At 71.2% G+C, this 461,373-nt stretch carries 370 protein-coding genes, 1 tRNA gene, 1 other RNA gene, 1 pseudogene and 1 riboswitch (2 of these 374 running past the window's edge); of the genes and pseudogenes, 158 read left to right on the forward strand and 215 right to left on the reverse strand.

Annotated elements, in window-relative coordinates:
• Both ACTWNK_RS30435 and ACTWNK_RS30440 read left to right on the forward strand, forming a co-directional pair.
• Positions 1-2,633 carry the 3' portion of a tetratricopeptide repeat protein gene (locus tag ACTWNK_RS30435; RefSeq protein ID WP_474308107.1) on the forward strand. It extends 886 nt beyond the left edge of the window, so only the last 2,633 of its 3,519 coding nucleotides appear in the window; its start codon lies beyond the left edge, outside the window; the stop codon is at positions 2,631-2,633.
• Between the two features lie 126 nt (positions 2,634-2,759).
• On the forward strand, positions 2,760-4,736 hold the full coding sequence (locus ACTWNK_RS30440) for a CehA/McbA family metallohydrolase (RefSeq protein ID WP_474308109.1): 1,977 nt from the start codon (positions 2,760-2,762) through the stop codon (positions 4,734-4,736).
• A 460-nt stretch (positions 4,737-5,196) separates the two neighbouring features.
• Here ACTWNK_RS30440 and glnII read toward each other — a convergent pair whose 3' ends face one another.
• The 9 genes from glnII to ACTWNK_RS30485 form a co-directional block, all read right to left on the reverse strand.
• Positions 5,197-6,216, reverse strand: coding sequence for a glutamine synthetase (gene glnII, locus ACTWNK_RS30445; protein WP_474308111.1), 1,020 nt, complete (start codon positions 6,214-6,216; stop codon positions 5,197-5,199).
• A gap of 86 nt (positions 6,217-6,302) precedes the next feature.
• Positions 6,303-8,180, reverse strand: coding sequence for a sensor histidine kinase (locus ACTWNK_RS30450; RefSeq protein ID WP_474308113.1), 1,878 nt, complete (start codon positions 8,178-8,180; stop codon positions 6,303-6,305).
• Between the two features lies 1 nt (position 8,181).
• Positions 8,182-9,393, reverse strand: coding sequence for an amidohydrolase family protein (locus ACTWNK_RS30455; RefSeq protein WP_474308115.1), 1,212 nt, complete (start codon positions 9,391-9,393; stop codon positions 8,182-8,184).
• On the reverse strand, positions 9,390-10,205 hold the full coding sequence (locus tag ACTWNK_RS30460) for an energy-coupling factor transporter transmembrane component T family protein (protein ID WP_474308117.1): 816 nt from the start codon (positions 10,203-10,205) through the stop codon (positions 9,390-9,392). The genes ACTWNK_RS30455 and ACTWNK_RS30460 overlap by 4 nt, the downstream gene beginning before the upstream one ends.
• A gap of 3 nt (positions 10,206-10,208) precedes the next feature.
• Complete coding sequence (locus tag ACTWNK_RS30465; protein WP_474308119.1) at positions 10,209-10,772, reverse strand: ECF transporter S component; 564 nt, start codon at positions 10,770-10,772, stop codon at positions 10,209-10,211.
• Positions 10,769-12,403, reverse strand: a complete 1,635-nt coding sequence (locus tag ACTWNK_RS30470; RefSeq protein WP_474308121.1) for an ABC transporter ATP-binding protein — start codon at positions 12,401-12,403, stop codon at positions 10,769-10,771. The genes ACTWNK_RS30465 and ACTWNK_RS30470 overlap by 4 nt, the downstream gene beginning before the upstream one ends.
• Entirely contained in the window at positions 12,400-13,584 is a 1,185-nt protein-coding gene (locus ACTWNK_RS30475; protein ID WP_474308123.1) for an adenosylhomocysteinase, read from the reverse strand. The genes ACTWNK_RS30470 and ACTWNK_RS30475 overlap by 4 nt, the downstream gene beginning before the upstream one ends.
• Complete coding sequence (locus ACTWNK_RS30480) at positions 13,578-13,940, reverse strand: Rossmann-fold NAD(P)-binding domain-containing protein (protein WP_474308125.1); 363 nt, start codon at positions 13,938-13,940, stop codon at positions 13,578-13,580. The genes ACTWNK_RS30475 and ACTWNK_RS30480 overlap by 7 nt, the downstream gene beginning before the upstream one ends.
• 112 nt (positions 13,941-14,052) lie before the next feature.
• Positions 14,053-15,168 carry a calcium:cation antiporter gene (locus ACTWNK_RS30485; RefSeq protein ID WP_474308127.1) on the reverse strand — a complete coding sequence of 372 codons (1,116 nt, stop codon included), beginning with the start codon at positions 15,166-15,168 and terminating at the stop codon, positions 14,053-14,055.
• Between the two features lie 97 nt (positions 15,169-15,265).
• Here ACTWNK_RS30485 and ACTWNK_RS30490 point away from each other — a divergent pair, with 97 nt between their 5' ends.
• Positions 15,266-15,664 carry a hypothetical protein gene (locus tag ACTWNK_RS30490; RefSeq protein WP_474308129.1) on the forward strand — a complete coding sequence of 133 codons (399 nt, stop codon included), beginning with the start codon at positions 15,266-15,268 and terminating at the stop codon, positions 15,662-15,664.
• 8 nt (positions 15,665-15,672) lie between these two features.
• Here ACTWNK_RS30490 and ACTWNK_RS30495 read toward each other — a convergent pair whose 3' ends face one another.
• From ACTWNK_RS30495 to ACTWNK_RS30505, 3 genes are all read right to left on the reverse strand, one after another.
• Positions 15,673-16,131 carry a hypothetical protein gene (locus ACTWNK_RS30495; protein ID WP_474308131.1) on the reverse strand — a complete coding sequence of 153 codons (459 nt, stop codon included), beginning with the start codon at positions 16,129-16,131 and terminating at the stop codon, positions 15,673-15,675.
• A gap of 93 nt (positions 16,132-16,224) precedes the next feature.
• Positions 16,225-16,713, reverse strand: coding sequence for an anthrone oxygenase family protein (locus ACTWNK_RS30500; protein ID WP_474308133.1), 489 nt, complete (start codon positions 16,711-16,713; stop codon positions 16,225-16,227).
• Between the two features lie 29 nt (positions 16,714-16,742).
• Positions 16,743-17,573, reverse strand: a complete 831-nt coding sequence (locus ACTWNK_RS30505; protein WP_474308135.1) for a Rossmann-fold NAD(P)-binding domain-containing protein — start codon at positions 17,571-17,573, stop codon at positions 16,743-16,745.
• Positions 17,574-17,656: 83 nt separating this feature from the next.
• Here ACTWNK_RS30505 and ACTWNK_RS30510 point away from each other — a divergent pair, with 83 nt between their 5' ends.
• A complete protein-coding gene (locus ACTWNK_RS30510; protein ID WP_474308137.1) occupies positions 17,657-18,601 on the forward strand; it encodes an AraC family transcriptional regulator in 945 nt (314 codons plus the stop codon).
• 19 nt (positions 18,602-18,620) lie between these two features.
• Here the strand turns inward: ACTWNK_RS30510 and ACTWNK_RS30515 are convergent, their stop codons facing one another.
• From ACTWNK_RS30515 to ACTWNK_RS30535, 5 genes are all read right to left on the reverse strand, one after another.
• Complete coding sequence (locus ACTWNK_RS30515) at positions 18,621-20,444, reverse strand: M14 family zinc carboxypeptidase (protein WP_474308139.1); 1,824 nt, start codon at positions 20,442-20,444, stop codon at positions 18,621-18,623.
• A gap of 146 nt (positions 20,445-20,590) precedes the next feature.
• A complete protein-coding gene (gene paaZ / locus ACTWNK_RS30520) occupies positions 20,591-22,618 on the reverse strand; it encodes a phenylacetic acid degradation bifunctional protein PaaZ (RefSeq protein ID WP_474308141.1) in 2,028 nt (675 codons plus the stop codon).
• Positions 22,619-22,750: 132 nt separating this feature from the next.
• Positions 22,751-25,573 (reverse strand): AAA family ATPase, encoded by a 2,823-nt coding sequence (locus ACTWNK_RS30525; RefSeq protein ID WP_474308143.1) that lies wholly within the window; start codon positions 25,571-25,573, stop codon positions 22,751-22,753.
• 11 nt (positions 25,574-25,584) lie between these two features.
• Positions 25,585-26,277 (reverse strand): hypothetical protein, encoded by a 693-nt coding sequence (locus ACTWNK_RS30530; RefSeq protein WP_474308144.1) that lies wholly within the window; start codon positions 26,275-26,277, stop codon positions 25,585-25,587.
• Positions 26,278-26,412: 135 nt separating this feature from the next.
• Positions 26,413-26,853 carry a hypothetical protein gene (locus ACTWNK_RS30535; RefSeq protein ID WP_474308146.1) on the reverse strand — a complete coding sequence of 147 codons (441 nt, stop codon included), beginning with the start codon at positions 26,851-26,853 and terminating at the stop codon, positions 26,413-26,415.
• 159 nt (positions 26,854-27,012) lie between these two features.
• On the opposite strand from ACTWNK_RS30535, the gene ACTWNK_RS30540 reads away from it, so the two are divergent.
• From ACTWNK_RS30540 to ACTWNK_RS30555, 4 genes are all read left to right on the forward strand, one after another.
• The gene (locus tag ACTWNK_RS30540; RefSeq protein WP_474308148.1) at positions 27,013-27,375 is read left to right on the forward strand and encodes a carboxymuconolactone decarboxylase family protein; all 363 of its coding nucleotides are present in this window, start codon (positions 27,013-27,015) and stop codon (positions 27,373-27,375) included.
• A 16-nt stretch (positions 27,376-27,391) separates the two neighbouring features.
• Complete coding sequence (locus ACTWNK_RS30545) at positions 27,392-28,144, forward strand: SDR family NAD(P)-dependent oxidoreductase (protein ID WP_474308150.1); 753 nt, start codon at positions 27,392-27,394, stop codon at positions 28,142-28,144.
• A 34-nt stretch (positions 28,145-28,178) separates the two neighbouring features.
• Positions 28,179-29,159, forward strand: coding sequence for a LysR family transcriptional regulator (locus ACTWNK_RS30550; RefSeq protein ID WP_474308152.1), 981 nt, complete (start codon positions 28,179-28,181; stop codon positions 29,157-29,159).
• 164 nt (positions 29,160-29,323) lie between these two features.
• Positions 29,324-32,761, forward strand: coding sequence for a M28 family peptidase (locus tag ACTWNK_RS30555; protein ID WP_474308155.1), 3,438 nt, complete (start codon positions 29,324-29,326; stop codon positions 32,759-32,761).
• 58 nt (positions 32,762-32,819) lie between these two features.
• On the opposite strand, the gene ACTWNK_RS30560 is transcribed toward ACTWNK_RS30555, so the two are convergent.
• From ACTWNK_RS30560 to ACTWNK_RS30570, 3 genes are all read right to left on the reverse strand, one after another.
• Complete coding sequence (locus ACTWNK_RS30560) at positions 32,820-33,455, reverse strand: FMN reductase (protein WP_474308157.1); 636 nt, start codon at positions 33,453-33,455, stop codon at positions 32,820-32,822.
• A 46-nt stretch (positions 33,456-33,501) separates the two neighbouring features.
• A complete protein-coding gene (locus tag ACTWNK_RS30565; RefSeq protein ID WP_474308159.1) occupies positions 33,502-34,608 on the reverse strand; it encodes an LLM class flavin-dependent oxidoreductase in 1,107 nt (368 codons plus the stop codon).
• Positions 34,609-34,758: 150 nt separating this feature from the next.
• Positions 34,759-35,979, reverse strand: coding sequence for an ABC transporter ATP-binding protein (locus tag ACTWNK_RS30570; RefSeq protein ID WP_474308161.1), 1,221 nt, complete (start codon positions 35,977-35,979; stop codon positions 34,759-34,761).
• Positions 35,980-36,185: 206 nt separating this feature from the next.
• Between ACTWNK_RS30570 and ACTWNK_RS30575 the strand changes: the two genes are divergently transcribed.
• Complete coding sequence (locus ACTWNK_RS30575) at positions 36,186-37,271, forward strand: LacI family DNA-binding transcriptional regulator (protein WP_474308163.1); 1,086 nt, start codon at positions 36,186-36,188, stop codon at positions 37,269-37,271.
• Here the strand turns inward: ACTWNK_RS30575 and ACTWNK_RS30580 are convergent.
• The 6 genes from ACTWNK_RS30580 to ACTWNK_RS30605 all read right to left on the reverse strand — a co-directional run bounded on the left by ACTWNK_RS30580 (position 37,240) and on the right by ACTWNK_RS30605 (position 42,930).
• The gene (locus ACTWNK_RS30580) at positions 37,240-38,844 is read right to left on the reverse strand and encodes an aldehyde dehydrogenase family protein (protein WP_474308165.1); all 1,605 of its coding nucleotides are present in this window, start codon (positions 38,842-38,844) and stop codon (positions 37,240-37,242) included. The genes ACTWNK_RS30575 and ACTWNK_RS30580 overlap by 32 nt on opposite strands.
• Positions 38,841-39,242: a lipocalin-like domain-containing protein gene (locus tag ACTWNK_RS30585; RefSeq protein WP_474308168.1), complete on the reverse strand. Its 402-nt coding sequence runs from the start codon at positions 39,240-39,242 to the stop codon at positions 38,841-38,843. Before ACTWNK_RS30585 ends, ACTWNK_RS30580 begins: the two co-directional genes overlap by 4 nt.
• Before the next feature lie 110 nt (positions 39,243-39,352).
• On the reverse strand, positions 39,353-40,018 hold the full coding sequence (locus ACTWNK_RS30590) for a hypothetical protein (protein ID WP_474308170.1): 666 nt from the start codon (positions 40,016-40,018) through the stop codon (positions 39,353-39,355).
• Positions 40,015-40,173 (reverse strand): hypothetical protein, encoded by a 159-nt coding sequence (locus ACTWNK_RS30595; protein WP_474308172.1) that lies wholly within the window; start codon positions 40,171-40,173, stop codon positions 40,015-40,017. Before ACTWNK_RS30595 ends, ACTWNK_RS30590 begins: the two co-directional genes overlap by 4 nt.
• Positions 40,170-41,594: a protein kinase domain-containing protein gene (locus tag ACTWNK_RS30600; RefSeq protein WP_474308174.1), complete on the reverse strand. Its 1,425-nt coding sequence runs from the start codon at positions 41,592-41,594 to the stop codon at positions 40,170-40,172. The genes ACTWNK_RS30595 and ACTWNK_RS30600 overlap by 4 nt, the downstream gene beginning before the upstream one ends.
• The gene (locus tag ACTWNK_RS30605) at positions 41,584-42,930 is read right to left on the reverse strand and encodes a DUF4407 domain-containing protein (RefSeq protein ID WP_474311022.1); all 1,347 of its coding nucleotides are present in this window, start codon (positions 42,928-42,930) and stop codon (positions 41,584-41,586) included. The genes ACTWNK_RS30600 and ACTWNK_RS30605 overlap by 11 nt, the downstream gene beginning before the upstream one ends.
• Positions 42,931-43,212: 282 nt before the next feature.
• Between ACTWNK_RS30605 and ACTWNK_RS30610 the strand changes: the two genes are divergently transcribed.
• Genes ACTWNK_RS30610 through ACTWNK_RS30620 form a run of 3 tightly spaced genes read left to right on the forward strand, consistent with a single transcriptional unit; the run spans position 43,213 to position 47,541 of the window.
• Positions 43,213-44,616 carry a hypothetical protein gene (locus ACTWNK_RS30610; RefSeq protein ID WP_474308176.1) on the forward strand — a complete coding sequence of 468 codons (1,404 nt, stop codon included), beginning with the start codon at positions 43,213-43,215 and terminating at the stop codon, positions 44,614-44,616.
• Positions 44,617-44,632: 16 nt separating this feature from the next.
• Complete coding sequence (locus ACTWNK_RS30615) at positions 44,633-45,637, forward strand: hypothetical protein (protein ID WP_474308178.1); 1,005 nt, start codon at positions 44,633-44,635, stop codon at positions 45,635-45,637.
• On the forward strand, positions 45,637-47,541 hold the full coding sequence (locus tag ACTWNK_RS30620) for a hypothetical protein (RefSeq protein ID WP_474308180.1): 1,905 nt from the start codon (positions 45,637-45,639) through the stop codon (positions 47,539-47,541). Before ACTWNK_RS30615 ends, ACTWNK_RS30620 begins: the two co-directional genes overlap by 1 nt.
• A 16-nt stretch (positions 47,542-47,557) precedes the next feature.
• Here ACTWNK_RS30620 and ACTWNK_RS30625 read toward each other — a convergent pair whose 3' ends face one another.
• Positions 47,558-49,492 (reverse strand): S41 family peptidase, encoded by a 1,935-nt coding sequence (locus ACTWNK_RS30625; protein ID WP_474308182.1) that lies wholly within the window; start codon positions 49,490-49,492, stop codon positions 47,558-47,560.
• Between the two features lie 264 nt (positions 49,493-49,756).
• Here ACTWNK_RS30625 and ACTWNK_RS30630 point away from each other — a divergent pair, with 264 nt between their 5' ends.
• Complete coding sequence (locus ACTWNK_RS30630; protein ID WP_474308184.1) at positions 49,757-50,149, forward strand: hypothetical protein; 393 nt, start codon at positions 49,757-49,759, stop codon at positions 50,147-50,149.
• A 77-nt stretch (positions 50,150-50,226) separates the two neighbouring features.
• Here ACTWNK_RS30630 and ACTWNK_RS30635 read toward each other — a convergent pair whose 3' ends face one another.
• Together ACTWNK_RS30635 and ACTWNK_RS30640 are read right to left on the reverse strand one after the other, a co-directional pair.
• The gene (locus ACTWNK_RS30635; protein WP_474308186.1) at positions 50,227-50,613 is read right to left on the reverse strand and encodes a hypothetical protein; all 387 of its coding nucleotides are present in this window, start codon (positions 50,611-50,613) and stop codon (positions 50,227-50,229) included.
• Positions 50,614-50,785: 172 nt separating this feature from the next.
• Complete coding sequence (locus tag ACTWNK_RS30640) at positions 50,786-52,954, reverse strand: SufS family cysteine desulfurase (protein WP_474308188.1); 2,169 nt, start codon at positions 52,952-52,954, stop codon at positions 50,786-50,788.
• A 333-nt stretch (positions 52,955-53,287) separates the two neighbouring features.
• Between ACTWNK_RS30640 and ACTWNK_RS30645 the strand changes: the two genes are divergently transcribed.
• Entirely contained in the window at positions 53,288-54,514 is a 1,227-nt protein-coding gene (locus tag ACTWNK_RS30645) for a helix-turn-helix domain-containing protein (protein WP_474308190.1), read from the forward strand.
• Positions 54,515-54,564: 50 nt separating this feature from the next.
• Here the strand turns inward: ACTWNK_RS30645 and ACTWNK_RS30650 are convergent, their stop codons facing one another.
• Positions 54,565-55,047, reverse strand: coding sequence for a glutathione peroxidase (locus ACTWNK_RS30650; RefSeq protein ID WP_474308192.1), 483 nt, complete (start codon positions 55,045-55,047; stop codon positions 54,565-54,567).
• A 217-nt stretch (positions 55,048-55,264) separates the two neighbouring features.
• On the opposite strand from ACTWNK_RS30650, the gene ACTWNK_RS30655 reads away from it, so the two are divergent.
• Both ACTWNK_RS30655 and ACTWNK_RS30660 read left to right on the forward strand, forming a co-directional pair.
• The gene (locus ACTWNK_RS30655) at positions 55,265-55,786 is read left to right on the forward strand and encodes an aggregation-promoting factor C-terminal-like domain-containing protein (protein ID WP_474308194.1); all 522 of its coding nucleotides are present in this window, start codon (positions 55,265-55,267) and stop codon (positions 55,784-55,786) included.
• Between the two features lie 330 nt (positions 55,787-56,116).
• On the forward strand, positions 56,117-56,620 hold the full coding sequence (locus ACTWNK_RS30660) for an aggregation-promoting factor C-terminal-like domain-containing protein (RefSeq protein WP_474308196.1): 504 nt from the start codon (positions 56,117-56,119) through the stop codon (positions 56,618-56,620).
• A gap of 48 nt (positions 56,621-56,668) precedes the next feature.
• Here ACTWNK_RS30660 and ACTWNK_RS30665 read toward each other — a convergent pair whose 3' ends face one another.
• Positions 56,669-57,313: a TetR/AcrR family transcriptional regulator gene (locus tag ACTWNK_RS30665; RefSeq protein ID WP_474308198.1), complete on the reverse strand. Its 645-nt coding sequence runs from the start codon at positions 57,311-57,313 to the stop codon at positions 56,669-56,671.
• Positions 57,314-57,391: 78 nt separating this feature from the next.
• Between ACTWNK_RS30665 and ACTWNK_RS30670 the strand changes: the two genes are divergently transcribed.
• From ACTWNK_RS30670 to ACTWNK_RS30680, 3 genes are all read left to right on the forward strand, one after another.
• Positions 57,392-58,507, forward strand: coding sequence for a ferritin-like domain-containing protein (locus ACTWNK_RS30670; protein WP_474308200.1), 1,116 nt, complete (start codon positions 57,392-57,394; stop codon positions 58,505-58,507).
• A gap of 113 nt (positions 58,508-58,620) precedes the next feature.
• Positions 58,621-60,327, forward strand: a complete 1,707-nt coding sequence (locus ACTWNK_RS30675) for an ABC transporter ATP-binding protein (protein WP_474308202.1) — start codon at positions 58,621-58,623, stop codon at positions 60,325-60,327.
• Complete coding sequence (locus ACTWNK_RS30680) at positions 60,324-62,135, forward strand: ABC transporter ATP-binding protein (protein ID WP_474308204.1); 1,812 nt, start codon at positions 60,324-60,326, stop codon at positions 62,133-62,135. The genes ACTWNK_RS30675 and ACTWNK_RS30680 overlap by 4 nt, the downstream gene beginning before the upstream one ends.
• 44 nt (positions 62,136-62,179) lie before the next feature.
• Here ACTWNK_RS30680 and ACTWNK_RS30685 read toward each other — a convergent pair whose 3' ends face one another.
• The 4 genes from ACTWNK_RS30685 to ACTWNK_RS30700 form a co-directional block, all read right to left on the reverse strand.
• Positions 62,180-62,506 carry a DUF202 domain-containing protein gene (locus ACTWNK_RS30685; protein WP_474308206.1) on the reverse strand — a complete coding sequence of 109 codons (327 nt, stop codon included), beginning with the start codon at positions 62,504-62,506 and terminating at the stop codon, positions 62,180-62,182.
• Positions 62,507-62,845 carry a YidH family protein gene (locus ACTWNK_RS30690; RefSeq protein WP_474308208.1) on the reverse strand — a complete coding sequence of 113 codons (339 nt, stop codon included), beginning with the start codon at positions 62,843-62,845 and terminating at the stop codon, positions 62,507-62,509. It abuts the gene before it with no gap.
• A gap of 67 nt (positions 62,846-62,912) precedes the next feature.
• On the reverse strand, positions 62,913-63,308 hold the full coding sequence (locus ACTWNK_RS30695) for a hypothetical protein (protein WP_474308210.1): 396 nt from the start codon (positions 63,306-63,308) through the stop codon (positions 62,913-62,915).
• A 59-nt stretch (positions 63,309-63,367) separates the two neighbouring features.
• Complete coding sequence (locus ACTWNK_RS30700) at positions 63,368-64,666, reverse strand: arginine deiminase (protein ID WP_474308212.1); 1,299 nt, start codon at positions 64,664-64,666, stop codon at positions 63,368-63,370.
• Between the two features lie 676 nt (positions 64,667-65,342).
• On the opposite strand from ACTWNK_RS30700, the gene hppD reads away from it, so the two are divergent.
• The 10 genes and pseudogenes from hppD (at position 65,343) to ACTWNK_RS30750 (ending at position 74,131) form a co-directional block, all read left to right on the forward strand.
• Complete coding sequence (gene hppD, locus ACTWNK_RS30705; protein WP_474308214.1) at positions 65,343-66,425, forward strand: 4-hydroxyphenylpyruvate dioxygenase; 1,083 nt, start codon at positions 65,343-65,345, stop codon at positions 66,423-66,425.
• Positions 66,422-67,552, forward strand: coding sequence for an alpha-hydroxy acid oxidase (locus tag ACTWNK_RS30710; RefSeq protein ID WP_474308216.1), 1,131 nt, complete (start codon positions 66,422-66,424; stop codon positions 67,550-67,552). The genes hppD and ACTWNK_RS30710 overlap by 4 nt, the downstream gene beginning before the upstream one ends.
• Before the next feature lie 5 nt (positions 67,553-67,557).
• The gene (locus ACTWNK_RS30715) at positions 67,558-68,469 is read left to right on the forward strand and encodes a phytanoyl-CoA dioxygenase family protein (RefSeq protein WP_474308218.1); all 912 of its coding nucleotides are present in this window, start codon (positions 67,558-67,560) and stop codon (positions 68,467-68,469) included.
• Positions 68,466-69,773 carry an aminotransferase-like domain-containing protein gene (locus ACTWNK_RS30720; RefSeq protein WP_474308220.1) on the forward strand — a complete coding sequence of 436 codons (1,308 nt, stop codon included), beginning with the start codon at positions 68,466-68,468 and terminating at the stop codon, positions 69,771-69,773. The genes ACTWNK_RS30715 and ACTWNK_RS30720 overlap by 4 nt, the downstream gene beginning before the upstream one ends.
• Positions 69,770-70,705 carry a DMT family transporter gene (locus tag ACTWNK_RS30725; RefSeq protein ID WP_474308222.1) on the forward strand — a complete coding sequence of 312 codons (936 nt, stop codon included), beginning with the start codon at positions 69,770-69,772 and terminating at the stop codon, positions 70,703-70,705. Before ACTWNK_RS30720 ends, ACTWNK_RS30725 begins: the two co-directional genes overlap by 4 nt.
• An 81-nt stretch (positions 70,706-70,786) precedes the next feature.
• Complete coding sequence (locus tag ACTWNK_RS30730; RefSeq protein WP_474308224.1) at positions 70,787-71,245, forward strand: GtrA family protein; 459 nt, start codon at positions 70,787-70,789, stop codon at positions 71,243-71,245.
• A gap of 78 nt (positions 71,246-71,323) precedes the next feature.
• The gene (locus ACTWNK_RS30735) at positions 71,324-71,746 is read left to right on the forward strand and encodes a hypothetical protein (protein ID WP_474308227.1); all 423 of its coding nucleotides are present in this window, start codon (positions 71,324-71,326) and stop codon (positions 71,744-71,746) included.
• Between the two features lie 67 nt (positions 71,747-71,813).
• Positions 71,814-71,972, forward strand: a pseudogene (locus ACTWNK_RS30740) (TetR family transcriptional regulator); the annotation flags it as partial.
• A gap of 596 nt (positions 71,973-72,568) precedes the next feature.
• Positions 72,569-73,345 carry an alpha/beta fold hydrolase gene (locus ACTWNK_RS30745; RefSeq protein ID WP_474308229.1) on the forward strand — a complete coding sequence of 259 codons (777 nt, stop codon included), beginning with the start codon at positions 72,569-72,571 and terminating at the stop codon, positions 73,343-73,345.
• A 15-nt stretch (positions 73,346-73,360) separates the two neighbouring features.
• Positions 73,361-74,131 (forward strand): alpha/beta fold hydrolase, encoded by a 771-nt coding sequence (locus ACTWNK_RS30750; RefSeq protein ID WP_474308231.1) that lies wholly within the window; start codon positions 73,361-73,363, stop codon positions 74,129-74,131.
• On the opposite strand, the gene ACTWNK_RS30755 is transcribed toward ACTWNK_RS30750, so the two are convergent.
• On the reverse strand, positions 74,097-75,800 hold the full coding sequence (locus ACTWNK_RS30755; RefSeq protein WP_474308233.1) for an AMP-dependent synthetase/ligase: 1,704 nt from the start codon (positions 75,798-75,800) through the stop codon (positions 74,097-74,099). The two genes, ACTWNK_RS30750 and ACTWNK_RS30755, sit on opposite strands and share 35 nt — an antisense overlap.
• A 156-nt stretch (positions 75,801-75,956) precedes the next feature.
• Between ACTWNK_RS30755 and ACTWNK_RS30760 the strand changes: the two genes are divergently transcribed.
• The gene (locus tag ACTWNK_RS30760) at positions 75,957-76,142 is read left to right on the forward strand and encodes a UBP-type zinc finger domain-containing protein (protein WP_474308235.1); all 186 of its coding nucleotides are present in this window, start codon (positions 75,957-75,959) and stop codon (positions 76,140-76,142) included.
• Between the two features lie 10 nt (positions 76,143-76,152).
• Here the strand turns inward: ACTWNK_RS30760 and ACTWNK_RS30765 are convergent, their stop codons facing one another.
• The 3 genes from ACTWNK_RS30765 to ACTWNK_RS30775 form a co-directional block, all read right to left on the reverse strand.
• Positions 76,153-77,739, reverse strand: coding sequence for a Na+/H+ antiporter (locus ACTWNK_RS30765; protein ID WP_474308237.1), 1,587 nt, complete (start codon positions 77,737-77,739; stop codon positions 76,153-76,155).
• Positions 77,740-77,784: 45 nt separating this feature from the next.
• Positions 77,785-78,984: a CapA family protein gene (locus tag ACTWNK_RS30770; RefSeq protein ID WP_474308239.1), complete on the reverse strand. Its 1,200-nt coding sequence runs from the start codon at positions 78,982-78,984 to the stop codon at positions 77,785-77,787.
• A 111-nt stretch (positions 78,985-79,095) separates the two neighbouring features.
• A complete protein-coding gene (locus tag ACTWNK_RS30775) occupies positions 79,096-80,028 on the reverse strand; it encodes a hypothetical protein (RefSeq protein ID WP_474308241.1) in 933 nt (310 codons plus the stop codon).
• 395 nt (positions 80,029-80,423) lie between these two features.
• On the opposite strand from ACTWNK_RS30775, the gene ACTWNK_RS30780 reads away from it, so the two are divergent.
• Complete coding sequence (locus tag ACTWNK_RS30780) at positions 80,424-82,391, forward strand: ATP-dependent DNA helicase (RefSeq protein ID WP_474308243.1); 1,968 nt, start codon at positions 80,424-80,426, stop codon at positions 82,389-82,391.
• A gap of 65 nt (positions 82,392-82,456) precedes the next feature.
• A complete protein-coding gene (locus ACTWNK_RS30785) occupies positions 82,457-82,891 on the forward strand; it encodes a nitroreductase family deazaflavin-dependent oxidoreductase (protein WP_474308244.1) in 435 nt (144 codons plus the stop codon).
• Positions 82,892-82,894: 3 nt separating this feature from the next.
• Here the strand turns inward: ACTWNK_RS30785 and ACTWNK_RS30790 are convergent, their stop codons facing one another.
• The 13 genes from ACTWNK_RS30790 to ACTWNK_RS30850 form a co-directional block, all read right to left on the reverse strand.
• A complete protein-coding gene (locus ACTWNK_RS30790) occupies positions 82,895-84,145 on the reverse strand; it encodes an outer membrane protein assembly factor BamB family protein (RefSeq protein ID WP_474308246.1) in 1,251 nt (416 codons plus the stop codon).
• Between the two features lie 458 nt (positions 84,146-84,603).
• Entirely contained in the window at positions 84,604-85,938 is a 1,335-nt protein-coding gene (locus ACTWNK_RS30795; protein ID WP_474308248.1) for a hypothetical protein, read from the reverse strand.
• 187 nt (positions 85,939-86,125) lie between these two features.
• On the reverse strand, positions 86,126-86,929 hold the full coding sequence (locus ACTWNK_RS30800) for an SGNH/GDSL hydrolase family protein (RefSeq protein ID WP_474308250.1): 804 nt from the start codon (positions 86,927-86,929) through the stop codon (positions 86,126-86,128).
• Positions 86,926-87,348 carry a type II 3-dehydroquinate dehydratase gene (gene aroQ / locus ACTWNK_RS30805; RefSeq protein WP_474308252.1) on the reverse strand — a complete coding sequence of 141 codons (423 nt, stop codon included), beginning with the start codon at positions 87,346-87,348 and terminating at the stop codon, positions 86,926-86,928. Before aroQ ends, ACTWNK_RS30800 begins: the two co-directional genes overlap by 4 nt.
• Positions 87,345-88,421, reverse strand: a complete 1,077-nt coding sequence (gene aroB / locus ACTWNK_RS30810; RefSeq protein WP_474308254.1) for a 3-dehydroquinate synthase — start codon at positions 88,419-88,421, stop codon at positions 87,345-87,347. Before aroB ends, aroQ begins: the two co-directional genes overlap by 4 nt.
• Before the next feature lie 118 nt (positions 88,422-88,539).
• Positions 88,540-89,049 (reverse strand): shikimate kinase, encoded by a 510-nt coding sequence (locus ACTWNK_RS30815; protein WP_474308256.1) that lies wholly within the window; start codon positions 89,047-89,049, stop codon positions 88,540-88,542.
• On the reverse strand, positions 89,046-90,227 hold the full coding sequence (aroC, locus tag ACTWNK_RS30820; protein WP_474308258.1) for a chorismate synthase: 1,182 nt from the start codon (positions 90,225-90,227) through the stop codon (positions 89,046-89,048). The genes ACTWNK_RS30815 and aroC overlap by 4 nt, the downstream gene beginning before the upstream one ends.
• Positions 90,228-90,272: 45 nt before the next feature.
• Positions 90,273-90,725: a prepilin peptidase gene (locus ACTWNK_RS30825; protein ID WP_474308260.1), complete on the reverse strand. Its 453-nt coding sequence runs from the start codon at positions 90,723-90,725 to the stop codon at positions 90,273-90,275.
• A gap of 1,220 nt (positions 90,726-91,945) precedes the next feature.
• Positions 91,946-92,482 carry an SseB family protein gene (locus tag ACTWNK_RS30830; protein WP_474308262.1) on the reverse strand — a complete coding sequence of 179 codons (537 nt, stop codon included), beginning with the start codon at positions 92,480-92,482 and terminating at the stop codon, positions 91,946-91,948.
• A gap of 184 nt (positions 92,483-92,666) precedes the next feature.
• The gene (bar, locus tag ACTWNK_RS30835) at positions 92,667-93,758 is read right to left on the reverse strand and encodes a barbiturase (protein ID WP_474308264.1); all 1,092 of its coding nucleotides are present in this window, start codon (positions 93,756-93,758) and stop codon (positions 92,667-92,669) included.
• A complete protein-coding gene (locus ACTWNK_RS30840) occupies positions 93,759-94,715 on the reverse strand; it encodes a carbamate kinase (protein ID WP_474308266.1) in 957 nt (318 codons plus the stop codon). It lies immediately after the preceding gene.
• A gap of 93 nt (positions 94,716-94,808) precedes the next feature.
• Entirely contained in the window at positions 94,809-95,459 is a 651-nt protein-coding gene (locus ACTWNK_RS30845; protein WP_474308268.1) for a hypothetical protein, read from the reverse strand.
• 108 nt (positions 95,460-95,567) lie between these two features.
• Entirely contained in the window at positions 95,568-96,122 is a 555-nt protein-coding gene (locus tag ACTWNK_RS30850; RefSeq protein ID WP_474308270.1) for a TetR/AcrR family transcriptional regulator, read from the reverse strand.
• A 60-nt stretch (positions 96,123-96,182) separates the two neighbouring features.
• Between ACTWNK_RS30850 and ACTWNK_RS30855 the strand changes: the two genes are divergently transcribed.
• Complete coding sequence (locus ACTWNK_RS30855; RefSeq protein WP_474308272.1) at positions 96,183-97,760, forward strand: MDR family MFS transporter; 1,578 nt, start codon at positions 96,183-96,185, stop codon at positions 97,758-97,760.
• A 50-nt stretch (positions 97,761-97,810) separates the two neighbouring features.
• Here the strand turns inward: ACTWNK_RS30855 and ahpD are convergent, their stop codons facing one another.
• On the reverse strand, positions 97,811-98,347 hold the full coding sequence (gene ahpD / locus ACTWNK_RS30860) for an alkylhydroperoxidase, AhpD family (protein ID WP_474308274.1): 537 nt from the start codon (positions 98,345-98,347) through the stop codon (positions 97,811-97,813).
• The gene (locus tag ACTWNK_RS30865) at positions 98,344-98,901 is read right to left on the reverse strand and encodes a peroxiredoxin (RefSeq protein WP_474308276.1); all 558 of its coding nucleotides are present in this window, start codon (positions 98,899-98,901) and stop codon (positions 98,344-98,346) included. The genes ahpD and ACTWNK_RS30865 overlap by 4 nt, the downstream gene beginning before the upstream one ends.
• Before the next feature lie 111 nt (positions 98,902-99,012).
• Between ACTWNK_RS30865 and ACTWNK_RS30870 the strand changes: the two genes are divergently transcribed.
• On the forward strand, positions 99,013-99,936 hold the full coding sequence (locus ACTWNK_RS30870; RefSeq protein WP_474308278.1) for a LysR substrate-binding domain-containing protein: 924 nt from the start codon (positions 99,013-99,015) through the stop codon (positions 99,934-99,936).
• Here the strand turns inward: ACTWNK_RS30870 and ACTWNK_RS30875 are convergent.
• Positions 99,920-101,092 carry a pyridoxal phosphate-dependent aminotransferase gene (locus ACTWNK_RS30875; RefSeq protein ID WP_474308280.1) on the reverse strand — a complete coding sequence of 391 codons (1,173 nt, stop codon included), beginning with the start codon at positions 101,090-101,092 and terminating at the stop codon, positions 99,920-99,922. The two genes, ACTWNK_RS30870 and ACTWNK_RS30875, sit on opposite strands and share 17 nt — an antisense overlap.
• A gap of 85 nt (positions 101,093-101,177) precedes the next feature.
• Here ACTWNK_RS30875 and ACTWNK_RS30880 point away from each other — a divergent pair, with 85 nt between their 5' ends.
• The 6 genes from ACTWNK_RS30880 to ACTWNK_RS30905 are packed head-to-tail and all read left to right on the forward strand — an operon-like array spanning position 101,178 to position 105,430.
• Positions 101,178-102,065, forward strand: coding sequence for a DUF418 domain-containing protein (locus ACTWNK_RS30880; protein ID WP_474308282.1), 888 nt, complete (start codon positions 101,178-101,180; stop codon positions 102,063-102,065).
• 9 nt (positions 102,066-102,074) lie between these two features.
• Positions 102,075-102,866: a carbon-nitrogen hydrolase family protein gene (locus ACTWNK_RS30885; protein WP_474308284.1), complete on the forward strand. Its 792-nt coding sequence runs from the start codon at positions 102,075-102,077 to the stop codon at positions 102,864-102,866.
• Positions 102,867-102,875: 9 nt separating this feature from the next.
• Positions 102,876-103,325, forward strand: a complete 450-nt coding sequence (locus ACTWNK_RS30890; RefSeq protein WP_474308286.1) for a hypothetical protein — start codon at positions 102,876-102,878, stop codon at positions 103,323-103,325.
• Positions 103,322-103,708: a hypothetical protein gene (locus ACTWNK_RS30895; protein ID WP_474308288.1), complete on the forward strand. Its 387-nt coding sequence runs from the start codon at positions 103,322-103,324 to the stop codon at positions 103,706-103,708. The genes ACTWNK_RS30890 and ACTWNK_RS30895 overlap by 4 nt, the downstream gene beginning before the upstream one ends.
• 40 nt (positions 103,709-103,748) lie before the next feature.
• Positions 103,749-104,267, forward strand: a complete 519-nt coding sequence (locus ACTWNK_RS30900) for an RNA polymerase sigma factor (protein WP_474308290.1) — start codon at positions 103,749-103,751, stop codon at positions 104,265-104,267.
• Positions 104,264-105,430: a hypothetical protein gene (locus tag ACTWNK_RS30905; protein ID WP_474308292.1), complete on the forward strand. Its 1,167-nt coding sequence runs from the start codon at positions 104,264-104,266 to the stop codon at positions 105,428-105,430. Before ACTWNK_RS30900 ends, ACTWNK_RS30905 begins: the two co-directional genes overlap by 4 nt.
• Here the strand turns inward: ACTWNK_RS30905 and ACTWNK_RS30910 are convergent.
• Together ACTWNK_RS30910 and ACTWNK_RS30915 are read right to left on the reverse strand one after the other, a co-directional pair.
• Positions 105,406-106,908 carry a carboxyl transferase domain-containing protein gene (locus tag ACTWNK_RS30910; protein ID WP_474308294.1) on the reverse strand — a complete coding sequence of 501 codons (1,503 nt, stop codon included), beginning with the start codon at positions 106,906-106,908 and terminating at the stop codon, positions 105,406-105,408. The two genes, ACTWNK_RS30905 and ACTWNK_RS30910, sit on opposite strands and share 25 nt — an antisense overlap.
• Positions 106,905-108,236, reverse strand: coding sequence for a CaiB/BaiF CoA transferase family protein (locus tag ACTWNK_RS30915; RefSeq protein ID WP_474308296.1), 1,332 nt, complete (start codon positions 108,234-108,236; stop codon positions 106,905-106,907). The genes ACTWNK_RS30910 and ACTWNK_RS30915 overlap by 4 nt, the downstream gene beginning before the upstream one ends.
• A gap of 198 nt (positions 108,237-108,434) precedes the next feature.
• Between ACTWNK_RS30915 and ACTWNK_RS30920 the strand changes: the two genes are divergently transcribed.
• The gene (locus tag ACTWNK_RS30920; RefSeq protein ID WP_474308298.1) at positions 108,435-108,833 is read left to right on the forward strand and encodes a hypothetical protein; all 399 of its coding nucleotides are present in this window, start codon (positions 108,435-108,437) and stop codon (positions 108,831-108,833) included.
• 31 nt (positions 108,834-108,864) lie between these two features.
• The gene (locus ACTWNK_RS30925; RefSeq protein ID WP_474308301.1) at positions 108,865-109,416 is read left to right on the forward strand and encodes a uridine kinase family protein; all 552 of its coding nucleotides are present in this window, start codon (positions 108,865-108,867) and stop codon (positions 109,414-109,416) included.
• 22 nt (positions 109,417-109,438) lie between these two features.
• On the opposite strand, the gene ACTWNK_RS30930 is transcribed toward ACTWNK_RS30925, so the two are convergent.
• Both ACTWNK_RS30930 and ACTWNK_RS30935 read right to left on the reverse strand, forming a co-directional pair.
• On the reverse strand, positions 109,439-111,235 hold the full coding sequence (locus ACTWNK_RS30930; protein WP_474308303.1) for a hydantoinase B/oxoprolinase family protein: 1,797 nt from the start codon (positions 111,233-111,235) through the stop codon (positions 109,439-109,441).
• Entirely contained in the window at positions 111,228-113,234 is a 2,007-nt protein-coding gene (locus ACTWNK_RS30935; RefSeq protein WP_474308305.1) for a hydantoinase/oxoprolinase family protein, read from the reverse strand. Before ACTWNK_RS30935 ends, ACTWNK_RS30930 begins: the two co-directional genes overlap by 8 nt.
• Before the next feature lie 97 nt (positions 113,235-113,331).
• On the opposite strand from ACTWNK_RS30935, the gene ACTWNK_RS30940 reads away from it, so the two are divergent.
• On the forward strand, positions 113,332-113,955 hold the full coding sequence (locus ACTWNK_RS30940; protein ID WP_474308307.1) for a thymidine kinase: 624 nt from the start codon (positions 113,332-113,334) through the stop codon (positions 113,953-113,955).
• 45 nt (positions 113,956-114,000) lie between these two features.
• Here the strand turns inward: ACTWNK_RS30940 and ACTWNK_RS30945 are convergent, their stop codons facing one another.
• On the reverse strand, positions 114,001-114,681 hold the full coding sequence (locus tag ACTWNK_RS30945) for a DsbA family oxidoreductase (RefSeq protein ID WP_474308309.1): 681 nt from the start codon (positions 114,679-114,681) through the stop codon (positions 114,001-114,003).
• A gap of 37 nt (positions 114,682-114,718) precedes the next feature.
• Positions 114,719-115,615: a hypothetical protein gene (locus ACTWNK_RS30950; protein WP_474308311.1), complete on the reverse strand. Its 897-nt coding sequence runs from the start codon at positions 115,613-115,615 to the stop codon at positions 114,719-114,721.
• A gap of 127 nt (positions 115,616-115,742) precedes the next feature.
• Here ACTWNK_RS30950 and ureA point away from each other — a divergent pair, with 127 nt between their 5' ends.
• From ureA to ACTWNK_RS30965, 3 genes are read left to right on the forward strand one after another with little or no spacing between them, the layout of a single operon-like run.
• Entirely contained in the window at positions 115,743-116,426 is a 684-nt protein-coding gene (gene ureA / locus ACTWNK_RS30955; protein ID WP_474308313.1) for an urease subunit gamma, read from the forward strand.
• A complete protein-coding gene (locus tag ACTWNK_RS30960; RefSeq protein WP_474308315.1) occupies positions 116,423-118,096 on the forward strand; it encodes an urease subunit alpha in 1,674 nt (557 codons plus the stop codon). Before ureA ends, ACTWNK_RS30960 begins: the two co-directional genes overlap by 4 nt.
• Before the next feature lie 30 nt (positions 118,097-118,126).
• Positions 118,127-119,146, forward strand: coding sequence for an agmatine deiminase family protein (locus ACTWNK_RS30965; protein WP_474308317.1), 1,020 nt, complete (start codon positions 118,127-118,129; stop codon positions 119,144-119,146).
• Here ACTWNK_RS30965 and ACTWNK_RS30970 read toward each other — a convergent pair.
• Positions 119,143-119,742 (reverse strand): TetR/AcrR family transcriptional regulator, encoded by a 600-nt coding sequence (locus ACTWNK_RS30970; RefSeq protein ID WP_474308319.1) that lies wholly within the window; start codon positions 119,740-119,742, stop codon positions 119,143-119,145. The genes ACTWNK_RS30965 and ACTWNK_RS30970 overlap by 4 nt on opposite strands.
• An 83-nt stretch (positions 119,743-119,825) precedes the next feature.
• Here ACTWNK_RS30970 and ACTWNK_RS30975 point away from each other — a divergent pair, with 83 nt between their 5' ends.
• The 5 genes from ACTWNK_RS30975 (at position 119,826) to ACTWNK_RS30995 (ending at position 132,549) form a co-directional block, all read left to right on the forward strand.
• Complete coding sequence (locus tag ACTWNK_RS30975) at positions 119,826-121,532, forward strand: ABC transporter ATP-binding protein (protein ID WP_474308321.1); 1,707 nt, start codon at positions 119,826-119,828, stop codon at positions 121,530-121,532.
• Positions 121,529-123,259 carry an ABC transporter ATP-binding protein gene (locus tag ACTWNK_RS30980; RefSeq protein WP_474308323.1) on the forward strand — a complete coding sequence of 577 codons (1,731 nt, stop codon included), beginning with the start codon at positions 121,529-121,531 and terminating at the stop codon, positions 123,257-123,259. The genes ACTWNK_RS30975 and ACTWNK_RS30980 overlap by 4 nt, the downstream gene beginning before the upstream one ends.
• 44 nt (positions 123,260-123,303) lie before the next feature.
• Complete coding sequence (locus tag ACTWNK_RS30985) at positions 123,304-123,945, forward strand: TetR/AcrR family transcriptional regulator (RefSeq protein WP_474308325.1); 642 nt, start codon at positions 123,304-123,306, stop codon at positions 123,943-123,945.
• 174 nt (positions 123,946-124,119) lie between these two features.
• Entirely contained in the window at positions 124,120-132,057 is a 7,938-nt protein-coding gene (locus ACTWNK_RS30990; protein WP_474308327.1) for a LamG-like jellyroll fold domain-containing protein, read from the forward strand.
• 78 nt (positions 132,058-132,135) lie between these two features.
• Positions 132,136-132,549 carry a hypothetical protein gene (locus tag ACTWNK_RS30995; RefSeq protein WP_474308329.1) on the forward strand — a complete coding sequence of 138 codons (414 nt, stop codon included), beginning with the start codon at positions 132,136-132,138 and terminating at the stop codon, positions 132,547-132,549.
• 11 nt (positions 132,550-132,560) lie between these two features.
• Here the strand turns inward: ACTWNK_RS30995 and ACTWNK_RS31000 are convergent, their stop codons facing one another.
• The 3 genes from ACTWNK_RS31000 to ACTWNK_RS31010 form a co-directional block, all read right to left on the reverse strand.
• Positions 132,561-134,342 (reverse strand): AfsR/SARP family transcriptional regulator, encoded by a 1,782-nt coding sequence (locus ACTWNK_RS31000; protein WP_474308331.1) that lies wholly within the window; start codon positions 134,340-134,342, stop codon positions 132,561-132,563.
• Positions 134,343-134,446: 104 nt separating this feature from the next.
• Positions 134,447-135,079 carry an SRPBCC family protein gene (locus ACTWNK_RS31005; RefSeq protein WP_474308333.1) on the reverse strand — a complete coding sequence of 211 codons (633 nt, stop codon included), beginning with the start codon at positions 135,077-135,079 and terminating at the stop codon, positions 134,447-134,449.
• 44 nt (positions 135,080-135,123) lie between these two features.
• Positions 135,124-136,092, reverse strand: coding sequence for an ABC transporter substrate-binding protein (locus ACTWNK_RS31010; protein WP_474308335.1), 969 nt, complete (start codon positions 136,090-136,092; stop codon positions 135,124-135,126).
• A gap of 58 nt (positions 136,093-136,150) precedes the next feature.
• On the opposite strand from ACTWNK_RS31010, the gene ACTWNK_RS31015 reads away from it, so the two are divergent.
• Together ACTWNK_RS31015 and fes are read left to right on the forward strand one after the other, a co-directional pair.
• Positions 136,151-138,277 (forward strand): iron ABC transporter permease, encoded by a 2,127-nt coding sequence (locus ACTWNK_RS31015; protein ID WP_474308337.1) that lies wholly within the window; start codon positions 136,151-136,153, stop codon positions 138,275-138,277.
• A complete protein-coding gene (gene fes / locus ACTWNK_RS31020) occupies positions 138,278-139,357 on the forward strand; it encodes an enterochelin esterase (protein WP_474308338.1) in 1,080 nt (359 codons plus the stop codon).
• A gap of 22 nt (positions 139,358-139,379) precedes the next feature.
• Here the strand turns inward: fes and ACTWNK_RS31025 are convergent, their stop codons facing one another.
• Complete coding sequence (locus ACTWNK_RS31025) at positions 139,380-139,958, reverse strand: TetR family transcriptional regulator (protein WP_474308340.1); 579 nt, start codon at positions 139,956-139,958, stop codon at positions 139,380-139,382.
• 173 nt (positions 139,959-140,131) lie between these two features.
• Here ACTWNK_RS31025 and ACTWNK_RS31030 point away from each other — a divergent pair, with 173 nt between their 5' ends.
• Positions 140,132-141,037 carry an oxidoreductase gene (locus ACTWNK_RS31030; RefSeq protein ID WP_474308342.1) on the forward strand — a complete coding sequence of 302 codons (906 nt, stop codon included), beginning with the start codon at positions 140,132-140,134 and terminating at the stop codon, positions 141,035-141,037.
• On the opposite strand, the gene ACTWNK_RS31035 is transcribed toward ACTWNK_RS31030, so the two are convergent.
• The 8 genes from ACTWNK_RS31035 to ACTWNK_RS31070 all read right to left on the reverse strand — a co-directional run bounded on the left by ACTWNK_RS31035 (position 141,034) and on the right by ACTWNK_RS31070 (position 153,187).
• Positions 141,034-141,207, reverse strand: coding sequence for an MbtH family protein (locus tag ACTWNK_RS31035; RefSeq protein WP_474308344.1), 174 nt, complete (start codon positions 141,205-141,207; stop codon positions 141,034-141,036). The two genes, ACTWNK_RS31030 and ACTWNK_RS31035, sit on opposite strands and share 4 nt — an antisense overlap.
• Positions 141,204-147,830, reverse strand: a complete 6,627-nt coding sequence (locus ACTWNK_RS31040; RefSeq protein WP_474308346.1) for an amino acid adenylation domain-containing protein — start codon at positions 147,828-147,830, stop codon at positions 141,204-141,206. The genes ACTWNK_RS31035 and ACTWNK_RS31040 overlap by 4 nt, the downstream gene beginning before the upstream one ends.
• A complete protein-coding gene (locus ACTWNK_RS31045; protein ID WP_474308348.1) occupies positions 147,827-148,069 on the reverse strand; it encodes a phosphopantetheine-binding protein in 243 nt (80 codons plus the stop codon). The genes ACTWNK_RS31040 and ACTWNK_RS31045 overlap by 4 nt, the downstream gene beginning before the upstream one ends.
• Positions 148,062-148,709: an isochorismatase family protein gene (locus ACTWNK_RS31050; RefSeq protein ID WP_474308350.1), complete on the reverse strand. Its 648-nt coding sequence runs from the start codon at positions 148,707-148,709 to the stop codon at positions 148,062-148,064. The genes ACTWNK_RS31045 and ACTWNK_RS31050 overlap by 8 nt, the downstream gene beginning before the upstream one ends.
• A 5-nt stretch (positions 148,710-148,714) precedes the next feature.
• Positions 148,715-150,241: a (2,3-dihydroxybenzoyl)adenylate synthase gene (locus tag ACTWNK_RS31055; protein WP_474308352.1), complete on the reverse strand. Its 1,527-nt coding sequence runs from the start codon at positions 150,239-150,241 to the stop codon at positions 148,715-148,717.
• A complete protein-coding gene (locus ACTWNK_RS31060; protein WP_474308354.1) occupies positions 150,231-151,301 on the reverse strand; it encodes an isochorismate synthase in 1,071 nt (356 codons plus the stop codon). The genes ACTWNK_RS31055 and ACTWNK_RS31060 overlap by 11 nt, the downstream gene beginning before the upstream one ends.
• Positions 151,302-151,382: 81 nt before the next feature.
• The gene (locus tag ACTWNK_RS31065; protein WP_474311023.1) at positions 151,383-152,192 is read right to left on the reverse strand and encodes an SDR family oxidoreductase; all 810 of its coding nucleotides are present in this window, start codon (positions 152,190-152,192) and stop codon (positions 151,383-151,385) included.
• Between the two features lie 176 nt (positions 152,193-152,368).
• The gene (locus tag ACTWNK_RS31070) at positions 152,369-153,187 is read right to left on the reverse strand and encodes a siderophore-interacting protein (protein WP_474308356.1); all 819 of its coding nucleotides are present in this window, start codon (positions 153,185-153,187) and stop codon (positions 152,369-152,371) included.
• Between the two features lie 86 nt (positions 153,188-153,273).
• Here ACTWNK_RS31070 and ACTWNK_RS31075 point away from each other — a divergent pair, with 86 nt between their 5' ends.
• From ACTWNK_RS31075 to cydB (ACTWNK_RS31085), 3 genes are all read left to right on the forward strand, one after another.
• A complete protein-coding gene (locus ACTWNK_RS31075) occupies positions 153,274-154,149 on the forward strand; it encodes a polysaccharide deacetylase family protein (RefSeq protein ID WP_474308358.1) in 876 nt (291 codons plus the stop codon).
• A 291-nt stretch (positions 154,150-154,440) separates the two neighbouring features.
• Positions 154,441-155,832 carry a cytochrome ubiquinol oxidase subunit I gene (locus tag ACTWNK_RS31080; protein WP_474308360.1) on the forward strand — a complete coding sequence of 464 codons (1,392 nt, stop codon included), beginning with the start codon at positions 154,441-154,443 and terminating at the stop codon, positions 155,830-155,832.
• A 10-nt stretch (positions 155,833-155,842) separates the two neighbouring features.
• Positions 155,843-156,739: a cytochrome d ubiquinol oxidase subunit II gene (gene cydB, locus ACTWNK_RS31085; protein ID WP_474308362.1), complete on the forward strand. Its 897-nt coding sequence runs from the start codon at positions 155,843-155,845 to the stop codon at positions 156,737-156,739.
• Between the two features lie 10 nt (positions 156,740-156,749).
• Here the strand turns inward: cydB (ACTWNK_RS31085) and ACTWNK_RS31090 are convergent, their stop codons facing one another.
• On the reverse strand, positions 156,750-157,334 hold the full coding sequence (locus ACTWNK_RS31090; protein WP_474308364.1) for a tetratricopeptide repeat protein: 585 nt from the start codon (positions 157,332-157,334) through the stop codon (positions 156,750-156,752).
• Between the two features lie 76 nt (positions 157,335-157,410).
• Complete coding sequence (locus tag ACTWNK_RS31095; protein WP_474308366.1) at positions 157,411-158,502, reverse strand: leucine-rich repeat domain-containing protein; 1,092 nt, start codon at positions 158,500-158,502, stop codon at positions 157,411-157,413.
• A gap of 88 nt (positions 158,503-158,590) precedes the next feature.
• On the opposite strand from ACTWNK_RS31095, the gene ACTWNK_RS31100 reads away from it, so the two are divergent.
• The gene (locus tag ACTWNK_RS31100) at positions 158,591-159,745 is read left to right on the forward strand and encodes an MFS transporter (RefSeq protein ID WP_474308368.1); all 1,155 of its coding nucleotides are present in this window, start codon (positions 158,591-158,593) and stop codon (positions 159,743-159,745) included.
• Here the strand turns inward: ACTWNK_RS31100 and cutA are convergent.
• From cutA to ACTWNK_RS31130, 6 genes are all read right to left on the reverse strand, one after another.
• Complete coding sequence (cutA, locus tag ACTWNK_RS31105; RefSeq protein WP_474308371.1) at positions 159,725-162,106, reverse strand: aerobic carbon-monoxide dehydrogenase large subunit; 2,382 nt, start codon at positions 162,104-162,106, stop codon at positions 159,725-159,727. The two genes, ACTWNK_RS31100 and cutA, sit on opposite strands and share 21 nt — an antisense overlap.
• Positions 162,103-162,576, reverse strand: coding sequence for a (2Fe-2S)-binding protein (locus ACTWNK_RS31110; RefSeq protein ID WP_474308373.1), 474 nt, complete (start codon positions 162,574-162,576; stop codon positions 162,103-162,105). Before ACTWNK_RS31110 ends, cutA begins: the two co-directional genes overlap by 4 nt.
• Positions 162,566-163,438, reverse strand: coding sequence for an FAD binding domain-containing protein (locus tag ACTWNK_RS31115; RefSeq protein ID WP_474308375.1), 873 nt, complete (start codon positions 163,436-163,438; stop codon positions 162,566-162,568). Before ACTWNK_RS31115 ends, ACTWNK_RS31110 begins: the two co-directional genes overlap by 11 nt.
• Positions 163,435-164,790, reverse strand: coding sequence for a uracil-xanthine permease family protein (locus tag ACTWNK_RS31120; protein ID WP_474308376.1), 1,356 nt, complete (start codon positions 164,788-164,790; stop codon positions 163,435-163,437). Before ACTWNK_RS31120 ends, ACTWNK_RS31115 begins: the two co-directional genes overlap by 4 nt.
• A 177-nt stretch (positions 164,791-164,967) precedes the next feature.
• Complete coding sequence (locus ACTWNK_RS31125) at positions 164,968-165,177, reverse strand: RNA-binding S4 domain-containing protein (RefSeq protein ID WP_474308378.1); 210 nt, start codon at positions 165,175-165,177, stop codon at positions 164,968-164,970.
• An 11-nt stretch (positions 165,178-165,188) separates the two neighbouring features.
• Positions 165,189-166,826, reverse strand: a complete 1,638-nt coding sequence (locus ACTWNK_RS31130; RefSeq protein WP_474308380.1) for a PucR family transcriptional regulator ligand-binding domain-containing protein — start codon at positions 166,824-166,826, stop codon at positions 165,189-165,191.
• Positions 166,827-166,976: 150 nt separating this feature from the next.
• On the opposite strand from ACTWNK_RS31130, the gene ACTWNK_RS31135 reads away from it, so the two are divergent.
• From ACTWNK_RS31135 to ACTWNK_RS31155, 5 genes are all read left to right on the forward strand, one after another.
• Entirely contained in the window at positions 166,977-167,885 is a 909-nt protein-coding gene (locus ACTWNK_RS31135; protein ID WP_474308382.1) for an oxamate carbamoyltransferase subunit AllH family protein, read from the forward strand.
• On the forward strand, positions 167,882-169,321 hold the full coding sequence (locus ACTWNK_RS31140) for an FdrA family protein (protein ID WP_474308384.1): 1,440 nt from the start codon (positions 167,882-167,884) through the stop codon (positions 169,319-169,321). Before ACTWNK_RS31135 ends, ACTWNK_RS31140 begins: the two co-directional genes overlap by 4 nt.
• Entirely contained in the window at positions 169,318-170,709 is a 1,392-nt protein-coding gene (locus tag ACTWNK_RS31145; protein ID WP_474308386.1) for a YlbE family protein, read from the forward strand. The genes ACTWNK_RS31140 and ACTWNK_RS31145 overlap by 4 nt, the downstream gene beginning before the upstream one ends.
• 196 nt (positions 170,710-170,905) lie before the next feature.
• On the forward strand, positions 170,906-173,248 hold the full coding sequence (locus ACTWNK_RS31150) for a serine/threonine-protein kinase (protein WP_474308389.1): 2,343 nt from the start codon (positions 170,906-170,908) through the stop codon (positions 173,246-173,248).
• A gap of 16 nt (positions 173,249-173,264) precedes the next feature.
• The gene (locus tag ACTWNK_RS31155; RefSeq protein ID WP_474308391.1) at positions 173,265-174,089 is read left to right on the forward strand and encodes an MOSC domain-containing protein; all 825 of its coding nucleotides are present in this window, start codon (positions 173,265-173,267) and stop codon (positions 174,087-174,089) included.
• A gap of 11 nt (positions 174,090-174,100) precedes the next feature.
• Here ACTWNK_RS31155 and ACTWNK_RS31160 read toward each other — a convergent pair whose 3' ends face one another.
• A complete protein-coding gene (locus tag ACTWNK_RS31160) occupies positions 174,101-174,640 on the reverse strand; it encodes a GyrI-like domain-containing protein (RefSeq protein WP_474308393.1) in 540 nt (179 codons plus the stop codon).
• A gap of 170 nt (positions 174,641-174,810) precedes the next feature.
• On the opposite strand from ACTWNK_RS31160, the gene ACTWNK_RS31165 reads away from it, so the two are divergent.
• The gene (locus ACTWNK_RS31165; RefSeq protein WP_474308396.1) at positions 174,811-176,079 is read left to right on the forward strand and encodes an MFS transporter; all 1,269 of its coding nucleotides are present in this window, start codon (positions 174,811-174,813) and stop codon (positions 176,077-176,079) included.
• 75 nt (positions 176,080-176,154) lie between these two features.
• On the opposite strand, the gene ACTWNK_RS31170 is transcribed toward ACTWNK_RS31165, so the two are convergent.
• Together ACTWNK_RS31170 and ACTWNK_RS31175 are read right to left on the reverse strand one after the other, a co-directional pair.
• Positions 176,155-177,711: a bifunctional 3'-5' exonuclease/DNA polymerase gene (locus tag ACTWNK_RS31170; RefSeq protein WP_474308398.1), complete on the reverse strand. Its 1,557-nt coding sequence runs from the start codon at positions 177,709-177,711 to the stop codon at positions 176,155-176,157.
• Between the two features lie 44 nt (positions 177,712-177,755).
• Entirely contained in the window at positions 177,756-179,246 is a 1,491-nt protein-coding gene (locus ACTWNK_RS31175) for a metallophosphoesterase family protein (RefSeq protein ID WP_474308400.1), read from the reverse strand.
• A 295-nt stretch (positions 179,247-179,541) separates the two neighbouring features.
• Here ACTWNK_RS31175 and ACTWNK_RS31180 point away from each other — a divergent pair, with 295 nt between their 5' ends.
• A complete protein-coding gene (locus ACTWNK_RS31180; RefSeq protein WP_474308402.1) occupies positions 179,542-179,955 on the forward strand; it encodes a hypothetical protein in 414 nt (137 codons plus the stop codon).
• A 32-nt stretch (positions 179,956-179,987) separates the two neighbouring features.
• On the opposite strand, the gene ACTWNK_RS31185 is transcribed toward ACTWNK_RS31180, so the two are convergent.
• Positions 179,988-181,550, reverse strand: a complete 1,563-nt coding sequence (locus tag ACTWNK_RS31185) for an FAD-binding oxidoreductase (protein WP_474311025.1) — start codon at positions 181,548-181,550, stop codon at positions 179,988-179,990.
• Positions 181,551-181,581: 31 nt separating this feature from the next.
• On the opposite strand from ACTWNK_RS31185, the gene ACTWNK_RS31190 reads away from it, so the two are divergent.
• The 4 genes from ACTWNK_RS31190 (at position 181,582) to ACTWNK_RS31205 (ending at position 185,101) form a co-directional block, all read left to right on the forward strand.
• Positions 181,582-182,112 (forward strand): TetR/AcrR family transcriptional regulator, encoded by a 531-nt coding sequence (locus ACTWNK_RS31190; protein WP_474308404.1) that lies wholly within the window; start codon positions 181,582-181,584, stop codon positions 182,110-182,112.
• Positions 182,109-183,623: a glycerol-3-phosphate dehydrogenase/oxidase gene (locus ACTWNK_RS31195; protein WP_474308406.1), complete on the forward strand. Its 1,515-nt coding sequence runs from the start codon at positions 182,109-182,111 to the stop codon at positions 183,621-183,623. The genes ACTWNK_RS31190 and ACTWNK_RS31195 overlap by 4 nt, the downstream gene beginning before the upstream one ends.
• A 148-nt stretch (positions 183,624-183,771) precedes the next feature.
• Positions 183,772-184,686, forward strand: coding sequence for a sucrase ferredoxin (locus tag ACTWNK_RS31200; protein WP_474308408.1), 915 nt, complete (start codon positions 183,772-183,774; stop codon positions 184,684-184,686).
• 103 nt (positions 184,687-184,789) lie between these two features.
• Positions 184,790-185,101: a WhiB family transcriptional regulator gene (locus ACTWNK_RS31205; RefSeq protein WP_474308410.1), complete on the forward strand. Its 312-nt coding sequence runs from the start codon at positions 184,790-184,792 to the stop codon at positions 185,099-185,101.
• Between the two features lie 83 nt (positions 185,102-185,184).
• Here ACTWNK_RS31205 and cydB (ACTWNK_RS31210) read toward each other — a convergent pair whose 3' ends face one another.
• The 3 genes from cydB (ACTWNK_RS31210) to ACTWNK_RS31220 form a co-directional block, all read right to left on the reverse strand.
• Complete coding sequence (cydB, locus tag ACTWNK_RS31210) at positions 185,185-186,204, reverse strand: cytochrome d ubiquinol oxidase subunit II (protein ID WP_474308412.1); 1,020 nt, start codon at positions 186,202-186,204, stop codon at positions 185,185-185,187.
• Positions 186,205-186,226: 22 nt separating this feature from the next.
• Positions 186,227-187,615, reverse strand: coding sequence for a cytochrome ubiquinol oxidase subunit I (locus tag ACTWNK_RS31215; protein WP_474308414.1), 1,389 nt, complete (start codon positions 187,613-187,615; stop codon positions 186,227-186,229).
• Positions 187,616-187,946: 331 nt separating this feature from the next.
• A complete protein-coding gene (locus tag ACTWNK_RS31220) occupies positions 187,947-188,885 on the reverse strand; it encodes a DUF11 domain-containing protein (protein WP_474308416.1) in 939 nt (312 codons plus the stop codon).
• A 262-nt stretch (positions 188,886-189,147) separates the two neighbouring features.
• Between ACTWNK_RS31220 and ACTWNK_RS31225 the strand changes: the two genes are divergently transcribed.
• A complete protein-coding gene (locus ACTWNK_RS31225) occupies positions 189,148-189,618 on the forward strand; it encodes a hypothetical protein (protein WP_474308418.1) in 471 nt (156 codons plus the stop codon).
• Here ACTWNK_RS31225 and ACTWNK_RS31230 read toward each other — a convergent pair.
• The 4 genes from ACTWNK_RS31230 to ACTWNK_RS31245 all read right to left on the reverse strand — a co-directional run bounded on the left by ACTWNK_RS31230 (position 189,615) and on the right by ACTWNK_RS31245 (position 193,201).
• A complete protein-coding gene (locus tag ACTWNK_RS31230) occupies positions 189,615-190,433 on the reverse strand; it encodes a trypsin-like serine peptidase (protein WP_474308420.1) in 819 nt (272 codons plus the stop codon). The two genes, ACTWNK_RS31225 and ACTWNK_RS31230, sit on opposite strands and share 4 nt — an antisense overlap.
• Positions 190,434-190,539: 106 nt before the next feature.
• On the reverse strand, positions 190,540-191,181 hold the full coding sequence (locus tag ACTWNK_RS31235) for a phosphoribosyltransferase (RefSeq protein WP_474308422.1): 642 nt from the start codon (positions 191,179-191,181) through the stop codon (positions 190,540-190,542).
• A 27-nt stretch (positions 191,182-191,208) separates the two neighbouring features.
• Positions 191,209-192,306, reverse strand: a complete 1,098-nt coding sequence (gene rsgA, locus ACTWNK_RS31240) for a ribosome small subunit-dependent GTPase A (protein ID WP_474308424.1) — start codon at positions 192,304-192,306, stop codon at positions 191,209-191,211.
• Positions 192,307-192,436: 130 nt separating this feature from the next.
• Positions 192,437-193,201, reverse strand: a complete 765-nt coding sequence (locus tag ACTWNK_RS31245; RefSeq protein WP_474308426.1) for a TetR/AcrR family transcriptional regulator — start codon at positions 193,199-193,201, stop codon at positions 192,437-192,439.
• A 76-nt stretch (positions 193,202-193,277) separates the two neighbouring features.
• Between ACTWNK_RS31245 and ACTWNK_RS31250 the strand changes: the two genes are divergently transcribed.
• Complete coding sequence (locus ACTWNK_RS31250; protein WP_474308428.1) at positions 193,278-194,213, forward strand: ATP-binding cassette domain-containing protein; 936 nt, start codon at positions 193,278-193,280, stop codon at positions 194,211-194,213.
• Positions 194,214-194,230: 17 nt separating this feature from the next.
• Positions 194,231-195,052, forward strand: a complete 822-nt coding sequence (locus tag ACTWNK_RS31255) for an ABC transporter permease (RefSeq protein WP_474308430.1) — start codon at positions 194,231-194,233, stop codon at positions 195,050-195,052.
• On the opposite strand, the gene ACTWNK_RS31260 is transcribed toward ACTWNK_RS31255, so the two are convergent.
• The 7 genes from ACTWNK_RS31260 to ACTWNK_RS31290 all read right to left on the reverse strand — a co-directional run bounded on the left by ACTWNK_RS31260 (position 195,042) and on the right by ACTWNK_RS31290 (position 201,895).
• A complete protein-coding gene (locus ACTWNK_RS31260; RefSeq protein ID WP_474308432.1) occupies positions 195,042-195,668 on the reverse strand; it encodes a hypothetical protein in 627 nt (208 codons plus the stop codon). The genes ACTWNK_RS31255 and ACTWNK_RS31260 overlap by 11 nt on opposite strands.
• Positions 195,658-196,230 (reverse strand): TetR/AcrR family transcriptional regulator, encoded by a 573-nt coding sequence (locus ACTWNK_RS31265; protein WP_474308434.1) that lies wholly within the window; start codon positions 196,228-196,230, stop codon positions 195,658-195,660. The genes ACTWNK_RS31260 and ACTWNK_RS31265 overlap by 11 nt, the downstream gene beginning before the upstream one ends.
• A gap of 102 nt (positions 196,231-196,332) precedes the next feature.
• A complete protein-coding gene (gene glyA, locus ACTWNK_RS31270; RefSeq protein ID WP_474308436.1) occupies positions 196,333-197,586 on the reverse strand; it encodes a serine hydroxymethyltransferase in 1,254 nt (417 codons plus the stop codon).
• Between the two features lie 33 nt (positions 197,587-197,619).
• A riboswitch (ZMP/ZTP riboswitch) is annotated at positions 197,620-197,705 on the reverse strand.
• Between the two features lie 13 nt (positions 197,706-197,718).
• Entirely contained in the window at positions 197,719-198,690 is a 972-nt protein-coding gene (locus ACTWNK_RS31275; protein WP_474308438.1) for a YihY/virulence factor BrkB family protein, read from the reverse strand.
• Between the two features lie 76 nt (positions 198,691-198,766).
• On the reverse strand, positions 198,767-199,162 hold the full coding sequence (locus tag ACTWNK_RS31280; RefSeq protein WP_474308440.1) for a YccF domain-containing protein: 396 nt from the start codon (positions 199,160-199,162) through the stop codon (positions 198,767-198,769).
• Between the two features lie 234 nt (positions 199,163-199,396).
• A complete protein-coding gene (locus ACTWNK_RS31285) occupies positions 199,397-201,022 on the reverse strand; it encodes an FAD-binding oxidoreductase (protein ID WP_474308442.1) in 1,626 nt (541 codons plus the stop codon).
• Between the two features lie 120 nt (positions 201,023-201,142).
• The gene (locus ACTWNK_RS31290; RefSeq protein ID WP_474308444.1) at positions 201,143-201,895 is read right to left on the reverse strand and encodes a sulfotransferase-like domain-containing protein; all 753 of its coding nucleotides are present in this window, start codon (positions 201,893-201,895) and stop codon (positions 201,143-201,145) included.
• 84 nt (positions 201,896-201,979) lie between these two features.
• Here ACTWNK_RS31290 and ACTWNK_RS31295 point away from each other — a divergent pair, with 84 nt between their 5' ends.
• Positions 201,980-202,339: a VOC family protein gene (locus ACTWNK_RS31295; RefSeq protein WP_474308446.1), complete on the forward strand. Its 360-nt coding sequence runs from the start codon at positions 201,980-201,982 to the stop codon at positions 202,337-202,339.
• A gap of 295 nt (positions 202,340-202,634) precedes the next feature.
• The gene (locus tag ACTWNK_RS31300; protein WP_474308448.1) at positions 202,635-203,333 is read left to right on the forward strand and encodes a LuxR C-terminal-related transcriptional regulator; all 699 of its coding nucleotides are present in this window, start codon (positions 202,635-202,637) and stop codon (positions 203,331-203,333) included.
• A gap of 186 nt (positions 203,334-203,519) precedes the next feature.
• On the opposite strand, the gene ACTWNK_RS31305 is transcribed toward ACTWNK_RS31300, so the two are convergent.
• From ACTWNK_RS31305 to ACTWNK_RS31365, 13 genes are all read right to left on the reverse strand, one after another.
• Complete coding sequence (locus ACTWNK_RS31305) at positions 203,520-204,407, reverse strand: thioesterase domain-containing protein (protein ID WP_474308450.1); 888 nt, start codon at positions 204,405-204,407, stop codon at positions 203,520-203,522.
• Complete coding sequence (locus ACTWNK_RS31310; protein ID WP_474308452.1) at positions 204,404-207,703, reverse strand: non-ribosomal peptide synthetase; 3,300 nt, start codon at positions 207,701-207,703, stop codon at positions 204,404-204,406. Before ACTWNK_RS31310 ends, ACTWNK_RS31305 begins: the two co-directional genes overlap by 4 nt.
• Entirely contained in the window at positions 207,700-208,866 is a 1,167-nt protein-coding gene (locus tag ACTWNK_RS31315) for a M20/M25/M40 family metallo-hydrolase (protein ID WP_474308454.1), read from the reverse strand. The genes ACTWNK_RS31310 and ACTWNK_RS31315 overlap by 4 nt, the downstream gene beginning before the upstream one ends.
• Positions 208,863-209,690 (reverse strand): acetylglutamate kinase, encoded by an 828-nt coding sequence (gene argB, locus ACTWNK_RS31320; protein WP_474308456.1) that lies wholly within the window; start codon positions 209,688-209,690, stop codon positions 208,863-208,865. Before argB ends, ACTWNK_RS31315 begins: the two co-directional genes overlap by 4 nt.
• Before the next feature lie 14 nt (positions 209,691-209,704).
• The gene (argC, locus tag ACTWNK_RS31325) at positions 209,705-210,724 is read right to left on the reverse strand and encodes an N-acetyl-gamma-glutamyl-phosphate reductase (RefSeq protein ID WP_474308458.1); all 1,020 of its coding nucleotides are present in this window, start codon (positions 210,722-210,724) and stop codon (positions 209,705-209,707) included.
• Complete coding sequence (locus tag ACTWNK_RS31330) at positions 210,712-211,581, reverse strand: RimK family alpha-L-glutamate ligase (protein WP_474308460.1); 870 nt, start codon at positions 211,579-211,581, stop codon at positions 210,712-210,714. The genes argC and ACTWNK_RS31330 overlap by 13 nt, the downstream gene beginning before the upstream one ends.
• A complete protein-coding gene (locus ACTWNK_RS31335; RefSeq protein ID WP_474308462.1) occupies positions 211,578-211,772 on the reverse strand; it encodes a lysine biosynthesis protein LysW in 195 nt (64 codons plus the stop codon). Before ACTWNK_RS31335 ends, ACTWNK_RS31330 begins: the two co-directional genes overlap by 4 nt.
• On the reverse strand, positions 211,769-212,704 hold the full coding sequence (locus ACTWNK_RS31340; RefSeq protein ID WP_474308464.1) for a transketolase family protein: 936 nt from the start codon (positions 212,702-212,704) through the stop codon (positions 211,769-211,771). The genes ACTWNK_RS31335 and ACTWNK_RS31340 overlap by 4 nt, the downstream gene beginning before the upstream one ends.
• Complete coding sequence (locus ACTWNK_RS31345) at positions 212,701-213,531, reverse strand: transketolase (protein ID WP_474308466.1); 831 nt, start codon at positions 213,529-213,531, stop codon at positions 212,701-212,703. The genes ACTWNK_RS31340 and ACTWNK_RS31345 overlap by 4 nt, the downstream gene beginning before the upstream one ends.
• Positions 213,528-214,838, reverse strand: coding sequence for a DegT/DnrJ/EryC1/StrS family aminotransferase (locus tag ACTWNK_RS31350; protein WP_474308468.1), 1,311 nt, complete (start codon positions 214,836-214,838; stop codon positions 213,528-213,530). The genes ACTWNK_RS31345 and ACTWNK_RS31350 overlap by 4 nt, the downstream gene beginning before the upstream one ends.
• Positions 214,835-215,824 carry a BtrH N-terminal domain-containing protein gene (locus ACTWNK_RS31355; protein WP_474308470.1) on the reverse strand — a complete coding sequence of 330 codons (990 nt, stop codon included), beginning with the start codon at positions 215,822-215,824 and terminating at the stop codon, positions 214,835-214,837. The genes ACTWNK_RS31350 and ACTWNK_RS31355 overlap by 4 nt, the downstream gene beginning before the upstream one ends.
• A complete protein-coding gene (locus ACTWNK_RS31360; RefSeq protein ID WP_474308473.1) occupies positions 215,821-216,408 on the reverse strand; it encodes a hypothetical protein in 588 nt (195 codons plus the stop codon). Before ACTWNK_RS31360 ends, ACTWNK_RS31355 begins: the two co-directional genes overlap by 4 nt.
• 117 nt (positions 216,409-216,525) lie before the next feature.
• Entirely contained in the window at positions 216,526-218,694 is a 2,169-nt protein-coding gene (locus ACTWNK_RS31365) for an amino acid adenylation domain-containing protein (RefSeq protein WP_474308475.1), read from the reverse strand.
• Between the two features lie 184 nt (positions 218,695-218,878).
• Here ACTWNK_RS31365 and ACTWNK_RS31370 point away from each other — a divergent pair, with 184 nt between their 5' ends.
• From ACTWNK_RS31370 to ACTWNK_RS31390, 5 genes are read left to right on the forward strand one after another with little or no spacing between them, the layout of a single operon-like run.
• Positions 218,879-222,208 (forward strand): non-ribosomal peptide synthetase, encoded by a 3,330-nt coding sequence (locus ACTWNK_RS31370; RefSeq protein WP_474308477.1) that lies wholly within the window; start codon positions 218,879-218,881, stop codon positions 222,206-222,208.
• Positions 222,205-223,389 (forward strand): acyl-CoA dehydrogenase family protein, encoded by a 1,185-nt coding sequence (locus tag ACTWNK_RS31375; protein ID WP_474308479.1) that lies wholly within the window; start codon positions 222,205-222,207, stop codon positions 223,387-223,389. Before ACTWNK_RS31370 ends, ACTWNK_RS31375 begins: the two co-directional genes overlap by 4 nt.
• Complete coding sequence (locus ACTWNK_RS31380; protein WP_474308481.1) at positions 223,373-224,458, forward strand: acyl-CoA dehydrogenase family protein; 1,086 nt, start codon at positions 223,373-223,375, stop codon at positions 224,456-224,458. The genes ACTWNK_RS31375 and ACTWNK_RS31380 overlap by 17 nt, the downstream gene beginning before the upstream one ends.
• 4 nt (positions 224,459-224,462) lie before the next feature.
• A complete protein-coding gene (locus ACTWNK_RS31385) occupies positions 224,463-225,698 on the forward strand; it encodes a cytochrome P450 (RefSeq protein WP_474308483.1) in 1,236 nt (411 codons plus the stop codon).
• A gap of 53 nt (positions 225,699-225,751) precedes the next feature.
• Entirely contained in the window at positions 225,752-226,132 is a 381-nt protein-coding gene (locus ACTWNK_RS31390) for a RidA family protein (RefSeq protein WP_474308485.1), read from the forward strand.
• Between the two features lie 41 nt (positions 226,133-226,173).
• Here ACTWNK_RS31390 and ACTWNK_RS31395 read toward each other — a convergent pair whose 3' ends face one another.
• The 4 genes from ACTWNK_RS31395 to ACTWNK_RS31410 all read right to left on the reverse strand — a co-directional run bounded on the left by ACTWNK_RS31395 (position 226,174) and on the right by ACTWNK_RS31410 (position 230,508).
• Positions 226,174-227,097, reverse strand: a complete 924-nt coding sequence (locus tag ACTWNK_RS31395) for a methionyl-tRNA formyltransferase (RefSeq protein WP_474308487.1) — start codon at positions 227,095-227,097, stop codon at positions 226,174-226,176.
• A complete protein-coding gene (locus tag ACTWNK_RS31400) occupies positions 227,094-228,308 on the reverse strand; it encodes an argininosuccinate synthase (protein ID WP_474308489.1) in 1,215 nt (404 codons plus the stop codon). The genes ACTWNK_RS31395 and ACTWNK_RS31400 overlap by 4 nt, the downstream gene beginning before the upstream one ends.
• Positions 228,309-229,067 (reverse strand): HalD/BesD family halogenase, encoded by a 759-nt coding sequence (locus ACTWNK_RS31405; protein ID WP_474308491.1) that lies wholly within the window; start codon positions 229,065-229,067, stop codon positions 228,309-228,311. It abuts the gene before it with no gap.
• Positions 229,068-229,140: 73 nt separating this feature from the next.
• Complete coding sequence (locus tag ACTWNK_RS31410) at positions 229,141-230,508, reverse strand: MFS transporter (RefSeq protein WP_474308493.1); 1,368 nt, start codon at positions 230,506-230,508, stop codon at positions 229,141-229,143.
• 223 nt (positions 230,509-230,731) lie between these two features.
• On the opposite strand from ACTWNK_RS31410, the gene ACTWNK_RS31415 reads away from it, so the two are divergent.
• The 5 genes from ACTWNK_RS31415 (at position 230,732) to ACTWNK_RS31435 (ending at position 234,192) form a co-directional block, all read left to right on the forward strand.
• A complete protein-coding gene (locus tag ACTWNK_RS31415) occupies positions 230,732-230,815 on the forward strand; it encodes a putative leader peptide (RefSeq protein ID WP_474311027.1) in 84 nt (27 codons plus the stop codon).
• A 107-nt stretch (positions 230,816-230,922) separates the two neighbouring features.
• On the forward strand, positions 230,923-232,596 hold the full coding sequence (locus tag ACTWNK_RS31420; protein ID WP_474308495.1) for a nitrite/sulfite reductase: 1,674 nt from the start codon (positions 230,923-230,925) through the stop codon (positions 232,594-232,596).
• On the forward strand, positions 232,593-232,739 hold the full coding sequence (locus ACTWNK_RS31425; protein WP_474308497.1) for an Insertion element protein: 147 nt from the start codon (positions 232,593-232,595) through the stop codon (positions 232,737-232,739). The genes ACTWNK_RS31420 and ACTWNK_RS31425 overlap by 4 nt, the downstream gene beginning before the upstream one ends.
• A gap of 5 nt (positions 232,740-232,744) precedes the next feature.
• On the forward strand, positions 232,745-233,467 hold the full coding sequence (locus tag ACTWNK_RS31430) for a phosphoadenylyl-sulfate reductase (protein WP_474311028.1): 723 nt from the start codon (positions 232,745-232,747) through the stop codon (positions 233,465-233,467).
• Positions 233,449-234,192: a sirohydrochlorin chelatase gene (locus ACTWNK_RS31435; RefSeq protein WP_474308499.1), complete on the forward strand. Its 744-nt coding sequence runs from the start codon at positions 233,449-233,451 to the stop codon at positions 234,190-234,192. The genes ACTWNK_RS31430 and ACTWNK_RS31435 overlap by 19 nt, the downstream gene beginning before the upstream one ends.
• A gap of 24 nt (positions 234,193-234,216) precedes the next feature.
• On the opposite strand, the gene ACTWNK_RS31440 is transcribed toward ACTWNK_RS31435, so the two are convergent.
• The 3 genes from ACTWNK_RS31440 to ACTWNK_RS31450 form a co-directional block, all read right to left on the reverse strand.
• Positions 234,217-234,939 (reverse strand): hypothetical protein, encoded by a 723-nt coding sequence (locus ACTWNK_RS31440; protein WP_474308501.1) that lies wholly within the window; start codon positions 234,937-234,939, stop codon positions 234,217-234,219.
• 3 nt (positions 234,940-234,942) lie between these two features.
• Entirely contained in the window at positions 234,943-235,443 is a 501-nt protein-coding gene (locus tag ACTWNK_RS31445) for a SigE family RNA polymerase sigma factor (RefSeq protein WP_474308504.1), read from the reverse strand.
• 120 nt (positions 235,444-235,563) lie between these two features.
• Complete coding sequence (locus ACTWNK_RS31450; RefSeq protein WP_474308506.1) at positions 235,564-236,373, reverse strand: DUF1707 SHOCT-like domain-containing protein; 810 nt, start codon at positions 236,371-236,373, stop codon at positions 235,564-235,566.
• Between the two features lie 115 nt (positions 236,374-236,488).
• Between ACTWNK_RS31450 and ACTWNK_RS31455 the strand changes: the two genes are divergently transcribed.
• On the forward strand, positions 236,489-237,856 hold the full coding sequence (locus ACTWNK_RS31455) for an ankyrin repeat domain-containing protein (protein ID WP_474308508.1): 1,368 nt from the start codon (positions 236,489-236,491) through the stop codon (positions 237,854-237,856).
• A 10-nt stretch (positions 237,857-237,866) separates the two neighbouring features.
• On the opposite strand, the gene ACTWNK_RS31460 is transcribed toward ACTWNK_RS31455, so the two are convergent.
• From ACTWNK_RS31460 to ACTWNK_RS31470, 3 genes are all read right to left on the reverse strand, one after another.
• On the reverse strand, positions 237,867-238,763 hold the full coding sequence (locus tag ACTWNK_RS31460) for a maleylpyruvate isomerase family mycothiol-dependent enzyme (RefSeq protein ID WP_474308510.1): 897 nt from the start codon (positions 238,761-238,763) through the stop codon (positions 237,867-237,869).
• The gene (locus ACTWNK_RS31465) at positions 238,763-239,308 is read right to left on the reverse strand and encodes a sigma-70 family RNA polymerase sigma factor (protein WP_474308512.1); all 546 of its coding nucleotides are present in this window, start codon (positions 239,306-239,308) and stop codon (positions 238,763-238,765) included. Before ACTWNK_RS31465 ends, ACTWNK_RS31460 begins: the two co-directional genes overlap by 1 nt.
• Before the next feature lie 139 nt (positions 239,309-239,447).
• Positions 239,448-240,008 (reverse strand): hypothetical protein, encoded by a 561-nt coding sequence (locus tag ACTWNK_RS31470; RefSeq protein ID WP_474308514.1) that lies wholly within the window; start codon positions 240,006-240,008, stop codon positions 239,448-239,450.
• 43 nt (positions 240,009-240,051) lie between these two features.
• Between ACTWNK_RS31470 and ACTWNK_RS31475 the strand changes: the two genes are divergently transcribed.
• Positions 240,052-240,627, forward strand: coding sequence for a hypothetical protein (locus tag ACTWNK_RS31475; RefSeq protein ID WP_474308516.1), 576 nt, complete (start codon positions 240,052-240,054; stop codon positions 240,625-240,627).
• On the opposite strand, the gene ACTWNK_RS31480 is transcribed toward ACTWNK_RS31475, so the two are convergent.
• Both ACTWNK_RS31480 and ACTWNK_RS31485 read right to left on the reverse strand, forming a co-directional pair.
• Entirely contained in the window at positions 240,599-241,942 is a 1,344-nt protein-coding gene (locus tag ACTWNK_RS31480; protein WP_474308518.1) for a hypothetical protein, read from the reverse strand. The genes ACTWNK_RS31475 and ACTWNK_RS31480 overlap by 29 nt on opposite strands.
• Positions 241,943-241,993: 51 nt before the next feature.
• On the reverse strand, positions 241,994-242,524 hold the full coding sequence (locus ACTWNK_RS31485; RefSeq protein ID WP_474308520.1) for an RNA polymerase sigma factor: 531 nt from the start codon (positions 242,522-242,524) through the stop codon (positions 241,994-241,996).
• A 148-nt stretch (positions 242,525-242,672) separates the two neighbouring features.
• Here ACTWNK_RS31485 and ACTWNK_RS31490 point away from each other — a divergent pair, with 148 nt between their 5' ends.
• Both ACTWNK_RS31490 and glgX read left to right on the forward strand, forming a co-directional pair.
• Positions 242,673-243,101 carry an OsmC family peroxiredoxin gene (locus ACTWNK_RS31490; RefSeq protein WP_474308522.1) on the forward strand — a complete coding sequence of 143 codons (429 nt, stop codon included), beginning with the start codon at positions 242,673-242,675 and terminating at the stop codon, positions 243,099-243,101.
• Between the two features lie 73 nt (positions 243,102-243,174).
• The gene (glgX, locus tag ACTWNK_RS31495) at positions 243,175-245,277 is read left to right on the forward strand and encodes a glycogen debranching protein GlgX (protein ID WP_474308524.1); all 2,103 of its coding nucleotides are present in this window, start codon (positions 243,175-243,177) and stop codon (positions 245,275-245,277) included.
• A gap of 7 nt (positions 245,278-245,284) precedes the next feature.
• On the opposite strand, the gene ACTWNK_RS31500 is transcribed toward glgX, so the two are convergent.
• From ACTWNK_RS31500 to ACTWNK_RS31515, 4 genes are all read right to left on the reverse strand, one after another.
• On the reverse strand, positions 245,285-245,617 hold the full coding sequence (locus ACTWNK_RS31500; RefSeq protein ID WP_474308526.1) for a YnfA family protein: 333 nt from the start codon (positions 245,615-245,617) through the stop codon (positions 245,285-245,287).
• A 17-nt stretch (positions 245,618-245,634) separates the two neighbouring features.
• On the reverse strand, positions 245,635-247,125 hold the full coding sequence (locus ACTWNK_RS31505; protein ID WP_474308528.1) for a GMC family oxidoreductase: 1,491 nt from the start codon (positions 247,123-247,125) through the stop codon (positions 245,635-245,637).
• 20 nt (positions 247,126-247,145) lie between these two features.
• On the reverse strand, positions 247,146-247,913 hold the full coding sequence (locus ACTWNK_RS31510; protein ID WP_474308530.1) for a MoaF C-terminal domain-containing protein: 768 nt from the start codon (positions 247,911-247,913) through the stop codon (positions 247,146-247,148).
• Between the two features lie 67 nt (positions 247,914-247,980).
• Positions 247,981-248,823 carry an SDR family NAD(P)-dependent oxidoreductase gene (locus ACTWNK_RS31515; protein WP_474308532.1) on the reverse strand — a complete coding sequence of 281 codons (843 nt, stop codon included), beginning with the start codon at positions 248,821-248,823 and terminating at the stop codon, positions 247,981-247,983.
• A gap of 194 nt (positions 248,824-249,017) precedes the next feature.
• Between ACTWNK_RS31515 and ACTWNK_RS31520 the strand changes: the two genes are divergently transcribed.
• Genes ACTWNK_RS31520 through ACTWNK_RS31530 form a run of 3 tightly spaced genes read left to right on the forward strand, consistent with a single transcriptional unit; the run spans position 249,018 to position 252,649 of the window.
• Positions 249,018-250,037 (forward strand): ABC transporter permease, encoded by a 1,020-nt coding sequence (locus tag ACTWNK_RS31520; protein WP_474308534.1) that lies wholly within the window; start codon positions 249,018-249,020, stop codon positions 250,035-250,037.
• A 34-nt stretch (positions 250,038-250,071) separates the two neighbouring features.
• Positions 250,072-251,145, forward strand: a complete 1,074-nt coding sequence (locus ACTWNK_RS31525; protein WP_474308536.1) for a sugar ABC transporter substrate-binding protein — start codon at positions 250,072-250,074, stop codon at positions 251,143-251,145.
• A 1-nt stretch (position 251,146) separates the two neighbouring features.
• Complete coding sequence (locus ACTWNK_RS31530; RefSeq protein WP_474308538.1) at positions 251,147-252,649, forward strand: sugar ABC transporter ATP-binding protein; 1,503 nt, start codon at positions 251,147-251,149, stop codon at positions 252,647-252,649.
• Here ACTWNK_RS31530 and ACTWNK_RS31535 read toward each other — a convergent pair.
• Positions 252,624-253,622: an AraC-like ligand-binding domain-containing protein gene (locus ACTWNK_RS31535; RefSeq protein WP_474308540.1), complete on the reverse strand. Its 999-nt coding sequence runs from the start codon at positions 253,620-253,622 to the stop codon at positions 252,624-252,626. The genes ACTWNK_RS31530 and ACTWNK_RS31535 overlap by 26 nt on opposite strands.
• A 204-nt stretch (positions 253,623-253,826) precedes the next feature.
• Between ACTWNK_RS31535 and ACTWNK_RS31540 the strand changes: the two genes are divergently transcribed.
• From ACTWNK_RS31540 to hpaD, 4 genes are read left to right on the forward strand one after another with little or no spacing between them, the layout of a single operon-like run.
• Positions 253,827-255,308: an aldehyde dehydrogenase family protein gene (locus ACTWNK_RS31540; protein ID WP_474308542.1), complete on the forward strand. Its 1,482-nt coding sequence runs from the start codon at positions 253,827-253,829 to the stop codon at positions 255,306-255,308.
• 1 nt (position 255,309) lies between these two features.
• Positions 255,310-255,702 carry a nuclear transport factor 2 family protein gene (locus ACTWNK_RS31545; RefSeq protein ID WP_474308544.1) on the forward strand — a complete coding sequence of 131 codons (393 nt, stop codon included), beginning with the start codon at positions 255,310-255,312 and terminating at the stop codon, positions 255,700-255,702.
• 20 nt (positions 255,703-255,722) lie between these two features.
• A complete protein-coding gene (hpaE, locus tag ACTWNK_RS31550; RefSeq protein ID WP_474308546.1) occupies positions 255,723-257,177 on the forward strand; it encodes a 5-carboxymethyl-2-hydroxymuconate semialdehyde dehydrogenase in 1,455 nt (484 codons plus the stop codon).
• On the forward strand, positions 257,177-258,199 hold the full coding sequence (gene hpaD / locus ACTWNK_RS31555; RefSeq protein ID WP_474308548.1) for a 3,4-dihydroxyphenylacetate 2,3-dioxygenase: 1,023 nt from the start codon (positions 257,177-257,179) through the stop codon (positions 258,197-258,199). The genes hpaE and hpaD overlap by 1 nt, the downstream gene beginning before the upstream one ends.
• 23 nt (positions 258,200-258,222) lie before the next feature.
• Here hpaD and ACTWNK_RS31560 read toward each other — a convergent pair whose 3' ends face one another.
• On the reverse strand, positions 258,223-258,630 hold the full coding sequence (locus ACTWNK_RS31560) for a hypothetical protein (protein ID WP_474308549.1): 408 nt from the start codon (positions 258,628-258,630) through the stop codon (positions 258,223-258,225).
• Between the two features lie 146 nt (positions 258,631-258,776).
• Here ACTWNK_RS31560 and ACTWNK_RS31565 point away from each other — a divergent pair, with 146 nt between their 5' ends.
• From ACTWNK_RS31565 to ACTWNK_RS31575, 3 genes are read left to right on the forward strand one after another with little or no spacing between them, the layout of a single operon-like run.
• Complete coding sequence (locus ACTWNK_RS31565; RefSeq protein ID WP_474308551.1) at positions 258,777-259,502, forward strand: pyrimidine reductase family protein; 726 nt, start codon at positions 258,777-258,779, stop codon at positions 259,500-259,502.
• Between the two features lie 23 nt (positions 259,503-259,525).
• Positions 259,526-260,590: an ATP-dependent DNA ligase gene (locus tag ACTWNK_RS31570; protein WP_474311030.1), complete on the forward strand. Its 1,065-nt coding sequence runs from the start codon at positions 259,526-259,528 to the stop codon at positions 260,588-260,590.
• Positions 260,591-260,631: 41 nt separating this feature from the next.
• Positions 260,632-260,988, forward strand: coding sequence for a hypothetical protein (locus ACTWNK_RS31575; RefSeq protein WP_474308553.1), 357 nt, complete (start codon positions 260,632-260,634; stop codon positions 260,986-260,988).
• 7 nt (positions 260,989-260,995) lie between these two features.
• Here ACTWNK_RS31575 and ACTWNK_RS31580 read toward each other — a convergent pair whose 3' ends face one another.
• Positions 260,996-261,598 (reverse strand): histidine phosphatase family protein, encoded by a 603-nt coding sequence (locus ACTWNK_RS31580; protein ID WP_474308555.1) that lies wholly within the window; start codon positions 261,596-261,598, stop codon positions 260,996-260,998.
• Between the two features lie 11 nt (positions 261,599-261,609).
• Positions 261,610-262,761: a PEP/pyruvate-binding domain-containing protein gene (locus ACTWNK_RS31585; RefSeq protein WP_474308557.1), complete on the reverse strand. Its 1,152-nt coding sequence runs from the start codon at positions 262,759-262,761 to the stop codon at positions 261,610-261,612.
• Positions 262,762-262,821: 60 nt separating this feature from the next.
• Between ACTWNK_RS31585 and ACTWNK_RS31590 the strand changes: the two genes are divergently transcribed.
• Positions 262,822-263,217: a DNA-binding protein gene (locus ACTWNK_RS31590; protein ID WP_474308559.1), complete on the forward strand. Its 396-nt coding sequence runs from the start codon at positions 262,822-262,824 to the stop codon at positions 263,215-263,217.
• Positions 263,214-263,849 carry a transcriptional regulator gene (locus ACTWNK_RS31595; protein ID WP_474308560.1) on the forward strand — a complete coding sequence of 212 codons (636 nt, stop codon included), beginning with the start codon at positions 263,214-263,216 and terminating at the stop codon, positions 263,847-263,849. Before ACTWNK_RS31590 ends, ACTWNK_RS31595 begins: the two co-directional genes overlap by 4 nt.
• Positions 263,850-263,903: 54 nt before the next feature.
• On the opposite strand, the gene ACTWNK_RS31600 is transcribed toward ACTWNK_RS31595, so the two are convergent.
• Both ACTWNK_RS31600 and ACTWNK_RS31605 read right to left on the reverse strand, forming a co-directional pair.
• Complete coding sequence (locus ACTWNK_RS31600; protein ID WP_474308561.1) at positions 263,904-264,545, reverse strand: response regulator; 642 nt, start codon at positions 264,543-264,545, stop codon at positions 263,904-263,906.
• A 5-nt stretch (positions 264,546-264,550) separates the two neighbouring features.
• Entirely contained in the window at positions 264,551-265,597 is a 1,047-nt protein-coding gene (locus tag ACTWNK_RS31605) for a sensor histidine kinase (protein WP_474308562.1), read from the reverse strand.
• A 130-nt stretch (positions 265,598-265,727) separates the two neighbouring features.
• Here ACTWNK_RS31605 and ACTWNK_RS31610 point away from each other — a divergent pair, with 130 nt between their 5' ends.
• A complete protein-coding gene (locus tag ACTWNK_RS31610) occupies positions 265,728-266,783 on the forward strand; it encodes a hypothetical protein (protein WP_474308563.1) in 1,056 nt (351 codons plus the stop codon).
• A gap of 18 nt (positions 266,784-266,801) precedes the next feature.
• Here the strand turns inward: ACTWNK_RS31610 and pgeF are convergent, their stop codons facing one another.
• From pgeF to ligD, 4 genes are all read right to left on the reverse strand, one after another.
• Positions 266,802-267,512 (reverse strand): peptidoglycan editing factor PgeF, encoded by a 711-nt coding sequence (pgeF, locus tag ACTWNK_RS31615; RefSeq protein WP_474308564.1) that lies wholly within the window; start codon positions 267,510-267,512, stop codon positions 266,802-266,804.
• A 36-nt stretch (positions 267,513-267,548) separates the two neighbouring features.
• On the reverse strand, positions 267,549-268,970 hold the full coding sequence (locus ACTWNK_RS31620; protein WP_474308565.1) for an AAA family ATPase: 1,422 nt from the start codon (positions 268,968-268,970) through the stop codon (positions 267,549-267,551).
• 35 nt (positions 268,971-269,005) lie between these two features.
• On the reverse strand, positions 269,006-269,392 hold the full coding sequence (locus tag ACTWNK_RS31625; protein ID WP_474308566.1) for a hypothetical protein: 387 nt from the start codon (positions 269,390-269,392) through the stop codon (positions 269,006-269,008).
• A gap of 106 nt (positions 269,393-269,498) precedes the next feature.
• Entirely contained in the window at positions 269,499-270,509 is a 1,011-nt protein-coding gene (gene ligD, locus ACTWNK_RS31630; RefSeq protein WP_474308567.1) for a non-homologous end-joining DNA ligase, read from the reverse strand.
• Positions 270,510-270,828: 319 nt separating this feature from the next.
• Between ligD and msrB the strand changes: the two genes are divergently transcribed.
• Complete coding sequence (gene msrB, locus ACTWNK_RS31635; protein ID WP_474308568.1) at positions 270,829-271,230, forward strand: peptide-methionine (R)-S-oxide reductase MsrB; 402 nt, start codon at positions 270,829-270,831, stop codon at positions 271,228-271,230.
• A 9-nt stretch (positions 271,231-271,239) separates the two neighbouring features.
• Here the strand turns inward: msrB and ACTWNK_RS31640 are convergent, their stop codons facing one another.
• The 3 genes from ACTWNK_RS31640 to hemG form a co-directional block, all read right to left on the reverse strand.
• Positions 271,240-271,800 (reverse strand): hypothetical protein, encoded by a 561-nt coding sequence (locus ACTWNK_RS31640; protein ID WP_474308569.1) that lies wholly within the window; start codon positions 271,798-271,800, stop codon positions 271,240-271,242.
• A gap of 170 nt (positions 271,801-271,970) precedes the next feature.
• On the reverse strand, positions 271,971-272,672 hold the full coding sequence (hemQ, locus tag ACTWNK_RS31645; protein ID WP_474308570.1) for a hydrogen peroxide-dependent heme synthase: 702 nt from the start codon (positions 272,670-272,672) through the stop codon (positions 271,971-271,973).
• Positions 272,673-272,677: 5 nt separating this feature from the next.
• Positions 272,678-274,087, reverse strand: coding sequence for a protoporphyrinogen oxidase (gene hemG / locus ACTWNK_RS31650; protein WP_474308571.1), 1,410 nt, complete (start codon positions 274,085-274,087; stop codon positions 272,678-272,680).
• Between the two features lie 114 nt (positions 274,088-274,201).
• Here hemG and ACTWNK_RS31655 point away from each other — a divergent pair, with 114 nt between their 5' ends.
• A complete protein-coding gene (locus ACTWNK_RS31655) occupies positions 274,202-275,197 on the forward strand; it encodes a DUF4349 domain-containing protein (protein WP_474308572.1) in 996 nt (331 codons plus the stop codon).
• Here ACTWNK_RS31655 and ACTWNK_RS31660 read toward each other — a convergent pair.
• Together ACTWNK_RS31660 and hemE are read right to left on the reverse strand one after the other, a co-directional pair.
• Entirely contained in the window at positions 275,089-277,953 is a 2,865-nt protein-coding gene (locus ACTWNK_RS31660; RefSeq protein ID WP_474308573.1) for an AfsR/SARP family transcriptional regulator, read from the reverse strand. The two genes, ACTWNK_RS31655 and ACTWNK_RS31660, sit on opposite strands and share 109 nt — an antisense overlap.
• 118 nt (positions 277,954-278,071) lie before the next feature.
• A complete protein-coding gene (gene hemE / locus ACTWNK_RS31665) occupies positions 278,072-279,166 on the reverse strand; it encodes a uroporphyrinogen decarboxylase (protein ID WP_474308574.1) in 1,095 nt (364 codons plus the stop codon).
• 248 nt (positions 279,167-279,414) lie between these two features.
• Between hemE and ACTWNK_RS31670 the strand changes: the two genes are divergently transcribed.
• From ACTWNK_RS31670 to ACTWNK_RS31680, 3 genes are all read left to right on the forward strand, one after another.
• On the forward strand, positions 279,415-279,624 hold the full coding sequence (locus ACTWNK_RS31670; protein WP_474308575.1) for a hypothetical protein: 210 nt from the start codon (positions 279,415-279,417) through the stop codon (positions 279,622-279,624).
• Positions 279,625-279,693: 69 nt separating this feature from the next.
• Positions 279,694-280,287, forward strand: a complete 594-nt coding sequence (locus ACTWNK_RS31675) for a DUF3000 domain-containing protein (RefSeq protein WP_474308576.1) — start codon at positions 279,694-279,696, stop codon at positions 280,285-280,287.
• Positions 280,288-280,325: 38 nt separating this feature from the next.
• Complete coding sequence (locus ACTWNK_RS31680; protein WP_474308577.1) at positions 280,326-281,549, forward strand: HRDC domain-containing protein; 1,224 nt, start codon at positions 280,326-280,328, stop codon at positions 281,547-281,549.
• 25 nt (positions 281,550-281,574) lie between these two features.
• Here ACTWNK_RS31680 and ACTWNK_RS31685 read toward each other — a convergent pair whose 3' ends face one another.
• The 3 genes from ACTWNK_RS31685 to ACTWNK_RS31695 form a co-directional block, all read right to left on the reverse strand.
• Positions 281,575-282,345, reverse strand: coding sequence for a sugar phosphate isomerase/epimerase family protein (locus ACTWNK_RS31685; protein ID WP_474308578.1), 771 nt, complete (start codon positions 282,343-282,345; stop codon positions 281,575-281,577).
• Positions 282,342-283,340, reverse strand: a complete 999-nt coding sequence (locus ACTWNK_RS31690; protein ID WP_474308579.1) for a LacI family DNA-binding transcriptional regulator — start codon at positions 283,338-283,340, stop codon at positions 282,342-282,344. The genes ACTWNK_RS31685 and ACTWNK_RS31690 overlap by 4 nt, the downstream gene beginning before the upstream one ends.
• Before the next feature lie 114 nt (positions 283,341-283,454).
• Positions 283,455-284,114 (reverse strand): hypothetical protein, encoded by a 660-nt coding sequence (locus ACTWNK_RS31695; protein WP_474308580.1) that lies wholly within the window; start codon positions 284,112-284,114, stop codon positions 283,455-283,457.
• 174 nt (positions 284,115-284,288) lie between these two features.
• On the opposite strand from ACTWNK_RS31695, the gene ACTWNK_RS31700 reads away from it, so the two are divergent.
• The 4 genes from ACTWNK_RS31700 (at position 284,289) to ACTWNK_RS31715 (ending at position 290,206) form a co-directional block, all read left to right on the forward strand.
• Complete coding sequence (locus ACTWNK_RS31700) at positions 284,289-285,026, forward strand: hypothetical protein (RefSeq protein ID WP_474308581.1); 738 nt, start codon at positions 284,289-284,291, stop codon at positions 285,024-285,026.
• Positions 285,027-285,068: 42 nt separating this feature from the next.
• The gene (locus tag ACTWNK_RS31705; protein WP_474308582.1) at positions 285,069-286,268 is read left to right on the forward strand and encodes a thiolase family protein; all 1,200 of its coding nucleotides are present in this window, start codon (positions 285,069-285,071) and stop codon (positions 286,266-286,268) included.
• Positions 286,265-288,367 carry a 3-hydroxyacyl-CoA dehydrogenase NAD-binding domain-containing protein gene (locus ACTWNK_RS31710; RefSeq protein ID WP_474308583.1) on the forward strand — a complete coding sequence of 701 codons (2,103 nt, stop codon included), beginning with the start codon at positions 286,265-286,267 and terminating at the stop codon, positions 288,365-288,367. Before ACTWNK_RS31705 ends, ACTWNK_RS31710 begins: the two co-directional genes overlap by 4 nt.
• A gap of 159 nt (positions 288,368-288,526) precedes the next feature.
• Positions 288,527-290,206, forward strand: coding sequence for a hypothetical protein (locus ACTWNK_RS31715; protein ID WP_474308584.1), 1,680 nt, complete (start codon positions 288,527-288,529; stop codon positions 290,204-290,206).
• A gap of 74 nt (positions 290,207-290,280) precedes the next feature.
• Here ACTWNK_RS31715 and ACTWNK_RS31720 read toward each other — a convergent pair whose 3' ends face one another.
• Positions 290,281-290,964 carry a hypothetical protein gene (locus tag ACTWNK_RS31720; protein ID WP_474308585.1) on the reverse strand — a complete coding sequence of 228 codons (684 nt, stop codon included), beginning with the start codon at positions 290,962-290,964 and terminating at the stop codon, positions 290,281-290,283.
• 40 nt (positions 290,965-291,004) lie between these two features.
• Positions 291,005-292,459 (reverse strand): amino acid permease, encoded by a 1,455-nt coding sequence (locus tag ACTWNK_RS31725; protein WP_474308586.1) that lies wholly within the window; start codon positions 292,457-292,459, stop codon positions 291,005-291,007.
• A 121-nt stretch (positions 292,460-292,580) separates the two neighbouring features.
• Between ACTWNK_RS31725 and ACTWNK_RS31730 the strand changes: the two genes are divergently transcribed.
• Complete coding sequence (locus ACTWNK_RS31730) at positions 292,581-293,219, forward strand: DedA family protein (protein ID WP_474308587.1); 639 nt, start codon at positions 292,581-292,583, stop codon at positions 293,217-293,219.
• Here the strand turns inward: ACTWNK_RS31730 and dxs are convergent.
• Complete coding sequence (gene dxs, locus ACTWNK_RS31735; protein ID WP_474308588.1) at positions 293,164-295,095, reverse strand: 1-deoxy-D-xylulose-5-phosphate synthase; 1,932 nt, start codon at positions 295,093-295,095, stop codon at positions 293,164-293,166. The genes ACTWNK_RS31730 and dxs overlap by 56 nt on opposite strands.
• Before the next feature lie 101 nt (positions 295,096-295,196).
• Here dxs and ACTWNK_RS31740 point away from each other — a divergent pair, with 101 nt between their 5' ends.
• The 3 genes from ACTWNK_RS31740 to ACTWNK_RS31750 all read left to right on the forward strand — a co-directional run bounded on the left by ACTWNK_RS31740 (position 295,197) and on the right by ACTWNK_RS31750 (position 297,756).
• The gene (locus tag ACTWNK_RS31740; protein ID WP_474308589.1) at positions 295,197-296,018 is read left to right on the forward strand and encodes a neutral zinc metallopeptidase; all 822 of its coding nucleotides are present in this window, start codon (positions 295,197-295,199) and stop codon (positions 296,016-296,018) included.
• A gap of 40 nt (positions 296,019-296,058) precedes the next feature.
• Entirely contained in the window at positions 296,059-296,838 is a 780-nt protein-coding gene (locus tag ACTWNK_RS31745) for a neutral zinc metallopeptidase (RefSeq protein ID WP_474308590.1), read from the forward strand.
• 99 nt (positions 296,839-296,937) lie between these two features.
• Positions 296,938-297,756 carry a neutral zinc metallopeptidase gene (locus ACTWNK_RS31750; RefSeq protein WP_474308591.1) on the forward strand — a complete coding sequence of 273 codons (819 nt, stop codon included), beginning with the start codon at positions 296,938-296,940 and terminating at the stop codon, positions 297,754-297,756.
• Positions 297,757-297,760: 4 nt separating this feature from the next.
• Here the strand turns inward: ACTWNK_RS31750 and ACTWNK_RS31755 are convergent, their stop codons facing one another.
• From ACTWNK_RS31755 to ACTWNK_RS31815, 13 genes are all read right to left on the reverse strand, one after another.
• Complete coding sequence (locus ACTWNK_RS31755) at positions 297,761-297,949, reverse strand: hypothetical protein (RefSeq protein WP_474308592.1); 189 nt, start codon at positions 297,947-297,949, stop codon at positions 297,761-297,763.
• Between the two features lie 117 nt (positions 297,950-298,066).
• Positions 298,067-298,552: a hypothetical protein gene (locus ACTWNK_RS31760; protein ID WP_474308593.1), complete on the reverse strand. Its 486-nt coding sequence runs from the start codon at positions 298,550-298,552 to the stop codon at positions 298,067-298,069.
• Between the two features lie 121 nt (positions 298,553-298,673).
• Positions 298,674-298,805 carry a hypothetical protein gene (locus ACTWNK_RS31765; RefSeq protein WP_474308594.1) on the reverse strand — a complete coding sequence of 44 codons (132 nt, stop codon included), beginning with the start codon at positions 298,803-298,805 and terminating at the stop codon, positions 298,674-298,676.
• A gap of 928 nt (positions 298,806-299,733) precedes the next feature.
• Entirely contained in the window at positions 299,734-299,988 is a 255-nt protein-coding gene (locus ACTWNK_RS31770) for a hypothetical protein (protein ID WP_474308595.1), read from the reverse strand.
• Between the two features lie 444 nt (positions 299,989-300,432).
• Positions 300,433-301,725, reverse strand: a complete 1,293-nt coding sequence (locus tag ACTWNK_RS31775; protein ID WP_474308596.1) for an ROK family transcriptional regulator — start codon at positions 301,723-301,725, stop codon at positions 300,433-300,435.
• Between the two features lie 35 nt (positions 301,726-301,760).
• Complete coding sequence (locus tag ACTWNK_RS31780) at positions 301,761-303,047, reverse strand: sugar ABC transporter permease (protein WP_474308597.1); 1,287 nt, start codon at positions 303,045-303,047, stop codon at positions 301,761-301,763.
• Complete coding sequence (locus ACTWNK_RS31785; RefSeq protein ID WP_474308598.1) at positions 303,044-303,808, reverse strand: ATP-binding cassette domain-containing protein; 765 nt, start codon at positions 303,806-303,808, stop codon at positions 303,044-303,046. The genes ACTWNK_RS31780 and ACTWNK_RS31785 overlap by 4 nt, the downstream gene beginning before the upstream one ends.
• 110 nt (positions 303,809-303,918) lie before the next feature.
• Positions 303,919-305,040: a sugar ABC transporter substrate-binding protein gene (locus ACTWNK_RS31790; protein WP_474308599.1), complete on the reverse strand. Its 1,122-nt coding sequence runs from the start codon at positions 305,038-305,040 to the stop codon at positions 303,919-303,921.
• Between the two features lie 270 nt (positions 305,041-305,310).
• The gene (locus ACTWNK_RS31795) at positions 305,311-306,036 is read right to left on the reverse strand and encodes a sulfite exporter TauE/SafE family protein (RefSeq protein ID WP_474308600.1); all 726 of its coding nucleotides are present in this window, start codon (positions 306,034-306,036) and stop codon (positions 305,311-305,313) included.
• Between the two features lie 105 nt (positions 306,037-306,141).
• Positions 306,142-306,351, reverse strand: coding sequence for a hypothetical protein (locus ACTWNK_RS31800; protein ID WP_474308602.1), 210 nt, complete (start codon positions 306,349-306,351; stop codon positions 306,142-306,144).
• Positions 306,352-306,597: 246 nt separating this feature from the next.
• Positions 306,598-309,324: an aconitate hydratase AcnA gene (gene acnA, locus ACTWNK_RS31805; protein ID WP_474308603.1), complete on the reverse strand. Its 2,727-nt coding sequence runs from the start codon at positions 309,322-309,324 to the stop codon at positions 306,598-306,600.
• 160 nt (positions 309,325-309,484) lie between these two features.
• A complete protein-coding gene (locus ACTWNK_RS31810) occupies positions 309,485-310,213 on the reverse strand; it encodes a metal-dependent hydrolase (RefSeq protein ID WP_474308604.1) in 729 nt (242 codons plus the stop codon).
• 551 nt (positions 310,214-310,764) lie between these two features.
• Positions 310,765-312,459, reverse strand: a complete 1,695-nt coding sequence (locus tag ACTWNK_RS31815; RefSeq protein WP_474308605.1) for an MFS transporter — start codon at positions 312,457-312,459, stop codon at positions 310,765-310,767.
• A 63-nt stretch (positions 312,460-312,522) separates the two neighbouring features.
• On the opposite strand from ACTWNK_RS31815, the gene ACTWNK_RS31820 reads away from it, so the two are divergent.
• From ACTWNK_RS31820 to ACTWNK_RS31840, 5 genes are all read left to right on the forward strand, one after another.
• Positions 312,523-313,083, forward strand: a complete 561-nt coding sequence (locus ACTWNK_RS31820; RefSeq protein ID WP_474308606.1) for a CGNR zinc finger domain-containing protein — start codon at positions 312,523-312,525, stop codon at positions 313,081-313,083.
• 1,210 nt (positions 313,084-314,293) lie between these two features.
• Entirely contained in the window at positions 314,294-314,734 is a 441-nt protein-coding gene (locus ACTWNK_RS31825) for a PadR family transcriptional regulator (protein ID WP_474308607.1), read from the forward strand.
• A 7-nt stretch (positions 314,735-314,741) separates the two neighbouring features.
• Complete coding sequence (locus ACTWNK_RS31830) at positions 314,742-315,512, forward strand: DUF1707 SHOCT-like domain-containing protein (protein ID WP_474308608.1); 771 nt, start codon at positions 314,742-314,744, stop codon at positions 315,510-315,512.
• A 159-nt stretch (positions 315,513-315,671) separates the two neighbouring features.
• The gene (locus ACTWNK_RS31835) at positions 315,672-316,763 is read left to right on the forward strand and encodes a HesA/MoeB/ThiF family protein (RefSeq protein WP_474311032.1); all 1,092 of its coding nucleotides are present in this window, start codon (positions 315,672-315,674) and stop codon (positions 316,761-316,763) included.
• A gap of 594 nt (positions 316,764-317,357) precedes the next feature.
• Positions 317,358-317,981 (forward strand): DUF6879 family protein, encoded by a 624-nt coding sequence (locus ACTWNK_RS31840; protein WP_474308609.1) that lies wholly within the window; start codon positions 317,358-317,360, stop codon positions 317,979-317,981.
• Here ACTWNK_RS31840 and mug read toward each other — a convergent pair.
• Genes mug through ACTWNK_RS31870 form a run of 6 tightly spaced genes read right to left on the reverse strand, consistent with a single transcriptional unit; the run spans position 317,978 to position 324,986 of the window.
• On the reverse strand, positions 317,978-318,472 hold the full coding sequence (gene mug, locus ACTWNK_RS31845; protein WP_474308610.1) for a G/U mismatch-specific DNA glycosylase: 495 nt from the start codon (positions 318,470-318,472) through the stop codon (positions 317,978-317,980). The genes ACTWNK_RS31840 and mug overlap by 4 nt on opposite strands.
• A 25-nt stretch (positions 318,473-318,497) precedes the next feature.
• Entirely contained in the window at positions 318,498-319,898 is a 1,401-nt protein-coding gene (locus ACTWNK_RS31850; RefSeq protein ID WP_474308611.1) for a sugar porter family MFS transporter, read from the reverse strand.
• Positions 319,899-319,933: 35 nt separating this feature from the next.
• Positions 319,934-320,065 (reverse strand): hypothetical protein, encoded by a 132-nt coding sequence (locus ACTWNK_RS31855; protein WP_474308612.1) that lies wholly within the window; start codon positions 320,063-320,065, stop codon positions 319,934-319,936.
• Positions 320,066-320,115: 50 nt separating this feature from the next.
• Complete coding sequence (locus ACTWNK_RS31860; RefSeq protein ID WP_474308613.1) at positions 320,116-322,617, reverse strand: polynucleotide kinase-phosphatase; 2,502 nt, start codon at positions 322,615-322,617, stop codon at positions 320,116-320,118.
• Positions 322,607-324,022 (reverse strand): 3' terminal RNA ribose 2'-O-methyltransferase Hen1, encoded by a 1,416-nt coding sequence (locus ACTWNK_RS31865; RefSeq protein WP_474308614.1) that lies wholly within the window; start codon positions 324,020-324,022, stop codon positions 322,607-322,609. The genes ACTWNK_RS31860 and ACTWNK_RS31865 overlap by 11 nt, the downstream gene beginning before the upstream one ends.
• A gap of 46 nt (positions 324,023-324,068) precedes the next feature.
• Complete coding sequence (locus ACTWNK_RS31870) at positions 324,069-324,986, reverse strand: LLM class F420-dependent oxidoreductase (protein WP_474308615.1); 918 nt, start codon at positions 324,984-324,986, stop codon at positions 324,069-324,071.
• A gap of 122 nt (positions 324,987-325,108) precedes the next feature.
• Between ACTWNK_RS31870 and ACTWNK_RS31875 the strand changes: the two genes are divergently transcribed.
• Entirely contained in the window at positions 325,109-326,200 is a 1,092-nt protein-coding gene (locus ACTWNK_RS31875; RefSeq protein WP_474308616.1) for a glycoside hydrolase family 18 protein, read from the forward strand.
• A gap of 60 nt (positions 326,201-326,260) precedes the next feature.
• Here the strand turns inward: ACTWNK_RS31875 and ACTWNK_RS31880 are convergent.
• A tRNA-Met gene (locus ACTWNK_RS31880) sits at positions 326,261-326,337 on the reverse strand.
• A 181-nt stretch (positions 326,338-326,518) separates the two neighbouring features.
• On the opposite strand from ACTWNK_RS31880, the gene ACTWNK_RS31885 reads away from it, so the two are divergent.
• Complete coding sequence (locus ACTWNK_RS31885) at positions 326,519-329,062, forward strand: chitinase C-terminal domain-containing protein (protein WP_474308617.1); 2,544 nt, start codon at positions 326,519-326,521, stop codon at positions 329,060-329,062.
• 104 nt (positions 329,063-329,166) lie between these two features.
• On the opposite strand, the gene ACTWNK_RS31890 is transcribed toward ACTWNK_RS31885, so the two are convergent.
• From ACTWNK_RS31890 to ACTWNK_RS31905, 4 genes are read right to left on the reverse strand one after another with little or no spacing between them, the layout of a single operon-like run.
• Positions 329,167-329,469, reverse strand: coding sequence for a hypothetical protein (locus tag ACTWNK_RS31890; protein WP_474311165.1), 303 nt, complete (start codon positions 329,467-329,469; stop codon positions 329,167-329,169).
• Positions 329,357-329,629 carry a DUF4240 domain-containing protein gene (locus tag ACTWNK_RS31895; protein WP_474308618.1) on the reverse strand — a complete coding sequence of 91 codons (273 nt, stop codon included), beginning with the start codon at positions 329,627-329,629 and terminating at the stop codon, positions 329,357-329,359. The genes ACTWNK_RS31890 and ACTWNK_RS31895 overlap by 113 nt, the downstream gene beginning before the upstream one ends.
• A 54-nt stretch (positions 329,630-329,683) precedes the next feature.
• Entirely contained in the window at positions 329,684-330,040 is a 357-nt protein-coding gene (locus ACTWNK_RS31900) for a DUF488 domain-containing protein (protein WP_474308619.1), read from the reverse strand.
• A 42-nt stretch (positions 330,041-330,082) separates the two neighbouring features.
• Positions 330,083-331,117, reverse strand: coding sequence for a hypothetical protein (locus ACTWNK_RS31905; protein ID WP_474308620.1), 1,035 nt, complete (start codon positions 331,115-331,117; stop codon positions 330,083-330,085).
• A gap of 235 nt (positions 331,118-331,352) precedes the next feature.
• On the opposite strand from ACTWNK_RS31905, the gene ACTWNK_RS31910 reads away from it, so the two are divergent.
• The 3 genes from ACTWNK_RS31910 to ACTWNK_RS31920 are packed head-to-tail and all read left to right on the forward strand — an operon-like array spanning position 331,353 to position 336,015.
• Positions 331,353-332,333 (forward strand): endonuclease domain-containing protein, encoded by a 981-nt coding sequence (locus tag ACTWNK_RS31910; RefSeq protein ID WP_474308621.1) that lies wholly within the window; start codon positions 331,353-331,355, stop codon positions 332,331-332,333.
• Positions 332,330-332,947: a hypothetical protein gene (locus ACTWNK_RS31915; RefSeq protein WP_474308622.1), complete on the forward strand. Its 618-nt coding sequence runs from the start codon at positions 332,330-332,332 to the stop codon at positions 332,945-332,947. The genes ACTWNK_RS31910 and ACTWNK_RS31915 overlap by 4 nt, the downstream gene beginning before the upstream one ends.
• Entirely contained in the window at positions 332,944-336,015 is a 3,072-nt protein-coding gene (locus ACTWNK_RS31920; RefSeq protein WP_474308623.1) for an ATP-binding protein, read from the forward strand. The genes ACTWNK_RS31915 and ACTWNK_RS31920 overlap by 4 nt, the downstream gene beginning before the upstream one ends.
• A 57-nt stretch (positions 336,016-336,072) precedes the next feature.
• On the opposite strand, the gene ACTWNK_RS31925 is transcribed toward ACTWNK_RS31920, so the two are convergent.
• Positions 336,073-336,408: a PadR family transcriptional regulator gene (locus ACTWNK_RS31925; protein ID WP_474308624.1), complete on the reverse strand. Its 336-nt coding sequence runs from the start codon at positions 336,406-336,408 to the stop codon at positions 336,073-336,075.
• A 104-nt stretch (positions 336,409-336,512) separates the two neighbouring features.
• On the opposite strand from ACTWNK_RS31925, the gene ACTWNK_RS31930 reads away from it, so the two are divergent.
• Complete coding sequence (locus ACTWNK_RS31930; RefSeq protein WP_474308625.1) at positions 336,513-336,785, forward strand: hypothetical protein; 273 nt, start codon at positions 336,513-336,515, stop codon at positions 336,783-336,785.
• 49 nt (positions 336,786-336,834) lie between these two features.
• On the opposite strand, the gene ACTWNK_RS31935 is transcribed toward ACTWNK_RS31930, so the two are convergent.
• On the reverse strand, positions 336,835-337,281 hold the full coding sequence (locus tag ACTWNK_RS31935; RefSeq protein WP_474308626.1) for an RICIN domain-containing protein: 447 nt from the start codon (positions 337,279-337,281) through the stop codon (positions 336,835-336,837).
• Positions 337,282-337,825: 544 nt separating this feature from the next.
• On the opposite strand from ACTWNK_RS31935, the gene ACTWNK_RS31940 reads away from it, so the two are divergent.
• Both ACTWNK_RS31940 and ACTWNK_RS31945 read left to right on the forward strand, forming a co-directional pair.
• Positions 337,826-338,077, forward strand: a complete 252-nt coding sequence (locus ACTWNK_RS31940) for a GntR family transcriptional regulator (RefSeq protein ID WP_474308627.1) — start codon at positions 337,826-337,828, stop codon at positions 338,075-338,077.
• A gap of 153 nt (positions 338,078-338,230) precedes the next feature.
• Positions 338,231-338,479 carry a GntR family transcriptional regulator gene (locus tag ACTWNK_RS31945; protein WP_474308628.1) on the forward strand — a complete coding sequence of 83 codons (249 nt, stop codon included), beginning with the start codon at positions 338,231-338,233 and terminating at the stop codon, positions 338,477-338,479.
• 128 nt (positions 338,480-338,607) lie between these two features.
• On the opposite strand, the gene ACTWNK_RS31950 is transcribed toward ACTWNK_RS31945, so the two are convergent.
• Positions 338,608-339,864 (reverse strand): class I SAM-dependent RNA methyltransferase, encoded by a 1,257-nt coding sequence (locus ACTWNK_RS31950; protein WP_474308629.1) that lies wholly within the window; start codon positions 339,862-339,864, stop codon positions 338,608-338,610.
• Positions 339,865-339,874: 10 nt separating this feature from the next.
• Positions 339,875-341,917: an APC family permease gene (locus ACTWNK_RS31955; protein ID WP_474308630.1), complete on the reverse strand. Its 2,043-nt coding sequence runs from the start codon at positions 341,915-341,917 to the stop codon at positions 339,875-339,877.
• A 100-nt stretch (positions 341,918-342,017) separates the two neighbouring features.
• Here ACTWNK_RS31955 and ACTWNK_RS31960 point away from each other — a divergent pair, with 100 nt between their 5' ends.
• On the forward strand, positions 342,018-342,683 hold the full coding sequence (locus ACTWNK_RS31960; protein WP_474308631.1) for a potassium channel family protein: 666 nt from the start codon (positions 342,018-342,020) through the stop codon (positions 342,681-342,683).
• On the forward strand, positions 342,683-343,342 hold the full coding sequence (locus tag ACTWNK_RS31965) for a potassium channel family protein (protein ID WP_474308632.1): 660 nt from the start codon (positions 342,683-342,685) through the stop codon (positions 343,340-343,342). The genes ACTWNK_RS31960 and ACTWNK_RS31965 overlap by 1 nt, the downstream gene beginning before the upstream one ends.
• A gap of 4 nt (positions 343,343-343,346) precedes the next feature.
• Here ACTWNK_RS31965 and ACTWNK_RS31970 read toward each other — a convergent pair whose 3' ends face one another.
• From ACTWNK_RS31970 to ACTWNK_RS32005, 8 genes are all read right to left on the reverse strand, one after another.
• Positions 343,347-344,906 carry a serine/threonine-protein kinase gene (locus ACTWNK_RS31970; RefSeq protein ID WP_474308633.1) on the reverse strand — a complete coding sequence of 520 codons (1,560 nt, stop codon included), beginning with the start codon at positions 344,904-344,906 and terminating at the stop codon, positions 343,347-343,349.
• Positions 344,907-345,138: 232 nt separating this feature from the next.
• Positions 345,139-345,828, reverse strand: coding sequence for a DUF3159 domain-containing protein (locus tag ACTWNK_RS31975; protein ID WP_474308634.1), 690 nt, complete (start codon positions 345,826-345,828; stop codon positions 345,139-345,141).
• Positions 345,829-345,841: 13 nt separating this feature from the next.
• Positions 345,842-346,231: an OB-fold nucleic acid binding domain-containing protein gene (locus ACTWNK_RS31980; protein ID WP_474308635.1), complete on the reverse strand. Its 390-nt coding sequence runs from the start codon at positions 346,229-346,231 to the stop codon at positions 345,842-345,844.
• Between the two features lie 802 nt (positions 346,232-347,033).
• Positions 347,034-347,717 carry a DUF3710 domain-containing protein gene (locus tag ACTWNK_RS31985; RefSeq protein ID WP_474308636.1) on the reverse strand — a complete coding sequence of 228 codons (684 nt, stop codon included), beginning with the start codon at positions 347,715-347,717 and terminating at the stop codon, positions 347,034-347,036.
• A 4-nt stretch (positions 347,718-347,721) separates the two neighbouring features.
• Positions 347,722-348,162 carry a dUTP diphosphatase gene (dut, locus tag ACTWNK_RS31990; RefSeq protein ID WP_474308637.1) on the reverse strand — a complete coding sequence of 147 codons (441 nt, stop codon included), beginning with the start codon at positions 348,160-348,162 and terminating at the stop codon, positions 347,722-347,724.
• Entirely contained in the window at positions 348,159-348,713 is a 555-nt protein-coding gene (locus tag ACTWNK_RS31995) for a PaaI family thioesterase (protein WP_474308638.1), read from the reverse strand. Before ACTWNK_RS31995 ends, dut begins: the two co-directional genes overlap by 4 nt.
• Before the next feature lie 11 nt (positions 348,714-348,724).
• On the reverse strand, positions 348,725-349,849 hold the full coding sequence (locus ACTWNK_RS32000) for an AI-2E family transporter (protein ID WP_474308639.1): 1,125 nt from the start codon (positions 349,847-349,849) through the stop codon (positions 348,725-348,727).
• Between the two features lie 962 nt (positions 349,850-350,811).
• Positions 350,812-351,462, reverse strand: coding sequence for a TetR/AcrR family transcriptional regulator (locus tag ACTWNK_RS32005; protein ID WP_474308640.1), 651 nt, complete (start codon positions 351,460-351,462; stop codon positions 350,812-350,814).
• A gap of 76 nt (positions 351,463-351,538) precedes the next feature.
• On the opposite strand from ACTWNK_RS32005, the gene ACTWNK_RS32010 reads away from it, so the two are divergent.
• Positions 351,539-351,925, forward strand: a complete 387-nt coding sequence (locus ACTWNK_RS32010) for a DUF1761 domain-containing protein (protein ID WP_474308641.1) — start codon at positions 351,539-351,541, stop codon at positions 351,923-351,925.
• A gap of 60 nt (positions 351,926-351,985) precedes the next feature.
• Positions 351,986-352,279, forward strand: a complete 294-nt coding sequence (locus tag ACTWNK_RS32015; protein WP_474308642.1) for a DUF1905 domain-containing protein — start codon at positions 351,986-351,988, stop codon at positions 352,277-352,279.
• 324 nt (positions 352,280-352,603) lie between these two features.
• Here ACTWNK_RS32015 and valS read toward each other — a convergent pair whose 3' ends face one another.
• Complete coding sequence (gene valS, locus ACTWNK_RS32020; protein WP_474308643.1) at positions 352,604-355,087, reverse strand: valine--tRNA ligase; 2,484 nt, start codon at positions 355,085-355,087, stop codon at positions 352,604-352,606.
• Between the two features lie 106 nt (positions 355,088-355,193).
• On the opposite strand from valS, the gene ACTWNK_RS32025 reads away from it, so the two are divergent.
• Positions 355,194-355,484, forward strand: a complete 291-nt coding sequence (locus ACTWNK_RS32025; RefSeq protein WP_474308644.1) for a DUF4235 domain-containing protein — start codon at positions 355,194-355,196, stop codon at positions 355,482-355,484.
• Positions 355,485-355,488: 4 nt separating this feature from the next.
• Here ACTWNK_RS32025 and ACTWNK_RS32030 read toward each other — a convergent pair whose 3' ends face one another.
• From ACTWNK_RS32030 to ACTWNK_RS32050, 5 genes are all read right to left on the reverse strand, one after another.
• On the reverse strand, positions 355,489-356,874 hold the full coding sequence (locus ACTWNK_RS32030; RefSeq protein WP_474308645.1) for an alpha,alpha-trehalose-phosphate synthase (UDP-forming): 1,386 nt from the start codon (positions 356,872-356,874) through the stop codon (positions 355,489-355,491).
• Between the two features lie 288 nt (positions 356,875-357,162).
• Positions 357,163-358,065, reverse strand: a complete 903-nt coding sequence (locus ACTWNK_RS32035; RefSeq protein ID WP_474308646.1) for a hypothetical protein — start codon at positions 358,063-358,065, stop codon at positions 357,163-357,165.
• 26 nt (positions 358,066-358,091) lie between these two features.
• Entirely contained in the window at positions 358,092-358,391 is a 300-nt protein-coding gene (locus ACTWNK_RS32040; protein ID WP_474308647.1) for a DUF4193 domain-containing protein, read from the reverse strand.
• Between the two features lie 275 nt (positions 358,392-358,666).
• Complete coding sequence (locus ACTWNK_RS32045) at positions 358,667-359,938, reverse strand: sensor histidine kinase (RefSeq protein ID WP_474311033.1); 1,272 nt, start codon at positions 359,936-359,938, stop codon at positions 358,667-358,669.
• A 56-nt stretch (positions 359,939-359,994) separates the two neighbouring features.
• Positions 359,995-360,648, reverse strand: coding sequence for a response regulator transcription factor (locus ACTWNK_RS32050; RefSeq protein WP_474308648.1), 654 nt, complete (start codon positions 360,646-360,648; stop codon positions 359,995-359,997).
• 242 nt (positions 360,649-360,890) lie between these two features.
• Here ACTWNK_RS32050 and ACTWNK_RS32055 point away from each other — a divergent pair, with 242 nt between their 5' ends.
• Positions 360,891-361,055, forward strand: a complete 165-nt coding sequence (locus ACTWNK_RS32055; protein ID WP_474308649.1) for a hypothetical protein — start codon at positions 360,891-360,893, stop codon at positions 361,053-361,055.
• 85 nt (positions 361,056-361,140) lie between these two features.
• Here the strand turns inward: ACTWNK_RS32055 and ACTWNK_RS32060 are convergent, their stop codons facing one another.
• Positions 361,141-361,938, reverse strand: coding sequence for an inositol monophosphatase family protein (locus tag ACTWNK_RS32060; RefSeq protein ID WP_474308650.1), 798 nt, complete (start codon positions 361,936-361,938; stop codon positions 361,141-361,143).
• The gene (locus ACTWNK_RS32065) at positions 361,935-363,989 is read right to left on the reverse strand and encodes a S9 family peptidase (RefSeq protein ID WP_474308651.1); all 2,055 of its coding nucleotides are present in this window, start codon (positions 363,987-363,989) and stop codon (positions 361,935-361,937) included. The genes ACTWNK_RS32060 and ACTWNK_RS32065 overlap by 4 nt, the downstream gene beginning before the upstream one ends.
• 12 nt (positions 363,990-364,001) lie before the next feature.
• On the opposite strand from ACTWNK_RS32065, the gene ACTWNK_RS32070 reads away from it, so the two are divergent.
• Positions 364,002-364,997 (forward strand): ferrochelatase, encoded by a 996-nt coding sequence (locus tag ACTWNK_RS32070; protein ID WP_474308652.1) that lies wholly within the window; start codon positions 364,002-364,004, stop codon positions 364,995-364,997.
• A 10-nt stretch (positions 364,998-365,007) separates the two neighbouring features.
• Here ACTWNK_RS32070 and ACTWNK_RS32075 read toward each other — a convergent pair whose 3' ends face one another.
• Complete coding sequence (locus ACTWNK_RS32075; RefSeq protein ID WP_474308653.1) at positions 365,008-366,204, reverse strand: lytic transglycosylase domain-containing protein; 1,197 nt, start codon at positions 366,202-366,204, stop codon at positions 365,008-365,010.
• 165 nt (positions 366,205-366,369) lie between these two features.
• Here ACTWNK_RS32075 and ACTWNK_RS32080 point away from each other — a divergent pair, with 165 nt between their 5' ends.
• The 3 genes from ACTWNK_RS32080 to ACTWNK_RS32090 are packed head-to-tail and all read left to right on the forward strand — an operon-like array spanning position 366,370 to position 369,668.
• Complete coding sequence (locus ACTWNK_RS32080) at positions 366,370-367,572, forward strand: MFS transporter (RefSeq protein ID WP_474308654.1); 1,203 nt, start codon at positions 366,370-366,372, stop codon at positions 367,570-367,572.
• A 57-nt stretch (positions 367,573-367,629) separates the two neighbouring features.
• Positions 367,630-368,346: a polysaccharide deacetylase family protein gene (locus tag ACTWNK_RS32085; protein WP_474308655.1), complete on the forward strand. Its 717-nt coding sequence runs from the start codon at positions 367,630-367,632 to the stop codon at positions 368,344-368,346.
• 26 nt (positions 368,347-368,372) lie between these two features.
• Complete coding sequence (locus tag ACTWNK_RS32090; RefSeq protein WP_474308656.1) at positions 368,373-369,668, forward strand: D-arabinono-1,4-lactone oxidase; 1,296 nt, start codon at positions 368,373-368,375, stop codon at positions 369,666-369,668.
• 163 nt (positions 369,669-369,831) lie between these two features.
• Here the strand turns inward: ACTWNK_RS32090 and ACTWNK_RS32095 are convergent, their stop codons facing one another.
• Positions 369,832-370,770, reverse strand: a complete 939-nt coding sequence (locus ACTWNK_RS32095; RefSeq protein WP_474308657.1) for a hypothetical protein — start codon at positions 370,768-370,770, stop codon at positions 369,832-369,834.
• 145 nt (positions 370,771-370,915) lie between these two features.
• Here ACTWNK_RS32095 and ACTWNK_RS32100 point away from each other — a divergent pair, with 145 nt between their 5' ends.
• Both ACTWNK_RS32100 and sepH read left to right on the forward strand, forming a co-directional pair.
• Positions 370,916-372,055: a S8 family peptidase gene (locus ACTWNK_RS32100; protein ID WP_474308658.1), complete on the forward strand. Its 1,140-nt coding sequence runs from the start codon at positions 370,916-370,918 to the stop codon at positions 372,053-372,055.
• A gap of 162 nt (positions 372,056-372,217) precedes the next feature.
• Positions 372,218-374,905, forward strand: coding sequence for a septation protein SepH (gene sepH / locus ACTWNK_RS32105; RefSeq protein ID WP_474308659.1), 2,688 nt, complete (start codon positions 372,218-372,220; stop codon positions 374,903-374,905).
• A 140-nt stretch (positions 374,906-375,045) separates the two neighbouring features.
• Here the strand turns inward: sepH and ACTWNK_RS32110 are convergent, their stop codons facing one another.
• Positions 375,046-376,542 (reverse strand): PH domain-containing protein, encoded by a 1,497-nt coding sequence (locus ACTWNK_RS32110; protein ID WP_474308660.1) that lies wholly within the window; start codon positions 376,540-376,542, stop codon positions 375,046-375,048.
• Between the two features lie 110 nt (positions 376,543-376,652).
• Positions 376,653-377,207: a PH domain-containing protein gene (locus ACTWNK_RS32115; protein ID WP_474308661.1), complete on the reverse strand. Its 555-nt coding sequence runs from the start codon at positions 377,205-377,207 to the stop codon at positions 376,653-376,655.
• Positions 377,208-377,397: 190 nt separating this feature from the next.
• Here ACTWNK_RS32115 and ACTWNK_RS32120 point away from each other — a divergent pair, with 190 nt between their 5' ends.
• Positions 377,398-378,366 (forward strand): ATP-binding cassette domain-containing protein, encoded by a 969-nt coding sequence (locus ACTWNK_RS32120; protein WP_474308662.1) that lies wholly within the window; start codon positions 377,398-377,400, stop codon positions 378,364-378,366.
• The gene (locus ACTWNK_RS32125) at positions 378,363-379,172 is read left to right on the forward strand and encodes an ABC transporter permease (RefSeq protein ID WP_474308663.1); all 810 of its coding nucleotides are present in this window, start codon (positions 378,363-378,365) and stop codon (positions 379,170-379,172) included. Before ACTWNK_RS32120 ends, ACTWNK_RS32125 begins: the two co-directional genes overlap by 4 nt.
• 173 nt (positions 379,173-379,345) lie before the next feature.
• Here ACTWNK_RS32125 and ACTWNK_RS32130 read toward each other — a convergent pair whose 3' ends face one another.
• Positions 379,346-382,945, reverse strand: coding sequence for an AfsR/SARP family transcriptional regulator (locus ACTWNK_RS32130; RefSeq protein WP_474308664.1), 3,600 nt, complete (start codon positions 382,943-382,945; stop codon positions 379,346-379,348).
• 120 nt (positions 382,946-383,065) lie between these two features.
• Here ACTWNK_RS32130 and ACTWNK_RS32135 point away from each other — a divergent pair, with 120 nt between their 5' ends.
• The 4 genes from ACTWNK_RS32135 to ACTWNK_RS32150 all read left to right on the forward strand — a co-directional run bounded on the left by ACTWNK_RS32135 (position 383,066) and on the right by ACTWNK_RS32150 (position 388,908).
• Positions 383,066-383,638, forward strand: a complete 573-nt coding sequence (locus ACTWNK_RS32135; RefSeq protein WP_474308665.1) for a YbhB/YbcL family Raf kinase inhibitor-like protein — start codon at positions 383,066-383,068, stop codon at positions 383,636-383,638.
• 183 nt (positions 383,639-383,821) lie between these two features.
• Positions 383,822-385,522, forward strand: coding sequence for a DNA polymerase III subunit gamma/tau domain-containing protein (locus tag ACTWNK_RS32140; RefSeq protein ID WP_474308666.1), 1,701 nt, complete (start codon positions 383,822-383,824; stop codon positions 385,520-385,522).
• 114 nt (positions 385,523-385,636) lie between these two features.
• On the forward strand, positions 385,637-387,853 hold the full coding sequence (locus tag ACTWNK_RS32145; RefSeq protein ID WP_474308667.1) for a SulP family inorganic anion transporter: 2,217 nt from the start codon (positions 385,637-385,639) through the stop codon (positions 387,851-387,853).
• A gap of 41 nt (positions 387,854-387,894) precedes the next feature.
• Positions 387,895-388,908, forward strand: coding sequence for an NAD-dependent epimerase/dehydratase family protein (locus ACTWNK_RS32150; RefSeq protein ID WP_474308668.1), 1,014 nt, complete (start codon positions 387,895-387,897; stop codon positions 388,906-388,908).
• A 138-nt stretch (positions 388,909-389,046) separates the two neighbouring features.
• Here ACTWNK_RS32150 and ACTWNK_RS32155 read toward each other — a convergent pair whose 3' ends face one another.
• On the reverse strand, positions 389,047-390,303 hold the full coding sequence (locus ACTWNK_RS32155; protein ID WP_474308669.1) for an arginine deiminase: 1,257 nt from the start codon (positions 390,301-390,303) through the stop codon (positions 389,047-389,049).
• 115 nt (positions 390,304-390,418) lie between these two features.
• Between ACTWNK_RS32155 and ACTWNK_RS32160 the strand changes: the two genes are divergently transcribed.
• Genes ACTWNK_RS32160 through ACTWNK_RS32170 form a run of 3 tightly spaced genes read left to right on the forward strand, consistent with a single transcriptional unit; the run spans position 390,419 to position 391,757 of the window.
• A complete protein-coding gene (locus tag ACTWNK_RS32160) occupies positions 390,419-390,751 on the forward strand; it encodes an ArsR/SmtB family transcription factor (RefSeq protein ID WP_474311035.1) in 333 nt (110 codons plus the stop codon).
• Positions 390,751-391,416, forward strand: a complete 666-nt coding sequence (locus tag ACTWNK_RS32165; RefSeq protein ID WP_474311037.1) for a cation efflux transmembrane domain-containing protein — start codon at positions 390,751-390,753, stop codon at positions 391,414-391,416. The genes ACTWNK_RS32160 and ACTWNK_RS32165 overlap by 1 nt, the downstream gene beginning before the upstream one ends.
• Before the next feature lie 11 nt (positions 391,417-391,427).
• Entirely contained in the window at positions 391,428-391,757 is a 330-nt protein-coding gene (locus ACTWNK_RS32170) for a DUF3703 domain-containing protein (protein ID WP_474308670.1), read from the forward strand.
• 16 nt (positions 391,758-391,773) lie between these two features.
• On the opposite strand, the gene ACTWNK_RS32175 is transcribed toward ACTWNK_RS32170, so the two are convergent.
• Genes ACTWNK_RS32175 through ACTWNK_RS32185 form a run of 3 tightly spaced genes read right to left on the reverse strand, consistent with a single transcriptional unit; the run spans position 391,774 to position 406,572 of the window.
• Positions 391,774-392,202: an SRPBCC family protein gene (locus ACTWNK_RS32175; RefSeq protein WP_474308671.1), complete on the reverse strand. Its 429-nt coding sequence runs from the start codon at positions 392,200-392,202 to the stop codon at positions 391,774-391,776.
• Positions 392,203-392,218: 16 nt separating this feature from the next.
• On the reverse strand, positions 392,219-401,077 hold the full coding sequence (locus ACTWNK_RS32180; protein WP_474308672.1) for an amino acid adenylation domain-containing protein: 8,859 nt from the start codon (positions 401,075-401,077) through the stop codon (positions 392,219-392,221).
• A 50-nt stretch (positions 401,078-401,127) separates the two neighbouring features.
• Positions 401,128-406,572, reverse strand: a complete 5,445-nt coding sequence (locus ACTWNK_RS32185; protein ID WP_474308673.1) for a type I polyketide synthase — start codon at positions 406,570-406,572, stop codon at positions 401,128-401,130.
• A gap of 242 nt (positions 406,573-406,814) precedes the next feature.
• On the opposite strand from ACTWNK_RS32185, the gene ACTWNK_RS32190 reads away from it, so the two are divergent.
• From ACTWNK_RS32190 to ACTWNK_RS32200, 3 genes are read left to right on the forward strand one after another with little or no spacing between them, the layout of a single operon-like run.
• Positions 406,815-407,930: an aromatic ring-hydroxylating oxygenase subunit alpha gene (locus tag ACTWNK_RS32190; RefSeq protein WP_474308674.1), complete on the forward strand. Its 1,116-nt coding sequence runs from the start codon at positions 406,815-406,817 to the stop codon at positions 407,928-407,930.
• Position 407,931: 1 nt separating this feature from the next.
• The gene (locus tag ACTWNK_RS32195; RefSeq protein ID WP_474308675.1) at positions 407,932-409,071 is read left to right on the forward strand and encodes an acyltransferase family protein; all 1,140 of its coding nucleotides are present in this window, start codon (positions 407,932-407,934) and stop codon (positions 409,069-409,071) included.
• A complete protein-coding gene (locus tag ACTWNK_RS32200; RefSeq protein ID WP_474308676.1) occupies positions 409,058-410,224 on the forward strand; it encodes an acyltransferase family protein in 1,167 nt (388 codons plus the stop codon). Before ACTWNK_RS32195 ends, ACTWNK_RS32200 begins: the two co-directional genes overlap by 14 nt.
• On the opposite strand, the gene ACTWNK_RS32205 is transcribed toward ACTWNK_RS32200, so the two are convergent.
• The 7 genes from ACTWNK_RS32205 to ACTWNK_RS32235 form a co-directional block, all read right to left on the reverse strand.
• A complete protein-coding gene (locus tag ACTWNK_RS32205; protein WP_474308677.1) occupies positions 410,205-411,446 on the reverse strand; it encodes a glycosyltransferase in 1,242 nt (413 codons plus the stop codon). The two genes, ACTWNK_RS32200 and ACTWNK_RS32205, sit on opposite strands and share 20 nt — an antisense overlap.
• A 1-nt stretch (position 411,447) precedes the next feature.
• Positions 411,448-412,644 carry a glycosyltransferase gene (locus tag ACTWNK_RS32210; protein WP_474311038.1) on the reverse strand — a complete coding sequence of 399 codons (1,197 nt, stop codon included), beginning with the start codon at positions 412,642-412,644 and terminating at the stop codon, positions 411,448-411,450.
• 5 nt (positions 412,645-412,649) lie between these two features.
• The gene (locus ACTWNK_RS32215; protein WP_474308678.1) at positions 412,650-413,906 is read right to left on the reverse strand and encodes an activator-dependent family glycosyltransferase; all 1,257 of its coding nucleotides are present in this window, start codon (positions 413,904-413,906) and stop codon (positions 412,650-412,652) included.
• A 34-nt stretch (positions 413,907-413,940) separates the two neighbouring features.
• Positions 413,941-424,182 (reverse strand): SDR family NAD(P)-dependent oxidoreductase, encoded by a 10,242-nt coding sequence (locus tag ACTWNK_RS32220; protein WP_474308679.1) that lies wholly within the window; start codon positions 424,180-424,182, stop codon positions 413,941-413,943.
• Positions 424,183-424,205: 23 nt separating this feature from the next.
• Complete coding sequence (locus ACTWNK_RS32225; RefSeq protein ID WP_474308680.1) at positions 424,206-444,794, reverse strand: SDR family NAD(P)-dependent oxidoreductase; 20,589 nt, start codon at positions 444,792-444,794, stop codon at positions 424,206-424,208.
• Positions 444,795-444,860: 66 nt separating this feature from the next.
• On the reverse strand, positions 444,861-445,313 hold the full coding sequence (locus ACTWNK_RS32230) for an enediyne antibiotic chromoprotein (RefSeq protein ID WP_474308681.1): 453 nt from the start codon (positions 445,311-445,313) through the stop codon (positions 444,861-444,863).
• A gap of 120 nt (positions 445,314-445,433) precedes the next feature.
• Positions 445,434-446,897, reverse strand: coding sequence for a glycosyltransferase family 39 protein (locus ACTWNK_RS32235; protein WP_474308682.1), 1,464 nt, complete (start codon positions 446,895-446,897; stop codon positions 445,434-445,436).
• Between the two features lie 153 nt (positions 446,898-447,050).
• Here ACTWNK_RS32235 and ACTWNK_RS32240 point away from each other — a divergent pair, with 153 nt between their 5' ends.
• From ACTWNK_RS32240 to ACTWNK_RS32260, 5 genes are all read left to right on the forward strand, one after another.
• Complete coding sequence (locus ACTWNK_RS32240; protein WP_474308683.1) at positions 447,051-447,812, forward strand: thioesterase II family protein; 762 nt, start codon at positions 447,051-447,053, stop codon at positions 447,810-447,812.
• Positions 447,813-447,830: 18 nt separating this feature from the next.
• Positions 447,831-453,176: a beta-ketoacyl synthase N-terminal-like domain-containing protein gene (locus ACTWNK_RS32245; RefSeq protein WP_474308684.1), complete on the forward strand. Its 5,346-nt coding sequence runs from the start codon at positions 447,831-447,833 to the stop codon at positions 453,174-453,176.
• Positions 453,177-453,235: 59 nt separating this feature from the next.
• The gene (gene ccrA, locus ACTWNK_RS32250) at positions 453,236-454,615 is read left to right on the forward strand and encodes a crotonyl-CoA carboxylase/reductase (protein WP_474308685.1); all 1,380 of its coding nucleotides are present in this window, start codon (positions 453,236-453,238) and stop codon (positions 454,613-454,615) included.
• Positions 454,616-454,726: 111 nt separating this feature from the next.
• On the forward strand, positions 454,727-455,080 hold the full coding sequence (locus ACTWNK_RS32255; RefSeq protein WP_474308686.1) for a helix-turn-helix domain-containing protein: 354 nt from the start codon (positions 454,727-454,729) through the stop codon (positions 455,078-455,080).
• Positions 455,077-456,561: a DHA2 family efflux MFS transporter permease subunit gene (locus ACTWNK_RS32260; protein WP_474308687.1), complete on the forward strand. Its 1,485-nt coding sequence runs from the start codon at positions 455,077-455,079 to the stop codon at positions 456,559-456,561. Before ACTWNK_RS32255 ends, ACTWNK_RS32260 begins: the two co-directional genes overlap by 4 nt.
• A 37-nt stretch (positions 456,562-456,598) precedes the next feature.
• On the opposite strand, the gene ACTWNK_RS32265 is transcribed toward ACTWNK_RS32260, so the two are convergent.
• Positions 456,599-456,823, reverse strand: coding sequence for a hypothetical protein (locus tag ACTWNK_RS32265; RefSeq protein WP_474308688.1), 225 nt, complete (start codon positions 456,821-456,823; stop codon positions 456,599-456,601).
• A 98-nt stretch (positions 456,824-456,921) separates the two neighbouring features.
• An RNA gene (gene rnpB / locus ACTWNK_RS32270) (RNase P RNA component class A) lies at positions 456,922-457,323 on the reverse strand.
• A 190-nt stretch (positions 457,324-457,513) separates the two neighbouring features.
• On the opposite strand from rnpB, the gene ACTWNK_RS32275 reads away from it, so the two are divergent.
• On the forward strand, positions 457,514-458,131 hold the full coding sequence (locus tag ACTWNK_RS32275; RefSeq protein WP_474308689.1) for a GNAT family N-acetyltransferase: 618 nt from the start codon (positions 457,514-457,516) through the stop codon (positions 458,129-458,131).
• Here ACTWNK_RS32275 and ACTWNK_RS32280 read toward each other — a convergent pair.
• From ACTWNK_RS32280 to ACTWNK_RS32290, 3 genes are read right to left on the reverse strand one after another with little or no spacing between them, the layout of a single operon-like run.
• Positions 458,074-459,375 carry a bifunctional RNase H/acid phosphatase gene (locus tag ACTWNK_RS32280; RefSeq protein ID WP_474308690.1) on the reverse strand — a complete coding sequence of 434 codons (1,302 nt, stop codon included), beginning with the start codon at positions 459,373-459,375 and terminating at the stop codon, positions 458,074-458,076. The two genes, ACTWNK_RS32275 and ACTWNK_RS32280, sit on opposite strands and share 58 nt — an antisense overlap.
• Positions 459,376-459,383: 8 nt before the next feature.
• Positions 459,384-460,124, reverse strand: a complete 741-nt coding sequence (locus ACTWNK_RS32285) for a zinc ribbon domain-containing protein (RefSeq protein WP_474308691.1) — start codon at positions 460,122-460,124, stop codon at positions 459,384-459,386.
• Between the two features lie 2 nt (positions 460,125-460,126).
• Positions 460,127-460,927: a Nif3-like dinuclear metal center hexameric protein gene (locus ACTWNK_RS32290; RefSeq protein ID WP_474311039.1), complete on the reverse strand. Its 801-nt coding sequence runs from the start codon at positions 460,925-460,927 to the stop codon at positions 460,127-460,129.
• Between the two features lie 246 nt (positions 460,928-461,173).
• Here ACTWNK_RS32290 and ACTWNK_RS32295 point away from each other — a divergent pair, with 246 nt between their 5' ends.
• A protein-coding gene (locus tag ACTWNK_RS32295) for a flavin-containing monooxygenase (protein WP_474308692.1) crosses the window boundary here: on the forward strand, positions 461,174-461,373 show its start. The gene runs 1,252 nt beyond the window's last position; only the first 200 of its 1,452 coding nucleotides appear in the window; its start codon is at positions 461,174-461,176; its stop codon lies off the right edge, out of view.

A 461,373-nucleotide genomic window follows, 5' to 3' on the forward strand; every position in this document is an offset into this window, starting at 1 on the left:
ACGACGCCGACCACGCCATGCGCTTCGAGGCCGCCCAGGTGATGCTCGCCATCGGCGAGTCCGAACGTGCCTTGGAGCTGGCCGGGCAGGTGCGCGAGGCGGTGCCGGACGAGCCGAGGCTGCTGCTGGTCGAGGGCGTGGCGCTGTTCGGCGCGGGCCTGACCGAGCAGGCCGAGCAGGTGCTGACCCAGGCCCTCGACCTGCTGCCCGACGAGCCCGTCGTGGTCAGGCACCTGGGCGCGGCCAGGTTCGGGCTCGGCCGGTTGGAGGAGGCCGAACCGCTGCTGGACCAGGCGCTGGCCGCCGACCCCGAGGACTCCTGGATCCTCGGCATCCGAGGCGGGCTCAAGCTGCGCATGCGCGACCTGTCCGGTGCGCGCGCCGACCTGGAGGCGGCCCGCGACCTCGGTCTCGACACCGGCTGGATGTGGATGGCGCTGGGCGAGAGCCTGGCGCCCGACGATCCCGACCTGGCGCTCGAACTCCTGGACAAGGCCATCGAGCGCAGCCCTGACCTGGTCGAGGCGCTGGTCGCCAGGGGTGAGATCTACCTGGCCAGACGCGACCCCGAGACCGCCAGCCAGTCCTTCTCCGCCGCGCAGCAGATCGACGTCTACCATCCCGCCGCGCTGACCGCGCTCGTCACGCTCTGGCTGGACGCCTGGCAGGAGCAGGAGCTGACCGACGCCAGGGTCACCGTCGCCGAGGCGCTCGAGCTGCATGCCGACGACCTGCCGCTGCGCTGGGCGTACTGCGAGATCCTGACCAGGAGCGGCCTGGCGCAGGAGGCGCTGGCGCAGGCCGAACTCGTGGCCGCCGCCCAGCCGCAGGACGCCGAGGACCACCGGCTGCGCGGCCTGGCGCTGAGCCATCTGGGCAGGAGCGAGGAGGCGGTGGCCGCACTGCGGCACGGCATCGCCATCGCGCCCGGCCACGCCATGCTGCACACCCAGCTCGGCATCGAGCTCAACACGGCGGGCGACGTCGACGGCGCCGTCGCCGCGTTCGAGGCCGCCGCCGAGCGCGACCCCGAACAGCTGCTCGCGGTGAGCTGGCTCGGCGCCCTGAACCTCACCCGCGACCGCGCCGCCGCCGAGACCCATCTGCTGCGGGCGCTGGAGATCTACCCGCAGAGCACCGACGCGCTGATGAACCTGGCCGAACTGCTGCGCGTGGCCGACCGGCCGCTTGAGGGGCTGGCCAGGGCCGAGCAGGCGCTGGAGCTGACCGAGAGCGCCGACGCCTACGGCACCAGGGGGCAGCTCCTGCACGCGCTCGGCCGGATGGAGGCGGCGGCGGCCGACCTGGAACGCGCGGTCGAGCTCGACCCCGAGCTGGTCTGGCCGCGCAGCACGCTGTCGGAGGTGTACCGGCTGACCGGCGAGCTCGGCAAGGCGCTGGAGCAGGCCGACCACGTGCTGGCCGCCTCGCCGGGCGACACGTGGATGCTGGCCGTACGCGGGGCCGTGTACTTCGCGCTGGGTGAGTACGAGGCGGCCGAGCGGGATCTGCGGGGCTCCGATCCGGGCAATCCGCTGGCCATGCAGATGTTGCGCGACACGCTGCAGCGCACCGGCAGGGCCGAGGAGGCCGTCGAGCTGCTGCGCGAGCTGGCCATGCAGGACCTCGCGGTGCGCACGCAGGCCGATCCGGTCGTGGTGGTGCTGTTCGCCGAGGCGTTGCAGTACCTGGGCCGGATCGACGAGGCGTGCGACACGCTGCAGCTGGCCGCGACCGTGTGGCCCGGCGTGCCCCGGGTGCGCAGTGCGCTCGGCTGGGCCGAGCTGGCGGCGGGGCGGCCGGAGCAGGCGCTGGCCGAGGCGGCCGAGGCGGCCGTGCTGGCGCCGCTCGACGGGGACGTGCTGGCCGACCTGGGCGTGCTCCAGCGGCGTACCAAGCGTCACACCGATGCGATCGGCACGCTGCGGCGGGCGACCGCGCTGGCGCCGGAGTCGGTGTGGATCGAGGCGGAGCTGGCGGTGGCGCTGGCCGAGGTGGGGGCGTGGGAGGCGGCGGCGCTCGCGGGCCTGGCGGCGACGGCCGAGGGCAAGGCGCGCACGGCGTACTGCTTCGAGATGCTCGCCTGGGTGCATCGCCATCGCAGTCCGGCCGACCTGGCGGCGGCGGGCGCGGCCTACGAGCAGGCGCTCACGCTCGACGCGGGATCGATCGGCGCGCGCAAGGGCCGGGCCGACGTGCTGTTCGCACGCGGCGAGAGCGAGGCGGCGCAGCGCTACGAGGACGTCATCGCGATGCTGAGCCACGACAACCCCGACCACCTGGAGACCCGCGCCTGGTGCCTGTACCGGCTCGGCCGCTTCCCCGCCGCCGTCGACTACTACCAGCAGGTGAGTGCGCTCAAGCAGGAGCGCCCGCTGCACCTGCTGTTCGATCTGGGCCTGCTCGCCTACGCCGAGGGCGACGACGACGAGGCCCGCGACTGCTACACCAGGGCACTGCGCGAGGGCGAGCACGAGGTCCCCGTACGGCTGCGCGGCGCGCTCGACGTGGCGCTCAGCGACCTACATATAGACGGCCGCGGCGACACCACCGTTCGCCGAGAGCTGGTAGAGAGGCTCCGTACGGTACGGGATGGCATCCCCGAGTATGAGGATCATCCCCCGGCTGGGTAGGTATTCCACTCCGCCGAAAAAAAGGTCGATTGGACACTTGCGCCGCTGTGCCACGATGGCCGCGACTTCGACTACGGGGAGGCGCACGTGTGTGACGATCCGCTGTTGCCCGAGCCAGTGGCCGCGATGCTTGACACCTATCGCGGGCTTCGCGACGAGCACGGCATGACATGGGGTGAGCCGGGACTGCCCTACGTCAGGGTGATGAGCCACTCCAGGTTCGTGGACAACGGCCCGTTCTGGGCCGAGGCGCGGCGGATGGCCAGACTCGCCGCGCCCACCGTGCCCGAGGCCGAGCTGCAGCAGGTCGAGCGCGAACTCGACTACGACGAGGTCATGCGCAACGTGCTCGGCGACGAGCTGCCGCAGGGCCTGGCCGTGCTGCGGCTCACGCCCGACGGGCACGAGGTGCGTGCCGTCTCGCGTGCGGTGCTCGGCGACGGGCCGGTGCCGTTCACGCTGCTGCTCGACAACGCGCGTCCCGCCACCGTGCGGGTGACGGCCGGAGGCCAGGTGCACGACGTGAAGCCGGGCGGCGCCCGCCTGGTCGAGCTGTACTCCGCCGCCGGCGTCCTCGTCGACGGCCGTCCCGTCGAGCTGTCCGGCCTCACCCACGAGGTGCCCAAGGCCACCCTGCGCCTGCGGGCCGGGATGCCGTGCCGCTGGAGCGTGTGGAGCGCCGACGGCCAGGGCTGGTATCCGGAGGGCGCCCCCGCCAAACGCGACTTCCACGGCATGCCGTACTTCCACGGCGACGAGATCGTCCTGGACGTGCCCGCCACCACCGTCACCGTCAGGGTCGCCCGGGGCATGGAGTACGGCTTCGCCGAGACCACGCTGACCGCCGAGGGCGAGACGCTGGTCGAGCTCGCGCCCGAGCGGGTCTACGACGCGGCGGCCTCCGGCTGGTACGGCGGCGACCTGCACGTGCACCTCAACTTCGTCGGCGACCTGGTCGCACCCCCGAGCTGGGCCGCCGACCAGCAGCACGGCGAGGACCTGCACGTGCTCGGCCTGCTCGCCTCCAACGTGTCGGGCGAGCGGATCATGGACAGGGAGGCGCTGGAGCACTGGGCCGGGCGCGACCTGCCGTGGTCGGACGACACGCACGTAGCCCGGATGGGCGTCGAGCACCGCAACGACATGTTCGGCCACGTGCACGCCTTCGACCCCGCCGCCGCGCCGAGCCTGTACGCGACCGGCTTCGGCGATCGGCCCGACTGGCCGCCCACCACGGCCGCGCTGCGCGAGTTGCGGGAGCTCGGCGCGCTCGTCGGCTACGCGCACGCCTTCCACGAGGAGATCGAGACGCCGGAGCAGCTCATCGGCACCGGCTATCCCGGCTGCACCGCCAGGATGGCCGTCGTGGACGCGGCGCTCGGCCTGGTCGACGGGTTCGAGCTGCTGCACTTCTCCTCCGCGCGCGGCTCGGCGCAGGCCTACCGGCGGCTGATCGGCGCGGGCAACCGGCTGTCGGCCGTCGCGGGCACCGACTCGATGCTGACTTTCACCCGGCAGCGGATGGAGATGGTGGCCAGTCCCATCGGCTGGGAGCGTACTTACGCGCGGGTCGAAGGGCCGCTGACCGCCTCCTCCTACGCCGACGCCGTCCGGCGCGGCCGTACCTTCGCCACGACCGGCCCGTTCGTCGAGCTCACCGTCGAGGGCCACGGCCCCGGCGACACCCTCGACCTGGCCCGGGGCGACACGGTCACGGTGCGGGCCAGGGCGATCGGGCCCGAGGTGGAGACGCTGACCCTGATGTGCGCGGGCGGCACCCTGGCCTCAGGGGTACGGGAGGCGCAGGCCGAGATCGTCGCCGGGGAGCCGACGTACGTGGTGGCGGTGGCCGACGGGCCGAGCCATCCGCGTTCGATGTTCCACCATGTATACGCGCACACCAGCCCCGTCTACCTCGACGTGGCCGGCCGTCACGTCGCCAGACGAGCCGACGTGCAGTTCTGCCTGAGCTGGCTCGACCTGCTGGAACGCCTCGTCAGAAAACGCGCCAGACTCCAGTCCCAGGCCCAACTCGACGACTACGTCCACACCATCGACGAGGCCAGAACGATATACCGCGACCGCCTGCACCCTGTGTCCTGAGCCCTGCCGACATGCGAGCCTCTCGCGGACAGGTGTGAACCTGCCGCCGCTCCAGGGCGCGGGATCGTCATAGCCGCGGTTACGGACCGGCCGAGACCACAGCCGACGTCAACGCTCAGGCGGTGTTCACTGCCCGCCCATCCCCGCTCGACCAGCGACAGGCCGGTCTCCCTCACTTTGCGCTCCACCAGAACGAGCCTCTGACCTTCAAGGTGGCTGCAGCAGCGGGAGAAATCCCCTGGGCGACGACGATCAGGCGGTGTTCACTGCCCGCCCGTCCCCGGTCGACCGGCGACACGCTGGTCTGCGCCCCGTACAGGAGAGGTCGTCAACCGTCGGGAACTCAAGCTCCCGGTAGGTCGGGTCAAGCCGCAGTCCTGCCTGCTGGGGAAAAAGGGGCGAGGCCCCCGCGTGACGTGTGCGCGTCCGTGGGGGCCTCGTCCTGGTTGTCGCGTGGGGGTCAGACCTGGCCGGCCTTCTCCAGGGCGGTGCAGCAGGTGTCGACGAGGAGGCGGGTCACCACGTACGGGTCGACGTTGGCGTTGGGGCGGCGGTCCTCGATGTAGCCCTTCTTGTCCACCTCGACCTGCCACGGGATGCGCACCGATGCGCCGCGGTTGGAGACGCCGTAGCTGTACTTGTTCCACGGCGCGGTCTCGTGGTGGCCGGTGAGGCGGCTCTCGATGCCGGAGCCGTACTGGGTGACGTGCTCCATCGGCTTGTCGCCCTCGCCGAGCGACTCGCAGGCGGTGATGATGGCGTCGTAACCCTCACGCATGGCCTTGGTGGAGAAGTTGGTGTGCGCTCCGGCGCCGTTCCAGTCGCCGCGTGCGGGCTTGGCGTCGAGGGTGGCCTCCACGCCGAACTCCTCGGCCGTGCGGTACAGCAGCCAGCGGGCGATCCACATGTGGTCGGAGACGTCCAGCGGACCGGCCGGGCCGATCTGGAACTCCCACTGACCGGGCATGACCTCGGCGTTGATGCCCGACAGTTCGAGACCGGCGGCCAGACAGTAGTCGAGGTGCTTCTCCACGATCTCACGACCGAAGATGGCGTCGGCGCCGACGCCGCAGTAGTACGGGCCCTGCGGCGCGGGGAAGCCGCCCTCGGGGAAGCCGAGCGGGCGGCTGCCCTTGAAGAAGGTGTACTCCTGCTCGATGCCGAACCACGACTCCTGGTCGGCGAAACGCTCGGCGATCGGACGGAGCAGCGCGCGGGTGTTGCTCTTGTGCGGCGTGCCGTCGATCTCGAAGACCTCGCACAGCACCAGGATGTGCTTGCCGCCGCGGATCGGGTCCGGGCAGGTGAAGACCGGCTGGAGCACGCGGTCCGACGAGTGGCCCTCGGCCTGGTTCGTGCTGGAGCCGTCGAAGCCCCACACGGGCGGCTCGGCGCCGTCGGCGAGGATCCTGGTCTTCGAGCGCAGCAGTGCGGTGGGCTCGGTGCCGTCAATCCAGATGTACTCGGCCTTGATGCTCAACGTCGGTCCCTTCGGGGTGTCTCTCCAGGCACACCGAGATTCGCAGTTTGCCGTTTCGCGGGTTTTGCCCGAATGTGAACGCGGTGTTAATCGGCCGGAGTGTGGGCCAGATCACGCGGGATCACCACCACGGCCGCGATGCCACCGTAGGCCGAACGCTTCAGCGTCACGCCGATGCCGTGCCGCCTGGCCAGGCGGCCCACGACCAGCAGCCCGAGCTGGTCGCTGTTGGCCAGGTCGAACTCGGGCGGATCGGCGAGCTTGGCGTTCAGCGTCGCACGCTCCTCCTCGCTGAGCCCGAGCCCCCTGTCCTCCACCTCGACGGCCACTCCCCTGCCGACCTCCTCGGCGCGCACGCTGACCGTGGTCGCCGGGGGTGAGAACACGGTGGCGTTCTCCACCAGTTCGGCCAGCAGGTGGATGACGTCGGCCGCGGCCGAGCCTGCCAGGGTGGTCTCCGGCATCGGCAGGACGTTCACCCTGGTGTAGTCCTCGACCTCGGCCACCGCGCCGCGCACGACGTCCAGCAGCGGCACCGGATTGCGCCACGCCCGGCCCGCCGGAGCGCCCGACAGGATGATCAGGCCCTCGGCCTGGCGGCGCATACGCGTGGTCAGGTGGTCCAGGCGGAACAGGTCGCCCAGGCTGTCGGGCTCGGCCGTCTTGCGCTGCATGGCGTCCAGCTGGCTGAGCTGGCGGTGCACGAGCGACTGGTTGCGCCTGGCCATGTTGCGGAAGACCCGGTTCAGGCCCTTGCGCATCTCGGCCTGGCCGACCGCCGCCTCGACGGCCGTGCGCTGCACGCTGGAGAAGGCGTTGCCGAGATCGCGTACCTCCAGCGTCGCGCCCTCGACGGCCAGCGCGGGCGCCTCGGCCTCGATGTCGACCTCCTCGCCCAGGCTGAGCCGCTCGACGACCCTGGGCAGCCGTACCTCGGCCAGTTCGTGCGCGGCGCCGCGCAGTTCGCCCAGTTCCTCGGCCAAACGCCTGCCGAGCCGTACCGACAGCACGATCGCCACGACGATGACCAGCAGGCCGATGCCGCCCGTCACCACGATGCGGGTGACGACGGCGCCGGCGTCCTCGTCGGCGCGCTCGCTCAGCAGGGCCGCCCGGCTGGCGATCAGCGGGTCGCGCGCCTTGACGAACGCGTCGTGGTTGGCGCGCCACATCGGGTCGGGCAGTCGCCTGCCGCCGATGATGGTGTCCTCGATCGTCTTCAGCCTGCGATGCTCGGCCGCCCCGAACAGCGCCTCGTACGGCTCGCCCATCTCCTCGTCGAGCACGCCGGTGCCGACGTCGATGAGCAGCCGCCTGCCCGCCACGAGCTCGGCGAAGACCTCGCGCTCGGCCGATGAGATGGTCCTGGTCAGCAGCATGCCCGAGACCAGCGCGTCCTCACGCGAGAGCAGCTCGCGGGCATGGCCGATCTGCCGCTGGCCGCCCGTCTGCTTGTACAGCGCCACATCGGGCACGGTCTCCACGTGCTGGGCCATCCGCAGCAGGGAGTCCTGCGGCTTGGCGTAGGCCTGCAACGCCTGCAGCCGCGACGGCGAGCCCGAGTCGACCAGCGCCCGTACCTCCGGCATGCGGTTGACCTCGGTCAGCACCTGCAACGAACCGGCCACCACCTCGGGCGAGGTGGCCGACCTGGCCTCCAGCGAGCCCGTGCGCTGGCGGAAGAACACGATCGCCTGGTCGGTGCGCAGGCGGGCCGCTGCCAGGCCCGCCCCTCCGGTCCCTCCCGCGCTGAGCGCGATCACCGAGAGCCTGCGCTCCTCGCGCAGGGAGGAGGCAAGCAGTTCCGACGGCTCCGACACCTGATCGATGAGCGTGCGGGCGCGCAGAAGATCGAACGCGTCGCCCACCAGATAGCCCGTGAGGAATGTCCACACGGCCACCAGAGCCGCGATCGGCAGGCCGAGCAGCGAGTACAACTTGAACCGCAGGCTGCGCGAGGGCATCTCACATCACCTTTCCGCCGATTACGGTGGCCGAACACCGGCCCTGTCCATGCTGGGTGAGCGCCGAGTACGGCTCGGCGCCCGGATCGAGGTCGAACACGGCGAAGTCGGCGCGCATCCCCGGCGCCAGCCTGCCGATCTCCCTCTCCATGCCGATCGCCTGGGCCCCGCCCGTCGTGGCGGCCTCGACGAGGCGCCTGTCCAGGTCCCGGCCCGCGTACCCCTGCCGAAGGGCCAGCTCCCTGAGGGCGGCCACGTCGGCGAGCAGGTCGAGCGAGGGGGAGGAGGACAACGAGTCGGTGCCGACGGCGATCGTGTTGCCTTCGGTCAGCAGTGCGGCCACATCGGGGCCGGGCACGCCGAGCACGCGGTTGGAGCGCGGGCACAGCGCGACGGCCACCCCCCGGCCGCGCAGCAGCGCCCTGTCGGCGGCGTCGAGGTCGACGCCGTGCGCCACGTGGCAGGCGGGGCCGAGCATGCCGGCCGCGTCGAGCAGGGCGGCCGGCCCGACGCCCGCGCCGCCTTCGCGCAGGATGGCGAAGTCGAACTTCAGCTCCCGCACGTACGCGGCGAGCGGGCCGGTGCCGGTGAGCGTGTACTCCCGCTCGTGCACGCCTTCGGCCAGATGGATGTGCGTGCGCAGCCCGCGCTCGCCCGCGATGGCCGCCAGGTCGTGCAGCACCGGCGTGTCGAGCGTGTACGGCGCGTGCGGCGACAGCCCGATCGGCGCCCCGCCGTGTGCGGCCAGCCAGTCGAGCACCCGCTGCCTGCCGCTCTCCTGCCAGCTCCGCGCGGTGTCGCCGAGCACCTCCAGGTAGCGCACGCCGCCGAGCGGGGTCTCGACGAGCGCCTCCGGGTCGGTGACGATGTCGGCGACCGAGGTCGTGCCCGAGCGCAGGCACTGCTCGGCTCCGGCCCGGGCGCCCGCCGCCCAGTCCAGCGTGCTGCCGGGCCCGAAGTAGTGGGCGTCGAAGGCGACCGACCACTCCTCCAGGCCCGAGTACTCGCGCTGCCCGATGAGCGCCATCTCGGTGTACTGCAGATGGGTGTGCGCGTTGACCAGGCCTGGCAGCATGACGCCCGGCCAGTGCCGGTCGGAGCCGAGCTCCGCGCGCGTGCCGATCCGCTCGATCCGTCCTTCGCGCACGACGACGGCGCCGTCGAGGAGGGGAGGTGAGCCGATCGGCAGAAGGAGATCCGCCGAGTGGATCAAGGAATCCAGACCTCCCCGGTCACCCCGGCGATCTTCGCCCAGGTGGTCGCGGCGGCCAGCGCGGCGAAGGCGGCCAGAACGAGCGCGTCGATCCGGCCGAACGCCAGCTCCCGCATCCAGGTGCGGTGCTTGGCCCCGAACCCGCGCAGGTCCATGGCGTTGGCGGTGTCCTCGGCGTCGATGAGGGCGTTGACCGTCACCGGCACCACGACCGGCCGCAGCGAGCGCAGTTTCGCGATCGGGTTGCGGCTCCTGCTGTGCTCGTAGCCGCGTACCCGCTGGGCGTCGATCGTCTCCTGCATGGCCGCGGCCGTGGACGGCAGGAACCTGAACGTCAGGTCCACCCCGTACGCCAGCCGCTGCGACAGCCCGAGCCTGGCGAAGGCGGTGCCGAGGTCGGACGGCTTGATGCAGAACGCGACGGGGAAGCTGACCGCCGCCAGAGAGATATATCGCAGCAGCAGGGTCGCCGCGTAGGACACCGTGCCCTCGCTCACCGGGGTGGCGAGCCAGGGCACGGTGAACAGCAGATCGCCTGCCGACCTGGCGTCCGCCCCGGTCAGCACGCTGTTGACGACGACGAGGATGAGGGTGAAGGTCAGCATGAACGCCCAGTTCGCCCTGACGGCGCGCCACGGGATGCCCGCGGCGCGGTAGTACGTCAGGGCGAAGGGCGCGCAGACCAGGATCGCCCGCACGTCGTCGATGCCCACCACCGCGACCAGGAAGATCGCGGGCACCAGCAGGAGCACACGTGGATCCCTGCGCCCCAGGAAGGAGTCCGCGCCGAGGTAGCGTGGTGTGACGTCCATCTGTCAGCGACCGGTCCTCTTGGCCAGCGGCTCCCAGGCCGCGTCGAGCGCGGGCACCAGGATGACGACCGCGATGGCGTTGGCCAGCAGCGCCGGCCCGTAGTTGGCGAGCAGGAACGTCTCGAACCCGATGCCCTGCACCACGATGTCGGTGGCGACGAACAGCAGGCCGAGCGCGGTGGCGAGCAGTGCGCCCACCGCCGTGACGACGAGGCGCAGCGCCTCGTTGGCGATCGGCGGGACGAAGGCGAAGATCAGCGCGGCGAACGCGCCGACGAGGCCGTTGGCGACACTCCAGTTCCAGTAGCTCAGGCCGACACCCTGGATGAGGTCGATGACGACATTGCCCACGAAGCCGACGAAGAATCCGGCGATGACGCCGAACCTCTTGCCGAAGAACGGCACCAGCGCGAACGCCGGTCGTACGGCCACGCTCTGCGTGCCGGGGATGATGAAGCTGAACAGTCCTAAGACGGTGTATAACGCCGCCCCGACCGCGCCGAAGACCACGGTCCTTGAGTTGATCTCCCAAGGCGACGGGCGCGGGGTCACTGCTTCTGTGCTCATGGGGAGCGGTCCTTCCTGGTGAGAGTTGGCCTCGCCTGGCTGGCGGCGAGTCGTGCGAGGTCAAAGGGGTGTGGCAGCACACCGCTCACGGGCAGGTGATCGCGGACCGCGCGGACGAGACTCGTCTCGCGCAGCTTCTTCCAGACGTCGGTACGGCGGGTCAGCTCGGCGGGTGTGGTGTCGGCCACGATCCGGCCCGAGTCGACGACGATGACGCGGTCGGCCGACGTCAGGGCCAGATCCACGTCGTGGGTGATGAAGTAGACGCTCTGCGTGGCTCGCAGTACGTGATCCATGAAGGCTGTGGTGGTACGCAGGTCCTGACCGGCCGTGGGCTCGTCCAGGATCAGGGTGCGCGGGCGCATGGCCAGGGCCAGGGCGACGGTGAGCCTGCGCTGCTGGCCGAAGGAGAGTGTGCGCGGCGAGCGGTCCATGATCTCGCTCTCGCCGTCGAGCAGCATCGCGGCGAGCGCCTCGCCCGACACCTTCTCGATGGTCTCGGCGCTCCAGCCGAGGTTGCGCGGGCCGAAGGCGATCTCCTCGGCGACCGAGGCGGAGAACAGCGCCTGGCCGGGGTTCTGGAACACGTAGCCGAACGTGGTGGCCAGGCTGACGATCGATCTGGCCTCGACCGGCTCGCCGTCGGCGCTGACCATGCCCTTGGTCGGCTCGACCAGGCGGACGGCCGCCTTGAGCAGGGTCGACTTCCCGGCTCCGTTGGGGCCGAGCACGGCGACCCGCTGGTGTGCGCCGAGCGCGAGGTCGAGCCCGGAGACGACGGTGCGCTCGCCGTACCCGAGGGTGACGCCGTGGAAGCCGAGGCGTGAGGGGCCGCCGTCGCGGGGGGCGGGGGGCAGGACGCGGGGGCGCGGGAGTTCGTCGGCCCTGGCCACGAGGGTGTCGAAGGGCAGTTTGACGTGGGCGACAGGGGCTGCGCGCAGGAAGCCGTCGACGTCGCCCGCGTAGTCGGTCCGGCCGTCGGCCAGGTGCAGCACGTGGGTGGGCCCGAACTCCAGCAGCTCCTCCACCCGGTGCTCGACGACCACGGCCGCGCCGCCCGCGTCGACGAAGGCGCGTAACTCGGTCAGCAGCCTTCTGCCCGCCGCCGGGTCGAGGTTGGCCAGCGGCTCGTCGACGACCACGACCTTCGGCCGCATGACCAGCACCGCGGCGAAGGCGACCAGTTGCAGCTCGCCGCCGCTGAGCTCGGCGGTCGCCCGTTCCAGCAGGTGCGTGATGCCGGTGCGGGCGGCGACGTCGGCGATCCGGCCGGCGATCTCCTGCCTGGGCAGGCCCAGGTTCTCGGGGCCGAAGGCCAGCTCGGTGAAGACGGTGGCGCCGACGACCTGCTTGCGCGGATCCTGCAGCAGGGTGCCGACGACGGTGGACAGCTTCTTGATCGACTGCTCGGCGACCGGCAGCCCGCCGACGTTCGCCCGTCCGGTGATCTCGGCGCGGTAGCCGTGCGGTACCAGGCCGTTGACCAGGCGCAGCAGCGTGCTCTTGCCGCATCCCGAGGCGCCGCACACCAGGGTGAAGTCGCCCGCCGCCACCTTCAGGCCGACGCCGTGCAGCACGGTACGGCCGGTGGAGCGGTAGCGGACGGACACGTCCTCAAGATCGATGATCACAGGCCCCTGCTCAGGAAGTCGCGCTGTTCGGCGCTCGGCACGTCGAGGGTGATCCCGAGCGCGCCGAGCTTGAGCCTGGCCACCCGCTCGTCGAGGGCGGCAGGCATGAGGTGGACGGCGGGCGGGAGGTCGTGGGCCAGCAGGTGGGCCACGGCCAGGGCCTGGACCGACAGGGAGAGGTCCATGATCTCGATCGGATTGCCTTCGGCGGCGGCGCAGTTGACGCACTCGCCGTTCGCGAGCAGGTGGTAGCCGTCGTGCCAGGTGACGTGCGGGCGCAGCCGCCTGCCCCGCGTCACGCCGGTCACCTCCTCGGGGACGCCGCCCGCCACGGCCACGTACGCGCCGTGCTTGAGCGCGGCCAGGTGCTCGGCGGTCACCGTACAGGCGACGCCGGTCGCCGACATCAGCAGGTCGGCCTCGGGGCAGGCGGCCAGCAGCGGGCGTACCTCGTAGCCGTCGTGGTGGGCCAGCAGGGCGGCGAACGGGTCGACCTCGCTCACCACGACCCGGGCGCCGAGCGCCTTGGCGAATCTGGACACGCCCTGCCCGACCGGTCCGTATCCGGCCACCACACAGGTCAGTCCCTCCAGCTCCAGGCCGGACAGGTCGAGTGCGGCCAGCACGCAGGACTGGCCGGTGCCGTGCACGTTGTCGAACCACAGCTTGGAGCGGGCGTCGTTGACGGCCATGATCGGTATGCGCAGTTCGCCGCGTTCGGCGAGGACCCGGAGCGGGCGCAGGCCGCTGGTCGTCTCCTCGGCGGCGCCGCGCAGCACGCCGAGCCTGTCCTCGGCGTGCGCCAGCCTGATGACATGGGAGCCGTCGTCGACCAGCACGTCGAGCGGGCGCGCCAGCAGGTTCCTGGCCAGGTCGAGGTCCTGCGCGGGGGTGGCGTCCGAGCGGGCCAGTACGGCGACGCCCTCGTGGGCGAGTGCGGCGGCCACGTCGTCCGACGTCTCGCTCGCCGCGCAGTGCACGGTCACCTCGGCGCCTGCGTCCCTGAGTGTGAGCGCCAGATTGGCAGTCTTGGGCTCCAGGACCAGGACAAGGCCCACCCGCGCGCCCTTCAGGTCCAGCTCGCCGCCGAGTGCGCCGAGCACCGGCATGAACCGCCGCGCCCAGCCGATCCGCGCCAGGCCCGCCTGCCACAGGGCCGGGTCGCGGACTCCGGCTAACACGCCAGGTCCAGCAGGAAGACCCCGTGGCCCGGCCCGACGTCCATCCGGGTGATGCCCGGCCGTACCGTGCTGCCGTCCGGTCCTGGCCGATACATCGCCACGATCGTGTCCGGCTTCACCAGGCCGAACGCCGTGAACGTCGTGGTGGCGACGACGATGTCGGCCGTCGCCAGCCACCGCCTCGCCTCGCCGTCCCCCTCGGGGTCCAGGACGCGCGGGTGTGCCCCCATGGCGAGCAGGCGGGAGGCCAGGCCGGGCGTCTGCCCGACGATGGCCACACGTTTGCCCGCGATGAGGAGGTTGGAGCGCCGCAGGAGGGTCTGGATGATCGCCTGCGCGGTGGGACGCGGGGTCAATGGTCTCCGTCCGATCTTCGCAGGTACCGATTAAAGGGGAGACTTACACCTGATGACAATGGCGACAGACGACCGATATACGCGGATTAATCCTCTAGATACGCCTAGGCCGTCATGGCGACACCGCAAGGAAGAGGAACACACCAAAGATCACCAAATGTACGGTTCCTTGCATGAGCGTCGCCCGGCCCGGCGCGACGGTCAAGGTGGTGACCACAACGGTGAGTGCGAGAAGTACCATTTCTTTTGCACCCAAACCAAGTGTGAGTTTGCTCCCCATAACGAGAGAGGCGACGGCAATCGAGGGAATCGTCAATCCGATGCTCGCCAGCGCCGAGCCGATCGCCAGGTTCAGACTGGTCTGCACCCGGTTGCGGGCAGCCGCCCGCACCGCCGCGCCGGTCTCGGGCAGCAGCACCAGCAGCGCGATGGCGACACCCACGACGGCCTTCGGCGCGCCGATCGCGACCACGCCCTCCTCGATCGAGGGCGAGATGCCCTTGGCCAGCCCGACCACGCTCACCAGGCACACCGCCAGCAGGCCCAGGCTCAGCAGCGCCGCCCGCGTGCTCGGCGGAGGCGCGTGCTCCTCGCCGTCCGCGCCGCGCTCGGCCCTGCCCCCCTCCTCGACCGGCAGCGGGAGGAAGTAGTCGCGGTGCCGTACGGTCTGCACGAAGACGAACATGCCGTAGAGGATCAGCGAGGCCACACCGGCGAAGGCCAGCTGCGCCGTGCTGAACGTCGGGCCAGGCGTGCTCGTGGTGAAGGCCGGGAGCACCAGCGCCAGCGTGGCGACCGCGCTCAGCGTGGCGAGCGCGCCCGTCACGCCCTCGACCCTGAACTCCAGCACGTGGTGCTTCAACGCGCCCACCAGCAGGCACAGCCCGATCACACCATTACAAACGATCATGAAGGCGGCGAAGACCGTGTCCCTGGCCAGGGATTCCGAGCCCGGACCGCCTGACGACATCAGCATGACGATCAGGCCGACCTCGATCACCGTGACCGCCACCGCCAGGATCAACGTGCCGAACGGCTCGCCCACCTTGTGCGCCACGACCTCCGCGTGGTGCACCGCCGCTATCACCGCCGCCACCAGTGCGACCGCGATCACCACGACGAGCGGACCCTCCGCGCCGCGTCCCCAGGTGGCGGCCAGCACCACGGCAGCGAGCGGAGGGAGGTAAACCGGCCATTTCGGGAGTTTGTATCCTTGCGTGTGAGCCATGCCCTTAGGCTATGGGTCGCCCCTCATATCCCCCACAACCGCCCATCTCACTTCCAAGAGGCTGGGCAGGCCGTGGAACCCGGCATAACGTCTCGTCATGGGCCGTCCCGCAGGCAGTCGTCATCCCGTGCGCGCTCATCTGCGGCGCCTGAGCGACGGCACCGTCACCTGGGTGCGCGCCCACACCCGCGCCTCACGCTCCTCGGCCGGCCGCTCACGCCGCCCGGCCACCGACTCCTGGTTCGACCTGGACACGCTCGGCGTTCCCGTCGCCATCGTCGCCGCCGCGACCGCGGCCCTGATCGTCGTCGTCGTGGTCGTCGCCCTGCGCCTGACCGGCGACTCCCCCGCTGCCACCCCCACACCGCCCGCCTCACACCCCGCCGACCTGATCACCGCCCCGGCCCCCGAGCCCCCGGCGCCGCCGGACCCCACCGCGCCGAACCGCCCCGCCGACCTCGTCACCGCCCCCATGCCCGAGCCGCCCAGGCCGTGATCGGGCGCTCACAGATACGGCTGAATCACCGCCACCAGCCCCGCCGACGCCTCGCTGGTCACCACCGGCAGGGCGGTGTCCGGCGTGCGGCGGCGGATGTCCTCGCTGCGGATGGCCAGCACGGCGGGCTGGGTGCCTAGGTCGCCGTAGCGGTCGGCGACGGCGGCGGAGATCACCCGGCGGGCGTCGGCGACCGTCTCCCTGGCGGTGCGCTCCTCGCCTTCGGCGGCGAGGAAGCCGAGCACCCCGGCGAAACGCACGTCGTCCCCCGTGCGCTCACCCTCCTGAGGCCGATGGACCGGCCGCTCCAGCCAGAACGTCTTGCCGTGCAGACACCCGGCATAACCCCCGTCGCCCCCACGCAGCACCCGAACGGCGCCCGCGACGAGACCGCCGAACTCCTCCAGGTCCGCCTCGGGCGGCAGGTCGGTCGTGATGAGCAGCGGCACGATGAGCGCGTCGAGCATCGGGGGCTCCCTCCATCCGGAAGCGCCATGCTAGAAGGCCCCACCGACATTTTCCCGGCTGCACACGCCGAACGACGCGACGAGCTTGCCCGGCTACGCCTGGCCGTGCAGGACGAGGGCCCAGCTCAGGCAGATCAGCGCCGCCGTCCCCGTCACCGTGCGCACGGTGTTCCAGCGCACCCACGTGCCCTCGAAACGAGCACGTACGGCGGGCAAATCGGCGGAATCCGGCGGGCCCGCCGCCTCCAGCGCGTTGTTGAGCGGCACGTTCACCGCCCCGGTCGTGACGAGGAGCGCGAGATAGCAGACGCCCCCGCCCACGACCCACCACAGCACGGCCCCCGACGACAGGTGCAGCACCACCGAGGCCGTGATGAGCAGCACCGGCCCGCCGAAGACGAGCGCGAACCAGCCGTTCAGGATCCGCCGGTTGATCCACTGCATCGTGGTGACGAAGGTGCGGTCGTCGGCCCTGGCCAGGCCGGGCATCACCGCACAGGAGAAGCCGTAGAAGAGCCCGGCGCTCAGCCCCGTCGTCACCGTGGCGGCCAGCAGTACGACCGTACGCAATGTGTCCATCATGTCCTCTCTCGGGCAGGGCGGCCGATGACTCAGGCCTGCCAGACGCCGCTCGCCGCGGCTGCGGCAGCATAGTCGGCGAAGTCGCGCGGCTCGCGGCCGAGTGCCCGCCGCACGCCGTCGGCCAGGCGCTCGTTGCGGCCGTCCAGGACGGTGGCGAACAGTTCGGCCAGCGGTTCGGCCTCCTCGACCGGCACGCCGTGCTCGATGGCCAGCGTGAGGTACTCCTCCGCCGACACCGGCACGTAGCTCACCTCTCGCCCGGAGGCCTTGGCGATCTCGGCCGCCGCCTCGGCGAAGGTGATCAGGCGTGGGCCGGTCAGCTCGTACACCTCGCCGGTGTGGCCGTCCTGGGTGAGGGCGGCCACCGCCACGTCGGCCACGTCGTCGGCGTCGACGAAGGGCTCGGCCACCTGGCCGGCCGGGAGGGCGATGACGCCGCTCAGCACGGGGCCGAGCAGGAAGTGCTCGCTGAAGTTCTGGTTGAACCAGGTCGAGCGCAGGATCGTCCATCCGGCCCCGCTGTCGCGCAGCGCCTGCTCGCTGTCGAGCGCGCCCTCCTCGCCCCTGCCCGACAGCAGCACCAGGTGCCGCACGCCGCCCCGCACCGCCAGTGCCGACAGCTCGCCGATCGCGTCGACGGCCCCGGGGAAGGCCAGGTCCGGATAGTAGGAGACATACGCCTTGCCCACGCCGTCAAGGCTGGGAAGCCAGGTGCCGGAGTCGTTCCAGTCGAAGGGCACCGGTGCGGTGCGCGAGCCGATGCGCACATCGGCGCCCCGGGCGGTGAGCCGCTCGGCGACCCTGCGGCCGATCTTGCCGGTGCCGCCGATGACCAGGGTTTTCGTGGTGTCGTTCGTCATGGCTTCAGTCAAGTGCACCACCCCGTGCCCCCGACATGGCCGAGCCGCGCACGCCCATAAGCGGGCGTCTACCCTGAATCCCCATGGACCCACTCGCCGGACTCCTCGACGGCCCGAGGGCCAGGGGCGCCTTCCTGCTGCGTTGCGTCATGGACCCGCCGTGGTCGATCCACATCAGGGACGAGGCCCCGCTGACGCTGATGGCGATGGCCAGGGGCGAGGCCTGGCTGACCTCGGCCGGCGGCGGGAGTGTGCGGCTGGGCGAAGGCGATGTGAGCGTCCTGCGGGGCCCCGACCCCTATGTCGTGTCCGACGACCCGGCGACCGAGCCCCAGGTGGTCATCCATCCCGGCCAGCACTGCACCGACGTGCACGGCAGGCCGATGACCGAGGAGATGGGCCTCGGCCTGCGCACCTGGGGCAACAGCGCCACCGGCTCGACCATGCTGCTGATCGGCACCTACCAGCTGCGCGGCGAGGTGAGCAGGCCGCTGCTCGACGCGTTGCCGCCGACGCTGGTGCTGGCCGCCGACGCCTGGCGCAGCCCGCTGGTGCCGCTGCTCGCCGCCGAGATCGCCAGGGACGACCCCGGCCAGGAGGTCTTCCTCGACCGGCTGCTCGACGTGCTGCTCATCGCCGTCCTGCGCGAGTGGTTCGCCAGGCCCGAGGCCGAGCCGCCCGCCTGGTACGTGGCGCACGGCGATCCCGTCGTGGGCACGGCGCTGCGCCTGTTGCTCGGCGATCCCGCCCATCCGTGGACGGTCGGCTCGCTCGCCGCCGCCTCCGGTGTCTCGCGGGCCGCCCTGGCCAGGAGGTTCGCCGAGCTCGTCGGGGAGCCGCCGATGGCCTTCCTGACCGGCTGGCGGTTGTCGCTGGCCGCCGACCTGCTGCGGGAGCCTGGCTCGACGGTGGAGTCGGTGGCCAGGCGCGTGGGCTACGGCAGTGCGTTCGCGCTGAGCACGGCCTTCAAGCGCGTACGCGGCATCAGCCCGCAGCAGCACCGTGAGGGGCCGCCCTCGCAGGTGTGAAGGCGAGGGCGGCCCCGGGTCAGGGCTGCTGGGTGATCTTGACGTTGTCCACGCCCGCCTCGACCAGGGAGGCGGTCGAGGCGTCGGCCGCCTCGATGAGGATCTGTACGTTCTGCCCGGCGAAGGCGGAGATGTCGACGCTCGCACTCGCCCAGGCGCCGTTGCGGTTGGCGGCCGCGCCCAGCTGCTGGAACACCTGGGTCGTGGAGCCGCCCACCACCTTGACCCGTAGGTAGTCGGCGCTGGAGGAGTTGGAGCCGTGCGCCAGGTACCACGAGAACGACAGGTTCAGCGTCCCGGTGGCGGGAAGGGCGATCGAGGGCGATCTGATCGAGCTGACGCCGCCGTCGAGGTCGTGGTCACCGGCGGCGGTTCCGGCCAGCCTGCCGGTCACCAGGTCGTTGACGCCGCTGACCGTGGTGCCGAGCTGCTTGGCGCCGCTTGAGGTGGTGGCGGCGGGGTCGCCGCGCTCCCATGCGCCGAGCGTCGCGGTGTCGGTGCCTGAGGGGTTGACGCTCCACCCGGTGGCGCTCTCGAAGTCGTCGTTGTACACGGTCACGCCGGGGGTGCCGCCGCCGCAGTACTGGGTCTCCTTGCCGATGACCCGGTAGACGCAGTCGGCGTACTCCAGCAGGCGCAGGGTGGCCTCCCTGTTGCGTGTGGTCTGCGGCACGATCTGCTCGTCCGGCGGGTAGAAGCCGGGGCTGGCGCTGACCGGGTACATCTCGAAGGTGTAGGAGAAGATGCGCTGGTTGCCCCACATCCAGTCGTCGATGCTGCCGTCGGTGATGTAGAGGTCGCTGGCCTGCTGCGGGGTGTAGCCGTTGGTCGAGGCCATGTTCTGCCCGAGTGTGGCGTGCGCGTCGCGGTCGTCCTGGGTCAGGCCGGGCCCGGTGTCGTTGTAGGTGTAGCCGTAGGGCCAAAGGATCAGCTCGCCGTAGGTGTGCCAGTCGATGTGCGCCTTGATCTGCTGGGAGCCGCCGACGACGCGGCCTCTGACGAAGTCGGCCACGGCCTTCACCTCGGGCGCCGACTCGGCCGACGGGCCACGGTAGGTGTCGGACGAGGTCGTGCCGCTGGAGCCGCCGCAGCAGCCCCAGTTGTAGTTCCAGTTGCGGTTCATGTCGGTGCCGACCGCCGTCGAGCCGGAGTTCGGCTGGCGGTTCTTGCGCCAGGAGCGGTAGGTGCCGGTCGCGATGTCGTACTCGCCGCCGTCCGGGTTGAGGTCCGGCATGATCCAGATCTCGCGGTTGTTCACCAGGCCGGTGATGCGCGAGTCGGTGCCGTAGCCGTCGGTGAGCAGGTTGAGGATGTAGAGCGCCATCTCGACCGTGAGGTGCTCGCGCGCGTGCTGGTGGTGGGTGAAGAGCACCTCGGGCTCGTTCTCGTCCGTGGCCACATTGTCGCTGATCTTGATGGCCATCAGGTCGCGACCCTGGTACGAGCTGCCGTAGCTGATCTTCCTGGCGATCGCCGGGTGGTCGGCGACGATCTGGTTCACCGCGGCCGTCATCTCGGCGTAGGTGTGGTACCCGGAGTCGGCGGGCGGGAAGTCCTGCAGTTTGCCCGGAGCCGGGGGTTCGACGGTGAAGAGCTTGGTGACCTTGTAGCCGAGCTTCCTGATCTGGGCGATCTCCTCGGCGGTGGCGCTGACGACGACCGAGGCGGCGTCGACGGTGTCGATCGCGGCTCCCGTACGGGCGACGTCCGTGCGTTGTTGCGCGGTGCTGGGTCCGTCGACGCGGTACTGGGCGTTGGCCGGGGGTTCGACCGCCCATCCGGTGAATCCGGTGGCGCTCAACAGCGCCAGAATCGCGAATGCCGCGATCAACCGGCGTCTCACGATGCCTCCTCCTGACGCGCGGTCTCGGGTTTGCCGCACGCCTGCACCGAGAGTCAGGCCATCACTGACCCTTGCCCAGACCCAATTTCGCCATATGGCCTCAGATAAAGCCCTAAATATTCACTTATCGCCAAATGTGAAAATGTCTAGCGTTTCGCCACCAGTGTCAGAACGTCGTACTTCGCCACTGACGATCCGTCTTGTTTGGTGACATCGGTGTCCCATCGCACCTCGCCGAATGCGGCCCCTTCGCGCGGTGTGATCTGCTTGGCCGTCAGCGTCACCGTGAGCTCGTCACCCGGGTACGTCGGCGAGAGGAAACGCAGGTTCTCCAGCCCGAAGTTGGCCAGCACCGGCCCCGGCTCCGGCGAGACGAACAGCCCGGCCGCGAACGACACCACGAGATACCCGTGCGCCACCCGGCCCTCGAAGAACGGATTGGCCGCGGCGGCCCGCTCGTCCATGTGCGCGTAGAAGGCGTCGCCGGTGAACTCGGCGAAGTGCTCCACATCGGCCAGCGTCACCGTCCTCGGCCCCGCCACCACCGTGTCGCCGACCCGCAGGTCCTCCAGGTGCCTGCGGAAGGGATGCTCCCGCGTCACGTTGCGCGGCGCCCCCGGCACCCACTGCCCGGTCAGCGCCGTCAGCATCGCGGGCCCGGCCTGTACGGCGGTGCGCCGCATGTGGTGCAGCACCCCCCGCACCCCGCCGAGTTCCTCGCCGCCTCCCGCCCGGCCGGGACCGCCGTGCACCAGCATGGGAAGCGGCGAGCCGTGCCCGGTCGACTCCTTGGCGTCCTCGGCGTCGAGCACCAGCAACCGCCCGTGCCACGGCGCCACACCGAGCACCACCGCACGCGCGAAGCCCGGATCGGCCGTCACCACCGACCCCACCAGGCTGCCCCGCCCACGCGCCGCCAGCCGTACGGCCTCGGCCGCGCCCGAGTACGGCAGCAGCGTGGCGACCGGTCCGAACGCCTCCACCTCGTGCGGCGCGGCGGCGTCCGCGTCGTCGGCGCGCAGCAGGATCGGCGAAAGGAACGCCCCGCGCACGGCGTCGGCGCCCGACACCTCGACCGTGTCGGGATCGCCGAACACCGGCGTCGCCGCCTCGTACAACGCCTTGAGCGCGCGCCGTACCTCCTCGCGCTGGTCCAGCCCGGCCAGCGCGCCCATGCGCACGTCCGGATCGGCGGGATGGCCGACCCGGACGCGGGACAGGCGTGCGACCGCGGCCTCGGCTACCTCGTCCATGAGCTCGGCCGGGACCAGGGCCCTGCGGATGGCCGTGCACTTCTGCCCGGCCTTGGCCGTCATCTCGGTGACGAGCTGCTTGACGAACAGGTCGAACTCGGCGGTGCCCGGCGTCGCGTCCGGGCCGAGTATCGAGCAGTTCAGCGAGTCGGCCTCGGCGTTGAAGCGCACCGCACGACCTACCACGACCGGGTGCACGCGCAGCCTGGCCGCGGTGGAGGCCGAGCCGGTGAAGGCGAGCATGTCCTGCTCGGTGAGATGGTCGAGCAGGTCGCCCGCCTGCCCGCACAGCAGCTGCACACTGCCTTCGGGCAGGATGGCGGACTCGACGATCAGCTCGACCAGCCGCGCGGTCAGGTACGCCGTCGGGGTGGCCGGCTTGATCAGGCTCGGCACCCCCGCGACGAACGCCGGGGCGAGCTTCTCCAGCGGCCCCCACACGGGGAAGTTGAAGGCGTTGATCTGCACGGCCACACCGAGCGACGAGGTGAACAGGTGCCGGCCGACGAACGTGCCGCCCTTGCCCAGCGGCTCGACCCCGCCGTCCAGGTGCACCGTGTCGTTGGGCAGCTCCCGCCTGGCCTTGCTCGCATAGGAGTACAGCACGCCGATGCCGCCGTCGACGTCGATCCTGGAGTCGACCGGCGTCGCACCGGTGCGCGCCGACAGGGCGTAGAGCTCCTCGCGGTGTTCCATCAGGTGCGAGGCCAGCGCCTTGAGCAGGGCGCCGCGCTGATGGAAGGTGAGCTCGCGCAGCGCGGGACCCGCGTGCGCCCGGCCGTGGGCCAGGGCCGCGCCCAGGTCGGCGCCCGTGGCCGAGACCCTGGCGATCTCCTCGCCGGTCACCGCGTCGCACACCGGCGTGCCCTCGTCGTCCGCCGTGTGCCAGTCGCCGCCCAGGTAGCTGCGTAGAAGCACCATCGCACTCTCCCGTCGATCCCGGCCGCTCACGCGTCCGCGCCTGTCTCCTCCCCACCGTGCCACGGGCTCACGCCGCCGGACAGGGGCGAAACGAGCGCGGGGAAGGCCGTGCCGCCCTCCCCGGCCCTTCGATCAGGCGCCAGGCCGCTCCCGTGACGGCCCGTCGTAGCCGAGCAGCCGCATGGCCGTCTCGGGGTCCATCGCCGCGGCCAGGAACTGCGCCCGCGCGTTGGCCCGGTCGCGTTCCCCTTCCGCCCTGGCCTGGGCGGCCCGCCCGTTGCGCACGGCGAGGAGCGCCACACCGACGCCGACGATCACCGCGACGACCACGAAGAACAGCGTGAGCAGAAGCCCGGGTGTGAGGCCCGACCCGGCCGCCCCCGCCCCCGTCGCCGCCAGCGCCCCGAACAGGGCGAACACCACCAGCGCCACCAGGCTCCCGACGACCACCCAGATCGGCCGGGTCGACAGCCTGGCAGGCGGCGGCCCGGCCGGCGGCTCCTGTGCGGCCTGCTCTTCGTGCCGTGGCCACGGCACGAACTCGGGCCGCGCCTCCTCGACGGGCACGAGCGCCAGGGCCGCTCCCTCGCCCTCCTCGATCGGCACGCCGTACGCGAGTGCGACCGGCTCGCTCCGCGGCAGGTCGCGCTGGACCTGGCTGTGCTCCCGGTGCGCGCGCACGGCCTCGACGTGGTAGTCCTCCAGCTCCTCGTACAGGGCGTCCGACGCGTAGACGGTGCCGTCGATCATGGGGCCCTGCCTGGTCTCCAGGACCGCGACGACGTCGTCGCCGTTGAGCGTCTTGTGCGTCTCCAGCGCGTGGGCCAGGGTGAGCACCGCCCTGCGCTGCTCCCGCAGCAGGCACTCGGTCTTCTCCAGCAGCCTGACCAGGTTGAACTCGATGCGCTCGCCGAGCACGTCGGGCGTCAGGTCGCTGTGCCTGCCGGGACTTTCGGTGAAGCCGATCCCGCCGCCCGAGCCCTGGCGCGGCATCGACTTGCCGCCGTGGATCTCCAGCGCCTGCAGCGCGGGCAGCGAGGTGACACCCGAGCCCATGCCCCAGTACGACTCCATGAGCGCGGTCAGGAACGTCGCCGAGTGCAGGTCGCCCGACACGCCCGAGGAGTTGTCCTCGCCGAAGAACATGCGCTCCCCGGCCAGGGAGGCGAGCGAGACCATGATGTCGGCCTCGTACTCCGACTTCCAGCGGGTGAACTGGTCCTCCGGCTTGATGGAGGCCACCATGCCGAGATAGTCGGCGCCCTTCTCGATGGTGGCGATGTCGATCTCCAGATGGAAGCGCGTGCGGTAGGCCACGACGGCGTGGCAGGCCTCGTGCACGGCGACGGCGTGCCGTTCGCGCTCGATGTACTCCACGTCCTCGGGCGGGCCGAGCTGCTTGAGCCGTTTGGCGCGCAGCACGTCCGACCAGGTGATGACCTCGCGCCCGTCGCGGATGGCGGTGATCAGCGACTCGTTGACCAGGTCCTTGATCGTCGCGCCGGTGGCGTAGGGCGTGATGGTGGCCAGCTTGTCGATGTGCTCGGCGCTCAGCGCGTGCTCGACCTTGGCGAAGTAGCCCTGGTAGGTACGCACCCGCCCGGCCTTGGACGGGTAGCCGACCTTGTAGATGCGGTCGATGCGGCCCGGCCGCAGCAGGGCCTCGTCCAGCACGTCCGGCATGTTGGTGGCCATCATGACGAGGATGCGGTACTTGGGAGGCGGCTTGGGCCGCATGCCGAAGGCCCGCCGTACCAGGCGGTTGAAGAAGCCGCGTGGTTTCTTCAGGCCGGACAGCTCGGTGAGCAGGGCCTGCAGGGTGCCCATGTCGCCGCTGCCGCCGTTCATGCCGCCGCCCATGAAGAAGCGGGTGCGGCCGCGCTCGGGCTCGTCCGGCCTGCCGCTCATGAGCAGCGAGCGGGTGTGCTGCGGCAGGTAGCTCATGCCGTGGCAACCGTCGGCGAAGCCCTGGCCCGGCGGTCCCTGCTGGGCCAGCCTGCCGCGCCTGCCGAGCGAGTCGGCCTCGTCGAAGAACACGATGACCCCGCCGTAGCGCAGGGCCAGCTTGCGCAGCTTGCGAAACAGCGCCTTCACCTTCAGGATGCCGATCCCCATGAACATGTTCACGAACGCGCCCGGATCGACGAACACGTACGGCTTGCCGGTCTCCCCTGCCACGGCCTCGGCCATGAGCGTCTTGCCCGTGCCCGGCGGCCCCCACAGCAGCAGCCCGCTGGGCACGTAGCCGCCTCGCGCCTCGATCTCGCCCGGTCGTTCGAGGAAGACGATGTTCTCCCTGACCCGTTCGACGACGTGGTCCTGGCCCCACACGTCGCTGAAGCGCGTCTTGATGTCGTCGGGGAAGTACGTCTCGACCCCGCCGCGCGACAGGAACCAGAACAGGCCGACGAACTGGAAGATGATGAAGAAGAACGCGAAGGCGAGCTGCGCCACGAACGGCAGTGCCTGGAACAGCAGCGCGGGCGCCTGGAAGAGCGCGAGGAAGGGGCTGACGCCGAGCACCGCGCTCAGCACGACGGCCAGCAGCGCGATCCAGAAGATCCACTTCAGCGCCCGCGCCAGCCTGAACCTGCTCCAGTCGCTGAGCCTGCGATGGGTCCAGCGTTCGAACCCGCCGAAGACCGATCTGCTCCACAGCCGGTGGTAGGGCGCCGAGCGCTCGCTGACGTAGAAGTGCAGCTGCCGCAGGATCTCGGCCCCGGCCAGCCAGAAGAGCCACTGCCGCTCGGCCCCGACGACGCGGGCGGCCTCGGCGAAGGACATGATGCCCTCGTAGGTGGCCATCGTGTGCCACGACAGCACCAGGTAGGCCAGGGTGATGCCGAGCAGGAACTTGCTCCTGTCCCACAGCGCCATGCGCTTGCGGGTGGCGCCGTCGGGGTCGGCGGGCCCTGTGCCCGGCGGGCGCAGCCCCTCGTTCGGGGTCTTTGACACCTCGTGCTCCCTCACCGGGACGTCCGGCTCAGCCGGAAAGACTGCGCGATCTTGTCGAACTCGGCCGCCCGTTTGCCGAAGCACTCGGCCGAGCAGCGGATGAGCAGCACCGAGACCCTGGCGCCCGCCCGGTCGAGGTAGGCGGTGTGGTCGAAGGTCTGGACCTGGCCGCCGATCTGGTAGTTGTAGCGGACCCTGATCCCCCTGGCCCCCTCCCCCGGGTCCAGGACCTGGTCGGAGAGCAGCTCGAAGCCGCGCAGCTTGGGCAGCGCCCCGGAGGCGACCATCTGGGCCTCGTAGGCCTTCCTCGTCTCCTGGGTGACCGGCAGGATGAAGTCGCGCATGGCGTTGAGCGAGACCATGTCGCGCTGGGTCTCGGTGAGCAGGTGCACGGTGGAGTAGACGAACGGGTCGGCCGAGCCGAGCAGATGGCCGACTCCCGGTTCGGCCGACTGGTCGAAGGCCGTCGACCAGACGAGCCGCTTGCGCAGCTCCGCGGTGGCCGACCCCGGGCGCTCCCCGCTGATCATGCGGTCGATGGGGGTGGAGTCGATCTTCGCGAAGGAGACGGGCACCTTGAAGTAGGTGCTCCCGTCCTTGTCGAGCACATAGGTGAACTCCGCCGAGCCGCATCCCGCGACGTTCACCGTGAGGAGTGCCGCGATCGTCAGCGCGGCGCGTTGGGTCCAAGCCCGTCTGTTCACCAGGGCTTACCTCCGCATTACGGGTTCAACGAGTTAGTTGTGCCCGTTTTGGATGCAAACTCCCACTTGTCGCCCTGGATTTCTTGACCAAATCTTGGCCGCCCATTGCTCTACTTGTGACATGTGAGCAGGTCGTCACGATGGGCTGTAGGTGGCGAAGTACCCCGTGCGCGGCTTGACCGGCAGCCTGAGGGTGACCGAGCCCGCATCCCTGAACCTGAACGTCGCCGCCACCTCGGTGACGCCCTGGGCCAGCCCGGTCACCGCGCCGATCGGCCGTCCGGCCCCGACGGCCTGACCTGCGGGGATCTCCAGCGGCGTGCTCAGCCGCACCGCGCCGTCGGCGCCGCTCAGCTCCTCGAGCCGGTCGGCCTGCCCATTGCCGTTGACGAGCACGGCATGCAGCGCGCCCCCGTCCAGCACGAACCCGTTGAGCACGTGCATGCCGTGCAGCACGGCGTTGGCGCCCTCGTTGCGCGGCACGGAGGCACCGGGCGAGACGCCCTGGGCGCATCCGGTGATCAGCGACGCGGCGGCGAGGAGAACGAGGACGGGCCCGACCACGTGTGCGCGCATGCTCACACGTTCACCCCGCTCCCCTCGCCCGTCAACCCTCACGCCGCGCCGACGCCAGGCGAAGATCAACGGGACAGCCCTATCCCCGCCAGGCAAAGAGGCGAAGGATGGAAGGTTCAGACCGCCTCCCCCCTTACGGCGGCCGACACGGAGTGACCCATGACAGAGCCTGTCGACGACACGATGGAGCTGATGAAGCGGGTGAACGGCTGGGACCACGTCGGTGATGGCCCCGGCGACTTCTTCCGCACGACGTCCGAGCGCCTGTTCGCCGAGGTCTGGTCCAGGCCCGGCCTGAGCACGCGCGACCGCCGCCTGCTGCTCGTCGGCCTGCTGATCGGCCAGAACCTCGACGAGCAGGTCGCCCTGCAGCTCGACACCGCGCTGCGCACCGGCGATCTCACGCCTTCGGAGCTGCGGGAGATCGCCGTCTTCCTGACCCACTACGCCGGATGGCCCAAGGGGGCGAAACTGAACACGCAGGTCGAGGAGCTGATCGCGCGCGTGATGGGCGATCCGTAGCACTAGTCTGCTGGGCATGCCCACCGCACTGATCACAGGCGCGACCGCCGGCATCGGCGCCGCGTTCGCCCGCCGCCTGGCCGCCGACGGCTTCTCCCTCGTCCTCGTCTCGCGCGACGCCGCCCGCCTGGGCGAGAGCGCACGCTCCATCAAGCTCAGGTACGGCGTCGCCGTCGAGGTGCTGCCCGCCGATCTGACCAGCGAGGAGGGCCTGGACACGGTGGCGGCCAGGCTGGGCGACGGCGTCGACCTGCTGGTGAACAATGCCGGGTTCGGCCATCCCGGAGCCTTCCTCCGGGTGCCGGTGGCCGACGAGTTGCGCATGCTGAAGCTGCACTGCGAGGCGGTGCTGCGGCTGACCCTGGCCGCGCTGCCCGGCATGCGTGAGCGCGGTCTCGGCGGCGTGATCAATGTGGCGTCGGTGGCCGCGTTCTTCACCCGGGGCACCTACAGCGCCTCCAAGGCCTGGGTGGTGAACTTCAGCGAGTCGGTCGCCGCCGAGGTGCGCGAGCCGAAGGTGCACGTGATGGCGCTGTGCCCCGGCTTCGTGCGCACGGAGTTCCACGAGCGCGCCGACATGGACGTCTCCGGCATACCCGGCTTCCTGTGGCTCGACGCCGACGACGTGGCCAGGGCCGCGATGCGCGATCTGGCGCTGGGCAAGCGGGTCAGTGTGCCGAGCGCGCGCTACAAGGCGATCGTCGCCGCGGGCCGCTGGGTGCCTCGCGGTCTGGCGGGCTCAATTTCGCAGCGTTTGGGGAGAGACTAGACATAAGGCGGAGTATTTCCCTTACCATCCCGGGATGGACCTGGAAGTCCGGCATCTTCGAGTCATCCATGCGATCGCACAGAACGGCAGTATCTCCAAGGCCGCCTCGTCCCTGGGCCTGTCCCAGCCGACACTGGCCGGTCAGCTGCAGCGGATCGAGAGAGCGCTGGGCGGGAAGCTGTTCGACAGAGCGCACGAAGGATGTCATCCCACCGCACTCGGCGGATGGATTCTAGAACGGTCCAGCGCGGTGCTCGGCGCCTTCGACACCCTGCAGCGCGAGGTCAAGGGCCGTACCGAAACCGGCCAGAGCCGCCTGCTCGTCCGCGTCGGCTGCGGCGGCACCGCACTCGACGGCCATGTCAGCAACAGCCTGTACGACCTGATCCCCGAGGCCGAGGTCGCGATCAGGTCGGAGGAGTCGGTCGACACGCTGTACACGCTGCTCGGCGGCGGCCGGCTCGAACTGGCCGTGCTCGGCGACTACCCCGGCTACGAGCTGCCCGCGCTGCCCGGGGTCGAACTGGCGGCGCCCGCCATCGAGCCGATCTTCGTCGGCGTGTCGGCCGACCACCCGCTGGCCAGACGGGCCGAGATCGACCTGGCCCATCTGTCGAACGAGGAGTGGGCGCTGCCGCCGCAGGCCGAATCCGGTCACCACGGCCATTTCTGGACCGCGTGCAGGAAGCGCGGCTTCGCTCCCAAACTCACCTTCCAGGTCGCGGCCGGGCTGGCCGAGGACCTCATCAGGGCGGGCCGGTGCGTGGCGCTGTTCCGCGCCACCGCCAGGGAGCGGCCGGGCGTGGCGCTGCGACCGCTGGTCGGCTCGCCGCTGCTGTTTCGTCATGTGCTCGGCTGGTCGCAGAACGGACCGGTGGCCGCGATGGGCGAGAAGCTGGTCGCCGCGGCCATGGCGGGCTACTGGCGGGAGGCGCGAACCTCGCCGTTGTACTCCTCGTGGCTGGATCGTAACCGGCATCTGCTCGACAAGCGCGCATGGAGTGACCGGGCCTGACATCTGCGTGGCCGGCTCCATAGTCGAAACCTATGGACATGTCTTGGGTTTGCAGGACCTGTCAGGGATGTCAACTTGTGTCCAGCCCTGGCCGGCCATGGGCTCCTCGTATCACTGATCACCCCTCTGCTCCCGAGGGGTGCGCCTGTGAGGAGTCAACCAGAGTGAGATCCATCCTGAAGTCGGCGACGTGCGGAACACTCGCCGTCACCCTCGCGGCGATGGCGTTAGCCAGCCCCGCGCACGCCGCCGAGCGTGTCAACGGCACGGTCGAACCCGTGCCGGTCGCGGTCAGCCACAAGAACAGCGCCGCACTCGCCCCGCCCTCCCCCGCCGCCCGCGGCCTGGCCGCCGTCAACGCCGTCAAGGCGCTCGACGACCGCTCGGCCGCGCTCCACACCGCCGCCGACGACGACTTCGCCCATGCGGGCACCATCGACGGCGCAGGCGGCCTGCAGTACCTGCGATACGAACGCAAGCACCGGGGGCTGCCGGTATACGGCGGTGACGTCATCGTCGTCGCCGACCAGAGCGGCAGCCGCGTCCAAGGCCTGAGCTCGGGCCAGCAGACGACGATCGACGTCGAGACCAAGGCCCGGGTGAGCGCGGCCACCGCCACCGCCACCGCACGCCGCCAGCTGCGCGTCGTCGAGACCACCGGCACGCCGACCCTGCTCGTGCACGCCGCCACCGCCGAGCCGCGCCTGGCCTGGGCCGTACCCCTGACCGGCAGGACGGGCAGCACCCCCAGCGTGCTGCGCGTCTATGTCGACGCCCGGACCGGAGCCGTCATCGACAAGGTCGACGACGTCCGCGCGGGCACCGGCACCGGCTTCTTCAACGGCCCGGTGACCTTCAACACCTCCGGTTCCGGCAGCTCCTACTCGATGACCGACACGACGCGTTCGGGTCTTCGCTGTGGTGGGCAGGGCGGCACCGCCTACACCGGCACCGACGACGCATGGGGCAACGGCTCGGGTACCAACCTGGAGACCGCCTGCGTCGACGCGATGTACGCCGCGCAGAAGGAATGGGACATGCTCAGCCAGTGGCTGGGCCGCAACGGCTTCAACGGCAACGGCGGGGCCTTCCCCGCACGGGTCGGTCTCGCCGACGTCAACGCCTACTGGAACGGCAGCTACACCAACTTCGGCCACAACCAGGCCAACACCAAGCAGGCCACGCCGATGGACGTGGTGGCCCACGAGTACGGCCACGCGATCTTCCAGTTCTCCGGAAGCGGCGGCGCCGGCTCGGGCAACGAGGCCGGCGGCCTCAACGAGTCGACCGGTGACATCTTCGGCGCGCTGACCGAGCACTACGTCAACGCGCCCTCCCAGTACGACGAGCCCGACTACCTCGTGGGCGAGGAGGTCGACCTGGTCGGCCAGGGCCCGATCCGCAACATGTACAACCCGGGCGCGCTCGGCGACCCGAACTGCTACTCCTCGCAGATCCCCAACACCGAGGTGCACGCGGCCGCAGGCCCGCAGAACCACTGGTTCTACCTGCTCGCCGAGGGCACCAACCCGCCCGGCAAGCCGTCGAGCGGCGTCTGCGGCGGCCCGAGCAGCCTGACCGGCATCGGCATCCAGGCGGCCGGCAAGATCTTCATGGGCGGTCTCAACCTCAAGACGATCCCCTGGACCCACGCCAAGGCCCGCGCGGCGACCCTCCAGGCGGCCAGGACGCTCTTCCCCAACAGCTGCGTGGAGTTCAACGCGGTCAAGGCCGCCTGGACCGCGGTCTCCGTCGCCGCCGGAGCCAACGAGACCTGCACCGGGCCGAGCAACGACTTCGCGATCTCGCTGAACCCGACATCGGGCAGCGTGCAGCCGGGCGGCTCGGTCACCACCACGCTGACCAGCACGGTCACCGTGGGCAGCGCCCAGCAGCTCACGCTCACCTCGACCGGCGCGCCATCGGGCGCCTCCGTCACCTTCAACCCGTCCACGATCACCGCGGGCCAGACCTCGACGGTGACCATCGCCACCTCGGCGAGCACGCCGCAGGCCACCTCCACCGTCAATGTGACCGCGACCGCGACGTCCGGCGCCAAGTCGGCCCCGTTCTCGCTGACGGTCGGCACGCCCTCGACCGGCGTCCCGGACATCCCCGTGGCCAATGTGAGCGCCCACCTCAGCCAGTTGCAGACGATCGCCTCCAACAACGGCGGCAACCGGGCATCGGCCACCTCCGGCTACACCGCCTCGCTCAACTACATCAAGAGCAAGCTGGACGCGGCCGGATACACCACCGTCGTGCAGAACTTCAGCTACAACGGCCAGACCCACAGCAACCTCATCGCCGACTGGCCGGGCGGACCGGCCAACCAGACCGTGATGCTCGGCAGCCACCTCGACTCCGTCAGCGCGGGGCCCGGCATCAACGACAACGGCTCCGGCTCGGCCGCCCTGCTGGAGACCGCGCTCACCCTCGCCCAGCGCAATCCGACGCTCACCAAGCACGTGCGCTTCGGCTGGTGGGGCGCGGAGGAGCTCGGCCTGCGCGGCTCGCAGCACTACGTGACCACCTCGGGCGTCAGCGGCATCCAGGCGTACCTGAACTTCGACATGATCGCCTCGCCCAACCCCGGGTACTTCGTCTACGACGACGACACCCAGCTGCAGGCGCTGTTCAACGGCTACTACAGCGGCATCGGCGTGCCGACCGAGATCGAGACCGAGGGCGACGGCCGTAGCGACCACGCCCCGTTCAAGAACGCCGGGGTACGCGTCGGCGGTGTGTTCACCGGCGCCTCCAACGCCAAGACGACCGCACAGGCCACCAAGTGGGGAGGTACGGCGGGCACCGCGTTCGACCGCTGCTACCACTCCGCCTGCGACAGCTACCCGGGCAACATCAACACGACCGCGCTCGACCGCAACTCCGACGCCATCGCGCACGTGCTGTGGAACCTCGCGGTGAGCACCGGCCCGCCGCCGACCGACGACTTCTCGATGTCGGTCAACCCGGCCTCGGGCACCGTCACGGCGGGCGGCAGTGTGAGCGCGACCGTGAACACGACCGTGGTCAGCGGGTCGGCGCAGAGCATCACGCTCTCGGCGGCCAATGTGCCCGCCGGAACCACCGTGACGTTCAGCCCGCCGACCATCACGGCCGGGCAGAGCTCCACGGCGACCATCCAGACGAGCACGAGCACGCCGAGCGCCACGACGGCCATCAGGCTGGACGGCACGGGCACCGCGGTGACCCGCAACACGACGTACTCCCTCACCGTCGGCACGACCGGCGGCGGGCGCTCCTTCACCAACGACACGCCGTTCGACATCGTCTCCGGCTACCAGGACTACACGGAGATCCCGGTCGCCCTGACCGGCTCGCCGAACGCCACCTTCACCGTCAAGGCCGATATCGACCACACCTGCGCCCAGGACCTGCGCCTGACCCTTCGCCAGCCGAACGGCACGGCGCGGGTGCTCAAGTACGAGTCCTACACCGCGTGCACGCCGTACAACGGTGAGGTCAGCTTCACCGTGAGCAACCCGCAGCGCTACGGCAACGGCACGTGGCGGCTGACGGTCGGCGACTACTACTACGGAGACGAGGGCACGCTCAACTCCTGGACGATCACCTTCTGACCGCCCCTACGCACGCCCGTGGGCCCGGACCGCACAGGTCCGGGCCCACGGCCACCTCTCACGGGCGCAGGGCGGCGAGCTGCTGCGCGAACGGGACGACCTCGGCGTACGGGTCGACCGCCTCGGGCGCGGCGGCGGCCCGGCCGCTCAGCAGACCGGCCAGCTCGCCCGCCGCGCGGTCGATGCGGGCGGCCAGGCCCTCGTGCGTCTCGCCGCCCGCCGAACCCCAGTCTTCGGAGGCCGCGTAGACCGAGGTGGGCACGACGAGCGCGCGCAGGTAGACGAACATCGGGCGCAGGGCGTGCTCCAGGGCCAGCGAGTGGCGCGCGGTGCCGCCGGTGGCCGCGATGAGGACCGGCTTGCCGGTGAGCGCGGTGTTGTCGATCACGTCGAAGAACGACTTGAACAGGCCGCTGTAGGACCCGGTGAAGATCGGCGTGACCGCGATCAGGGCGTCGGCCCCGGTCACGGCCTCGACGGCCGCGCGCAGGGCGGGGCCGGGGAAGCCGGTGACCAGGTTGTTGGCGATGTCGACGGCCAGGTCGCGCAGCTCGATCACTTCCACCTCGGCCCCGGCCCGTCCCGCGTCGGCCGCCCGCGAGCGTGTGGCCTCGGCGAGACGGTCGGCGAGCAGCCGGGTGGAGGAGGGACGGCTCAGCCCTGCGGAGACGGCCACGATCTTGAGTGGACGCATGGGAACGCTGCTCCTTCGGCGGGAGAAGGGAGGGGGGAGGAAACGGTCAGGAGGCGGGGCTGGACTGCAGGTCGGCCTCGGTCAGGCGCCTGGCCACCAGCGCCTCGTGCGTGGGGCCGTCCGGCACCTCGGCGCCGCGCCCGGCCGCGAACTCCTTGCGCAGCACCGGCACGACCTCCTCGCCGAGCAGGTCGAGCTGCTCCAGCACGGTCTTCAGCGGCAGGCCCGCGTGGTCCATGAGGAACAGCTGGCGCTGGTAGTCGCCGAACGACTCACGGAAGGTGAGCGTCTTGTCGATGACCTCCTGCGGGCTGCCGACGGTCAGCGGCGTGTCGGCGGTGAACTCCTCAAGGGAGGGGCCGTGCCCGTATACCGGGGCGTTGTCGAAGTAGGGCCGGAACTCGCGGACGGCGTCCTGGGAGTTCTTGCGCATGAACACCTGACCGCCGAGCCCGACGATCGCCTGCTCGGGCGTGCCGTGCCCGTAGTGGGCGTACCTCTCGCGGTAGAGGCTGATCAGGCGGATGAAGTGCTCCTTCGGCCAGAAGATGTTGTTGGCGAAGAAGCCGTCACCGTAGTACGCGGCCTGCTCGGCGATCTCCGGGCTGCGGATGGAGCCGTGCCACACGAAGGGCGGCACGCCGTCCAGCGGCCTCGGTGTCGAGGTGAAGCCCTGCAGAGGAGTACGGAAGCGGCCTTCCCAGTCGACGACGTCCTTGCGCCACAGCTCGTGCAGCAGCGCGTAGTTCTCGACGGCGAGTGGGATGCCCTGCCTGATGTCCTGGCCGAACCAGGGGTAGACCGGTCCGGTGTTGCCCCGGCCCATCATCAGGTCCACCCGGCCGTCGGCGAGGTGCTGCAGCATCGCGAAGTCCTCGGCGATCTTGACCGGGTCGTTCGTGGTGATGAGCGTGGTCGACGTGGAGAGGATGAGCCGCTCGGTGCGGGCGGCGATGTAGCCGAGCATGGTGGTCGGCGAGGACGGCACGAACGGCGGGTTGTGGTGCTCGCCGGTCGCGAAGACGTCGAGGCCGACCTCTTCGGCCTTGAGCGCGATGGCCACCATCGCCTTGATGCGCTCGTTCTCGGTGGGGGCGCGTCCGGTCGTGGGGTCCGGTGTGACGTCGCCTACGGTGAAGATCCCGAACTGCATTGTGCTCACCATCATCCTTGTCGTGAAACATTCAATCGTCACAAACATGGACTACCGGCGATGCATTCCCGAAGATCATCGTAACAACGAGGAAGGGCCTCCGCCGCGGGAGGGGGTCGCGGCAGAGGCCCTTCCGGCCAGGGACTCGCGTCAGCGGCCGACGTTGGCCGGGTGGCCGATCGCCAGGCCCGACACGCTGTCGAAGAAGTGCAGGTTGTGGGTGTCGAGCACGAGCTCGATGTGCTGGCCGGGACGCACGTGGCTGCGGGCGTTGACACGCGCGGTCCACAGCGACTTGTCGCCCACCAGCGGGAGTGCGGCCTCCTCGTCGTCACCGGTGTCGGCGGCGGCGACGGTGTCCTTGTGCTCGACCGGCGGGGCGTCGATGAGGAACAGCACGTTGATCTCGGAGCCGAGCTCCTCGGTGACCTCGGCCTTGACCGGGATCGTGGCCCAGCCGTTGGCGTGCTGGCCGGCCGCGTTGGAGTCCTCGAAGTCCGACGGGCGGATACCCATGATCAGCTTCTTGCCGATGTACTGGTCGAGGCCCGGCTTGTCGGCGAAGGTGGACTCCGGGATGGGCAGGCGGATGCCACCGAACACCGCGGCCACGCCGTTCGCGTCGCGGATCACCTCGGCGGTGACGAAGTTCATCGAGGGCGAGCCCATGAACCCGGCGACGAACAGGTTGACCGGCTTGTCGAACAGGTTCTGCGGGGTGTCGACCTGCTGCAGCAGACCGTCGCGCAGGACGCAGACGCGGTCGCCGAGCGTCATGGCCTCGACCTGGTCGTGGGTCACGTAGACCGTGGTGACGCCGAGACGCTCGTGCATCTGGTTGAGCGAGGCGCGCATGGAGACGCGGAGCTTGGCGTCGAGGTTGGACAGCGGCTCGTCCATGAGGAAGGCCTGCGGCTCACGCACGATGGCGCGGCCCATGGCGACACGCTGGCGCTGACCACCGGAAAGGGCGGCGGGCTTGCGCTTGAGGTAGGTCTCCAGGCCGAGCATCTTGGCGGCCTCGTTGACCCGCTTGCTGATCTCCGCCTTGGGCATCTTGCGGAGCTTCAGACCGAAGGCGAGGTTCTCCTCGACGGTCATGTGCGGGTACAACGCGTAGTTCTGGAAGACCATGGCGATGTCGCGGTCCTTGGGCGGCAGGTGGTTGACCACCTTGTCGCCGATCGCGATCTCGCCGCCGCTGATGTCCTCAAGACCCGCGATCATGCGCAGCGCGGTCGACTTGCCACAGCCGGAAGGACCGACCAGGACCATGAACTCGCCGTCCTTGATCTCAAGGTTCAGCCCGTTCACGGCCTTCACGCCACCGGCGTAGATCTTGTCGACGTTGGTCAGAACGATAGATGCCATGACTGCCCTTCGCGCTTCCGGGTGCGGACCCGGACCTTATCGTGGGGGTCACCACTCAGCGTGGATACGTTTTCATTGCATCTCACCCGAAACGGACATCCATGTCAAGGGTTCACGCATGACCAGCCGTTGTTATCACTTTGCGCTCGCCCTCGGATGGAAAGAATGATGGAATCGTTTCCATCCTAGTTTCCTGTGAGGTTGTGATGGTCAGGCGGGCAACGATCAAAGACGTCGCCGAGGCGGCGGGCGTCGGCGTGGCGACCGTCTCGCGCGTGTTCTCGGGCGGGTCGGCCAGCGACGAGACGCGCGAGCGGGTGCTGGCGGTCGCCGCCCAGCTCGACTACCGCCCGAGCGCGCTCGGCCGCAACCTGCGCCAGCAGCGCACCGGCGGCATGGGCCTGCTCGTGCCCGACCTGACCGACACCTTCTACGGGCGTCTGGCCGAAGGCGTGCTGGCCTGCGCGCGGGCCGCGGGCGAGCCGGTCGTCGTGGGCTCGACCGGCGACGACCCCGAGCAGGAGTCGGAGCTGATCGGCATGCTCATCGAGCAGAGCGTCGAACGCGTCATCGCGGTGCCGACCGGCGACGCCGCCACCTGGCGACCGGCCGTGCGGGCCGGGATGACCGTCGTCTTCGCCGACCGGCTGCCCTCGGCCGAAGGTCGGGAGGAGGACGAGGCGCAGGGCCTGGGCGAGCTGGAGTCGCTCGACGGGGTGCGGCGGCGGGAGCCGTCCTCCGCCCTGCTCGACGTGCCCGCCGTACTGGCCGACGACAGGGCCGGGGTGCGCACGGCGGTGGAGTACCTCAAGGGGCTGGGGCATCGGCGGGTCGCCTTCCTCGGCGGGCCCGGGCAGGAGCGCAGGCCGGCCGCCTTCCGCGAGGCGATGGGCGCGGCGCTCGACGACGAGCTGGTGGTCATGGCCAGGGGCAGTCGCGACTCCGCCTACGCGGCTGCGTCCGGGCTGCTGCAGAGTCGCACCGATGTGAGCGCGGTGCTGGCCGGGGGCAATGTGCTCGGCGAGGCCGTCGTGCTGGCCGCGCGCGAGCTCGGCGTGCGGGTGCCGGGTGAGGTGTCGCTGGTGATGTTCGACGACGTGCCGTGGGCCGAGCTGTGCTCGCCGCCGCTCACCGTGATCGCCTCGCCCGGTCAGGACATCGGCTACCGCGCGGCCGAGCTCGTCCTGCGGGCGGGCACGCGCAGGCCGCGCAGTGTGCTGCTGCCGACCGAGCTGATCGTGCGCGCCAGCTGCGGCCCGCTCAGGCGGGGCGGCGCGACTGCGTCACCCTGAACCTGCCCGCCACGAACGCGTCGTCGGTCAGCGAGGCGTTGCCCGCCGGGTTCAGCCCGCTGACGTGGTAGTCGCTGTAGGCGGCCGAGAAGTTCAGCGGCATCGGCCCGGTGAGGTTGGAGGTCAGCGCGGCCCCCGCGTAGGCGAAGGCGTCCTCGGCCCTGGTCACGAAGTCCTCGTCGCCCGAGTAGCAGAACGCGGTGATCGCCCCGTGCTCGGCGGCGTCGGACGCCGCGATCCGCAGCCCCTCCTCCCGGTCCTCGACCGGCACCACGAACGCGATCGGCCCGAACCGCTCCTGCCCGTACAGCGCCCGGTCCCCGGTCGCGACCAGCAGCGGCCCGCTGGTGCGCGCGTCCGGGAAGAGCGGATGCGCGTACGGCTCCGCGTCCAGCACGACCGTGCCTCCCGCGCCACGCATCCGGTCGACGAGGCCGAGCGTGGCCTGCGACTGCACGGCGGCCAGCACGGACGCGGCCCTGCGCGGCACGGTCGAGATCTGACGCACTGCATCGGCCAGTCCGTCGGCGAAGTCGCCCAGCAGCCTCCTGGGCACGAACAGGTTCTGGGGACTCGTACACATCTGCGAGGAGAACAGGCAGATCGACCCGGCCAGCGCCCGCAGCACCTGATCGTCGAAGTCGTCGACGACGACCGCGTTCAGGCCGGACGTCTCGGTGTAGGCCACGGCGGGAAAGGCGTTGGCCTCCACCCACGAGCCGAAGGCCGCACTGCCGGTGAAGTCGACGATACGGCAGTCCGGATGGGCGATGAGCTCCTTGGCGATCGGCTGCTCTGCGCTGTCGGCGGCCAGCGTGACCAGGCCGGGGTCGTGGCCCGCCGAGGCCAGCACCTCGCGGCAGATCGCCACCGCGAGGGCCATCGGCAGCACGGCGGTGGGATGCGGCTTGACGACGACCGGGTTGCCGGTGGCGAGATTGGCCAGGATCGCCGGGTAGGCGTTCCACGCGGGGAAGCTCGCACAGGTGATCACCACGGCCACGCCGCGCGGCACGATCCGGTAGCGCTTGGCCAGCGCCACCTCCCGCTCGCCGAACGTCCTGCTCCACCGCGCCCGCGGCGGCACCCGCCGCATGGCCTCCCAGGCGGCGGCCACGGCCTCAAGGCCCCGGTCGAGGGCGTTGGTGCCGCTTCCGGCGAAGCTCATCGCCTCGCTCTGGCCTGCCGTGTGCATGGTCGCGGGCACGAACTCGTAGGCGCGTTCGTAGATCCGGTCGCAGATCTCCAGGCACAGCCGTACCCGCTCCTGCGGGTCCTCGGCCCGCCATCGCGGCCAGGCCCCGGCCGCCTGCGCGTAGAGCTGCCCGGCGCTCGCGTGCGGGTAGGCGACGGCGAGCGGCTCCCCCGTGTACGGCGAGACCTCGCCTTCGGCCGTTCGCGGCGCGCCCGGGTGTCCCGGCAGGTCGAACGGTGTGCCGAGCCTGGCCTGGTGGGCGCGGCGGCCTTGCTCGCGTGCCGCTTCGCCGCCCGGGTGCCGGTCGGCGAAGGCACTCCAGCTCTCCCGCGTACGGCGGGCCTCGACGGCCCTGGCCAGGCGGTCGTCGGCTGTCATGCGCGCCTCCAGGTGAGCGTGTGGGCACGGCCGGACTCGGTGGCCGACAGCACCAGCGTGTCGCCGCCGAGCGCCGCGTCCCTGACCTGGAGCGAGCCGGTGAAGTCCGGGTTCAGCGCGAGCTCGACCTCGTGCCTGACCTGCCCGCCCACGACCGTGTAGCGCCCCGAGTAGGCGAAGAACGACCCGAACGCCGCCGCCAACTCCTCCTGCCCCGCCTTACGCGGATTGGCCGAGGACAGTCTCGGCCTGCCGCTCCGCCCGATCGTCGCACTCATGTGCCCGTCGGCCGTGTAACACAGCAGCCCGGCGGCGTCACGCCCGTACGGATGGGTCACCCCGCCGTCCGGATAGCCGATCTCCCACGAGACGAGACGCCAAGCACCGATCAGATCCATGGAGGCGAAACTACGATAAGAAAAGTCAGAGGGTCAACCCCGCCAGCAGCAGCCCGACCACCACGCAGATCGTGACGACGACCGTGGAGAAGGCCACCACGTCGCTCAGGTCACGGCGCGCGACGTCCCGCGCCCGGCCGGTCGGCCGCGTGCTCAGCCCGGCCGAACTCCTTGGGCGCCGTTCTGGCCGCCTGCTCCTTGATCAGGTGCGTGAGGTTCTCGATCCGGCCCAGCACGCGGACGAGGCTCTGCTCGGGCTCCGGCAGCTCGGCCGCCTGGTCGCCCCACACCAGTCGGCGCGCGCCCGCCGGGGCCTGGTCGGCGAAGGTCAGGCGCATGCGATGCCGTACGCGGCTGCTGCTCCAGGTCGACATGGCCAGGCGTGCCCGCGACCCGTAGGGCAGCAGCGCCGCCACCGCGTCGAGGAAGCGCAGCCGGGCCCGCAGCGACTCCTCGGCCGCGCCCACGACACACACGCACTCGTCGTTGAGCAGGAGCGCGGCGGCCCGTCTCGCGGTGCCGCCGACCTGCGCGGCGAGCTGCCCGGGGTTCGGCTCGGGCACCTGGACGACGATCGCGCCCGACCCGTCGGCGGCGGACACCCCGCCGAACGCGTCGAAGATCGCCTCGTACGACACCGCCCCCTCGGCGAGCTCGGCGAACGAGATCGCGAAGTAGCGTGTCCTGAGGAGCCTGCGACCGGCTCCGTCGGTCTCGTGCACGGCCATGCCCAGGCACACACCGGCGGCGTCCTCACCCGTCCAGCTGAAACTCACCTGGGGAAGCGCCTCGGGCGTGCCCGGCGAGAACCGCTCAGGATCGCGGCCAGCATGCCCGGGTCGAACCGGTGGCCGCCGTGGCCGAGTATCTCGTTGCCGTCGCCGTCGTGGCGGCGGCCCCACAGGGCCCAGTCGGCGCGGATCGCTCTCACGGCGCCGGCGTCCGTCCCTCGCCCGCGAGGCGCAGGGCGACGCGGGCGCGCATGGCGTCGGTCAGGTACGGCAGGACCTGCTCGCGCCAGCCCGCGGGGCAGCAGGTGAGCAGGGCCGCGACCTCCTCGGCGGCCAGGTGGCGAAGCGCGTCACCGGCCTTGCCCGGTGTCATGCGGACGAGGATCGCACTGGAGTCCGGGCGTGTGGCGAGCATCTCCTTGATCACCCTGGAGGCGTGCCTGCCGCTCATGTGGTCGAGGATGCGGCCCGCCTGCTGCTCCTCCATGTGCAGGACGGCATCGGCCGCCCTGCCCGGCAGGCGAACCTGCTCCAGCAGCCGCCCGGCGCGGTGCGGGAGGATCACCTTCAGGATCCTGGCCGCCTCCACCGGGCGTGTGCAGAGCTCCTCGACGGCGGGCCCGGCCAGCGGCGATCTCGACCCGGCGAGCAGGGTGGCCGCCTCCTGTGCGGGCAGGGCCAGCAGGGCCGCCGCCGCACGCCCGGCGTCCGCGCCCGCCAGGGCATCGAGCGCGTGCCGTACCGAGCCGGGGCTCACCGGCCGGTCCGGGGCCGGCGGCGGGCGGTGAGGCGTGGGCCGGTGCTGCGGCCGGGTGGCCGGGGGGCGGCTGCGTCTGAGGGCGGCCAGGAGTTCGGGGCCGCGCATGCGTGAGGCCGGGTTCTTGTCCAGCAGCCGGTCCACGATCTCGGTCAGGAACGAGGGGCGGGCGGAGCGGTTGGGCGGCTGGTCGCTGATGGCCCTCCTGGTCTCGTCCTGGCTGTGCCGGGCGAAGGGCGGGTTGCCGTCGAGCGCCGTGTACAGCGTCGCGCCGACCGACCACAGGTCGGAGGCCTTGTTCGCGGGTTCGCCCCGCAGCCGCTCGGGCGGCATGAAGTCGAGCGTGCCGATGATCGCGCCCACGGTGGTCAGGCCGCTGCGGCCGTCGATCGCGGCGATGCCGAAATCCACCAGGACGACGCCGCCGGCCGAGGTGAGGATGATGTTGTCCGGCTTGATGTCGCGGTGCAGCACGCCCTGCCGGTGCGCGGCCGTCAGCGCGTCCGCGACCGAGATGCCCACCGAGGCCACCGCCGCGTCGCTCATCCGGCCCGTTCTGATCGATTCGCCGAGCGTCTTTCCCCGGACGTAGGCCATGACGATGCAGGGGCCCTCGGTCATTTCGAGCACGTCGTGAATCCTGACGATTCCCGGATGGTCGAGCCTGGCCAGCGCCTCGGCCTCGCGGTGCGCCCTGGCGACGAATTCGGCCCGGCTGCCCGGTGAGACCCAGGCGAGCTGGGTGAGTTTCAGGGCCACACGGCGATGGAGCGTGCTGTCGCGGGCCAGCCATACCTGTCCCATTCCACCGCCGCCCAGGTAGGACTCGACCACATAGCGGCCGGCGACGACGTCACCAATCATCGCCGGAGGCGGAGTAGTCGTTCTGGGCATGGGCCATCCGCGCCGCGCGATTGTCGCGCAGTTCCCTGAGATTGCGGTCCTCCCAGCTCCCCGTCTCCCCGCCGACGACCGTGGGGGCGTCCGTGCCGCCGCCGTGCGTGCTCGCCCCCGCGTCCGGCATGACGAACTCGGGTGTCGTGTGCGGTTGCTGCGTCGCCCACGACCTGGTCCGCAGGGGTGCGGGCGCCGGTCGGGAGCGTTCGCCCCTGCGGATGTCGTCCAGGGCGTCGGCGATCTCCTTGCGGACGGTCGCGTCGAGAATTCTTTCGTAGCTGCCGGGGCGCTGCATCAGTTTCACCGTCACCGGGAGGCACTCGATCAGCAGGAAGAACAGGAACAGCAGAATTCTGGCCGCATTGAGGCTCGCATTGTCCTTGGAAACCTCGCCGAGCGCCTGGAGCCTGAGCAGCAGGCCGTCCGACGCCGTGTTCTCGGCGCCGAACTTCACCCGCAGATCGTCGCGCTGGGCGTACAGCGTGGTCAGCTCTCGCTGGACATTCGCGAGGTCCATGTTCGCCTGGGCGAGCCGGGCGGATTTTCCGGCCTCGTCGGTCGAGGCGAGTTCGGCTCTTCGCGCGTCGATTTCCCGGTCGACGGCCTGGACGCGTGCCAATGCCTTGTCATGGCTGGACTTCGCCTGCTGGGCGAGCGGGCCGTCGCCTTTCTTCAGGCAGTCGCCGCCGCCGTAGAGCTGGCATTGCCATTCCGCATAGTATTTCTGCTGCTCGTCGTCCGCCTTTTTCCGGGCCGCGGCCAGCTCCCGCATCCGGGGGTCGCTCGCCGGGTCGAGTGCGACCTCGCCGCCCGAGCTGACCACCTTCTGCAGATCGGCCGACGACCTCTCCAGCTCCGTGATGCGCCGTCCGAGCCCGCCGCCCTGCTGGGCGAGCAGGAAGGCGTCGCCACGCTGGCGCTGCATCTCGACCAGCTTGGCGTCGATCTCCGGCTTGAAGATCTGCAGGACGAGCGGGGTGGAGATCACCGCACCGAGCATCAGGGCGAGCAGCACACGCGGGAGTGCGAGTGCGAACCTGCGCCCGCCGTCCGACGGCAGGGTGGTGACCAGCCACCGGTCCAGGCTCAGCACCGCCAGCCCCCAGGCGATCCCGAGCGGCACGGCCAACACCGGAGACACCTTAAGCGCAGAAATCAAGGCAAATATCAGAGAAAAGACCGCAATGCCCGATGTGGTGAGAATTGCTCCACCGAGTCCCTGAAAGCGCGCTCGGTCACCCCGACTCTGATCCAGCACGTCCTGCCGCGCGCCGGACAAAATGATCAACCATCTCCCGGGCATGCCCACTCCCGCGTGCCGTCGAACGAGTTGGCCGCCACGCTAACCCATGCATATCCCCCTAGACCATGGTGAGCCCGTAAGAAACAGGGGTTTCCGCCAAATGCAGGGATTGTCGCACTTCGTGTACTCCAGTAGTCTGCCCAACCAGATGACGCCGTTCGAACCCCAACCTGCCGGCATAAAAACCAACAAAGCGGACAGCATGTCGCGACACGCCTGTATTTGTGTCAGCAGTTATCCCTGATTCCGGAGCTGATCATTACTGGACGGGCTGGTGGATTCTTGAGTCATCTCTCCGAGGACCTGCTCCGCACCGAACTGGCCGCCGTCATCGCCACCACCGAACACCCCCTCCTCGTGGCCGGTGTCGCCGAGCCCGGCGCAAAGATCTTCGTCCTGTACGTCGACGAGATCGGCACCCCACGCCTGTCCCGCAGGTCCGTGCTGTCGTGGAGCGAGCTCGCCAGGTCGGGTGAGTCCGCCTTCGACGCGGTGGAGCGCGCCATCGCCGTACTGCCCGACGAGGACGTCCGGAGCGGCGCCCTGGTGATCAAGGCCGCCGAAGGCCGTGACCAGGAGCAGAGCGTCCAGGCCGTACTCGGGCACACCCCGGCCGCACGCGTCCTGCGGGCTCCGGGCGTCGCCGTCGAGAGCCTGCTGCGAGAGCTGATCGCCGAGACGCCGCTGCGCCAGGCCTACGACCTGATCGTCGCGACCGAGGAGCCCGACGGCAGGCTCGAACTGGTCGGACGCCGCCTGTTCGGGCCCGGCTCCCTGCCGGGCGAGTACGCCCAGGAGTCGGTGCGATGCGTCGACCAGGGCGGGATCGTCCTGGCCGTCTCGGCCTGGGCCGACCCCGTCCAGCCCACCGACATCGTCTCGCTCGACCACGCGCCGCTCAGTCCCGGCCGCCACCTGATCAAGGCCGTGCTCGAACAGCCGGGCCTGGTCACCTTCCCCGGGATACACGGCCTGCGCCGCCATACCCGGCCGTGGTCGGACATCGTGGCCGCACTCCCGGCGCGGCTGCCGCCCAGGCCGCCTCCCGTCCACCTCGTGTGCGCGATCGAGGTGGCGGGCTCGGCCGAGGAGGTCGACGCCAGACGCCATCAGATGACGGGACTGGTCGAGGAACTGGCCAGGTTCCATCCGGCGTCCGAGCGGCTGGAGGTGTCGGTGATCGCCTACGGCACCCACGTGTTCGGCACGAGGTATGCCGACAGCAGCACGCCCGACGTCCCGCTCTGGGCGGGATCGGCGCAGGACGCGCTCGGCGTCCTCGAACTGCTCCAGCCCGTCCCCCCGACCTGTCACGACGGGGCCCAGGTCGAGGACATGCTGCACACGGTGTCCGAGCGCCTGAAGCCGCACGACGACATGACGCTCGTCGCCCTGGTCAGCGCGGGCGCCCGGCCGCCGCACCCCCCTCGCGTCGACCCCGGGCAGGCGCTCCCCTGTCCCGGCCGCCACGACTGGCAACGGCTCGTCGCCTCCCTGCGCGCCTCCCACGACCTGCGGCTCGGCGCGATCTGCGACACCGACCCCCAGCGCGCGCCCGCCGCCTGGCGGCAGCTCGGCTCCCTGGTCCTGCGTCCGGTGAGCGCCGTCGACAAGGAGGACTTCCTCATCCGGCTGAAGGCGCTGCCGGAGCAGACGACCCGCCTGTCATTGCCGCTGATCGACTGACCTCGCAAGGAACTCCATGGCACCCAAGCCGCCCCCCTCCGCCGGGGCGCCGCAGGACAACACCCCCGACATCGCCATGTGGGGTGCGCCACGCAGCGGCAAGACCGCCTTCCTCGCCGCGCTGAGCATCGCACTGGACCGCGCCCAGGGCCGGAACAAGGGCTGGCGGATCATCGGAGCGGACAAGGTGTCCGTCTCCGAGCTGATCAGGCTGCGCAAGACCCTGCTCGACAAGAAGGTCTTCCCCGAGAAGACCTCCGACCTGGAGTACTACAACTGGTGGATCGTCGGCGACACACCCGCCAGGCGAAGCGGGCGATGGGCGTTCTGGCGCCGCAGTGCCAGGAGCACGCCCAAGACCAAGCTGATCTTCCTCGACGCGCCGGGCGAGCGCTTCACCGGAGAGGGCTACGCGATCGACAAGGAGGCTCTGATGGAGAGCCTCATCAAGAGCCGTGGCCTGATCTACCTGCTCGACCCCGACCGCGAGGCCCACACCGGCGACGCGTTCGAGCACCTGGACGCGGCGATCCACGAGATCTCCGGCCAGATGCTCCAGGACGACCAGCTCGTCGACGGCAGACTGCCCCACCACATCGCCGTCTGCCTCACCAAGTACGACGAACCGGCGGTGCTGAAGGAGGCCATGGAGCACGGCCTGACCGAGGTGGATCCCGACGATCTCCTCTACCAGATGCCCCGCGTGCCCGAGGCGAACGCCCGCCAGTTCTTCGAACTGATCCTCAGCAAGGGCCAGAACCAGAACGCCGAGCTCATCCTGAGCGTGCTGGAGGCGTCGTTCCACCCGGAGCGGATCCGATTCTTCATCACCTCGGCCATCGGCGTCTTCGTCGACCAGGACCACGGCTTCGACCCCGACGACCCCCAGAACACCGACACCGCGATCAAGGACGGCAAGACGCTGAGCAGGATCCGGGGCCGGGTACTTCCCATCAACATCATGGAGCCGGTCGTCTGGCTGAGCCGGTCGATCCGGACGACGGCCAAGAGCGACGACTGATGCACACCGAAGCCCAGTGGGCGATCGAAAGCGCGTCCAAAGGGCCGTACGAGATCACCGACTTCAGCGCGGGCCCGCTCAGCCGCACCGACTTCGAGAACATCAGCAGCACCCTCAGATCGGGTACGGCGAGCACGGGCGAACAGCCCCGGGTCGGCTTCTGCTGCCACACCTCGGCCGAGGACGACAGCCGATGGCTGTGCATGATCATCCAGGAGGCGGTCGACTCGGCGCACGAGGCCCGTATCGTCAACCAGTCGCAGATCCTCTGCGTCCCGTGGGAGCGGGCCCTCGCCCGCCCGATCTCCTACGCCGCGCTGCACGAGTCGTTGCGGGGACACAGCCTGCCGCAGCCCGGCCGCAGGCCCGTTCCCCTGATGATCAAGGACTACGACCACGACGCCGTGGCCCGGCGGGTCGACGACGCGACCAGGGCCGCCGCCGCGCTCCTGCTGACCGGTCAGCACGTCTGCGTGGTGCAGGGCGGGCATCTGAGCGAGACCGAGCGCATCGCGTTCCTCGACACGGTGGCCGCCCTGCTTCCCTTCGGCCTTCGCTCCGGCCTGACGCTCTCCACGCTGACGAAGAGCAACACCAAGCACAACGTCCGCCTCTCCTTCGCCGCCAACGCGCCCGCCGGGGCGATCACACTCCGCCTGGGCGCCGGTGACATCGCGGAGCTGGCCGCCCCGCTGGGGAGCATCACCGCCGAGGTCAGGAAGTACGCGCGAGAGCTCGGCGCCTTCCGCGGCCCCGGCCTGGTGAACCTGATCATCTCCCTGGGCGCGAACAGGCACCCCCTGAAGTTCGACAGCGACGCCGACCGGGCGACCGCGCTCTCGATGCTCTCGGCCAGGCCGAAGTCGCCGCCCGACGACCACGACACCTGGCTCCTGCCGCCCGAACCCGCTCCCCCGACGCGTGATCCGGCGGCCCTGCTGGGCGCGGCGCTCGACAGTCTGGCCGCGAGCGACCGGTCGAGCCTGGCGAACGCCGTCTCCGACCTCGGTCAACTGCTGCGCCGCAGGCCGATGTCGGAGCTGGACCGCCACCACTGCCGTGAGGTCGTGCGGACACACGAGGGGCCGCCGCTCATCGAGGGGGCACGCGGCTGGAGCGAGGCACAGGATCTCGCCGGGCACCTGGTGCACATGGTGCTGCCGAGCCATGTGCGCGCGGCCGACATCGACGACCTGCTCAAGGACATGAGGGACGGGAGGACTCTGCAGCGCCTCTGCCTCGACGCCCTGGGCACACCGCTGTTCTCCCCTCACCTGGCCCACGACGCCCGCCTGCTCATCGCCGACGAGCAGGACCACAAACAGCTGAAGGCGATCCTGACGGAGAAACGCTCGGAGGACCTGCTGCACACCGTGCTCGAGTCCAACTCCCCCACGGTCCTGCGCGTGGTCCTGACCGAGATCGCCAGACGCGCCGAGGCCGACATCGCCAAGAAGCTCAGGGAGTACGGCTATCTGGTCAAGGCGATCGACCGCGTTCCCAACGGCAGCACGCGCATCGAGCACTACCAGAAGGTGATCAAGCTGGTCTGCGGCACTCCCCCCACGCTCACCGGCCTGACCGAGCTCGTGGAGTACATGGACGGCCACGACCGCATCCCCGATGCGCTCGCCCTGGCCGCCGTCGCCGCGGGGATACCCGGCAGCCAGGACAAGCTGTTCACCGCGATGGTCCACGCCCTCCTCGCCCGGCAGCGGCTGGGCGAGGGGGAGCCCGTCAGGATGGACATCGGCAAGGGCCTGGCACTCGTACGCCCGATCCCCGCCGCCCCGGTCAGGACCGCGCCCGAGTCGATGCTGAACAAGTACGGCGCCATGTTCCCCATCCTCGGCGTGATCATCCTGATGCTGCTCGCCGCCGTGGTCATCCTGCTGCTGACCTGATCCGGCGGCCCGCCGCCTACTCCTCGGCGACCAACTGCAGGTTGGCGGCCAGGCGGCGGTCGCCCTCCGGGGTGATCTCGTAGCCCTCGAACCTGAAGCGCTCGCCGCCCGTGAGGCGTACCGTCAGGTCGACCTCGCCGTCGACCTCGGGCACCGGCTGCGACCCGAACGGCCTGCCGTCCACGTAGACGTCGAGCTCGTCGAACCCGGCCGCGACCAGGACGACCACCAGCGTGCCGTCCTCCTCGCGTGCCGACGAGCGCAGGGCCAGCCGCCGCACGGGCATGCGGGCGAGCATGCTTCCCGCCTCCCGCAGCAGGTCCCTGTTGCCGTCGAGCACGTCGGCGGACGTCAGGTCGTGCACCCGGTCGGCGCGTACGCCCAGGTCCTCCACGGGGGTGCCCGCCTGCGCGCCCACCCGCAACGACCTGCGGATCGCCACGCGCATCCCGGCCCCGGCGGGCAGGGGGCGGTACGGCGAGGACTGGGTGTCGTCGTCGAAGTCGAGCAGCGAGGTGAGGAGCTGATGCGTCCAGACGTTCGCGCCGCCCGCGCCCGTGACCGGGTCGGTGCCGAGGATCTGGCCGATGCCGTGGTCCTGGAACCCGGCGGCGAACATGTCGGTCGCCGAGTAGCAGCGCGCGTCGGTGACCAGGACGACCGGTCCGTGGTAGATCTGGCCGATCCCGTTGGCCACATCGGCGGAAATCAACGGGAAGGCCGCGGAGAACACACTGCCGGTCTCCACCGCCTGCTCCATCGACGGGTACCACTCGCCCAGCGGCACCAGGCCCTCGCCCTTGCCGCCGTGCTTGGCGCACAGGCGCAGGTTCAGCGGCGTGTTGACGAACTGGGCGGGCTCGGGCTCGACGCGGCGCGGGGTCAGCGTCTGCAGGATGACCTCGGCGGCGAACACCTTCCCGCCGCCGTTTCCCCGCACGTCGATGATCAGCCCGTTGGGCGGCATCTCGCCGAGCAGCCTGACGAACTCCTCGACGAAGCCCACGGCGTCGCCGACATTGAAGGTCCAGATCCGGATGTGCCCGAACCGTCCCGAGTCCGTGCGGACGATCCGCGCCCTGAACACCTTCCTGAACGCCGGCCGTACCTCGATCGTCACCGCCGTGTCCGCCCTCGACGGCTCGTCGGCCGTGAACAGCTCGCTCTTCGCCCGGCCGATCAGCTCCGCGTGCACGTCGAGGGCGAGTCCGTCGGCGCCCTCGTTCACCTCGTCGGCGTCGGGCACCCGCGAGACCGGCGCGACCCGCCACTGCTCGGTGACCGTGTCGACATTGCCGTCCCGCGTGAGGTACCTGAGCGTCACCCGCTCCTCGTCCGGCGGCAGGTGCGCGATCAGCGGGCGTACGGTCAGCGAGTCCAGCCCACGGGCGAAGCGGGCCGCCGCATTGCTGCCGGCGTACCTGGCGGCGTTCTGCCTGATCGCACGCTCGATCGGCACGTCGTTCCAGTGCGTGATCTCCACGCCGGGCTCGAACCCCGTCGCGCCCCTGGGCGGGCGGTACCAGTCGGGCACCGCCGTGAGCAGGTACCGCACGACGAGCTCGCCGTCACGCGTCCTGTCCTTCGCCTCCTCAACGAGGAAGGGCAGATAGGCCGTCATGCCCTTGTACGGGCTCGGCAGCAGGTAGTTCGTGTGCAGGTCGCGCAGCGAGTGGAAGATCTCCAGCAGCTCGGCGTGGAAGTCACGCTCCGGATCGGCCGCCTCGGCCTGCCTGCTCAGCCTGGCCTGCATCACGCGCAGGCGCTGCACCGGGTTGATGCCGTGCATGGCCACCTTCAACGGCAGATGCACGTAGTTCTGCTCCAGCATGAGCAGCGCCTGACTCACGATCAGCCGCCGCTCGGCAAGACTGAGATCGGCTCCGGCCTTGCTCATGAACTCCACGAGCGTGATGTCTTTCGGCGCGATCGGCGTCGGTGTGTCGGTCATGGGTTCACGATGGGCCCGTACCGGCTCGCGCGCATGAGTAGGGGCTACCCAGACGCGGGGGCGCGGGCGCTGGAATCTGGCGAGGTGGTCTGCGGGGGTGCCGGCGCGGGGCTAGGCTCGTAGGGGCCGCCGTGCTTGCCTGTGCGTGTGGTGACGTGCACGCGAAGGGACCATCTCATCGCTCGTGACCCCCTTCCCCCTGACCTTCCCTCCAGCGGGTCCACCGGCTTTCCGCCGGTCCCGCCGCGCCGCCCGCGCCGCCGTGTGACCGAGGCCGCGATCCTGAGCCGCCAGCAGAGCCCCGCCGACATCCTGCGTTGGACCTGCCCGCACGACCAGCACGCGGGCCGAGGCTGCGTCGACTGCTACCGCGCCACCACCGAGTCCGACGCCGACCTCACCCTGCCCCTGTGGGAGGTGGCCGCGTGGTTCACCACCACGTGGCCCATACCGATCAGGGTCCTGCAGGACGTCCACCGCCACGGCCGCCGCTTCACCCTCGACCAGCCGTCCACGCCGTTGGTGTACCTGCTGAGCGGGCACGTACGCGCCGCCTCGGGGACGGAGGCCGTGGCCGGGGTGGTGGGCTTTCTGCTGCAGAATCAGCACATAGTGGAGAAGTTCATGGTCACCGAGATCCGCGCCGTGCACTCCTGACCGACTGGTGTTCCACACGACCGGCCCCGGATACGTGGTCCCGCGATCCACGCCGCAGCGCCGAGGCGTGACCCGCGTCAGGCGATCCAGGCCTCCCAGCTCCCCCGCCGCAAGCACACACGCCCCTGGAAGTCCACGTACGCCGACGCCCCCCGCAACGGCAGATCGCCCTCCAGCACCCACCGGTGCCGGGCGTCGTCGAGGATGTCCCACAGTCGCCGTGCCCCACCTTGATGCACGACGGGCAGTTCCTCCCCCATCGCCGTCGCCCTGGCCCACGATCCGTCCGCATGGGCCATCCGCGCGACCCGGGTGCCGTCCGCCTCCGGCCGGTAGCCGTGCTCGACGCCGGGAGCCAGGACCTCGATCATCGAACGCAGGTCCCAGCTCGCCTCCACCTGGACGACCGGGTAGCGCCCCTTGCCCACGCTCTCCCCCTCGCGCTCCCACCATCTCAGCGCCACGCTGCCCCCTCCCTCCTCCGGTAGCCGACCAGCAACGCTAGGTGAGGGAGGATCGGCGGGCCGGCCGTCAGACCTGTTCGTGATATGCCGTACGCGACCGTGCATTCATGCTGTATCGGAACTGAGCTGCCCCCCGAAGCGCGGGGAGCAGCCCAGGGCGTGCCGTGCCTCATCACCCCCGAGCGGTGATCAGGCTGGCCGCCGTGACGGAGTGCACCGCCTCCCCCGCGCCCCGGTCCGGTGACAGGTACGCCCCGGCGACGGCGTACAGCGCCTGCCGTCCCATCGCGTCCAGTCCGGCGATCTCCCCGCGTACCGCCGAGAAGTCGTAGACGCAGCACGCGTCGTCGGTGCCGCCGGGGATGGTGATCGGCAGGACGACGTGCCGGATGTGGACGTCGTCGAACCCGGCCGCCTTCACCAACCGGCCGATCTCCTCCGCCCCCATCCCCCAGGGCTCGGCGAACCGCGCCGCGAGGTCCGGCCCGAGCATGCGGCCGACGGCCGTGTGCAGGGCGCGGAAGAACGGGTTGTGCTCCAGGCCGAGCCAGGTGACGACGCCGAGCCTGCCGCCGGGACGCAGCGCCCGCCGTACCTCGGCCAGTGCGGCGGCGGGATCGGGCACGAACTGCAGGACCTGCTGCATCGTGACGGTGTCGAAGCAGGCGTCGGAGACGTGCAGCGGAGCCGCCCCGCACTCGACGTACTGGACGGGCGCCCCGGCCACCGGCGGCCCGGCCTCGGCGAGTGCGAGCATGGCGGGGCTGATGTCGGTGCCGACGACACTGCCCGAGGGGCCGAGCGCGGTGGCCAGCACCCGCGCGACGGTACCCGGCCCGGTGCCGACGTCGAGCGCCGCCCCACCGGGCTCGGGCGCGAGCACCCCGGTGAGCAGGCAGGCCCACGGATGGAAGATGGCCGGCACCAGGATGTCCTGGTACGGCTGGACCTGCGCGGCGCCCGCGGTGGCGAAGGCGGTGCTCCACACGGGTGTCGTGGTGTCGTTCATGGCGAGCTCCTTCACAGGCGAGGGCGACACGACCGGGATGTCCGGCCGGGCTTGCACGACGTCGTTGCCCGGCCCCTGAACGCCCCGCCGCCCGGGCGCCAGCGCCCGAAGCTCTCGCGTCAGCGCGTCCACGTCCCCGGGCCCGTTGTACAGATACATCGACGCCCGGACGGCCGCGGGCACCCCGAAGCGCGAGCAGGCGAGCTGCGCACAGTGGTGCCCGGAACGCACTGCGATGCCCGCCTCGTCCAATGCCACGCGCAGCCGTTCGACGGGCACCCCGTTCAGTACGAACGACACGACGGGCGCCCGGTCGTGTTCGACGCTCGGCCCGATGAACTGCAGGCCGGGCACCTGGGCCAGCTCCCGCACGGCGTACTCGGTGAGCAGCCTGTCGTGCGCGGCGACGGCGTCCATCCCGATCCCGGTGAGGTAGTCGACGGCCGCGCCGAGCCCGATGACCTCGGCGATGGGCGGCGTGCCCGCCTCGAAGCGGTGCGGCGGCGGCGCGAAGCGCATGTCGGTGCGGCTGATCGTCTCGATCATCTCGCCACCGCCCTGGTACGGCGGCAGCGCCCGCAGCAGGTCCGGCCGCCCCCACAGCACGCCGACGCCGGTGGGACCGCACATCTTGTGCCCGGAGAAGGCGACGAGGTCGGCGCCGAGCGTGGCGACGTCGACGCCGAGGTGCGGCACGGACTGGGCGGCGTCGACGACGAGCAGCGCGCCGACCTCGGCGGCGCGTGCGGCGATGGGCGCGATCGGATTGACGGTGCCGAGAATGTTGGAGGCGTGCACGACGGCGACGACCTTGGTACGCGAGGTGATCTGCTCGTGCAGCCGCGACAGGTCGAGCCTGCCGTCGTCGGTGATGCCGAGGTACCCGACCGAGGCCCCGGTGCGTTCGGCCAGCAGCCGCCACGGGATCAGATTGGAGTGGTGCTCCATCTCGGTGAGCAGGATCTCGTCCCCGCGCCCCACCCGGTACGGCGGGTCGGCCCAGGCCAGGACCGAGGCGGCGAGGTTCAGCGCCTCGGTCGCGTTCTTGGTGAAGACGATCTCGTCGCGTCCGGCGCCGATGAAGGCGGCGATCCTGGTCCGGGCGTCCTCGTAGGCGTCGGTGGCCAGCCTGGCCAGCTCGTACACCCCGCGATGCACGTTCGCGTTGTACCCGGCATAGAAGGCGCGCATGGCCTCGATGACCTGGTACGGCTTGTGCGCGGTCGAGGCCGAGTCGAGATAGACGACATCTCTCCCCGGACTGGACTCCATCAGAAGCGGGAAATCGGCGCGAATCTTTTCGACGTCCAGCGCCTGGGCGATGTGCGGCATCGGTGCCTCCTGGGGAAATGAGGGACGCTCCGTCGTCCACTCTTCCGCCCGATCCCTCTTTTTCACACAACTCCCGTTTGGCATCGCGAACCAAATAAATATGGACCCAATACGCGGCGGAACCAGAGGAAAATAGTGGCGGGCACGACTCTTCACAATCGACGGCGAGCATGATTCACAGGGTCGCCGATGCCGCGCCACCGCAGGCAGTCGCCATATTCCCGCATTCTCCACCAGAAAACCATGGAATAGCGGTGATATTCTCCCGAGAATGCCAAGAAAGACATTCACGGCACACCCCTAATAAGGTCTTCCCGAAGCGCGGGATGTGGCATGGACAGATCGGAGTCGCGGCAAGGCCAGAAGATCGAAGTCCTCAGACGGTCCCGCGGACTGTCACGCCGCACCTTGGCGAACCTGCTCGGACGCAGCGAAGAATGGCTACGCCAGATCGAGAACGGCCAGCGCCGCCTTGACAGTCTTTCGGTGCTGCAGCGCATGGCCGAGGTGCTGGGCCTGGGCGATCTCACCCCACTCGTCGACGGCCCCCGCGGCCTGCCCCTGACCACGCCCGGCCCTCCCCGCGCGCCGTCGCCGATCGGCGCGGCCCTGGTCGAGGACCAGCACCGCCCGGCCGCACACCACCCTTCGGGCCTGACCGACGAGCGGGTACGGCGCAGCCTGGCCTCGGCCTGGGACGTCTGGCAGAGCTCGCCGGACCGATATACCAATACCGCCGGGCTGCTCCCCGCCCTGCTCGCCGATGCCAGGGCCCGCCATCGTGAGGCCCCGGCGACCGCCGCCTCGGCCAATCTCGCGCACACCTACCGGCTGATGGCCGCCTATCTGCGCCACGACCACCACGCCGATCTCGCCCTGCTGTCGGCCGACCGTTCGGCCGGAGTCGCGGGGCAGGCGCACGACCCGCTGCTGCTCACCGCGGCCAAGGGCGCCATGGCCGAGGTGCTGATCAGGCTGGGGCACGTCGACAACGCCCGCACGCTCTGCGAGAACGCGGTCAGCGGGCTGCGCGCCACACTCGGACCCGCGCACGAGTGGCCGCCGGGCGCGTTGTCGGTCACCGGGGCCTGCCACCTGAGCGCGGCCAACGCCGCCGCCGCGCAGCGCGACCACCTGGCGACCGAGCGGCTGCTGGAGCGGGCCCGCGAGATCGCCGCCCTGCTCGGCGAGGACCGCAACGACTACTGGTCGTGCTTCGGCCCCGTCGACGTGCAACTGCACGGCGTGGCCACGGCCGCCAGGCTCGGCCGCTACCGCAGGGCGATCAGACTGGCGTGCACGATCGACGTCTCCGCCGTGTTCGCCAAGGAACGGCACGCCAGGCACTTCATCACGGTCGCCGCCGCCTACACCCACGAGCGCGACCCGACGGCCGCCGTGTTCGTCCTGCAGAAGGCCGAGCAGGCGTGTCCCGAGGAGCTCCGCAAGAACCCCGAGGCCAGGGCGACCATCCAGCAGCTGCTCAAGATCGGCTCGTCGATGACCAGGACGGACCTGTGCGCCATCGCCCGCCGAGCCGACGTGCTGCCGAGAGGCTGAGCGGCCCTCAGAGCGCCCTTTCGATCGCCTCGGTCACCGCGACGCGGCTCTCAGAGCGCCTTCTCGATCGCCCCGGTCACCGCGGGGTCCTCCGGGGTGGTCCTGGGACGGAAGCGCGTCACCTCGCCGCCGGGCGCGATGAGGAACTTCTCGAAGTTCCACTGCACGTCCCCGGCCTCGCCATCGGCGTCCGGCGTGTCGACGAGCGCGGCGTACAGCGGGTGGCGGTGCTCGCCGTTGACCTCGCTCTTCTCCAGCAGCGGGAAGTCCACGCCGTAGGTCGTCGAGCAGAACTCCTCGATCTCCTCCGCACTGCCCGGCTCCTGGCCCATGAACTGGTTGCACGGCACACCGACCACGGTGAAGCCGCGCGGGCCGTAGGTCTGCTGGAGGTGGACCAGGCCGGTGTACTGCGGGGTCAGGCCGCACTTGGAGGCGACGTTCACCAGCAGGACGGCCTTGTCGCCCGCCAGCTCGGCGAGGGTCGTGGGTGCGTCGGCAAGGGTGCGGAGCGGAATGTCGCGAAGACTCATGATCCGAGCTTACAGCCTCAGATCACACGAAAATGTGACACATCCCACATTGCAATCGCAAAACCCCTACAAAACCGCCTAATAATTGCAAAGTTGATCTTTATTTGAGATCTACCTATTGATGGTCGATTAGCGACATAAAGCACAACTAAGGCAGTGTGGCGCAATCCCCCGGCCGAGAATCCCCCCTCCCCCAAAGAGCGAAAGGGAATCCCCCATGCCCACGCTACGCCGCACCAGCGCCCTGGTCATGACCGCCGCACTCGCGGCGGCAGGAGCGGGCACCGCGACCGCCGCGCAGGCCCAGAGCGCGCCGGCCACCACACCCGCCCCCGTCCTGCGCGCCACCACCGGCACCCTGGACCTCGCCGCCCCCCGCACCGCCACGATGACGACCGTCGCGAGCACCACCGCCAAGAAGACCTACAAGTCGGTCAAGGCCCGCAACAAGGCCATCGCCCGGCCCCTGGTCGCCAAACGCGGCTGGAACGACGCCCAGTTCCGCTGCCTGGCCAAGCTCTGGACCAGGGAGAGCAACTGGAACCACCGTGCGCACAACGGCTCGTCCGGCGCACACGGCATCCCCCAGGCCCTGCCCGGCCGCAAGATGGCGAGCGCCGGACCCAACTGGCGTTCCAACGCCACGACCCAGATCAAGTGGGGCCTGAAGTACATCAAGCAGAGGTACGGCTCGCCGTGCGGAGCTTGGGGCCACTTCCAGTCCCGCAACTGGTACTGAGCCGACGTCAAGCCCCGGCCATCGCCTTCCCCTTGCCGGACCTGCCGCGACGTGCGTTGGTCCACGGGTTCACGATGCGCCGGCACGAGGTCGGCCACGATCTCGCAAACACCTGTCACCCGCGTGTCGGGATCGCGCGCACGGCCTGCTCGCCGTACTAGAAAGCCGCCTTAGGAACACGTCGCGGAGTCGACCGGAAAGCCGTATTCACGGCAGCAGGGTCCGGATCGGCCACGCGGGCTCTTCCCGCCCGAGCCACGGGTGCGGAACGGCGAAGGCGAGCGCCGACATCCAAGGCGCCGCCCGCCCGCACGCGGCCTGACGACAGGGATGGATTTGGACAGCTACCGCGCTCTGCGCAGCTCGCTCGTCACGCTGACCGCCTCGGTGCTCGTCACCGGGACGCTGGCGTGCGGCACGGCGAGCGCCGCACCCGCCGACAGGGAGGCCGTCGGCACCGCCAAGGCCTCCAAGATCGTGCACAAGCGGACCTGGCGCACAGCAGCAAAGCCCCGAACGGTCAAGCGGCCGAAGGGCCGGAACAAGGCGATCGCCCTCGGGCTGGTCGTGCAGCGATCGTGGTCGATCCGCCAGTTCCGGTGCCTGGACAGCCTCTGGACCAGGGAGAGCAACTGGAACCACCGTGCGCACAACCGCTCTTCGGGTGCGTACGGGATTCCGCAGGCTCTGCCGGGCGGCAAGATGGCCGGTGCCGGATGGGACTGGCGGCACAATCCGAAGACCCAGATCAAGTGGGGTCTGAAATACATCAGGGGCCGCTACGGCACACCGTGCGGCGCGTGGGGCCACTTCAGATCGCACAACTGGTACTAGAGAGCCTTCCAGGGGAAGGGACGGCTCTCCAGCGGCGCCCGGGGCTCATCAGCCCCGGGCGCCGCCCTTTTCCCGGTAGCCGACCATCGCCGAGATCAGCAGCTCCAGGCCGAACTCGAACTCCTCCTCGTGGTCGCACCGCCCCAGCAGCGGAGCCAGCGCGCTGACCTCGGGAAACAGCATCGGATCGACGTCGTCGGCCCGCACGCGGGCATCGGGCGGCCCGAACGAGGGCGTGACGCCCACCTCACGCAGCAGCGAGCCCATGACATAGGCGATGAACAGCCGCAGCAGCCGCACCGCCTCGCCGCTGGTGAACCCGGCCTCGCGCAGGGTGGCGAGTGCCCGTTCGACGGGCAGCAGCCCGGCGGGCGAGTGCAGTTGCCTGCTGACCACGACCATGGTCGAACGCGGATGGTGGTGTGCGATCTGCCGGAAGGCACGCGCCTGCATGCGCACCCGGTCGGTCCAGTGCGCGTCGGGGTCGTCGGTGAACTCGATCCGCGACAGCACGCTCTCGGCCACCCCTTCGAGCAGCGCGGCCTTGTTCGGCACGTGGTTGTAGAGCGACATGACGCCCACACCGAGCTCGGCGGCGATGCGGCGCATGGAGACCGCGTCGGCGCCCTCGCGCTCGATGATGTCGATGGCAGCGGCGATGATGCGCGGCCGGGACAGTGGTTCGGTGGGCATAGCTCATTCTATTGACGTACGTACAGTGTACGTGCAAGCCTCGGGATATACGTACGGCGTACGTCTCCGGGAGGCCTCATGTCGACGCACGACCTCTACGCGATCCCCGCCGAGCTGTCCACCTGGAAGGTGGGCATGACCGGGTCGAGCCGGTTCACCTGGGAGTACGACGACGGCAGGGACCACATGCTGGCCCTCTACCAGAAGGGCAAGGACAAGCAGTGGGACTCCGTCAGGCGCATCGACTGGGGCCTTGAGGTCGACCCGTACAACGTGCTCGGCATCCCGGACCGGACCATCGCCATCTACGGCACACCGCTGTGGGAGCGGATGGACGACCGGACGCGGCAGGACGTCAGGCTGCACGGCGCCGCGTGGCAGTTCTCCCAGTTCCTGCACGGCGAACAGGGCGCGATGATCTGCTCGGCCCGCATCGTGGAGTCGGTGCCCGACCTGGACTCCAAGTTCTACGCCGCCACCCAGACGATGGACGAGGCCAGGCACGCCGAGACCTACGCCAGGTTCCTCCAGGAGAAGGTCGGGCTCGCCTACCCGATCAACGAGCACCTCAAGGCCCTGCTGGACTCCACCCTGTCCGACTCGCGCTGGGACATGCCCTACCTCGGCATGCAGGTGCTGATCGAAGGGCTGGCGCTGGCGGCGTTCGGCGTCATGCGCGACATCACCACCAAGCCGCTGCCCAAGCAGATCCTCGCCTACGTCATGCAGGACGAGGCCAGGCACGTGGCTTTCGGCCGGATGGCGCTGCGCGAGTACTACTCCGGCCTGTCCGACGCCGAGCGGCGCGAGCGCGAGGACTTCGTCATCGAGGGCTGCTACCTCATGCGCGACCGGCTGCGCGGCAAGGAGACGTGGGAGACGATCGGCCTGAACAAGCAGGAGGTCGCCGAGGCCATGACGGCCGTCGACCGGTCGGACTACCTCAGGCTGTTCCGCTCCCTGCTGTTCTCCCGCATCGTGCCGTGCGTCAAGGACATCGGCCTGTGGAGCCCGCGCCTGCAACAGGCCTACGCCGACATGGGCGTGCTGGAGATGGCGGGCCAGAGCCTGGAGGCGCTGATGAAGCAGGACGAGGACATCGCCGACCGGCTCGACGCCGAGCGTTTCGCGGCCGAGGAGGCCGAGCGGCACGAGGAGGTCGCGCGGACGGTCGCCCTCGGTGGTGAGGCCTGACTGCCGCTTCCGCCACCCGATAATGTGTTGAGCCCGCCATTAGCCTTGAATGAGTGCCCCCTGATACCAGAAGAACCGATACCAGAAGAAGTCAGGCCCACTCCCTCTGGCGGATGAAGTCCTACCTCCGCCCCTATGTCCTGCGGCTCGTGCTGATCTGGCTGGCCGCCATCGCCGGGATCGGCGCCGCGATCCTGCTCCCCCTGGTCGGCAGGGAGATCATCGACGGTCCCGTGGCACACCGCGACCTCGGCGCGCTGCTCCCGCTCGGCCTGCTGGCCCTCGCACTCGGCGTGGTCGAGGCCGGCCTGATCTTCCTGCGCCGATGGGCCCAGATCCGTCCCATCCTCGCGCTGGAGACCGAGATCAGGGACGACCTGTACGCCCATCTGCAGCGGCTGCCGATGAGCTTCCACGGCGAGTGGCAGTCCGGCCAGCTGCTCTCGCGGGCCACGACCGACCTGTCGACGATCCGCAGGTTCTTCGGCTTCGGCGCCCTGTTCCTGGTCATGAACATCATCCAGCTCCTCACCGTGACCGTCGTGCTGCTCGGCCTGCACTGGCCGCTCGGCCTGCTGGTCGCCGCCTCGGCCGTACCGATCGTGTGGGTGTCGTTGCGCTTCGAGCGCAGGTACATCCGCATCTCACGCCAGGTCCAGGACGAGCAGGGCGACCTGGCCACACTGGTGGAGGAGTCGGCGCTGGGCATCCGCACCATCAAGGCCTACGGGCGCAGGCACCACGTGTACGAGGGGTTCGACGAGGCGGCACGCCAGGTGCACCGCACGTCGCTGGCCAAGGCCGGGCTCGCGGCGCGCTTCTTCTCCTTCCTGGAGGTCATCCCGAACGTCACCCTGGCCCTGGTGCTGCTGCTCGGCGTGCTGGGCGTGGGGTCGGGCGCGGTGACGCTCGGCACGCTCGTCGCCTTCACCACGCTGATGCTGCAACTCGTGTGGCCGATCGCCTCGCTCGGCTACATCCTGGCGATGGCGCAGGAGGCCATGACCTCGGCCGATCGCGTGATGGAGGTGCTGGACACCGAGCCGGAGATCGTCGGCGGCACGGCCGTGCTTGAGCGGCCGGAGGGGTGGCTGCGGTTCGAAGGGGTGGGCTTCCGCTTCCCCGGTGCGGCCACGCCCGTGCTGCACGACCTGTGGCTGGAGGTGGCGCCGGGCGAGACGGTCGCGGTGGTCGGTGCGACCGGGTCGGGCAAGACGACGCTGACCGCGCTGGTGCCCAGGCTGATGGACGTCACCTCCGGCCGGGTCACCATCGACGGGCACGACGTGCGCGACCTGCGGCTCGACTCGTTGCGCTCGGTGGTGGCGACCGCGTTCGAGGAGCCGACGCTGTTCTCGATGAGCGTGCGCGAGAACCTCACGCTCGGCCACGTCCGGGCCACGGAGGCCGACCTGCGCGAGGCGCTGGAGGTCGCGCAGGCCACGTTCGCCTACGACCTGCCGTGGGGGCTCGACACCCGCATCGGCGAGCAGGGCATGTCGCTGTCGGGCGGGCAGCGCCAGCGGCTGGCCCTGGCCAGGGCGGTGCTGAGCAGGCCGAAGATCCTCGTCCTGGACGACACGCTGTCGGCGCTGGACGTGGAGACCGAGGCGCTGGTGGAGGAGGCCCTGCGCCGGGTGCTGCGCGAGGCCACCGGCATCGTCGTCGCGCACCGGGCCTCGACGGTCCTGCTGGCCGACAAGGTCGCCCTGCTCCAGAACGGCACGATCACACATGTCGGACGCCACCCCGACCTGCTGGTCACCGTGCCCGAGTACCGCGAGCTGCTCGCCCAGGACGCGGAAGGGGTCATGCGTTGAGCACGTGGCGAGGAGTGGCCGCCGAGAACAAGGACGACCTGCCCGACGACGTCTCGGTCCTGCTGCGGGCCAGGTCGCGCCGGTTGCTCGGCGACCTGCTGCGCCCGCACCGCCGGGCGATCGCACTGCTGACCGTGATCATCGTGATCTCCAACGCGGCGGGCCTGGCCATTCCGCTGCTGGTGGGGGTGGGCATCGACGCCGGGATCGGGCCGCTGCGCGCGGGCGAGGGCCCGGCGACGCTGCTGACCGTGGTCGGGGTGATCCTGGCCGCGGCCCTGACCCAGGCGCTCACCCGGCAGGCGTTCCTGCGCCTGGCCGGGCGCATCGGCCAGGACGCCCTGCTGGAGCTGCGGCGCCGGGTGTTCGACCACTTCCAGCGGCTGTCGCTGGCCTTCCACGAGAAGTACACGTCCGGGCGGGTCATCTCGCGGCTGACCTCCGACATCGAGGCCATCGCCGAGCTGCTGCAGTCCGGGTTCGACGGGCTGGTCACCGCGGTGCTGACGCTGTTCGGCACGGCGGCGGTGCTGCTGGTGCTCGACGTGCACCTCGGGCTGGTCGCCCTGGCGCCGATCCCGTTGCTGCTGCTGTTCACGCGGTGGTTCGGGCGGCAGTCCACGCATGCCTACCGGCGTACGCGGGCGACCGTCGCGCTGGTCATCGTGCACTTCGTGGAGTCGATGACCGGCATCAGGGCGGTCCAGGCGTTTCGCAGGCAGCCGCGCAACCAGGAGATCTTCGGCGAGCTCAACACCGACTACCGCGACGCCAACGCCATCGGCATGCGGCTCATCTCGGTCTTCATGCCCGGGGTGAAGCTGCTGGGCAACGTGACGGTGGCGGTCGTCCTGGTCTACGGCGGCTGGCTGGCCACACGCGACGCGGTGACGGTCGGCGTGCTGACCTCCTTCCTGCTCTACCTGCGCCAGTTCTACGAGCCGATGCAGGAGATCAGCCAGTTCTACAACACGCTGCAGTCGGCGGGCGCGGCGCTGGAGAAGCTGTCCGGCGTGCTGGAGGAGGAGCCGTCGGTCGCCGAGCCGCGCGAGCCCGCCGAGCTCGACGGCGCGAGGGGCGCGGTGCGTTTCGAGGGCGTGCGCTTCGCCTACACCGAGGACACCGAGGTGTTGGCGCGCCTCGACCTGCGCATCCCCGCCGGTCAGAGCGTCGCACTCGTCGGCGCGACGGGCGCGGGCAAGACCACGCTGGCCAAACTGCTCTCCCGCCTGTACGACCCGACGGAGGGCAGGGTCCTGCTCGACGGCGTCGACCTGCGTGAGCTCGACGAGGCCGGGCTGCGCAGGGCCGTGGTCCTGGTGACGCAGGAGAACTTCCTGTTCAGCGGCACGGTCGCACAGAACATCGCCTTCGGCAGGCCGGACGCCTCCCGCAAGGAGATCGTCGCGGCGGCCGAGGCCATCGGCGCGCACACCTTCATCGGCGCACTGCCCGACGGCTACGACACCGAGGTGGGCAAGCGGGGCGGCCGGATGTCGGCGGGCCAGCGGCAGCTGGTGGCGTTCGCCAGGGCGTTCCTGGCCGACCCGGCCGTGCTCATCCTGGACGAGGCCACCTCCAGCCTGGACGTGCCCAGCGAGCGGCTGGTCCAGCGGGCGCTGCGCACGATCCTGGCCGACCGGACCGCGTTGATCATCGCCCATCGCCTGTCGACCGTGGAGATCGCCGAGCGCGTGCTGGTGATGGAGGGCGGAAAGGTCGTCGAGGACGGCAGACCGCAGGAGCTGATCGCCGGTTCCGGGCGCTACGCCGGGCTGCACCGGGCCTGGCTGGAGAGCCTGGCCTGAACGCGGTGGAGGCCGGCCCTCGCATCCCGGCCTCCACCTGTCCGCTACCTGCTGAGCACGAACACGACGGCGGCCGCCGACACGCACAGACAGCCCAGCCAGGCGACACGCGCGTCCAGGCGCATGTCGAGCGGGCCTTCGCCGTGCAGGGCCCGCTGGACGAGGCGGAAGCGCACGCCGGTCCTGGCCAGCAGCACACCGCCGCACAGCGCCGCGATCGCGCAGGCGGCCAGTACCACGGACGGCAGCCCGGCCCGCAACGCCAGCCCGACGCCCGCCAGACCGCCGGTCGACAGCGCCACCGCGGTCCGTACCCAGGCAAGCCTGGTGCGCTCGCTCTGCAGGCCAGGGTCCCAGATCTCCTGCGACATCTACCTCGCCGCCACCACGATCAGCACCAGCGCCAGTACGGCGACCGCCGCCACGCCGTACCCGAAGACGGCGGCCAGGGCGGGAGGCGGCAGCGGCGACTCCTGCCGCAGGGCGCGCTGGATGTGCCGCCAGCGCGGATAGGCCATGCCGGCGGCCAGCGCCGAGAGGCTGACGAGCATGAGCGCGAGCCCGGTGCGCGCCCACCCGACGAAGACGTCGGGCGAGAGCGCCGCCATCGCCACCCCACCGGCGCTCAGCGCCAGCGAGGTGCTGAGCCAGGTGAGGAAGGTGCGTTCGTTGGCCAATGTGAACCGGGGGTCGGGCTCCTTGCCGTTCATGTATACGACGGTAGTTCGACCCCTTTCCCCCTAGTAAAAGGGGGATACGGAACGTGATGGTCGCAGGTCAGCTGCAGGCCTGGCCGATCTGCTGCAGATAGGTCGCGGTGTCGGTGAGCGCCTTCTGCGCCGAGTCGACGGCGGAGTTGACGTCGGTGACATTGAGCTTCTGGTAGGACTCCGCGAGCCCGTTGATGGCCTCGTTCAGCGTGGTGTCCCCTGCCTTGGCGGCCGCGCCCTCCAGCTTCGTCGCGGCGTCGTCGAGCGCCTTGTCGAGGGCGGCGGGGTCGTTGGCCAGGGTGGCCACCTTGGAGGTGATCTCACCGGCGATCTTGGTGGCCTCGGCGCAGGCCTGGACCTTGTCCACGGTCCCGCTGATCTCTTGCAGCTCGCCGCAGCCCGAGGCGAAGATCATGACGGCGAAGGCCGCGAGGGGGACGAATCGGCTCTTGAGGAGTCGCATACCTGGGACCCTACCCAACCGCGCTCCCGGCTGCGGCGCGGTGATCCAGGGCTTTGCGCCTACACCGGATCGCGCAGGATGGGACACGTCATGCAGTGCCCGCCGCCCCGGCCCTTGCCCAGTTCCAAGCCCTCGATCTCGATGACCTCGACGCCGTGCTCGCGCAGCTTGCGGTTGGTGAACTCGTTCTTGTGGTAGCCGATCACCACACCGGGCTCAAGGGCGACGAAGTTGCTGCCGGAGTCCCACTGCTCGCGGGCCTGCTGGTAGTCGTCGCCCCCCGTCGGGATGACGTCGAGGCGGCCGAGGCCGAGGGCGTCCTCGAAGGCGGCGGCCAGGCCCTTCTCCCGGCGCACGTCCAGCGTGCCCTCCTTGTCGCCGGGCCGCAGCGAGTAGACGGCGGCGTTCTCCACGACGGGCGGGTACCCGGTGGCCTTGTCGGCGTCCAGCAGGGTGAAGACCGTGTCCAGATGCATGTACGAGCGATGTGGCGGGATGCCGACCGCGAGCACCCGGGTGGCGGCTCCCGATGCGAACAGCGAGCGGGCGATCTCCTCGACCATGATGGGCGTGGTGCGCTCGCTGACGCCGATCGCGACCGCGCCGTTGCCGATCGGCATCATGTCGCCGCCCTCCAGGCAGGCGCCGCCGAAGTCCTCCTCGTCGAAGTCGCCGTCGTCGCCCATCGGCGGGTACCAGTAGGCGAAGCCGTCGTCGGCGAACATCGGGTGGTGCCGGTAGATCACACTCTGGTTGATCGTCTCCAGCCGTCTGGCATGGAAGTAGAGCGGGTTCAGCGAGACACCTCCGTACAGCCAGGCCGAGGGATCGCGCTGGTAGAGGGAGTTGGGCAGCGGCCTCAGGATGAAGGAGCCCGGCTCCTCCATGGCCGCGACCAGCGACCGCGTGTCGAAGTCGCCTTGGGCCTGCTCTGCGAACTCCTGCTTGGTGAGGCCGCCGATCAGGTGCTCGGCCAGCCTCTCCCCGCTCCAGGAGGCGAGTTCGGCGCGGATCTCGTCCACCAGCATCGGCCCGACGGTGAGATGGGTGACCATGCGCTCGACGGCGTGCCGCCTGGCCAGGGGGCCGGTGTCGAGCGCCTCGGCGAGCAGGCGCTGGTGGTGGAAGACCTCGACGCCGCGCTCGCGCATGACCGCGACGAAGGCGTCGTGCTCGATCTGCGCACGCCGTACCCAGAGCACGTCGTCGTAGAGCAGATCGTCCTTGTTGGCCGGTGTCAGGCGTTTGAGGCTGAGATCCGGCCGGTGCACGATGACCTGCCGCAGCACTCCCACCTCCGAGTGCACCCCGAACCTGGTCGCCACGCGTTCCTCCCCGAGATCCAGAAATCCGGTCAATCGACCTCAAAGCAGGATCACACCACGACATCCAGCAAAGCGGAACAAAACCATCAAGACAGGGTCATTTGCCTGCCAGGACCGCATCGGGACCGGCGCCCGACCGGCGCACTACCCAATGCCGCGGGATTTCTCAAGTGATTATGTTCCGTGCGAGTGTGATGAACGCAACATTCATTCGGCGGCCGATCACATATTGATCGGCACATCCGCGGCTGACCAGGATCGACGTCCTGCCGTCCATCGAGTGACACTCCTGTTAACGTCGCACCAACACGGCCGGGGGTATGACGGGGCCCGGACCCTACAGGTTGTTCACTCCCACCGCCCGCACATCGTTTCGGACCACTTCGGGGGTGTGGCCGTCGACCTGGGCATACATGGGTGCGCGTACGCCCACGCACGCCCTCCGGCGGTGGGCAACATGCATATGGCGGCTGCGGCGAAGAATGGTTTTTCTGCCAAATGTGGCGTGACTTGCATTTTGACCCTTGACGCATATGTTGAGTTACCTGAGGCAAAGAAGCGGCTTGACAGCGGCTATTAGGTGGATAACCCTCTTTGGAGGACGGGAACTCCGACGGCAGCGGCCGAGGAGATTGTCCGCCCAGCGCACTCCCATTGCACCACCGCACATGCTCCACCCACAGTTGATCGATGGACCCGGGGGAAGAACATGACCGTGCAAGGGATCGACCACGTCCGGCTATTCGTAGGAGACACCACCCAGGCCACTCACTATTACCGCACCGCATTCGGATTCCGTCTCGTCGCCGAGAGCGAGATCAGCGCCGGGTCGACCGCACGCACGACCGTGGTCAGGCACGGCGGCGTCCGGCTCGTCCTCACCTCGGGGCTGCGCGACGAGCACCACGCCTCCCGCTTCGTACGCAAGCACGGCGACGGCGTCCGCGACGTGGCGCTGAGCAGCACGGACGCGGCGGCCGACTTCGCCGTCGCGGTGGCAGCGGGCGCCGAGCCGGTCGCGGCCCCGCAGACCTTCGACGAGGGCGAAGGGCGCATCATCGTCGCCACCGTCGCCGCCTCCAACGACCTCGTGCACAGCTTCGTCGAACGCGAGAACCCCGACGGCTCCCTCGTGCCCGGCGTGCACCCGGTCGGCGGCCACACCCCGCAGGGGCCCGACCTGCTGCACACCGTCGACCATCTCGCGCTGTGCCTGGCGCCCGGCACCCTGGACACGACGATCGCCTTCTACCAGAACGCCTTCGGGCTCAGCCACACCTACAGCGAGTACATCTCGGTGGGCGGGCAGGCCATGGACTCCAAGGTCGTGCAGGACAGCACCAGGCGCGTCACCTTCACGATGGTCGAGCCGGACGCGGGCACCGACAGGGGTCAGCTCAACGACTTCCTCGACGGGTTCGACGGCCCCGGCGTGCAGCACGTCGCCTTCGGCACGGGCGACATCGTGGAGGCGGCGCACGACCTGCGCGTGCGCGGCGTCGACCTGCTGAGCACGCCGTCGCACTACTACGACGCGCTGCCCGAGCGCGGCATCGACGTCGGCATCGACGAGAGTGTGCTGCGCGAGCTCGGCCTGCTGGTCGACAGGGACGACAGCGGCCAGCTCCTGCAGGTGTTCACCCGCTCCCCCTATGCCCGCCGCACGGTGTTCTTCGAGCTGATCCAGCGGCTCGGCGCGCGTACCTTCGGCAGCGGCAACATCAGGGCGCTGTACGAAGCCGTCGAGCGTGAGCGGGCGCAGAGCCAGGTGCCCGCCGGGAGACGGGGGTGAGCACCGCCCCGCTCGGCGACCATCGCCGGCGGCTCCTGCTGTCGCCGGGCGACCTCGAGGCGGCGGCCCGCGCCGTGATCGAACCCCAGGTGTGGGACTTCATCACGGGCGGCAGCGGCGACGAGGTGAGCCTGCGGGACGGGCGCGCCTCCTTCGGGCGCTACCGGCTGCGTCCGCACGTGCTGGTCGACGTCGCGCACTGCGAGCTGGAGACCAGCTTCGCCGGCACCCCGGTGAGCTTCCCCGCGGCGGTGGCCCCCATGGCCTACCACCGCCTGGTGCATGCCGAGGGCGAGCCCGCCACCGCGCGCGGCGCGTCGGCCGCGGGGACGCTCACCGTCGTCAGCATCTTCTCCAGCACCACGCTGGAGGAGGTCGCCGCCGCCGCGAGCGGCCCCCTGTGGCTGCAGCTCTACGCTCTGCGCCGCCGCGAGAGCACCGAAGCCCTCGTACGGCGGGCCGAGCAGGCCGGATACCGGGCTCTGATGATCACCGCCGACACCCCGCGCATGGCCAGGCGCGAGCGCGATCTGCGCAACGGGTTCAGCCTGCCGCCGGGCATCCGCCCGGTGAACCTGGACCAGGAGCACACCACCGGGCTGCGTGAGCGCACCCCCGGCGCCTCCGCCCTGGCCGGGCACGCCTCACGCCACCACGACGCCTCCTTCACCTGGGCCGACCTGGCCTGGCTGCGCTCGTTCACCGACCTGCCGCTGCTGCTCAAGGGCGTGCTCACCGCCGAGGACGCCGTGCGTGCGGCCGAGGCGGGCGTGAACGGCGTGGTCGTCTCCAACCACGGAGGCCGCCAGCTCGACGGCGCCGTCGCGGCGCTCGACGCCCTGCCCGAGGTCGTGGCCGCCCTGGCCGCGACAGGCGGCGCGTGCGAGGCGCTGGTCGACGGTGGCGTACGGCGAGGCACCGACGTGCTCAAGGCGCTCGCGCTCGGCGCACGAGGCGTGCTCGTCGGCCGCCCGGTCCTGTGGGGCCTGGCGACGGGCGGCGCCGACGGCGTCGAACGGGTGCTCACCCAGCTGCGGGCCGAGCTGGAGGAGGCCATGGCACTGTCCGGCAGGCCCAGGCTCGATCTGATCGGCACGGACCTGCTCCAACTCCACCGTCACGGATAGGGATCATGAACGACACACGTTTCACTCTCTCCCCGGCCGAACAACTCCTGCTGCCCTCCGACGAGGACGTACGCGGCTACCAGGAGCGCGGGTGGTACCTGTCGAAGAAGCTGCTGTCGGACGAGGAGGTCGACACGCTCGTCGAGGCGAGCGAGCGCTTCTACGCCGGGCACCGCGACCGCCCGCTCCCGCTGCGCCCGCCGCGCCTGGCCTACTGGGAGCCTTCGCAGGGCGACGTGCACCGTCACAACGACTACATCTTCTACGAGGACGACACGATCCGCTCGATCCTCTCCAAGCCCATCATCGCGGCCGTCGCGGCCCGCATCGCCGAGACGCGGCAGATCAGGCTGTGGAACACCACGCTGATCTACAAGCCGTCCGGCCGCGCCGACGAGCGCAACATCGTGCCGTGGCACTTCGACCGGCACTACTGGCAGACGTGCACCTCCGACGCGATGCTCACCGCCTTCATCCCCTTCCACCACTGTGACGAGGAGATGGGCACGATCACGATGGTCGACGGCAGCCACGCGTGGAAGGAGATCGGCGGCGGCGACTCCACCAACCGCCACTTCGCCGAGCGCGACCGCCTCGAACTGGAGGACATGCTGGCCGAGAACGCCGCGTACAACCAGACCGAGGTCACCAAGGTGCCCATGATCATCCCCAAGGGCCACATGAGCTTCCACCACTGCCGTACCTACCACGGCAGCGGGATGAACGTCAGCGGCAGGCCGCGCCGTGCCATCTCCCTGCACCTGCAGGACGGCGACAACGCCTGGCGCCCGTTCCGGCAGTCCACCGGCGACCTGCTCGTCTACAACAACGACGTGCTGGTCCGCAAGGACGAGCAGGGCAACCCGGACTACACCGACCCCGACTTCAACCCCGTGCTGTGGCAGGAGCACCGGTGACCCGTGCCGCCACCACCGTCCTGACGGCCGGGGACCTGCACGACTCGCTGTCGGACCCGCTGATGGAGGTCATGAACTTCCTGAACGAGATCACCTCGCGCTACCCGCAGGCGATCTCGTTCGGTCCCGGCAGGCCGTACGAGGGACTGTTCGAGGTCGAGCGGATCGGCGAGTACCTCGACGCCTACGTGCGCCACCTCGCCGAGGACCAGGGACGCACGCCGAGCCAGGTGCGCACCACGCTGTTCCAGTACGGCCGCACGAACGGGCAGATCCACGACCTGGTGGCCCGCACGCTGCGCAACGACGAGGGCATCGAGGCCGATCCGCAGGCGCTGGTGGTCACGGTCGGCTGCCAGGAGGCCATGTTCATCGTGCTGCGCGCGCTGTTCGGCAGGCCGGGCGACGTGCTGCTGGTGCCCTCGCCGTGCTACGTCGGGATCACCGGCGCGGCCAGGCTGCTGGACATCGAGACCGTGCCGGTCGCCGAAGGACCGGCCGGGCTCGACCTGGAGGACCTGGCCCGCGTCACGGCCGGGCTGCGCGCGGCGGGCAAGCGCCCCCGCGCGCTGTACCTGGTGCCCGACTTCGCCAACCCGACGGGCACCTGCATGCCGCTCGCCGAGCGCCGCAGGCTGCTGGAGTACGCCGGGAGCGAGGACGTCCTGGTCCTGGAGGACAACCCCTACGGCTTCTTCACCCGCACCGGCACCGTGCAGCCGACGCTGAAGTCGCTGGACGAGGACCGGCGGGTGATCTACCTGGGCTCGTTCGCCAAGTCCTGCTTCCCCGGCGCCCGGGTCGGCTACGTGCTGGCCGACCAGCTCGTACGCTCCGCCGACGGCGGCACGCATCTGCTGGCCGAGGAGCTTTCGAAGATCAAGAGCATGGTGACCGTCAACACCTCGGCGCTCAGCCAGGCCGTCATCGGCGGCATGCTGGTCGCCAACGGCTGCCGCCTGCGCGAGGCGAACAAGCAGTCCGTCGACTTCTACCAGCACAACCTGACGCTCCTGCTGGACAGCCTGGAGCGCTTCCTGCCGCCCGAGCGCCGTCGCGGTATCCAGTGGAATGTCCCCGACGGGGGATTCTTCCTCACGCTGACCCTGCCGATTCCCGCCGACAACGCGCTGCTTGAGGTGTCGGCGCGGGACTACGGGATAATCTGGACGCCGATGAGCTACTTCTATCCGGACGGCGGCGGCCTGTACCAGATGAGGCTCTCGCACAGCTACCTCACGCCCGACCAGATCACCGAGGGTGTGCGCAGACTGTCGTCCCTGCTGGAACGGAGTTGTGCGTGAATCTGCTCCTGTACGTGCTGACGGTGGCGATCTGGGGCTCGACCTGGCTGGCGATCAAACTCCAGCTCGGCGAGGTGCACCCCACGGTCTCGATCGCCTACAGGTTCGCACTGGCCGCCGTGCTGCTGCTGGCCTGGGCGCTGGCGCGACGGCTGCCGTTGCGCTATCCGCCGCGCGTACACCTCAGGTTCGCCCTGATGGGCTGCCTGATGTTCTCGATCAACTTCGTCTGCTTCTACTTCGCGGAGCAGCACCTGACGACCGGCCTGGTCTCCGTCATCTTCGCGATGTCGCTGCCGCTGAACATGGTCTTCGCCCGGCTCTTCTTCGGGCGCACGATCGCGCGCAGGGTCCTCGTGGGCGGTGCGATCGGGCTGGTCGGCATCGTGACCGTCTTCTGGCCCGAACTGGTCGCCTTCGACGCCTCGACCGGTGCCGGGCAGGGCATCCTGCTGTCGGTCGCCGGGACGGTGGTGTTCTGCCTGGGCAATGTGGTCTCGGGCAAGACGCAGGCGTTGAAGATCCCGGTCATCCAGAGCACCGGGTACTCCATGGCGTACGGGGCGCTGCTCATGGCTCCGTTCGCCGTGCTGCTGAGCGACGGGGTGGCGTTCGAGCCGACGTGGGAGTACACCGGGTCGCTGCTGTTCCTGGCGGTGTTCGGCTCGGTGATCGGCTTCGGGGCCTATCTGACGTTGCTCGGGCGGATCGGCGGGGAACGTGCGGCCTACGCCATGGTGCTGTTCCCCATCGTGGCGTTGCTGCTGTCGACGGTGTTCGAGGACTTCGTGTGGTCGTGGCGTGATGTGGCCGGAGTCGTCCTGATCCTGGCGGGCAACGCGGTCGTGCTGGCCAATCCCGCCCTGCTGCGCGGCTCGAAGGAGCCCGGTGAGGAGGCGCGGGCCGCCACCGCCGCAACCCGCAAGGAGTAGCCGCCCCGACCGGTACTCTGGCGTTCGAAGATCCACCGAGCGACGGAGGCCGGTCGGAACGTGAGGTTCGTCAGGCAGCTCTTGCGGAGGTCACGGCGCTCGCTCCGCGAACTCGCCAGGTTCGGCGGCATCGGCCTGGTCGCGTTCGTGCTCGACACCGGCGTCTACAACCTGTTCGTCGTGGGACTGGGGTGGGGCGCCCCCACCTCCAAGGTCATCGCCACCTCGATCGCCACGGTATGCGCCTATGTCGGTAATCGCTATTGGGTGTTCCGGCATCGCGAGCAGGGTGGGCCCGGGCGCGAGTACTTCCTGTTCTTCCTGCTCAACGGCATCGCCCTGCTGTTCGGCGTGCTGGTCATCGGCTTCACCAAGTACACCCTCCGGCTGGAGGACGCCGTCAGCCTCAATGTGGCCAATCTGATCGGCGTCGCCGCCGGGACCCTGTTCCGCTTCTGGTCCTACCGCAAGTGGGTGTTCATGGAGGCCGCCGAGGCCATCGCCGAAGGCACACCCCTTCGGCGGAGCACGCCTGAGTAGGGAGCTACTCAGGCGTGCACGGCCCGCCTCTGTGAGCATCGGCGCAGCGAAGGCCGGGCCGGAGGAAGAGGTGGGCCCATGGTCGGAACGCCCGAGTTCCAGGAACTCATCGACGCCTGCCGAAGGCCGGGACCGGGAGGTGGATTCGCCCGTGGGGCCGGCGCCGCACTGATCGTCAACGAGGGGGACGACGGCGTCGTGGCGGGACGCTTCCTCGGCACCCTGACGTACTCGCGGCCGGGCGGCAGGTTCCCCGACGCCTTCCAGGGCGTGCTGACCGGGACGGCCTCCCACACCCCGCTGAAGCTCGGGATCTTCGTCGGGGCCACCCGGGTGCTGGGCACGATCCAGGGGCCCGGCATCCCGACGGCGGCCTCGGAGACACTCATCGGGACGGTCATCGCCCTGGACGAAGGCATCGTCCAGCTCTTCTGGGTCCCTCCGGTGGCCGACCAGCGCTTGTCCATCTTCCTATGGCCCGCTCTGATCTTCACCTTCTGAGCCGGTTGCGCGCCCTGCCCTCCTAAATGACTAAAATGAGGATTTCAGTCATTTAGGAGGGCCGAGCATGGTTCGCCCCAGTGTCGAGACGGGGGTCATCCTCCACGCCGCCGCCACGCTGATCGCCGCGCACGGGTACGACAGCGTGCGGATGGACGAGATCGCCGCCGCGGCCGGAGTCGCCAAAGGCGTGCTGTACCTGCGATTCGCCGACAAGAACGCCCTGCTGCGCGCGGTCGTCGACCGGGAGGTCGTGCTGGCGATCCGCCGTTCGATCGAGCTCGTCCAAGCCGACAGCCACGGCGCGACGTTCTCCCGCCTGTACGTGCACGCGGTGAGCGCACTGCACTCGCGCCCGGCCCTGCTGCGCCTGTACCGGGAGCCGGCCACCTCGCTGCGCGTCCTCGCGCCGGACGACTCGCAGGTCAGGACGCGCGAGCTGCTCGGCGCCGACTTCGTCAGGGCACTCCAGGCCGAAGGCGTGGTGGCCGCCGACCTGGACCCGGACGTGCTGGCCGCCAACCTCACCCTCTGGAGCCAGGCCCTCGCCGCACGGACACCGACCGGCGCGGGCATCGACGTCGACGCACTCGTCCTGGGCATGGGCGAACTGCTGGCACGTGCCGCCGACACCGCGCCCGCCGACCCTGCGGCGGGCAAGCGGGCCTTCGTCGCCTTCGCCCAGGCGCTGATCGCCGAACGGGAGCAAGCATGCCCCATCTCGTCCCACCCGGAGCGCGGGAGCGCCACCTGTCCACCAGCGCGGGACGCCTGCGCGTCCTGCACGCCCGCCCCGACGCGCCCCCGCGCGAGCCGCCCGTCGTGCTCGTCCACGGCGGCGGCACCGACAACGCGGCCCTGTCGTGGTATCGCCTCATCGAACCGCTGGCGGCCGAACGTGAGGTGTGGGCGCCCGACCTGCCCGGCTTCGGGGCAAGCATCGGCGCGCCTCCCGTCGGCGGGCCGGTCGAACTCGCGCACGTCGTCGCCGAGGTCATGACGCTGGCCGGGGTCGAGCGGGCGGTGGTGGCCGGGGTGTCGATGGGCGGCGACGTGGCGCTCAACCTGGCCCTCGCGCATCCCGGGCGGGTGGCGGGACTCCTGCTCGTGGCGCCCGGCGGGCTGGTGCCGATCTTCCGAAACCGGGTCGCGCACTTCGGCGCCTGGGCGGCGGCCCGGACGCCCGATCGGCTGCTGCTGCCCTCCATACGCCTGGCGAACCGGTTCTCCGGCAGCGCCGTACGGGCCATCGTCAAGGACCCGGCCACACTGCCGCCCGAGGTGGTCGCCGAGTTCGCACGCGAGGCACGGCAGCCGGGCGCCGGGGTCGGCTACGCGCGTTACAACCAGGCCACGCTCGGACGGCACGGCATGCTCAACGACCTCACCGGACGCGTGCACGAGATCGGCGCGCCGACGCTGATCTTCCACGGCGAGGACGACCCTCTCGTCGACCCGGCCGGATCACGGGAGGCCGTCGGCCGCTTCCCCGACGCCCGGCTCGTCATGGTGGCGGACTGCGGGCACTGGGCGCAGTTGGAGGCCCACGACCGCTTCCTCGCCGAGACCCGGGCATTCTTGAAGCGACATTTCGGGTGAAAGGCAGGATCCCCCTTGTACATCCATGAGTCAGGCGACGCCTCCGGTCCCGTCCTCCTGCTCGTGCACGGCGGAGGCGTCGCCGGGTGGATGTGGCAGGCCCAGACGGCCCACTTCGGGACGCGTCACCGCCTGCTCGTCCCCGACCTCCCCGGACACGGCCGCAGCCGCGACACGCCCTTCACGACGAGCGCGGCCGTCGTCGCCGAACTCGCCGACCGGCTCGGGCGGCTGCCCTCGGGCACGGACGTCACGGTGGCCGGTTTCTCGCTCGGCGGGCAGATCGCACTGGAGCTGGCCGTCTCGCATCCCGCCCTGGTCACCCGCGTGGTCGTCACGAGCGCGCTGACCGAGGGCATGCCGCTGCCCGGCCTGGGCCGCGCGCTCGTCCGGCTCGCCGCCCCCCTCGCCAGGCAGGCGTGGTTCGCCAGGCTCCAGGCGAAGTCGCTGTACATCCCCGACGCCCTCCTCGACGACTACCTCCACACCTCCCGCACCCTGCCCACCGCGAGCCTGCTCGCGCTGACCCGGGCCAACGCCGACTTCCGCACCCCATCCGCCTGGCCCCGCCACCCCGGCCCCGCCCTCCTGCTGGCCGGTTCGAAGGAACCCCGTCCCCTGCTCACCGGCATGCGCCACCTGGCCGCCGCCCACCCCTCCGGCGAGCTGCTCGTCCACGAGGACGCGGGCCACGGCCTGCCCCTGCAACACCCGGCCTGGTTCAACAGCCGGGTCGAACAGTGGATCCGCGCTACGAGCGATACATCTCCTCCACCAGATCGGTGAACGCCGTGAGCACCGCGGCGCGTCTGAGCTCGCCCGTGGCCGTCAGGTGGCCGTGCTCGTGGGTCAGCGGGTGGGGCAGCAGGGCGAAGGCGTGGATCTCGGGGAAGGCGGCCACGGCGGTGCGGACGAGGTGGGGGGCGTGGCCGGGCTCGGGTTCGATCAGGGCGGTCAGGTACGGTCTGCGGTCGCCGACGAGGAGGGCGTTGCGGATGTGGGGGGAGGCCTTCAGGGCGGTCTCGACGGGGGCGGGTGCGGTGTTGGCGCCGTCGGTCGTGATGAGGACGTCGCGCATCCGGCCGGTGACGCGGACGTGGGTGTGGTCGTGCCAGGCGCCGGTGTCGCCGGTGTGCAGCCAGCCGTCGGGGGTCAGGACGTCCGCCGTGGCCTGGGGGTCGCGCCAGTAGCCGGCGAACGTGCCGTCGTGCCGGGTGAGGATCTCGCCGGTGAGCGGGTCGATCATCAGCTCGACGCCCGGGTACGGCTCGCCCGCCGTTCCGGGCACGACACGGCCGGGCCGGGCGGCGGTGGCGATCCCGGCGTTCTCCCTCATGCCGTACATCTCGTGAATCGGCACGCCGATCGCCTCCCAGCGCCGCAGCACACCGGGCGCGAGCGGCCCGGCGGCGCAGGCGGCGTACCGCACGCGGTGCAGGCCGAGACGCCTGCGCGGCCCCCTGAAACGCGCCCACCACCCGGAGGGCAGGCCGGCCCAGCCCTCCTCCCAGAACGACGGCGGCCCGAGCACGACCGTCGCCCGCGCCTCACGCACGGCGTACGGCCCATCGCCCAGGCACACGCGTACTCCGGCGGCGGCGTTGAGCCACACCGCGAACGCCCGCCCGGCGACATGCCCCAGCGGCAGCAGGGACAGCACGACGTCGTCCGGCGACAGCGAGGGCACCACCTCGCCCGACAGCAGCGCGCCTAGCGCGAACTCGACGGCGGCCACGGTCAGCATGACGCCCTTGGGCTGCCCCGTCGCGCCGGGCGCGTACAGCAGGGTCGCCACGTCGGCGGGCCGCGCCTCGGCCATCCTGCGCTCCACCGCGCCGGGATCGGCGGCCCGATGCCCGGCCCCCATGACCAGCAGGTCCGCCCACGCCAGCACCCGGGAGACACCACCATCCGCCTCGGGGCCGCCTCCCGCCCCCACCGCCTTCAGCGCCTGCCCGTCACCGTCCCCGCGTCCCGCGTCCATCGCCGCCGGCAGCAGGGAGCCGTCGCCGTCCCCCTCGGCACACACGATGTGCCGCACCTCGGGAGCGCGTCCCGTCCCCACCGCCGCCAGCGCCTCCCCCAGGCACTCGCGCCCCCGTACGAACAGCACGCGCGCCCCCGAGTCCGCCAGGACGTGCGCCGTCTCCTCGGCCGGTCCGCCCGGGTACATCCCTACCGTGACGCCCCTGACCGCCATGATGGCGAGATCGGCGTACAGCCACTCCCGGTGGTTGCCCGCGAGCACCGCGACCGGCTCGCCCGGCCGTACGCCGAGGGCCAGCAGTGCGTGCGCGACCAGCTGGACCTGCTCCCAATACGCCGCCCAGCCGATCTCCGTCCAGGCGCCGTGCTCGTGGTCGCGGATCGCCACGGCATGCGGCGTGCTCAGGGCGCGGGCGCGCAGGCGCGTGACGATCGTGGTGAGGGCGGTCGTGACGTTCTCGGCGGACACGCCGCCCAGGGTGTGGCAGACCGGACGCCCGAATCAAGGGCGGCGGACGAATTGGAGCCTTGTTCTGGTCGTAGGGTTGCCAGCATGGCAACTTGCGAACATCTTTCCAAGGCGGGGGACCCTCCGGCGCGTACGCCCGAGGGCTGTGAAGAGTGTTTGGCCACGGGCGGGCGCTGGGTCCACCTGCGGCGCTGTCTGGAGTGCGGGCACATCGGGTGCTGCGACTCCTCCCCGGGCAAGCACGCGACCGCCCACTTCCACGGGGAGGGACATCCGGTCATCCAGTCGTTCGAGCCCGGCGAGAACTGGCGGTGGTGCTACATCGACAATGTGATGGGCTGAGCCGCCCGTCTCAGCGTTCGAGGATCGCCTCTTCGTTGTCGAGGTCGCGCATGACCCTGCGCAGGACCTCGTCGTCGATGCGGCGTTCGTCGCGCAGCCTGACGAAGACCGCGCGTTCGGCGTCGAGCATCTCGCGGCGGTAGCGGCGGTAGGCCTGGCTCGGCGTCTCCTCGCCCTGGGAGCCGGTGCCGCCGCCCAGGCGCTCCCACGCGCTCAGCGCCCTGCGCTCGCTCTTGGCCCTGAGCTGGTCGACCACCTCGGCATGCAGTTCGTCCATGCCTTCGGCGGTCAGCTCCTCCAGCCTGGCCGAGGCCGCCGAGGCCGCCGCCTGCTGTGCGGCGGCCTCGGCGAGGTCGTCCTCGTAGCGCTCCTGCTCGCTGGAGACCTTCAGCCGCCTGATCAGCCAGGGGAAGGACAGGCCCTGGACCAGCAGGGTGCCGATCACCGTGGTGAACGTCAGGAACAGCAGCAACGGCCGCTGGGCGAACCCGATCGGCAGTGCGAACGCGGCGGCGAGCGAGACCACCCCGCGCATCCCGGCCCAGCCGACGATCACCACATTCGGCACCGGCGGGACCGGCTCACGCTCGCGGATCTTGCGCGAGAACAGCCTCGGCAGGTACGTCGCGGGGAAGACCCAGGCGAACCTGGCCACCACCGTCACCAGGAAGATGACCACGACATAGCCCGCGACCTGCCAGGCGCTCTGCCCCTTCATCCCGTCGAGCACGGGCACGAGCTGCAGGCCGATGAGGGCGAACACGATCGTCTCGAGGAAGAAGTCGGTCACCTTCCACACCGCGTCGGAGACCAGCCTGGTGCCGAACCCGCGCCTGTGCATGCGGTTGCCGAGGTACAGCCCCACGACCACGACCGCGATCACACCGGAGGCGTGCACCGACTCGGCCGCCAGGTAGGCGCCGAACGGGATGAGCAGCATCACGGTGTTCTCCACCAGCGGGTCGCGGCTGCGCTCCAGCAGCCAGGCGAACACCAGCGCCAGCGCCATGCCGATCAGCACGCCGACGGCCGCCGCGTAGCCGAACTCGGCCACGCCCTCCAGCAGGCTCACCCCGTGCCCGGCCGCCGCCGCCACCGCCACCCTGAACAGGGTCAGCGCCGTGGCGTCGTTGAACAGGCTCTCGCCGATCAGGATCGACAACGCCTTGCGCGGCAGCCCGAGCCGCCTGCCGACGGCCACGGCCGCCACCGCGTCGGGCGGCGCGATGATCGCCCCGAAGGCGAACGTCGCGGCCAGCGGCAGCGACGGCACCAGCGCGTGCAGCGTGAGCCCGACGACCGCCACCGTGAACAGCACCAGCCCGACCGACAGCAGCGCCACCGGCCTGCGCACATCGCGAAGCGAGAGGTAGGAGCTGTCGAGCGCGGCCGAGTACAGCAGCGGCGGCAGGAACACGAACAGCACCAGATCGGGCTCCAGCTCGATCTCCGGCAGGAAGAACGAGGCCACCAGCCCGACGACCACCAGCAGCAGCGGCGCCGGCCATCCCTTGCGCCTGGCCACCGCGGCGACCGCGATCGCCACCCCGACCAGCAGTAGCAGCCTCAAGCCTGTCGTCACGTCCACGGGGATCATCGTAGGACCAAGCACCGGCCTGGCCTCGCCCGGATCCCGCCTGGGCTACGGCCCTGCCGGCACCCTCAGCGGCACGCGTTCGCCGAGCGCGGTGACGACCCGGGTGACCGTACGGGCGGCCGAGAGCCTGAGCCTGATCGGCGGGCCGATCGCCACCCTGGTCGGCACGTGTTCGGCGGCGACGCGCCAGGTGCCCGCCGGGGTCTCGGTGAAGGTGAACCAGCCGATGACGCCCTCGCGGGTCGCCGGGCGCGGGGTGCCGGGATTGGCGATCTGGTTGCCGAGGCCGTAGGCGACCCACCGGCCCGCGATCCTGGCGAACGGCTGCACGACGTGGGCGTGGTGGCCGACGATCAGGTCGACGCCGGGCGCCGGCAGCACCCGCCGGGCGAGCGCGTACTGCGCGGCACTCGGGCGGTGGTCGTACTCCTGGCCCCAGTGCAGGCTGACGACGACCGCCTCGGCGCCCGCCCTTCTGGCCCTGCGCGCGTCGGCGGTGATCACGGAGGCGCGTAGCCCGTCGTTGACCAGCCAGGTCCGGCCGCGCGGCTCGGTGAAGCCGTTGAGCCCGTAGGTGTAGGACAGGTGGGCGACGCGGACGCCCTTGACGTCGAGCAGGGTGATCGCCCGCGCCTCCTTCGCAGTCCGCGCCGATCCCGCGTGCCGTACTCCCACGGCGTCGAGAGCCGCGAGCGTGCGGCGTACGCCTGCCTCTCCGCTGTCCATCGAGTGGTTGGAGGCGGTCGAGCAGGTGTCGTACCCGGCCTTGGCGAGTGTCCTGGCGATCTGGGGAGGGGCGCTGAAGACCGGATAACCCCGGTACGGGCCGTTCCTGGGGGCCAGCGGTGTCTCCAGGTGGCACACGGCGAGGTCGGCCGCGCGGATGACGGGGAAGGCCCCGGCGAGCATCCGGGTGAAGTCAGGCTCGCGCGCGCCGTCCAGCATGGCCTGGTGCACCAGAGCGTCGTGCAGCAGGACGTCTCCCGTGGCCGCGAGCGTGAAGCGCCTGCCGCGCACCGGCGTGCGGGCCGCCATCGCCCTGGTCGCCTTCAGCGGGGCTCCGGCCAGCGCCGGGATCGCCGCCATCGCCCTGATCGGCGCCACCCCGAGCCCGAACGCGCCCAAGGGCTGGCGCGAGGCGAACACACCGTGCCGTACGGCGGGTGCGACCGGCGCCGGGGCCATCACGGCCGAGGGCAGCACCACCGCGGCCAGCACCGCCAGCCGTGCAAGATCTTTTCGCACGACCGCACGCTACGCGACGACCACGCCGCCGTCCGCACCCGCGGAGCGCGCATGCCGAAAGTTGACCGGAGGTACCGACCTTCGGCCCGGCGCAGGCCTGGGTGCGGTCGTTCACCACTCCCGGCGTTCGGTCCTGTCGCCCGCCTGCTGCTCGGGGCGCAGGCGCTCGCCCGTCATGTAGACGGGGTCACCGGCGTAGGGTCTGGGCGCGCCCTGCTGGTCCTGGGGGTAGCCGCCGAGGCCGAGGGGGTCGGCGGGGTTCACCTCGGGGGTCGGCGGCTGCTGATAGCCCTGGTCCTGGCGCTGCTGGTAGCCGTCCTTGTACTGGATCGGCGGCATGCGGCGGCCCGCACCGGGAATGCCGTGCATGGGAGTGCCGAGACCGGCGCCCTGCTGGGCCTGCGGCTGCGGCTGGGGTTGAGACTGCTGGTGGGGCTGCTGCTGGTACTGCTGGCCGAGGCCGAGCGGGTCGGCCTGGTCGTACTGCGGGCGGGTGTAGGCGCCCTGGTCCTGGTAGCCGGGAGCGCGGCCCTGGTCGCCGTAGCCGGGGTCGTAGGCGTACTGCTGCTGGGGCTGCGGCTGGGCGGGGAAGGGCTCGGACGGCTGGGCGGGGAAGCCGTAGGGGTCGGTCGACTGCGGCGGCCTGCCCCGGCCCTGCGGAGGCTGGGCCTGCGGGGGCTGGGCCTGTGGGGGCTGCTGCATGGGCGGGAGCTGGTAGACCGGCTCGCCTGCCGCCGCGACCATCGGCTCGACCTGCTGCTGCCTGCCGTAGCCGAGCGGGTCGGCCGCCTGCGGGCGCGGGGCCGCGGCCACGAGCTTGTCGGTCGAGGGCTGGGGAGCCCTGGCCACCAGGACGTCGTTGGGGCCGAGCGCCGCCGTCGGCCGGTCGTCGGCGAGCGGGGACTCCCCCTGCTGCGGAACGGCCTGAGGGCGGCTGTACTGGCCGGTGCCAGGGTAGTCGGCCGCTTCGGGCTGCGGGTCCGTGGCCTCGGCGTAGCCGTCGTCGAGGGTGTCGAGCAGGCGGCCGACGTCGTCCATCGGCATGCGGAAACTGCCTGTGCACATCTCTCCACGCCACAGGCTGAGCACGAGGGTGCCTTCGTGCCACGTGACCCGGAGACACCGCTCCTGACCTCGTGCATCGAAGAACACTTCGCCGAACGACGGCAACGGGACAACTTCCGACATGGCAGACATCTTGCTTTAACCAGCCTTTATTCGTCCACTCAACCCCGAAAGACCCTATCGAACCGGCCCTTCTCCACCGTACCCGGGACCTCAGGAATCCCAGCAGGAAGATCTTCTTTGACCTCCCAGGACTCCGGTCGCCAGTGTGCCACGAGCCGCGCCGAACAGGTCCCGGAATACCGGGATGCGTCCGTCCGGTGACACCGCGCTCACCGGACGAGCACCCCGGATTGCGGGTACGGTTGGCTGTCGTGCCGGACTCCATCCTTCCTCCCGTCGAAGAGCTCCTGAGCAGTGCCGTGCAGTCACTCGGCGGCGCCGAGCGGCCCGGCCAGGTGACCATGGCCAAGGCCGTGCACAAGGCGCTGGACTCCGAGGAGCATCTCGCCGTGCAGGCGGGCACCGGCACCGGCAAGTCGCTGGCCTACCTGGTGCCCTCGATCCGGCACGCCATGGTGTCCGACAGCGCGGTGGTCGTCTCGACCGCCACCATCGCCCTGCAGCGCCAGCTCGTCGACCGCGACCTGCCCAGGCTGGCCGAGGCGCTGGCCAAGGAGCTGCCGCACGAGCCGTCGTTCGCCATCCTCAAGGGCAGGCGCAACTACCTGTGCCGTTACAAGGCGACGGCCGGATGGCCCGAGGACGAGCAGGACCAGCTGTTCGACCCGCGCGAGGTCAGCGCCACCGGGCGGATGGTCCAGCGCATCCAGGAGTGGGCCGAGGAGACCACGACGGGCGACCGCGACGAGCTGGTGCCCGGCGTCAGCGAGCAGGCCTGGCGGCAGTATTCGGTCAGCGCGCGCGAGTGCCTCGGCGCCACCCGCTGCCCGAGCGGCCCCGAGTGTTTCGCCGAGCAGGCCAGGGCCAAGGCCGGTGAGGTCGACGTCGTCGTCACCAACCACGCGCTGCTCGCCATCGACGCCATGGAGGACTTCCCGCTGCTGCCCGAGCACGACGTCGTGGTCGTCGACGAGGCGCACGAGCTGGTCGACAGGGTCACCTCCGTGGTGACCGACGAGCTGTCCGAGGTCGTCGTCGCCATGGCCGTGCGCCGGGTCGGCCGCCTCATCGAGCAGCCGGTCGCCGACCAGCTCATGGAGGCGGGCGAGGACCTCAAGGCGCTGCTGGCCGCCGCGCCCGCGGGCCGGCTCGACGAGCTGCCGCCGGTGCTCGGCCTCACGCTCGCCCTGATCCGCGACGCCGCGGGCCGCTGCGTCACCGCGATGGGCCCGCGAGGCGCCGACAAGGAGGACCCGGACAAGGCAGGCCAGCGCAAGGCCGCCTTCAGCGCGCTCGACGACGTGCACGACACCTGCGTGCGCATGCTGGAGGCCTACGGGCACGACGGCGAGGTCGACAGGGCCGAGGTCGTCTGGCTCGACGGCGGCACCGACAGACGGCCTCCGACGCTGCGCGTGGCGCCGCTGAGTGTGAGCGGGATGCTGCGCGACAAGCTGTTCGGCGACCGCACGGTCGTGCTCACCTCGGCCACGCTCGCACTCGGCGGCACCTTCGACGGCATGGCACGCCAGTGGGGCCTGGGCGAGAAGGGCTGGACCGGCCTGGACGTCGGCTCCCCCTTCGACCATCCCCGCGCCGGCATCCTCTACGTGGCCAAGCACCTGCCGCAGCCCGGCCGCGACGGACTGCCCGACGCCTATGTCGACGAGATCGCCGAGCTGATCGAGGCGGCGGGCGGGCGCACGCTGGGACTGTTCTCCTCGATGCGGGCCGCCAAGGCCGCGACGGAGGCGCTCAGGGAGCGGCTCGAGGTGCCGCTGCTGTGCCAGGGCGACGACTCCACGATGCTGCTCGTCAAGCAGTTCAGCGAGGACGAGCCGACCTGCCTGTTCGGCACGCTGTCGCTCTGGCAGGGCGTCGACGTGCCCGGCCCCTCGCTGCGGCTGGTGATCATCGACCGCATCCCGTTCCCCAGGCCCGACGACCCGCTCACCTCCGCACGGCAGCGCCACGTCGCGGCCAAGGGCGGCAACGGCTTCATGGCGGTGGCGGCCAACCACGCCGCCCTGCTGCTGGCCCAGGGCGTCGGCCGGTTGATCAGGTCGCAGGACGACAAGGGCGTCATCGCCGTGCTCGACCCCCGTCTGGCCACCGCGCGCTACAGCGGCTTCCTGCTCGGCACGCTGCCTCCGTACTGGCGCACGACCGATCCCGCCGTGCCCAGGGCCGCGCTCAAGAGGCTGGCCGCCGAGGGCTGACGATTTCGTCGTAGGCAGGGGTTAGGCTACGGCTCGCCGTACGCTCATGATCCAGGAGGACGACGATGTCGGACGAGATCCACGAGAGCCCCACCGGCTGGGTGGCCAAGCACGTCCAGCGCTACGTGGACAGCGACGGCGCCGACGGGCACATGTACAGCGGGGCGCCCACCCTGCTGCTGACCACGCGCGGGCGCAGGTCGGGGCTGCTGCGCAGGACCGCGCTCATCTACGGCAGGCACGGCGACGACTACGTGGTGGTGGGGTCGATCGGCGGCGCGCCGAAGCACCCGCTGTGGTATCTCAACCTCACCGCCGACCCGGCCGTGCGGGTGCAGGTGCTCGGCGACAGCTTCGACGCCGTCGCCCGCACGGCCGACGAGCGGGAGCGGCCGGTCCTGTGGGAGACGATGACCGGCATCTTCTCCCTCTACCAGGACTACCAGGACAAGACCGAAAGGCGCATCCCGGTCGTCCTGCTCAGCAGGACCGGCGGCTGAGCGCTACTCCTTGGCCAGCAGCAGGCCCATGAGCGCCCACTGGCCGCTCACCGAGTCCGACGGCAGGAAGACGACCGTGCCGCCGCTTTCGTAGACCCGGCCCTTGAACGACGGGATGTCGTACATCGGCGGCAGCACGCCGATGCCGACCGCCTTGCCGTCGGCGCGGTTCAGCCGCACCATCCTGGAGGGCACGCCGGGCGCGCCGCCCTCCAGCATGAGCATGCCCTGCTCCTCGGCCCTGACGAAGTCGAGCCTGGTCGTGGTGCCCGACGAGCGCCACGCCTGTTTGCCGGTCGCCAGGTCGAAGGCCAGGACGCTGTTGGCGATGCTCAGGCTGCCCTGGACCGGCTCCGGCTTGGTGCTCACATAGAGCATCCCGCCGCCCACGGCCGCACGGTACTCCTGGGCCGTGCCCTGCGGGGCCAGGCCGTTGAGCGGCCTGAGGTCGGCCGCGCCGATGCCGAACCCGGCCCGCTTGGCGCCGTCGTCACCCAGGCTGAGCACGGTGGCGCCGCCCCGCTCGACGTCGCCGACCACGACGACGGCCGGTTCGGCCGACAGCACGATCGGCTGGTCGAGCCCCTCGGGCTTGTACGGATGGCGCCAGCGCGCCTTGCCGGTCTCGGGGTCGAGTGCCACGACACGGCCCTTGCCGTTGAGCGGGCAGCTCAGGTACATCACGACCTGGGCCGGGGAACCGCTCAGCGACTGGGGGAAGCAGCCGTCCTGCCTGCCGCTCCACTTGCGCCTGCCGTCGGCCAGGTCGTAGCCGTGCAGGCTGTGGAACTGGCGCACCACGATCGTGTCACCGGCCAGGACGACGGCGGGCTGGTCCGTGCCCTCCGCCTTCTCCGCGGGCAGCTTGGCCTTCCAGGTGATCTTGCCGGTGCTCACGTCGACGCCCGCCAGGCGGTCGCAGGACTCGGCGCCGCCGTACAGGATCGCGCCCTTCGGGGCGGGCGAGGTGGCGGCGCCGCAGATGAGCTCGCCCGGCGCCGGAATGCCCCAGGAGCGTTTGCCCGTCGCCAAGTCGTAGGAGATCAGGCCGTCGCGCTGCACCCTGACCGCGACCTGCTGCGTCACCCACGCGCCGTAGGGCGCCGACTCGGCGAGGTTGCCCGGATCGACGAACGGCACCGCCCAGGCGTTCTCCTTGCCGCCGATCGTCTGGTGCGCGGCCACTCCCGGCTTCCCGGCGACCACCAGGGCCGTAACCGTACCGACCCCCAGCATCGCCGCGACCCAGAGCACACCGAACAGTACGGCACGGCCGGTACGCCTTGGAGGAGCAGCCTGGGGTGGGGGCTCATGGGGAGGTTGGGGTGAGTGGGGTGATTGGGGTGAGTGAGTTGGCTGGGGCTGCTGAGTTGGCTGGGGTGGCTGGGGTGGCTGGGGTGGCTGGGGTGGCTGGGGTGGCTGGGGTGGCTGGTAGGTGGGTTGCTGTGGGTATGGCTGGCGCAGTTGTTGCGGGGGGTACGGCTGTTGCGGGGGGTACGGCTGTTGCGGAGGGTACGGCTGTTGCTGGGGTGGGTGGGGCTGTTGGGCCGGATGGGACTGCTGAGGCGGATAGGGCTGCTGAGGCGGGTGAGCCTGTTGAGACGAGTGAGGCTGCTGAGGCGGGTGGGGCTGTTGGGGTGAGTGAGGCTGTTGGGGTGGGTGGGGGCGGCCGTAGGGGTCGCCGTGGTGCTGAGTCATGTGTTGTCCCCCGATCAACCGAGCTGCTGCCGGAAATATCCGGCCCAGTCCTTCTCGAACTGCGCGGGCGTCGTCCCGAGCTCGGCGCAGAACGCCTTGTCGGCCCCGCCGTCGGCCCGGTACGCGGCCACCACGGCGGCCATCGTCGCGCGCTCGCCGTACTTCTCGATGGCCATGCGGATCGCGACGTGGCCCATGAGGTAGTGCAGGCTGAGTTTGTCCTTGGTGTCCCAGGTGAGATTGGTCGGCAGCACGCCGTCGAAGCCGCCGCTCTGCATCAGCGTCCTGCCCTCGTGGAAGCGGCCGTTGGCCGACAGCGGGCGGTCACGGTTGGCGATGTACTCGGCGAAGCCTTCGACGATCCAGTTCGGGATGCCGAAGAAGGAGCCGCTGAGCTGGTGCAGCCCGGCCAGCATCGAGTGACCGAACTCGTGCTCGAGCACCTCCTCGATGCCCTCGCGCGTGTCGAAGAACATCGAGGCGGTGTCGAGCACCACGCGGGTGCCGCCCACCTTGACCTCTTCGTCCAGCGACGCCTCCCAGGTCGGCATGCCGATCGACACGCCCGCCTCGTCCGCCTTCGACTTGCGGAACAGGTTGCCGAGCTCCCGCTTGCCCTCGACGAGTGCGACGACGAAGCCGCGCGGCACCTCCATGCCCTCGGGCGCGTTGGCGTCCCAGACGGCCAGGTCCTGGGTGGCCGCGCGGTGTGCGATGGGCGCGGTGGTCCTGGCGATGGCGGCGTGCCTGCTCTTGGACAGGATGAGGTTGCGCCCGGCCTTGGTCACCACCATGTCGGGCCAGATGTCCCAGGGGCCCGGGTAGTAGAAGGTGCCCACGTCCTTGCCCCACGGGCTCGGCGCACCGCCCACCTTGGTCACGACCAGCGGCGCGTCGGCCTTGGCCTTGACCACGGTCCAGCGGTACCACTCCGAGACCGGGCGCTGGTCGAACCCCTTGAACTGGTGCACGAACGCCACGTCGACGGTGAAACGCACGCCCTTGCCGAAGCTGTCCTGTCGTCTGCCCTGCTTGCTCAGCGTCTTGTAGGACATATTGCTGATCGGCAGTTTGCGGAGGTTGGCGAAGAGTGTGCGCTGGTTCTTGATCAGGCCCGCGTTCTTCTCGTCGAAGATCGCGGTGAAGGCGTCGGCGTCGGTGCCGTTGAGCGCCTTGGAGTGCGCGGCCAGCAGGGCGTCGAGCTCGGCGTCGGTGACGACGACGGAGTTCGGGTCGGCGGGGGTGGCCGTGACCTGGCCCACCGGCCGGTTGTTGGCCTCCCTCAGCACCAGCCCGACGCCGCCGCCCGCCACGACCGACACGATCAGGCTGGCGATCCCCAGTGTCACCCAGAGCCCCGTACGGCGTCGGCGTGGAGGTGGCGACTGTCTGTGCGAATGATAGTTCGAATACTGCTGCAGTTGTCCCGGCCCCGATGTCACTTGCGCCCCGTAAGTGGTCAAAATTAGCGAAGGGCGAAAGATTATCAGGGCTCAACGGGCAAACCGCACGTGTACCGTGCGACAGGCTGGACGCCTACAAAGGGCCCAGGTCAGGGCGTTTTGGATCGAGGCCGTCGCCCGACGATGTGCCGCGCAGCCGCCTGGCCACCCACGGGCCGAGGTACTCGCGTATCCACTGCGCGTCCTCGCGCCGCCTGGCCCTCGGGTCCGCCGACGGCCTCGGCGGCCATGTCGTGCGCCAGTCGTCCTCGCACGGCACGCCGAGCACGTCCAGCACCCTGGCCGCGACCATGCGGTGGCCGTGCTCGTTCATGTGCAGGCGGTCCTCGCTCCACGCCCGCCAGTCTCGCAGGCCCTGCATCGACCACTGGTCGACCACGCGGCAGCCGTACAGGTCGGCGATCGACCGCACATGCAGGTAGAACACTGCGAACTTCCCGCGCATCCGCCGCATCAGCGGGGTGTCACGCGGGTCGACGCCGGTGAACAGCAGCACCTCGGCGCCGCTCGCCCGCAGGTCGCGTACGGCGGCGGCCAGCTTCTTGGCCATGACGTCCGGGTCGCTGCCGGGACGCAGCAGGTCGTTGCCGCCCGCACACAGGCTGACCAGGCCCGGCCGCATCGCCACCGCGCTCGGGACCTGCTCGGCCACGATCTGGTCGATGAGCTTGCCGCGCACGGCCAGGTTCGCGTAGCGGAAGTCGGGCCGTTCCTTCGCCAGGCGTTCGGCGACCCGGTCGGCCCAGCCCCTGAAGCCGTGCTCGCCGGGAGCGGGCGGGTCGTTGAGCCCCTCGGTGAAGCTGTCGCCGAGCGCGACGAACGAGGCCGGGGCCGCGATCGGCTCCAGCGTCTCCCGCTCGTCGCGCCCGGCGCTCACAGGGCGGCCAGCGCCCGCAGCGCGAGAACGTAGGACTGCAGCCCGAACCCGGCGATCGTGCCCGTCGCCACCGCCGCGACCACCGAGGTGTGCCTGAACTCCTCGCGGGCCGCCGGGTTGGAGATGTGCACCTCGATGAGCGGCGCCGTGCGCTGGGAGATCGCATCGCGCAGGGCGTAGGAGTAGTGCGTGAAGGCGGCGGGGTTCAGCACCACGGGGATCTTGCCGTCGGCGGCCTCGTGCAGCCAGCCGACCAGCTCCGCCTCGTCGTCGGTCTGCCTGACCTCGACCTCGAAGCCGAGCTCGCGTCCCGTCGCACGGCACAGCTCGCTCAGGTCCGCGAACGACTCGGCGCCGTAGACATCGGGCTCCCTGGTGCCCAGGCGGGAGAGGTTGGGGCCGTTGAGCACGTAGATCATCGAGCGACCTCCTGGTAGGCGGCGGCCAGCAGCTCCTCCGACGGCGCTTCGAGCGTGGCCGGTCTCGCGATGCCGTCGAGAACGATGAAACGCTGCTTGGCGCCCCGGTTCTTCTTGTCCAGGCGCATGTGGTCGCGCAGCTGCGGCCAGGCGTCCTTGCGGTAGGCCGTCGGCAGGCCGACCGAGTGCAGCAGATCGCGCGTGCGCTGGACGACGTCGGGGCCGATCCGGCCGTCGAGCCTGGACAGCTCCGCGGCGAACACCATGCCGATCGCGACCGCCTCGCCGTGACGCATGCGGTAGTCCTCGACCCGCTCGATGGCGTGGGCCAGCGTGTGACCGTAGTTGAGGATCTCGCGCAACCCCGCCTCACGCAGGTCGGCGCCCACCACGTCGGCCTTCAGCTGGATCTTGCGCTCGATCAGCTCGCGGGCGTGCTCGCCCTCCGGCCTGGTCGCGGCCTCGGGGTCGTCCTCGATCAGCATGAGGATCGTGGGGTCGGCGATGAAGCCGCCCTTGATGATCTCGGCCAGGCCCGCCACGTAGTCCGGCCTGGGCAGCGAGAGCAACGTCGTCAGCTCGCACAGCACACCTGCGGGCGGCAGGAACGTGCCGACGAGGTTCTTGCCCTCCGGCGTGTCGATGCCGTTCTTGCCGCCTACGGCCGCGTCGACCATGCCGAGCAGGGTCGTCGGCACCAGGACGACCTTGATCCCGCGCAGCCACGTGCCCGCCACGAAGCCCGCCAGGTCCGTCGTGGCGCCGCCGCCCACGCCCACGACGGCGTCGCTGCGGGTCACACCGTACCGGCCGAGTGCCGACCACAGCTCGGCCGCGACCTGGACGCTCTTGGCCTGCTCGCCGTCCGGGACCGGGAGCGAGACGACATCGAACCCGGCCTCGCTCAGCGCCCCGCACACCGGGCGGGAGATCTCGGGCAGGCCGGCCGGGTGAATCACCGCGACCGTGCGCACCCCCGTTCCCAGCAGGCCCGGCAACTCCCCGAGCACACCCGCGCCGACGACCACGTCATAGGGCTCGGCGCCGCGTACGGTGATCCTGGTCGCACTCACGCTGCGGTTCATCCTCTCTTGAGGGCTTGCGATGAAGGTTCGGACTGGTGGGGCTGGGTTCGCGCTGGTACGGCTGGGTTCTGCACGGCTGGGCTTGGCACGGCTGGGCTTCGCGAGGTCAGGGGGTGAGGGCCTTGGCGATCTCGTCGGCCAGGGACTCGGGGTCGCGGCCGTCGGTGGCGACCGTGATCGTGGCGAGGCGCTCGTAGATCGGGCGGCGGGCCTCCATCAGCTTCTTCAGCTGGCTGCGCGGATTCAGCACCAGCAGCGGCCTGGCCGAGCCGAGACCCACCCGCTGCACGGCATCGGCGAGACCGACCTGCAGATAGACGACCGCGTGCCCGTCGAGCAGCGCCTGGGTGCCCTCGTGCAGGATCGCGCCACCGCCCAGCGACAGCACGCCCGTGTGCTCGGCCAGCGCCAGCCCGACCGCCTCGGCCTCCAGCTGCCTGAAGCGCTCCTCGCCGTCCTCGATGAAGATGTCGCTCACCGGCTTGCCCGCCACGGCCTCGACATCGGCATCGGTGTCACGGTAGGCGACGCCGAGCAGACCGGCCAGCAGCTGGCCCAGCGTCGACTTGCCCGAGCCCGGCGGGCCGATCAGCACGGCCACCGGCCTGGCACTCACTTGATCACCATCGAGGAGAGGTAGCCCGACAGGTTGCGTGCGACCTCCTCGACCGAGTCGCCGCCGAACTTCTCCAGCGCCGCGTCGGCCAGCACCAGCGCGACCATCGCCTCGGCGACGATCGCCGCGGCGGGCACCGCGCACACGTCCGAACGCTCGTGGTGCGCCTTGGCCGCCTCGCCGGTCTTGACGTCGATCGTGGCCAGCGCCCTCGGCACGGTGGAGATCGGCTTCATCGCGGCGCTGACCCGGAGGATCTCGCCGTTGCTCATGCCGCCCTCGACACCGCCCGCTCGATTGGTGATGCGCTTGACACCGTCGGCCGAGGTGTACTCGATCTCGTCGTGGGCCCGGGAGCCGGGGCGCTTGGCCGTCTCGAACCCGTCGCCGACCGCGACTCCCTTGATCGCCTGGATGCCCATGAGGGCGCCGGCCAGGCGGGAGTCGAGCCTGCGGTCCCAGTGCGTGTAGCTGCCGAGGCCGGGCGGCAGGCCGTAGGCGAGCACCTCGACCACGCCGCCGAGCGTGTCGCCCTCCTTGTGCGCCTTGTCGATCTCGGCGATCATCTCGGCGCTGGCCTCCGGGTCGATGCAGCGCACGAGGTCGGCGTCGACCGCTTCCAGGTCGGCGGGGCCGGGCAGGATGCCTCGGGTGGCAGCGGCGCCGCCGATCGACAGCACGTGGCTGACGATGTCGACGCCGAGCGCCTGCTTGAGGAAGCGCTTGGCGACCTCGCCGAGCGCCACGCGCGCCGCCGTCTCGCGGGCGCTGGCCCGGTCGAGGACCGGGCGGGCGTCGTCGAAGCCGTACTTCTGCATGCCGGCCAGGTCGGCGTGGCCGGGGCGCGGGCGCGAACGCGGTGCGTTGCGCGCGATGCCCTCCAGCTCGGCCGGGTCGACCGGGTCGGCCGACATGACCTTCTCCCACTTGGGCCACTCGGTGTTGCCGACGCGCACGGCGACCGGGCTGCCGAGCGTGCGGCCGTGACGCAGGCCGCCGACGACGTTCACCTCGTCCTGCTCGAACTTCATCCGGGCGCCACGCCCGTAGCCGAGACGGCGACGGCGCAACGCCTCGTCGATGTCGGCCGTCGTCACCTCCACCCCGGCGGGCAGCCCTTCGAGGATGGCGACGAGTTCGGGCCCGTGGGACTCTCCGGCAGTCAACCAGCGCAACATGCGTACAAGTCTTCCATGGGCCACCGGGTGCGATGTCCGCGGCGTTCACCAGTCGAGACAGACGGCCGCCAACGCCCCCAGCAACATGAACGGCCCCAGCGGGAACTCCGTCGTCCTGTCGGCCTTGCGCACCAGCACCAACCCCACGGCGTACACGGCCCCCAGCACCTGCCCCGCCACCGCCGCCACCACCCACACCTGCCACGACACCGCCCCCGCCGCCATCCCGATCAGCCCCGCCAGCTTCACGTCCCCCAGCCCCATGGCCGAAGGCCGCACCACCCACAACACGCCGTACAGCCCACCCAAGGCCACCGCCCCCAGTACGGCCCTGCCGACCTCACCACCGGGGACCAGCGCGACACCCATGATCACGTACGAGGGCAGCGTCAGGACGTCGGGCAACCGGAAGGTACGCCAGTCGACGACCGCCAGCAGGGTGCCCACGACGCCCATGTACAGGTAGGCGAAGCTGCCCGTGCGCCAGACGAGGGCCACACAGACGGAGGCGGTGAGGAGTTCGAGAACGGGAGGCCAGGCGGGGGTGGGACGAGCGGATGCGAAGGCTTGACGGGCTTCGGCCAGGGTGTTGGGGGGTGGGGTGCTGGAGGGCTCGGTGCCTGGGGGCTCGATGCTGGGGGGCTCGGCGCTGGGGGGCCGAGGAGTGCCCGGAGGTGGGGTGCCGTGACGCGGTGCGCTGTCACGTGGAGCGCTGGAAGGCCGGGCGGTGGGAGGTGGGGGCTGCGTTGGGGGTGTGGATGTTGGGGATGTGGCTTCGGGTGGGGGCTGCGTTATGGCGAGGGGTTCGAGCACGTCTGGGGCAAAACCGGGGGCCAACCCCCGCACATAGGCTCCCGCAACCGCCCCAACCACACCCGCGACCACCAACTCCAACACGCCTCCGACCCTAACCCGCCCTCCCCCACCTCCGCCGCCCCTTCACCCACACCGCCCCTCATCCACACTCCGCCCTACGTACTGCCGCCACCCTCCCCGCAACTCCACCCACCGCACTATCCGACCGGCCCCACCCGCACTCCGCCGCCACGCCCGCCACCCGCACCTCCAGTCCTGCCTGCCCACCCGCTCCGCTGCCGCGCCCATCCCCGCACCGTCGCCACTCACGCCTCCAGCCTTGCTTGCCCTACCCGCACTCCGCCGCCACCCGTACCGCCAGCCCTGCCTGTACTACCCGCAGTCCGCCGCCACCTCCCCCACCCGGATCGCCCCCCTCGCCCTGCCCGCGTTCCGCTCTCCCTTTCCGCATCCCGCTCCTCGACGTCGCCGCCCCCAACTCGCCCCCGTCACCCACACTGCCGCGCCTTCGACACTCCGTCCCTGCTTACCTCCACTTCCCCCACCCACACGACGCCTCCACTCATTTCTCCATCCACTGCACCCCGCACTACGTGCCCAACCGCCCGCTCACATCTGCCTCACCCGCGCAGTTCTCCTCGCTCACCTGGCCCCCGACCTCCAACCCGCCATCCGCCACTCCCTTTCGTGCCTGCCCACGCCGACCGCCTTGCCGCGTTCTGCCTAATTCGGCTCGGGCTTCGACCGTGCCCGTTCTGCTTTCCCGCGTGCGCCCATGGCCTCTTGCTCAGGCCGCTCCTGCCGTTCTTCGGCGCATGCGGGCGATGCGTGCACTGCGCCTCGGTCGTCTCGCGCTCCCTGGATGCGTGCCCAGTGTTCGTCGGCAGGGCGTTCGGCGGTTCTCAGCTTCGGCGGAGGGAGAACCAGCGGGGTTTGGGTGGGGAGGGGGCGACTCGGGCGATGGTTATGCCTTCGAGGGTGTGCAAGGTGCCGGATTCGACGGCGGCCAGGGCCCTCAGGACGTCGCCCTCCAGGACGAAGGGGGTGGGGCCTGCGACGTCCAGGACGACGGCGGAGGCGTTCTCGTGGACGGCGGCCTGGCAGACCTGGAGGGCGGTGGCCTGGATCGGTCTGGCGTCGGGGCGCCAGCGGGTCAGGGCGTCGGTGCTCGTGAAGGCGACGACCGCTTCCCTGCCGTCCTTTCCGACCAGCTTGGGCAGTGCCATCTCGCTCTCCTTCTCCTGCTTGAGGCCGTTGGCCCCGACTTCGGAGGAGGTGAGAAGAGCCACGACGGGCACCAGGAGACGGGTACGGCTGAGCGCGGCGATGACCTCGGTGGCGTCTGCGGCTCCCTCCGCGTGCGCGCTCAGGGCGGCGGCGAGAACAGGATCGGCACTACCGTCATCGGCCGGGACAAGCGGTCGCGGAATACTCGGCACAACGCACGAGCCTACCCGCACGGGCCAGGGCACATGGTCGCCTCGTACGGGCGACGTGACGTGCCCCGGCCCCGTGCGCGGCAGGGGCGTCGGGCGGTGGAACCCGGCCATGTGCGGCGGGTGGAGCAGTGCTGGGCTTGCCGTAATGGAGGTGTCGTGGAGGGCTTGCCGCAAACGGGGCGTTCTATGACACGTCTGAGATTGCCGCCACCGGGCCGCCGCCCGATGGGCCCTGGTGGACGGCAGCGACCGAGACGAACACCGCCGGGTCGCCCGTCACGCCGGCCGCGACGCCGCCGACCGTGGCCTTGATCTGGCGGTGCCAGTGCACGTCGGAGTCGTCGAGCATGATGTTGCGGCGGCCTCGTACCCGGCCCGAGGGGTCGGCCTCGCACTTCATGAAGACGTTCACCAGGCGTCCGGCCAGGTCGGTGTGGTGGGGGCGTTCGGGCAGGTCGAGGCCGGAGGAGCGGATGGCCTCCCAGATGCCGTCGGCGTCGAGGGCGTCCTTCATGACGCTGTGGCCGATGCGGTAGCGCCCGCCGATGCCCCGGGCGTTGCCGACGACGACGATCTGGGCGCGGTCGAGTTCGACGCCGCTCGAGCAGGAGGCGACGCTGCTGTACAGGGACAGGTCCTTGTGGATCTGGTCGGCGCTCGGCATGTCGATCTCGCCGAGCGCCACGGCGATGCCGAGTGCGGTGGTGGAGTTCGACAGGTCCATGGAGGGGCCGGTCTCCTCGATGGCGGTCTCCTGGCCCCGGCTCCTGGCGTCGGTGATGGTGGCCAGGGTCAGCAGCGGCGTCTTGGTCTGGACGTAGTGCACGTCGGCGGGGTCGTCGATCCCGGCGATCTTCATGGCCTCGCGCACACCGGCGGCGACCTTCTCCACCATGGCCGGGCGGCCGATGTCCTCGGGCAGGATGACGTCGCTCATCGCCACGCCCACCGTGACGCGCGGCTCGTCACTGGCGGGGGCGTCGGCGGTGGTGGCGAAGATCGTGGCGTGCGGGCTGAGCACGCCGTCGGTGCCGCCCGACCAGACGAGGGGCACGCTGTCGGGCGCGGGGTGGCCCTTGGCGGCGAGTACCTCGCGAAAGGCGCGGTCGGCGAGGATGCGGGTGTAGTCGTTCACACCGCCGTTGCCCTCGGTCTTGCCGATCACCGCCAGTACGCGGTGCGCCTCGATCACCCCGTCGTCGATCAGCCGTTCCAGGCCGGAGGCGTCGGTCACGCTCTCGATGGCGACCTTGCGTACTTCGATGGGCTCCGGCATCTACTTTCTCCGCTCTACGACCGACACTCTTGTCCCGAAATTTCCGTCTATGGCTTGTGAAAGGTGTTCCAAGGAGGTGATGACGGCCATGCGACCGCCGTTGCCGACGAAACGCAGGGCCGCCTCCACCTTGGGTCCCATGCTGCCCCCGGCGAAGTGCCCTTCGGTGTGCAGGACACGCAGGTCATCGGGTGTGATCGCCCCGATCGGCCGCGCGTTGGGCGTGCCGTACCCGGTCATCGCGTACGGCACGTCGGTCGCGATGACCAGGACGTCGGCCGAGACGGCGGCGGCGAGCATGGCGGCGGCCAGGTCCTTGTCGACGACGGCCTCGACGCCACGCAACGAGCCGTCGGCGGCCTGGACGACCGGGACGCCTCCCCCTCCGGCCGCGACCACGACGTACCCCGCCTCCATCAGCGCCAGCGCCGCGCCCGCGTCCAGGATGCGCAACGGGTCGGGCGAGGCCACCACCCTGCGCCAGCCGCGCTCGAAACGCCGCCAGCTCTGGCCGAGCGCCTCGAACCTGCGCGCCTGCTCCTCGGTGAAGTACCTGCCGATCGGCTTGACCGGGTCGGCGAACGCGGGATCGGCGGCGTCCACCAGCGTCCTGGTGACGACGACGGCGCTGGCGGGCAGGCTGTTGAGGATGAGCGTGCCGACCGTCGCCTGGGTCTGCGCGCCGCACCAGTCGAGCGGCACCGGCGGTACGACGTCGGCGGCCAGTTGGTTCTTCAGCAGCAGGTTGCCCACCTGGGGGCCGTTGCCGTGGGTGAGCACGACCCGGTGTCCCCGCTCGATCAGCGTGGCGACGTGGGCCATCGCCTGTTCGACGGCGGCTCGCTGGTCCTGCGGCGCGGCACTGCCGTCCGGCGCGGTCATCGCGTTGCCGCCGAGCGCGACGAGAATACGCTCAGCCGCATGCGCGCCGGGTGAGGTGAGAAGGGGTTCGCCCACGTTGGCGACGGTATATGGGGAGCGCATGCGCACTCTTGGGCAATATCTGCCGATCGAACGTCGTTCCTTCGGCAACCGCCCGCCCCCGGCCCCCTACTCACCGATCGTCCGGCAGGCCGACGCGACCTTGCGCCCGTCGGTCTCGTAGACGGCGGCCGTCCCGGCGGTGGCGACGATCACATAGGTCGTGGCGGGAAACACCGCACGATACGGGCGTACGGTCATCGTCCTGGGCGCCTGGCTGTGGCGCGTGCCGCCCGCCCACTCCATCGCGCACGACAACGCCGCCCACACGTGCGAGGCCGGAACCGAGTCGCCCCACTCGGTCAGCCGGGGATGGGCGAACCACGCACAGGCGTACAGCCCATCGCTCACCGGACCGGGAAAGACGCGCAGCCCGTCCCCCGGAAGGCGGTGCCCGCAGCCGAAGCAGTCGGGACACGGATGCCCCACCTTCCCCCCGAAACCGCGCTCGGCCGCGATGGCGTCCTGCACGGGCAGGTACGGGGGCGCGGCCGGGGTCACCGCGACGACCCGCCCGACGGCCAGCAGCCTGGGGCCGATGGTCAGCCTCCCGTCCTCCAGTTCGAGACGGGAGCGCACCCTCGCATGGGACAGCAGGGAAACCTCGACGGCCTGGCCGGGCGGCAGGAAACTCGCCACGAGACCGGAGATCCAACCCATGTTCGCCCGTCCCGACGCTCCGCAGAACGCCTCGGGCACCGACAGTTCGGTGGTCCTCATGCTGGAGTTGTACGGCGGAGCACTTTCAACCCACTGTCCGCCCGATTACCGGCCATCCGTCCAGAACACGACGCCGGTCACGCCGGACGTCCGGAAGCACACCGCCCGTCACTCCAGGCAAGCGCGGAAAACGGCGGTCAACCGGCGCACCAGGTCGGCCCGAGGGATGCCGTCCATCATCGAGGCGCCGAGCAGCTGCCTGAACTGCGCCGCCCCCATCAGCAGCGCGGTCGCGACCGACCCCCGCAGCCTGGCGTCGGGCCCCTGGAGCCTGGCGATCAGCGGGTCGTGGATCGCGGTGAGCACACGCTCGCGCATGACCTCCTTGATCTCGTCGCTGGAGGAGGACCGGGCCAGAGCCGCCGACATCGGACTGTCGGCGTCCGAAAGCAGCCGGTCGGCGAGGTACTCGGCCAGCACCTCGGCCAGGTCGCCGTCCTCGTCGAGCAGGCCGGGAAAGCGCCCCTGCTGGGCGAGCACCTCGGCGAACAGCTCCCGTTTCGAGCCGAAGTAGCGGTTGATCAGCGCGACGTTGGCCCCGGCCTCGGCGGCGAGCAGCCTCATCGTCACCTGGTCGTAGCCGAGCTCGGCGAACAACCTCCTGGCCGCTTCCAGAATGCGCAGGCGCGTGCCCTCTCGGTCGCGCAGCCGTACCTCGTCCACCTGCCGATCCTCTCAGACCTTCCGGATTTGACGTAGTAAACAAGCGTCTACTAATTTCATATGTACGCTACACGCTTTTCGTCTCTTGGGGGGACCTTGCTCCAGGCTCAACGCTTCACCCACAGGCAGGTCCTGGAGGTCCTGGTCGGGTTGATGCTCGCGATGCTGACCTCGATGATCTCCACATCGGTCGTCGGCACCGCGCTGCCCACGATCGTCGGCACACTCGGCGGGCAGGACCAGCTCGCCTGGGTGGCCAGCGCCACCCTGCTCACGATGACCGCCTCGACGCCCCTGTGGGGCAAGCTGTCCGACCTCTACGGGCGCAAGCGCATGTTCCAGCTCTCGCTGGTGCTGTTCACGCTCTCGGCCGTCGCGGCCGGGTTCTCCCAGAACATGGGCCAGCTCATCGCCGCCCGCGCCCTGCAGGGCATCGGCGCGGGCGGGCTGCAGGCGCTGCCCCAGATCATCCTCGGCGACGTCGTCGAGCCCCGTGAGCGCGGTCGCTACTCCGGGTACATCGGCGCGGTCTTCGGCGTCTCCACCGTCGCCGGACCCCTGCTCGGCGGCTTCATCGTCGACAACATGTCGTGGCGCTGGTGCTTCTGGATCAGCGTGCCGCTGGCGCTCGTCTCGTTCTTCGTCATCCAGCGCGTGCTGAAGCTGCCCCTGGTCAAGCGGGACGCCAAGGTCGACTGGTGGGGCGCCACGTTCATCACGGGCGGCACCACCGCGCTGATGCTGCTGCTGTCGCTCGGCGGCAAGGAGTTCGCCTGGAACTCAGCGTGGACGTGGACGCTCGGCGCGCTGTCGCTGGTCTTCTTCGGCCTGGCCGTCGTGGCCGAGCGCAGGGCCGTCGAGCCGATCCTGCCGCCCAGGCTGTTCCGCGACCGCACGTTCGTGCTGACCTCGCTGTCGTCGCTGATGGTCGGCGCCGCGATGTTCGGCGCGATGATGTTCCTGCCCCAGTACCTGCAGATCGTCAAGGGCATGAGCCCCACGGCGTCAGGCCTGATGACCCTGCCCATGGTGGTCGGCCTGCTCGTCGCCTCGATCGGCGTCGGCAGGTTCGTCACCAGGACCGGGCGCTGGAAGGTCTTCCCCGTCGTCGGCATGGTGCTGGTCGCGCTCGGGCTGTTCCTGCTGTCCAGGCTGCACGTCGACACCTCGCTGATGGTCATCGGCGTCGACGTGGCGCTGCTGGGCATGGGGCTCGGCGCCTCCATGCAGATCCTCATCCTGGCCGCGCAGAACGCCGTCTCGCGTGCCGACATGGCCGCCACCACGTCCGGCGTCTCGTTCTTCAGGTCGCTGGGCGGCGCGGTCGGCGTGGCCGCGTTCGGCGCGGTGCTGTCCAACAGGCTCACCGACGAGCTGACCGCCCTGGCCAGGGCCGCCCACCTGCCGCTGACCGGCGGGAGTGCGACGCTCGGCTCGCCCGACGCGATCAGGCACCTGCCCCCGCAGGTGATGGAGATCGTGCTGGAGGCCTTCACCCGGGCCATCCAGACGGTGTTCCTGTTCGGCGTGCCGATCGCGATCCTGGCGGCGGTGGCGGCCCTGCTGCTGAAGGAGTTGCCGCTGCGCGGTTCGGCCGACGCGCACACCTCCGCCGAAGAGCCCGTCACGGTGAAGTGACCGTTTCTGGAGGAGGGCGCCCCATCGTGGCGTCCTCCTCCATGCGGGGCTCAGACCGAGACCAGGACCGCCTCGGCCTCCAGCGTGGCGGCCACCGCGTTCAGTACGGCGGCGATGCGCAGCGCCTCCTGGATCTGCTCACGCGGCAGGCCGGACTCGCGCAGCACCCGCTCGTGCGACTCCAGGCAGCGCCCGCAGCCGTTGATCGCCGAGACCGCCAGGCACCACAGCTCGAAGTCCGTCCTGTCCACCCCGGGACTCCCGATGACCTGCATGCGCAGCTTGGCGGGAAGCGTGGCATAGGTGTCGTCGCCGATGAGATGGACGGCCCGGTAGTAGACGTTGTTCATCGCCATGATCGAGGCCGCCGCCTTGGCCGCGGTGAAGGCCTCGGGCGACAACACCCGCGCGGCCTCGTCCGACACCTCGGCGATGACCTGACGCGAGCGGGTGGTCAGCGCGCAGGCGAGCACGGCTCCCCACACCTGCTGATCGGTCAGCGACGACGTCGTCACGACCGAGCCCAGGTTGAGCTTGGTGTCCCTGGCATAGGCGGGCAGCGCCGCCTTCAGCGCGTCGATGCTCACCTGGCCAGCAGCTTCTGCTCGTCGAGGCCGGCCTCGCCCTTGTTCCAGTTGCACGGGCACAGCTCGTCGGACTGCAGGGCGTCGAGCACCCGCAGCACCTCCTTGACGTTGCGCCCGACGGAACCGGCGGTCACCATCGAGAACTGGATCTCGTTGTTCGGGTCGACGATGAACGTGGCCCGCTGGGCGACGCCGTCCTCACCGAGCACGCCGAGCGACTCCGACAGCTCGCGCTTGATGTCCGACAGCATCGGGAACGGCAGGTCGCGCAGGTCGGGGTGGTCCTTGCGCCAGGCGTGGTGCACGTACTCGGAGTCGACCGACACCCCGAGCACCTGGGCGTCACGGTCGGCGAAGTCCTCGTTCAACCGGCCGAACTCGGCGATCTCGGTCGGGCACACGAACGTGAAGTCCTTGGGCCAGAAGAACACCACACGCCACTGACCCTCATAGGTCTTGTGGTCGATCCTGGCGAACGCCTTGTCGGCGTCGAGTGCCACACAGGCGGTCAGGTCGTACTCGGGGAAACGGTCACCGACGGTGAGCACGCGCATGTCTCCTTGGCTGGACGTCGTTGTCAGTGCCGCCAGGCTCCCGCACCTAGCATTGATCCGAGAAATCGACCGGCCGGACCAATCTGAGAGGCGATTCCTATCAGTGAGCCCATGCCCACCCTCGCCCAGCTGCGCGCTTTCCTCGCCGTGGCCGACCATCTGCACTTCCGGGAGGCGGCCGCGACGCTGCGGATGAGCCAGCCCGCACTGTCGGGCGCGGTGTCGGCGCTAGAGGAGATCCTTGACACACAGTTACTGGAACGCACCACACGCAAGGTGCTCCTGACGCCCGCGGGCGAGCGGGTCGCAGTGCACGCGACCCGGGTGCTCAGCGCGCTCGACGACCTCATGGGCGAGGTGGCGCACTCGCGCGAGCCGTTCAGCGGGCCCGCGCACCTGGGCGTGATCCCGACCGTGGCGCCGTATGTGCTGCCCGCGCTGCTGCCGATGTTCGCCAGGCGCTTCCCGCAGCTGCGGCTGACCGTGCACGAGGCCAGGACCGAGACGATCCTGGAGGAGCTGCGCGAGGGCCGGCTCGACCTGGTGCTGCTGGCGCTGCCCGCCGACGCCTCCGGCCTGGTGGAGGAGCCGCTCTACGACGAGGACTTCCTGCTGGCCCTGCCGTCCGGCCATCCCCTGGCGGCGAGTCAGGAGCCGCTGGATCGCGACGTGCTCAAGGGCCTGGACATCGTCCTGCTCAACCAGGGCCACTGCCTGCGCGAACAGGCGATCGACGTGTGCCGCGAGGTGGGCGCCCGCGCCACGGCCACCACCTACGCCACCAGCCTGCCCACCCTGGTCCAGCTCGTCGCGGGCGGCCTCGGCGTGACCCTGCTGCCGGAGTCCGCCGTCCCCGTCGAGACGGGCAAGAGGGTACGGCTGGCCCTGCGCAGGTTCGGGCCGCCCACGCCGGGCCGTACGATCGGCCTGGCCTACCGGGCCAGTTCGGCGCGGGCGGCGGAGTACTCCCAGCTGGCCAAGGCCGTGCGCAGCGCGGTGCGGGCCAGGCGGCTGCCGGTCAAGGTCGTGCCGTGAGCCCGGCCAGCCGGCGCACCGCCTCGTCGATCACCTCGTCGCGCTTGCAGAAGGCGAAGCGGACGAAGTGCCTGCCGTACTCCTGGTTGTCGTAGAAGACCTGGGTGGGGATGGCGACGACTCCGGCCAGCTCGGGCAGCTTCCTGGTCAGGTCGAGGCCGTCGGTGAAGCCGAGCGGGCGGATGTCGGTCTGGACGAAGTAGGTGCCCGACGGCTTGAGCACGCCGAACCCGGCGGCGTCGAGGCCGTTCATCAGCCGGTCGCGCTTGTCCTGCAGCGAGGCGCGCAGGCCCGCGACCCACTCCAGCTCCGTGCGCAGGGCGTGGGCGACGGCCAACTGCCACGGGGCCGACGAGGTGAAGGTGAGGAACTGCTTGACCGTCTGCACGGCGCGTACCAGGGGGGCGGGCGCGCAGATCCACCCGGTCTTCCAGCCGGTCGCGGAGAACGTCTTGCCCGCCGACGAGATCATCACGGTCCGCTCGCGCATCCCGGGGAACCCGGCGAGCGGCAGGTGCTCGACGCCGTCGAACGTCAGGTGCTCGTACACCTCGTCGGAGATCGCGACCAGGCCGTGCTCGACGCAGACGGCGGCGATCTCGGCCAGCTCGGCGCGCGTGAACACGGTGCCGGTGGGGTTGTGCGGCGAGTTGACCAGCACCGCACGCGTGCGCGGGGTGACGGCGGCGCGCAGCTCGGCCGGGTCGAAGGTGAAGCGCCCCTCGACCGCCCGCAGCGGCACCGGCCTGCGCACGGCCCCCGCGACCGCGATGGCGGCGGCGTAGGAGTCGTAGTACGGCTCGAAGACGATCACCTCGTCGCCCGGCTCGCACAGGGCCAGCACGGAGGCGGCGATGGCCTCGGTGGCGCCCACGGTCACCAGGATCTCGCCGTCGGGGTCGTAGCCGAGCCCGTAGTGCGCCTTGCGGTGCTCGGCCACGGCCTGGCGCAGCTCGGGCGTGCCGGGGCCCGGAGGGTACTGGTTGGCGCCCGACCTGATGGCCTCGATCGCGCGCTCCAGCATCGCGGGCGGTCCGTCGGTGTCGGGGAAGCCCTGACCGAGGTTGATCGAGCCGGTGCTGGCCGCCAGGGCGCTCATCTCGGCGAAGATCGTGGTGCCGAATTCCCGCATCCGGGACACAAGGGGTTCGCTCACGAGGTCACACTATCGGCGGGAAATCCGAGGGCGATGGTCCAGTGCTGGCGGTATCGGCGTGACGTGTGGTGGTATGAGGCTTCCGATGACCCAGACCGCCGCCCACCCCGCCCGCATCCGGGAGCTCGACGCGCTGCGCGGGTTCGCGGTCGGCGGCATCATGCTGGTCAACACCTGGCAGCACACCGCGCACGAGACGCCGGTCGCGGTGGACACGGTGCTGGAGATCGTCTTCCAGGGGCGTTTCTATCCCATCTTCTCGGTGCTCTTCGGGGCCAGCTTCATGCTGTTCCTGCGCTCGGGCTCGCGGTGGGCGTTGCTGCGCCGGTTGTTCTGGCTGCTGTGTTTCGGGCTGGTCCAGGCGCAGTTCTATCCGGGTGAGGTGCTCACCCCCTATGCCCTGACCGGGGCGCTGATCCTGCTGCCCGCCTCGTTCCTGCACCGGAGCGGCGTGCTGGTGCTCGGGCTGGCCGCACTGGCCTGGGCGGTGTGGCAGGGCGGCGGCGAGATCATGATCCCCGGCCTGTTCCTGCTGGGCATGGCGCTGTACGAATACCGTCCGCCCAGGCGGCTGCTGCTGCCGATGTTCGTGGTCTGCGCATCGGCGACCACCACGCTGACCGTCCTTTGGGTGCTGCAGGGCGTGTGGGCCGTCTATCTGGCCGCCTCGCTGGCCGGGGCCGCCGCCTACGCCACCGGGCTGGTGCCGGCGCTGCGGCCGTGGTTGTCGGCGCTGCTCGAACCGCTCGGCAGGATGGCGCTGACCAACTATGTGAGCGGCACTTTCGTGATCTTTGTCACCAAGCCGCTGCTGGACGCCGATCCGACCAGGCTGGGCGTCGTCGCGGTGGCGCTGACCACGGTGGCGGCGCAGATCGCCTTCTCGCGATGGTGGCTGGGTCGCCATAGATACGGCCCGCTTGAGTGGATCTGGCGCACTCTGACCTGGATGCGCCGGGTCCCCAATCGTTAGAGTCGTAAGGTGACGAGAATCGCGCTCTGCCAGCTACCGATCTCCCCCGACCCCGAGATCAACCTCCGGCGCGTACGCGAAGCGCTCGCCCAGGCCGAGGGCGCCGACCTGGCGATCTTCCCCGAAGCCACCCTGACCAGGTACGGCAAGCGCATCACCGACCTGGCCCAGCCCCTGGACGGCCCCTTCGTCACCGGCGTCGCCGAAGCCGCGCGCGAGCACGGCATCGCGGTGATCACCGGTGTGTTCGAGCCGGGCCGCGAGCGCGTGTTCAACACCGCGGTCGCCCTCGACGCGCACGGAACGATCCAGGCCGCCTACCGGAAGATCCACCTGTTCGACTCCTTCGGCGCCAAGGAGTCCGAGCTGGTCGAACGCGGCGCCGAACCGGTCGTCGTCGAGCTGGCCGGACTGCGGATCGGCCTCGTCACCTGCTACGACGTGCGCTTCCCCGAGCTGACCAGGGCACTGGTGGACAAGGGCGCCGAGCTGTTCGCCGTGATCGCCGCCTGGGGCGCCGGGCCGCTCAAGGAGGAGCACTGGAGCACGCTGGTGCGCGCCAGGGCGCTGGAGAACACCATGTGGACGGCTGCCGTCGGCCAGGCGCCGAACCCGGCCGAGGCCGCCGACGGGTTCGGCATCGGCCGCAGCATGCTGGTCGACCCGCTGGGCCTGGTCAGGGCCGACCTCGGCGCGGTGCCCGCCGTACAGGTGGTCGAGGTGGACCGGGCGGTGACGGCGAGCGTGCGGGCGACGCTGCCGTGCCTGGAACACCGCGTGCTCGGGGTCAACGGACAGTAAAGTGTTGCCGTGAGCGCCAGGACACAGATGCAGAAGGTGATCCCACCGCGTCTGCTGGTCCCCTATCTGTCGGGCAAGCGCACGGTGATCTCGGGCTATGTCTACCGCGTGCAGGACTGCGCGCGGCTGACCACGCCCAGGAGCCTGTTCCTCGCCCTCGACCTGTCGTTCGAGGGATCGGAGCTGAGCGCCGACGTGCCCGAGCTCTATGTGATGAGGTGGCTGGCGCGTGACGTCGACACCTATGCCGTGCCCTACGGGCCGCACATGGGCGGCGACTGGAGCGACGCTGCGCCGTTCGCGGGCAACGGGTTCACCACCTCGCGTGAGCACGTCGTGCCGCAGTTCCACACGATGCCGATCCCGATCCCTGCCGGGGCCGAGATCGTGCGGGTGAGCGGCGACGAGAGCGTGCCCTTCGCCGCCTACGACGGGCTGACCTGGCGGCGTGCCGCATGAGCGTTCCCGTGACCTCGGGCTTCGTGGCCCGCTTCGCCGAGCGCACCCACCCGGCCGCACTCGGGCCGGGCCCGGACGACGTCGTGCTGTTCAGCGAGGAGGACCTGCCCGGCTTCGACGGCTCCTCCGGCTACTGGCGGCGCACGGTCGCGCGCTCGGAGCTGGAGTGGCTGGTGCTGGTGCGCACGGTCGGCGCGTTCGGCGGCGAGCCCTGCGTGGTCCTCGACGAGGACGAGGACGGCCTGCACATCGCCTACACCGGGCACAGCGGCATGAAGGCCGAGGCGCTGGGCTACTGGATGGTCGACCACGGCGCCTACGAGGTCGTCGTGCCCCGCGAAGAGGTCTTCTCGATCAGGGTCGAGCGCGTCCCCGTTCCCTGAGGGCTGTCAACCGATGCCGGGCCCGCGTGTCTCTCAGGGTGTGAACCAACTGAAGACCCGCGCCCCCGTCCCGGGCTCGGCCATCGGCCCCCCGGCCTTCGCCGAGCTGTTCGCGGGGCAGTACCAGCCCCTCGTCCGGCTCGCCGGGCTGCTCGGTGCCGACGACCCCGAGGACATCGCGCAGGAGGCGTTCGCCAGGCTCCACCGTCGCCGGTTGCGCGACGAGGGAGCCGCGCTCGCCTACCTGCGCTCCGTGGTGTGCAACCTGACCCGCAACCGCCTGCGCCACCTACGCCTGGTACGGCTGCGCAGACCCGACCCGCCCGAGGCGGCCAGGGGCGCCGAGCACGACGTGCTGGTGGCCGAGCGCAACAGGGAACTGCTCGCCGCGCTCGACGCGCTGCCGCGCCGCCAGCGTGAGGCGCTGATCCTGCGCTACTGGCTCGACCTTTCCGAACGAGAGATCGCCGAGGCCATGGGCGTCACGCCCGGCTCGGTCAAGACACACGCCAGCAGGGGCCTCGCCGCCCTGGGCAAGGCGATGAGGGAGACGTCGTGAACGACCTCGAAGTACGGCTTCGCACCGCGCTCGACGCCAGGGCCGAGACCTATGAGGCGAGCCCCGACGCCTGGCGCAGACTGCAGACCAGGACGGGAAGGCGGCGGCTCGGCCTGCCGTTCAAGCTGGCGGTGATCGGCGTGCCGGTGGCCGCTGCGGCCGTGCTGGTCGTGCCGCTGGTGCTGGGTGGCACCGGGGGCGAGGGCGACCTGGTGGCCACGAGCGTGACGACCGACACCCGGCGGGGGCACGACGACGCGCTGCGCGGGCAGACGCCGCTCGGCGAGCCGCTCACGATCGTGAACCCGAGCGAGGATCGCCCGATGCGGCTGTGGTTCGGCCGCAAGAACGGCACGGTGCAGTTCTGCCTCACGATGCAGCTGCGCGTCGGTAGCGCCATCACCGGCTGCGACCTCGCGACCAAGGACGGCGCGCCGAACCCGGCGAAGTGGGAGGGCACCACGAACCACGGCCCCCTGCCGAAGCAGGCCATGGAGTTCGGCACGGCGACCGATGTCCGCGCCGTCCACGCCGTCGGACCCGGCGACGTGCGGTACGAGGGCACGATCACCAAGCCCGAGGGCGCGCCGCTGGCGATCTGGACGGTGACCTACCCCACGTCCGCAGGGGTGCGCACGATCGAGATCACCGGCCGATCCGGCGAGGTCGTCCAGCGCATGGACCTGGCGAAGCTGCACGTGACGAACCCGGAGCCGGCCGAGGTCCCGGCCGACGCGCAAACGGTGAACGGCCTGAAGGCCGGCCTGATCGAGGGCACCGACCCCGAGATCGTCTGGTGGCATGACGGCAAGGAGGTCGGCAGGCACCTGTTCAAGGATGTGCTGAAGGACATGGACGGCAAGGAGACGAACGTCGAGGTCAGGATCGAGGGCCGCGACTGGTTCGGGGTGACGACCCCGGACACCGAGAAGGTCGTCCTGATCTTCGCCGACGGTTCGTCGACCGAGGCGAAGACCGTGCCCGCGTCCTGGGACGCAGGCATCCGGCTCTTCGCCGGGGATCCCGGCCGTGACGACGACATCCAGCTCCAGGGCTTCGAGCTCGTCGGCTACGACGCCGCGGGCGCGCAGACCTGGCGGAAGGCGCATCCGCCGGTCAAGCCCCTGTGGCCCGAGGCTCAGCCGGCTCCCAGCGTGCGGTAGCGGCCCAGCCTGGTGCTGAGCCGGTCCGCGGGGGTCCGGCTCAGCAGTCCCGCGATCTCGTACTCCAGCGCCCTGCCCACGCGCTCGCAGAAGGCCATCGGCTCGTAGGCGGCGTCGGGCAGCTCGGGCACCACCCTGTCGACGATGCCGTCACGTCGGAGGTCGGTGGCCCTGATGCCCTGCGCCTGGGCGATCTCGGGTGCGAAGTCGACACTGCGGTAAAGGATCACGGAGGCGCCCTCCGGCGGCAGCGGCGACAGCCACGCGTGCTGGGCGGCCAGCACGCGGTCGGCCGGCAGCATGGCGAGCGCGGCGCCGCCCGCGCCCTCGCCCAGCAGCAGGCAGACGGTGGGCGCCTCCAGCATGACCAGATCGGCGAGCGAGCGGGCGATCTCGGCGGCCAGCCCGCCCTCCTCGGCCGACTTCGACAGGGCCGCACCCGCGGTGTCGATGACGGTGACGAGCGGCAGACCGAGCTCGGCCGCCAGCTTCATCCCCCTGCGGGCCACCCTGAGCCCGGCCGGGCCGAGCGGTGCGAGCGCCCGCTGCCTGCGCCTGTCCTGGCCGAGCACCACGGCGGGCGCGGTGCCGAACCTGGCCAGCGCCAGCAGCAGGCCCGGGTCGTTCTCGCCCTCGCCGGTGCCGTTGAGCGGGGTGACGTCGGTGGCGGCGAGCTTGAGCAGCGTCCTGATGCCCGGCCTGTCGTCGCGGCGGGAGCGGGTGATCGCCTCCCACGCGTCGACCGGCCTCAGGTCCTCGACGGGTTCGGGGCCCGCGAGGACGGCCGAGGGGTCGGCGCAGAGCACCGACAGCGTCCTGATCGCCACCCGCCTGGCGTCCTCGGCCGTGACGACGGCGTCGACCAGGCCGTGCGCGAAGAGGTTCTCCGCGACCTGCACACCGTCGGGGAACGGATAGCCGTGCAGCGACTCGAACACCCTCGGCCCGAGGAACCCGATCAGCGCCTGCGGCTCGGCCGCCGTGACGTGCCCCAGCGACCCCCAGCTGGCGAACACCCCGCCGGTGGTCGGATGCCGCAGATAGACGAGGTACGGCAGGCCGGCCAGCCGATGGGCGGTCACCGCGGCGGTGATCTTCACCATCTGGGCGAAGGCCAGCGCGCCCTCCTGCATGCGGGTGCCGCCGGAGGCCGGGGCCGCCAGCAGCGGCAGCCGTTCGCGGGTGGCCCGCTCGGCGGCGCTCACCAGGCGTTCGGCGGCGGCCACGCCGATCGAGCCCGCCATGAAGCCGAACTCGCACGCCACGACCGCCACCCTGCGCCCGTCCAGCAGCCCCTCGCCCGTGACGACCGACTCGTCGTACCCGGAGCGCACCCTGGCCCAGGCCAGCTCGTCGGCGTAGGAGGAGCCCGGTCTGGCCGGGTCGGCGGGCGGGGTGTCCCACGAGGTCCACGAGCCCTTGTCGAGGACGGTCTCGATGAGCGTGCGCGCGTCCGGGCGCTGGACGCCCATCGTCATCGGCCCTCCGGCTCGTGTCCCGCCACCCGGATGCCTTCGATCCGTGCGGCCTGTGCTTCGGCGGCCTGTGCTTCGATGGTCTGTGCTTCGGTGGCCTGTGCTTCGATGGTCTGTGCTTCGGTGGCCTGGGATTCGATGGCCTGGGATTCGGCGGCCTGGGATTCGATGGCCTGGGATTCGGCGGCCTGGAGCCAGGTGAGGACGGCGTCGGTGTCCTGGCCGAGTGCGGGAGGCGCGGTGTGGCGCGCGACCGGGGCGTCGTCGAAGCGCAGCGGGGGGCCGGGCAGCTCGATGCGGCCGAGCACCGGGTGCTCCACCTCGACGACCAGGCCCTGCGAGCGCGTCTGGTCCCAGGAGTACACCTCGTCGATCGACCTGATCGCCCCCGCGGGCACACCCAGCTCGCCGAGCGCGGCCAGCCAGTGCGCACGGGGACGGGCCGAGAGCGCCTTCTCCATGTCGGCGATCAGCTCGTCGCGGTGCTGGAAGCGCAGCCGGTTGACCGCGTAACGCGGGTCGGCCGGGTCGAGGCCGAGCAGTCCGGCGACCTTGAGCCACTGCCCCTCGTTGGCCGCCGCGATCTGCAGCATGCCGTCGGCGCAGGCGAACGCCCCGTAGGGCGCGATCGAGGCATGGTGGTTGCCGTTGGCGCCGGGCACCTGCCCGCCGACCGTCCACGCCGTCCCGTGGTAGGAGTGCACACCCGCCACGGCGGCCAGCAACGACGTGCGCACGACCGTGCCCCTGCCCGTGCGCTCACGCTCGTACAACGCGGCCGTCACGCCGTAGGCCCCGTGTATCCCGGCCAGCAGGTCGGCGATCGAGGCCCCAACCCGGTACGGCTCGGCGGAGCTGGGGCCGGTGAGCGACATCAGACCGGCCTCGCCCTGGGCGATCTGGTCGTAGCCGGGCCTGCCGCCTTCGGGGCCGTCGTGGCCGAATCCGGTGATCGACAGGACGACCAGGCGCGGATTGAGCTCGTGCAGCCGCTCGACGGTGAAGCCGAGCCGGTCGAGCACGCCGGTGCGGAAGTTCTCGATCAGGACGTCGCTGTGGCGGACGAGCCGCTCGACGAGCTGTTTTCCCTCGGGCGACTTGAGGTCGACCGCGATCGACTGTTTGTTGCGATTAGCCGCCAAGAAGTATGTGGAAATGTCGTGATCTGGTCCGACGAAGGGCGGGCCCCAGCCGCGTGACTCGTCGCCGCCGGCGGGATGCTCAACCTTGATCACCTTGGCGCCCAGGTCGCCGAGCATCTGGGCGGCGTGCGGGCCCGCGAGGGCGCGCGAAAGGTCGAGCACGACGATGTCGCCAAGGGGTCCGCGCAAGATCAACCTCCAGTCGCGTGGTCGCCGAGCCTAGCACCGCCGACCATCACGTCCTTTTCCTACCCGTTCTCCCACTGCAACCGACACATCGGGTCCCGGCGTCACACATCTTGTCAAAGAAGTCGACAAAGAAAAGTCAAAACTATTAGCGTGAAAGGCAAGCAGATCTCAGCCGCCCTACCGATGAAGGGAAAAACCATGACCATGCGCGCTTTGCTCACATCAGGCGGAGCCCTTGCGGGAGCCGCGCTGATCACGCTCGCGACCCTGGCCGTCCCCCAGAGCGCCTCGGCAGCCGCCGGGCCGCCTCCCGGATGCCAGCGGGGCTACTTCTGCCTCGCCGGCGAGCCCGGCGCCCCGACCAGCTGGTCGACGGCGGGCAACTGGAGTGGCCGGGTCATCGGCGTCTACCTGTTCAACAACGGCTTCCCGCAGGCCGGGGTCGACCACGTCGACGTCACCTACTACCGGGCCCAGGACGGATCCGGCCCCTACACCCGCTGCATGCACTACTACCCGGGCCCCGGCGCCTACGACGCGTACTTCCCCAACGATCCCGTCGAGATCGTGCGGATCCGCTGGCGCGGGGAGTGCTGACCTGAGGTGAGGGACGGGCAGGATGTCCCGGGTGAGCGCAACTGAGTCACCGCAGGACGTCGCCCGTCTGGTCATGACACTGGCCCCCAGGTGCGGGCCGGTCAGACTGGTCGCGGTCGACGGTCCCGCCGGGTCGGGCAAGACGACCTACGCGGGAGCGCTGGCCGCGGCCTTCGGGGGTGCGCAGGTCGTGCACAGCGACGACTTCCCGGTGCCGTGGGAGAAGGGGCCCTCCGGCTGGTTCGCCGCCCTGCGCGAGCAGGTCGTCGAGCCGCTCGCCCAAGGACGGGCCGGGTCGTTCTCGCGCTACGACTGGGTGGCGGGCCGCTACGCCGAGCGCGTCGAGGTGCCGCCCGCGCCCGTCGTCGTCGTCGAGGGCGTGAGCACGGCCAGGCGGTCGGTGGCGCCCCTGCTGACGTACGCGGTGTGGGTCGAGGCCGACGAGCACGTCCGCCTGGCCCGCGTGCTCGAACGTGACGGCCCCGGCCTCGAACCCCGCTGGCGGGCCTGGTTCGCCGCCGAGCGCACCTGGTTCGCCGAGGACGGCACCCGCGGCCGGGCCGACCTGATCGTCAGCACCTAGCCCGGCCGCGGGACGCCCGCGCTCAGACGTCGTCGACCTCGGCCGACGTCCTGCCCCCGGCCAGCAGCCGGTAGCCGGGCCCCCGGTCGAAGAACGGCGAAGGCAGTGCGGCCAGGTCGGCGCGCAGTGCCGCCGTGGCCGCCTCGTCCACGGTCCCGCCCTCCAGCACGACGCCGTAGTCCTCGCGCGCGCCCGACACCGACACCTTGCCGTCGCGCACGTCGGCGGCGACCAGCGCGGGATCGCGTTCGTAGGGCGAGCCCCAGCCGCCGCCCCCGGTCGTGCGGATGCGGATGACCTCGCCCGCCCGTACCGGGAAGTCGTCGACCAGCCCCTCCATCTCGCGCCCTTCGACCTCCACCCGGAAGGGCCGTCCCGCCCGCCCGCCGTTGACGCCCCAGCACGACAGGATCGACCGGTCTGCGATCGACATGTAGGAGGCGTCGCGCGTCATCCTGATGTGCTTGTCGTAGCCGAGCCCGCCCCGGTGCCTGCCCGGCCCGCCCGAGTCCACCGCGAGGCCGAGCCGTTCGACGAGGAAGGGCCAGCGCGACTCGGCGAACTCCACGGGGATGTTGCGCGAGTCGGGCACGACGTGGATGGTGTCCTCGCCGTCGGCGTACCAGCGTCCGCCCGAGCCGCCGCCGAGCACCTCGCGCATGAGGTACGGGCCGTCCTCGCCCTCGCCGTACACACCGGTGTAGCGGATGGTCTCCTGGTCGGCGGGCATGCGACCGCCCGTGGCCTTGGCCAGGACCCCGGCGAGCACGCCGAGCAGGCGCAGGATGACGAACGTACGGGCGTTGGTCGGCGCCGGGAAGATCGGCGTGAGCAGGGTGCCCTTCTCGGGGAAGATCATCTCGATGAGCGGCACCACGCCCTCGTTGACGTCGAGTTCGCCCATGCGTTCGGGCGTGTCGGCGAGGTTGCGCAGGATCGGGGCCAGCCACTTCTTCAGGAAGACGCCGTCGGCGTAGTCGCCCGCATGGTTGATCGGCCCCTTGGCCTGGGCCGAGGTGCCGGTGAAGTCGATGACGATCCGGTCGTCGAGCCTGGTCAGCGTGATGCGCTGGGTGTGCAGGCGCGGCTCGTCCACGCCGTCGTGCTCGGCGTAGTCCTCCCACACGTAGACGCCGGGCGGGATCTTCGACAGCAGTTCCCTGCGGAAGGTCTCGGTCGTCTTGTCGATGACGGCGTCGAAGCACTCCTGCACGGCGCTCCTGCCGTACCGGTCGAACAGTTCGCCCAGGCGGCGTGCGCCCATGAGGCAGGCCGAGCACTCGGCGTCGAGGTCGCCGGCCAGCGAGTCGGGCATACGGGAGTTGCGGGTCATGATGCGCAGGGCGGCCTCGTTGGGCACTCCCCTGTCCCAGAGCTTGATCGGCGGCACCATGAGGCCCTCCTCGAACACACTGCGCGCGTGCGAGGGCATCGAACCGGGTACGGCGCCGCCGATGTCGTCGTGGTGGCCGAAGGCCTGCACGAAGGCGACGACCTCGCCCTGGTGGAAGACCGGCACGGTGACACACAGGTCGGGCAGATGGCCGATGCCGCCCTCCGACAGGTAGACGTCGTTGTGGAAGTAGACGTCTCCCGGGTTCATCGTCTCGACCGGGAAGTCCCTGACGATCGGCTGGACGAGGGCGGAGTAGGAACGGCCGGTCAGCTTGCGCAGCCGCACGTCGTGGATACCGGCCCTGAAGTCGTGGGCGTCGCGGATCATCGGCGAGCGCGCGGTGCGGGCGATCGCGGTCTCGACCTCCTTCTCGACCGAGGCGAGCGTGCCTTCGACGATCTCGACGAGGACGGGGTCAGCCACGACGCACCTCCAGGTTGCCGTAGGGGTCGACGGTCGCGGTGAAGCCGGGGTGCAGCGGCAGTGTGGAGCCGTACTCCTCGATGACGGCCGGGCCGGTGAGCACGGCGCCGGGCGGCAGGCCCGCGCGCTGGTGCACGGGTGTGGGGGCGTGTCTTTCGTCGTAGCAGACGTCCCTGAGCGCCGGTGGCGGCGCGGGCGGGCCCTGCGGTCGGCGCGGGATGACGGGTCTGGTGATCGGGCCGATGCCGGAGACCCTGAGGTTGACCCACTCCACGCCGTGCCTGGGGTCGGCGCGGTAGCCGTAGCCGTAGAGGTTCTCGTGCGCCTCGTGGAAGCGCGCCTCGACGGCCGCGAGCCAGGCGGCGTCGATCGGGCCGGTGGGCGCGTTGACCCTGACCTCGTAGGCCTGGCCGTAGTAGCGCAGGTCGGCGCTGCGGGCCAGGACGTGGTCGGCGAAGCCCTCCCGGTCGAGGGCGTCGGCCGCCTGGGCCTCCAGGTCGGCGTAGACGGCCTCGACGGACGCGGCCTGCGGCGAGCGCGTGACGTGGGTACGCACGTAGTCGCTGCGCACGTCGACGGTGAGCAGGCCGAAGGCCGAGACGTTGCCGGGGTCGGGCGGCACCAGTACGGCCGGGAGGCCGAGGATGTCGATGAGGCGGCAGGCCAGCAGCGGGCCTGAGCCGCCGAAGGCGACCAGCGGGAAGTCGCGCACGTCCAGGCCGCGTTTGACGGTGATCTGCCTGATCGCGTTGCACTGGTTGAACGCGCTGATCTCCAGGATGCCCTCGGCCAGGCGTTCGGCGCTCAGGCCGAGCTTGCCCGCGAGCGCCTCGACGCCCGCGCGGGCCGCGTCGGCGTCGAGGGGGATCTCGCCGCCGAGCAGGTGCGGCGGGATGCGGCCGAGGAAGACGTGGGCGTCGGTGACGGTGACCTCGGTGCCGCCCTTGCCATAGCACAGCGGTCCCGGGTCGGCCCCCGCCGATCGCGGGCCGACCTTCAGCGTGCCTTCGGGCGAGATCCAGGCGATCGAGCCGCCGCCCGCGCCGACCGTGACGATGTCGATCATCGGGATCTTGCACGGGTACCTGCCGATGGCGCCCTCGGTGGTCAGGGTGGGCTCGCCGTCGACGACGACGGCGACGTCGGTCGAGGTGCCGCCGCCGTCCAGGGTGATCACCGAGGGGTGACCGGCGACGGAGGCGATGAGCCCCGCGCCGAGCGCGCCCGCCGCCGGGCCGGACAGCACGGTGGTGATCGGCTGGTGCACCACCTCGCGGGCCGACAGCACGCCGCCGTTGGACTTCATCACCGAGAACGAGCGCCCGAGCCGCTCCGACAGGCCGGCGATGTAGCGGCGCATGGTCGGCTTGACGGCGGCGTCGACGAGCGTGGTGACCGCGCGTTCGTACTCGCGGTACTCCCTCAGCACGTCGCTGGAGAGCGAGACGACGGCGCCGGGGTGCTCGGCGGCGAGCACGTCGCGCATGAGGTGCTCGTGCTCCGGGTTGGCGTAGGAGTGCAGGAAGCACACGCCGATCGCGGTGACGCCCTGCTCCCGGAACCATCGGGCCGCCGCCACGGCCGACGCCTCGTCGAAGGGACGGACCTGGCCGCCCTTGTGGTCGAGCCTGCCGCCCACGGTCCTGACCCTGCTCACCGGTACGATGCGCGGCGGTTTGACCCAGAAGTAGGAGTTGCCGTAGCCGTCGGGCACACTCTGCCTGGCGATCTCCAGCAGGTGCTCGAAGCCTTCGGTGGTGATGAAGCCGAGATCGGCGATGCGGTCTTCGAGCAGTTGGTTGGTGGCCACCGTCGTGCCGTGCACGATCTGGGCGGCATCGGGAAAGCCGATCTTCGTCAGCCCGGCGACGAACCCGTCGGCGGGGTCTGCGGGTGTCGAAGGGGTCTTGGTCGTGAGGATCTCGCCGGTCTGCTCGTCCACCGCGACCACGTCGGTGAACGTGCCCCCGGTGTCGACACCGATACGGACGCTGCGCATGGACACAGTGTCTAATGGCCGCAGCCGTCGCACGGACCGGCGAAACCTGCCGAACACCAGGCGTTCCTTCGGCGAAAGACCGCTAAGCTGGCGGCCCGTGACCGAATTGTCTGCCCTCTCCGCCGTGCCGCCCGGCACACGCGACGGCGTGCTGCGCTTCTACTACGGCCCGATGGACTGCGGGAAGTCCACCCTGGCGCTGCAGATGAACTACAACCATCGCCGCCAGGGCAGACGCGGCCTGGTCCTCACCAAGCACGACCGCTCGGGCGGCCCCAAGGTCACCAGCCGCATCGGGCTCGGTCTCGAGGCCATCGAGGTGGAGGACGGCCTGGACCTGGTGGCGCTGGTGCGCTCGCACGACCGGATCGACTATCTGATCTGCGACGAGGCCTGCTTCTACGCCACCGAGCAGATCGAGCAGCTGGCCTGCCTGGTGGACGAGCACTGCGTCGACGTCTACGCCTTCGGCCTGGCCTCCGACTTCAGGTCGCAGATGTTCCCCGCGGCCCAGCGGCTGTTCGAGCTGGCGGACGAGGTGCACAGGCTGCAGGTGGAGGTGCTGTGCTGGTGCGGGCGTCCGGGCAGGCTCAACGCACGCGTGGTCGGCGGCACGATGGCCCGCACGGGCGAGCAGGTCATGATCGGCGACACCGACGCGTCGGCCGTGCGCTACCAGGTGCTGTGCCGCCGCCACCACCGCGCCGGCGACCTCGGCTGAACACCCGCACGGGTACGGCGGGCGCCGTACCCGTGCGGGTTCGCCTCAGACGGCGCAGTAGCCGTCGTCGTCGCAGCCTTCGCCCTGGCCGGGTGCGGCGGCCAGCGGTGTGATCAGCGGCTCGCCGATGCGCTCGGCGACCTCTTCGAGCGCGGCGAGCAGCGTGTCCTCGGGCTGTGCGCCCGACACCGCGAACTGCCCGTCGAACAGGAAGAGCGGCACGCTGGAGATGCCGAGCGACCCGGCCCTGGCCAGCTCCTCGGTGAGCTCGTCCGCGCCGGAGTCGTCGAACGTGACGCCGACCTCGGCCGCCAGCTTGGCCAGCACGGCCGGGTCGCCCACATTGAGCGCGTCGGTGAAGTGCGCGCGAAACAGCCGCTCGGCCATCTGCTCGCCCAGGCCCTGCGCACTCGCGGCGGCGATGAGCCGGTGCGCCTCAAAGGTGCCCGACGAGATCGCGTGCTCGAAGTCCATGGTCAGGCCGTCCTCGGCCCCGGCCTGCGTCACCTTGGCGGTCATCTGGGCCACATTGCCGCCGAACTTGCGCTCCAGCGCCGCGAGCAGCGGCTCGCCCTCGCCGGAGGCGCCGGGGTTCAGCTCGAAGGGACGCATGGTGACCTCGACCCGCCCGCCCTTGGCCCGGAAGCGCTCGGCGGCGCGGGCGAAGCGGGTGTGGCCGATGTAGCACCACGGACAGACGACGTCGGAGAAGATTTCCACTTTCACGTGTAGGTGCAACCGCCGCGACACATCCGGACATTCCCTAGCCTTCGGCCAGCTCCCTGAGCCGGTGCGGCAGGTAGCCCGAGTCGTCGACCAGCGCCGACACCCCTCGCCACCAGCCGAACCACTCGCCGCTGCGCCACATCCAGTCCACCCGCTCGATGGCGACCACCACGTCGCCGACCGTGCGCCACGGCGAGCCGACCTGCTCGGCCCCGGCGCCGTGGCGCAGCGCCCAGTCGCGCAGGATGAGCACGGCCTCGTCCGGCACCTCGCGGGCGTAGGGGTCGGGGTCCTCGCCGGGCAGCCGGTGCGGGCCGAGCCCGGCGGCCACACCCCAGCTCCACTGCGCCTCGGCCGGGCGGGAGTAGCGCAGCGAGTGGAAGTCGAGGTTGGTGCCCAGGTCTTCGTCGGCCCGGCGCGTGACGACGGCGTCGAGCCTGCCGCCCGCGTCGAACGCCACCACCAGCCGCTGCCCGGCTCCCGCGCCCGGCGGCAGCTTGATGCGGTCCTCGGCCTGCCAGGAGTTGAGGTCGACCTGGTCGCTCGCCGGTCCCCAGGCCGCGTCCGCCGTGTCGTCGGCGATCCAGGCGCCCAGCATCTCCAGCACGGTCAGATCGGTCCACGGCTCGACCGCAGCCGCTCCGGCCAGCACCTCGTCGGGCGAGGGCAGCCTGCCCGCGTGCGGCGTCGCCCACCACTGCTCGCCGAGCTCCCTGGTGCCGACCACGAGTGCGGCCAGCGAGGCGAGTTCGGCCGAGCGTCTGGTGAGGGAGGCGCCGAGCGCGTGCTCGACCGCCTGGGCCGCCCGTTGCTCGCCCAGGGCGTCGCGCGCCTCGTCCACCAGCGTCGCGACCGTCGGGCGCTCCTCGCCCAGCAGATCGTTGATGACTCGTCTGGCCTCGGTCCTTGCGTCTTCCGCGTGTGCCTCCCGCATACCGCCACGCTACGCCGTAGATCCCCCCGGTTACATCTTGTACGGTGAACCTGTATGGCGATACGGTCGAGCCGCCGTCAGGGTTCCCACCTGCGGATGTTCAACTGGTGCCGTCAAGGAGGTGCTGATGCGGCTGACACCGGCCGAGCAGGACAGGCTGCTGCTGTTCACCGCGGCCGAGCTGGCCAGGTCACGCAGGGCCAGAGGCCTGGCGCTGAACGTGCCCGAGGCCAGCGCCCTGGTGGCCGACACCGTGTGCGAGGCGGCCAGGGACGGGGCCAGGCTGGCCGAGGCGATCGAGGCGGGCCGCTCGGTGCTCGGGCCCGGCGACGTGCTGCCGGGAGTCGCCGACATCGTGGGCGAGATCACGGTCGAGGCGGTGTTCGCCGACGGCACCAGGCTGGCCGTCGTCACCGACCCGTTCGGCGCGACCGCCTCGCTCGGCGACGACGCGCCCGGCGCGGTCCTGCCCCGCAGGCGGGAGCCGCCGCCGGAGGAGCCCGCCGTACGACTGCGCGTGGTCAACACCTCGCAGGTGCCGATCGGCGTCACCTCGCACTTCCACTTCTTCGAGGTCAATCCCCGGCTGTCGTTCGACCGGGCCGCCGCCTACGGCATGCGCCTGGCCGTGCCCGCCGGGTCCACCGTGCGCTTCGACCCCGGCGTGCCCGTGACGGCGCCGCTCACGCCGATCGGCGGGGCGCGCACGGTCATCGGGTTCGCCGGGCTGATCGACGGCCCGCTCGACGCGCCCGGCGCCAGGGAGGCGGCACTGCGCAAGGCCCGCGCCTGCGGGTACGAGGGAGCATGATGAAGGCACGTGACCGCATCGCCGTACACGGCCCGAGCACCGGCGACCGGGTGCGTCTTGGCGACACCGGGCTCGTCGTCGAGGTGGAGTCGGACTCCCAGCTTCCGGGGTCGGAGTTCCTGGCCGGGTTCGGCAAGACCGCGCGCGACGGCCTGCACCTCAGGGCGGCCTCGATCGGCGCCACCTGCGACCTGGTGATCAGCAACGTCCTGGTCATCGACGCCGTGCTCGGCGTGCGCAAGGTCTCCATCGGCGTGCGCGAAGGCCGCATCCATGCCGTCGGCAGGGCCGGCAATCCCGACACGCTCGACGGCGTCGACGTCGTGACCGGCACCGGGACCGCGATCGTCTCGGGCGAAGGCCTGATCGCCACCGCCGGGGCCATCGACACGCACGTGCACCTGCTCTCGCCGAGGATCATGGAGGCGTCGCTGGCGTCGGGCGTGACCACGATCATCGGCCAGGAGTTCGGGCCGGTGTGGGGCGTGGGCGTGAACTCGCCGTGGGCGCTGCGCCACGCCTTCAACGCCTTCGACGCCTGGCCGGTCAACATCGGCTTCCTGGCCAGGGGGTCCTCCTCCGATCCCGCTCCGCTGCTGGAGGCGCTCACACTGGGCGGCGCCTGCGGGTTCAAGGTGCACGAGGACATGGGCGCGCACACCCGGGCGCTGGACACCGCGCTGCGCGTGGCCGACGAGCACGACGTGCAGGTCGCCCTGCACACCGACGGGCTCAACGAGTGCCTGTCGGTCGCCGACACGCTGGCCGTGCTCGAAGGGCGCACGATCCACGCCTTCCACATCGAGGGCTGCGGCGGCGGCCACGTGCCCGACGTGCTGCGCATGGCCGGGGTGGCCAACGTCATCGGCTCCTCGACCAATCCCACGCTGCCGTTCGGGCGCGACGCGCTGGCCGAGCACCACGACATGATCATGTCGGTGCACGGCCTCAAGGCCGACCTGCCCGGCGACGCCGCCCTGGCCCGCGACCGGATCAGGGCGGGCACCATGGGCGCCGAGGACGTGCTGCACGACCTGGGCGTCATCGGCATCACCTCCTCCGACGCCCAGGGCATGGGCAGGGCGGGCGAGACCGTGCGCCGCACCTTCCAGCTGGCGGGCAAGATGAAGGCCGACACCGGGGGCGGCGAGGCCGGGCACGACAACGAGCGCGTCCTGCGCTACATCGCCAAGCTCACCGTCAATCCCGCCATCGCGCACGGCCTGTCGCACGAGGTCGGCTCGATCGAGGTCGGCAAGCTGGCCGACATCGTGCTGTGGGACCCGGCCTCGTTCGGCGCCAAGCCCAGACTGGTGCTCAAGGCCGGATTCCCCGCCTGGGGCGTCACCGGCGACCCCAACGCCTCGACCGACACCTGCCAGCCGCTGGTGTACGGACCGCAGTTCGGCGGGCACGGCGCCACCGCCGCCGACCTGTCGGTGGCCTTCGTCAGCCGGGCCGCGGCCGAGGGCGGCGACGCGCTCAGCACCAGGCGGCGGCGCGTCGGCGTGCGCGGCACGCGCGGCATCGGCCCCGCCGACCTGGTACGCAACGCGCGTCTCGGCGAGGTGCACGTCGATCCGCGCACCGGCCTGGTCACCCTCGACGGCGAGCCGATGCGGGCCGCACCCGCCGACTCCGTCTCGCTCAGCCGCCTGTACTTCCTCTGACGCCGCCTCTCACCCTTGTGGAGCTCCACCATGACCCCTGCCGCCGACGGCCTGCGCATGCCCGCCGAGTGGGAGCCGCACGAACGCACCTGGATGGCCTTCCCCACCGCCAACACGACCTTCGACGGCCCCGAGGCCCTGCACGAGGCCAGGTCGGCGTGGAGCGCGGTCGCGGGCGCTATCGCCGCGTACGAGCCGGTCGTCATGGTGGCCGACGTGGGTGAGGGCGCGCTGGCGCGTACCTATCTCGACCCCTCGGTGGGTGTGGTCGAACGGGAGATCGACGACGCCTGGCTGCGCGACAGCGGGCCCACGTTCCTGTCCGGCGGCGCCGCGGTGACCTGGGTGTTCAACGGCTGGGGCGCGCAGGAGTGGGCCTCGTGGGAACGCGACGCCACGGTGGGCGCCGAGGTGAGCGCGCTTGCCGGGGCCAGGCGTTACGCCAGTGCGATGGTCAACGAGGGCGGCGGCATCCACGTCGACGGCGAGGGCACCGTCCTGCTCACCGAGACCGTGCAGCTCGACCCGATGCGCAACCCCGGCTGGACCCGCGAACGCGTCGAGGCCGAACTGCGCGCCTTCGTCGGCGCCACCGCCTTCGTGTGGCTGCCCCGCGGCCTGAGCGCCGACTACGGCAGGTACGGCACGCGCGGGCACATCGACATGGTCGCCGCCTTCGTCCGCCCCGGCCTCGTCGTCGCCCACAGCCAGCCGGACCCCGCCCATCCCGACCACGAGGTGTGCAAGGAGAACATCGCCCTGCTGCGCGCCTCCAAGGACGCCAAAGGCCGCACGCTGGAGGTCGTCGAGCTCCCTGCCCCCCGCACCACCGAGCTGAACGGCGAGCCGGTCGACTACACCTACGTCAACCACTACCTGGCCAACGGCGCCGTCATCACCTGCGCCTTCGCCGACCCCCACGACGACCAGGCCGCCGCCCTGCTGTCCCGCCTCCACCCCGGCCGCGCCGTACGCCCGATCGACGCCCGCCCCCTCTTCTCCGGCGGCGGCGGCATCCACTGCATCACCCAGCAACAACCGGCACGCTAGCCCTCCCCCTCCCCCGCCCGCACCCCGAGCAGCCCCCGCAGTGCCGGGCCGAGAAGGTCCTGGTCCTTGAGGGCCGGGTCCGCCAGGGCCGTGGGCATGCCGAAGCCGTCGAGGAGGGCGAGGATCTGGCCGGCCAGGTCGGTGGGCGGCGCGGTGGTGGTGAAGGTGGAGGCGGACTGGCCTCGGGCGACGATCGAGGCCAGGAAGGCACGCCAGTCGGCGTAGTCGCGCAGGAACTCCTCGCGCCATTCGGGGTCGCGCAGGGCCCAGCGCCAGGACTCCACCCAGACCCGCCAGCCTTCGCCCGCCCCGGTGACGTGCCGGGCGACGGCCAGCAGGTCGGCCCACGGGTCGTGCCCGGTGACGAGGTCGCGCGCGGTCGCGAGGTCGGTGGCCGCCGCGTGCCTGAAGGCGGCGACGAGCAGGTCCTCCCGGTTGCCGAAGTAGTACTGCAGCGTGCTCACCGGCACGCCCGACACCTGCGACACGTCGGCGAACCTGGCCGACTCGGCCCCGCGTTCGGCGATGACCCTGGCGGCGTGTCCCAGGACGTCCGCGCGGCGACGCCCGGACCTGCGCGCTTCTGGCTTGTGCACGTCCCCGTGTCTATCACGCTTGACGACTGCGCACCCATTGCAACATCCTGTCGCATATAGGTAAGCCTTACCTAATGGAGGGGATGGCATTGGCAGATCTCGGCACGATCCTGCGACCGGTGCGCGGCCGGCTCGTCCTGGCGGGCGGCCTGCAGCTCGTCGCCTCGGCCGCCTCGCTCGCGCCCTATGTGATGGTCGCCGAGCTGGCCCGCGAACTGCTGCGCGCCGGACCACCCGACACCGGGCGGATATGGGCGCTGGTCGGCATCGCACTGGCCGGGCTCGTCGTCCGCACGATGGCGATGGGCGCGGCCTCCTCGGTGACCCACCTGGCCGATGTCGAGCTCCAGCTCCACCTGCGGCGCGCGATCGTCGCCAGGCTCGGCCGGGTACCGCTCGGCTACTTCACCGGCAGAGGCTCGGGCGAGGTCAAGAAGGCCGTGCAGGACGACGTGCACGCCCTGCACCACATGGTCGGCCACGCCGTGCTCGAACTCGTCTCGGCGATCGTCGTGCCGGTGCTCACGCTGGCCTACCTGCTGTGGGTCGACTGGCGGATGGCGCTGATCACCGCCGCGACCCTGCCGATCTACCTGGGCGCCTACGCCGTCATGATGCGCGGCTATGTCGGCAAGATGGCCGACATCAACGCCGCCACCTCACGCATCAACACCGCGGCCGTCGAGTTCGTCCAGGGCATCGCGGTCGTCAAGACGTTCGGCCAGTCGCGCAAGGCGCACCGCCGTTTCGCCGACGCCGCCGACGACTTCTCCCGGGGCTTCCGTACCTGGGTCGAGCCGATGACCAGGCTGGAGGCCGCCGCGCAGAACGTCATCGCGCCCGTCAGCGTGCTGCTCGTCGTGCTGGCCGCGGGCACCGCGTTCGTGTCGGCGGGCAGCCTCGCCGCCGTCGACGTCCTGCCCTTCGCCCTGCTCGGCCTCGGCCTCGGCCAGCCCGTCATGACCCTCGGGTACGGCATGCAGTCGGCGCAGGAGGCCTCGGCAGCCGCCTCCAGGATCGCAGGCGTGCTGGCCACCCCCCAGCTGCCCGAACCCGTCACGCCGATCGTGCCGCAGGGCCACGGCGTGCTTTTCGACCGGGTGAGCTTCGCCTACGACGGCGTCAACGAGGTGCTCAGCGACATCACCCTGGAGTTGCGCCCCGGCACGGTCACCGCGCTCGTCGGGCCTTCGGGCTCGGGCAAGTCCACCATGGCCAGGCTGCTGCCCCGCTTCTGGGACGTGAGCTCCGGCTCGCTGTCCATCGGCGGCGCCGACGTCACCCGGATCGGCGGCGAGGCGCTCCACCGGCTCGTCGGCACGGTCTTCCAGGACGTGCGGCTGCTCGACATGAGCGTGCGCGACAACATCCGCCTGGGCAGGCCGCAGGCGAGCGAGGCCGACGTGGCCGCCGCCGCCCTTGCCGCCCAGGTGCCCGACCGCATCCTCGGCCTGCCGAGCGCGGCGGGCCTTTCGGGCGGCGAGGCCCAGCGCGTCAGCATCGCACGCGCCCTGCTGGCCGACACGCCCGTCCTCGTGCTCGACGAGGCGACGGCCTACGCCGACCCGGAGTCCGAGGCCGCCATCCAGGACGCCCTGTCCACGCTGGTGGCCGGCCGTACCGTGCTGGTCATCGCGCATCGGCTGCACACGATCACCGGGGTGGACCGGGTCGTGGTGCTGGACGGCGGGCGGATCGTGCAGCAGGGGCGGCACGAGGAGCTGGTCGCCGTGGACGGGCTGTACCGGCGGCTGTGGGACAGGGCGAACGTCAAGGAGGAGGCACGATGATCCGCATGCTGCTCGGGGTGAGCGACGCCGGCCGTACCCGGCGGTATCTCGCCGCGCTGGTCGCGCTCGCGGTGGCGCAGGGGCTGGCGTTCACGCTGATCGTGCCGGTGCTCCAGGCGCTGTTCGCCGGTGATCCCGCCGCCGCGTGGCCCTGGCTGGGCGCGCTGGCCGTCGCGGCGCTGGGGTGCGCGCTCCTGCAGTACGTCCAGGCCGTCATGGGGTTCTCCGTCGGGCTCGATCTGTCGCGCAGCCTCTACCACCAGCTCGGCGACCATCTGGCGGCGCTGCCGCTCGGCTGGTTCGACACCGACCGGGTGGGCCGGATCGGCAGGCTGGTCACGCAGGGGGTGCGGGCGGTCATGGGGGTGCCCGCGCATCTGCTGCAGCCGCTGGTCACCTCGTACGTGACGCCCGCGACCGTCGTCGTGGCCGCTTTCGCCTTCGACCGGCGGCTCGGGGCGGCGCTGCTGGTCGCCGGGGTGGGCCTGCTGTTCACCTACCGGCTCACCGCGGGGCTGACCGAGCGCATCGACCACGAGGTCGAGGCCGGGATGTCGGAGGCGGGCGGCAGGGTCGTGGAGTACGCGCAGGCGCAGGCGGTGCTGCGCGGGTTCGGCCACAGCGGCGCGTCGGCCGCCGAGCTCGACGCCGCCCTGAAGCGCCAGCACCGGGCCAACCGCCGCTCCATCACCAAGGTCGTGCCCGCGCTCGGGCTCAACGCGCTGGCCGTGCAGGCCGCCTACACGGTGCTGCTCGCCCTCGGCGTCTACCTGACGCTCGGCGGCGACCTCGGGCCCGCCGAACTGGTCGCGCTGCTGGCGCTCGCCACCAGGTTCACCGAGCCGATGTCGCTGGCCGCCGAGCTCGGCGGGGCGCTGCGGGTGGCCCGCAACAACCTGGGCCGTTTCGACGAGATCCTGTCCACACCGCCGCTGGCCGAACCCGCCGCGAGCGCCGCCGCCCCCGAAGGCGCCGCCGCGCTGGAGTTCGACGGCGTCACCTTCACCTATCCGACGGCCTCGGCTCCGGTGCTGCGTGAGGTGTCCTTCCGGGTGCCCCGCCGTACGATGACCGCCCTGGTCGGGCCCTCCGGGTCGGGCAAGACGACGATCACCCGGCTGGTCGCCCGCTTCTTCGACACCACCGAAGGCGTCGTACGCGTCTCGGGCGTGGACGTGCGCGACCTGACGACCGAGGACCTCATGGCCCAGCTCTCCCTGGTCTTCCAGGACGTCTACCTGTTCGACGACACCATCGAGGAGAACATCCGCCTGGGCCGCCCCGGCGCCACCACCGAGCAGGTACGGCGGGCGGCGGCCCTGGCCAGGGTGGACGAGATCGTCGAACGCCTGCCCGACGGCTGGCAGACCCGGGTCGGCGAGAGCGGCGCCGCGCTGTCGGGCGGCGAGCGCCAGCGGGTCTCGATCGCCAGGGCCATCCTCAAGGACGCCCCGATCGTGCTGCTCGACGAGGCCACCGCCGCGCTCGACCCCGAGAACGAGGCCGCCGTCACCGCGGCGCTGCGCGCTCTCACCGCCGACCGCACGCTGCTGGTCATCGCACACCGCCTGGACACCGTGCGCGCGGCCGACCAGATCCTCGTCCTGGACGAGGACAGGGTGGCCGAGTCGGGCAGGCACGAGGACCTGGTGGCCGCCGGCGGGCGTTACGCCGAGTTCTGGCGCGAGCGCAGCAGGGCGGGAGGCTGGCGCCTGGTCGGTTCCTGAGCACGTCGTCGCTGGAGATGGCCGTCGCTTGGGATGATGGACGGATGAACGGACCACCTGCGCGCTCCGGGCCGAGACCGGGGCGGCGGCCCTCCTTCACCGTCGGCGACATCGCCGAGGCCGCGCTCGCCGTGGGGTTCAAGGACCTGACGATGACCGCGGTCGCCGACCGGCTGGGCGTGCGGCACTCCTCGTTGTACCGGCGGGTGGCGGGCATCGACGACCTGGTGGTCGCGGCGATGGACCTGGCCGTGACCAGGGCCGAGTGGCCGCAGCCCGGCTCCGACTGGCGGGCCTTCCTCGAACGCACGGCCGAGGTGCTGTGGGAGCTGTTCGCCGCCTACCCGGGCATGGCCGGGCGCATCCGTGACGTCGCCAGGACGCCTCCCGCCGTGATCAGGGTGTTCTTCTCGGCCGCACGCGCCCTGGCCGGTTTCGGCTTCGCGCCGCACGTCGCGGTGCTCATCGTCGACACGGTCGCCGACCTGACCGAGGACACCTTCGTCGGGGCGCAGCAGCTGGCCGAGCAGCCGCTCATCGCCGAGCTCAGCCGCAGCTGGGTCGGCGAGGAGGGCGACGAGGAGTTCGCGCGGATCGTCAGGCAGGCCATCGAGGGCGACCCGCACGACTGGTTCCGCAGGAAGCTCGCCCTGTTCCTCGACGGCGCCGCCACCAGGCTCGGCTGAGCCGCCGGCCCCGCGTATCCGGCCTTTCCCCGCGTGATATCGGCGCGATAACCGATCAATACCCCTGATTCCTACGCTGAGCCCGCCTCGCGGCAGCGAGCGCATGCTCAAAGGGGAACACGAATGGGGCACACGGGGTCAGCGCGCCCGACCAGGCGCGCTCGGCGGACGACGATGCGGCACATCGCGGCGGGGCTGGCGCTCACGCTGGTGGCCGCCCTGATGGAGGGCGCACCCGCGCCGCCCGCGGCGGCGGCCACCGCGCCGCAGCCGAAACCGAAGGCGGCCTGCGCCGTGGAGCGGCCCGACGTGGTGTCGGCGCTGACGACGGCCCGGCTGTGCGGCAAGAAGGTCGAGGTCACGGGGCTGACCTCCGAGTCCTTACGCGTGCACGCCAACCCGGAGGGCACACTCACGGCCGAGCAGCACGCGGGCCCGGTCAGAGTGCGCCAGGGCGAACGCTGGAGCGACGTCGACCTGACGCTCACCAGGACCCCCGACGGCGCCGTACGCCCGAAGGCGCACCCCCGCGGCCTCAGGCTCGCCGGGGCCGGGCAGGCGGGCGAGCACGAACTGGCCGTGGCCGAAGGCCAGGACGGCTCGGTCGCGATGCTCTGGCAGGGCGCGCTCCCCGAGCCCAGGCTCGACGGCGCCAAGGCCACCTACCCCGAGGTACGGCCGGGCGTCGACCTGATCGTCGAGGCGACGCCGACCGGGTTCGAACAGTTCCTCGTCGTCAAGAACCGCGCGGCGCTCGCCCAGGTGCGTTCGACGCCGCTGTCGCTGCGCCCCAAGGGCTGGAAGGCCGTCGCCGAGAGCGGCGGCGGCCTGCGCTTCACCGACACGGCCGGACGCGTCGTCGCACGCTCGCCGCAACCGCTGATGTGGGACGCCGCACGCGACCCCGCGACCGGCGCGCCGACCAGGGTGACGGCCGTGGCCACGAAGACGGCCGGGCTGCGCGCCGCGCCCGGCGAGCGGCTGCTGACGCCGGACGCCGGATGGCTGGACGCCGCCGAGCGCCTCTTCCCCGTCGTCATCGACCCGCAGGTGACGATCGGTCCCTCGTTCGACACCTACGTGCGTTCCAACGAGGACCACGACAGGTCGGGCATGAACCACCTGCAGATCGGGCGTACGACCGGCGACCCGCTGTGGATCTCGCGCTCGTTCCTGCACTGGAACACCGCGCCGTTCGCGGGCGGCCAGGTGGCCTCCGCGACCTTCCACTTCCTCAACTGGTACTCCACGACCTGCGCCCAGACCGGCTGGGAGCTCTGGTCGGTCGGCGCTTTCGACGCCTCGGTGCGCTGGAACAGCCAGCCCGAGTGGCGCCACCGCGAGGCGACCTCGTCGCAGACGAAGGGGTTCAACGCCTCCTGCGACGACGGCTGGGTCACGGTCGACGGCAGGGCGTTCCTGCAGCGTGCCGCCGACGAGCGGGCGCCCGTCGGCTACATGGGGCTGCGGGCCGCCGACGAGTCCAGGACGGACTCGTGGAAGGAGTTCCGCTCGGCCAACGCCGCGACGAGTTCGGCCTACCCCTACGCCACCGTGACCTACTCGGCCGCCCCGCAGGTCTCCTCGCCCTCCACCAGTCCGACCACCACGTGTGCGACCGGCGCGGCCAGGCCGTACCTGACCTCGCGCACGCCGCAGTTGCGGGTGGCGGTCAGTGACGCGGAGGGCGCGGCGTCGGAGGTCGTGTTCGAGTGGCGGGTGCCCGGCGGGCAGAGCAACCTGGGCGAGGGCAGGGTCACGGGCGTGCCGTCCGGCACGGTCGCGGCGCTCACCGTGCCGCAGGGCCAGTTCGCCGAGGGCGGCGTCTACGCCTGGCGGGCGCGTGCCTCCGACACCGTCGGCGCGGGCGCGTGGTCGCCGTGGTGCGAGGTCGTCGTCGACGCCACCAAGCCGGGAGCGCCTTTCGTCTCCTCCGGCGACTACCCGGCCGACGGCAGGTGGTACGGCAAGGCCGGGCAGGCGGGCACGTTCACCTTCACCCCGGCCACGGCCGACACCGACGTGGTCGCCTACAGCTACCAGCTCGACACCGACGCGGCTCCCAAGGAGAGCACCACCACCACTGTCGTCATCACGCCGGGCGAGGAGGGCCACCGGACGCTGACCGTCAGGGCCAAGGACCGGGCGGGCAACCTGTCCGACAACGCCGCCGTGCACAGGTTCTCGGTCGGCAGGGCCGGGCTCTCGCAGCCCGACATGGGCGCCACCGTCGTCAAGCGCATGAAGATCGCCGTCGACCGCAACGACGCCGCCTACACCCGGGTGACGCTGCAGTACCGGCGCGGCCCCGGCAGCGTCGAGCACGACATCCCGCTGGCCAACCTGCGCAAGGCCGACGGCTCCCCCGTGACGTCGGCCCGCACCGACCTGGACGGCCTGGGCGGCCACGCCACCTGGAACGCGCTGGAGACGCTCGGCTCGACCGGCGGCGTGGTGGACGTGCGGGCCTCCCTCTACACGGCGTCGGACGCCGATCCCGCCTACGCCACGGCCTGGGTGCGCACGATCGTCGACCCGAACGGCGACGGCGCCGCCGCCACCGAGGTCGGGCCCGGCTCGGTCAACCTGCTGACCGGCGACCACTCCGTCGACGCCACCGACGTCGACGAGCTCGGCCTGAAGGTCTCGCGCCTGGCCTCATCGCGTGAGGCGGCCGACGGCTGGATCCCGCAGGGCGAGCGGCTGAGCCCCAACCAGCGGCAGGTCTCGGCCGACACCGCCGGGTTCGACGCCCAGGGCACCGCCGTACTGGCCAGGGCGACCACGCGGGGGCAGGGGGCCAGCACCGACTCGCTGGAGATCACGCCGGTCAACGCCAACGGCGACACCTTCGCCGCGCTGGGCGGTGACGTCGGCGGGCTGCGGCTGGCGATGAAGCCGGGACGGCGCTACCGGGCGACGGCCTGGATCTACGTGCCCGCCGAGAGCGGCCTGGCGCTCGGCATGGGCAACAGGGGCCAGCGCATCGTGGGCTTCTACCGCGACGCGGGCGGCTACCGCGAGGTGGCGGGCAGGCGGGCGGCGTGGACGGCCGGATGGCAGGAGCTCTCGGTCGACCTGCAGATCCCGCAGGGCGCGAGCGAGGCGTTCTTCCGCCTCTACAACGGCGCGGCCGGAGGCTCGGGCAAGAAGGTGTACTGGGACAACATCTCGGTCAGGGAGGTCGTCGCGCCCTTCGGCCCGCAGTGGCGTGGCGGCGCGAGCGACGGCGTCGCCGACGTGGAGTACGCCTCGCTCGACTTCCCCGAGCCGGAGATGGCGAGTGTCACCACCGTCGGCGGCGGCTCGATCACCTTCTCCCGCAACGCCTCGGGCGCGTTCTTCCCCGAGCCGGGCGCCGAGGAGCTCACGCTGGCGAAGGTGAGCGACACCGTCTACCGGCTGACCGAGCTGGACGACGTCATCACCGAGTTCACCAAGCAGGGTGAGCGCTTCGTCGTCACCTCCACCTGGACCAGGGAGTCCGCCACCACCTCGCGCTACCTGTACGACACGAGCGACAACCGCTCCCTGGTCAAGCGGGTGATCAACCCGCAGGAGCCCGGCGTCGGCGACTGCGCGACGCCGGTCCCGGCCAGAGGCTGCGAGGTCCTGGAGTACGACTACGCCACCGCCGACACCGCGACGGCCACCACACCGGGCGACCGGGTCGACCAGATCAGGGCGGTGAAGATCTGGACCTGGGACCCGCAGGCGCAGGCCATGAACGCCGTCGAGGTCGCGCGCTACGCCTACGACCAGCAGGGCCGCCTGCGCGAGGTCTGGGACCCCAGGCTCGCCCAGGCCCTGAAGAACAGCTACGACTACGACCACGCCGGTCGCGTGGTGAAGGTGTCGGCGCCGGGCGAGCTGCCGTGGATGTTCGACTACGCGGGCACCGACGTCGACGTCCCGGCCCTGCGCTGGAACCTCGACGAGGCCACGGGCGTGACCGCGTCCGACGCCTCGGGCAACGGCCGCACCGGCACGTTCACCGGAGGCGGGCGCTGGGAGGCGGGCGACGACCCGGCCGATCCCGGTGACACCGGGGCCGGGTTCACCGGCGCGCACCCGCAACAGCTGGCCGCATCGGGACCGGCCGTGCCCAGCGACAGGTCCTTCACCGTCTCGGCCTGGGTGCACCCGACCGACAGCGCCGTCACGCGTACCGCGCTGTCGCAGGACGGCGCCAGGACCAGCGGCTTCTTCTTCAACCTGATCCCGTCGCTGAACCGCTGGGCCTTCTCCATGGTCTCGGCCGACAACGAGGCCGCCACCCCGATCCGCGCCCTGTCGGCGAGCCCGCCCGTGCTCGGCGCGTGGACCCACCTGACCGGCGTGTACGACACCTCGGCCGGCCAGCTCCGGCTGTACGTCAACGGCGTCCTGCAGTCCAGCACCGCCTACGCCTCGGCCTGGAACGCCACCGGCCCGTTCGTGGTCGGCCGGGCCAAGTGGAACACCTCTACCAACACCAACCTGTGGCACGGCGGCATCGACGACGTGCGCGTCTACCCCAAGGCGCTGTCGGCCGCCCAGATCACCGACCTGGCCCGCGACGAGCAGGCGGGCAAACTGCTGCGCGTACGGCGTGCCGCACTGGCCGCGGGCTCGGCCGACCAGGTGGACGGCGAACTGGCCACCACGATCGTCTACGGCGTGCCGCTGACCAAGGGCACGGGCGGCCCGCACGACATGGACCACGCCGCGATCTCGGCGTGGGGGCAGAAGGACCTGCCGACCGACGCCACCGCGGTGTTCGGCCCCGAGACCCCGCCGTCGGTCAGCTTCGCCACCGCCTCCGCACCCGGAACGGGCGGCTACGGCCCCGCGACCGTGCACTACCTGAACGCGTCGGGCAAGGAGGTCAACACCGCCACACCCGGCGGCCATGTCGACACCAGTGAGTACGACCGCTTCGGCAATGTCGTGCGCACGCTGGAGTCGACCAACAGGGCGCTTGCCCTGGGCACACTGCCGGGCGCGGCGCAGAACGCGGCCGAGCTGAACCTGCCCGCCGACCCGGCCACCAGGGCCCACCTGCTGTCGACGCACAAGACCTACAGCGGCGACGGCCTCGACCTGCTGGAGACGCTCGGCCCGCTCACCCGCGTCGTGCTGGAGGGCGGCCTCACCGACCCGGCGGGCGCGCGCCCGCCGCTGGCGCCCGGCGCGACCGTGCTGGCCAGGGCGCACGAGAGCAACACCTACGACGAGGGCAGACCGGACGGCTACGCCTACCATCTGGTCACCACCGAACGCGACGGCGCCAGGGTCGAGGGCTACCCGGCCGACGCCGACGTGCGCACCGTGCGGCACGCCTACAACGCCGAGAAGGGCGGCACGTCGGGCTGGCGGCTGAAGCGGGCGACGTCCTCGACGACGGCCGCGGGAACCGTGCACGTGGTCTTCGACGACGCCGGGCGCGCCCTGCGGTCGTGGGGCCTGGGCGCCACCGGCGACGACGCCAGGACCAGGAGCACCGTCTTCTACACCGCGGGCGCCAACCCCGACGACGCCGCGTGCGGCAACCGCCCGGAGTGGGCGGGCCAGCCGTGCGTGACCAAGGCGGCGGGCACCGCGACCGGGCACGACCCCGCCAGGATGGCGGCCGATCTGCCGCTCAAGCGGGTGGAGTCCTACACCAGGTTCGGCGAGCCGTCGTCGGTCGCGGAGACGGCCGCGGGCCGTACGCGGCGCAGTGTCACCACCTATGACGGCAGCGACCGCATCGTCAAGCTGGAGGTCACCTCCGACGACGGCGTCGCCGTCGCCCCCGTCACGACCGAGTTCCACCCGCTGACCGGCGACGTCGTCCGTACCACGATGGGGTCGGACTCGATCACCCGCGCCTACGACAGGCTCGGCCGTCTCGTCTCCTACACCGACGCCGACGGCGGCGTCACCCGCAACGAGTTCGACAGGTACGGCAAGCCGTCCAAGGTGATCGACCCGACCGGCTGGTCCACCTTCGGCTACGACAGGGGCGTCGAGCCGCGCGGCCTGCTCACCTCGGTCACCGACTCCGTCGCCGGGACGTTCGGCGCGCGCTACTCCCCCGACGGCAAGCTGACCGAGCTGAAGTACCCGGGCGGCGTCACCAGGACCGACCGGCTCGACTCCGCGTTCACGCCGGTGGAGCGGACCTACACCCGCGACTCCGACGGGCAGACGCTCTACGCCGAGTCGGTGGTGGAGAACGCGGCCGGCCAGTGGGTGTCGCACACCTACACGGGGGCGAGCAGGCGCTACGGCTACGACGCGCTCGGCCGGTTGACCGCCGTCGAGCACACCAATGCGCTGGCGGCCTGCACGACCAGGACCTACTCCTACGACCAGCGCTCCAACCGCGAGCGCAAGCAGGTCCACCTCCCGGCCGCCGACGGGGCCTGCCAGCGTGAGAGCGCCGAGCCCGGCGCGACGCACACCTACGACACCGCCGACCGGCTGACCGATCCCGGCCACACCTACGACGCGTTCGGCCGCACGCTCACCCTGCCGGGCGGGCTGAGCACCTCCTACTACGCCAACGACCTGGTGGCCCAGCAGCGGCTCGGCGACACCCGCCGGTCCTGGACGCTCGACCCGGGGCACCGGTTGCGCGCCTTCAGCACCGAACAGCTGTCAGGCGGGCAGTGGGTCAACGCCTCCGGCAAGCTGAACCACTACGGCGACGACTCCGACGAGCCGCGCTGGATCGTCGAGGACGTCACGCTCGGCAGTGTGACCCGCATGGTCAGCGGCCCCGACGGCGACCTGGTGGCCACCACCTCCGCCACCGGGGACGTGCGCCTGCAGCTCGGCAACCTGCACGGCGACGTCGCCCTCAGCATCGACACCGGCCTGACCACCCCCGAGGCCTACGACCACGACGAGTTCGGGATCGCGGCCGAGGGCCAGCCGGACGTCAGGTACGGCTGGCTGGGCGCCAAGCAGCGCTCGGGCGAGGCGCTCGGCGACACCGTGCTGATGGGGGTACGCCTCTACAGCCCGGCGCTCGGGCGCTTCCTGCAGCCGGACCCGGTGCCGGGCGGCGGGTGCACGACCTACGACTACGTCTGCCAGGACCCGGTCAACCAGTTCGACCTGGACGGGCGCTGGGGCTGGTTCAAGAAGGCCCTGAACGTCGTGGCGAAGGTCGCCGAGATCGCCGCCTACATTCCCGGGCCGATCGGGTCGATCGCGGCGGGCATCTCGGCCGTCTCCTACGCCGCCACCGGCAACTGGGCCAAGGCGGGCGAGATGGCGCTGGTCGGCGCGGCCAACCTGGTCGGCGCCGGAGCCGCGGTCAAGGTCGGGTTCGCGGTGGCGCGCGGCGTGGCCAGAGGCATGGCGCGCGGCGTCGTCAGAGGAGTCGTCCGAGGCGGCGCCAAGGCGGTCTCGCAGGCCCGCAAGTCCTTCCGCGTCGTCCAGGCGACCGGTTCGCGCTATGCGAGCAAGGTCTCCTCCTGGGCCAGATCGTGCACCGTGGGCAACTCCTTCACCCCGGAGACGCCCGTCCTCATGGCCGACGGCACGTGGCGGCCGATCGGCGCCGTCCGGACGGGCGACCTGGTCCTGGCCAAGGACCCGGCGACCGGCACGACCAGGCCGAAGCCCGTGCTCGACGTCATCGTCGGACAGGGCGCGAGACGCCTGATCGAGATCGACACCGACGCCTCGGCCGCCAACGGCCGCCTGCTGGCGACCGAAGGCCATCCGCTGTACGTCTCGGGCGCCGGGTGGATGGACGCCGACGGCGTCAGGCCCGGCGACCTGCTGGTGTCGCAGGACGGGCGGACCCGGCCGGTCGTGCGGGCCGTCGACCACGGGCTGCTGGACGCGCAGGTCGTGTTCAACCTCAATGTCGCCGACCTGCACACCTACATCGTCGAACTCGACGGCGACGGGGTGCTGGTCCACAACAAGTCGTGTTCCAGCAAGACCGCCAAGACGTGGCAGGCGGCCAAGGCGATGGCCCAGCGGCTGGCCCAGCGCACACGGGGCGGCTCCTACCGGGGCCCGTGCTCATCCGGTGACCACTACCACTGCGACATCAGGAACCGCAGCGGCGTCGTCGTGCACACCATCCATGTGAGATGGCAGAACAAGACGGTCAGACGCCGGTTCTGAGCCTTCCGCGGGTGGCGGGGCCCTCGGGGTCCCGCCACCCGCACGCCTTTACAGTGGAACCGAGGAAAGGCGGCAGCGATGGCACGTCGCAGGCGCGACGAACGCCGGCACCCGACGTTCGCCGAGATACTCAAGGAGAACGCGGCCTCGTCGGGCGACCCGCTCGACGGCCGCTCCCGCGACCGCGTCGTCGGCCGCGACCTGTGGGACGCCGAAGGCAGGCACTGGCACCTGTCGTCCGCCCTCACACCGGCGGCGGCCGAACGCCTGCTGCACGACCCCGGCGTCCAGGTGGGCGAGCTGTGGTCGGGCGCCAGGACCCTGCGCTGGCTGGGCGACATGCCGGACAGGGCGGGCTACTGGGCCCGCATCAGCCCACGCCTGCTGCCCGCACCCGAGGCATACGACCCCGCGTGCGGGCTGGCCTACGTGCCCGAACTCTGGACACGCCCGAACGGCGCCTCGACCCTGCTGGTCCAGGTGTACTGCTGAGCCGCGCGGGCTCAGCGCGTCCCCGGGCGCGTCGCCGCGCCGGGCAGCTCGCGGGCCAGCAGCCTCATCAAAGGATGCAGGCGATAGCACTGCCCCGCGTCCGGTTCGGCCACGAAGTGGTCGGTCAGGCGGGCCAGATGTTCGGCCGCCTCCGGTGGTGAGCACCGCAGGGCAGAGGCCGCGTCCCGCGCGGTCAGCACCGTCGCCCGGCCGTGCGCCAGTACGCCGAGCGCCGCCCGCACGTCGCCCGGCAGCTCCCGGTAGGCGTCCTCAAGCCACGCCCGCACACTGACCTCGGCCTGGCTCAGCTCCTCCAGCCGCCGCCGTTCGGGCACGAGCCTGGCGGCCAGCTGGGCGGCGCTCCAGTGCGGACGGGCCGCCAGCCTGGCCCCGGCCACGCGCAGGGCCAGCGGCAGCCGTCCGCACAGCCGCACGATGTCCAGCTCGGCGGCTCCCTCGCTGCCACTGCCGCCGCCCGCACGTGCCGACCGCAGCAGGGCCAGGGCCTCGGACTCGGCGGGCATGCCCAGGCGTACCAGGCGGGCGCCGTCGCAGGCGGCCAGGCTGTGCAGCGGGGCCCGGCCGGTGACCAGCACCGCACAGGTGGCGCTGCCTGGCAGCAACCTGCGGACCTGGGCGGCGTCGGGCACGCCGTCGAGCACGACGAGCACCCGCAGCCCGGCCAGCGCGCTGCGCAGCAGCATGATCCGCTCGCCCTGTTCGGCGGGCACCTGCTCCCGGCCGAACCCGAGCGCGCCGAGGAAGCGCCCGGCCACGACGTGGGCCGTCACGCCCGGCTCCCCCATGTCGGCGTAGAGCTGCCCGTCGGGGAAGTCACCGGCGGCGCCGTGCGCCCAGTGCACCGCCAGCCGCGTCTTGCCCACGCCGGCGAGCCCGGTCACCGCCACCAGCCCGGCGCCTCGCGCCAGCACGTCCAGCTCAGCGAGCTCCGCCCTCCTGCCGACCAGCCCGGGGAAGTCCCTCGGCAGGTGCGCGGGTCTGGCCAGCCTCGGTTCGCAGCTCACCGCGCCGAGCAGGCGGGGGCCGCCGGGCGTGGTGTGCCGCTCGGCGAGGATCTGCTGGTGCAGGGCCTGCAGTTCGAGGCCTGGCTCAAGACCGAGGTCGGCCACCGCCGCACGCCTGCCGCGTCTGTAGGTGGCCAGCGCCTGCTCCCTGCGACCGGCGCGGTGCTGGGCGCGCATGAGCAGGGCGCGGGCCCGTTCCCGGTGCGGATGCCCGTCGACGAGTGCGGTGAGCTCCCTGGCCACCTCCACGTGCCGGCCCAGCGTGAGCTCCAGCTCCAGGCACTCCTCCAGCAGCGTCAGCCGCCACTCCTCCAGCCTGGCCGCCGCCATCCGCACCCCGGCCCCGGCGATCCCCGCCAGGCTTTCGCCTCGCCACCCGCCCAGCACCGCCCGCAGCTCCGCCACGGCGGACTCCGGCGGGAGGGCCGCCGCCCTGACCCGGCGCACGCGTTCGTCGGCTGCTCTCAGGTCGATCTCCACCCGTTCGGCGCGCAGGCGGTAGCCGGGCCGTACGGTCTCGATCACGTCGAGGCCGGGGCCGAGCGCGGCCCGCAGCCTGGACACGCCGATGGCGATCTGGCTGCGCGCGGTGGCCGGAGGCTGTTCCGCCCAGACCGCGTCGACCAGGCGTTCGACACTCACCGCCGACTCGGCCAGGACCAGTTCGGCCAGGATCACCCGCTGCCTGTCCCCCGCGATCGGCACCTCGCGCCGCCCTGCCCGTACCTGTAACGGGCCCAGCACGAGTACCTCACCCAACACCACCACACCGACCCCCTTTGACCGATGACCCCGTCAGGCTCCTGCGGCCTCACTGTGCCTTCGGCCGGTATATGGGAGATACACCGGCTGATCAGGGGGTGGTGGCAGGGTCAGCGCCGCCCGCGTGCGGTGCGGCCGAGCAGCCAGCCGATGACCGCACTGCCCAGTGCGACGCCCGCGCCCATGCCGAACGCGGCCAGCATCGCCCACGGGCGTACCTCGCCGCGCCTGCCTCCGGCGGCAGGCCGCGCCACCTCGTCCCGGGCGTACACACCGGGTTCGGCGGGGGGCTCGGCGACGGCGGTGGCTCCGGACAGGTGCTGTTCGACGGCGGTGAAGAACTCCCCGGCCGTGCGCTTGGCCACCGAGCCGAGCATCCGCTGCCCGACGCCGCCGATCATCCCGCCGACCACGGCCTCGGCGTCGTAGTCGACCCGCGTGCCGCCCTCGACGGCGCTCAGCCTGACCCGCACGGTCGCGTCGACCGTGCCCGGCGCCCCCTGCCCCCTGGCCCTGAGCGTGAAGGCGGAGGGCTGGGCCGGGTCGGACAGGGTCACCTCGCCCTGGTACACGCCCTTGATGGCGGCCACGCCCGCGGCGACCGTCATGCGGTAGGTGTCGGCGCCCGACGCCTCGAGGCGTTCGCAGCCGGGAATGGTGTGCACGAGGACGGCCGGGTCCTGGAGCGCGCTCCAGAGGCGGTCTCGTTCGATGCCGAGTACGGCGGTGCCTGTGACCTTCACGCGGTCCACTCTAGGCACCGCCGTACCCGCGGCTCATGAGCAAGTCACGCCGAGAACGCCTTCACCAGATCGTCGAGCACCACCAGTGCCGCGAGCGGCGCGCCTCTGGTGCTCCAGACGGAGCCGTCGACGGTGACGGCGTGTCCCTCCTTGACGGCCTTGAGCTCCTTGAACGCCGGGGTCGCCTTGACCTCCTCCAGCGCCTTGGCCGCGTCGGGGGTCAGCGTGGACAGGAAGAGCCATTCGCCGTCGATCTCGTCGAGCGCTTCGAGGCTGAGCGGCATGGAGTGGGCGGTGCCGTCCTTGTCCTGGGCCTTGGGCCTGGTCAGGCCGAGGTCGGTGGCGACGAGGCTGGCGAACTGCCGCTTCTCCATCCAGCTGGGGCCCTGGGGGTTCCAGCGCACGATGCTGATCTCGGCCGGGTCGCCGATCTTGGTCTTGGCCTCGGCGGCCTTGGTGTCGTAGTCGGCGAGCACCTTCTCGGCCTCGGGCAGCTTGCCCAGCGCGTTGGCGACGCCGCGGAAGGACAGCTTCCAGTCGTCGGTCGGCGCGATGGTGACCAGCGTGGCCGGGGTGATCTTCCGGAGCTGGTCGAGGAGCTGCTGGTCCTGCATGTCACCGGCGAGGATGAGGTCGGGTTTGACCTCGACGACCTTGTCGACGACCGGGCGCAGCAGGTCGCCGACGACGGGGATGCCCGTGACCTTGTCGGCGAGGTAGGCCGGAGGCGTCGACAGGCCCTGGCCGTTGGTGATGCCGACGGGCTTGACGCCGAGCGCGAGCACGGCGTCGAGGTCCTCCTGGGTGAGCGTCACCACGCGCTGGGGGGCTTCGGGGATCTTGACGAGCGTGCCGGTCGCGTCCTTGACCTCACGGGTCGCGGCGGCCGCGGGAGCGCTGGCCTGGGCGCCGGTTTCGGACGTGGCCGACGTTCCGGCGGTGCCGCCGCCGCACCCGGTCAGGGCTACGACAGCGGCGATGGCCAGGGCTCCGGCTATACGGAGGGGGGTCATGATCCGCAACTCCTATGGTGTTAAGTAAGGCTTGCCTGCTTTAGGTTAGCCTTACCTCATGTTGACGCAAGCCCGGTGGGTCCTGCTGCCCGCGGCGATCTTCGGACTGGCGGCCCTGTCGATGCTCGTGGGAGCGGGACGGGTCGAGGCGGGCCAGGTCCTCGGCTACGTGTTCGGCGGCGTCGGCGACGCGCACCTGGAGATGGTGGTCAGCACGCTGCGGCTGCCGCGCACCCTGGCCGCGCTCGCCGTCGGGGCCGCGCTCGGCGTCTCCGGCATGCTGCTGCAGACCGTCACGCGCAACCCGCTGGCCGAGAGCGGCCTGCTCGGCGTCAACGCGGGCTCGGCGCTCGGCGTGGTCGTCGGCATCGTGGCCTTCGGCGCCCAGACCGGAGGCGCCTACCTCGTCTGGGCGCTCGGCGGCGCACTGCTCACCACCGGTGCGGTGCTGCTGATCGGCTCGCGTTCCTCGCCGCTGAAACTGGTGCTCGCGGGCGCCGCGCTGTCGGCCACACTCGGCGGCGTCACCACGGCCCTGCTGAACTCCGACCCCGCCGCCTTCGACCAATACCGTTTCTGGGTGCTCGGCTCGCTCGCGGGCGTGCCCATGGATCGGCTGCTGGCCGTGCTGCCCGCCATCGTCGTCGGACTGGCCGTCGCCCTGCTGCTGGCCAGGCCGCTTTCGGCGCTGTCGATGGGCGACGACGTCGCCGTGTCGCTCGGGCACAGGCCCGGCCGTACCCGTCTGGCTGTCACCCTGGCCGTGACGCTGCTCAGCGCCGCCGCGGTGGCCGTCGCCGGGCCGGTGGGCTTTCTCGGGCTGCTGGCCGGGTTCTTCTCGCGCGCCCTGCTCGGGCCGCGTGTCGCAGCGCAGGTCGTGGTGTCGGGGCTGATCGGGGCGCTGGTCCTGCTCGGGTCCGACGTGCTGGCCCGGGTCGTGATCAAGCCGTACGAGGCGCCGCTCTCGCTGCTCATCGCCCTGATCGGCGGGCCGGTGCTGGTCGTGGTGGCCCGGTCGAAGGCCGTCGGCGCGGGCGCCGGTGACCTGATGGCGGGCGAGAGCGGGCGCAAGGGCTCGCGGGTGCGCACCCTCCTGCGCAGGGCGCTGCCGTGGCCGTCGCACCGGGCCGCGGCCGTCGCGCCCAGGCGGATCCTGCCCTCCGACAGCCTGCCGCTGCGGGGCGGCCCCTTCTCCTTCCTGCTGCCGCGCCGGGCCTCGCTCGCGGCGCTGGCCATGGCGGTGCTCGGTGTCGCCGTCGTCACGGCCTCGCTGGCCGCCGGGCAGTCGGCCCTGGGCTCGCTCGACGCCTTCAGGGCGCTGTTCGGCGAGGGCGACGGCGGTGCGGTGCTGCTCGTGCAGGAGTTCAGGCTGCCGCGTGTGGTCGCCGGGCTGGTGGCGGGAGCCGCGCTCGGCCTGGCCGGATGCCTGACCCAGACGCTGGCGCGCAACCGCCTGGCCACACCCGACCTGCTCGGCATCAACCAGGGCGCGACGATCGCCATCATGGTCGCGGGCCTGCTCTCGGCCGCGCCCGTGCTGTTCGAGCACTGGTGGAGCGGGCCGCTCGGCGCACTGGTCGCGGCCGTCGTGGTGTTCGCCCTGGCCGGAGGCACCGGCACCCAGGGCTACCGCTTCATCGTGACCGGCCTGGCGCTGACCACGATCGGCGGCGCGCTCACCCAGGCGGCCCTGGCCTGGCGCGGCCTGAGCTCGGCGACCGCGATCCACTCCTGGAGCGTGGGCAGCCTGGTCGCCAGAGGGTACGGCGTCGCCCTGCCGGTCGCGCTCGGCCTCGCCGTACTGGTGCCGGTGGCGCTGCTGACCTCCAGGCGTGCGGCGGCGCTGAGATACGGCGAGGAGGTCACGGTGGCGCTCGGCGAAAGGCCGGGCCCGGCCAGGGCGCTGACGATGGGCCTGGCCGTGACGCTGGCCGGGCTCGCGATCGGCGTCGGCGGGCCGATCGCGTTCGTGGCGCTCGCGGCTCCCGTGCTGGCCTCGCGCCTGGCCGGGCCCTCCCGGGTGGCGCTGATCGGCTCGGCGCTGACGGGCGGCGTGCTGGTCGTCGCCGCCGACACGCTCGGCCGGACCGTCGCCGAAGGGAGCGAGTTGCCCGTGGGCGTCGTGACGAGCGTGCTGGGCGGGCCGTTCCTGCTGTGGACACTGCTGATGGACAGGAGAGCATGAGTGAGCCCGATCATCGAAGCGTCAGGCGAGCCCGGCCGGAGCAGGGTGACCTTCGTCTGGCACCCGCGCACGCCGGGCGAGCGAGCCGTCGTACTGATCAACACACTGACCGACAGGGACAGGCACGCGGGTGACATCACCGGCCACGAGCTCCTGCCCGGCCCCGACGGCGTGCTGAGCCGTACCTACGTGCTGGAGGACGACCTGCGGGCGAGCTACCAGATCCTGCCGTGCGCCGAGCTGCCCGGCACCGATCGGCCGTCCTGGCTGAAGGTCATGATGAGCGCGCTTCCCGATCCGCTGAACCCGGTCGTGCTGCCCGGCCTGCACGGGCGCAATCCGGCCTCCCTGCTCGAACTGCCCGACGCGCCCGCCCAGCCGTGGCTGCACGAGCGGGCGGGCGGGGCCAAGGGCGAACTGCGCGAGTGCGTGGCGGGCGATCGCCGGGTGTGGGTGCACACGCCGTACGGGCACGACGTGGCCGCCGGGCCCTATCCGGTGCTGGTGCTGCTCGACGGGGACTCGTGGGCCGGGTCCTTCGCGCCGACGCTGGACAATCTGATGGCCGACGGGCGGGTGCCTCCGCTGGTGACGCTGTTCGTCGACGCGGTCGACCGGCCGACCCGGCTGGCCGAGCTGGCCTGCGACCCCGGCTTCGTCGCCAGGCTGACCGGCGAGATCATGCCGTGGGCGGTGCGCGAGTGGGGCGCGAGCGCCGATCCCGCGCAGACGGTGATCGCCGGGCAGAGCTACGGGGGTCTCGCCGCCTCCTATGCCGCGATGGTGGCGCCCGGCAGGTTCGGCAACGTGCTGTCGCAGTCGGGCTCGTACTGGTGGAGCGACGAGGACCCCGAGTGGCTGCGCCGCCGGTACGAGGGCGTGGCGCGGCTGCCGGTGCGCTTCGAGGTGCAGGCCGGGCGGCTGGAGTGGCTGCTGTTCGACGAGGCGAAGAGGTTCGCCGGGTCGCTGGGCGAACTGGGGTACGACGTGGCGTTCGTCCCCTACAACGGCGGACACGACCCGGCCTGGTGGCGCGGCGGACTCGCGGACGGGTTGATCAGACTCCTGGGCCCGGCGTGAACCCCTCGACCAGGCCGCGCCCTCACAGTCCGGCCTGGTCGAACGCACGGGTGGACAGCTCGCCCAGGTCCTGGGCGCCTTCGGAGTCGGCCCAGGCCACCATGGCGGCGTCGAAGGCGCCGAAGGCGATGCCGACGAGGACGGAGTCGGCGAAGTCGGGGCCGCCCGAGCGGGTGGCCAGCTCTTCGGTGAAGGCCTGCCGCCAGCCGAACTGCCGGTCGAGATAGCGGGCGCGCAGGGCGGGCGTGCCCAGGATGAGCCTGGCCAGCCCGAGCGACTTCTCCGGAAATTCCCGATACGTCGACACGAGCGACATCAGAGCATGCCTGATCGCCTCGCCCGGCTTCTCCCCCTCCGGTCTGGCGGCGAGCTCGGCGATGGCGTGCTCGCCGATGCCGGTGAGCAGCTCGACGATGACGTCTTCCTTGGACTTGAAGTAGCGGAAGAACGTGCGCCGCGAGACCCCGGCCGCCTCGACGATCTGCTCGACCGTCGTCTCCTCGAACCCGTTGCTCGCGATGAGCCGTGCGGCGACGTGCGAGAGCTCGTCGCGCACCACCTGCCTCTTGCGCTCGCCCAGGTCGCGTCTGATCAGCACCACCCCCTCACGCTATCACCGTGCCATTGACGGCAGTCTATGCCCTCCTTGACACTCAGTGCCATCAACGGCATGCTGGCGCACAGAAGGCAGTCAGAGCCACACAAAGTCAGAGCCACACACAGCCAGAGCCGCCCAAGAACAGGGCCGCCAAGGCCAGAGACAGGGAGCACGCCATGCGACGCTGGAGCACCGCCGACATGCCGGACCAGTCGGGCAGAACGCTGATCGTGACAGGCGCCAACAGCGGACTGGGCTACGAGAGCACCAAGGAACTGGCCAGGAAGGGTGCCCGCGTCATCATGGCCGTGCGCGACCTCACCAAGGGCGCCGACGCCGCCGGGCGCATCCGCGCCGAGATCCCCGGCGCCGACCTCGACGTACGCCACCTCGACCTGACCGACCTCGGCTCGGTGCGCACGTTCGCCTCGGGCGTCGACGAGTCGATCGACGTGCTGATGAACAACGCCGGGATCATGATGACGCCGCGCTCCCACACCCGGCAGGGCTTCGAGCTGCAGTTCGGCACCAACCACCTGGCCCACTTCGCCCTCACCGGCCTGCTGCTCGACCGGCTGACGCCCGACGCCCGGGTCGTCACGGTCAGCTCCTCCCTGCATGCCAGGGGCAGGATCGACTTCGACGACCTGACGGCCGCGCGGCGCTACTCACCCGTCGGGCACTACGCCCAGTCGAAGATCGCCAATGTGCTGTTCGGCCTGGAGCTCGGCCGCAGGCTGCGGGCGTCCGGCTCGAAGGTGGCCAGCCTGATCACCCACCCCGGCTACACCGCGACGAACCTGCAGTCCACCGGCCCGGCGGGCCCGCTCAACTGGGTGCTCAAGCTGACCAACCGCATCATCGCCCGCCCGGCGTCGGCCGGGGCCCTCGGCCAGATCTACGCCGCCAGCGCGCCCGAGGCCCGCAGCGGCGAGTTCATCGGCCCGCAGAAGGGCCCGCAGGGCCACCCCGAGGTCCAGCAGCCGATCGACGCCGCCAAGGACCCCGAGACGGCCCGCAGGCTGTGGACGGTGTCGGAGGAGCTCACCGGCGTGCGCTACGCCCTGGCCGCCGCCCGCTAGACGCGACTCCAATGGGCGGCGACATAGGCCAGGCACGCCGCCCTGGCGTCGGGCCCGAACCTGACGGCCCACCCGTCGGGCACGTCGGCGAACACCGGCCACAGCGAGTGCTGCTCCAGGTCGTTGACCAGGACGAGGAACTCGCCCTCCGGATCGTCGAACGGATTCACTTCTCCAGCTCCTTCGCCACGATGCCGCCGATCTCGGCGATCGGCCCCGGCCTCGTCATGTCCTTGTGGCTGCACGCCACCTCGTACGCCTTGATCGTGCCCCGCACGTGCGGGGCCCAGGTCTCGGGGGTGAGGGAGTCGTCGATGGTGTCGACGGTGGCCCTGAAGAACAGGGCGTCCCCGTGGAACTCCCGATGCGAGAAGTCCCTGACCAGCCGATTGGTATTGAGGTACAACTCCTTGAGCGAACGCAGCGTCTGCCTGGACAGCCCGGCGAGCGGACTGCCCTCCCGGCGCAGCACCTCGATCGCCGCGTCCAGGTCGGCCGCGTCATCGGGGTCGAACCCACCCATCGTGAGCAGCGCCTCCAGCGCCTCGGCCTCGTCGGCGGGCGGCAGCAGCCTGAACCCGTCGGCCGGATAGGCGTCCAGGATGGCCAGCAGCGCGACCTCACCCAGCTGTACGGCCAGCTCCTGGGCGATGATGCCGCCCGTCGACCAGCCCAGCAGGTGGTAGGGCCCGACCGGCTGCACCTTCCTGATCTCGGCCGCGTAGTCGGCGGCCATCTCGCCGAGCGAGCGCGGCATGGGGTCGAGCCTGGCCTGCAGCCCGTAGATCGGCCGGTCGGACGGCAGATGCTTGATCAACCCGCTGTAGCACCAGCTGAGCCCACCGGCCGGATGCACGCAGAAGACCGGCGGCCGATCGCCGCCCACCCTGAGCGGCAGCAGCACGGCCAGCGGATCGGCGCCCGCGCCCCCTCTGGCCAGCCCGGCCACCGTTGGCGTCTCGAACAGCGACCCGATCGTCACCTGCGACCCCAGCCGCTCCCTGATCCTGCTGATCAGCCGTACGGCCAGCATGGAGTGCCCGCCGAGATCGAAGAAGTTGTCCTCGACCCCGACCCGCTCCACGCCGAGCACCTCGGCGAACAGCTCGCACAGCGCCTGCTCACGCGGATCGGCGGCGGGTGCGGTGCGCCCCGACACGGCCACCGGCGCGGGCAGCGCCGCCCGGTCCAGCTTGCCGTTGACGGTCAGCGGCAGCCGCTCGACGACCACCACGGCCGAAGGCACCATGTGCGAGGGCAGGAACGCGGCGGTGTGCGCACGCAGCTCGTCGGGCGCGGCCTCGGCCTTCGCCACCACATAGCCGACGAGCCGTTTGTCGCCGGGCCTGTCCTCGCGCACCACGACGGCGGCCTCGGCGACCGCGGCATGTCCGGCCAGGGCCGCCTCGATCTCACCGAGCTCGATCCTGAACCCGCGGATCTTCACCTGCTGGTCGGCGCGGCCGACGTAGTCGAGCACGCCGTCGTGCCGCCATCTGGCCATGTCGCCCGAGCGGTACATCCGGGTGCCGGGCGCGCCGAACGGATCGCCGACGAACCTGGTCGAGGTCAGCTCGGGCTTGCCCAGATAGCCTCTGGCCACGCCCGCGCCGCCGACGTACATCTCGCCGACCACTCCCGGGGGCACCGGCCGCAGCCGCTCGTCGAGCACGTAGACGCGCAGGTCGGGGATGCCCCTGCCGATGAGGCTGCCCTCGTCGTGCCCGGCGTCGAGCTCCTGGTGGGTGACGTGCACGGTCGTCTCGGTGATGCCGTACATATTGATCAGCTTGGGCCGTTCCGGTCTTCTGACGTGCCAGGCGGCGAGCCTGCGCAGCTCCAGCGCCTCGCCGCCGAACACGACGTGCCGCAGCGCGAGCGGCCTGCCGTCGTCGGCGGCGTCCAGCTGCAGGAAGGCCGAAGGCGTCTGGTTGAGCACCGTGACGCCCTCACGGCCGAGCAGTTCGAGGAAACGCTCCGGCGAACGCGACACCTCGAACGGCACCACGACCAGGCGCCCGCCGTACAGCAGCGCGCCCCACATCTCCCACACCGAGAAGTCGAAGGCGGAGGAGTGGAACAGCGTCCAGACGTCGGAACGGCCGAAGCCGAACCAGTGCTCGGTCGCGGTGAACAGCCTGACCACATTGTGATGGGAGACCAGCACGCCCTTGGGCTTGCCGGTCGAGCCCGACGTGTAGATCACGTACGCGGGGTCGAGCGGGCCGAGCGCGGGCTCGGGGTCGTGCGAGAGCCAGGAGTCCAGGCCGTTCAGCCACTCCTCGTCGACCACGCAGACCGGCCCGGCGTCGCCGATCATGTAGTCCAGCCGGTCCTGGGGATAGGTCGGGTCGAGCGGCAGATAGGCCGCGCCCGACTTCACCACGGCCAGCAGCGCCACCACCAGGTCGATCGAGCGCGGCAGCGCGACCCCGACGATCGCGCCCGGCCGTGCGCCGTGTGCGATCAGGCGGTGGGCGAGCCGGTTGGCCCTGGAGTTGAGCCTGGCGTAGGTCAGGCGTCTTGCGCCCATCGACACGGCGGTGTGCCGGGGCGAGCGCCTGGCCTGGCGTTCGAACAGCTGGGCCAGGGTGGCGCCGGGCTCGCTGACCCTGCTGCCGTTCCAGCCGCCGAGCAGCCGTTCGCGCTCGCCGGGTCCGAGCAGCTCCAGCGCGCCGATCGGCAGGCCGGGGTCGGCCGCGGCCTCGGTGAGCAGCCTGACCAGCCTGGCGGCGAACGCCTTGGCGGTGACCCTGTCGAACAGGTCCCTGGCGTACTCGAAGAAGCCTTCGCCCGACCGGTCGAGGTTGAGGGTGAGGTCGAACTTGGCCGTGCCGTTCGGCACCGCGCGCACCCGGGGATCGGGCGTCTCCTGCAGCACCAGCATCACCTGGAACAGCGGATGCCTGCCCCTGACCCTGGGCGGGTTGAGCGCCTCGACCAGCCGGTCGAAGGGCAGCTCGGCGTGGTCGAACGCGGCCAGGTCGGCCGCGCGCACCCTGGCCAGCAGCTCGGCGAACGCCGGGTCGCCCGAGGTGTCGGTGCGCAGGACCAGCGTGTTGACGAACATGCCGACGGCCCCGTCCAGCACACTGTCGTCACGGCCCGCGACCGACGCGCCGATCGCCAGGTCGGTGCCCGCGCCGTGCCGGGTGAGCAGTGCGGCGAGCCCGGCCTGCAGCACCATGAACAGACTGGTACGGCTGGCGGTGGCCAGCGCCTCCAACCGGGCGACCAGGTCGGCGCCGAGGCTGACGGGCACGGTGCCGCCGCTCTGCGAGGCGATCGGCGGGCGCGGCCTGTCGGTCGGCAGCTCGTGCTCGGCCGGAAGTCCGCTCAGCGCCCGGGTCCAGTGCTCAAGGGCCTCGGAGGTGTCCTGCTCGCGCTGCCAGACCGCGTAGTCGGCGTACTGCACGGGCAGCGGCTCGAACGCGGGCGCGACCCCGCGCTTCCTGGCCTCGTACGCCGTGGTCAGATCGGCCACCAGCGGCCCGGTCGACCAGCCGTCGCCCGCGATGTGATGCAGGACGAGCAGCAACTCGTGCTCGCCGGGCCCGGCCCTGAACAGATGGGCCCGCAGCGGCGTCTCCCGCTCCAGCTCGAACGGCCTGCCCGCCACCGCGCGCACCGCCTGCACGACGTCCTGCGGCTGCCAGACCGGCAGCTCGACCTGCCCCGGCGGCCTGATCTCCTGGTACGGCACGCCCTCGTGCTCGGGGAAGACCGTACGCAGGATCTCGTGCCTTTCCACCACGTCGGCCAGCGCCTGGCGCAGGGCCTTGCGGTCCACCTGGCCGCTCAGCCGCACGGTCAGCGGGATGTTGTAGGTGCCGCTCGCCCCCTCCATCCGGTAGAGGAACCACAACCGGCTCTGCGCGAAGGACAGGGGAAGGCGTTCGGGCCTCGGGCCCGGCCGCATGCGTTTGCGCGCGGTGGCCGCACTGCCGAGCCTGGCGGCCAGCCCGGCCACGGTGGGGCTCTCGAACACGGCGACGACCGGCAGCCTGACGCCGAGCTCCTCCTTCATCCGCACGCTCAGCCTGGCCGCCAGCAGCGAGTGGCCGCCGAGCTCGAAGAACGACACGTCGGCAGGCACCTCGTCCAGGCCGAGCAGCTCGCCGAACATCCGGCACAGCACCCGCTCGCCCTCGCTCTGCGGCGCGCGACCGGCGCTCGCGGCCGGTTCGGGGTCGGGCAGCGCAGCCCGGTCGAGCTTGCCGTTGGGGGTGAGCGGAAGCTGGTCGACCTCGACGACGACCGAGGGCACGAGCGCGGCGGGCAGCCTGCGTGCGGCATGGCCGAGCACGTCGGCCTCACCGTGCGCCGCCGGGTCGAGCACGGTGTAGGCGACCAGCCTGCCGTTCCTGACCGCGACCGCGGCGCCGAGCACGGCGGTGTGCTCGGCGATGACCGCCTCGATCTCGCCGGGCTCGATGCGCACGCCTCTGACCTTGACCTGCTCGTCGGCCCTGCCGAGCACGTCGAGTCCGCCGCCCTCGCGGGTGCGGGCCAGGTCGCCGGTGCGGTACATCCGGGCGCCTGGCGCGCCGAAGGGGTCGGCGACGAACCGCTCGGCCGTCAGGTCCGGCCTGCCCAGGTAGCCGAGCGCGACGGCGGCGCCGCCGACGTACAGCTCGCCGACCGCGCCGGGCGGCACGGGCCGCAGCGCCTCGTCCAGCACGTGCACGGTGCTGCCGAGCGTGGGGCCTTCGGCGCCGTCGCCCAGCCAGGTGTAGGCGTCGACGGTCGCCTCGGTCGGCCCGTAGTGGTTGACGGCCAGCGTGCCCGCCGCGCGCAGCCGCCGCCACAGCGCGTCGGGCACGGCCTCGCCGCCGACGACGGTGATCGCGGGCGGGCGCTCCAGCAGGCCGGGCAGCTCGCGCAGGTGGGAGGGCGTGACGTCCAGCAGGCCGATGCGGTGCTCGCGCACGTAGGCGGTGAGCGTCTCGGGATCGCGGTACCCGGCCTCGTCGAGCAGGTGCAGCTCGTGCCCGCCGACCAGCCACAGCAGCGGGTCGAGCGCGGCGTCGAAGGAGAAGGAGGCGGTGTGGGCGACCCGGACGCGCTCCCCCTTGGGGAAGAGCCGTTCGCGGTGGCTGCGCAGCAGGGCGGCGAGCGAGGCGTTGGAGACGAGCACGCCCTTGGGCCGTCCCGTCGAGCCGGATGTGAAGATCGCGTAGGCGGTCTCGGGCGGCACCGGCAGCCCGGCCTGCTCCAGCATGAACGCCCTGCGCTCGGCCGGGTAGGACGGGTCGATCGGCAGGAAGGCGGCGCCGCACTCCAGCGCGGCCAGCAGCTCGACGACGAGTTCGACCGAGCGGGGCAGCGTCACCGCGAGCAGCCGTCCGGGCCCCGCCCCTTCGGCGGCCAGCACGGCCGCCCGCTCCCGCACGAGGGCGCGCAGTTCGGCGAACGTCAGCACCCGGTCGCCGCACACCAGCGCCACGGCCTCGGGCGTCGCCTCGGCCTGCGCGGCGAACACCTCGGCGACGGGCGCCGAGGCGACGGCGGCGGTGGCGGCGCGTCCCGGGACGACCTCGCCGGCCAGCGGGTCGAGTGAGGCGGCGAACGCCGAAGGCGGGACCTCGGCCAGCGACGTCAGGAACGCCGCCAGCCGTTCGGCGTGGCGTTCGACCGAGGCCTGGCCGTGCCGTGCCGCGTTGGCGTCGACCTCCAGCACCAGCCGCCCGTCCTGCGGCGCGACCGCGAACGCCAGGTCGTCGACCGGACCGGCCGCCAGGTTGGTCACCGCGCCGGGCAGCCCGGCGAACGACACCTCCAGGCGGAACGGCCTGATGTTGAGCAGCGGCCCGAACATCGCGGCCCTGCGCCCGGCCAGGCCGAGCTCGCCGCGCAGTTCCTCGCTGCGGTAGCGCCCGTGCCTGCGGGCGGCGACGATCGCGGCGGCGGCCTGCCGTACCAGGTCGGTCAGGCGGGCGCCGGGGCGCACGGGCAGGCGCAGCGGGACCACGTTGACCGCGATCGAGGGCACGCGCAGGGCCGCGCCGGAGCGGTTCATCAGCGGCAGGCCGAGCACCACGTCACCGGCGCCGGTGAGCCTGGACAGATACAGCGCGCTCCCGGCGGCCAGCACGTCGGCCCAGGTCGCCTTCGCCTCGCGGGCCAGCCCCTCCCAGTGCTCGGCGCCGGGCAGCGCGACCGTCGCCCGGTGCACGACGTACGGCGAGCCGCCCCCGTCGGGCGAGGCGGGCACGGCGACCACCGGGATCGAACGCTCCACCCAGTACGCGCGGTCGGCGGCATGCGCGGGCGAGTCCCGGTAGGCGCTCTCCGCCTCGACGAGCCCGGCGATCGGCGCGAACGGCGCCACCCCGGGGTCCTGCCCGGCGACGAGCCGGGTGTAGACCTCGGCGACCCGCGAGACGATCATCGACAGCGCGTAGGCGTCGATGAGGATGTGGTGCACGCGCTGGAACCACACGGCGTGCTCGTCGGCCAGCAGGAACAGCGCCTGGGTGACCAGCCTGTCGCCCGCCGGCGCGGCCAGGTCGGCGCGCATCCAGGCCTCGGCCGTGCCCGGCGCGTCGTGCTCGCCCCGCAGGTCGAACACCTGCAGGGCGACCGGCCCGGACGGCCGCTGACGCGGTTCCTCGGTGATCTCGGTGGCCAGCGACTCGGCCCCGCACTCCAGCAGCGCCCGCTCGAACAGGGCGACGTCGAGCACGCCGCCCCTGATGTCGATCCGGTCGGCCGTGTTGAACACCGGACTCGCGGGGTCCAGACGCTGGGCGGTCCAGATGCCCGCCTGAGCCGCCGTCAGCGGAAGGCTCACCTGGCCGCCTCGACCAGGGTGGCCCACGCCTCGATCGTCGGCTGCTCGGCCAGGTCGGGGAAGGCCACCTCGACGCCCTCGCGCCGCCAGCGCTCGATCAGCGTCAGCACCCTGATCGAGTCGAGCCCGGCGTCGATGAGGTCGTCGCCGTAGCCGAGCTCGGCGGGCTCGACGTAGAGCAGGGCGGCGATCTGGTCGCGCAGCTCGCTCTTCAGCGTCTCCAGCTCCTGCTCAGGCACGGACGGCCTCCTCGGCGAGCGCCTTGCTGAGCTGGCGGGTGGTCAGCGTGACCGCGCAGCGCTGCGCGGCGTAGTCCAGCGCCATCACGTGGTGCGCCTGGGTGAAGTCGGCCACGGCGTCGCTCACCACGAAGGCCTGCACGTCGCGCATGAACGCCTCCGTCGCGGTCATCAGCACCCCGATGTGGGCGTAGATGCCGCAGACGATGAGCTGGTCGCGCCCGAGCGAGACCAGCAGGTCGGCGAGGTCGGTGCGCTGGAATGCGCTGTAGCGCCACTTGGTCAGCAGCACGTCGCCCTCGCGCGGCGCGAGGGCCTCGGTGATACGCGCCTCACGCGGGTCGGGGCCGATGCCGCCGCCCCAGAAGTCGCTCAGCAGCCCGCGCTGCTCGGCGCTCTGGTCGCCCGGCTGGGCCGAGTACACGACCGGCACGCCCAGGTCGGCGCACTTCTCCCGCAGCGACAGCACGTTGGCCATCAGCTCGACGTACGGCGAGGCGTTCTCGGTGAAGGCGTCGAGGAAGTAGTTCTGCATGTCGTGCACGAGCAGCACGGCCCTGCGCGGGTCCGGTTGCCAGCCGACCCGGTTGACCGGCTGTACGGCGGGCAGGTCGTAGGGCTCGATCTTGGGAATGGGCATGGGTGTCAGGTCCTCTCGCGCAGGTGCCGCTTGCTGACCTTGCCGACGGCGGTGGTCGGGAAGGCCTCGACGAATGCGAAGCGGTCGGGGATCTTGTAGGCGGCGATGCCGCGCTCACGCAGGAAGGCACGCAGGAGGGCGGCCGTGAGCGTGCCCTCCTGGCGCTCGGCGGCGATGACGTAGGCGCACGCCTTCTCACCGAGGTAGGGGTCGGGCACGGCCACGACGGAGACGTCGTGGATGCCGGGATGGGCGAGCAGGTGGTTCTCCACCTCCTCGGCGGCGATCTTGTCGCCGCCTCTGTTGATCTGGTCCTTGGCCCGGCCCTCGACCACGATGTGCCCGCTCGGCGTGAGCCTGACCAGGTCGCCGGTGCGGTAGAAGCCGTCGGCGGTGAAGGCACGCCGGTTGTGCTCCTCGGCCTGGTAGTAGCCGCGGATCGTGTACGGGCCCCGGGTCAGCAGGTGGCCGGTGTGCCCGGGGCAGACGGGGTTGTCGTCGTCGTCGACCACGCGCAGTTCGTCGTCGGGCGAGATCGGCCGGCCCTGTGTGGTGATCACCAGCTCGTCGGGGTCGTCGAACCTGGTGTAGTTGACCAGCCCTTCGGCCATGCCGAACACCTGCTGCAGGGTGCAGCCGAGCTCGGGCGTCACCCGGGCGGCCACGGTGGCGCTCAGCTTGGCGCCGCCCACCTGCAGCACCTCCAGGCTCGACAGGTCGCTCGCGGTGTTGGCCGCCGCGTCCAGCCAGACCAGGGCGAGCGGCGGCACCAGGGCGGTGATCGTCACCCTCTCGCGCTCGATGAGCGGGAAGCACGTGCCGGGGCTCGGATCGGTGGCCAGCACCGAGGCCGCGCCCGCCGACAGCGCGCCGAACACGCCGGGCGAGCTCATCGGGAAGTTGTGCGCGGCCGGAAGCGCGCACAGGTAGACGCTGTCCGGCGTCAGCCCGCAGATCTCGGCGCTGGCCTCGAAGCTGTAGAGGTAGTCGTCGTGGGTGCGCGGGATGAGCTTGGGCAGGCCGGTGGTGCCGCCCGACAGCTGCAGGAACGCCACGTCGCCGGGCTCGGGCCCGTCGAACTCGCCTTCGGGCTCGCGCTCGGGCAGCGCCGTGACGTCGGCGAGCACCACACCGACCTTGACGTCGCCGAGCAGCTCCGGCTCCGGCCCGATGTAGGCGGCGGCGCCGGTGAACTCGGCCAGGTAGGAGATCTCGGCCGTGCGATGGGCGGGCAGTGCGAACACCGGCCAGGCGCCGAGCCGGAACAGCGCGAAGCACACCTGGTGGAACTGCGGCACGTTCGGCAGCTGCACGACGACCTTGTCACCGCGCCCGACGCCGAGCGCGGCCAGCCCGGCGGCGAGCCTGTCGGCCTTGGCGTCGAGGTCGGCGAAGCTCCACCGGGTCCCGCCGCCCACCAGGGCCGTGCGCCCGCCGTGCTCGGCGGCCAGCTCGCGCAGCATCGAGCCGAACGTACGCCCTCGCCAGTACCCCTTGGCCCGGTAGTCGCGGGCGAACTCCTCAGGCCACATCGGCGGCCACTCCCATCGCGCGCAGCATGGTCGCGAACTTGGCCGACGTCTCGGCCAGCTCGGCCTCGGGCACCGAGCCCGCGACGATTCCGGCGCCCGCGTACAGGCGCACCGAGTCCTCGCCGACGTCGGCGCATCTGATCGTGACCGCCCACTCGCCGTCGCCGGAGGCGTCGCTCCATCCGACGAGTCCGGCGTACAGGTCGCGGTCGAAGGGCTCGGCCTCCTCGATCACGGCCCTGGCGACCTGGGCGGGCTGCCCGCACACGGCGGGGGTCGGGTGCAGGGCCGCGGCGAGCTCCAGGCTGTGGGTGTCGCCGTGCAGGCGGCCGAGCACGGTGGTCGACAGGTGCCACATGGTCTCGGTGGCGCTCAGCTTGGGCTCGGCGGGCACGTTCAGCTCGGCGCAGAAGGGTTCGAGCGCTCGCCGTACCTCTTCGACGGTGATGCGGTGTTCGTGGCGGTCCTTGACCGAGGCGAGCAGGTCGCTCGCCCTGCGCATGTCCTCGGCCGGGTCCTTGGCCCTGGGCGCGGACCCGGCCAGCGGGTTGGCCACGACGCCCCTGCCCTTCCTGGCCACGAGCAGTTCGGGGCTGGCCCCGATGAGCGTGCGTCCGCCCGGCAGGGGTACGGCGAAGCAGTGGTCCTGGCCGAGCAGCGGGCCCAGCAGGGCGCGCACGTCGACCGGTCCGGTCAGTTCGAGCGATCTGGCCAGCACGACCTTGGCCAGGTCGCCCGCGCCGATCCGGTCGAGCGCCAGCCGCACGCCCTTGACGTAGTCGTCGGGCTCGGGGATCTGGCGTACCCGCCACCGTCCTTCGGGGTTCGGCCGACGACGGGGTGCGGGCAGCGGCTCGGACCAGGCGGCCGTCTCGGGCACGATCAGATGGGCCGAACCGTCGAACGTCACCGCCCCCGCGACCAGTCCCGCCCCGCCCACCCGCCCCGCGAGCGTGTCCAGGTCACCGGTGATCACCGCACGCGACCCCCTGGCCAGCAGGGTACGGCGGGGCGAGGCGAACAGCAGGGAGTCTCCGGGGAGGTAGTCCTCCGGTTGCATGCCGATCCTTTCAGCGTTCTTCAGCGGGCTTTCGGCCTGGGCCTTGCGATGAGGCCTTCGGCGAGCTGTGGTGTGGCCGGGTCAGGCGCGCAGGGTGGCGCCGCCGTCCACGTAGAGGTCGTGCATGGTGATGTGCCGTGCCTTGTCCGAGGCGAGGAAGACCACGGCCTGGGCGACGTCCTCGGGCGCCGCGACCCTGCCGAGCGGGATGCCGACCCGGAAGCTCTCGGGCGCGCCCGCGATCGCGTCGGAGGCGTCGATCAGCGCGCGCTGCATCGCGGTGTCGGTCGAGCCGGGCGAGACGACGTTGCAGCGGATGCCGTGCCCGGCGAGTTCGAGGCCGAGGCACTTGGTGAACAGGGCGGCGGCGGCCTTGGAGGCGGCGTAGGCGGCCATGCCCATCCGGGGGACGCCTCCGGCGTTCGAGCCGACGGTGACGATCGCGCCGCCCTTGCGGCCGATCATCCTGGGGGCCAGGGCGCGTGCGGTGTGGAAGACGCCGTCGGCGTTGACGGCGAACGTCTGGTGCCAGGCCTCGTCGCTGGTGTCGGCCGCCTGCGCCGGGTAGAGCACCCCGGCGACGTTGACCAGGATCGCGATCGGCCCGAGCTCGCGTTCGACCTTGGCCACCGTCATCTCGACCGCGCCCGGGTCCCTGACGTCGAGCCGGTAGGGCACGACCGTGCCGGGCGCGGGGGGCTCGGCGGCGACGGCCTGGAGCACGGACACCGCGCCCTGTCCGGCGGCGGCCCTGACCGTGGCGCCGGGGCCGGGGGCGGGTGCGGCGCCGGGGCCCGGCGTGACCAGGTCGCATGCCGCGACCGTCACCCCCTCGGCCACCAGGGCCGCGACGACGGCGGCTCCGATGCCTTGCGCCGCACCCGTGACCATCGCGATCCTGCCGCGCACAACTGCCCCCAGTCGGAGAAAAGGACAAGACAGACTTAGGTAAGCCTTGCCTAATTTGACTGCAAGGTGGCGATCTGTCAACCCTCCTTTTCACCCCTACATCGGCGTTCATCCCGCTTAGGGCCTCTCACCTCAAGGTTCGTATCCGATGTTCACTTTCACTCCTCATCTTCGGCATGATGATCGAGGTTTGAGATACCCCTCTTCCAGTAGCCGTCGACGTCCACCCACTCCGGCGGCAGCCCGAACTCCTCGCGCAGATACCGCCGGATCGGCCGCAGCGCACCCGCCTCGCCCGCGACCCAGGCGAACCCGTCGCCCTCGGGCCGCACGACCGATCTGATCGCCTTCTCCAGCACGTCCGACGTGCCCGGCGCCTGGCCGTCGCGGTGCAGCCAGGTGAGCGAGACACCGGCGGGGACGGCCAGGTCCTGCTCCTCCTGCGGACCGGCCACCTCGACGAACACGGTCGCCTTCGCCTCCGCCGGCAGCTCCTCCAGCCAGCGGCCGATCGCGGGCAGGCCGGTCTCGTCGGCGGCCAGCAGGTACCAGTCGAAGTCGAAGGGCACCACGACCGAGCCCCTCGGCCCGAGCACGCCGAGCACCTGGCCGGGCGCGGCGGTCGCCGCCCAGCCGGACGCCGGGCCGTGGCCCTGGCCGTGCACGACCATGTCGACGTCGAGCTCGCCCGCCTGGGGCCTGAAGTACCTGACCGTGTAGTCCCTGAAGATCGGCCGGGGGCCGCCAGGCACGCCGGGTTCGAGGCCGCGCGGACCGAGTTCCGGCATGACCGGCCGGTCGGAGCCAGGTTCGGGGAAGATCAGCTTGACGTGGTCGGCGGGCGCCTCGGTCCTGAACCCGGCCAGGTCGGCGCCGGCGAGCGTCACCCTGACCATGCCAGGCGTGATGCGTTCGACCCGCGACACCTCCAGCAGCCTCGGCTTGAGCGGGTGGCGCTGGATGTGGATGTCATGCACGGCACATGCCTTTCGATCGACTACTTAGGCCAGCCTTACCTAAGATCGAACATGAAGCGGTGTCAACCCTGGCAAGATGGGTCGGCATGCTCAGGGGGAGACATTCATCGGCCGCAGCACTGACCGCCCTGCTCGTCGTCGCCTTGACGGGCGGCCTGGCCGGATGCGACCCCGGCGGCGGCGACACCCGCGCCGAGCCCGGCGCGACGACCTCCGGGCCTGCGACCGACAAGGCCAGGGGCACGAGGGACGGGACGGCACAGGGCCCGCGAGGCCGCGCGCCCGCACCCGGAGAGGTGGCCAGACTCCCCCGCTCCGCCTCCCTCCCGGTGATCAGTTCGATCCCGACCAAGCGGAAAGTGATCTTCCTCACCATCGACGACGGCTGGCAGCAGGACCCCGGCTTCGTCAGGCAGGTACGCCAGGAACGCATCCCGATCACCGTCTTCGCCCTGCGCGACGCCGTCGAGGCCAAGGGCGCGCCCGACCCGGCGGGAGGCGAGGGCCGCTATGTGGGCGCCGGCAAATGGGACTACTTCCGCTCCCTGCGCGACGCGGGCGTGCCGATCGAGAACCACACCCTGACCCATCCCGACCTCACCCGGCTCGGGCACGACGCCCAGAGGCGTGAGATCTGCGGCGCCTCCCGCGTGATCGCCAAGGAGATCGGCCGCAGGCCCGTGCTGTTCCGCCCGCCGTTCGGCAACCACAACGGCGACACCGCACGCGCGGCCAAGGCCTGCGGCGTCTCGGCGATGCTGCTGTGGACGGCCACCGTGCAGCCGGGCGGCAAGATCGCCTACCAGGTGCCGGACAAACGCCTCCGTCCCGGCGACATCCTGCTGCTGCACTTCCGCCCGAACCTGGCCGCCGACTTCCGGATCCTGGTGGACAAGATCAAGCGCAGGGGCTACGAACTGGGCGATCTGGACGCCTATCTGGCGGCCCTGCTCCCCCGCTGACGCCCGCCGCCCCCAGATCCGCCCCGCGGGGTAGCCGGATGTCAGCCCAGCGGGTGACGCCCCGGAGGCATGGCCGGGGCCACCATGGTGGAGTGCCGCCCGACGGGGGATCGGGGCGGCGCCCGCAGGGGGAGTTCTCCCAGCTCTCGGGGGGTGTGGGGTGTGCGGCCCCACATCCCCCGAGTCGATGTGATGAAGATCGCAGCCGTCCCCTGATCCGTTGCTCTACGAGCTGTAGTACTACTTCTTATAGAACTACAGCTTGTAGAGCTCCAAACCCGTGAGGGGAAGATGGACGCACTTGACCTGGCGCGGTGGCAGTTCGGGATCACCACCGTGTATCACTTCCTGTATGTCCCGCTGACGATCGGCCTCGGCATCTTCGTCGCCGGACTCCAGACGGCCTGGCATCGGACGGGCAAGGAGCACTACCTCAGGCTGACGAAGTTCTTCGGGAAGCTCTTTCTGATCAACTTCGCCATGGGTGTCGTGACCGGCATCGTGCAGGAGTTCCAGTTCGGCATGAACTGGAGCGAGTACTCCACCTTCGTCGGCGACGTGTTCGGGGCCCCGCTGGCCATGGAGGCGCTGCTCGCCTTCTTCATGGAGTCGACGTTCCTCGGCCTGTGGATCTTCGGCTGGGACAAGCTGCCCAAGCGCATCCATCTGGCGTGCATCTGGGCGGCGGCCATCGGCTCCAACCTGTCGGCCTACTTCATCCTGGCCGCCAACGCCTGGATGAAGCACCCCGTGGGCTACGAGGTCGTGGACGGCAAGGCCAGGATGACCGACATCTGGGCCGTGCTCACCAACTCCACCGCACTGGCCCAGGTGCCGCACGTGGTCGCCTCCGCCTTCATCGTGGCGGGCGGGTTCGTCCTGGCGGTGTGCGGATACCACCTCGTCAAGCAGGCCAAGGACGCCGACAGGACGGTCCCGATGCGCGGCCAGGCCAACCCCTGGCGCTCCACGATGCGCGCCGCGCTGGTCATGACGGCGATCGCGGGCGCGGTCGTCGCGGGCACGGGCGACATGTCCGCCAAGCTCCTGCACGAACAGCAGCCGATGAAGCTCGCCGCCGCCGAAGGACTGGAGCACGACACGGCGGGGGCGCCGTTCTCCGTGGTTCCCGGCATCGAGATCCCTCAGCTGCTGAGCCTGCTGTCCACCCACGACCCCGGCGCCACCGTGCAGGGCACCGAGGACATCCAGAAGCGCCTGGAGGCCCAGTTCGGCCCCGGCGACTACCGGCCCGACGGCACGATCGTGTTCTGGTCCTTCCGGGTGATGATCGTCTTCGGGCTGGCCACCGTGGGACTCTCGGTGCTCGGCCTCTGGCTCACCAGGCGCAGGCGGCCGGTGCCGCTCTGGCTGGCCAGGGCGTTGCTGCTGGCGCTGCCGCTGCCGCTGATCGCGGTCATCGCCGGATGGCTGCTGAGCGAGATCGGCAGGCAGCCCTGGACGGTCGCCGGCGAACTGCTCACCGCCGCCAGCGTCTCGCCGAACGTCAGCCTGACCGCGGTGGCCATCTCACTCACCCTGTTCACCCTGCTGTACGGCGTGCTCACCGTCGCCGAGGCCGTCCTGCTGGCACGGCACGTCCGCCTGGGGCCCGAACAGGACTCCCCCGTCCCGAGCGAGCCCGCGCAGCCGGTGCGCGAGCCCTCGATGATGATGTACTGAGGAGCAGGTCATGATCGAGTTCTGGTTCGTCGTCATCGCCTTCCTCTGGACCGGCTATTTCGTCCTCGAAGGCTTCGACTTCGGCGTCGGCATGCTGTCGAGCGTCCTGACCAGGGACGAACGCGAGCGCAAGCAGATCCTGCAGACGATCGGCCCGGTATGGGACGGCAACGAGGTCTGGCTGATCACCGCGGTCGGCGCCATGTTCGCCGCCTTCCCCGCCTGGTACTCAGGCCTGCTCAGCTCCTTCTACCTGCCGCTCGTCCTGGTGCTCGCCGGGCTGATCGTGCGCGGCGTCAGCCTGGAGTGGCGCGGCAAGGTCGTCGACAGGATGTGGTGCGACCTCGGCATCACGGTCGGCAGCGCGCTGCCCGCCTTCCTCTGGGGGGCCATCTTCGCCGACCTGCTGCACCCCGGCGGCGCCGCCGCGCTGATCGGCGGCGCGTTCTCGCTGGCCCTGTGCCTCCTGCACGGCGCGGTCTTCCTCGCACTCAAGACCGAGGGCAGGGTACGGCTGCGCGCCAGGCGTGCGGCGCTGATCGCCACCTTCGCCGTGGTGCCGCTGGCCGTCGCCGCCCTGTCGGGCATACCCAAGGACGGCGGGCTCGGCTGGGTGCTGGCCGTACTCGCGATGGCGTTGCTGGCGGCGGGCAGCTCCCTCGTCTGGCGCAGGCGTGAGGGATGGGCGTTCGCGGCGACGACCGGGGCGATCGGCGCGATGGGGGCGGCGCTGTTCGGCGTGCTGTGGGTGGAGCCGATGCCCGGCCTGACCGTGGCCGAGGCGGCCTCCGGGCCGTACACCCTGGGGGTGATGACCTGGATCGGGCTGGCGGCGCTGCCGTTCGTGCTCGCCTACCAGGGGTGGACGTACTGGGTGTTCCGCAAGCGGGTCTCGGTGCCCGCCTGAGGGGGGCGGGTCACCCGGCGTCGATGACGGCGAGGTTGTTCATCGCCGTCATCGCGGCCTGTTCGTGGCCGGACCCGGCGGCGGCGCGATACAGCGTGCGGGCCGCCTCGACCTCGCCGTCCTCCTCGTGCAGCAGGGCCAGGTTGACCATCGCCTTGGCCGCCACCTGGGTGTGGCCGCTCGCGCTCGCCGCCTGGTACCAGACGCGGGCCTCGTCCCTGTCCCCGGTCTCGGCGGCCAGCCAGGCGAGGTTGAACATCGCCTTCGGCGCCCCGGCACGCGCCGCCTCCAGGTAACCGCGGTAGGCGGCCTCGGCCCGGCCCGCCAGGTCGTCCATGAGCGCCAGGTTGAACAGCGCGCTCGCCGTCGCCTCACGTTCGCCGCAGGCCACACACCGCGCGTAGTACAGCCTGGCCTGTACGGCGGTGCCGCTTTCGTCCTCCAGCAGGGCGAGGTTGAACCAGGCCCGGGCCTTCAGCTCGTGCCCGCCGGTGGCCTCCAGGTAGTGGCGACGGGCCTCGTCGAGATCGCCTCGCTCCTTGGCCGCGTTGCCCAGCTCCAGGGAGCTCCGCTGAGGTTCGACGGGGGCCACCATGTGCTGACGGTAGACCAAAGTTCTCCTCCGCCGCCAGGGTCCGCCCGCGACGAGACGCGCTTCGGCGCGGGACGGCTCAGCGCAGCACGACGCAGCCGCGCTCGGCCAGGCGGCGCAGGGCGGGCGGGTCGCCGTCGAGCTTGTTCCAGCGCAGGTCGAGTTTCTGCAGCCAGGGCGCCTCGGCCAGGGCGTCAGGCAGTGCGCGCAGCTGGTTGGCGCGCAGGTCGAGCGTGGTGAGCCTGGGCAGCCTCGCGATCCAGGCGGGCAGCCGCCGCAGCCGGTTGCCGCGCAGGTCCAGCACCCGCAGCTCGGCCAGTGCGGCGAACGTGCCGGGCAGCTCGGTCAGCCGGTTGCCCCGCGCGTGCAGCTCGCGCAGCTCCGTCAGGGCGCCCAGCGACTCCGGCAGCGACTCCAGCCTGTTGTCGTAGAGCCTGAGCTCACGCAGGGCCGCCATGTCGCCGATCTCGTCCGGCAGCGCGGTGAGCCGGTTGCCGGTCAGATTGAGGTAGGCCAGGCGTCGCAGCCCGCCGAGCGAGGCCGGGACCTCGCTCAGCCCGTTGTCGCTCAGGTACAGGTAGTCGGTCAGCGCGGTCAGCTCGCCGATCGGCTCGGGCACCCGCGTGAGCCGGTTGTGCCCGAGGTCGAGCATGCGCAGGCCGGTGAGGCGGGCCAGGCCGTCGGGCACCTGGCCGAGCTGGTTCTCGGCCAGGTTCAGCGACTCCAGCGCGGTCAGCTCCTCCAGCTCCTGCGGCGCCTCGGTCAGCCTGTTGCCCCCGGCCGCCAGGTGGCGCAGCTCGCCGAGCCTGCCGATCCTGGCCGGAAGCCGGTGCAGCGCGTTGCCGTACACGAACAGCTCGTGCAGGCCGTCCGGCAGGTCGGGCAAGGCGGTGAGCTCGTTGCCGTCCAGGTGCACCGCACGCAGGCGGGTGAGCCCGGCCAGGCTTGGCACACTGGTCAGCCTGTTGCCGTCCAGGCGCAGCTCCTCAAGGGCGCTCAGCCTGGTCACGGCGACCGGCAGGTCGGCCAGGCCGTTCCAGGCCAGGTCGAGCACGCGCAGTGCGCTCAGCTCGGCCACCTGCTCCGGCACCTCGCCCAGGCCGCTGCCTTCGGCCCTGACCTCGCTCACGGCTCCCGTGGCGTCGCTGACCAGCCTGGCCCTGCCCCACATGTGCTGTCCCCTCCGACCTGCCGACGATGTGACGCACAGTAGCGCGGTCCGAGTTGCCACTTGATCTGCTTTGCGACACCATGCCCCGATGACTGCTCCCCTCCTACGCCATGACCGTGCCTTTCTGCTGCTGGCCGGAGGTGATGCGGCCTTTGTCGTGGGCACGTCGGCGTCACTCGGTGTGTACATGGAGCTGGCCTCGGGGGACGACATGATCACCTTTCCCCAGTGGCTGGTGACCTTCCTGGTGCTGTTGCCGTTCGGCGTGTGGGCCGACCGGAGCGACCGTCGCGCGCTGCTGACCGGCGCGGCCGTCGCGGGCGCCGTCTGTGTGCTCTCCCTGCTGCCCGCCTGGGCGTTCGGCCTGCTGACCGGCTCGCACGTGGCTCTGGTGCGCCTGGCCATGGAGGTCGTCGGCACGCTCTACGCGCTGGTGCTGATCGCCTGGCTGCCCTCGGTCGTGGGCCGGGACCGGCTGGTCGAGGCCAACACGGGGCTCACCCTCCTGCAGGCCGTCTCGGGGCTCGCGGGCAGTGTGCTCAGCGCGGTCGCCGGGGTGTTCGGGGCCGTGCTCAACGGCGTCGCCTTCCTCGGCGCCGCCCTGCTGAACCGGCGCGTCCCGGCGACGGCCGCGAGCGAGCCCGAGCCGTGGGCCGGTCCGTTCCGCGCGGCGTGGGCCGGGCTCGCCTTCGGCTTCGGGCATCGGGCGTTGCGGTGGTTCCTGGTGTACGAGGTGGTGTGGGGGATCGGCTCGCTGGTCTTCACGCTGGCGGTGTTCGAGCACGGCTACAGCGGGGTGCACGTCTACGCGCCGATGGCCGGGCTGGTCGCCGGGCTGGTGCTGGCCGGGCCGCTGTGCCGGGCGCTCGGCGTCGCCAGGGCCATGTGGCTGGTCCCGCTGCTGTGCCTGCCGTTCGCGTGCGGGCTGCTGCTCGGGCAGGTGAACGTGCTGTTCCTGCTGGTGGCGGGTGTGGCCAAGGACCTCGGGTTCACGGTGGGCACGATCGCCATGCTGTCGGCGCGCCAGGCCTTCACACCCGGTGCGATGCTGGGGCGCAGCACCGCGCTGCTGTTCATGGCGGCCATGCCCGGCGCCCTGATCGGCCCGATCGTGGCACGAGCGGTCCCGGCGCCGATGGGCGTGCTCGCCCTGGTGCTGATGGCCGCCGCCGTCGCGGCGTTGCGGGCGGCGGCGCCGTACAGCGGGCCGGTGGAGCGGGTGTCAGGGGGCGCGCACGCCTGAGGTGTCCTCTCCCCTGCGCAGGTGGAACAGGTCGGAGGGCGAGATCGGCATGCTGTCGACGGCGAAGCCTTCGGCGTCCTCGATCGCGGAGGCGATGACGGCCGAGACCGGGATGACCCCGGCCTCGCCCGCGCCCTTGATGCCGAGCGGGTTCAGCGGCGAGGGGGTCTCCAGGTGCGCGGTCTCGATGTGCGGTATCTCGCTGGCGTAGGGCATGAGGAAGTCCATGAAGGAGGCGTTGAGCAGCTGGCCGTGCGCGTCGTAGGCCATGCGCTCGTACAGGGCGCCGCCGACGCCCTGGGCCACGCCGCCGTGGATCTGGCCCTCGACGATCATCGGATTGATCAGCCGCCCGCAGTCGTGCACCACGACGTAGCGCAGGATCCTGATCTCGGCCGTGACCGGATCGGTCTCGACGATCGCCGCGTGCATCCCCGAGGCGAACGTCGAACGGATCGGCGAGTAGTAGTCGCGCCCCTCCAGCCCAGGCTCCTCCCCCTCGGCCACCGGCGGCCGGTCGGCCGACGCCGGGCCGCCGGAGAACTGGGTGGCCCGCGCCGCCTCCTCGTCGAAGGCGTAACGCAGCGGGTTGCTCAGCACCGCGATCGTCGACAGCGGCACGGCCGCGCCGGGCGAGCCCTTCACGTGCACGACGCCGTCGGTGATGTCCAGGTCGGCCGCGTCGGCCTCCAGCGCGTCGGCGGCGATGCGCAACGCCTTGGCCCTGACCTTGCGGCAGGCCAGCGCGATGGCGTTGCCGCTCATCACAGCGGCGCGCGAGGCGAACGTGCCGACCGCGTAGCCGAAACGCCTGGTGTCGCCGGTGACCACCGAGACGCGTTCGATCGGCACGCCGAGTTCGGTGGCGGCGATCTGGGCGAAGACCGTCTCGTGCCCCTGGCCCTGCGAGGTGAGCCCGGTCGAGACGTGCACACGCCCGTCCGACGTGATCTGCACGTGCCCGCCCTCGTAGGGCCCGACGCCGGTGCCCTCCACGTAGCACCCGATGCCGATGCCGAGACCGGGCCTGCGCTCGAAGGAGTCCCAGCCGATGAGCTCCTTCAGCATGCGCAGCGACTCGGGATAGTTCCCGCTGTCGTAGACGAGCGGCCTGCCGTCCTGGAAGGTCATGCCCTGGTCGTAGGGGAACTCGTCGGGCTGGATGAAGTTCGCCGCCCGCACGTCGGTCCGGTCCAGGCCGAGGAAGGCGGCGATCTTGTCCATCGTGCGTTCCATGCAGAACACCGCCTGCGGCCTGCCCGCCCCCCGGTACGGCGTGACCTGCACGGTATTGGTGTAGATCGAGGAGAACTCCACCCGATAGGCCCCGATACGGTACGGCCCGAGCAGCTGCGTCGAGGTGATGATCGGCACGATGATCCCGTAGGGCGTGTAGGCGCCGTGGTCGTGCAGGATCGTCACCTCCAGCCCTTCGACCACGCCGGAGGAGGAGAAGCCGACCTTGACGTAGTGCACCTGGGCGCGCTCGTGCGCGGAGGAGATGAAGTGCTCGCGCCTGTCCTCGGTCCACTTGATCTCACGGCCGAGCACGGTCGCCGCCCAGGGGATGAGGATCTCCTCGGGCCACGGGTGCACGATCTTGACGCCGAAACCGCCGCCGACGTCGGGCGCGATCACCTCCACGTGCGGGAGCGGCAGGTCGAGCTTGGCCGCGATGGCCATCCGCACGCTGGTCGAGGTCTGGGTGCTGGAGTAGACGCGCAGGTCGACGCCGTCCCAGCGGGCGTAGACGCCCCTGCCCTCCAGCGGGGTGCAGGCGCTGCGCTCGATGTCGAGTCTGAAGGACAGCGTGTGCTCGGCCGTCTCGATGCGCTCGCGCGCTCCCCTGCCGTCGGCGCCCGCGACCTCCTGGGTGAGCACGGCGCCCACATTGCCGGGCACGTCCTCGTGCACCAGGCAGCCGCCCTGGGCCGCCTCCTCGATCCCGACGACCGGCTTGAGCGGCTCGTAGTCGACCTCGATGAGCGCGCAGGCGTCCTCGGCCTGGTAGCGGTCGGCGGCCACGACCATGACGACCGGCTCGCCGACATGCCTGACGATCTCCTTGGCCAGCGGGTACGCGGTGCGGCCGTGGGTGAGCGCCGGGTGCGGGATGAGCAGCGGCAGCGGCTGGGCGACCCGATCGGGCAGGTCCTCCCAGGTGTAGATCGCGACCAGGCCCTCGACGTCGAGCGCGGCCCCGACCTCGATGTCGCGGATGCGGGCATGGGCGTGCGGCGAGCGCACGAACGCCACGGCGAGCGCGTCGCCGCCCAGGTCGTCGACGTACTGGCCGTTGCCGGTCAGCAGCCGGGGGTCCTCGCGTCGCTGGACGGGCTCGCCGAAGAGGTTCGTGGTCACTCGCTCATCAGCTCCGCGGCTCGGTGCACGGCCTTGACGATGTTCTGGTAGCCGGTGCAGCGACACAGATTGCCCGAGATGCCCTCGACGATCTCCTCGTGCGTGGGCTCGGGGTTGTCGCGCAGGAACGCGGTCACCGTGCACAGGAAGCCCGGTGTGCAGAAGCCGCACTGCAGGGCGTGGCACTCGCCGAACGCCCGCTGCACGGGTGACAGGCTCCCGTCCGGCTCGGCCAGCCCTTCGACCGTGGTGATCTCGTGGCCGTCGGCCGTCACCGCGAACGTCAGGCACGAGCGCACCGGCTCCCCGTCGAGCAGCACGGTGCAGCACCCGCACACGCCGTGCTCGCAGCCCACGTGCGTGCCGGTCAGCCCGAGGTCCTGACGCAGGCAGTCCGACAGCAGCAGGCGCGCGGGCGCCTGGACCCTGCGGACCACACCGTTGACGATCAGCGTGATGTCATGCCGCACTCGCCGCCTCCCTTGCCGCCTGCCGTAGTGCCTGTGCCACGACCGCCTTGAGCAGATGCGCCCGGTAGGCGGCGGTCGCGTGGATGTCGGCCTCGGGCGCCGTCCTGCCCGCCGCCTCGCCCGCCACGCCGTCCCAGTCGATGCTCGCCGGTGGGCGGCGGGCGCACAGGCCGCTCAGCTCGACGGTGATCGGCGTGGGCCCGACGCCGACGCAGGCCACCCTGGCGGCCGTCACGAGCAGGTCCTCGTCCAGCGTGACCAGCGCGCACGCCCCCGCCAGCGCGTAGTCGCCGTGCCTTCTCGCCACCTCGCGGAAGGCGGTGCCGGTGCGGGGCGGCAGGCTGGGGAAGCTGGCGCTGATCGCGAGCTCGCCGGTCCTGAGGTCGGACTCCAGCGGCCCGGTGAAGAAGTCGGCCGCGGCCACGTCACGGGTGCCCGTCGCACCCGCCAGCCGTACGGCGCCGCCGAGCAGGCAGAGGACGGCGGGCAGTTCGGCGGCCGGGTCGGCGTGCACGAGGCTGCCGACCACCGTGCCGCGGTTGCGGATGGCCGGATGGGCGACCAGCTTCAGCGCCTGGCGCAGCAGCGGCTGCACGGCATGGGCCTGGGCGGAACGCTCCACCGCCGCGTGCCTGGCGGTGGCGCCCACGACCACCGCGTCGCCGGTGACGCGCACGGCGTCGAGCCCGGCGACGCGGTTGATGTCGACGAGGTGCCCGGGAGCGGCCAGCCGCATGTTGAGCAGCGGGATCAGGCTCTGGCCTCCGGCGAGGACCTTGCCGTGCTCCCCCGCCTCGGCGAGGACCGCGATGGCCTCGCCGAGGTCGTGGGGCGCGTGGTAGTCGAAGGGGGCGGGTTTCACCCAGTGCTCTCCCTGATCTCCGCCGGGCGTCCGGCGATCACCCGCAGCAGGTGGTACCCGCCGACCACCACGATGGTGCCCAGCGCGATGCCCTCCAGCGTGAAATCACCGCTGATCATGTGCTTGACCGGTCCGATCGCCAGGATGATGCCCGCCCCGATCGGGACGAGGTTGACCGGGTCGGCGAAGTCCACCCGGTTCTCGATCCAGATCTTGGCACCGAGAAGTCCGATCATCCCGTAGAGGATGACCGTGATGCCGCCCAGCACCCCGCCCGGCGTGGCGGCGACCAGCGCACCGAACTTGGGCACCAGGCCGAAGGCGATCGCGACGACACCGGCGATGTAGTAGGCGGCCGTCGAATAGACGCGGGTGGCGGCCATGACGCCGATGTTCTCCGCGTAGGTGGTGGTGGGCGAGCCGCCGACCGCGCTGGTGACCATCGTGGCCACGCCGTCGGCCGCCACGGCCCTGCCCATGTACGGGTCGAGGTCGGTGCCGGTCATCTCGCCGACGGCCTTGACGTGCCCGATGTTCTCGGCGACCAGCGCGATCACCGCGGGCAGCACCAGCAGGACGGCGGAGGTCTTGAAGTCGGGCATGTGCAGGTCCGGCAGGCCGAACCAGGGTGCGGAGGCGACCGAGTCGAGATTGACCCGGAAGTGCGTGTCGACCTTCCCGGTGCCGGCGTTGAACGCGGTGATCTGCCCGAACAGCCGATCGGCGCCCCACGAGAGCAGGAACCCGGCGACCAGTCCGACCAGGATGCCGATCCTGCCGATGAACCCCTTGAAGGCGACGATCACCACGAACGTCACCAGCATCGTGATCAACGCCATCCACTGGTCCTGCGGCCAGTAGATGTCGGCCACCACGTAGGCCAGGCCGAAACCGATCAGCATGACGACCGCGCCCGTCACGACCGGCGGGAAGATCTTGTGGATGATCTGCACGCCGAGGAAGTGCACGGCCAGTCCGGCCAGCGCCAGCACGAAACCGGCCACCAGGATCGCACCGGTGACGATGGCGTCGACGCCCGGCGTGTCACCGCCGAACGCCGCCCTGATGGCCAGGACGCCACCGACGAAGGAGGCGCTGGTGCCCAGGTAGCTCGGCACCCGGCCCTTGACGATGAGCAGGAACAGGATGGTCGCGACACCGGACATCATGATCGCGACATTGGGGTCGAGCCCCATCACCAGGGGGAAGACGAACGTGGCGCCGAACATCGCGATGACGTGCTGGGCGCCGAACCCGACCATGCGCGGCCAGCTCAGCCGCTCGTCCGGTCTGACCACCTCGCCGGGGGCCAGATTCTTGCCGTCTCCGTGTTTGGTCCATCCCAAAACCATGGAAAGCCCCTTTGTTACCGGGCCGTCGGTTCGGTGGCCGCCCCGCAGGCTCCTCCGCGGCGATCCTCGTACTGCTTGCCGTTGCGGGCACATTAGGCCCGTGTGATCGGCCTTACACGGGCATGATCTGCCAAAAAGCTACGGCTGGCCAGGGGTCGTCTTGCACGGCGGACCGGGTCACACGACCCGGATGCGGAATCCCTCTCCGGTGACGACCTGGCCCTGCCGGATCTTGCACGTCTTGCGCAACTCGATCTCGCCGTCGACCGAAACCTCGCCCGCCGCCACGAGCAGCTTGGCCTGCCCGCCGGTGTCGGCGACGCCGACGTACTTGAGCAGGTCGCTCAGCGGGATGTAGTCACTGGAAAGCTCGAAGGTCTCGTCCACGACCGACAAGCCTAGATGCCTCGCATGCGCTGGACGTGCAGGGCCAGCGTCAGATTGAGGCGCAGATGCGGGTCCTCGGTGAAGTTGCCCAGCAGGCGCTCCAGCTTGCCGATGCGGTAGCGCAGCGTGTTGTAGTGGAAGTGCAGCCGCCGCGCGGTCTCGGCGACGTTCAGATTGGTCTCCAGCAGGACCTGCAGCGTGCGGCGCAGGTCGGCGTTCTCGGCGTCGTCGTCTGAGGCGAGCGGGCCGAGCGTCTCCCGGACGAAGGCATGCAGCTCGCCGGTGTCCTGCACGAGCGAGAGCAGGCGGTACACACCGAGCTGGTCGAAGTGCGCGACCGCTCCGGCGCCGTGCAGCTGGCGGCCGACCCGGGCGGCCTTGAGCGCCTGGGCGTAGGCCTCGGGCAGGGCGTCCGGCCCGGCGCACGTGCGGCTGGTGCCGGTGGAGAACGTCGCGGGCAGGGTGTCGGCGAAGGCCGCCGCCGCGTCCTTGGCGATGCGTCCCGCCTCCAGCCCGGCGTCGACGACGGCGACCACCTCGTGCGAGAAGCCCGCGACCGCGCCGCGCGTGTCGTGCCTGCGCAGGGCCGCCGTCCAGGAGGCGACCAACCGGTCCTGGGCCACCCGCTCGTCGCCTTCGGGGTCGAGCTCGGCCACCAGGACCGTCACCGGGCGCTCCAGGTCCCAGCCGAAGGCCCGCGACCTGGTCACCACCCTGTCCGCGGTGCCCGCCCGGCCGGTGAGCACGTCGCGCAGGAAGTCGGCACGGTACTTGCTCTCCACCGCGTTGACGGCGTCCTGTCTGGTCACGACCAGGGCGGCGACGGTGGCGGCGCGTTCCAGAATGCCGATGTCGCTGTCGCGGAGCGTTCCCGAAGGGCTGTGCGCGACGATCCGGCCGTGGTGGTGGCCTCCGGCCACGACGGGCACGGTGGCGAACAGCCGTCCGCCCGCGGCGCGCGGCGCGGGCGGCCTGCTCGGTGTGGCCCTGGCGCCGCCCTTGGCCGGTGCGCTCTCCCGGCCGAGGCTCTCGCGCAGGGCCAGAACGTGTTCGGGCGGCCCGGCGGTGGCCAGGATCCGGCCGCCGCCGTCGACCGCGGCGACCGCCACGTCGAGCAGGCCCGCGACCTCGGCCGTGACCTCACGCAGCCCGCCGCCGTTCAGCACGACCTGGACCAGCGCGCGGTGCGCCTCCTCAGCCCTGGCCAGGACGGCGGCCTGGCGGTTGAGGATGTCGGTGAGCACCTGGTTGAGGATGTCGTCGAAGCCGACGTCGTTGGGCAGCAGGATGAGCGGGAAGCCCAGCCGGTCGGCCTGCTCGACCATCTCGCCCGGCAGTTCGTCCAGGTACCTGCCGAGCTTGATCCCCATCGCCGCGAGCCCGCGCTCGTCGAGGTCGGCCACCAGCCTGGCCAGCGACTGCGGCGTGTTGCGCAGCGGGTAGCCGGTGGTCAGCAGCAGCTCGTGCGGCTTGACCCAGGCCAGGATGTCGGGCACCTCCATGACGTTGAGGCGCTGCACGATACGGCCGAGGCCGCGCTCTCCCGCGATCAGCGTGGCACCCGCCAGCGTGGAGACTCCCAGAACCTCTCCGACGGCGACGCCGTGAATGATCGTTCCGGTGCTGGCCAGGCGTACGGGGGGCTCCATGGGCTGATTGTGACCGATGAAGCCATCTGTCAGGAAGAGCCAACCTTCTGGGCGACTGTTGGCAGTTTTCTCCGTACGGCGGGGTAAGGGGTCGTTCTACGGTCAGCCACAGGAGCGGGGGGCCGCGACAGGCATGGAGAGCGAGGTCGAGTGGCTGTCGGCACGAGCGCGGGACGGGTCCAGGCGAAGGTGCGTCCCCGGGTCCGCACGCACGCCACCGGCGCGGCGAGCGCGGCGGTGCGCGGCCTGCTCGAAGCGCCGCGCAGGCCCGCGCGCGTGCTCGCCGCCTTCCCCTCGGGCGTCTATCTGGAGGTGCGCACCGAGTTCGAGCCCGCCGTGATCGCGGTGGTCAGCGGACAGGCCACCCGGCTGCCCAACTCGGTCGTCCTGGCCGAGGACATGCCCAGGATGAGCGTCGGCGAGCAGGCCTCGGTGGGCGACGGGCTGGTGGAGTTCGGGCCGGTGAGCCTGCGGGCCAGGCGCTGGTGGGATCCCGCGCCGCCGCTCGGCCCCGTCGACCCCGAACGGCTGGCGGTCGCCCTGCCCGCGATGGCGGTGGAGTCCTCGCGCAGGCCCGGCCTCGAAGGCAGTGCGGCGGTCGCCCTGCTGGCCGAAGGCGCCGCGACCGGGTCGCTGCTGATGACGGTGGGCGCGGCCGAGCAACTGGTCGGGCTCGGGCCCGGCCTGACGCCCAGTGGCGACGACGTGCTGGCCGGACTGCTGCTGGCGCTGCGGCATCTCGGCGCCTCGACCGGTGTGGACCGGGCGGTGTGGCTGGCCGACTGGCTGGCCGCCGCCGTCACCTTCGACGCGCGCACCCGCACCACGCCGATCTCGGCCACCCTGCTGCACTGCGCCGCCAGGGGCGAGGCCAGCCCCGAGGTGCTGGCCGTCCTGCGCGGCGTCGCCGGACGGCAGGCGCTGCAACCGGCGCTGACCAGGCTGCTGCGCCTGGGCCACACCTCGGGCGCCGACCTGGCGCAGGGGTTGAGCATCGGACTCGCGGCGGTGTCCGCGCTGAACGAGACGTACGGATCGGGTAGCTGGAGGGCACGATGAGCGCTGGGACGGCACTCGACGCGGTGAGCGTCAGGTCCGGCGTCTACCACGATTCGGTGAGCCTGATGCGGGTCAGCAGATCGCTGGCCGGGATCGGCGGCATGCAGGTGGCGATCGTGGCGATGGCGACCGAGCTGAACCTGGGCCTGGCCCGCGACCTCGGCTTCGAGGTGCCGCCCGCCGACCCTTCGGGCCTGCTGGTGGCGTTGCGCGCCGGGGAGAGCGGGGTGCTGGCCGCCGCCGGGGCCGAGCTGGAGCGGCTGCTGGCGGCGCTGGCCGTACCCGAGCGGGCAGGGGCGGCCGAGGTCGCGCCGCGCACGGTGCGCTCGGCGGCACGCGGTGGCGCCGGGGATCTGGTCCTGGTCTCGGTGCCGGGCGAGCACGCCTTCGCCGAGGCGCTCGACGCCGTCGAGGCCGGGCTGTCAGTGATGATCTTCAGTGACAACGTCCCCGTCGCCCAGGAGGTCGCGCTCAAGGAGCTGGCCCAGGCGCGGGACGTGCTGGTGATGGGGCCCGACTGCGGCACGGCGGTGATCTCCGGTGTGGGCCTCGGCTTCGCGAACGTGCTGCGACCGGGCCCGGTCGGCGTGGTGGCGGCGTCCGGGACGGGCGCGCAGCAGGTGACCAGCCTGCTCGACCTGGCCGGGGTCGGCGTCAGCCATGTGCTCGGGGTGGGCGGCAGGGACCTGTCGGCCGAGGTGGCCGGCCGCTCGACGCTGAGAGCCCTGCGCGCACTGGATGCCGATCCCGGCACCGAACTCATCGTGCTGATCTCCAAACCGCCCGCGCCATCGGTGCGCACGGCCGTGCTCGACGCGCTCTCCACGCTCAAGACCCCGGTCGTCACCGCGATGCTCGGCACCGGCGCCGACCTGACCCAGGCCGCCGAACAGGCGCTCGCCGCCCTCGGCAGACCAGCCGCGACCTGGCCCTCCACACCGGGCGACGACATCCGGGCGCCGGGCGAGGCGCGGCCGCACTCGCAGGACGAAACGGGCGCTGCGGCACGGGCGCCGGGCGCGGTACGGCTGCACGGGCTGTACTCGGGCGGCACGTTGTGCGTCGAGGCCGAGCTGATCGCCGGGCAGGGCACGTTCACCGACTACGGCGACGACGTCTACACCCGGGGCCGGGCCCATCCCATGATCGACCCGGCGCTGCGCCTGGAGGCGCTCAGGGCGGTGCCGGACGGCGACGTGGTGCTCATGGACGTCGTGCTCGGCCACGGTGCGGACCCCGACCCCGCCGCCACGCTCGCACCCGCCGTCGCCGCGAGCGGCGCCCGTGTGGTCGTCGCGCTGGTCGGCACCGAGGGCGACCCACAGGGCCTGAGCGCCCAGACCCAGGCGCTGGCCGCCGCGGGGGCCGCCGTCTTCGCCTCCAACGCCCAGGCCGCGCGGCATGCCGTCCTTCTCACCCAACGGGGCACCTCGTGACAGTTCTTCCTGTGCTGGCCGCCGAACCTCATGTGATCACCGTGGGCGCCGCCCTGCTCGGCGAGGCGCTCGACGCGCAGGCCGTACGCCGCACGGCCGTCGAGTGGCGTCCGCCCGCGCCCGGCACCGAGCGGGCGCTGGCCCGGGTGCTGGCCGACCCGCGCAGGAGCGCGGCCAACGAGCGCGCGGTCGCCAGGCTGGTCTCGGCACGCCCGCAACTGGTCGCCGTACGGCCCGCGCACGAGGCGCTGAGCCTTTCGAAGGGCACCTTCCTGCACGCCGGGCCGCCGATCACCTGGGAGCGGGCGTCCGGGCCGATGCGGGGGGCGCTGATCGGCGCGATGATGCTCGAAGGGCTGGCCGCCGATCCCGGCGAGGCGGCCGAGCGCCTGGCGGCGGGGAGCGTACGTCTCGACTCCTGCCATCACCATCGCACGGTCGGGCCGATGGCCGGTGTGGTGTCGCCCTCGATGTGGATGTTCGAGGTGCGCGACGCCGAGCACGGCGGCAGCGCGTTCTGCTCGTTGAACGAGGGCCTGGGCAAGGTCCTGCGCTACGGCGCGTACGGGCCCGAGGTGCTGGCCAGGCTGCGCTGGATGGGCGAGGTGCTCGGCCCGGTGCTGGCCGCGGCGCTGCGGCTGACCGGGCCCGTCGACCTGCGTTCGATGATGGCCCAGGCGCTGCAGATGGGCGACGAGCTGCACAACCGCAACCGGGCGGCGACCTCCCTGCTGCTGCGCGAGCTGGCCCCGGCCGTGGTCGAGGCGGCGCCGGGCCTGGCGGCCGAGGTCCTGCGTTTCGCCGGTGGCAACGACCATTTCTTCCTCAATCCGGCCATGGCGGCGGGCAAGGCGGCGACCGACGCGGCCAGGGACGTGCCCGGCTCGTCGCTGGTGGTGGCGATGGCACGCAACGGCACCGACTTCGGCGTCCAGGTCTCGGGGCTGGGCGACCGCTGGTTCACCGGCCCCGCCGGAGTGCCGGACGGCCTGTACCTGGGCGCGTTCGGCCCCGACGACGCCAATCCCGACATCGGCGACTCGACGATCACCGAGACGAGCGGCCTGGGCGGCTTCGCGATGGCGGCGGCCCCGGCGATCGTCAGGTTCGTCGGCGGCGACGTGGCCGCCGCGACGGCCGCGACCCTGTCGATGTACGAGATCACCCTGGCCGAGCACCCGGCGTACCAGATCCCCGCGCTCGGCTTCAGGGGGACCCCGGTCGGCGTCGATGTGACGCTCGTCGCGAGGACCGGTCTGCTGCCCGTGGTGAACACCGGCATCGCGGGACGGGTCGCTGGAACGGGACAAGTTGGAGCGGGGCTGGTCAGCCCGCCGCGCGAGGCGTTCACAGCGGCTCTCCTGGCGCTCGCGGAGAGCGCGCATTAATAGGTAAGTAACTTGTTCCATTAACCCGCCGAATTGACGTTATCGCAGGTCGTTACAGCCATTGACGCAAATGTTCGACTATGGGAGTGTCCAGACCGAAATCTCACCTTCCTTTCCGGAATGCCCTCCCGATATCGTGGCCAGCCTCATAATCTGGAAGAATCCCAGTTTCCCAAGAGGTTGGAGAGGGCGGGGTATGACGGCCGATCGGTTGCTCGGTAAGGCACCCGCCGATGCCGAGGGGCACGGCGCGCCGAGCGGCGTCTCGGAGAGCCAAGGCCGATTGGTCGGCAGGCGATACCGGTTGATGTCACCCGTCGGCAGAGGCGGCATGGGCATGGTGTGGCACGCCCATGACGTGCTGCTCGACCGCGACGTCGCGGTCAAGGAGCTCATCCTGCCCTATGGCCTGGACAATGCCGGAAAACAGGTCGCACACCGCCGCATGCTGCGCGAGGCCCGCTCGGCCGCCAGGCTCGCCCATCCCGGCATCGTGACCGTGCACGACGTCGTCGAGGAGGACGGCCGCCCGTGGATCGTCATGGAGCTGGTCCGCGCCTGGTCCCTTGAGCAGGCCGTACGGCAGAGCGGACCGCTCCCGGTCGTGCAGGCCGCCGAGATCGGCATCAGAGTGCTCGACGCGATCAGGCACGCGCACGCGGCCGGGATCCTGCACCGCGACGTCAAGCCGGGCAACGTGCTGCTGACCTCCGACCGCGTGGTGCTCACCGACTTCGGCATCGCCGCCATCGAGGGCGACGTCACCATCACCCAGACCGGCCTGCTCATGGGCTCGCCCGCCTACATCCCGCCGGAGCGGCTGTCCGGCCAGCCGATCACGCACGCGGCCGACCTGTGGTCGTTCGGCGCGACGCTGTATGCCGCCGTCGAGGGGCGACCGCCCTACGAGGGGCCGGACGCGATCGGCGTGCTCGGGGCCGTGCTCACCCAGGAGCCGCTTCGGCCGCAGCGGGCCGGAGCCCTGCTGCCCGTGATCGAAGGGCTGCTGCGCAAGAACCCCGCCGACCGGCTGACCTCCGCCCAGGTGCACGAGCAGCTCGAACGCATCCTGCTCACCCACGGCTCCACCGCGCCACGCGGCCACGAGACCATCGCCGGGCCGATCCCTACGGGCCCGGCGCCCTCGCACCCGCTGCCGCCCCTCGACCCGCCGTCCGGCCCGATGCCCTCGCGAGTCGTCGAGACGCCTTCGGGGCCCGTCCGTGTGCCCTACGACCCCGCCGTGTCCGACGGCTACGGCCTGCCGCCCTACGACGCCATGTCCGGCCATTCGGCCGCGTACCGCACCGACCTGCTGGCCGCGCCCGGCGGCCACGACGCCTCCTACGGCGTCCAGGCCGCGGCGGCGCCGGATCCGCACGGCTTCGGGGCCGCCGCGCAGGACTTCGGGGCCAAGCGGCAGACGCCGGTCGACGAGTGGCCCTCCGTGGTGGGGTCCGCCGAGCTGAGGCCGCTGGTGTTCGGCGATCCCGCGCCCGCGCCCCAGTTGATCGCGCCCAGCGACCCGTTCGCGAGCTCGGGACCGTTCTCAGGCGTCAAGCCGGGCCCCTCGCTGCCGCTCGACCCGTTCGCCGACCCCTTCGCCGGGCCGGACCCGTTCGCCGCGTCGGGGCCGCTGGCCGCGCCCTCGCCCGTCATGCGGGCCGCCGTCGCCGAACCCGCCGAGCCGTTCGGGCTCGGGCCGCTCTCGCTCGCCTCGGGTCCGCACGTGCTCGACGGCGCCGACCCGGCCGCCGCGCTGTGGCCGCTGGCCGCGCCCGAGGACCTGCGCGAGCACGCCCGCGAGGCGGCTCGGGGCGGCAGGTCGCGCGGCGCGACCGGCGAGAGCACCGCCGGGGCCCGCAGCCGCGCGGCGACCGGCGAGAGCCGCGGCCGCAGGGGCGTGGAGCCGCCGCCGCCCGGCCGTTCGCGCCGGAGCAGGGGTGGTGGCAGGGCGCTGAAGCTGGTCCTGGTCGCCGTGGTCGCCGCCGCGCTGGCCGCCGCCGCGACGGTGGCGATCCTGTCCAACCGCCAGGCGCCTCCCGTCGCGCCTTCGGTCTCCTCCAGCGAGCCCGTCGGCGACCCGCCCTCGCCCGGCGGAGCCGTACCCGACGGGTATGTGCAGCACACGCCCGCCGGGTTCTCGGCCGCGACGCCGAAGGAGTGGAAGGCCGTCAGGTCGGGGGACGAGGCGACGTTCACCGGACCGAAGGACTCGATGATGAAGATCACCGTCGAGACCGCCGCGCCCGCAGACGACGGCGGGCTGTCCGAGCTCGGCCGGGCCAAGGCCGACACCGAGGTCGCCGACTACATCGAGATCCAGCTCGCCGCCACGTCGTACAACGACTGGAAGGCGGCCGACTGGGAGTACACCTACGCGCTGGCCAACGGCGTGCCCATGCGGGCGATCACCAGATACGCCAGCATCGACGAGACCACGGCCTTCAAGATCAGCATGGTGATGCCCGAACTCAAGTGGGACGGCGAGGCCGAGGTGCGCCAGGTCTTCTTCGACACCTTCCACCCCACCACCTGACCGCTAGCCTGACCGTATGAAGCTCGACGGCATCCACATCTATCCCGTCAAGTCCACCCAGGGCCACGACCTGCGCACGGCCCAGGTGGAGCCGTGGGGCCTGGCAGGCGACCGCCGCTACGTCGTGACGGACGCCGAAGGCACGATGCTGACCGCCCGCGAACACCCCCGCCTGCTGTCGGTGCGCGCCGAACTCCCCGTCGCGCCCGGAGCGCCCCTCACCCTGTACGGCCCGCATGCCGGACCGCTGGCCGTACGTCCGGCGGAGACGACGAGCGAGGTGCGGATCTGGCGCACACCGGTCGCCCTGCGCGACGGTGGTGAGGAGGCCGCCGCCTGGCTGAGCGACCTGCTCGGCCTGCGTGCACGCCTGGCCTGGCTCGACGACCCGACCAGGCGTGCGGTCGACCCCGACTACGGCACGCCCGCCGACCGGGTGAACCTGGCCGACGGCTATCCCCTGCTGCTCACCTCCACCGCCTCCCTGGCCCTGCTCAACGACTGGATCGCCGAACACGCGGCCGAACGCAGCGAGGAGCTTCCCGCAGCGCTGCCGATGCGGCGGTTCCGGCCGAACGTGGTGGTCTCGGGGGTGGCCGAGGCGTTCCAGGAGGATCGGTGGAAGCGGATCAGGATCGGGGAGGTCGGGTTCAGGTCGGTGAAGGCGTGCGGGCGATGCGTCCTGACGACCATCGATCCCGACACGCTCACCAGGGGCAAGGAGCCGTTGCGCACGCTGGCGACGCATCGCAAGGTGGGCAAGAGCCTGCTGTTCGGCGTCAACCTCATTCCGGACGGGGTGGGAAGCATCGCCGTCGGGGACGAGGTCGTGGTGCTGTGAGGGTGCTCGGCTCAGGCCCGGCGGACGGGCTGGCGGAGGATGGTCAGCATTCTGCTGGGGTCGCTTTCCGACATGTCTGACAGGTAGACCTCGTGGTGCGGGCCGTTGGCGATGAGGCCGTGCTCGGCGATGTAGTCGTCGATCACCTTGAGCGAGAGGTACTCCTCGCTGTACGGGCCCACGTGGTCGAACTCGACGCATTCGCCCGGGGTGACCTGCGTGACGCGCACCCGGTCGACGGCCGCGCCCGACGGCCTGGCCGCCTCGCGCGCGCGCTCCAGCGCTCCGCCCTCCGGCAGGCCCGGGAGCGGGAGCAGCAGGTGCCAGCGCCATTCCCGCCTGGGCACCTCCAGGGGCGCGCGCGTGTCCTCGACCCACCACTGGCCCTCCAGCGGGGCGACCGGCAGGGCCATCGCGCCCGCCAGGGTGTAGAGCGCCCCGATGGCCGACACGTGCTCGGGGCCGCCGGGCTCGCCGATCCCCGTCACACTGAGACACGAGACGGTGGCGAGCCGTACCAGCCGCGGGGTCGCAGGGCTTTGCGTGCTCATCGTTGCGTTCTCCTTCTCCCGGGCCCGCCAACCGCGGACCGGTTCTCCCGGGCCCGCCAACCGCGGACCGGTGAACGCCAGCGTGCCGTCTCCCACGGGGGGAGAGTCCAGCCTGACCTCCGGGAGGTGTGGCCTCAGGGTGGCCGGGGCTGACATGCGACACTGCACAAGTGACGCAGACCCCCACAAACGCCCTCATTTCCCCCGGGAAATCCCTGAAATCAGCGCAGCGGAAGACGCTCGTCGTCCTGTCGGCCGCGCAGATCACCAGTGGGGTCGGGGTGGCCGTCGGACTGGCGTTGAGCTCGCTGGTGGTGGAGAAGCTGTCGGGGTCGACGTTCGCCGCCGGGTTCGCCGGGACGGCCACCGTGCTCGGCGCGGCCCTGCTCGCCCTGCCCACCGCCAAGGCCTCCGGGCGCGGCGGCAGGCGCACCGGGCTCGGACTCGCCTACACCGCCGCCCTGGTCGGCACCCTGATCGCGGTCGGGGCGATCGCCGCCGGGTCGTGGCCGGTGCTGCTGGTCGGGCTGGTGCTGTTCGGCGGGGGAAGCGCGGGCAACCTCGCCGCGAGGTACGCCGCCACCGACCTCTCGCCGCCCGGGCACTCGGCCAGGCATCTGTCCCTCGTGGTCTGGGCGGCCACGATCGGCTCCGTCGCCGGCCCCAACCTGGCCGAACCCGCCGCCGACCTCGGCGCCCACCTGGGCCTGGCCCGCGACGCCGGTCCGTTCGCCTTCGCCGCCCTGTCCTTCGCCCTGGCCATGGCGATCATCCTGCTGGGCCTGCGCCCCGACCCGCTGAACCTCGCCCGGCGCACCGCCGTACGGCCGGACGTCGAACAGCCGGAGGAGCGGGGAAGCCGTACCGTGCGGGACGCCTGGACGGCGCTGCGGGCGGCGCCGGTGGCGCGCAAGGCGCTGATCGGCATCGCGGTGAGCCACACCGCGATGGTCTCGGTGATGTCGATGACCCCCGTGCACCTCAACCACGGCGGCGCGACCGTGACGATCATCGGCATGGTGATCAGCCTGCACATCGCCGGTATGTACGTCCTGTCCCCCCTCGTCGGCTGGCTCGCCGATCGCATCGGCAGGCTGCCCGTGCTGCTGCTCGGCATGGCGCAACTGCTCGGCGCCGCCGTGCTCACCGCGACCGCGGGCCCGCACGGCGTCGCGCAGATCACGGCCGGGCTGGTCGTGCTGGGCACCGGCTGGTCGTGCGGGCTGGTGGCCGGGTCGGCCATGCTGACCGAGGCGGTCACCCTCGAACGGCGCACGGCGGTGCAGGGGCTGTCCGACCTCATCATGAACATCTGCGGCGCCACCGGCACGGTCGCCGCCGGCGCGATCGTCGGCGGCCTGTCGTACGGCGTGCTGGGCACCGCGACCGGCGTCATGGTGACGATCACCGGCGTATGGCTGGCGCTGAGCCGACGCTGAGCACCGGCGTCCACACGGCCATCGTGACGACCACGAACACCTGGGCGGCGCTGAGCACGACACCGCAGCACCCCGCTACTTGGCGTCCGCGTAGCTGTCGACCGTCGTCGTCTCCATCGGGAAGCGCACCGGGGTCGCGCCGAACAGCAGTCTGCTCGCCTCGTCCGCCGCCGTGTGCACGGCTGCTGTGACCTGCTCGGCCTGGTCGAGCGGGCAGTGCACCATGACCTCGTCGTGCTGGAAGAACACCAGCCTCGCGGGGTCGGGCAGCAGGCCGCGCAGGACGGCCATCAGCGACAGGGCCCACTCGGCGGCGGTGCCCTGCACGACGAAGTTGCGGGTGAAGCGCCCTCTGTCGCGGGCGGCCCTGGTGCCGTCGGGGCCCGAGACGAGCTCGCGCCAGCGCTCGGAGGGCGGCGGGCTGGTGCGGCCGAGCCAGGACCGCACCAGCTTGCCCTCCTCCCCCGCGCGTGCGGCCTCCTCGACGAAGGCGTAGGCCTGGGGGAAGCGCTGGCGCATGACGGCCAGCAGTTTGGGCGCGTCGCCGCTGGTGCCTCCGTACATGGCGGAGAGCATGGCGATCTTCGCATTCTCGCGCTCGCCGCCGAAGGACTGGGCCAGCGCGGAGTACAGGTCGATCTCACCGGCCGCGCGGGCCAGGCCCCGGTCACCGGCCATCGCGGCCAGCACCCGAGGCTCCAGCTGGGCGGCGTCGGCGACGACGAGCGCCCAGCCGGGGTCGGCCACCACGACGCGGCGCATCACCTTGGGGATCTGCAGCGCGCCGCCGCCACTGGTCGCCCAGCGGCCCGAGACGACGCCGCCCACGACATACTCGGCGCGGAAACGGCCGTCGCGCACCCACTGGTCGGCCCACACCCAGCCGTGGAAGCTGTAGAGCCTGGCCAGCTCCTTGTAGGCCAGCAGCGGCGCGATCGCCGGATGGTCGATGTGCCGCAGCTCCTCCGACCTGGTCGACCTGACCTCGACGCCGGCGCTCTTGAACGCCTTGACCAGCTGCTGCACCGAGTCGGGATTGACCGCGCGGCCGAGCGCGGCGGCGATCTCGTCGGCCAGGGCCTGGAGCTTGGCCGGTCGCATGCCGTGCACGGGCCTCGGGCCGAGCAGGTCGGTCAGCAGCTCGTCGTGCACGTCACGCCGCCACGGCATGCCGTCGTGGCCCATCTCGGCGGCCACCAGCGCGCCCGCCGACTCGGCCGCGACCAGCAGTCTGAACCGGCCGGGCTCGGGCAGCGCCTCGATCCTGCGCAGCTGGTCGGCGAGCACCTCCCGCACGGCCTCGACGCCGAGCTCGGCCCGCTCGGGCTCGAACAGGGTGTCCTGCCTGGCCTCGGCCCGGTCGGCGTCGCCCGGCACCGGCAGGCCGTGCAGTCTGGCATGGGCGGCCTCGGCCGAGCGCGGCTCGCCGTAGCGGCCGTCGTGGGCGAGCAGGAGGGCCTCGGTCAGCGTGAGGTCGTGACAGCGCGAGACGCGCACTCCCGCGCGCAGCAGCGCCGGGTAGGCGCTCCTGGTGTCGGCCCAGACCCAGCGCGGCCGGTCGGCGGCCTCGCGGGCGCGCACGAAGGAGGGCAGGTCGTCGCCGCCCTCCTGGCCCGCCACCGCGATGTGCATGCCACCAGAGTGCCAGGCGCCTGCGACATTCCCGCGAGGCCCGCTCAGACCAGCGAGATGGCCACCTCGTCCTCCATCGGCGGCTCCTCCTCCTGGGGCAGGCAGCCGGTCGCCGCGAAGCACCGGATGGTCAGCAGATCGGGCTTGACCGACAGGTGCAGGAAGCTCTTGAAGAACGGCGGCGTGTCCCAGTCCGACAACTCCGACAGGTACCTGTGGAAGACCGTGCCCACCGGCAGCCTGAACGGCATCGGCCAGGCGCCGAGCACCCGCGCCGCCCAGCGCATGCGCCGCGTGATGACGACCTCCTCGGTGACCGGGCGCACCGGTGTGTTGCCGATCTGCTCGACCATGATCCGGGCGGCCTCGGCCGGACGCAGGAACAGCCACTTCATCCGGAATCGCCTGCTGTAGAGCTGGCTGTAGAACGACAGCGAGTCGCCGCGCAACGGGTAGGCCTTGAAGTCGTCCTCGTGCACACCCGCGACGTCGACCCGCCTGATCGTGTGCGTGGCGTGCATGAAGGCCCCCGCGCCTCCCGAGACGATGTACTGGATCACCCGATCGCCCACCCGCACCGGATACCGCTGGTAGTTGTGCACGTCGCCGCCGATCGCCGCGACATAGCGGTAGGCCGGATCGCGCACGATGTCGTCGACCGTGCCCCCACCGGCCAGCGGCGACGGCTTGTAGTCGTTGCGCGTGTAGATCGGCTTGCCGGTGACGAGGATCTTGGGCCTGGGATCGAGGGAGGTACTGCGCAGCCAGGCCTCCTGCTCGGCGTCGATGACGCCCTTGATCCCGGTGTCGATGCCGACGACCAGCAGGCTCGGCGTGTCGATCACCCAGTACGGACTGCGCTGGTGCGAGACCTGACCGGGCGCGCCGCGCATCGTCCTGGCCTGGGCCAGCGCGGCCTCGTCGATCGGGTCCGGCCGCCGCCAGAGCAGGGCGCCGGGCCCGGACGGCTTCGGCTCGGGGTCGAGCCTCGGCGCGTCGCACAGCACGCGCATGAACCCGCCGAGTCCGTCGTACCAGTCGTGGTTGCCGGGGATCGCATAGATGGGGGCTGGATAGTCCTTGTACGGGCGGAAGAACTTGTCGCAGTAGTCGTTGCCCGATCCGACCGGGTAGATGACGTCGCTCGCGATGATCGCGAAGCTGGTGCCCTGGCCGATCTTGAGCAGGCCCGGCACGACGGCGTACTGCGAGGCGTCACCCTCGCCGGGGTCGCCGAGCAGCAGGAAGTCGAAGCTGTCGCCCACCTCGGGCGTGAGGGTGAACGCGGGGTCGACGCCGCGTGCGACCTGGGCGGCGATCCACCTCTTGCGCACCTCGGCCGAGGGGTCGCCGAAGAGCCCGGACAGGATCTCGTTGCGCGAGCGCCAGAGCGTCCTCGGGCTCAGCCAGGAGAAGCGCTCCTTGTTCGGTTGCAGTCCGACATAGGTCCCGACCTGCTGACACGACCATCCGGCGCCCTCTTCGGAGACCCGAGAGGACGCCTGCCTTCCACGTTCCGCCGCGACTTCCACCATGACCATATCTTTGCCGCGATCTTCGATACCCGCACCAAATCCGGACTGATTTCCGCACCGCTCTTCCATCAGGCGGTATGCGGGCAACTACCTGGAGTGCCAGTTACCCAGGTCTTGGCTGTGGGGCATGAGGGGCGAGAGGATAACGGGCCAGGGAGGGAAGGCCGTTTCCACCGGTGCGATCAGTGAGCGCGAGGCGAGGGCGTTCGGATCGGGATGCCGCATGGGGGCTTTGCCGCGGGTTTCCCCGCAGCGAGCGGAGACGAGCCTGTCCCGGAGGTGAGAGGGGCTGACCATGGCCCGGCAAGGTTTCAACGACTCCGCGCGACGGGGCACGGCGGAGGCCGACAGGATCGAGGCGCTGCTCGCCTATGCCCAGACGCAGGCCAAGGGCAGGTTCGGCGGCGGCGGGCTGCGCACGGCCGAGCGGGCCGTCGCCCTGGCCCGTGCGCTGGTCGCCGAGGATCCCGTCTGCCGTCGCGCCCTGCTGGCCCGCGCCCTGCTGGTGCACGCCAGGCTGCTGGCCGGGCGGCGCAGGGGCGCCGAGGCGCTCGTCCCGCTGCAGGAGGCCGTGACACTCGCCCGCGTCCTGGGCGGCGCACCGCTGGTGGTGGCGCTCAGCGGCATGGCCGAGATCCTGGAGGGCCTCGACCGCCACGTCGAGGCCGCCGAAGCCCTCACCGAGGCCGCCGAGTCCGACCCCGCCTGACGCCCGTTCCAGGACAACGGCACGCGACGGCGTCAGGGGATCAGCACGCCCGGATTCATGATCCCCGCCGGGTCGAGCGTGCGTTTGACCGAGCGCAGGATCTCCACCCCCACCGGCCCCACCTCCTGGGCATAGGCGGCGAGATGATCACGCCCGACCCCGTGGTGATGGGAGATCGTCCCCCCGGCCGTCACGATGGCCTGTCCGGCCGCGTCCTTGGCCGCCCGCCACTGCGCCAGGGGATCCCCGCTCTGCGCGGTCACGACGGTGAAGTACAGCGAGGCCCCGGTCTCGTACACGTGCGACACATGGCACATCACCAGCGGCGACCCGAGCTCCCCGTGCAGCGCCAGCCGCACCGCGTCGTACAGCCGGGGCAGGCCGCCCCAGAACCCGGCCGTCTCCAGCGTCTCCACCGTCGCCCCGACCGCCAGCAACGAGTCCCGCAGGTACGGCGCCGCGAAACGCCCGTGCGCCCACGCCTGGCCCGGCTCCTCGCCGAGCGGTGTGCCGCCCATGCGGCCGAGCACAGCGGCGGCGCCCGCACGCCGGTCGGCGACGTCCTGCACCTCGCCCTCGTACCCGGCGATGACCAGGCAGCCGGTCTCCCCGCCGCCGATCGCGCCGGGCTTGGCCAGGCCGATCATCGTCTCGGTCTCGTCAGACAGCCGTAGCACGGTCGGCAGCGGGCCCTGCTGGGCGAGTGTCCGCAGTGCGGCGACTCCTTGGGCGAACGACTCGAACCGCCAGCCTTCGTACGTCTTCAGTGCGGGCGCCCGCCGTACTCTCAGGCGGAGTGAGGTGATGACGCCGAAGGCGCCTTCGGAGCCGAGGAAGAGCTGGCGCAGGTCGGGCCCGGCCGCCGACCTGGGCGCGCGGCCGAGGTCGGCCGAGCCGGTGGGGGTGGCGACGGTGAGGCCGACGACCATGTCGTCGAAGCGGCCGTAGCCCGCCGATGCCTGGCCGCTCGACCTGGCGGCGGCGAATCCGCCGAGTGTGGCGTACTCGAAGGACTGCGGGAAGTGGCCGAGCGTCAGGCCGTGCTCGGCCAGCAGCCGTTCGGCCTGCGGGGCGCGCACGCCGGGCTCGAACTCGGCGACCATCGACTCGGTGTCGACGCCGAGCAGCCGGTCGAGGCGGGCCAGGTCGAGGGCGATCACCGCGGCGAATCCGGCGCGGTCGGCGACCAGGCCGCCGACGACGGAGGTGCCGCCGCCGAAGGGCACGACCGCGATCGCGTGCTCGGCGCAGAGCCGCAGGACGGCTGCGACCTCGTCGGCCGAGCCGGGCGCGACGACGGCGTCGGGCGCGTCGCCTCCGTCTCCGGCGCGCATGCGCAGCAGGTCGGGGGTGGACTTGCCCCGCGTGTGCCTGATCCTGGCCTCGTCGTCGACGCGCGCGTGCGTCTCGCCGACGACCTCGCGCAGGGCGGTGAGCAGGCCGGGCGCGAGTGCGGACGGCGTCAGCCGTACCTCGTCGAGGCGTGCGGCGGGCTCGGCCGGGGCGCGTACGCCGAGCAGGTCGTGCAGCAGCACGCGGATCGACTCGGGCAGGTCGGCCGCCTTCGCCGGGTCGCCCCAGCCGCACCAGAGCATTGATTCGTGGTCCACGTCTACACTGTGACACATGTCGTCGATTCGTCACAATGACGCCGTTCTGGACGCGGCACGCGATTGTGTGCTCGCCGTGGGCGTGCGCCGCACCACGCTGACCGATGTGGCCAGGCGGGCGGGGCTGTCCAGGATGACGATCTACCGGCACTGGCCGGATGTGAACTCCCTGGTCGCCGACCTGATGACCAGGGAGTGGGCCCGGGTCGCCGCCGAGGTCGACGACGGCGATCCGGTCACCTCGGTGGTGGCGGGCGTGCGGGCGCTGCGCGCGCATCCGCTCTGGCGCAGGATCGTCGAGGTCGACCCCGAGCTGCTGCTGCCGTATCTGCTGGAGCGCCGGGGCGGCAGTCACGAGGCGATGCTCGCCTTGATCGAGGCGTCGATCAGGCGGCGCGGCGGCGGGCGTGACCCTGTCCTGCTGGCCAGAGTTGTATTACTCGCCGCCCAGTCGTTCCTGTGCTCGGCCTCGACGATGACGGGACCGTACGCGCTGGACGACCTCGACGCCGAGCTGACCGTCCTTCTTGAGAGGTACCTCGCATGAACGCCGTCACGCCTCCCGCCGCCTCGCTCACCAGGGCACGGCGGGCACGCGAGCTCCAGGAGGCGGCCGAGACGCCGGTCGACGTGCTCGTCGTGGGGCTCGGCGCCACCGGGGCCGGGGCCGCGCTGGACGCGGCGGCGCGCGGGCTGTCGGTCGTGGCGGTCGACGCGCACGATCTGGCGTTCGGGACGTCCAGGTGGAGTTCCAAGATGATTCACGGCGGGCTGCGCTATCTGGCCAAGGGGCAGGTCGGGGTGGCGCACGAGAGTGCCGTCGAACGCGGCATCCTGCTCAGGCACACCGCTCCGCACCTGGTCAGGGCCCAGCCGTACCTGCTGCCGCTCACGCCGGACGTCTCGCGCGGGCAGGGCGCGCTGGTGATGACCGGCTACCGGCTCGGCGACGCGCTGCGCATCGCGGCCCGCACACCCAGGCGTCTGCTGCCCGGCCCTTCGCGGATCGACGCCGGCCGGGCCCGCGACCTGGCGCCCGTGCTGGCCGCGACGGGCCTGCGCGGCGCGCTGCTGTCGTGGGACGGGCGGCTGAGCGACGACGCCAGGCTGGTCGTGGCGCTGGCCAGGACCGCGGCCGCGCACGGGGCACGCGTCCTGACCAGGTGCAGGGCGCTGAGCCTCGGCCGCGATCACGCCCTGCTGCGCGACGAGCTGACCGGGGCGACGTTCACGGTCAGGGCCAAGGCCGTCGTCAACGCCTCGGGCGTGTGGGCGGGCCAACTCGATCCGGCCATCGAGCTGCGCCCCTCCCGAGGCACCCATCTCGTGCTGAACCCGGGCGTCCTGCCGGGCCTGCGGGCCGGGCTGCACGTGCCGCTGCCCGGAGAGTCCAACAGGTTCGCCCTGGTGCTGCCGCAGCCGGACGGCAGGGTGTACGTCGGCCTGACGGACGAGCCGGTCGAAGGGCCGGTCCCGGATGTGCCGCAGCCGCCCGAGCACGACGTCGACCTGCTGCTCGGCGTGCTCAACGGCGTCCTTGAGCAGCCGGTCGCCCGCGAGCGCGTCTCGGGCGCTTTCGCCGGGCTGCGGCCTTTGCTGAGCGCCGACGGGCGTACCGCCGACCTGTCGCGCAGGCATGCCGTACTCGACTCGCCGCACGGCCCGATCACCGTCGTGGGCGGGAAGCTGACCACCTACCGGCGGATGGCGCAGGACGCGGTGGACGCGGCCGTGGCGAGCAGGGGGCTGACGGCCGGGCCTTCGCCGACCGCCGCCCTGCCGCTGGTCGGCGCGCGGGGTCCGGCGCCCGCCGCACCCCGGCGGCTGGTGGCGCGCTACGGCTCGGAGGCCGCGGCGGTGCAAGAGCTGATCACGAACGACCCAAGTCTCGGCGAGCAGGTCGGCCTCGGCCTCACCCGGGCCGATCTGGTCTGGGCGGTGCGGCACGAGGGCGCGCTGGACGCCGACGACCTGCTCGACCGGCGCACGCGCATCGGCCTGGTGCCCGAGGACCGCGCGGCGGCCCTGAGCGCCGCCGTACGGGCTTTGGCGGACTGAACCGGCATCGGGGGCTCCTGACCACCTTTGGCGCTTTTTAGGAGTGAACCTGGCCTGTTTCGGGTAAAACCACGTGTCCCCCCCGCCTGCGCGCCCCCCAAACGTTAGGTTAGTCTTACCTAAGCTGGTCTTCGGGGGAGGTGAAGGCATGTCCAAGGGCTGCGCCCATCCGCTCGGTTGTCACACCGGTGACGTGCCGACGCTCGCGAGCGCCACCGTCGGGGCGCGTCTGTGGCTGCTGGTCGAACACGAGGGGCCGTGGGCCTCTCATCTGGAGAACTGCGAACTTCCTGAGGGAATCGCGGAACTCGTCCGCAGGGCCACCGAGCGCGGCGTCAGGCCGCAGCTCATCCGGCGTCCCGGACGTCGCACCCGCTCGCAGGAGCAGGGCATCCGTGTGCTAGTGGCTTACGCCTGCGGCGAGCGGCCCTGGCTGGCGAGCGCCGTCATCGCAGGTCCTGACGATCTTGACTTGGACGCGCTGGTGGCCGGAGTGGTCCCGGAGTCCTGCATACTTGAAGACGAGCCGGTATTTCTGGTCTGCACGCACGCCAAGCGCAATGCGTGTTGCGCCCGCATTGGACTACCCCTCGCTCGGGGGCTGGCAGAAATCTTGCCGGACAGAGTATGGGAAACGTCACACGTTGGCGGCGATCGCTACGCCGCCAACCTCGTGTGCTTGCCACACGGACTCTATTACGGCAGCATGTCTCAGGCTGCTGCGATCGCAGCGGTCAACGCGTACCGGTCCGGCGAGGTCCTCCTCGACCGTTACCGGGGACGCGCGGGCATCCCTGAGCCATTGCAGGCCGCCGAACATTTCGTCCGTGCACACACGGGTGAACTATCGGTCGGCGCGGTGGCCGTGGACTCCTTCAGGTCGGACGGCGACGTCACCGAGGCCATCGTGCGCTGCGGAGACGTCCGGTTCCAGGTTGTGATCGAGCCCTCGGTGTTCCAAGCACCGTGTGGTACGGCTTGCGCCGAGACGATCTCCACCTACCGGCTGGTCTCGCTGGACAGGCTCACGCCTGTGCGGTACGCCACGCCCGCACTTACCTGATCACGGGAACATCACGGCACATCACTGCGTTGGAACAGTGACGCCAAAAGCGTCCAATGCGGCTCAAAGTTACCGAAATACCTCTCACGAAGGTGGTTTTCTCATGTCTCAGGTACGTCGGCAGGTCGCCCGCCCGCGCCCAAGCTGGGGTTGGCAGGATGATGCCGCGTGCCGGGGTGAGGACCTCGTGCTCTTCTTCGGTCCCGATGGTGAGCGTCAGCCCGAGCGTGACATCCGCGAGCGCAAGGCCAAGGCCATCTGTGGCCAGTGTCCCGTGCGCGCCGAGTGCCTTGACTACGCGCTGTCCCGCCCGGAGAAGTACGGCACGTGGGGCGGCCTCAACGAGGACGAGCGCGCTTCCGAGCGTCGCCGTCGTATGCGCCGTGCCGCCAGCGCCGGCATCTCCGCCGCCTGATCTCCACCCGGCAGCGCCCAGAATCTGTGCGTGATCACGCAGTTGTTCCGATGACCTCGAACCCGGTCGGGACAACTGCGTGATCACGCATTCGTGTTCGCGGGCACGGTTCCCGGAATGTCGCGGACCCCGATCCTGCGGCGGAACACCCAGTACGTCCAGCTCTGGTAAAGAAGTACCAAGGGCAGGAAGATCACCGCTACCCAGGTCATGATGCCCAGCGTCCTGGGGGTCGCCGCGGCGTTCGTCACCGTCAGGCTGTTGGCCGGGTCGATCGTCGAGGGCAGCACATCGGGATAGAGCACGGCGAACAGGCTGATCGTGGCCACACCGATCGCCACCGCCGACAGGGTGAAGGCCCAGCCCTCACGCCCCATGAAGATCATGCCGAGCGCCGCGACGAAGGCGAGTGCGGCCAGCGCCGCGAGCAGCACGGTGATCAGCGAACCGCCCTGGAACTGCGTCCAGGCCAGGAAGACCACCGCGAACACCGCCGCCACCATGCCGATCTTCAGGGCGAGCGCGCCCGCCCGCTGCCTGATCTCCCCCGTCGTCTTCAACGCCAGGAACACCGCGCCGTGCGTGGCGAAGAGCGTCAGCGTCGTCAGCCCGCCGACCAGGGCATAGGGGTTGAGCAGGTCCCAGAACGTGCCGACGTACTCATGCCTTTCGTCCAGCCTGACCCCGCGCACGATGTTCCCGAACGCCACCCCCCACAGCAGCGCGGGCACGAACGAGCCGAACACGATCGCACGGTCCCAACCGGCACGCCATCGGACCGAGTCGCGCTTGGCCCGGTACTCGAAGGCGACGCCGCGCAGGATCAACGCCACCAGGATGATCAGCAGGGGCAGGTAGAAACCGCTGAACAGCGTCGCGTACCACTCGGGAAAGGCGGCGAACGTGGCGCCGCCCGCGGTCAGCAGCCAGACCTCGTTGCCGTCCCATACCGGGCCGATCGTATTGATCATGACGCGCCGCTCGGTGTCGTCCTTGGCCAGGACCGGCAGCAGCATGCCCACGCCGAAGTCGAAGCCCTCCAGGACGAAGTAGCCCACCCAGAGCACCGCGATCGCCACGAACCAGACGTCGGTGAGTTCCATCCCCGTGTCCTCCAGGTAGGCCTTAGTAGGCGAAGGCCAGCTTGCCGTCGTCGTCGGGTTCGAGCTCACGCTCGGCGGGCGGGCCCTTCTTCGCGTACTTGAGCATCAGGCCGAGCTCCACCACCGCGAGCCCGCCGTACAGGAGGGTGAAGACGACCAGCGAGGTGACGACCGAGCCGGCGCCGACCACGACGGACACGCCGTCTGCGGTCTTCATCTGGCCGAACACCACCCACGGCTGCCTGGCCATCTCGGTGAAGATCCAGCCGAAGCTGTTGGCGAGGAAGGGCAGCACGATCGCCCACACGGCCACCCGCCAGACCCAGCGCCGCTCGGGCAGCCTGCCCTTGCGCGTGAGCCACAGCAGCACGAGCGCCACCAGCCCGGCCAGCATGCCGAACCCGATCATCAACCGGAATCCCCAGTACGCCAGCGGGATGTAGGGCCGGTAGTCGCCGGGGCCGTAGGTCTGCTCGTACTGCGCCTGCAGGTCGTTGATGCCCTCGACCTTGCCGTCGAAGGACCCGGTGGCGAGGAAGGACAGCAGGCCGGGGATCTCCAGCTGGTAGATCGGCTCCCTGCCGTCGAGCGTGCCGATCGTGAACAGCGAGAACGGGGCGGGCTGCTCGGTCTCGTAGAGCGCCTCGGCCGCCGCCATCTTCATCGGCTGCGTCTCGGTCATCACCTTGCCGAGGCTGTCGCCCGAGATCAGCAGTCCGGCCGCGCCCACCAGGACGGCGACCAGGCCGAGCCGCAGCGAGGGCCGGAAGACGTCGACGTCGCGCTTGCGGGCCAGGTGCCACGCGGACACGCCCATCAGCAGCACCCCGGCGGTCAGCCAGCAGGCCAGAATCGTGTGCGGGAAGGTGGCGAGCACCACCTTGTTGGTCAGGACGGCGCCGAAGTCGGTCAGCTCGGCCCGCCCGGCCTCCGGATTGATCCTGAAGCCGACCGGCCACTGCATGAACGAGTTGGCGGCCAGGATGAAGTACGCCGACAGCGCGCTGCCGATCGCCACCACCCAGATCGTGGCCAGATGCAGCTTCTTGGGCAGCTTGTCCCAGCCGAAGATCCACAGCCCGAGGAAGGTCGACTCCAGGAAGAAGGCGAGCAACGCCTCGATGGCCAGCGGGGCGCCGAAGATGTCGCCGACGAAGCGGGAGTAGCCGCTCCAGTTCATCCCGAACTGGAACTCCTGCACGATGCCCGTCACCAGGCCCATCGCGAAGTTGATCAGGAAGAGCTTGCCCCAGAACTTCGTGGCGCGCAGGTAGGCGACCTTCCCCGTGCGCACCCATGCTGTCTGCAGGATCGCCACCAGCAGCGACATGCCTATCGTGACCGGCACGAACAGGAAGTGGTACACCGTGGTGATGCCGAACTGCCAGCGCGCAAGATCCAACGCGTCCATGCAGCTCACGATAGGTTTGATCATGTGCACCGAATGTGACGACACGCTATGACATGAGTTATCGCTCAGTCACGATTTCCCCTATGTCTCCCCTGTCTCGCTGATCGCCCATGACCCGAGATTTCGGCTTATGTCGTGGCGGCGCCCGCCGAGAACCCGGCTCCCACGCCTGGTCGGCCCAGCCCTGACGCGTCGGGCAGACCTGGCCCCGTCGACTCAGACCTGCCCCTGCCCGCCCAGACCTGCCCCTGCCCCTGCCCCTGCCCCTGCCAGCTCAGACCTGCCTGCCGGCTCAGATCTGTCCGTGTCCGCTCAGACCTGCCTCGCCGGCTCAGACCTGGCCCCACCCCGCCGCGTACTTGACCACCAGTCCCCCACCCAGCAGCAGCCCCGACCAGCTCAGCAACCCCACCAGGCTCACCCCGGTGAACGGCAGCGGCGGCTTCGGCCCGGGTCCCGGCCCAGGGCCCGGCGGCACCTTGGCGCGGGTGGTGGCGTGGTTGCCCGACGGGTCGGGGTCGGGGTCGGCGCCCTTCACACGTGCGGCGTTGCGCACCGTGCTGCCCGGCTTGGCGCCGGGGCCCACCTTGGCGGTCAGCGCCAGGCGCGTGCTCGCACCCGAGGCCAGCCGGGCGATCTCGCAGACGACTGTGCGCCCCGAGCTCCGGCAGCCGCGCGGCAGCGGGGGCACCACGGTGAGGTTGGGGCCGAGCGTGTCGGTGACGACGACGTCGCGTGCGGTCGAGGGGCCGTCGTTGCGCACGACGAGCGTGTAGGGGATACGACCGGTCACCGGCACCTTGGCCGGGCCGATCTTGCGCACCGAAAGGTCGGCCGAGGTGCCCGTGCGCAGGGCGGCCTTGGCGCGGTTGTTGTCCGGGTTCGGGTCGCGGGTCCTGGCCGTGACCTTGGCCCGGTTCGGCACGAGGCTGCCGGATGCGGTGTCGGCGTCGAGCCTGGCGACGACGGTGAACGTCAGAGACTCGCCCACGGCCAGGCCGTCCGCCTTGCACGTGACGAGCCTGCCGCTGGCCGTGCATCCTTTCGGCCTGGCCGAGACGAAGGTCATCCGGGGGTCCAGCGTGTCGGTGACCGTGATGCTCCTGGCGAGCCCCGGACCGTGGTTGACCACCTTGAGATCGAACACGGCCGTACGCCCGGCGACGACGACCGGCGGTTCGTCGGCCGCGTACGCGCCCAGCCCGTGCCCCACGGCGATGAGGGTGAGCAGGGACAACGCCGCCGCACGCGGCGTCGCAAGCCGCGCCATCGCATCATCCCCGTCCCTGAGCCGATCCTTGTCCCGCAGAACCTGCCAGGTACGGCCTGCGTCTCCCATCGGACGCACGGCACGGTGCGCACTCTTGGCGATGAAATGACCGACTCCTCGCGTTCGGCAGGAAGAGAGGCGGAAAAGCCGCTTCACCCCACGCGTTCGGGCGCTGCCGCAAAGCCGTACCCGGTAGACCTTCAATCTGACTGAAGCTTTGGCTAAGCTTCAGCCAGACTGAAGGTTGGAGCTGGGAGGAAGCGTGGAAGGTTTTCTGCTGTCGTTGCACGTGCTGGCCGGCATCGTGTTCGTCGGGGGCTCGGCGGTCGCGACGAGTCTGTTCCCGCGTTATGCGCCCGTGGCCGCCGGGGTGGGCGTGCCGGCCGGGGCGGGCCAGGCGGACGAGCGCGATCGGGCGGTCGCACTCGTCCTGCATCGCATCACGCGGGTCTACGGCGTGTTCGGTGTGGTCGTGCCGGTCGTCGGCATCGCGCTTGCGCTGGTCCAGGGCAGGATGGGGGAAATCTGGATCACTGTCTCCATGATCCTCACCGCCGGGGCGGGCGCCCTCCTCGTGCTGCAGATCCACCCCCGTCAGCGCGACAGCCTGGCCACCCCGGCCGGTCCCGCACCCCTGCGCCGCCTGTCGATGCTCGCCGGTTTCTACAACCTGCTGTGGGCGGCCGTGGTCGTGCTGATGATCGTCCGGCCGGGGGCCTACGAGGCGCCTTAGTCGGGGGCCGCGTCCAGGAGGTTGACGCGGGTGGTCCTGCGGCGCTTCCAGATGCTCCATTCCAGCAGGGCGCGTTCGATCCAGATCTTGGTGGCTTTGTTGATCATGGCGACCAGTGTCTTGCGGGAGTCGTCGCCGTCGCTGCAGCTCAGGACGCCGACGAGACGGTACTCCGAGCGGCCGAACTGATCGGCCGCCGGATAGAACAGCGGTGCGCCACTGTGGCCCGGACTGGTCTTACGGTCGATCCTGAACCAGTGCCTGCCGTAGTCGGCGTCCACGACCGGCGCGTTGGCCTTGCCCAGCAGACCGTGCGCACCGCCGTAGCCGACCAGGCCCAGGGTGCTGGTCGGCCCCTGGAACGCCGGGTCCTGGCCGAGATGCTCGTATGCCTCGAGAATGAACGGCGGCGAGTTGTGCACGACCGGCGCGGCCAGGCAGATCAGGGCGAAGTCCCAGCGGAAGGTGAACTCGCCCCTCCTGCGGTTGGGCGGCAGCGCCGACTGGCAGACCTGGACCAGCTCGGCCCGCCGCGCACCGACCGGCGCCTCGGCGTTGGCGGCGAGTTCGGTGTTGTGGGCGGGCGCCACCTCGACATAGCGGATCTGATCCAGGTCGCCGTCGAGGGCGAAGATGTGCGCGCAGGTCAGCACCGCGTCGTCGTCGACGAACACCCCCGTGCCCGTCACACTCCACCGGCGGTTACCTGATTCGAAGTGCACCCAGATCCACACGATCCTCGGGTACGGGGTCTGGGGGGCGCTCGCCTCTGTCGGCGGAACCGGGGCGAATCCGGCAGGCTGCGGCGTACTCATGTCACCTTCCTCGATCGGTCGGAGCTCATGCAGGCCGTCAGTGAACCATGATCAGGCCTCGCCGTACAGTAATGATTCGGTTCGTTTGCGTAGCTATGGAAGGGGGTCAGATCGCGCGGTTCAGCAGGGTCAGGACGTCGTCGTCGGCGAGCTGGCCGAAATGCGCGTACCAGTGCCCGACGGCACGGAAATCGCGCGGCGCCGCAAGCACCACGACCTCGTCCGCCTCGGCCCGCATCGCCGCCACGCTCTCCCACGCCCCGACGGGTACGGCGAGCGTCACGTGCGCCGGGCCCGCCCGCCGTACGGCACGCAGGGCGGCTCGTGCCGTCACGCCGGTCGCCAGGCCGTCGTCCACGACGATCACCTGCCTGCCGGTGAGGACCGGCAGCGCCCGCCGCCCGCGGTAGACGGCGACGCGCCTGGCCAGCTCGGCGAGCTCGGCCGCCACGACCGAGGCCAGGTCGGAAGGCCGCAGCCCGAACTGGGCCAGCAGGGCGAGGTCGAACACCGGCTCGCCGCCTTCGGCCACCGCGCCGAGCCCCAGTTCGGGCTCGGGCGGATAGCCGATCTTCCTGGTGACCAGGACGTCGAGCCGGCCGCCCAGCCTGCGGGCGATCGGCTCGGCGACCGCCACCCCGCCTCTCGGCAGGGCCAGGACGATCGGGTCTCCGGCCCACAGCAGCCGCTCGGCGAGCAGCTCTCCGGCCGCCGCCCGATCGGCGAACGGCAGCCGGAGGGGACCCATGACCCCTTCATACCCAGGCGAGGGCCGTCAGGGACGGCTGCGGCCCGATCGGCGCATCTCCTTGTGGATGATCTTCCACTTGTTCTGCTGTTCCTTGCGGAGCCTGGCGTCGGTGCGGCCCGCCATCCAGGCGGCCTCGCGCTGCAGTTTGTACCAGCTCTCCAGCCGGCGTTCCTGCAGTTCACCGCTCTCCACGGCGGCCGTGACCGCACAGCCCGGCTCGCCCGCGTGGCCGCAGTCGTCGAACCTGCACTGCCTGGCCAGCTGCTCGATGTCGGAGAAGACCAGGTCGACCCCGTCGGTCATCTCGTACAGGCCGACCCGCCTGATACCGGGCGTGTCGATGATCAGGCCGCCGCCGGGCAGCGGGATGAGCTCCCTGTGCACGGTGGTGTGCCTGCCCCGCCCGTCGGCGGCGCGTACCTGCTGGGTCTCCATGAGGCCGTCCTCGGCCAGCGCGTTGACCAGCGTGGACTTGCCCGCGCCCGAGGGCCCGAGCACGACGGCGGTGCGCGAGCCCGCCAGGTAGGAGCGGACGACCGCGACGCCCTCGCCCCTGATCGACGACACCGCGTGCACGTCGACGCCGGGCGCGGCGGCCTCGACGTCGCTCAGCAGGTCGGCCAGGCCGTGCTCGAACAGGTCCGCCTTGGTCACGAGCACGACGGGCGTGCCGCCGCTCTCCCAGGCCAGGGCGACGAGCCGTTCGATACGACCGAGGTCGGCGAAGTCGGTGGAGTGCATGGACGGTTCGGCGACGAAGACGATGTCGACATTGGCGGCCAGCACCTGCCCCTGGCCGTCGCCCGACAGGCCGCCGCGCGAGGTCCGGCTGACCCCGCCCCTGACGAAGGCCGAGGTACGCGGCAGCACGGCGTCGAGTTCGTAGCGCCCTTCGGGCAGCAGCCGCAGCGCCGCCCAGTCGCCCACGCACGGCAGCGCGACCGGGTCGTCGGCCGCGGCCCTGCGGACGTGGGAGGAGTATCTGGCCTGGTGCAGGCCGTCTTCGGTGATGACCTCGGCGGCGCCGCGGTCGACACGGGCGACGCGGCCCGCGACAGATCCTGAAGGCAGCTCGGCGGCGAGAGATTCGGTCCAGCCGAGAAGAGAAAGTTGTTCGGACAACGCAGTGACACCCTTTGGGAAGATCCCGGGTGGCTCAGACGGACACCCGGAGGCTGATGGACGGCAGGCTCACCAGAACAACCCGCATGGTCCTCACCTCCCAGATAGAGTGCCGCTCGACGAACGCCGACTATACGCACCCTTCGCCCGAAGGCGCAAACGGCTCGGTCGCGTCGATCATCACCTGGATGCCGTCGAGCACCCTGGACAGGCCGAACTCGAACTCGTCGCACTCGCTCTCGAAACCGCCGTTCTCCCAGATCATCGTCATCGTGGGGAATCGCCCGACGTCGAAGTAGGTCTCCCAGAAGTCGGAGCGCGCCGCCCAGAAGTCGGCCGTGCTCACTCCGCTGGCCCGGGCCGCCTCGGCCTCCTCGACCGGCCGTCTGGCCTGGCCGCGCACGTAGGCGGTGATGAGGCCGACCGCGCCGACCATCTGCTCGGGGCGCAGGCCGATGCCGGTGAAGCAGCGCAGGAACTGCTCGTACGAGCCGATCACGTTGGGGCCGAGCGGCGCCCGGTCGACGACGACGAGCAGCGTCCAGGGGTGCTCCAGATAGAGATCGCGCTCGGCGCGGGCCCTGGCCAGCACCTTCTCCCGCCAGGTCGGCTCGGGCGACGGCTCGCCCAGACGCGCGTGCACCCGGTCGTACATGAGCTCGACCAGCTCGCCCTTGCCCGGCACGTAGCGGTAGAGCGTCATGGTGCCGACGCCGAGCTTGTCGGCGACCTTGCGCATGGACAGTGCCGTCACCCCGTCGGCGTCGGCGAGCGCGATGGCGGCCTCGACGATCCGGTCGAGGGTGAGGCCGGGTTTCGGCCCCCTGCTCGGGCGTCCGGTGACGCCCCACAGGAGATCGAGACTGCGCTTGGGATCTGGGCTTTCGGAAATCATTTGAAGCCGATCCTACAACTGGGTACGGTGTACCCCGATCGAAATGGAGTACACCGTACCCAGTTAAGGAGCGCGCATGGCACTCGCAGTGTTCGCCGAAGGACTCACCAAACGCTTCGGCACGACCCAGGCGCTCGACGGCTTCGACCTCGCGGTCCCCGAGGGCACGGTGCACGGGCTGCTCGGGCCCAACGGGGCGGGCAAGACAACGGCCGTCAGAATCCTGGCCACCCTCCTGCGCAGCGACGGCGGCAGGGCCGAGGTGGCCGGGTTCGACGTGCGCCGCGACGCCGCCGAGGTGCGCTTCCGCATCGGCCTGACCGGCCAGAACCCGGCCGTCGACGAGGCGCTCAGCGGCAGGGAGAACCTGACGATGTTCGGCCGCCTCTACCACCTGGGCAAGAAGGAGGCCAGGCGCAGGGCGCAGGAGCTGCTGGAGAGGTTCAATCTGACCGAGGCCGCCGACCGGCCGATCAAGCAGTACTCGGGCGGCATGCGCAGGCGCCTGGACCTGGCGGCCGGGTTCGTCATGACCCCCCAGGTGCTCTTCCTCGACGAGCCCACCACCGGCCTGGACCCACGCCACCGCACCGAGGTGTGGGACTCGGTCAGGTCCCTGGTGCAGGGCGGCACCACCGTGGTGCTGACCAGCCACTACCTCGACGAGGTCGACCGCCTCGCCGACAACGTCTCGGTCATCGACAGCGGCAGGGTGATCGCCGAAGGCACGCCGCACGAGCTCAAGCGGCGGGTGGGCGGCAGCCAGCTGGACGTGGTCGCGGCCCCCGCCGACCTGCCGGAGATCGCCAAGATCATCGAACGGGTCACCGGCGCCGAGGCCGAGATCGACGCCGAGGCGCGCCGGGCCAGTGGCCCCGTGCACGACCTGGTCCCCACGCTGTCGGAGGTCGTACGCGCACTGGACGAGGCCGGCATCGCCGCCGACGACATCGCCCTGCGCCGCCCCACCCTCGACGAGGTCTTCATCAGCCTGACCGGCCACCGCCCATAAACCTGGAGGACTCCCCCATGACCACACCCGTCATCCCCAGGACGCCGGCCCAGCGACTGCGCTGGGCGGTGGCCGACACCTGGACCATCACCGTCCGCGACCTCATCCACTGGATCCGCGAGCCCGCCCGCGTCGTCTGGGCGCTCGCCTTCCCCATCGTCATGGTCGTCATGTACGGCTACGTGTTCGGCAGTTCGATGATCGTGCCGGGCGGAGGCGACTACCAGGAGTACCTCATGCCCGGTATGTTCGCCGTCACCATGGCCTTCGGCATCGGCAACACGATGACGGCCGTGGTGACCGACTCGGCCAGGGGGGTGACCGACAGGTTCAGGTCGATGCCGATGGCGCCTTCGGCCGTGGTCGCCGGGCGCAGTGTGGCCGACATGACCAACTCGGTGCTCGACCTGGTCATCCTCGTCGGGGCCGGGCTGCTGATCGGCTGGCGGGCGGAGGGCACGTTCGGGGAGGCGCTGGCCGCCGTCGGGCTGCTCCTGCTGCTGCGGCTGGCCTTCATCTGGCTCGGCGTGTACCTGGGGCTGCTGGTGGGCAGTCCCGAGGCGGCCAACAACCTCTACGCGCTGCTGTTCCCGCTGACGATCATCACCAACGCGTTCGCCTCGCCGGGGCTGATGCCCGGCTGGCTCGGCACCCTGGCCGACTGGAACCCCATCTCGGCCACCGTGACCGCCACACGTGAGCTGTTCGGCAATCCGCTGGGCGGCGGGGAGTCGTGGATCGCGCAGAACGCCATGCTCATGGCCGTCGTGTGGCCGGTGCTGATCATCGCGATCTTCTTCCCGCTCTCGGTGGCGCGCTTCCGCGGCCTCAGCCGGTGACCCGGCCGCCCCCGTGCGCCACCGCGCGCATGGGGGCCTCGGGCACCATGTGCCCGAGCAGCAGCTTGAGGAAGAACAACGGCGCCAGCCACGCCAGTACGGCGGGCACGGGCAGCAGGAGCAGGTTGACCAGCAGCGCCGCCATGAACGCCGCCGTCGCGACCGGCCGCTTCACCTCGACGGCGACCGCCTCGATGAGCAGGGCGCCCGCCACGAGCAGGACCGTGTTGCCGGCGAACCACACCCACGCGCCCTCCATCAGCACGAACGCCACCGCCGCCAGGTGCACGACGTGGGCCAGGGTGAAGGTGAGTCTGGCCCGGCCCCGGCCCGGCCCCTCGCGGTGGTACCAGCGCTTGGCCGCGTTGGTGGCGTTGGTCAGGACGCCGCCGACCAGGTCGAGGCCGACGAGTGCGACGACGACCCACTGCAGCGGGGTGAAGTCGCCCTCGCGCACGAGGTACCAGCCGAGCAGGGCGGCGCACAGGGCGCCTCCGGCGTACTCGACCAGCTCTTCGGCTTGGCTCTTGCCCGGTCCCATGAAGCGTTCGAGGCTGCCGCGCCAGCCGTCGGGCGTGGGCGGCGGGGTCCAGTCGATCTGCAGGTCAGCGCGCATCGGGTCGCCTCCAGAGGCCGTCGAGCAGGTTCCAGAACTGGTCCATGGGCACATCGCTCCCCTCGGTGAGCCGGGCCGCCGCCCAGCCGTCGGCCGCACGTACGACCGCGGCCGTGGCGGCGAGCATGAGGTCGCGGTCGAGGTCGGATCTGATCACGCCGAGCGCGCGGCCGTCGTCGACCAGGTCGCCCAGCCATCCGGCCGGGTCCGGCGAGGAGCCGCCGACCAGCAGCGCCACGTCCTGCGGATGGGCGAGCGCGTGGGCCAGCAGCCGCTCCCCCGCCTGCCGCAGCGCGCCGCGGAACGCCTCGGCCGATCCGGCGGGCTCCCAGGGCCCCACGGCCGCGAGCACCCTGTCGTGCACGTCGGCCAGCACGGTGGCGTAGAGGTCGTCCTTGCCGTCGAAGTACTGGTAGGCCGAGGCCTTGGAGATGCCGCACTCGGCGATGATCTTGTTGTACGAGGCGCCCGCCAGGCCGTCGCGGGCGAAGTGCTCCCTGGCCACACCGAGCACCGCCGACCGGCGCTCACCGGAGAGCCTGAGGAATCGAGGAAGGGGCATGTACCAGTAGTACACCCCACTGGTACACCTTCACAAGTCCCCGGAAAACACGAAGCGCCCCGCCGTACCCGATCAAGGGACGGCGGGGCGCTCGGCGAAGGATCAGGACAGGCCGGGCGCCGGGAACTTCGCGGTCAGCTCGCTCACCTCGTTGTGCACGCGGGTGATGACCTCCTCGGCGTCACCCTTGGCCAGCGCGGTGACGACCTCGTCCATCCACGCGCCGATCTGCCGCATCTCGGCCTCGCCCATGCCGCGCGAGGTCACCGACGGGGTGCCGATGCGGATGCCGGAGGGGTCGAACGGCTTGCGGGTGTCGAACGGCACCGCGTTGTAGTTCGTCTCCAGACCGGCCCGGTCCAGCGCCTGGGCGGCCGGCTTGCCGCCGATGCCCTTGGGCGTCAGGTCGAGCAGGATGAGGTGGTTGTCGGTGCCGCCGGAGACCAGGTCGAAGCCACGGCTGGACAGCTCGTCGGCCAGCGTCTTGGCGTTGGCGACCACCTGGTGGGCGTAGGCCTTGAACGCGTCGGTGTCGGCCTCGCGCAGCGCGACCGCGATGGCGGCGGTCGTGTGGTTGTGCGGGCCGCCCTGCAGGCCGGGGAAGACCGCCTTGTTCAGCGCGGTCGCGTGCTCGTCGGACGTGGCCATCAGCATGGCGCCGCGCGGGCCGCGCAGCGTCTTGTGCGTGGTGGTGGAGATCACATCGGCGTGACCGACGGGCGAGGGGTGCGCGCCACCGGCGACCAGTCCGGCGATGTGCGCGATGTCGGCCGCCAGGATCGCGCCGACCTCCTTGGCGATGGCCGCGAAGGCCTCGAAGTCGATCGTGCGCGGGATCGCGGTGCCACCGCAGAAGATCAGCTTGGGGCGCTCGCGCAGGGCGATCTCACGGACCTCGTCCATGTCGACGCGGCCGGTGTCCTGGCGCACGCCGTAGCGGACCGGGTTGAACCACTTGCCGGTCGCCGAGACCGACCAGCCGTGCGTGAGGTGACCGCCGAACGGCAGGCCCATGCCCATCACGGTGTCGCCGGGGCTCAGGAAGGCCAGGTAGATGGCGAGGTTGGCGGGCGAGCCGGAGTACGGCTGCACGTTGGCGTGGTTGACGCCGAACAGCGCCTTGGCCCGGTCGACGGCCACGGTCTCGATCTGGTCGATGACCTGCTGGCCCTCGTAGTAGCGCTTGCCGGCGTAGCCCTCGGAGTACTTGTTGGTGAGGACCGTGCCCGTGGCCTCCAGCACGGCCTTCGACACGTAGTTCTCGGAGGCGATCAACTTGACGGTGTCGGCCTGCCGCCGCTCCTCCGCCTTGATGAGCTCGGCGATCTGCGGGTCGACATTGCTGAGAGCACTCATTGGCGCCTTCACTCCCTGTCATCGTTGACATCGTGCGAAGACCCAGGCGCTCGGCCTCCGCCCTGCTTCCGCTCCCTGGTGGTTAGGTCCCACCCAATGCGCCAGTCGCGACGCCCTAGACGATAGCGGATGTCAGGTCGAGGCACGGTTGGCGCGGGTGGCTCCGGCGCCCGGCCACAGCCGGTCGACCTCGGCGTTGAGAATGGCGCCGATGAGCACGGCCAGCGCCGTGATGTAGAGCCACAGCAGCACCGCGATCGGCGCGGCCAGCGAGCCGTAGATGGAGACCGGCGAGAACCACGCGGCCAGCACCGCGCGCAGGACCGCGGCGCACCCGATCCACAGCAGCAGCGCGAGCACCGCGCCGGGCAGCTCCCGCCACCAGCGCGTGCGCACCGGCACGCTGACGTGGTAGAGCACGGTCAGGAACAGCACCGAGCCGATCACCACGACCGGCCAGTAGAGCACGTCGACGGCCACCCCGTAGTCGGGAGGAATGGCATCGCGCAGCAGCGTGGGCCCGATGACCAGCACGGGCATCACGATGATGCCGATGATCAGCCCCACGATGTAGAGCCCGAACGACATCAGCCGGGTGCGGATGATGCCCCGCTCCTCGCCCAGCCCGTAGGCGACCGAGATCAGGTCGACATAGACATAGAGCGCCCGCGACCCCGACCACAGCGACAGCAGGAAGCCGACCGAGATGAGCGACACCTTGCCCGCGTCGTCGCGCAGCACGTCCTCGATGAGCGGGCGTACGACACCGGTGACGGCGCTCGGCGTGAACAGGATGCCGGCCTGGGTGTAGATCCACGCCTTGACCTCGTCCATCACCGAGGGACCGAGCCAGGTGCCCAGCTTGGCCAGCACGCCGATGAGCCCGAGCACGAACGGCGGCAACGACAGCAGGGCGAAGAAGGCGGCCTCTCCGGCCAGGCCGGTGACGCGGTAGTTGACGCCCGCGTTGGTGGTGGCCTTGACGACGGCCCAGGTATGGGAGTCTCGCACCCGGCTCAGCCCTGCCCTGGCCCTGCTCATGGCGAGCCCCGGACCGCGCCGCTTGGGCCGCTGCGGCCTCGTGGGCGCGTCGGTGGACGTCATGGACACCAAAGGTATGCGGAGTGAGGCGGTCGGACACCCTCCGACCAGCAACGATCAGGTCTCGTGCAGCCTACCCTCAGCCTCTGCCGCCAAACGGGACGTCACTGTCGACGATGCGCGCGCCGAGCGGCAGCAGCGACACGGGGATCATCTTGATGTTGGCGATGCCGAACGGAATACCGATGATCGAGATGAAGAGCGGGATCGAGGTCAGCACGTGCCCGATCGCCAGCCACAGCCCCGCGACCAGGAACCAGATGACATTGCCCACGGTGGACAGGCACCCGGCGTCGGGCTCGCGTACCACGGTCCTGCCGAACGGCCACAGCGCGTAGGCGGCGATCCGGAACGAGGCGATGCCGAACGGGATGGTGATGATGAGGATGCAGCAGATGACGCCCGCGAGTACGTAGCCGATGGCGAGCCAGACCCCCGCGAAGACCAGCCAGATGACATTGAGCAGTGTCCGCATGATTACAGCATGTCAGGCTTTGTCCCAACAGATCATCCGGTATCCCCCTGAACATTCCCCTACCTCGCCTTCACCCGCCGTCAGGGTGCGCGCGACCGGCCCCGGCGCACAATGAGGAGGTGATCTGCGAAGAGTGCAAACAACGCCGCCACGACCACTGCAAAGGCGGCTCCTGGTGCGACTGCCAGCACCAGGAGCCGAAGCCGGAGGCGGACCCGCCGCCTCCGGGCCGGGCTATGCCTTGATCGACATCGCATGGTGGAAGACGTCGCGCGGGTCCCATCGGGCCTTCACCCGCCGGAGCCTGGCGTGGTTGGCGCCGTAGTAGAGCGAGGGCCACGGCACGCCCGAGGTGTTCCAGGCCGGATCGGCGTGGTCGATGTCGGGATAGTTGATGTAGGCGCCGCCGCAGTTGCCGCCCGGCACCGGCACCCCGCCCGTCGCCGCGAACGTCTTGGCGTGCAGGCTGCGTACCCACGTCATCGGGCCCGCGCCGTCGTCGCCCTCGCCCCAGGTGGCCAGGTGCAGCACCTTGAGCACCGACGAGCGTTCGACCGTGGCGGTGGCCGCCGGGTCGACGGTGTTGACCTTGCCGCCGTAGGACAGCAGCCACAGCAGTCCGGCCGGCCCCGGGCCCGCCGGGTCGGTGAGGTGGTCGTAGGCGACGTCGATCTGCTGGTCGGTGAAGCTCTTGCGCAGGTAGGACGACTTGCCCTTGTACCTGCCCGCCTCCGCCGCCTCGCTCAGGCCGAGCGAGCGCACGGCCGAGTACCAGGGCGCCGACTCCAGCGGCGGGACGGTGGCCGCCGGTGTGACCCCCTCGCCGACGGCGGCGAAGTAGTCGCGCATCAGCCGCTCGGCCCCCGGCACCCCGGCGTCGATCTGCGTGGGCATGATCATCCCGCCCGGCTCGTCACCCGGCGTCCGGCCCGGGATGAGCAACGACCCCCAGAGCGAGGCGTACGGCGTGCCTGGCGCGCTGTTGCGCTCGTGCCAGGCGCCGTGGTTGCGGATCAGGCGGCGGAAGGACTCCTTCGTCATGCCCTTCCACGACCAGATGGCCATACCGGACAGCACCGTCGCGGGCGGCCTCGGCAGCAGGCTGCCGGGGTCGTCGCCCTTGGCCTTCGGGTCGCGCATCCAATAACGGGTGACGATCCCGAAATTGCCGCCGCCGCCACCCGTGTGCGCCCACCAGAGGTCGTGGTTGGGGTCGGCCGGGTTCCTCGTGGCCACCACGGCCCGAGCCCTGCCCGACCTGTCGACGACCACGACCTCCACCGCGTGCAGGTAGTCGACCGTCAGCCCGTCACGCCTGGACAGCGGGCCGTACCCGCCGCCCGCGATGTGACCCCCGGCGGCCACGCCCCCGCATTGGCCGCCCGGGATGGTGACGCCCCAGCCCAGGTAGAGCGTGCGGTAGGTCTGCATGAGCGTCGCACCGGCCTCGATGGCGAAGGCGCCGCGCCCGGCGTCGAAGTACACCTTCGACATCTCGCACATGTCGATGACGACCTCGGCGCCGTCGCCGACGAAGTCCTCGTAGCAGTGCCCGCCGCTGCGCACGGTGACGCGCCGCCCCGCGCGCACGGCGTCGCCCACCGCCTTGACGACCTGCTCGGTCGAGCCCACGACCTGGAAGTACTCGGGCGCGGGCCGGAAGCGCAGATTGGTCCTGCGTACGGCCAGATCGGCGTAGCGCGGGTCCCCCCTGCGCACGGTGACCGGGCCGAGCGACGGGAGCGCCCCGCCGTGCGTCCCGGCCTCGGCCGCCGGCGCGGTCACGATTCCCGCCGCGACCGCCCCTCCGCCGAGCGCCGCCGATCCGCCGATGAACCCCCTGCGGCTGACCTCACTCACGATGCACAACCCCCTGATGTCTCCTGGGATGTCCTGACGCATCGACGCTACGAGCCGGGTCGTGGCGGGAGAATGCACCCAGTTGCCCACAGGGGGTACAGCTATCTACACCCCTATCGGTCAGACCCTCAGCCGGTTGGCGTGCAGGTGCCGGTAGTGCGGCAGATGGAACTCCAGATAACCGGCCAGCACGGGATCGGTCCTGACGACCTCCGGGTCCGACCTGCTGGTCCGGACGAAGCCGCTGGTCTCGCTGGTCGACTCGTGCCAGCGCTGGGTACGGCTCCACTCCTCGCGCATGCCGGGCCGCCAGCTGAGCGCCTCGGGCAGGAACGGGATCGCCATCCTGGCGCAGAACTCCCGCACGGTCTCCAGCGGCCGGTCGACGAGGTCGTCGGAGTCGATCACCACGGGCGCCCGGCCCTGCACCTCCGTAACGGCGTCGTAGATCTCGGCCAGCCAGGCGAAGCCGATCTCGTCGCGGCCGAGCGCGGTGTTGAGCGCGTAGTGGGAGGCGATGGCCTCGGCCGGGTCCCTGATGATGAAGGCGTGGGCGACCTCGGCGAGGAAACGCCGGTCGTTCAGCAGGCCCGGGTAGTGGAAGTCGGTCGTGTCCTTGAAGAAGACCGGCGTGCTCTCGGCCAGGTCGAGGAGGGCCGCGATCAGCTCGGCCTCACTACGGACAGTCACCTCGCCGACTTTGGCCTCACCGAAATCGGTTACATGCGAGAAAGGTTCATGTATTACCGTGTAGTCTCCTCGTGCTGCCATCATTTTCAAGAATGCGGTCGATCGGGACCGGGGCGCACTCCAGAGGGCGAGTATGCGCGGAGCCTTCTCCGATGCTGCATAGTTAGTCGTATCTACTTCCACATCGGTAGAATATGATGCGTAGTGGTCATTCGACAGGCCCGACTTGGATTGACACCACAGGACAGCTCTCGGGACAATCCCCCGATGTCGTCATTTCTGCAGAATGTCACCTTCGACTGCGCGAATCCACGCAAACTTGCGATGTTCTGGAGCAAGGTCACCGATCACGCGGTCGACGGCCATGACGCCACCTATGCCACGATCACCCTCGCTAACGGAACTGTGTTCTATTTCGCCAGGGTCCCCGAGCGCAAAGCCGGCAAGAACCGGCTCCACGTCTGCCTGAGGCCGGACATCCCTCGCGACCAAGAGGTCGAACGCCTGCTCGGGATCGGTGCAACGCTCGTCGAAGATCATCGGCGCCCCGGGGGCCACGGCTGGGCCGTGCTCGCCGACCCGGAGGGCAACGAATTCTGTGTTCTCCGAAACGCGGCCGGGCTCTGATGATTACAACGGGGATTTACCCGTATACACGTGGTGAGTCCAAATCCGTCATGATTAACGGCGATTACGGGTTGACAGTCCCCTTGAGCGCATGCAAGATTCCCGTGTACCGAGGGTAAAGCCACTTGCACAACCTGATTCGGGCCACCCGCCCGGCCAGATCGCACCACGTTGGTCGCCGACCGGCGATATGGGGGGACGCGATGTTCACTTTGTCGGCGTCGGCAGGAAATAGATCGACACCAGCAGCGGCACCTAGCGCGGCGGCGTCCGCATCCCGGCAGGTGGCATAACCGTGCAAATCCGGGTACTGATCTGCGATGAGACCACCCTCGTCCGTGACGGCCTCCGTACCATGCTCGATGCGGAGTCCGACATCACGGTCACCGAGACCACCGACAGCGGTCAGCACGCCATCATGCTGGTCCGCGCCCACCGGCCGCACGTCGTGGTCACCGGGCTGACGCTGCAGGGCATGCTCGGCATCGAGCTGATCCGAAGGCTCCTGCGCGAGAAACTCGACCCGCTCCCCCGCATCGTGGTGTTCGCCACCAACGAGCACGACGACACCCTCACCAACGACACGCTGACCAACGTGCTGCACGCGGGCGCCAGCGGCCTGCTGACCAGGGAGACCAGCCGCGACGACCTGGTCGCGGCGATCCGCACGGTCGCGGGCGGCCAGGCGATGCTCACCCCGAGGATGACCCAGCGCCTGCTCGACTGGTTCAGGCAGCACAAGGCCGAGCCCGAGGACGTCCTGCAGCCCTACGCCGCCGCGCTGACCGAGCGTGAGCGCGAGGTGCTGCTGCTGACCGCGCGCGGCATGTCGACCGAGGACATCGGGGTCGCCCTGTCGATCTCGGTCGCCACCGTCCGGACGCACATCTACCGGTTGCGCAACAAGCTGCAACTGCGGGACCGTGCCCAGCTCGTCTCCTTCGCCTACCGGGCCGGCATGATGCAGCCCGAACTGGACCTGGCCGACCGCTGACCCCGGGCGGCCCCGCACCGAAGAGCGCACGGCACGACGGAGAGCGAATGGCCGCCGCGGCACCGGAGGCGGCCGTGCTCCGGACCTACCGGACCCCCGGCCGGGGCGGCGGCGTGCCGCCCCGTCCGGGCCCGGAGTCCCGCGCCGGAATCCGGCCCCCGAGGTCTCTGGTCCGCGCCGCCTGGCTCACAGCCTGGCGACCGCCTCCTGTACGGCGCCCGCCACGGTCGGCAGGTTCTGCTCGCTGAAGACGTTGTAGTGGTCGCCCTGCAACGGGATGTCGACGAACTCCCCCGTCACCTGCCGCTTCCACCCGGCCGTGCTCGTGGAGTGCCCCTGTGCGATCAGCGCGTAGACCGGCCCGCCGTACGGCGCGGGCGGGTGGTAGCGGTAGAGCGCCTCGGCCGCCCCGGCGAAGATGTGGTAGCGATGCCCCATCTCCTCGTCCGACAGGCCGAGCGACACACCGGTCTTGGCCAGCATCTCCGGCACCGGGATCACCCCGCCGGGCAGCGGCTCCAGCAACCAGGCCAGCGACTCGGTCGGCACGCCCTGAATACGGGAGACGTCGTAGACGAACTGCCTGCGCAGCTCCTCGTCGTCGGGCACCAGCACGCTGAGGTCCTCGGCGTACTGGGCGTCGAACAGCACGACAGGCTGGTGCCCGCCGCCCTGCTCGGCGTGCTGGCGGGCCACCTCGAAGGCCAGGCAGGCGCCGAACGACCACCCGGCCAGCACGCACGTCGACAGGTCCACCTGCTCACGCAGCTCGCCGAGTATGCGGGTGGCCACGCCGATCAGCCGCCGTTCCACCGGCAGGTCGCGGTCGCCGACCTTGCTGGTGCAGCCGAGCACCGTCGGGCCCTCGGCCAGCGCCCTGGTCAGCGGCACGTAGCAGAACAGCGCGCCGCCGCTGGGGTTCATCAGCACCACGTTGCGCCCGTCGCCCGCGCGCATGACCACGGCCGGGCTCTCCTTGGCCGCGGCGGCCGCCTTGCGGGCCAGCATCTGCTCATACAGCTTGCGCTTCTCGGGCGTCAGCCTGGCCAGCTTGTCCGCGTGGGGGGTCGTCATCGGTTCTCCTCCTCGAGACGGGCGTTGACCTCGTCCTCTGACATCGACTCGAGCATCGCGAACAGCTCGTCCTCGTCCATGTCGTCCACACGCTGGGCGTCGACGGTCTCGGCGATGTGCGCGGGCGTCGGCGAGAGGAAGAAGTCGGCCAGCGAGATCTGCACCTTGAACCTGCGGTTGATCGACGAGATGAGCTGAGCGGCCTGCAGGCTGTTGCCGCCGAGCTGGAAGAAGTCGTCGGTGACGCCGATCCCCTCCACCCGCAGCAGCGGCGCCATGATCTCCTGCACCAGCACGCGCTCGGTCTCGGTGCGCGGCTGGGCGACCGGGCCGCTGCCCGACAGCGGGTCGGGCGCGGGCAGCGCCCTGCGGTTGACCTTGCCGCTGCTGTTGAGCGGCAGCTCGGGCAGCACCACGAAGTACGAGGGGATCATGTAGGCGGGCAGCCGACCGGCCAGGTGCTCGCGCAGGGCGTTGACATCGGGCAGGTCGGACCCGGCCGAGACGTACCCGACCAGGTGCCGCTCGCCCGCCGGGTCGCTCCACGGCTCGACGGCGACCTGGGCGATGCCGGGGAAGGTGGAGATGCCCGCCTCGACCTCGCCGAGCTCGATCCGCAGGCCGCGGATCTTCACCTGCTGGTCGATTCTGCCGATGAAGACGATTCGGCCATCCGAAAGCCGCTTCACCAGGTCACCGGTCCGGTAGAGCCTGCCACCCGGCGCGGTGCCGAACGGGTCGGCGACGAACTTCTCCTCGGTCAGCTCGGGCCGGTTGAGGTACCCCCTGGCCAGCCCGGCGCCGCCGATCACCAGCTCGCCGGGCACGCCGAAGGGCACCGGGCTGAGGTGCTGGTCGAGCACGTGCGCGATGTGGTTGGTCATCGGCAGGCCGATCGGCGGGGTGTTGTCCCAGACGCCGGGGCACTCCTCGACGATCATCGTGACCGTGCACTCGGTCGGGCCGTACCCGTTGAACAGCCGCCGTCCCGGGTTCCACCGGTTGACCAGCTCGGCCGAGAAGGCCTCGCCGCCGACGAAGACGATCCGCAGGTCGGTGAAGCGCTCGGGCTCCAGCAGGTTCATCACGGCGGGCGGCAGGTCGATGACCGTGATGCCGGAGCGCTCCATGAGCTCCTGCAGCCGTTCGATCGAGAGCCGCTCGTCGTCGGTGGCCAGATGCAGCGAGGCGCCGTTGAGCAGGGCGGCGAACGTCTCGAACACCGACACGTCGAAGTTCAGCGAGGCGAACCCGAGCACCCGGTCGTCCTGGGTGAGCTCGAACAGCTCGGTGCAGGTGTCGACGAAGCTGACGACCGAGCGCTGCTCGATGAGCACGCCCTTCGGCCTGCCGGTCGAGCCCGAGGTGTAGATGATGTACGCCACGTCGCCAGGCGCCGAGCGGGGCTCCGGATCGGCGGCCGACTCCGCCGCCAGCGCCTCCCCCAGCCGGTCGAGCTCCAGGACCGGCCTGCCGGGCTCGCCCAGCCTGCCGGTGAGGGAGGAGTCCGACAGCACGGCCAGGGCGTCGGAGTCCTCCAGGATGTCGGCGATGCGGGCCGCCGGATTCGTCGGGTCGAGCGGCAGGTAGGCCGCGCCCGACTTCAGCACCGCCAGCACCGAGACGACCAGGTCGGCCGAGCGCGGCAGGGCCAGCGCCACCACCTTGCCCGGCCCGGCGCCGAGCCCGATGAGATGGTGGGCCAGCCGGTTGGCCCGCTCGTTGAGCTCGGTGTAGGAGATCGGCGTGCCGCCGACCACCAGCGCCGTGCGGTCGGCGCGCACGGCCGCGACGGCGGCGAACTCGGCCGCGAGCGTCACCTCGCGCACCTCGCGCTGCGGCGCGGCGGCGAACGACAGCAACCTGGCGTTCTCCTGCTCGTCGAGGGCGTCGATCCACGACAGCGGCGTCTGCGGGGCGGCGCAGGCGTTGACCAGCAGCTTGCCGTAGTTGGCGGCGAAGCGCTCGATGGTCTCGGCGTCGAACAGGTCGGTGCTGTACTCGACCTGGATCCTGCTGTGCTCGCCGTGCCTGGTCACACCCCAGGCCATGTCGAACCTGGAGGTGCCGGTGGCGATCTCGATGTCGGTCACCTTCGTGCCTTCGAGCTGCACGGGCGGCGCGAAGTCGGTCAGCGCGAACGCGATCTGGAACAGCGGCTGGCGCGAGGGGTCGCGCGGCGGCCTGACCGCCTCCACCAGCTTGCCGAACGGCAGGTCGCCGTTGGCGAAGGTGTCCTGGATGACGCTGCGCGCCCGGTCGATCAGCTCACGGAAGGACGGCTCGCCCGACAGGTCGAAGCGCAGGACCAGCTGGTTGATGAAGAAGCCGGTCACGGTCTCGACCGAGCTGAAGCGCCTGTTGGCGTTCGGCGAGCCGATCACCACGTCGTCCTGGCCGCTGTAGCGCTGCATCATCGCCGCGAACCCGGCGGTGAAGATGACGAACGGCGTGACGCCGATCTTCCTGGCCAGGCCGTCGACGGCACGGCCCACCTCGGGCGGCAGGTCGTACTCGACCGCGGTCCCGGCGAACCCGACCTGCGTCGGGCGCGGCCGGTCGGTGGGGAACTCCAGCACCGGCGCGTCGCTGAGGCGCTTGAGCCACCAGGCGCTGAGCTCGTCGGTGCGCTTGCCCTGCAGCCACTCGCGCTGCCAGATGGAGAAGTCGGCGTACTGCACCGGCAGCTCGGTCAGGTTCGGCTCGCCGCCGTGCCTGGCCACCCGGTACAGCTCGGCCAGGTCGGCGGCGAAGATGGTCTGCGACCAGCCGTCGAACACCATGTGGTGCACGTTGAACATCAGGTAGTGGTCGTCGTCGGCCAGCCGGTACAGCCTGGCCCGCCACAGCGGCGGCGTGTCAATGCGGAAGGGCACCCTGGCCTCGGCCTCCAGCAGCGCCCGCGCCTGCTCCTGCGAGCCCGCCTCGATGACCGGCAGCTCCACGGGCAGCTCGGCCGAGATCACCTGCATGGGCGTGTCGCCCTGCTCGACGACGTGGGTGCGCAGCGACTCGTGCCTGGCCACGACGCCCGCGAGCGCCGTACGCAGCGCCTCGACGTCCAGCTCGCCTTCGAGGCGGTAGCAGAACGGCATGCTGTAGGTGGGCTCGTCCGGCGAGAGCCTGTGGTGCGTCCACAGCGGCTCCTGGTTGAACGACAGCGCCACGGGCCCGCTCCCGCGTCTGGCCGCGGGCCCCTTGTTGGAGGCGGGCTCCACCTCGGCCCGCAGCTGGGCCAGCAGTTGGGCGCGCTTGTCCTCGGGCAGCCTGGCCAGCCTCTTGAGAATCTCGGTCATTGGTCCCTCCGTATCTGGGCCAGCACGGGCTCGTCCAGGTCTTCCACGGCGTCGTGCGCGGCGGCGGGCGCCGCCTCCTGCGCGGGCAGGGTGTCGCTAAGGTCGATGAGAGCGCTGGAGAGCACCGCGATGCCGCGCAGGTAGTCGGCGAGCACGATGTGCTCGTCCTCCGCATGGTCCAGCGCGCTCTCGCCAGGCCCGTAGGTGGCCATCGGCAGGTCCCACACCTCGGCGAGCGTGTTCATGTCCGACGTGGCGGTCTTGAGCTTGGCCGTGGCCCTGCCCTGCTGCTCGGCGATCCCCGCCGACAACGCCCGCACGACCGGGTCCACCCGGCTGGTACGGCAGGCGGGCACCGAGTTGACCACGGTGAGGCGCCCCTCGGGCAGCCGGGCGCGCAGCGCCGCGACGAGCCCTTCGGCGTCGAAGCCGATCGGCGTGCGCACGCACATGTCGACCTCGGCCGAGACCAGGTCGCCGCTGATCGACACCAGCGTGGCGCCCGGCAGCCCGAACGCCGCGTGCCCGGAGTCGGGCGGCAGCAGGTCCAGCAGCGCCTGCCAGCTCGCCGCGGCCAGCTCCGAGGCCTTGGGCAGCGGATTGGTCTGGTGCGTGTGCGGCCGGGAGACCTCGTAGCGCAGGTCGAGCTTGCCCTTGTAGCCGAGCACGACGCTGGACCAGCCGCTCGGCTCGCCGACGATGAGGGCGTCCGGCTTGGGGTGGTTGTTGCGCACGGCCATGGCGCCGCGTGAGCGCGGGGTCTCCTCCTCCACGACGCCGATCACCACGACCTTGCCGCGGAAGCCGGGCGTTCCGGCGGCGGCGCAGATCATCGCGGCCAGCGGGCCCTTGGCGTCGACGGCGCCCCTGCCGTACAGGCTGCCGTTGATGGAGCGGACGGGCAGCGCGCCGGGGACGGTGTCGAGGTGCGACAGCAGCATGACGGTCGGCCCCTCGCCCCTGACGATCTCGCCGACCACATTGCCCGCGGCGTCGATGTAGGCGCTGAAGCCGAGCTCGCGCATGGCGCCGACGAGGCTCGCGGCGAGCGCGGACTCGTGGTAGGAGGGCGAGGGGATCTCCAGCATCCCCCGCAGCAACCCGATCGCGTACGTCTCGCTGAGCTGCTCGGTCCCTCCTGTGCGCCAACGTTCGTCTCTCATGGCCTCGCCTCCATGGTCTCGGTCAGCACGACGGACGTGGCCTGTCCGGCCATCGCCGTCGTCACCGGTCTGGGGCGGCGGCCGTCGGCGATGAGCACCCTCGGCACGCCCCCGTTGATGGCCTCCCTTGCGGCCACCAGCTTCAGTCCCATTCCTCCGGCCGCGTAGCCGGGCAGTGAGTCGCTCCTGAGTTCGCAGATCGACAACATGTCGCCGTTCTCGTCGAGGACGCCCGGCGCTCCCGTCAGCATCACCAGCGTGGTCGCGCCGACCGCCGCGGCCACCGCCGCCGCCACCCGGTCGGCGTTGGCGTTGACCGGCCTGCCGTCCTCGGCCATGGCCGGAGGTGAGATCACCGGCACCAGCCCGGCCGTCAGCAGCGTGCGCAGCAGGGCGGCGTCGACGTGGGTGACGCGGCCGGTCTGGTTGTCCCTGACCACGCGCGTGAGCCCGTCGACCGTGGCCCGCTGCGGCCCCTTCCTGCGGGCGCGCAGCAGGGCGCCGTCCAGGCCGGTCAGGCCGATCGCCCGCACGCCCGCCGCCGCCAGGGCCACGAGCAGGCGCGGTTTGGCCGCTCCCGCCAGCGCGAGCGTGACCACCTCCAGCATGGCCGGGTCGGTGTAGCGCGCCTCGACGCCGTCGGGCGCGCGCATCGTACGGCCGGGCACGCCGAGGCGCTCGGCCAGGCCCTCGATGTCGGCCGAGCCGCCGTGCACGACGATCACATCGGCGCCGCCGTCACGCAGGACGGCCACATCGTCGCAGATCGCCACAGGGTCGACGGCGGCGTTCCCGCCGCACTTGACCACGGTGATGCCAGTCACAACCCTCGCCTCTGTCAGTTGGGGTGCAGGCCGGCGAAGCTCAGCCCGGTCCGTTCGGGCCAGCCGTTCCTGATGTTCATGGCCTGTACGGCGTTGCCCGCGCCGCCCTTGACCAGGTTGTCCAGCGCGGCGACCAGCAGGACGTCACGCCCTTCGACCGCGAATCCCACGTCGCAGTAGTTCGAGCCGGACAGGATCTTCGGTTCGGGCAGCCGGTACAGCCCGCGCTTCTGGCTGACCACCCGGACGAACGGCTCGTCGTGGTAGGCCTCCCGGAAGGCCGCGCGCACGGCCCGCTCCTGCACGCCTTCGGCGAGCCTGGCCCGGCACAGCACCTGCACGCCGCGCACGGCCTCGACGCCGGTGGCCGTCATGCTGACCTCCAGGCCGGTCTCCTGGACGATCTCGGCCTCGTGCCTGTGCCCGATGGGGGCGAACACCCTCAGCACGCCCGACCGCTCGGCGTGCAGGTTCTCCGAGCCCGCCGACGCGCCCGAGCCGCTCGACCCGGTGCGGGCGTCGACGGTGACCCGGCCCTCCAGCAGCCCCTGCCTGGCGACCGGGCGCAGCGCCAGGATCGCCGCGGTGGCCATGCAGCCGGGCACGGCGACCCGGTCGGCGGCGCGCAGCCGCTCGCGGTAGACCTCGGGCAGGCCGTACGCGAAGCCGGGCAGCAGGTCGGTGGCCTCGTGCGCGACGCCGTAGTGGCGCAGGTACTGCTCGGGGTCGCGCAGTCTGAAGTCGGCCGACAGGTCGAACACCTGAGGGGCCAGGGCGAGCAGGTCGGCCATCCGCGTCATGGTCTGGCGGTGCGGGGTGGCCAGGAACACCATGTCGTAGGTGTCGAGTTCGCCCGGCTTGACGAAGGTCAGGTCGGTCAGGCCGCGCAGGTTCGGGTGCGCGCCGTCGACCCGGCGGCCGGCCAGCCGTTCGGAGGTCGCCGCCGCCACCTCGATCTCGCGGTGACCGAGCAGCAGGCGCAGCAGTTCGCCGCCGATGTAGCCCGAACCGCCGACGATCGCTACGCGCGCCACTCGTCCACCCCTGTCAGCAGGTGCTGCACGATCCGGTCCGCGACGTCGACCCGGTCGGCCATCGCCCGCTGGAAGCCGGAGAACTCGACGGTGTCGTTGACCTCAAGCAGCAGGAGCTTGCCGTCCTTGTCCTCCACCAGGTCGACCCCCGCGATGTCGGCCTCGGTCGCCCTGGCGGCGCCGATGGCCAGCCTGACCAGCTCGGGCGTGCTCTCGCACGGCTCGGTCACCGCCCCGCGCGCCACGTTCGTCCGCCAGTCGTCGCTGCGCCGGTAGGTGGCGCCGAGCAGTTCGCCGCCGACCACCAGCGCCCGGATGTCACGGTCGGGCTTGTCGACGAACTCCTGCACGTAGACGACGTGCGACTGCGGTGAGGGCAGGGCGGCGATGTACTCCAGCACGGTCTCGGCGACCTGCCGGTCAGGCACGAAGGTGACCAGCCGCCCCCACGAGCCGACCAGCGGCTTGAGCACGGCCGGATAGCCGATCTCCTCGATGGCGGTCAGCGCGGCCTGCGGGGTCAGGGCCAGCGCCGTCCTGGGTGCGGGCAGCCCGGCGGCGCGCAACGCCATCGAGGTGCGCCACTTGTCGCCGCACACCTCGGTGGCCTTGGCGCTGTTGACCACCAAGGTGCCCATCGCCTCCAGGCTGTGCGCCGCGTAGGCGGCCCTGACCTGGCCGATCTCCCGGTTGAGCGCACGTTCCCACGGGCGCGGCGCGACATCGGCCGAGCTCCACAGGGTCCGGCTGTCGACGTGCACGTAGGAGACGCGGCGCCGCTCCAGCGCCTCGAAGATCCGTTTCTCGTCGGCCCGGATCCTGGAGGCGACCACGGCGACGGTATCGCGCAGCGTCACTCGCCCCAGTCCTCCTCGACGTCCGGCGCGAGACCGACGAGGACGGGCTCGACGGAAAGGACCTCGAGCTCGGCACGGCACTCGCCGCATTCGAGGATCTCGTTCAACCGCGGCGACGCGGGAAGGGCGACCGAGCCCTCGCACTCGGGGCAGGCGACCATGTCCATCTCCTCTTCGTTGGGTGCTTTCACGTCAGGCGGTCCAGCCGGGAACGCACGCTTCGCGCGACGCCTTCGGCGGTCAGGCCGTGCTCGGCCATAAGCCGCTCCTGGCCGCCGACGGCGCTGACGAAGGCGTCGGGCAGGCCGAGGCGCAGCAGCGGGCGCGGCGCGTGCTCGGTGAGCGCCTCCGCGACCGCCGAGCCGAGCCCGCCGACCCGCCAGTGCTCCTCCACCGTGACCACGAGCGCCGCGGTGTCCACCGCCGCGACGAGGGTCGCGGTGTCGAAGGGTTTGAGTGTGTGGGCGTGCAGGACGCCCGCCTCCGTGCCGTCGGCCGCCAGCAGGTCGGCGGCGCCGAGCGCCGCCAGGCCCGGCAGCGGGCCGCAGCAGATCAGCAGCACCGGGCCGCCCTCGCGCAGCCACTGCATGCGCCCGAGCACCGCCCTGCCGCGCTCGGGCAGCTCGGGCGTCGGCTTGCGGCCGAGCCTGACGTACGCGGGGCCCGGCAGGTCGGCGACCTGGTCGAGCAGCTCGGTCGTCGAGGCGGCGTCGGCGGGGACGACCACGGTCATGTTCGGCAGGGCGCGCATGACCGCGAGGTCTTCCAGGGCGTGGTGCGTGGGACCGAGATGCCCGGCCGATACGCCGCTGTGCGTGGCCATGATCCGCACCGGAAGCGCGTTGTAGGCGATGTCGATCTTGACGGCTTCCAGCGCGCGTGAGGCGGCGAAGGCGGCCATCGTGTTGACGTAGGGCCGCCACCCGGAGGCGGCCATGCCCGCCGCGACGCCCATCAGATTGTGCTCGGCGATGCCGAGATTGATGTAGCGGTCGGCGGCGCCGCCGAAGTCGACGCCGGTGAACAGGCCGGTGTCGGTGTCGAGGCACACCGCCAGCGGGTCGTCGGCCATGCGCTCGACCAGGGCGTCACGGTAGACCGCGCGCAGCGCCTGGCCGCTCATCGCCTGCCGCCGTTGTCGTCGAGCACCCTGGTCATACGGGTGTGCATGCGCTCGGACAGGCTGGCGTAGTGGCTGTTGACCTTGCCCGCGACCATCGGCAGGCCCTTGCCCTTGACCGTGCGCGCGATGAGCACACTCGGCCTGCCGGGCTCCCACGGCGCACCGGCCAGCGCCTCGCGCACCGCCTCGTGGTCGTGCCCGTCGACCTCCCTGACCGCCCAGCCGAACGCCCGCCACCGGTCGGCCAGCGGTTCGAGCGAGGCGATGTCCTCGGTGGCGCCGGTCAGCTGCAGGCCGTTCCTGTCGACGATCGCGACCAGCCCGTCGGCCCGCTGCGCCGCCGCCCCGATGGCCGCCTCCCAGCACGAGCCCTCCTGCAACTCCCCGTCGCCGAGCAGCACGAAGGTACGGCGGCGCACCGGGCCCGGCGAGAGGCGTGCGGCCAGGGCGAACCCGAGCCCGAGCGCCAGGCCGTGCCCGAGCGAGCCGGTCGGCATCTCCACCCCGGGCACCGCCCGTACGGGATGGCCCATCAGCCGTCCGCCGGGCCTGCCGTAGGTGTCGAGCTCGGCCACGGGCAGGATCCCGCGTTCGGCCAGCGTGGCGTACAGCGCGATGGCGCCGTGCCCCTTGCTGAGCAGGAAGACGTCGCGCTCGTCCCAGGGGTCGAGGCGCAGGACGGAGAAGTACAGCACGGTGAGCACGTCGGCGCACGACAGCGAGCCGCCCAGGTGCCCGCCTTCGGGTCCGGCGCACATGTCCACGATGTGCTTGCGGATGCGCAGCGCGGTCGCCGCCAGGTCCACCTCGTGCACGGCCGTGGTCATCGCGCCGACCTCGCCAGCGTCGCCACGGTGTCCAGATGCGACCAGACCTTCTCGAAGCCGTCGGCGTAGTGGTCGAGGGCGGGACCGGCGTCCGGGTTGAGGTGGCGCTTCTGCAGGGTGAGGGAGTCCTCCAGCACCGCGCGGGTGACCGGGTGGTCGCGTTCGGGCGCCGCGTCGGCCGCGGTCCACGGGTAGCCGGAGCCGAAGCCGGTCCTCTCGGTGAAGACCTTCTGCTCCGGCAGCGGCATGAGCTGGTAGCGCGAGACCGGCACGCCCTCGGCGCGCAGCAGCCGGTGCAGCGCCGCCCGGAACGCGGCGGGCCGTACCCCTTCGATCCCGGCGGCCTCGGCGTCGAACCTGAAGCGCAGGATGTGCCAGGCGTGCGTGCTGCCCGCCGCGACCGTCGGCACGGTCAGGCCCGGCAGTGCGGCGAGCCTGCCGAGCAGCTTGGCGACATTCGCCTGCCTGGCCGCCTCGTAGGCGTCGAACCGGTCGAGCTGCGACAGCGTGAACGCGGCCTGCACGGTGCTCAGCTTGTGGTTCCAGCCGAGCTGGTAGGAGATGTAGTCGCGGTCCTTGCCCGCCTCGATCACCTCGCCGAACTGCCTGCCCATCCTGGCCCTGGCCGCGATCTCGTCGGAGGTGATCGTCAGCAGGCCGCCCTCGCCGCACGTCGGCAGGTTCTTGGTGACCTGGAGGCTGAAGGCTGCGGCGTCGCCGAGCGAGCCGACCGGCCTGCCCCGGTAGGAGACGCCGTGCGCCTGGGCCGCGTCCTCGATCACCGCCAGGCCGTGCGTCCTGGCCAGGGCGTTGAGCTCGTCCATGGGGGCGGGGTGGCCGTGCAGGTGCACCGGGATGATCGCCGTGGTGCGCGGGGTGATGAGCGCCTCGACCTCGGCCGGGTCGAGGGTGAAGGTGACCGGGTCGACGTCGGCGAACACGGGCACCGCCATCTGGTGCACGGGGGCCAGGCCGCTGGCGATGAAGCTGAGCGCGGGCACGATCACCTCGTCGCCCGGCCCCACACCGAGTGCGGCCAGGGCCAGTTGCAGCGCCGTGGTGCCGTTGGAGACGCCGACGCAGTGCGCCGCGCCGCAGCGCTCGGCCCAGCGCCGCTCCAGGAGCGACACCGCGGTCTCGCCGTCGGTGTTGGACACGAGCGCGGAGCCGTCGAGCACGTCGAGCACGGCCGTGCGGTCCGCCTCGGTGATCACCGGCCAGGGCAGGGTCCGCAGCCCCTTGGGTACGGCGGGGCTGCCCCCGAACGCGGCCAGGCGCTGGGTCCTGTCGGTCGTGGCGCTGGTCAAAGGGCCCCCTCGGTAGCCTCGTGCAGGCCGGTGACCGCGGCCTGGTAGCGCTCCAGCAGACGCCTGCCGTGCCTGGCCAGATCGGGCGCGGCGGCGGCGGGGTCCTTCCTGCCGTGCGCCGCGGTGATCCGTACTCCGGTCCAGGCGTGTGCGACCGACTCCACCAGCCGCGCCGCCTCGCGCAGCGCGGGGACGTCCCAGCGCTCGCCCCACGTCCTGAGGTACTCCGCGTGCAGGGCGGACTGCGCCTGGGGGCCCCATCCGAACGGGTAGGCCTCCTCCAGCGCGCCCGCCTCTCCCGCCGACGCCCTGCCGACCAGGTCGCCGACGAAGGCCCGCACGCCGTTCAGGCCGGACAGCTCCTCGTCCTGCGCCTCGAAGGAGGCGATCGACTGCTCGACGACCTTGCGCAGGAAGGCGGGCGTGGTCCGCGGTGTGTCCGGGGCGACGTGCACGGTGAGGTAGCGCCTGCCGATCCCGGCGTCGCTGAAGAAGGCGTCCTGCACGTCACGCGGATTGGCCGAACTCCAGGCCGACAGCAGCGCCTCGATCGGGATCGGCCCCTGGTAGTCGGGCGGCATGGCGTCGCTGACGTAGGCCTGCTCGTCGTCGACGGCATGCACGGTGATGAGGTGCGCGGCGTGCACGTCGTGGTAGGCGGGCCTGAACGGCAGGTGGTAGTTGTCGACGGCGACGACGACCGAGTCGCCGTGCAGCAGCGCCGCACGCAACGACGCCAGCGGGTCCGACTCCTGTTCGGGCAGGTGCCAGGCGGTGCTGAGGCCGTGGTGCGGGGCCAGGCTGCGGCCCAGGTCGCCGGGGTGGCGGCACGGGTAGTAGAACTCCTCGGGCCGCACGTCGCCCGGCTTGAACAGGAACTCCCAGTGCGCGCCGAGCACGTCGACGGGCTCGTGGCCCGCCTGGGCGATCGCCGTGGCCAGCGTGGCCTGCAGGCAGCTGATCAGGTCGCGGTAGAAGAGCGTCATGTGCGCTCCTGAAGGGTCAGCGCGAAGACGTGGATGGCCAGGTTGCGCGGCAGCCTGACCCCGCGCAGCGGCGCCCGGCGGGTGACCGGGACGCGCTGGCCCCACATCAGGGCCTCCACGCGCTCCTGCACGTGGTGCGGGTAGTGCATGACGGGCGTCTCGAACACCTTGATCTCGCCGAAGGCCGGGTGCGCCTGGGCCCAGAAGTCCGAGACGCGTACCGCCTCGAAGTCCACCTCGCCGCCCTCGAAGTGCAGCGCCACACTGTCCTCCGTACGGCGCTCGGAGGCGACCAGCAGGTGGATCCAGTCGTAGTCGCCCCTGGGCAGGTCGACGTACTGCCCGGCGCAGCGCACGTTGTCGCCGCCCGGGTGGCTCTCGCCCAGTTGGAAGGGCACGCCTCCCGCCGCGACCTGCGCGCCGGGGGCGGGCAGGTGCTCGGCGGGAAAGGAATTGCGCCAGACGTTGAAACCGCCGGACGCCGTTTGCCCGGCGGTAGAAATTGCGCGGTTGTTCCAGTGCGCGGCCAGCTCGACCGCGCGAAATCGCGCGTCACCTATTTCCGCGGGAAACCCGAAGCTCACGTGCGTCCTCCGTGGATTCGTGCTGCATTCCGAATCTACGAGGCCGCCGCCCGGGGCCACATCCGCACCGCCGGGATTCTGGGCGACACCATTTGTTGAGTAGAATTACCGGCCGGATCAACGCTGTGATGACAACGGGTCCGAGGCCAGTGCGCTCTCCACGAGCGCCACCGCGAGGTGCTCGACCGTCGGCCCCGCGTAGACGGTGCGCATCGACACCTCCACCCCGAAGTCCTGCCTCAGCCTGGCGGTGAGCCTGGCGGCCAGCAGCGAGTGCCCGCCGAGGTCGAAGAAGCTGTCCTTGATGCCGATGCCGTCCCGGCCGAGCACCTGACCGAAAAGCTCGGCGAGCACGTGCTCGACCTGGTCCCTCGGCGCGACGAAGTCACGCTCGGCGGGCGCCTGGGCCGGCGGGGCGGGCAGTGCGGCGCGGTCGGCCTTGCCGTTGGGCGAGAGCGGCATGCTCTCCAGCGCGACGAACACCCCGGGCACCATGTACTCGGGCAGCCGCTCCCCCAGCCGTTCGCGCATGTCCTGCTCGGCGAGCGGCTCCCCCCTGTGCACGAGATAGGCGACGAGCCCGTTCCCGTGCACGGTCACCACGGCCTGGCCGACGCCCGGCAGGTCCATGAGCGCGGCCTCGATCTCGCCGAGTTCGATGCGGAACCCGCGCAGCTTGATCTGGTGGTCGATGCGCCCCAGGTAGTCGAGCGCGCCGTCGGGCCGCCACCTGACCAGGTCGCCCGTGGCGTACAGCCGGCCCTGCGGCAGGTGCTTGAACCGCTCGGCGGTGAGCTCGGGCCTGCCGAGGTAGCCCCTGGCCAGTTGCACGCCGCCGAGGTGGAGCTCGCCGGGCACGCCGACGGGCTGGGGGCGCCCGTGCGGGTCGAGCACGTGCGTGGTGGTGTTGGCGATCGGCCTGCCGATGGGCACGGTGTCCTCGCCGGGCGCGCACGGCCACCAGGTCACGTCGATGGCGGCCTCGGTCGGGCCGTAGAGGTTGTCCAGGCCGGCGCCCAGCCCGGAGGCGAAGAACCTGCGCGCCAGTTCCACCGGCAGCGCCTCGCCGCTGCAGACCACCTGGCGCAGCGAACCGCAGGCCGACAGGTCGGCCAGGTCGAGGAAGAGCGCCAGCATCGACGGGACGAAGTGTACGAACGTCACGCGCTCGGCCTGGATCTCGGCGGCCAGGTAGGCCGGGTCCCGGTGGCCTTCGGGCCTGGCCACCACCAGCGTGGCGCCGGTCGTCAGCGGCCAGAAGAACTCCCACACCGACACGTCGAACCCGCACGGCGTCTTCTGCAGCACGGCGTCGCCCGGTCCGAGCCGGTAGGTCTCCTGCATCCACAGCAGCCGGTTGAGCAGGCCCTCGTGGGTGTTCATCACACCCTTGGGCTGCCCGGTCGAGCCCGAGGTGTAGATCACGTACGCCAGGTCGCCTGGCTCGGGCGGCCCGGACGCGTGCCCCGGCACGTCTTCGACGTCCTCGTCCACGCAGATCACCGTGGCGCCCGGCGCCTCCAGCCGCCCGGCCAGCGCCCGCTCGGTGAGCAGCACGCCCGCCCTCGCGTCGGCGACCATGTACGCCAGCCGCCCCACCGGGTATGAGGGGTCGAGCGGCAGGTAGGCCCCGCCCGCCTTCAGCACCGCCAGCAGCGCCACGACCAGCTCGAACGAGCGCTCAAGATGCACCGCGACCAGGTCGTCGCGGCCCACGCCCAGCGCCCGCAGATGCCTGGCCAGCCGATCGGCCCGCGCGTCGAGCTGCCCGTAGGTCAGTCCGGCTCCGCCGAAGCGCAGCGCCACCGCGTCCGGCCGCAGCCCGGCCTGCCTGCTGATCAGCTCGGGCACGAGCGGCAGGGCCGGATAGGGGGTGTCGGTGGCGTTCCATCCGGCCAGCTGCTCCAGCTCGGCCGAGGTGAGCAGCGGCAGCCGCGACAGCGGCAGCGAGGGATCGGCCGCCAGCACGGTCTCCAGATGCCCGGCCAGCCGTACGGCCCTGCCGGGGTCGTGCGGGGTGCTCTCGTCGCCGACGCTCAGCGTGTCCGGCGTGAGCTCGACGCGCAGCCCGTCGGCCCGCATCGTCAGCACGGGCGGCCCCGCGCCGAGCCGGTCGGCCAGCTCGGCGAGCGAAGGGTCGCCCGCCAGGTCGGCGACGATCTCGCCGTCCGGCACGCCGATCGTGATCCGGTCCAGGCCGCTGTAGCGGTGCAGCACGGCGGCCAGGGCCGCGAGCACCGCGCCCGTGTCCGGCCGAGACTTGTCCGTTGACAGCTCAAGGTGCATCGAAAAGACCTTCCGGACGGAATTCAAATGGCACTGTACGCCTCGCCGCGGACCCGCGGAATATGGGAAATGCACTATTACAAGTTTCTTGACGCCGGGCCTTCCCCGATTACGTGCACCGTTTCACCGGACTTCACGCGCTCACGGATGCCGCTCGGGAAACCGATCCCTAGTGTGGATTGACATGAGCGAGCTGAGTGACGATTTCGCACGGCGGCCGGGCGACCATAGGGCCGAGCTGCTGAACAGGGTTCGGTCACAGGGTGGCGCGGCCGTCATGGTGCCGAGGACCGACGACGGACCGGCCCCGCTGTCGTTCTCCCAGGAGTCGCTGTGGTTCCTGGACCAGTTCGCGCCGGGCCTTTCGACCTACAACGTCCCCTCGGGCTTCCGTATCCGGGGCGACCTGCGGCTGGCGGAGTTCCGCGCCGCGCTGGCCGATGTGGTGGCCAGGCACGAGTCCCTGCGGACCAGCCTGCACGAGCACGGCGGCGAGGGCGCCCAGCACGTGCACCCGAGCGTGCCCGCCGACCTGCCGCTGATCGAGCCGCCGGGCGCGACGTCGGCCGAGAGGCTGGCCGCCGCCCGCAAGCTGGCCACCGACATCGCCCGCGAGCCCTTCGACCTGACCCAGGCGCCGCTCTGGCGGGCCAGGCTCATCCGCATCGACGACGACGACCACCTGCTGGTGCTGGTCGTGCACCACGTGGTGTGGGACGGCTGGTCGCTCGGTGTCTTCAGCCACGACCTGGCCGCCTACTACGGCCTGCGCACGGGCGTCGAAGGCGTCGAGGCGCCCGCCCCGCTGGCCCTGCAGTACGCCGACTACGCGCACTGGCAGCGCGCCTGGCTGCAGGGCAAGGTGCTGGATGACCTGACGACGTACTGGCGCGAGCGGCTGACCGGCGTGCCGGTGGTGGAGTTCCCCACCGACCGGGCCAGGCCGGCCGAGGCCACGTTCGACGGCGCCACGCTGCACCGCACGCTGCCCGAGGACGTCATGGCCGACCTGCACGCCCTGGCCAGGGAGACGGGCGCCAGCACGTTCGCGGTGTATCTGGCCGCCTTCCTCATCGTGCTGCACCGCCACACCGGCCAGGAGGACCTCACGGTCGGCTCGGCCACGGCCAACCGGGGCCGCACCGAGGTCGAGCCGATGATCGGCTACTTCATCAACATGCTGGTCCTGCGCAACGACGTGTCGGGCGACCCCACCGTGCGCCAGCTCGTCGCACGCGTGCACGAGGTCGTCCAGGGCGCGATGGCACACGGCGAGCTGCCCTTCGACCGGGTCGTCGACGCGGTCAGGCCGCCGCGCGACCCCTCGCGCACGCCGCTGTTCCAGATCGGCTTCGGCCTGCAGAACCTGACCCAGCCGCCGGTGCTGCCCGGCCTGTCGATCAGCTCCGAGGCGCCCGACCTGGACACCGCGCGTTTCGACATGACGTGGGCGCTCAGCGAGACGGCCGACGGGCTGACGTTCTCGCTGGAGTACAACACGAACCTGTTCGACGCCGGGACCATGGCCGCCGCCGCCGGACACTACGAGCAGGTGCTGCGGGCGCTGGTGCCGTACCTGGACACCACGATCTCGCGGGTGCCGGTGCTCGACCCCGACGAGCGCGAGGAGTTGCTGACGCGCTGGCTCGGGCCCGAGGCGCCCGCCGCGACCACGACGCTGGCCCAGGAGTTCGAGCAGGCGGCCGAGCGCGACCCGGACGCGGTCGCCGTCTGGGTGGGCGGCGTGTCCACCAGCTACGGCGAGCTGAACCGCAGGGCCAACCAGCTGGCCAGACTGCTCGGCGAGCACGGCGTCACCAGGGGCGGCCGGGTGGCGCTGTCGATGCCGCGCGAGCTCGACCTCATCGTGGCGCTGTTCGCCACGCTCAAGGCGGGCGCCGCCTATGTGCCGATCGACTCCTCGCACCCGGCGGGCCGGGTGGCGGCCATGCTGGCCGACGCCGCGCCCGCCGTCGTGCTCTCGCACAGCTCGGTGGCGTCGAGCCTGCCGCAGGACGGGCCGAAGGTGCTGGCGCTGGACGAGCTGGCCGACGCGCTGGCCGCCTATCCCGACACCAACCTCGACACCGGGCCCGAGCCCGGCGACGTGGCCTACATCCTGTTCACCTCGGGCACGACCGGCCGTCCCAAGGGCGTGCTGATCGAGCATCACTCGGTCGTGGGCTTCGTCGACACGATCGCCCAGATGTTCGAGATCGTGCCGAGCGACCGGATCGTCGCCTTCGCCTCGCTGACGTTCGACGTGTCGGTCTTCGAGATCTTCACCGCCCTGTGCAGGGGCGCGCGGATCAACCTGGTCAGGGACGAGGAGCGGCTCGACATGGAGGCGCTACAGCGCCTGATCGAGGACGGCGGCACCACGATCATCGACCTGCCGCCTTCGGTCATGGCCCTGCTCACGCCCGAGCGCTTCACCGCCTGCCGCCTGGTCATGGTCGGCGGCGAGATGTTCAACGGCGAGCTGGTCAACCGGTGGAACAAGCGCAGGCGCCTGTTCAACGGCTACGGCCCGACCGAGTGCACGGTCGCGATGGTGTACTACGAGTGCACCGGGCACTTCGAGTCGGGGCCGCCGATCGGCCTGCCCTATGCCAACCATGTGGCGCACGTGGTCGACCAGCACCTGGAGCCGCTGCCGTACGGTGTGGCCGGTGAGCTGGTGATCGGCGGGGACGGGCTGACGCCCGGGTACCTGAACGACGCCTTCCTGACCCGGCGCAAGATCGTCGCCGACCCGTTCGGCACGGCCAGGGGCGGGCGGCTCTACCACACGGGCGACCTGGTCAAGCGGCTGCGCGACGGCAACCTGGTCTGCCTGGGACGCATCGACGCCCAGGTGAAGATCCGCGGCCAGCGCATCGAGCTCGGCGAGATCGAGACGGTACTCGCCACGCATCCCGACGTCGGGCAGGTCTCGGTGCAGGCGTGGACCGACGACGAGGGCGACAAGCACCTCGTCGCGTACGCCAGCCCGGCGTCGGGCACCAACCCCGAGGTGACGCAGTTGCGCGGCTTCGCGGCCGAGCACCTGCCCAGGCACATGGTCCCCGCGTACGTGGTGCTGCTGGATCAGCTGCCGCTGACCGTGGCCGGCAAGGTGGACGCCCGCGCGCTGCCCGCGCCCGACGAGAGCGCGCGCACCGGCGGCGCGAGCGCCGAACCGACGACCGAGACCGAGCGCGCGCTGGCCGAGGAGATCTTCGCTCCGCTGCTGCGGCTGAGCAAGGTCGGCATCCACGACAACTTCTTCGAGGTCGGCGGCAACAGCCTGCAGGCCACCCAGCTGATGTCCAGGATCAGGGACCGCTTCAACGCCGACATCGGCCTGGCCGAGTTCTTCCGCTCGCCCACGGTCGCGCACCTGGCCGGGGTGATCGACGCCCAGCGCCAGGAGTCTCTCAGCGACGAGGAGTTGCTGGCCCTGCTGGAGCAGATGCCCGAGGAGGACGTGGCCAGGCTGCTGGGCGCGGCCGAAGGCGACACCGAGGCATGAACTTCGCCGAGAGCGACGACGAGCGGGCGTTGCGCGCCGAGGTGGGCGAGGTCCTCGCGACCCCGCAGGTACGCCAGGCGCTCGGCGACTACGCCGCCGCACTGGCCTCGGGCGAGCGCGAGCCCGACGTCAGGCCGCTGTACCGGACGCTGGCCGCGCACCGCCTGTTCGCCCCCAGCTGGCCCAGGGAGTACGGCGGGCGCGGCGCGAGCCACCTGGAGGCCGCGGCCGTCATCGAGGAGCTCGTGCGCGGCGGCATGCCGGACATGCTGCAGGTGCTCAGCGTGCAGATCGTCGGACTGTTCCTGCTGCAGGCGGGCTCGGCCGAGCAGAAGGCGCGCTACCTGCCGCAGCTGGCGTCGGGCGAGCTGTTCGCCACCGTGCTCTACACCGAGCCCGAGGTCGGCTCGGACCTGGCCTCGCTGCGCGCGGTCGCGGTGCGCGAGGGCGACGGCTACCGCCTGTCGGGCACCAAGGTGTTCGGCCTGAAGAGCGGCATGAGCGACCTCGGCCTGTGCGCGGTGCGCACGGGGACGGGCTCGACGAAGTACGAGGGCATCAGCCTGTTCCTCGTCGACCTGCACGCCGAAGGCGTGCGCCGGGGCAACATCGCCAGCATCTCCGACGAGCAGTACGACCGGGTCGAGCTCGACCAGGTCAGGGTCGAGGGCGAGGCGCTGCTCGGCGCCGAGGGCGAGGGCTGGTCGCTGCTGACCAGGTGCCTGGCCATCGAACGCACCGGCCTCGACTACTCCCTCAAGGCCGCCCGATGGTACGACGCCACCCTGTCCGGCCTGTCCCCCGCCACGGCCGACGCCGCCCTCCTGGAGGAGATCGGCAGGTACGGCGCCGCCGTGGACGCGGGACGGCTGCTGGCCTGGAACTCCATCAGCAGGCTCGGGCACGGCCCGCTCGACCCGACGGTCGCGGCCGTCGCGAAGTACCACACGAGCGAGACCGCGCACCAGGTCGCCACCTGGGCGGCGCTGGTGCACGGCCACGGCTACGCGCGCCACGGCCTCACCCGGGAGAAGGCCGCCGTGCTGGAGGCCGGGTACCGGGAGGGGCCCGGTCTGACGCTGTCGGCCGGGACCTCGGAGATGATGCTCGAACTCGTCGCCAGCGCCGCCTTCGAGCGGCCCGACCAGCGGGAAGGCGGCGAAGGTGGACCTCAGACCTGATCCGGTCCTCGAACGCCTCAGCCGCACGGTCCGCACCCGGCTGAGCACCGCCGACGCCGGGCCCGACGGCTCCTCGGCGCAGGAGTCGCTGGCCGACATCGACGGCTTCGCCTTCGCCGCGCCGATCGAACTCGGCGGCTTCGACCTGGGCCTGACCTGCGGCGTGGTCATCGCGACCGAGCTCGGCCGCCGGGCGCTCACCGACGTGTACGGCGGCGGCATGCTGCTGCTCGACGCGCTCAACTCCGCGGCCGGACAGGCGGCCGGGCTCGCCGACCTGGGCGCGGGCGTCGTGGCGGGCAAGCAGGGCGTGCTGACCGGCGGCCTGGACCCGCGCACGCCCGGCGCCACGGCCGTCAGACAGGGCGAGCGGCTACGGCTGTCCGGCTCGGTCGCCGTCGACGACACCGGCGTCGAGGGCGCGGTGTGCTGTGTGGCCGTGTCGTCGGGCGAGGAGGGGCTGCTGGTCGTGCTCGCGCCCGAGACGTGGCGGCCGAGGGCCGGGCGCGCCTTCTCCTGGAACGCCGACGGCCCCGCGGGCGGGCACAGCCCCTTGCTGCTGGACCTGGACGGCCTGACCGTCGAGTCCGGCCAGGTCCTGGCAGGCGCGGGCGAGGCGCTCGTCCGCCATCGGGTCAGGCACGCGGGCTACCTGCTGGGCCTGGCGCTCGGCGCGCACGCCCTGGCCGTCAGGCACGCGGCGAGCAGGCGGCAGTTCGGCAGGTTCGTCCTGGACAACCAGGCGGTGGCCTTCCCGCTGGCCAAGGCGCAGATCGACCTGGAGGCGGCCAGGCTGCTGGTGCACCAGGCCGCCTGGCGCGCCGACGCGGGCCTGCCGCTGGCCAGGCACGCGGCCGAGGCGCTGGCCTGGACGGCCGAGGTCTCCCTGCGCACGATCCGCACCGCCGTACAGGTGCACGGTGCGCGCGGGCTGACCGTCGAGGCGCCCGTGCACCGTTTCTACGACGTCGCCAGATCCGAGGTCACCAGGCTGGGACCGCCGGGCGCCCTCTGGCAGGAGGCCGGGCTGCTCCGGCTGACCGAGACCGATCATCCCGGGAAGGGCTGAGCACATGCGCTTGATGGGGGCCGGAACCGAGCCGGCTTCGCTGGACGAGATCGACCTGTACGGCACCGAGCTCTACCGCTCGGGCGACCCGCACGGCGCGTGGCGGCTGCTGCGCAAGGCCGCGCCCGTATGGCGCCAGGAGGCTCCCGACGGCACGCCCTTCTGGTCGGTCACGCGCTACAAGGACGTCGTCGACCTGCTGCGCGACACCAAGAGGTTCAGCTCCGAGCACAGTACGATGCTCAGCGTCCTGCAGCGCGACACCGCGGCGGGCAAGGCCATCCACCTCATCGACCCGCCCAGGCACAGCCAGGTGCGCGGCACCACGATCAGCGCGCTGTCGGTCAGGGTGATGCGCGCGCACGAGGCCAGGATCAGGGAGCGGGTGGCCAAGCTGGTCGCCTCGGCCGTGGCCGACGGCGAGAGCGACCTGGCCAAGCTGGTCACCATGCTGCCGATGCTGGTGGCGGGCGAACTGCTCGGCATCCCGCCGCAGAAGTGGCCGGAGGCGGCGCACTGGACGGTGGCCAGCATGGCGCCGGAGGACCCGGCGTTCTCCATCGGCAACGAGACGGCGACGTTGCGCGCGGCGCACGTGTTCCTGTTCTCGATGTTCATCGAGCTGATCGCCGAGCGCAGGGAGAACCCGGGCACCAACGACCTGGTCTCGCTGCTGCTGAAGATGGAGGTGGACGGGCGACCGGCGACCGACGAGGAGGTGCTGGTCAACTGCTACGCCTTCATCATGGGCGCCAATCCGACCATCCCCCAGGCGGCCTCGCACCTGGTGCTGACGATGGCCCAGGACCCCGAGCTGTGGCAGCGCGTGCGCCGTGCGGGCAAGGGCCAGCTGTCCACCACGCTGGAGGAGGCGCTGCGCTGGTCCAGCCCGGTCAACCATCTGCTGCGCCGCACGACGCAGGAGGTGACGCTCGGCGAGCACGTCGTGCCCGAGGGCGGGCTGGTGGCGGCGTGGATCGGCTCGGCCAACCGGGACGAGGAGATCTTCACCGATCCCTATACCTTCGACCCGTTCCGCAATCCCAATCCGCATGTGGCGTTCGGGTACGGCTCGCACCGGTGCATCGGGAACTCGCCCGCGCAGACCGGGGTGCTGTTGCTGCTGGAGGAATTGGTACAGCAGGTCGAATCGTTCGAGCTTGCCGGAGAAGTCCGTCATTTAGGATCAAACTTCCTCAATGGCATCACGAAGTTACCCGTGTCACTGCGAGGGGCATGAGTAAGGTGCATTAGGCCGGACGGTGATGCCGTGCGTGTGAAAAACTCTTGACCATGCAGATGCGCACGATTACCTCGCCGGAAACCCCTGATACCGGCACATATGCGGACGCCAAGGAGTTGACCGGGCATTCCCGGCTGCTCTACATCAGCGGCCAGATCCCCGAGACCGCGTCCGGCCATGTGCCCACCGATTTCGAGGAGCAGTGCAGGCTCGTCTTCAGCAACATCCTTTCGCTGCTGAAGAACGCCGACATGGACTACACCAACCTGGTGAAAATCACTATCTTCCTCAGCGACCGCAAATACCGGCGGACGCTCGCCCAGGTGCGCAACGAGCTGCTCGCCGGGCACGATCCCGCGATGTCCATCATCATCGCCGGGATCTACGACGAGGTCTGGCTGCTGGAGATCGAAGCGGTCGCCGCCGCGTAACACGCGACGACGACCGCTCCGGGTGCACCTGCGCCACGGGGTCAGACCAGGTAACCCCGCACCGTTCTGAAGTAGTCGATGGCCCGCACCGGCGGGCCATCCTCCGCCTGCACCTGCAGCAAGATCAACCCACGGGCGTCGGGGTCGCCGCGCCTGCCACAGGCCACCGCGATCCCGTCCTCCGTGGCCCTGACGATGCGTCCGGGCGTGCCGCAGTAGCCGCGCTGCTTCGGCGGCCTGGCCATCTTCACCATCAGCCGCCGCCCGTCGTGCGTCGTCCAGGCGTTGACGAACGGGTCGCTCTGGCCGCGTACCAGGTCGTAGGTGGCCGTGGTGCTGTCACGCCAGTCGATCCTGGTGTCCTCCAGGCCGATCCGGTGGTAGAACGTGCCGCCCGACGTGGGCTGACGCTCACCCTGGTGGCCCTTCTCGATCAGGTCGAGCCCGCGCAGCGTCACCGGCACGTACTCCACCATCAGCTTCTGCAGCACCAGCCCCGCGGTGTCGTCCGGGCCGATCGGCACCATCGCCCTGGTCACGATCGGGCCGGTGTCGAGCTCGGCGTCCATGTAGTGCACGGTCAGCCCGATCTCGGACTTGCCGTCCCTGATCGACCAGTTGACCGAGCCGAACCCGGCGTACTCGGGCAGCAGCGCGTCGTGCACGTTGATCGCACCGAGCCTGGGGATGCGCAGCAGCTCGACCGGAGCCCTGGTACGCCAGTTCGTCGACACGATCGCGTCCGGCCCGGCCTGCGCCACGCGCTCCCAGATCTCCGGCTCCGTCGCCCCCGCCGACAGGGCGATCGGCAGGTTGAGCTTGGTGGCCAGCTGTTCCACGTCGGGCTCGCCCAGGCCGCTGAACTCGACCGGATGGGTGAGCACCATCGCCACGTCGTGCTTCTTGGCGATACCGGCGAGCACGTTGGCGCCGAGCTCGCCGTACCCCATGAAGACGATCCTCATGCGGTGGCCCTTCCGGACCTGAACCTGACGGTGTTGACCTTCATGTAGCCGGCCGAGTCCTGCTGCTCGAAGACGTTGTCGGCCTCGAACGTGGCGAACGCGGTGTCGTAGCGGCTGTGCGGTGAGGTACGGCCCGCGACCTGGACGTTGCCCCGGTACAGCAGCAGCGTCGCCTCGCCGGTCACGACGTCCTGGCTCCAGTCGATCGCCGTCTGCAGCATCGCGCGCTCGGGGGCGAACCACAGGCCGCGGTAGACCAGGCCCGCGTACCTGGGCATGAGCTCGTCCTTCAGGTGCAGCACCTCGGGGTCGAGCACCAGCGACTGCACGGCCCTGTGCGCGTGCCACAGGATCGTTCCCGAAGGCGCCTCGTAGACGTTGCGGGTCTTCATCCCGAAGATCCGGTTCTCCACGATGTCGAGCCTGCCGACGCCGTGCCTGGCGCCGATCTCGCCGAGCTCGCGCAGCACGCCGGCGGCCGACAGCGGCACGCCGTTGACCGAGACCGGGTTGCCGTGCTCGAAGCCGACCTTGACCAGCTCGGGCTCGGCCTCGGCCTCCAGCAGGTCCTTCACCCGGGTCAGCAGCCCCGCGGGCACGGGAAGCGCCGGGTCCTCAAGCGCCACGCCCTCGTAGGAGGTGTGCAGCAGGTTGACGTCGATGGAGTAGGGCCGCTCGCCGCTGCTGAGGTCGACCTCGATGCCGACCTTGTTCGCATAGGCGAGCAGGTCGTTGCGCGAGGTGAACTCCCAGTCGCGCCATGGGGCGATGACCTTGATGTCGGGACGCAGCGCGCCGTAGGTGTACTCGAACCTGACCTGGTCGTTGCCCTTGCCCGTCGCGCCGTGCGCCACCGCGTCCGCGCCGACCTCCTCGGCCACCCGCAACTGCGCGGCGGCGATGAGCGGCCTGCCGATGGAGGAGCCCATGAGGTACTGCCCCTCGTACAGGGCGTCGGCACGGTACATCGGGAAGGCGTAGTCGAGCGCGAACTCCTCGCGCAGGTCGACCACCTTGACGTCGGCCGCGCCGAGCGCCAGCGCCTTGCGCCTGGCCACCTCCAGCTCGGCGCCCTGCCCGAGGTCGGCGATGAACGCGGTGATCGGGCATTTGTAACGTTCCTGGAGCCAGACCAGCACCACCGATGTGTCCAGCCCACCGGAGAAGGCGAGAACGATGTGCTTGGGTGAACCGCCGGTGTTGCCCGTCACCTAGACCTCCACAGTTGCCGGTTCGGCCCACAGACCGTCCATGGTCTCGTGGGACAGTTCCATCGTCAGGTTCTGCGTGGACGCGTAACCCATGTTGATGATCTTGCGTGTTCCGTTGCTCACCGGGTAAACGCGATGCAGCGTCGTGTCGGTGCGCATGAGGTACAGATCGCCGGTGAAGAGCTCGACCGAGTAGATCGGGTTGTCGACCAGCGTCTTGTTGATCTGTGGATTGGCCTTGTTCCAGGTGGTGCCGGGCACGCACTGCACGAAGCCGCCGTTCTCCACCGCCGGGGTCTCGATGACCCACACGACGGCGAAGCTGTAGTCGTCCCAGTGCCAGCCGTGGGTGTCGCCGTCGCGCTCCAGCGCGGTGATGACGTACTGCTCGGGCTCGTACGGGCACACGTGCACGGGCTCGCCCGCCACTCGCTCCAGCGCCTTGAGCAGCCTGGCCGAGCGGTAGACGGCGGGGATGACCTCACCGTGCGCGGCGATCTCCTTGCGCCTGACGTTGCGCATCCTGCGGGGGCTGTGGTCGGTCTCCTTGAAGCTGACGTCCCGGCGGACGCTGCCGACCTCCAGCAGCTTGTTGACCTCGGCCGCGACGGCCGCTTTCACGGTCTCGGGGATAAGAAATGGAATCTTGGCGTAGCCCAGGTAGGAAAAAGTGCTCCAGGCACGCGTGATGAGTTCATCATTTACATTCGCGGCGAGATGAGCGTCTAGATCGCGTAACAGTGTCCCGACGTCAGGCATTGCAGTCCCCTCAGGGCCTCTCTGTGTGGAATAAACCGATGACCCGCGCCCCTGCGCGTGATCGATGGAGCCGTCATCGATTGGCGGTGGCGAACTCGAGCGCGTCCTCCGGCGACTCCGGCAGGCTGCGCAACCGCGGGATGATCGAGAAGAACAGCGGAAGCGTGGCGAGAGCCGACAGGATCGCGGCCACCCACAGCGCCTCGCGCAGACCGATCGCAGCCCCGAGGAAACCGCCGGCGAGCGCCCCCACAGTGCCCAGGCCCGACAGCAACGTACGCATCCCCGCGGTCATCCTGGCCATGAGCGTCTGCGGCGTCACGGCCTGCCTGAGGCTGACCGCCACCACGTTCGCCACGGACAGGCCGAAGCGCATCAGCAGGTATCCCGCGCCGATCAGCGTCGCCGTCAGCCACGTGGGCCCGCTGGCCGCGGGCACCAGGAGCGGCCCGCAGTACCCCACGATGACGGCCACCAGATAGACCCGGCCGAACGGGAACCTCTTGGTGAAGCTCTGCGCCGACATGGCGCCGAGCAGCCCGCCGATGGCGCTCAGGCTCAGCACGAGACCAAGCGTCGCGGCCGTGAAGCCGAGCGTCTTGACCGCGTAGAGCACGAAGATGCCCTCGATGAACATGTAGCAGAAGTTGTAGGAGGAGCCGATGATCGCGATCGTCCGCAGGAACGGATTGGACGCGACGAAGACCACTCCCTCGCTGATCTCCTTGCCGAGATGACGCTTGGTGTCACGCGGAGGCGGCGGCGGTTCCGGACGCCTGATGAAGATCAGCGTGAGGACCGAGGCCACGTACGAGAAGGCGTCGACGAGGAGGGCCACCGGCGCGGTGAAGACCTGCACGAGCACACCGGCGATGCCGGGACCCGCCAGTTCGGCGGCCGAGTAACTGGTGCTGACCTTGCCGTTGGCCGAGACCAGGTGCTTCTTGTCGACCAGCGTCGGCACGTACGACATCCAGCTGACGTCGAACACCACCGTGCAGACGCCGATCGCGATCGCGATCGCGTACAGCGCCGGCATGCTGAGCATGTCGAGATAGCCGAGCAGCGGCACCAGGCCGATCAGCACCGCCCTGAAGCCATTGGCCGCGATCATCAACGGACGTTTCCTGAGCCGGTCGGCCCACACACCGAACAGCAGCGACAGGAAGAGGAACGGGGCGAACTGGGCGAACCTCAGACCGCCTGTCTCCTCGGCGCCGGCGTCGAGCACCAGCACCGCGGTCAGAGGCAGTGCGAGCGCGGTGACCTGCACACCCATCAACGAGATGGTCTCGCCGACCCAGAATTTCGTGAAGTCCAGATTGGCCCAGAGACCTCGGTCCTTGGGTGCTGGGGGTTCCGGTTTGTCGGAGTCGAATTGGCTCTCCGTGGACAACGGACCTCCATATGAGTCGCTCGAACGCAGGGCAGCCGCGGGCAATTGTCACTGGCGTTCACGACGGCCGTCAATTGCCGCTGTGTTTCACATTTTCGCGACGGATAATCCCATTGCTTACATCAGACGTTGGGATTTACTACGGCCGCCGATGCGTTCTTGACCGCTTTCGGCGGGGCCCGCGCCCGGCCTGCCCACAGGACGGGATGATCGTCCAGACTCTGGACCAGTCTTGGACAGAACGGACTGTCGGGGTATGGTCATAGGCATGCCAGCGGACCCGATGCTCGTAGGACGACGCCACGTCGACCTCCAGCGTGTCCGTAGTGCCATCTGTTGCGCCGCCCGCTGACCTCTTTGTCTTGATGTAGGGCGCGACGCAACCACCCCTGGACCTCCGGCTCTCGATGATGAGAACCGGGGATAGCCGTGCGCGCCCATGAACCCAAAGGACGCGCCATGACCACCCCGGCCAGCCGCCACCACAAGCGCCCTCGTGGTGAAGGTCAGTGGGCTCTCGGCTACCGTGAGCCGCTCAACAAGAACGAAGAGAGCAAGAAGAACGACGACGGCCTCAACGTCCGCCAGCGCATCATCGACATCTACTCCAAGGGCGGGTTCGACTCGATCGACCCGGCCGACCTGCGCGGCCGTATGCGCTGGTACGGGCTCTACACCCAGCGCAAGCCCGGGATCGACGGCGGCAAGACCGCGATCCTGGAGCCGGAGGAGCTCGACGACCGCTACTTCATGCTCAGGGTCCGCATCGACGGCGGCCAGCTCAGCCTCCAGCAGCTGCGCGTGATCGCCGACATCTCCAACGAGTACGGCCGAGGCACCGCCGACGTCACCGACCGCCAGAACATCCAGCTGCACTGGATCGAGATCGAGGCCGTGCCCGACATCTGGCAGCGCCTGGAGGCCGTCGGCCTGTCCACCACCGAGGCGTGCGGCGACACCCCGCGCGTCATCATGGGCTGCCCGCTGGCCGGCATCGACTCCGACGAGCTGCTCGACCCGACGCCGCAGATCTGGGAGGTGCAGAAGCGCTTCATCGGCGACCCGGCCTACTCCAACCTGCCGCGCAAGTTCAAGTCCGCCATCTCCTCCTGCCCGGCGCACTGCACCGTGCACGAGATCAACGACGTGGCCTTCGCCGCCGTGACCAACGAGGCGGGCGAGAAGGGCTTCGACCTGTGGGTGGGCGGCGGCCTGTCCACCAACCCGATGCTGGCCAAGCGGCTGGGCGTGTTCGTCAGGCCCGAGCAGGTCGCCGACGTCTACGGCGGCGTGATCGGCATCTTCCGCGACTACGGCTACCGCCGCCTGCGCCACCGCGCCAGGATCAAGTTCCTGGTCAACGACTGGGGCGTGGAGAAGTTCCGCGAGGTGCTGGAGACCGAATACCTCAAGGAGCCGCTGCCCGACGGCCCGGCCCCCGAGCTGCCCAGGGGCGGCAGGCGCGACCACGTCGGCGTCTTCCCGCAGAAGGACGGCAACTTCTACGTCGGCTTCGCGCCCAGGGTCGGCAGGCTCGACGGCGACAAGCTGCACCTGATCGCCGACATCGCCGAGCGCCACGGATCCGGCCGGGTGCGGACCACGGTCGAGCAGAAGATGGTCGTCCTCGACGTCGCGCCCGACCAGGTCGACTCGCTGGTGGCCGAGCTGGAGGCCAACGACCTCAAGGTCAACCCCTCCACCTTCCGCCGCCAGACCATGGCCTGCACCGGCATCGAGTTCTGCAAGCTGGCCATCGTCGAGACCAAGGCCAACGCCTCCGACCTGATCGACCAGCTGGAGCGGCGCCTGCCCACCTTCGCCGAGCCGCTCACCATCAACGTCAACGGCTGCCCCAACTCCTGCGCCCGCATCCAGGTCGCCGACATCGGCCTCAAGGGCCAGCTCGTCGTCGACGACAAGGGCGAGCAGGTCGAGGGCTACCAGATCCACCTGGGCGGCTCACTCGGCGTCAACCCCGGCTTCGGCCGTAAGGTACGCGGCCTCAAGACCACGGCCGAGGCCCTGCCCGACTACGTCGAACGCGTCGTGACCAACTTCGAAGGCCAGAAGAAGGAAGGCGAGAGCTTCGCCGACTGGGTCCAGCGAGCGGACGAGGCGGACCTCAAGTGACGACACGAGCCGTTCCCTTCCACTGCCCGTACTGCGGCGACGAGGACCTGGAGCCCTACGAGGGCGACGGCGGCTGGTACTGCCGCTCCTGCGCCCGCGCGTTCAAGCTGAAGTTTCTCGGAATCGGAGTGAGGTCCCTGTGAGCAGCCTGGTGGACATCGAAGTCGGATTAACGCAACAGCGTGGCGCGCTCGACCTGCAGGACATCGTCGAGTCCGCCGCGCAGTTCCTGGAGGACGCCCCGGCCCGCGAGATCATCCGCTGGGCGGCGGCCACCTTCGGCGACCGGCTCTGCCTGACCTCGTCCATGAGCGACGCCCTTCTCATCGATCTGGTCAGCCGGGTCAAGCCGGGCGTCGACGTCCTGTTCATCGACACCGGGTACCACTTCGCCGAGACCATCGGCACGCGCGACGCCGTCCAGCAGGTCTACGACGTCAATGTGATCAACGTGACGCCGTCGCGCACCGTCGCCGAGCAGGACCGCGACCTCGGTCCCCGGCTGTTCGGCCGCAACCCCGACCTGTGCTGCTACATGCGCAAGGTCGAGCCGCTGAACCGGGCGCTGGAGCCGTACCTCGCCTGGATCTCCGGCATCCGCCGCGACGAGTCGGCCACCAGGACCGGCACCCGCGTGGTCGAGTGGGACGCCAAGCGGCAGATGGTCAAGGTCAACCCGATCGCCAGGTGGACCCAGGACGACGTCGACAACTACATGGCCGACAACGGCGTGCTGATCAACCCGCTGCACTACGACGACTACCCCTCGATCGGCTGCGCGCCCTGCACCCGTCAGGTCGCGCCCGGCGAGGACCCGCGCAGCGGCAGGTGGGCCGGAATGGGAAAGATCGAGTGCGGCATTCACCTCTGACCCCGCCGCTGGTCGCCGTCGCGCACGGTTCACGCGACCCGCGCGCGGCCGCGACCGTCGAGGCCCTGCTGGAGCGGGTACGGCTGGCCAGGCCCGAGGTGGAGGTGCGCTCGGCCTATCTCGACCACGCGCCGCCCAGGCCCGCCGACGCGCTGCGCGGTCTCGACGAGGCCGTGGTGCTGCCGCTGCTGCTGACCGAGGCCTACCACTCCAGGATCGACCTGCCCGCGGTGATCCTGGAGTCCACGGCCGTCAATCCGCGGCTCCGGGTGCACTACGGCTCGACGCTCGGGCCGCATCCCCGGCTGCTGACCGCGCTCGAACGCCGTCTGGCCGAGGCCGGGGTGCGTCCTCGCGACCCCGCCACCTCCGTCGTGCTGGTGTCGGCCGGTTCGAGCGACGCGCAGGCCAACGCCGTCGTCGCCGCGCTCGCCGCCGAGTGGGCCGCGAAGGGCTGGGCATCGGTCGTGCCCGCCTACGCCTCGGCCGCCTCCCCCACCCCGCAGGAGGCCGTACGCCGCCTGCTGGCCTCGGGCGCCGAGCGCGTCGCCGTCTCGCCGTACCTGCTGGCGCCCGGCTTCTTCGCCGACAAGGTACGGCAGGCGACGCTGGAGGCGGGCGCCGACGTGGTCGCCGACGTGCTCGGGCCCGCGCCCGAGCTCGTCGACGTGCTGCTGGAGCGTTACGACCAGGCGCTGGCCCGGGTTCTGACGCCGGTCGGGTGAGTCACCCGCACAGGCAGGGGTGAGTCACCCGCACAGGCCGGGGTCCCTCTCCCGGCCTGATGCGGGGTCGAGCAGGACGATGTCGCCGTGGCAGCTGAGCGCGGTGCCGGCCAGGACGTCGACGCCCCAGTCGGCGCGGTAGAGGGACGTCGTCGCCAGGGCGTCCATCCCCGCCCGGTCCAGCGGTGTGGCGGGCGCCAGGTCGCGCGGCAGCAGCAGCGCGCCGATCTCGTTGTGGCCCCCGCGCACCTGGTCGGCGGCGAGCGTCAGGTAGGAGCCTGTCGCCCGGCACGGCATGTTCACCGAGGGGGCGTCGTTGACCCGCACGAGCAGGACGAACGCGGCGGGGCAGGTCACCTTGACCAGGACCGGCACCGACGAGCGGGGGAACGACAGCGCCGCCGGCGCTCCCCCTTGGTCGAACAGCGCCGAGCCGAGCGACCTGCCGTAGTCCGGCGGCACGAGCGGAACGTCCCTGTCCGGCACGATCAGCACGGTCGGTGTGGTCGCCGGGCCCGTCATGACGCCCTCCCACACCGCCCGGCCGTCCGGCTCGACCCCGCCGCCGAGCAGGCCGCTCAGCCCCGCGACGACCAGGCCGAACGCCGCCGTCGAGGCCAGCGCCCTGCTCCTGAACCGCCTGATACGGCGCACCCGCCTGTCGACGTCGGCGACGGTCACGCCCCTGTGGTGGCCGTCGCTGTCGTGGTCGAGCAGGTCGCGTACCTGCTGTTCGGTGATGGTCATGGGTCAGCTCCCCGTCGTGACCGCGGCCTTGGCCGCTGGATCGAGCCGCAGCTTCGCCAGCGCCCTGCTGGCCTGGCTGCGTACCGTCGCCGTCGTGCATCCGAGGATCTCGGCTATCTGGTGATCGGTCAGATCCTCGAAGTACCTCAGCACCACCACCGCCCGCTGCCTCGGCGGAAGGGCGGCCAGCGCCGTGCGCAACGCCTGCCTGGCCACGAGGTCGGCGTCGTGCTCCTCGTCGCAGGCCACCTCGGGCAGCACCTCGGTCGGCACCTCGCCCCGCCAGCGCCGCCGCCACCAGGTGGCATGGGTGTTGGTCAGGACGCGGTACACGTAGGGGTCGGGATAGGCGCCCACCCTGCGCCAGGCCAGCCATGCCTTGGCCAGTGCGCTCTGCACCAGGTCCTCGGCCGTGGCCCAGTCGCGGCACAGCAGGTAGGCCGTCCGCAGCAGGCGTGCCGAGCGTTGCTCCACGTACCGTTCGAAGTCGGCCCGATCACGCATGCGGGTCCTCACTGCTGCTCGGCGGTTCGGCATCGGTCACCGACTACTACGCCCGAACCCGGCCGATCTGTTGCACGCTCCGAGGCAGATATTCGCGGGAGGAGGAACCGGACGGGCGGCTCAGTCGTCGCGGTCGGTGCGGCGCGGGATGCCGGTCCTGGGGTCGTACTCGCCCCGGGGCAGGCCGGTCGCCGGGTCGTACTCGCCTCGCGGGAGGCCGGTTGCCGGGTCGTAGTCGCTCTTGGGCATGCCGGTCCACGGGTCGAGCCTGCCGCGGCCCATGTCGCCGGTGATCCCGGCGCGCATCTCGCGCCACTGCTCGCGCCAGGCGGCCCACGAGCGCTTGATCGGCTGGGCCTTGGAGTCGCCGACCACCTTCACATCGCCCATCAGCACGAACGCCTTCACCCTGATCCGGGGGACGTTCATCCCGGTGGGCGCTTCGAGCACCTCGACCTTCTTGTCGCCCATGATGGCGATGCCCTCCAGGTCGACGTCGACGCCGTCCGGCACGATGATCTTCACATCGCCCATGATCGCGGTGGCGACGATGTCGACCGTGCCGGTGCGCACCTCGGCCTCACGCAGGTCGAGCAGCACGTCGCCCATCACGGCCACCGCGCCGAGCTCGCTGTCCACGCGCCACTTGCCCCTGCGCTTGGAGTCGCCCATGATCGCGACGAACCAGCGCCTGGTACGGCCGCCCTCGCGCGTCGGCTCGGGCATCGCCGGGCGATACCCCGGCGCGGTCGCGGGCAGGTCGGCGGTGAGCAGGGCCAGCTGCGCGTGTGTGGCCGCGGAGTAGGCGGCCTCCGTGCGGTCGGTCAGCTCGGTCAGCGTCAGACGTCCTTCGACCGAGGCCACACGGAGCTGCTCGACGACGTCCTCGCGCTCGGCGTCCGAAGCGCGGATCTCCCCTGGATCGGTCATACTCGCAACATATCGCGTTTCGCCGGTTTTCCCGATCCTTCGTAAGGAGGAATCGTCCTACACACAAGGGTTCAGGGTGCGAGCACCTGGTCGCCGACGCCCTAAGCTCGCTGGTATGCATGAGGAACAGCTCTACCGCGCCGCGCTGAACGGCGAGACCGACACCGTGCGCGAGCTTCTCGCCCAGGGCGCCGACCCCAACGTGGTCAGCCAGGGCGAGGAAGAGGGCCTGCCGCTGTGCGCCGCGGCCGCCTGGGGCCGGGTGGAGACCCTGCAGACGCTGCTGGACGCCGGAGCCGAGGTCGGCGGGCGCGAGAGCGGCGGCTGGCACGCCCTGCTGTGGGCGGCGGCCAACGGCCAGGCCGAGGCCGCCCAGACGCTCGTCGAGGCCGGAGCCGGGGTCGACGACGCCAACGAGGACGGCGACACCCCCCTGACGCTGGCCGCGCGCCGAGGCTCGCTCGGTGTGGTCAAGCTGCTGCTCGACAGCGGCGCCGACGCCGACAAGAGCGACGGCGACGGCGACACCCCGCACGACATCGCCACCGGCTGGGTCGGCGAGCACCTCGAAAGCGCCCTGCTCGACCAACTCCAGCAGGACACCCCCGACGACTGGTCCTACGTCGTGGCCAGGCAGTACGCCAAGGACGGCACCGAACTCGTCACCGTCGCCGCCCACTCCCCCGACGGCGCCGAGACCACCCAGATCCAGGCCCAGCGCGGCCACGCCGCCGTCGCCACCCTGCTGGAGGAGGCGAGCAACCTCTACGTCAGGCCCGAGGAGCTCGTCAGCCGCGCCCTGTCGCACCGCGACACCGACGAGGACGCCGAGACCTGGTGGATCGTCGCCGACGCCCTGGCCAGGCGCGCCGACGAGGAGACCTACGAACTGCTCGGCCGCCTGTGCGTCAGCGAGGACGCCCGCGAGCGCGAGTTCGGCGTCGACGCCATCGCCCAGTACGGCTTCGCCGACGGCGACAAGCCCTTCCTCGAGCGCACCCTGCCCCTGCTGCGCAAGATGGCGACCACCGAGGGCAACCCGCAGGTCCTGCGCTCGGTCCTGGGCGCACTCGGCCACCAGGGCGACCCGCGCGCCCTGCCCGACGTCCTCGACATCATCGACAGGCCCGGCCACAAGCGCACGATGACCGACGCCATCGCCCTGGCCGACGTCCTGCCGCCCGACCACGCCGAGGGCCTGGCCCTGCTCATCGCGATGACCGAGGACGAGGACGAGGAGGTGCGCGACTGGGCCACCCAGGGCCTGGCCTCCCTCGACGCCGACACCCCCCTCATCCGCGACGCCCTCGCCCGCCGCCTGGACGACACCGACCTGACCGTCGTCGCCGAAGCCGCCAAGGGCCTGGCCGAACGAGGCGACCCCCGCGCCGAGCCCGGCATCAAACGCGTCCTGTCCGACAGCGACGACCCCTACGCCCGCGACCTCGCCACCGACGCCCAGACCAAATTGAACACCCCTTAGCGGCTCCTCCTCACGGCCCCGACAGTGCCGGGGCCGTGGTGAGGATGGTGTGGCCCAGGGTGTGGTCGCCTTCCAGGGTGGCGGGGAAGGTGGCGGGGTCGTCGCCCCGGCCGCCGAGCAGGAAGCAGAACGGGACGACCTGGGTGGTGATGTGGACCTCTGCGGGGCCGGTGAAGGGGGGATCGGAGACGCCGAGGGGAACGTGCCAGTCGCCGCCGCCTTCGCCGGTCAGGGTGAGGTGGAGGGTGTGGCCGGTGCCGTCGATGCCGGACATGAGCAGCGTCCACGGCAGCAGGCGGGCGCAGAGGTCGGCGGCGGGGTGCACGTGTGCGGCGACGGGGTGCGGCAGGGTGAGGCCGGTGGTCCTGGCCGCGTCGTCGGTGTGGATCCAGGTCTCCAGCATCCTGATGAGCAGGTGGTCGCGCAGGGGCGCGGTGTGGCCCGCCGACTCGGTCAGCGCGTCGGGGTCCGCAGAGGCCAGATGGCGGCACAGGGCGTCGGCCTGGGCACGCCAGTCGCGCCTGGTCTGCTGGGGGCTGCGTGCGCGTTCGTGCGTCTGCACCTCGGCGGTACGGCCCATGGCGTCGCGGGCGCGCAACGGCGGACCGAGCACGGGAGCACCGACAGCGGCGGCGACGAGCCCGTCCTTGGCAGCGAGATGGGCGAGAAGCTCCTGCAACGTCCAGCCTTCGACGACGACCCGCCCCCAGTCCTCCTCCTCGACCGAGGCGAGCAACGCGTCCATGGCGGCGACCCGCCCGGCGAACGGCGCGACCCAGGCGCCGGCCGGTACGGCGGGGCGGCGCCGAGCCCTGGCGCCCGCCAGGAGTTGCGGCCTGAGCGAGCGCTCCGGCATGGCCGCCTCCTCCGTGAGCGCGTCGAGGTACATCCGCTCGATCGGGTCCATCACCCCTCCTCCTCGGCCAGTTCGCGGGCCAGTCGTCGCAGGGCGAGCCTGATGCGCGACTTCGCGGTGCCCTCGGGCACGCCGAGTTCGACGGCGACCTGACGATAGGTCCTGCCGGCGAAGTAGGCGAGTTCGAGTGCGCGCCTGAGCGTCTCGGGCAGCCGTTTGACGGCCGAGCGCACGCGCTGGACCTCGTCGGCGGCCATGACGGTGTCCTCCAGCCGTTCGGGCTCGGGCTCGACGAGGCGGGGGCCGAGCGCGCTGACGCGGCGGCGCTCCTCGGCGCGCACGTGGTCGACGGCCCGGCGGTGGGCGATGGTGGCCAGCCATGAGCGCAATGAGCCCCTGCCAGGGTCGAAGGCGAGCGGCTTCTCCCAGAAGACCAGGAACACCTCCTGCGTGATGTCTTCGGATATCACCCTGTCGCGGGTGATCCTTACGGACAGCCCGAAGATCAGCGAGGACAGCCTGTCGTAGATCTCCTCCAAGGCTGACTCGTCGCCGCCCACCACTCTCTGGTGCAGCAGGCGATCATCGTGGACCACCGTCTCCGGTGCCTCCACTGGCACCACGCTCCCGTGATCGGGGATCCTGTCGTTCGACCCGAGCATGTCACTATTCGCCGGAAATGTTGAGCTGGATGACGGCATTGCGGAACTGGCTCGGAATCGCAATTCGGACAGGTCACTGCACTCGCGGACGTCCTGTGTAGGACCGGGCGATCCTGCGGTGATAGGCCCTGACGGTGGCAGCGACGCCCGGATCGCCGAGCATCGCCTCCAGCGCGCACGGCCCGGCGGGCGCCATCGAGGCCGCGAACGACACCGCCCACCAGTGCTTGCCACCCGCCCCGGGAGAGGCGCAGAGACGGGCGATCTCCCGCCATTCGGGAGTGGAGGCGAGGCCGTCGAGGTCGCACAGGGCATGGGCGAACAGATGCAGTGCGGCTCCCTCCGTCACGGCCACCGCCCGGCCGGTGCCGCCAGCGGGTGTGTCGATCACATAGCCGAGCGTGTGGTCGCCCACCCACAGCGTGCGCAGCCCCTCGGCCAGCCGCTCGCCGTACCCGGGTGCGAGCGCCGCCGCGAACGCGAGCTCGTCGACGGCGGCCACGAGCGGAGCGGCGGGCGCCTCCCAGAGGCGGCGCAGCACGGGTTCGAGCGACCCGCAGTGCCTGCTCCCGTCACGCGGCTGCGGAATGACACCCAGAGGGTACGGCGGGCGGCACGCGAATTTCTGCTCCATACGCCATAAGAGTTCCGGGCCGGGCGCATTGATTACCGCTATCTTGAACCATCGAATTCCCCTCCAGGAGGAAATGGTGAAAAAGGAAACATCGTCCATTCTTCTCGCCGCTTCGATCTGTCTGGCCGCGACGACTCCCGCCCAGGCCGCCCACGCCCAGCGCCAGGCCGGGCCGCCCGCCACCGGCACGTGCGAGGAGCGGCTGGCCGGGGCGGTCGCCGAGCATCTCGCCGAACAACCGGGAGGAGTGCAGGTCGAGCCGGGTGTGCTGTCCTACGACGACGGGCGAAGGGTCGTCGAGATCGCGATCTCCGACTGCTCGTTCCAGCAGTTCGACTGGGGCCGGTGCGAGAGCGGCACGGTCTGTTTCTGGACCGAGCGCGACCGGGCGCGCATCACGCTGAGATACACGACGGTCGGCGACTGGGCCGCCATCCCCTACGGATTCGCGGCCGCCTACAACAACCGCTCGAAGGCGATGAATGTGAAATTGTCCGGTGGCCGAAAAGGCTGCGTGGCGCCATACGGAAAGGTACACCGTCATCCGATGTACACGAACTGGCGAGAAATCAAGCTGGAGCGCACAAAGGCTAGTTGTTCCGACTCCATTCTCGGCTGACGAACGCCCAGAGGTCGGCCACACAGGGCGTGGGGACGTTCAGCGCGGCGCCGCCTGAGACGACGACGCGCTCGGCCGACAGCAGGGCGCCGTCCCGTTCGGCGGCCACGAGCACCCATCTGTCCGCCGAACCGGAGCCGAGCCTCAGGTCGTAGCCGAACGCCCATCCCTTCCGTCCGGCCCTGTCGGTGACCTGGCCGAGCGTCCGCACCTCACCACGCTCGGCCAGCACCCGCCACAGCGCCCCGCGCAGCCTCCCGCCGACCACCTCGTTGCGATGCAGCTCCACGACCGCCCGGATCAGCCGATACGTCTCGGGCCACCCCTCGGCCTCGTACGCGCCGAGCAGCTGGACGACCAGGCTCCTGTCCCGCATCGACAGCAGCGCCGAGGTCAGCCCCTTGGGTGAGTACGGCATGCGCTCCTGCGCCGTCATCGGGCCACGCGCGATCCGGCCCGGTGTGAACAGCAGGCCGTACTCCACCCGCCTGGTGCTCCCCTCGCCCGACAGCGGCGTCCACAGGTCGGCCAGCCGCCCCACGACGGCCGATCGGGTGCCCGCAGGGCCCGCCGTGGTCTCCAGGCGCAGTTCGGCGACCTTGACGTGGTTGTAGCGCGCCTCACGCGGCGCCTCCCCGCTCCCGTCGGCAAGCTCGGCGAGCCGCCGCAGCCCCGCTCCCGCCTGGGGCCCGGAGGACTCGGCGTCCGCGGGCCGGGGCCCCGTCCGCGTGAACCCCCTGCGCGTGGAGGACGCGCCCGTACGCATGGGCGGCGAGTCCTCCCGCACGGACGAGGCCCCCGTACGGGAGGCCGGGGGCAGGACCGGACGTGTGGACGAGGCGCCGGTGACGCCCACGGAGGCGGGAGGGGCCTCAGGGAGCGAGGAGGCGTCGTCGGGGAGGGTGGCGCACAGGGTGAGCCTTGGGGTGCCCGGGTAGTGGACGTCGGATGACATGGGGGCCATGTCGCCGGGCGCCGGTCCGGCGGACAGGCCGGGTGGCAGGGAGGGGTGGGTGGGGGTGTCGCGGACGACGGAGACGAGGGTCACGGCGGCGGCCACCGCGACGCCTGCCGCGACCGGGCGCCACCACACGGGCCGTCGCGCCCGGCCGTACACCCCGTGTGTGCGGCCGTGCCCCGGCCCGCCCCTGCGCCCCCGTGGGCTGGGGCGGGTCCGGGGGTCCGGGCCGCCGGACGTGCGGCCGGCCAGGATCTCCGCCAGGAGCACCCGGTCAGGCCGCACATCACGAGGCGCGGGGTCGTACGCGGCCATGACCCGCCGCACCACGCCGTCGAGCGGATCCTCACTCACCATCACGCCCACCCCCGAACCCGAACCCACGAAGAGCGACACCCGCCCACCCGCTCACCACGACCCCTCCCCCTCGAAGCCGTGCACCCGCAGGTGGTCCTTCAGCTGCGCCCGAGCGCGGCACAGGCGGGTGGCCATGGTGCCCGCGCGGCAGCCGGTCACCTGGGCGGCCTCCTGGACGTCGAGGCCGTCCCAGTAGACGAGCTGGAGCGCCTCGCGGTAGGTCTCGGAGAGTCTGGACATCGCCTGCTCGAAGGCCAGCCTGGCGGTGACGGCGCCGTCCACGGCGGGGGCGTCGGGGGTGGGCCGCCAGGTGCGGAGGCGTTCGCCGAGGGCCTGGCGGCGGCGCTGGCCGCGCCATTCGTTGCTGACCTGGCCCCGGGCCATGCGGAGCAGCCACAGGCGCTGGGCGCGCTCCTCGCGGGGGAGCTCGGCCAGGCGCCGGAACGCGTCGGTGAAGGTCCTGGCCGCGATGTCCCTGGCCGTCTCCAGGTCGAGCCGCCGCGCGGCGTATCGGAGGATCACCGGGTAGTCACGGTGGTACAGCTCGGTGAACAGCTTGTGCTCGTCATCCTCGGCCTCCACCACGGTCGCCCTTCCGCTGCCTCCGACTGTTGAAGTCCGGCCGATCGCCTTTGATTACACAGCCGATCCATCCGAGCACGGAAGGTCAGGCGGTCCCAGGCACGATATGTTCGCCAGTGGGACCACATACGAATGAAGGGATATCGCCATGGCGACGACTCGCACCGCCACGACTCAGTGGAAGGGCGCTCTGCTCGACGGATCCGGCACGGTTGCGCTGAACTCCTCGGGCGTGGGCGCTTTCGACGTCTCCTGGCCGTCGCGGGCCGAGGAGGCGAACGGCAAGACCTCCCCCGAGGAGCTCATCGCCGCCGCGCACTCCTCCTGCTTCTCGATGGCGCTCTCGCACGGCCTGGCCCAGGCGGGCACGCCGCCGCAGACCGTCGAGACCAGGGCCGACGTCACCTTCCAGCCGGGTGAGGGCATCACGGGCATCGTGCTCAGTGTGCAGGCGCAGGTGCCCGGCCTGACCGCCGAGCAGTTCCAGGCCGCGGCGGAGACCGCCAAGGCCAACTGCCCGGTCAGCAAGGCGCTCACCGGCACGACGATCACGCTCAACGCCGAGCTGCTCGACTAGTACGGCGACGCGACCTGCGCGCACGGCCTCGCCGCCTGGCGACGGGGCCGTGCATGCACGACAATGGGGCCGCATGCGAGAAGTCTGGCCGGGCGAGCCCTATCCACTCGGCGCCACCTGGGACGGCTCCGGCACACGGTTCGCCGTGTTCTCCGAGGTCGCCGAGCGCGTCGAGCTGTGCCTGTACGACGACGAGGGCAAGCAGGAGCGCGTCGACCTGCCCGAGGCCGACGGCTTCGTCTGGCACGGCTACCTGCCGGGCGTTCGCCCCGGCCAGCGCTACGGCTTCCGCGTCCACGGCCCGTACGACCCTTCGCGCGGGCCGCGCTGCAATCCGGCCAAGCTCATGCTCGACCCCTACGCCAAGGCGATCGACGGCGACCTGCGCTGGGACGAGTCGCTCTTCTCCTACCACTTCACCGATCCGGGTCAGCTCAACACCCTGGACAGCGGGCCCTTCGTACCCAAGAGCGTGGTGGTGGACCCGGCGTTCGACTGGGGGGACGACCGCGCGCCCGGCACGCCGTACCACCGGACGGTGATCTACGAGGCGCACGTGCGGGGGCTGACGATGCGGCATCCGGCGGTTCCCGAGGGGTTGCGGGGGACCTATGCGGGGATCGCGCATCCGGCGGTGGTGGAGCACCTGCTGTCGCTGGGGGTGACGGCGGTCGAGCTGATGCCGGTGCATCACCACATGCCGGAGCACTTCCTGGTGGCCAGGGGGCTGACCAACTACTGGGGCTACAACTCGATGGCGTATCTGGCGCCGCATGCGGCCTACTCGGCGTCGGGCACGCGGGGCGAGCAGGTGCGGGAGTTCAAGGCCATGGTGCGCGCGCTGCACGAGGCGGGCATCGAGGTCATCCTGGACGTGGTCTACAACCACACGGCCGAGGGCGACCACATGGGACCCACGATGGGGTTCAGGGGGATCGACAACGCCGCCTACTACCGGCTGCACGACGGCGACAGGCGCTACTACCTCGACTACACGGGATGCGGCAACTCCCTCAATGTGCGTTCGCCGCACGCGCTGCAGCTCATCATGGACTCGTTGCGCTACTGGGTGCTGGAGATGCGCGTCGACGGGTTCAGGTTCGACCTGGCCTCGGCGCTGGCCCGTGAGCTGCACGACGTGGACCGGCTCTCGGCCTTCTTCGACCTGATCCAGCAGGACCCGGTGGTCTCCAGGGTCAAGCTGATCGCCGAGCCGTGGGACGTCGGGCCCGGCGGCTACCAGGTGGGCAACTTCCCCGCCCTGTGGACGGAGTGGAACGGCAGGTACCGCGACGCGGTGCGTGACTTCTGGCGTGGGGCGCCTTCGGCGCTGCCGGAGTTCGCCTCCAGGCTGACCGGCTCGCAGGACCTCTACGCGGCGGGCGGTCGCCGGCCGATCGCCTCGATCAACTTCGTCACCTGCCACGACGGCTTCACACTGACCGACCTGGTCTCCTACGAGCACAAGCACAACGAGGCCAACGGCGAGGACAACCGCGACGGCACCGACGACAACCGCTCGTGGAACTGCGGCGCCGAGGGCCCGGTCGAGGACCCGGCGATCGTGGGGCTGCGCCGCCGCCAGCGGCGCAACATGCTGACCACACTGATGCTGTCGCAGGGCGTGCCCATGCTCTCGCACGGCGACGAGATCGGCCGTACCCAGCGGGGCAACAACAACGCCTACTGCCAGGACAACGAGGTGGCGTGGGTGGACTGGTCGATGCGGCACGCCGAGGCCGACCTGCTGGCGTTCGTCAGGGCGCTGGCGCGGCTGCGCGCGGCGCATCCGGTGTTCAGGCGGCGTATGTTCTTCCACGGCCGCACGCCGGGCGACGGCAGGCGCGACCTGGTGTGGCTGACGCCTTCGGGGGTGGAGATGTCGGCGTCGGACTGGCAGATCGGCTATGCCAAGTCGCTGGCCGTCTACCTCAACGGCGAGGCGATCACCGAGCTCGGCCCGAGGGGCGAACGCGTGGTGGACGACTCGTTCCTGCTGCTGATCAACGCCCACAACGAGGACATGACCTTCACCCTGCCCGGCGGCGAGTACGGCGAGCACTGGCGAAGCGTGCTGGACACGGCGGAGGAGGCGCCGCGCGAGGAGCGGCCCGCCGCCCACGAGGTCGCGGTGACCTCGCACTCCACCCAGGTGCTGCGCCTGCCCAGGACGTGAGGCGCGTTCAGCCCCTCGGCGCGTACATGATGACGGCCACGCCCACCAGGCAGACCAGCGCGCCCACGACGTCCCACCGATCGGGCCTGAACCCGTCGGCGAGCATCCCCCACAGCAGCGAGCCCGCGACGAACACACCGCCGTACGCGGCCAGGACGCGGCCGAAGTTCGCATCCGGCTGCAGCGTCGCCACGAAGCCGTACAGGCCGAGTGCGAGCACCCCGGCGCCGATCCACAGGACGCCGCGGTGCTCGCGCACGCCCTGCCAGACCAGCCAGGCCCCGCCGATCTCGGTGAGGGCGGCCAGGGCGAACAGCAGCAGCGAGCGCACGGTCGTCATCCCGCGACCGTAGCGGGTCAGGCGTGCAGGCCCGCCCGTGCCACCAGGAACCCGGCGGCGCGTTCGGCGATCATGATGACGGGCGCGTTGGTGTTGCCCGTGGGGATCGTCGGCATGACCGAGGCGTCGGCGATGCTCAGGCCGCTCAGCCCGCGTACGTTCAGCCGCTCGTCCACGACCGCGTCGAGGCCGCCGCCCATCGGGCACGTTCCCGACTGGTGGTGGTAGGTGATCACGGTCTCCCTGATGTAGCCCTTGAGCAGGTCGTCGGACTTGGCGAGGGAGGCCGGGTAGATCTCCCTGGCCCCGTAGCCCTCCCGCAGCGCGGGCTGTGCGGCGACGTCCCTGCACAGCTGCACGGCGGCGGCCAGCGCGTCCACGTCGGAGGAGGCGGCCAGCACACGGGGGTCGATGTGCGGCGGATCCTCGGGCTCGGGCCCGGTGATCTCGACGAATCCCCTGCTGGCCGGCCGTACCAGCCCGGCCATCAGCGAGAAGCCGTTGGGCGGCCCGTGCATCCAGTCGGCGTACAGCGGCACCCCGAAGTGGATGGGCTGCAGATCGGGTACGGCGAGGCCGGGCCTGCTGCGCCAGAACATGTGGCTCTGGGTGGGCGGCAGCGAGACCGGGGGCGGCACGGGATGCTCGCTGGTCATCACGACCGGCACCAGCCAGTGGTCCTGCAGGTTGCGCCCGACGCCGGGCAGGTCGGCGACCACCGCGTCGACGCCGAGCCTGCGCAGCCTGTCGGGGTCGCCCACGCCCGAGCGCTGCAGCAGCAGCGGCGTGCCGATCGCGCCCGCGCTGAGCACGACCTCGATCTCGGCCCTGGCGGTGTGCTCGCCGTCGGCGTCGCTCCACCGCACGCCCACGCACCGCTCGCCCTGGAAGATCAGGCGGTGGGCGTGGGCCCCGGTGACGATGCGTATGCCCGGTTCGCCGCGCACCGGTGTCAGGAAGGCGTCGGCCGTGGTCAGCCGTTCGCCGTCGCGCATGGTGAGCTGGGTGTAGGAGACGCCGTCCTGGACTGCGCCGTTGTAGTCCGGGTTGTGCGGGATGCCGAGCTGACCGGCCGCCTCGACGACGGCCTGGTGGATGCCGTCGGGCTCGTACCCGGCCAGCAGGCCGATCTCGCGCTCGACCGATCGGAAGACGGGCTCGACGTCGGCCCACGACCAGCCCGGATTGCCGAGATAGGCCCAGGTGTCGTAGTCGGCCGGGTTGCCGCGTACCCAGATCATCGCGTTGAGCGCGTGCGACCCGCCGACCACACGTCCTCGGGGCAGGTGCAGGCGCCTGCCGTGTGCGTGCTCCTGCGGGGCGGTGCGGTAGGCCCAGTCGTACTCGCTGTCCCACAACTCGTGCATGCGTCCCGCCTGGCGGATCTGCGGCACGCCGCCTTCGCCGCCCGCTTCGAGCAGCAGCACGCTCAGCCCGGCGGCGGCGGCCCTTCCGGCCACGACGCATCCGGCCGAGCCCGCGCCCACGATGATGACATCGGCCCGCAACGCCCCCACCCCACTCCCCCTCAGACCGGCTGCTCGTCCGGGTACTGCGCCCGGCCCAGCGAGGTGATGAACGCCCCACCGGGGGCCCATCGCGGTGTGCCCGCCGCGCCGAGCCCGAAGAACGAGCCGGTGCTGCGCATCGCCGCGAGGTCGTACAGCCAGGTGGCCGCGACCGGGATCTTGAACTCCCTGAACGTGAAGACGTACAGGTCCTCGGCGAAGCGCCAGGTGGTGGTCAGGTCCACGTCGCCGTGCCCGCGCTGGGCGCCGACCAGGCACTGCCAGGCGTAGCGCTCGCTGCTGAGGTAGACGTGCTCGTACAGGTGGTCGGGGCTGTAGCGGTAGAGCGCGCGCCAGCCGACCAGGTCACGGCTCTCGCCCGGCACCTCGCCCGTCGCGCCGCCGCTGAGCGTGGCCGCGGTGAAGGTCTGGCCGACCCTCGGCGCGCCCTCGACCGGCTCGTCCGCGATCGTCGAGCCGATCTCCATCGCCCTGCCGCTGGTGACGTCGACGACATAGGCGTCGGAGCGGTACGGCAGGCCGGGGTAGGTCGTCGACAGGTAGAACAGCCCCTGGCGCACCTCGACGGCGTCGTAGCGGCCCTCGATCTCCTGCTCGCCACGCCTGCTGCGCACGGCGTCCTCGCTGTCGAAGGCCAGGCGGACCTCGCCGCCTCCGTCGAGCGACAGTTCGAGGACGCGTCCGGCCAGCGCGGCGCTCGTCGGCATCCGGTTGCCGTCGATGCCGGCGGCGAAGTCGTCCATCGCCTTCCAGTCGGTCGCGGTCACGAGTCGATCACCTTCCAGTCCGTCACTGTCATGAGGCGGTCCTCGATCTGGGTCGAGTGTTCGGTGCTCACGGGTCGATCACCTTCCAGTCGGTCAGCGTCGTCGGCCGCTCGCCCTCGACGAACGCCAGGGTCGGCAGGTCCACGCAGCTCGCGCCCGAGTCGATGACGAGCTGCGTGCCGGTGATGGCCGCCGCTTCGCCGGAGGCGAGGAAGGCGATGGCCGCAGCGACCTCGTCGGCGTCGGCGGGCCTGCCGAGCGGGGTGTCCTTGGTCACCAGGGCGTAGGCCGCTTCCCTGTCGATGCCGTACTTGGCGCCCAGCACGTCCATCTGCTCGTCGGCCATGGTGGTGCGCACCCAGCCGGGGCAGACGACGTTGCTGCGCACGCCCTTGACGCCGTAGTCCCTGGCGATCGAGCGCGACAGGCCGATCAGCGCGTGCTTGGTGGTGACATATCCGGCCACGCCGGGTCCGGCGAACAGACCGGCGAGCGAGGAGACGAGGACGACGTTGCCGCCTCTTTCGATGAGCGCGGGCATGGCGGCCCTGGCGCTGACGAAGGCGCTGTCGAGGTTGGCGTGCGTACTGAAGCGCCAGCTGTCGTCGTCGGTCTCGGTGAGTGTGCCCGGCCGGTGCGCGCCCGCGTTGGCGACGAGCACGTCGACCCCGCCGAACGCGGCCACCGCCGCGTTCACCACACGCTCGGCGTCACCCGCGAGCGCGGAGTCGCCACTGACCACGAGGGCCGACTCGCCGAGCTCGGCGGCCACCTCCTTGAGTGGCTCCACCCGGCGCCCCGTGAGCACCACCTGTCCGCCTTCGGCCACGACCCTGCGGCACACGGCCGCGCCGATGCCGGTGCCCGCGCCGGTGACGATCGCCACCTTGTCCGCGAAACGTCCAGTCATCCACCACTCCTTCCACGATTCGTTCGCGACCGTATTGCAGCCCGCGACGAGCGTGCGCGGCGGCGAGGGCATCGGCATCTGACCGACAAGTCCTGAGCACTGAGGGTCAAGTTCGCCCGCGCACGGTCCTTCACCCTGTTGGAAATGCGGGCGAGTCGGCCACAGCTAGGCACTCACGAGAGGTGGTGTTCAGGGTGAGCACCGATCGGGCCATCAAGGAGCAGCCGGATACCGCGCGGCGCGACGGCTCCGGGCGGCGGCTGCTGGCGCTCGGCGGCAGGGCGGAGTCGACCAGTGTGCTGGCCGCGACCGTGCTGCTCATCGTCGTCATCAGTGTGCTGCGGCCCGACTTCCTGAGCGTCGGGCAACTGCTCGACATCCTGCAGTCGTCGGTGTACGTGGGACTGCTGGCCGTGGGCATGGCCTTTCTCATCTCGATGCGGGAGATCGATCTCTCGGTCGGCTCGATGTTCGGGCTGTGCCTGATCGTGGCCGGGTTGCTGATGCGCTCGGGGGTGTCGCCGTGGGTGGCCGCCGCCGCCGGTGTGCTGCTCGGCGGTGTGCTCGGCTTCGTCAACGCGGCCGTCGTGCGCTGGGTGCGCATTCCGACGATCGTGGTGACGCTGGCGACGCTGTCGGTCTATCGCGGTCTTTGCCTGGCGCTCAGCGACGGGCAGCAGGTGGTCGGGCTGCCGCTGGAGAGCTCCTTCTTCACCGTCATGGGCGGCAGGCTGCTCGGTGTGCCGGTGAGCGTCTTCGTGCTGCTGGCCGCGGTGATCGCCTTCACCGTGGTGCTGCGGCTGACGCCGTTCGGGTACCGGGTGCGGGCCATCGGGTCCAATCCCGAGGCCGCCGCCTTCTCCGGCATCTCGGTCGCCAGGGTGCGGACCCAGGTTCTCGTCGTCGTGGGGTTGCTCGCCGGGGTCGCGGCCATGGCCGGGCTCGGCTTCTTCACCTCCGGCGATCCCAATATCGGCACCGGTTTCGAGCTGCAGGCGATCGCCGCGGCCGTGATCGGTGGTACGCCGCTGCGGGGTGGAAGCGCCACGATCGTGGGCGCGGTGCTCGGCGCGGTGCTCATCGGGGTGGTCACCAGCGGGTTGACCTATTTCAACATCCCGGCCAACTGGAGCGCCTTCGCGACCGGCGCTGTGATCCTGATGGCCGTGGCTTTCGACAGCATTCTGCGCCGGCGGGCGCGCCCGGAGCTCTGAAGCTCCGGCTCTGAAGGACAAGGAGAAAGCCCGAATGTCCAGACCCCGAATGCCCCATCTCGCCCGGGCGGGCGCCGTGTTCCTGGCCCTGTCGCTCGCTGCCTGCTCCTCGGGCACCACGGCGGCCGAGCCGGGGGCGGCCAAGCGGCTGAAGATGGCCTTCATCTACGCCTCCACCACGCAGAACCCCTTCCAGGAGATGGCACTCGGCGCCAAGCACGCCGCCGAGGAGGACGGCGGCATCGATCTGGTGCAGTCGGCGCCGACCGGGATCAACGGCCCCCAGCAGGTGTCGATGTTCCAGGCGGCCACCCGCAGCTCCCCCGACGGCATCGCCTACGAGACGCTCGCCCCCGACCTGTTCGTCAGGCCGCTCAACACCGCGAGCGACGCGGGCATCCCGCTGGCCGCCGTCGACACGGTCGCCCCCGCGGGCACCAAGGTCGGCCTGTACGTCGGCAACAGCAACACCGAACTCGGCAGGGCGCTGGGCGAGGAGTTCGTCAAGCAGGTGCCTGCCGACTCCACGGGCGAGGTCGTGCTGGGCAACGACATCCCCGGGCTCGGCCTGCTGGAGCAGCGTCTGGCCGGACTGATCGCGGTGATCAAGGAGAAGCGGCCCGGGATGAAGATATCCGGCCCCTTCGACTCCAAGTCCGAGCCGACCGACAACTTCAACGCCTGGCTCAACATCGTCAAGTCGCACCCGGACGCGGTCGCCTTCATCGGCGTCGGCGGGCAGGACGGCGCCTCGCTGCCGCTGATCCAGAAGCAGCTCGGGCGCAAGTTCCTGGCCGGCTCGGCCGACCTGGACCCGGCGGCCATCCAGGCGGTCAAGGACGGCTATCTGTTCGCCCTGTCCTCGCCCGAGCACTGGCTGAAGGGCTATGTGGCCATGCGGCTGCTGATCGAGTCCAAGCGCAAGAACACGCCGCTGCCCGCCGGCTGGTGGAACCCCGGCACGCTGGTCGTCACCAAGGCCAATGTGGAGGAGATCATCACCAGGCAGAAGGACGCGCCGAGCCGGGCCGCGTACTTCAAGAAGGTCACCGACCAGCAGTTCGCCGATGCCAAGGCCAACATCAAGCCGGTGACGGAGGCCGACTGACATGACGACGCTGGAGGCGGTGGACATCCGTAAGAGCTACGGCGGCGTCGCTGCGGTCGACGAGGGGAGGATCAGCGCGACGGGCGGCAGTGTGCACGCCCTGCTCGGTGAGAACGGGGCGGGCAAGTCGACGCTCATCAAGATCCTCTGCGGCGCCGTGCGGCCTGACTCGGGCCGCCTCCTGCTCGACGGCTCCCCTGTGACCTGGCGGGACACCGCCGACGCCGTACAGCACGGCGTCGCGGTGGTCTCCCAGGAGCTCAACCTGTTCCCCGAGCTCGACGTGGTGGCCAATCTGTTCATGCGCAGGGAGCTGCGGGCCGGGCCGTTCGTACGGCGGGGCGCGATGCTGGCCGAGGCGGTGCCGATCCTCGACGAGCTCGGCTTCGCCGCCTCCCCGCGCAGCCTGGTCGGGGAGCTGTCGCTGGCCGACAGGCAGGTCGTGGAGATCGCCAAGGCGCTGCTGGCCAGGCCGCGCGTGCTGATCCTGGACGAGCCGACGTCGGCGCTCGACGACGCGGGCGCCGAGCGGCTGCTGCACGTGCTGTCGGTGTTGCGGGCCAGGGACGTGGCGGTCATCTTCGTCTCGCACATCCTTGAGGAGGTCATGCGCCTGGCCGATGTGGTGACCGTGCTGCGTGACGGGCGCACGGTGCTGAGCGGGCAGAGCATGAGCTCGCTCACGCTGGACACCGTCGTGCACGCCATGCTCGGCGACGGGCGCTCCTCGTCGGCGGAGCCCGTGCCCAGGCGGCCCGCGCGGCCCCGCTCGCCGGGACGTGCGGGTCTGCGGCTCGACGGCGTGACGGTGAAGGGCGCGGTGGAGGAGGTGACGTTCACCGCCGAGCGCGGCGAGATCGTGGGCCTGGCCGGGGTGGCGGGCGCCGGTCAGCGTGCGGTGCTGGAGGCGGTGGCGGGGGTACGGCGGCCGAGTTCGGGCCTGCTGAGCCTGCCCGGCACCGGCAGGGAGCCGCGTGACCTGCGCGACGCGGTGCGTTCGGGCGTCGCGGTGGTGACGGGCGACCGCAAGCGGCTGGGCCTCATGCTGGACAACCCCGTCTGGGAGAACATCACCCAGGTGCGCTCGGTGGCGCTCGGCCGTGACGGCGCCCTGCTGCGGCGGGGCACGATGCGCGAGCGGGCCAAGGCCAGGGCGGCCGAGCTCGGCGTGCGGATCTCCGGCGTCGAGCAGCCCGCCGGACTGCTGTCGGGCGGCAACCAGCAGAAGGTGGTGCTGGGCAAGTGGCTCGACGCCGAGCCGTCGGTGATCCTGCTCGACGACCCGACCAGGGGCGTGGACGTGGGGGCCAAGCGCGAGATGCACGCGCTGATCAGGGGCGCGGGCGAGGACGCGGTGGTGCTGATGTGCTCGACCGATCTGGACGAGCTGGCCTCACTGTGCGACCGCGTGCTGGTCTTCCGCCGGGGACGGCTGCGGGCCACGCTCGAAGGAGAGCGACTGACCAGGCACGACATCCTCAGTGAGATGAATTCGGCTGGCTAGTCAGCTCCATCTCCAGGTGCCCGTCGACGTCCCTGGTCAGGCGGTACTCGCGGGGTGAGACGCCGTAGGCCGCCTTGAACAGGCGGCTGAGGTGTGCGGCGTCCACCAGGCCCCAGTGCGAGCCGATCGTGTTGATGGCGGTCGCGCGCTGCTCGGGGTCGGCCAGGTCGCGCCTGATGTGTTCGAGGCGGCGCTCCTTGATGAAGCGGCCGACCGTGGTGCCTTCGGCGCGGAACAGCTTGTGCAGGTAGCCGGTCGAGACGTGCACGGCGGCGGCGATGGAGTCGGGGCCGAGGTCGGGCTCGTTGAGGTGCTGCTCGATGAAGCCCTTGATGCGCACCATGAGCGTCTCCATCGACGCCGTGGTGCGCGCCGGGTCGCCGAGCCGCTCGGCGTACATGAGCGCGACCAGGTCGACGACACTGTCGGCGAGCCGGGTGGAGTACGGCCCGCCGATCTCGTCCACGGCTCCGGCGAGGTTCATCAACAAGGGGGCGAGCAGGCTGCCGAGGCCGTGCCTGCCGGAGATGCGCCGGGCGGTCACCTCGGCCAGTTGCTGGCCCGGCAGGCGCATGCTGCGCTGGGGGAACATCAGCACGAGCATCTTGCACCCGGTGTCGACCGAGACCGTGTAGGGCCTGGTGGTGTCGTAGAGCGCGATGTCGCCGGGCAGCAGCGGCGCCTCCCTGCCGTCCTGGGAGATCAGCACGTATCCCTGCAGCGGCATGCTCAGCTTGAACATCGCGGCGTCCGAGCGTGCGATGAGCCGTGGCGTGCGGTCGGCCCGGTGCGGACCGGCGCTGACGGTGCTGATCATGACCGAGCCGAGCGACTGACACGACAGCTGGGCGCCGAACGACATGGGGTCGGGGAAGGTGAAGTCCAGCGGCACGAACGAGTCGGCCACCGCGGACCGCCAGAAGTCGGCTCTCTCGGGTGGGGTCACATCCGAGGTCCTGACCAGCGTCGACATCAGCGCCTCCTGCAGAGGGACCTGCGCACGGTGAGCAGTGGGGGTGCGTGAGCAAACTAACACGCAAGCGGTAAAACGTATGTGAATCCGTATAGGTCGTAATGAACTCGTTCATCCTCCGACAAAGACTGTGCGGTGTCCGACAAGCGCCGTCAGGAGCCAGGTCCGAGACTCGTCGTAGCTCATGACGAGAGGCGACCACCTATGTCCGTTCCATCACTCATCGCGAAGGATTCCGCCGACCAGCTGCTCATCGGCGGCTCCTGGCGGCCGGCATCGGACGCGGGAGCCTTCGCCACCGTGAACCCGGCCACCGGCCGGCCGATCGCCAGGGTGGCGAGCGCCACGGCCGCCGATGTGGACGACGCGGTACACGCCGCCAGGCAGGCGTTCGAGTCGGCCGAGTGGGCCGCGATGCCCGCCCCCGCGCGGGCCAGGCTGCTGTGGCGCCTGGCCGACCTCATCGAGGCCAACGGCGACGAACTGGCCGCACTGGAGACACTCGACAACGGCCAGCCGTACGGCGTGGCCAGGAATGTCACGGTGCCGGGCACAGCCGAGCACTTCCGCTACTTCGCCGGTTGGGTCACCAAGATCGAGGGCAGCACCGCCCCGCTCGGCGACCCCCGCGTCTTCCACTACACCAGGCGTGAGCCGATCGGCGTGTGCGCGATCATCACGCCGTGGAACTTCCCGCTGATGATCGCCGCGTGGAAGCTGGCCCCGGCCCTGGCCTGCGGCAACACCGTGGTGATCAAGCCGGCCGAGCAGACGCCGCTGACCACCGTGCGGCTGGCCGGGCTGGCGATCGAGGCGGGCTTCCCGCCCGGCGTGGTGAACCTGGTGACCGGCGGCGCCGAGGTCGGCTCCCGGCTGGCCCAGCACCCCGACGTCGACAAGGTCTCCTTCACCGGCTCGACCGAGGTGGGCCAGGAGATCCTGCGCAACTCGGCGGGCGACCTGCGCAGGGTCACGCTCGAACTCGGCGGCAAGACGCCGATGATCATCGCGAGGGACGCCGACATCGACGCGGCCGTCGGCGGCGCCGTACAGGGTGCGTTGTTCAACTCCGGCCAGGTGTGCGCCGCCTACTCGCGCTTCTACGTCGACGCGGCGCGGGCCGACGAGTTCGTCACCAAGGTCTCGGCCGCCGCCGCCGCGATGCGGCTCGGGCCCGGCATGGAGCCCACGACCGAGATGGGCCCGCTGGTCAGCGAGGAGCACCTGAGCCGGGTCGACGCCTTCGTGCGCTCGGGCCTCGACGACGGCGCCACGCTGGTGACCGGCGGCGACCGGGCGGGCGACGACCTGGCCGAAGGCTACTTCTACCGCCCGACCGTCTTCGCCGGGGTCACCGACGACATGTCGATCGCCCGCGACGAGATCTTCGGCCCGGTCATCCCCGTGCTCACCTACGACGACCCCGGCGAGCTCACCGCACGGGCCAACGACAGCAGGTACGGCCTGGCCGCCTCCGTCTGGACCCGCGACCTGGGCACCGCCCACCGCCTGGCCGCCGAGATCAAGGCCGGGGCGATCTTCGTCAACATGCTGCACGTGCCCGACCCCGCCGCGCCGTGGGGTGGTTTCAAGGCCAGCGGGCTCGGCAGGGAGATGGGCCGCTACGCCCTCGACGCCTACACCGAGACCAAGGGCGTGTTCGTCAACCTGAGCGAAGGAGCCTGAGGTGCCCACACCACGGGAGATCATCGAGGCGCATTACGCCGCTTCGGCGCGGGGCGACCTCGACGGCATGGTCGCGCCGTTCGACCCCGGGATCGAGTGGACGGAGATGGCCGGCTTCCCGTACGCGGGCACGTATGTCGGTCCCGACTCGGTCAAGGACAACGTGTTCCTGCGCATCGCCGCCGAATGGGACGACTACCGCGCCGATCCCCTCGAACTCGTCGTGCAGGAGGAGACCGTCGTGGCCTTCGGCGAGTACTCGGGCACCTACAAGGCGACGGGCCGCTCCATGCGCGTCACGTTCGTCCACCGCTGGCGGCTGCGCGAGGAACGCGTGGTCGGCTTCGAGCAGTACACCGACACCCACCTCGTCCGCGCCGCGATGGCACACTGATGGAGCCGGGACCGCAGTCCTTGAAAACGATCACGCACTGGATCGACGGCGCGCACGAGCACAGCGCCGGTGGCGAGACCTTCGACGTCCTGGCCCCCGCCACCGGCGAGGTATACGCCAAAGCCGCGGCCGGACAGGCCGCCGACATCGACAGGGCGGTGGCCGCCGCCCGCCGCGCCTTCCACGGCCCCTGGGCCAGACTGACCAACCGCGAGCGCGCTGGCATCATGGTCGGCATCGCCGACGCCATCGAGGCCAGGGCGGGTGAGCTGGCCGAGCTGGAGACCTACGACACCGGCCTGCCGATCACCCAGGCCAAGGGCCAGGCGCACCGCGCGGCCGAGAACTTCCGCTTCTTCGCCGACGTCATCGTGACGCTCAACGAGGAGGCCTACCGGGTCGGCGACCAGCAGCTCAACTATGTCGTGCGCAAGCCGGCCGGGGTCGCCGGGCTGATCACGCCGTGGAACACGCCGTTCATGCTGGAGACCTGGAAGCTGGCCCCCGCCCTGGCCTCCGGCTGCACGATCGTGCTCAAGCCCGCCGAGTGGTCGCCGCTGTCGGCCAGCCTGCTGCCCGAGATCATGCGGGAGGCCGGGCTGCCGCAGGGCGTGCTCAACATCGTGCACGGCATCGGCGAGGAGGCGGGCGCGGCCCTCGTCGCCCATCCCGGCGTGCCGCTCATCTCCTTCACCGGCGAGAGCTCGACCGGCCAGATCATCGCCCGCGAGGCCAGCGCCCATCTCAAGGGCCTGTCCATGGAGCTCGGCGGCAAGAGCCCCTGCGTGCTGTTCGCCGACGCCGACCTGGAGTCGGCCATCGACTCGGCCGTCTTCCAGATCTTCAGCCTGAACGGCGAGCGCTGCACGGCCGGTTCGCGGCTGATCGTCCAGCGCGAGGTCTACGACGAGGTCGTCGCCCGCCTGGCCGTCCGGGCCTCGGCCGTACGGCTCGGCGACCCGGCCGACCCGGCGACCGAACTGGGCGCGCTGATCCACCCCGAGCACCACGCCCGGGTGATGGACTACGTGCGCATCGGCCAGGCCGAAGGCGCGCGGCTGGTGGCAGGGGGCCAGGCCGACGGGCCGTTCCTGCAGGCCACCGTGTTCGCCGACGTCACGCCTGACATGCGCATCTTCCAGGAGGAGATCTTCGGCCCCGTCCTGTGCGTCACGCCGTTCGACACCGAGGAGGAGGCCGTCGAACTGGCCAACGCCACCAAGTACGGCCTGGCCGCCTATGTCTGGACCAGTGACCTGCGCCGGGCGCACACGCTGGCCTCGACGATCGAGGCGGGCATGGTGTGGATCAACTCGCACAACGTCCGTGACCTGCGCACGCCGTTCGGCGGGGTGAAGGCGAGTGGGCTCGGCCGGGAAGGCGGACGGCACAGCATCGACTTCTACACAGAGTCCCGTATCGTGCACGTGACGTTGGGCGAGGTGCACGTGCCCCGTTTCGGAAAGGCGTCCTGATGGTTCTGAGACACCCTCCGGTCAAGGCTCCGGACGTGATCCGCTCCGCCTACGCCGAGCTCGTCGTGACCGATCTGGCCAAGGCCAAGTGGTTCTGGTGCGACATGCTGGGCATGCACGTCCAGTACGAGGAGCCGGGCCTGCTCTGCCTGCGCGGCTACGACGAGCTCACCCACCACTCGCTGGTGCTGCGCCAGGGCGAGGTCGCCGCGCTCGGCCACCTGGCCTACCGGGTGCGCACACCCGAGGACGTCGACCGCGCCGAGGCCTACTTCGCCGCGCTCGACCGGCCGACCCGCCGCATCGCCAAGGGCGCGGGCACGCCGGGCGTCGGCTACGCGGTGCGCACGGTGGACCCGCTGGGCTTCCCCATCGAGTTCTTCCACGAGATCGACAGGGGCGAGCGGCTGATCCAGCGCTACGACCTGCACAAGGGTGCGAAGATCTCCAGGCTCGACCACTTCAATATCGTCACGCCCGACATCGAGGCCGCCTACAACCACTACGAGGGCCTCGGCTTCGGCTGTTCGGAGACGATCGAGGACGAGGTCAAGATGTACGCGGCCTGGATGTATCGCAAGCAGACCGTGCACGACGTCGCCTTCACCGGCGGGGCCGGGCCGCGCCTGCACCACCTGGGCATGGCCACGCACGAGTCGCACCACGTGCTGCACACCGCCGACCTGTTCGCCTCCGTGCACGCCGAGAGCCACATCGAGCGGGGTCCCGGCAGGCACGGCGTCTCCAACGCCTTCTACCTCTACCTGCGCGACCCCGACGGGCACCGGGTCGAGGTCTACACCTCCGACTACTACACCGGCGACCCCGACCACGAGACGCTGCGCTGGGACGTCCACGACGACAGGCGCCGCGACTTCTGGGGCAACGCGGTGATCGAGTCCTGGTACAAGGAGGCCACACCGGTCCTCGACCTCTACGGGCGGGTGGCGCCGATCAGCGAGTCGGCGCTGGACGAGAGCGCGGTCAAGGTCGGCGCCGACGGCCTCGGCTCGACCACCTGACCCACCCCGTCCTGCCCGTACGGCTAGAGCTGTCTGGCGGCCACCGTGGCCGTCAGCAGCACCAGGACGAAGGTCGTCACCCCGGCCAGGCCGTGCAGCAGCACGGCCAGGGTCGGGAAGCTCTGCTCGGCGCCCTTGGCGTGCCTGCCGCCGCCCAGCCACCTGGTGAACATGGTGAAGCCGAGCAGGGCCGCCGCGGCCAGCACCCCGAACGACACCCACGCGAGCGTGCGCGAGGAGGTCAGCAGGAAGCCGACCCAGCAGCCCAGCGCGGTCACCGCCAGCGTCGGGTGCGAGAAGATCAACGCCAGCGGGAACCTGGTCACCTTCGTCTTCTGCTGACGCAGCCCACCGCCCGACAGCCAGACGTGGAGGAGATACACGCCGACCGTCGCGGTGATCAACCACGTCACGACCGTGATCAGACCCACTGGGCCCCTCCCTGATGTCCCCACCCTCTGCCGCCACGCTATGCACAAGACGCCACGCCCGTCCTGTTGATGCACCAAAGCGGTATCCGACTGGCGAAATCACCCTCAGGACCGAGGCCGAAATCGGGGTGTGCCAAGGTAGGGGGGTGCGCCGCATACATCCGGACCCGCAGGACGACGTCGACCTCGCGCAGGCATACGCCTATCCCGAAGGCCGTGCGTGGACGCGGGTCAACATGGTGGCGAGCGCCGACGGAGGCGCATGGCTCAAGGGCCTGTCGGGCGGGCTGTCCAGCAAGGGCGACCGCCGCGTGTTCGGTGTGCTGCGCGGGCTGGCCGACGTCGTGATGGCCGGGGCCGCCACCGTGCGCACGGAGGGCTACGGCCCGGCCAGGCCGCGTGAGTCGTGGCGGCCGCTGCGCGAGGGCAGGCCGGACGCGCCGCCGATCGCCGTGGTCACCCGCAGGCTCGACCTCGACCTCGGCTCGGCGCTGTTCGTCGACGCGGCCCAGCGCACGATCGTGATCACGTGTGCCGCCGCGCCCGCCGACCGCAGGCGCGAGGCCGCCAAGCTGGCCGATGTGATCATCGCGGGCGACGACCGCGTCGACCTGGCCGTCGCGATCGCCGCCCTGCGCGAACGCGGGCTCGGCCGGGTGCTGTGCGAGGGCGGCCCGCGTGTCAACGGGCAACTGGCCACCTCCGGTGCGCTCGACGAGCTGTGCCTGACCGTCGGCCCGCTGCTCATCGGCGGCGGCGCCTCCCGCATCCTGAACGGCGACGCCGGCCGCGTCGACATGCGCCTCGCGCACGTGCTCGAAGAGGACGGCTTCCTGTTCAATCGCTACATCAGCACCACCCGCGAGGAGTGACGATGGACGAGAGCCCGATCCCGATCGACCTGCCCGTCATGCCGCCGGTGGCGCCGATGCTGGCCAAGGCGGTCAAGGGCATGCCACCCCAGAACGGCCGGATGTTCTACGAGCCCAAGTGGGACGGCTTCCGCTGCATCGTCTTCCGCGACGGCGACGAGGTGTACCTGGGCAGCAGGAACGAGCGGCCCTTCACCCGCTACTTCCCCGAACTCGTCGAGGCGGTCAAGGCCGAGCTGCCCGAGCGCTGTGTGGTCGACGGCGAGATCGTGCTGCGCGACGGCCAGGGGCTCGACTTCGAGGCGTTGCAGCAGCGCATCCACCCGGCCGCCTCACGCGTGAAGCTGCTGGCCGAGCAGACGCCCGCCTCCTTCATCGCCTTCGACCTGCTCGCCCTGGGCGACGACTCGCTGATGGAGCGGCCCTTCGCCGAGCGCAGGGCCACACTGGAGTCGATCTTCGATGCGGCCGGGCGTTCGATCAGGCTCACGCCGATCACCCAGAACGACGAGCGGGCCGCCGAGTGGTTCGAGATGTTCGAGGGGGCCGGGCTCGACGGCATCATCGTCAAACCCGGCGACCTGCCGTACGAGCCGGACAAGCGGGTGATGTTCAAGGTCAAGCACGACCGCACGGCCGATGTCGTCGTGTGCGGGTACCGCGAGCACAAGAGCGGGCCGGTCGTCGGGTCGCTGCTGCTCGGCCTCTACGGGCCCGAGGGCAGGCTGCACCATGTCGGGGTGGCCGCCTCCTTCCCGATGGCACGCCGGGCCGAGCTGGTCGACGAGCTCAAGCCGTACCTCGTGGACATGGCCGAGCATCCGTGGGGCGCGTGGGCGCAGCAGCCGGCCGACGGCTCGCGGATGCCGGGGAACGTGTCGCGGTGGAACGCCAAGAAGGACCTGTCGTTCATCCCGTTGCGGCCCGAGCTGGTGGTGGAGGTGGCCTACGACCAGATGGAGGGCCAGCGCTTCCGGCATACCGCGCACTTCAGGCGCTGGCGGACCGATCGCACTCCGCAGTCGTGCACCTACGAGCAACTCGAGCGGCCGATCGCCTACGACCTGGACGATATTCTCGCCCGGTGACAGGGCACCCGCCGGGCCGATAAATCGGCTATATAGATCTCATGACGGGAAACCCCGGCGAGGACTTCCGCGCCGCCATGGCGGCCAGACGCGACCTCGGCCCAGAGTACGAGGACGCCATCGTCGAGTCGTTCATCGACAAGCTCGGCCAGGAGGTCGACCGGCGCGTCGACGACCGGCTCGCCACCCGAGGCTCCTCCGGGCGCAAGCCCGCCCAGCGCGAGCAGGGCTCGGAGGGCATGCGCCTGGCCCTGGCGATCGTGTCCCTCTCGCTGGGCACGATCGCCTCCATCGCGGTCCTCGCCTCCGGCGCCTCGACCGGAGGGCTGCTGCTGGTGTGGGCGGGCGTCGTGCTGGTCAACCTGATCTTCTCGCACGGCGGCGGCCGCAAGGGCTGAGCGGGCCCTACGGCCGGGTGTTGCGGGGGAAGCCGGTCCAGCGCAGGGCCGGTGGCAGGTGGCTCATGTCGTTGAACATGACGAGCGTGGGCGGCAGGCCGGTGCGGTACTCCACGACGGTCAGCGCGGTGTTGGCGCTGTCGAGGCCGAGCCAGCGCACCGGGGGCGCGTCCATGGCATGCCGTACCAGCCAGGCGATCGGGTAGGCGTGGGTGATGAGGACCTCGTGCGTGTCCGGGTCCGACCTGTCCGGCGTCCGGGCGAACCTGGCGAGCAGCGCACGGGCGAGTCGTTCGCCCTGTGCCGCCTCGGCCTCGTCGTAGCCGTCGAAGAAGCCTCGCCACGAGGGCGGCGTCTCGGCCGGGGCCGGGACGTAGGGCACGTGGTCGAGGAGTTCGGCGGCCTCGGTGACCGGCACGTCGCGCAGGTGCGCCGCCGCCGCCTCCGCGCTCGCCTTGGCGCGGGGCAACGGCGAGTGCCACACCACCTCGGCGGGCGTCGTGGCCAGGCGTTCGCCCAGCAGGGCCGCCTGCTCGCGTCCGATGTCGGTGAGCTGTCCGAACGCGTCGGCCGAGCCGTGGCGCGCCAGGTAGAGATGTCGTGTGGCCATGGGATCGGGTGTCAGGGGCGTGGTGTCCCCTGCTCCTTCCTGTCGTCGGTGATGGTTCCGGCGTCGCCGTCGACCGTGATCGGGGCACCGTCGTCGATCCGGTCCGTCGCGTTCTCGACGCCGAGCACGGCGGGGATGGCGTGCTCGCGGGCGACGATCGCCGCATGCGAGAGCACGCCTCCGGTCTCGGTGACGACGCCCGCCGCGATGCGCAGCAACGGGGTCCAGGCGGGGTCGGTGAACGGGCAGACGAGGATGTCACCCGGTCGTACCCGGGCGAAGTCGGCGGGGCCGCGGACGATCCGGGCGACACCGGTGACCCGGCCGCGGCTGCCGGGGGTGCCGGTGAGGAGGTGACCGATTTCAGCCGGTCGATTCCGGTCATCCGGTGGCAGGGCGGCTGTGATCGGTCGGGCCTGGAGGAGCCAGAGGCGGGTGTCCGCGATGGCCCACTCGATGTCCTGGGGGCCGCCGTGCAGGGCGGCGACCCTCGCGCCCAGGGCGGCCAGCCGTACGGCGGTGGGCGGGTCGAGGGTGGCGCGGCCCCGGTCGGCCTGGGGGACCTCGCTCATGGTCAGGCGGGTGCCCCGGCGGTCGAGGCGGGTGCGTTTGTCGGCGACGACGGCCGTGAGGGAGCCGTCCGGCGCGACCCGGTAGGCGTCGGGCGTGACCGTGCCCCCGACGACGCTCGGCCCGAGCCCCCACGACGCCTCGATCCGGGTCGCCCGGCCGGGCGCCTCCGGGGTGAACATCACGCCTGACACCTCGGCGTCCAGATGGCGTTGCACGAGTACGGCCATGGCCGCCTCACCGCCGAACGCCTCCCGGTAGGAGGCGGCGCGCGGCGACGACAGCGACGCCCAGCAGGCGTGTACGGCCTCGGCGACGTTCCGCGTGCCGCGCACGGCCAGGAAGCTCTCGTGCTGACCGGCCGCCGACGCCTGGGCGGTGTCCTCCCCCGCCGCCGACGACCGCACCGCCACATAGGCATCACCGAGCTCCCCGAGCGTCTGTTCGAGCGGGCCCAGGTCGGCGTCACGGCAGGCGTCGAACGGCAGCACGAAGCCGCACGGCACCGGCAGCCCCGCACGCAGCATCGCGCCGAGCGCACCGGCCTTGCCCCCGCACGTGCCGGGGACTGCCTCGGCCAAGGGTACGATCACCCGCCCCACCCTTTCAACATATGATTGACAATGATTTGTTGATTGTGCATGATGACCACCATGCCCCGCAAGGACGACATCGAAGCCGCCGCGCAGGCCGACCACGCCCAGGCCAAGCGCGAGCAGGAGGCCCGCCGCACCCTGCTCGGCCTCGGCGCCGACGCGATCGACGCCAGGCCGTGGCGCCCGTCGCCCGTCCCGCCTTCGGCCGTCGACCTCGTGCACTACGCCCTGTGGCGCGGCGCCGACCTCGACCCCGAGGCCGTGCTGAGCGCGCTGGCCCTGCTGCCCGCCGCCAAGGCCGAGGTCGAAGGGCTGGAGTCCGCCCTGCTGTTCACCGCGCGCGGCGCCGGGCTGACCTGGGCGCAGATGGCGCAGGCGATGGGCTTCAACTCCCCGCAGGCCTGCCAGCAGCACTTCATCCGTCTGACCGCACGGCAGGAGGCCGACTCGTGACGCGCACCTCGCCCGCCGGGCTGCTGGTCCTGCATGCCGTGCGCGTGCTCGGGTTCGCCGACACGCCGGTGCTCGCCCGGCGCTTCGGCCTGGACCAGGGCGAGACCAAGGAGGAGCTGCTCGACGCCCAGGCGCGTGGCTGGGTCTCGCACTCCGCCTTCGCCGGGACCGAGGGCTGGTCGCTGACCGACGCGGGCCGCGCGCAGAGCGAACGGCTGCTCGCCGCCGAGCTCGTCGCCTGCGGTGGGGGCGCGGAGGTGCGCGCCGTGCATGAGGCGTTCCTGCCGCTCAACGCCCGGCTGCAGCGCGCCTGCACCGACTGGCAGCTGCGTCCCGCCGACGGCGACCGGCTCGCGCCCAACGATCACGGCGATCCCGCGTGGGACGCGGCCGTGGTGCGGGAGCTGGGCGCGATCGACGGCGAGCTCGGGCCGCTGGCCGCGCGGCTGGAAGCCGTGCTGCGGCGTTTCGACGGCTACGCCGTGCGCTTCGCCTCGGCCCTGGCCCGCGTCCGGGCCGGAGAGGGCGCCTGGGTCGACCGCACCGACGTCGACTCCTGCCACCGCGTCTGGTTCGAACTCCACGAGGACCTCATCGCCACCCTCGGCATCGACCGGCGCACCGGAGCCTGAGGCAGGCACGACCAGAGCGGCGTCGACCGGCATACCGAGGCCTGAGGCGCGCGGTCAGACGTGGCCGTGCTGCCAGGTCCAGGTGGCGATGCCCACGCGGTTGCGGGTGCCGAGTTTGCGATGGATCGTGGCGATGTGGTTCTTGACCGTGCCCGGTGAAAGGAACAGCGCCGCGGCGATCTCCGCATTGCTCAGGCCGTCGGCGACCAGGCCCGCGATCTCGCTCTCGCGTTCGGTCAGCGGGTCGGCGAGCGCGGGGGCGGGGGCCGGGGCCCGCAGATGGGCGAGCAGCCGGGTGGTGAGCTGCGGGCTGATCATCGTGTCACCCGCCATCGCCGCGCGCACCGCCTCCACCAGCAGCGCCGGGCCCGAACGCTTCAGCAGGAAGCCGCAGGCCCCGTCGCGCAACGCCGTCCGTACGTACTCGTCCAGGTCGAACGTCGTCACCACGACCACCCGCATCGGCTCGGCCACGTCGGGCCCGGCCAGCGCTCTGGTCACCTCGAGGCCGTCGGCGCCGGGCATGCGGATGTCGGCGAGCACGACGTCGGGCCGCAGCCGCCTGGCCGTCTCGATGGCGCTGCGACCGTCGGCCGCCTCCGCGACGACCGTCATGTCGGGCTGCGCGTCCAGCACGAGCCGGAACGCGGCACGCACGCCCTCCTGGTCGTCGGCGAGCAGAATCCTGGTCGGCACGGCACTCATGCTCCCAGCCCCCGCCCACGCCCGGCGAAGCGGGCCTGCACCCGCCACCCCCCGGGTACGGCATGCGCCTGCAGGCGTCCGCCCAGCGCCTCCACGACCGCACCGAGCCCGGCCAGGCCGGTGCCGCCCCGACCGGCCTGGCCGGGTGTCGCGCCTCCGTCGTCGCGCACGTCCAGGAGCAGGCCGCCCTCGCCCTCTCCGGTCAGCGTGACCTCGACCCTGGTGGCGCCGGGCGCGTGCCTGCGTACATTGGTGAGCGCCTCGACGACCACCCGGTAGGCGGCGGCGCTCACGTCCCGGCCGACGTCGCCCGGCTCCCCCTCGACGTGCACGGTGACGGGACCGGTCGAGGAGAAACGCCCGGCCAGGGCCGGAAGGTCGTCCAGCGTGGGCAGGGGCGTCAGCGGCGCGTCGTCCAGCATGTGGACCGTGCGGTCGATGGCGCTCATCGCCCGCTGGCCCGCCTCCTCCACCCGGCGCAGGGCGGCCAGCGCGGCCTGCGGATCGCCGGGCCCGACGTACAGCCCGGCCTGCGCCTGGGCGATCATCTCGCTGACGTCGTGTGCCACGAAGTCGTGCAGGTCGCGGGCCAGCCGCCACCGCTGATCCCGCCGCGCCCGCGCCACCGCCTCCACCCGCCGCGCCTCCAGCACGCGCAGGTACAGCCCCACACCCACCGCCACCCCCGTGCCGATCGACCAGAACGCCCCGACGCCCACCGCCTCCAGCAGCGACGCGTGCCCGAACACCCGCAGGCCCCACGACGCCACCGCCGCACCGGCCACGCCGATCCCGCACAGCGCCGCCCTGGGCGAGGCCCACCTGGCCAGCGCCCCGCAGGCGAGCATGAGCGCCGCCGTCTCGACCAGCGCCATCATGCCCTCGGCCTGCCCCAGATCCGGCCCGCCCCGCCACACGGCGAGCACGCTGACGGCCAGCGACGCCAGCCCGGCCACGACGGCGGGCCACGGCAGGCCCCTCGTCCTCGCGACGAAGGACAGGACGGCGGCCGAGCAGGCCAGGACGGCGCAGATCGCATTCACGCCGTCGACCCTAGGCACTCGCCCGAGCCGGTCGCCAGTGCCGTTCGGCACCCCTGGCGCCGGGCCCGGCGGAGCCGGTCATGCCGTACGGCACATGGTCGCCGTGGCTGCCGGGCGAAAGGCTCAAGGCATGAAAAAGAACCTCATCCTCCCCCTCGGGGCGATGGCCTGGTCGCTGCTCTACGGCCTCGCCGGACTGTGCTGGGCGCTCGGCGCGGGCGGGTACCCGTGGGGCAGGAGCGATCCGGACCCCGACGGTGTGCTCGCCCTGCTGGCCTGGACCACGCCGGAGGGCGCCGGTGGGTGGATCGCGGGGCTCGGCCTCGCCGGTGTCGCGGTGGGCGCGGTGCTGCTCAGGGTCGCGGGCGGCGGCGCCGTACCCCGTGTCGTGCTGGGGGCGGCGCTGGGCTTCGCCGGGGTGGCCGCGTTCGGGCTGACGGTGCTGATCCCGGACAGCAGGCTGATGATGGGCGTCGCGTACACACCGGTGATGGCGGTGCTGGCGCTGTTCGGCGAGCACCCGGGCGGCGGGCTGGCCGCCGCGTGGGCGTGGCCCGTGCTCAACCAGTTGGTGTGCCTGGCCGGTGGTGTGCTGTTCGCCGGGGCCGCGCTGCGCGCCCTGCGTGGTCGTCGATCGGCGTGCGCGGTCTGCGGGCGTGGCCCGGGCGGGCGGTGGAGCACGCCGGAGGGTGCGGCACGGTGGGGTCGGGTCGCCGTGTACGTGGCGATCGGCGTGCCGCTGCTGTACTGCGCGACGCGGTGGGCGTGGGCGCTCGGCATTCCGCTCGGGGTCAGCGCCTCCTTCCTGGAGGAGGGCAGCAGGGACACGCCCGGCATCTGGCTGGCGGGTGCCTACCTGGCGACGTTCGGGGCGCTCGGCGGGGTGCTGACGCTGGGGCTGGTGCAGCGGTGGGGTGAGGTCTTCCCTCGGTGGATCCCGTGGTTGCGCGGGCGCCGGGTGCCGCCGAAGCTGGCGGTCGTGCCCGCGACGTTCGTGGCGATCATCGTGACCGTGGCCGGGATGACCTACATCAGGGCGGCGCTCGCCGGTCGCTTCGAGGCCTCGGAGTACGGCGCCTGGCTGCCCGAGATGTTCTGGCCGATCTGGGGCGCCGCCCTAGGCCTGGCCGCCCTCGCCTACCACCTGCGCCGCCGGGGCCGCTGCACCACCTGCGAGCGGGACTGAGCCTCCGGGGAGGGCGCCTCAGCCGGTCAGCCAGATGAGCCCGGCGAAGCGCCCGCTCCGCTGCTCGCGCCGGTGGGAGTAGAGGTCGGCCGACTCGATCGTGCACCTGGCGTCATGGCGCACCCGGGTCACGCCCGCGGCCCTGAGCTGGGCCTCGATCCCGGCGCGCAGGTCGAGGGCCGGGGTGTCCCACGAGGTGAGCGACCAGGCCTGCGGCACACGCTCGGCCACGCGCTCCCGCAGCTCGGCCGGAACCTCGTAGCACCGCCCGCACGCCCCCGGCCCGACGAACGCCACCAGGTCGTCGGGAGAGGCGCCCCGTGCGGTCATCGCCTCGGTCAGGGCGGTCGCGATGCCCGCCTCCGTGCCCGGCCGTCCGGAGTGCGCCGCGCCGACCAGCCCGGCGACCGGATCGGCGATCAGCACGGCGGGGCAGTCGGCGCCGAGCGAGGCCAGCGCGAGGCCGGGCTCACCGGTGACGACGCCGTCGATCGGCGGTGCGTCGGACCCGAAGGGCTCGGTGACGTGCACGACCTCGCGGCCGTGCACCTGGTGCATGAACACGATGCCCCGCACGCCGAGCTCGGCGGTGAGCGCCTCCCTGTTGGCCGTGACCGCCTCGGGCGCGTCGCCGACCATGCCGCCCAGATTGCGGGAGCCGTACGGCGCGGCGCTGACACCGCCGTGCCTGTCGGTCACGACCACGTGCACACCGGGAGCCAGGAGCATGCGCCGATCCTATTTCCTCCGGGCGGCCCGGCGTGGTCAGCAGGGCGGCTGCAGTCCGGCCTGCCGCCTTGCGCCGTCGCCGCCGCCGAGGATCGCGCGGGTCAGCTGTTGCCCGCGCATCTCGGCGAGCGCGGTGGCGAAGTGCTCGTCGGTGAGCGCGTCGGCGTCCTGCTCGGCCGTGCGCAGGGCGACGAGCACGACGCGGCGCATCAGCTCCCTGATGTAGGAGGCGGTCACGCCGTGTGTGCCTGCGACGACCGGTGCGAGGTCGGCCTCGACGCGCAACCGCCTGGCGTACAGCCGCAGCAGCCGCTCCCTGCCCTCCGCGTCGGGCAGCGGCACCTCGACCGCGAGGTCCACCCGGCCCGGCCGCTCGGCGAGTGCGCGTTCCAGCACGTCGGGGCGGTTGGTCGTCAGCACGAAGGTGATGTCGGTGTCGGCCGCCAGTCCGTCCATCGCGTCCAGCAGGGTGAACAGCAGCGGGCTGCTCTCCGACAACGACCGGTCCTCCGCCACCAGGTCCACGTCCTCGATCACCACGATCGATGGCGTGAGCCGCCTGGCCAGTGCCACGATGCTGTCCAGATAGCGCATCGCGCCACCGGTCAGCACGATCGCCGTCGAGGCGGGCATCCTGCCGATCAGGTAGCGCACCGTGTGCGTCTTGCCGGTGCCGGGCGGGCCGTGCAGGAGCAGGCCGCGCTTGAGGTGCTGACCGGCCGCCAGCAGCCGTCCGGCCTGCTCGCCGATGCCCACCGCGTGCGCCTCGATCGACTCCAGCACGCCGTCGGGCAGGATCACCTCGCTCGCGCTCAGCTCCGGTCTCGGCAGGAAGCTGACCAGCTCGTTGTCGTTGTGCTCGCTGTAGCCGAAGCTGAGCACCTGGCCGCGCATGACGTCGTGCTCGCGCTGCAGTGCGCCGATCGCCTCGCCGGTCGCCGAGGCCGCGGCCTGCTCGGCGGCGAACACGTTCAGCATCACCCGCGTCGGTGTGTTCTCGTAGCCGAGCTCCCGCTTGATCCCGACGACGACCGGCGTCCCGTCGGGGGCGTGCGCGGGCACCAGGCCCAGATGGACGACCTGCGTGCTGGTGTCGGGCCCTGCAGCGGCGGTGGCGTACTCCGGCTTGCCCAGCCGGTGCCTGCCGTCGTGGGCGGCCGACATCAGCATGTCGATCAGATCGGCGTGCCGCCGGTCCGGGCCGACCACGCCGAACCAGCGCGCGTCCTGCGGCAGGTAGGCCAGCACGCCACGGTACAGGCTGACCTGCTCCCAGGCACGGTAGATGTCCTCCACGACCACGACGTCGTTGAGCCCGCAGTCCAGATGCCCCGTCACCGACCCCACCAGGGGCGACACCGCGTTGGCCTGCTGAATGCGCTCCCCCGCCGCCGCCAGCACCATGGCCATGCCCGAGGCCAGCGCCTGCGCCGACGGCAATCCGATCTCTTCGCTCACCCTGCGAACCTAACCTCCCGAGCGCCTCCGGCGGCTCACCACCGCACCACAACGGCCACGACCAGCACCACCGTCTGTACGACCATGACCGTCACCGCCGCCTTGAGCACCGACGCCTTCCACCGCAGCACCTTCAGCAGATGCCGCTCGCGCAGTTCCTGTGCCGTCTCCCGCTCGGCGACCACGGGCCCCAGCAACGTCCATCCCGTGCCCGGCCGCCGCCAGAGCCCGACGACGAGCAGCACCGCGACCCCCACCGCGCAGCCCTGCACGACCAGCCCGGCCATCGCGGGCACCACCCCGCCGACGGCCACCTCCTCGCTCACCCGGAACAGCACGACCGACCCGGCCAGCAGGAGCACGGCGGCGATGTCGACGTACAGAACGCCCCGGCGGCGAGCCGGGTGGACGGGCTTCGCCATGGCAGTGCTCCTCGCTGTCCGCGCCTGGATCGGGCGAGCCCATATCCGTGTGACGGGAGTCAAACACGCCAGGGCGGAACTCCACCTCCCCCGGGACGGGCGTATTTCACCCTTCGGCGGAAATGTCCCTGCTCTTGCTCGGCTGCACCCGCTTCGGCTCGCCGGGCATCTTGGGATAGTTGGGCGGGTACGGCATGTCGCCGCGTTCGTCCTTGTCGTACCACTCCAGCAGGGTGTCGAGCCGGAAGGCCTCGTCGTCGATCGAGGCGTGCACGTCGCCGAGCGCGGCGAAACGGGCGGGCACGGTACGGATGTCGAAGGCGGCCGGGTCGGCGGTGGTGAGCTCGTCCCAGGTCAGAGGGGTGGAGACGGGGGCGTTCGGCTTGGCGCGCACGGAGTAGGCGCTGGCCACCGTGCGGTCCCTGGCGTTCTGGTTGAAGTCGATGAAGATCTTCTCGCCGCGCTCCTCCTTCCACCAGGCGGTCGTGGCCAGGTGCGGCGCACGGCGTTCGACCTCGCGGGCGAAGGCGATGGCGGCATGCCGTACCTGGGTGAAGTCCCAGTGCGGCTGGATGCGGATGTTGATGTGGATGCCGCGGCTGCCGCTGGTCTTGGGGTAGCCGGTGATGCCGAGTTCGGTGAGCAGGTCGCGGGCGACGAAGGCGACCTCGCGGGCCTGCTCGAAGCCGGTGCCCGGCTGGGGGTCGATGTCGATGCGCAGCTCGTCGGGATGGTCGACGTCGTCCGAGCGGGTGGCCCACGGGTGGAAGTCGATGGTGCCCAGGTTGGCGCAGTAGGCGATGGCGGCGATCTCGGTGACCTTGAGCGCGTCGGCGGTCCGCCCGCTGGGGAAGCGCACGGTGACCGTCTGCAGCCAGTCCGGATGCTTGGGCGGCATGCGCTTTTGGTAGATGGCCTCGGTCTGTACGCCGTCGGGGTGGCGCTTGAGATAGGTCGGGCGATCACGCAGGGCGCGCAGGGCGCCTTCGCCCACGCTCACGTAGTACTCCACCAACTCCCGCTTGGTGGCCCCGATCTGCGGAAAGTACACCTTGTCGGGGTTGGTGACCTTGACCACCCGGTCCCCGACTTCGAGCTCGATGAACGGCGATGCCATGCGAACGACCGTACCCCTTTCGGGTGGGTCCGTCCCGGAGCCGCCACGGTGGCGGGACCGAGCGCTCTACGGGACGGACGCCCAGACCACGCATCGACGGGTGCCGTTCCGGGCGCTGGCGCGCTTGCCCGGCCGGCCGTCGTCCGGTCCCCGGCTGCGGCAGCACGGGCGGGGCTGCCGCGGCCCACGGGACCTGAGATGCGTGATCTCACCCTTTATCCGGAAGGTAGTGACACCCCCCACGCCTACAAAGACGCAGAAACGCCCCAGAAAGGATGCTTCCCCCGCAGAGTTTTGCCGACCCCGTACTCTTGGGCACATGGACAAGGTGGTCAAGAGCGAAGCCGAGTGGCGGGTGCAGCTGACGCCCGAGGAGTTCCACGTTCTTCGCGAGGCCGGCACCGAGCGGCCCTTCAGCGGCGAGTACGTCGACACCAAGGAGGTCGGCGTCTACTCCTGCCGCGCGTGCGGCCAGGAGCTGTTCCGGTCGGAGGCGAAGTTCGACTCGCACTGCGGCTGGCCCTCCTTCTACGAGCCGGCCAAGTCCGAGCAGGTCGTGCTGATCGAGGACAGGACGCACGGCATGGTCCGCACCGAGGTGCGCTGCGCGCGGTGCGACTCCCACCTCGGGCACGTCTTCCACGGCGAGGGCTACCCGACGCCCACCGACGACCGCTACTGCATCAACTCGATCTCGGTGAAGCTGGAGCCGTCCGGCTGATCGGCGCCGTCAGCCCGGGTTCGGGTGCGTGACCCGGCAGGTGTCGTCGTCGGGGCCGAGGATGTTGGCGAGGACGGGATTGCCGTTCTCGCCGAACTTCGCCTGGACGAAGACGACCGGCTTGTCCACGCCGATCTCGCGCAGGTAGGCCAGGCCGCGTTCGCACAGGGTGAGCGCCTGCGTGGAGTTGCCCGCCGACTCCGGCAGATCGGTGTAGAGGCGTAGGTAGCCGCCCACCGTGCGGATGTCCTTGAGGCGCTTGGCCGCCTTGTCGGTCGTGCCCCACCGCTCGGCGAAGTACTCGGCCGCCTCCTGGTCGGTGTGCTCGGTCGTCGGCAGCGGCTTGGGCGACTTCGACGGCGTGGGCACCGGCGTCGGCGCGGCCGAACCGGCGGGCGCGGGCACCGGCGGCGAGGCGGCGACGACGTGCACCGAGGACACGGCGGCAGGCTCGCCGACCGGCGCCAGGGAGGCCGCGACGGGGGCGGCCGACCGCGGCGGCGGCTCCGCGGGCGAGCCGAGCAGATGCCCGGCCGCCGTGATGGCGCCGACCGCGACCACGACGGCCACGATCGCCCGCTCAGCCCCCCAGCCGTGCCCCGAGCCCGGCCGACGACGATGTCCGGGACGCCTGGCGCGCTCCACCCGAATGCCTCACAAGGAACGTCTTCAACAGCGAATCCCCATGATTATGGCAAACACCGGGTAAACAATCCGGCAAACGCCGCACCGTGCGTGCCCTACGGCAACGACGCGATGAGTTCGCGCACCGGCTTGCGTACGCCGGTGAAGAACGGGATCTCCTCGCGGGTGTGCCTGCGGGCCTCGGCCGCGCGCAGGGTGCGCATCAGGTCGACGATGCGGTGCAGTTCGTCGGCCTCGAAGGCCAGCATCCACTCGTAGTCGTTGAGGGAGAAGCACGCCACCGTGTTGGCCCGCACGTCCGGGTAGTCGCGTGCCATCTTGCCGTGCTCGGCCAGCATGCGGCGGCGGTCGGCGTCGTCGAGCAGATACCACTCCAGCGACCGCACGAACGGATACACCGACACGTAACCGCGCGGCTCCTCCTCGGCCAGGAACGCCGGGATGTGCGACTTGTTGAACTCGGCGGGCCGGTGCAGCGCCATCGCCGACCACACCGGCTCGCTGAGGCGGCCGAGCCCGGTGCGCCGGAAACGGGAGTAGACCTCCTGCAGGTCCTCGGCCGTGGGCGCGTGCCACCAGAACATGTAGTCGGCGTCGGCCCTGAACCCGGCCACGTCGTAGAGCCCTCGGGTCACGATGTCCTTGCTCGCCGCCTGCTCCAGCAGCTCGCCGACCTCGTCGGCCATGCCCTCTCTGTTGCCGGGGCACCCTTCGGTGGTCTTGAACACCGACCACATGGTGTAGCGGATCACCTGGTTAAGATCGCGAGCCTTGGGCCGCGGGGTCCCCTCAGTCATGGCGCCTATTCTCCCTTGAGCCCCAGGTGGTCGAGAATCCGGGAGGCCGCCGTGCGCGCGGTCGAGACGCACGCGGGCACGCCGATCCCGTCGTAGGCCGCCCCGCACACCGCGAGCCCCGGCTGCACGGCGACGGCGGCGCGGGTGCGTGCGACGCGGTCGAGGTGGCCCACGTTGTACTGGGGAAGCGCGCCGCCCCAGCGGGTGACGCGCGTGTCGATCGGCAGCCCGCGCACGCCGATCACCTCGCTCAGCTCGGCGGTGGCCAGCGAGACCAGCTCGCCGTCCTCGCGCTGCAGCAACTGCTCCTCCCCCACCCGGCCGATCGAGCAGCGCAGCAGCACCAGATCGGGGTCGTGCGCGACCAGGTGCGGCCACTTGATCGAGGAGAACGTCGCCCCCTTGACCGCACGCCCCTCCACGGGCGGCACCAGATAGCCACTGGCCTCGGGCACCTGCCGGAAGGCCGTGCGCGGGTAGGCCAGCGTGACGACGGCCATGCTGGAGTACTCGATGCGCGCCAGCTCGGCCGACGCCTTGGGCGCCTCGGCGGCCAGCAGCCTGGCCGTGGCGGGAGCGGGTGTGGCCAGGACGACGGCGTCGGCCTCGATCAGCTCGGGTCTCGGCACCGGCCCTGCGACCAGCCGCCAGCCCTGGGCGCTCCTGTGCAGCTCGCGCACGGTCACCCCGGTGCGCACGTCGGCACCCGACGCCTTGGCCACGGCCTCGGGCAGGCTGCCCATGCCGCGGGCCAGCGTGGTGAACACCGGCCCGGCGTCCTTGGGCGCCTCGGCCGCGATCTGCCTGGCCGCCGCCAGCAGCGAACGCTCCGAACGCGCGGCGGTGGCCACCCTCGGCATGGTCGCCGCCAGCGACAGCATGTCGGAGCGACCGGCGTAGACGCCGCCGAGCAGCGGTTCGACCAGCCGGTCGAGCACCTCCGAGCCCATGCGCGCCCTGATGTAGGCGGCGACCGAGACGTCGGTCGTGACCAGTGTCGCCGGGAGGATCTGATCCAGCGGCACCCGCAGCAGCCCGCCGGGCGACATGACCCCGGACCTGGCCAGCTCGGTCAGGTCGGACGGCACGCCCATGACCTGCCCCTTGGGCATCGGCCGCAACGAGCCGCGCGAGTAGATGGAGGCGCTGGTCGTGCCCGGCAGGACCAGCTCGTCGCCGAGGCCGGCCGCCCTGGCCAGCTCCTTGCCCTCGGGCCGCCTGGCCAGCATCGCCTCGGCCCCGGCGTCGACCGGCACGCCCGCCACCTCCGAGGCGTGCAGCTTGCCGCCGATGCGCGGCGAGCCTTCGAGCACGGTCACCCGCACGCGATCGCCCGCTCCCCGCCGCAGGAACAACGCGGCCGCAAGCCCCGAGATCCCGCCCCCGATGATCACCACATGAGGATTCGCACTCACGACAGGAGACGCTACCGCCTCACCTCGCCGGTCGTGACGTCGCGGAGTGCCTAACGTGACACCTTCGTGACGGCACGCTCCAAACCGGCGCCCGGCGCGACCCGTCTATAGGTCATGACGAGAATCCGGTACGGCGTTGCGATCACGGCGGCGTGTGCCGCCTTATTCCTGACGGGGTGCGGGGGCAGCCTGCGCAGTTCGGGCGGCGAGTCGGCCGCGTCGGCCCCGAGGGCCCCGGCGGCGGACATGGACCAGGCCCCGGTCCCGCAGGAGGCCAAGAACGGCTCCGCGGACCCGGTGAAGATCACGCTCGAACAGCGCTCGATCATCTACATCTCGGAGCTGACCGTACGCGCCAAGGACGTCACGCAGGCGTCGGACAAGGCCAAACAGCTCGTCACCGGCGCGGGCGGCTACCTGGCATCGGAGGAGTCCAACTCCTTCAGCGGCGGCGACGGCAGCGCCACCATCGTGTTCAAGGTGCCGCCCGCGCGCTACGCCGAGGTGCTGACCGCGCTCGGCCGGGACCTGGGCGAACGCCAGAGCCTGCGCCAGGGCACCGAGGACGTCACCGAGCAGGTCGCCGACGTGGAGAGCAGGCTGAAGTCGGCCGAGGAGGCGCTGGCCTCGCTGCGCACCCTGCTCAAGCAGGCCAAGACGATCGGCCAGGTGCTCGAGGTCGAGCGCGAGATCTCCGGCCGGGAGAGCGAGCTCGAATCACTGCAGGCCAGGCAGAAGTCGCTGGCCGCCCAGGTCGCGATGGCCACCGTGACGCTGCGCCTGATCGGGCCCGTCACACCGTACGTGGCGCCCGATGACGATCCGTCGGGGTTCCTCGACGGGCTGGCGAACGGCTGGGACGCGCTGGTGGCCTTCGTCGGGGTGGTGCTGGTCGTGGTGGGCGTGCTGCTGCCCTGGCTGATCGTCATCGTGCCGCTGGTCGTCCTGGTGGTGGCCCTGGTGCGCCGGCGCAGGGCGCGCAAGGTGGCCAGGCGGCAGAGCTACGCCGTCGGCGCGCTGCGGGACGCCGGGCCGCCCGGTGCGGGCCCGGCGCACGGCGAACCCGCGTCGGCGCAGGCCGGGCCGGTCAGGGGTCCCGAGTCCGGCTGAGCGGACACGGCACGCGACCGCCTCAGCTCCCTTGAGGCGGTCGTGTGGCCGATCTCTTCGGCCACCTCCAGCGCCTCACGCAGCAGCGCGTCCCGCTCGGCGTGCCTGCCGAGGCCGTGCAGCGCCTCGGCCCTTCCACGCAGCACCGTCAGCTCCATGACCCTGTCTCCCACGTCGCGCAGGACGCCGAGCACCTGGCCGTAGAGCAGGTCGGCCCGGCGGCGGTCGCCGTCGGCCAGGGCCAGGGCGGCCATGCCCACCTCGACGGCGAGTTCGGCCCGCCACGCCTTCGCCGCCAGGCCGAGCGCCGAGGTGAGCAGCGCCCCGGCGGTCGCGGTGTCGCCCTCGTCGGCGTGCGCGCAGGCCAGCATCGAGGTGACCAGCGCCTCGGCGGGCCGGTCGGCGCACGCCCTGAGCACCGTCAGCGCCTGCTCGTAGTGCGCCTTCGCCGACGCGTGGTCGCCGAGGCCGCGCTCGGCGGTGCCGAGATGGGCCAGCACCCGGCCGCGCGTGTGGCCTTCGAGGGCGGGAAGGGCCTGGCGCAGGGCCGCCCTGGCTTCGGGGTACCTGCGTTCGAGCACGTGCAGCGAGCCGATCGAGACCAGCATCGCGCGCTCGCCCTGCGCGTCGCCCTTGGCCCTGCTGACCTGCAGGCCGAGCCTCGCGGTCGTGCGCCAGTCGTCGAGGTGGCCCCTGATCTCGTACAGCCGGGATCCGGCCAGCGCCAGGTTCCAGCAGACCTCGCTCAGCCCGGCGCCCGCCGCCTGCTCGACCAGCGCGGCGAGCGTGGCCCGCTCGGCGTCGAACCAGGCGGCGGGCTCGGCCAGCAGCAGGTCGACGGTGTCGGCGTCGGGCAGCCAGCGCCGCACGCCTGTCACGGCGGGCACGTGCTCGTCGTCGTACTCGCGCAGGTAGGCCTCCTCGGTCAGGGCGAGCGCGCAGCCGTGCACACGCAGCAGAGCGGCCTCGCTGTCCTGCTCGGGGTCGTCGGCCCGGGCGCGTTCCAGGGCGAACAGCCTGACCAGGTCGTGCAGGCGATATCTCTCCTGCCCGGCCGCGTCGGCGCCGAGCGGCGAGAGGAACTGGGCCTCGGTGAGGGCGTCGAGCAGGGCGTGCGCGTGCTCGATCGGCGCGTCGAGCAGGGCCGCCGCCGTCCACGCGGCCAATCCCGAAGGGGCGTTCAGCAGGCCGAGCCGCCTGAACAGCAGCCGCTCGCCCTCGGCCAGGTCCAGATAGCTGAGCTCGAACGTCGCCCGTACGTCCAGATCGCCCGCCCGTAGCTCGTCCAGCCTGCGCCGCTCGGCGCCGAGCCGGTCGGCCAGCCCGCCCGGTGTCCAGCCCGGCCTGGTGGCCAGGCGCGCGCCCGCGATCCGCAGGGCCAGCGGCAGGCCGTCGCACAACACGCCGAGCCTGGCCAGCCCCTCGGCCTCCGCGCCCGCCGCCGCCCCGAGCCGCCCCGGCAGGCCCGCGACCCTCGCCACCAGCGCCGCCGCCTCCCCCACCGGCAGTGCGCGCAGGGGCAGGGCCAGCGCGCCTTCGGCCACCAGGCCCTGGAACCTCCTGCGCCCGGTCACCACGACGCAGCATCCGGCCTCGCCGGGCAGCAGCGGGCGTACCTGGGCCGAGCTCGCCGCGTTGTCCAGCACGACGAGCACCCGGCGCCCGGTCAGCAGGCTGCGGTACGACGCGGCGCGCTCCTCCAGGCTCTCGGGCACGGCGTCGGCGCCGAGTGCGCGCAGGAAACGTTCGAGCACGTCGGCCGGGTCCGCGGGGTCGGTCTGGCCGCGCAGGTCGGCGAACAGCTGTCCGTCGGGGAAGCACGCGGCGACCCGGTGCCCCCAGTGCACGACCAGCCCGGTCTTGCCGACGCCGCCCACCCCGGTGACCACGCCGATCGGCAGGTGGCGGGCGTCGCCGTCCTTCACGGTGTCGAGGGCGGCGAGCTCGGCCTGCCTGCCGGTGAAGGAGCGCACGTCGGGCGGCAGATGCGCCGGGCGTATCCCCGGGTGCTCGCCGCCGCGCGCGCCGTCGCCCCTGAGGATCTCGGCATGCAGCTCGCGCAGCGGCCCGCCGGGCTCGATGCCCAGCTCGGTGCTCAGCGTCTCGCGCCCGGCGCGGTAGATCTCGAGCGCCTCGGCCCGCCTGCCCGACCGGTGCAGGGCCAGCATCAGCCTGGCGCGCAGCCCTTCGTGCAGCGGGCAGGCCGCCACCAGCGGCCCGAGCTCGGCCGCGGCCTCTCCGGCGCGCCCGGTCGCCACCAGCGCGTCGGCCCGCCGCTCGCACGCCCCGAGCCGCAACTCCTCAAGGCGCGCCACCTCCTCGCGCAGCACCGCCACATCCGGCAGATCGCAGTACGGCGAGCCGCGCCACAGCGCCAGCGCCCGGCCGAGCACCTCCCCGGCGACGCCGGGATCGCCCGCCGCCAGCGCCTCGGCCCCTTGTCTGCAGAGCGTCTCGAACCGCTCGGCGTCCAGCTCGCCGGGAAGCACGGTCATCACATAGCCGTCGGCCTCACGGCTGACCCGCGTGCCGCCGCCGAGCGCCTGGCGCAGGTGGTGCACGTGCCAGCGCAGGGTGTCGGGCGCCGAGGTGGGCGGGCGGTCACCCCACAGCGCGCCCGCGAGCCTGGCGTCGGGCACAGGCCGGTTGGCACTGCTGAGCAGGACGGCGAGCGCGGTCCGCTGTTTGGCCGAGCTCACCTCGACCCGTCGATCGTCACACGCCAGCGTCAGCCGGCCGAGCACGCCGAAATCCACGATCCGTTTCCCCGTCGGTCCATGGGCCCCCGCCCCACGCTGTCACAGAGCCGACGGCGAAGACCAGCCGGTCACATCACGGCTTGGCGACACCCCACACGGAATCGTGACATGCCGCTCAGCGCGCGGTCAGCTCGTGCACCAGGTCGGTGAGGCGCTTGAGCTGGTCGGGGTCGGTGTTGGGCAGCACGCCGTGGCCGAGGTTGAACACGTGGCCCTCGGCCGCCTCCGCCCTGCGCACGATGTCGCGGGCGCGGCTCTCGACAGCCTCCCAGGGGGCCAGCAGGATGGCCGGGTCCAGGTTGCCCTGCAGCGCCTTGCCCGGTCCGACCCTGCGCGCGGCCTCGTCCAGCGGGACGCGCCAGTCGACGCCCACCACGTCGGCCCCGGCCTCGCCCAGCACGCCGAGCAGCTCGCCGGTGCCGACACCGAAGTGGATGCGCGGGGCGCCGAGCCCTTCGAGCCCGGCGAAGATCCGGCTGGTGTAGGGCAGCACGAACTCGCGGTAGTCGTCGGGCGAGATCGCGCCGACCCAGGAGTCGAACAGCTGCACGGCCGAGGCGCCTGCGGCGATCTGCAGGCGCAGGTGCTCAAGGACGATGACCGTGAGCCGCTCCATGAGCGCGTGCCACAGGCGCGGCTCGCCGTACATCATGGCCTTGGTGTGGTCGTGGTTCTTGGAGGGGCCGCCCTCGACGAGGTAGGAGGCGAGGGTGAAGGGTGCTCCGGCGAAGCCGATGAGCGGCGTCGCGCCGAGCTCGGCGACCAGGGCGCCGATGGCCTCGGTGACGTAGGGCACGTCGCCCGGCTCCAGGGGGCGCAGCACGCCGAGCCCGGCCTCGTCGCGGATCGGGTCGGCGATGACGGGGCCGACGCCGGGCTTGATGTCGAGGTCGACGCCGATCGCCCTGAGCGGCACGACGATGTCGCTGAAGAAGATGGCCGCGTCGACGCCGTAGCGGCGGACCGGCTGCAGGGTGATCTCGACGATGAGGTCGGACCGCTCGCACGCCTGGAGCATGGGCACGCCTTCGCGGATCCTGAGGTATTCGGGCAGCGAACGCCCTGCTTGACGCATGAACCACACGGGGGTGTGGCTCACGGGCTGGCGGCGGCAGGCGCGAAGGAACGCTGACTCGTCAAGACTCACCCCACGATGGTCCCACGCCCGGGGCGCGGTCCTTCCATCGACCGGTATCGGAAATGTGTGCATTGAACAGCCCAATTCATGATCAGATAGGCAGGTACAGGTTTAGCGGTAGCGCCTGCACAACCGTCGTGGCCGGGTAGAAGGCGCCCCAAGGGTGGCCTTCGTACCGGTCTCGGCTAGTCCAAAAGTTCGCCAAGCCGCCGCGCGGCATCGATTACGCCACCACTTTCGGGACACGCCGAGCGCGTTGCACGGAATTGTCGGCGAGGCATGCCAACGTCGGAGCACGACCTGACGAAAGGCCACCTGCGATGACCGCGTTGTGGAGTTCCCCCGAACGCCGCACTGAGCACTGCCTTAGCTGCGCCGACGACAGGGAGTTCGAGCAGCCGCCGTGCGTGGACGGGCACGAGCCCGGCGCGTGCCCCGAAAGGGCGTGCGTGGTGTGCGGTCACGCGCTGTTCGACGGCTCCCCCGACCCGGTCTTCTCCGTCGCCAGCCCGGTTACGGCAGCGGCTTGAGCGGCACGACAGGATTCAATGAGCACCCCCGTGGTCCCCATGCGACCGGCTTCGACCTACGCTTCGGCTATGACTCTCGGTGACGCGCCTCCGGCCCCCGCCGAATTCAGGCGGGCCGCCGAGAGCCTGCGCCTGCCGGCGGTCAGACCGGAGATCGAGCTGGAGGACCTGCCCGCGCCCCAGCGGCTGGCCCCGTTCTCGGCGGCCATCGGCGCCTCGGTCTACCGAGACGACGAGGAGCTCGCCGTGGGCAGGCTCATCCTGCTCTACGACCCCGAGGGACAGCGCGGCTGGGAGGGTCCCTTCCGGCTCGTCGCCTACGTCAGGGCCGACATGGAGCCGGAGATCACCTCGGACCCGCTGCTCGGCCCGGTCGCCTGGAGCTGGCTGACCGAGGCGCTGGAGTCGCACGAAGCCGCCTACTCGGCCGCGGGCGGCACCGTCACCAGGGCGGTCTCCGAAGGGTTCGGCAACAAGGCCGACGACCCGGTCACCACCGAGCTGGAGCTGCGGGCCTCGTGGTCCCCGACGGAGGAGGACCTCTCCGGTCACGTCACCGCCTGGTGCGACCTGATGTGCACAGCGGCCGGCATCCCACCCCTCCCACCTGACGTGGCCCCGTTGCCGCGCCGACGCGAAGATCCGGAGTCCTTCAGGCCGTGACCGATCGAAGTGAGGGCACTGAAAAGCACAGCACAGCCGTGACGGGTGAAGAGGTCATCCCGTTGCTGGAGCCACGCGAGGGGATACCTCCCGTCATCGCCGGGCCGGACGCGCTCACCAGAGCCGTCGACCTGTTCGGCGCGGGCACGGGACCCGTCGCCGTGGACGCCGAGCGCGCCTCGGGCTACCGCTACGGCGGTCGCGCCTACCTGGTCCAACTGCGCAGGGCCGGGGCGGGAAGCGCGCTGATCGATCCCATCGCCGTGCCCGACCTGTCGGGCCTCGACGCGGCGCTCTCGGGCGCCGAGGTCGTGCTGCACGCCGCATCCCAGGACCTGCCCTGCCTGGCCGAGATCGGGTTCAGACCGCGCGTCATGTTCGACACCGAGCTCGCCGGACGGCTGCTCGGCTACGAGCGGGTGGGGCTCGGCACGATGGTCGAGACCGTGCTCGGCCTGCGCCTGGAGAAGGGCCACTCGGCCGCCGACTGGTCGACGCGCCCGCTGCCCGAAGACTGGCTGCGTTATGCGGCGCTCGATGTCGAGGTGCTGGTGGAGCTGCGTGACGTGCTGCATGCCGAGCTCGTCGAGAGCGGCAAGCTGCAGTGGGCGCAGGAGGAGTTCGAGGCGGTGCTCAAGACTCCGGCTCCCGCTCCGCGCGCCGATCCGTGGCGGCGCACGTCGGGCATACACAAGGTGCGCTCGGTGCGGGCGCTGGCGATCGTGCGCGAGTTGTGGACGATGCGCGACCAGATCGCACGCGGCGGCGACATCGCGCCCGGCCGGGTGCTGCCCGACACCGCGATCATCACGGCCGCGCTTGAGGTGCCCAAGACCAAGAAGGCGCTGACCGAGATCTCCGCCTTCACCGGCCGCAGCGCCCGCAGGCACATGAGCGACTGGCTCGCCGCCGTCGCCAGGGCACGCGCCCTGCCCGACGCCGACCTGCCGCAGCCCAGCACGCCCGGCGACGGCCCGCCTCCGGCCAACCGCTGGGCCGATCGCGACCCCGCCGCCGCCAGGCGCCTGGCCGCGGCCAGGGCGGCGGTGGCCGCGCTGGCCGACGAGCACCACATGCCGACCGAGAACCTCCTGCAGCCCGAGGCCGTACGCAGGCTGACCTGGGAGCCTCCGGCCGACCTCACCGAGGAGGCGGTCGCCGAGCGCCTGTCCTCGCTGGGCGCCAGGGCCTGGCAGGTCGCGCTGACGACGGTCCCGCTGACGAAGGCGCTGCTGCGCCTGGAGACGAAGGGCGAGGCCTAGAACGGCAGGCGTGGGTCCGGCACTCTCAGGAGTAGCGCCGGACCCAGGCCGCGGCTCCCGGCAGCACGCTCTCGACCGGTCCCGCCTTCGGGTACCACGCGCGTTCCCACTCCAGCGACGCCCACCCGTCGTAGCCCGCCGCCCGCAGCAGCCGCCCGCACTCGGCCAGCGGCACGCCGCCGGACCCCAGCGGCACCGGTGTGCTGTCCTGCGCCGACACCGCGTCCTTGACCTGGACGAACGCCAGCCAGGGGCCGAGCCCGGCCAGCGTCTCGGCGGGCGACTCGCCGTGCCGCCACGGGTGCAGCAGGTCCCACAACGCGCCCGTGCACTCGGGTTCGGCCGCCTCGCTGAGCAACCGGCCCACGTCGGCTCCCCTCGGCATCAGGTCGTGCGTCTCGACCAGCACGCGTACGCCCAGCTCGCGTGCGGCCCCGGCGACCGCCCTCAGCCTGCGGGCGCCCACGGCGCTCTCACTGCCGCGCGGGAAGACGCGCACGCCGGGCGCGCCCAGGTCGGCGGCCAGCCGCAGTTCGGCCAGCAGCGCGGCGACGACGGGCGAGTCGCGGCCGGGCTCGCACAGCCTGACGTACCCGGCCAGCGCCGCGACCTGCAGCCCGGCCGCGGCCACCGCCTCGCGCACCAGCGCGCGCTGCCCCGCGTCCAGGCCCGTGTGCACGCCGGTGTCGGGATGCACGCGCAGTTCGAGCCCCGCGCAGCCGTAGGCCTTCGCGGTGGCGATCGCCTCGCCCAGCGGCCTGTCCGGCATGCCGAGCGTGCTGACCGCCAGCCTCACCGGCCGTCCCAGCGTCGCACGCTGGCCCGCAGCACGACCTCGCCCCTGACGTCGTCGACCCTCGTCCCGCCGCCTCCCGACAGGGCGAGTTCCAGGGCGCGCTCCCCCATGCCGGTCAGCGGCAGCCGTACCGTGGTCAGGGCGGGCACCAGGTCGCGCAGGGTGGGGATGTCGTCGAAACCGGCGACCGACACCTGCTCGGGCACCGGGATGCCACGGTCGCGGTAGGAGGCGAGCGCGCCGACGGCCATCACGTCGTTGACCGCGAACACACACGTCGCGTCGCCGCTCTCAGCCGCCGCGTGGTAGCCGCCGTCGCGGTCGAAGGGGCCGTGGATCACCCTCGGCGCCGGAAGGCCGAGATCGGCGAGCACACCGACGAAGCCGTCGCACCGGTCGGTCGCGGTGATGAGGTTCTCGGGCCCGGCCAGTACGGCGAAGCGGGTGTGACCGAGCCCGGCCAGCCGTCTGGCCAGTGCGGCGGCGCCCGCCCGGTTGGCGGGGGCGACGGTGTCGACGCCGAGCAGGTCCTGGCCGACGCAGGCGACCTTGCCTCCGGCCTCCTGGTACCTGCGCAGTTCCTCGCGCAGTCTGCCGGTCACCTGGTGGTCGGCGATGCGCGAGCCCGCCAGCAGCACCGCGCGCACCCGCTGGGCGCCGAGCGTGGCGACATAGCCGATCTCCCGCTCGGGGTCGCGGTGGGTGGCGCCGATCATGACGACCAGGCCCCGGCCCGCGGCCACCCGCATGGCGCCGTCGGCGATGGCGGCGAAGTAGGGGTCGGTCAGGTCGTGCACGACCAGGCCGATGACATTGCTCGCCCCTCTGGCCAGCGTCTGGGCCGCCACATTGGTGCGGTAGCCGAGCTCGGCCGCGGCCTGGCGCACCTTCTCGCACAGGGCGGGCCCGACCTGGCGGGTGCTGCCGTTGAGCACCCGCGAGGCGGTGGCGAGCGACACTCCGGCGCGGCGGGCGACATCCTCCAGCGTGATCACGACACCTCCTGGAAAGCGACTTCCAGTGCGCCTGGACCCGGCAGGGCCCGTGTGGCACCGATCGTGATCGTACGACCGAGGGCCGCAGGGTGATACGCCGGGGCCCGCAGGAGGTCAGAACAGCCAGTCGAGCAGGCCGCCTCTCCTGGGCGGTTCGACCGGCTCCGGCGCGGGTTGCGTCGGTTCGGGGGCCTGGGTGGGCGTGGTGGGCTGCGGCTGCTGCGAGGGGCGTTCGGCGGGGGGCCGCGGCTGCTCGGCCTGCTCGGTCTGCTCGCCGTCGTCGAGCTGCGGGACCTTCTCCGGCTCCTCGGCCTGCTGCTCGGGCGTCCTGGCCACGCGGGTGGGCGCCATGCTCGGCCGCCGGGTCTCGCGCGGGGACTCGGCGTCCGGCGAGTGCGTCGGCCGTGCGGGTCCGGCGGTCGAGCTGGCCGTGGGGGTGAGGCTGGGCGTGGGGGCCGGGGGCTCGGCCTGGCCCTTCCAGGTGGGGAGCACGGCCGAGGCGCAGCGGGCGCCGCACTCGGGGCTCGCCGTACCGAAGCTCGACAGCAGCCAGCCCGCGCCGACGCCGAGGGCGACGACGGCCAGTGCGCCCTTGACCAGGACCTTGGTCCGGCGGCGTTGCTCGTTCTCGCGTTCGGCGTCGACCTCGGCGGCGGTGATCCAGCCGGAGTCGAAGAAGCGGGGCTGCTCGTCGGCGTCGTCGGGGTCCTGCTCCGCCACCATCGCCCGGCGGATCTCCTCTTCGGACGACCACGCGCTCACTTCGCGTCCCACGACGAACCCTCTCCGCTGTGCGTCTTGATCGTTATTTACTAACAGACCCGACTCCCCCGTGTCCGGAAATTCCACACACAATGTGTACTCAATGGGGCTCGTAGGGATTTGGGAACGCGGCAATCTCCCCTAAATCCCTTCGTCATCACCATTTGTGACGCCATGATTACCGGCATGCTCCAGCCCGACACCTTTCCAGGGGCGCGACCCCTGGCCCTGCTGCGCTCGCGCGCGACGCTCGCCCGTCGCAGGGCGCTGGCCACACTGTGCGCGGTGATCGCCCTGCTCGCCTCGATCCAGATGCTCGCCGAACGCGCCGCGACCCGGCAGGCCGCACTGCCGTACGCGGTGGCGGCGCTCGCGGTCTTCCTGCTGGCCCTGCCCGCGCTCGCCCTCACCCAGGCCCAGTGGGCCAGGCGCTCGCGCCGGGCGCTCGATCGCCAGCACGCCCTGTACGCCGCGCCGGTCCCGGTGCTGGCCCGCGCCCTGACCAGACTGGCGGTGGCGGCGGGCTGGCTGGTCGCCCTGCTGCTCGGCTGCACGCTGCCCCGCCTGTTCGCCGACTCCGGCCTGTACGGCTTCGCGGCGGCGCTCGGCCAGGCGGCGGAGGTGCTCGCGGTGATCGGATATGCCACGGGGGTGTTTTTCGCGATCTGGTGGGCATGCGATGCCCTGGGGATGGTGGTGCGCAGTGGCGTGCGGCCGGGTGGGACACCCAGCGATCCATGGGATCCCGGCCGCACGCCGCGTCACCCCTGGGCCTCGGCGCTCAAGGCGGTCGCCGCCTTCCTGCTCGCCGCACTGGTCGGCGGCCGGGCGCACCTGTGGGAGCCGGACACCACGACCGTGTGCCTGCTGCTGTGCGGCTCGCTGGGCGCGCTGCTCGCGTACGGACTGGTTACCGGCGAGTAGCATAGGAGGTAGAGGCTTCCCACCAGCGAGGAGCGAATCACCGTGCCTTCCTCTCGTGACGTCGTGTTCGTCGACGGCGTGCGCACGCCTTTCGGCAAGTCAGGCCCTAAGGGCATGTACGCGGAGACCCGCGCCGACGACCTCGTCGTCCGTGTGATCCGCGAGCTCATCAGGCGCAATCCCGGCCTGCCGCCCGAGCGTGTCGACGAGGTCGCCATCGCGGCCACCACCCAGATCGGCGACCAGGGCCTGACGATCGGCCGCTCGGCCGCCGTCCTGGCCGGACTGCCCAAGAGCGTTCCCGGCTATGCCATCGACCGGATGTGCGCGGGCGCGATGACCGCCGTCACCTCCGTCGCCGGAGGCATCGCGTTCGGCGCCTACGACGTCGCCATCGCGGGAGGCGTCGAGCACATGGGCCGCCACCCGATGGGCGAAGGCGTCGATCCCAATCCTCGCTTCCTGTCCGAGAGCCTGGTCGACGGCAGTGCGCTGGTCATGGGGATGACCGCGGAGAACCTGCACGACCGCTACCCGGGCATCACCAAGGAGCGCGCCGACGCCTACGCGGTCCTCAGCCAGGAGAAGGTCGCCAAGGCCTACGCCGACGGCCGGATCCAGCCCGACCTGGTCCCGACCGCGACCCGCAAGGCCGCCGAAGGCTGGGGCCTGGCCACCGTCGACGAGGCGCCGCGTCCCGGCACCACGCTCGAAGGACTGGCCTCGCTCAAGACGCCGTTCCGCGCGCACGGCAGGGTGACGGCGGGCAACGCCTCCGGCATCAACGACGGCGCGACCGGCTGCGTGCTCGCCGCCGCCGACACCGCGGCCGAGCTCGGCCTGCAGGCCAAGATGCGCCTGGTGTCCTACGCCTTCGCCGGGGTCGACCCCGAGGTCATGGGCGTCGGGCCGATCCCCTCGACCGAGCGCGCCCTGCGCCTGGCCGGGCTCACGATCGGCGACATCGGCCTGTTCGAGATCAACGAGGCGTTCGCCGTACAGGTGCTGGCCTTCCTCGACCACTTCGGCATCGCCGACGACGACGCCCGCGTGAACCCATACGGCGGCGCCATCGCCTTCGGGCACCCGCTCGCCTCGTCGGGCGTGCGGCTGATGACGCAGCTGGCCCGCCAGTTCGGCGAGCGGCCCGACGTGCGCTACGGCGTCACCACCATGTGCGTGGGCATGGGCATGGGCGGAACGGTCATCTGGGAGAACCTCGCCTGGGAGGGCGCCAAGTGAGCACCATCGACAGCCTTCGCGCACTGCTGACCGCCGACGGCAAGGGCGCCGACGAGGTCGTCACCAAGGCGCTCGTGCGCGACGTCGACCTGCCGGACGGCACCGGGACCATGGCGCTCATCACGCTGGACAACGGCTTCGACCACACCAAGCCGAACACCTTCGGCCCGCACGGCCTGCTCAGCCTCAACGACGCGCTCGACGCCGTCGCGGCGCGCACCGACCTGGCCGCGGTCGGTGTGACCGGCAAGCCGTTCATCTTCGCCGTCGGCGCCGACCTCAAGGGCGCGGCCACCGTGTCGGAGCGGGCCGAGGCCAGGGCGATCGGCGAGCTCGGGCACCTGGTCTTCCGCAGGCTCGGCGAGCTGGGCGTGCCGTCGTTCGCGTTCGTCAACGGCGCGGCGATGGGCGGCGGGCTCGAGATCGCCCTGCACTGCACCTACCGGACGATCTCCTCCGGGGTGCCCGCGCTCGCGCTGCCGGAGTGTTTCCTCGGCCTGGTGCCGGGCTGGGGCGGCACCCAGCTGCTGCCGAGGCTCATCGGTCCCGCGAACGCCGTCAAGCTGATCATCGAGAACCCGCTCGCGCAGAACCGCATGATCAAGGGGCGTGCGGCGTTCGAGCTCGGCGTGGCCGACGCGATGTTCGAGCCCGCCGACTTCCTCGAGGAGTCGCTGCGCTGGGCATCGGCCGTCCTGCGCGGCGCCACCGAGGTCGAGCGGCCCTCCTTCGAGGACGAGGACTGGGCCAAGATCGTGGGCGATGCCCGCTTCCTGGTCGACATCAAGCTGCACGGCGCCTCGCCCGCCCCCTACCGCGCGCTCGACCTCATCGCCCAGGCGCGGCACGCCTCCCGCGACGAGGGCTTCGCCGCCGAGGACGACGCGCTGGCCGACCTGCTCATGAGCGACGAACTGCGCGCCGGGCTCTACGCCTTCGACCTGGTCCAGCGCCGGGCCAAGCGGCCCGCCGGCGCGCCCGACAAGGCGCTGGCGCGCAAGGTGACCAAGGTGGGCGTCGTCGGGGCCGGGCTGATGGCCTCGCAGATGGCGCTGCTGTTCGCCCGTCGCCTGGAGGTGCCCGTCGTCCTGACCGACCTCGACCAGGCCCGCCTGGACAAGGGCGTCGGCTACGTGCACGGCGAGGTCGACAAGCTGCTGGCCAAGGGCCGCATCTCCAGCGACCAGGCGAACCGGCTCAAGGGCCTGGTCACCGGCTCGCTGACCAAGGACGCCTTCGCCGACGCCGACTTCGTCATCGAGGCCGTCTTCGAGGAGATGAAGGTCAAGCAGCAGGTGTTCGCCGAGGTCGAGGCCGTGGTGTCCGACACCTGCGTGCTCGCGACCAACACCTCGTCGCTGTCGCTGACCGAGATGGGCTCCCGGCTCGCGCATCCCGAACGGCTGGTCGGGTTCCACTTCTTCAACCCGGTCGCGATCATGCCGCTGCTGGAGATCGTCAAGGGCGCCGCGACCGACGACGCCACGCTGGCCACCGCGTTCGCGGTCGGCAGGTCGCTGAAGAAGTCGTCGGTGCTGGTCAAGGACGCTCCCGCGTTCGTGGTCAACCGGCTGCTGACCCGCTTCATGGGCGAGGTCTTCGCCGCCGTCGACGAGGGCACGCCGCTGGAGGTCGCCGAGCACGCGCTGGACGAGCTCGGGCTGCCGATGACGCCGTTCGCGCTGCTGCAGCTCGTCGGGCCCGCCGTCGGGCACCACGTCTCGCAGACCCTGCACGCGGCCTTCCCCGACCGTTTCGGCGTCTCGGCGAACCTGGCCGCGCTCGTCGCCTCGGGCAAGCCGGGCGTGTACCGTCCCGACTTCACCCTCGACCCCGACGCCGTCGCCCTCTTCACGGGCGGCGCCTCGCCCTCCACACCCGAGCAGGTACGGCTGCGCACGCTGACCGCGCTGTCGCAGGAGATCCGCCTCATGCTGGACGAGGGCGTCGTCTCGGCGGCCCAGGACATCGACCTGTGCATGCTGCTGGGCGCCGGATGGCCGTTCCATCTGGGCGGCGTCACGCCGTACCTGGACCGCGCCGGGCTGGCATCGCCTCGATTCCTGCCCGCCGGGGTGGCGTCGCTGCCCGCCTCCTGAGCGTCGCGTTTGTGCCCGTACGGGCGTGTCCCTGCTGGTGGGGTGCGCTCGTACGGGCGTTTCGGGGTGGGTGTTCGGTGGGGGATGCGGGGCCGACGATGGGGGAGTCTTGGGGGATTGGTCCCTATTCCCGGGACAGGGTCCGGGTAGGGGGCAGCCATGAACAAGCTACACAAAGGGCTTCTCGCCTTCGCCATAGGACTGACCGCCGTCGGTGCCGGCGTCGCACTTCCCGCCCACGCCGACACCCGCAGCGCCGTGAGTGACCCGCCCGGCGACGACGAGCCGCTCTTCCTCGGCATCAAGGGCACCACGATCGCCGACATCCTGCACGACCTCGACGACGACGGCAAACTGTCGGCCTCGGTCAAGGTCCAGGTGCTCAAGGACTTCTTCGGCAAGCCCAAGCCCGGCTGGCCGCTCCCGCCCGTGATCGCACCCGCACCCGCTCCCGTCGCCGTCGCGCCGCCGAAGCCCGCGCCCAAGCCGGAGCCCGCCGTACAGGTCATCGACGTCCTGCCCACCCCCACCGACTGGCACCCCTACGTGCTGAGCCCCGTCGCCACCCTCGCCGTCATCGAGGACCTGCTGGCCAGCGACATCCTCACCAAGGACACCAAGACCCTCGTCCGCGACGAACTCGCCGACATGCTCGACACCGACCCCGCCGACGACGAGGACTCCACAGAGGACGCGGAGACCGACGAGGCCGCCCCGGCCGACGACCCGGCCCCCACCGACGAGGCACCCGCTGCCGACGAACCGGCACCTGCCGACGAAGCAGGCCCGGCGGACGAGGCAGAGGCTCCGGCGGACGAGCAGGCTCCGGCCGACGACGCAGCAGCACCCGCAGAGGGGACGGCAGCGGCCCCCGCAGACGAAGCCGCAGCGCCCGCCGACGAGGCAGCCGCCCCGGCCGACGAAGCCGCAGCACCCGCAGAGGAAGCCGCAGCTCCCGCTGATGGGGCGGCAGCTCCGGCCGACGAGGCTGCGGCTCCCGCAGACGAGGCGGCAGCGGCCCCGGCTGAGGAAGCTGCGCCCGCCGACGAGGCAGCGGCTCCGGCCGAGGAGGTCGCGCCCGTGGACGCGGAGGCAGTCCCGGCCGGGGAAACCGCGCCCGTGGACGAGGCCGCGCCTGCCGCACCCGCCGACGAGGCTGTCCCGGCCGCCGACACAGCGCCCGCCGACGAGGCAGCTCCCGCAGCGGACGCGGCAGCGGCTCCCGCAGAGGAGGCTGCTCCGGCTGACGAGGCCGCCAGTCCTGCTGAGCCCGCCGCTCCCGCCGCACCTGCAGCGGACGCCGCTCCCGCCGACGCGGCCGCGCCCGTAGTGGACGCGGCAGCCGCTCCGGCAGCAGACCCCGCCCCGGCGGCGGAGCCGGTCCCGGCCGAGGACGCCGCTCCCGCTGAGGACGCCGCTCCCGCTGAGGACGCCGCTCCCGCTGCGGAGGCGGCGCCTGCCGCAGAGGCGGCTCCTGTCGACCAGGCCGCTGAGCCTGCCGCCGAGGAGGCGCCCGCCGCCCCGGCCGAGGTCGTCAAGGCGCCTGCCGAAGCTGCGGCCGAGGCGCCCGCCGCTCCGGCCGTGGACGTGCGTGCGGTCGACGCCCCGGCGGGTGCGCGCACCGCCGACCCCGTACCCGCTGGTCCTGAGGCCGAGCCCGCCGAGCCCGCTGTGGCCGCTGCCGTCGAGCCGGTCGGGGTGGAGCCCGCGCCGCCCGCCGTCGTGGCCGAGGCCCCTGCGTTCGACGACGCGGAGGCAGAGACTCAGGCGGAGGAGGCGGCGCCCACGGTGGAGGCGCCGCTTGACGCCGCCGAGGGCGAGGCCGAGGACAGCGAGTAACCAACGCCCGACCGAGCACGACAAGCACCAAGGAGGGGCCGTGGCGCATCACGAGCCACGGCCCCTCCCCCTGCCTACCCCCGGGTCAGCCCCCGGCGACGCCGTGACACCACCAGCAGAGCCGCCAGCACCCCGGCCACCACGGCCACCAGCACCCCAGCCCCGACATACGGCGTACGCCACCACGACACGGACTCCACCGTCACCCGCGTAGCAGGCGCAACCGCAGCCGTACCACCGGGCGCGCCCAGTGCAGCCGCTCCCCCGGACGCCGCGGGGAAGCCGGGCGGGCGGACCGCGCCCCAGGGGTCCTTGCCGCCGTTCGCCTCCAGGTAGCGTTCGATGCCCTCCTTGACCCCGGGCTCGAGCGCGTTGAGCGCCAGCCCGCCCGGAACGGTCAGCACGCCGATCGCGAACGGCGCGAACCAGCCCTGGAGCCCTTCCACCTGCCAGGTCCCGGCGGGCAGGGCCACGGCGGCGGCGTAGTGGGCGGGTTCGGGCAGCGCCGTGCCCTTGAAGGTGTGGACGGCGTTCCCGTCGGTGAAGCGGAGGGCGACCTCCCCCAGATCGGTGCCGACATAGGGATGGTTACCGTGCTGCAGCAGCCAGAAGCCGACCGTGTAGGCGCCGCCGGGCGCCACCGAGGCGGGCAGCGGGTCGAGGTAGGTCACCGCCCACCCACCGGCCGCCGACGAGGGAACGGCGGCGGCCAGGGGTACGGCGAGCGCCAGCAGAAGCGCGAGCAGGATTCGTCTCATGCAAGGGGGTACACCGCCCGCCGCCCGGAGGTTCCGGGCGTCAGGAGGAACGCCCCACCCGGCTGCGGCGATAGCCGTACACGAAGTACAACGCCAGGCCGATCAGCATCCACACCACGAACCGCAGCCACGTCTCGACGGCCAGGTTCAGCATGAGGTACACGCATGCCAGCACCGCCACGACCGGCACGAACGGCACCAGCGGCGTGCGGAAGGAGCGAGGCACGTCCGGCCGGGTACGCCGCAGCACGATCACGCCGATCGACACCACGACGAAGGCGAACAGCGTGCCGATGTTCACCATCTCGGCCAGCGCGCTCAGCGGGATGAACCCGGCCAGCACCGCGGTCACCACACCGATGATCACAGTGACCCTCGCGGGCGTGCCGTAGCTGGGATGCACCTTGGCCAGCCCGCGCGGCAGCAGCCCGTCCCGGCTCATCGCGAACAGCACCCGGCTCTGGCCGAGCATCAGGATGAGGATGACCGTGGTCAGGCCCGAGATGCCGCCGACGCTGATGATCCCGGCGATCCACGGCTGCCCCACCGCCTTGAACGCGTCGGCGAGCGGCGCGACCTCGCTGAGCTGCCCGTACGGCTGCATGCCGACGACGACGAGCGAGACGGCGACGTACAGCACCGTGCACACCACCAGCGAGGCGATGATGCCGATCGGCAGGTCGCGCTGCGGCCTGCGGGTCTCCTCGGCGGCGGTGGCGACGACGTCGAACCCGATGTAGGCGAAGAACACGATCGCCGCCGCGGTGAAGATGCCCGCCACGCCGAACACGGTGGGTGTGATGCCGAACAGCACCTGGATCAGCGGCGCGGCCATGCCACTGGCCCCTGGCGTCGACTCGGCCGCCGGGATGAACGGGGTGTAGTTGGCCCCGTTGACGAAGAACAGCCCGGCGAAGATGACGAGCAGGATGACGGCGACCTTGATGGTGACCATCACCAGGTTGAACCTGGCCGACAGCTTCACCCCGACCACCAGCAGCCAGGTCAGCAGCAGCGTGACGACGACCGCCATGTAGTTGACGTTCAGCCCGCCGATCGCCACCTCGGGCAGGTTCACGCCGAGGGAGTCCAGGACGGAGTCGAAGTACCCCGACCAGCCGACGGCCACGACCGCGCCGCCGAGCGCCATCTCCAGCATGAGGTCCCAGCCGATGATCCACGCCGGCAGCTCGCCGATCGTGGCGTAGGAGAAGGTGTAGGCCGATCCCGCGACCGGGATGGTCGAGGCGAACTCGGCGTAGCAGAGGGCGGCCAGACCGCACACGACGGCGGCGACCACGAACGAGATCGCGACGGCCGGGCCCGCGTAGTCCTTGGCCGCGATGCCGGTCAGGGTGAAGATGCCGGTCCCGACGATCACCCCGATCCCGAAGACTGTCAGGTCGAGCGCGGACAGCGTGCGCTTGAGCTTGTGCTCTGGTTCGTCCGCGTCTCGGATGGATTGCTCGACGCTTTTCGTCCTGAAGATCTCCACACGTCGTGCATTCCCCCAGCAGGGGCGAGCATGCGGCATCCTCCTTGTGGCCGGGCGGTTCAGGGTTGCCTCAGGGGTATGACCCGATGCCGGTCGGCGCAGGTCAGGGCAGGGTGGAAGGATGCTCAACGACGTCCTGGAACTCCTGGCGAACGCCGAGATCGGTGTGGTCTGGCCGCTCATGCTGGCCTTCCTCACCCTCGACGCCTCCGTCGGCATCGGCCTGGTGGTGCCGGGCGACGCCCTGCTCATCGTCGCGGGCACGACGGCGTCGGGGCCGGGCGAGGCGGCGGCGCTGATGGCCGCGGGCATCCTGGCCTGCTTCGCCGGAGCGTCGAGCGGCCACTGGCTCGGCGCCAGGTACGGCGGGCGACTGCGGGCCGGGCGGCTCGGGCGCAGGATCGGCGAGGAGCGGTGGGAGCGGGCCGAGGCGCTGCTCGGGCGCAGCGGGTGGGCGCTGGCGCTGGCCTACTTCCTGCCGGTCGTGCACGCGCTGACGCCCGCCGCCGCCGGGGCGCTCGGCATGCCGTACCGGAGGTTCATGCCGTGGGCGATGGCGGGGGCGGTGGCGTGGGTGTGCGGTTATGTGACGCTGGGGGCGCTGTCGGCGGGGGTCGTGCGGGAGCACGCCGAGTTGCTGGTGCCCGTCGCGGCCGCGGCGGCGCTGATCATCGTTGCCGTGTCCGCCGCGGTCCGCAGGGCGCTCAGTGCGCGGGGTGGTCGACGAGAGCGGGCGAGCGCTTCGCCACCGCCTCGGTGATCTCGCGGGCCAGGTCCTGACCGGTCAGGCCGATCTGCCCGAGGATCTTGGCGCGCTTGGCGTGGTCGAGGAAGCGCTGCGGGATGCCGAACGTGCGCACCGGTACGTCGACGTCGGCGTCGCGCAGCAGCCGGGCGACCGCGTCGCCGACGGCGCCGACCCTGCCGTTGTCCTCCACGACCGCGACCAGCTTGTGCGCGGCCGCGGCGGGCACGAGCGCCTCGTCGAGCGGCTTGACCCAGCGCGGGTCGACGACGGTGGCCGAGATGCCCTGGGCGTCGAGCAGGGTCGCCGCCTCCAGGCAGACCTGGACCATCGGCCCGACGCCGACCAGCAGCACGTCGGGCTCGCCCGAGCGCAGCACGTCCATGTCGCCGAGCTTGCCGACGGCCTCGACGCTCTCGGCGACGGGCCCCTTGGGGAAGCGCAGCACGGTGGGCGCGTCGTCGACGGCGAGCGCCTCGCGCAGCAGCTCGGCCACGCGCTCGCCGTCACGCGGCACCGCCACCCGCAGGCCGGGCACGACCTGGAGGATCGACAGGTCCCACATGCCGTTGTGGCTGGCGCCGTCGTCACCGGTCACGCCCGCGCGGTCGAGCACGACCGTGACGGGCAGGCGGTGCAGGGCGACGTCCATCAGCAGCTGGTCGAAGGCCCGGTTGAGGAAGGTCGCGTAGACGGCGACGACCGGGTGCAGCCCGCCCATGGCCAGACCGGCCGCACTGGTGAGCGCGTGCTGCTCGGCGATGCCGACGTCGTAGATGCGGTCGGGATAGGCGTCGGCGAAGGCGTTGAGGCCGGTCGGGTGCAGCATGGCCGCGGTGATGGCGACCACGTCGTCGCGCTCGGCGCCGATCCGGACCAGCTCTTCGCTGAAGGTGTTGGTCCAGATGCGGCCCTTGGGCTTCTCGGTGCCGGTGGCCGGGTCGAAGGCGCCGGGCGAGTGGAACTGGTCCTCGTCGTGCTGCTCGGCGGGCGCGTAGCCTCGGCCCTTCTGCGTCAGCACGTGCACGATGACGGGACCGCCGAAGGCCTTGGCCTTGCGCAGGGCGACCTCGACGGCCTGCTCGTCGTGGCCGTCGATCGGGCCGACGTACTTCAGGCCGAGGTCCTCGAACATGACCTGGGGGGCCAGGACGTCCTTGACGCCCTTCTTGAAGCCGTGGAGCGCGTCGTAGAGCGGCTCGCCGACGACCGGCACCCGCGAGACGTTGGACTTGATGAACTCCAGCGCGTGCTCGTAGCGCTGGGTCATCCGCAGCGAGGCCAGATGGCTGGCCAGCCCGCCGATGGTCGGGGAGTAGGAGCGGCCGTTGTCGTTGACGACGATCACACAGGGCAGGTCCTTGACGCCCGCGATGTTGTTGAGCGCCTCCCAGGCCATGCCGCCGGTCAGCGCGCCGTCACCGATGATCGCCACCGCGGTGCGCTCGCGCTCGCCGCGCAGCTTGAACGCCTTGGCCAGGCCGTCGGCGTAGGACAGCGCGGTGGAGGCGTGGGAGTTCTCGACGAAGTCGTGCTCGGACTCGGCCCGGCTCGGGTAGCCGGACAGGCCGCCCTCCTGCTTGAGGTCGTCGAAGCGCAGGGCCCTGCCGGTGAGCATCTTGTGCACGTAGGCCTGGTGACCGGTGTCCCAGATCACCGGGTCGCCGGGCGAGTCGAAGACCCTGTGCACGGCGATCGTCAACTCCACGACGCCCAGATTGGGGCCCAGATGACCCCCGTTTCGCGCACACGATCCGACGAGCAGATCCCGGATCTCCCTCGCCAGTCGTGGCAGCTCCCCGACGTCCAGCCGCTTGACGTCGTGTGGTCCCTTGATCGTGGCCAACAGCCCGCTCACGGAATCATCCCCTCTGCTCACTCGCTGACGCATCGAGTCTAGTTCGCGTGGCGGCCGATGCCCCCGACTGGCCGAACTCCGCCCCATTTACCCAGTCTTGACCTAGGGTAATGCCCACTATGAACACTCTCCCCATGAGGAAACTCTCGTCACTCGTGGCCGCAGGTCTCGTTCTGGCGCTGTGCGGGGCAGGTACGGCCGTGGCCGAGGCCAAGCCCGCGACACAGGAGCAGCAGTCCATAGCGCCGCCCCGTGGCAGAGCGGCCGCGACGCACAGCCCGCTGTACAAGACCGGTCAGCTCGCCGACTCGGGGTGTGCGCCCGGCGAGATCACCCGAGGAAGTACGCAGGCCTACCGCAACTTCCTGGCGACCTTCACCAACTGTCTCAACCGCTCCTGGGCCGCGCAGTTCAAGAAGGCCGGTCTCGCCTTCAGCAAGCCCCGGCTGCGTATCGTGACGACGAAGCGGGTCAACAGCCCGTGCGCCCGTTACATGCAGAAGGGCGCCGCGGGCATCTACTGCTCCGCCGACCGCACCATGTACATGTTGATCACCAAGTTCGAGCTGCGCAATCCGTTCCCGCTCGGCATCGGCAGGCTGATGGCGCACGAGTACGCCCATCACGTCCAGGAGATCTCCGGCATGGGCCTCTGGTACCGCCAGAGCATCCACCGGGCCCGCACCTCGGTGCGCCTCGACTACTCGCGCCGCCTCGAACTGCAGGCCGAGTGCCTGTCGTCGGTGTTCATGCGCACGATCGAGGACACGCTGCCCGTCAGGCCCGAGGACTGGCAGAGCGTCGTGAAGTGGTTCCACGACAGCGGTCACAAGGGCTGGGCGGAGAACGACCACGGCAAGGGCCCGACCCAGGCCTTCTGGATGGAACGCGGCTGGACCTACGCCCAGCCCACCGCCTGCAACACCTGGACCGTCGGGGCCAAGTACGTGACCTGACCTGCACGCTTTCCCTTTTCTTCGTCTAAGGTGCCTATTCATGCGTACCCCCCTATTTGCCCTACTTGCCGGTGTGCTGGCCAGTGTGTTGTTCGCCGGTACGGCGACCGCCACGACGGCGGAGGCGGCCCCGGTCTACAAGCCTGTCCTCACCAAGAACCCGATCTACAAGACCGGTGAGATGAACCTCAAGGAGTGTGAGGAGCAGCCGCTGGCCGGAGGCGACCTCGACGGGGCGCGCGTCTACCTCGAGTTCGTGCTCGAATGCCTCAACACCTCCTGGAGCCAGCAGCTCAAGAAGGTCGGCATCCCGTTCGCCAAGCCGAAGTTCTCCGTCGTGAACGCGCCGGGCAAGGCTTCGACCTGTGGCAAGTTCCCCCGTGGCGCCCAGGCCGTCTATTGCCCCAACAAGCGTGCGATCGTGTTCCTGCTCGACCCGGGCATTCTTTCCGAGCCGACCGAGCTTTTCCTGTTCGAGGTGATGGCGCACGAGTACGGCCACCACGTGCAGGAGCTGACCGGGATGTTCAAGGTCGTCGATGTGTACAAGGGCAAGAGCAAGGCCCGCATCTACGACGAGAGCCGCCGGATCGAGCTGCAGGCCGAGTGCTTCTCCGCGGCCTTCATCGGCAGCGTGTGGCACTCGCTCGGCCGCCGCGACTGGGACTTCCGCTACATCGTCAAGGTCGCCCAGACCGGCTTCGACTACACCAGCCACGGCAAGGCGGCCAACATCGCCTACTGGTTGCAGCGCGGTTTCGACGCCGAGTCGCCCAACGCGTGCAACACCTGGTCGGCACCCAAGTCGAAGGTCTCCTGAGCCCCCGGGCCCCCTGGCTCCAATAGCCGGAGTTCCAGGGGGCCCAATGTCCCAGGTCTACCGAAATTTCAGGACATCTGTGCCCTAAGATCCGCGACCATGCGTTTCCCCCTCGCCGCGATGGCGACATGCATGATCGCGGGCCTGATCGTCGTGATCCCCGGCCTTCCCGCCGCCGCCTCGCACCGCGCCGCATCCCCCTCCGGCGCCTCCTCGATGGCCTCCCCCTTGGCCTCCGCCGTGCCCGCCGTACTGGCGAAGAACCGGATCTATCGCTCCGGCGTCGCCGAGCCGATGGAGTGCGACGTCCCCGCGATCGAGCTGGGGAGCACCGCCTCGGTCAAGTCCTTCCACCGGGCCATGGCGCGCTGCGCCGACCGGTTCTGGACGACCAGGTTCAAGGCGGCCAAGCTCCGCTTCACCCCGCCCAAGCTGCAGATCACCACCTCGGCCAGATCGCTGTGCGGCAAGTTCACCGCGGGCGGCGCCCTGTACTGCCCGCAGCAGCGCACGGTCGCCATCCGCGTCACCAAGCGCGACATCACCGACCCCTACGTGATGAACATCGCCCATGCCGTCGCCCACGAGTACGGCCACCACGTCCAGCAGCTCACCGGCATGATGGACGCCTACAACGTCATGTACGGCCAGGCCGCCAAGGGCACGGCGCGCAACCGGCTGAGCCACCGGCTGGAGATGCAGGCCGAATGCCTGGCCGGCGTCTTCTACAGCGCCACCCTCGACTCCCTGGAGACCGGCATCACCTGGGAGCAGTGGCTCGAAGGCGTCAGCGCCTCCCCCGCCGACGCCGTGCACGGCAAACCGGCCAACCTCGCCCACTGGAACGACGTCGGCTACACCTCGGGATCGGCCTCCTCCTGCACCACGTGGACGGCCCCGGCGAGCAAGGTCGCCTGAGCCCTCAGCGCACCGCGAGCGCCAGCAGGCAGACGTCGTCCTCCACGTCGTCGTCGAACACGTGGCGCAGCACGCAGTCGATCGTGTGCTCGGGATCGGTGTCCCCGCAGGCGCTCGCCGCCTCCAGCAGCACGGCCGTGCCCTGGGTTCCCAGGCGCGCACACCCTGTTTCGTGGGCGTTGTGTCGCCTCATGAGCGAATCAGGGGCGGCGGCGGGCGCGCGAACGGTACGTACCGTTGCCAGAAAGGGGCGGCCTGGCGGGAGGGGGCTCCATCGGAGCCCCCTCAGCTTCGAGGCGTACGCAGGGGGTTAGAGTCCGACGAAAGTCAGGGTGGTGGGGCCGCTTGCGGAGGTGACGCCGCCGGGCTCCGCGCACGCCGTGGGGTTGAGCTGGAGGGTCGTGACAGTCTGTACGGCGGTCGTGCCCAGATAGCGGCCCGCCGTCACGGTTCCGGTGTTGACCAGGACAGTCTCACCGCCGGGCTTGGCGTTGACCGCCGCGGTCATCTGAAGCGTGCTGGTGACTCCGTCCTGCCAGGTGTAGACCTGGGTGACGACGGTGTTGCTGCCCAGCGTGCAGCTCAGGTCGCCCTGGCCGGATGTCGTGTACGAGCCGGAGGTGCTCAGCACGCCCAGCCCGGTGCAGGGTCCCACCAGCGCGCTGGTCGAGAACGACACGCTCTGCTGCGTCAGGGTGAGGCCCGGGCTGAAGGTGGTGGTCTGGTATCCGGTGCACGAGACCGCGGTCGCCGCATGCGCGGCGGCGGGAACGGCGAAGACCAGCGTGCAGGACATCAGCAAAGCCGAGACAAGGCTCAGGACGAGACGCGAGGAACGCCGGAGTTTCATCTCTTACCTTTCCGGGAGAGTGGGTACGGCCGGAGCCGGGCGAAGTCCTTCCGTCGGCTGACGCACGTCAGGGTGCCGAGGTGATCTTCAGGACGACGGCGGAGTTGATCGAGGCGACGGTGCGGAGACCAGCGGTGCACAGCAGGACGCCGGCTGCGAAGCCGGTGACCGTCTGCGCCACAGTGTCGCCGGTGAACACTCGGACAGTCGGTGATCGTGACTACCAGGGCCGCCCCCACGACGCCGATAACGGTGCCGGTGCCGGTTCGGCCTGTGTTCCGCGTGACAGTGTGGGGCGGGTTGAGGAGTACCGGGCAGGACAAACCGGGGATGCGGCCCGAGACGCTGCGCATGCCGGAGGTCAAGGCGGGCACGGTCGTAGATACGCGCGGGCCGCATCGGGTGAGACGGCAAAGGCCAGTTGCTTGGGAGGTTGAGGTCGGCGGCGGGTTGCCGGTCACCGAGCCGCCGCCCGGCGGGATACGCGTGACGTCCAGAGTGTCGGCGGCGGCGCGTTGACGCAGAGGTGGAGAGCGCCCCTGCAGGCGGGGGCGCCGCGATCGCGGCCAGAGGGGTGGCGGAGCCTGAGCATGGAGCGCTCCAATCTGCGCCGTTGCACATGGTGATCGGCCACCCCACCCTGTTCCAGGCGCTGACTCTTGGGCAGTTTCCGTTTGGCCATACCCTTGTTGCCGATCGTGCACATCATGTGTCTGGCTGTAGTCGGGTTCTGTGGGATGCGGCGACGGTCCAGGTCGGCGCGGCCACCCGGTGCCGGCCGGTGTCGGCGGCCTGAAGGACGGCGGCGACGAGGTTGGCGCGTTCGGTGTCGGACCAGGCCAGCGCCTGCTCCGCTCGCCGAACAACGCCGGTACCGGCTGGTCGAGCAGGGCGCGCAAGTGGGCTTCGGCGGTGTCCAGGCAGTACTCCAGCAGCCGGTCCACAGCCTGGGTTGCCCGTCGTCTCCAGCGAGCGCGTGGGCATGTTCAGCAGCGTGTTCGCGCGGACCAAGTCGTGCATGCCCCACCTTCCCGGCGCCGCGAAGGTGATCAGGTGTGCCACTCCCAGCTCCCGCAACTCCTGCCGCGTCCGCCCCTCCTGCTGTCCGGCCAGAGCTGCCGCGGCACTCAGGCCGATGTCCGGGGGCCAGGAGCTGCGGTCAGCAGTCGCAGCCGCCGACTCGGCTGCGGCCGGGTGTGCAGCAGGTGCGGTAGGACAGCTCCAGCGCGCCCGCACCGGCAGCGGTCCCCCTCCACCCGCGCCAGCGGCAGATCCCCGCACCACCCCGCCACCCGATCCGCATCCTGCGACTGTTCGACCGCCCGCAGATCGGCCGGGTCGCGCAGGGTCAGCGCGGTGTGCGGCAACTCCACCGAGTCCACGCGCTCCAGTACGGCCAGGTCCAGGTGGCGGGCGGGCAGCGGAGGCCAGCGTGTGACGAGAGGTCACCAGCAACCGATGACAGGAGTGCTCGGGCAACAGCGGCTGCACCTGGCCGACCGCAGCGGCGTTGTCGGCCACCGCCAAACCCCCCGCCCGCGAACCAGCCCTCACGCATCGCGTGGTGGGCGGCGACCAGGGCCAGGGAGGTCTTGCCGATCCCGCCCATCCCCCCACCGCCGACCCCACCACCCCCGACCCCATCCCGACACCACCGTCCTGGTCGCGGGCCGGGTCGAGGAAGGCCACCAACCTGCCCATCGCGCCCTCACGGCCGGTGAAACCGGCCGGAGGGGCAGGCAATCTGGCACAACTGGACCATCGGAGCACCCGTGAAACGGCCCCTGACCGCCTGCGACCACTAATTCGAATTTCACATCAACGATCTAGCCGCTCACCCTGGCCAGCACCTCAAGGGGATCGGACAGCACCTGGGCGAAGGCCATCTCGGCCGCGCCGACCAGTGTGGCGTCGTCGCCGAGCGCCGAGGTACGCAGCCGCAGCCGCTCGCGGGAGGCGGCCAGCGCGTCGACGGCCAGCCTGCTGCGCACCTGGGCGGCCGAGCCCAGGTAGACCTCGCGCAACATACCGCCGAAGATCACCATTTCCGGGTTGAAGATGTTGACCAGGTTCGCCACACCGAGGCCGAGCCAGTCGCCGACCCTGCTGAGCGCCGCCTGGGCCACGATGTCACCCCTGTCGGCCGCGTCGACGACCGCGCGCACGGCCTCACGCCCCGCGACCTGGCCGCCGAACCGGCCCGCCGCCTCCAGCAGCGCACGCTCGCCCACCTCGGCCTCGAGACAGCCGCGCGAGCCGCACCCGCACGGCCGCCCGCCCGGGTGCACGACCATGTGCCCGACCTCGCCGCCGTAACCCGCGTGCCCGCCGAGCAGGTGGCCGCCGGTGATGACGCCGCCGCCGATGCCCACGTCGCCGTGCAGGTAGACCAGGTCACGGCAGCCCGCGCCCACGCCTCTGGTCTGCTCGGCCAGCGCCGCCAGGTTCGCGTCGTTGCCGACGCCCACCGGCAGGCCGAGTGCGATCCGGCGGCCGAGCGCCTCACCGAAGGGCAGGCCCGCGCCGCCCTCGCCGAGCAGCCCGCCTCGGGAGCCGCTGGCGGGCAGTGCGGCGCCCGAAGGCGGCACGGGCTCGTCGCCGACCCCGCCGGAGGCCAGGTTCGGGCCGAACCTGATGGCGCCGTCGCCCTTGCTCACCCCGCCGGACACCGCCGCCGCCGCGCCCACGCACACGGTGTCCGAGCGTGTCTTGCGGTGGATCTGGCGGGTGAACCCGGCCAGGATGCCGATGACCTCCTCCATGTCGAAGGGGCCGCGCCCGCGCCTGCTCTCCCTGCGGTCCAGGATGACGCCGCCGAGCCCGACCCTGGCCACGGCCAGCCGGTCGACGCCGACGTCGAAGGCGAAGACGTAGACGCGCGCCGACTCCGGGCGCACCACCAGCGAGGGCCGTCCGGCCCGGCCCGTCTCGCGCGGCAGCTCCTCGCGGACCAGGCCGGCCGCCGTGAGGTCGGCGGTCAGCGCCATGATCGTGCTGCGGTTGAGCCCCAGCCTGGTGGTCAGCTCGGCGCGGGAGACCGGGCCGCCCAGATGGACATGGCTCAGCAGGGCGCCGAGGTTGTGGCGCCTGATGTCCTCCTGGGACGGACCGGCCCGCATCGTCTGTCGTTCCTCGAATGGTCGTGGGTCGCTGATCACCTTAGACCAGCGGCGGCCGCCCGCTTGCGCGACAGCGCGTCCACGCCCGCCGCCAGCAGCAGGACCGTTCCCGTGACCATGTACTTGACGCTGGAGCCGTACCCCATGAGCGCCATGCCGTTCTCGATGACCGCGATGACCGCGCCGCCGAGCACCGCGTCGGCGATCCTGCCCTTGCCGCCGAACAGGCTGGTGCCGCCGATGACCGCCGCGCCGACGGCGTAGAGCAGCACGGTGCTGCCGCCGGTGTTCGGGTCGACCGAGCTGGCCTTGGAGGCGGCGATGACACCGCCGATCGCGGCCATCGCCGAGCAGATGACGAAGGCGCTGATCTTGATCTTGTGCACGCCGATGCCGGCCCTGCGCGCGGCCTCGGCGTTGCCGCCGACCGCGTAGACGTGCCGCCCGAACGCCGTACGGCGCAGCACGAACGTGCCCACCAGGAACAGCACCAGGATGATCGGCACCACGATCGGCACGCCGCTGAGCGAGACGACCTCCGGGTTGCGGCTGCGCTCCAGGTTCAGCGCGTAGACCGCGCCGCCCGCCAGCACGGCCAGGACGCCGACCCTGGCCGCGATCAGCGAGAACGGCTCGGCGACCAGTCCGCGCCCGGCCCTGCTGCGCGCCCGCAGGAGTTGCACGGCGGCGTATCCCGCGACGCACACCGCGTACAGCGCCCAACCGGCGGCGACCGGCAGGTTCCTGTTCTCGATGGCGACGATGACCGAGTCCCTGATGGAGATGTTCGTGCCCTCGTCGACCAGGGCGAGCACGAGGCCCTGGAAGGCGAGGAAGGCGGCGAGCGTCACCACGAACGACGGGATGCCGCCCTTGGCGACGAGTGTCCCGATCGCGATCCCGATGACGGCCCCGGTCAGGACGGCCGCCGCGACGGCCACGTACCAGGGCAGCCCGAAGGCGGTCAGCAGGACGGCGAGCACCGCCGCGCACACCCCGCTGGCGAACCCGGCCGACAGGTCGATCTCGCCGATGAGCAGGACGAACACCAGGCCCATCGCGATCACGGTGACCGGGGCGCCCTGGGTGAAGAGGTTGGCGAAGTTGCCCGCCGTGAGGAAGACGGGCCGCAGCGCGGTGAAGACCACGCAGAGCACGACCAGCCCGAGCACGGCCGGGAGCGCGCCCATGTCGCCGCCCCTGATCCGCTCGGCGTACGCCCTGGCGCTGCGCCCGATCGAGGGCGACTGGGCGGCGGCCGCGAGCGCGTCGCCCGGCAGGTCCTTGGCCCGGTTCCTGCCCAGGTTCATGCCGAGGTTCATGCCGCGCCTCCGTTGCCGAGGCCGAGCTCGCCGCTGCGGCCCGATGTGATGAGCTCGACGACCTGGGCGTGCGTCACGTCGGAGGTCCGGACCTGGGCGGCCATCCGCCCCAGGTAGAGCGCCGCGATCCGGTCGGACACGGCGAACACGTCGTTCATGTTGTGCGAGATCAGGACGACGGCCAGGCCCTTGTCGGCGAGCCGCCGGACCAGCTCCAGCACCTGGGCGGTCTGGGCGACGCCGAGCGCGGCGGTGGGTTCGTCCAGGATGACGACCTTGCTGTTCCACAGCACGGCCTTGGCGATGGCCACCGTCTGGCGCTGGCCGCCCGACAGGCTGGAGACCTGCTGCCTGATGGACTTCACCGTCCTGACCGAGAGGCCGGACAGCGTGCGCTCGGCCATCTCCTCCATCGTGGCCTCGTCCAGGACGAGACCTCGCTTGGCCTCCCTGCCGAGGAACATGTTCTGCACGATGTCGAGGTTGTCGCACAGGGCGAGGTCCTGGTAGACGATCTCGATGCCGAGCTCGCCCGCGTGCCTGGGCCCGGTGACGTGCACGGGCCTGCCCTCGAAGAGGTAGGCGCCCGCGTCGATCGGGTGGATGCCGCCGACACACTTGACCAGGGTGGACTTGCCGGCTCCGTTGTCGCCGACCAGGGCCGTCACCTCTCCGGCATAGGCCGAGAACGCGACGTCGTGCAGCACCTGCACGGGGCCGAAGCTCTTGTCGATCCCGCGCAGTTCGAGTACGGGGTTCATGGGGACTCACTCCTCTGCGGAGAAGGCGGGGCAGGACGGGACCGGGCCCCGCCCGTACGGCCGGCGCCACACCGGGCGCCGGCCGTACGGGGGCGGTGGGCCCGGGCTCGTTACTGGATGCCCGCCTCCGTGCACTTGGCGGCGAAGTCGCCCGTGCACAGTTCCTCCTTGGTCACGAAGCCGTCGGCCACGACGTCCTTGACGGAGTCGAAGAAGACGGCCTGCGGGGTGAGCAGTTCGGCCGGGACGTCCTGGCCGGTCTCGGTGTCCTTGACCGAGCCGCTGACGGCCGGCTTCTCGCCCTTGGCCAGGGCGACCGCCAGCTTGGCCGCGCCCTCGGCCTCGGCCTTGATCGCCTTGTACACGGTCATGCACTGGTCGCCCGCGAGGATGTTCTGCAGGCCCTGGACGGTGGCGTCCTGGCCGGTGACCGGGACCTTGCCGTTGAGGTTGTTCTTCTTCAGCACGGTGATGGCGGCGTTGCCGAGACCGTCGTTGGCGGCCAGCACTCCGGCGATCTTCGACTCGCTGGTGAGCATCTGCTCGAAGATGGTGCCCGCCTGGGTGTTGTCCCAGTCGGGCACGGACTGCTCCGGTCCCTTGACGTACTCCCCGGCGTCGAACTTGGGCTTGAGCACGCCGTCGTACCCGGCCTTGAACAGCGTCGCGTTGTTGTCGGTCGGCGAGCCGTTGAGGTAGGCGACGATCGGCTTGTCGGCCTTCTTGTCGGTCAGGCACTGGGCCAGGCCCTCGCCCTGCAGGCGGCCGACGGCGGTGTTGTCGAAGCTGACGTAGTACGCGGCGCCGCCACCGAGGGTGAGCCTGTCGTAGTCGATCGTGGCCACGCCCTGCGCCTTGGCCTTGTCGAGCACGGCCTTGCCGGTGCCGCTGTCCAGGTTGACGATCATCAGGACGGTGGCGCCGTTGGTGATCATCTGGTCGGCGATCGTCTGGAAGGCGTTCTTGTCGCCCTGGGCGTTCTGGATGTCGTACTCGACGCCCGCTGCCTCGAACGCCTCCTTCAGGTACTTCCTGTCGGCCGTCTCCCAACGGGCCGACGACTTGCTGTCCGGCAGGATGACGCCGACCTTGCCCTTGGCGGCGGCCGTCGATCCCGCTGTGGCGCTCGTGCTCTGCTGGGCGGTCGTGCTGTCACCGCTCTCGCCCCCGCAGGCGGTGAGACCGAAGGTCAGCGTCACGACGGCGGCCAGGCTGAGGATCCCCTTGCGCATGTGCACGGGTCCTTTCTTGTCCAGTTTGGGGCTGGGCTGGGGGGAATGTTGCTGGCCGCAACATATTCCGGCATATGCCAGGAGTGGAAGGGGCTGACGAGTGCTAGTTTGTTGTTCCGGATAACAATCCCGAAACACCGCCTTAACCCACGACCACGCCGGGTATGTCCGGTACGCCGCTGCCACTGGGGACACACGTGTGGGGCGGCATTGGAGGTGGCGAGAGGCCAGCCGGGAGATTCGGAACTCGGGGATGCGGTCGGAGGCGCCTCAGCCGAGGAGGCTTTGGGTGATCAGTGCTGCCGCCGACACCGCCGCGACCGTCAGGATCGCCGCCCGCACCCGTCCCCCGTCCAGATACCGCCGCAGCGGCCCCGACACCAGGAACCCCGCCACGAGGAACGGCACCAGCCCCACCCCGAACAGCACCGCCCGCACCGGCAGCCGATCGACCACCCACAAAACGCCCAGCGACTGCACGGCGCTCACCAGGAAGAACATCGCCAGCGTCGCCCGGACCTCAGGCCCCTTGGCGTCCTGGTACACCAGCGCGATCGGCGGCCCGCCGATCCCCGTCGCCGTCCCCGTGATCCCCGAGACGAACCCCGCCATCGCCGTCGTCCCCCGCGTGCGCGCCACCCCCACCGCCCGCGCCGTGAGCCCCACCGCGACGAGCACCATCGTCCCGACGAACACCCCCAGCACCGCCACCGACACCTGCACCACGACCAGCGCCCCGACCGCCGCGCCCGGCAACCGCCCGAGCAGCGCCCACCCCACACCACGCCAGTCCACCCGCCGCCACTCCCCCGCCAGGGTGAACAGCGGCAACGTCACATTCACCACCTGCACGGCCCCCGGCACCACACCCGGGTCGAGCATCGTCACGACCGGCGCGACCACCAGCCCCAGCCCGAACCCCACACCGCCCTGAACCACGGCCCCCACGAACACAGCCAGCCCAGCGGCCAGCAAGACCACGACATCTACCCCCATGCTGGGACACCGTAGCGCCCTCGGCATGCCACGCTCTCCCCGCCCTCGGGCCGGCGCTTCCCACCTGCCGACCCGAGCTCGGGAACGTTCCAGACGCCAGTGGCATCAGGCGTGCGAAAGCAGGCGATCCAGCGCGGCGTCCACCGTCGTGCCGAGGCTCTCGATGCTCGCCCGCAGCCGGGCCGCCTCCCGCTCCTCCCAGGCCAGCACGGCATCGATGAGAGACTCGTGCCCGCCGATCGCGACCGACACCTTGCGTCTGTTCACCATTCGTGTGGCGACGGTCCCCGAAAACTCCCAGTCGCTGAGCGCCATGACAGCCTCCCTCTTGCAGACCCGACGACAACCCCAGACCGACCCCACCCCACTGCCCACCCCACCCAAGGATATTCCCCACCAGAAGCCCTTCCGCACCTGGCCGGAACGGCGAATGCCGCCCCGGGAACGTGTGGTTCGCGGGGCGGCATTCGGTGGGTCGGGTGTATCCCCCCGAGTGGGGCGCTTGAGGGTCGCGCCCCGCCGCGCCGCCGTACGGGCGGCGCGGCTCCTGCGGTTCGTCGCTCAGCTCTTGGCGAGCAGCGAGCGCAGGACGTACTGCATGATGCCGCCGTGGCGGTAGTAGTCCGCCTCGCCGGGCGTGTCGATGCGCACGACGGCGTCGAACTCGACGTCGCCCGCCTTGACGTGCACGGTGGCGGGGATGACGCCCTTGTTGAGCTCCTCGACGCCGGTGAAGTCGAAGCTCTCCTCGCCGGTCAGGCCGAGCGACTCGGCCGTGGCCCCGGCGGGGTACTCCAGGGGCAGCACGCCCATGCCGATGAGGTTGGAGCGGTGGATGCGCTCGTAGGACTCGGCGATGACGGCGCGCACGCCGAGCAGCGCGGTGCCCTTGGCGGCCCAGTCGCGCGAGGAGCCCGAGCCGTACTCCTTGCCCGCGAGCACCACCAGAGGCGTGCCCTCGGCCGCGTAGTTGACGGAGGCGTCGTAGATGAACGACACCGGCGCGTCCGGCTGGGTGAAGTCGCGGGTGTAGCCGCCTTCGGTGCCCGCGGCGATCTGGTTGCGCAGGCGGATGTTGGCGAACGTGCCGCGGATCATGACCTCGTGGTTGCCTCGGCGCGAGCCGTAGGAGTTGAAGTCCTTGACCTCGACGCCGTTGTCGCGAAGGTACTGCGCGGCGGGCGTGCCGGGCTTGATGGAACCGGCGGGCGAGATGTGGTCGGTGGTGACCGAGTCGCCGACCTTGACCAGCACGCGGGCCCCGGCGATGTCGGTGACGGGCTCGGGCTCGGACGGCATGCCCTCGAAGTACGGCGCCTTGCGCACGTAGGTGGAGGTCGGGTCCCACTCGAAAGTGTTGCCGGTCGGGATCGGCAGCGAACGCCAGTGCTCGTCGCCCTTGAACACGTCGGCGTAGTCGCGCTCGAACATGTCACGGCCGATCGAGTCGCCGACGACCTTGCTGACCTCTTCGGGCGCGGGCCAGATGTCGGTGAGGTACACCGGCTGTCCGTCGGAGCCGAGGCCGAGCGGCTCGGTGTTGAGGTCGACGTCCATCGACCCGGCGAGCGCGTAGGCGACCACCAGCGGCGGCGAGGCCAGGTAGTTCATCTTCACGTCGGGGTTGATGCGCCCCTCGAAGTTGCGGTTGCCCGACAGCACGGCGGTGACGGCCAGGTCGTTGGCCTGGATGGCCGCCGAGATCTCCTCGGGCAGCGGGCCCGAGTTGCCGATGCAGGTCGTGCACCCGTAGCCGACGAGGTTGAAGCCCAGCTTGTCGAGGTACGGCTGCAGCCCGGAACGCTCGAAGTAGCCGGTGACGACCTGCGACCCGGGCGCCAGCGAGGTCTTGACCCACGGCTTGCGGGTCAGGCCCTTGTCGACGGCGTTCTTGGCCAGCAGGGCCGCGCCGATCATGACGTACGGGTTGGAGGTGTTGGTGCACGAGGTGATCGCCGCGATCGTGACCACGCCGTGGTCGATCTCGAACGAGGTGCCGTCGGCCAGCGTGACCGGCACCGGCCGGTGCGGGCGGCCCGCGCTCTGGGCGGGGGCGTCGGAGGCGGGGAAGCTCTCCTTGCCCGCCTCGTCGTCGGCGACGTAGTTGGAGACGTCGTGCCGCCAGGTCTGCTTGGCCGCGGTGAGCTCGATGCGGTCCTGCGGGCGCTTGGGGCCGGCGATCGAGGGCACGACGGTGGCCAGGTCGAGCTCGATGTACTCGGAGAAGACCGGCTCGGGGCCCTGCGGGTCGAGCCAGAGGCCCTGCTCCTTGGCGTAGGCCTCGACGAGCGCGATCTGCTCCTCGGTGCGGCCGGTCAGGCGCAGGTAGTCGGTGGTCTGGCCGTCGATCGGGAAGATGGCGCAGGTGGAGCCGAACTCGGGGCTCATGTTGCCGATCGTGGCCCGGTTGGCCAGCGGCACGCTGGAGACGCCCTCGCCGTAGAACTCGACGAACTTGCCGACGACGCCGTGCTTGCGCAGCATCTCGGTGATCGTCAGCACCAGGTCGGTGGCGGTGGCCCCGGCGGGCAGCTTGCCGGTCAGCTTGAAGCCGACCACGCGCGGGATCAGCATGGAGATCGGCTGGCCGAGCATCGCGGCCTCGGCCTCGATGCCGCCGACGCCCCAGCCCAGGACGCCGATGCCGTTCTCCATCGTGGTGTGGGAGTCGGTGCCGACGCACGTGTCGGGGTAGGCGCGCAGCACGCCGCCGACCTCGCGGGTCATGACCGTGCGGGCCAGGTGCTCGATGTTGACCTGGTGCACGATGCCGGTGCCGGGCGGCACGACCTTGAACTCGTCGAACGCGGTCTGGCCCCAGCGCAGGAACTGGTAGCGCTCCCTGTTGCGTTCGTACTCCCGCTCCACGTTGCGCTGGAAGGAGTCGGGGTGGCCGAAGAAGTCGACGATGACCGAGTGGTCGATGACCATCTCGGCGGGTGCCAGCGGGTTGATCTTCGCCGGGTCGCCGCCGAGGTCGCGTACGGCCTCGCGCATGGTGGCCAGGTCGACGACACAGGGCACGCCGGTGAAGTCCTGCATGATCACACGGGCGGGCGTGAACTGGATCTCCACACTCGGCACCGCCTCGGGGTCCCAGCCACCCAGCGCGCGGATGTGGTCGGCGGTGATGTTCGCGCCGTCCTCGGTGCGGAGGAGGTTCTCCAGAAGGATCTTCAGGCTGTACGGGAGGCGGGCAGCGCCCTCGACGGCGTCCAGCCGGAAAATCTCGTACGACGCGTCGCCGACGCGTAGCGTGTCACGGCTGCCGAAGCTGTTCGCGGACACGGTGATTCGCCTCCTCCATAGACCAATGGCTTACTCAAATCCTGCCGCACGCCTCGACCGCATCGAACAGTAAGGCAACCCTAACTTGCTGGTCGCAGCAGGTGTCTCGACATCAAGATATCTCCCCAGGTATCTCGACATCAACAACGACCTGACCGGCTCAGACAGGCACCAGCCGCCAGTAGAGGAGTCCCAGGACGGCAATGGAGAGCACAGGGGCCAGAATCTTCTGCTCGAACTTCTGCCCGGTCTTGATCCCGATCTTGTACGGCAGGACCCAGCGGGCCGACAACGGCCAGAGCACGGGACACCCGCGTTCGGTCATGCAGTCGCCCACCGTGTGGATCAGGCAGCCCACCCCGATCGCCAGCCCCAGCCAGGCGTAGCCCACCTCCATCGACCGGAACACCACGAACAGCCCGGCCGTCATGAGGATGTTGACCACGGCCGAGCCCAGCTTCTTGCCGGGAATGCCGATGCCGATGGCCCGGAGCGCCAGGCCGATCATCAGGACGACCAGGATGTCGCGCCCGATCGGATAGCTGTTGGCCAGCCAATGCGCCCCGAACCCCACCGCGACCGCGAAGGCCAGCGAGTGCGTCGCCCCCCGATGTCCGCCGCTCACCCAGTTGACCGCTTTGCTCAGCGCCCAGGTCAACGGGCCGAACGTCTGCGCGATCGTCGCACTCGGGTGGTCGAGGTCGGGCAGCATGGCCGCACCGGCGCACACGAGCGCTCCGGCGATCAGCTCGGTGGGTGTCAGCGCCGCGGCCATGACACCCGTGTCGATGTACCTGCTGGACTCGTTCAGCAGCGGAATGGCCGCCAGCGCCGGGGCGACACCGAGCCATGCCACAGCCCCGGTCAGCGCGTGCGAATGTCCCATCATGTCAAGATCACGCTAGGTCATCGTACGGCAAAGCGCGCATCACGTCAGGGTCACACGCCGGTACCCGGGCCGGCACCCGTACGGGCGGAGAAAACGGGAAGAATCTTCATATTCTCCATGTGTTACCCGATCCGGATAGCCGGGCTACCCGACGCCTCGGGATAGGGCTGTCTTGATAGGCGGGATACAGGGGATTGCGTCCGCGTAGACGGCGGATAGATGGGGCCCCACGGAAGATAGACGGGCGCCTCGCGGAAGGCGCGCGGAAGATAGGCGCGAGCCGGAGAGTCTCGTTTGAGGGGGCGGAGAGCGTCGTTTCGGGGAGCGGAGAGTCTCGTTTGAGGGAGTACGCCCGGGGCCTCGAACACACACGCCAGATCTCAACCTCAACGGCATCCCGGACCACAGGCGGCACAATCTTCAACTATTGCGATGCGCAGCCATTTGGGCCCCCCGGACATAAATACAGACGAGGCCGTATCCGCAGCGACAGCACCCCCCAGCCCTGCCGTCGCGGAACGACCTCGTCTGCCCTAGATAACGTACTGGTATCAGGAAGTGTTCCCGACATTCGAAGCTAATTCGTGATCTAGCTCACTCTCCCGAATTGCTTGATCGGTGACAGTCCGCAAGAAAGGCAGCACCATGAGTGCTGTCGCGGCCGCGAAGGCCCCAAAAGCCCACTGAAGTCCCATCCACTCGGCCAGCAGCCCCGCCACGGCCGCCGCGATCGGCATCGCTCCCAAAGCCACCATCCGCGACGCCGCGCCGTACCGTCCGAGCAACGCGTCGGGCACCGCCTTCTGCCCGATCGTCCGCGCGTTCACCGTCCACAACGTGCCGCCCATCCCTCCGGCGAACGCCGCCGCCCCCACCGCCCACGCCACCGGGAACACGGCCGGCACCAAGACCATGAGGAACGTCCCCACCAGATCGACGAACAGCGCCCACCGCACCCCCAGCAGCCGATTCACCACGACAACGGACGCCGCCCCCGCCAGCCCGCCCACCCCGATCGCGCTGATCAGCAGGCCGTACCCCTCCGCGCCCAGCTTCAGCACCTGCGTCGCGTAACTCGGCAACAACGCCAGCCAGGCCCCCCAGCACGCGCCCAGCACGGTGATCGTCAGGCTCAACATCCGCAGCAGCCGGTTGCCCCAGAGGAACCGCAGCCCTTCTCCGATCTCGGCGAGGACTCCGGCGGGCTGAGGGCTGGGGTGCGGGTGGGCATGCGGGTTGGGCTGATCCCGTCCGGCCGCCGCGCCCACCTCATCCGCAGACCGCCTCCCGGCCACCTGGGCTGCTTCCTGTGTCGTCCGGCGCGCCTGCTCTGCCGGGGACTCGCCTTCCTCCTTCGCTGGGACCTCGCCTTCCTCCTTCGCTGGGACCTCGCCTTCCTCCTTCGCTGGGACCTCGCCTTCCTCCTTCGCTGGGACCTCGCCTTCCTCCTTCGCTGGGACCTCGCCTTCCTCCTTCGCTGGGACCTCGCCTTCCTCCTTCGCTAGGACCTTGTCTTCCTCCGCGAATCGCTCGCCCCCTTCTCCCGGCATACGCATCCCCGTCAAGCGTTCCGTCACGCCCTCGGCTGTCTCCTTCGGCGCGGCCTGCCCTGCCCTGCCCTGGCCTGCTTCTCCTTCTCCGGCAGAGCGCTTCCCCTCCGCCGCCAGCCCTGCGGCGCGACCTGCGCGGAAGCGGCCGACCAGGAGTGCCAGCAGGACGACTCCCAGGGCGAATGCGATCGACGCCCAGCCCAGGGCCCAGGCGACTCCCAGGCCGGCGAGGAGGCCGCCGATCGCCGGGCCCGCGAACTCGTTGGCCACGGTCTCGGCACCGGCGATCCAGGCGTTGACCCGGCCCAGGCTGTGGCGTGGCACCGCGGCCGGCACCAACGCCCCGACGGCCGCCGTGACGATCACATCGGCCAGCCCCATCGCGAACGCACCCACGTACAGCCACACCAGCGTCAGCCCGTCGGCCGCCAACGCGGCCAGCAACCCGGCGGCGGCCAGCAGGCGCACCAGGTTCGCCAGAGCGGCCAGGCGCTTGCGATCACCCCTGTCGACGAGCACACCGACATGCAGCGAGGCGACGAGCCACGGCAGCGTGAGCATGACACCGACCCCCGCCACCAGTCCGGGCGACCCGGTGAGACCGACCGCCAGCAGCGGCAACGCCACCCTGGCGACCCCGTCGGCCAGGTTCGTCACCGCCGTGAAGCCGACCAGTACGATCTCGTTCCTGTTCAAGGATTAACCACCTATCGCTTTAGATGGTGAGAGCCTAACCGTCTAAGTGATTAGATGGAATACATGGACGCTTCGGAGGCCACGACGCTCTTGGCCGACTTCGCCAACACGCTGGACGTATGGGAGGACATCGAGCTGTTCCCCACGGCGGGCGCGACCGCCGACTGGCTGGCCGAACGTGGGCTGCTGCCCGGCGGGGCCGGTCTGTCCGACGGCGACTTCGCCCGAGTGCTCGCCGTACGCGCCGGGTTGCGGGAGCGGCTGCTGCTCAACAACGGGGGTGAGGCCGATGCCCTGACGATCGGCCTGGCGCAGGCCGTGCTCGACACGCTGCCTCTCGTCGCCACGCTCGGGGTCGAGGCGGCGCCCGGCGTGCCGGTGATGCCCGGCTCGCCGCCCGGCGCGGATCAGGCCCTGGCCCGGATCGCCGCCTCCTGGGTCATGAGCGTCGCCACCGGCGAGTGGGCCCGCCTCAAGCGCTGCCCGAACCACGAGTGCGCCTGCGTCTTCTGGGACTCCACCCGCAGCCGTACGCGCCGCTGGTGCACGATGAGCATCTGCGGCAACCGCGCCAAAGCCCGCACATACGCCACCCGCAACCGCCCTACCGAGACGCCCTCCTGACCCGGACCGCCAGACACTCGCCCGACGCCCTGGAACCCGCCTACCGCGCACACAGAGGTACGCGAAGGCGCAGGGGTGGGCGACGGCGCAAGCCAGGCGGAAGCGCAGGCCGGGCGGGCGGGCGGGCGGGCGCAAGGGTAGGCACAGGCAGGCCGCTCATGTGCGGGTGGGTGCGTGACGCGGCGCGGGGGCTGGGTCGCTAGCGGGGTGGGCGGCGCAGCGCACGTGAGGGGGTTGGACAGCGCCAGCGCGGGACGGCGCAGCGCGTACGAGGGGGTAAGGGGCGCGGCGCCAGCGCGGGACGGCGCAGCGCGTGCGAGGTTGGGGTGCCAGTCGGGTGGTCGGGCGGCGCGGCGCACATGAGGGCGTTGAGCGGCGCGAGCGCGGGGGGCGAAGCGCGTGCGGGGGTTGGGGGCGAGCGGGGTGAGAGGTGGCGCTGCGCGCGCGAGGGAGGACTGGTCGGGACAGGCTGGTGGGTGGCGTGGGTGGCGTGGGTGGGGCTGTGGGTCCTCTGCTGGGAGTTTGTGGAGCTGCGGGGCCTTATCGGGGTTTTCGGTCTTGCCCGTCCGGTTGTGCTCTCAGCCCCGCCGCGACCCACCCGGATCGTGCGCGTGGCGCGTTGGGTGCAAGCTCGGGGCTCGATCCGGCCGACATGCAGCCCAGAACGCCCTCCACCGTCACAGCTCTCGCCGCCTCCCGGCCCCTCGCCATAGCCCACTCATCGCCCCCACCCCTCGCCACCAGCCCACCCCTCATCACCAGCACATCCCTCGCCGCCCCCTCGCCCCCTCCCGCTCACCCCACCCCCTCCCCCATGCCCAACACCCGGCGCTTGCCATCGACATGTTCTCGATATATCGTTGAAGCATCGAGAACGATCGACACACGATCGTCGAGAAGGGGGAACGACATGACATCCGCACACGTATCGGGAGCCCCATGGGGTGACCCGCGAGACATGCGCAGGGCAGCGAAGGAAGCGTTGAGGGCTGTGGCGGGGGCCTGGCAGGAGAGTGGCGAGCGGCACCACCACGGGCACCGGGACGACAGGGGAGGCCCTGGTCCGCACGAGCACAGGGGGCGGGGACGCAACCGTGGGCCGTTCCCCGGGCCCTTCCCTTGGGACTTCGGGCGTGGGCCCTGGGGCGGCGGGGGGCCGTTCGGGGGCAGGCCCGGGTTCGGCAGGGGGCGTAAGGCCAAGCGGGGCGACGTGCGGGCGGCGATTCTGGCGTTGCTGGCCGAGGAGCCGCGCAACGGGTACCAGATCATCCAGGAGATCGCCCAGCGCAGTGAGGGCGGCTGGAAGCCGAGCCCGGGCGCGGTGTACCCGGCGTTGCAGCAGCTCACCGACGAGGGCCTGGTGCGCGCCGACGAGAGCGAGGGGCGTAAGACGTTCCAGCTCACCGAGGCGGGCCTGGCCTACATCGAGGCGCACCCGGACGAGGTACGCGCGCCGTGGGACGACATGCGTCCCGACATCGACGACAACGCCATGGACCTCATGGACATCGCCAAGCAGTCGGCGTTCGCGATGGTGCAGATCCTGCAGTCGGGCACCGACGGCCAGATCCGCGAGGCACGCCAGACGCTGATCGAGACGCGTCGCAAGCTGTACCAGATCCTCGCCGACGGCGACCCCGAGGAGGAGTGACTCACCGATGACCACGCCGCAGCACGACCTGAGAATCGGTGACGCGGAGCGTGAGGTGATGATGGCGGCCCTGCGTGAGCACTACGCGCAGGGCCGCCTGACCCACGCCGAGCTCGACGAACGCCTCGACACCGCCCTCACCGCCCGCACGGCCAAGGAACTGGCCACCGCAGGCGTCGACCTGCCCGGCCCGTACGACGACAGTCCGTACGACGCCCCGGGCACCCGCCCGCGACGCGACAGGCGACGCCACCACGGCCACCACGGCCGCGACGGCCGCGACGGCCACCACCACACCCGGTGGGCACCCGACTGGCAGGCCACGACGGACCCGGCAGACCCGGCAAACGACACCAGGCCGCCCGGGGAGTGGGAGCGCGGACACCACCCCGCACCGCACCCCTCACACGGCCCGGCACCATGGATGTCCGGCGGCGCGCCCTTCCAGCCCCCATGGCCGCCACACCCGCCACGCCACCCCCGCTCCGCCGCCGACCAGGCCGCCTGGCAGGCTCAGCGCGCCGAGTGGCGGGCCCAGCGTGACGCATGGCGTGAGCAGCGCCGAGCCTGGCACGACGCCGCCCGGGCCCATCGAGGCGCACGCGGCCACCGCCACGGCCCACCGCCGTTCGTCCCGATCCTGGTCGTGGCCCTGATCGCAGGCGTGGTCATCGGCGGCTTCGGCGTACTCAAGGTGCTCTTCTTCGTCTGGCTCGCGGCCATGCTCTTCAGCCTCGCCCGCCGCCGCCACCACCGCCCCCACCAGGGCCACCGCTAACCAGCAGCACCACCAGCACCACCAGAGCCAGCAGCACCCTAGCCAGCAGCACCGCTACCCAAACCACCAAACCCGCACCACAATCCGCACCACAGCCCGCAGGACAAACACCCTCGAACCTTGACGAGCAGGACGAAAGACGACCATGATCCCAGCGTGATGCGCCTGCCCAGGGTCAAGCCGGAGCACCGCCCGCACCGCCTCCGGGACGGCACCGTACGCATAGGCGGCGAGGTATACGGCCTCGCCGCCGAGGTAGCCGATCCCCACGGCTGGACCTGGACCGCGCTCACCCTGATGGACGGCACGCGCTCCACGACCACACTGGTGAACGACCTGCGCGCCGCCTGCGAGGACATCACGGCGGCCCAGGCCGACCGGATCGTCTCGGGCCTGCTGTACTCGGGATACGTCGAGGACGCCGCCGCCGAGCCGCCGCCCGAGCTCTCCCCTGCCGAGCTGACCCGATACGCCCGTAACCAGGCGTTCTTCCGGCATGCCGATCTCACCCCGCGTGTGCACGGGTGGGAGGCGCAGCTGGCGTTGAAGCGGGCGCGGGTCGTGGTGCTGGGGCTCGGCGGCACGGGCGGGCATACGGCGTGGGCGCTGGCCGCGGCCGGCGTGGGAGCGCTTCACTGCGTCGATCCGGACGAGGTGGAGCTGTCGAACCTCAACCGCCAGGTCCTCTACGACGAGGACGACATCGGCGCGCCCAAGGTCGAGGCCGCGCTACGACGGCTGCGCGCGGTGAACTCCGCCATCCGGGTGACGGGCGAGCGCCGGGCCGTGACCTGCGCCGACGACCTCGCCATCCTGGTCAAGACCGCCGACGTGCTCGCCCTCTGCGCCGACGAGCCGCGCGGCGACGACGGGATCAGGGTGTGGGCCAACCGCGTCTGCGCCAAGGCCGGAGTGCCGTGGGTGGGCGGCGGGTACAACGGCCCCTTGGTCACGGTCGGCGTGTACGGCAGGGGCGGCGCCTGCTACGAGTGCCTGCGCGCGGGCGAACAGCAGGAGCACGGCCGGGCCGCCGCCGCCACCGCCACCGACCTGGGCGGACTCGGCGTCACCGCCACGTCGGCGGGCCTGTCGGGCCAGCTCACGGCGCAGGCGGTCCTCGCCGTGCTCACCGGCGTCCCCGCGATCACCCCGGGATATGTTCACGGGATTAATCTCCTAAATCCCGACCATCACGTATATGTCAGGCATCCAACAAGAATTGGGTGTCCAGTATGCAATATTGAGACTTGACCTGGATTGTCGAGTGAATCATGATCATTTATGTTTCCCACGGCACTGGAGGCGCATATGACGCACACGATCCAGCCACAGGAAGAGAGCGAGCCGAACATGGCAGATATCGGCTTCCGACTTCTCGACCGCACCGAGACGACCCTGCTCAGCAACTCGTTCGGTAACTGAATCCCCCGCGCCCCGGGGGCCGGGCCGCACACGGCCCGCCCCCGGGCCAGTTCTCCCTCTCCGACCAGCGTTTTTCGCCATTCCACAAACATGGGCCTTGACGAAGATCGCCAGAATACCCATGATCGCTGGTGTTTCCCATGGATTGGAGGCCGCGCATGACGTACGAGATCCAGCCACAGGAAGAGAGCGAGCCGGAGATCGGCGAGATCCGCATCAGACTCCTGGGCCGTTTCGAGACATCTGTGATGAGCAACTCGATCGGCAACTGAACCACAGGGCGACACCCTGGAGGCGGGAGAAAGCGAGGCCCGCCTCCACCCCCAGAGCCCGCTCCGAGCCCGAGCCCCTCCGAGGAGACCCCGGTCGCCGTGGCGGCACAGTCAGGGCCATGGTGCGACACCGGCGAATCACGGAGGTCAGGTGAGCGAGATCGTGTTATCCGCCAGCGACTACCTCAGGGAGTTCGACGACGCCTACGAGCGCGCCGACTCGCCCTGCTGGAAACTGGAGCGGGCCCAGAACTTCTACGAACCCGACGTGGCCAGCTGGCGGGCCATGATGGACGGCGAGTGGCAGCGCTCGCTCGACCTGGCCGAGGAGATGCGCGAGCCGCTGCGCGACTTCTACCGGCGAAGACCGCTCTTCCACCGCATCCGCGTCGTCGAGTGGCCGCCCACGCCGTACCTTCAGTGGGAGCTGCACGTGCTGGCGATCAGGGCCGAGGCCGGCGAGCGCATCAGGGTGCTGCCCGCGACGCGGGCGACGGACTACGAGCCGCTGCCCGAGCTGATCATCATCTCCGAGCAGCTGATGTTCGAGGTCCTGTACGACGGCATCGGCGCGCACGTCGGCGGGCGCAGGGTGACCGACCTGCGCCAGGTGGCCGCCTGGCGGGCCAATCTGGCCGAGCTGTGGCGGCGCGGCCAGGACATGCTCGGCTTCCACGAACGCCATGTCAGCCGCCTGCCGCCCCCGCTCGTCACCCAGGAGACGCGCAGGTCGGTGCCCGACTACAGCCACGACCTGGGCACGTTCAAGGCCTAGAGGCTCGCCCGCATCCTGGCCAGCTCGTCGGCGATGCGCTGCAGCGACCAGGAGGCGTTGAGCCCGCTGGGATTGGGCAGCACCCACACCGCCGCCCCGCCGATCGGCTCGGCCCACGGCCCGATCGCCGCCTTGGGCGCCGAGAAGGCCACCCGGAAGGCCGACACCCCGAGTACGGCCAGCATGCGCGGCCCGGCGGCGGCGACCTTGGCGGCCAGCGCCGTCCCGCCCTCGACGAGTTCGCGCCTGGTCAGCTCGGCCGCCTGGGCGCTGGGCCTGGCCACGATATTGGTGATGCCGAGGCCGTACCCGGGCAGCAGATGCTGCTCGGCGGGCGTCAGCTGCCTGGGCGTGAAGCCGGAGCGGTGCAGCGCCGGCCAGAACCTGTTGCCGGGGCGGGCGAAGTGGTGACCGCTCGCCTCCGACAACAATCCTGGATTGATTCCGCAGAACAGCACCTGGAGTCCGGGAGCGAGGATGTCGTCGACCACACCAGGACGCTAGCCCATCTCGACGTTAGCCCATCTCCTCGAGCGACTTGCCCTTCGTCTCCTTGACGTAGCGCGTGACGAAGACGAACGACAGCGCCGCGAAGACGGCGTAGATGAGGTACGTGAACGGCAGGTTCCACTCCGACAGGCTCGGGAACGACACGGTGATCAGCCAGTTCGCGATCCACTGCGCGGCGGCGGCGACCGACAGGGCGATGGCCCGGATCCGGTTCGGGAACATCTCCCCCAGCAGCACCCAGACCACTACACCCCATGACAGGGCGAAGAACAGGACGAACAGATTGGCCGCCACCAGGGCGATCGTGCCCTGCGGGTTCGGCAGCGAGACCTCGTCGCCGACGGTCACCGACGCGCTGAACGCCCAGGCTGCGGTGGCCAGCGACAGCGCCATGCCCGCCGAGCCGACGAGCAGCAGCGGCTTGCGCCCGATCCGGTCGACGAGCGCGATGGCGATGAAGGTGCCGATGATGTTGATGATCGAGCTGGAGAAGCTGATCAGCAGCGAGTTGCTCTGGTCGATGCCGACCGACTGCCACAGCACCGACGAGTAGTAGAAGATCACATTGATGCCGACGAACTGCTGGAAGACCGACAGGATGATGCCCACCCACACGATCGGCAGCAGACCGAGCCGGGAGCCGCGCAGGTCGCGCAACGTGGGCTTGGCCTCGTTCCTCAGCACGTGCTTGATCTCGCCGATCCTGGCGTCCAGGTCGACGCCCTCGCCCTCGACCTCGCCCAGCACCTTGCGCGCCTGCGCCTCGCGACCCGCCATGATCAGGTAGCGCGGCGACTCGGGGATGACCGAGGCGAACAGCAGGTACAGCAGCGCGGGCACCACACACGCGCCGAGCATCCACTGCCAGGCCTCAAGGCCCCACAGCGTGTTGTTGACATCGCCGCCGGCGACCTGCGCCAGCACGTAGTTGACCAGCTGTGAGACCGCGATGCCGAGCACGATGGCCAACTGCTGGAAGGAGCCCAGCCGACCCCGGTACGCCGGTGGCGCGACCTCGGCGATGTAGGTGGGCCCGAGCACCGAGGCCATGCCGATGCCGACGCCCGCGAGCACCCGCCAGAAGGCGAGGTCCCAGATCGCGAACGGCAACATCTGGCCGATCGAGCTGATCGCGAACAGCGCGGCGGCCACCTGCATCGTGCGCGTGCGCCCCCACCTGTCGGCGAGGCCGCCGGCGAACCACGCGCCGACGGCCGAGCCGAGCAGGGCGATCGCCACCACGAAGCCGGTCTCGACCGAGCCGACCTCGAAGTGATTCTGGATGCCGGTCACCGCGCCGTTGATGACCGAACTGTCATATCCAAACAGGAAGCCGCCGATCGCAGCCGCTGCCGTGATGAATACGACATGACCGAGATGCTCCTGATGTGCCCCCGAAACTGCCATACGCAGGGACATACCCTACGTATGAGGCAGTTAACTCACCGTATCCGGATGCGGGAGCGCCCGCATCGGAAGCACACCTCGGTCTCCACCTTGCCGATCGTTTCCACCACCTGCCATTCGTGGTCGTGCCGCCCGGCGCACAGCAGCCGACGAAGGGTTCGCCACATGACCCTTCACCCCCCGCGCCCATCCTGGCACGCGGCGGAATCGAGGAGGATTACAGTCGCGGATCGACTGGTTCCGATTCCATCGCGAGCACTGCGAAGACCGTCTCGTGCACACGCCAGAGCGGTTCGCCTTCGGCCAGTCTGGCCAGCGCCTCCAGTCCGAGCGCGTGCTCGCGCAACGCGAGCGAGCGCTTCTTACCCAGAAAACGGCGCCGCAACAGCTCAAGCGACTCGGTGTAGTCCGGCCCGTAAATGATGCGCAGGTACTCACGCCCTCTGACCTTCACACCCGGCTGCACCCGCCCCTGGAGAACGGGCACGTCGGGCTTGACCACCATGCCCTCTCCCCCGGCCGCGGTCAGCTCCTCCCACCACGTGGTGGCCGCCGCCCGCGACGCCTCGTCGGCGAGATCGACGAACACGTGCCCGGTCGGCGCGATGATCTCGTGCTCCAGCAGGGCGAGCGTCTTCAGGTGCCAGGAGTGCGGCTCCATGACGGTGGCCCTGCCCTCACAGGCCAGGATCTGGAACGGCGCCAGCCTGATCCCGTCGAGCCCGGCGACCGGCCAGCAGTACCTGGCGTAGGCGTCGCGGAACAGCAGCGCGTTGGCCGAGCGCCGCCTGGTCCTGGCCAGCGCCTCCCCCACGTCGAGGCCGCGACCGGCCGCCGCCTCCAGCAACGTGACCGCGTCGGGCAGCGAGGACCTGGCCGCGGCGCCGACCGAGGCGTACTGGCTGCGGATCAGCCCCTCGGCCTTGGCCGACCAGGGCAGCAGCTCGCAGTCGAGCACCACCCAGTCCGACCCGAGCGCCTCCCAGAGCGGCTCGCACGCCTCGCGCAGCCGTTCGACCAGCGGAGCCATGTCGTCGAAGAACGGCCGGCCCGTCCGCGTGAACACCGCGCCCGCCGAGCCGTCGGTGACACCGAACCTGGCAGCCGCCACCTGAGGCGTCCTGGCCAGGACGACCACAGCGCGCGAGCCCATGTGCTTCTCCTCGCACACGACCCTGTCGACGCCCGCCTCGGCGAACTCGGCGAACGCCTCAGCCGGGTGCTCCAGGTAGCCGTCCAGCCGCGAGGTCTCGGGCGGCGCCATGGTCGGCGGCAGGTAGAGGAGCCAGCGCGGATCGACGGCGAACCTGCTCATGATCTCCAGAGCGGCGGCCGCGTTCTCCTGCGGGACCTTGATCTTGGTACCGAACCTGGTCTCGATCCACCGTGTGCCCTCGACGTCACCGATGTCCAGCGTGCCGGGATCGCGGTAGCCGGGCGCGGTGAGCGGCTTGACCGGTTCGTACCAGACCTGCTCGGCCGGGACCGAGACGATCTCGCGCTCCGGGTAGCGCAGTGCGGTCATCGAGCCGCCGAACACACAGCCGGTGTCCAGGCAGATCGTGTTGTTGACCCACTCGGGCGTCACGGTCGGCGTGTGGCCGTAGACGACCGTCGCCCTGCCCCGGTACTCCTCGGCCCACGGGTAGCGCACGGGCAGGCCGTACTCGTCGGTCTCGCCCGTGGTGTCGCCGTAGAGCGCGAACGAGCGCACGCGGCCCGACGCCCTGCCGTGGTAGGCCTCCTTGAGTCCGGCGTGCGCGACGACCAGCCTGCCGCCGTCGAGGCGGTAGTGGCTGAGCAGCGAGTCCATGAAGGCGCGTGCCTCGGCGACGAACTGCGGCGGCTCGGCGGCGAACTGCTCCATCGAGCGCTCCAGGCCGTGCGCGATCCTGACCTTTCGGCCGTCGAGCGCCTTGACCAGCTTGTCCTCGTGGTTGCCGCGTACGCAGATCGCCGTGCCCGCCGCGACCATGCCCATGACCAGGCGCACGACACCGGGCGAGTCCGGCCCCCTGTCGACGAGGTCGCCGACGAACACCGCGGTGCGCCCCTGCGGGTGCGTCGCGCCGATCGCCCGGCCTTCGGCGTACCCGATCTGCCAGCCGAGCGTGGTGAGCAGCGTCTCCAGCTCCGAACGGCAGCCGTGCACGTCGCCGATGACGTCGAAGGGGCCGGTCAGCTCGGTCCTGTCGCTCCAGGCCTTCTCGTAGCCGACCGTCGCGCCCTCCACCTGCTCGACCCCGCGCAGCACGTGCACCTTGCGGAAGCCCTCGCGGGAGATGCGGCCCATCGAGCGGCGCAGCTCCTTGCGCTGGCGGATGACCACGCCCGCGCCGAAAGTACGCTCCGGCCTGGCCTCGTTGCGGGCGACGGCCACCTCTTCGGGCACGTCCAGGACGATCGCCTCGGTCAGCACGTCGTGGCTCCTGGCCAGCTCGATGAGGCTCTTGCGCGCCTCCCCCTGCACGTTGGTGGCGTCGACCACGGTCAGCAGGCCGCGCCTGAGCCTGGTGCCGACGATGTAGTGCAGCACGTCGAAGGCGTCGCGCGTGGCCGACTGGTCGTTCTCGTCGTCGCTGACCAGGCCCCGGCAGAAGTCGGAGGAGATGACCTGTGTGGCGGCGAAGTGCCTGGCCGCGAACGTGGACTTGCCGCTGCCGGAGACGCCGACGAGCACCACGAGCGCCAGCTCGGGAACAGTGATCTCAGTGCTCACGGGAAAAGACCCCCATCTGGGTGGGCGGGCCGACCTCGGGGTCGTCCTCTCCCACCGGCTTGAACGCGACGACGTAGCCGTACTCCGCCGCCACCCGGTGCGCCCATGCGGCGAACTCGGCACGGGTCCACTCGAAGCGGTGGTCCTTGTGCCGCATGCCGGTCAGGAACTCGTAGCGCACGTTGTACTCGACATTCGGGGTGGTGACCAGCACATGGCCCGGTCTGGCCAGGCCGAACACGACGCGTTCGAGCGCGCCGAGCCTCGGCTCGTCGACGTGCTCGATCACCTCCATGAGGACGGCGGCGTCGTATCCGGCGAAACGCTTGTCGGTGTAGGTGAGCGCGCCCTGGAACAGCGTGAGCCTGGCCCGCTTGCTGTCGGGCATGCGGTCGAGGCGCAGCTTCCTGGCGGCCATGGCGAGCGCGGTGGCCGAGACGTCGGCTCCCGTCACCCGGGCGAACCTCGGCCGCTCCAGCAGCTCGCCGACGAGCTGGCCGGAGCCGCACCCCAGGTCGATGACCGACGAGGCGCCCAGCTCCTCCAGCGTGTCGGCGACCGCGATCCGCCGCAACGTGTTGAGCGGCGTGACCGGCACCGCCTCCACCGCCGCCTCGTCCGCAGGAGGCTCGTCCGGTACGGCGGGCGTCAGCGCCTCCTCGGTCTCGTCGCCGACCTCGGCGAGCCTGGCCAGCGCCGTACGGGCGAGTGCCCACCTGCGGCCGAGGTAGCGCCTGGTGATGAGGCCGCGCTCGGGGTGGCCGTGCAGCCAGCCCTCCCCGGCGCGTACCAGCTTGTCGACCTCGTCGGGGGCGATCCAGTAGTGCTTGCCGTCGTCGAGCACGGGCAGCAGGACGTACAGGTGGTTGAGCGCGTCGGCCAGCCGGACCTCGCCGCGCAGCGTCAGCCGCACGTAACGCGAGTCGCCCCACTCGGGGAATGCCTCGTCCAGGGGTACGGCCTCGGCCCGCACCTGCCAGCCGAGCGGCTCGAACAGGCGGTGCGCCAGCTCGGGGCCGCCTCTGCAGGGCAGCGCGGGCAGGGCGATCTCCAGCGGGATCGCCGCGTCGGCCAGCTCCTGCCTGCTGCGGCAGCGGCCCGACCTGGCGGTCCTGAACACGTCGCCGAGTGCGACGGCCAGCAGCGAGGAAGCGGCGTAGGGCCGGTCGTTGACGTACTGCGAGAGGCTGAAGTCCGGTGAGTTGTGGGTGCGGGAGCGGACCAGGGCGATCGGGTCGACGTCGAGCATGAGCGCCGCCGTGCACCGGTCTTCGGCGGCGTGTGGGTAGAACACCGTGGCCGTGCCGAAGGACTGGCTGAACTCCTGGACCCTCTCTGGGTGCTTGTGCAGGAGAAAGCCGAGGTCGGTGGCGGGATTCACGGTCGTCGATATGGTCAGCAGCACCCGGTCAGTGTGCCCTATGTCCGATTCCGCCCGCCACCGAATAGTGTCACACGTGCGGCAGCACCTCGGCCGCGATCAGCTCCAGATGGTCGGCGTCGCGCAGGTCCATGACCTGGAGATATGTCCGGCTCGCCCCGAGCTCACCGAGCTTGCCGATCTTGTCGACCACCTCGGCGGGCGTGCCCGCCAGGCCGTTGGCGCGCAGTGCGCCGAGGTCCTTGCCGATGGCCTCGGCGCGGCGCCTGAGCTCGGCCTCGCCGGAGGCCACGCACACGGTCTGCGCCGCCGAGAACACGATGGAGTCCCGGCCCGCCTCCTGCAGCGCGGCGCGTACCCGGCCGAAGGCGGCGGCGGTGGCGTCGAGTGTGCCGAAGGGCACGTTGTACTCGTCGGCGTAGGTCGCGGCCAGCCTCGGGGTGCGTTTGGCGCCCGATCCGCCGATGATGAGCGGCGGCCTGGGCCGCTGGACCGGCTTGGGCAGTGCGGGCGAGTCGGCCAGGCGGTAGTGCGCGCCTTCGAAGGAGTAGCTCTTCTCGGCCGTCCACAGCCCGGTGATGATCTCCAGTTGCTCCTCGAACCTGGCGAACCGCTCGCCGACCGGCGGGAAGGGAATGCCGTACGCGGTGTGCTCGGTGTCGTACCAGCCGGTGCCGAAGCCGAGTTCGGCCCGGCCGCCGCTCATCTGGTCCACCTGGGCCACGCTGATCGCCAGCGGACCGGGCAGCCGGAAGGTGGCCGGGCTCACCAGCGTGCCGAGCCTGATCGTGCTCGTCTCCCTGGCCAGTCCCGCGAGCGTGATCCACGCGTCGCTCGATCCCGGGCCGGGCTCGCCGGGCGAGATGCGCATGTAGTGGTCGGATCGGAAGAAGGCGTCGAAGCCCAGTCTCTCGGCGGCCTTGGCCACCCTGAGCAGGTCCTCGTAGACGCTTCCTTCCTGCGGCTCTGTGAAGATCCTCAACTTCATGACGCCATTATCAGGGCAGATCGGACGCGATCCGGAGATTGCCCCTACGTCTGTGCGAACGCTTGCTACCGTTCAACCCCCGGCGCTCTGTGTAGCCGTTCTGCCACAGAAAGTGATCACACATGTCGGTGTCCACAGACCCGCCCACCGCCAGGCACACCCGCGAACCCGGCACACCGCCGCGGATCGTCACCGTGCTCGCGGCTGCGGCCCTGGTGAGCGTGACCGCGCTGGCGATCTGGCTGCTGCCGCCCGACGCCGATCCCGCGCTCACCGCGGCGGCGATGCCCGCCGCCACCCCCACGAGTTCGGCGGGGCGAGGCGCGGTCCCGGGCGCCAACGCCGCTCCCGCCTCGGTGCTGTCGGGCGAGCACCCGTCCGGTTTCGTGGCCTTCGTCGACACCGACAGGCAGCCCGGATTCAGCCTGCCCGCCTATGCCAGGCGCACCGGTGTGCAGTGGTTCACACTCGGGCATCTCACGGCCGGGCCCGACGCGTGCGCGCCCAGATGGGGTGGCGGGCTCGACCCGGGCCGCAATCCGGTCGCCAACCGCATCGGCAGGCTCAGGGCCGCGGGCGGCGACGCCGGGCTCTCGTTCGGCGGTCCGGGCGGGCGCGAACTGGCCGCGGCCTGCACCGACCAGCGGGCGCTGACCTCCGCCTACCGCAGGGTCGTCGGCGCTTTCGACTGCGCCTTCGTCGACTTCGAGATCCGCGACAGCGCCGACCTGGCCACGGTCAGGCGCAGGGCGAGTGCGATCAGGGCCCTGCAGAGCGAGGTGCGCGAGGAGGGCGGCGAGCTGCGGGTCGGCTTCACGCTGCCGCTCGGCCCCGGCGGCCTGACCGAGCAGGACCGGGCGATGCTGAGCGCCACCCGGGAGGCGGGCGCGGAGCTGAGCTCGGTCAACCTGCTGGCCGCGATCGAGCCGCACAGCGCGGGCGAGAGCCGCATGCGCAGACTGGCCGCCGCCGTCAGACTGGCGCACGCCCAGGTCGCGGGTGCGCTGAGCGGCCTGCCCACCGGGGAGGCCGGAGCCGACGCCTGGTATCGCATCGCCCTGACGCCCGTGCTGGTCAGCGCCCAGGACCTGAGCCTGATCGACGCCCGCAAACTGGTGACCTTCGCCGGTCGGCACGGCATGGCCTGGCTGTCACTGCGCGGCGCCGAGCCCGCACCCGACGTGAGCGCGATGCTGATGCGCGGTCGCGCCTGAGCGCGCGCCCGCCGGACGCGCGAAGGCCCCTCAGTCTCTGGGACTGAGGGGCCTTCGCCTTGGTGGCCGGGGCAGGATTTGAACCTACGACCTTCGGATTATGAGCCCGACGAGCTACCGAACTGCTCCACCCGGCGTTGCAGTCATAACTCTACAGCCTGCGCGGACTCCTCGCGCCCGGTCCGCCTTAAGGGCTCTTAAGCTTTTTTTAGGAAACTTTCTTAAAAGAAACCGTTGACGGAGGACAGATCGCGACTTAAGTTCACGATCAACCCACGGGGGCGGGCCTGGAACCACGTACTACCGGAGGTCTCTCCAGTGTCATCACGCCTCACCCGCAGATTGGCCGCGCTAGCCGCGTCGGCGCTTTTCGCCGGGCTCATCACCGCGACAGCCACCGCGACCGCCGCGGTGGAGAACGAGACCTGTAGGCCCGACGGCCTGTACACGACGCCAGGCGTCGACACGCCGTACTGCCTGGCCTACGACGAAGCAGGGCGCGAGAAGATGGGCGCCGACCACCCCCGGCGCATCATCGGCTACTTCACCAGCTGGCGCACCGGCAAGAACGGCCAGCCCGCCTTCCTGGCCAAGGACATCCCCTGGTCGAAGATCACGCACATCAACTACGCCTTCGCGCACGTCGGCACCGACAACAAGATCGCCGTCGACAACACCGCCACCGAGATGGAGTGGCCGGGCATCGACACGATGGACCCGACGCTGTCCTACAAGGGGCACTTCAACCTGCTCAACAAGTACAAGAAGGCCAACCCCGATGTGAAGACGCTGATCAGCGTCGGCGGGTGGGCCGAGTCCGGCGGCTTCTACACGATGGGCGTCAACCCCGACGGTTCGGTCAACACCGCGGGGATCAACACCTTCGCCGACTCCTCGGTCGCCTTCATCAGGAAGTACGGCTTCAACGGCGTCGACATCGACTACGAGTACCCGACGTCCATGAAGGACGCGGGCAACCCCATCGACTGGCAGATCGCCAACGCCAGGCGTCCGGGCCTGATGAAGGCCTACGCCGTCCTGATGAAGACACTGCGCGACAAGCTCAACACCGCCGCCGCCCAGGACGGCAAGTACTACATGCTGACCGTGGCCGCGCCCTCCTCCGGCTACCTGCTGCGCGGCATGGAGACCTTCCAGGTCGCCCAGTACCTCGACTACGTCAACATCATGTCCTACGACCTGCACGGGGCGTGGAACGAGTACGTCGGCCCCAACGCCGCGCTCTACGACGACGGCAAGGACGGGGAGCTGGCCCAGGCGGGCGTGTACACCACGACCCAGTACGGCGGCATCGGCTACCTCAACACCGACTGGGCCTACCACTACTTCCGCGGTGCGATGCCGGCGGGCCGGATCAACATCGGCGTGCCGTACTACACACGCGGTTTCAAGAACGTCAACGGCGGCACCAACGGCCTGTGGGGCAAGGCGGTCGGCAGCAACTGCCCGACCGGTCTGACCAAGTGCGGTGACGGCGCCGTCGGCATCGACAACCTCTGGCACGATCTCGAAGGCGGCCAGGAGCTCTCCGGCGGCGGCAACCCCATGTGGCACGCCAAGAACCTGGAGAAGGGCATCGCCGGATCGTACGGCCCGGCCTACGGCCTCAACCCGGCCACCGACCCGACCGACGCCCTGACCGGCACCTACGTCCGCAACTACGACTCGACCCTGGTCGCGCCGTGGCTGTGGAACGCGCAGAAGAAGGTGTACCTGTCCACCGAGGACGAGCAGTCGGTCGGCGTCAAGACCGACTACGTCAAGGACAAGGGCATCGGCGGCCTGATGATCTGGGAGCTCGCCGGCGACTTCAAGTGGACCGGCTCCGAGTACTTCATGGGCGACACGCTCACCACCCTGATGTACGACAAGCTCAAGACCGCGGCGCCGTACGGCTCGGTCAGGTCGAAGGCCGCGCTGCCCGCCCAGAAGATCAATGTGACGATCGAGTCGGGCGGCTTCCCGCTGGGTGACAACAACTACCCGATCACGGCGAAGCTGAAGATCACCAACAACTCCACCGTCACCATTCCGGGCGGCGCCGAGTTCCAGTGGGACTACGCCTCCTCGGCCCCGGGCAACGCCAAGGACCAGAGCGGCTTCAAGCTCGCCGTCATCAGCAGCGAGCACACCGCGGCCAACAACATCGGCGGCCTGAAGGGCGACTACAGCCGCATCTCGATGAAGACGCCCAACGACAAGCCGATCGCACCCGGCGGCTCGCTCGTCATGGACTACGTCTACTACCTGCCGACGCCCGGCCAGTCGAACCACACCATCACGTTCGGCGGCAAGACCTACGCCGTGGTCGCCGACTACACCAGGGGCGGCACGGTCGTCGAGCCGACCACCGAGCCCACGGTCGTCCCGACCGGCTCGTGCACCTCTCCCCCGTGGGACCCAGGCACCATCTACACCGGTGGCCAGAAGGTCTCGCACAAGAACAGGGAGTGGCAGGCCAAGTGGTGGACGCAGAACAACGAGCCCGGCACCAACGCCGTCTGGACCGACATCGGCCCCTGCGCCGGCAACAGCCCCTCGCCGAGCCCGTCCCCGACGGTCTCGCCCTCGCCCACCGTCTCGCCTTCGCCCACGGTGTCGCCTTCGCCCACCGTGTCGCCGTCCCCGACGGTGTCGCCCTCGCCCACGGTTTCGCCCACCGTCTCGCCTTCTCCGACGGTGAGCCCCACCGGGAACACCCCGGCGTGGGCGGCGGGCAAGGCGTACACTGCCGGCACGAAGGTCACCTACGCAGGCTCGACCTACCAGTGCCTGCAGCCGCACACCTCGCTGACCGGCTGGGAGCCGGCCACCACTCCCGCCCTGTGGAAGAAGCTCTGACCTCCTCCTAGGTCCGGCTTCCCCTCCACCTGAAGACGAGCCCCGCACCCATCATCAAGGCGACCCCCGCGCCAGGATGGGCGCGGGGCTCCCTTCGTCGGTGCTCACCACCAGAAGGGAAACTGCATTCTCCTGATCCGCCTGCGCCCCTTGGCGTCGCGGCGGAAGGACCAGATGCGCCTGCCTGGCTTGCCGAGGTAGACACTTTCGGGCCAGAAACGCGTCCGGACAGGACGCGAGTCGGTGAGGCCGAGCCTGCGGGAGAGCCGGGGAAAGCGGCGGAGGTACTCGGCCTCATCGCCCAGGTCCCACGCCTCGTCCTCGAGCTCCGCGGCAAGGGTGATGAAGGGGAAGACAGCGACGATTCCCCGTTCCTCGAAGGCATCGCCGGGATAGGCGCCCTTCACGCCGGTGATTGGCGCTCAGTGTGAGCCACGCCTCGAAATCCTCGATCTCCCTGGCCGACAGGGCCGACAGGCGTGCGTCCAGCCACGCGAGGCGCTGCTTCTGGTTCGGGGTCTCGCGCCGGGAGCGATCCCCCAGGTCCCAGAAGCCGTCCTCGTCCATGGATGGAGATCATGGCAGCATGCGGCCTTTGTACCTAGATTTTGCCTGGGCGCCTCAGCTGGAGGCGAGGAGGTGGTCCCTCAGGACGACGGCTTGGTTGTGCTCGGTGTCCTTGGCCCCGTACAGCAGGAGGACCGGACCTTCGGCCGCCGCCCGGCGCAGGGGATTCACGGCCTCGGGAGCGGCGTCGAGCTCCTCGCGGTAGCGGCGGGCGAACTCGGGGAAGCGCTCGGGGCGGTGGCCGAACCACGTCCTGAGCCCGGTCGAAGGGGCCACCTGTTTCAGCCAGCCGTCGAGGTGCAGGTCGTCCTTGCGTACGCCGCGCGGCCAGACGCGGTCGACGAGGAACACCTTGCCCTCGGCCGCGACCCGGCCTTCATGGTCGTAGACCCGGCTGATCCGTACCTCCATATCGTGCTTGTGCCCAGCATCCGGCGAAAGCACGCATGGCACTCAACAGGTGTGAAACGCGGCGGTGAACAGGCGGTCGGCCGCACGGAGCAGGTCCTCGTGCATGACGGTCGCCTCACCCTCCGCCCCGGCCGTGGCGTCGGCGTCGAACGGGAAGGTCCCGGCCGTGGCGTCGGCGGCACGCTGGAAGGCCACCGCGGCGGCGGCCAGTACGGCGGGGCCGAGTGCGACGGCACGTGGGTCGACGACCGTGCCCATGGTGTCGCCCGGCTCGCCGAACCACCAGATCACCGGCTCGCGCGCGAGGCAGCCCTCGACGAAGCGCAGCACCATACGCGCGGCGGAACCGTCGAGCGACTCCTGCCCCCGCCTGGCGACCACCTGCGCCGCGACCCGCACCACCCACGGCTCCGGCCTGGGCTCGACCAGCAGTGCGGCCAGCCGGCGCATGACCGGCTCGGCGGCGTCGGAGCCGGGCAGCACGCCTTCGACCAGGTCGAGCAGGGCGGAGCCTTCGAGTTCGACGGTCTCGCGCATGCCGTCCATCCGGCTCAGCATCCTGACCGCCCCGGCATCCAGCAGCCGTCGCGTGCCGTCGAGCAGCGCCTGCCGTACCTGTCCGGCCGTCTGCTCCGCCGCCGCGCGCATGAGGGCCGCCGCCGCGAACGTCTGCGCCGCCCGTACGTCCGGCTCCGTGGCGCCGTGCCCGATCTGCGGCCACGCCTGCTCCACGGGCAGACCGGTCGCGTCCGGCGCCACCGGGTCGCTCGCGTCCGGCGCCACCGGGCCGGTCACGTACGGCGCCACCGGGCCGGTCACGTACGGCGCCAGCAGGACGCGGGGTGGCTCCTCGCAGAACGCCTCGACGAACGCCTTGAGCAGGACGGCGGCCTCCTCGCCCGCGTGCTGCCGCTCGCGTGCCAGGACGTTCGCCACGGCCGCGCGTGCCGCCGCGTCGGCGGGCCAGGTGCCCGGGTGCGCCCCCGCCAGCGCCCCGACGAGTGCCCTTTCACCGCCTTCGTCCTGTACGGCGACGAGCATGCGCATCAGATTGGGCCGATCGAACTGATATCCCATGACGACAGCGTCACCCGCGATCGGCATATGAGCATGAGTAGACCCCTACTCATGCTCATATTCGGATTTGTCGGTCGAATGGTGGATTTTGGTTGGCCGATTAGTCGTCTGGGGTACGGATCGGTGTGGCTTGCGGCTATTCACCGGTGTCACCGGTTTCCCGAAATGCCTCCGGGCTCCCATACGTTGCTATAGCCTCACTGACTTGCATATCCCCATTTGTGAGGACAGCAGGGTGCCGCAATCATGGGCCGATCTGCCGATGGGCCAAGTCGTGCGCCTCTCCGGCGCTTTTCCCGCCCTCGATCCATTGCCCGAGGGCTCACCGGCGATCCTCGTGTACCGGGCGAAAGCCCAGGACAGCGTGCCCGCCCTCGTCGCCGACGCCCTGTCCGCGCTGGAGCGCGCCGCCTTCGCGTTCTTCCCCACGTGGCTGCCGGAGGCCGAGGGCATCGAGGGGCCGGGCGGCGCCTCCGTGCTCGCCGTACGGAGTCTCGCGGCACGGGCGGCGGCGGTCAGCCGGCATTTCGGGCCGTTCCTTGCGGACCTGGCGGAACGTTCCATACGTGGGGGAACATCGCCTGGCCGGGCGTTTCCCGCCGAGACGCGGGCCGTGGGGCTGGCCCGGGTACTCGCCGACAGTTACGGACGGCCGGACGCGGCGATCCTCGTCGAGGTACCGCCCGGACTGACGCCCGGCCAGGAGGCCGCGCTCGTCGGCGGGTGCGAGTGGCTGGCCCAGCGGGGCGGCCTCGGCCTGTGGCTCACCGGCTCCGGCCTGTCGAACGGCGAGCACCTGCCGCTGGTGCGATGGCGTCCGGGCTCACCCGGAGGAGGCGTCACGCCCGTCGCCTATCCGGCGATCGCCGGGAAACCGCACCCCGGCAGCCGTACCGAGCAGGCGGTGGAACGAGCGCTCGCCCGGCACGCATGGGCACGGGGACGCCGCTGGAACCAGACCTACCAGCCCGGAGCCCTGGACACCGGGATCAAGCTCGACCTGCTCTGGCGCGACGAGCGCTGCGTCGTCGAACTGGACGGGGCCGACCACCTCGACCCGGCGAAGTTCGAAGCCGACCGGGCGCGAGACGTACGGCTGCAGATGGACGGCTATGCGGTCCTGCGATTCACCAACGATCGGGTCGCGACCGATCTGTCCGCCGTACTGCACCAGGTGGAGAAGTTCCTCGAGAAACGCCGAAAGGACATGACATGACAGAGGCTGGACTATCGCTGCCCGAGGTGGCCGCGCTGATGGCACTGCTGATGGTGGGAGGGGAGGCGGATAATCGTCACCTCTTTGCGACCCATGGGGTGAAAATCGACGGGAAAGTACGATTTCACCTCAATGAGCTGAAGCTGATCGAGAGTCACAAGGAGGGCCGTTCATTCGTTCACGTTCTGACCGACCGCGGCTGGGCGCGAGTGGCGGAGGAGATCAGGGCAGGGATCACCGTCCCCAGCAAGTCGCCGAGGATCGTGGTCGCCGGTCTTCAGGTCGTACTCCGGAAATACATGGACAGAATGCCGGTCTCGCTCGCCGAGCTCTTCACCACCCCCGAAGAGGTCGACATCGTCTCGCGCATTCGTGCCGCCTATGCCCAGCTCGCGGCCGAGCCTGGCCACTGGGTGGGCCTGGCGGAGCTTCGGCCGTTGCTCGGGGCCGCGTCTCGTGAGGAGGTCGACGCGGCTCTGGAGAGCATGATCCATCTGCCGGACGTGAACATCGTCCCCGAGTCGAACCAGAAGACGCTCACCCCCGAGGACCGGAGAGCGGCGGTGGTCATCGGCGATCAGGACAAGCATCTGATCTCGATCGGTCCCCGATGAGCAGCCGGGAACTCGCCGCGCTGCGATCGCTCAGGTTCAACCTCGTGGAGGGGCCCGAAGACGTCTGGTCGATGGCCGACTACCACGTGGCCGCGCTCAACCAACCGGTCGAACGGCAGCTCGCGGGCAGCCTGGAGGAGGCGCTGCAGAGCCAGGTCGGCAGTCCGATCGGCCTGGTCCTGCTGGGACAGCGAGGCACCGGCAAGACCCACCTCCTCGGCTGGACCCGCGAACGCACCCAGCAGGCGGGAGGCTACTTCTTCCTGGTGGGCCTGCTGGACGCACGGACGTTCTGGGAGAGCACGCTGCAGTCGATGCTCGACAGCCTGTTGCGCGAGGCCGCCGACGGCGAGACACAGCTCAAGGCGTTCCTGCGGCGGCTGTCCGAGCTCGCCCAGGCGCCTCGCTGGGTCCAGCGTGAGGTCATCGGCAACCGGCCCATCTCCCGTGAGGGGCTCGACGCCTTCGTCGCCACGGTTCGCCACGCCCAGCCCGACGTCAGTATGAGCGCGCGCGACACCCTGCGCGCCCTCGTCCTGCGAGCCAGCCCGCATCTGGGTGTGCAGGACACCGGCGACGCGTATCTGGCGTGCCTCCCCGACGGCGACAGGGCCGCCTGGGGCATCGGATCCGGGCAGCGCTCGCCTCAGGAGATCGTTCGGGACCTGTCCCGCCTGCTCGCCGTCACCGGGCCTTCGGTCATCGCGATCGACCAGATCGACACCCTGCTGGTCGAGGCTGTGCTGTCCACGAAGGCGTCGCGGACGCCCGCCGCCAAGGATCTGCTGATGGTCGAGCAGATCGCCGGTGGACTGATGTCCCTGCGGGAGATCACCCGCAGGACGCTGACCATCGTCTCCTGCATTCCCAGCACGTGGGCGTTGGTGCAGCAGTTCGCGACCGACACGGTCAAGGACCGGTTCAGGAAGGCGATCGACCTCAAGCCGATCCCCAGTGCGGAACTGGCCAGGGCACTGGTGGAACGGCGCTTCGCCGCGAAGTTCGCGGGGCTGGACTTCGTTCCGCCCTATCCCACCTGGCCGGTCCAGCCTTCCGCCTTCGAGTTCGCGAAGAACTACACCCCTCGTCATCTGCTGAGGCGGATCGGCGATCACATCGAGGACTGCCTCGCCGAGGAGAAGGTCAGCGAGCTGCACACCCTCTCCCGTGCTCCCGTGGCACCCGTCGTCCCGCACTCCCCGCCCCACGACCTCGAAGCCGTGCAGCTCCGTTTCTCCGAGCTGCGTAAGTCGGCCGAAGGCCTCACCCTCGACCCCGCCACCGAGGACGCCGTGATGCCCGTCCTCCTGGCCGCCGGTCTCACCGCGTGGATCGCCGAGCAGGGCGACGCCGGAAGGCCGTACAGCGTCGATCCCCCGCCCAGCAAGAAGCCGCCGCTGCACGCCAGGATGCGGCAGGTGCTGAACGAGGAGGTCGAGGACGAGGCGCACTGGGCCTTCCGTGCCGTCTCCAGTGTGCATGCGACGGCGGCGCTGAGCCGGTTGCGGGGGGCGTGCCTGGAGGCGGGGCTCAACGCCTCGGTGCCGAAGCGGCGTCTGGTCGTCCTGCGGAACACGCCGTGGTCGAAGGGGCCGGGCACGGTGCGGGCGCTGGCGGAGTTGCGGGAGGCGGGCGGCGTCGTCCTCCCGGTGAGCGAGGACGACCTCAGGACGCTCACCGCCCTTCGCGTCCTGCAGGAGGAGAACCCGCCGAACCTCCGCGCCTGGCTGCTGGCCAACCGCCCGGCCGAGGGAGTCCAGGTACTCCGCGAGGCACTGGGCGAACGCGAGCCCGAGCCCGGGACACCGGACGAGGTGAAGCCCGACAGCGGGCCGTACCTCGTGCTCGGGGACGGCGTCGCCGACGGGCGGCCGGTGCGGGTGGAGCTGGAGGCGCTCAGGAAGCATGTCGCGATCTTCGCCGGGTCGGGATCGGGCAAGACGGTGCTGATCCGGCGCCTGGTCGAGGAGTGCGCGCTGCGTGGCGTGTCGTCGATCGTGCTCGACCCGAACAACGACCTGGCCAGACTGGGCGACGCCTGGCCGCAGCCGCCCGCGCACTGGGACTCGGCGCAGAAGGCGAAGGCGGCCGAGTACCTGGAGGGCACCGACGTCGTCGTCTGGACACCGGGCCGCAAGGCCGGTCGCCCGCTCGCCTTCCAGCCTCTTCCCGACTTCGCGGGCGTCGCCGACGACTCCGACGAGTTCACCGAGGCCGTGGAGATCGCGGTGGCCTCGCTCGTCCCCCGGGCCAAGCTCGACACCAAGACCATCAAGTCGCAGGTCGGCAAGGCGGTGCTCCGTGAGGCCGTCGAGCACTTCGGCCGGACGAGCGGCGGCGCGGGCGGCCTGAACGCCCTCATCGCCCTGCTTGCCGACCTGCCGTACGGGCTGAGCAAGATCTCCGATGCCGAGCGCACCGCGGCGGGGCTGGCGCAGACGCTGACGGCGGCGATGGTCAACGACCCGCTGTTCGGCGGGGACGGCACGCCCGTCGATCCAGGTGTGCTGCTCACCCCCGCGCCCGGCAAGCGGGCCAGGGTGTCGGTGATCAGCCTGGCCGGGCTGCCCTCCGACGAGCAGCGGCAGAGCTTCGTCAACCAGGTGCAGATGGCGCTGTTCGCCTGGATCAAGAAGCATCCAGCGGGTGATCGGCCGCTCGGCGGGCTGTTCGTCATGGACGAGGCGCAGACGTTCGCCCCTTCGGGTGCGCTGACCGCCTGCACGCAGAGCACGCTGGCCCTGGCCTCACAGGCCAGGAAGTACGGTCTCGGGCTGGTGTTCGCGACCCAGGCGCCGAAGGGGCTGCACAACCGCATTCCCGGCAATGCGGCCACCCAGTTCTTCGGCCTGCTCAACGCACCCGCGCAGATCGACGCGGCCAAGGAGATGGCACGTGCCAAGTCGGGTGCGGTGGACGACATCTCCCGGCTGACCACCGGCCAGTTCTATGTCGCTCCCGAGGGCCTGCCGTTCACGAAGACACGGGTACCGCTGTGCCTGAGCCATCACCCGAAGGCCCCGCTCACGGTCGAGGAGGTCGTCAGGCGGGCTTCGCCCGGCACGTGAGGTCATCGAGGCCGGTGTCGACAGCCGTCCCGACACCGGCCCGGAGCGGTCCGCCGTTCACACCGCGCCGCCCCCGGCGCTCGGCCTGAACCCGAACAGCCCTCCGGCCCTGACCTCCATCCCCTGGACGGCCTGGCGTGCCAGCCGGGCTCCGTCGGGTGTGAGCCGGTAGTAGCGGCGTCTCGGCCGGCCCGCCTCGCGGGGATCGAGGTCCTCCCAGTGCGACTCCAGCCAGCCGACGCCCTCGAACCTGACCAGGATCGGCTGCACACTGCCCGCCGCGAGCCCGGCGACCGCGCCGATCTCCCCGCCGTATTGCTCTCGCGCCGGGTCGTCGAGGAAGGCCCGGAGGACGAGTTGTGTGGGAATGGTCATGCGGGGCCGCTTACCCATGACCTAACTCTAAATAGGGGGATGAATCACTGCGGAGTGTCGTCAGAAGAAGCTGGCACTCCACCCCCATAGACTCCCCCCAAGCACCACCAGGGGGAGACGTCATGGCCTACGAACCACCCGCCGACCTGCTCGAACTCAAACAACAACAACTCGCGGCCGACGCCCGCTGCGAGCAGCTCTCGGCCGCACTCCCGTCCAATGTGGCGGTCCTGGCCTTGGAGGCGGAGCGCGATGAGGAGGGCATCGCCTCGCTCGTGGAAGCACGGGCCGAGCGCCTGGCCCTTGTAGAGGAGATCAACCGGCACCCGTGGTGGTCGACCGTCGACCACCGCCACGATGCCTGGATGGCTCTGCTCAAGGCCGCCCAGACCTGAGCCGGGCCCCGGCCCCGCCACCCATGCCGGTGGCGGGGCCGGTCCGCGCTCAGACCGCCCGCCGCCCCCAGACGACCGGATTGCCGAACGCCGTACCGCACTCGACATTGAGCTTCAGCGTGCCGTGCGCCAGGCACTTGCCCGTCGCCTTGTGCTTCCACTGCCCCTGCTGCAGCGGCGTCCAGGCCTGGTAGTTGCTGTCGTTGCACTTACCCATGTAGACCTTGGACCCGCTCGCGTCGAGACACTTGCCGGTCGCGCGCTGCTTGAACGCGTACAGCCCGTTGCGGTAGTTCACCAGCTCCCACTGCTGGTAGGTGTTACCGCTGCCGCAGGTGCTCATGTACGCCGACGAGCCGTTCCCGTCCAGGCACCGCCCCGCCCCCAGCATCTGGTAGTACGTGACGGCCCCCGCCGAGGCCGAAGGCCCCGCCAACACCAGCCCCCCGGCCGCCACCACACACGCGGCAACCACCTTGAGCACATCCCTCACCATGCGATCTCCTCCCACTTCGCCTTCGTTCTGCGCCGCCACGCTAGAGAGCCCCAGTTGTCCCACCGTTGGCCGAACGTTGGCCCAAGCCGGGCCTTCACCGTCAGGGCTGATGAGGATGAAACCCACCGAGCCGATTCGGCCTCTCCCGACACCCCGCAACGCTTCGGTCCTCCCACCGCTTCGACACATAGACGACACCGACATACAGGGACCACGTCCTCCACAGCGGCGCCCCACAGTGCGCACAGGCGGGTCCAACGGCCTCCGTCGGCAGGTCTCGGTCGTCGGTACGCCAAGGGGCGTCGTCGACGCCGTCACGCACCGGGACGCCGGGCTGCCCGCCGTCGACGCACACCGTGGGCCGGAGGGACATATCGCACTCCGATGCGATCAAGGGCCCGCGACCAGGCGATGGCACGCCTCCCGGGCCCACAGCTTGTACGGACCTGCCTGGCAGCGTAGACGACTCATCCATGGTTAACCATGGCCAAGCACGGTAACGCGTGCGTATCCGTAGCTCAGTACGGTTACATACGGTGCTGGAGTGGTGATCGAATGGCGGGCCAACGCGCCCAAGTGGCAACAGGTGGCCGAACTCCTCATCGCGCGGATCAAGGACGGCACCTACCCGCCCGACTCCCAGCTCCCGTCGCAGCATCAACTGGTCGCCGAGTTCGAGATAGCGCCCAACACCGCCCAGAAGGTCCTGACCCGTCTACGTGAACAGGGCATCGCCTACAGCGTGCGCGGCATCGGCACCTTCGTGGCCGCCAAGCCACCGCCGGGGCAGGAGTAAGGCTCAAATGCTGCGGCGAGGGCCGAGTCGCAGGCAGCAGCCGAGTGTGCGAGCGCCGTGGTCCATGCAGGTCATGCCGACCGATAGGTACCCACCCCGCACCATGGGTACATCGGGGCGCGGAGGAGCGAACCGCCTCTCTACGCTCTGAACATGATCGTCTGGCGCGAGGACCTGCCCAGGTGGCAGCAGATCTTCACCATTTTCAGCAAGCGCATCCAGTCGGGCGAGTACCCGCCCGGACGGCTCATCACCGAGCGCGCCATCGCCGAGGAGTTCGGCGTCGCGAAGATCACCGCGCGGAAAGCGGTGGCCGGTCTCCGGGAGCGCGGGCTGATCTACACGCGACGGAACCTCGGCTCGTTCGTGGGGCCGGAGCCGGGGCCTGATGACGATGAGTAACAGCGAAAGGGCCCCAACTCTGGCGGAGACAGGGCCCCGCTCATGCGTCATGATCTTGGATTATCGGGACATGTCCCGATAATCCAAGAGATTCATCTTGTTGTCCCGCTGCTGGTCAGAGCCGCCCCCTACCCCCTGACCAGCAACGCCACGCACTCCACGTGATGTGTCATCGGGAAGCAGTCGAACGCCCGCAGATCCCCCAACGCATACCCCCGCTCCCCGAACCAAGCGACATCCCGAGCCAAAGTCGCCGGATCGCAAGACACATACACGACACGAGACGCCTCAAGGGACGCGATCCGATCGACGACCTCGCGGCCGAGGCCCGAGCGTGGCGGGTCGACGACGACCAGGTCGGCGCGTTCGATGCCGAAGCGGTCGAGGGCGTCCTCGACCTTGCCGCGTTCGACCCCGGCGTGCGGGAAGTCGCGCAGGTTGGCTCGGGCGTCGCGGACGGCGGTCGCCTCGGACTCGACGGCGAAGACGGCGCCCGTGGGGCCCACCGCCTCGGCCAGGCCGGCGGCGAAGAGGCCGACGCCGCAGTACAGGTCGAGGGCCCACTCGCCGGGCTCGGGCGCGGCGTAGTCGAGGACGGCCTCGACGAGCGTCTCGGCCGCGCCGGGATGCACCTGCCAGAAGCCGCTGCCCGTCACCTGGAACTCGCGGTCACCCACCTGCTCGTGCAGCATGCCGGACCCCATGCGCGGCTCGGTGCGCCCCTTGCCCTGGTTGACCAGGATGGAGGCGGGCGCCTCCAGATCGGGTACGGCGACGCCACGACGCGGCTTGGGCGCGATGACGACCGCACGCTCACCGCTGGAGGAGGCGATGACCTCGACGGCCGCCGCGCCGGGCCAGGCGGCGAGTTCGGCGCCGACGGCCTCGACCTCGGGATGGGCGATCAGACAGGCGTCGACCGGCTCGATGTCGTGCGAACGATGCCGGCGAAAGCCCAGCACGCCGTCGCGGTCGGCCGCGAACTGCACGCGCGTGCGCCAGCCGAGACCGTCCTTGGCGCCGGGCACCTCCTCGACGACCACGTCACGCTCGATCTTGGCCAGCCTGCTGAGCTGCTCGGCGACCACATCGGCCTTGAGCCTGCGCTGCGCCTCCAGCGTGGCGTGCTGCCAGTCGCACCCGCCGCACCTGCCGGGCCCGGCGTAGGGGCACGGCGGCACGATCCGGTCGGGCGAGGCGTCGAGCACCTCGACCGCCTCGGCGCGCAGGAATCTGGCCGACTCCCCCTTCTCCGAAGGCAGCACGTGCGCGAGCACCCGCTCACCGGGAAGCGCATGCCGTACGAAGACGACGCGGCCTTCGTGGCGCGCCACGCACCAGCCGCCGTGTGCGACGGGACCTACCGACAACTCGAGCTGTTCCACCTGCACAAGGTTACGCCTTGCCCTCTTCGCCCGAGCCCCGCTCGCGGCGGGGACGGCGCACGGCGCCGGGCGCGTAGGGCTCGGGACGGCCGCTGAGCCGGTCGGCCGAGTGCAGCTGCCAGGGCACACTGGTGACCATCACGCCGGGCTTGAACAGCAGCCGCCCCTTCAGCCGCAACGCACTCTGGTTGTGCAGCAGATGCTCCCACCAGTGCCCGACGACGTACTCGGGAATGAACACGGTGACCACGTCACGCGGCGAGCGCCGCCGCAACTGCTTGACGTAGTCGAGCACCGGCCTGGTGATCTCCCGGTACGGCGAGTCCAGCATCTTCAGCGGCACCGGGATGCCCCTGCGCTCCCATTCCTCACGCAGCGCCCTGGCGTCCTCGCCCTCGACGCCCACCGTGATCGCCTCCAGGGTGGAGGGCCTGGTCGCACGCGCGTAGGCGATGGCACGCAGCGTCGGCTTGTGGATCTTCGACACCAGCACGATCGCATGGTTGCGCGCGGGCAGCATCTGCTCGTCGACCACCGCGTCCTCGGGTACGGCGAGCTCGGCCGCGACATTGTCGTAGTGCTTGCGGATGCCCTTCATCATGAGGAAGAGCACCGGCATCGCGATGCACACGATCCACGCGCCGACCAGGAACTTGGTGAACAGCACGACGACCAGCACGACACCGGTCATGATGCCGCCGAAGCCGTTGATCATCCGTGAGCGCTGCATCTGCAGGCGCAGCTTGGGATCGGTCTCGGTCCGCAGCAGCCTGGTCCAGTGCCTGACCATGCCGGTCTGGCTGAGGGTGAACGACACGAAGACGCCGACGATGTAGAGGTTCAGCAACCGGCTCACATCGGCCTGGAACCCCCACAGCAGCAGACACGCCCCGGCCGCCAGGATCACGATGCCGTTGGAGAAGGCCAGCCGGTCGCCCCTGGTGTGCAGCTGACGCGGAAGGTACCTGTCCTGGGCGAGGATCGAGCCGAGCACGGGAAAGCCGTTGAACGCGGTGTTGGCCGCGAGGAACAGGATGAGCGCGGTCACCGCCGAGATGATCACGAACAGCAGCGAGCCGCCGCCGAACACCGCGTCGGCGACCTGCGAGATGATCGGCTGCTGGTAGTACCCGGGCCCGGCGGGCTGCCCGTCGATGAGCACGTCGCGATAGACGAACTGCGGCTCGACCACCTTGACGCCCGAGGCCCTGCCGATCGCCACGATGCCGACGAACATCGTCACCGCGACCAGGCCCATCATGAGCAGGGTCGTCGCCGCGTTCTTGCTCTTGGGTTTACGGAAGGCCGGAACGCCGTTGCTGATCGCCTCGACACCGGTCAGCGCCGCACAGCCCGAGGAGAAGGCGCGCAGGACCAGGAACGCCGCCGCGAACGCCGTCATGTTCGAGTGCTCGGCGACGATCTCGTAGGAGGCGGTGGGCGCGGTGAGCGTGTCGCCCAGCACCAGCAGCCGGAAGCCGCCCCAGCCCACCATCGCCAGCACCGCGATCATGAAGGCGTAGGTCGGGATCGCGAACGCCGCGCCGGACTCGCGGATGCCGCGCAGGTTCACCACCGTCAGCAGCACCACGATGACGATCGCCACCAGCGGCTTGTGCTGGGCGACATAGGGAATCGTGGCTCCGACGTAGTCGACGCCGTTGGCCACTGACACCGCGACCGTCAGCACGTAGTCGACCATGAGCGCGCTGGCCACCGTCAGGCCCGCGTTCTTGCCCAGGTTCACGGTGGCGACCTCGTAGTCGCCGCCGCCGCTCGGATAGGCGTGCACGTTCTGCCGGTAGGAGGCCACCACGGTGAGCATCACCACGACGACCGCGAGCGCCACCCAGGGGGTGTAGGAATAGAAGGAGACACCGGCGATGGACAGGATCGCCAGAATCTCCTGGGGTGCATAGGCCACCGACGACAGCGCGTCACTCGCGAAGACGGGCAACGCGATCCGCTTGGGCAGCAGTTGCTCGTGCAGCTGCCCGCTGCGCAAAGCCCGCCCGACGAGGACGCGTTTCAGCGCGTCGGATATTTTCGGCACGTCACAGGATGCTATTCCTCAAGGCCCCGCGTTGCCGACGCGGCACTCCATAAGCGGTCCATACTGGTGATGCCAGGCCCAACGCGAGCGGCGAGGGAAAATGCACATCGTAATCATGGGATGCGGACGGGTCGGGTCGACCCTCGCCCACATCCTTGAGGACGGCGGCCATTCGGTCGCCATCATCGACAGGGACCCGCAGGCCTTCCGCCGCCTGCGCGCAGGCTTCCGCGGTCGCCGGGTGACCGGTGTCGGCTTCGACCGTGACGTCCTGCAGGAGGCCGGCATCGAGGCGGCGGGCGCCTATGTCGCGGTCAGCTCGGGCGACAACTCCAACATCATCTCGGCCAGAGTGGCACGCGAGACGTTCGGCGTCGACAATGTCGTGGCCCGCATCTACGACTCCCGCCGCGCCGAGGTGTACCAGCGCCTCGGCATCCCCACCGTGGCCACCGTACGGTGGACGGCCGACCAGATCCTGCGCAGGCTGCTGCCCGAGGGCGCCGAGCCGCTGTGGCGCGACCCGACGGGCACGGTCGTGCTGGCCGAGGTCTCCAGCAACCCCGGATGGATCGGCACCCAGGTCCGCGTCCTGGAGGAGGCCGTCGGCGCCCGCGTCGCGTTCGTCAACAGGATGGGCGAGGCGCTGGTCGTCAAGAAGGACACCGTGGTGCAGGAGGGCGACGTCCTGCACGTCATCGCCGACGAGAACGACATGGACCGGATCAACAAGGTGCTCGCCGCAGCGCCGGAACAGGACCACTGATGCGCGTCGCCATCGCCGGCGCCGGCGCGGTCGGGCGTTCGATCGCCGCCGAGCTCCTGGAGAACGGCCACGAGGTCCTGCTCATCGACATCGACCCCAAGGCCATCAAGATCGACAGTGTGCCGAGCGCCGAATGGCTGCTCGCCGACGCCTGCGAGATCTCCTCCCTCGACGAGGCCGGTCTCGGCAACTGCCACGTCGTCGTCGCCTCCACCGGTGACGACAAGGTCAACCTGGTCGTCTCGCTCCTGGCCAAGACCGAGTACGGCGTGCCGCGCGTGGTGGCCAGGATCAACCACCCGAACAACGAGTGGCTGTTCAACGAGTCGTGGGGCGTGGACGTCGCCGTCTCGACGCCTCGCCTGCTCTCGGCCCTGGTCGAGGAGGCGGTGAGCGTCGGCGATCTGGTGCGGCTGATGACGTTCCGCCAGGGCCAGGCCAACCTGGTGGAGCTGACGCTGCCCGAGGACGCCCCCGTCGTCGGCACGCGCATCGGCTCGGTCGCCTGGCCGCAGGACACCGCCCTGGTGGCGATCCTGCGCGAGGGACGGGTGCTGGTGCCCACGCCCGACGACCCGCTGGAGGCCGGGGACGAGCTCATGTTCGTCGCCAGCCAGGAGGTCGAGGACGAGCTGGCCCAGCTGCTGGCGCCGCACTGAGACCTCAGGAGCGGCGGCGCACCGACAGCCAGGCCGTCCAGGCGGCATAGGCGAGCCAGCTGCCCGCCGCCGCCTCCGCCATGCCCCCGGCGTACATCGGCAGCAGTCCGAGCCTGCCTCCCAGCTCGGCGTCCAGCCAGATCACCGCCGTGAACGCGAATCCCAGGCTGGCGCCGAGCGCGGCGAGCGCGGCCGGCCACGAACGGGTCCACGTTCCGGCCGCCGCCGTCAGTGTCCACGCCGCCATCGCCGCGCACGGCAACGGCCGCGACTGGCCCAGCACCGTCCAGGCGCCCAGCGCGAGCAACGGCACCAGCCGCATCGCCACCGCCGCGACCCTGCGCTCGGGCAGCACCCACCCCGGCGCGGTCACCCCGATCACCGCGGCACATCCCAGCAGGAACGGCAGCAGCACCTCGGCCGCCAGCGGTATCTCCTGCACCCCGAGCCTGCGCTGGACGACTCCCAGGACGAGCGCCAGCGCCGCCAGGACCACACCTCCGGCCGCCAGCTCCCTCAGCACCCACCCGATCCGCCGCATCACACTCCTGTTCGCCGCCTGTGGCTCGACGAACAGCACATCCTCGGGGGCGGTCGCGGGCAACACCTCCTGCGCGACCGGGTCCGGAACATCTTCCGCCTCCACCGCGGCGGGGAGCCGGCGAGGTTCGCCCGTCTGCACCTGGACGAGGGCCGCCAGCGCCGGTGACCCCTTGCGCTCCCTGCCCGCCTCCGGCTGTGGCTCGCCGTACGAGGCCGCGCGCAGGGACGCCGTCGCCTCGTCGTGGGTCAGCCGATCGGCCGGGTGGCGGCGCATCAGCCCCTCGATCACCGGGCGCAGCCGATCGGCCCTGACCATCGCCGCGGGCTCCCCGGTCAGGATCGCGCCGAGCACGGCGATGGAACTCTGTCTGTCGTACGGCGGTGCGCCCTCGACGGCGGCATACAGCGTGGCGCCGAGCGCCCACAGGTCGGAGGCCGGGCTGGCCGGTGTGCCCTCCAGCCGTTCGGGCGCCAGATACGCGGGCGAGCCCATGAGCATGCCCGAGGCGGTGAGCGTGACGGAGTCGGCCAGCCGGGCGATCCCGAAGTCGGTCAGCACGACTCCGCCGTCGGGCAGCAGCATGACGTTCGCCGGTTTGACGTCGCGATGGAGCACGCCCTGCTCGTGTGCCACGCGTAACGCGTCGACCAGCCTGACGCCGATCTCCACGACGAGGCGTTCGGGCAGGGGTCCCTCGCGGTCGAGCATCTCGCCCAGCGATCTGGCGTTCAGCAGCTCCATGACGATCCACGGGGAGCCGTCCTCGGTCACGACGTCGTGGACGGTGATCACCGAGGGGTGTCGCAGCCTCGCCGTCGCCCGGGCCTCACGCAGCACCCGCTCGGCGGCCACCCTGCGGTCCTCGTCCGACACCCATCGGGGCAGCAGGACCTGTTTGAGGGCCACCGCCCTGTCCAGCATCTCGTCGTGAGCCCGCCAGACGACGCCCATGCCGCCTCGTCCCAGCTCCTCCACCAGGAGGTAGCGACCGCCGACCACCCGCCGTTCAGCTCCGAGCACCCCGACAACCTACCTCCCGTCCGGTCGGTCCACGCGGGTCACTTCCGGCGCCTGCCGGGCGTGGTACCGGTCGGTCGCGGTGCCGTGGGAGGCGCCGGGCGGGCGACGTGACGTGCCCGCGCCGTAGTCCGGCTGGAGGAGCGTGCTTGGACGGGCGTCAGCCACGCTGCCACAGGGGGCGTGGGGCGGCGTGAGCCGTACTGGATCCTGGGTCTTGCCGGATGCTCCCGCGTCAGGTGCGGGGCTCGGGTGCGGGCTCGGTGAGGGCGGTGATGGGTGTGCGGCCCCGGCCCAGGAGCCAGGCCATGGTGGCGAGGGCGGCGACCTGGAGCGGCCAGCCCATGATGATCTTGGCGAAGCCCAGGGCGGCCACGCCCTCGTCGCCCTCCAGCAGGTAGATGGGCAGCTGAACCGCCACCCGCACCACGCACGGGACCATGAGCAGCAGCGTGAGCCGCTGGCACAGCTTGACGATGCCCGGGTCGCGGCGCCAGCCGGTCGGGTCGCCGGTCACCGAGCCGATGAGGAACCCGACCACCGGCCACCGCGCGACGACCGAGACCAGCATCGCCCCGGCATAGGCCGCGTTGTACAGGATGCCGGGCAGGAACACGTCCTTCGCCTCACCGGTGCGTGAGGCGAAGAAAGCGCCGATGCCGATGCCGATGAGGCTGTTGACGACGAACTGCACGGTCGACTTCTGCAGCAGCCGCACGACCAGCAGGACGACCGCGAACGAGATGCTGATGATGAGCGAGAGCTTGAGCTGCTCGGTGAGCACCCAGGACAGGGTGAAGGCGATGGTCGGGATCGCCGCCTCGATGATGCCCCTGACTCCGCCGAGCGCCTTGGACAGCTGCGCACGGACGGCGGCCTCCACGGTGTCGTGTGCCGCACTGTCCTGCTGCTGCGTCTCGCTCACAGATATCTCCCTGTCAGGCGCCGGGGCGCAGTTCGTAGCGCGGGTTGAACATCACCTTGCGGCCGTCCTGCACGCTGACCAGGCCCTCGGCCTTGACGATACGGCCCGGCTCGATCCCGGCGATCTTGCGACGGCCGAGCCAGACCAGGTCGATGACGTCGGAGCCGTCGTAGAGCTCGGCTTCGAGGGAGGGGGCGCCGCCGCGCGGGCGAAGGGTCACGGTGCGTAGCGTACCCGCCACACAGAAGCGGCGCCTGCCGCCACACGAGACGATCGGGGTCGCCCCTTGCCGGTCGACGTCCTCCCGGAGCTCCTCGGCTTCGAGCTCGGCCTGGCTCGACGCGAGCCGCCGGAAGAAGCCGCGGAGGCCGCCCTGTTTGTGGGGTTCTGCTGACTCAGTCATGATGGATTTCAGCTTAGGTGATGGTTCGTGTCGGTGGATCTGGCGTCCGGGCGACCCGGGATCCCCCTCGGGAGAGAGTATGACTCCCCCAGGAGAACGACCCAACACCGCAGGGACGCCCCACCTTCCCCCAAGACCACCTCCCCAAGCAAGAAATACGCCCCCATACCCAAACACACCCAAATAACGGACGAAGGCGTACGTGATGGGCGTGGGGCTCTTGGGGCTCTTGGGGGCTTTCGTGTTAGTGCTTCAGTCCGTCGTACGGCGCTTCATTCCATTGGCAGGTGCTTTTGGCCGACTGGCAGGTGCTTCGGGCCGATTGGCGGGCAGGTCAGTTCGCTGACAGGCGCTTCGGGCCAGCTGGCAGGCACATCGAGCCTGCTGGTAGGCACTTCAAGCCAGTAAGCAGGCGCTTCAGTCTGTTGACAGGCGCTCCAGCCCGTTGGCGGCGCTTCAGCCTGTCGCCTGTCGCCTGTCGCCTGTCGCCTGTCGCCTGTCGCCTGTCGCCTGTCGCCTGTCGCCTGTCGCCTGTCGCCTGGGCAAGGCTGACCCGGCCAGCCCATCCCGGGCAAGCCCCCTCACCCAATCCCCGCGCCAAACCCCCCGCCCCAGCAGCGGACTTCACCGCCCCAAAGCCGCCCAAAGCGGCCCAACCTCACCACCCGGACTCACCAAGGGAACGGCAAAGCCGCCACCAGACCCCTCCCTCAACGAACCCCGCCCCAACACCCAGGACAAGGCCCGCCAAAACACAACAATCACCCACCAGCCCGACCCGACCCCGCCCCCCGATCCCGGCCTACCGGATCTCGCTGATCTCCGGCCCCCGCTGGAACGGGTCGAGCCCACCGGCCGCCTCCCCAGCGCCGTCCCCGGCCGCCTCGCCTTCGTTCGGCGGGCTCAGCAGGATCGGCTCCTCGGGCGCCATGGGCTCCTCCCCTCTCACCACCACGACGTCCCGCACGATGGCCTCGAACCGCTCGGCCACCTTCGCGTCCGTCGCCGCGGCGCCGCTGATGACGGCGCGCAGGAACCAGCGAGGCCCGTCGACGCCGATGTAGCGCACCTCCTGCATGCTGCCGTCCTCACCGGGCACCTGCCCGGCCAGCTCCACGCCGAAGGCGCCTTCGCGCTCCTCGATCGAACCCTTGGCCTCCTTCACCCCGGAGGCCAGCTTGGAGCGCACCTCGTCCCACAGCCCGGCCCGCTTGGGCGCGGCGAAGGCGTGCAGTTGCAGCGCGCTCTCGTCGCCCATGACGACCAGGCCGATCATGTGCTCGCCCGATACGGCGATCTTCATCTCCAGCCCCTCGTCGAAGGGCAGGCGCAGACCGCCGAGATCGACCCGGTCCGACTGCGGGTGCGGTTCGTCGGCGTCGTAGGGACCCGACTCGCGCATCTCCTGGGGCTCTGGTGCCGCCGCCGCGACAGGCTCGGTGCTGTCCTGCCGTGCGCGACGCTTGCGTCCGAACACGTTCCTCACGCTCCTAGCGTCCTGTGGAGCCGAAGCCGCCGGCGCCGCGCGCCGTGCCGGGCAGTCGTTCCACCTCGTAGAAGGACGCGCGCTCCACCCGCTGGATGACAAGCTGGGCGATGCGGTCTCCGCGACGAAGCGTCACGGCGTCCTTGGTGTCGGTGTTGATGAGCGTCACCCTGATCTCGCCCCGGTACCCGGCGTCGACCGTGCCGGGCGCGTTGACGAGGGTGACGCCGTGCTTGGTGGCCAGGCCGGACCGGGGATGGACGAACGCGGCATAGCCGTCGGGCAGTGCGATCGCGACCCCGGTGCCGACGAGGGCACGCTGGCCGGGCAGCAGTTCGACGTCCTCGGCCGCGTGCAGGTCGGCCCCCGCGTCACCCGGATGGGCGTAGGCGGGCATCGGCAGGTCGGCGTCGAGCCGGTGGATCAGTACCTCTACTGACGTCACGGGTTCACCTCGTAGTCGTGGAGCTCGGCGAGTATGGTCTCGGCGTCGCCGTGCTTGGCGAAGTGTTCCATGCCGACCTCGATGAACAACGCCGCCGCGCGGACGGCGACGGGCCCGTCGTCGGAGCCGATGCGCCCCTCGGCTTCAAGGTACGCCTTCCTGCCCTTGACCCCGTTGCACCAGGCACGCAGGTGCAGGGTGGAGCCCACGGGAACGGGCAGCAGATAGTCGGTCTCCAGCCTGCCCGTGACGTAGGGCTTGTGGAACAGCCAGATCGACATGCCGATGACCTCGTCCATCGCGGCCGCCAGCACACCGCCGTGCGCCAGGCCCGGAGCCCCCTGGTGCGCCTCCCCCACGGTGAACCTCGCATCGACGCTGATCCCGTCGGGCGTCACCGCCTTCAGGTGCAGCCCGGTCGGATGGTCGTCGCCGCAGCCGAAGCAGCGGCTGTAGTGCGGACCGAGCGGGCTGCCGGGAGCGGGTGCGTTGTCGTGCGCCTTCGGCGGATCGGCGTCAGGCGGTGGAGTGGTCACGGTGGAACGGGTCACGGACGTCGACATTACCCCTTGGGCTGGGCTGATTCGTCGTCGGCGACAGGCGGCGCGGGCGGATCGCCCGGCGGTAAGGCCCGAGGCTCGTGCCGCAACTCCGGCAAAGCCCTGTAGATCACCGCCGCGACGGGTACGGCGACGGCCGCCCCCGCGATCCCGGCCAGGATGCCGCCGACGGCCAGCACCAGGATGATCGCCAGCGGATGGAAGTTGAGCGCCCGCCCGACGATGAGCGGCTGCAGCACGTGGTTCTCCAGCTGCTGCTCGATGATCAGGATGAGCAGGAAGATGAGCGCCTTGGCCCACCCCTGCGACCCGAGTGTGACGAGCGTGGCCACCGCACCGGCGAAGAAGATGCCGACGATCGGGATGAAGCTGGCCAGGAAGATCAGCACGGCCAGCGGCGCCCACAGCGGCACGCCGAGCCCGAGCAGCACGATGCCCATGATCACGCCGTGCACCGCGGCGACCGCGACCGTGCCCTGCACGTAGTGCGACAGCGTGGTCCACGCGGCACGGCCCGCCCGGTCGACCCTGGGCGACATGCCGCCGAACGCCTTGAGGAACCACGACCAGATCCGGTCGCCGTCCTTGAGCAGGAAGAAGGTCACGAACAGCAGCAGCACGATCGAGGCGAGCACCTCGATGGCCACCTGCCCGGCCGTCAGCACGGTATTGGTGATCGCCGCCTGCTGCAGCTTGACCTCGGCGATCAGCTTGTCGGCATAGTCGGTGATCTGGGTTTCCTTCAGGTGCAGCGGCCCGGTGACCAGCCAGTCGCGCACCTGCTGGACCGTCTTCTGCACCTGCTCGATCAGATGCGGGAACTCGTCGCCCGCCTTGGCCCCGACCAGCCAGCCGGTGCCGACCATCGCCGCGAGCGCGACCAGCATCGTCAGCCAGGTCGCGTAGATGGGCCGCAGCCCGACCGTGCGCAGGAACTTCGTCAGCGGGAACAGCAGCGCGGTCAGCAGCAGCGCGATCGCCACCGGCAGTGCGACGAAGCTGAGCCTGGCGATGATCTGGAACGACAGGTAGTAGACCACGACGCCGATGAGGATCAGGCACGCGCTCCACGCGGCCATCTTGGCCACGAGCGGCGGCACCAGCGACTTCGCACGATCGGGGATCACACGTCAAGACTGGCACGTCCGGCCCCTGAACGCGCGCGGATATCGGCGTGACAAGCCTCGCAGTCGAAGATCGGGCCTGGGCAAGCGCCCGAACCCGTGTCACCGTTCGGACAAGTGCCACACTTTCGGACAAGTGCCACGGGAGGCCACATGTTCGTAGCGAAGCCGGCCCGGTTCCTCGTGTCCCTCCCCTGAGAAGGTGTGCCACAGGGGATGCCTCGTCGTCGATCAAGCAATGCTTGTGCGCTGTTGTGATCGGCGCGCCAGTCGATGCAGATCCGCCTGGCCTGTCGTTGCGGCCTTCGCCGCAGGAGTGGCTTCGTTTGACGCCGACGGATGTCGTCGATCGTCTGCCGGTAGCCGACCCAGCTGTGGAGATGGACGGCGCCGTTGCCTCGGTCGTAGATGGAGCTGATCCGGTCCTGCAGCCAGTACGGCAGCGGGTGGTGGCAGCCGCCGCTGGGAACGACCCGGCGGGGGTCGTTGCCGCCGGCTTCGCTGTGATGGCACGACGTGTTCGCGTCACACAGCCAGGCGGCGGAAGCGTGAGCTTGCGAGGTGGCGACCGGGGGAAGCGGCAGCGCCGAACGGACATGAGGCGAGTGATGTGATCTTGCAACGGCCTTTCATGTGCACCTCCTACCGTCGTGGACCTGATGCACCGCCACGGGCCTGGCAGGCGCCACGGCGACAGAGGCCATGACCGGCCACACCTGTGGCCTTCCTTCGCGGGCGGTCCTCATCCCCCGCATCACCCGCCGGGGATCTGGTCCAGCCGTCGTCCGGGGACGCCGCCCGGGTCGTCGAACGCACCGTCTCCAGCCTGGCCGGCTGCCGCCGCCACGAACGCCGAGCCGATCACTTCAGGTCCTTCGCCGCGGCTTTCATCTGCTGTCGCCGAATTCTCAGATGGGACGACGTCTCGGTCAGACTCGTGAACTCGCAGGACACGACGGTCCGGCTCACTGTGAGTCCGGCAGGCCGTAGCGACCGAGGAACGTCGTGACGGCTTCCTCTCGCTGGTGCGCGAGCTCGTCCTCGTCCGGCGGTTCGGATTGCGCCGCGAGCGTGAGGCGGTTGAGCGGGTCCCCGATGACCAGCCAGGTGAACTGTCGCGCGGCCACGAGGGCGTCCCCGGCCTTGATCAGGCCCCGCGCCGCCACAGCGGCCAGCGCGTCGGCGAGCAGCTGCGTGTTGCGGGTCCAGCTGCGCGCGACGTAGTCGGCGGCGACGTCCGGGAAACGCGCCGACTCCGTGGCGACGAGTGACCGCATCCGCAGCACCGGCTCGCTCAGCACCCCTGCGTGCAGGACGTGCGCGAGCCGCAACAGTCCGGCCTGGATGTCGGCGGATCGCGTCAGCGCCTCGGTGTGCGGGCGCATGGCGTCGTAGCCGCGGTCGACCCAGTCGCGGACCACCGCCGCGTACAACCGTTCCTTCGAAGGGTACTCGCGATAGAGCGTCTGCTTGGAGATCCGGGCACGGGCGGCCACCTGATCCATCGTCGCGCCGGGATATCCATGAGCGAGGAACACCTCACGGGCGATCGCCAGCAGGTCCGCGCCGCCACTGCCTCCCGGGCGCCCGCGTGGTCGCTGCCGTGCCTCTGCCACCGTCCGACCTCCTTAGTACTTGACAGTACTATAACCCAAAAATATAGTACGCATCAGTACTGAAAGGAGTGCCGACATGCTCGCTCTGGCCATCGCCCTCGCCGCCGTCGCGGCCTTCGCCGTCAGTTCCCTCTACTACGCCCTGGCCACGCCGTTCGAGCGACGCCGGTTGGGTGCCGCCGCGCTCGACCGGGGACGGCCGGCGCCGTGGAAGGCGGCCGCGGAGTTGCTGCGGACCGCGCTCCTCGCCGGTGTGTTCGCCTGGATCGCCACACAGGCCAACCTGTTGAGCTGGCCCTCGACGATGCTGCTGGCCTTCATCGCGTGGCTGGGCTTCCCGCTCATCCTGCTCACCGGCTCGGTGCTGTGGGAGCGCGTACCGGTGGTGACCGCCATCCTGCACGCCGGAGACTGGCTCCTGAAACTGCTGCTCATCGGGGCCGTCCTCGGCGTCCTGCACTGACAAGTCCTGCACTGACAAGTCCTGCACTGGCAACACGACGACACCCGGAAGGACCCCATCATGAACACCGACCCGACGAGGCCCGGCCCCCTCGACCACGAGTTCACCGCGCCGCTGGTGCAGAGCCCGGCCAAAGGCGGATGGACCTATGTCGTCATGGCGGACTCGGCCGGTTTCTTCGGCACTCGCGGTCTTGTCAAGGTGACCGGCACGGTCGACGGCCATCCGTTCACCAGCTCTTTCATGGCCCTCGGCGACGGCACCCACAAACTCCCCATCGCCGCCCCGTTGCGCCGTGCGATCGGCAAGACCGCCGGAGAGGCCGTGACCGTGCGACTCGTCGAACGCCTCTAGCCCCGGGCCCACGCCAGACGACGACGCGACGCTGTGCGCGGCCGAGACATCGCGCTGTTGGAGACCTTCTGCCGATCCTGCGGGAGCGGGCGCAGGAGAGCGAGGACGGGCGCAGGGTTCCCAGCGCCTCGGCCTCGGTGGCGGCGACAAAGTTCGCCGCCACCCGCTGGCGGCCCTCGCCTGGGGGCAGCCCGCTGCCGGAGGGGGCGCCAAGCTGCCGCGTTCATCGTGGGGTGGCGGGGAGGTGGTGGCCGCCTGCGCTGCCGACATCACCCCTTTGCTCGAACGGCTGACCTCGCCCCAACCGTCGCACGCCTCGGACCGTCAGGCCAGCGTCACCGTGACCGTGAGCTCCTCGCCCTGCTCCAGGACGAACTCATCGACATTGCCCGACCCGCACAGGTCGTCGGCCGCCTGGCGCACCAGGGTGAGGTCGGGCGTGGTGACCGCGAGCTGGGCGATCTCGGCCCGCATCGAGACCTGGGCCTCCGACTTGGCCTTGCGCACCAGCCGCAGCACACGCGAGACCACGGCCAGCAACGACGGGTCGCCTTCGCCCGGCTCGGGCTGCGGCCAGGTGCTGCGGTGGATCGAGCCCTCGCGCCACCACGACCACACCTCTTCGGTGACGAACGGCACGAACGGCGCGAACAACCGCAGCAGCACGTCGAGCGCCCGGCGCAACGCCACCCGCGCCGATTCCGCCTCGGGCCCTTCCTCGTAGGCCCTGGCCTTGACCAGCTCCAGGTAGTCGTCGCAGAACTCCCAGAAGAAGCGCTCGCTCACCTCAAGGGCCCGCGTGTAGTCGTAGGCCTCGAAGGCGTCGGTGGCCTCGCGGACCGTCTGGGCCAGCCCGGCAAGCATCGACAGGTCGACGGGCTCGGTGACCCGCTCGCCGCCGGAGACGGCGGGGAAGGAGAGCACGAACTTCGACGCGTTGAGGATCTTGATGGCCAGCCTGCGGCCGATCTTGAGCTGTCCCGCGTCGAAGGCGGTGTCGACGCCGAGCCTGCCGCTGGCCGCCCAGTAGCGCACCGCGTCGGAGCCGTGCTGCTCCAGCAGGTCCATCGGCGTGACGACATTGCCCTTGGACTTCGACATCTTCTTGCGGTCGGGGTCGAGGATCCAGCCGGAGATCGCCACGTCGCGCCACGGCACGCCGCCGAACTCGGCGTCGGCCCTGACCACGGTGGCGAACAGCCAGGTGCGGATGATCTCGTGCGACTGCGGGCGCAGGTCCATCGGGTAGACCCGGCCGAACAGGTCGTCGTCGGAGCCCCAGCCGCCCGCGATCTGCGGCGTCATCGACGAGGTCGCCCAGGTGTCCATGACGTCGGGGTCACCGGCGAACCCGCCGGGCACGCCGCGCTGGTCCTCGCTGTAGCCGGGAGGCGCCTGCGAGGACGGGTCGACCGGCAGCGTGTCCTCCGACGGCACGATCGGCTCGTCGTGCAGCGGCTGCCCCTGGGCGTCGAGCCGATACCACACCGGGATGGCGACGCCGAAGAAGCGCTGACGCGAGATCAGCCAGTCACCGGCCAGGCCCTCCACCCAGTTGTCGTAGCGCACGCGCATGTGCGGCGGATGCCAGCGCAGCTCGGCCCCCCTGGCCAGCAGCCGCCGCCTGAGCTCGGCGTCACGACCGCCGTTGCGGATGTACCACTGCCGGGTGGTGACGATCTCCAGAGGCCTGTCGCCGCGCTCGTAGAACTTCACCGTGCGCGAGACCGGCCTCGGCTCGCCCTCCAGGTCGCCCGACTCGCGCAGCAACTCCACGATCCGCTCACGCGCCGAGTGCACGGTCTTTCCGGCGATCTCCTTGTACGGCTCGGCCTCGACGCTCTCGGGGGGCTCGGGCAGCAGCCTGCCGTCCCAGCCGATGACCGGTCTGGTCGGCAGGTCGAGCTCGCGCCACCAGATCACGTCGGTGACGTCGCCGAACGTGCAGATCATCGCGATGCCGGTGCCCTTGTCCGGCTCGGCCAGCCGGTGGGCGAGCACGGGCACCTCGACGCCGAACAGCGGGCTGAGCACGCTCTGCCCGATGAGGTCGCGGTATCGCTCGTCGTCGGGGTGCGCCACCAGCGCCACGCAGGCGGGCAGCAGCTCCGGCCTGGTCGTCTCGATCCAGACCGGCCCCCTGGGCCCGTAGAAGGACACCTTGTGGAAGGCGCCAGGCCACTCCCGGTCCTCCAGCTCGGCCTGGGCGACCGCCGTGCGGTAGGAGACGTCCCAGAGCGTGGGCGCCTCGGAGAGGTAGGCCTCTCCCCTGGCCAGGTTGCGCAGGAAGGCGCGCTGCGACACGGCCCTGGCCCGGTCGCTGATCGTCGTGTAGAGCAGCGACCAGTCGACCGACAGCCCGACCCGGCGCCAGACCTCCTCGAAGGCCTGCTCGTCGATCTCGGTCAGCCGGTGGCAGAGCTCGACGAAGTTGCGCCGCGAGACCGAGATCTCGCGCTTGCCCGGCTTGTCGGGAGGAGTGAAGTGCGGGTCGTAGGGAAGGGAGGGATCACAGCGAACGCCGTAGACGTTCTGCACCCGCCGTTCGGTGGGCAGGCCGTTGTCGTCCCAGCCCAGAGGGTAGAAGACCGACTTGCCGGTCATGCGCTTGTAGCGAGCGATGACGTCGGTGTGGGTGAAGGAGAAGACATGGCCGACATGCAGCGACCCGGACACCGTCGGCGGCGGCGTGTCGATCGAGTAGACCTGCTCGCGCGTGGCCGAACGGTCGAACCGGTAGGTGTCCTCGGCTTCCCAGCGGGCTACCCATACCGACTCCAGGCCGTCGAGAGTGGGCTTCTCGGGCATGGGCGCATGGCGCGGTCGCGTATGAGTCATGCCGCCTTATGGTACGGCTTCAGCGGCCCCAATACCGAAAGAGACTAGGGTTCGTCCCATGGGAAGGAACGCAGACATGGCTGATGAGAAGCCGGACCTCGCCTGGCGCGTGATCGGCGGCCTCGTGGGGATCGGCACCGCGTGGGCGGCCAAGAAGGTGCTCGGCTTCGCCTGGGTCAAGGCGACGGGCAAGGAACCGCCCGTCGACCCCGACTCCGCCGAGGTCAGCATGGCCGAGGCGATCGGCTATGCCGTGGTGATGGGCGTGGGCATGCAGGTCGCCCAGATCGTCATCAACCGCACCGCCAAGAAGCGCTACGACGCCTGGCGGGCGGTCAAGTCGACCGCCCGCGAGCTGAAGAGCTAGGGGTTCACGCCTCCAGCGCGGCGAGGAACTCACTCGCCCAGCGGTCCACGTCGTAGGTGGCCACCCGGCGGCGCATCGCGCGCATCCGCCTGGCCAGCTCGTGCGGCGTGGCCCGCATCGCCGTCAGCATCGTGCGTTTGAGCCCCTCCACGTCGTAGGGGTTGACCAGATAGGACTGGCGCAGCTCGTCCGCGGCTCCCGCGAACTCGCTGAGCACGAGCGCCCCGCGCATGTCGTGGTGGCAGGAGACGTACTCCTTGGCGACCAGGTTCATCCCGTCGCGCAGCGGCGTCACCACCATCACGTCGGCCGCGAGGTAGAGCGCGGCCAGCTCCTCGCGGTCGTAGGACTGGTGGAAGTACTGGATCGGCTGGTGCCCCATCTGGGCGTGCTCGCCGTTGGTCCTGCCGACCTGCAGCTCGATGTCGTCGCGCAGCCTGCGGTACTCCTCCACGCGCTCCCTGCTGGGCGTGGCGACCTGGATGAACACCGCCTCGCCGGGCGCGACCGCCTTCTCGTCGAGCAGTTCACCGAACGCCTCCAGGCGCTGGCCGATGCCCTTGGTGTAGTCGAGACGGTCGACGCCGAGCAGCACGTGCTCGGGATCGCCGAGCTCGGCCCTGATCTCCTTGGCCCTGGCCACGATCCGGTGCTCGCGTACCAGCTGGTCGAGCTCGCTGAAGTCCACCGAGATCGGGAAGGACTGCGCGGTCACCACCCGGTCGTCGACATAGACCTCGTTGCCCTTGTACTGCAGGCCGAGCAGGCGGCGGCAGAGCCTGACGAAGTTGGAGGCGCCGCCGGGCCGCTGGAAACCGACCAGGTCGGCCCCGAGCAGCCCTTCGACCAGCTCCCTGCGCCACGGCAGCCGCCAGAACAGCTCGACGGGCGGGAAGGGGATGTGCAGGAAGAAGCCGATGCGCAGGTCGGGCCTGAGCTTGCGCAGCATGGCGGGCACGAGCTGGAGCTGGTAGTCCTGCACCCACACCACGGCGCCCTCGTCGGCGACCTCGGCCGCGGCCGTGGCGAAACGCTCGTTGACCTCGCGGTAGCACTCCCACATCTCGCGTTCGAAGATCGGCGGGGCGACCACGTCGTGGTAGAGCGGCCAGAGGGTGGCGTTGGAGAAACCCTCGTAGTACAGCTCGATCTCGCGGTCCGACAGCGGCACCGGGATCAGGTGCATGCCGTCCTGGTCGAAGGGGTCGAGTAGCTCGTCGGGAGCGCCGTGCCAGCCCAGCCACGCGCCGTCGCGCCTTTGCATGACGGGCGCGATGGCCGTGACCAGCCCGCCTGGGCTCCTGCGCCACGCGGCCGACCCGTCGGGCAGGATCGTCCTGTCCACGGGAAGGCGGTTCGCCACGATCAGAAACGAACTGCGGGCAGTCACCCGGGTCCTCCTAGGGTCGGAAAGTGCTCGCGCCGCGACGGTTCCAACACGAAGAAGGGCGGCAAAGTGACTTTCCCCCCAATTCGGGCATACAAACACGAACCGCTTGACAGGTGATCCACCACACCAGTGATGTGGCTCTCGACAACCCCTCAGCGGGCGCGAAGAACTCTCTGGGTGGACGCCGGTCCCGGCGCCCCCGCCCCTATGCCCGGCCTTGTCGGCCTCATGCCCCCGTTGCGCCCCCCGGCACACCCCCGACCCGGCACGCCCCTCGGCGCCCGCGTCCTATCCCCCGGACTCCAGCTCCCCCTTGGTCCCGCGTTCGACCTGCCCCTTCGCCGCCCGGTCGAGCGACGGGTAGCCGCGCTTGGCCTCCAGATCCTTGCGTACGGCCGCGGCCAGCTTCCTGGTCGCCGCCCGGTTGAGCGCACCACCCGCGACCGCTCCGGTGAGGAAGGGGCCGAGTGTGGTCAGGTGGCGGCCGAGAGTACGCATCAGGCGGTTGCGCAGGGCCGTCTTGGTGGCGGCGCCCAGCGCCAGGGTGACCGATGCGGGCGCCAGCGGGTCGATGCCCCGCTGCTTGGACCACGCCACGGCGAAGGCCGCGGCGCGCTGCGTGCCCGTGCCCTGGACGTGCACGCCGTACGCCTCGTGCAGTTCGGCCAGGAGTTTGACCTCGATGGCCGCCACCACGATCGTCTCGGCGACGAGCTGGGCCGGGGCGGAGAGCAGCAGAGGGGGTGCGGCGAACTCCGCCGCGGCGAGCGCTCCGCCGATGGCGCCGACGGTCATCGTGGCCTTGGCCGCGGTGCGCACCAGGTCGTCGGCCAGGGCCTCGCCCGTCAGTCCGTGATGGTGCTCCGACAACGTCGCCAGGTCGCGGATCGGGATCCGGGGGGCGATGTTCATGAAGACGTCGGCGAGCCAGCGGCCCCGTCCGACACCGGAAGCTCCGGCCTTCCTCGCCCCGCTCGTCAGGGCCTTGGCGAGGCGGCCGAGCAGCCTGCGCCGCTCGGCCCCGTCCAACTCACCCGGCTCGGTGAGCCGGCCGACGAGGTCGCCGACCTCGTCGTGCTCCGGCCCGGCCTGATGCGTGGACGTGTCCGGCGCTCGGCTGTCCTCCGGCAGGGAGGTGGGTGACGACTCGGGTGTGGTGGAGCCGTCACGCTCCTCTTTCTGTGATGACACGATGCGGAGCCTCCTCAGGGGTTCCGTCAGGCTGCGCACTCCCGGCAGACCTGCTGCCCGTTCCTCTCGGAGGCCAGCTGGCTGCGGTGGTGCACGAGGAAGCACCGCGAACACGTGAACTCATCCGCCTGACGCGGAATCACGCGAAGCGACAGCTCCTCGTTCGACAAGTCGGCGCCGGGCAGCTCGAGCGACTCGGCGAGATCGGTCTCGTCGATGTCGATGCTGCCCGATGACTTGTCGGTGCGCCGCGCCTGAAGTTCCTGAAGGCTGTCCTCGTTCAGGTCGTCATCGGTCTTGCGCGGGCTGTCGTAATCGGTAGCCATGGTGCTTACTCCATCCCCCTCATCTATATGTCGTCGCGCGAACTCGCGCGGGTCTAACGTCCGAGAGGCCCATCTTGTGCCCGTATCCGTCTGGGAGATTTACCATCTGTGCCCCGCCGGGACGGCCAATGAACCTCCCTACACGTGAGGGGCGTGGCGCGGACAGCCCTGGTTAGCCAAATATGGCGAAAACCACAGCATCAGCGACATGCATCACCGTGTTCGACGGCACATCCAACCACATGTACGGCGTCAACGAGACTCCCCCCGCCGGATCAGCGCCCGGCAAGTCGAATGGTCACGACAAGTCCACCGCCTTCGCGGGGAACCGCGGTCACATTCCCTCCGTGTGCCTGCACGACCGCTCGCACGATCGACAACCCCAGACCCGCTCCCTTGGCCGAGTCCACACGATCCGCGTGCAGCCTCCGGAACGGCTCGAACAGGCTGTTCACTTCGTACGCCGGCACATGTTGGCCTGTGTTGGCCACCTGAACAACCAGAGCGCCCTCCACCATTCCCGTCCGCACCCAGACTTTTCCGTTGGCGGGCACGTTGTACTTGATCGCGTTCTCGATGAGGTTGCCGATACTGCGCTCCAGCAGCACCGGGTCGCCCACCGTCGAGGCGCTCGCCAGCTCCGTGCTGACCGTGACGCCCGCCTCGTCGGCGACCGGCGCGAGCTGCTCGACCGCCGTCCTGGCGACGTCCCTGACATCGACCGGCTTGCGTACGGCCAGCTCCCGCTCGCTCCTGGCCAGCAGCAACAGGCCCTCGATCAGCTTCTCGTTGCGCGCGTTGACCTCGAGGAGGGTACGGCCGAGCGCCTTGAGGTCGGCCGACGCCTCGGGGTCGGACAGGGCGATCTCCAGCACGGTCCTGTTGATGGTCAGCGGCGTGCGCAGCTCGTGCGAGGCGTTGGCCACGAATCTTCGCTGGGTGTCGAAGGCCACATTGAGCCGGGTGAGCATGGCGTCGAAGGTGTCGGCCAGCTCCTTCAGCTCGTCGGTGGGGCCCTGGAGGTCGATGCGCTGGTGGGCGAGCGTGCTCTCCGACAGCTTGCGTGCCGTCGCCGTCATCTGCTGCACCGGCCGCAGCGCCCTGTCGGCGACGAAGTAGCCCAGGATGACGGCCAGGATGCCGACGCCGATGAGCGCCATGGCCGAGCGGCTGAGGAACTCCTGACGCACCCCGGCGATCGCACTGTCCAGGTAACCCTGGTACATCTCCTTGACCTCGTCGATGTAGGCCTGCGGCATGCCGGAGGGGATCAGCAGCTTGTCCGGCCAGCTCGACATCACGATGCCACCGATCATGGTGTTCATCACGAACAGCAACATCGCACCGGCCACGAAGAACAGCGCGCCGTACGTGGCCGTCAGCCGCCATCGGATGCTCAGCTTGCCCGGCAGTTCGCGCAGTCGCTCCAGCGCGCCGAGCTGCTGGGCGGCGGAGGCGGGAGGCGGCGGGCCGTCCCAGGCCGGAGGGCCGGTGGGCGGAGGCGGCTGGGCCTTCAACGCCTGGCGCTGGGAGTGCGGGCTGATCATGGGGTGCGTCGGCGTCCCCGGCTGTTCGGGCGGCGGCCGGAAGGCGGGAGTGCCCGTCACAGCTTGTACCCGACCCCTGGGACCGTCTCGATCACCTGGGGCTCGCCCAGCTTCTTGCGCAGCGTCATCATCGTGACGCGCACGACGTTGGTGAACGGATCGATGTTCTCGTCCCAGGCCTTGTCCAGCAGGTCCTCCTGGCTGACCACCGCGCCCTCGGCGCGCAGCAGCTCCTCGAGGACCGCGAACTCCTTCTTGGTCAGCCCGATCTCCCTGCCGTCCCGCTCGACCAGGCGCTTGCCCGGGTCGAGCCGGATGCCCGACCGCTCGAGCACGGGCGGCAGCGCCGGGGCCGACCTGCGGCCGAGCGCACGCACCCGCGCGACGAGCTCGATGAAGACGAACGGCTTGGCCAGGTAGTCGTCGGCGCCGAGCCCGAGCCCCTCGACCTTGTCGTCGACGTCGCCCGAGGCGGTCAGCATGATGATCCGCGACGCGCTGCGCTGCTCGACGAGCCTGCGGCAGACCTCGTCGCCGTGCACGACCGGCAGGTCGCGATCGAGGACGATCACGTCGTAGTCGATGTAGGTGGTGCGCTCCAGCGCGCTGCCGCCGTCGTAGGCGACGTCCACCGCCATGGCCTCACGCCTCAAGCCGGTCGCGATCGCGTCGGCGAGCACCCTCTCGTCCTCAACCACTAGCACTCGCACGGCCCCTGGCACCTCTCCTCGTGTCCCGCTGCGGCACCTCATTGTCGCCACACGCCCGATAAGCGCACGGTAAGGCATGTACGGCGGTAGCGAGACCCACCACGCGAGGAGCGGGAGGTTTCAACTCGGGCGGACCGTGGGTACAGGTGGCCCAACACCCACTGCCGTGTGCCGAGGAAGACGCATGCGCCTCTTCAGGCGGGCGGTGGGCGCTCCTTCGCCCCCCTGAGAAAGAAGGTGAGATGGGCGAGTTCACGACCACGATCGAGCACCGCCTCGACCAGGCTTACCGGGGTCTCTCCGAGGCCAGGTCAACAGGCGACGACTACCTCGCCGACGCGCTCGGCGCCGAGATCGAGGATCTGCGGCGGCTCGCGGACGAGCACGGAATCCCCCTTCCTCGCTGAGGTCGAGCAGCCTCAGCATGAAACGCCTGTGGGCGGGACCCCTTCATCGGGTCCCGCCCACAGGCGTCTGTCCGCCTCGTCACGCTCAGCCGTCGCGCTCCGGATCGAGCGGGAGCAGCACCGCGTGCAACTCCTCGAACAACGCGGGCGCCGCACACAGCGTCATGTCCGGGTTGTACGGCCTGCCGCCGAGCCCGCCGATCCTGGCCCCCGCCTCGGTCGCGACCAGCCCGGCCGCGGCGAAGTCCCAGTACTGCGGGCCGCGCTCGAAGTAGGCGTCGACCCGGCCCGATGCCACCGAGCACAGGTCGACCGCGCACGAGCCGCCGCGCCTGATGTCGCGTACCTTCGGCAGCACGCCGGTCAGCACCTCGGCCTGGACCGCCCGGCGCCCGGCCTCGTAGCCGAAGCCGGTCGCCACCAGGGCCCTGGCCAGCGGCACTCCCGTGGTGCAGCTCAGCCTCTCCCCCGCCAGCCACGCGCCGCCGCCCAGCGAGGCGGTGAAGACCTCGCCGCGCGGCACCACGTTCACGACTCCGGCCACGACCTGGCCGGACACCTCGACGGCGATGCTCACCGCCCACTCGGGCAGGCCGTACAGGAAGTTGACCGTGCCGTCGATGGGGTCGACGATCCAGCGGACCTCGGAGGTGCCGGGTGAGTCGCCGCCCTCCTCGCCCAGGATGCGGTCGTGCGGTCTGGCCGCCAGGATGCGGGCGCGGATGAGGTCTTCGGCCGCCCGGTCGAGTGCGGTGACCACGTCGGTGGGGCTGGACTTGGTGGCCAGGACCTCGGGTCTGGCCGGGCGTTTGGCCAGGAGCATGTCACCGGCCTCGACGGCGATCGAGCGCGCCAGGTCGAGGAGCTCGGCGGGTGTGCTCATCCGAGCGACTCCGGGCGCTTCCAGTCCTGGCCGAGCACGTGCTGGGCGAGGAAGGCCAGCACGGTCTCGTACCAGGCGACGGCGTTGCCCGGCTTGAGAATCCAGTGGTTCTCGTCGGGGAAGTAGAGGAACTTCGACTCCACGCCGGTGCGGCGCAGGTCCCACCACAGCCGCAGCGCCTCGCCGATCGGCACCCGGTAGTCCTTGTCGCCGTGGATCACCAGCATCGGTGTGGTGATCTTGTCGAGGGCCAGGTGCGGCGACAGGAGCTGGTAGCGCTCGCCGCCGGGCTCGCCGAACTCGCGCTGCCAGTAGACCGAGAAGTCGGTGGTCCCGGCGAACTGGTCGAGGTTCCACAGCGAGGCATGCGTGACGATCGCCGCGTAGCGGTCGGTGTGCCCGGCCACCCAGTTGGCCATGTAGCCGCCGAACGAGCCGCCCATCGCGGCCACGCGCGTCTCGTCGACGTCGTCGCGGGCCAGGACGGCGTCCACGATCGCGTCGAGGTCGGCCAGGGTGCGCGGGCCCCAGTTGCCCCAGCCCCTGTCGATCATCTCCTGGCCGTAGCCGGTCGACAGGCAGGGGTCGGGCAGCAGGACCGCGTAGCCGTTCGCCGCCATGATCCACGGGTTCCAGCGCCACGACCAGTCGTTCCACGAGGACACGGGCCCGCCGTGTATCCACAGCAGGAACGGCGCCGGGTCGTCGGCCGACGCGCCTTCGGGCAGCACCAGCCAGCCGCGCACGGTCGTGCCGTCGTCGGCGACCGCACTGACCTCGCTCAACGTGCCGGGTACGGCGGGCCGCGGCGCGGGCGAGGCCAGCTCGGCGACCTCGCCGGTGGCCGCGTCGATCCGCACCGGACCTGGCGCCGCGTCGATCGCGCTGCGCAGCGCGAACAGGTGGGCGCCGTCGGGTGCGGCCGAGACGCTCAGGTAGGCGGCGTCGTCACCGGTCAGCCTGACCGCCTCGCCACCCGCGACCGGCACGGTGAAGATCGGGCGGCGGCCCTGGTGGTCGGCGACCAGATACACGGCGGAGGAGTCGGGCGCCCATGCCAGGTCCATGGGGAAGAGGTCGGGCGCGTGGGCCGAGCCCTCCCCCGTGGCCAGGTCGGCCACCCACAGCTCGGACCTGGTGGAGACGTCGAGGCCGGAGATGCGCTCACGCGTGCAGGCCACACGCAGGCCGTCGGGCGAGAGGGCGAGCGGCGCGCCGAACTCGTAGGCGTCGTCGGCGGCGAGCACCGTGCGCCTGGCGCCGGTGGCGACGTCGATCGCGACGACGTCGGTGCGGTTCTGGCCGGCGTCGAGGTAGACCGTCCACAGGGCGACCACGGTGGAGCCGTCCGGGGTGAGCCGGAAGTCGCCGACCGAGCGCCCGGCGTCGGGCGTCAGGTCGCGGATGCCGACGAGCGCGGGCTCGCTCCCCTCCTCGCCTTCGGCCGTGCCGAGCGTGGCGGCGAACAGCCTGGTCGCACCGGGGCCGAGGTCGTGGTCCCAGTAGCGCACCGGGTAGCCCTCGTGCAGGATCGCGCTGATGCCCGCGTCCTTGCGTGCCTTGCGGCGCTCCTCCTCGGTGCTCTCCTCGCCCGGCAGGACGTCGGCGGCGAACACCACGACCTCGCCCTCGGCCCGCACGCCGCCGATGCCGCCCGGCCTGGTGGCGATGCGCCTGGCCTCACCACCGGCACGCGGCAGCAACCACAGCGCGGGGGCCTCCTGCTCACCGTCCTTCACGGTGGGGTCGGGCCTGCGCGAGACGAACAGCACGTCGCCATCCGGGGTGAACTCCACCCCCGCCTCCCCCTTCGCCGACCTGGTCAGCCGATGGGGAGTGCCGTCGAGGGGCACCTGCCACAGGGCGGTGCCGTAGGACTTGCCGTCGGGATCGAGGCTCTGGAGCACCGACACGAGCCTGGACCCGTCGGGCGAGAGGCTGAGGGACTGCACCCTCGGCACGGCTACGTATTCGCGAATGTCGTCAAAAGCGCTCACCCTCTCGAACCTACCCCGATCATCCCGCGCAACGGACCACCCCTGGCCCGCCATAGAGTTTTGGTCATGGGGACATACGACGCGTTGCTCGTCCTGTCGTTCGGCGGACCTGAACGACCCGAGGACGTGCTGCCGTTTCTGGAGAACGTGGTGCGCGGCAGGGGGGTCCCGCGCGAGCGGTTGATGGAGGTCGAGGCGCACTACCAGAGCTTCGGCGGCATCAGTCCGATCAACCGGCAGTGCCGCGACCTGATCGCCGCGCTGCAGCCGGAGATCGACCTGCCGATCTACTGGGGCAACCGCAACTGGGAGCCCTACGTGGAGGCCACGGTCGAGCGGATGAAGGCGGACGGCGTGCGCCGGGCGGCCGTGTTCGCCACTTCGGCCTTCGCCGGGTACTCCAGCTGCAGGCAGTACCGCGAGGACATGCGGCGCTCGCTCGAAGGGCTGGGTGAAGGGCCCGAGCTGGTCAAGATGCGGCACTTCGGGGAGCATCCCGGTTTCGTCGAGGCGATGGCCGACCGGGTCGCCGACGCGCTGGCCAGGGTGCCCGACGGGTTGCGGGCCAGGCTGGTGTTCACCGCGCACAGCATTCCGGTGACGATGGCCGAGACGGCCGGGCCCGGCGGCGGTCTGTACGAGGCGCAGTTGCGGCGCTCGGCCCAGCTCGTCTGCGACGCGCTCGGGCGACGGGAGCCGTGGGACCTGGTGTGGCAGAGCCGCAGCGGGCCGCCGCAGGTGCCGTGGCTCGAACCTGACGTGCTCGACCATCTGCGCGCGATCGCCCCCGACAGCGAGGCGGTGGTGCTGGTGCCGATCGGGTTCGTCTCCGACCACATGGAGGTCGTCTACGACCTCGACACCGAGGCGGCTGCGCTGGCGGCCGAGCTGGGGCTGCCCCTGGTGCGCGCCGCGACGGTGGGCACGCATCCGAGGTTCGTCAGGATGATCGGCGAGCTGCTGGCCGAGCCGGAGCCGGTCGCGTGCGCGCTGACCTGCTGCCCGGCCCCCGCCCGCCGCACCACGACCGGCCTCACCGCACGCTCGCACGCCTCGGCCTGAGCGCCGCAGCTCAGCCGTAGGTCTGGGCGTAGCCTCTGGCTATGCCCAGGACCTTGTTCACGTAGGACCAGGAGTGGTTGTAGTGCCACACGGCCTTCTCCAGGTACTTGCCGCCCTTGCCGCCTCCGGTGGCGCACAGGTAGTTGGCCGCCGAGGGCACGGCGTCGTAGGCGCTCCAGATGTCGGCCTTGCCGTCTCCGTCGCCGTCGACGCCGTAGGACTTCCAGGTCGCGGGCATGAACTGCATGGGGCCGAGCGCGCCCGCGCTGGACGGGCCGTTGTTGCGGCCGTGTGAGCTCTCGACCTGGCCGATCGCCGCCAGCACCGTCCAGGACAGACCGGGACAGCGCCTGGCCGACAGCTGGTACAGCTCCAGATAGGTGCCCGGCCGTCCCACCTGCCCGGCCTGTCCGGCCTGCGGCTGCGTCGCCGTCGTGCCCGTCCCTGCTCTCTTGCGTGCGCTGGTCTGCACGCGCTGTGCGCCGAGCGTGACGACCTGGGCGTCCTTGCCGAGCACCTTGGCGACCTTCGCCGCGCTGGCCTTGGGGCCGTGCACGAGGACCGCGACGCCCTGCGGCAGGCCGAGCGTGCGGCCGACCTGCGCGCTGACGATGGCGTCGACGCCGCTCAGCCCGAGCCCGGCCGCCGCGGCGGCACGCAGCCTGGGACCGCCGTCGACCTGGTATTCGGAACCGAGTACCAGGCCGAACCGCTGCAGCGCCGAGGTGTCGGCGACGAACTCCCCGCGCAGCAGGGCCGCCCAGATCTCCGGCTGGTCGGCCACCGCCTTGGGCGTCCAGGAGCGGAAGTCGGCGGGCTCGACGGCCAGCAGGTTCAACGGCGTGCCCGCGACCTTCACCGATCCCGCGTCCACCACGATCGTCTTCTGCACGCCCGCCAGTTCCGACAGTGCGAACCTGACCTCCTTGGGCACCGCCTGGCCGACCACGGCCATCAGCTTGGGCGGCGTCGGCGTGATGCCGGGCCCGCCCGCCCCGAACGACACCGCCGGCTGCGGCGCCAGTGCGTCGATCTTCTGCTCGCCCTGCCCCGGCTGTGCCTGCCGTACGGGCTGGGTGGGCTGGGCGGCGGGTGCCGGCTGTTCGTATCCGGCGGGGGTGCGGGCCGGTTGGTCGTCGTAGACCACCATGACGAGCCCGCCGCCTGCGATCGTCAGCGTGGCCACGATCGCAAACAGCACGATCACGGAACGGAACGTGGGAAGAGCGGACACTCGCCTCACGTTAGACGATCCATCGGAATATTCACTTGCTGATCCCGGAGTTGATGCGTAAAGGTTGGCGCGTCACGGGACGCGAGGGAACCGGTTGCTAGAGAGCCGGCGGCGTCAACGTGCTGTTAAGGGGAACAAGTGGTCGGGCCGTACCGAGGGCTGTTCAGTGCCCCGGGTGTCAAGGGTTTCGTCATTGCCGGATTCGTCGGGCGGATGCCGATGTCGATGCTGGGCATCGGGATCGTGCTGCTGATCTCGGCGCTGACCCAGTCCTACGCCACGGCGGGCGCCGTCGCCGCGGTCACCAACCTCTCCTTCGCCATCGCGGCGCCGCTGTCAGGGCGGCTGGTCGACAGGTTCGGGCAGGCGCGTGTCATCTTCCCGTTCGCGCTGCTCAACGCGCTGGCGCTGGCCGCGCTCATGCTCGCGGCCGGCCTCGACCTGCCCGAGTGGACCCTGTACGCCTCGGGCCTGCTGGTCGGGGCCACGTCGCTCTCGCTCGGCTCGATGGTCAGGGCCCGCTGGTCCAACCTCTACGGCGGCACGGCCAGGATGCACACCGCGTTCTCCTTCGAGTCGGTGGCCGACGAGGTCATCTTCGTCGCCGGTCCCGCGCTGGTGACCGTCCTGGCCACGGCGGTGAACCCGTTCGCCGGGCTGACCGTGGCGCTGGTGTGCATGGTGCTGGGCTCGTTCGCCTTCGCCGCGCAGCGCAGGACCGAGCCGCCCGTGCGCGAGCGCAGGAGCAGCGGCGGCACGCCGATCACGATTCCCGGCATCGCCCTGCTGTCGGGTGTGTTCCTGGCGCTGGGCGCGGTGTTCGGGTCGGTGGACCTGATCACGGTGGCGTTCGCGGAGGAGCAGGGGGTCAAGGGGGTCGCCGGGTTCCTGCTGGCGGCGTTCGCCGGAGGGTCGATGGTGTCGGGGCTGTGGTTCGGGGCCAGGTCCTGGCGGATCTCGCTGCGGGCCAGGTTCGTGCGGGCGCTCGGCGTGTTCGCGGTGGGGCTGGTGCCGATCGCCTTCGTGGGCAACGTTTCCGTGCTCGCGGTGTTCCTGTTCATCGCCGGGTTCGCCATCTCGCCCACGCTGATCACCGGGTTCGCGCTGACCGAGCGGTTGGTGCCGACGTCGTTGCTGACCGAGGGCATGGCGTGGATCTCGACGTCGGTGGCGTTCGGGGTGGCGCTGGGGGCGTGGGCCGGTGGGCGGCTGACGGAGTCGTTCGGCGCGTCGAACGCCTATGCGTTCTCGCTGGCGTGCGGGCTGCTCGCGGTGATCGTGGGCGTGGGAGGTTCGGGTTTCCTGAGACTTCCCGAGGCTTCCTCACCTGCCAACGGCTGAGTTCGATACCGTCGGGACAACCCCTCCTGTAACAGCCCTCTCACCCGAAAGACTGTTATGTCCCGACACCTCACATCACTTCTGGCCATCGCGTGTCTCGCTGTCACCCTGACACCCGCCGTCGCGTCGGCCGCGCCGAAACCCGCGCCCGTCGACTGCACGAAGGTCAAGTGCATCGCGCTGACCTTCGACGACGGTCCCGGCAAGTACGCGGGCACCCTGCTCGACACCCTGAAGAGATACGACGCCAAGGTGACGTTCTTCCTGGAAGGGCAGTACGTGAAGGCGCGTCCCGCCTTCGCCAAGCGCATGGCCAAGGAGGGGCACGAGCTCGGCAACCACAGCTACAGCCATCCGAACTTCACCAACCTGGAGATCGATGCCATCCGCAGGGAGGTGACCCGGACCCAGGACATCGTGAAGGCGACGACCGGCGTGACGCCCAAGCTCCTGCGCCCGCCGTACGGCCTGGCCGATCTCAGCACCAGCGAGGTGGCGGCCGAGCTCGGGATGCCGATCATCCTGTGGACGGCCGGGTCGAGGGACTGGGCGACGCGCGACGAGAAGGCGATCACCCAGCAGGTGCTGAGCGTGGCCAAGCCGGACGCGATCATCCTCATGCACGACTGGGTGAAACAGACGGTCGACGCGATGCCGACGATCGTCAAGACGCTCAAGGGCAGGGGCTACCATCTGGTACCCGTGTCGTCGATCGTCAAGCGGCTCGACCTGCAGGCCGGAGACTCGTTCCCGGTGCCGGAAGGCTGGACATGAGTTTCGTTCATGTTTAACGTGGCAGAGTGACATTCAGTGGCAAGGCGACCTTCACCAACTGGGCACGCAACCAGTCGGCCGAGCCGTCCGAGGTAAGGACGCCTGCCTCGGCCGACGACGTCTCGCGTGCCGTGCTCGACGCGGCGGCCTCGGGCAGACGGGTCCGCATGGTCGGCACGGGTCACTCCTTCACCGGGGTGGCCCTGACCGACGGCATCATGCTGCGCCCCCACGGCCTGACCGGCGTCGGCCGGGTGCGCGACGGCCGGGTGCGCGTCCTGGCGGGCACGCCCCTGCACGTGCTCAACGACGACCTGCATCAGCAGGGCCACGCGCTGACCAACATGGGCGACATCACCGCCCAGACGCTGGCCGGAGCCATCCAGACCGGAACACACGGCACCGGGCGCGACAGCGGCGGCCTGGCCGACCAGGTCGTCGAACTCGAACTCGTCCTCGCCGACGGCTCCCAGGTCACGGCCGGGCCCGGCGACCCCCTGTTCGACGCCGCCAGGGTCGGCCTCGGCGCACTCGGCGTGCTGACCGCGCTCACCCTGCGCGTCGAGCCGTCGTTCCTGCTGCGCAACCAGCGCAGGCGCATGCCGCTCAGCGTCATCCTCGACTCGCTCGACGACCTGACGTCGGCCAACGAGCACCTCGACTTCTTCTGGATCCCGCACACCGACGCATGCCTGGTCAAGATGAACAACCGGCATCCCGGCCCCGCCGCGCCGCCGAGTGCGTTCAAGCACTGGCTGGACAACGTGTTCCTGGAGAACACCCTGTTCGGCGCGGCCTGCGCGATCGGCGGACGACTGCCACGCCTCGTCCCCGCCATCAACGCGGTCAACGCCAAGGCCCTGGGCGACTCGTCGTCGGTGAACACGTCGTACAGGATCTTCGACTCGGTGCGGGAGGTGCGCTTCCTCGAGATGGAGTACGCCGTGCCGCGCGCCCTGCTCGCCCAGGCGCTGCGCGAGACGCGCGACCTGGTGGAACGGTCCGGCTGGAAGATCACATTCCCGATCGAGGTACGGGTGACGCCGCCCAGTACGGCCTGGCTGTCGACGGCTTCCGGGCGGGACTCGGCGTATGTGGCGTGCCATGTGTATCGGGGGGCGCCCAATCCCGCGTATTTCGCTGGGGTCGAGGAGATCATGACGCGGTTGGACGGGCGGCCGCACTGGGGGAAGCTGCATACGCGAGGGGCTGAGTATTTGGCGGGGGTTTATCCGCGGTTCGGGGATTTCCTGCGGCTGCGGGAGTCGCTGGATCCGGGTCGGGTGTTCGGGAACGCCTACCTGGAGTCGGTGCTCGGGTAGGCGTCGCCGCCGGGGCTTCGGCCCTTCGGGAGGGGCGGCTGCTTCTGCGCTGCGGGCGACGTGACGGCGCCCAGGCGAAGTCGTGCTGGAGGGGCGTCGGGCGACGGGGCCCGGCCACGTGCTCTCGGGGGAGCATGGCCGGGCCTGCCGTAGTGGGCCGTGATCATTCTCCGGAGAGGTCGGCCTCGCCCTGGGGGGTGCCCTCCGGTGGGGCCGGGAGCTGGTTGTCCTGTTCGACGTCCGGGTCGACGGGCACCTCCTGGGTCGGGCGGGTCGTCGGCTCGGACGACGGCTCGACGATCTCGGGGGCCGTGGGGGTGGGCGTCGGGGTGGTAGCCGGGGTTGGGGTGGGCGTGGGGTCGGGGGTGTGTTCGTCCTCGGTCGTGGGGGTGGTCGCGGGAGTGTCGGAAGGGGGCGGGGTGCTGGGGTGGTCGAGCTTGGCCGGGATGGAGCGGCCGGGGACCTGGTCGGCCAGCGGGGCGCCGGTGAAAGCCTGGAACAGCAGGATTCCGGCCGTGCTGATGGCGAAGACGAGCGCGGCGGCCAGGGCCAGGCGCGGCCACGGCAGACTGCGGCGCGGCGGCGCCACGGGGGCCATCACGAGCGTCGCGGGGCCGTCGCCGGACAGCCCCCCTGCGAGGGGAGCGCCGGGCGTACCCAGCCGGGTTGCATCCGCAGAGGGATGTCGTCTCTGGGGTTCACCCGCAGAGACCTCATGCCGGGCTTCATCCGCCGACTGCTCCTGTCGATCTTCGCTCGCAGGGGTGTCGCCGGGCAGGTGGAGGGCGTTCGGCGGAGTGGGGGGGCGGATGGTGGCGTGGGCGGCGGTGGCGAGGTCGCCTTCGCCTTCGATCTTCGTCGGTGGGGCCGGTTGGTCCCGCCAGGCGATCACCGTGTGCTGTTTGAGCTGGTCGCCGGTGCGTCTGAGGTAGTACGTGTAGATCGCGCTTCCCACCGTGCTGGCCACGCTTGCGACCGCGGCGCCGATGAAGGTGCCCGCCACTCCCAGATAGGAGGCCGCTACCGCCGCGGTCACCGCGGCCAATGCGCCTCCTGCGATCTGCGGCACGCTCAGCTCGAACTTTGGCTGCTCGCCGCTCATCCCCGAACTCAGTCCTTCCTCTTGGTAAAGAGCTTCTTCGTAAGTAGACGCGACCGCGTGTCCTGTTGTTCCTGTGACGTGTGTGACAGGCAGATTCAGGTCCGCACAATCCCGAACCCATTGGCCGATCCCTCAGGGGAGGACCGTGTCCCGCCGATCCGGCCTGCCCGGCGTCTACGCCGCAGCCGCGCTCGCGACCGCCGTGACCACCGTCGTGTCGATCGCGATCACCCCCGCTTCGGGCGTCGCCGTACGGCAGGGGCCGGACGAGCCCGTCAGGCCGTACATCGTGATGGCGAAGAGCCGGGCGGACGTCCGTGAGCTGGTCGGCGACATCAGACTACGTGTGCGGCGGTACTACAGCGCCGCACTGCCTGGCTTCGCCACCTGGCTGAGCGCGGGCGAGGCGGCGGAGCTGAGCAGGGACAGGCGGGTGCGTTCGCTCGAACCCGACCGGCAGGTGCACGCGCTGACGACATGGGGGCTCGATCGGCTCGACGAGCGCACGCTGCCGCTGGACGGGGCGTTCAGGACGTCGGGCACGGGCAAGGGCGTGACCGTGTACGTGATCGACAGCGGGGTCGACGTCTCGCACCGGGAGTTCGGCGACAGGGCCTGGCGCGCGTTCGACGCGACGGGCGGCGACGGCTCCGACTGCATCGGCCACGGCACCCACGTGGCGGGCATCGCGGGCGGCGCCACGTACGGCGTGGCGAAGCGGGCGCGCATCGCGTCGGTCCGGGTGCTGGGGTGCGAGGGTTCAGGTTCGATGTCGGACGTGCTGGCCGGGATCGACTGGGTGCGCGGCCACGCGTCGGGGCCCGCCGTGGCGAACCTGTCGATCGGCGGGGTGCGTTCGCGCGCTCTGGACGCGGCGGTGCGCGGGCTGGTGCGTTCGGGGGTGTTCGTGGTGGCGGCGGCGGGCAACAGCGGCGCGGACGCGTGCGCGATGTCCCCGGCCAGGGCCAGATCGGCGTTCACCGTGGCCGCGTCCGCCGCCTCCGACACCAGGGCCGCTTTCTCCAACTTCGGGGCCTGTGTGGAGATGTACGCACCTGGCGTCGAGGTGACATCCGCGTGGCCGCAGGACGGCGTGCGCAAGCTCAGCGGAACGTCCATGGCCGCTCCCCATGCGGCCGGAGTGGCCGCCCTGTATCTGGAGTCCCATCGGGATGCCAGCCCGCAATCTCTCGCGTCTTGGCTGAAGTCCACCGCGACGCGTGGCGTGATTCGTCAGAATCCGTCGAGGACCCCTAACCTCCTGCTGCACGCAGGCGGTCTCTAAACCGGGATGGAATCGACAAATGTGACCGGCGTCACATCGCTTGGGGACTATCCCAGGAAGGCGATGTTCGGACATGCCGGGTACGGTGCTGGCAGGCAACCGGCACACGCGAGAGACTCAAGGGTCCGGGGGAAGAATGAGCACGCTGACGAAGGGACTCGCATGCAGGAGCTCCGACTCGTCGCGGTGAGTGAGGACGGCACCTATCTCGTGCTGGCGACTGCCGGACGGGGTACCCGTTTCACACTCCCCGTGGACGACCGGCTCCGTGCTGCCGTCCGCGGCAACTTCTCCCGTCTCGGCCAGTACGAGATCGAAGTGGAGAGTCCGTTGCGTCCGAAGGAGATCCAGGCCCGGATCCGGGCCGGAGAGACCGCGGAGCAGATCGCCGCGACCGCCGGAATCCCGGTCGAGCGAGTCCGCTGGTTCGAGGGTCCCGTGCTCCAGGAACGTGAGTACGTCGCCCAGCAGGCGCAGCGCGTCGCCGTCAGGCTGCCCGGGGCCACGGCTCCCGGTCCCACGCTCGGCGAACTCGTCGCCGAGCGCCTGACCAGGCGGGGGGTGCCCGCCGACGAGATCGACTGGGACTCCGCCAAGCGCGACGACGGCTTGTGGCGGGTCAAGCTCGGCTACGTGTGGAACGGTCACACGAGGCATGCCGAATGGCTGTTCGACCCGCGCCGCCGTCATGTCACACCGCACGACGAGGAGTCGATGCGCCTGTCCGGCGACGACTACGCCGAGCCCGCGCCGTCCGCGGTCGAGGACTCGACGGTCACCCCGTTCGTGCCACGCGTGGCCAAGCTGCAGCCGGTCCCGCCGCTCGCCGCCGAGCCGCTCATGCAGCCGCCGGTGCCGTTCCCTTCCGTCGTACGGCACGAGCAGCCGCATCGTGCCCCGGCACACGAGGAGCACGGCGGGTACGGGAGCGGCGAGCAGCACGGCGGTTACGGGGCGAGCGAGCAGCACGGCTACCCCGCCTCGCGCGACCACGCGCAGACCGGGTATTCGTCGCGCACCGATCAGAGGTACTCGCCGTCCGGGAGACCGGTCGAGCCCGAGTACCCGGCGAGGTCGGTGGAGCAGGGGTACGCGGCCGGGCAGCAGGGGTATGGCGATCGCGCCGGCGACGGCGGGCGCGTGAGCGACGGCGGTCGGGCTTTCGATGGCGGGCGGACTGCTGACGGCGGTCGGCCGTTCGATGACGGTCGGCCCTCTGACGGTGGCCGGACATTCGCTGACGGCGGCCGGGGTTCCGAGAGGGACCGGGTTGCCGACGGAGTCCGGGGTTCCGATGGTGATGGGCGTCAGGCGAGGGGCGATCACGGCTTCCGGTCCGCCGAGCCCGGTTACCCTGCCGAGTCTGGGTACTCCTCCTCTGAGCGTGGTTACGCTTCCGGACCCGGTTACTCCGGCGACGCGGGTTACGCCTCGGATGTCTCGCGCGACTCCCAGGCCAACCACCCGTCGTCGCGCCCTGCTCCCGTCGAGCCGCAGTCCCGCGTGGACGAGCGCGCACAGCAGGCCTACCAGGCACCTGTCGCACCGCCCTCGCAGGCCACCCAGCCGACGCCCCCTGCACAGCCCACGCCATCCGCGTCCGCTGTGCGGCCTGCCGTGCGCGAGACGGCCGCGCAGGAGACCGTGGACCGGCGGGCGGAGCACATCGCCGCTCCGCAGCCGCCCGAGTCCGTAGCGCCTCCCGCCACGCCGGTCGCCGACGAGGCCCGTACTCCCGAGCAGGCGCCCGTCGCCTCCCGCGAGCACACCCCCTCCGAGACGACCACCACACCGCCGATCACCACCGACCAGGCGACCCCGGAGCCCCCCTCCGCCACCGCCACACCCGCCCAGCCCGCCGCCACCGACCACCCGGCACCCGGCCCGGTACCCACCGAGCCCTCGGTCGTCGACCCGGTCGCCAGCGCAGGCCCGGCCGTCACCACCCCGGTGGCAGCAGAGCCGTTCGGCCCGAAGCCGGAGCTCGCGGACTCTGAGCGCGCGGACTCTGCGCGAGCCGAATCTGAGCGGGCCGAATCCGGGCAGGCCTCCGGGCAAGCTGAGTCGGTGCAGGAAGCGTCGGCGCAGGCGGGGACGGAGCGGGCAGTGTCGCGCGCCGCCGACCAGGCAACCGCCGAGGCGACCACGCCTTCGGCCGCCACCACCACCGAGCCAGCCACCGCCGCCGAAGCGCCCATCGTCGAACCGGCCGCCGCCGAACCGACTCCCACCGCCCCGACCGCCCCTCAGCCGGTCGGCGTCGGCGAGGCGACCAGCGTCGAGGCCGGCGTCGGCGAGCGGGAAGAAGCCTCCCAGGCGGAGGCCCCGAAGGCAGCCGAGGCCACGACTCCCGAGCCGACCACGCCCGAGCCGACCCCGGAAGCCACGGCCCTCACGCCACCGGCTCCCGAGACGGCATCGGCCGACAAGCCCGCGACCGAGGCCCCCCAGGAGCAGGTCCAGGAAGCGGCAACTCCCGAGACACCCGCAGCCGAGGCCGCGGCCCCCAGGCCCAAGCCCAAGCCGCAGCCCCCCGCCGTACCCGAGCCGTCCGTACCCCCGGCGCGGGTCAGCACCGAAGCCCCACCTCAGGCCGTCCCCGGGCCTACCGACAAGACCGAGCAGGCCGACAAGACCGAAACGGCCGACGAGAAGGCGAAGGAGTCCGAGCCGGTGGATCAGGGGACCAAGGAAGAGCAGGTCGCCGAGGCGCCCGCGCCGACTCCCGTACCAGTGCCGTCACCGCCTCCCGCCCCTGCGGCCCGCCAGCCGAAGAAGGGCGCGAGAGGTCGCAGGGCCTCGGTGCCGACCTGGGACGAGATCATGTTCGGCGCCCGCCGCCCGGACTGACCGCCTCACACACCGAACGCCGAAGGGCGGACCCCACATCTCAGGGGTCCGCCCTTCGGCGTTCACCATGCATACACGAGACAGGCACACCACCCACAGGCCGCTCAGCATGCAACCACCCGCAACCACCCGCAACCGCGTCACCGTGTCACGAACGGCTCGATCCACTCAGGCGTCACATCGGCGGGAAATGCCACACTCTGCCCAACCGACACATCAACCGCCTCATATCCCCCGTTTCCCGCCCCGACCCCGGCCACCACCGTCAGCACCCCGGCCCGCCGCTGGAACCACGTCTGCCGAACCGTCCACCCAACCACCGCACGACGCTCCACAATGGCCTGCGAGCGCCGCAACGACCCAGACCGGACAGACAGTCGCACCCCGTCATACCCGTGCCCCAGGGACCGATACCGGTCCAGCCCGAGGGGTATGCCGAGCCCGGCCAGAACCACCAGAACGGCGGCGAGGATCCACCACAGGACGAAACCGGTCAAAGCCCCGGCCACGACAGCGGCGACGGCGAGCACGGCCCACGGCGCGATCGCCCTGAACAGCCGGCGCCTCCGCGCGACGGGCGGATGCGTGCGCAACTCCCCCGCGAACGGCCCGACGGCCTCGTGGGCGACCCGCTCGGCGACAGGCCTCGGCACCACGGGCAGCAGCTGGCCTCTGGTCTGGGAGTCGCCGAGGCCGGTGACGATGGCCCAGATCCTGGCCATGCCGGTCCAGCGTTCGGCCAGGGAGTCGACGATCTCGTAGCCGCGTACCCGGCGTGCTTCGAGCGAGACACTGCGCCGGGTGAGCAGGCCGCGCTCGGCGACGAGATAGCCCTCCCTGTCACGCAGCGTGAAATCCCAGTTGAACAGCGCGTACATCAGCCCGCCCACGAACGGCATCGCCAGCACGAGCAGCACGAACGCCGCCACCAGGAAGTACGGCCGCTCCCACAGCCACTGCCCGGCGTCGATCGCCGTGCGCTGCCCGATCCCGAGCTCGTTGCCCCACTGGAACGACAGCCCGATCGCACCACCGGCCAGCGCGAACGGCGTGAGCAGGTACGCCCCGGACAGCGGCCCGTACGCCAGCCAACGGCGAGGCACCTTGAACACCACCCGGTCGTCCACAGGAGGCGGCTCGGCCTGGACGTCGTCGGCGGCGGCGTCCGGCCCGACCTGCGGCGAAGGGGCCGCGGCCCTGGCCTCGCGCACGCGGCGCAGCAGGACGGCCTTGAGGCGTTCGCCCTCCTCGATCGTGACGCCGTCGAGCTCGCCCTCCTGCTCGCCGCCGCCGCTCGCCCCGGTGTCTATCTTGAGTACGGACAGGCCCAGCAGCCGGTGCATGGGAGGCGTGGAGACGTCGACTCCGCGCACGCGCTCCAGCGGGATCGTCCGGACCGACCGGCTCACCAGCGACCTGTGCAGCTCCAGCCGGTCGCCCACGATCTGGTACGTGAACGTCGCCCAGCGCACCACCGCGAACACCACCGTGCCCACCACGCCGAACGCCGCCCACCCGAACGAACTGGGCGAGAACCCACCCACGAACAGCACACCGATCAGCGGCACCATCAGCGAGGGCAGCATCCGCACCGGATCGATGATCAGCACCTTGGGACTGAGCCGCGTACGCCTCACGACCGCGGGCTCCGAAGGCTCCGAAGGTTCGGAAGGTTCGGAAGGTTCGGAAGGTTCGGAAGGTTCGGAAGGTTCTGAAGAAGGCTCCAGGGGCTCCGGGTGCTCGGCGGTCATGTGGCGTCGTCCCTGAGCTGCTCGGCGCGGCGGGCCAGCTGTTCGGCGAGCGCGGCGGCGACGTGCAGGTCGAGGCCCTTGATGGTGGAGGAGCCCGCGTGCGAGGCGGTGCGGATCTCCAGGGTCGCCAGCCCCAGCATGCGCTCGAACCAGCCCTGCGCCTTGTCCACCGTCTGGATCCGGCTGACCGGAACGAACACCCACTCCCTGCTCAACCACCCCGACCTGGCGAAGACCACATCGGCGGTGTATTCCCACCTGTGTACGGCATAGCGCACGAACGGCTCGGCCAGCACGCTCGGCGCCAGCAGGAGCGCCATGACGACCGGCGGCAGCCACAGCCGCGTCGACCACCACTCGGGCACCCAGCCCCAGCCGCTGCCGCCGATCCAGCGCGAGGCCAGGAACGTGCCGCCGACCAGCAGGACGAAGCCGATCAGCGACTCGATCAGCCACAACGTGACCGCCTTGCGGGACACACGGTGCTCGGGGTCGCGCAGCACTCCCGGCGCTGCGGGCGGCGGTGGTTCTGCGTTCGCTGGTGTGCTCACAGGGCCAGCCTAGGAGATCGCGGCCCCCTGCCAGGCAAGGCCCTTGCCCGCCGTACCAGCGAGAGCTTCGGGTCGTACCAACGAAAGCTTCGGGGCGTGTCAGCGATCTGTCAGCGGGTGTGGCCGAGGTCTCAGAGAACTGTCAGTGCCGCAGTCCAAGATGGGGGGCACATGAACGAGAGGACAGGGCATGCGATACGCGATTCAGGCAGAGGGCCTGGTCAAACGCTATGGCGAGACGCGGGCGCTCGACGGGGTCGACCTCGTGGTGCCGCAGGGGCGGCTGCTCGGCGTGCTGGGGCCCAACGGGGCGGGCAAGACGACCGCCGTGCGCATCCTTGCCACGCTGCTGAGGCCCGACGAGGGCAGGGCTGCCGTGCACGGCTATGACGTGCAGAAGCAGGCGCACCAGGTCAGGTCGCTGATCGGCCTGACCGGGCAGTATGCCGCCGTCGACGAGATGCTGACCGGCGTCGAGAACCTTGTGATGATCGGCAGGCTGCTGGCCCTTTCCCGGTCGCAGGCGCGCCAGCGGGCCGACGAGTTGCTGAAGAGGTTCGACCTGGCCGACGCCGGAGGGCGGGCCACCAAGACGTACTCAGGCGGCATGCGGCGCAGGCTCGACCTGGCCGCGAGCCTGGTGGGCAGGCCGCAGGTGCTCTTCCTCGACGAGCCGACCACCGGCCTCGACCCGCGCAGCCGCACCGAGCTGTGGGACGTCGTGCGCGGGCTGATGGCCGACGGCGTCACCGTGCTGCTGACCACGCAGTATCTGGAGGAGGCCGACCAGCTCGCCGACGACATCGTGGTGTTCGACCACGGCAAGGTGATCGCCTCGGGCACCTCCGACGAGCTGAAGTCCACGACGGGCGCGCAGGTCCTGGAGGTCAGGCCGCTGCAGCCCGGCCATCTCGACCTGGTGGTGCAGGTCGTCGGCGACATCGTCGGCTCCGTGCCCGAGGTGACGTCGGGCCGGGCGGTCGCCGCCGTGCACGACCCCGCCGTCGTCTCGGCGATCGTCAGGCGGCTCGACGACCTCGGTGTGGTCGCCTCCGAGCTGTCGCTGCGCAAGTCCAGCCTCGACGAGGTGTTCCTGGCCCTGACCGGGCACCGCGCCGAGGACGAGCCCAATGTGGAGAAGGAAGAGGCCTTCGCATGACGACGATGACCCTCGACGCGCCGAAGGTCACCGCCAGGCGGGTGGGGCCCGGCGCGACCCTGCGGCAGACGATGACGCTGGCCTGGCGCAGTCTGGTGCAGATCAAGCACAATCCGTGGGAGCTGCTCGATCTGAGCATCCAGCCCATCATGTTCCTGCTGCTGTTCACCTATGTGTTCGGTGGTGCGATCTCCGGCTCGACCGGGGAGTATCTCCAGTTCTCGCTGCCTGGCCTGGTCGTGCAGAACGCCCTGTTCTACACGCTCACCACGGCGATCGGCCTCAACACCGACATCACCAAGGGTGTGTTCGACCGGCTGCGCAGCCTGCCGATCGCCCGCACGGCGCCGCTGTCCGGGCGGATCCTGGCCGACACGTTCAAGCAGATCTGGGCCTTCGGCCTGCTGCTGGGCTTCGGCGCCATCCTCGGCTTCCGGGTGCAGAACGGCGTGGCCGGCATTCTCGGGGCCGCCGCACTGCTGGTGGTGGTGTCGCTGGCGATGTCGTGGATGTCGGTGCTGATCGGGCTCAAGGCGTCCAGCCCGGAGAAGGTGCAGATGATCGCCTTCTCGGTGATGATGCCGCTGACGTTCACGAGCAACGCGTTCGTGCCGACGGCGACGATGCCCGAGTGGCTGCAGCGCTGGGTCGAGGTCAACCCGGTCACCCATCTGGCCGACGCCATCCGGGGTCTGCTCATCGGCGGTGAGATCGCCACTCCGGCGCTGATCTCCCTGCTCTGGGCCGCCGGTTTCGCCCTGGTCTTCGCGCCGCTGGCCATCCGCGTGTTCAGGAGCCGCGCCTGAGCGGCCCCACGCCATCACCCCGCAGGCGGCGCTCACCAGGGGCACGAGGCCGCACCACCTCGGGGAGCCAGGGGGCTCCACCATCCTCCCCGAGCAGACCTCATGGAGCACCGCCTCAGCAGGCTCCCGGCGTTTCGCCGGGAGCCTGCCTTTTTGTCAAAAGCCTGCCTTTGTCAGGAGACCGGGCGGGACCGCTCGTGTTCCGCCGGCAGTACCAGGGCGATGATCTCCTCACGGGTGAGGGAGAGGCCCGAGGCGAAGTGCCGGGTGAAGGCCGGCTCGGGCAGGGCGGCGCGCAGGTCGGTCATGATGTGGGCGTGGTCGAAGTCGGCGATCACACTGATGCCGCGGATGACGTCGGCGCCGCCCAGCAGCGTGGCGGCGAGTGCCGTGTCGCCCGAGGTGTGGACGAGTCTGGCCCAGCCGACCAGCGCGATGCCGATGAGCTGGGCGTCCAGGGTCTGCACCGCCTGGCGCAGCGCGTCCGTGAGCAGGCGGGCCGCACGTTCGGTGTCGCCCTCCTGTACGGCGAGCAGGGCCAGGGAGGTGTTGACGGCCGAGATCATGTGCAGCGGCATGCCGTGATCGCCGTCGACGATGGCCAGTGCGGTGGCGTAGTGCCTGCGCGCCTCGTCCAGCTGGCCGTCCTGGCGGGCGAAGTCCCCCCAGGTCGCGTACAGTCCGGCCCGGCCGATGCGGTCGCCGGTCTTGGCCGTCAGCGCCTCGATCTCGCGGAGCAGGCGCATCGCCTCCTCCCGCTGACCCGCCATGTTGAGCCCGAGCGCGAGACGCGCCTGCATGTACGGCACGTCCTCCAGCGCGCCGAGCTCCTCGATCGCGGCCAGCGCCTCGTGCATCACCTCGACGGCGGCGACGGGGTCGCCCCGCATGAAGTGCAGCTCCGACAGCGCGCTCAGCGCATTGCCCGTGCCCCACCGGTCGCCGACCGCGCGGAAGGCGGCGACCGCGGCCACCACGTCGCGTTCACCGGCCTCGATGTCGGCGTCGGCGAAACGGACCAGCCCGTTGAACAGCTGCCCGGACGCCACCACCCACGGGTCCTCGTGGTCGAGGATCGCCCGCAGGTAGTGCTGGTCGCCGTCCCTGTGCCCGCCGAACACCACCAGGCACGGCATGGCCAGGGCGATCAGCGGGTGTGCCGTCCGCAGCTGCTCCAGGTCGGGCGCGGCGATCCGCTGGGCCGTCTCGATCGATTCGTACGCCTCGCCCCAGCCGAGGGTGGAGCCCATGGCGTTGATGCCGTGCACGGAGTAGGCGAGCGCCCGTCGCGCGGGGGTGCCGCCTTCGAGGTCGAGGGCCTCGTGCGCGCGCAGCGCCCCTTCGTTCCTGTGCCCGCGCAGCCACCAGTACCAGCCGAGCGCGCCGACCAGCCGCAACGCCGTGTCCGCGTGCCCGCTGTCGATGGCCCAGCGCAGTGCGGCCATGAGGTTGTCGTGGTCGGCCGTCAGCCTGGCCAGCGCCTCGATCTGGCCGGGCCCGCGCAACTGCGGGTCCGCCGCCTCGGCCAGCCCGGCGAAGCGTACGGCGTGCGCCTCCCGCGTGCGGTGCTCCTCGCCCGATTCGGCCAGCTTCGACGAGGCGTACGCCTTGATCGTCTCCAGCATGCGGTAGCGCCCGTCCTCATAGCCGACGAGCGATTTGTCGACCAGCCTGGCCAGCGTGTCCAGGATGTCGGCACGCTCCAGCCCCTCGCCCGCGCACACGAGCTCGGCCAGGTCGAGCGTCGCCCCGTCCGCGAACACCGCCAGCCGCCTGGCCAGGGTCGTCTCGGCCTGGTCGAGCAGGTCCCAGCTCCACTCCACGACCGCGCGCAACGTCTGATGCCTGGGCAGTGCCGTACGGCTGCCGCCTGTCAGGAGTCTGAACCTGTCGTCGAGCCGGTCGGCGATCTGCCGCGTCGACAGCGCCCTGAGCCTGGCGGCGGCCAGTTCGATGGCCAGCGGCATACCGTCGAGCTCACGGCAGATCCGCGCGACCGACTCGGCCTCGGCGGCCAGGTCGTAACCGGGGCGTACGGCCGCGGCCCTGTCGGCGAACAGGCGTACGGCCGGCGAGGCGGCGATCTCCTGCGGCCTGGCGTCACGGGCGGGCAGGGCGAGCGGGGGCAGCGCCCAGGTGATCTCGCCGGTGATGCCGAGCGGCTCCCGGCTGGTGGCCAGGATGCGTATACCCGGGCATTCGGCGAGCAACTGGTCGGCCAGGGCCGCCGCCGCGGCGACCACGTGCTCGCAGTTGTCCAGCACGATGAGCAACCGCCTGCCCGCGAGCGCGTCGGCGAGACGGGCCGCGGGTTCCAGGTAGTCGGACATGCCTACCTGCAGCGGGCCCGCCACCTTGTTCCTGACGTCGAGCGCGGTCAGCACGGCCGTCGTGACCTCGTCCGGCCTGGTGACCGAGGCGAGCTCGACCAGCCAGGCGCCGTCGGGCATGCCGTCGATCCTGGCCGCCGCCTCCACCGCGAGCCGCGTCTTGCCCGCACCGCCCGGCCCCAGCAAGGTGACCAGCCGATGCTCCCCGACCAGCCGCATCGCATGCCGCAGGTCCTGGCCCCGCCCCACGAAGCTGGTCAGCCTGGCACGCAGGTTCCCCGGCGCCGCCCCCCTCACGCCACCCGTCGCCCGCCCCTTCCCGTGCCGCGCCCCCACAGCCGTACGCGCCGCCACCGCCGAGGCCAGCCCGGAGGGTGGCTGGCCGACGGGGTTACTGCCGTGCGCGACGCTCCCGGGCACCGGAGGCGAACCAGGCACGTCAGGCGAGCCTCCCCCATCGAGTTCCTCAGGCGCCCGGTCCGCCGCAGGCGCGGGGGTGGAGGCAGGAGCGGGCACGGAAACGGCAGCCGAGACAGGCGCCGGGGTGGACGTGAGCGCAGATGCGGAGGCGGGATCAGGAGTAAGGGGAGGAAGGTCGGCGCGGGGTCGCGAGACAGGCGAATGCGGTGCGGAGGTATGTGAGGTCTCTTGGGGTGGGGTGGGGGTGGTGGTGGATTCTTCTGCCAGGGGTTCTCTGCGGAGCATGGTCAGGTGGAGCGCCGCCAGGCCGGCCGAAGGGTCGGCGCCGAGTTCCGCCTCGAACAGGGCGCGGGCGGCCTCGTAGGCGGCCAGGGCTTCGACCTGGCGTCCGGCCAGGTAGAGCGCGCGCATGTGCTGGCCGCGTAGCCGTTCGCGCAGGGGATGGGCGGCCAGGTGGGCGGGCAGTTCGACCAGGAGGGACTCATAGCGGCCGAGGAGGATGTCGCTTTCGATGCGGTCTTCGGTGGCGGCCAGGCGGAGGCTGGTGAGGGCGGTCAGGTCGGGGGCGGCGATGTCGTTGGCGGCGAGTTCGGGCAGGGCGGGCCCGCGCCAGAGGGCCAGCGCCTCCCGCAGGACCCTGGCCGAGGTGACGGGATCCCCGGCGCCGAGCGCGGTGCGGCCTTCGGTGGCCAGGCGGGTGAAGCGGTGGGCGTCGACCTGTTCGGGGCTGATCGCCAGCCGGTAGCCGGAGTGTTCGGCCACGATCTGCGGCTCCAGATGGGAAGGGCTGGAGCCCTCGGCGGCGAGGGCCGAGCGGAGTCGCGACACCAGGGCCTGCAGCGCGTTGCCCACGGCCGCCGGAGGCCGTTCCCCCCACACGCCCGCCGCCAGCACATCGGTCGCCAGCGTCCTGCCGGGCGCGAGAAGCAGCAGGCCGAGCAGGGTACGCAGGCGCTGACCGGCGATCTCCACCGCTTCGCCGCCCCGCCGTACGCTCAGGGGACCGAGAATGGCGAAGGTCATGCTTGTGTCCAAGCTCACCCCGTCCATGCCTCGATTGTGGCGGATTTCGGGTCGTTTCCGTGCCACCGAACCTCCCGAACCGGTCGGCGCATCACCGATACCCGCGTAGCATCATCGGGCATGGGACAGCCGAGCACACTTCCGCGCGCGCGCCGCGCCAGCGTCATCGCGACGGTGGCGTTGTTCGTGTTCGTGGTGTCCGGCTGCGGGGTGCTCAGTGGCACCTCCGAAGCCCGCGAGCTGAAGGAGATCACCGTCTCCAGCCCGCGCCTCAAGGACGGCACCGCGCTTCCCACCGACTTCACCTGCAAGGGCACGCGTGGCAGCCCGCCCTTGCGATGGTCGAGTGAGCCGCTTCCCGGTGCCAAGTCGATCGCCATCGTGGGCGACGACAACGCAGCCGCCGCACCGGCCGTGCACTGGGTGATGTTCAACATCGACCCGCGCACGACCGAGCTCGGCGAAGGCGCGGCCGACAACCCCGGCGACGGGGTGCGTCAGGCGCCTGCGAGCACCACGGGAAAGGCGGGCTACGCCCCACCCTGCAATCCTCTCGGCAACTACCGGTTCAGCGTCTACGCGCTTCGCGGCAAGATCGACCTTCCTGAGAGCGCCTCCCTCTCGGAAATCTTGAAGCAGATCGCCGACCTGACCATCGCCCGAGGGCGCCTCACGGCGGTCCACATCGAGTGACGCAACCATCACTGCAGGTAGTAGTGGTTACCAATTCTTCACCTAGGGTGTGACAACGCTCATAGTGGTCCGACACAATCAGATCCGATTGATGTGCGTTGGTGATCAAAGGGGGCAGATCGCGTCGATGGCCGCGCGATCTCACCGGCGCCGCTGGCAGGCCATGGCCTTGAGGGTGGTGCAATGACTGCGGTCGTATTGAGCCTCGTCGCCGTCGTGCTCCTCGTGCTCGTAGTCGTGGCACTGGGCATGCGGTCGATGAACCGCCGGGAGAGTTCACTTCCCCCGGAGCGGCTGAAAGCCATGGCCGAGAAGGAGGAGAATACTCCGACTCGGTCGACGGACGAGTTCTCCAAGCACGAGCCTCGCATGGACCACTTCACCCCCGACTTCAGCCCGATCGACGCGCCGAAGCCGCCCAAGCCGCCGCGCCCGTCCGGGCAGCGCGGCAAGCGTGGCGTCGACGAGTGGGGCGAGGCCGACGACTACGACGACAACTACTGGTCCAACATCCGCAACGACGACGGCGGATTCGGCGGCGGCACCATCGCCGCGCGCAAGGGCGCGAGCCGCCCGCTGGCCCAGGAGCAGGCCGCCCAGGCGACGGGCCCCGACGACGCGACCGTGCAGGCCGCCCTTCCGCAGCGACCGGGCCAGCGCCCGCCGCGCACCGTGCAGCCGCCGCGCCCCACGCCCTCCCCCGCCCAGCGCCCCGCCGCTGCCGCCGCCGAGACCACGGGCGACGCGCTCTCCGGTCTGACCGGCCCGGTCGAGCCGCTCCAGCAGACGCCGTCGAGCGCCGCCCTGGCCGATCAGCGCACCGTCACCTTCGCCGCCCCGACGCCCGACGTCCTCGGTGTGCTCGGCGCCGGCGCGCAGCCCGCCGCCAGGCCCGGCCGGCCTTCGGCGCGCACCGCGCCCGCGCGTGGCTCCGACCCCGTGCAGACGGGTCCGGCCCAGACGGGTCCCGTGCAGACCGGTCCCTTCGGCTCGGTCAGCCCGGTCCAGGGCGCCGGATCGGGCAGGGGCCCGGGTCGTGGCCGCACCGGCCGTGGACCGGCTTCGGCCGCCCCCGCGCAGCCGGGCGACGGGGCCTTCCCCGCGACGCCCGCCGCCGAGCCCCGGGGCTCGTTCACCACGCCCGCGGACTTCAACACGACGGCCGACTTCGGCCCCGGTCGCGACTTCACGCCCGGCCACGACGGCACGGGTTCCTTCACCAACACCAGCGGGGTCTTCCCCACGGCCGGTTCCTCGTTCGCCGCCGCGAACACCGGCCCCTTCCCCGCCACGGGCGGCGCCATCAACCCGGCCCCGACCAGCGACCCGTTCCCCGCCTACAACCAGGGCGACGCGCTCGACTCCACCTGGAGCGGCCCACCGGCGACCACCTCGGGCGCATGGCCCGCGACCGCCGACATCCTCGACGACCCGGCGCCCGCCCAGCCTTCGGCCTCGGGCTCGTGGCCCGGCTACGAGAGCTACTCGCCGCAGCCCCAGCAGGCCTATCCCGCCTCCTACGAGGTGCGTCCCGGCTGGGCCGCGATGGACGACGACGCGGTGACCGGCCCGGCGCCCGCCTCCTCGACGCCGACCGCGCCCTCGCGGGCCGTCTCGCCCTACGACGACCTGCTGGCCTCCGCCCCGGCTCCGGCTCCCGCCGCGAGCGCCCCGGCGACGAGCTACTACGACAACGAGCGCTACTCCACCCCCGGCAGCCCCGCCGCCTGGCCCGAGCCGCCCGCCGGACGCGAGCCGACGAGCTGGCCCTCCTACGGCGAGCTGTACGGAGGCGGCGCCGAAGGCGGATCGGGTGCGCAGGGCGGGTCGCGGGGCAACCACCACCGCTCCCCCGACCAGGACTTTCCCGACTATTACCGCTGATCGTAAAACCCTCCCGTGAACAGGTAGGGCAGGCCACTTCGCCGTCATAAGGTCTGCTCCATGACAGCGGACACGAACAGTAGTCGGAGCGACACGTCACGTCGCCTCCTGTCTGTGCTCAGATATGATCTGCCCGCGTCTTTGGTGGTGTTCCTGGTAGCGGTGCCGCTCTCGCTGGGCATCGCGGTCGCATCAGGAGCACCCCTGGTGGCGGGGCTGATAGCGGCCGTGGTCGGCGGCCTGGTGGCGGGGGCGCTCGGCGGCTCCGTCGTGGCGGTCAGCGGGCCCGCCGCGGGTCTGTCTCTGGTGGTGGCCGAGCTCGTGCACACCTACGGCTGGCGGGCCACGTGCACGATCACCCTCCTGGCCGGAGTGGCGCAGCTCGTGCTCGGCCTGTTCAAGGTGGCCAGGGCCGCCCTGGCCGTCTCACCCGCCGTCGTGCACGGCATGCTCGCGGGCGTGGGCGTGGTCATCGCCCTGTCGCAGCTGCACATCGTCCTGGGCGGCACCCCGCAACGCTCGGCGATCGAGAACCTGCTCGAACTGCCCGCCCAGCTCGCCACCCTGCCCAACCACGCCGCCGCCGTCGGCCTGCTCACGATCGCGGTGCTCATCGTCTGGACCCGGCTGCCCCGCCGGGTCAGGGTGGTGCCCGCGCCGCTGGCCGCGCTGCTGATCGCCGCCCTGACCGCCGCGGCCTTCGGCTGGGACGTCACCCGCATCGACCTGTCGGGCAGCATCGGCCAGTGGGCGCCGCCGATCTGGCCCACGGGCGACTGGCACGGAGTCGTCGGCGCGGTGCTGCTGGTGGCGCTGCTCGCGGGGGTGGAGTCGCTGCTGTGCACGGTGGCCGCCGACAGCAAGCACCAGGGCGAGCGCACCGATCTGGACCGTGAGCTCACCGGCCAGGGCGTGGCCAATATCGTCACCGGCGCGCTCGGCGGCCTGCCCGTGGCGGCGGTGATCGTCCGTACCACGACCAATATCCAGGCCGGGGCGCGCAGCCGGTGGTCGACGATCCTGCACGGGTGCTGGATCCTGCTGTTCGCCCTGGGGTTCGGCTGGTCGATCGCGCTGATCCCGCTGGAGGCGCTGGCCGCGTTGCTGGTGTTCATCGGCGTGCAGATGATCAACCTGGGGCACGTGCGCAAGGTGCACGGGCACGGCGAGGTGCCGGTCTATGTGATCACGATGCTGGGCGTCGTGGTGCTCGGACTGGCCGAGGGCACCCTGCTCGGGCTCGGCCTGGCCATGCTGCTGGCGTTGCGGCGGCTCACCTGGATCACCGCCCAGGCGCGTCCCGAGCCGGACGGGCGCTGGCACGCCTCGGTGGCCGGTTCGCTCACCTTCCTGGGCGTGCCGAGGCTGACCTCGGCGTTGCGCTCGATCCCCGCCGGTGTGCCGGTCGACCTGGACCTGGACATCGACTTCATGGACAACGCGGCCTTCGAGGCGCTGCACGCCTGGCGTCTGGCGCACGAGCGCTCGGGCGGCTCCGTCGACATCGACGAGATGCACGAGGAGTGGTACACGCTGGCCGCGAGCGGCGCCAGGATGTTCCCGGCCAAGAGCCCGCCGAAGTCGCATCACCGCTGGTGGCTGCCCTGGGCCGAGCGCCGCAGCCGCCGCCGCGCCTCGCTGGTCCCCGCGCAGGGCGGCCCCGAGGACAAGCAGCCGGGCGCCGACCCGCAACTGGCGGCGGGCGCCCGCGAGTTCCACCGCAGGACCGCGCCGCTGCTGCGTCCGATGTTCACCCGGATGGCCCGCAAGCAGGAGCCCTCCCACCTGTTCATCACGTGCTCCGACTCCCGCATCGTGCCCAGCCTGATCACCGCGAGCGGCCCGGGCGACCTGTTCACCGTACGGAACATCGGCAATCTGGTGCCAAGGCATGGGGCGGCTCCGGCGGACGACTCGGTGGTGGCCGCGATCGAGTACGCCACCCAGGTGCTGGGCGTACGGACGATCACCGTGTGCGGGCACTCGGGATGCGGGGCGATGGGCGCGCTGCTGAGCGGCGGGGTGAAGGCGGAGAGCCTGCCGGGGCTGCGGCGCTGGCTGCGGCACGGCAATCACAGTCTGGCCAGGTTCATCGCCACCGACAGCGACGGCCTGGACAACGGGCCGTTGGATCGCCTCTGCCGGGTCAATGTGATCCAGCAGCTGGAGAACCTGCGCACGCACCGGCGGGTCGACGAGCTGGTCAGGGCCGGGCGGCTGGAGCTGTCCGGACTGTACTTCGACATCGGCTCGGCCCGTGTGCACATGCTGCAGGCGCCGGTGTCCGCCGTGCCTTCGGCCCCCGATCTCGGCACGTCCGCTCTCGGCTGAAGGTCTGAGGATTCGATGGGTTCTGAGCGAAGAATGCGGATATGAGAGTTCTTGTTCTGGGAGGATCGGCCTTCCTCGGCCGGGCCATCGTCACCGAGGCGCTGGACCGAGGCCACCAGGTCACCACGTTCAACCGCGGCCTCACCGCCGCCGACCAGCCGGGCGTCGAGCCGATCAGAGGCGACAGGCAGCAGATCGCCGACCTGGAGCGCCTGACCGACGGGCGCACCTGGGACATCGTGGTGGACACCTCCGGCTATGTGCCGCGCGAGGTGGCCAAGAGTGTGGCGGCGTTGTCCGGCAAGGCGGGCACCTACGCCTACATCTCCACGATCTCCGCCTTGGCCGACTTCCCGGCCCGGGCGGCGGACGAGCACAGCGGCCTGTGGGAGTGCGCGCCCGACGCCGGGCCGGACGACGGCGACTACGGTGTGCTCAAGGCCGGGTGCGAGCGTGCGGTCGAGCGGGGTTTCGAGGGCAATGTCCTCATCGTGCAGCCGGGCCTGATCCTCGGCCCGCACGAGAACGTCGCCAGGCTGCCCTGGTGGCTGCACCGCATCGAGCAGGGCGGCCAGGTGCTGGCGCCGGGCTCGCCCGAGGTGGCGATGCAGCTCGTCGACGCGCGTGACATCGCGACCTTCACCCTCGACCATGCCGAGGCGGGCACCCGCGACCGGTTCATCGTGACCGGCCCGGCGGGCAACACCACGTTCGGGGAGTGGCTGGAGCTGGCCAGGCAGGCGACGGGCTCGGACGCCGAGTTCGTCTGGGTGCCGGACGAGTTCCTGCTCAAGCACGAGGTCACGCCGTTCGTCGAGCTGCCGCTGTGGTCGCCGGACGGGCCGGACGCGGCCAACTTCTGGAATGTCGGCACGGCCAAGGCCGAGGCCGCCGGCCTGCGCTGCCGTACGGTGGCCGAGACCGTGCGCGACACCTGGGAGTGGCTGCGCACGGTTCCGGCCGGCGAGCGTGTCTTCGGCGCGCGTACCCGGCACGGCATCGAGCCGGGCAAGGAGGCCGCCGTGCTGGCCGCGTGGCAGGCGAGCCAGGCGTGAGTGTGCAGTTGTCCGCAGACCTGGGCGCGCCCGCGGCCTAACGTCGATCGCGCGCCCGGCGGTTCGCACAACCCCCGGACCCGCCGGGAGCCGCAGGGGCGGAGGTCGGTACGGCCTCCGCCCCCGCGCCTGCCCGGCTCAGATGCCGTCGCGCAGGATCGGGCAGGTCATGCAGTGCGCGCCGCCCCTGCCCTTGCCGAGCTCGAAGCCCTCGATCTCCACGACCTCGACGCCGTGCTCACGCAGCCTGCGGTTGGTGAACTGGTTCTTGTGGTAGCCCACGACGACTCCGGGCGCCAGGGCGAAGAAGTTGTTGCCCGAGTCCCACTGCTCACGGGCCTGCTGGTAGTCGTCGCCGCCGGTCGGGATGACCTCGAGCCTGGTGATGCCGAGCGCGTGCTCAAGGGCGGGCACGAATCCGCGCTCGGGATGCACCTCCAGCGTGCCCTCCTTGTCGCCCGGCCGCAGCGAGTAGGTGGTCGCGGTGTCGAGGAAGGGCGGGTACACCGTGGCCTTGTCGACGTCGAGCAGGGTGAACACCGTGTCCAGATGCATGTACGAACGCCGTTGCGGCACGTTGACGGCCAGCACGCGGTCGGCCGCGCCCCTGGCGAACAGCGCCAGCGCGATGTGCTCGACCGTGCGGGCCTTGGTGCGCTCGCTCATGCCGATGGCCACCGTCCGGTTGCCGATCGGCATCATGTCGCCGCCCTCCATGGCCGCGGTGCCGTAGTCCTCCTCGTGGAAGCCGTCGTCGCCGTCGGCCGGGTACCAGTAGGCGAAGTCACCGGCCGCGAACATCGGGTGGTGGCGGTAGATCGTGCTCTGGTTCATCGTCTCCAGGCGTCTGGCGTGCCAGAACATCGGGTTCAGCGAGACGCCGCCGTAGAGCCAGGCCGAGGGGTCGCGCTGGTAGAGGGAGTTGGGCAGCGGCGCGACGATGAACTCCTTCGGCCCGGACGAGGCCGCGACCAGCGAGTGCGCGTCGAGGTCGGCCGCCCCGAACTCCTCCTTGGTGAGGCCGCCGATGAGATGGGTGGCCAGGCGCTCGCCGCTCCAGGTGGCCAGCCGCTCCCTGACGACGTCGACGAGCGCGGGCCCGACGGTCAGATGGGTCACGGCCTGCTCGATGGCGCCCACCTTGGCCTCGAAGCCGGACTCCAGCGCCTCGGCGAGCAGGTCGTGGTGGTAGAAGACCTCGATGCCGCGTTCGCGCATCAGGGCGGTGAAGGCGTCGTGCTCGTGCTGGGCGCGTTCGACCCACAGGATGTCGTCGAAGAGCAGATGGTCGTTGTTGTCGGGGGTCAGGCGCCTCAGGCTCAGGTCGGGGCGGTGCACGATGACCTTGCGCAGCACCCCGACCTCGGAATGCACGCCGAACGGCTGCTCACTCATGTCGGCCTCCCTCTCGTGGGACTGCGCCCAGTCCATCAAGGCCCGGCCTGGAACTCCAGTCCGGCCTCACAGTTCAGGATTGCCTGAATTCATGATTCTCTGTACTGTCGAGGGCATGCCGACGCTCGCCCACGACATCGACGTCCTCGCCAGGTTCGGCAGGGCGCTCGCCGACCCGATCCGCTGCCGCCTGCTCATCGCCCTGCGCGAGGCGCCCGCCCACCCCTCCGACCTCGCCGACACGCTCGGCATCTCCCGCACCAGGCTGTCCAACCACCTGGCCTGCCTTCGCGACTGCGGCCTGGTCGTCGCCGTGCCCGAAGGCCGCCGCACCAGGTACGAACTCGCCGACGCGCGACTCGGCCAGGCGCTCGACGCCCTGCGCAGCGCCGTCGTCGCCGTGGCGGCCGACCGCACGTGTCCCGACGCCGACGCGGGCTGCTGCTGATGGCCTCGATCTCGCTCGGGCCCTCCCCCGCACGCCGGGCCGAGCTGACCAGGCGGGTGCGCCTGCTGGTCGCGGCGACCATCACCTACAACGTCGTCGAGGCCGCGGTGGCGCTCACCGCCGGAGGCCTGGCCTCCTCCACCGCGCTGATCGGCTTCGGGCTCGACTCGGTGGCCGAGGTGCTCTCCGCCACCGCCGTCGCCTGGCAGTTCGCCGCCCCCGACCCGAGACTCAGGGAGCGTACGGCGCTGCGGGTCATCGCGATCTCGTTCTACGCGCTGGCCGCCTATGTCGCCTTCGACGCGGTCAGGGCGCTCGCGGGCGCGGGCGAGGCCTCGCACTCCACCGCCGGTCTCGTCCTGGCCGGGCTGTCGTTGCTGGTCATGCCGCTGCTGTCGGGCGCCCAGCGCCGGGCCGGGCGCGAACTCGGCTCGGCGAGCGCGGTGGCCGACTCCAAGCAGACGCTGCTGTGCACGTACCTGTCGGCCGTCCTGCTGGCCGGGCTCGCGCTCAACAGCCTGTTCGGCTGGTCGTGGGCCGATCCCGTCGCCGCGCTCGTCATCGCGGCGGTCGCGGTCAAGGAGGGGCGCGACGCCTGGCGGGGCGAGGCGTGCTGCGCCGACGGCTGCCATCCCGGCGCCGCCGTACGGCAGGTCACGCCGTGATCCTGCGTCGCATGCCCGGCCCCGTCAGGGCCGCCTATCTGGCCGAGATGGCGGCCGCGCGCTCCGGTTCAGGCAGCACCCGCTGGCACCATCTGGAGCGGGCGCACATCCTCTCCCAGCCCTGGCCGTGGCCGCACACCCGCAACCACGTCGCCATGTTCGTCCTGGCCGTGGCCCAGCGTGACCGGCGTGAGGCCGTGGGCCAGGTGCTGAGGATCGTCGTCGCCGCACCGGGCTCGGCGCTCGGCCGCTACCCGGAGGGCAACACCGGGCGCACGAGCGCCGGGCTGACCCGGCCCATGCCCGTGCCCGCCGATCTGGCCGCGGTCATGGGGGCATGAGCCGGGTCGTGCGCTTTCAGGCCTCCGCCTTCTCCTTCAGGGCGGCCAGCATGCCTCGCACCCCCTTGAGCGCCATCTTGGTCAGCACCAGCTTGGGCAGCGGCCATCGCAGGCCGAGCTCCTGGCTGACGGTGACCTCGCTGACGCCGTCGGCCTCGGTGACCGTGCAGGCGAAGTCGTAGATCGACATCACTTCGCTCTCGGCCAGGTGGTAGGCGTACTCGCCGGGAGCCGGGTACTCGTACCGCACGGTGTGCGAGGCCCGCTGGCCCATCGCCGCCACGTGCGACTCGACCAGCACCGGCCTGCCCTCCTCGTCGCTCACCTTCACCTCGACCCGCTCGTAGCCGCCCAGCCACGACGGGTACTCGGCGACGTCGAGCAGGAGGCCGAGAATGGTCTCCCGATCGGCTGCGATGGAGATGGAGTCACTCACGAGCGCCATGGAATCAGTCCTCCGGTCAGTGGTCGAAGACGGGCACGAGGTCGCCGACACGGCACTCCGGGTCGGCGGCGATGACAGCCAGCAGCCGCGCGTACTCGGCGAGCCAGCGGGCGACGGCTCCCTCGGGGAAATATCCGGCGCGGTGGTTGATACTGATCTGGGCGTAGTCGTCGGCCATGGCGATCTCCACCCGCAGCGGGTGCTCGGTCTGCGCCACGAACTGCAGCGGGAACCCGCCGAACACGGAGTTGAACCGCCCGAGGTTGCCGACGACACCCGGCACGACCTCGCTGACGACATAGCTCTCCACCAGCGGCACGTCCTGCGGCGCCCCGGTGAGCTCGTGCAGCGCCGCCTGCGAGACGTACTCGTACTCCGACAGGGCGGAGAACTTCTCCTGCAGTTCCCCCAGCCACGACAGCAGCCGCGCGCCGGGATCGACCCTGGTCGCGACCGGCAGGATGTTGAACATCAGGCCGGTGGCCCTGTCGATGTCGACCGAGGTGGTGCCCCGGCCGGAGAAGATCGCGCCGCAGACCACGTCGGGCGAGCCGACGATCGCGCTCAGCACGATCGCCCACACGCCGTGCAGCACGCTGTTGGCCCTGATGCCGTGCCCGTGCGCCAGCCTGGACAGCGCCCTGGCGGTCTCCTGCGGGACGACGTGCGTCTCCTGCAGCAGGTGCGGCAGCAGGTCGCGACCGCGTTCCTCCGGCGGGAGCGTGATCGCGGGCAGCGGGAAGGCGACGCCGTCCAGCTCCTTGCGCCAGAACTCCTCGGCCGCGCTCATGTCACGCCTGCTCTGTTCGACGCAGAAGTCGCCGAAGGCGGAGACCGGCTCCAGCGCCACCGGTTCGCGTCCCGCCTTGGCCGCCTGGTAGGCGTCGATCAGCGTGGTCACGAGGATCTGGTAGCTCCAGCCGTCCTGGGTCGGCAGGCTGAACATGTGCACGTAGTCGTAGACGTCGTCGCCCAGGTGGAAGAGCTTCAGCCGTAGCTGGGGCGCCCGGCCGTCGAAGCCGCGCCGCCTCTCGGCCTCCACGTGCACGTTGATCCGGCGTTCCTGCTCCACCTCGGGCACCGCGCGCAGGTCGTGGATCTCGATGCGCACCCGCACGCCCGGGACGACGACCTGGATCCAGCGGCCCGACTCGTCCTGGACGTAGCTCGTGCGCAGCGTCGGGAAGCGTTCCGCCGTGTGCTGCCAGGCCCGTTCCAGCGCGGCCGGGTCGAGGTCCTGTCCGGCGAAGCGGAAGCGCTGGTGCACGACGAAGACGCCCGCTCCCGGCTCCCGCCTGATGGCGTCGAGCGCCCGCTGCTGCATCCCGGTCGTGGGGTAGGCGTCCTCGGCGTCGGGATACATGCTCCGCGCCCAGGCCAGCAGCTCCGGGTCGCGTTCCACCTCCGCGGTGCGTACGGCGGGGCGGCGCTCGTCGACGAGGGCGGCCAGGGCCGCGATCGTACGGCTCTGGAAGACGTCCTGCGGGCCGAGCGCCATCCCTCTGGCGTTGGCCCTGCTGACCATCTGGATGCTGAGCAGGGAGTCGCCGCCCAGCTCGAAGAAGCCCCGGTCGACGCTGACCTCCTCAAGGCCGAGCACCTCGCACCAGATGTCGGCCAGCTGCCGCTCGCGGTCGGTCTGCGGGCCGACGAGCTCGCCGGACTCCTGGGTGCCGCGCGGGGGTGGCGGCAGCGCGTCCCTGTCCAGCTTGCCGCTGGCGCCGACCGGGAGCTCGGGCACGGCGACGACCGCCGACGGCACCATGAACTCCGGCAGCGTGTCGCGCAGGAAGCGGGGCACGTCCTTGCTGAGCCAGCGGCTGAGCTCCAGCAGGCGCGGGTTGTTGGTGTGCTGCCCGCCGGGTTCGCCCCGCTCCCTCCAGTCGACCGGGTAGCCGGGGCGGTGCAGCACGACGTGGTAGGCGCCGCCCGCGGCCCCGCCGCTCCAGGCGACGGCCGCGGCGTAGCCGTGCTCCTCGGCCAGGCGCCACCACTCCTCGGGCTCCACGCCGTCCGGCACGTCGGAGACGACCGGGACCACGGCCTCGTCCGGCGCGTCCTGGGTGGCGGCGACGAAGGCGTTGACGGCCGCGACACGCGCGTTCGGCACGCCGTCGATCCGCACCGCGAGCGCCTGCCCGGCTGCCAGGACCCGGCGCACGTCGGCCACGGAGGTCCACGGCAGGCGCTCAGGCTCGGGCACGGCGTCCGGCGTGCCGCCCACGTGGACGACCACGTCGTAGCGGTGGCGGGTCAGCTCGTTGTGGTGGGCGCCGCGCTTGAGTGCGACCTCCACCCTGGAGATCTCCGGGCGTCCCTCGCGCAACGCCGTGAAGAACTCGGGCGCGACGACCAGCTCCTGCTCGTGCGCCGTGCGCTGGCGCACCCTCGAACGCAGCGCGCCGAGCGTCAGGCCCGGCTCGGCGCGGGCCAGCTCGACCTCGACGTGGAAGGCCTCGAGCGTCGCCAGCGAGCGCAGGTCGCCGAGGAACAGCGAGCCGCCGGGCGCCAGGTGGTCCAGCGCCTTGCCGACGACCTCGCGCAGGTAGGCGGGGCCGGGGAAGTACTGGGCCACCGAGTTGATCACGATGACGTCGAAGCGCTCGTCCTCCAGGCCGGTGAAGTCGTTGGCGTCACGCCCGAGCAGCTCGACCGCACAGGACCCGGGCAGGCCCGGCAGGACGCGCTCCCTGACGTAGTCGAGCGCCGCGCCCGAGATGTCGGTGCCCACATAGGCGTCGGCATGCGGGGCGATCCTGGCCAGGAGCAGGCCGGTGCCGCTGCCGATCTCCAGCACCCGCCGCCCGCCCAGGGCGAGGATGCGCTCGGCGGTCGACTCCACCCAGACGCGCATCTCGTCCGCGGGCAGCGGCTCGTCGGTGTAGCTGCTGTTCCAGCCCACGATGTTGAAGTCGGCCGCGTTCTCGCCGGTGTCGGACAGGTAGTTCTGGTCGAACAGGTCCTGCCACTCCGAGACACGGTCCTGGGCGGAGGCGCTCGGGGCCAGTGCGCCCGCCTCGGGCACCACGTAGGCGACGAGCTGCCTGTCGCCGCTGCCCGGGACGACCTCGCGGGCCAGGACGACGGCGTCGCGCACGGCCTCGTGCCCGACCAGCGCCGCCTCGATCTCACCCGGCTCGATGCGCAGGCCGCGTACCTTGACCTGGAAGTCGGTGCGGCCGAGGAACACGATCGTGCCGTCGGGCAGGAACCTCGCCAGGTCGCCCGTGCGATACATGGTCGCGCCCGGCTCGGCGGCGAACGGGTCGGGCAGGAAGCGCTGCTCGGTGAGCTCGGGCCTGCGGAAGTAGCCCATGCCCACGCCGACGCCGCCGATGTAGGCCTCGCCCGGCGTGCCGATCGGCACCGGCCTGCCGTGCCGGTCGAGGATGTAGATCGAGGTGTTGGCGATCGGCACGCCGATCGGCACGGCGGCCAGGCGGTGGTCGCGCGGCGCCTGCCAGGCCGTGCTGTCCACGGTGGCCTCGGTCACGCCCCACAGGTTGTGCAGGGTCGCACCGGGCAGCAGGTCGTACAGCTCGCGGATCGACGCCTGGGGCAGCGCCTCGCCGCTGGAGATCACGCGCGTGACCGAGCGGCAGCGGGCCACGCCGGGATGCTGCAGGAAGGCGCGGAGCATCGGCGGTACGAAGTGCAGGGTGGTGACGCCCTGCTCCTGGATGACGGCCGAGAGGTACTCGGGGTCCTTGTGCCCGCCGGGCCTGGCCACCACCATGAGCGCGCCGGTGAGCAGCGGCCAGAAGAACTCCCACACCGAGACGTCGAAGCTGAACGGCGTCTTCTGCAGCACTCGGTCATCGGGCGTCAGGCCGAAGTGCTCCTGCATCCACAGCAGGCGGTTGACGATGGCCCGGTGGGAGTTCATCGCCGCCTTCGGCTGCCCGGTCGAACCCGAGGTGTAGATCATGTACGCGGCCTCGCCGACCTCGGTCCGCACGCCCGGCCGGGTGTCCGGCTCGCCGTCGAACTCGCCCGGCCGGTCGAGCAGGACCGTGCGCGCCCCGTGCTCGGGCAGGCCGGCGACCAGGCGCTCCTGGGTCAGCAGGATGCCCGGCTCGGCGTCGGTGAGCATGAACGCCACCCGCTGGGTCGGGTACGACGGGTCGATCGGCAGGTAGGCGCCGCCGGACTTGAGCACGCCCAGCAGGCCGACGACCATCTCCAGCGAACGCTCGGCGCAGACGCCGACGGGCTCGCCCGGCCGTACCCCCATGGCGATCAGCCGGTGCGCGACGCGGTTGGCGCGCCGGTCGAGCTCGGCGAAGGTGAGGTCCGCGCCCTCGAAACGCACGGCCACGGCGTCGGGCATGCGGTCGGCGGTGTCCTCGATCAGCGTGTGCAGGCACGCGCGCTGCTCCTGCGGCCACTGCCTGGCGGTGTCGTTCCACTCCACCAGGATGCGCCGCTCGACCTCGCCGGGCAGGACGCGCAGCTCCGACACCCGGCGGTCGAGGGAGTCCACCAGCGACTCCAGCAGGACCAGATAGCCGGAGAAGAGGCGCTCGATCGTCTGCCTGTCGAAGATGTCGCTGTTGTACTCGGCGTCGATGAGCAGCTTGTCCGGCCACTCGGTGACGGAGATCTCGACGTCGAACTTGCTCGTCTCGGTGTGCACCTCCAGGACCTCGGAGAACGGCGAGGCATGCTCGGGGACCGGGACGGGCATGGAGTCGGTCTTGAAGCGCTTCATGTCGAACAGGACCTGGAACAGCGGCGTGGCCGCGAGCACACGCTCGGGTGCCAGTTCGGCCACCAGCGCGTCGAACGGCACGTCCTGGTGGTCGCCCGCCCGTTTGATCACCGTGTCGACCCGATCGATCAGCTGCTCGACGGTCGGGTCGTCGGCGAGTGTCGTCCTCAGCACCATCGTGTTGACGAAGAAGCCGATGAGCCCCTGCACCGCGGCGTGCTGCCGGTTGGCCATGAGCGTGCCGACCACGACGTCGCCCGTGCCCTCGGTGTCGCCCGCGTACCTGTAGAGCAGGACCTTCAGGGCGGTCATCATCGTGGTGAACAGCGTCACGTCCCGCTCGGCGCTCAGCGCGCGCAGCCGGTGGACCAGCTCGCCGGTGACCTCGAAGCTGGTCGCGCCGCCCCGGAAGGCCTGCAGCGCCGGCCTCGGCCGGTCGGGCAGCAGCTCGACGCCGCCCATGGTGTCGCCGAGCACCTCACGCCAGCTCGCCACCCTGGCGGCGAGATGGTCGCCGACGAAGCGCTCGCGCTCCCAGATGGAGTAGTCGGCGTACTGCGAGGGCAGCTCGGGCAGCGCCGGGCGCTCGTCACGCGCGTAGGCGTCGTAGGCGGCGGCCAGCTCCGAGGCGAAGATCCCGCCCGACCAGGCGTCGGCCACGATGTGGTGCATGCTGAACAGCATCCGGTGCCGCTCGGGGCCGAGCCGGAACATCCGCACCCTGAGCAGCGGCCCCGTGGCCAGATGGAAGGGCTGCGGAGCGGTCTCGGCGACGAGCCTGCGGCACTCGGCGTCCCGCTGGTCCTCGGCGATCGGCTCCAGGTCCACGATCGGCATCTCGACGACGAGCTCGTCGGCGATGTGCTGCCACGGCTGCCCGTCCACACTGGGGAAGGTCGTGCGCAGGATCTCGTGCCTTCGGACCAGCTCGTTGACCGCGCGTTCCATGGCGTCGGTGCGCAGCGGGCCGTCCATGACGACCATCGTGGAGACGTTGTAGGCGGGGCTGCCCGGCACCAGCTGGTCGAGCGACCACAGCCGCTGCTGCGAGTACGACAGCGGGATGCGCTCGATCGGCCTGGCCCTGCGCTGGGCGACGATACGCAGCAGTTCCTTGTTCTCGTCGACTCCCCCGCCGTGCCCGGCGGCGATCTCGTCCCTGACGACACGGGCCAGGGCGTTCGCCGTGGGATTGTCGAAGATCACGCTGACCGGCAGGGCGAGACCGGTCGCGCCGTTGATCCGGTTGCGGATGTCCAGGGCGGTGAGGGAGTCCATGCCCATGTCGAGGAAGCGCACGTCCGCGTCGATGGCCTCGGGCGAGCCGTACCCGAGCACCACCGCGACCATGCGCCGCACCAGACCGAGCGCGGCGGCCCGCTGCTCCTGCTCGGTGCCCGCCGTCAGGTCGAGCTCGGGACCCTCCTCGACGGCCGTGGGCAGATAGGACTCCAGCGAGCCGCTGGGGCCCGTGCCCGAGGCCGGGTCGGGCGTGTCGATCCAGTACGGCTGCCGCTGGAAGGCGTAGGTCGGCAGGTCCACCACCGGGCCCTCGCCCAGCACGCCCGCCCACCGCACCGGTATACCGCCGACGAACGCCTCGCCCAGCGAGGCCAGCATGCGCTCCCTGCCGCCGTGCCCCCTGCGCAGCGTGCCGATCGCGCAGAACGGCTCGCCCGAGCCCTCCAGGTTCTCCTGCACCTCACGCAGCAGCACCGGGTGCGGGCTGACCTCGACGAAGGAGTCGAAGCCCTGTGCGGCCAGCGCCGTCAGCGACTCGGCCAGCCGTACCGGCCTGCGCATGTTCTCGAACCAGTACGCGGCGTCCAGGTCGGCGCCCTCCAGCCAGCCGCCCGTCACGGTCGAGAAGAACGGCACCGTGGTCCGTGTGGGCCGCACCGGCTCCAGCAGGTCGAGCAGCCGGTCGCGGACGACGTCGGCGAGCGGCGAGTGCGTGGGCACGGACGCGGGGACGCGCCTGGCCCTGATGCCCTCGGCCTCGCACAGGGCCAGCAGTTCGGTGAGCGCCTCGTCGTCACCGGCGACGACGGTGGAGGAGGGGCTGTTGATCCCGGCGATCGTCAGCCGGCCCGCCCACGGCTCGATGTGCCGCCCGACCGTCTCGGCCGACGCCTCGGTCGCGACCAGCGCGCCCCGCCCCACCAGCGTGTGGACCAGCTCCTGGCTGCGCAGGGCGACGATCCTGGCGGCGTCGTCCAGGCTGAGCGCCCCGGCCACGTGCGCGGCGGCGATCTCGCCCTGGCTCTGCCCGACGATCGCACGCGGCGTCACTCCGTACGAGCGCCAGAGCGCGGCGAGCGAGACGGCCACGGCGAACAGCACGGGCTGCACGACGTCGATGCGTTCCAGGCCGGGCGCGCCGGGCGCCTGACGCAGCACGTCGACGGGCGACCAGTCCAGGTACGCGCCGAGCGCGCGCTCGCAGGCGGCCATCTCGGCGGCGAAGACCGGCTCGGTGTTCAGGAGTTCGACGCCCATGCCCGCCCACTGGGAGCCCTGGCCGGGGAAGACGAACACGGTCCTGCCGGTGGCGCGGGCCCGGCCGCGTTCGAGGCCGGCCGCCTCGCCGCCGCCCGCCAGGGCGCGCAGCCCGCCCAGCAGCGTGTCGCGGTCGCCGACGAGCGCGGCCCTGTGCTCGAACGTCGAGCGTGCGGCCAGCGCCCTGCCGACGTCGCCCGGGTGCGCGTCCGGGTGTGCGGTGAGGTGCTCCAGCAGCCGTTCGGCCTGTGCGCGCAGAGCGGTCGGCGAGCGTCCCGACACCGTCCAGGCGACGGGGCCGTCCTCGTTGCGTCCCGGGGGCTGCTCGCCGGGGTCGGGGGCCTGTTCGAGGATCACGTGGGCGTTGGTGCCGCTCATGCCGAACGACGAGACGGCGGCACGGCGCGGCGCGCCCGTCCGCGGCCAGGGCCTGGTCGCGTGGACGAGTTCGACGGCGCCCGACGCCCAGTCCACGTGCGGGGTCGGCGGGTCGTCGTGGGCCAGGCCAGGCACCTGGGCGTGGCCGAGTGCGAGGACCATCTTGATCAGCCCGGCGACCCCGGCGGCGGCCTGGGCGTGCCCGAAGTTGGACTTCACCGACCCCAGCAGCAGCGGCCTGCCCTCGTGCCGTTCCTGGCCGTAGGTGGCGAGCAGGGCCTGGGCCTCGATCGGGTCGCCCAGCGTGGTGCCGGTGCCGTGCGCCTCGACGACGTCGACGTCGGCGGCCGTCAGACCGGCGTTCGCCAGCGCGCTGCGGATGACGCGCTGCTGCGAGGGGCCGTTCGGTGCGGAGAAGCCGCTGCTCGCGCCGTCCTGGTTCACCGCCGAGCCGCGCACGACGGCCAGCACGCGGTGGCCGAGCCGTCTGGCGTCCGAAAGGCGCTCCAGGGCGACGACGCCGACGCCTTCGGCCCAGCCCATGCCGTCGGTGGTGGCGCCGAAGGGACGGCACCTGCCGCCGGGCGAGAGCACCCCCATCTTGGACAGCTCGATCACCACCCTCGGCGTGATCATCACCGTGGCGCCGCCCACCAGGGCCAGCGAGCACTCGCCCTGGCGCAGCGCCGTCACCGCGGCGTGCAAAGCCACCAGCGAGGACGAGCACGCCGTCTCCACCGTCATCGCCGGGCCTTCGAGTCCGAGCGTGTAGGACACGCGCCCCGACGCCATGCTGGCCGCGCCGCTGTTGCCCAGGTACTCGCTGTAGGCCAGTCCCACGTACACCGCCGCATCGGTGCCCGCCAGCGACCTCGGATCCACGCGGGCATGCTCAAGCGACTCCCACGCGCACTCCAGCAGCAGCCGGTGCTGAGGGTCCAGGGTGAGGGCCTCGCGGGGCGAGATGCCGAAGAAGGCCGTGTCGAACCCGGCCACGTCGTCGAGGAAGCCGCCCTCGCGCGCGGCGATCACCCCTGAGGCGTGCAGGGCCTCGGCGTCCCAGCCACGGTCGGCGGGGAAGGGCCCGACGACGTCGGCGTCGTCGGCCAGCAGCCGCCAGAACGCCTCCGGGCCGGTGACACCGCCCGGCATGCGGCAGGCCATACCGATGATCGCCAGCGGCTCGGCCGCCGCGTCCGTCGCGCGCCTGACCTCCTGGCGCAGCCGTTCGGTCTCCAGCAGAGACGCCCGCAGCGCCTCGACCACCTGGTCTGAAGTCGTGTCCACTCAAAGCCTCACGTGTGTCGTCATGGAGGTGCAGGGTCAGAACGGCAGCGTCAGAACGTCTCGAACTGCTCGTCCAGCAGGGCGAAGATCTCGTCCGGGGTCGCGGAGTCCACCGCGACGCCGGACTGCTCGGGCGCGGGCGCCCATTCGCGTACCAGCTCCTTGAGCCTGGCCGCCAGGTCCGCGCGTGCCGTCTCGTCCAGGTCGCGCACGCCGGTGCGCAGGTGGTCGACGAGGTCGTCGACGGGACGGCCCTCCGCCTCGCCCGCGAGCAGGCCGCGCAGGAGGGCGGCCAGGTCGGCCGGGGTCGGATGGTCGAAGGCCGCGGTCGCGGGCAGCCGGAGGCCGGTGGCTCCGGCCAGCTGGTTGCGCAGTTCGACCGCGGTGAGCGAGTCGAAGCCGAGCTCCTTGAACGGCCGGTCGGGGTCGATCGGCTCGCCTTCGCCGGTGTGGCCGAGCACCCGTGCGGCGCTGGAGCGGACCAGGTCGAGGAGCCTGCCGTCCCACTCGTGCTCGGGGACGCCCGCCAGGCTCCACCGCGCGTGCTCCACCGGCTCACGCCGTACGGGAGCGCGCAGGAGTGCGCGCAGGATCGGCGGGGGCTCGCCCGACGCCATCGCCCGCAGGTTGAGCCGTGCGAGCACCAGCGCGGGCACGCCGACGGCTCCCGCCGTGTCGTAGAGGGCGAGCGCGTCGGGCGTGCTCATCGGGGGCAGGCCCGCCGCGGCCAGCCTGCGCAGGGCGACCTCGTCCAGGTCGCCCGCCACGCCGCCGTCGGCCCAGTGCCCCCAGGCCAGCGACCTCGCGGGCAGGCCCAGCGCACGGCGGTGACAGGCGAGGGCGTCCAGATAGGCGTTCGCCGCCGCGTAGTTGGCCTGCCCGGTGCCGCCCAGGACGCCGGAGACCGAGGAGAACAGGGTGAACTCGTCGAGGTCGTGATCCAGGGTGAGTTCGTGCAGATGGGCCGCGGCCTCGGCCTTGGGCCGCAGGACCCTGGCCAGCCGCTCGGGCGTCATGGCGGTCACGACGCCGTCGTCGATCACCCCGGCCGCGTGCACCACGACCTTCAGCGGCCGATCGGCGGGCACGGCGGCGAGCACCAGGGCCAGCGCGTCCCGGTCGGCGACGTCGCAGGCGGCCACCACGACCTCGGCGCCCAGCTCGCCGAGCTCCTCGGCCAGGCGGGCCGCACCCGGTGTGGCGGCGCCGCGCCTGCCGGTCAGGACCAGGCGCCTGGCGCCGCGCACGGCGACCAGGTGCCTGGCCACATGCGCGCCGAGCGTGCCCAGCCCACCGGTGATCAGCACGGTCGCCCCGGGGTCGATCGGCGCGGCCGTGCTCGCCTCCGGCGCGGGCGCGCGCACCAGCCTGGCCGCGTACGGCAGGCCCGCCCGGATCGCGAGCTGCGGTTCGCCGAGCTCCGATGCGGCGACGAGCGCCTGGGCCGAGGCGGGCGTGCCGTCGGTGTCGACGAGCAGGAAGCGGCCCGGGTGCTCCGCCTGCGCCGACCGGACCAGGCCCCACACCGAGGCCAGGGCCGGATCGGGCGGCCCGTCGCCGTCCAGGGACACGGCCCCGGTGGTCAGGACGGCCAGCCGGGTGGCGGCCAGCCGTTCGTCGCCCAGCCAGGCGCGGACGAGGGCGAGGACAGGCTGCAGGGTGGTCAGGACGTCGTCCCCGGCCGTGACCTGCGTGAACACGAGATCGGGCGCTCCGGCCTCCATCAGCTCGGCGAGAGCGGGCACGCGAGGCGCGCCGGGGATCGCGGGGCCGTCGCCGAGCACCGCGCACCGCTCGGGCGAGCCCGCCCGCCCGGTCGAGTGGGCGACGCCGGGCCAGTCCAGGACGAACAGGGAGTCCTTGCCGCCGTGCCCGGCCGCGGCCTGGAGCAGGTCGAGCGAGACCGGGCGCAGCGTGAGCGACCGGACGTCCGCGACCGGCGCGCCCGTCTCGTCGCTCGCCCGCATCTCCAGCTCGTCCGGGCCCGTGCGGGCCAGCCGTACGCGCAGGGTGGTACCCGTGGCGGGCCTCAGCGTGACGCCGTGCCAGGCGAACGGCAGCAGCAGGTCACCGCCGTCGGCGCCGTCGGCCACGGCCTGGGCGGGCAGGGCGTGCAGGGCCGCGTCCAGCAGCGCCGGATGCACGACGTACCCGCCGGGCGCGACGGACTCGGGCAGGCTCACCTCGGCGAACAGCTCCTCCTCCCGCCGCCACAACGCCCGCAGCCCGCGGAAGGCCGTGCCGTAGTGGTACCCGGCGTCGGCCAGGCGCTCGTACAGACCGGTGAGGTCCACCTCCCGCGCGCCTTCGGGCGGCCAGGGGCCGAGCTGCCGTGGTTCCAGCGGCGCCGGGGGTCCGGTCATGAGCACGCCGCTCGCGTGCCGGGTCCAGGGGCCCTCCCCCGAGCGTGCGTACACCGTCAGGCCCGGCCGTCCGTCGTCCTGCCCGAGTACGATCTGCCCGAGGACGATCTGCAGGGTGACGGCGTCGTCGTCCTCGTCGGGCAGCGGCAGCGGCGCGTGCAGGGTCAGCTCCTCGACGCCGCCGAGCCCTGCGCGTGCCGCGGCGTGCGCCGCCAGGTCCACCAGGGCGGTCGCGGGCAGCAGGACCGTGCCCGCCACCGCGTGGTCGGCCAGCCACGGGTGCTCGCCCGGCGAGATCCTGCCGACCAGCAGCACGCCGTCGCCGCCCGCCACCTCGACGGCCGCCCCGAGCAGGGGGTGCTCCGCCTCCGCGAGCCCAGTGGCCCGCACGTCCCCGGCCCCGGCGCGCGGCGCCTCGATCCAGTACCTCGTGCGGTCGAAGGCGTAGGAGGGCAGCGGCACGCGCCGTGCGCCGGAACCGGCGAAGGCCGTGGGCCAGTCCACCTGGCCGCCTCCGGCGTGGAAGCCGCCCAGCGAGGTGAGGAACCTGACCAGGTCGCCGTCCGCACGCCGCAGCGTGCCCGTGACACTCGCCTCGACCCCCGCCTCCTCGGCCAGGTCGCTCACGCCGTACGTCAGGACGGGATGCGCGCTGCACTCGGCGAAGGCCCGATGCCCGTCGGCCAGCAGCGTGCGCACGGCTCCCGCGAAGTCCACCGGGCGGCGCAGGTTCTCGAACCAGTAGCGCGCCGTCAGCTCGCGCCCCTCGACCGGCGTGCCGCTCGCCGTCGAGTAGAACGGCACGGTGAGCTCGCCCGGCTCGACGGCTCCGAGCGCGTCCCGCAGCGCCTCCTCGATCCGGTCGACATGGACGGAGTGGGCGGCATAGCCGATCGGGATGCGCTGGGCCCTGACGCCTTCGGCCTCGCACTCCTTCAGCAGTTCCTCCAGCGCGTCCAGGTCGCCCGAGACGGCGGTCGAGGCCGGGCCGTTGAGCGCGCCGATCGACAGACGGCCCTGCCATCGGGCGATCAGCCGCTCCACCTCGGCCGCGGGGCGCAGGATCGACACCATGCCGCCGTGTCCGGTCAGGTGATCGCGGATCAGCGTGCTGCGCAGGGCCACGATGCGGGCGGCGTCGGCAGGCGAAAGGGCGCCCGCGACGCAGGCCGCGGCGATCTCGCCCTGGCTGTGCCCGACGACCGCGACCGGGCGCACACCGTAGGACTGCCAGAGCGCCGCCAGCGACACCATGGTCGTGAACAGCGCCGGATGCACGACCTCGTCGTCCTCCAGGCTCCTGGCGCCGGGCCGCCCGGCGAGCACGTCGGACAGCGACCAGTCCAGGTAGGGGGCGAAGGCCGCCTCGCACTCGCTCACCCGCGCGGCGAAGACCGGCGACGACGCCATCAGCGCGGCCCCCATCCCGGCCCACTGGTGGCCCTGACCGGGGAAGACGAACACGGCTCCCGGCCTACCGCCCGGGTGCGCGACGCCCTGGACCAGGTTCGGGGCGGGCTCGCCCGCCGCCAGTGCGCTCAGCCCGGCCAGCAGCTCCTGCCGGTCGGCCCCGGCGACGACGGCGCGGTGGCGCAGCGCCGTACGCCCGGTGGCCAGGGAGTAGGCGACGTCGCCCAGGTCGGCGCCGGTCTGCTCCAGGTGGGCCAGCAGCCTGGCCGCCTGGCCACGCAGCGCCGTCGGCGACTTGGCCGACACCGTGAACGGCACCGCCGCCGGCGTGACGCCGGGTGTCGCGTGCGGCTCGTCCTGGGGCTGTGCGATGACCGGCTGTTCGACGACTGGCTGTTCGATGATGACGTGCGCGTTGGTGCCGCTCAGGCTGAACGAGGACACACCCGCACGGCGCGGCTCCCCGGTGCTCGGCCACGGCGTCGGCTCGGTCAGCAGCCGGATGTCGCCCGCCGACCAGTCCACGTACGGGGTCGGCGCGTCGATGCCGAGGCTCGGGGGCAGCACGCCGTGCCGCATGGCGAGCACCATCTTGATCAGTCCGGCCAGCCCGGCCGCCGCCTGCGTGTGCGCGAGGTTGGACTTCACCGAGCCGACCAGCAGCGGCCGCCCCTGTGGCCTGCGCCCGCCGTACACGGCCAGCAGGGCCTCGCCCTCGATCGGGTCGCCGAGCGTGGTGCCGGTGCCGTGCGCCTCAAGGGCGTCCACCTGGCCGGGGGTGAGCCTGGCCCCGGCCAGCGCGTGCCTGATGACCTGCTGCTGCGCGGCGCCGTTCGGTGCGGTCAGGCCGTTGGAGGCGCCGTCCTGGTTGACGGCGGAGCCGCGGACGACGGCCAGGACCTGGTGGCCGTTGCGCCGGGCGTCCGACAGGCGTTCCACCATCACCATGGCCACGCCCTCGCCGAAGGAGGTCCCGTCGGCCGTCGCCGCGAACGGCCTGCAGTGGCCGTCGGGCGCGAGCCCGCCCTGGCGGCTGAACTCCACGAGCAGCGCCGGGGTGGACATCACCGAGACCGCGCCGACCAGCGCCAGCGAGCAGTCGCCACGCCGCAGCGCGCGGCAGGCGTCGTGCAGGGCCACCAGCGCCGACGAGCAGGCGGTGTCGATGCTGACGGCCGGGCCGTGCAGGCCCAGCGAGTACGCGATGCGGCCCGATGCGACGCTGCTGCCGTTGCCGTTGAGGAAGAAGCCGTCGAAGCCCGATGTGCCCTGCGCGGCCAGCCTGGTGGCGTAGTCGCCCGCCATCATGCCGACGTACACGCCGGTGGAGCTGCCGCGCAGCGTGTCGGCCGGGATGCCCGCCGACTCGATCGTCTCCCAGGTGATCTCCAGCAGCAGCCGGTGCTGCGGGTCCATCGCCAGCGCCTCGCGCGGCGAGATCTCGAAGAAGCCCGCGTCGAAGCCGGCCACGTCGTCGAGATAGCCGCCCGGCCAGGGCTCCTCCCAGCCGCGTCCCTCGGGACCGGCGGTGATGCCGCTGCCGCCGTCCGCCACCAGCCGCCACAGATCGTCGGGCGAGCGCACGCCGCCCGGGAAGCGGCAGGCCATGCCGACGATCGCGATCGGTTCGTCGGCACGCGCCTGTTCCAGCTGCTCGCGGGTCTCCAGCAGCTCGGCCGTCACCCGCTTGAGATAGTCGCGAAGCCTGTCCTCAGCACCCACCCGTAGTCCTTCGTGTCGGCGAAGCCCCCAGCGAATGATGGGCGGGCCGCCCGGCGGCGGACCAGGAAGAAGCGGCGGCGGAAACGCGCCCGGCCTTTCGCCGCCTGTTCTGCCTGGCCCCCGCGCGTGTCACGGACGAAGCTCCACGCTGGACACCGCTGAGATGAATCCGGAGGACGACTGTGGTCTTCGAGCCCACCCGTGGGGACCTTCCCGCCCGATTCGGGCCTGGCGTTCCGCACGTGCCGCCGATCGGGTCGTCGACGATCGACGCCGACGTGTACCGCGACCCGCTGCGCTACGAACTGGAGCGCACCCGGGTGCTGAATCCGAGCTGGCAGCTGATCTGCCGCTCCGACCAGATCGCCGCGCCCGGTGACCACCACGTCTGGGCGGGCCAGGGCGAGAGCATCGTCATCACCCGCCGCGAGGACGGCGGCCTGGCCGGCTTCCACAACGTGTGTCAGCACCGCGGCGCCCGCATCGTGCCGCAGAGCGGCACCGGGGCGCGCAGGTTCGTCTGCCGCTGGCACAACTGGTCCTACGACATCGAGGGCAACGTGCGCGGCGTGCCCGACCGCCACGACTTCGACCAGGCGCTGCTGGCCGGACTGTGCGCGCCCGCGCTCGACCTCGCCGAGTGGGGCGGCTGGGTGTGGGCGGTCCTGGCCGGGCCGGGTACGGCCGGGCGGCTGAGCGACTGGCTCGGCCCGGAGATCGCCGCCGACCTCGGCGCCTTCCGCATGCAGGACATGAAACTCGTGGAGAGGATCGAGTGGGAGGTCGACGTCAACTGGAAGATCTGCGTCGACGCCTTCAGCGAGTACTACCACGCGCAGGCGCTGCACCAGCTGCCCGCCTCCGACGTCAAGGACGCCAGGCACGCCACCATGGACGTGTTCGGCCGCAACAGCATGATGGTCGTGCCGTTCATGGGCGTGCTCGACGAGCTGCGCGAGACGCTCGACCACACGCGGCTGGCCACGTGCAACTACCTGCTGTTCCCGACGACCGTGGTCAACAGCACACGGCTGCACACCCAGGTGTTCCGCGCCACCCCGCTGGCCGTCGACCGCACGCACTTCGAGGCGTGGGAGCTGCGCTACGACACCGACGACGAGGAGTACCTGGACTACGTCGAGATGGCCTGGGAGCTGTACAAGGCGATCATCACGCAGGACGTCGAGGAGTGGACGGACGTGGCCGCGGTGTCGCGTTCGTCGGTGTACCGGCGCAACATCCTCAACGAGCGGGAGTGCCTGATCACGCACTTCCACCGGGTCGTGGACGACATGCTGGCGGGCGGCGACGGGCTCGGGCTCGAACCCGGGCGTACCTCGATCAAGTACGAGGTGTGACATGGCGCTCAAGGCCCTGCCCTCCGTGGCGGTCGAGCGGCTGCCCTCGCTCACCGGCGTGCGCTTCTACGCGGCCATGGCGGTCGCCCTGCTCCACCTGGTCTACACCCAGGCGATCTTCTCCGACCTCAAGGTCCAGGTGGCACTCGGGATCACCGCGCCGCTGGCCACCTCCGCCGTGTCGGTGTTCTTCGTGCTGAGTGGATTCGTACTGGCCTGGTCGGCTCGCTCGTCCGACACGGCGGGCCGGTTCTGGCGGCGGCGCTTCGTCAAGATCCTGCCCAACCACGTGGTGATGTGGGTGCTCGCCGTCCTCTTCCTGATCTTCTACGGGGCGCAGTCGCACATGATCGGCGCGACGAGCGGGCCCATTCACTGGGACGCCACGGTCGCCAACCTCTTCCTCGTGCACGCGTGGGTGCCGGACGCCGCCTTCATCAACTCGGCCAACTCACCCGCGTGGTCGCTGGCGTGCGAGTTCTTCTTCTATCTGCTGTTCCCGGCGCTGTGGGCGGGGATCAGGCGGATCCCGCGCTCGCGGCTGCGGCTCGTGGCCGTCGGCACCACGCTGGTGGCGCTGTCGATCCCGTGCCTGGCGCTGCTGTTCGACGGGACGACGCTGGCGCCCGAACTGCCTGTGCCGGTCTGGCAGCTGTGGTTCGGCTATCTGCTCCCGCTGACCAGGCTGCCGGAGTTCGTGCTCGGCATGCTGCTGGCCAGGATCGTCGCCGAAGGCGTGTGGCGGCCGGCCAGGATGCGCTGGGCGGTGCTGCTGTACACCGGGTCGCTGGTGGTCTCGCTGCTGCTGCCGCCGATCTTCCTGTTCGGGCCGTTCTACGCGGCGGGCGCCGGGCTGCTGGTGGCCACCATCGCCACCAGGGACATGCGGGAGCTGCCCTCGCGGCTGCGTCATCCGGTGATGATCTTCCTGGGTGAGCGGTCGTTCGCCCTCTACATGAGTCACTTCGTGGTGATCGCCTTCGCCCGGCAGGTGCTGCTGCCCGACGGCGGGCTCGACACGCTCGACGCCGTTCTCGCCCTGACGCTGGTGGTGCTGCCGCTGGTGCTCGTCTCGGCGCACGTGCTGTACGTGCTGGTGGAGCGGCCGTTGTACCGCCGGTTCGCGCATGCCCGTGCTTGAGATCGCGCTGTACTTCGTCCTGCTGGCCCTCGTGCTCGCGGCGCTGGGCGCACGGCCGTTCGAGCGGCTGGAGGAGCCCGCGGGGCGGCAGGAGCGCGCGGGAGGCGTCGACGGGCTGCGCGGGCTGCTGGCGCTGAGCGTGGTCGTCCACCACGTCTTCGTGTGGCGCGGGTACGCGGCTACGCACGTGTGGCGGGAGCCGGACTCGGCGTTCCACGCCTTTCTCGGCAAGGGGCCCGTGTGGGTGTTCTTCATGATCACCGGGTTCCTGTTCTGGCGGAAGCTGATCCGCGAGCGCGGCGCCGTACGGTGGGGCGCGCTGTACCTGGGGCGGGTGTTCCGCATCGGGCCGCTGTACGTCGCCGTCGCGCTCGTGCTGCTGCTCGTGGTGTTCGCGCGCACCGGGTTCGTCCTGCACGACGAGCCCGGCGCCGTGGCCGTACAGGCGGCGCGGTGGCTGGCGCTCGGTGTGTTCGGCGTCGCCTCGACCAGCCTGAACGGCCTGCCCGACGTGCACCTCATGGTGGCCGCCGTGCCGTGGACGCTCCAGCTGGAATGGATCTTCTATCTCTGCCTGCTGCTCCTCAGCCCGCTGGCCGCCAGGCGGACCAGGCTGCTGTTCCCGCTGCTGGTCCTGGTCGTCATGCTGGCCGTGCCTTCGGGGCCGGGCTCGCCGCTGCCGTTGCTCGCCTGCTTCTTCGCCGGGATGAGCGCCGCCGCCGCGAGCGAGGCCGGGCTGGTGCCGCGTGGCCGTCCGCATCTGCGCTCGGCGCTCGCCCTGGCGTGCGTCGTCCCGGTGGCGGCGGGCGTGGTCGCCCCGAGCCTGGGGGCGGGCCTGCTGGCGGTGTTCTTCTTCCTGGTCAGCACGGGCAGCGACCTGTTCGGCCTGCTGCGCACCCGCCAGGCCGTACGGCTCGGCGCGATGAGCTACAGCGTCTACCTCACACACGGGCTGGTGCTGACCGCCCTGTTCGCCACGCCGCTGCGCGGGCTGCTGACCGGGGGGCCGCTCGGGCTCTGGGCGGTCGCCGTCGTCGCGACCGCCGCCGTCGTCTGCGTCTCGGCGCTGACCTACACCGGGATCGAACGCCCAGGCGTACGGCTCGGCAGGCGCCTCACCCGCGGGCGGGCGCTCAGCCGAGCAGACGCTTGACCGCCTGCAGCACCGGGAGCGCGCCGTCCTCGCCCGCCAGCAGCCCGGCCGCCCGGCGGGCGCGGTCCCGGTAGCGGCCGGACGTCGCCGCCCCGACCGCCTCGGCCAGCCGGTCGGCGGTCAGTCGCTGGAACGGGATCGGGGCCGGACCGACGCCGATCCCGGCCAGTCTGGCCGCCCACAGCCACTGGTCGTTGATCAGCGGCAGCCCGATCTGGGGCACCGCGGCCTGCAGACCGTAGGCCGCGGTGCCCACACCCGCATGGTGGATCACCGCGGCGACCCTCGGGAACAGCCAGCCGTACGGCACCTCGCCGACGGTGAGCACGCCGTCGCCAGGCTCGCCGCCCAAGGCGCCTTGGACCACCGCACGCGTGCCCGCACGGCGCAGCCCCTCCAGTACGGCCTCGCCCGCCGAGGCCCCGTGCCCGGTGCTGCCGAACCCGACGAACACCGGCGGCGGCCCGGCCGCGAGGAAGTCCTCGAGCTCCGCCGGAGGCCGCCAGCCGGGATCGACGTGCGGCCACCAGAAGCCCGCCACCTCCAGCCCGGCCCGCCAGTCGGACGGGCGCGGCAGCAGCGTCGGACTGAACCCGTGGAAGATCGGCCACCTGTCGGCGTCGATCCGGCCGATCACGTCGGCGACCCCGGCAGCGGGCAGGCCGAGCCGCCGCCTGAACTCGCCGTTGGCCGCCTTCAGCACCAGCGCCTGCGCCACCGTCCAACTGGTCAGCCGCCCGGCGATCCGGTTGCCCGTCCGGCCGAACGAACGCAGGGTGGCCAGCGAGACGGGCGGGAAGTCGCCCGTGCGATGCACCGGGTACACGTTGATCCCCATGCTCGGCAGGGCGAACGCCTCCGCCACCTGGCGGCCGGGCAGCCAGCCGGTGAAGTTCAGCAGCAGGATGTCGGCGCCCTGCTCGGCCGCGTCCAGCGTGCCGAAGGCGATCTGCCGCCAGTACTCCTCCAGCATCTCGCGCTTGCGCCGCAGCGACGGCCGCTCGCTCCTGTCGGCCAGCTTGGAGACGAGCACGGCCGAGTTCACCGCGTCCACGTCGCCCGGGATCGGCCGGAACTCCAGCCCGGCCTGCTCCACCAGCGCCCGGAAGGGCTCGTGCGCGGCCACGGCCACGGCATAGCCTTCGGCGCGCAGCCGGGCGCCGAGCCCCGCGTACGGGGCGACGTCACCCCGGCTGCCGATCGCGACGATCAGAACCCGCACCTCAGGCCCCCAGCCTCTCCACGGCGTCGAGCACCGCGCCCGTACCGTCCTCGGCGGCGATGCGCCTGCCCAGCGCGGCCGCCGCCCGCCGGTAGGAGGGCGTCGACACCGCCGCCGAGATGGCGGCGCCGAGCCGCTCGGCCGTCAGCTTCTTGTACGGCACGGGCGCGGGACCCGCGCCCAGCGCGGCGATCCGGCCGGCCCAGAACGGCTGGTCGCCGAGGATCGGCACACCGACGGACGGCACGCCCGCCCGCAGCCCGGCGCCCGTCGTGCCCGCACCCGCGTGGTGCACGACGGCGGCCGTCCGGGGAAACAGCCACGCGTGCGGCGTCTCGCCGATCGTGATCGTGGTGTCGGAGCGCCCGGCCAGGTCGGCCCAGCCCGCCGAGATCACCCCGCGTACTCCGGCCAGGCGCAGCGCCTCGTCGACCAGGGCGGCGATCCGGGCGGCGTCGGCGATCCGCCTGCTGCCGAAGCCGATGTAGACCGGAGGCGGGCCGTCGTCGAGGAAGGCGGCGAGGTCGGCGGGCGGCTCCCAGTCCGCCGGGGTGTGCGGCCAGAAGTACCCGGCGACCTCGAGGCTGGGACGCCAGTCGTCCGGGCGGGGCAGCACGCTGGGGCTGTAGCCGTACTGGATGGGCCAGGACAGGCCGCGCTCGCGGTCGACGGCGGCAGGCAGGCCGAGCCGGGAGCGTAACTGCGTGGTCGCGCCCTTCATCATCCTGCTCATCAGGCCGATGACCAGCTTGGCCGAGGCGCGGTTGCCCCAGGAGCCGAGCGAGCCCGAGACGCCGAGGAAGGACGGCGGGAACTCCCGCGTCGGGGTGATCGGCTGCAGGAACACGCCCATGCTCGGGATGCCGAGGCTCTCCGCGACATGGATGCCCACCTGGCCAGACATCGACAGCAGCAGGAAGTCGGTGCCCTGCTTGGCCGCGGCCAGGATGGACTCGCCGAGCTCCAGCGACTTGCCCGCCACGCCGCGCGCCGCCTGCTTGGAGTTCTTCGCCTGGGTCCACTCGCCCTCGACCGAGGGGTCGCCCGGGATCGCCCGGAACTCCACACCGCAGGCCGTGATCATCTCCTCGAACCTCGGATAGGCGGCGACGGACACCGTGTGCCCGGCGGCGTGCAGCCGTACGGCCAGCCCGGTGTAGGGGGCGACGTCCCCCATGGTGCCGATGGCCACGATCATGATTCTCACAGTGTCTCCTGGTGCTGAAAGGTCAGTTTCTCCAGTACGGGCACGACATCGGCCGGGCTCGGGTCCGAGGCCATCTCGCGCTGCAGCCGATCGGCGCCGTCGGCGAACCCCGGCTCCTCCAGCAGGCGCGTGATCCCGTCGCGCAACGCCTGCGGGCTCAGGTCGGCCTGCGCGATCGCCAGCCCCGCGCCGATCTCGGCCGTGCGCCTGGCCCGGTAGGCGTTGTCCCAGACCGAGGGGAAGACCAGCTGAGGCACACCGCAGATCGCCGCGGTCGCCCACGTGCCCGCGCCGCCGTGATGGGCGACGGCCGAACAGGTGGGCAGCAGGGCGTGCAGCGGCACGAAGTCGACGGCACGCACATTGCCCGGCAGCAGCGACGCCTCGGCGCGCTGGGCGTCGTTCAGCGTCGCGACGATCTCGACGTCGAGGTCGCCGACCGCGTCGAACAGCCCGCCGAGCGAGCCGACCAGGTAGTCGGCCCCGGCCCTCGCGGTCAGCCCCACCGTCACGCAGACGCGCGGACGCCGGGGCGGCTCCCGCAGCCAGGCGGGCACGACCGCCACCCCGTTGTAGGGGACGTACCGCATCGGCACGACGGGCTCGCCGAGCTCCAGCCGGATCCCGGCCGGCATCTGGTCGATGGTCCACTGCCCGCGCACGGCCGTCTCGTCGAAGTCGAGCCCGTGGCGGCCGAGCACGCCGTCGAGCCATTCGGCCAGCGCGTCCCGGCCTGCGCGCTGGGTCAGCATGCGCAGGAACCGCGCCCGCTGGTTGACGAACAGATCGGCGCCCCACAGCAGCCGGGCGTGCGCCGCGCCCGCCGCCTTGGCCGCGACCGCACCCGCGAACGTGAACGGCTCCCAGATCACCAGGTCGGGCCGCCAATGCCGGGCGAACGAGACCAGGTCGTCGACCATCGACTCGTTGTTGGCATGCGCAAGGAACGACGAGGGCAGCACGTCGTTCAACGTCTGGAGGAACTCCCTGCTGCCGAGCTCCGGCCTGGCCGGGTCCAGGTCGACGGCGTTCCAGGGGGTGCCGCCCTCGGTCTCGAACGCCGACATGGCGGACAGCAGCTCGTGATCGTCGCCCACGGGGACCGCGGTCAGGCCCGCGGCCGTGATCGTGGAGGTGAGCGCGGGCTGGCTGGCCACCCGGACCTCGTGCCCGGCCGCGCGCAGCGCCCAGGCCAGCGGCACCGAGCCCAGATAATGGGCGTCGAGTGCGAACGTGGTGAACAGGACACGCACCGGGATCAGCCTCCCGGGGTGAGAAGTCGGCGGGTCACAGTGCTCCGATCTCGTTGTCGATGAGGGCGAACATCTCGTCGTCGGTCGCGTCCTCGACCGTCTGCCTGACGTCGGCGCGTGGCCGCTCGTCGTGCTCGGTGTGCCTGGCCAGCAGGGCGCGCAGCCTTGCGACGAGTTCGCTGCGGTCGGGCAGTGCGTCGAGCTCCCTGTCGATCCGGTCGAGCTCACCCAGCAGCACGTCGGAGGCGCTCGGCCCGTCGCCGACGAGCAGGTCGCGCAGGGAGGCGATCATGGCGGCCGGGGTCGGATGCTCGAAGACCAGCGTGGCCGGGAGTCTGAGCCCCGTGCTCGCCGCCAGCCGGTTGCGCAGCTCGACGGCGGCGAGCGAGTCGAACCCGAGATCCTTGAACGGCCGCGTCTCGTCGACGACCGTGCCCGGCTCGTGTCCCAGCACCGCCGCCACCTGGGCGTGTACGAGCTCGATCAGCTCCTGCTCGCGCCACACGACCGGTCCCGGCGCGGCCGGCCTGCGCCTCGGCGTGCCGCCGTTCGGCCTGGCCAGGTCGCGCAGCAGCGGGGAGGAGGCCGCGCCGAGATCGAGCCTGGCCGCCACCAGCACCGCCTCGTCGGACGACAGCGCCGCGTCGAACAGCGCCAGCCCCAGGTCGGCGGGCAGAGGCAGCACGCCGCCCCTGGCCAGCCTGCGTCTCGCGCTCTCGTCCAGGTGTCCCGTCATGTCGCTGGACAGCTCCCAGTGCCCCCAGGCCACCGAGACCGCGACCTGCCCTGCGGCCCGTAGGCTGGTCGCCAGCGCGTCGAGGAAGGCGTTGGCCGCGGCGTAGTTGCCCTGGCCCGGCGCGCCGAACGTGCCCGCCGCCGAGGAGAACAGTACGAACGCGGCCAGGTCCAGCCCCCTCGTCAGCTCGTGCAGGTGCGCCGCCCCGTCGACCTTGGCCCGGAACACGGCGTCGATCCGCTCGGGCGTCATCGTCTCGATCAGGCCGTCGTCCAGGGCGCCCGCGGCGTGGATCACCGCGGTCAGCGGCCGGTCGAGCGCCGCGAGCACGTCGGCCAGCGCGTCCCGGTCCGACACGTCGCACGCGGCGAACGCCACCGAGCCGCCTTCCTCGCGCACGTCGCGTGCGAGCGCGTCCGCGCCCGGCGCCTCGTGGCCGCGTCGCGAGAGCATCAGCAGGCGCCGCACACCGTGCGCACGCACCAGGTGCCTGGCCACCAGGCCGCCGATCCCGCCGCTGCCTCCCGTGACCAGGACCACGCCTTCCGGGTCGAACCCCGCGAAGTCCCGCGCGGGAGTCGCCGCACGCCCCAGGCGGGCGGCCCGCATCCGTCCCTGCCCGGCCGTCACCTGGTCCTCGCCGGTGGCCGCCGCCGCCGCGAGGTACGACTCGTCGTCGAGCGCCATCAGGGTGAACCGGCCCGGATGCTCGGCCTGCGCCGACCTGACCAGCCCCCAGAGCGCCGCCACGGCCGGGTCGGCCGAAGGCTCCCCTGTCAGGATGGCGAGCCGGGAATCGGCGAAACGCTCTTCGGCCAGCCAGTCGTGTATCAGGGTCAGGGCGCGGGTGGCCATGGAGCGAGCCTCGGCCGGGGCGTGGCCGCTTCCTTCGACGCGTATGGCCACGACCGGTGGGGCGTCGTGTGGGACCTCGGCAAGGCTGGCCACGACCAGCACCGGCTCACCGTCCGCGACGGGCGGGGTGTCATGCACGACCTCAGGGAGGTCGGAGGCGGGCAGCACCGGCTTGCCGACGCCCGGTGCGGCGAGCGGCGTCCAGACCGGGCGGAACAGCGAGCCCGCCGTACTGCCGCGCAGGAGTCCGGCCGCGAGCGGGCGGGCCACGATCGACGTCACGGTGGCGACGGGTATGCCGGTGGCGTCCCAGAGGTCGACCGAGAACGCGTCCGTGCCGTGCGGGGCGATCCGGACGCGCAGGGCGGTGGCCTCGATCGCGTGCAGGCTCACCCCGGTCCAGACGAACGGCAGCTTCGGCGTGAGCGCCCGCTCCCCCGCCCCGGCCACGACGGAGGCATGCAGCGCCGCGTCGAACAGCGCCGGATGCAGCCGGAACCCGTCCGGGTCGGCCTCGTCCGGCAGTACGACCTCGGCGAAGGTCTCCTCACCGGATCGCCACACCCGCCGCAGCCCTTGGAACGCCGGTCCGTAGTGGAATCCCATCGCGTCGAGCCCGTCGTACAACCCGTCGAGCCCGACCTCCTCGCCTGCGGGCGGCCATGGCGCCAAAACCTCGGCCCCCTCCGCCTTTCCCGCCGCCAGGACGCCGGAGGCGTGGAGGGTCCATTCGGCGTCGTCGGGCTCGTCGTCGCCCAGCGTGTACACCGCCACCTTCCAGCGGTCCTCGACCGGTCCGAGCGCCACCTGGAGGCGTACGCCCGCCTCGGCGCGCAGGGTCAGCGGCGCGTGCAGGGTCAGCTCCTCCAGCAGGTCGCAGCCCACCTGCTCCCCCGCTCTCAGAGCGAGCTCGACCAAGGCCGTACCCGGCAGCAGCACCACGTCGTGCACCGCATGGTCGGCCAGCCACGACTGCCCGTCCAGCGACAACCGCGACGTGAACAGATGCCCACCCGAGTCAGGCAGAGGTACGGCCCCGCCCAGCAGCGGGTGCCCCGGCACACTCAGCCCCAGGGCCGCCGCGTCCAAGGGCGCACCCTGCACGGCGTCGAGCCAGTAGCGCCTGCGCTGGAAGGGGTAGGTCGGCAGGTCGATGCGGTTGCCTTGGACGACGGTGGTCCAGTCGACCGGTACGCCGTGTACGTAGGCGTTCGCCAGAGCGATGGGGAAGTGGTCGTCGTGGTCGCGGTGGAGGGTGTCGAGGACGGCCGCGTCGTCGGTGATGGCACGCACGGCGAAGGTGAGGACCGGGTGGGGGCTGGACTCGATGAAGACGCGGTAGCCGTCTCCCAGCATCGTCTCGATCGCCCCGGTGAAGTCGACAGGCTGACGAGCGTTGGCGTACCAGTAGTCGGCGTCCAGCTCGGCCGTGTCGGTGAGCTCCCCGGTCACCGTCGAATAGAAGGGGATATTTCCCGACACCGGCCGCAGAGCGGAAAGCCGGTCGAGCAGACGATCACGCAAGGCGTCGATCTGCGGACTGTGATTGGCAATCGTCGCAGGCACAACCCGGGCCCGAACCCCATCAGCCTCACACGCAGCGACGAACTCCATCAACGGCCCGATCGCCCCCGCCACAGCCGTAGCAGCCGGACCATTGATCGCCGCCACCGACAACCCCCCACCCAACCGCGCCCGCACTTCCTGCACGGGCAACAGAACCGACGCGACCGCCCCCCGCCCCGCCAGCTCGGCGAACAACCCACTACGCACCGCCACAACCCGAACAGCATCAGCCAACGTCAACCCACCGGCCACAAAGGCGGCAGCCACCTCCCCCTGCGAATGCCCCACCACGGCAGCAGGCTCCACCCCATGCGAACGCCACAAAGCAGCAAGCGAGACCATCACCGTGAACAAGGCAGGCTGAACCACCTCAATCGCGTCCAGCCCCTCCCCGGTGCGCAACACATCCAGCAGCGAGTACCCCAGATACGGCTCGAACGCCTCAGCACACTCCCGAGCCTGCGCCGCGAACACCGGCGACGAATCCAGCAACCCCACCCCCATCCCCACCCACTGCGACCCCTGACCAGGAAAAACGAACACCACGCCGCCATAGGACGCACGCACCACAGCGACATCCGCCAGCCCTGCGACCAGCTCCTCCCGGCTACGCCCCACCACCACAGCCCGGTACTCCAAAGCCGAACGCGTCGTAGCCAGCGACCAGCCCACATCGCCAGGCGACATATCCGGATCGGCCACCACACCCGCCAACCGCCCCGCCTGCTCGCTCACCGCAGCCGCACTCCGCGCCGAAACCGGCAACACCACCAGCCCACCGGTCTCACGCATTACGGCAGGCTCCCTCTCAGGCGCCTGCTCCAGCACCACATGGGCGTTCGTCCCGCTCACCCCGAACGACGACACCCCAGCCCGCCGGACCCGCCCCACCTCAGGCCACTCCACCCGCGACGTCAGCAACGACACCGCCCCAGCCGTCCAGTCGACCTGCGACGTCGGCTCATCCACGTGCAGCGACTGCGGCAGCACCCCATGACCAAGCGCGAGCACCATCTTGATGACCCCGCCGACCCCGGCAGCGGCCTGCGTATGCCCGATGTTCGACTTCAACGACCCCAGATAAACCGGCCGCTCCCGATCCTGCCCATACGTCGCCAAAACCGCCTGCGCCTCAATCGGATCACCCAACGCCGTACCAGTCCCATGCGCCTCCACCACATCCACATCCGCAAACACCAACCCCGCATCCGCCAACGCAGCACGAATCACCCGCTGTTGCGCCGGACCAGACGGAGCCGTCATACCGTTCGAGGCGCCGTCCTGGTTGACCGCCGAGCCTCGGAGCACCGCCAGCACCCGATGCCCGAGACGCCGAGCATCGGACAGCCGCTCGAGCAACACCATCCCGACGCCCTCGGACCCGGTGGTCCCGTCCGCGCCTTCGCTGAACGACTTCGACCGCCCGTCAGGCGCGAGCGCCCCCTGCTTGCCGTACTCCACGAAGAACGACGGTGTGGTCATGACGGTCACGCCGCCCGCCAGGGCCAGGGAGCACTCGCCGCGACGCAGCGACTGGACGGCCAGGTGAACGGCCACGAGGGACGACGAGCACGCCGTGTCCACCGTGATCGCGGGGCCCTCCAGTCCGAACGTGTAGGAGATGCGGCCGGAGGCGAGGCTGACCGAGCTGCCGTTGCCCAGGTAGCCCTCGTACTCTCCGGCGGCTCCGGGTGTGGTCAGGTGGCGTACGCCGTACCCGCTGGCCATCACTCCGGCGAACACGCCCGTCTGGCTGCCGCGCAGGGCGGCCGGGTCGATTCCGGCGCGTTCGAACAGCTCCCATGACGCCTCCAGCAGCAGGCGCTGCTGGGGGTCCATCGCCGTGGCCTCGCGGGGCGAGATACCGAAGAACTCGGCGTCGAACCCGGCGATGTCGTCCATGAAACCGCTCTGCCGTACGTACGTGTGCCCGGAACGGCCGGGGTCGTCGTCGAACAGCTCCTCCAGGTCCCAGCCCCGGTCGTCGGGGAAGGGCCGTACACAGTCACGGCCTTCGGCCAGGATGCGCCACAGCTCCTCCGGGGAGTCGGCGCCTGGATAGCGGCAGCTCATGGCGACGATCGCGATCGGCTCGTGGTGCGACGGCTCGGCGGGGGCGGTCGCGATCGGCGCGGGTACGTCCTGCGGGGCGAGTTCGCCGAGCAGGTGGGCGGCGAGTGCGCGCGGGCTGGGATGGTCGAAGACGAGGCTGGCCGGCAGCTGCAGCCCGGTCAGGGCGACCAGCCGGTTGCGCAGCTCCACGGCGGTGAGCGAGTCGAAGCCGAGCTGCTTGAAGTCCCGATCCGCCCGTACGGTGTCGCCAGGGCGATGGCCGAGCACGGCTGCCGTCTCGGCCAGCACCATCGAGACCACACCCTGCTCACGGCCTGACTTGGGAAGCCGGGCCACGCGCTGGGCGAAGCTCTCCTGTGTGGTCGCGGCGGTCCGGCGAGTGGTGATCGGCAGGAGGCTCCGGAGTGCCGTCGGCAGGGTCCCGCGGTCGGCTCTGGCCCGGAGGGCGGCCAGGTCGAGGCGAGCGGCGACGACCGTGGCCTCGCCCGATGCGAGCGCCTGGTCGAACAGGGCCAAGGCCCGGGAGGTCGACAGCGGCCGGATGCCGGATGCGGCGATGCGGCGCTGGTCGACACCGGCCGTCAGCTCGCTGGTCTCCTCCCACAGGCCCCAGGCGATCGATGTGGCGGGTAGCCCGGCGGTCCGACGATGTTCGGCCAGGGCGTCCACGAAGCCGTTCGCCGCCGCGTAGTTGCCCTGGCCTGCCGCACCGAAGGCGCTGGCCGCCGATGAGAACAGTACGAATGCACGCACTTCCGCACCGGCCAGTTCGTGCAGATGCATCGCCACGTCGGCCTTCGACCGCAGCACCTCTTCGAACTGTGCCGGTGTCAGCGACTCCACCAGGCCGTCATCCAGTACGCCCGCCGCGTGCACCACTGCCGATACCGGATATGCCCGGAACAGCTCCGCCACTGCGGCACGATCCGCCAGATCGGCCGCCACCACCTCCACACCCGGCACCTCGTCCGCCAACGCCCGCGCGCCCGGTGCGTCCAGACCTCGACGGCTCGCCAGCACCAAACGCGACACCCCACGCGCAGCCAGATGCCGGGCCACCAACGCCCCCAATGTCCCCGTACCGCCTGTGATCAGTACACAGTCCCCCAGGTCGGCCTCCGCCTGCTCGTTCCGCATCCGCTCGACACGCTGGACGTACGCCGTCCCGTCGATGACACGAACGACCGGCTCGTCCAGCCCCGCCACCCGCTCGACGTCGCCCAGGTCGTCCGTCTCGACGACCTGGAACCGGCCCGGATGTTCCGACGACGCCGACCGCACCAAGCCCTGGACCGCCCCCGCCACCACGTCACCCGGCCGCACCACCAGCACCAACCTCGCGCCGACGAAACGCTCCTCCCTCAGCCAGCGCTGCAGCAGCGATAGCACCTCGCCGAGCACCTCCCGCACATCGCCCGGCTCCACGCGCGTCAGCACCGCGGCGGGCGCCGGACCCTCGAAGTCCAGACCCTCCACGCACGACACCGCCTCCACAGCACCGGCCTCCACCCACACCGGCCGATACAGATCACCCCCCTCAACCACCACCATCGGACGCACCACCAGCGCATCCACCGACAACACCGGCACCCCTGCCACATCCGTCACCAACACCGCGAACGTGTCCTCACCCACCCGCGACACCCGAACCCGCACCCCCGAAGCCCCAGACGCGTACAACCGCACCCCACTCCACGAGAACGGCAGCCTGGGTGTGCCGAGCCCGCCGAAGGCCGCAGCCGAGTGCACCGCCGCGTCGAGTACGGCCGGGTGGATACCGAAGCCGTCGACCGGCAGTTCGGACTCGACCTCGGCGAACACCTCGTCCCCGACCCGCCAGGCCGCCCGGACCCCGCGGAACGCCGGGCCGTACCCGAGTCCGGACTCCGCCAGATCGGCGTACATGTCGGCGATGTCGACCGGCACGGCCTCCGGTGGCCAGGTCGTCAGGCCGGGGCGCTCGGCCGTCGTTCCGGGCGCCATGGTGCCGCTGGCGTGCAGCACCCACTCGCCGCTCTCGCCACGCGCGTGCACCGACACGCCACGGCGTCCCGCCTCGTCGCCGCCGTCGACCGATACCTGGACCTGTACGGATGCCTCGCCCAGCACCAACGGGGCGACCAGGGTCAACTCCTCCACGACACCGCATCCCACACCGTCACCAGCGCGCAGCACCCACTCCACGAACACCGAACCCGGCACCACCACCACACCCCGAACACGGTGATCGCCCAGCCACGGATACGACGACTCCGACACCTTCGCCGTGAACACGAACCCACCCGAAACCACCAACGGCACTGCCGCACCCAACATCGCGTGCCCAGCCGACTCCAACCCCGCCGACACCAGATCGGCAACCAACCCCACCCTGTCATCCAGCCAGAACCGCTCCCGCTGGAAGGGATACGTGGGCAGGTCGACACGATGGCCGCGTACGACGGTGGTCCAGTCGACCGGTACGCCGTGTACGTAGGCGTTCGCCAGAGCGATGGGGAAGCGGTCGTCGTGGTCGCGGTGGAGGGTGTCGAGGACGGCCGCGTCGTCGGTGATGGCACGCACGGCGAAGGTGAGGACCGGGTGGGGGCTGGACTCGATGAAGATGCGGTAGCCGTCTCCCAGCATCGTCTCGATCGCCCCGGTGAAGTCGACAGGCTGACGAGCGTTGGCGTACCAGTAGTCGGCGTCCAGCTCGGCCGTGTCGGTGAGCTCCCCGGTCACCGTCGAATAGAAGGGGATATTTCCCGACACCGGCCGCAACCCGGAAAGCCGGCCGAGCAGACGATCACGCAAGGCATCGATCTGCGGACTGTGATTGGCAATCGTCGCAGGCACAACCCTGGCCCGAACCCCATCAGCCTCACACGCAGCAACGAACTCCATCAACGGCCCAATCGCCCCCGCCACAGCCGTAGCAGCCGGACCATTGATCGCCGCCACCGACAACCCCCCACCCAACCGCGCCCGCACTTCCTGCACGGGCAACAGAACCGACGCGACCGCCCCCTGACCGGCCAGCTCGGCGAACAACCCACTACGCACCGCCACAACCCGAACAGCATCAGCCAACGTCAACCCACCGGCCACAAAGGCGGCAGCCACCTCCCCCTGCGAATGCCCCACCACCGCAGCAGGCTCCACCCCATGCGAACGCCACAAAGCAGCAAGCGAGACCATCACCGTGAACAAGGCAGGCTGAACCACCTCAATCGCGTCCAGCCCCTCCCCGGTGCGCAACACATCCAGCAGCGAGTACCCCAGATACGGCTCGAACGCCTCAGCACACTCCCGAGCCTGCGCCGCGAACACCGGCGACGAATCCAGCAACCCCACCCCCATCCCCACCCACTGCGACCCCTGACCAGGAAAAATGAACACCGCCCGCCGCTCGCCCCCACTCTCCCCACGCACCACCTCGGCCCCGGCCAGCAACTCCTCCCGGCTACGACCGAGCACAACCGCCCGATGCGGAAGACCCGAGCGCCCGGTGACCAGCGTGTGCGCGACATCCACCACATCCAGACCGGGCGCGGCCCCGGCGAAAGCCCGCAACCGCTCAAGCTGCGCGTCCAAAGCGGCAGGCGTCCGAGCCGACACCACCCAAGGCACCACCGACGGCACCACCGACGGCACCACTGACGGCACCTCGACCGGCCCCCCGGAAAGCGACTCCCCCTCCTCCAGCACCACGTGCGCGTTAGTCCCGCTCACCCCGAACGACGACACCCCAGCCCGCCGGACCCGCCCCACCTCAGGCCACTCCACCGCCGACGTCACCAACGACACGGCCCCAGCCGACCAGTCCACCCGCGACGTCGGCTCACTCACATGCAACGACCTCGGCACCACCCCATGGCCGAGCGCGAGCACCATCTTGATCACACCGCCGACGCCGGCAGCCGCCTGCGTATGCCCCAGATTCGACTTCAACGACCCCAGAAAGACCGGCCGCTCCCGATCCTGCCCATACGTCGCCAAAACCGCCTGCGCCTCGATCGGATCACCCAGCGCCGTACCCGTGCCGTGCGCCTCGACGACGTCCACATCCGCGAACGCCAACCCGGCATCCGCCAACGCAGCACGAATCACCCGCTGCTGCGCCGGACCAGACGGAGCCGTCAAACCATTCGACGCCCCGTCCTGATTCACCGCCGACCCCCGCACCACCGCCAGCACCCGATGCCCAAGACGCCGAGCATCCGACAACCGCTCAAGCAACACCATCCCGACGCCCTCGGACCCGCTGGTCCCGTCCGCGCCCTCGCTGAACGACTTCGACCGCCCGTCAGGCGCGAGCGCCCCCTGCTTGCCGTACTCCACGAAGAACGACGGGATCGCCATCACCGACACGCCACCCGCCAACGCCAGCGAGCACTCGCCACGGCGCAGCGACTGGACGGCCAGATGAACGGCCACCAGGGACGACGAGCACGCCGTGTCCACCGTGATCGCGGGGCCCTCCAGGCCGAACGTGTAAGCCACCCGGCCGGACGTCACACTTCCGGCGCTGCCGTTGCCGATGTATCCCTCGTACTCGTTCGAACCGCCGGGGGTGCTGACCTGGCGCATGCCGTACCCGCTGACCATGACTCCGGCGAACACGCCCGTCTGGCTGCCGCGCAGGGCGGCCGGGTCGATGCCGGCGCGTTCGAACAGCTCCCACGACGTCTCCAGCAACAGGCGTTGCTGCGGGTCCATGGTCACGGCCTCGCGCGGTGACAGCTCGAAGAAGTCGGCGTCGAAGTCGGCGACGTTCTCCAGGAATCCGCCGTGCCGTGCGGAGGTACGCCCGTAGGCGGCGGGGTCGTCGTCGAACAGCTTCGACAGGTCCCAGCCCCGGTCGCGGGGGAAGGGTCCGATGACGTCCTTCTCCCCGGCCAGTACGTCCCAGAGGGCTTCGGGCGAGTCGATGCCGCCGGGGAACCGGCAGCTCATCGCCACGATCGCGATCGGCTCATGGGCGGCGGCCACCTGCTCGCGCAGCCGTTCGGTCTCCTTGAGCGACGTGCGCAGGGCAGCGACGAGCCGGGCGTCCTGGTCGGTCATGTTCGTGTTCCTCTTCCGTCTCGTCAGGAGTCCGTGTCGCCGAGCGCCATGGAGATGAGCGCGTCGGCGTCCATGGAGTCGATCTGTCCTTCGGTACGGCGTGCGGTCGGCGCACCCCGTCCGGCGAGCTGGAGCAGGCGCTCAAGGAGGCCGCTGTCGCGCAGGGTGTCCAGGGAGATCGCCGCGATGGCCTCCCTGAGGGCGTGGTCCTCGTCCGGGCCGAGCTCCCGCAGCAGGTGGGCGGCGAGCGCCTGTGGGCTGGGATGGTCGAAGACGAGGCTGGCGGGCAGCTGCAGCCCGGTCAGCGTGACCAGCCGGTTGCGCAGCTCCACGGCGGTGAGCGAGTCGAAGCCGAGCTGCTTGAAGTCCCGATCCGCCCGGATGCCGTCACCCGCGCGATGGCCGAGCACGGCTGCCGTCTCGGCCAGCACCATCGAGACCACACCCTGCTCACGGCCCGCCTGAGGCAACCGGGCCACACGCTGGGCGAATCCCTCCCTGGCCACCGCCGCGACCCGGCGCGTGGTGATCGGGACCAGGCCTCGGAGCACCGTAGGCAGGGTCCCGCTCTCCGCCCTGGCCCGGAGGGCGGCCATGTCCAGACGTGCGGCGACGACCGTGGCCTCGCCCGACGCCAGCGCCTGGTCGAACAGGGCCAGCCCTCGGGACGTCGACAGCGGCCGGACACCCGATACGGCGATGCGACGCTGGTCGACACCGGCCGTCAGCTCGCTGGTCTCCTCCCACAGGCCCCAGGCGATCGACGTGGCGGGCAGCCCGGCGGCCCGACGATGCTCGGCCAACGCGTCCACGAAGCCGTTCGCCGCCGCGTAGTTGCCCTGGCCTGCCGCACCAAAGGCGCTGGCCGCCGAAGAGAACAACACGAACGCCCGCACATCGGCACCGGCCAGCTCGTGCAGATGCATCGCCACGTCGACCTTCGACCGCAACACCTCCTCAAAGCGCCCCGGCGTCAGCGACTCCACCAAGCCGTCATCCAGCACCCCGGCGGCATGCACCACCGCCGATACCGGATATGTCCGGAACAGCTCTGCCACGGCCGTGCGGTCCGCCAGATCGGCCGCCACCACCTCCACACCCGGCACCTCGGCCGCCAGCTCCCTCGCCCCCGGCGCGTCCAGGCCACGACGACTCACCAGCACCAAACGCGACACCCCACGCCCGGCCAGATGCCGGGCCACCAACGCGCCCAACGTCCCCGTGCCGCCCGTGATCAGTACGCAATCCCCCAGATCCACCTCCGCCGACTCAGCGTGCATCCGCTCCACACGCTGCACATACGCCGTCCCGTCGACGACACGAACCACCGGCTCGTCCAGCCCCGCCACCCGCTCGACATCGCCCAGATCCTCCGCCTCGACGACCTGGAACCGGCCCGGATGCTCCGACGACGCCGACCGCACCAAGCCCCCGACCGCACCCGCCACCACATCACCCGGCCGCACCACCAGCACCAACCTCGCGCCGGCGAAACGCTCCTCCCCCAGCCAGCGCTGCAACAACGCCAGCACCTCGCCCAGCACCTCACGCACATCACCAGAGCCCACCCGCACCACCATCGCAGCAGCGGACACCGGACCCTCGAAGTCCAGACCCTCCACGCACGACACCGCCTCCACAGGCCCGGCCTCCACCCACACCGGCCGATACAGATCACCCCCCTCAACCACCACCATCGGACGCACCACCAGCGCATCCACCGACAACACCGGCACCCCTGCCACATCCGTCACCAACACCGCGAACGTGTCCTCACCCACCCGCGACACCCGAACCCGCACCCCCGAAGCCCCAGACGCGTACAACCGCACCCCACTCCACGAGAACGGCAGCCGAGGCGAGTCCGCGTCGGAGATCAGAGTGGTCGCATGCAGCGCGGCGTCGAGCAGTGCGGGATGAATACCGAACCCGTCGACCGGCAAGGCGCACTCGACCTCGGCGAACACCTCGTCCCCGGACCACCAGGCCGCCCGGACCCCGCGGAACGCCGATCCGTACTCCTGCCCGGACGCGGCCAGCCGCTCGTACAGTGCGGTGACGTCAGCGGCCTCGCCGGCAGGCGGCCAGGCGAGCAGGTCGTTCGATGTCGTGGGGCCATCGGGCGAGACGGTGGCGCTGGCGTGCAGCACCCATTCGCCGCTCTCGCCACGCGCGTGCACCGACACCTGCCGCCGCCCGGCCTCGTCGCCGCCGTCGACCGACACCTGGACCTGTACGGATGCCTCGCCCAGCACCAACGGGGCGACCAGGGTGAGTTCCTCCACGACACCGTCACCAGCGCGCAGCACCCACTCGACGAACACCGAACCCGGCACCACCACCACACCTCGCACACGGTGATCAGCCAGCCACGGATACGACGACGCCGACACCCGTCCCGTGAACACGAACCCACCCGTAGCCACCAACGGCACCGCCGCACCCAACATCGCGTGCCCAGCTGGCTCCAACCCCGCCGACGCCACGTCAGCCACCGAACCCACCCCGTCATCCAGCCAGAACCGCTCCCGCTGGAAGGGATACGTGGGCAGGTCGACACGATGGCCGTCCATGAGCGTGGCCCAGTCGACCGAAGCACCGTGCGCGTGCGCCTCGGCGATCGAGGCGACCAGCCGATCGAGACCGCCTTCCCCGCGTCGCAACGTACCGAGCGGCACCAGCACCGGATGCGGGCTGCACTCGACCAACACCCTGCCCGCCAGGGCGTCGACGGCCTGGTCGAAACGCACCGGCCGACGCAGGTTGGCGTACCAGTAGGCGGCGTCCAGGCGCTCCTCGTAACGACCGGTGACGGTGGAGAAGAACGGGACCTGCGGCGCCAGCGGCTCCACCGCGTCCAGGACGTCCAGCAGCTCCTCGCGCAGCACCTCCACCTGCCCGGAGTGGGAGGCGTAGTCCACCGGCACCCGGCGGGCGCTCGTCCAGTGCTCCAGGACCTCCTGCAACGCCCCGGGCTCGCCGGACACCACGGTCGAGGCCGCACTGTTGACCACCGCCACCGACACACCGTCCAGCCCGGCCGCCTCGACCTCCGCCACCGAAGCGGGCACCCACACCATCCCGCCCCGACCCGCCAGCGACCGGCCGATCGCCTGACTGCGCAACACGACCACCCGGGCCGCATCCCGCAGGCTCAACGCCCCCGCGACACACGCAGCCGCGATCTCCCCCTGCGAATGCCCCACCACAGCCACAGGCTCAACACCATGCGCACGCCACACCGCCGCGAGCGACACCATCACCGCGAACAACACAGGCTGCACCACATCAACCCGCTCCAGCGCCCCGGCATCGCCCAAGACGCCGAACAGGTCCCAGTCGGCGAACTCGCCCAGCGCCCGCGCACACTCATCCATCCGCGCCGCGAACACCGGCGACGACTCCAGCAACTCCACCGCCATACCCGCCCACTGCGACCCCTGACCAGGGAAAACGAACACCACACCCCCGTCGGACGCACGCACCGGGACCACGTCCGCCAGCCCCTCGACCAGCTCCTCCCGGCTACGACCGACCACCACAGCCCGGTACTCCAAAACCGAACGCGTCATCGCCAGCGACCACCCCACATCGCCGGGCGACATATCCGGATCGGCCACCACACCCGCCAAACGCGCCGCCTGCTCCTCCACCGCAGCCGCACTCCGCGCCGAGACCGGCAACACCACCAGCCCACCGCCACCGCCACCCCGGACGACAGCCGCCGAAACCTCAGGCGCCTCCTCCAACACCACATGGGCGTTCGTCCCGCTCACCCCGAACGACGACACCCCGGCCCGCCGAACCCGCCCCACCTCAGGCCACTCCACCGCCGACGTCAGCAACGACACCGCACCCGCCGACCAGTCCACCCGCGACGTCGGCTCTCCCACGTGCAACGACCTCGGCAACACTCCGCGCCGCATGGCCTCGATCATCTTGATGACCCCGCCGACCCCGGCAGCGGCCTGCGTGTGCCCCAGATTCGACTTCAACGACCCCAGATAAACCGGCCGCTCCCGATCCTGCCCATACGTCGCCAAAACCGCCTGCGCCTCGATCGGATCACCCAACGCCGTCCCCGTCCCATGCGCCTCCACCACATCCACATCCGCGAACACCAACCCCGCATCCGCCAAAGCCGCACGAATCACCCGCTGCTGCGCCGGACCAGACGGAGCCGTCAAACCATTCGACGCCCCGTCCTGATTCACCGCCGACCCCCGCACCACCGCCAGCACCCGATGCCCAAGACGCCGAGCATCCGACAACCGCTCGAGCACGACCACGCCGACGCCCTCGCCCCACGCCGTACCGTCGGCGTCGTCGCTGAACGACTTGCACCGCCCGTCGGGCGCCAGTGCCCCTTGCCTGCTGTACTCGATGAACGACACGGGAGACGACATCACGGTCACCCCACCGGCCAGCGCCAGCGAGCACTCGCCCCGGCGCAGCGACTGCATGGCCAGATGCATGGCCACCAGCGACGCCGAGCACGCCGTGTCCACGGTCAGGGCGGGGCCCTCCAGGCCGAAGGTGTAGGCGATGCGACCCGAGGTGATGCTGCCCGTGCTGCCGTTGCCGAGGAAGCCCTCCACCTCCTTGGGCACGTGCCTGATCCGGCTGGCGTAGTCCCCGGCCATGACACCCGCGAACACGCCGGTACGGCTGCCGCGCAGCGACGCGGGGTCGATCCCGGCCCGCTCGAACGCCTCCCACGACGTCTCCAGCAGCAGCCGCTGCTGCGGGTCCATCGCCAGCGCCTCGCGGGGCGAGATGCCGAAGAAGTCGGCGTCGAACAGGGCGGCCTCGCGCAGGAAGCCGCCGCGCCTGGCGTAGCTGTGCCCGTGGCTCGCGGGGTCGTCGTCGAACAGCTTCGACAGGTCCCAGCCCCGGTCGGCGGGGAAGTCGCCGATGGCGTCCCTGCCTTCGGCGACCAGCCGCCACAACGCCTCGGGCGAGTCGACGCCGCCGGGGTAGCGGCAGGCCGTGCCCACGATGACGATCGGGTCGTCGTCCGGCGTCGTCCCGGGTGCGGCCTGGCCGTCCGGCGGGGGCGTGGTGTCGCCGGACAGTTCGGCCTGGACGCGCTCGGCCAGTGCCGTCGCCGTCGGGTGGTCGAAGACGAGCGTCGCGGGCAGCTTGAGGCCGAACGCGGTGTTGATCCGGTTGCGCAGTTCCACCGCGGTGAGCGAGTCGAAGCCCAGGTCCTGGAAGGCGCGCCCGGCGTCCACCGAGCGCGCGTCCTGGTGGCCGAGCACCTCGGCGACGGCCTGCCGTACCAGGTCGAGCACGCCTTCGCGGCCGGGTCGCGCCGGGCCGGGGCGTGCGGCGGAGGCACGGCGGAGCGGGACGCGGACGAGGGCGCGCAGCAGCGGCGGCACATCGACCGTGCCCGGGGAGCTCGCAGCCAGTGAGGCGGCGACGTAGCACGCGGACGAACCGCCGGCTCCGGCGTCGAGCATGGCCAGCGCGTCCGGTGTGTCCAGCCTGGCCAGGCCCGAGCGGCCGAGCCTGGCGCGGTCGGCGGCGCTCAGCGTGCCCGTCATGGCGCTCGCCTCGGCCCACATGCCCCAGGCGAGCGAGGTGGCGACCAGCCCTTCGGCACGGCGGGCACGGGCGAGTGCGTCGAGTGCGGCGTTGGCCGCGGCGTAGTTGCCCTGGCCCGCCGTACCGAGGACGCCCGCTGCCGAGGAGAACAGGACGAAGGCCGTCAGGTCGCGGTCGCGCGTGAGTTCGTCCAGGATGCGGGCGCCGGTGACCTTCGGGGCCATGACCCGCTCCAGGCGCTCGGGGGTGAGCGACTCGACGATGCCGTCGTCGAGCACCCCGGCGGCGTGCACGACGGCGGTGACCGGGTGCTCGCGCAGCAGCCGGGCCACGGCCTCGCGGTCGGTCACGTCGCAGGCGACCACCGCGATGTCGGCGTCCAGGCCGGCGATGCCGTCTGGTGCCTGCCCGCGGCGACCGGCCAGGACGAGCCTGCGCACGCCGTGCTTGGTGACCAGGTGCCTGGCGACCAGGCCGCCCAGGGTGCCGCCGCCGCCGGTGACGAGCACGCAGTCGCCGGGCGACCACACCGGCGCGCCGCCCGTGGCGGGGGTGAGGCGGGGCAGCAGGACGCGGCCTTCGGCGATCACCACCTCGGGTTCGTCCAGGGCCAGGATCCGGGCGCGCTCCTGCGGTGAGAGCAGGCCGGTCCCGGTGTCGGCCAGGACGAACCTGCCGGGGTGCTCGTTCTGCGCCGATCTGACCAGCCCGGCCGCGGCGGCGTGTGTCACGTCGTGTGCCGCGTTCGTGGTGACGACGACCAGCGGGCCGTCGCCGGGCCCGGCGAGATGCCTGCGCAGGGCGTCCAGCACCTGGGCGGCGTCGACGACGACCAGGACCTCGGCCGCCGCGTCCGACGGCCGTTCGACGGCCGGGGCGGGGACGTGCTCGACGGTGAACAGGCGTACGGGAGCGTCGAGGCCGCCCGCGACCGGCCGCATGCGCACCGGCCCCGCCGTCAGGACCGGCTGCCCCTCCCCGTCGGCGAGGCTGACCGCGAAGCCGTCGCCCGAGGTCGTCAGCCTGGCCCTGAGCACGGTCGCGCCACCGGCGTGCACGCGCACGCGCTGCCAGGAGAAGGGCAGTCTGGCCGGTCCGGTGTGACCGAGTACGAGCGGCTGCAGTGCGGTGTCCAGCAGCGCCGGATGCAGGACGAAGCCGTCGGCGTTCACACCGTCGGGCAGGACGACCTCGGCGAACCACTCCTCCTCGCGCCGCCAGGCCGCGCGCAGCCCGCCGAACGCCTGACCGTAGTCGTATCCGCGTTCGACCAGCGTCGCCCGTACCTCCTCCACGTCGATCGGCGTCGCGTCGGCCGGGGGCCAGGGCATCGGCTCGGGGGCCTGCGGCGGTGCCGTACCGAGGGTGCCTGTGGCGTGGCGGGTCCACGGGGTGCCGGCCGAGGGGCGGGAGTGCACGGTGAAGGGGCGCTCGCCTGAGTCGTCCGCCGTACCGACGTGCACCTGGATCTCGGCCGACGCCGTGCCGTGGAAGGCCAGCGGCGTCTCCAGTGTGAGCTCGGTGACCAGCGTGGCGCCCACCTCGTCGGCGGCGCGTACGGCCAGCTCGACGAACGCGGTGCCGGGCAGCAGGACCGTGCCCTTGACCTGGTGGTCGGCCAGCCATGGCCGGGTCGCGGCCGACAGGCTGCCGGTGAGCACGACGCCGCCGGAGTCGGCGAGCCTGGTCACCCCGTTCACCAGCCCTTGGGTGCCGTCGAACCAGAAGCGCCGCCGCCGGAAGGCGTAGGTCGGCAGGTCGACGCGCCCGGCCCCGGGATACAGGGCGCTCCAGCCGGGCGAGACGCCGTGCGTGTGCAGGGTCGCCAGCGCGCTCAGCAGCGTCGGCGCCTCCGGCCTGTCCCTGCGGCAGACCGACACCGAGACCGGCGCGTCGACCAGGGACGACAGGACGGTGTCCGGCCCCAGCTCCAGGAAGGCGCGCACGCCGTCGGCCGCGAGATGACGCACGGCGTCGTGGAAGCGCACGGGCTCACGCACCTGGCGGACCCAGTAGTCGGGTGAGCACAGCTCGGCCGCCGAGGCGGGTGCGCCGGTCAGGGTGGAGACGATGGGCAGTTCGGGCGCCCTGAAGTCCAGCCCGGCCAGCACCTCGCGGAAGTCGGCCAGCATCGGGTCCATCCGATGGGAGTGGAAGGCGTGGCTGGCCCGGACGCGCCGGGTCTTGACCGATCGGGCGGTGAGCGCGGCGACGACCTCGGCGACCGCGTCCTCGTCGCCGGAGATCGTCACGGCGTCGGGACCGTTGCGTGCGGCCAGGCCGACGCCGTCCCCGAGCAGCGGGAGCACGACGTCGGGACCGGCCTGGACGGCGACCATCGAACCGCCGGACGGCAGGGCCTGGATCAGCCGTCCTCTCGCGGCCACGAGTGCGGCGGCGTCGCCGAGCGACAGCACGCCCGCCACGTGGGCGGCGGCCAGTTCGCCGATCGAGTGGCCGACCAGATGGGCCGGCCGCAGCCCCCACGACTCCAGCAGCCGGAACAGCGCCACCTCGACCGCGAACAGCGCCGGTTGGGTGTAGCCGGTCAGGTCGAGCGCGCCGGAGTCGTCGGCGATCACCTCGCGCAGCGGGCGGTCCAGGTGCGCGTCCAGTTCGGCGGCCACGGCGTCGAACGCCGCCGCGTAGGCGGGGAACGCCTCGGCCAGCTCGCCGCCCATGCCGACGCGCTGCGCCCCCTGGCCTGGGAAGAGCACGGCGAACCCGCCCGTGTGCGCCCCGGTCGTGCCGCTGACCAGATCGGGAGCCTGCTCGCCCCGCGCCAGCGCGTCGAGCCCGCGCAGCAGGCCCTGCCGGTCGCCGGCCAGGACGGCGGCGCGGTCGGGCAGCCCGGATCGCGCCGTGCCCAGCGATCTGGCCAGTGCCGTGAGGGACATCCCGGGGTCGTCGGCGACGAAGCCGCGCAGCCGGGCGGCCTGCGCGCGCAGCCCGTCCTGACCTCGGGCGGACAACGGCACCAGCACGGGCACGGGCGCGTCCTCGTCCGCGGCGGCGGCCTGTGGGGAGTCGTCGGGGACGTGTTCGATGATCACGTGCGCGTTGGTGCCGCTGACGCCGAACGCCGACGTACCGGCGCGGCGCGGGTGGCCGGTCTCGGGCCAGGGCCGCTGCTCGGTCAGCAGTTCGACCGCCCCGCTTCTCCAGTCGACGTGCGGCGTCGGCTCTTCGACGTGCAGGGTCTTCGGCAGCACACCGCGCCGCATGGCCTCGACCATCTTGATGATCCCGCCGACCCCGGCAGCCGCCTGGGCGTGGCCGAGGTTGGACTTCAGCGACCCCAGGTACAGCGGGCGCTCCCGGTCCTGCCCGTAGGTGGCGAGCAGCGCCTCCGCCTCGATCGGGTCGCCCAGCGTCGTGCCCGTGCCGTGCGCCTCGACCGCGTCCACGTCCGCGACCGACAGCCCGGCGTCGGCCAGCGCGTCCCGGATCACCCGCTGCTGCGCGGGCCCGTTGGGCGCGGTCAGCCCGTTGGAGGCGCCGTCCTGGTTGATCGCCGAGCCTCTGACGATCGCCAGCACGGGATGGCCGTTGCGGCGCGCGTCCGACAGCCGTTCGAGGACCAGCATGCCCGCGCCCTCCGCCCACGCGGTGCCCGACGCCGATGCCGAGAACGAGCGGCAGCGCCCGTCGGCGGCCAGCCCCCGCTGACGGCTGAACTCCACGAACACCCCCGGCGACGACAGCACCGCGACCCCACCGGCCAGCGCCAGCTCGCACTCGCCCCGGCGCAGCGACTGGGCGGCCAGATGCAGCGCCACCAGCGACGAGGAGCACGCCGTGTCCACGGTCAGCGCGGGACCTTCGAGGCCGAGCTGGTAGGCGACCCGGCCGGAGATCACCGCGTCGTGCCCACCGGTCAGGAAGTGCCCCTCCAGCCCCGGCGGCGTCTCGTGCAGCCGTGGCCCGTAGTCCTGGCCGCTGGCCCCGACGAACACACCGGTACGGCTGCCGCGCAACGACACCGGGTCCAGCCCGGCCCGCTCGAACGCCTCCCACGACGTCTCCAGCACGATCCGCTGCTGCGGGTCCATCGCCGTGGCCTCGCGGGGCGAGATGCGGAAGAACGCGGCGTCGAACTCGGCCGCCCCCTCCAGGAAGCCGCCGTGCCTGGTGTAGGAGGTGCCGGGGTGCTCGGGGTCGGGATGGTAGAGCCCGCCCAGGTCCCAGCCCCGGTCGGAGGGGAACTCGCCGATCACGTCGGCCCCGGCCGCGACCAGGTTCCAGAGGTCGTCCGGCGACTCCACCCCGCCGGGGTAGCGGCAGCTCATCGCCACGATCGCGATCGGCTCGTCGGCCGGGCGCGTCACGACGGGAGCGGCCGGGGGCGTGACGCCGTAGAGGCGCTCCAGCAGGTGCGTGACGAGGGCGTCGGGGGTCGGGTGGTCGAAGATGAGGCTGCTGGGCAGCTTGATCCCGGTCGCGGCCGACAGCCGGCCCCGGATGTCCACCGCGGTCATCGAGTCGAAGCCGAGCTCCTTGAACGTGCGCCCTTCCGCCTCGCCGGTGCCGCCCACGACCGCGGCGACGGCCGCACGCACGATCTCGCGCACGGCCCTGCGCCGGTCGGCGGCGGGCACGGCGGCCACGGCGGTGGTGGGCGCCGGGGCGAGGGCTCGCCGTACCTCGGGCAGGTCGGCGAGCAGCGGGCTCGGCCTGTTGACGGTGTAGGTCGCGGCGAACCTGTCCCAGTCGACGTCGGCCACGGCCAGGAACGTCAGGTCGTCGGCCAGCGCCTCGTAGGCGATCGCCAGGGCGTCGTCCGGGCGCATGAGGTTCAGCCCGAGCCGCTGGAAGCGCGTGCCCGCCTCCCCTTCGGCCATGCCCTCGCCCGCCCAGGAGCCCCAGGCGAGCGACACGGCGTGCAGGCCACGGGAGCGCCTGCGCACGGCCAGGGCGTCGAGCATGGCGTTGGCCGCCGCGTAGGCGCCCTGGCCGCTGCCGCCCCAGACGCCCGCGGCCGACGAGATCAGAAGGAACGCGTCCAGCTCGCGGTCGAGGAGCGCGTCCAGGTTCCGCGCGCCCGCGACCTTGCCCGCCAGTACGGCACGCGTCTGCGCCGGGGTGAGCGTGTCCAGGTCTTCCAGGTGCGGGACGCCGGCCGCGTGGACGACGGTCCTGATCGGCCCGTCCGCCTCGACGGTGCCGACCAGGGCGGCGAGGGCGGCGGCGTCGGAGGCGTCGCAGGCGGCGAGGGTGACCCTGGCGCCCAGTGCGGTCAGCTCGGCCTCAAGGGCGGCGGCGCCGGGCGCGGCCGGACCCCGGCGACCGGCCAGCACGATGTGCTCGGCGCCGTCGCGGGCGAACCTGCGGGCGAAGTGGGCGCCGATCGCGCCGGTGCCGCCGGTGATCAGCACGGTGCCCTGTGGCCGCCACGAGCCGCCGCCCGCCGTACGGGGGGCGTGGACCAGGCGTCTGGCCAGGGCGCCGGACGGACGCAGGGCGACCTGGTCCTCCGAGCCGAGGGCGAGCACGGAGGCGAGCAGCGCGTAGGTGCCCACGTCGGTGTCGGCCTCGGCGGGCAGGTCGATCAGCCCGCCCCAGGCGGCGGGGCGTTCCAGCGCGGCCACCCGTCCGATGCCCCAGACGCCCGCCTGGTCGACGTCGGGCACGTCGGCCGCGACCGCTGCCCTGGTCACCGTCCACAACGGCGCGTCCGGAACGGCCCGCAGCAGGTCCAGCGTCGCCCCGAGCGGGTCCTCCCCGGCGAGCGCGACCAGCGAAAGCACCCCGGCGAACGCCGCACCACGCACGGCGTCCACCTCCTCCCGCCGTACGGCCAGCACCCGCGCGCCCCGCGCCTGCAGCGCCTCGGCGAAGGGCACGTCCGAGCCGTCGCCGACCACGAGCCACGTGCCGGACAGGCGGCGCGCGGGCTCGTCGGCGACCGGCCGCCAGCCGATGCCGTACCTGTGCCCGCCGGTGTCGGGCGCCGCCGCCTCCAGCCAGTACCTGGTGCGCTGGAAGGCGTAGGTCGGCAGGTCGACCACGCGCCCGCCGCCCCCTTGGGCCCACGACACGGCCACGCCCTGCGTCCAGGCCTCCGCCACCGAGGCGAGCAGCCGTGCCGGCCCACCCTCGCCCCTGCGCAGGGTGCCGACGACGACCGCGTCCCGCCCGGCGCGCTCGGCGCTCCCCGCGATCCAGGGCGTCAGCACGGGATGACCGCTGACCTCGACGAACGCATCGATCCCCGCGTCGAGCAGGCTCGCCGTCGCCAGGTCGAAACGCACGCTCTCGCGCAGGTTGCGATACCAGTACGCGGCGTCGAGCCCGGCGGTGTCCAGCCGCTCCCCGGTGACGGCCGAGTGGTACGGCACGGCGGACGTCCTGGGCTCGATCGGCGCGAGCAGGCCGAGCAGTTCCTCGCGGATCTCCTCCACGTGCGCGGAGTGCGAGGCGTAGTCCACGGGGATGACCTTGGCACCCGACGCGGCCACGAACTCGCCGAGCGCGTCGGCGTCGCCGGAGACCACGGTGGCGCCGGGCCCGTTGACGGCGGCGACGCCCAGCCTGCCGCCCCAGGGCGCCAGGAGCGGTGCGACCTCGTCGGCGGGCAGGGCGAGCGACACCATGCCGCCGCGCCCGGCCAGGGATCGCGCGATCGCCTGACTGCGCAGGACGACCACCCGGGCCGCGTCCCGCAGGCTCAGCGCGCCCGCGACGCACGCGGCGGCGATCTCGCCCTGCGAGTGCCCGACCACGGCGGCGGGCCGTACCCCGTAGGAGCGCCAGACCTCGGCCAGCGACACCATCACCGCGAACAGCGCGGGCTGCACCACGTCGGCGCGCTCCAGCGCCTCGGCGTCGCCGAGCACGTCGAACAGGTTCCAGTCGGTGTGCTCGGCCAGCGCCCGCGCGCACTCGGTCATGCGGGCGGCGAACACCGGCGAGGACTCCAGCAGGTCCAGAGCCATGCCCGTCCACTGCGAGCCCTGGCCGGGGAAGACGAACGCCACCCGCCGCTCGGTCCCGCCTTCGCCGCGCACCGGCTCGGCCCCGGCGAGCAGTTCGGCACGGTCGCGGCCGAGCACGACCGCCCGATGCGGGAGGTTCGCGCGCGCGGTGGCCAGCGTGTGCGCGACGTCCAGCACGTCCAGGCCGGGATCGGCGCCGGCGAAGGCGCGCAACCGCGCGAGCTGGGCCTCCAGCGCGGCGGGCGTGCGGGCCGACACCACCCACGGCACGACCGGGGGCGGCTCGGCCGGGCTCGCGGGCAGCGGCTCCCCCTCCTCCAGGACCACGTGCGCGTTGGTGCCGCTCACCCCGAACGACGACACCGCCGCCCGGCGCGCCCTGCCTGTCTCGGGCCATTCCACCTGCGACGTCAGCAGCGACACCGCACCGGCCGACCAGTCGACGTGCGAGGTCGGCTCGCTCACGTGCAACGACCTCGGCAGCACGCCGTGGCCGAGCGCGAGCACCATCTTGATGACGCCGCCGACCCCGGCTGCCGCCTGCGCATGGCCGATGTTCGACTTCAGCGAGCCCAGGAGGAGCGGGCGCTCCCGGTCCTGGCCGTAGGTCGCCAGGAGGGCCTGGGCCTCGATCGGGTCGCCGAGCGCCGTGCCCGTGCCGTGCGCCTCGACCGCGTCCACGTCGGCGAACGCCAGTCCCGCGTCCGCCAGGGCCGCGCGGATCACCCGCTGCTGCGCCGGGCCTGACGGAGCCGTCATCCCGTTCGACGCGCCGTCCTGGTTGACCGCCGTCCCCCGTACCACCGCCAGCACCCGATGCCCGAGACGCCGGGCGTCCGACAGGCGCTCCAGCAGCAGCACGCCGACGCCCTCGCCCCACGCCGTGCCGTCGGCGTCGTCGCTGAAGGAGCGGCAGCGCCCGTCGGGCGAGAGGCCGCGCTGCCTGCTGAACTCGACGAACAGCGAAGGCGACGACATCACACTCACCCCACCGGCCAGCGCCAGACCGCACTCGCCCCGGCGCAGCGACTGGACGGCCAGGTGGAGGGCCACCAGCGACGAGGAGCACGCCGTGTCGACGGTCAGCGCCGGGCCTTCGAGACCGAGCGTGTAGGCGATGCGACCCGAGGCGACGCTGGCGGCGTTCCCGCTGGCCAGATAGCCTTCGACCTCGCCCGCCCGGTCCGTCCGCCAGGTGCCGTACCCGCCGTTCATCACACCGGCGAACACGCCCGTCTGGCTGCCGCGCACCGAGTCGGGCGCGATGCCCGCGTGCTCGAACGCCTCCCACGCGCTCTCCAGCAGCAGCCGCTGCTGCGGGTCCATCGCGGTGGCCTCGCGTGCCGAGATGCCGAAGAAGGCGGCGTCGAACTCGGCCGCCCCCTCCAGGAAGCCGCCGTGCCTGGCGTAGCTGCGCCCGACGCGGTCGGGGTCGTCGTCGAACAGGTTCGCCAGGTCCCAGCCGCGATCGGCGGGGAACGCGCCGATCGCGTCCCCGCCGCCTGCCACCAGCCGCCACAGGTCGCCCGGCGAGGCGACCCCGCCGGGGTAGCGGCAGCTCATCCCGATGATCGCGATCGGTTCGTCCGTCCTCGGCCCGGCGGCGGCAGGCGAGTTCCTCGTGACCGCGCCCTCCAGTTCGGCCACGAGGAACTCGGCCACCGCCGCCGGGGTCGGGTGGTCGAACACGAGCGTCGCCGGGAGTCGCAGCCCGAAGCGCGCGCCGAGCCGGTTGCGCAGCTCGACCGAGGTGAGCGAGTCGAACCCCATCTCGCCGAAGGCCCGCTCCGCCCGCACCGCCGCGCCCGAACCGTGGCCCAGCACGCCCGCGACCTGCTCGCGTACGGCACGCAGCACCACGCCCAGCCGCTCCTCCCTGCTCAGCGCCGCGTCCGGCCGTATGTTCGCCGCCTCGGCTCGCCTGGCCGTGGTGCGGACGAGGCCGCGCATCATGGCGGGCAGCGAGCCGCCCGCCGCCCTCGACCGCAGCGCCGTGTGGTCGAGCCTGAGCGCCACGGTCGTGCTCGCGCCTTCGCGCAGGGAGGCGTCGAACAGCTCCAGCGCGTCCGCCGTGGCCAGCGGGGTGATCCCGGAGCGTGCCAGTCTGGCCAGGTCGGCGCCGGTGAGGTCGCCGGTCAGCTCGCTCGTCTCGGCCCACAGGCCCCAGGCGATCGACGTCGCGGGCAGACCGGCCGCACGCCGGGCGGCGGCGAGGGCGTCGAGCGCGCTGTTGGCCGCCGCGTAGTTGCCCTGGCCTGCCGTACCCAGGGTGCCCGCGATCGACGAGAACAGGACGAACGCCGTCAGCTCACGGTCGCGTGTCAGCTCGTCCAGGACGAGCGCCGCACCGGCCTTGGCCGCGTGCACGGCGGCCAGCCGCGCGGGCGTCAGCGATCCCAGCATGCCGTCGTCCAGGACGGCGGCGGCGTGCACGACGGCGGTGACCGGGTGCTCGCGCAGCACACGGGCGACGGCGTCGCGGTCGGTCACGTCGCAGGCGAGCACGCTCACCTCGGCGTCCAGCTCGGCGAGCAGTGCGCTCGCGCCGGGCGCGTCCGGCCCGCGCCTGCTCAGCAGCACCAGGCGGCCTACGCCGTGCGCGACCACCAGGTGGCGGGCCACGGCTATGCCGACCGTGCCGGTGCCGCCGGTGATCAGCACGCAGTCGTCGCCCGTCCAGGGCAGCACGCCGCCGGCCGGCTCGACGGCACGCAGGCGTGGCGCCGAGACCGTCGTGCCCGACACCGACAGCTCCGGCTCGCCCGCCGCCAGCAGCCCGGCGGCGAGCGCGGGCACCCGCTCGGGCGCGTCGGCGTCCACGAGCACGAACCGCCCAGGGTGTTCGGACATCGCCGTGCGGACCAGCCCGCGCACAGCGGCCTGCTCCTGATCGGTCTCCGCCGCGCGTGTCACCACCACCAGCCGCGACCCGGCCGCGCGCTCGTCGCCCAGCCAGGCCTGCAGCACGCCGAGCACGTGTACGGCGTCCGTCGCCGCGAGCACCACCGCGTCCGGGTAGGCGGCCGTCGGGTCGAGCTCGCCGAAGGCCGCGACCGACACCGGCTCCACCGCCTCGGGCAGCGTGACCTGCACCTGCCCGACCGTGAGCAGCGTGCCCTCATGCCGTACGGCCGCGCCGTCGGCGACCGGCCGCAGCGCCAGCGCCCCGGCGCTGAGAACGGGATTGCCCGCCCGGTCCGCCACCTGTACGGCCAGCCCGTCGGCGGCGGGCGACAGGCGCACGCGCAGCTCGGTCGCGCCGGTGCGGTGCAGGCGGACGTCCCGCCAGGAGAAGGGCAGCACGACCCCGCCCTCCTCGCCGAGCAGCACGGCATGCAGGGCAGCGTCGAGCAACGCGGGATGAAGGCCGAACCCGTCGACCGTGAGCTCACACCCGACCTCGGCGAACAGCTCGTCGCCGCGCCGCCACACCCGGCGCAGGCCCCTGAACAGCGGCCCGTAGTCGTAGCCCCTGGCGCTCAGCAGGTCGTAGGCGTCGTCGATCGCGACCGGGGACGCGGCCGGAGGCCACTGCGTGAGCCCGGCGGCCGATTCGACCGGTTCGGGGGCCAGTACGCCGGTGGCGTGCCGTGTCCAGTCCGCCTCGTCCGGAGCCTGCTCGCCGAGCGAGTGCACCGCGACGCGACGCCGTCCCGATTCGTCCGGCCCCTCCAGCGTGACCTGGAGCCGGACCCCGCCGCCGTCGGCGGGCAGCACCAGGGGCGCCTCCAGCACCAGCTCCTCGACCAGGCCGAGCCCCGCCTGATCCCCCGCGCGCACGACCAGCTCGACGAACGCACTGCCCGGCAGCAGCGCCACACCGTTCACCGCGTGATCGGCGAGCCACGGCTGCGCGGCCAGGGAGATCCTTGAGGTGAACAGGAACCCGCCGGACTCCGGCAGGGCGACCACGGCCCCCAGCAGCGGATGCTCGGCCGCGAGCAGCCCCAGCCCGGCCGCGTCCAGCACGACGGGAGCCTGCTCGTCCCACCAGAAGCGCTCGTGCTGGAAGGCGTAGGTGGGCAGGTCGACACGGCTGCCGTGGATGAGCGTGGCCCAGTCGACCGAGGCGCCGTGCGCGTGTGCCTCGGCGATCGAGGCGACCAGCCGGTCGAGGCCGCCTTCGCCGCGTCGCAGGGTGCCGAGCGGCACCAGCACCGGATGCGGGCTGCACTCGACGAACACCTTGCCCGCCAGGGCGTCGACGGCCTGGTCGAAACGTACGGGGTTGCGGAGGTTGGCGTACCAGTAGGCGGCGTCCAGGCGCTCCTCGTAACGACCGGTGACGGTGGAGAAGAACGGGACCTGCGGCGCCAGCGGCTCCACCGCGTCCAGGACGTCCAGCAGCTCCTCGCGCAGCACCTCCACCTGCCCGGAGTGGGAGGCGTAGTCCACCGGCACCCGGCGGGCGCTCGTCCAGTGCTCCAGGACCTCCTGCAACGCCCCGGGCTCGCCGGACACCACGGTCGAGGCCGCACTGTTGACCACCGCCACCGACACACCGTCCAGCCCGGCCGCCTCGACCTCCGCCACCGAAGCGGGCACCCACACCATCCCGCCCCGACCCGCCAGCGACCGGCCGATCGCCTGACTGCGCAACACGACCACCCGGGCCGCATCCCGCAGGCTCAACGCCCCCGCGACACACGCAGCCGCGATCTCCCCCTGCGAATGCCCCACCACAGCCACAGGCTCAACACCATGCGCACGCCACACCGCCGCGAGCGACACCATCACCGCGAACAACACAGGCTGCACCACATCAACCCGCTCCAGCGCCCCGGCATCGCCCAAGACGCCGAACAGGTCCCAGTCGGCGAACTCGCCCAGCGCCTGCGCACATTCCGTCATGCGTGCGGCGAACACGGGCGACGACTCCAGCAACTCCACCGCCATCCCCGCCCACTGCGACCCCTGACCAGGGAAAACGAACACCACACCCCCGTCGGACGCACGCACCGCAGCAACATCCGCCAGCCCCTCGACCAGCTCCTCCCGACTACGACCGACCACCACAGCCCGGTACTCCAAAACCGAACGCGTCATCGCCAGCGACCAGCCCACATCGCCGGGCGACATATCCGGATCGGCCATCAATGCCGCCAAACGCGCCGCCTGCTCCTCCACCGCAGCCGCACTCCGCGCCGAGACCGGCAACACCACCAGCCCACCGGGCTCACGCATCGCGGAAGGCTCCTCCGCAGGCGCCTGCTCCAGCACCACATGGGCGTTCGTCCCGCTCACCCCGAACGACGACACCCCGGCCCGCCGAGCCCTGCCCACCTCGGGCCAAGCCCTCTCCGACGTCAGCAACGACACCGCACCCGCCGACCAATCCACCTGCGACGTCGGCTCATCCACATGCAACGACTGCGGCAGCACCCCATGACCAAGCGCCAGCACCATCTTGATCACACCGCCGACCCCGGCAGCCGCCTGCGTATGCCCGATGTTCGACTTCAACGACCCCAGAAAGACCGGCCGCTCCCGATCCTGCCCATACGTCGCCAAAACCGCCTGCGCCTCAATCGGATCACCCAACGCCGTCCCCGTCCCATGCGCCTCCACCACATCCACATCCGCGAACACCAACCCCGCATCCGCCAAAGCCGCACGAATCACCCGCTGCTGCGCCGGACCAGACGGAGCCGTCAAACCATTCGACGCCCCGTCCTGATTCACCGCCGACCCCCGCACCACCGCCAACACCCGATGCCCAAGACGCCGAGCATCCGACAACCGCTCCACGACCAGCACGCCGACGCCTTCGGCCAGCCCGAACCCGTCGGCCTGCTCCGCGAACGCCTTGCTCCTGCCGTCGGGGGCCAGGCCGCCCATCCGGGAGAACTCCACGAACATCCCCACGCCGGACATCACCGTGACCCCGGCCGCGAGCGCCAGCGAGCACTCCCCACGCCGTACGGCCTGCACCGCGAGGTGGAGGGCCACCAGCGACGACGAGCACGCCGTGTCCACGGTGAGCGCCGGTCCCTCGAAGCCGTACTGGTAGGACAGGCGGCCGGACATGACGCTGCCGGTGTTGCCGGTGAACACATACCCCTCGACCGCGCTGCCCTGGTCGAGGCGCGGCCCGTAGTCCATCGTCATCGCCCCGACGAACACACCGGTACGGCTGCCGCGCAGCGACGCGGGCACGATCCCGGCCCGCTCGAACGCCTCCCACGACGTCTCCAGCAGCAGCCGCTGCTGCGGGTCCATCGCCAGCGCCTCGCGGGGCGAGATGCCGAAGAAGTCGGCGTCGAACCCGTCGACACCGGTCAGGAATCCGGCCTCGCCCTGGTAGAACGTTCCCGGCGGGCGCGTGTCCGCGTCGTAGGAACCGGCCAGGTCCCAGCCCCGGCCGGTGGGGAACGGCGCGACGACGTCGGCCCCTTCGCGCACCAGCCGCCACAGGTCCTCGGGCGAGGCGACCGCACCGGGATAGCGGCACGCCATGCCGACGATCACGACGGGGTCGTCGGCGGGCGATCCGGCGGGCGACTCCTCCGCGTGCGGCTCGGCGCCGGTGAGGGTGAGGCGGACGTACTCGGCCACCTCGGCGGGCGTCGGATGGTCGAACACCATCGTGACCGGCAGCGTCAGGCCCACCGCCCTGCCGATCCTGGCGCGGATCTCCAGTGCGGTCACCGAGTCGAAGCCCAGCTCCTTGAACGGCCTGCCGGGCGCGACGGCCCCTGACGTGCCGAGCAGCGCGCCGATCTCCCCGCTCACCAGGTCGAGCAGGAAGGCCCGCTGCCCGGACTCCGGCATGGCGGCCAGCCGCGAGCGCAGCGACGACTCCTGCGGCGCGGCGGCATCGGAGGCCACCGGCAGGGGCACGACACGGGCGTCGTGCCCGGCGTACACGGCGGCCCAGTCGAGGGCGACGCCGTCGACGAACAGCTCGCCGAGCGTGCGCATGACCTGAGCCTGACCGGCCTGCCCCCGCCTCAGCGAGGCCCGCACCGAGGCGGGAAGCCCGCACGCCTCGGCGCTCTGCTCCATCGCGGCGGTGAGCACGGGATGCGGGCTGATCTCCAGCAGCACGCCCATGCCGTCGCCCAGCGCGGCGCGCACGGCCTGGTCGAAGCGGATCGTGCTGCGCAGGTTGCGGCACCAGTAGTCGGCGTCGAGCGGCACGTCGCCCGGCAGGAGCGCGCCGTGCACGGAGGAGTAGAAGGCGACCGTCGGCGCAGCCGGGCGGATCGGCGCGAGGCTGCGCCGCAGGCCGGGGGTGATGCGGTCGATGTGCGCGGAGTGCGCGGCCAGGTCGACGCCGATGGCACGCGCCCTGACGCCGTCGCGCTCGCAGGCAGCGAGCAGGGCCATGGCCGCCGTGCGGTCGCCCGAGACGATGACCGCGCCGGGGCCGTTCACGGCGGCGATCTCCAGGCGTCCCGCATAGGGGGCGAGCCTCGCCCTGACGTCCTCCTCCGGCATCGGCACCGCGATCATCGCGCCGGTGCCCGACAACGTCGCCTGGGCCCGGCTCCACAGCGCCGCCACGCGGGCGCCGTCGTCGAGGGTGAGCGCTCCGGCGACGACCGCCGCCGCGACCTCGCCCAGGCTGTGCCCCAGTACGGCCGAAGGCTCGACGCCGTACGAACGCCACAGCGCCGCCAGCGAGATCATGATCGAGAACAGCACGGGCTGCACCACGTCCGTGCGATCGAGCGAAGGGGCGCCGGGCGCCTCGCGCACCACGTCGAGCGGCGACCAGTCCACATAGGGGGCGAAGGCCGCGGCGCACTCGCGCATCCGGGCGGCGAAGACCGGCGAGGACGCCAGCAGGTCCGCCGCCATGCCCTGCCACTGCGAGCCCTGCCCGGGGAAGACGAACACGACGCCACCGGACGCGGGCCCGCCCTCGGTCAGCCCGGGAGCCGCATGCCCTTCGGCCAGGGCCCGCAGCGCCTGGAGGAACCCGGCCGGATCGGCCGCCGTGATCGCCGCCAGCACCCCGCTCCCGGCATCGCCGCCGTGGGAGGCGAGCGACCAGCCGATGTCGGCAGCGCGCCAGTCCGGCCTGCCGTCCAACTCGCCGAGCAGCGCGGCGGCACGAGCCCGCAGCGTGCCCGCGCCGTCGGCGGACAGTCCCCACGTCAGCTGGTCCGAATCATGCCCCACGGTGTCATCGCTCCTTGATCGCCTCCGGGCCGGGCGCGCACACGCCCGGCCCGGAGGATGTATCTGCTACTGGAAGGAGATGGCCGTCACTGCGCTGGCCGTCTGAGCGACGTCGGACACGGCGATGCCGCACCCGTTCGGCTCGGTGGAGCAGTCGACCGTCCCGTAGACGGAACCGTCGACGTTGTAGGCGGTGAAGGTGCGATGCACGACGATCGAACCGCCGGCATCACCGTTCGCGTCGGCCGTGAGCACCACCGCGCCCGGGGCGTCGCAGACGAAGAACCCGGTGGCAGGCTCCGCGCACTGCAGGGTGACCAGTGTGTCCCCGCCGCCGAAGCCGGTGGCCGAGACGGTGACGGTCTGGCCGTTCAGGAGCCCGGTGGACGGGGTCGCCGTCACAGTGGGTCCCGTCACGGCCTGGGCGAACGCCGCCGGCGCGGCAAGGGTGACGCCGAGCGTTACTGCCGTGATCGCGACCACTTTGTGGGCGCTCGCGATCAGCTGACGAAAATGCATTCTTTCCCTCCCTCTCGAATAGCGGATTGTTTTTCCGGATGCCATCCGCAAACAACGCTAACCAGCGGTGCGATATTCAGTCAAACAATTACGGGAGTTTCGCCGGTCATTTCGCCGGTCTCACAGACGGCGGAGTTCGGGCCAGAGAACGGGCCAGGGCTTGAGCGGCCTTTCGCACAGCCACACGGGCATTCCTTGAAAGGTGTTCGAGATGCCCAGTCGATTGTCCGCCGTCGCCACGAGGCGGACGTCGCGGAAATACCGTCGTAATTGCCGTTCGTCCCCGCCCGCGTACAGGGTGACGGTGGCTGCGGGCGCTGGCGCACCGAAATACCAGAAGCCGCGATGCGGGCTGTGCACGGCGGGCAGCCCGCGTTCGGGGCCGTACCTGCTCAGCGCGCCCGCGACCCAGTAGTGCGCCGCGACGACCGTCGCCTGCTCCCGCTTGCGGGCGGGCAGCGCCCGGTATGCCGCCGCCACCGTGTCGGCCAGCTCCGGCCAGCCGACGCTCTCGGCATTGACGACGTCCGCCGCTCCGGCCTGTCCCGCGAGCGAGGCCACCGGCCGCACCGGGAGCACGAGGAGGACCAGGGCCGCCGACAGCAGGGCGAGCGGCCAGGCCACCCACGCCAGCGGCCGCCCGCGTACCCGGTCGAGGCCTGTCGCACCGGCCGCCCACACCACGGCGAAGGCTCCGGCCACGTAGTACCCCTCGCCGAAGCTGAGGGCGAACAGCAGCGTCAGCCCGAGGAAGGTCGCCCCGGCGAAGCGGTGGGCGGGCGAGGCCAGGGTGCGCCACAGCCCGCAGACCAGCAGGACGATCCCGAGCAGTCCGGCCGATCCCAGCAGCAGGACCAGGAACCCGGCCGGGCCCTGCTCCCGTGCCAGAACCTCCGTCATCGCCAGTTGCGGCCAGCCGTTGCGCGCCTGCCACCACACCGAGGGGACGGCGGCCAGCGCGGCGACCGAGGCGCCCGCCCAGAACAGGGGGCGGCGCAGCAGCTCACGCGGCCCGAAGATCGCGATCGCCACGCCCGCCACCAGCCAGAAGAACACGATCGTGTACTTGGCCTGCAGCGCCAGCCCGGTCACCACACCGACCCACAGCAGCAACCGGTCCTCGCGCAGGCGTGCCCATCGCACCAGCAGCCAGGTGACGACGATCCACAGGAACGTGTCCACCGGCGTGGTGGCCAGCACATGGCCGCCCGCGGCGAGCACCGGCGAGCCCGCCACCGCCGCGGCGGTCAGCAGTTGCGCACGGCGCGAGCCGCCCAGCTCCCTGGCCGTCGCCGCCGCGACCAGCACCCCGGCCACCGCGCAGGCGAGCGCGGGCAGCCGCAGCACGACCAGCGATCCGGGCGCGAGCGCGTCCATCGCCCTGGCCAGCAGCGGAACGAGCGGCGGCTGGTCGGCATACCCCCAGTCCAGGTGCCCGCCCGCCGCGAGGAAGTAGAGCTCGTCCCCGAAGTAGCCGTAACGCCCGCTGGTCAGCAGCAGCGCCACGCCGAGGCAGCAGGCCACGGCGAGCACCGGCCAGGAGATCACGCGTCCGGCGGCTGCGTCCTTCCTGGCCTTGTCCACGATCCGTACCCCCGCCTCGGAAAGGTCCCGCCTGCGTATCCTTCAGCCGCGGCGCCCGGCGGCCCAGGCAGAACAAGTGGCGAAAGCGGGGAGGCGTTTCCGCCGCCGGTTCTGCCTGTTTCCGGCCTGCGGACAACCACGATCATCCAGAGAATGGAGTTTTCCTCGACGGGGGCCGTCCTGGACGACGCGTGGATCCGCCGTTACCACCATGGCCCCGACGACCTTCCGACCCTGGTGTGCTTCCCGCACGCGGGCGGTTCGGCCAGCTACTTCTTCCCGCTGTCGGCCGCGCTGAGCGCCGATGCCGAGGTGCTCGCCCTGCAGTACCCGGGCAGGCAGGACCGGCAGGGCGACCCGTGCCTGTCCAGCGTGCGGGAGCTGGCCGACGGGGCGTTCGCCGCACTCAGGCCGATCATGTCAAGGCCGCTGGCGTTCTTCGGGCACAGCATGGGCGCGGTGATCGCCTTCGAGGTGGCGTTGCGCATGGGCCGCCTGCTCGGCACCGGGCCCACGGTGCTGTTCGCCTCCAGCCGCCGCGCCCCCTCCACCCACCGCACCGAGAACGTGCACACGCGTGACGACGCCGGTCTCATCGCCGAACTGCGCAAGCTGAGCGGCACCGACGCCGGCCTGCTGAACGACCAGGACATCGTCAGGATGATCCTGCCGCCCCTGCGCGCCGACTACACCGCGATCGAGACCTACCGCCACACGCCCGGCCCCAAGCTCGACTGCCCGGTCGTCGCCCTCATCGGCGACCAGGACCCGGTGGTCGACCGCGGCGAGGCGTCGGCCTGGCGCGAGCACACCGACGGCGACTTCGCCCTGCACGTGTTCAGCGGTGGCCACTTCTATGTCAAGGCGCACCAGCGGGCCGTGGTCGACCTCGTGTGCCGGCAGCTGCGGCCATAACCACCAGGGAGTTTGCACATGGCCGACGAACAGAAGTACCTGGAATACCTCCGACGTGCCACGACCGAGCTGCAGGACCTGCGCGCCCAGGTGCGCAAGGACCGGGAGAGGGCCGAAGAACCGCTGGCGATCGTCGGTATGGCCTGCCGTTTCCCCGGCGGGGTGACCTCGCCCGAGGAGCTCTGGACCCTGCTGAGCGAGGGGACGGACGCCGTCACCGACTTCCCCACCGACCGGGGCTGGGACATCGCCGGGATCTACGACCCCGAGCCGGGCGTCGAGGGCAAGACGTATTCGCGCAGCGGCGGCTTCCTCACCGATCCGGCGGGCTTCGACGCCGACTTCTTCGGGGTCAGCCCCCGCGAGGCCCTGTGGATGGACCCGCAGCACCGCCTGCTGCTGGAGTGCGCGACCGAGGCGTTCGAGCGGGCCGGGATCGACCTGGACACCCTGCGCGGCAGCCGTACCGGTGTGTTCACCGGGATCATGCCCAACGGCAGCGCCAGGCAGATCGGCGCGCTGGCCGCCGGGCGGCTGGCGTACGTGTTCGGGCTTGAGGGCCCGGCGCTGACCGTGGACACCTCGTGCTCGTCCTCCCTGGTGGCGCTGCACCTGGCCGCCCAGGCCCTGGCCGACGGCGACTGCACGATGGCACTGGCCACGGGCGTGTCCGTCATGACGACTCCCGACCCGTTCGTCGACTTCTCCCAGCAGCGGGGCGTGGCGCCCGACGGGCGGTGCAAGTCGTTCGACGCCTCGGCCGACGGCTTCGGCTTCGGCGAGGGCGTCGGCGTGCTGCTGGTCGAACGGCTGTCGGAGGCCCGCAGGCGGGGGCACCCGGTGCTCGCGCTCGTACGCGCCTCCGCGCTCAACCAGGACGGCCGCTCCAACGGCCCGAGCGCGCCCAACGGCCCCGCCCAGCAGCGCGTGATCCGCCAGGCGCTGAGCCGGGCCCGCCTGACCCCGCAGGACGTCGACGTCGTGGAGGCGCACGGCTCCGGCACACCGCTCGGCGACCCCATCGAGGCGCAGGCGATCATCGCCACCTACGGGCAGGACCGCGAGCGCCCGATCTACATCGGCTCGCTGAAGTCCAACATCGGGCACACCCAGGCCGCGTCCGGCATCGCCGGTGTGATCAAGATGGTGCTCGCCGTACGGCACGGCGTCATTCCCGCGACGCTGCACGTCAGGACGCCGTCGCCGCACATCGACTGGAGTGCGGGAGCCGTCGAGCTGGTGACCGACCCGATCCCGTGGCCCGACACCGGCAGGCCGCGCCGGGCGGCGGTCTCGGCGTTCGGCTTCACCGGCACCAACGCCCACGTGCTCGTCGAACAGGCCCCCGAACCCCCGGACCCCGAGCAGTACGGCAGGCCGCCCGCTCCCCTGCTGCTCTCGGCCAGGACCGAGGAGGCGCTCAGGGGACAGGCCGGACGCCTGCTGTCCTGGCTGGGCGAACGGCCGGACGCCGATCCTTCGCACGTGGCCGTCGCCCTGGCCACGCGGCGCACGCCCATGCGTTTTCGCGCCGCCGTACCCGGGCCCGGGCGTGGCGATCTGCTGGGCGGCCTGCGGGCGCTGGCTTCGGGTGAGCCCGGGGCCGAGGTGTTCCAGGCGCGGGCACGGGCCGGTGGTCGTCTCGCCGTGATGTTCGCGGGGCAGGGCTCGCAGCACCCGCGTATGGGATACGAGCTGTATGCGAGGTACCCGGTGTTCGCCCAGGCGTTCGACGCCGTGACCGCCGCCGTCGACCCGTACCTGGAGCGGCCGCTGAAGAGCATCGTGTTCGCCAGGCCCGACACCGCGCAGGCCGGACTGCTCGATCGGCTCGACTACGCGCAGGTCGCGATGTTCGCGCTGGAGACGGCGCTGTACCGGCTGGTGCAGAGCTGGGGCGTGCGCCCGGACGCCGTCGTCGGGCACTCCATCGGCGAGCTGGCCGCCGCGCACGCGGCCGGGGTGTGGACGCTGCCGGACGCCGCCAAGGTGGTGAGCGCGCGCGGGCGGCTGCTGGCCGGGCTGCCCGAGGGCGGGGCCATGCTGGCGGTGGCCGCGCCCGAGGCCTGGCTGCGCGCTCTGCTGGAGCCGCTCGGGCCTGGCGTGGGCGTCGGCGCGGTCAACAGCCCGGCCGCGGCCGTGGTCTCGGGCCGTGCGGAGCTGGTGGCCGAGGTCGCCGCCGCGTGCCGCGCCCAAGGCGTGCGTACCAAGCTGCTGCCCATCCCGATCGCCTCGCACTCGGCGCTGGTGGAGCCGATGATGGAGGCGTTCGGGCAGGTGGTGGCCTCGGTCCCCGCGCACGCGCCCACCCTGCCGGTGGTCTCGACTCTCACCGGCGACGTCCTGACCGCCGAGCGCGCCTGCTCGCCGCAGTACTGGATGGACCACGTACGGGGGACCGTGCGTTTCGCCGACGGCGTGCGGACACTGCGCGACCTGGGCATGACGAGGCTGCTGGAGCTCGGCCCCGACACCGTGCTGGCCACGGCCGCGCAGGACACCCTGGCCGAACCGCCGGGCGATGAGCTGACGGTCGCCGTGCTGCGGCGCAAGCGGCCCGAGGCCGAGGCGCTCCTTGAGGCCATGGCCCGGCTGCACACCGACGGGGTGGGCGTGGACTGGCCCGCCGTGTTCGAGGGGGACCCGGCTCCGTGGGTCGACCTGCCCACCTACGCCTTCCGGCGCGAGCACTACTGGAGCGATCCCGCGGCGGCCGTGCTCCATGCGGGCGGCCTGGGGCTCGGCACGCTCGATCACCCGTTCCTGCGGGCGACGGCCGATCTGCCCGGCTCCGAAGGGCTGCTGCTGACCGGCAGGCTGTCCATGGAGAGCAGGCCGTGGCTGGCCGAGCACGCGATCTGGGACACCCCGCTGCTGCCCGCCACCGGCCTGGTCGAGCTGGCCGCGCGCGCCGGGGCCGCCGCGGGCCGTCCCACCGTACGCGAGCTGGTCCTGCACGCTCCGCTGCCGCTGCCCGAACGCGCCGCCGTCCAGCTCCGGGTGACGGTCGCCGGGCCGGACGAGGCCGGGCTGCGTGCGATCACCGTGCACGCCAGGCGTGAGGACGCGCTCGACGACGACCCGTGGACGCTGCACGCGTCGGGACGACTGGCCGCCGACCCGCCGCCCACCGCCGCCGGGCTCGACGCCGCCTGGCCGCCGCCCGGTGCGGTCTCGGTGCCGGTCGAGGGGGCGTACGAGCAGTTCGCCGCGCACGGCTACGACTACGGCCCCTCCTTCCAGGGGCTGCGCGCGGTGTGGCGGCGTGGTGAGGAGGTGTTCGCCGAGGTCGCACTGCCCGACGCCCGGCATGCCGAGGTGGACGCCTTCGCCCTGCACCCCGCACTCGCCGACGCCGCCGTACAGGCCTACGCGGTCGCCGCGCCCGGCTCGGACGACGACACCGGACAGGGCTGGATGCCCTACGCCTGGGAGGGCGTGCACCTGCACACTTCAGGCGCGACAGCCCTGCGCGTACGGCTGGCGCCTGCGGCGGGCGGCGGCATCGCGCTGACCGCCGTCTCGCCCGCGGGCACACCGGTCGTCTCGGTCGAGGCACTGCGGCTGCGCTCGGTCTCGGCCGAACAGCTGTCGGCGCCCAACCCGGCCGACGGCGCCCTGCTCGCCCACACCTGGCTGCCCGCCGACGAGCCGCCACCCCTGGAGCCGTCCTCACGGCTCGCGGGCGGCTGGGCCGTGCTCGGCCAGGACGACGTACGGCTGAGCGGCGCGCTGCGACCGGCGTGGGGGGAGGGGCGCTGGTACCCGGATCTGGACACGCTGACCGCTTCCGGCGACCTCATGCCCGCGCTGGCCGTGCTCGCCTCGCCGCCCGCCTCTGCCGTCCGTGACCTGGTCCAGGCGTGGGCGGCCGACGAGCGGAACAACGCCAGACTGGTCGTCGTCACGGGCGAGCCCGCGGTCTGGGACGTCGTCCAGGCCGCTCAGGAGCGTCATCCCGGCCGGTTCGTCCTGGTGGACGTGGACGACACCGACGCGTCGGCCCGCACGCTGCCCGCGATCGCCGCGATGGACGAGCCGCGCGTACGCATCCGCGAAGGCGGCTGGCTGGTCCCACGGCTGACCCGGCTGCCGGTGCCCGAGCACACGCCGCCCCCGCTCGACCCGCAGGGCGTCGTGCTCGTCCTGGCCGATTCGGCGGCGCTCGGCGGTGAGCTGGCCAGACGCCTCGTCGCCGAGCACGGCCTGCGCTGCCTCGTCCTGGCCGGCCCGTTCGGCGTCGACTGCGAGGGGGCGACCGATCTGGAGAAGGAGCTGCGCGAACTGGGCGCCCAGGTCTCGCTCGTCACGTGCGACCCGGCCGACGGCGGCAGTGTGCGGGCGGCACTGTCGGGCGTCCAGCCGGTCGCGGTCATCTGCGCCGCTCCGGAGGCCGCAGGGGAGCTGCACACGCTGGACGCCGGGCCGGAGGCTGCCCGCGAACCGCACAGACTGGACACCGGGCCGGAGGCCGCCCGCGAACCGCACAGACTGGACACCGGGCCGGAGCCGGGCCTGGTGGTGACGCTCAGCGCGACGCCGACGCCGTCCCTCGACGCGCTCGCACGGCACCGTCACTCGCTCGGCCTGCCCGCACTGGCCCTGAGCGGCATCGGCGCACTCGGCGGACTCGACGGACTTGGCGGACATGGCGGGCTCGGTGACGGTGAGATCGGCCCGGCCGACCTGCTCGGGCATCTCGCGGCGGCGCTGGCCTGTGGCGAACCGGCGGTCGTGCTCACGCGGCTCGACCTACGGGCGCTGCGACGCGCGTACGGGCGGGCCGAGCAGGTGCCGCCGCTGCTGCGCGACCTGGTCAGGCTGCCGAGAACCCGCAGCTTCGCCACCGCCGAGCAGGCGGCGGCCTTCCGGGCCAGGCTGGCCGACCTGCCCGCCGAGGACAGGGAGCGCGAGACGCTGGCCGTGGTACGCGAGCACGTGGCCGCGGTGTTGCGGCGTCCGGGCGCGGCGTCGGTCGCCGAGGACCGCGGCTTCCTCGACCTCGGGCTCGACTCGATGATGGCCGTCGAACTGCGCAACCGCCTGGAGGCCGTCACCGGGCTCCGGCTGCCCGCGACCATGGCCTTCGACTACCCCACGCCGCTGGCCCTGGCCGGGCATCTGGTGCGTACCGCCCTGCCCGACGGACCCGGCGGACCCGACGACACCGAGCTCAGACGCCTCCTGGCCGCCGTCCCCCTCGACCGGCTGCGGGCCTCCGGCGTACTGGACACGCTGCTGCGCCTGTCGGCCGAAGGCCAGGCCGCGCCCCCGCCCGCCGCCGAGGCGGGTGCGAACGCGGAGTCGGCGATCCGCGCCATGACCGCGGACGACCTGGTGCGGATGGCACTGGGACAGGGATGACGGCGCCCGCCGCTCCCCCCACCACCGTGTATGCGAAAAAGCGAGAAGAAGGTGCATCAGTGACCACCGCCGCCATCCTCGACGCCGTGCTCTCCGGCGAGAGCGACCCGCGCCAGTTCGAGGCGCTCGCCGTACCCGCCTCCTATCTCGCCCTCACGGTGCACGCCGACGAGAGCGAGATGTTCGCGGGCCTGGCCACGCACGACAAGGATCCACGCCGGTCCCTGCATCTCGACGAGGTCGCCACACCGCAGATCGGCCATGGGGAGGCGCTCATCGCGGTCATGGCCAGCTCGGTCAACTACAACACCGTGTGGTCGGCGATCTTCGAGCCCTTGCCGACGTTCGCCTTCCTGCGCAGGTACGGCAGGCTCGGCGGGGCCGCACGCGCCCACGACCTGCCGTACCACGTGCTCGGGTCCGACCTGTCCGGCGTGGTGCTGCGGGTCGGCCCCGGCGTCACCCGGTGGAAGCCGGGCGACCGCGTCGTGGCGCACTGCCTGTCGGTGCGCCTGGAGGACCCCGAAGGCCATGCCGACTCCATGCTCGACCCCGAGCAGCGGATCTGGGGGTTCGAGACCAACTTCGGCGGCCTGGCCCAGCTCGCCCTGGTCAACGCCAACCAGCTCATGCCGATGCCCGCCCATCTCACCTGGGAGGAGGCCGCCTGCTGCGGCCTGGTGAACTCCACCGCCTACCGGCAGCTCGTCTCCCCCACCGGGGCGAACATGAAGCAGGGCGACAACGTCCTCATCTGGGGCGCATGCGGCGGCCTGGGATCCTTCGCCACGCAGTACGTGCTCAACGGCGGCGGTGTGCCGATCTGCGTCGTCTCCTCATCGGAGAAGGCCGACCTGGCCAGGAGCAGCGGCGCGCTGGTGATCGACCGGGCCGCCGAAGGCTTCTCGTTCTGGCTGGACGAGCACACCCCGAACCCGAAGGAATGGCGCAGGTTCGGGCAGGCCATCCGCGACCTGACCGGCGGCGAGGACCCCGACATCGTCTTCGAGCACCCCGGCAGGGAGACGTTCGGCGCGAGCGTGTACGTCGCCAAGCGCGGCGGCACCGTGGTGACCTGCGCCTCCACCACCGGCTACGAGCACACCTTCGACAACCGCTACCTCTGGATGCAGCTCAAACGCATCGTCGGCACCCACTTCGCCAACTACCACGAGGCCTGGCAGGCCAACCGCCTGGTGGCCAAGGGCCGCATCCACCCGACGCTGTCACGCACGTACGACCTGCGGCGGGCGCCCGAGGCGGTGCACGACGTGCACAGCAACGCCCACCGGGGCAAGGTCGGCGTGCTCGGCCTCGCGCCCGAGGAGGGGCTCGGCGTGCGCGATCCCGAACTGCGGGCGCGCGTCCTGCCCGCGCTCACGCGCTACCGCGAAGCGGGCGTGGCCGAGAAGACGGGTTTTTTGGCAGAAACAAAGTAGAGAAGCGCAGTATCGGTGTCGATATATTTTCAATGTCAACATCGCGAACCGGCAATCCGCCTCGGCCAAGGACGCGTATCGACTGATCAGTTATGACCAAGGAGTCTGATAGTGGCATCTCGCGTCATTAGTGACAGGCATCAGGCAGAAGAGCTTGGCACCCTCCTTCGCGTTCTGCGCATGCGAGCACGCATGACACAGGAGGAATTGGCAGACCGGTCGGGACTGAGTATTCGCACGATTTCTGATTTGGAACGCGGGCGCACCACCATGCCGCAACGCCGCTCCCTTGCCATGCTCGCCGAGGCGCTCCATGTGGAGGAGAACGCGTTCGAGGCCTTCAGGCGGTCGACGCGTTTCGACTACACGGCGGAGTGTCCCGGTTGTGCGACCCGGTGGACCCTCGACAGGTTGATCAGGGAGCCCAGGAAGCGGCACACCATCAAGTGGGCACGTTCTGCATGAACGTTCGTGAGTCGGGCACGCACGGCGACACCCTCGATCGAACCGTCTGGCGGACCGCGGGCGCCGTGCTGCTCGGCTCCGTCATGGCCCTGCTGGACGCGACGATCGTGAACGTCGCCCTGCAGCCGCTGTCGCTGCAGTTCGGCACCTCGTTCGCCGCCATCCAGTGGGTGGCGACCGGCTACATGCTCGCCATGGCCATGGCCGTGCCGCTGACCGGCTGGGCGGCGGACAGGTTCGGGGGCAAGCGGCTCTACCTGCTGGCCGTCGTCCTGTTCGTCGTCGGCTCGGGCCTGGCGGCCCTGGCCTGGGACGTCGTCTCGCTGATCGCCTTCCGGGTACTGCAGGGCTTCGCCGCCGGTCTTCTCGGGCCCGCCGGTACGACGATCATGGTGAAGGTGGCCGGGCCGCGACGCATCGGCCGGGTGATGGCCATCCTGGGCGTGCCCACGCTGCTCGGGCCGATCGCCGGCCCGGTCCTGGGCGGCTGGCTGATGGATCTGGCCGGGTGGCGCTGGATCTTCCTGATCAACCTGCCGATCGGCGTGGTCGCCGCCTTCGTGGCCTGGCGGGTGCTTCCGGACGAACGGCCCCGGCCGGCCGAGCGCTTCGACTTCGTCGGCATGCTGCTGCTCTCGCCCGGACTGGCCCTGCTGATCTTCGGTGCGTCGCTGACCGGCGAGGCGTCTCCCGGCCTCGGCCGGCTGCTCATGGCCACCGGAGCGCTGGGGGTCGCCGGGTTCGTCCTGCGGGCGCTGCGGATCCGCAATCCGCTCATCGATCTCGGGCTGTTCCGCAACAGGCGCTTCACCGTCTCGGTCGTCGCGCTGGCGCTGTTCTTCGTCGGGTTCCTCGGCAGCGGGGTGCTGTATCCCGCGTACTTCCTGCTGGCACGCGGGGAGTCGCTGCTCGTCACCGGGCTGCTGCTGACGCCCAGCGGGGTCGCGGCGCTGATCGCCATCCCCGTCGGCGGCAGGCTGGCCGACCGGGTGGGCGAAGGCCTGGTCGTCCTGCCAGGCCTCGGGTTGATCCTGGCCGGGACGGCGGTCTTCGCCCAGGTCACCGCGGCGACGCCGTACCCACTGCTGGTCGCGGCCCAGTTCGTGATGGGGCTGGGGATGGGGGCCACGCTGATCCCGCTCATGTCATCGGCCATGCGGACGCTGGAGCCGTCGCAGGTCGCCCGTGCCTCGACCACACTCAGCATCCTGCAGCAGGCCTTCGGCGCGATCGGCTCAGCGGCCATGTCGATCATCCTGGCCACCCGCCTCGCCACCGCCTTCGGCGTCCCCACCTCCGAAGGCCACCTCACCGCCACCGCGGCCATCGCCGCCCCCCACACCCACGAGGCCGCCGCGTCGCTGGCCGCCGGCGCCTTCGCCTGGACGTTCACCTGTGCGCTTGTGGTGATCGCCCTTTGCGTGCTCCCGGGACTACTGCTGCCGCGCTCGCGTCCACGCGTCGAGGGGGGAGACGCGTGAGGGAGGGAAGGGGGCATTGGGCGCGACCGCCACCCGGCTAGGACGGACCTATGAGGTGAGCGGGGGTGTCCAGCCAGATCTCATCGCCGTTCGGCGTGCTTGTGTACCCGTAACGCCATTCCTGGGGGCTGCCGAGCATGATCCAGCGCAGGAACGCCTGTTCGGCCTCGGCGTAAAGATCGCGGTCACCGCAGTGCTTCACCGTCCAGTCGGCCAGTTCCTCGTCCCACGTGACGTAGGCGTACGCGGACGCCGAACGCAACCACAGCTTCGTGCCCGACTGTCAGTGACCTGAGACCCAGAACTCCTCGACGGTCTGATCACGAACGGCCGGGGAATGGCGATCTCTACGAGATCATGGAGACGAGCCGGCCTGTAGGCCGGGTTCTGTGGTCGGCCTTGCGGCTGACCGGCGACCATCCATCTAGGGCCGTCGTTGCCGGCGGCCTCAAGCGGTCTACCCGCGCGGCATCGGACGGGCCGTCCTCAAGCGTCGCGCGCGGAGCGCCTCGGAAGGTGCTCCTTCTTGACCTTGCTCCGGGTGGGGTTTACCTAGCCGCCCACGTCACCGTGGGCGCTGGTGGTCTCTTACACCACCCTTTCACCCTTACCGCCCGATCCGGAGATCGGACGGCGGTCTGCTCTCTGTGGCACTGTCCCGCGGGTCACCCCGGGTCGGCGTTACCGACCACCCTGCCCTGTGGAGCCCGGACCTTCCTCGGTGACCCCTCGCGGGGCCAACGCGGCCGCCCGGCCGGCTCGTCTGCAAGCGAGATTACCAGTACCCAAGCGGTTCCCAACCGGTCGACAAGATCGACACGATGCAATGAGGCTCGTCATCGCCTGAGGGGGGCGACGGCGTGGCGGGCCCGGCCTGGAACCGGGCCGGGCCCGCAGCACAAGACGGACGCAAGACGGAAAAACGCACACACGACGGGGGAAGACCGAGACCGTGAGCACCGGACCGACGACCAAAGCACCGCCGAGCAGACCGGGCACGCGTTCGGGCAGCAGAGCCTTCCCCAAGGTTCTGCTGACGATCGCCGATGGCGAGGAGTTGCTCACCAGGCCGATGGCCCCGAGCGACGCGCCTGCCGTACAGGCGTTGCACGAGCGGTGTGGAGCCGACACGTTGCGGATGAGGTACCTGGGGCCGTACCCGAGGATCACCGACCGGATCCTGCGCCACTTCACCGACCCGGCCAAGGGGCTCACGCTGGTCACGACCACGGGCGGCAGGGCGGTCGCGATGACGAACGTCATGCACACCGACGAGCCTGGCGTCGCCGAGGTGGCCTTCCTCGTGCAGGACGACCGCCAGGGCAGGGGGCTCGGCACGGCGCTGCTCGCCCACGTGATGGACCTGGTACGGGGCGGCGCGCTCGGCGGCGGGACGAACGAGCTCAGCGCGACGGTGTACGCCACCAACCGCCGCATGCTCGGCCTTCTGCTCAGGGCGGGCGCCGCACCGCCGCCCGCCCAAGGCTCGGTCGTCGAGGTACGGCTGCCGCTTCAGCGCAGATGCGCGGTGTCGTTGAACGACTTGACCACGGCGTTGCCGTCGACGTAGTGCTCGATCAGCGACAGGCACGCCAGGTCGAGATGCATGCGGTACAACGCGGCCTGCGGAGCCAGCAGCGCCAGCCTGAGCAGCGTCTTGATCGGCGTGACATGCGAGACGACGAGCACCGTGCGGCCCTCGTAGTGCTCGATCAGCCGATCCCGGCCGGCCAGCACGCGCTCGGCGGTCGCGGCGAAGCTCTCGCCGCCGGGCGGTGCGACGTCGGGATCGGCGAGCCAGGCGTCGAGTTCGCCCGGCCAGCGGCGCTGGATCTCGGTGAACGTGTGGCCCTCCCACGCCCCGAAGTCGGTCTCTTTGAGATCGGCGTCGACGACCACCTCGATCCCGGTGCGCGCGGCGACCGCCTCGGCCGTCCGCACGGCCCTGCGCAGGGGGGAGCTGACGATCACGTCGATCTGGTACGGCGCGGCCGACAGCCGGTCGGCGGCGGCCTCGGCCTGGGCCCTGCCGTTCGGGGTGAGGTCGGGGTCGCCCACGCCGGAGAACCTGCGCTCGATGGAGAACGGCGTCTCGCCGTGCCGCAGCAGGAGCAGCGAGGTGGCCGTCCGGGTGGCGGGCCGCCAACCCGTGCCGCCCGCAGGGTCGGCCGTGCGCTGCGCCTTGGCCGTGGAGGCGGAGGGCGCGGCCAGGGACGTGTCACGCAGGGCGCCGGACGGGGCGGGCAGGTCGAGGAGGTCGGTCTGCTCAGGCGGGCCGGTCTGCTCGGACGAACCGGACGCACCAGGCGAACCGAACGGATCGAGCGAACCAGACAAACCAGGCGTGGCAGCGCCCGCCGACACGCCTGACCCGGACAGCTCCGAGCGCCAGGTCGTGCCCTTGGCCGCCGCGTCCATGGCCTCGTTGGCCAGGCGGTCGGCGTGTTTGTTGCGTTCGCGCGGGATCCAGGTCCAGGCGGTGACGCGGAGCCTTCTGGCCAGGCCCGCCGCCTGCAGGGCCAGGGGGCGCAGGCCTTCGTGCTTGACCTTCCAGCGACCGGCCATCTGCTCGACGACCAGCTTGGAGTCCATCCTGACCTCGACGCTCGCGCCCTCGCCCGCCAGGTCGAGCACGGCGGCGAGCCCGGCGATGAGGCCCTTGTACTCGGCGACGTTGTTGGTCGCCACGCCGATCGCCTCGGCCCGCTCGGCGAGGACCTGCCCGTCGTGGGCGTCCATGACGACCGAGCCGTACCCGGCGGGGCCGGGGTTGCCCCTCGACCCGCCGTCGGCCTCGATGATGTAGGTGGTCAAGCTCCGGCCTAGAGCCCGGACTCGGACGTGCGGACCAGGATGCGACGGCACTCCTCGCAGCGCAGGACCTCGTCGTGCGGCGCGGCCTTGATGCGGTTCATCTCGGCGATGGAGAGGGAGACCTTGCAGCCCTGGCAGCGGCCGGCGTGCAGCAGCGCCGCGCCGACGACGTACTGGTCCTTGAGCTTGTCGTAGAGGCCGAGCAGGTCGCCCGGGATGTCGGCGCTGACCCCCTCGCGCCTGGCCCTGGCCGTCTCGGCCTCCTTGTCGATCTCGGTGAAGGCCGCGTCGCGCCGGTCCTCGGCGGCCGAGCGGACCGAGCCGATCTCGTCGCGCTGGGCCTTGAGCCGATCGACGTCGGCGTCGGCCGCCTCGCGCCGCTCCATGATCTCCAGCACGACCTCTTCCAGGTCGCCCTGGCGGCGGTGCAGGGAGCCGATCTCCGACTGCAGGCTGGACAGGTCCTTGGGCGAGGTGACGGCGCCGGAGTCGAGGCGCTTCTGGTCGCGTTCGGCGCGGGTGCGCACGGTGTCGACGTCGGCCTCGGCCTTGGTCTGCTCGCGTGCCAGGTCGCCGGCCTCGGTCTCGGCGGCGATCACCTGGGTGGCCAGCTTGGCGTAGCTCTTGGTCTGCTCGTCGATCTCGGCCAGTTCGGGCAGCGTGCGACGGCGGTGCGCGAGCCGGTCGAGAAGGGTGTCGAGCTCGGCGAGGTCGAGCAGTCGCTTCTGGGTTTCAGGGGCGGCTTTCATGATCAGTATCCTCTTGTCCAAGCATCGGTGACCGTGGCGGAGACGCGCGTCTCAACGTTAACGCCACCGGCGGCCAGGATGGACGCCGCGCTGTCCAGCCATGGCCACTCGGTGGCCCAGTGCGCGGCGTCGAGCAGGGCGGGGCCTCCGGCTTCGACGAACTCACTGGCCGGGTGGTGCCTGAGGTCGGCGGTGAGGAAGGCGTCCACGCCGGCGGCCCGGGCGGCACCCAGCAGCGAGTCGCCCGACCCGCCGCTGACCGCGATCCTGCTGACGACGCGGTCCGGGTCGCCCGCGACGCGTACGCCCTGGGCGGTCGCGGGCAGCCCCGCCGACGCCTTGGCCGCGAAGTCGCCGAGCGCCATGGGCTCGGGCAGCATGCCGATGCGGCCGAGACCGCGCCACGGGTCGTCGGGGAAGGGCTGCAGGGGCACCAGGTCGCCGACGAGCCCGACGGCACGGGCCAGCGCGTCGGAGACGCCCGGATTGGCGACGTCGGCATTGGTGTGCGCGGTGTAGAGCGCGACGCCCGCCCGGATCAGCGAGTGCACCAGCCGCCCCTTGTACGTGGTCGCCGCCACGCTCGTGGTGCCGCGCAGGTAGAGCGGGTGGTGCACGACGATCAGGTCGGCCCCGAAGTCGAGCGCCTCCCGCACGACCACCGGCACGGGGTCGACCGCGAACAGCACCTTGCGCACCGGCTCGGCCGGATCACCGCAGACCAGCCCCACCGCGTCCCACGACTCCGCGCGCTCGGGCGGGTATGCGGTCTCCAACACGTCGATCACGCCTGCCAGCGTCACTCCAGCCACGTGCGCAGACTACCGGCCCGCCACCCTCGAACACTCCGATCAAGGGCTGTCACTCGCGCTATCGGCTTGCCCGTGTCGACACGCCCACACCCCCGCACACTCCGATCAAGGGCTGTCACTCGCGCTATCGGCTTGCCCGTGTCGACACGCCCACACCCCCGCACACTCCGATCAAGGGCTGTCCCCGTGGCGGCGCCCGGCGTAACGTAAGTGGATCCTGACAAGCGGAGGCCGCGTATGACGCCGAGGGTGGCGATCGTCGGCGCCGGGTTCGGCGGGCTGTGCATGGCCATCCAGCTGGAACGGGCCGGCTACGGCGACTACACCGTGTACGAGCGGGCGGGCGACCTCGGCGGGACGTGGCGCGACAACACCTATCCGGGTGCGGGCTGCGACATCCCCTCGCACCTGTACTCCTACTCGTTCGAGCCCTACAC

Source organism: Nonomuraea sp. IBHARD001, from assembly GCF_056106265.1.

Bases quoted from the DNA above. Each gene is read 5' to 3' on its own strand.
- ACTWNK_RS30545 (WP_474308150.1), top strand. From the start codon at position 27,392: ATGCCCACCGCACTGATCACAGGCGCGACCGCCGGCATCGGCGCCGCG.
- ACTWNK_RS31305 (WP_474308450.1), bottom strand. From the start codon at position 204,407: ATGACGACCCCCCACGCGGACAAGCTGGCCAGGCTGACGCCCGAGAAG.
- ACTWNK_RS30660 (WP_474308196.1), top strand. From the start codon at position 56,117: ATGGATTTGGACAGCTACCGCGCTCTGCGCAGCTCGCTCGTCACGCTG.
- ACTWNK_RS31720 (WP_474308585.1), bottom strand. From the start codon at position 290,964: ATGAGACGAATCCTGCTCGCGCTTCTGCTGGCGCTCGCCGTACCCCTG.
- ACTWNK_RS31580 (WP_474308555.1), bottom strand. From the start codon at position 261,598: ATGGCCACACGACATCTCTACCTGGCGCGCCACGGCTCGGCCGACGCG.
- ACTWNK_RS32165 (WP_474311037.1), top strand. From the start codon at position 390,751: ATGGCCTCGATCTCGCTCGGGCCCTCCCCCGCACGCCGGGCCGAGCTG.
- ACTWNK_RS31625 (WP_474308566.1), bottom strand. From the start codon at position 269,392: ATGGCGAAGCCCGTCCACCCGGCTCGCCGCCGGGGCGTTCTGTACGTC.
- ACTWNK_RS31500 (WP_474308526.1), bottom strand. From the start codon at position 245,617: ATGACGACCGTGCGCTCGCTGCTGCTGTTCGCCCTGGCCGCCCTCACC.
- ACTWNK_RS30965 (WP_474308317.1), top strand. From the start codon at position 118,127: ATGACCCCTGCCGCCGACGGCCTGCGCATGCCCGCCGAGTGGGAGCCG.
- ACTWNK_RS31130 (WP_474308380.1), bottom strand. From the start codon at position 166,826: ATGGAGCCCCCCGTACGCCTGGCCAGCACCGGAACGATCATTCACGGC.
- hemQ (WP_474308570.1), bottom strand. From the start codon at position 272,672: ATGACTGAGGGGACCCCGCGGCCCAAGGCTCGCGATCTTAACCAGGTG.
- ACTWNK_RS31185 (WP_474311025.1), bottom strand. From the start codon at position 181,550: ATGCTCTGGTGCGGCTGGGGCGACCCGGCGAAGGCGGCCGACCTGCCC.
- ACTWNK_RS31055 (WP_474308352.1), bottom strand. From the start codon at position 150,241: ATGTGGCCTGAGGAGTTCGCCCGCGACTACCGGGCCAAGGGGTACTGG.
- ACTWNK_RS31470 (WP_474308514.1), bottom strand. From the start codon at position 240,008: ATGGAGCAGAAATTCGCGTGCCGCCCGCCGTACCCTCTGGGTGTCATT.
- ACTWNK_RS32130 (WP_474308664.1), bottom strand. From the start codon at position 382,945: ATGACCTTCGCCATTCTCGGTCCCCTGAGCGTACGGCGGGGCGGCGAA.
- ACTWNK_RS30990 (WP_474308327.1), top strand. From the start codon at position 124,120: ATGCGGCACATCGCGGCGGGGCTGGCGCTCACGCTGGTGGCCGCCCTG.
- ACTWNK_RS32085 (WP_474308655.1), top strand. From the start codon at position 367,630: ATGTCCCGACACCTCACATCACTTCTGGCCATCGCGTGTCTCGCTGTC.
- ACTWNK_RS31095 (WP_474308366.1), bottom strand. From the start codon at position 158,502: ATGTGGGGCAGGGCCAGGCTGGTCAGCGACGCCACGGGAGCCGTGAGC.
- ACTWNK_RS31575 (WP_474308553.1), top strand. From the start codon at position 260,632: ATGACGGGAAACCCCGGCGAGGACTTCCGCGCCGCCATGGCGGCCAGA.
- ACTWNK_RS31050 (WP_474308350.1), bottom strand. From the start codon at position 148,709: ATGCCCATTCCCAAGATCGAGCCCTACGACCTGCCCGCCGTACAGCCG.
- ACTWNK_RS30450 (WP_474308113.1), bottom strand. From the start codon at position 8,180: ATGCCCTCGCGCAGCCTGCGGTTCAAGTTGTACTCGCTGCTCGGCCTG.
- ACTWNK_RS30580 (WP_474308165.1), bottom strand. From the start codon at position 38,844: ATGACAGCCGACGACCGCCTGGCCAGGGCCGTCGAGGCCCGCCGTACG.
- ACTWNK_RS31160 (WP_474308393.1), bottom strand. From the start codon at position 174,640: ATGAGCACGCAAAGCCCTGCGACCCCGCGGCTGGTACGGCTCGCCACC.
- ACTWNK_RS31830 (WP_474308608.1), top strand. From the start codon at position 314,742: ATGACCACGCCGCAGCACGACCTGAGAATCGGTGACGCGGAGCGTGAG.
- ACTWNK_RS30500 (WP_474308133.1), bottom strand. From the start codon at position 16,713: ATGATGGACACATTGCGTACGGTCGTACTGCTGGCCGCCACGGTGACG.
- ACTWNK_RS31365 (WP_474308475.1), bottom strand. From the start codon at position 218,694: ATGCACCTTGAGCTGTCAACGGACAAGTCTCGGCCGGACACGGGCGCG.
- ACTWNK_RS30625 (WP_474308182.1), bottom strand. From the start codon at position 49,492: ATGACCGACACACCGACGCCGATCGCGCCGAAAGACATCACGCTCGTG.
- ACTWNK_RS31945 (WP_474308628.1), top strand. From the start codon at position 338,231: ATGATCGTCTGGCGCGAGGACCTGCCCAGGTGGCAGCAGATCTTCACC.
- ACTWNK_RS31315 (WP_474308454.1), bottom strand. From the start codon at position 208,866: ATGAGAGACGAACGTTGGCGCACAGGAGGGACCGAGCAGCTCAGCGAG.
- ACTWNK_RS31530 (WP_474308538.1), top strand. From the start codon at position 251,147: ATGACGACGCTGGAGGCGGTGGACATCCGTAAGAGCTACGGCGGCGTC.
- ACTWNK_RS31100 (WP_474308368.1), top strand. From the start codon at position 158,591: ATGACTGCTCCCCTCCTACGCCATGACCGTGCCTTTCTGCTGCTGGCC.
- ACTWNK_RS31700 (WP_474308581.1), top strand. From the start codon at position 284,289: ATGCTCCAGCCCGACACCTTTCCAGGGGCGCGACCCCTGGCCCTGCTG.
- ACTWNK_RS31255 (WP_474308430.1), top strand. From the start codon at position 194,231: ATGACCACACCCGTCATCCCCAGGACGCCGGCCCAGCGACTGCGCTGG.
- ACTWNK_RS30490 (WP_474308129.1), top strand. From the start codon at position 15,266: ATGGGCCGTCCCGCAGGCAGTCGTCATCCCGTGCGCGCTCATCTGCGG.
- ACTWNK_RS31075 (WP_474308358.1), top strand. From the start codon at position 153,274: ATGCTCAGGGGGAGACATTCATCGGCCGCAGCACTGACCGCCCTGCTC.
- ACTWNK_RS32220 (WP_474308679.1), bottom strand. From the start codon at position 424,182: ATGACCGACCAGGACGCCCGGCTCGTCGCTGCCCTGCGCACGTCGCTC.
- ACTWNK_RS31760 (WP_474308593.1), bottom strand. From the start codon at position 298,552: ATGTCCTGCACGCTGGTCTTCGCCGTTCCCGCCGCCGCGCATGCGGCG.
- ACTWNK_RS32010 (WP_474308641.1), top strand. From the start codon at position 351,539: ATGCTCGCTCTGGCCATCGCCCTCGCCGCCGTCGCGGCCTTCGCCGTC.
- ACTWNK_RS31755 (WP_474308592.1), bottom strand. From the start codon at position 297,949: ATGAGGCGACACAACGCCCACGAAACAGGGTGTGCGCGCCTGGGAACC.
- ACTWNK_RS31440 (WP_474308501.1), bottom strand. From the start codon at position 234,939: ATGACCATCACCGAACAGCAGGTACGCGACCTGCTCGACCACGACAGC.
- ACTWNK_RS31030 (WP_474308342.1), top strand. From the start codon at position 140,132: ATGCGACGCTGGAGCACCGCCGACATGCCGGACCAGTCGGGCAGAACG.
- ACTWNK_RS31895 (WP_474308618.1), bottom strand. From the start codon at position 329,629: ATGGACGAGGACGGCTTCTGGGACCTGGGGGATCGCTCCCGGCGCGAG.
- ACTWNK_RS30685 (WP_474308206.1), bottom strand. From the start codon at position 62,506: ATGTCGCAGGAGATCTGGGACCCTGGCCTGCAGAGCGAGCGCACCAGG.
- ACTWNK_RS30615 (WP_474308178.1), top strand. From the start codon at position 44,633: ATGGCACCCAAGCCGCCCCCCTCCGCCGGGGCGCCGCAGGACAACACC.
- ACTWNK_RS31855 (WP_474308612.1), bottom strand. From the start codon at position 320,065: ATGTGGCGAACCCTTCGTCGGCTGCTGTGCGCCGGGCGGCACGACCAC.
- ACTWNK_RS31195 (WP_474308406.1), top strand. From the start codon at position 182,109: ATGAACGCCGTCACGCCTCCCGCCGCCTCGCTCACCAGGGCACGGCGG.
- ACTWNK_RS32170 (WP_474308670.1), top strand. From the start codon at position 391,428: ATGCCCGGCCCCGTCAGGGCCGCCTATCTGGCCGAGATGGCGGCCGCG.
- ACTWNK_RS31140 (WP_474308384.1), top strand. From the start codon at position 167,882: ATGAGCGCTGGGACGGCACTCGACGCGGTGAGCGTCAGGTCCGGCGTC.
- ACTWNK_RS32175 (WP_474308671.1), bottom strand. From the start codon at position 392,202: ATGGCGCTCGTGAGTGACTCCATCTCCATCGCAGCCGATCGGGAGACC.
- ACTWNK_RS30785 (WP_474308244.1), top strand. From the start codon at position 82,457: ATGTCGGACGAGATCCACGAGAGCCCCACCGGCTGGGTGGCCAAGCAC.
- ACTWNK_RS30715 (WP_474308218.1), top strand. From the start codon at position 67,558: ATGAACGACACACGTTTCACTCTCTCCCCGGCCGAACAACTCCTGCTG.
- glgX (WP_474308524.1), top strand. From the start codon at position 243,175: ATGCGAGAAGTCTGGCCGGGCGAGCCCTATCCACTCGGCGCCACCTGG.
- ACTWNK_RS31935 (WP_474308626.1), bottom strand. From the start codon at position 337,281: ATGGTGAGGGATGTGCTCAAGGTGGTTGCCGCGTGTGTGGTGGCGGCC.
- ACTWNK_RS30690 (WP_474308208.1), bottom strand. From the start codon at position 62,845: ATGAACGGCAAGGAGCCCGACCCCCGGTTCACATTGGCCAACGAACGC.
- ACTWNK_RS30540 (WP_474308148.1), top strand. From the start codon at position 27,013: ATGACAGAGCCTGTCGACGACACGATGGAGCTGATGAAGCGGGTGAAC.
- ACTWNK_RS30465 (WP_474308119.1), bottom strand. From the start codon at position 10,772: ATGAGCACAGAAGCAGTGACCCCGCGCCCGTCGCCTTGGGAGATCAAC.
- ACTWNK_RS30460 (WP_474308117.1), bottom strand. From the start codon at position 10,205: ATGGACGTCACACCACGCTACCTCGGCGCGGACTCCTTCCTGGGGCGC.
- ACTWNK_RS30645 (WP_474308190.1), top strand. From the start codon at position 53,288: ATGGACAGATCGGAGTCGCGGCAAGGCCAGAAGATCGAAGTCCTCAGA.
- ACTWNK_RS31260 (WP_474308432.1), bottom strand. From the start codon at position 195,668: ATGCGCGCTGACCTGCAGATCGACTGGACCCCGCCGCCCACGCCCGAC.
- valS (WP_474308643.1), bottom strand. From the start codon at position 355,087: ATGCCCGAGAAGCCCACTCTCGACGGCCTGGAGTCGGTATGGGTAGCC.
- ACTWNK_RS30550 (WP_474308152.1), top strand. From the start codon at position 28,179: ATGGACCTGGAAGTCCGGCATCTTCGAGTCATCCATGCGATCGCACAG.
- ACTWNK_RS30505 (WP_474308135.1), bottom strand. From the start codon at position 17,573: ATGACGAACGACACCACGAAAACCCTGGTCATCGGCGGCACCGGCAAG.
- ACTWNK_RS32230 (WP_474308681.1), bottom strand. From the start codon at position 445,313: ATGCATTTTCGTCAGCTGATCGCGAGCGCCCACAAAGTGGTCGCGATC.
- ACTWNK_RS31900 (WP_474308619.1), bottom strand. From the start codon at position 330,040: ATGGAGGTACGGATCAGCCGGGTCTACGACCATGAAGGCCGGGTCGCG.
- ACTWNK_RS30575 (WP_474308163.1), top strand. From the start codon at position 36,186: ATGGTCAGGCGGGCAACGATCAAAGACGTCGCCGAGGCGGCGGGCGTC.
- glyA (WP_474308436.1), bottom strand. From the start codon at position 197,586: ATGAGTGCTCTCAGCAATGTCGACCCGCAGATCGCCGAGCTCATCAAG.
- ACTWNK_RS30510 (WP_474308137.1), top strand. From the start codon at position 17,657: ATGGACCCACTCGCCGGACTCCTCGACGGCCCGAGGGCCAGGGGCGCC.
- ACTWNK_RS32125 (WP_474308663.1), top strand. From the start codon at position 378,363: ATGACGACGATGACCCTCGACGCGCCGAAGGTCACCGCCAGGCGGGTG.
- ACTWNK_RS31390 (WP_474308485.1), top strand. From the start codon at position 225,752: ATGCAGATGCGCACGATTACCTCGCCGGAAACCCCTGATACCGGCACA.
- ACTWNK_RS31535 (WP_474308540.1), bottom strand. From the start codon at position 253,622: ATGTCGACGCTGGTCAGGACCTCGGATGTGACCCCACCCGAGAGAGCC.
- ACTWNK_RS32155 (WP_474308669.1), bottom strand. From the start codon at position 390,303: ATGAGTGAGCAGCCGTTCGGCGTGCATTCCGAGGTCGGGGTGCTGCGC.
- ACTWNK_RS31345 (WP_474308466.1), bottom strand. From the start codon at position 213,531: ATGACCACGGCCGTGCACGAGGTGGACCTGGCGGCGACCGCGCTGCGC.
- ACTWNK_RS32045 (WP_474311033.1), bottom strand. From the start codon at position 359,938: ATGATCAGCCCGCACTCCCAGCGCCAGGCGTTGAAGGCCCAGCCGCCT.
- bar (WP_474308264.1), bottom strand. From the start codon at position 93,758: ATGCCGGAGCCCATCGAAGTACGCAAGGTCGCCATCGAGAGCGTGACC.
- ACTWNK_RS31525 (WP_474308536.1), top strand. From the start codon at position 250,072: ATGTCCAGACCCCGAATGCCCCATCTCGCCCGGGCGGGCGCCGTGTTC.
- ACTWNK_RS31015 (WP_474308337.1), top strand. From the start codon at position 136,151: ATGTTGACGCAAGCCCGGTGGGTCCTGCTGCCCGCGGCGATCTTCGGA.
- ACTWNK_RS31810 (WP_474308604.1), bottom strand. From the start codon at position 310,213: ATGATGGGACATTCGCACGCGCTGACCGGGGCTGTGGCATGGCTCGGT.
- ACTWNK_RS31155 (WP_474308391.1), top strand. From the start codon at position 173,265: ATGAAGCTCGACGGCATCCACATCTATCCCGTCAAGTCCACCCAGGGC.
- ACTWNK_RS31820 (WP_474308606.1), top strand. From the start codon at position 312,523: ATGGACGCTTCGGAGGCCACGACGCTCTTGGCCGACTTCGCCAACACG.
- ACTWNK_RS31415 (WP_474311027.1), top strand. From the start codon at position 230,732: ATGCCAGCGGACCCGATGCTCGTAGGACGACGCCACGTCGACCTCCAG.
- ACTWNK_RS30565 (WP_474308159.1), bottom strand. From the start codon at position 34,608: ATGCAGTTCGGGATCTTCACCGTAGGCGACGTCACACCGGACCCCACG.
- ACTWNK_RS30670 (WP_474308200.1), top strand. From the start codon at position 57,392: ATGTCGACGCACGACCTCTACGCGATCCCCGCCGAGCTGTCCACCTGG.
- paaZ (WP_474308141.1), bottom strand. From the start codon at position 22,618: ATGGTGCTTCTACGCAGCTACCTGGGCGGCGACTGGCACACGGCGGAC.
- ACTWNK_RS31610 (WP_474308563.1), top strand. From the start codon at position 265,728: ATGAAAAAGAACCTCATCCTCCCCCTCGGGGCGATGGCCTGGTCGCTG.
- ACTWNK_RS31590 (WP_474308559.1), top strand. From the start codon at position 262,822: ATGCCCCGCAAGGACGACATCGAAGCCGCCGCGCAGGCCGACCACGCC.
- ACTWNK_RS30845 (WP_474308268.1), bottom strand. From the start codon at position 95,459: ATGAGGACCACCGAACTGTCGGTGCCCGAGGCGTTCTGCGGAGCGTCG.
- ACTWNK_RS31795 (WP_474308600.1), bottom strand. From the start codon at position 306,036: ATGGGGGTAGATGTCGTGGTCTTGCTGGCCGCTGGGCTGGCTGTGTTC.
- ACTWNK_RS31800 (WP_474308602.1), bottom strand. From the start codon at position 306,351: ATGGCGCTCAGCGACTGGGAGTTTTCGGGGACCGTCGCCACACGAATG.
- ACTWNK_RS31980 (WP_474308635.1), bottom strand. From the start codon at position 346,231: ATGACTGAGTCAGCAGAACCCCACAAACAGGGCGGCCTCCGCGGCTTC.
- ACTWNK_RS32015 (WP_474308642.1), top strand. From the start codon at position 351,986: ATGAACACCGACCCGACGAGGCCCGGCCCCCTCGACCACGAGTTCACC.
- hpaD (WP_474308548.1), top strand. From the start codon at position 257,177: ATGGTTCTGAGACACCCTCCGGTCAAGGCTCCGGACGTGATCCGCTCC.
- ACTWNK_RS32285 (WP_474308691.1), bottom strand. From the start codon at position 460,124: ATGAAAGCCGCCCCTGAAACCCAGAAGCGACTGCTCGACCTCGCCGAG.
- ACTWNK_RS30980 (WP_474308323.1), top strand. From the start codon at position 121,529: ATGATCCGCATGCTGCTCGGGGTGAGCGACGCCGGCCGTACCCGGCGG.
- ACTWNK_RS31745 (WP_474308590.1), top strand. From the start codon at position 296,059: ATGCGTACCCCCCTATTTGCCCTACTTGCCGGTGTGCTGGCCAGTGTG.
- ACTWNK_RS31870 (WP_474308615.1), bottom strand. From the start codon at position 324,986: ATGAAGTTGAGGATCTTCACAGAGCCGCAGGAAGGAAGCGTCTACGAG.
- ACTWNK_RS31670 (WP_474308575.1), top strand. From the start codon at position 279,415: ATGACCGCGTTGTGGAGTTCCCCCGAACGCCGCACTGAGCACTGCCTT.
- ACTWNK_RS30485 (WP_474308127.1), bottom strand. From the start codon at position 15,168: ATGGCTCACACGCAAGGATACAAACTCCCGAAATGGCCGGTTTACCTC.
- ACTWNK_RS30440 (WP_474308109.1), top strand. From the start codon at position 2,760: ATGCTTGACACCTATCGCGGGCTTCGCGACGAGCACGGCATGACATGG.
- ACTWNK_RS31275 (WP_474308438.1), bottom strand. From the start codon at position 198,690: ATGACGTCCACCGACGCGCCCACGAGGCCGCAGCGGCCCAAGCGGCGC.
- ACTWNK_RS32055 (WP_474308649.1), top strand. From the start codon at position 360,891: ATGGGCGAGTTCACGACCACGATCGAGCACCGCCTCGACCAGGCTTAC.
- ACTWNK_RS31200 (WP_474308408.1), top strand. From the start codon at position 183,772: ATGTCCAAGGGCTGCGCCCATCCGCTCGGTTGTCACACCGGTGACGTG.
- ACTWNK_RS31280 (WP_474308440.1), bottom strand. From the start codon at position 199,162: ATGCGGACACTGCTCAATGTCATCTGGCTGGTCTTCGCGGGGGTCTGG.
- ACTWNK_RS30605 (WP_474311022.1), bottom strand. From the start codon at position 42,930: ATGCCCGGGAGATGGTTGATCATTTTGTCCGGCGCGCGGCAGGACGTG.
- ACTWNK_RS31775 (WP_474308596.1), bottom strand. From the start codon at position 301,725: ATGCGGGCCGGTCCGTCCCAGGAGGACATCAGGCGCCACAACCTCGGC.
- ACTWNK_RS31215 (WP_474308414.1), bottom strand. From the start codon at position 187,615: ATGGACGCGTTGGATCTTGCGCGCTGGCAGTTCGGCATCACCACGGTG.
- ACTWNK_RS31120 (WP_474308376.1), bottom strand. From the start codon at position 164,790: ATGGTTTTGGGATGGACCAAACACGGAGACGGCAAGAATCTGGCCCCC.
- ACTWNK_RS31455 (WP_474308508.1), top strand. From the start codon at position 236,489: ATGCATGAGGAACAGCTCTACCGCGCCGCGCTGAACGGCGAGACCGAC.
- ACTWNK_RS31480 (WP_474308518.1), bottom strand. From the start codon at position 241,942: ATGGTGAGTGAGGATCCGCTCGACGGCGTGGTGCGGCGGGTCATGGCC.
- ACTWNK_RS31915 (WP_474308622.1), top strand. From the start codon at position 332,330: ATGACAGAGGCTGGACTATCGCTGCCCGAGGTGGCCGCGCTGATGGCA.
- ACTWNK_RS31785 (WP_474308598.1), bottom strand. From the start codon at position 303,808: ATGAACCCCGTACTCGAACTGCGCGGGATCGACAAGAGCTTCGGCCCC.
- ACTWNK_RS31930 (WP_474308625.1), top strand. From the start codon at position 336,513: ATGGCCTACGAACCACCCGCCGACCTGCTCGAACTCAAACAACAACAA.
- ACTWNK_RS31090 (WP_474308364.1), bottom strand. From the start codon at position 157,334: ATGGTGGCCCCCGTCGAACCTCAGCGGAGCTCCCTGGAGCTGGGCAAC.
- ACTWNK_RS30775 (WP_474308241.1), bottom strand. From the start codon at position 80,028: ATGCCGATGGACGACGTCGGCCGCCTGCTCGACACCCTCGACGACGGC.
- ACTWNK_RS32135 (WP_474308665.1), top strand. From the start codon at position 383,066: ATGGGACAGCCGAGCACACTTCCGCGCGCGCGCCGCGCCAGCGTCATC.
- ACTWNK_RS32260 (WP_474308687.1), top strand. From the start codon at position 455,077: ATGAACGTTCGTGAGTCGGGCACGCACGGCGACACCCTCGATCGAACC.
- ACTWNK_RS31375 (WP_474308479.1), top strand. From the start codon at position 222,205: ATGAACTTCGCCGAGAGCGACGACGAGCGGGCGTTGCGCGCCGAGGTG.
- ACTWNK_RS31790 (WP_474308599.1), bottom strand. From the start codon at position 305,040: ATGCGCAAGGGGATCCTCAGCCTGGCCGCCGTCGTGACGCTGACCTTC.
- ACTWNK_RS30880 (WP_474308282.1), top strand. From the start codon at position 101,178: ATGACCCAGACCGCCGCCCACCCCGCCCGCATCCGGGAGCTCGACGCG.
- ACTWNK_RS31180 (WP_474308402.1), top strand. From the start codon at position 179,542: ATGGCCCGGCAAGGTTTCAACGACTCCGCGCGACGGGGCACGGCGGAG.
- ACTWNK_RS30695 (WP_474308210.1), bottom strand. From the start codon at position 63,308: ATGCGACTCCTCAAGAGCCGATTCGTCCCCCTCGCGGCCTTCGCCGTC.
- ACTWNK_RS32200 (WP_474308676.1), top strand. From the start codon at position 409,058: ATGCCCGTGCTTGAGATCGCGCTGTACTTCGTCCTGCTGGCCCTCGTG.
- ACTWNK_RS30995 (WP_474308329.1), top strand. From the start codon at position 132,136: ATGGCACGTCGCAGGCGCGACGAACGCCGGCACCCGACGTTCGCCGAG.
- ACTWNK_RS32120 (WP_474308662.1), top strand. From the start codon at position 377,398: ATGCGATACGCGATTCAGGCAGAGGGCCTGGTCAAACGCTATGGCGAG.
- ACTWNK_RS31490 (WP_474308522.1), top strand. From the start codon at position 242,673: ATGGCGACGACTCGCACCGCCACGACTCAGTGGAAGGGCGCTCTGCTC.
- hppD (WP_474308214.1), top strand. From the start codon at position 65,343: ATGACCGTGCAAGGGATCGACCACGTCCGGCTATTCGTAGGAGACACC.
- ACTWNK_RS30600 (WP_474308174.1), bottom strand. From the start codon at position 41,594: ATGATTGGTGACGTCGTCGCCGGCCGCTATGTGGTCGAGTCCTACCTG.
- ACTWNK_RS31905 (WP_474308620.1), bottom strand. From the start codon at position 331,117: ATGGGATATCAGTTCGATCGGCCCAATCTGATGCGCATGCTCGTCGCC.
- ACTWNK_RS31715 (WP_474308584.1), top strand. From the start codon at position 288,527: ATGAACAAGCTACACAAAGGGCTTCTCGCCTTCGCCATAGGACTGACC.
- ACTWNK_RS31340 (WP_474308464.1), bottom strand. From the start codon at position 212,704: ATGAGCGGCCAGGCGCTGCGCGCGGTCTACCGTGACGCCCTGGTCGAG.
- ACTWNK_RS30895 (WP_474308288.1), top strand. From the start codon at position 103,322: ATGAGCGTTCCCGTGACCTCGGGCTTCGTGGCCCGCTTCGCCGAGCGC.
- ACTWNK_RS32065 (WP_474308651.1), bottom strand. From the start codon at position 363,989: ATGGCGGGCCAGGGGTGGTCCGTTGCGCGGGATGATCGGGGTAGGTTC.
- ACTWNK_RS32070 (WP_474308652.1), top strand. From the start codon at position 364,002: ATGGGGACATACGACGCGTTGCTCGTCCTGTCGTTCGGCGGACCTGAA.
- ligD (WP_474308567.1), bottom strand. From the start codon at position 270,509: ATGGCATCGCCGTTCATCGAGCTCGAAGTCGGGGACCGGGTGGTCAAG.
- ACTWNK_RS31750 (WP_474308591.1), top strand. From the start codon at position 296,938: ATGCGTTTCCCCCTCGCCGCGATGGCGACATGCATGATCGCGGGCCTG.
- ACTWNK_RS31190 (WP_474308404.1), top strand. From the start codon at position 181,582: ATGTCGTCGATTCGTCACAATGACGCCGTTCTGGACGCGGCACGCGAT.
- dxs (WP_474308588.1), bottom strand. From the start codon at position 295,095: ATGCGTCAGCGAGTGAGCAGAGGGGATGATTCCGTGAGCGGGCTGTTG.
- ACTWNK_RS30535 (WP_474308146.1), bottom strand. From the start codon at position 26,853: ATGCGCGCACACGTGGTCGGGCCCGTCCTCGTTCTCCTCGCCGCCGCG.
- hemE (WP_474308574.1), bottom strand. From the start codon at position 279,166: ATGCACACATTTCCGATACCGGTCGATGGAAGGACCGCGCCCCGGGCG.
- ACTWNK_RS30655 (WP_474308194.1), top strand. From the start codon at position 55,265: ATGCCCACGCTACGCCGCACCAGCGCCCTGGTCATGACCGCCGCACTC.
- ACTWNK_RS30620 (WP_474308180.1), top strand. From the start codon at position 45,637: ATGCACACCGAAGCCCAGTGGGCGATCGAAAGCGCGTCCAAAGGGCCG.
- ACTWNK_RS30560 (WP_474308157.1), bottom strand. From the start codon at position 33,455: ATGCGTCCACTCAAGATCGTGGCCGTCTCCGCAGGGCTGAGCCGTCCC.
- ACTWNK_RS31060 (WP_474308354.1), bottom strand. From the start codon at position 151,301: ATGCAACCGGAGGACTACCTCCCCGGAGACTCCCTGCTGTTCGCCTCG.
- ACTWNK_RS31080 (WP_474308360.1), top strand. From the start codon at position 154,441: ATGGACGCACTTGACCTGGCGCGGTGGCAGTTCGGGATCACCACCGTG.
- ACTWNK_RS31460 (WP_474308510.1), bottom strand. From the start codon at position 238,763: ATGGACCCGATCGAGCGGATGTACCTCGACGCGCTCACGGAGGAGGCG.
- ACTWNK_RS32195 (WP_474308675.1), top strand. From the start codon at position 407,932: ATGGCGCTCAAGGCCCTGCCCTCCGTGGCGGTCGAGCGGCTGCCCTCG.
- ACTWNK_RS32160 (WP_474311035.1), top strand. From the start codon at position 390,419: ATGCCGACGCTCGCCCACGACATCGACGTCCTCGCCAGGTTCGGCAGG.
- ACTWNK_RS31235 (WP_474308422.1), bottom strand. From the start codon at position 191,181: ATGGGTCCCCTCCGGCTGCCGTTCGCCGATCGGGCGGCGGCCGGAGAG.
- aroQ (WP_474308252.1), bottom strand. From the start codon at position 87,348: ATGATCTACGTGCTCAACGGCCCCAACCTCTCCCGCCTGGGCACCAGG.
- ACTWNK_RS31420 (WP_474308495.1), top strand. From the start codon at position 230,923: ATGACCACCCCGGCCAGCCGCCACCACAAGCGCCCTCGTGGTGAAGGT.
- ACTWNK_RS30640 (WP_474308188.1), bottom strand. From the start codon at position 52,954: ATGCCGCACATCGCCCAGGCGCTGGACGTCGAAAAGATTCGCGCCGAT.
- ACTWNK_RS32240 (WP_474308683.1), top strand. From the start codon at position 447,051: ATGGAGTTTTCCTCGACGGGGGCCGTCCTGGACGACGCGTGGATCCGC.
- ACTWNK_RS31925 (WP_474308624.1), bottom strand. From the start codon at position 336,408: ATGGGTAAGCGGCCCCGCATGACCATTCCCACACAACTCGTCCTCCGG.
- ACTWNK_RS31405 (WP_474308491.1), bottom strand. From the start codon at position 229,067: ATGCCTGACGTCGGGACACTGTTACGCGATCTAGACGCTCATCTCGCC.
- ACTWNK_RS30910 (WP_474308294.1), bottom strand. From the start codon at position 106,908: ATGACGATGGGCGTCCAGCGCCCGGACGCGCGCACGCTCATCGAGACC.
- ACTWNK_RS31740 (WP_474308589.1), top strand. From the start codon at position 295,197: ATGAGGAAACTCTCGTCACTCGTGGCCGCAGGTCTCGTTCTGGCGCTG.
- ACTWNK_RS31730 (WP_474308587.1), top strand. From the start codon at position 292,581: ATGCTCAACGACGTCCTGGAACTCCTGGCGAACGCCGAGATCGGTGTG.
- ACTWNK_RS31965 (WP_474308632.1), top strand. From the start codon at position 342,683: ATGCGCGTCGCCATCGCCGGCGCCGGCGCGGTCGGGCGTTCGATCGCC.
- ACTWNK_RS31515 (WP_474308532.1), bottom strand. From the start codon at position 248,823: ATGACTGGACGTTTCGCGGACAAGGTGGCGATCGTCACCGGCGCGGGC.
- ACTWNK_RS31265 (WP_474308434.1), bottom strand. From the start codon at position 196,230: ATGCCCCTTCCTCGATTCCTCAGGCTCTCCGGTGAGCGCCGGTCGGCG.
- ACTWNK_RS30855 (WP_474308272.1), top strand. From the start codon at position 96,183: ATGTACGCTACACGCTTTTCGTCTCTTGGGGGGACCTTGCTCCAGGCT.
- ureA (WP_474308313.1), top strand. From the start codon at position 115,743: ATGCGGCTGACACCGGCCGAGCAGGACAGGCTGCTGCTGTTCACCGCG.
- ACTWNK_RS31540 (WP_474308542.1), top strand. From the start codon at position 253,827: ATGTCCGTTCCATCACTCATCGCGAAGGATTCCGCCGACCAGCTGCTC.
- ACTWNK_RS30765 (WP_474308237.1), bottom strand. From the start codon at position 77,739: ATGATCCCCGTGGACGTGACGACAGGCTTGAGGCTGCTACTGCTGGTC.
- ACTWNK_RS31230 (WP_474308420.1), bottom strand. From the start codon at position 190,433: ATGAGTACGCCGCAGCCTGCCGGATTCGCCCCGGTTCCGCCGACAGAG.
- ACTWNK_RS31875 (WP_474308616.1), top strand. From the start codon at position 325,109: ATGTCGGTGTCCACAGACCCGCCCACCGCCAGGCACACCCGCGAACCC.
- ACTWNK_RS30675 (WP_474308202.1), top strand. From the start codon at position 58,621: ATGAAGTCCTACCTCCGCCCCTATGTCCTGCGGCTCGTGCTGATCTGG.
- ACTWNK_RS31655 (WP_474308572.1), top strand. From the start codon at position 274,202: ATGACGAGAATCCGGTACGGCGTTGCGATCACGGCGGCGTGTGCCGCC.
- ACTWNK_RS31175 (WP_474308400.1), bottom strand. From the start codon at position 179,246: ATGGTGGAAGTCGCGGCGGAACGTGGAAGGCAGGCGTCCTCTCGGGTC.
- ACTWNK_RS31010 (WP_474308335.1), bottom strand. From the start codon at position 136,092: ATGACCCCCCTCCGTATAGCCGGAGCCCTGGCCATCGCCGCTGTCGTA.
- ACTWNK_RS30950 (WP_474308311.1), bottom strand. From the start codon at position 115,615: ATGCGGGAGGCACACGCGGAAGACGCAAGGACCGAGGCCAGACGAGTC.
- ACTWNK_RS32095 (WP_474308657.1), bottom strand. From the start codon at position 370,770: ATGAGCGGCGAGCAGCCAAAGTTCGAGCTGAGCGTGCCGCAGATCGCA.
- ACTWNK_RS30650 (WP_474308192.1), bottom strand. From the start codon at position 55,047: ATGAGTCTTCGCGACATTCCGCTCCGCACCCTTGCCGACGCACCCACG.
- ACTWNK_RS31220 (WP_474308416.1), bottom strand. From the start codon at position 188,885: ATGGCGCGGCTTGCGACGCCGCGTGCGGCGGCGTTGTCCCTGCTCACC.
- ACTWNK_RS31850 (WP_474308611.1), bottom strand. From the start codon at position 319,898: ATGGCAGTTTCGGGGGCACATCAGGAGCATCTCGGTCATGTCGTATTC.
- ACTWNK_RS30960 (WP_474308315.1), top strand. From the start codon at position 116,423: ATGATGAAGGCACGTGACCGCATCGCCGTACACGGCCCGAGCACCGGC.
- pgeF (WP_474308564.1), bottom strand. From the start codon at position 267,512: ATGCTCCTGGCTCCCGGTGTGCACGTGGTCGTGACCGACAGGCACGGC.
- ACTWNK_RS31245 (WP_474308426.1), bottom strand. From the start codon at position 193,201: ATGATTTCCGAAAGCCCAGATCCCAAGCGCAGTCTCGATCTCCTGTGG.
- cydB (WP_474308412.1), bottom strand. From the start codon at position 186,204: ATGGAACTCACCGACGTCTGGTTCGTGGCGATCGCGGTGCTCTGGGTG.
- ACTWNK_RS31355 (WP_474308470.1), bottom strand. From the start codon at position 215,824: ATGACGCTCTTCTACCGCGACCTGATCAGCTGCCTGCAGGCCACGCTG.
- ACTWNK_RS32060 (WP_474308650.1), bottom strand. From the start codon at position 361,938: ATGAGCACACCCGCCGAGCTCCTCGACCTGGCGCGCTCGATCGCCGTC.
- ACTWNK_RS31170 (WP_474308398.1), bottom strand. From the start codon at position 177,711: ATGCACATCGCGGTGGCGGGCCAGGAGGGCGGCGACGACCTGCCCTCC.
- ACTWNK_RS31310 (WP_474308452.1), bottom strand. From the start codon at position 207,703: ATGACCGAGATTCTCAAGAGGCTGGCCAGGCTGCCCGAGGACAAGCGC.
- ACTWNK_RS30975 (WP_474308321.1), top strand. From the start codon at position 119,826: ATGGCATTGGCAGATCTCGGCACGATCCTGCGACCGGTGCGCGGCCGG.
- ACTWNK_RS31065 (WP_474311023.1), bottom strand. From the start codon at position 152,192: ATGGTCACGGGTGCGGCGCAAGGCATCGGAGCCGCCGTCGTCGCGGCC.
- ACTWNK_RS30865 (WP_474308276.1), bottom strand. From the start codon at position 98,901: ATGCGCGTGCTCACCGTCGGTGACCGTTTCCCCGAGTACGACCTGACC.
- ACTWNK_RS32210 (WP_474311038.1), bottom strand. From the start codon at position 412,644: ATGATCGTGGCCATCGGCACCATGGGGGACGTCGCCCCCTACACCGGG.
- ACTWNK_RS31780 (WP_474308597.1), bottom strand. From the start codon at position 303,047: ATGAACCTCGGCATGAACCTGGGCAGGAACCGGGCCAAGGACCTGCCG.
- ACTWNK_RS30585 (WP_474308168.1), bottom strand. From the start codon at position 39,242: ATGGATCTGATCGGTGCTTGGCGTCTCGTCTCGTGGGAGATCGGCTAT.
- ACTWNK_RS30570 (WP_474308161.1), bottom strand. From the start codon at position 35,979: ATGGCATCTATCGTTCTGACCAACGTCGACAAGATCTACGCCGGTGGC.
- ACTWNK_RS31250 (WP_474308428.1), top strand. From the start codon at position 193,278: ATGGCACTCGCAGTGTTCGCCGAAGGACTCACCAAACGCTTCGGCACG.
- ACTWNK_RS30665 (WP_474308198.1), bottom strand. From the start codon at position 57,313: ATGCCCACCGAACCACTGTCCCGGCCGCGCATCATCGCCGCTGCCATC.
- ACTWNK_RS32150 (WP_474308668.1), top strand. From the start codon at position 387,895: ATGAGAGTTCTTGTTCTGGGAGGATCGGCCTTCCTCGGCCGGGCCATC.
- ACTWNK_RS31395 (WP_474308487.1), bottom strand. From the start codon at position 227,097: ATGAGGATCGTCTTCATGGGGTACGGCGAGCTCGGCGCCAACGTGCTC.
- sepH (WP_474308659.1), top strand. From the start codon at position 372,218: ATGCAGGAGCTCCGACTCGTCGCGGTGAGTGAGGACGGCACCTATCTC.
- ACTWNK_RS31445 (WP_474308504.1), bottom strand. From the start codon at position 235,443: ATGCGTGATCGGGCCGACTTCGAACGGTACGTGGAGCAACGCTCGGCA.
- cydB (WP_474308362.1), top strand. From the start codon at position 155,843: ATGATCGAGTTCTGGTTCGTCGTCATCGCCTTCCTCTGGACCGGCTAT.
- ACTWNK_RS32040 (WP_474308647.1), bottom strand. From the start codon at position 358,391: ATGGCTACCGATTACGACAGCCCGCGCAAGACCGATGACGACCTGAAC.
- ACTWNK_RS30870 (WP_474308278.1), top strand. From the start codon at position 99,013: ATGCCCACCCTCGCCCAGCTGCGCGCTTTCCTCGCCGTGGCCGACCAT.
- ACTWNK_RS31835 (WP_474311032.1), top strand. From the start codon at position 315,672: ATGCGCCTGCCCAGGGTCAAGCCGGAGCACCGCCCGCACCGCCTCCGG.
- ACTWNK_RS32025 (WP_474308644.1), top strand. From the start codon at position 355,194: ATGGCTGATGAGAAGCCGGACCTCGCCTGGCGCGTGATCGGCGGCCTC.
- ACTWNK_RS31385 (WP_474308483.1), top strand. From the start codon at position 224,463: ATGCGCTTGATGGGGGCCGGAACCGAGCCGGCTTCGCTGGACGAGATC.
- ACTWNK_RS31205 (WP_474308410.1), top strand. From the start codon at position 184,790: ATGTCTCAGGTACGTCGGCAGGTCGCCCGCCCGCGCCCAAGCTGGGGT.
- ACTWNK_RS31450 (WP_474308506.1), bottom strand. From the start codon at position 236,373: ATGACCGATCCAGGGGAGATCCGCGCTTCGGACGCCGAGCGCGAGGAC.
- ACTWNK_RS30935 (WP_474308305.1), bottom strand. From the start codon at position 113,234: ATGCGCAGCGTCCGTATCGGTGTCGACACCGGGGGCACGTTCACCGAC.
- ACTWNK_RS31960 (WP_474308631.1), top strand. From the start codon at position 342,018: ATGCACATCGTAATCATGGGATGCGGACGGGTCGGGTCGACCCTCGCC.
- ACTWNK_RS31150 (WP_474308389.1), top strand. From the start codon at position 170,906: ATGACGGCCGATCGGTTGCTCGGTAAGGCACCCGCCGATGCCGAGGGG.
- ACTWNK_RS30985 (WP_474308325.1), top strand. From the start codon at position 123,304: ATGAACGGACCACCTGCGCGCTCCGGGCCGAGACCGGGGCGGCGGCCC.
- ACTWNK_RS31675 (WP_474308576.1), top strand. From the start codon at position 279,694: ATGACTCTCGGTGACGCGCCTCCGGCCCCCGCCGAATTCAGGCGGGCC.
- ACTWNK_RS30495 (WP_474308131.1), bottom strand. From the start codon at position 16,131: ATGCTCGACGCGCTCATCGTGCCGCTGCTCATCACGACCGACCTGCCG.
- ACTWNK_RS30920 (WP_474308298.1), top strand. From the start codon at position 108,435: ATGACCATGCGCGCTTTGCTCACATCAGGCGGAGCCCTTGCGGGAGCC.
- ACTWNK_RS31370 (WP_474308477.1), top strand. From the start codon at position 218,879: ATGAGCGAGCTGAGTGACGATTTCGCACGGCGGCCGGGCGACCATAGG.
- ACTWNK_RS30735 (WP_474308227.1), top strand. From the start codon at position 71,324: ATGGTCGGAACGCCCGAGTTCCAGGAACTCATCGACGCCTGCCGAAGG.
- ACTWNK_RS31920 (WP_474308623.1), top strand. From the start codon at position 332,944: ATGAGCAGCCGGGAACTCGCCGCGCTGCGATCGCTCAGGTTCAACCTC.
- ACTWNK_RS32245 (WP_474308684.1), top strand. From the start codon at position 447,831: ATGGCCGACGAACAGAAGTACCTGGAATACCTCCGACGTGCCACGACC.
- aroC (WP_474308258.1), bottom strand. From the start codon at position 90,227: ATGTTGCGCTGGTTGACTGCCGGAGAGTCCCACGGGCCCGAACTCGTC.
- ACTWNK_RS32140 (WP_474308666.1), top strand. From the start codon at position 383,822: ATGACTGCGGTCGTATTGAGCCTCGTCGCCGTCGTGCTCCTCGTGCTC.
- msrB (WP_474308568.1), top strand. From the start codon at position 270,829: ATGGACAAGGTGGTCAAGAGCGAAGCCGAGTGGCGGGTGCAGCTGACG.
- ACTWNK_RS31295 (WP_474308446.1), top strand. From the start codon at position 201,980: ATGTCGTCATTTCTGCAGAATGTCACCTTCGACTGCGCGAATCCACGC.